General features: G+C 68.1%; 358 protein-coding genes, 1 tRNA gene and 12 pseudogenes (1 of these 371 running past the window's edge). 219 read left to right on the top strand and 152 right to left on the bottom strand.

What is annotated here, in order from left to right:
- Positions 1-85 precede the first annotated feature (85 nt).
- Positions 86-703 (bottom strand): DUF1349 domain-containing protein, encoded by a 618-nt coding sequence (locus tag AC07NF_RS11390; protein ID WP_494631712.1) that lies wholly within the window; start codon positions 701-703, stop codon positions 86-88.
- Positions 704-866: 163 nt separating this feature from the next.
- Between AC07NF_RS11390 and AC07NF_RS11385 the strand changes: the two genes are divergently transcribed.
- A complete protein-coding gene (locus AC07NF_RS11385) occupies positions 867-1,586 on the top strand; it encodes a hypothetical protein (protein ID WP_494631713.1) in 720 nt (239 codons plus the stop codon).
- A 24-nt stretch (positions 1,587-1,610) separates the two neighbouring features.
- Here AC07NF_RS11385 and AC07NF_RS11380 read toward each other — a convergent pair whose 3' ends face one another.
- Positions 1,611-2,087 carry a hypothetical protein gene (locus AC07NF_RS11380; protein ID WP_494631714.1) on the bottom strand — a complete coding sequence of 159 codons (477 nt, stop codon included), beginning with the start codon at positions 2,085-2,087 and terminating at the stop codon, positions 1,611-1,613.
- 499 nt (positions 2,088-2,586) lie between these two features.
- Between AC07NF_RS11380 and AC07NF_RS11375 the strand changes: the two genes are divergently transcribed.
- From AC07NF_RS11375 to AC07NF_RS11365, 3 genes are read left to right on the top strand one after another with little or no spacing between them, the layout of a single operon-like run.
- Positions 2,587-3,321: a hypothetical protein gene (locus AC07NF_RS11375; RefSeq protein WP_494631715.1), complete on the top strand. Its 735-nt coding sequence runs from the start codon at positions 2,587-2,589 to the stop codon at positions 3,319-3,321.
- 37 nt (positions 3,322-3,358) lie between these two features.
- The gene (locus AC07NF_RS11370; protein WP_494631716.1) at positions 3,359-3,784 is read left to right on the top strand and encodes a GNAT family N-acetyltransferase; all 426 of its coding nucleotides are present in this window, start codon (positions 3,359-3,361) and stop codon (positions 3,782-3,784) included.
- Position 3,785: 1 nt separating this feature from the next.
- Positions 3,786-4,340, top strand: coding sequence for a DUF2199 domain-containing protein (locus AC07NF_RS11365; protein ID WP_494631717.1), 555 nt, complete (start codon positions 3,786-3,788; stop codon positions 4,338-4,340).
- Between the two features lie 4 nt (positions 4,341-4,344).
- On the opposite strand, the gene AC07NF_RS11360 is transcribed toward AC07NF_RS11365, so the two are convergent.
- From AC07NF_RS11360 to AC07NF_RS11340, 5 genes are all read right to left on the bottom strand, one after another.
- On the bottom strand, positions 4,345-5,322 hold the full coding sequence (locus AC07NF_RS11360; protein ID WP_494631718.1) for an NAD(P)H-dependent flavin oxidoreductase: 978 nt from the start codon (positions 5,320-5,322) through the stop codon (positions 4,345-4,347).
- Between the two features lie 63 nt (positions 5,323-5,385).
- On the bottom strand, positions 5,386-5,787 hold the full coding sequence (locus AC07NF_RS11355) for a lysozyme inhibitor LprI family protein (RefSeq protein WP_494631719.1): 402 nt from the start codon (positions 5,785-5,787) through the stop codon (positions 5,386-5,388).
- Positions 5,788-5,825: 38 nt separating this feature from the next.
- On the bottom strand, positions 5,826-6,215 hold the full coding sequence (locus AC07NF_RS11350; RefSeq protein WP_494631720.1) for a lysozyme inhibitor LprI family protein: 390 nt from the start codon (positions 6,213-6,215) through the stop codon (positions 5,826-5,828).
- A gap of 42 nt (positions 6,216-6,257) precedes the next feature.
- Positions 6,258-6,689, bottom strand: a complete 432-nt coding sequence (locus AC07NF_RS11345; protein ID WP_492814703.1) for a carboxymuconolactone decarboxylase family protein — start codon at positions 6,687-6,689, stop codon at positions 6,258-6,260.
- 92 nt (positions 6,690-6,781) lie between these two features.
- Complete coding sequence (locus AC07NF_RS11340; protein ID WP_492814701.1) at positions 6,782-7,744, bottom strand: acetyl-CoA carboxylase carboxyltransferase subunit alpha; 963 nt, start codon at positions 7,742-7,744, stop codon at positions 6,782-6,784.
- A gap of 286 nt (positions 7,745-8,030) precedes the next feature.
- Here AC07NF_RS11340 and AC07NF_RS11335 point away from each other — a divergent pair, with 286 nt between their 5' ends.
- The 3 genes from AC07NF_RS11335 to AC07NF_RS11325 all read left to right on the top strand — a co-directional run bounded on the left by AC07NF_RS11335 (position 8,031) and on the right by AC07NF_RS11325 (position 10,196).
- Positions 8,031-8,228, top strand: a complete 198-nt coding sequence (locus AC07NF_RS11335) for a hypothetical protein (protein ID WP_494631721.1) — start codon at positions 8,031-8,033, stop codon at positions 8,226-8,228.
- Positions 8,229-8,335: 107 nt separating this feature from the next.
- Positions 8,336-9,721 carry a cytochrome P450 gene (locus AC07NF_RS11330; protein WP_494631722.1) on the top strand — a complete coding sequence of 462 codons (1,386 nt, stop codon included), beginning with the start codon at positions 8,336-8,338 and terminating at the stop codon, positions 9,719-9,721.
- 46 nt (positions 9,722-9,767) lie between these two features.
- The gene (locus AC07NF_RS11325; protein ID WP_494631723.1) at positions 9,768-10,196 is read left to right on the top strand and encodes an OsmC family protein; all 429 of its coding nucleotides are present in this window, start codon (positions 9,768-9,770) and stop codon (positions 10,194-10,196) included.
- Here AC07NF_RS11325 and AC07NF_RS11320 read toward each other — a convergent pair.
- The 3 genes from AC07NF_RS11320 to AC07NF_RS11310 form a co-directional block, all read right to left on the bottom strand.
- The gene (locus AC07NF_RS11320; protein ID WP_494631724.1) at positions 10,193-12,475 is read right to left on the bottom strand and encodes a hypothetical protein; all 2,283 of its coding nucleotides are present in this window, start codon (positions 12,473-12,475) and stop codon (positions 10,193-10,195) included. The two genes, AC07NF_RS11325 and AC07NF_RS11320, sit on opposite strands and share 4 nt — an antisense overlap.
- Before the next feature lie 61 nt (positions 12,476-12,536).
- Entirely contained in the window at positions 12,537-13,586 is a 1,050-nt protein-coding gene (locus AC07NF_RS11315; RefSeq protein ID WP_494631725.1) for an HpcH/HpaI aldolase/citrate lyase family protein, read from the bottom strand.
- A gap of 135 nt (positions 13,587-13,721) precedes the next feature.
- Positions 13,722-14,753: a mechanosensitive ion channel family protein gene (locus AC07NF_RS11310; protein WP_494631726.1), complete on the bottom strand. Its 1,032-nt coding sequence runs from the start codon at positions 14,751-14,753 to the stop codon at positions 13,722-13,724.
- A gap of 158 nt (positions 14,754-14,911) precedes the next feature.
- On the opposite strand from AC07NF_RS11310, the gene AC07NF_RS11305 reads away from it, so the two are divergent.
- Positions 14,912-15,538, top strand: a complete 627-nt coding sequence (locus AC07NF_RS11305) for a TetR/AcrR family transcriptional regulator (protein WP_494631727.1) — start codon at positions 14,912-14,914, stop codon at positions 15,536-15,538.
- Here AC07NF_RS11305 and AC07NF_RS11300 read toward each other — a convergent pair.
- From AC07NF_RS11300 to AC07NF_RS11285, 4 genes are all read right to left on the bottom strand, one after another.
- The gene (locus AC07NF_RS11300; RefSeq protein WP_494631728.1) at positions 15,535-16,176 is read right to left on the bottom strand and encodes a response regulator transcription factor; all 642 of its coding nucleotides are present in this window, start codon (positions 16,174-16,176) and stop codon (positions 15,535-15,537) included. The two genes, AC07NF_RS11305 and AC07NF_RS11300, sit on opposite strands and share 4 nt — an antisense overlap.
- 251 nt (positions 16,177-16,427) lie before the next feature.
- Positions 16,428-17,402 carry a transporter family protein gene (locus AC07NF_RS11295; RefSeq protein WP_494631729.1) on the bottom strand — a complete coding sequence of 325 codons (975 nt, stop codon included), beginning with the start codon at positions 17,400-17,402 and terminating at the stop codon, positions 16,428-16,430.
- A 177-nt stretch (positions 17,403-17,579) separates the two neighbouring features.
- Positions 17,580-17,954 carry a hypothetical protein gene (locus tag AC07NF_RS11290; RefSeq protein ID WP_494631730.1) on the bottom strand — a complete coding sequence of 125 codons (375 nt, stop codon included), beginning with the start codon at positions 17,952-17,954 and terminating at the stop codon, positions 17,580-17,582.
- Between the two features lie 159 nt (positions 17,955-18,113).
- Entirely contained in the window at positions 18,114-19,115 is a 1,002-nt protein-coding gene (locus AC07NF_RS11285) for an aldo/keto reductase (RefSeq protein WP_494631731.1), read from the bottom strand.
- Positions 19,116-19,295: 180 nt separating this feature from the next.
- Here AC07NF_RS11285 and AC07NF_RS11280 point away from each other — a divergent pair, with 180 nt between their 5' ends.
- A complete protein-coding gene (locus AC07NF_RS11280; RefSeq protein ID WP_494631732.1) occupies positions 19,296-19,778 on the top strand; it encodes a VOC family protein in 483 nt (160 codons plus the stop codon).
- On the opposite strand, the gene AC07NF_RS11275 is transcribed toward AC07NF_RS11280, so the two are convergent.
- From AC07NF_RS11275 to AC07NF_RS11245, 7 genes are all read right to left on the bottom strand, one after another.
- The gene (locus AC07NF_RS11275; RefSeq protein ID WP_494631733.1) at positions 19,763-21,697 is read right to left on the bottom strand and encodes a sensor histidine kinase; all 1,935 of its coding nucleotides are present in this window, start codon (positions 21,695-21,697) and stop codon (positions 19,763-19,765) included. The genes AC07NF_RS11280 and AC07NF_RS11275 overlap by 16 nt on opposite strands.
- Positions 21,684-22,379: a response regulator gene (locus tag AC07NF_RS11270; protein WP_492814681.1), complete on the bottom strand. Its 696-nt coding sequence runs from the start codon at positions 22,377-22,379 to the stop codon at positions 21,684-21,686. Before AC07NF_RS11270 ends, AC07NF_RS11275 begins: the two co-directional genes overlap by 14 nt.
- A gap of 300 nt (positions 22,380-22,679) precedes the next feature.
- Positions 22,680-23,162, bottom strand: a complete 483-nt coding sequence (locus AC07NF_RS11265) for a hypothetical protein (protein ID WP_494631734.1) — start codon at positions 23,160-23,162, stop codon at positions 22,680-22,682.
- A gap of 38 nt (positions 23,163-23,200) precedes the next feature.
- Entirely contained in the window at positions 23,201-23,881 is a 681-nt protein-coding gene (locus tag AC07NF_RS11260; protein ID WP_494631735.1) for a hypothetical protein, read from the bottom strand.
- A gap of 61 nt (positions 23,882-23,942) precedes the next feature.
- Entirely contained in the window at positions 23,943-24,164 is a 222-nt protein-coding gene (locus AC07NF_RS11255; RefSeq protein WP_291871567.1) for an alkylphosphonate utilization protein, read from the bottom strand.
- Between the two features lie 9 nt (positions 24,165-24,173).
- Complete coding sequence (locus tag AC07NF_RS11250) at positions 24,174-25,091, bottom strand: site-specific tyrosine recombinase XerD (RefSeq protein WP_494631736.1); 918 nt, start codon at positions 25,089-25,091, stop codon at positions 24,174-24,176.
- The gene (locus tag AC07NF_RS11245) at positions 25,088-26,563 is read right to left on the bottom strand and encodes a hypothetical protein (protein WP_494631737.1); all 1,476 of its coding nucleotides are present in this window, start codon (positions 26,561-26,563) and stop codon (positions 25,088-25,090) included. The genes AC07NF_RS11250 and AC07NF_RS11245 overlap by 4 nt, the downstream gene beginning before the upstream one ends.
- 60 nt (positions 26,564-26,623) lie before the next feature.
- On the opposite strand from AC07NF_RS11245, the gene AC07NF_RS11240 reads away from it, so the two are divergent.
- The 3 genes from AC07NF_RS11240 to AC07NF_RS11230 are packed head-to-tail and all read left to right on the top strand — an operon-like array spanning position 26,624 to position 28,766.
- Positions 26,624-27,190, top strand: coding sequence for a shikimate kinase (locus AC07NF_RS11240; protein WP_494631738.1), 567 nt, complete (start codon positions 26,624-26,626; stop codon positions 27,188-27,190).
- A gap of 10 nt (positions 27,191-27,200) precedes the next feature.
- Positions 27,201-28,313, top strand: a complete 1,113-nt coding sequence (aroB, locus tag AC07NF_RS11235) for a 3-dehydroquinate synthase (RefSeq protein ID WP_494631739.1) — start codon at positions 27,201-27,203, stop codon at positions 28,311-28,313.
- 9 nt (positions 28,314-28,322) lie between these two features.
- Positions 28,323-28,766, top strand: coding sequence for a hypothetical protein (locus AC07NF_RS11230; protein ID WP_494631740.1), 444 nt, complete (start codon positions 28,323-28,325; stop codon positions 28,764-28,766).
- A gap of 140 nt (positions 28,767-28,906) precedes the next feature.
- Here AC07NF_RS11230 and AC07NF_RS11225 read toward each other — a convergent pair whose 3' ends face one another.
- Positions 28,907-29,467, bottom strand: coding sequence for a DUF308 domain-containing protein (locus AC07NF_RS11225; RefSeq protein WP_494631741.1), 561 nt, complete (start codon positions 29,465-29,467; stop codon positions 28,907-28,909).
- A gap of 153 nt (positions 29,468-29,620) precedes the next feature.
- Here AC07NF_RS11225 and AC07NF_RS11220 point away from each other — a divergent pair, with 153 nt between their 5' ends.
- Positions 29,621-30,076 carry a MarR family winged helix-turn-helix transcriptional regulator gene (locus tag AC07NF_RS11220; RefSeq protein ID WP_494631742.1) on the top strand — a complete coding sequence of 152 codons (456 nt, stop codon included), beginning with the start codon at positions 29,621-29,623 and terminating at the stop codon, positions 30,074-30,076.
- A gap of 12 nt (positions 30,077-30,088) precedes the next feature.
- On the opposite strand, the gene AC07NF_RS11215 is transcribed toward AC07NF_RS11220, so the two are convergent.
- Entirely contained in the window at positions 30,089-30,652 is a 564-nt protein-coding gene (locus AC07NF_RS11215; RefSeq protein WP_494631743.1) for a hypothetical protein, read from the bottom strand.
- A gap of 135 nt (positions 30,653-30,787) precedes the next feature.
- On the opposite strand from AC07NF_RS11215, the gene AC07NF_RS11210 reads away from it, so the two are divergent.
- From AC07NF_RS11210 to AC07NF_RS11200, 3 genes are all read left to right on the top strand, one after another.
- Entirely contained in the window at positions 30,788-32,074 is a 1,287-nt protein-coding gene (locus tag AC07NF_RS11210; RefSeq protein WP_492814661.1) for an HlyC/CorC family transporter, read from the top strand.
- A gap of 101 nt (positions 32,075-32,175) precedes the next feature.
- Positions 32,176-33,771 (top strand): HWE histidine kinase domain-containing protein, encoded by a 1,596-nt coding sequence (locus AC07NF_RS11205; RefSeq protein ID WP_494631744.1) that lies wholly within the window; start codon positions 32,176-32,178, stop codon positions 33,769-33,771.
- 3 nt (positions 33,772-33,774) lie between these two features.
- Positions 33,775-34,143 carry a response regulator gene (locus AC07NF_RS11200; protein WP_492814658.1) on the top strand — a complete coding sequence of 123 codons (369 nt, stop codon included), beginning with the start codon at positions 33,775-33,777 and terminating at the stop codon, positions 34,141-34,143.
- Positions 34,144-34,277: 134 nt separating this feature from the next.
- Here AC07NF_RS11200 and AC07NF_RS11195 read toward each other — a convergent pair whose 3' ends face one another.
- From AC07NF_RS11195 to AC07NF_RS11185, 3 genes are all read right to left on the bottom strand, one after another.
- On the bottom strand, positions 34,278-37,343 hold the full coding sequence (locus AC07NF_RS11195; protein ID WP_492814656.1) for a TonB-dependent receptor domain-containing protein: 3,066 nt from the start codon (positions 37,341-37,343) through the stop codon (positions 34,278-34,280).
- Positions 37,344-37,751: 408 nt separating this feature from the next.
- Positions 37,752-38,168 carry a cytidine deaminase gene (cdd, locus tag AC07NF_RS11190; protein ID WP_492814654.1) on the bottom strand — a complete coding sequence of 139 codons (417 nt, stop codon included), beginning with the start codon at positions 38,166-38,168 and terminating at the stop codon, positions 37,752-37,754.
- A 90-nt stretch (positions 38,169-38,258) separates the two neighbouring features.
- Complete coding sequence (locus AC07NF_RS11185; RefSeq protein ID WP_492814652.1) at positions 38,259-38,531, bottom strand: BolA family protein; 273 nt, start codon at positions 38,529-38,531, stop codon at positions 38,259-38,261.
- 58 nt (positions 38,532-38,589) lie between these two features.
- Here AC07NF_RS11185 and AC07NF_RS11180 point away from each other — a divergent pair, with 58 nt between their 5' ends.
- A complete protein-coding gene (locus AC07NF_RS11180; protein ID WP_492814651.1) occupies positions 38,590-39,246 on the top strand; it encodes a J domain-containing protein in 657 nt (218 codons plus the stop codon).
- A gap of 25 nt (positions 39,247-39,271) precedes the next feature.
- Here AC07NF_RS11180 and AC07NF_RS11175 read toward each other — a convergent pair whose 3' ends face one another.
- On the bottom strand, positions 39,272-40,444 hold the full coding sequence (locus AC07NF_RS11175) for a carboxynorspermidine decarboxylase (RefSeq protein WP_494631745.1): 1,173 nt from the start codon (positions 40,442-40,444) through the stop codon (positions 39,272-39,274).
- A 17-nt stretch (positions 40,445-40,461) separates the two neighbouring features.
- Positions 40,462-41,667 (bottom strand): saccharopine dehydrogenase family protein, encoded by a 1,206-nt coding sequence (locus AC07NF_RS11170; protein WP_494631746.1) that lies wholly within the window; start codon positions 41,665-41,667, stop codon positions 40,462-40,464.
- A 165-nt stretch (positions 41,668-41,832) separates the two neighbouring features.
- Here AC07NF_RS11170 and AC07NF_RS11165 point away from each other — a divergent pair, with 165 nt between their 5' ends.
- Both AC07NF_RS11165 and AC07NF_RS11160 read left to right on the top strand, forming a co-directional pair.
- Positions 41,833-43,092, top strand: a complete 1,260-nt coding sequence (locus AC07NF_RS11165; protein WP_494631747.1) for a family 43 glycosylhydrolase — start codon at positions 41,833-41,835, stop codon at positions 43,090-43,092.
- A gap of 66 nt (positions 43,093-43,158) precedes the next feature.
- The gene (locus tag AC07NF_RS11160) at positions 43,159-43,596 is read left to right on the top strand and encodes a hypothetical protein (RefSeq protein WP_494631748.1); all 438 of its coding nucleotides are present in this window, start codon (positions 43,159-43,161) and stop codon (positions 43,594-43,596) included.
- On the opposite strand, the gene AC07NF_RS11155 is transcribed toward AC07NF_RS11160, so the two are convergent.
- Positions 43,580-44,284: a phosphatase PAP2 family protein gene (locus AC07NF_RS11155; protein ID WP_494631749.1), complete on the bottom strand. Its 705-nt coding sequence runs from the start codon at positions 44,282-44,284 to the stop codon at positions 43,580-43,582. The genes AC07NF_RS11160 and AC07NF_RS11155 overlap by 17 nt on opposite strands.
- A gap of 135 nt (positions 44,285-44,419) precedes the next feature.
- On the opposite strand from AC07NF_RS11155, the gene AC07NF_RS11150 reads away from it, so the two are divergent.
- The 5 genes from AC07NF_RS11150 (at position 44,420) to AC07NF_RS11130 (ending at position 47,303) form a co-directional block, all read left to right on the top strand.
- Entirely contained in the window at positions 44,420-44,794 is a 375-nt protein-coding gene (locus AC07NF_RS11150) for an RcnB family protein (protein ID WP_492814640.1), read from the top strand.
- Between the two features lie 76 nt (positions 44,795-44,870).
- A complete protein-coding gene (gene cobS / locus AC07NF_RS11145; protein WP_492814638.1) occupies positions 44,871-45,881 on the top strand; it encodes a cobaltochelatase subunit CobS in 1,011 nt (336 codons plus the stop codon).
- A gap of 87 nt (positions 45,882-45,968) precedes the next feature.
- A complete protein-coding gene (locus AC07NF_RS11140; protein WP_494631750.1) occupies positions 45,969-46,214 on the top strand; it encodes a DUF2188 domain-containing protein in 246 nt (81 codons plus the stop codon).
- A 74-nt stretch (positions 46,215-46,288) separates the two neighbouring features.
- A complete protein-coding gene (locus tag AC07NF_RS11135; protein ID WP_494631751.1) occupies positions 46,289-46,843 on the top strand; it encodes a bactofilin family protein in 555 nt (184 codons plus the stop codon).
- A gap of 154 nt (positions 46,844-46,997) precedes the next feature.
- Positions 46,998-47,303, top strand: coding sequence for a hypothetical protein (locus AC07NF_RS11130; protein ID WP_494631752.1), 306 nt, complete (start codon positions 46,998-47,000; stop codon positions 47,301-47,303).
- Between the two features lie 124 nt (positions 47,304-47,427).
- Here the strand turns inward: AC07NF_RS11130 and AC07NF_RS11125 are convergent, their stop codons facing one another.
- Together AC07NF_RS11125 and AC07NF_RS11120 are read right to left on the bottom strand one after the other, a co-directional pair.
- Entirely contained in the window at positions 47,428-47,655 is a 228-nt protein-coding gene (locus AC07NF_RS11125) for a hypothetical protein (RefSeq protein WP_494631753.1), read from the bottom strand.
- Positions 47,656-47,836: 181 nt separating this feature from the next.
- Positions 47,837-48,217 carry a hypothetical protein gene (locus AC07NF_RS11120; RefSeq protein WP_492814630.1) on the bottom strand — a complete coding sequence of 127 codons (381 nt, stop codon included), beginning with the start codon at positions 48,215-48,217 and terminating at the stop codon, positions 47,837-47,839.
- Between the two features lie 192 nt (positions 48,218-48,409).
- Between AC07NF_RS11120 and AC07NF_RS11115 the strand changes: the two genes are divergently transcribed.
- Positions 48,410-48,883 (top strand): chemotaxis protein CheW, encoded by a 474-nt coding sequence (locus tag AC07NF_RS11115; RefSeq protein WP_454714258.1) that lies wholly within the window; start codon positions 48,410-48,412, stop codon positions 48,881-48,883.
- Here AC07NF_RS11115 and AC07NF_RS11110 read toward each other — a convergent pair.
- The gene (locus AC07NF_RS11110) at positions 48,880-49,782 is read right to left on the bottom strand and encodes a LysR family transcriptional regulator (RefSeq protein ID WP_494631754.1); all 903 of its coding nucleotides are present in this window, start codon (positions 49,780-49,782) and stop codon (positions 48,880-48,882) included. The two genes, AC07NF_RS11115 and AC07NF_RS11110, sit on opposite strands and share 4 nt — an antisense overlap.
- 116 nt (positions 49,783-49,898) lie before the next feature.
- On the opposite strand from AC07NF_RS11110, the gene AC07NF_RS11105 reads away from it, so the two are divergent.
- From AC07NF_RS11105 to AC07NF_RS11085, 5 genes are all read left to right on the top strand, one after another.
- Positions 49,899-50,696, top strand: a complete 798-nt coding sequence (locus AC07NF_RS11105) for a type 1 glutamine amidotransferase domain-containing protein (protein WP_494631755.1) — start codon at positions 49,899-49,901, stop codon at positions 50,694-50,696.
- Between the two features lie 65 nt (positions 50,697-50,761).
- Positions 50,762-51,058: a putative quinol monooxygenase gene (locus AC07NF_RS11100; RefSeq protein WP_494631756.1), complete on the top strand. Its 297-nt coding sequence runs from the start codon at positions 50,762-50,764 to the stop codon at positions 51,056-51,058.
- A gap of 79 nt (positions 51,059-51,137) precedes the next feature.
- The gene (locus AC07NF_RS11095) at positions 51,138-52,238 is read left to right on the top strand and encodes a Zn-dependent alcohol dehydrogenase (protein WP_494631757.1); all 1,101 of its coding nucleotides are present in this window, start codon (positions 51,138-51,140) and stop codon (positions 52,236-52,238) included.
- Positions 52,239-52,321: 83 nt separating this feature from the next.
- Positions 52,322-54,358, top strand: coding sequence for a phosphocholine-specific phospholipase C (locus AC07NF_RS11090; RefSeq protein WP_494631758.1), 2,037 nt, complete (start codon positions 52,322-52,324; stop codon positions 54,356-54,358).
- A 43-nt stretch (positions 54,359-54,401) separates the two neighbouring features.
- Positions 54,402-55,670 (top strand): M20/M25/M40 family metallo-hydrolase, encoded by a 1,269-nt coding sequence (locus AC07NF_RS11085; RefSeq protein WP_494631759.1) that lies wholly within the window; start codon positions 54,402-54,404, stop codon positions 55,668-55,670.
- Between the two features lie 71 nt (positions 55,671-55,741).
- On the opposite strand, the gene AC07NF_RS11080 is transcribed toward AC07NF_RS11085, so the two are convergent.
- Positions 55,742-56,638, bottom strand: coding sequence for a DMT family transporter (locus AC07NF_RS11080; protein ID WP_494632134.1), 897 nt, complete (start codon positions 56,636-56,638; stop codon positions 55,742-55,744).
- Positions 56,639-56,955: 317 nt separating this feature from the next.
- On the opposite strand from AC07NF_RS11080, the gene AC07NF_RS11075 reads away from it, so the two are divergent.
- A complete protein-coding gene (locus AC07NF_RS11075) occupies positions 56,956-58,479 on the top strand; it encodes a PAS domain-containing hybrid sensor histidine kinase/response regulator (protein ID WP_494631760.1) in 1,524 nt (507 codons plus the stop codon).
- Here the strand turns inward: AC07NF_RS11075 and AC07NF_RS11070 are convergent.
- The 5 genes from AC07NF_RS11070 to AC07NF_RS11050 form a co-directional block, all read right to left on the bottom strand.
- On the bottom strand, positions 58,476-59,849 hold the full coding sequence (locus tag AC07NF_RS11070) for a M23 family metallopeptidase (protein ID WP_494631761.1): 1,374 nt from the start codon (positions 59,847-59,849) through the stop codon (positions 58,476-58,478). The genes AC07NF_RS11075 and AC07NF_RS11070 overlap by 4 nt on opposite strands.
- A 259-nt stretch (positions 59,850-60,108) precedes the next feature.
- A complete protein-coding gene (ctrA, locus tag AC07NF_RS11065; protein WP_099581093.1) occupies positions 60,109-60,804 on the bottom strand; it encodes a response regulator transcription factor CtrA in 696 nt (231 codons plus the stop codon).
- Positions 60,805-61,236: 432 nt separating this feature from the next.
- Positions 61,237-62,019, bottom strand: a complete 783-nt coding sequence (locus AC07NF_RS11060; protein ID WP_494631762.1) for a LytTR family DNA-binding domain-containing protein — start codon at positions 62,017-62,019, stop codon at positions 61,237-61,239.
- A 40-nt stretch (positions 62,020-62,059) separates the two neighbouring features.
- Positions 62,060-62,380: an addiction module antidote protein gene (locus AC07NF_RS11055; protein ID WP_494631763.1), complete on the bottom strand. Its 321-nt coding sequence runs from the start codon at positions 62,378-62,380 to the stop codon at positions 62,060-62,062.
- Positions 62,374-62,670: a type II toxin-antitoxin system RelE/ParE family toxin gene (locus tag AC07NF_RS11050; protein WP_494631764.1), complete on the bottom strand. Its 297-nt coding sequence runs from the start codon at positions 62,668-62,670 to the stop codon at positions 62,374-62,376. Before AC07NF_RS11050 ends, AC07NF_RS11055 begins: the two co-directional genes overlap by 7 nt.
- A 213-nt stretch (positions 62,671-62,883) precedes the next feature.
- Here AC07NF_RS11050 and AC07NF_RS11045 point away from each other — a divergent pair, with 213 nt between their 5' ends.
- From AC07NF_RS11045 to AC07NF_RS11020, 6 genes are all read left to right on the top strand, one after another.
- Complete coding sequence (locus AC07NF_RS11045) at positions 62,884-63,882, top strand: alpha/beta hydrolase family protein (protein ID WP_494631765.1); 999 nt, start codon at positions 62,884-62,886, stop codon at positions 63,880-63,882.
- Between the two features lie 56 nt (positions 63,883-63,938).
- Positions 63,939-65,273, top strand: a complete 1,335-nt coding sequence (fliI, locus tag AC07NF_RS11040; RefSeq protein ID WP_494631766.1) for a flagellar protein export ATPase FliI — start codon at positions 63,939-63,941, stop codon at positions 65,271-65,273.
- Positions 65,273-65,692 (top strand): flagellar export protein FliJ, encoded by a 420-nt coding sequence (locus tag AC07NF_RS11035; protein ID WP_454714246.1) that lies wholly within the window; start codon positions 65,273-65,275, stop codon positions 65,690-65,692. The genes fliI and AC07NF_RS11035 overlap by 1 nt, the downstream gene beginning before the upstream one ends.
- 4 nt (positions 65,693-65,696) lie before the next feature.
- The gene (locus AC07NF_RS11030) at positions 65,697-66,764 is read left to right on the top strand and encodes an endo-1,4-beta-xylanase (RefSeq protein WP_494631767.1); all 1,068 of its coding nucleotides are present in this window, start codon (positions 65,697-65,699) and stop codon (positions 66,762-66,764) included.
- Positions 66,765-66,918: 154 nt separating this feature from the next.
- A complete protein-coding gene (locus AC07NF_RS11025; RefSeq protein WP_494631768.1) occupies positions 66,919-69,009 on the top strand; it encodes a hybrid sensor histidine kinase/response regulator in 2,091 nt (696 codons plus the stop codon).
- A 274-nt stretch (positions 69,010-69,283) separates the two neighbouring features.
- Complete coding sequence (locus tag AC07NF_RS11020) at positions 69,284-69,790, top strand: VOC family protein (RefSeq protein ID WP_494631769.1); 507 nt, start codon at positions 69,284-69,286, stop codon at positions 69,788-69,790.
- Here the strand turns inward: AC07NF_RS11020 and AC07NF_RS11015 are convergent.
- The 4 genes from AC07NF_RS11015 to AC07NF_RS11000 form a co-directional block, all read right to left on the bottom strand.
- Positions 69,787-70,824, bottom strand: a complete 1,038-nt coding sequence (locus AC07NF_RS11015; protein ID WP_494631770.1) for an NAD(P)H-dependent flavin oxidoreductase — start codon at positions 70,822-70,824, stop codon at positions 69,787-69,789. The genes AC07NF_RS11020 and AC07NF_RS11015 overlap by 4 nt on opposite strands.
- A gap of 11 nt (positions 70,825-70,835) precedes the next feature.
- A complete protein-coding gene (locus AC07NF_RS11010) occupies positions 70,836-71,072 on the bottom strand; it encodes a tautomerase family protein (protein WP_494631771.1) in 237 nt (78 codons plus the stop codon).
- Between the two features lie 2 nt (positions 71,073-71,074).
- The gene (locus AC07NF_RS11005; protein ID WP_494631772.1) at positions 71,075-71,785 is read right to left on the bottom strand and encodes an SDR family NAD(P)-dependent oxidoreductase; all 711 of its coding nucleotides are present in this window, start codon (positions 71,783-71,785) and stop codon (positions 71,075-71,077) included.
- 88 nt (positions 71,786-71,873) lie between these two features.
- Entirely contained in the window at positions 71,874-72,818 is a 945-nt protein-coding gene (locus AC07NF_RS11000; RefSeq protein ID WP_494631773.1) for a LysR family transcriptional regulator, read from the bottom strand.
- Positions 72,819-72,963: 145 nt separating this feature from the next.
- On the opposite strand from AC07NF_RS11000, the gene AC07NF_RS10995 reads away from it, so the two are divergent.
- The 3 genes from AC07NF_RS10995 to AC07NF_RS10985 all read left to right on the top strand — a co-directional run bounded on the left by AC07NF_RS10995 (position 72,964) and on the right by AC07NF_RS10985 (position 76,111).
- Entirely contained in the window at positions 72,964-73,338 is a 375-nt protein-coding gene (locus AC07NF_RS10995) for a BlaI/MecI/CopY family transcriptional regulator (RefSeq protein WP_454714238.1), read from the top strand.
- Positions 73,335-75,017, top strand: a complete 1,683-nt coding sequence (locus AC07NF_RS10990; RefSeq protein ID WP_494631774.1) for a M56 family metallopeptidase — start codon at positions 73,335-73,337, stop codon at positions 75,015-75,017. The genes AC07NF_RS10995 and AC07NF_RS10990 overlap by 4 nt, the downstream gene beginning before the upstream one ends.
- Before the next feature lie 692 nt (positions 75,018-75,709).
- Positions 75,710-76,111: a DUF4279 domain-containing protein gene (locus AC07NF_RS10985; protein WP_494631775.1), complete on the top strand. Its 402-nt coding sequence runs from the start codon at positions 75,710-75,712 to the stop codon at positions 76,109-76,111.
- A 95-nt stretch (positions 76,112-76,206) separates the two neighbouring features.
- Here AC07NF_RS10985 and rpoD read toward each other — a convergent pair whose 3' ends face one another.
- Both rpoD and dnaG read right to left on the bottom strand, forming a co-directional pair.
- Positions 76,207-78,165 (bottom strand): RNA polymerase sigma factor RpoD, encoded by a 1,959-nt coding sequence (gene rpoD / locus AC07NF_RS10980; RefSeq protein ID WP_494631776.1) that lies wholly within the window; start codon positions 78,163-78,165, stop codon positions 76,207-76,209.
- A gap of 414 nt (positions 78,166-78,579) precedes the next feature.
- Positions 78,580-80,514 (bottom strand): DNA primase, encoded by a 1,935-nt coding sequence (gene dnaG, locus AC07NF_RS10975; RefSeq protein ID WP_494631777.1) that lies wholly within the window; start codon positions 80,512-80,514, stop codon positions 78,580-78,582.
- A gap of 187 nt (positions 80,515-80,701) precedes the next feature.
- On the opposite strand from dnaG, the gene AC07NF_RS10970 reads away from it, so the two are divergent.
- Complete coding sequence (locus tag AC07NF_RS10970; RefSeq protein ID WP_494631778.1) at positions 80,702-81,613, top strand: BON domain-containing protein; 912 nt, start codon at positions 80,702-80,704, stop codon at positions 81,611-81,613.
- 147 nt (positions 81,614-81,760) lie between these two features.
- Here AC07NF_RS10970 and AC07NF_RS10965 read toward each other — a convergent pair whose 3' ends face one another.
- On the bottom strand, positions 81,761-82,348 hold the full coding sequence (locus AC07NF_RS10965) for a LysE family translocator (protein ID WP_494631779.1): 588 nt from the start codon (positions 82,346-82,348) through the stop codon (positions 81,761-81,763).
- A 230-nt stretch (positions 82,349-82,578) separates the two neighbouring features.
- Between AC07NF_RS10965 and AC07NF_RS10960 the strand changes: the two genes are divergently transcribed.
- On the top strand, positions 82,579-84,540 hold the full coding sequence (locus AC07NF_RS10960) for a M61 family metallopeptidase (RefSeq protein WP_494631780.1): 1,962 nt from the start codon (positions 82,579-82,581) through the stop codon (positions 84,538-84,540).
- A 175-nt stretch (positions 84,541-84,715) separates the two neighbouring features.
- Here the strand turns inward: AC07NF_RS10960 and AC07NF_RS10955 are convergent, their stop codons facing one another.
- Positions 84,716-85,234 carry a hypothetical protein gene (locus AC07NF_RS10955; RefSeq protein WP_492814580.1) on the bottom strand — a complete coding sequence of 173 codons (519 nt, stop codon included), beginning with the start codon at positions 85,232-85,234 and terminating at the stop codon, positions 84,716-84,718.
- Between the two features lie 61 nt (positions 85,235-85,295).
- Positions 85,296-85,853, bottom strand: a complete 558-nt coding sequence (locus tag AC07NF_RS10950) for an alpha/beta fold hydrolase (protein ID WP_494631781.1) — start codon at positions 85,851-85,853, stop codon at positions 85,296-85,298.
- A 63-nt stretch (positions 85,854-85,916) separates the two neighbouring features.
- Between AC07NF_RS10950 and AC07NF_RS10945 the strand changes: the two genes are divergently transcribed.
- Positions 85,917-86,420, top strand: coding sequence for a hypothetical protein (locus AC07NF_RS10945; protein ID WP_494631782.1), 504 nt, complete (start codon positions 85,917-85,919; stop codon positions 86,418-86,420).
- On the opposite strand, the gene AC07NF_RS10940 is transcribed toward AC07NF_RS10945, so the two are convergent.
- Entirely contained in the window at positions 86,417-87,031 is a 615-nt protein-coding gene (locus AC07NF_RS10940) for a dihydrofolate reductase family protein (protein WP_494631783.1), read from the bottom strand. The genes AC07NF_RS10945 and AC07NF_RS10940 overlap by 4 nt on opposite strands.
- A 104-nt stretch (positions 87,032-87,135) precedes the next feature.
- Here AC07NF_RS10940 and AC07NF_RS10935 point away from each other — a divergent pair, with 104 nt between their 5' ends.
- From AC07NF_RS10935 to AC07NF_RS10880, 12 genes and pseudogenes are all read left to right on the top strand, one after another.
- Complete coding sequence (locus AC07NF_RS10935) at positions 87,136-87,624, top strand: winged helix-turn-helix transcriptional regulator (protein ID WP_494631784.1); 489 nt, start codon at positions 87,136-87,138, stop codon at positions 87,622-87,624.
- Between the two features lie 47 nt (positions 87,625-87,671).
- Positions 87,672-88,739 carry an SEL1-like repeat protein gene (locus AC07NF_RS10930; RefSeq protein ID WP_494631785.1) on the top strand — a complete coding sequence of 356 codons (1,068 nt, stop codon included), beginning with the start codon at positions 87,672-87,674 and terminating at the stop codon, positions 88,737-88,739.
- 116 nt (positions 88,740-88,855) lie between these two features.
- Positions 88,856-91,273 (top strand): glycoside hydrolase family 3 N-terminal domain-containing protein, encoded by a 2,418-nt coding sequence (locus AC07NF_RS10925; protein ID WP_494631786.1) that lies wholly within the window; start codon positions 88,856-88,858, stop codon positions 91,271-91,273.
- A 147-nt stretch (positions 91,274-91,420) separates the two neighbouring features.
- The gene (locus AC07NF_RS10920) at positions 91,421-93,322 is read left to right on the top strand and encodes a sialate O-acetylesterase (protein ID WP_494631787.1); all 1,902 of its coding nucleotides are present in this window, start codon (positions 91,421-91,423) and stop codon (positions 93,320-93,322) included.
- Positions 93,322-96,108, top strand: a complete 2,787-nt coding sequence (locus tag AC07NF_RS10915) for a glycosyl hydrolase 115 family protein (RefSeq protein ID WP_494631788.1) — start codon at positions 93,322-93,324, stop codon at positions 96,106-96,108. Before AC07NF_RS10920 ends, AC07NF_RS10915 begins: the two co-directional genes overlap by 1 nt.
- Before the next feature lie 66 nt (positions 96,109-96,174).
- Positions 96,175-96,564 carry a group III truncated hemoglobin gene (locus tag AC07NF_RS10910; protein ID WP_494631789.1) on the top strand — a complete coding sequence of 130 codons (390 nt, stop codon included), beginning with the start codon at positions 96,175-96,177 and terminating at the stop codon, positions 96,562-96,564.
- Positions 96,561-97,262 (top strand): 2OG-Fe dioxygenase family protein, encoded by a 702-nt coding sequence (locus tag AC07NF_RS10905; protein WP_494631790.1) that lies wholly within the window; start codon positions 96,561-96,563, stop codon positions 97,260-97,262. The genes AC07NF_RS10910 and AC07NF_RS10905 overlap by 4 nt, the downstream gene beginning before the upstream one ends.
- Before the next feature lie 108 nt (positions 97,263-97,370).
- Positions 97,371-98,279, top strand: a pseudogene (locus AC07NF_RS10900) (PAS domain-containing protein); the annotation flags it as partial.
- Positions 98,280-98,321: 42 nt separating this feature from the next.
- Positions 98,322-99,323: pseudogene (locus AC07NF_RS10895) on the top strand (HWE histidine kinase domain-containing protein); the annotation flags it as partial.
- Between the two features lie 102 nt (positions 99,324-99,425).
- Complete coding sequence (locus AC07NF_RS10890) at positions 99,426-100,055, top strand: PepSY-associated TM helix domain-containing protein (protein WP_494631791.1); 630 nt, start codon at positions 99,426-99,428, stop codon at positions 100,053-100,055.
- Between the two features lie 14 nt (positions 100,056-100,069).
- Positions 100,070-100,582 carry a DUF2271 domain-containing protein gene (locus AC07NF_RS10885; RefSeq protein ID WP_494631792.1) on the top strand — a complete coding sequence of 171 codons (513 nt, stop codon included), beginning with the start codon at positions 100,070-100,072 and terminating at the stop codon, positions 100,580-100,582.
- Positions 100,579-101,508, top strand: coding sequence for a DUF4198 domain-containing protein (locus tag AC07NF_RS10880; RefSeq protein ID WP_494631793.1), 930 nt, complete (start codon positions 100,579-100,581; stop codon positions 101,506-101,508). The genes AC07NF_RS10885 and AC07NF_RS10880 overlap by 4 nt, the downstream gene beginning before the upstream one ends.
- A 6-nt stretch (positions 101,509-101,514) precedes the next feature.
- Here AC07NF_RS10880 and AC07NF_RS10875 read toward each other — a convergent pair.
- Positions 101,515-101,613: pseudogene (locus AC07NF_RS10875) on the bottom strand (hypothetical protein); the annotation flags it as partial.
- A gap of 27 nt (positions 101,614-101,640) precedes the next feature.
- Here AC07NF_RS10875 and AC07NF_RS10870 point away from each other — a divergent pair.
- Both AC07NF_RS10870 and AC07NF_RS10865 read left to right on the top strand, forming a co-directional pair.
- Complete coding sequence (locus tag AC07NF_RS10870) at positions 101,641-102,630, top strand: FAD:protein FMN transferase (protein WP_494631794.1); 990 nt, start codon at positions 101,641-101,643, stop codon at positions 102,628-102,630.
- Positions 102,630-104,006 carry a sulfite reductase subunit alpha gene (locus tag AC07NF_RS10865; RefSeq protein WP_494631795.1) on the top strand — a complete coding sequence of 459 codons (1,377 nt, stop codon included), beginning with the start codon at positions 102,630-102,632 and terminating at the stop codon, positions 104,004-104,006. Before AC07NF_RS10870 ends, AC07NF_RS10865 begins: the two co-directional genes overlap by 1 nt.
- Positions 104,007-104,085: 79 nt before the next feature.
- On the opposite strand, the gene mobA is transcribed toward AC07NF_RS10865, so the two are convergent.
- Positions 104,086-104,628 (bottom strand): molybdenum cofactor guanylyltransferase, encoded by a 543-nt coding sequence (mobA, locus tag AC07NF_RS10860; RefSeq protein ID WP_494631796.1) that lies wholly within the window; start codon positions 104,626-104,628, stop codon positions 104,086-104,088.
- Positions 104,629-104,716: 88 nt separating this feature from the next.
- Between mobA and xylR the strand changes: the two genes are divergently transcribed.
- The 6 genes from xylR to xylD all read left to right on the top strand — a co-directional run bounded on the left by xylR (position 104,717) and on the right by xylD (position 112,124).
- Positions 104,717-105,772: a transcriptional regulatory XylR gene (xylR, locus tag AC07NF_RS10855; protein ID WP_492814554.1), complete on the top strand. Its 1,056-nt coding sequence runs from the start codon at positions 104,717-104,719 to the stop codon at positions 105,770-105,772.
- A 251-nt stretch (positions 105,773-106,023) separates the two neighbouring features.
- Entirely contained in the window at positions 106,024-107,178 is a 1,155-nt protein-coding gene (locus tag AC07NF_RS10850) for a fumarylacetoacetate hydrolase family protein (RefSeq protein ID WP_494631797.1), read from the top strand.
- A 16-nt stretch (positions 107,179-107,194) separates the two neighbouring features.
- The gene (locus AC07NF_RS10845; RefSeq protein WP_494631798.1) at positions 107,195-108,631 is read left to right on the top strand and encodes an aldehyde dehydrogenase family protein; all 1,437 of its coding nucleotides are present in this window, start codon (positions 107,195-107,197) and stop codon (positions 108,629-108,631) included.
- Positions 108,632-108,636: 5 nt separating this feature from the next.
- Complete coding sequence (gene xylB, locus AC07NF_RS10840) at positions 108,637-109,383, top strand: D-xylose 1-dehydrogenase (RefSeq protein ID WP_492814549.1); 747 nt, start codon at positions 108,637-108,639, stop codon at positions 109,381-109,383.
- Between the two features lie 109 nt (positions 109,384-109,492).
- Complete coding sequence (gene xylC, locus AC07NF_RS10835; protein ID WP_494631799.1) at positions 109,493-110,356, top strand: D-xylonolactone lactonase; 864 nt, start codon at positions 109,493-109,495, stop codon at positions 110,354-110,356.
- The gene (gene xylD / locus AC07NF_RS10830) at positions 110,349-112,124 is read left to right on the top strand and encodes a xylonate dehydratase XylD (RefSeq protein ID WP_494631800.1); all 1,776 of its coding nucleotides are present in this window, start codon (positions 110,349-110,351) and stop codon (positions 112,122-112,124) included. The genes xylC and xylD overlap by 8 nt, the downstream gene beginning before the upstream one ends.
- A gap of 35 nt (positions 112,125-112,159) precedes the next feature.
- Here the strand turns inward: xylD and AC07NF_RS10825 are convergent, their stop codons facing one another.
- Positions 112,160-112,345 (bottom strand): hypothetical protein, encoded by a 186-nt coding sequence (locus AC07NF_RS10825; RefSeq protein ID WP_492814545.1) that lies wholly within the window; start codon positions 112,343-112,345, stop codon positions 112,160-112,162.
- 104 nt (positions 112,346-112,449) lie between these two features.
- Here AC07NF_RS10825 and AC07NF_RS10820 point away from each other — a divergent pair, with 104 nt between their 5' ends.
- From AC07NF_RS10820 to AC07NF_RS10805, 4 genes are all read left to right on the top strand, one after another.
- Complete coding sequence (locus tag AC07NF_RS10820; protein WP_494631801.1) at positions 112,450-113,850, top strand: pyridoxal phosphate-dependent decarboxylase family protein; 1,401 nt, start codon at positions 112,450-112,452, stop codon at positions 113,848-113,850.
- 142 nt (positions 113,851-113,992) lie between these two features.
- Positions 113,993-114,208, top strand: coding sequence for a hypothetical protein (locus tag AC07NF_RS10815; protein ID WP_494631802.1), 216 nt, complete (start codon positions 113,993-113,995; stop codon positions 114,206-114,208).
- Positions 114,205-114,813, top strand: a complete 609-nt coding sequence (locus tag AC07NF_RS10810; RefSeq protein WP_494631803.1) for a GNAT family N-acetyltransferase — start codon at positions 114,205-114,207, stop codon at positions 114,811-114,813. Before AC07NF_RS10815 ends, AC07NF_RS10810 begins: the two co-directional genes overlap by 4 nt.
- On the top strand, positions 114,780-115,265 hold the full coding sequence (locus tag AC07NF_RS10805) for a GNAT family N-acetyltransferase (RefSeq protein ID WP_494631804.1): 486 nt from the start codon (positions 114,780-114,782) through the stop codon (positions 115,263-115,265). Before AC07NF_RS10810 ends, AC07NF_RS10805 begins: the two co-directional genes overlap by 34 nt.
- Here AC07NF_RS10805 and AC07NF_RS10800 read toward each other — a convergent pair.
- Positions 115,262-117,451 (bottom strand): TonB-dependent receptor domain-containing protein, encoded by a 2,190-nt coding sequence (locus tag AC07NF_RS10800; RefSeq protein ID WP_494631805.1) that lies wholly within the window; start codon positions 117,449-117,451, stop codon positions 115,262-115,264. The genes AC07NF_RS10805 and AC07NF_RS10800 overlap by 4 nt on opposite strands.
- A 345-nt stretch (positions 117,452-117,796) precedes the next feature.
- Here AC07NF_RS10800 and AC07NF_RS10795 point away from each other — a divergent pair, with 345 nt between their 5' ends.
- The 3 genes from AC07NF_RS10795 to AC07NF_RS10785 all read left to right on the top strand — a co-directional run bounded on the left by AC07NF_RS10795 (position 117,797) and on the right by AC07NF_RS10785 (position 122,026).
- Positions 117,797-119,233 (top strand): sugar porter family MFS transporter, encoded by a 1,437-nt coding sequence (locus AC07NF_RS10795; RefSeq protein WP_492814536.1) that lies wholly within the window; start codon positions 117,797-117,799, stop codon positions 119,231-119,233.
- A 313-nt stretch (positions 119,234-119,546) separates the two neighbouring features.
- Entirely contained in the window at positions 119,547-121,172 is a 1,626-nt protein-coding gene (locus tag AC07NF_RS10790) for a family 43 glycosylhydrolase (protein WP_494631806.1), read from the top strand.
- Entirely contained in the window at positions 121,172-122,026 is an 855-nt protein-coding gene (locus AC07NF_RS10785; RefSeq protein WP_494631807.1) for a rhamnogalacturonan acetylesterase, read from the top strand. Before AC07NF_RS10790 ends, AC07NF_RS10785 begins: the two co-directional genes overlap by 1 nt.
- On the opposite strand, the gene AC07NF_RS10780 is transcribed toward AC07NF_RS10785, so the two are convergent.
- The 3 genes from AC07NF_RS10780 to AC07NF_RS10770 all read right to left on the bottom strand — a co-directional run bounded on the left by AC07NF_RS10780 (position 122,023) and on the right by AC07NF_RS10770 (position 125,191).
- A complete protein-coding gene (locus AC07NF_RS10780; protein ID WP_494631808.1) occupies positions 122,023-123,708 on the bottom strand; it encodes a M61 family metallopeptidase in 1,686 nt (561 codons plus the stop codon). The genes AC07NF_RS10785 and AC07NF_RS10780 overlap by 4 nt on opposite strands.
- A gap of 63 nt (positions 123,709-123,771) precedes the next feature.
- A complete protein-coding gene (locus AC07NF_RS10775) occupies positions 123,772-124,452 on the bottom strand; it encodes a M23 family metallopeptidase (RefSeq protein WP_494631809.1) in 681 nt (226 codons plus the stop codon).
- Positions 124,453-124,594: 142 nt separating this feature from the next.
- Positions 124,595-125,191 carry a TetR/AcrR family transcriptional regulator gene (locus AC07NF_RS10770; RefSeq protein WP_492814528.1) on the bottom strand — a complete coding sequence of 199 codons (597 nt, stop codon included), beginning with the start codon at positions 125,189-125,191 and terminating at the stop codon, positions 124,595-124,597.
- Positions 125,192-125,377: 186 nt separating this feature from the next.
- Here AC07NF_RS10770 and AC07NF_RS10765 point away from each other — a divergent pair, with 186 nt between their 5' ends.
- The 5 genes from AC07NF_RS10765 to AC07NF_RS10745 all read left to right on the top strand — a co-directional run bounded on the left by AC07NF_RS10765 (position 125,378) and on the right by AC07NF_RS10745 (position 132,534).
- Positions 125,378-126,535, top strand: a complete 1,158-nt coding sequence (locus tag AC07NF_RS10765; RefSeq protein WP_494631810.1) for an efflux RND transporter periplasmic adaptor subunit — start codon at positions 125,378-125,380, stop codon at positions 126,533-126,535.
- 12 nt (positions 126,536-126,547) lie between these two features.
- The gene (locus AC07NF_RS10760) at positions 126,548-129,706 is read left to right on the top strand and encodes an efflux RND transporter permease subunit (RefSeq protein WP_494631811.1); all 3,159 of its coding nucleotides are present in this window, start codon (positions 126,548-126,550) and stop codon (positions 129,704-129,706) included.
- Between the two features lie 2 nt (positions 129,707-129,708).
- Positions 129,709-131,115, top strand: a complete 1,407-nt coding sequence (locus AC07NF_RS10755; protein ID WP_494631812.1) for an efflux transporter outer membrane subunit — start codon at positions 129,709-129,711, stop codon at positions 131,113-131,115.
- A 199-nt stretch (positions 131,116-131,314) separates the two neighbouring features.
- Positions 131,315-132,124 carry a hypothetical protein gene (locus AC07NF_RS10750; protein WP_494631813.1) on the top strand — a complete coding sequence of 270 codons (810 nt, stop codon included), beginning with the start codon at positions 131,315-131,317 and terminating at the stop codon, positions 132,122-132,124.
- A 2-nt stretch (positions 132,125-132,126) separates the two neighbouring features.
- Positions 132,127-132,534: a DUF1801 domain-containing protein gene (locus tag AC07NF_RS10745; protein WP_494631814.1), complete on the top strand. Its 408-nt coding sequence runs from the start codon at positions 132,127-132,129 to the stop codon at positions 132,532-132,534.
- On the opposite strand, the gene AC07NF_RS10740 is transcribed toward AC07NF_RS10745, so the two are convergent.
- Both AC07NF_RS10740 and AC07NF_RS10735 read right to left on the bottom strand, forming a co-directional pair.
- Positions 132,527-133,033, bottom strand: coding sequence for a hypothetical protein (locus tag AC07NF_RS10740; protein ID WP_494631815.1), 507 nt, complete (start codon positions 133,031-133,033; stop codon positions 132,527-132,529). The two genes, AC07NF_RS10745 and AC07NF_RS10740, sit on opposite strands and share 8 nt — an antisense overlap.
- Positions 133,034-133,348: 315 nt before the next feature.
- Positions 133,349-133,807, bottom strand: a complete 459-nt coding sequence (locus tag AC07NF_RS10735; protein WP_494631816.1) for a lipocalin-like domain-containing protein — start codon at positions 133,805-133,807, stop codon at positions 133,349-133,351.
- A gap of 91 nt (positions 133,808-133,898) precedes the next feature.
- On the opposite strand from AC07NF_RS10735, the gene AC07NF_RS10730 reads away from it, so the two are divergent.
- On the top strand, positions 133,899-134,471 hold the full coding sequence (locus AC07NF_RS10730; protein ID WP_494631817.1) for a CGNR zinc finger domain-containing protein: 573 nt from the start codon (positions 133,899-133,901) through the stop codon (positions 134,469-134,471).
- Between the two features lie 244 nt (positions 134,472-134,715).
- On the opposite strand, the gene AC07NF_RS10725 is transcribed toward AC07NF_RS10730, so the two are convergent.
- Positions 134,716-135,183 carry an Lrp/AsnC ligand binding domain-containing protein gene (locus AC07NF_RS10725; RefSeq protein WP_492814512.1) on the bottom strand — a complete coding sequence of 156 codons (468 nt, stop codon included), beginning with the start codon at positions 135,181-135,183 and terminating at the stop codon, positions 134,716-134,718.
- A gap of 436 nt (positions 135,184-135,619) precedes the next feature.
- Here AC07NF_RS10725 and putA point away from each other — a divergent pair, with 436 nt between their 5' ends.
- The 8 genes and pseudogenes from putA to AC07NF_RS10685 all read left to right on the top strand — a co-directional run bounded on the left by putA (position 135,620) and on the right by AC07NF_RS10685 (position 146,085).
- Positions 135,620-138,715: a bifunctional proline dehydrogenase/L-glutamate gamma-semialdehyde dehydrogenase PutA gene (putA, locus tag AC07NF_RS10720; protein WP_494632136.1), complete on the top strand. Its 3,096-nt coding sequence runs from the start codon at positions 135,620-135,622 to the stop codon at positions 138,713-138,715.
- A gap of 4 nt (positions 138,716-138,719) precedes the next feature.
- Positions 138,720-138,820 (top strand): annotated as a pseudogene (locus AC07NF_RS10715) (hypothetical protein); the annotation flags it as partial.
- Between the two features lie 103 nt (positions 138,821-138,923).
- Positions 138,924-140,288, top strand: a complete 1,365-nt coding sequence (locus AC07NF_RS10710) for an alpha/beta hydrolase family protein (protein ID WP_494631818.1) — start codon at positions 138,924-138,926, stop codon at positions 140,286-140,288.
- A gap of 97 nt (positions 140,289-140,385) precedes the next feature.
- Positions 140,386-141,726 (top strand): glycoside hydrolase 5 family protein, encoded by a 1,341-nt coding sequence (locus tag AC07NF_RS10705; protein ID WP_494631819.1) that lies wholly within the window; start codon positions 140,386-140,388, stop codon positions 141,724-141,726.
- A 212-nt stretch (positions 141,727-141,938) separates the two neighbouring features.
- Entirely contained in the window at positions 141,939-142,301 is a 363-nt protein-coding gene (locus tag AC07NF_RS10700; protein WP_454714186.1) for a BlaI/MecI/CopY family transcriptional regulator, read from the top strand.
- On the top strand, positions 142,298-143,503 hold the full coding sequence (locus AC07NF_RS10695; RefSeq protein WP_494631820.1) for a TonB family protein: 1,206 nt from the start codon (positions 142,298-142,300) through the stop codon (positions 143,501-143,503). Before AC07NF_RS10700 ends, AC07NF_RS10695 begins: the two co-directional genes overlap by 4 nt.
- Positions 143,504-143,509: 6 nt before the next feature.
- On the top strand, positions 143,510-144,391 hold the full coding sequence (locus tag AC07NF_RS10690) for an SEL1-like repeat protein (RefSeq protein ID WP_494631821.1): 882 nt from the start codon (positions 143,510-143,512) through the stop codon (positions 144,389-144,391).
- A gap of 77 nt (positions 144,392-144,468) precedes the next feature.
- Positions 144,469-146,085 (top strand): carboxylesterase/lipase family protein, encoded by a 1,617-nt coding sequence (locus tag AC07NF_RS10685; protein WP_494631822.1) that lies wholly within the window; start codon positions 144,469-144,471, stop codon positions 146,083-146,085.
- Here AC07NF_RS10685 and AC07NF_RS10680 read toward each other — a convergent pair.
- The 3 genes from AC07NF_RS10680 to AC07NF_RS10670 form a co-directional block, all read right to left on the bottom strand.
- A complete protein-coding gene (locus AC07NF_RS10680) occupies positions 146,066-146,221 on the bottom strand; it encodes a hypothetical protein (RefSeq protein ID WP_492814491.1) in 156 nt (51 codons plus the stop codon). The genes AC07NF_RS10685 and AC07NF_RS10680 overlap by 20 nt on opposite strands.
- A 90-nt stretch (positions 146,222-146,311) precedes the next feature.
- Positions 146,312-148,219 (bottom strand): sialate O-acetylesterase, encoded by a 1,908-nt coding sequence (locus AC07NF_RS10675; RefSeq protein WP_494631823.1) that lies wholly within the window; start codon positions 148,217-148,219, stop codon positions 146,312-146,314.
- Positions 148,220-148,233: 14 nt separating this feature from the next.
- A complete protein-coding gene (locus AC07NF_RS10670; protein ID WP_494631824.1) occupies positions 148,234-150,699 on the bottom strand; it encodes a glycoside hydrolase family 3 protein in 2,466 nt (821 codons plus the stop codon).
- A 121-nt stretch (positions 150,700-150,820) separates the two neighbouring features.
- On the opposite strand from AC07NF_RS10670, the gene AC07NF_RS10665 reads away from it, so the two are divergent.
- Both AC07NF_RS10665 and AC07NF_RS10660 read left to right on the top strand, forming a co-directional pair.
- Entirely contained in the window at positions 150,821-152,794 is a 1,974-nt protein-coding gene (locus AC07NF_RS10665) for a glycoside hydrolase family 97 protein (RefSeq protein WP_494631825.1), read from the top strand.
- Positions 152,794-154,377, top strand: a complete 1,584-nt coding sequence (locus AC07NF_RS10660; RefSeq protein WP_494631826.1) for an alpha-L-fucosidase — start codon at positions 152,794-152,796, stop codon at positions 154,375-154,377. The genes AC07NF_RS10665 and AC07NF_RS10660 overlap by 1 nt, the downstream gene beginning before the upstream one ends.
- Here AC07NF_RS10660 and AC07NF_RS10655 read toward each other — a convergent pair whose 3' ends face one another.
- The 4 genes from AC07NF_RS10655 to wrbA form a co-directional block, all read right to left on the bottom strand.
- Complete coding sequence (locus AC07NF_RS10655; protein WP_494631827.1) at positions 154,378-154,797, bottom strand: hypothetical protein; 420 nt, start codon at positions 154,795-154,797, stop codon at positions 154,378-154,380.
- A gap of 179 nt (positions 154,798-154,976) precedes the next feature.
- Positions 154,977-155,804 carry a flagellin gene (locus AC07NF_RS10650; RefSeq protein WP_492814479.1) on the bottom strand — a complete coding sequence of 276 codons (828 nt, stop codon included), beginning with the start codon at positions 155,802-155,804 and terminating at the stop codon, positions 154,977-154,979.
- A 282-nt stretch (positions 155,805-156,086) separates the two neighbouring features.
- A complete protein-coding gene (locus tag AC07NF_RS10645; RefSeq protein ID WP_492814477.1) occupies positions 156,087-156,908 on the bottom strand; it encodes a flagellin in 822 nt (273 codons plus the stop codon).
- A 481-nt stretch (positions 156,909-157,389) separates the two neighbouring features.
- Complete coding sequence (wrbA, locus tag AC07NF_RS10640) at positions 157,390-157,989, bottom strand: NAD(P)H:quinone oxidoreductase (RefSeq protein WP_492814475.1); 600 nt, start codon at positions 157,987-157,989, stop codon at positions 157,390-157,392.
- A 141-nt stretch (positions 157,990-158,130) separates the two neighbouring features.
- Here wrbA and AC07NF_RS10635 point away from each other — a divergent pair, with 141 nt between their 5' ends.
- On the top strand, positions 158,131-159,030 hold the full coding sequence (locus tag AC07NF_RS10635; protein WP_494631828.1) for a LysR family transcriptional regulator: 900 nt from the start codon (positions 158,131-158,133) through the stop codon (positions 159,028-159,030).
- Positions 159,031-159,149: 119 nt separating this feature from the next.
- Here AC07NF_RS10635 and AC07NF_RS10630 read toward each other — a convergent pair whose 3' ends face one another.
- From AC07NF_RS10630 to AC07NF_RS10615, 4 genes are all read right to left on the bottom strand, one after another.
- Positions 159,150-162,095 carry a glycoside hydrolase family 31 protein gene (locus AC07NF_RS10630; RefSeq protein ID WP_494631829.1) on the bottom strand — a complete coding sequence of 982 codons (2,946 nt, stop codon included), beginning with the start codon at positions 162,093-162,095 and terminating at the stop codon, positions 159,150-159,152.
- A complete protein-coding gene (locus tag AC07NF_RS10625) occupies positions 161,996-163,618 on the bottom strand; it encodes a GH35 family beta-galactosidase (protein ID WP_494631830.1) in 1,623 nt (540 codons plus the stop codon). The genes AC07NF_RS10630 and AC07NF_RS10625 overlap by 100 nt, the downstream gene beginning before the upstream one ends.
- Positions 163,619-163,900: 282 nt before the next feature.
- Positions 163,901-165,406 (bottom strand): tryptophan halogenase family protein, encoded by a 1,506-nt coding sequence (locus AC07NF_RS10620; protein WP_494631832.1) that lies wholly within the window; start codon positions 165,404-165,406, stop codon positions 163,901-163,903.
- A gap of 68 nt (positions 165,407-165,474) precedes the next feature.
- Positions 165,475-168,390 (bottom strand): TonB-dependent receptor, encoded by a 2,916-nt coding sequence (locus AC07NF_RS10615; RefSeq protein WP_494631833.1) that lies wholly within the window; start codon positions 168,388-168,390, stop codon positions 165,475-165,477.
- Positions 168,391-168,718: 328 nt separating this feature from the next.
- On the opposite strand from AC07NF_RS10615, the gene AC07NF_RS10610 reads away from it, so the two are divergent.
- The 14 genes and pseudogenes from AC07NF_RS10610 (at position 168,719) to AC07NF_RS10545 (ending at position 184,175) form a co-directional block, all read left to right on the top strand.
- Complete coding sequence (locus tag AC07NF_RS10610) at positions 168,719-170,455, top strand: IlvD/Edd family dehydratase (RefSeq protein WP_494631834.1); 1,737 nt, start codon at positions 168,719-168,721, stop codon at positions 170,453-170,455.
- Positions 170,456-171,370 (top strand): 2-dehydro-3-deoxygalactonokinase, encoded by a 915-nt coding sequence (locus AC07NF_RS10605; protein ID WP_494631836.1) that lies wholly within the window; start codon positions 170,456-170,458, stop codon positions 171,368-171,370. It abuts the gene before it with no gap.
- A 3-nt stretch (positions 171,371-171,373) separates the two neighbouring features.
- A complete protein-coding gene (locus AC07NF_RS10600; RefSeq protein WP_494631837.1) occupies positions 171,374-171,985 on the top strand; it encodes a 2-dehydro-3-deoxy-6-phosphogalactonate aldolase in 612 nt (203 codons plus the stop codon).
- Between the two features lie 24 nt (positions 171,986-172,009).
- On the top strand, positions 172,010-173,581 hold the full coding sequence (locus tag AC07NF_RS10595; RefSeq protein WP_494631839.1) for a sodium/sugar symporter: 1,572 nt from the start codon (positions 172,010-172,012) through the stop codon (positions 173,579-173,581).
- Between the two features lie 187 nt (positions 173,582-173,768).
- On the top strand, positions 173,769-174,497 hold the full coding sequence (locus AC07NF_RS10590) for a FadR/GntR family transcriptional regulator (RefSeq protein ID WP_291871766.1): 729 nt from the start codon (positions 173,769-173,771) through the stop codon (positions 174,495-174,497).
- 79 nt (positions 174,498-174,576) lie between these two features.
- Complete coding sequence (locus AC07NF_RS10585; RefSeq protein ID WP_494631841.1) at positions 174,577-175,578, top strand: glycoside hydrolase family 5 protein; 1,002 nt, start codon at positions 174,577-174,579, stop codon at positions 175,576-175,578.
- Between the two features lie 52 nt (positions 175,579-175,630).
- Positions 175,631-176,641 carry an L-glyceraldehyde 3-phosphate reductase gene (gene mgrA / locus AC07NF_RS10580; RefSeq protein ID WP_494632140.1) on the top strand — a complete coding sequence of 337 codons (1,011 nt, stop codon included), beginning with the start codon at positions 175,631-175,633 and terminating at the stop codon, positions 176,639-176,641.
- A 68-nt stretch (positions 176,642-176,709) separates the two neighbouring features.
- A pseudogene (locus tag AC07NF_RS10575) lies at positions 176,710-176,859 on the top strand (helix-turn-helix domain-containing protein); the annotation flags it as partial.
- A 226-nt stretch (positions 176,860-177,085) separates the two neighbouring features.
- Positions 177,086-177,436, top strand: coding sequence for a hypothetical protein (locus tag AC07NF_RS10570; RefSeq protein WP_492814453.1), 351 nt, complete (start codon positions 177,086-177,088; stop codon positions 177,434-177,436).
- 190 nt (positions 177,437-177,626) lie between these two features.
- The gene (locus AC07NF_RS10565; protein WP_492814451.1) at positions 177,627-177,998 is read left to right on the top strand and encodes a hypothetical protein; all 372 of its coding nucleotides are present in this window, start codon (positions 177,627-177,629) and stop codon (positions 177,996-177,998) included.
- 53 nt (positions 177,999-178,051) lie between these two features.
- Positions 178,052-178,513, top strand: coding sequence for a hypothetical protein (locus AC07NF_RS10560; protein WP_492814449.1), 462 nt, complete (start codon positions 178,052-178,054; stop codon positions 178,511-178,513).
- 65 nt (positions 178,514-178,578) lie between these two features.
- Entirely contained in the window at positions 178,579-179,751 is a 1,173-nt protein-coding gene (locus AC07NF_RS10555) for an acetyl-CoA C-acetyltransferase (protein ID WP_494631843.1), read from the top strand.
- Between the two features lie 280 nt (positions 179,752-180,031).
- The gene (locus AC07NF_RS10550; RefSeq protein WP_494631844.1) at positions 180,032-181,084 is read left to right on the top strand and encodes an efflux RND transporter periplasmic adaptor subunit; all 1,053 of its coding nucleotides are present in this window, start codon (positions 180,032-180,034) and stop codon (positions 181,082-181,084) included.
- A gap of 10 nt (positions 181,085-181,094) precedes the next feature.
- Entirely contained in the window at positions 181,095-184,175 is a 3,081-nt protein-coding gene (locus AC07NF_RS10545; RefSeq protein ID WP_494631845.1) for an efflux RND transporter permease subunit, read from the top strand.
- Positions 184,176-184,188: 13 nt separating this feature from the next.
- Here the strand turns inward: AC07NF_RS10545 and AC07NF_RS10540 are convergent, their stop codons facing one another.
- Entirely contained in the window at positions 184,189-184,869 is a 681-nt protein-coding gene (locus tag AC07NF_RS10540; protein WP_494631846.1) for an arylesterase, read from the bottom strand.
- Positions 184,870-184,943: 74 nt separating this feature from the next.
- On the opposite strand from AC07NF_RS10540, the gene AC07NF_RS10535 reads away from it, so the two are divergent.
- Both AC07NF_RS10535 and AC07NF_RS10530 read left to right on the top strand, forming a co-directional pair.
- Positions 184,944-186,266: a PQQ-dependent sugar dehydrogenase gene (locus AC07NF_RS10535; RefSeq protein WP_494631847.1), complete on the top strand. Its 1,323-nt coding sequence runs from the start codon at positions 184,944-184,946 to the stop codon at positions 186,264-186,266.
- A pseudogene (locus AC07NF_RS10530) lies at positions 186,263-186,392 on the top strand (hypothetical protein); the annotation flags it as partial. The gene AC07NF_RS10535 and the pseudogene AC07NF_RS10530, both read left to right, overlap by 4 nt.
- A gap of 7 nt (positions 186,393-186,399) precedes the next feature.
- Here AC07NF_RS10530 and tetR read toward each other — a convergent pair.
- Positions 186,400-187,014, bottom strand: coding sequence for a tetracycline resistance transcriptional repressor TetR (tetR, locus tag AC07NF_RS10525; protein ID WP_494631848.1), 615 nt, complete (start codon positions 187,012-187,014; stop codon positions 186,400-186,402).
- 69 nt (positions 187,015-187,083) lie between these two features.
- On the opposite strand from tetR, the gene tet reads away from it, so the two are divergent.
- Both tet and AC07NF_RS10515 read left to right on the top strand, forming a co-directional pair.
- Positions 187,084-188,289 (top strand): Tet(A)/Tet(B)/Tet(C) family tetracycline efflux MFS transporter, encoded by a 1,206-nt coding sequence (gene tet, locus AC07NF_RS10520; RefSeq protein WP_494631849.1) that lies wholly within the window; start codon positions 187,084-187,086, stop codon positions 188,287-188,289.
- A gap of 38 nt (positions 188,290-188,327) precedes the next feature.
- Complete coding sequence (locus AC07NF_RS10515; protein ID WP_494631850.1) at positions 188,328-189,797, top strand: carotenoid oxygenase family protein; 1,470 nt, start codon at positions 188,328-188,330, stop codon at positions 189,795-189,797.
- Here the strand turns inward: AC07NF_RS10515 and AC07NF_RS10510 are convergent.
- Positions 189,778-189,912 carry a hypothetical protein gene (locus AC07NF_RS10510; protein WP_494631851.1) on the bottom strand — a complete coding sequence of 45 codons (135 nt, stop codon included), beginning with the start codon at positions 189,910-189,912 and terminating at the stop codon, positions 189,778-189,780. The two genes, AC07NF_RS10515 and AC07NF_RS10510, sit on opposite strands and share 20 nt — an antisense overlap.
- A 21-nt stretch (positions 189,913-189,933) precedes the next feature.
- On the opposite strand from AC07NF_RS10510, the gene AC07NF_RS10505 reads away from it, so the two are divergent.
- From AC07NF_RS10505 to AC07NF_RS10440, 14 genes are all read left to right on the top strand, one after another.
- Complete coding sequence (locus AC07NF_RS10505; protein WP_494631852.1) at positions 189,934-190,251, top strand: hypothetical protein; 318 nt, start codon at positions 189,934-189,936, stop codon at positions 190,249-190,251.
- Between the two features lie 63 nt (positions 190,252-190,314).
- Positions 190,315-190,626 (top strand): hypothetical protein, encoded by a 312-nt coding sequence (locus tag AC07NF_RS10500; protein ID WP_494631853.1) that lies wholly within the window; start codon positions 190,315-190,317, stop codon positions 190,624-190,626.
- A 52-nt stretch (positions 190,627-190,678) separates the two neighbouring features.
- Complete coding sequence (locus tag AC07NF_RS10495) at positions 190,679-190,825, top strand: hypothetical protein (RefSeq protein WP_494631854.1); 147 nt, start codon at positions 190,679-190,681, stop codon at positions 190,823-190,825.
- A 118-nt stretch (positions 190,826-190,943) separates the two neighbouring features.
- Positions 190,944-192,326: a flavin-containing monooxygenase gene (locus tag AC07NF_RS10490; RefSeq protein ID WP_494631855.1), complete on the top strand. Its 1,383-nt coding sequence runs from the start codon at positions 190,944-190,946 to the stop codon at positions 192,324-192,326.
- A 12-nt stretch (positions 192,327-192,338) separates the two neighbouring features.
- Positions 192,339-192,590 carry a DUF2164 domain-containing protein gene (locus tag AC07NF_RS10485; RefSeq protein ID WP_454714150.1) on the top strand — a complete coding sequence of 84 codons (252 nt, stop codon included), beginning with the start codon at positions 192,339-192,341 and terminating at the stop codon, positions 192,588-192,590.
- Between the two features lie 190 nt (positions 192,591-192,780).
- Positions 192,781-194,205, top strand: coding sequence for a flavin-containing monooxygenase (locus AC07NF_RS10480; RefSeq protein ID WP_494631856.1), 1,425 nt, complete (start codon positions 192,781-192,783; stop codon positions 194,203-194,205).
- Between the two features lie 52 nt (positions 194,206-194,257).
- Positions 194,258-194,893, top strand: a complete 636-nt coding sequence (locus AC07NF_RS10475) for a TetR/AcrR family transcriptional regulator (RefSeq protein ID WP_492814420.1) — start codon at positions 194,258-194,260, stop codon at positions 194,891-194,893.
- A 38-nt stretch (positions 194,894-194,931) separates the two neighbouring features.
- Entirely contained in the window at positions 194,932-195,978 is a 1,047-nt protein-coding gene (locus tag AC07NF_RS10470; protein WP_494631857.1) for an alpha/beta hydrolase, read from the top strand.
- 162 nt (positions 195,979-196,140) lie between these two features.
- Positions 196,141-197,118 carry an NADPH:quinone oxidoreductase family protein gene (locus tag AC07NF_RS10465; protein WP_494631858.1) on the top strand — a complete coding sequence of 326 codons (978 nt, stop codon included), beginning with the start codon at positions 196,141-196,143 and terminating at the stop codon, positions 197,116-197,118.
- A 261-nt stretch (positions 197,119-197,379) separates the two neighbouring features.
- Positions 197,380-197,514: a 50S ribosomal protein L34 gene (gene rpmH / locus AC07NF_RS10460; RefSeq protein ID WP_012284717.1), complete on the top strand. Its 135-nt coding sequence runs from the start codon at positions 197,380-197,382 to the stop codon at positions 197,512-197,514.
- A gap of 93 nt (positions 197,515-197,607) precedes the next feature.
- Complete coding sequence (gene rnpA / locus AC07NF_RS10455; RefSeq protein ID WP_494631860.1) at positions 197,608-198,060, top strand: ribonuclease P protein component; 453 nt, start codon at positions 197,608-197,610, stop codon at positions 198,058-198,060.
- Between the two features lie 7 nt (positions 198,061-198,067).
- A complete protein-coding gene (gene yidC / locus AC07NF_RS10450; protein ID WP_494631861.1) occupies positions 198,068-199,924 on the top strand; it encodes a membrane protein insertase YidC in 1,857 nt (618 codons plus the stop codon).
- Positions 199,924-200,613: a ribosome biogenesis GTP-binding protein YihA/YsxC gene (gene yihA / locus AC07NF_RS10445; RefSeq protein WP_494631863.1), complete on the top strand. Its 690-nt coding sequence runs from the start codon at positions 199,924-199,926 to the stop codon at positions 200,611-200,613. The genes yidC and yihA overlap by 1 nt, the downstream gene beginning before the upstream one ends.
- Positions 200,614-200,862: 249 nt before the next feature.
- Entirely contained in the window at positions 200,863-201,342 is a 480-nt protein-coding gene (locus tag AC07NF_RS10440; protein ID WP_494631866.1) for an ASCH/PUA domain-containing protein, read from the top strand.
- 74 nt (positions 201,343-201,416) lie between these two features.
- Here AC07NF_RS10440 and AC07NF_RS10435 read toward each other — a convergent pair whose 3' ends face one another.
- The 4 genes from AC07NF_RS10435 to AC07NF_RS10420 all read right to left on the bottom strand — a co-directional run bounded on the left by AC07NF_RS10435 (position 201,417) and on the right by AC07NF_RS10420 (position 204,946).
- Positions 201,417-201,869: a chemotaxis protein CheW gene (locus AC07NF_RS10435; protein ID WP_454714141.1), complete on the bottom strand. Its 453-nt coding sequence runs from the start codon at positions 201,867-201,869 to the stop codon at positions 201,417-201,419.
- Between the two features lie 152 nt (positions 201,870-202,021).
- Positions 202,022-202,141 carry a cytochrome bd-I oxidase subunit CydX gene (cydX, locus tag AC07NF_RS10430; RefSeq protein ID WP_291871791.1) on the bottom strand — a complete coding sequence of 40 codons (120 nt, stop codon included), beginning with the start codon at positions 202,139-202,141 and terminating at the stop codon, positions 202,022-202,024.
- A 73-nt stretch (positions 202,142-202,214) separates the two neighbouring features.
- Positions 202,215-203,366 (bottom strand): cytochrome d ubiquinol oxidase subunit II, encoded by a 1,152-nt coding sequence (gene cydB, locus AC07NF_RS10425; protein ID WP_494631867.1) that lies wholly within the window; start codon positions 203,364-203,366, stop codon positions 202,215-202,217.
- 14 nt (positions 203,367-203,380) lie between these two features.
- Entirely contained in the window at positions 203,381-204,946 is a 1,566-nt protein-coding gene (locus AC07NF_RS10420; RefSeq protein ID WP_494631868.1) for a cytochrome ubiquinol oxidase subunit I, read from the bottom strand.
- Positions 204,947-205,069: 123 nt separating this feature from the next.
- On the opposite strand from AC07NF_RS10420, the gene cydD reads away from it, so the two are divergent.
- Positions 205,070-206,668, top strand: coding sequence for a thiol reductant ABC exporter subunit CydD (gene cydD, locus AC07NF_RS10415; protein ID WP_494632143.1), 1,599 nt, complete (start codon positions 205,070-205,072; stop codon positions 206,666-206,668).
- Positions 206,665-208,194 carry an amino acid ABC transporter ATP-binding/permease protein gene (locus tag AC07NF_RS10410; RefSeq protein WP_494631869.1) on the top strand — a complete coding sequence of 510 codons (1,530 nt, stop codon included), beginning with the start codon at positions 206,665-206,667 and terminating at the stop codon, positions 208,192-208,194. The genes cydD and AC07NF_RS10410 overlap by 4 nt, the downstream gene beginning before the upstream one ends.
- Here AC07NF_RS10410 and AC07NF_RS10405 read toward each other — a convergent pair.
- Positions 208,191-208,817 (bottom strand): hypothetical protein, encoded by a 627-nt coding sequence (locus tag AC07NF_RS10405; protein ID WP_492814399.1) that lies wholly within the window; start codon positions 208,815-208,817, stop codon positions 208,191-208,193. The genes AC07NF_RS10410 and AC07NF_RS10405 overlap by 4 nt on opposite strands.
- 283 nt (positions 208,818-209,100) lie before the next feature.
- Between AC07NF_RS10405 and AC07NF_RS10400 the strand changes: the two genes are divergently transcribed.
- Entirely contained in the window at positions 209,101-210,582 is a 1,482-nt protein-coding gene (locus AC07NF_RS10400) for a PAS domain S-box protein (RefSeq protein ID WP_494631870.1), read from the top strand.
- Positions 210,575-211,195 (top strand): response regulator FixJ, encoded by a 621-nt coding sequence (fixJ, locus tag AC07NF_RS10395; RefSeq protein ID WP_494631872.1) that lies wholly within the window; start codon positions 210,575-210,577, stop codon positions 211,193-211,195. The genes AC07NF_RS10400 and fixJ overlap by 8 nt, the downstream gene beginning before the upstream one ends.
- Here fixJ and AC07NF_RS10390 read toward each other — a convergent pair.
- Positions 211,192-211,716, bottom strand: coding sequence for a hypothetical protein (locus AC07NF_RS10390; protein ID WP_494631873.1), 525 nt, complete (start codon positions 211,714-211,716; stop codon positions 211,192-211,194). The two genes, fixJ and AC07NF_RS10390, sit on opposite strands and share 4 nt — an antisense overlap.
- Before the next feature lie 41 nt (positions 211,717-211,757).
- Entirely contained in the window at positions 211,758-212,105 is a 348-nt protein-coding gene (fixT, locus tag AC07NF_RS10385; protein WP_494631874.1) for an oxygen-responsive sensory/signaling system negative regulator FixT, read from the bottom strand.
- Between the two features lie 158 nt (positions 212,106-212,263).
- On the opposite strand from fixT, the gene fixK reads away from it, so the two are divergent.
- Entirely contained in the window at positions 212,264-212,908 is a 645-nt protein-coding gene (fixK, locus tag AC07NF_RS10380; RefSeq protein WP_494631875.1) for a transcriptional regulator FixK, read from the top strand.
- Here fixK and AC07NF_RS10375 read toward each other — a convergent pair.
- On the bottom strand, positions 212,905-214,221 hold the full coding sequence (locus AC07NF_RS10375; protein ID WP_494631876.1) for an MFS transporter: 1,317 nt from the start codon (positions 214,219-214,221) through the stop codon (positions 212,905-212,907). The two genes, fixK and AC07NF_RS10375, sit on opposite strands and share 4 nt — an antisense overlap.
- Before the next feature lie 139 nt (positions 214,222-214,360).
- Between AC07NF_RS10375 and motA the strand changes: the two genes are divergently transcribed.
- The 3 genes from motA to mnmC2 all read left to right on the top strand — a co-directional run bounded on the left by motA (position 214,361) and on the right by mnmC2 (position 217,460).
- On the top strand, positions 214,361-215,227 hold the full coding sequence (gene motA, locus AC07NF_RS10370; RefSeq protein WP_492814385.1) for a flagellar motor stator protein MotA: 867 nt from the start codon (positions 214,361-214,363) through the stop codon (positions 215,225-215,227).
- Positions 215,228-215,309: 82 nt separating this feature from the next.
- On the top strand, positions 215,310-215,636 hold the full coding sequence (locus tag AC07NF_RS10365; protein WP_492814383.1) for a hypothetical protein: 327 nt from the start codon (positions 215,310-215,312) through the stop codon (positions 215,634-215,636).
- Between the two features lie 90 nt (positions 215,637-215,726).
- The gene (mnmC2, locus tag AC07NF_RS10360) at positions 215,727-217,460 is read left to right on the top strand and encodes a tRNA (5-methylaminomethyl-2-thiouridine)(34)-methyltransferase MnmC2 (RefSeq protein ID WP_494631877.1); all 1,734 of its coding nucleotides are present in this window, start codon (positions 215,727-215,729) and stop codon (positions 217,458-217,460) included.
- Positions 217,461-217,821: 361 nt separating this feature from the next.
- Here the strand turns inward: mnmC2 and AC07NF_RS10355 are convergent, their stop codons facing one another.
- Positions 217,822-219,033 carry an OmpA family protein gene (locus AC07NF_RS10355; protein ID WP_494631878.1) on the bottom strand — a complete coding sequence of 404 codons (1,212 nt, stop codon included), beginning with the start codon at positions 219,031-219,033 and terminating at the stop codon, positions 217,822-217,824.
- 268 nt (positions 219,034-219,301) lie between these two features.
- Between AC07NF_RS10355 and sapA the strand changes: the two genes are divergently transcribed.
- Positions 219,302-221,302 carry a protease SapA gene (gene sapA / locus AC07NF_RS10350; RefSeq protein ID WP_494631880.1) on the top strand — a complete coding sequence of 667 codons (2,001 nt, stop codon included), beginning with the start codon at positions 219,302-219,304 and terminating at the stop codon, positions 221,300-221,302.
- Between the two features lie 81 nt (positions 221,303-221,383).
- The gene (locus AC07NF_RS10345) at positions 221,384-223,000 is read left to right on the top strand and encodes a hypothetical protein (protein WP_494631881.1); all 1,617 of its coding nucleotides are present in this window, start codon (positions 221,384-221,386) and stop codon (positions 222,998-223,000) included.
- A gap of 9 nt (positions 223,001-223,009) precedes the next feature.
- Here AC07NF_RS10345 and AC07NF_RS10340 read toward each other — a convergent pair whose 3' ends face one another.
- The 3 genes from AC07NF_RS10340 to AC07NF_RS10330 all read right to left on the bottom strand — a co-directional run bounded on the left by AC07NF_RS10340 (position 223,010) and on the right by AC07NF_RS10330 (position 224,287).
- On the bottom strand, positions 223,010-223,384 hold the full coding sequence (locus AC07NF_RS10340) for a hypothetical protein (RefSeq protein ID WP_492814375.1): 375 nt from the start codon (positions 223,382-223,384) through the stop codon (positions 223,010-223,012).
- Between the two features lie 68 nt (positions 223,385-223,452).
- Positions 223,453-223,746, bottom strand: coding sequence for a DUF6958 family protein (locus tag AC07NF_RS10335; RefSeq protein ID WP_494631884.1), 294 nt, complete (start codon positions 223,744-223,746; stop codon positions 223,453-223,455).
- Entirely contained in the window at positions 223,736-224,287 is a 552-nt protein-coding gene (locus AC07NF_RS10330; RefSeq protein WP_494631886.1) for a GFA family protein, read from the bottom strand. The genes AC07NF_RS10335 and AC07NF_RS10330 overlap by 11 nt, the downstream gene beginning before the upstream one ends.
- A gap of 93 nt (positions 224,288-224,380) precedes the next feature.
- Here AC07NF_RS10330 and AC07NF_RS10325 point away from each other — a divergent pair, with 93 nt between their 5' ends.
- Positions 224,381-225,007: a TetR/AcrR family transcriptional regulator gene (locus tag AC07NF_RS10325; RefSeq protein ID WP_494631887.1), complete on the top strand. Its 627-nt coding sequence runs from the start codon at positions 224,381-224,383 to the stop codon at positions 225,005-225,007.
- A gap of 37 nt (positions 225,008-225,044) precedes the next feature.
- On the opposite strand, the gene AC07NF_RS10320 is transcribed toward AC07NF_RS10325, so the two are convergent.
- Both AC07NF_RS10320 and cpdR read right to left on the bottom strand, forming a co-directional pair.
- Positions 225,045-225,119: transfer RNA gene (locus AC07NF_RS10320), tRNA-Val, on the bottom strand.
- A gap of 111 nt (positions 225,120-225,230) precedes the next feature.
- Positions 225,231-225,587 carry a cell cycle two-component system response regulator CpdR gene (gene cpdR / locus AC07NF_RS10315; protein WP_291871818.1) on the bottom strand — a complete coding sequence of 119 codons (357 nt, stop codon included), beginning with the start codon at positions 225,585-225,587 and terminating at the stop codon, positions 225,231-225,233.
- Positions 225,588-225,766: 179 nt separating this feature from the next.
- On the opposite strand from cpdR, the gene AC07NF_RS10310 reads away from it, so the two are divergent.
- Both AC07NF_RS10310 and AC07NF_RS10305 read left to right on the top strand, forming a co-directional pair.
- Positions 225,767-226,693: an N-formylglutamate amidohydrolase gene (locus AC07NF_RS10310; protein WP_494631890.1), complete on the top strand. Its 927-nt coding sequence runs from the start codon at positions 225,767-225,769 to the stop codon at positions 226,691-226,693.
- Between the two features lie 27 nt (positions 226,694-226,720).
- Positions 226,721-227,494: a hypothetical protein gene (locus AC07NF_RS10305; RefSeq protein ID WP_494631891.1), complete on the top strand. Its 774-nt coding sequence runs from the start codon at positions 226,721-226,723 to the stop codon at positions 227,492-227,494.
- Here the strand turns inward: AC07NF_RS10305 and AC07NF_RS10300 are convergent.
- Positions 227,491-228,171, bottom strand: a complete 681-nt coding sequence (locus AC07NF_RS10300; protein ID WP_494631893.1) for a hypothetical protein — start codon at positions 228,169-228,171, stop codon at positions 227,491-227,493. The genes AC07NF_RS10305 and AC07NF_RS10300 overlap by 4 nt on opposite strands.
- Before the next feature lie 71 nt (positions 228,172-228,242).
- A pseudogene (locus tag AC07NF_RS10295) lies at positions 228,243-228,557 on the bottom strand (energy transducer TonB); the annotation flags it as partial.
- A 651-nt stretch (positions 228,558-229,208) separates the two neighbouring features.
- On the opposite strand from AC07NF_RS10295, the gene typA reads away from it, so the two are divergent.
- Positions 229,209-231,044, top strand: a complete 1,836-nt coding sequence (typA, locus tag AC07NF_RS10290) for a translational GTPase TypA (RefSeq protein WP_492814362.1) — start codon at positions 229,209-229,211, stop codon at positions 231,042-231,044.
- Between the two features lie 64 nt (positions 231,045-231,108).
- Here the strand turns inward: typA and AC07NF_RS10285 are convergent.
- A pseudogene (locus AC07NF_RS10285) lies at positions 231,109-231,231 on the bottom strand (hypothetical protein); the annotation flags it as partial.
- Positions 231,232-231,391: 160 nt separating this feature from the next.
- Between AC07NF_RS10285 and AC07NF_RS10280 the strand changes: the two are divergent.
- Together AC07NF_RS10280 and AC07NF_RS10275 are read left to right on the top strand one after the other, a co-directional pair.
- On the top strand, positions 231,392-233,794 hold the full coding sequence (locus AC07NF_RS10280) for a putative bifunctional diguanylate cyclase/phosphodiesterase (RefSeq protein WP_494631894.1): 2,403 nt from the start codon (positions 231,392-231,394) through the stop codon (positions 233,792-233,794).
- Positions 233,795-233,934: 140 nt separating this feature from the next.
- A complete protein-coding gene (locus AC07NF_RS10275) occupies positions 233,935-235,095 on the top strand; it encodes an aminotransferase (RefSeq protein ID WP_494631895.1) in 1,161 nt (386 codons plus the stop codon).
- Positions 235,096-235,223: 128 nt separating this feature from the next.
- Here the strand turns inward: AC07NF_RS10275 and AC07NF_RS10270 are convergent, their stop codons facing one another.
- The 3 genes from AC07NF_RS10270 to AC07NF_RS10260 all read right to left on the bottom strand — a co-directional run bounded on the left by AC07NF_RS10270 (position 235,224) and on the right by AC07NF_RS10260 (position 238,994).
- Positions 235,224-237,809, bottom strand: coding sequence for a hybrid sensor histidine kinase/response regulator (locus AC07NF_RS10270; RefSeq protein WP_494631896.1), 2,586 nt, complete (start codon positions 237,807-237,809; stop codon positions 235,224-235,226).
- Positions 237,810-237,873: 64 nt separating this feature from the next.
- A complete protein-coding gene (locus AC07NF_RS10265; RefSeq protein WP_494631897.1) occupies positions 237,874-238,638 on the bottom strand; it encodes an SDR family oxidoreductase in 765 nt (254 codons plus the stop codon).
- A 170-nt stretch (positions 238,639-238,808) separates the two neighbouring features.
- Positions 238,809-238,994 carry a hypothetical protein gene (locus AC07NF_RS10260; RefSeq protein WP_454758654.1) on the bottom strand — a complete coding sequence of 62 codons (186 nt, stop codon included), beginning with the start codon at positions 238,992-238,994 and terminating at the stop codon, positions 238,809-238,811.
- A 135-nt stretch (positions 238,995-239,129) separates the two neighbouring features.
- On the opposite strand from AC07NF_RS10260, the gene AC07NF_RS10255 reads away from it, so the two are divergent.
- Positions 239,130-239,615, top strand: coding sequence for an SRPBCC family protein (locus AC07NF_RS10255; RefSeq protein ID WP_492814352.1), 486 nt, complete (start codon positions 239,130-239,132; stop codon positions 239,613-239,615).
- Between the two features lie 7 nt (positions 239,616-239,622).
- On the opposite strand, the gene AC07NF_RS10250 is transcribed toward AC07NF_RS10255, so the two are convergent.
- Both AC07NF_RS10250 and AC07NF_RS10245 read right to left on the bottom strand, forming a co-directional pair.
- The gene (locus AC07NF_RS10250; protein WP_494631898.1) at positions 239,623-240,375 is read right to left on the bottom strand and encodes an extensin-like domain-containing protein; all 753 of its coding nucleotides are present in this window, start codon (positions 240,373-240,375) and stop codon (positions 239,623-239,625) included.
- Positions 240,376-240,462: 87 nt separating this feature from the next.
- Positions 240,463-241,176 carry an extensin-like domain-containing protein gene (locus AC07NF_RS10245; RefSeq protein ID WP_494631899.1) on the bottom strand — a complete coding sequence of 238 codons (714 nt, stop codon included), beginning with the start codon at positions 241,174-241,176 and terminating at the stop codon, positions 240,463-240,465.
- A gap of 81 nt (positions 241,177-241,257) precedes the next feature.
- On the opposite strand from AC07NF_RS10245, the gene AC07NF_RS10240 reads away from it, so the two are divergent.
- Positions 241,258-242,622 (top strand): MFS transporter, encoded by a 1,365-nt coding sequence (locus AC07NF_RS10240; protein ID WP_494631901.1) that lies wholly within the window; start codon positions 241,258-241,260, stop codon positions 242,620-242,622.
- Here the strand turns inward: AC07NF_RS10240 and AC07NF_RS10235 are convergent.
- The 4 genes from AC07NF_RS10235 to AC07NF_RS10220 are packed head-to-tail and all read right to left on the bottom strand — an operon-like array spanning position 242,619 to position 245,792.
- On the bottom strand, positions 242,619-242,987 hold the full coding sequence (locus AC07NF_RS10235) for a HepT-like ribonuclease domain-containing protein (RefSeq protein WP_494631903.1): 369 nt from the start codon (positions 242,985-242,987) through the stop codon (positions 242,619-242,621). The two genes, AC07NF_RS10240 and AC07NF_RS10235, sit on opposite strands and share 4 nt — an antisense overlap.
- Positions 242,968-243,258, bottom strand: a complete 291-nt coding sequence (locus AC07NF_RS10230; protein ID WP_494631904.1) for a nucleotidyltransferase family protein — start codon at positions 243,256-243,258, stop codon at positions 242,968-242,970. Before AC07NF_RS10230 ends, AC07NF_RS10235 begins: the two co-directional genes overlap by 20 nt.
- 31 nt (positions 243,259-243,289) lie before the next feature.
- On the bottom strand, positions 243,290-243,799 hold the full coding sequence (locus AC07NF_RS10225; RefSeq protein ID WP_494631905.1) for a hypothetical protein: 510 nt from the start codon (positions 243,797-243,799) through the stop codon (positions 243,290-243,292).
- 4 nt (positions 243,800-243,803) lie between these two features.
- Entirely contained in the window at positions 243,804-245,792 is a 1,989-nt protein-coding gene (locus AC07NF_RS10220) for a methylmalonyl-CoA mutase family protein (RefSeq protein WP_494631906.1), read from the bottom strand.
- 339 nt (positions 245,793-246,131) lie between these two features.
- Between AC07NF_RS10220 and AC07NF_RS10215 the strand changes: the two genes are divergently transcribed.
- Entirely contained in the window at positions 246,132-246,341 is a 210-nt protein-coding gene (locus AC07NF_RS10215; protein ID WP_492814339.1) for a cold-shock protein, read from the top strand.
- A 65-nt stretch (positions 246,342-246,406) separates the two neighbouring features.
- Entirely contained in the window at positions 246,407-246,766 is a 360-nt protein-coding gene (locus AC07NF_RS10210) for a DUF6481 family protein (protein ID WP_492814337.1), read from the top strand.
- On the opposite strand, the gene AC07NF_RS10205 is transcribed toward AC07NF_RS10210, so the two are convergent.
- A complete protein-coding gene (locus AC07NF_RS10205) occupies positions 246,763-247,494 on the bottom strand; it encodes an enoyl-CoA hydratase/isomerase family protein (RefSeq protein ID WP_494631907.1) in 732 nt (243 codons plus the stop codon). The genes AC07NF_RS10210 and AC07NF_RS10205 overlap by 4 nt on opposite strands.
- A gap of 190 nt (positions 247,495-247,684) precedes the next feature.
- Here AC07NF_RS10205 and ccrA point away from each other — a divergent pair, with 190 nt between their 5' ends.
- Positions 247,685-248,944, top strand: a complete 1,260-nt coding sequence (ccrA, locus tag AC07NF_RS10200; RefSeq protein WP_494631908.1) for a crotonyl-CoA carboxylase/reductase — start codon at positions 247,685-247,687, stop codon at positions 248,942-248,944.
- On the opposite strand, the gene AC07NF_RS10195 is transcribed toward ccrA, so the two are convergent.
- The 4 genes from AC07NF_RS10195 to AC07NF_RS10180 all read right to left on the bottom strand — a co-directional run bounded on the left by AC07NF_RS10195 (position 248,941) and on the right by AC07NF_RS10180 (position 251,873).
- Positions 248,941-249,327, bottom strand: coding sequence for a nuclear transport factor 2 family protein (locus AC07NF_RS10195; protein WP_494631909.1), 387 nt, complete (start codon positions 249,325-249,327; stop codon positions 248,941-248,943). The genes ccrA and AC07NF_RS10195 overlap by 4 nt on opposite strands.
- A gap of 15 nt (positions 249,328-249,342) precedes the next feature.
- A complete protein-coding gene (locus AC07NF_RS10190) occupies positions 249,343-250,545 on the bottom strand; it encodes an MFS transporter (protein WP_494631910.1) in 1,203 nt (400 codons plus the stop codon).
- 50 nt (positions 250,546-250,595) lie between these two features.
- The gene (locus AC07NF_RS10185; protein WP_494631911.1) at positions 250,596-251,687 is read right to left on the bottom strand and encodes a 3-deoxy-7-phosphoheptulonate synthase; all 1,092 of its coding nucleotides are present in this window, start codon (positions 251,685-251,687) and stop codon (positions 250,596-250,598) included.
- A gap of 102 nt (positions 251,688-251,789) precedes the next feature.
- Positions 251,790-251,873: a hypothetical protein gene (locus AC07NF_RS10180; RefSeq protein WP_165262165.1), complete on the bottom strand. Its 84-nt coding sequence runs from the start codon at positions 251,871-251,873 to the stop codon at positions 251,790-251,792.
- A gap of 140 nt (positions 251,874-252,013) precedes the next feature.
- Here AC07NF_RS10180 and AC07NF_RS10175 point away from each other — a divergent pair, with 140 nt between their 5' ends.
- On the top strand, positions 252,014-252,241 hold the full coding sequence (locus tag AC07NF_RS10175; RefSeq protein WP_494631912.1) for a hypothetical protein: 228 nt from the start codon (positions 252,014-252,016) through the stop codon (positions 252,239-252,241).
- A 2-nt stretch (positions 252,242-252,243) separates the two neighbouring features.
- On the opposite strand, the gene AC07NF_RS10170 is transcribed toward AC07NF_RS10175, so the two are convergent.
- Positions 252,244-252,543, bottom strand: a complete 300-nt coding sequence (locus AC07NF_RS10170; protein ID WP_494631913.1) for a hypothetical protein — start codon at positions 252,541-252,543, stop codon at positions 252,244-252,246.
- Between the two features lie 205 nt (positions 252,544-252,748).
- On the opposite strand from AC07NF_RS10170, the gene AC07NF_RS10165 reads away from it, so the two are divergent.
- From AC07NF_RS10165 to AC07NF_RS10155, 3 genes are all read left to right on the top strand, one after another.
- Positions 252,749-254,227 carry a M20 family peptidase gene (locus tag AC07NF_RS10165; RefSeq protein ID WP_494631914.1) on the top strand — a complete coding sequence of 493 codons (1,479 nt, stop codon included), beginning with the start codon at positions 252,749-252,751 and terminating at the stop codon, positions 254,225-254,227.
- Between the two features lie 170 nt (positions 254,228-254,397).
- The gene (locus AC07NF_RS10160; protein ID WP_494631915.1) at positions 254,398-255,504 is read left to right on the top strand and encodes a Rieske 2Fe-2S domain-containing protein; all 1,107 of its coding nucleotides are present in this window, start codon (positions 254,398-254,400) and stop codon (positions 255,502-255,504) included.
- Positions 255,505-255,655: 151 nt separating this feature from the next.
- Entirely contained in the window at positions 255,656-256,174 is a 519-nt protein-coding gene (locus tag AC07NF_RS10155; RefSeq protein ID WP_494631916.1) for a CPBP family glutamic-type intramembrane protease, read from the top strand.
- A gap of 103 nt (positions 256,175-256,277) precedes the next feature.
- Here AC07NF_RS10155 and AC07NF_RS10150 read toward each other — a convergent pair whose 3' ends face one another.
- Positions 256,278-256,835, bottom strand: coding sequence for an SH3 domain-containing protein (locus AC07NF_RS10150; RefSeq protein WP_494631917.1), 558 nt, complete (start codon positions 256,833-256,835; stop codon positions 256,278-256,280).
- A gap of 170 nt (positions 256,836-257,005) precedes the next feature.
- Between AC07NF_RS10150 and AC07NF_RS10145 the strand changes: the two genes are divergently transcribed.
- Positions 257,006-257,329, top strand: coding sequence for a DUF2322 family protein (locus AC07NF_RS10145; RefSeq protein WP_494631918.1), 324 nt, complete (start codon positions 257,006-257,008; stop codon positions 257,327-257,329).
- Here AC07NF_RS10145 and AC07NF_RS10140 read toward each other — a convergent pair.
- Positions 257,326-257,952: a glutathione S-transferase family protein gene (locus tag AC07NF_RS10140; protein ID WP_494631919.1), complete on the bottom strand. Its 627-nt coding sequence runs from the start codon at positions 257,950-257,952 to the stop codon at positions 257,326-257,328. The two genes, AC07NF_RS10145 and AC07NF_RS10140, sit on opposite strands and share 4 nt — an antisense overlap.
- Positions 257,953-258,046: 94 nt before the next feature.
- Here AC07NF_RS10140 and AC07NF_RS10135 point away from each other — a divergent pair, with 94 nt between their 5' ends.
- The 4 genes from AC07NF_RS10135 to AC07NF_RS10120 all read left to right on the top strand — a co-directional run bounded on the left by AC07NF_RS10135 (position 258,047) and on the right by AC07NF_RS10120 (position 269,432).
- Entirely contained in the window at positions 258,047-259,729 is a 1,683-nt protein-coding gene (locus AC07NF_RS10135; RefSeq protein WP_494631920.1) for an acyl-CoA dehydrogenase family protein, read from the top strand.
- 87 nt (positions 259,730-259,816) lie between these two features.
- On the top strand, positions 259,817-261,430 hold the full coding sequence (locus AC07NF_RS10130) for a serine hydrolase (protein WP_494631921.1): 1,614 nt from the start codon (positions 259,817-259,819) through the stop codon (positions 261,428-261,430).
- Between the two features lie 149 nt (positions 261,431-261,579).
- A complete protein-coding gene (locus AC07NF_RS10125; protein ID WP_494631922.1) occupies positions 261,580-267,429 on the top strand; it encodes a HAMP domain-containing protein in 5,850 nt (1,949 codons plus the stop codon).
- A gap of 2 nt (positions 267,430-267,431) precedes the next feature.
- Positions 267,432-269,432, top strand: a complete 2,001-nt coding sequence (locus AC07NF_RS10120; RefSeq protein WP_494631923.1) for a response regulator — start codon at positions 267,432-267,434, stop codon at positions 269,430-269,432.
- A 5-nt stretch (positions 269,433-269,437) separates the two neighbouring features.
- Here AC07NF_RS10120 and AC07NF_RS10115 read toward each other — a convergent pair whose 3' ends face one another.
- Positions 269,438-270,346, bottom strand: coding sequence for an AraC family transcriptional regulator (locus AC07NF_RS10115; protein ID WP_494631924.1), 909 nt, complete (start codon positions 270,344-270,346; stop codon positions 269,438-269,440).
- Between the two features lie 201 nt (positions 270,347-270,547).
- On the opposite strand from AC07NF_RS10115, the gene AC07NF_RS10110 reads away from it, so the two are divergent.
- The 3 genes from AC07NF_RS10110 (at position 270,548) to AC07NF_RS10100 (ending at position 272,518) form a co-directional block, all read left to right on the top strand.
- On the top strand, positions 270,548-271,591 hold the full coding sequence (locus AC07NF_RS10110) for an NAD(P)-dependent alcohol dehydrogenase (RefSeq protein WP_494631925.1): 1,044 nt from the start codon (positions 270,548-270,550) through the stop codon (positions 271,589-271,591).
- A gap of 97 nt (positions 271,592-271,688) precedes the next feature.
- Positions 271,689-272,021 carry an ArsR/SmtB family transcription factor gene (locus tag AC07NF_RS10105; protein ID WP_494631926.1) on the top strand — a complete coding sequence of 111 codons (333 nt, stop codon included), beginning with the start codon at positions 271,689-271,691 and terminating at the stop codon, positions 272,019-272,021.
- On the top strand, positions 272,018-272,518 hold the full coding sequence (locus AC07NF_RS10100; RefSeq protein WP_494631927.1) for an SRPBCC family protein: 501 nt from the start codon (positions 272,018-272,020) through the stop codon (positions 272,516-272,518). Before AC07NF_RS10105 ends, AC07NF_RS10100 begins: the two co-directional genes overlap by 4 nt.
- 111 nt (positions 272,519-272,629) lie before the next feature.
- Here AC07NF_RS10100 and AC07NF_RS10095 read toward each other — a convergent pair whose 3' ends face one another.
- The 3 genes from AC07NF_RS10095 to AC07NF_RS10085 all read right to left on the bottom strand — a co-directional run bounded on the left by AC07NF_RS10095 (position 272,630) and on the right by AC07NF_RS10085 (position 274,196).
- Positions 272,630-273,238 carry a TetR/AcrR family transcriptional regulator gene (locus tag AC07NF_RS10095; protein WP_494631928.1) on the bottom strand — a complete coding sequence of 203 codons (609 nt, stop codon included), beginning with the start codon at positions 273,236-273,238 and terminating at the stop codon, positions 272,630-272,632.
- A gap of 83 nt (positions 273,239-273,321) precedes the next feature.
- A complete protein-coding gene (locus AC07NF_RS10090) occupies positions 273,322-273,969 on the bottom strand; it encodes a TetR family transcriptional regulator (RefSeq protein ID WP_454758625.1) in 648 nt (215 codons plus the stop codon).
- Positions 273,966-274,196 (bottom strand): CC0731 family SpdR-regulated protein, encoded by a 231-nt coding sequence (locus AC07NF_RS10085; protein ID WP_454714079.1) that lies wholly within the window; start codon positions 274,194-274,196, stop codon positions 273,966-273,968. Before AC07NF_RS10085 ends, AC07NF_RS10090 begins: the two co-directional genes overlap by 4 nt.
- Positions 274,197-274,562: 366 nt before the next feature.
- Here AC07NF_RS10085 and AC07NF_RS10080 point away from each other — a divergent pair, with 366 nt between their 5' ends.
- From AC07NF_RS10080 to AC07NF_RS10070, 3 genes and pseudogenes are all read left to right on the top strand, one after another.
- Positions 274,563-274,769 carry a twin transmembrane helix small protein gene (locus tag AC07NF_RS10080; protein ID WP_454714078.1) on the top strand — a complete coding sequence of 69 codons (207 nt, stop codon included), beginning with the start codon at positions 274,563-274,565 and terminating at the stop codon, positions 274,767-274,769.
- A 9-nt stretch (positions 274,770-274,778) separates the two neighbouring features.
- A complete protein-coding gene (locus AC07NF_RS10075; protein WP_494631929.1) occupies positions 274,779-275,357 on the top strand; it encodes a cob(I)yrinic acid a,c-diamide adenosyltransferase in 579 nt (192 codons plus the stop codon).
- A pseudogene (locus AC07NF_RS10070) lies at positions 275,354-275,450 on the top strand (hypothetical protein); the annotation flags it as partial. The gene AC07NF_RS10075 and the pseudogene AC07NF_RS10070, both read left to right, overlap by 4 nt.
- Positions 275,451-275,467: 17 nt before the next feature.
- Here AC07NF_RS10070 and AC07NF_RS10065 read toward each other — a convergent pair.
- Positions 275,468-275,737 (bottom strand): hypothetical protein, encoded by a 270-nt coding sequence (locus AC07NF_RS10065; RefSeq protein ID WP_494631930.1) that lies wholly within the window; start codon positions 275,735-275,737, stop codon positions 275,468-275,470.
- A 206-nt stretch (positions 275,738-275,943) separates the two neighbouring features.
- Here AC07NF_RS10065 and AC07NF_RS10060 point away from each other — a divergent pair, with 206 nt between their 5' ends.
- Together AC07NF_RS10060 and AC07NF_RS10055 are read left to right on the top strand one after the other, a co-directional pair.
- Positions 275,944-276,690, top strand: coding sequence for an electron transfer flavoprotein subunit beta/FixA family protein (locus tag AC07NF_RS10060; RefSeq protein WP_494631931.1), 747 nt, complete (start codon positions 275,944-275,946; stop codon positions 276,688-276,690).
- Positions 276,690-277,631 carry an electron transfer flavoprotein subunit alpha/FixB family protein gene (locus AC07NF_RS10055; protein ID WP_494631932.1) on the top strand — a complete coding sequence of 314 codons (942 nt, stop codon included), beginning with the start codon at positions 276,690-276,692 and terminating at the stop codon, positions 277,629-277,631. The genes AC07NF_RS10060 and AC07NF_RS10055 overlap by 1 nt, the downstream gene beginning before the upstream one ends.
- A gap of 82 nt (positions 277,632-277,713) precedes the next feature.
- Here the strand turns inward: AC07NF_RS10055 and AC07NF_RS10050 are convergent, their stop codons facing one another.
- The gene (locus tag AC07NF_RS10050; protein WP_492814294.1) at positions 277,714-277,836 is read right to left on the bottom strand and encodes a hypothetical protein; all 123 of its coding nucleotides are present in this window, start codon (positions 277,834-277,836) and stop codon (positions 277,714-277,716) included.
- Between the two features lie 148 nt (positions 277,837-277,984).
- Here AC07NF_RS10050 and AC07NF_RS10045 point away from each other — a divergent pair, with 148 nt between their 5' ends.
- Both AC07NF_RS10045 and AC07NF_RS10040 read left to right on the top strand, forming a co-directional pair.
- A complete protein-coding gene (locus AC07NF_RS10045) occupies positions 277,985-278,866 on the top strand; it encodes a LysR substrate-binding domain-containing protein (RefSeq protein ID WP_494631933.1) in 882 nt (293 codons plus the stop codon).
- Positions 278,863-279,255 carry a DUF1801 domain-containing protein gene (locus AC07NF_RS10040; RefSeq protein ID WP_494631934.1) on the top strand — a complete coding sequence of 131 codons (393 nt, stop codon included), beginning with the start codon at positions 278,863-278,865 and terminating at the stop codon, positions 279,253-279,255. Before AC07NF_RS10045 ends, AC07NF_RS10040 begins: the two co-directional genes overlap by 4 nt.
- 137 nt (positions 279,256-279,392) lie before the next feature.
- Here the strand turns inward: AC07NF_RS10040 and AC07NF_RS10035 are convergent, their stop codons facing one another.
- Positions 279,393-280,394, bottom strand: a complete 1,002-nt coding sequence (locus tag AC07NF_RS10035; RefSeq protein ID WP_494631935.1) for an NAD(P)H-binding protein — start codon at positions 280,392-280,394, stop codon at positions 279,393-279,395.
- 92 nt (positions 280,395-280,486) lie between these two features.
- Here AC07NF_RS10035 and AC07NF_RS10030 point away from each other — a divergent pair, with 92 nt between their 5' ends.
- The 3 genes from AC07NF_RS10030 (at position 280,487) to AC07NF_RS10020 (ending at position 288,125) form a co-directional block, all read left to right on the top strand.
- Entirely contained in the window at positions 280,487-281,395 is a 909-nt protein-coding gene (locus AC07NF_RS10030) for a LysR family transcriptional regulator (protein WP_494631936.1), read from the top strand.
- A 117-nt stretch (positions 281,396-281,512) separates the two neighbouring features.
- On the top strand, positions 281,513-285,535 hold the full coding sequence (locus AC07NF_RS10025) for an ice nucleation protein (RefSeq protein WP_494631937.1): 4,023 nt from the start codon (positions 281,513-281,515) through the stop codon (positions 285,533-285,535).
- Positions 285,536-285,653: 118 nt separating this feature from the next.
- Positions 285,654-288,125, top strand: coding sequence for a TonB-dependent receptor (locus tag AC07NF_RS10020; protein WP_494631938.1), 2,472 nt, complete (start codon positions 285,654-285,656; stop codon positions 288,123-288,125).
- A gap of 3 nt (positions 288,126-288,128) precedes the next feature.
- Here the strand turns inward: AC07NF_RS10020 and AC07NF_RS10015 are convergent.
- The 3 genes and pseudogenes from AC07NF_RS10015 to efp all read right to left on the bottom strand — a co-directional run bounded on the left by AC07NF_RS10015 (position 288,129) and on the right by efp (position 289,475).
- A pseudogene (locus tag AC07NF_RS10015) lies at positions 288,129-288,256 on the bottom strand (hypothetical protein).
- 55 nt (positions 288,257-288,311) lie between these two features.
- Positions 288,312-288,734: a PH domain-containing protein gene (locus AC07NF_RS10010; protein WP_492814281.1), complete on the bottom strand. Its 423-nt coding sequence runs from the start codon at positions 288,732-288,734 to the stop codon at positions 288,312-288,314.
- A 174-nt stretch (positions 288,735-288,908) separates the two neighbouring features.
- Positions 288,909-289,475, bottom strand: coding sequence for an elongation factor P (gene efp / locus AC07NF_RS10005; RefSeq protein ID WP_492815256.1), 567 nt, complete (start codon positions 289,473-289,475; stop codon positions 288,909-288,911).
- A 120-nt stretch (positions 289,476-289,595) separates the two neighbouring features.
- On the opposite strand from efp, the gene epmA reads away from it, so the two are divergent.
- The 7 genes from epmA to AC07NF_RS09970 all read left to right on the top strand — a co-directional run bounded on the left by epmA (position 289,596) and on the right by AC07NF_RS09970 (position 298,955).
- Entirely contained in the window at positions 289,596-290,642 is a 1,047-nt protein-coding gene (epmA, locus tag AC07NF_RS10000) for an EF-P lysine aminoacylase EpmA (RefSeq protein ID WP_494631940.1), read from the top strand.
- Positions 290,643-290,849: 207 nt separating this feature from the next.
- Positions 290,850-294,296, top strand: coding sequence for a response regulator (locus AC07NF_RS09995; protein WP_494631941.1), 3,447 nt, complete (start codon positions 290,850-290,852; stop codon positions 294,294-294,296).
- 5 nt (positions 294,297-294,301) lie between these two features.
- A complete protein-coding gene (locus AC07NF_RS09990; protein ID WP_492814275.1) occupies positions 294,302-295,126 on the top strand; it encodes a CheR family methyltransferase in 825 nt (274 codons plus the stop codon).
- Positions 295,123-295,701 carry a chemotaxis protein CheB gene (locus AC07NF_RS09985; protein WP_494631942.1) on the top strand — a complete coding sequence of 193 codons (579 nt, stop codon included), beginning with the start codon at positions 295,123-295,125 and terminating at the stop codon, positions 295,699-295,701. Before AC07NF_RS09990 ends, AC07NF_RS09985 begins: the two co-directional genes overlap by 4 nt.
- Entirely contained in the window at positions 295,698-296,846 is a 1,149-nt protein-coding gene (locus AC07NF_RS09980; RefSeq protein ID WP_492814271.1) for a hybrid sensor histidine kinase/response regulator, read from the top strand. Before AC07NF_RS09985 ends, AC07NF_RS09980 begins: the two co-directional genes overlap by 4 nt.
- 40 nt (positions 296,847-296,886) lie before the next feature.
- Positions 296,887-297,933, top strand: coding sequence for a lysine-2,3-aminomutase-like protein (locus tag AC07NF_RS09975; RefSeq protein ID WP_494631943.1), 1,047 nt, complete (start codon positions 296,887-296,889; stop codon positions 297,931-297,933).
- Positions 297,934-298,076: 143 nt separating this feature from the next.
- Positions 298,077-298,955 (top strand): 3-hydroxybutyryl-CoA dehydrogenase, encoded by an 879-nt coding sequence (locus tag AC07NF_RS09970; RefSeq protein WP_494631944.1) that lies wholly within the window; start codon positions 298,077-298,079, stop codon positions 298,953-298,955.
- Between the two features lie 78 nt (positions 298,956-299,033).
- Here the strand turns inward: AC07NF_RS09970 and feoB are convergent, their stop codons facing one another.
- Together feoB and AC07NF_RS09960 are read right to left on the bottom strand one after the other, a co-directional pair.
- Positions 299,034-300,938 carry a ferrous iron transporter B gene (gene feoB, locus AC07NF_RS09965; protein WP_494631945.1) on the bottom strand — a complete coding sequence of 635 codons (1,905 nt, stop codon included), beginning with the start codon at positions 300,936-300,938 and terminating at the stop codon, positions 299,034-299,036.
- Positions 300,939-300,942: 4 nt separating this feature from the next.
- Positions 300,943-301,266 carry a FeoA family protein gene (locus AC07NF_RS09960; RefSeq protein WP_492814264.1) on the bottom strand — a complete coding sequence of 108 codons (324 nt, stop codon included), beginning with the start codon at positions 301,264-301,266 and terminating at the stop codon, positions 300,943-300,945.
- A gap of 188 nt (positions 301,267-301,454) precedes the next feature.
- On the opposite strand from AC07NF_RS09960, the gene tipF reads away from it, so the two are divergent.
- Positions 301,455-302,732 (top strand): flagella assembly cyclic-di-GMP phosphodiesterase TipF, encoded by a 1,278-nt coding sequence (tipF, locus tag AC07NF_RS09955; RefSeq protein WP_494631946.1) that lies wholly within the window; start codon positions 301,455-301,457, stop codon positions 302,730-302,732.
- Between the two features lie 3 nt (positions 302,733-302,735).
- On the opposite strand, the gene AC07NF_RS09950 is transcribed toward tipF, so the two are convergent.
- Positions 302,736-304,331, bottom strand: coding sequence for a hypothetical protein (locus tag AC07NF_RS09950; protein WP_494631947.1), 1,596 nt, complete (start codon positions 304,329-304,331; stop codon positions 302,736-302,738).
- Positions 304,332-304,486: 155 nt separating this feature from the next.
- On the opposite strand from AC07NF_RS09950, the gene AC07NF_RS09945 reads away from it, so the two are divergent.
- Positions 304,487-305,206: a methylated-DNA--[protein]-cysteine S-methyltransferase gene (locus AC07NF_RS09945; RefSeq protein ID WP_494631948.1), complete on the top strand. Its 720-nt coding sequence runs from the start codon at positions 304,487-304,489 to the stop codon at positions 305,204-305,206.
- On the top strand, positions 305,203-305,889 hold the full coding sequence (locus tag AC07NF_RS09940) for a 2OG-Fe(II) oxygenase (protein ID WP_494631949.1): 687 nt from the start codon (positions 305,203-305,205) through the stop codon (positions 305,887-305,889). The genes AC07NF_RS09945 and AC07NF_RS09940 overlap by 4 nt, the downstream gene beginning before the upstream one ends.
- Before the next feature lie 123 nt (positions 305,890-306,012).
- On the opposite strand, the gene AC07NF_RS09935 is transcribed toward AC07NF_RS09940, so the two are convergent.
- On the bottom strand, positions 306,013-306,579 hold the full coding sequence (locus tag AC07NF_RS09935; protein WP_494631950.1) for an NnrU family protein: 567 nt from the start codon (positions 306,577-306,579) through the stop codon (positions 306,013-306,015).
- A 148-nt stretch (positions 306,580-306,727) separates the two neighbouring features.
- Between AC07NF_RS09935 and AC07NF_RS09930 the strand changes: the two genes are divergently transcribed.
- From AC07NF_RS09930 to AC07NF_RS09900, 7 genes are all read left to right on the top strand, one after another.
- Positions 306,728-307,588, top strand: a complete 861-nt coding sequence (locus AC07NF_RS09930; protein WP_494632145.1) for a TIGR01459 family HAD-type hydrolase — start codon at positions 306,728-306,730, stop codon at positions 307,586-307,588.
- A 10-nt stretch (positions 307,589-307,598) separates the two neighbouring features.
- Positions 307,599-308,021: a MaoC family dehydratase gene (locus tag AC07NF_RS09925; protein WP_494631951.1), complete on the top strand. Its 423-nt coding sequence runs from the start codon at positions 307,599-307,601 to the stop codon at positions 308,019-308,021.
- Positions 308,021-308,962: a bifunctional riboflavin kinase/FAD synthetase gene (locus AC07NF_RS09920; protein ID WP_494631952.1), complete on the top strand. Its 942-nt coding sequence runs from the start codon at positions 308,021-308,023 to the stop codon at positions 308,960-308,962. The genes AC07NF_RS09925 and AC07NF_RS09920 overlap by 1 nt, the downstream gene beginning before the upstream one ends.
- 68 nt (positions 308,963-309,030) lie before the next feature.
- A complete protein-coding gene (locus AC07NF_RS09915; RefSeq protein WP_492814250.1) occupies positions 309,031-310,122 on the top strand; it encodes a S1C family serine protease in 1,092 nt (363 codons plus the stop codon).
- Between the two features lie 286 nt (positions 310,123-310,408).
- Positions 310,409-313,402 carry an isoleucine--tRNA ligase gene (gene ileS / locus AC07NF_RS09910; protein ID WP_494631953.1) on the top strand — a complete coding sequence of 998 codons (2,994 nt, stop codon included), beginning with the start codon at positions 310,409-310,411 and terminating at the stop codon, positions 313,400-313,402.
- 32 nt (positions 313,403-313,434) lie between these two features.
- On the top strand, positions 313,435-313,932 hold the full coding sequence (gene lspA, locus AC07NF_RS09905; protein ID WP_492814247.1) for a signal peptidase II: 498 nt from the start codon (positions 313,435-313,437) through the stop codon (positions 313,930-313,932).
- A gap of 114 nt (positions 313,933-314,046) precedes the next feature.
- A complete protein-coding gene (locus AC07NF_RS09900) occupies positions 314,047-314,616 on the top strand; it encodes a DUF3035 domain-containing protein (RefSeq protein ID WP_494631954.1) in 570 nt (189 codons plus the stop codon).
- Between the two features lie 65 nt (positions 314,617-314,681).
- Here AC07NF_RS09900 and AC07NF_RS09895 read toward each other — a convergent pair whose 3' ends face one another.
- From AC07NF_RS09895 to AC07NF_RS09885, 3 genes and pseudogenes are all read right to left on the bottom strand, one after another.
- The gene (locus AC07NF_RS09895; protein WP_494631955.1) at positions 314,682-316,769 is read right to left on the bottom strand and encodes a TonB-dependent siderophore receptor; all 2,088 of its coding nucleotides are present in this window, start codon (positions 316,767-316,769) and stop codon (positions 314,682-314,684) included.
- A 307-nt stretch (positions 316,770-317,076) separates the two neighbouring features.
- A complete protein-coding gene (locus AC07NF_RS09890; RefSeq protein WP_494631956.1) occupies positions 317,077-318,012 on the bottom strand; it encodes a TraB/GumN family protein in 936 nt (311 codons plus the stop codon).
- Positions 318,013-318,069: 57 nt separating this feature from the next.
- Positions 318,070-319,121, bottom strand: a pseudogene (locus tag AC07NF_RS09885) (TraB/GumN family protein).
- An 86-nt stretch (positions 319,122-319,207) separates the two neighbouring features.
- On the opposite strand from AC07NF_RS09885, the gene mutL reads away from it, so the two are divergent.
- Together mutL and AC07NF_RS09875 are read left to right on the top strand one after the other, a co-directional pair.
- Positions 319,208-321,106, top strand: coding sequence for a DNA mismatch repair endonuclease MutL (gene mutL / locus AC07NF_RS09880; RefSeq protein ID WP_494631957.1), 1,899 nt, complete (start codon positions 319,208-319,210; stop codon positions 321,104-321,106).
- Positions 321,107-321,154: 48 nt separating this feature from the next.
- Positions 321,155-321,565, top strand: a complete 411-nt coding sequence (locus tag AC07NF_RS09875; RefSeq protein ID WP_494631958.1) for a VOC family protein — start codon at positions 321,155-321,157, stop codon at positions 321,563-321,565.
- Here AC07NF_RS09875 and AC07NF_RS09870 read toward each other — a convergent pair.
- Both AC07NF_RS09870 and AC07NF_RS09865 read right to left on the bottom strand, forming a co-directional pair.
- A complete protein-coding gene (locus AC07NF_RS09870; protein WP_494631959.1) occupies positions 321,562-322,944 on the bottom strand; it encodes a hypothetical protein in 1,383 nt (460 codons plus the stop codon). The genes AC07NF_RS09875 and AC07NF_RS09870 overlap by 4 nt on opposite strands.
- A gap of 106 nt (positions 322,945-323,050) precedes the next feature.
- On the bottom strand, positions 323,051-323,647 hold the full coding sequence (locus tag AC07NF_RS09865) for a GNAT family N-acetyltransferase (protein WP_492814235.1): 597 nt from the start codon (positions 323,645-323,647) through the stop codon (positions 323,051-323,053).
- A gap of 161 nt (positions 323,648-323,808) precedes the next feature.
- Here AC07NF_RS09865 and AC07NF_RS09860 point away from each other — a divergent pair, with 161 nt between their 5' ends.
- Both AC07NF_RS09860 and AC07NF_RS09855 read left to right on the top strand, forming a co-directional pair.
- Entirely contained in the window at positions 323,809-325,116 is a 1,308-nt protein-coding gene (locus AC07NF_RS09860) for an acyl-CoA dehydrogenase family protein (RefSeq protein ID WP_492814234.1), read from the top strand.
- Positions 325,117-325,303: 187 nt separating this feature from the next.
- Entirely contained in the window at positions 325,304-325,825 is a 522-nt protein-coding gene (locus tag AC07NF_RS09855; RefSeq protein ID WP_494631960.1) for a methylated-DNA--[protein]-cysteine S-methyltransferase, read from the top strand.
- On the opposite strand, the gene AC07NF_RS09850 is transcribed toward AC07NF_RS09855, so the two are convergent.
- Both AC07NF_RS09850 and AC07NF_RS09845 read right to left on the bottom strand, forming a co-directional pair.
- Complete coding sequence (locus AC07NF_RS09850) at positions 325,809-326,237, bottom strand: DUF4345 family protein (RefSeq protein ID WP_494631961.1); 429 nt, start codon at positions 326,235-326,237, stop codon at positions 325,809-325,811. The genes AC07NF_RS09855 and AC07NF_RS09850 overlap by 17 nt on opposite strands.
- A 32-nt stretch (positions 326,238-326,269) precedes the next feature.
- The gene (locus tag AC07NF_RS09845; protein ID WP_492814228.1) at positions 326,270-326,680 is read right to left on the bottom strand and encodes a VOC family protein; all 411 of its coding nucleotides are present in this window, start codon (positions 326,678-326,680) and stop codon (positions 326,270-326,272) included.
- A 175-nt stretch (positions 326,681-326,855) separates the two neighbouring features.
- Between AC07NF_RS09845 and groES the strand changes: the two genes are divergently transcribed.
- Both groES and groL read left to right on the top strand, forming a co-directional pair.
- Positions 326,856-327,146 (top strand): co-chaperone GroES, encoded by a 291-nt coding sequence (gene groES, locus AC07NF_RS09840; protein ID WP_291876365.1) that lies wholly within the window; start codon positions 326,856-326,858, stop codon positions 327,144-327,146.
- 63 nt (positions 327,147-327,209) lie between these two features.
- Positions 327,210-328,853, top strand: a complete 1,644-nt coding sequence (groL, locus tag AC07NF_RS09835) for a chaperonin GroEL (protein ID WP_494631962.1) — start codon at positions 327,210-327,212, stop codon at positions 328,851-328,853.
- Between the two features lie 70 nt (positions 328,854-328,923).
- On the opposite strand, the gene AC07NF_RS09830 is transcribed toward groL, so the two are convergent.
- Positions 328,924-329,364, bottom strand: coding sequence for an RICIN domain-containing protein (locus tag AC07NF_RS09830; protein WP_494631963.1), 441 nt, complete (start codon positions 329,362-329,364; stop codon positions 328,924-328,926).
- 180 nt (positions 329,365-329,544) lie between these two features.
- Between AC07NF_RS09830 and AC07NF_RS09825 the strand changes: the two genes are divergently transcribed.
- Positions 329,545-329,676 (top strand): hypothetical protein, encoded by a 132-nt coding sequence (locus AC07NF_RS09825; RefSeq protein WP_454714029.1) that lies wholly within the window; start codon positions 329,545-329,547, stop codon positions 329,674-329,676.
- 42 nt (positions 329,677-329,718) lie between these two features.
- Entirely contained in the window at positions 329,719-330,033 is a 315-nt protein-coding gene (locus AC07NF_RS09820; RefSeq protein ID WP_492814223.1) for a hypothetical protein, read from the top strand.
- A 1-nt stretch (position 330,034) separates the two neighbouring features.
- Here AC07NF_RS09820 and AC07NF_RS09815 read toward each other — a convergent pair whose 3' ends face one another.
- A complete protein-coding gene (locus AC07NF_RS09815; protein ID WP_494631964.1) occupies positions 330,035-330,988 on the bottom strand; it encodes an IMCp domain-containing protein in 954 nt (317 codons plus the stop codon).
- Positions 330,989-331,133: 145 nt separating this feature from the next.
- Between AC07NF_RS09815 and AC07NF_RS09810 the strand changes: the two genes are divergently transcribed.
- On the top strand, positions 331,134-332,291 hold the full coding sequence (locus AC07NF_RS09810) for a DUF3089 domain-containing protein (RefSeq protein WP_494631965.1): 1,158 nt from the start codon (positions 331,134-331,136) through the stop codon (positions 332,289-332,291).
- A 78-nt stretch (positions 332,292-332,369) separates the two neighbouring features.
- On the opposite strand, the gene AC07NF_RS09805 is transcribed toward AC07NF_RS09810, so the two are convergent.
- Positions 332,370-332,555 (bottom strand): DUF1328 family protein, encoded by a 186-nt coding sequence (locus tag AC07NF_RS09805; RefSeq protein WP_454714025.1) that lies wholly within the window; start codon positions 332,553-332,555, stop codon positions 332,370-332,372.
- Between the two features lie 106 nt (positions 332,556-332,661).
- Between AC07NF_RS09805 and cobT the strand changes: the two genes are divergently transcribed.
- From cobT to AC07NF_RS09780, 5 genes are all read left to right on the top strand, one after another.
- Positions 332,662-334,590: a cobaltochelatase subunit CobT gene (cobT, locus tag AC07NF_RS09800; RefSeq protein WP_494631966.1), complete on the top strand. Its 1,929-nt coding sequence runs from the start codon at positions 332,662-332,664 to the stop codon at positions 334,588-334,590.
- The gene (locus AC07NF_RS09795; RefSeq protein ID WP_494631967.1) at positions 334,587-335,684 is read left to right on the top strand and encodes an esterase-like activity of phytase family protein; all 1,098 of its coding nucleotides are present in this window, start codon (positions 334,587-334,589) and stop codon (positions 335,682-335,684) included. The genes cobT and AC07NF_RS09795 overlap by 4 nt, the downstream gene beginning before the upstream one ends.
- A gap of 207 nt (positions 335,685-335,891) precedes the next feature.
- Complete coding sequence (locus tag AC07NF_RS09790) at positions 335,892-336,203, top strand: hypothetical protein (RefSeq protein ID WP_492814214.1); 312 nt, start codon at positions 335,892-335,894, stop codon at positions 336,201-336,203.
- A gap of 257 nt (positions 336,204-336,460) precedes the next feature.
- Complete coding sequence (locus AC07NF_RS09785) at positions 336,461-336,760, top strand: hypothetical protein (protein WP_492814212.1); 300 nt, start codon at positions 336,461-336,463, stop codon at positions 336,758-336,760.
- A 219-nt stretch (positions 336,761-336,979) separates the two neighbouring features.
- Entirely contained in the window at positions 336,980-338,782 is a 1,803-nt protein-coding gene (locus AC07NF_RS09780; protein ID WP_494631968.1) for an ATP-binding protein, read from the top strand.
- A gap of 90 nt (positions 338,783-338,872) precedes the next feature.
- Here the strand turns inward: AC07NF_RS09780 and rpmB are convergent, their stop codons facing one another.
- Positions 338,873-339,172: a 50S ribosomal protein L28 gene (gene rpmB, locus AC07NF_RS09775; protein WP_492814208.1), complete on the bottom strand. Its 300-nt coding sequence runs from the start codon at positions 339,170-339,172 to the stop codon at positions 338,873-338,875.
- Between the two features lie 244 nt (positions 339,173-339,416).
- Here rpmB and AC07NF_RS09770 point away from each other — a divergent pair, with 244 nt between their 5' ends.
- Entirely contained in the window at positions 339,417-339,902 is a 486-nt protein-coding gene (locus AC07NF_RS09770) for a DUF3617 domain-containing protein (protein ID WP_494631969.1), read from the top strand.
- A 309-nt stretch (positions 339,903-340,211) separates the two neighbouring features.
- Here the strand turns inward: AC07NF_RS09770 and AC07NF_RS09765 are convergent, their stop codons facing one another.
- Positions 340,212-340,787, bottom strand: coding sequence for a methylated-DNA--[protein]-cysteine S-methyltransferase (locus AC07NF_RS09765; protein WP_494631970.1), 576 nt, complete (start codon positions 340,785-340,787; stop codon positions 340,212-340,214).
- Positions 340,788-340,878: 91 nt separating this feature from the next.
- Here AC07NF_RS09765 and AC07NF_RS09760 point away from each other — a divergent pair, with 91 nt between their 5' ends.
- Positions 340,879-342,513, top strand: a complete 1,635-nt coding sequence (locus tag AC07NF_RS09760; protein ID WP_494632147.1) for an amidohydrolase — start codon at positions 340,879-340,881, stop codon at positions 342,511-342,513.
- A 41-nt stretch (positions 342,514-342,554) separates the two neighbouring features.
- On the opposite strand, the pseudogene AC07NF_RS09755 reads toward AC07NF_RS09760, so the two are convergent.
- Positions 342,555-342,631 (bottom strand): annotated as a pseudogene (locus AC07NF_RS09755) (hypothetical protein); the annotation flags it as partial.
- A gap of 54 nt (positions 342,632-342,685) precedes the next feature.
- Here AC07NF_RS09755 and AC07NF_RS09750 point away from each other — a divergent pair.
- Positions 342,686-345,235 carry a helicase-related protein gene (locus AC07NF_RS09750; protein ID WP_494631971.1) on the top strand — a complete coding sequence of 850 codons (2,550 nt, stop codon included), beginning with the start codon at positions 342,686-342,688 and terminating at the stop codon, positions 345,233-345,235.
- Positions 345,232-345,528 carry an RNA-binding S4 domain-containing protein gene (locus AC07NF_RS09745; RefSeq protein WP_494631972.1) on the top strand — a complete coding sequence of 99 codons (297 nt, stop codon included), beginning with the start codon at positions 345,232-345,234 and terminating at the stop codon, positions 345,526-345,528. Before AC07NF_RS09750 ends, AC07NF_RS09745 begins: the two co-directional genes overlap by 4 nt.
- Positions 345,529-345,676: 148 nt before the next feature.
- Here AC07NF_RS09745 and AC07NF_RS09740 read toward each other — a convergent pair whose 3' ends face one another.
- Entirely contained in the window at positions 345,677-347,008 is a 1,332-nt protein-coding gene (locus tag AC07NF_RS09740) for an ATP-binding protein (protein WP_494631973.1), read from the bottom strand.
- A 43-nt stretch (positions 347,009-347,051) separates the two neighbouring features.
- Positions 347,052-349,136 (bottom strand): putative bifunctional diguanylate cyclase/phosphodiesterase, encoded by a 2,085-nt coding sequence (locus AC07NF_RS09735; RefSeq protein ID WP_494631974.1) that lies wholly within the window; start codon positions 349,134-349,136, stop codon positions 347,052-347,054.
- A 276-nt stretch (positions 349,137-349,412) separates the two neighbouring features.
- Here AC07NF_RS09735 and fdxA point away from each other — a divergent pair, with 276 nt between their 5' ends.
- Together fdxA and AC07NF_RS09725 are read left to right on the top strand one after the other, a co-directional pair.
- Positions 349,413-349,754, top strand: a complete 342-nt coding sequence (gene fdxA / locus AC07NF_RS09730; RefSeq protein ID WP_295109221.1) for a ferredoxin FdxA — start codon at positions 349,413-349,415, stop codon at positions 349,752-349,754.
- Positions 349,755-350,105: 351 nt separating this feature from the next.
- Positions 350,106-350,609, top strand: a complete 504-nt coding sequence (locus AC07NF_RS09725) for a CarD family transcriptional regulator (protein WP_492814195.1) — start codon at positions 350,106-350,108, stop codon at positions 350,607-350,609.
- A 41-nt stretch (positions 350,610-350,650) separates the two neighbouring features.
- On the opposite strand, the gene AC07NF_RS09720 is transcribed toward AC07NF_RS09725, so the two are convergent.
- Positions 350,651-351,673 (bottom strand): MBL fold metallo-hydrolase, encoded by a 1,023-nt coding sequence (locus AC07NF_RS09720; protein ID WP_494631975.1) that lies wholly within the window; start codon positions 351,671-351,673, stop codon positions 350,651-350,653.
- 147 nt (positions 351,674-351,820) lie between these two features.
- On the opposite strand from AC07NF_RS09720, the gene AC07NF_RS09715 reads away from it, so the two are divergent.
- The 4 genes from AC07NF_RS09715 to nhaA all read left to right on the top strand — a co-directional run bounded on the left by AC07NF_RS09715 (position 351,821) and on the right by nhaA (position 358,659).
- Entirely contained in the window at positions 351,821-353,899 is a 2,079-nt protein-coding gene (locus AC07NF_RS09715; RefSeq protein WP_494631976.1) for a hypothetical protein, read from the top strand.
- A gap of 109 nt (positions 353,900-354,008) precedes the next feature.
- The gene (locus tag AC07NF_RS09710; protein ID WP_494631977.1) at positions 354,009-356,156 is read left to right on the top strand and encodes an ATP-binding protein; all 2,148 of its coding nucleotides are present in this window, start codon (positions 354,009-354,011) and stop codon (positions 356,154-356,156) included.
- A gap of 66 nt (positions 356,157-356,222) precedes the next feature.
- The gene (locus AC07NF_RS09705; RefSeq protein ID WP_494631978.1) at positions 356,223-357,500 is read left to right on the top strand and encodes a DUF5690 family protein; all 1,278 of its coding nucleotides are present in this window, start codon (positions 356,223-356,225) and stop codon (positions 357,498-357,500) included.
- Position 357,501: 1 nt separating this feature from the next.
- Positions 357,502-358,659 carry a Na+/H+ antiporter NhaA gene (gene nhaA, locus AC07NF_RS09700; RefSeq protein WP_494631979.1) on the top strand — a complete coding sequence of 386 codons (1,158 nt, stop codon included), beginning with the start codon at positions 357,502-357,504 and terminating at the stop codon, positions 358,657-358,659.
- Here the strand turns inward: nhaA and AC07NF_RS09695 are convergent.
- Complete coding sequence (locus AC07NF_RS09695; RefSeq protein ID WP_494631980.1) at positions 358,643-359,110, bottom strand: Lrp/AsnC family transcriptional regulator; 468 nt, start codon at positions 359,108-359,110, stop codon at positions 358,643-358,645. The genes nhaA and AC07NF_RS09695 overlap by 17 nt on opposite strands.
- Before the next feature lie 101 nt (positions 359,111-359,211).
- On the opposite strand from AC07NF_RS09695, the gene AC07NF_RS09690 reads away from it, so the two are divergent.
- The 3 genes from AC07NF_RS09690 to AC07NF_RS09680 all read left to right on the top strand — a co-directional run bounded on the left by AC07NF_RS09690 (position 359,212) and on the right by AC07NF_RS09680 (position 361,222).
- Positions 359,212-360,168 carry a pyridoxal-phosphate dependent enzyme gene (locus tag AC07NF_RS09690; RefSeq protein WP_494631981.1) on the top strand — a complete coding sequence of 319 codons (957 nt, stop codon included), beginning with the start codon at positions 359,212-359,214 and terminating at the stop codon, positions 360,166-360,168.
- On the top strand, positions 360,165-360,770 hold the full coding sequence (locus AC07NF_RS09685; protein WP_494631982.1) for a glutathione S-transferase family protein: 606 nt from the start codon (positions 360,165-360,167) through the stop codon (positions 360,768-360,770). The genes AC07NF_RS09690 and AC07NF_RS09685 overlap by 4 nt, the downstream gene beginning before the upstream one ends.
- Before the next feature lie 74 nt (positions 360,771-360,844).
- Positions 360,845-361,222, top strand: a complete 378-nt coding sequence (locus tag AC07NF_RS09680) for a DUF6491 family protein (RefSeq protein WP_494631983.1) — start codon at positions 360,845-360,847, stop codon at positions 361,220-361,222.
- Between the two features lie 2 nt (positions 361,223-361,224).
- Here AC07NF_RS09680 and AC07NF_RS09675 read toward each other — a convergent pair whose 3' ends face one another.
- The 6 genes from AC07NF_RS09675 to AC07NF_RS09650 form a co-directional block, all read right to left on the bottom strand.
- The gene (locus AC07NF_RS09675; RefSeq protein ID WP_492814176.1) at positions 361,225-361,404 is read right to left on the bottom strand and encodes a hypothetical protein; all 180 of its coding nucleotides are present in this window, start codon (positions 361,402-361,404) and stop codon (positions 361,225-361,227) included.
- 5 nt (positions 361,405-361,409) lie between these two features.
- On the bottom strand, positions 361,410-362,687 hold the full coding sequence (locus AC07NF_RS09670) for a hypothetical protein (RefSeq protein WP_494631984.1): 1,278 nt from the start codon (positions 362,685-362,687) through the stop codon (positions 361,410-361,412).
- The gene (locus AC07NF_RS09665; protein WP_492814173.1) at positions 362,680-362,895 is read right to left on the bottom strand and encodes a hypothetical protein; all 216 of its coding nucleotides are present in this window, start codon (positions 362,893-362,895) and stop codon (positions 362,680-362,682) included. The genes AC07NF_RS09670 and AC07NF_RS09665 overlap by 8 nt, the downstream gene beginning before the upstream one ends.
- 281 nt (positions 362,896-363,176) lie before the next feature.
- Positions 363,177-364,928, bottom strand: a complete 1,752-nt coding sequence (locus tag AC07NF_RS09660; protein WP_494631985.1) for a tetratricopeptide repeat-containing protein — start codon at positions 364,926-364,928, stop codon at positions 363,177-363,179.
- Positions 364,929-364,939: 11 nt separating this feature from the next.
- Entirely contained in the window at positions 364,940-365,347 is a 408-nt protein-coding gene (locus tag AC07NF_RS09655; protein WP_454713992.1) for a hypothetical protein, read from the bottom strand.
- Complete coding sequence (locus AC07NF_RS09650) at positions 365,344-367,404, bottom strand: toll/interleukin-1 receptor domain-containing protein (RefSeq protein WP_494631986.1); 2,061 nt, start codon at positions 367,402-367,404, stop codon at positions 365,344-365,346. The genes AC07NF_RS09655 and AC07NF_RS09650 overlap by 4 nt, the downstream gene beginning before the upstream one ends.
- 38 nt (positions 367,405-367,442) lie before the next feature.
- Between AC07NF_RS09650 and AC07NF_RS09645 the strand changes: the two genes are divergently transcribed.
- Together AC07NF_RS09645 and AC07NF_RS09640 are read left to right on the top strand one after the other, a co-directional pair.
- Positions 367,443-368,189 carry a Crp/Fnr family transcriptional regulator gene (locus tag AC07NF_RS09645; protein ID WP_494631987.1) on the top strand — a complete coding sequence of 249 codons (747 nt, stop codon included), beginning with the start codon at positions 367,443-367,445 and terminating at the stop codon, positions 368,187-368,189.
- A 1-nt stretch (position 368,190) separates the two neighbouring features.
- A complete protein-coding gene (locus AC07NF_RS09640; protein ID WP_494631988.1) occupies positions 368,191-369,546 on the top strand; it encodes a tetratricopeptide repeat protein in 1,356 nt (451 codons plus the stop codon).
- On the opposite strand, the gene AC07NF_RS09635 is transcribed toward AC07NF_RS09640, so the two are convergent.
- The gene (locus AC07NF_RS09635) at positions 369,543-370,532 is read right to left on the bottom strand and encodes a P1 family peptidase (protein WP_494631989.1); all 990 of its coding nucleotides are present in this window, start codon (positions 370,530-370,532) and stop codon (positions 369,543-369,545) included. The two genes, AC07NF_RS09640 and AC07NF_RS09635, sit on opposite strands and share 4 nt — an antisense overlap.
- A 68-nt stretch (positions 370,533-370,600) precedes the next feature.
- Between AC07NF_RS09635 and AC07NF_RS09630 the strand changes: the two genes are divergently transcribed.
- From AC07NF_RS09630 to AC07NF_RS09605, 6 genes are all read left to right on the top strand, one after another.
- Positions 370,601-372,004: an amidase gene (locus tag AC07NF_RS09630; RefSeq protein ID WP_494631990.1), complete on the top strand. Its 1,404-nt coding sequence runs from the start codon at positions 370,601-370,603 to the stop codon at positions 372,002-372,004.
- A gap of 33 nt (positions 372,005-372,037) precedes the next feature.
- Complete coding sequence (locus tag AC07NF_RS09625; RefSeq protein WP_494631991.1) at positions 372,038-373,174, top strand: hypothetical protein; 1,137 nt, start codon at positions 372,038-372,040, stop codon at positions 373,172-373,174.
- Positions 373,175-373,268: 94 nt separating this feature from the next.
- Complete coding sequence (locus AC07NF_RS09620) at positions 373,269-373,871, top strand: RNA polymerase sigma factor (RefSeq protein ID WP_494631992.1); 603 nt, start codon at positions 373,269-373,271, stop codon at positions 373,869-373,871.
- Positions 373,840-374,850 (top strand): FecR family protein, encoded by a 1,011-nt coding sequence (locus AC07NF_RS09615; protein ID WP_494631993.1) that lies wholly within the window; start codon positions 373,840-373,842, stop codon positions 374,848-374,850. Before AC07NF_RS09620 ends, AC07NF_RS09615 begins: the two co-directional genes overlap by 32 nt.
- A 93-nt stretch (positions 374,851-374,943) precedes the next feature.
- Positions 374,944-378,186 (top strand): TonB-dependent receptor domain-containing protein, encoded by a 3,243-nt coding sequence (locus AC07NF_RS09610; RefSeq protein WP_494631994.1) that lies wholly within the window; start codon positions 374,944-374,946, stop codon positions 378,184-378,186.
- A gap of 70 nt (positions 378,187-378,256) precedes the next feature.
- Complete coding sequence (locus AC07NF_RS09605) at positions 378,257-379,882, top strand: alkaline phosphatase D family protein (RefSeq protein ID WP_494631995.1); 1,626 nt, start codon at positions 378,257-378,259, stop codon at positions 379,880-379,882.
- Here AC07NF_RS09605 and AC07NF_RS09600 read toward each other — a convergent pair.
- The gene (locus AC07NF_RS09600) at positions 379,872-383,045 is read right to left on the bottom strand and encodes a glycosyl hydrolase (RefSeq protein ID WP_494631996.1); all 3,174 of its coding nucleotides are present in this window, start codon (positions 383,043-383,045) and stop codon (positions 379,872-379,874) included. The two genes, AC07NF_RS09605 and AC07NF_RS09600, sit on opposite strands and share 11 nt — an antisense overlap.
- A gap of 152 nt (positions 383,046-383,197) precedes the next feature.
- Between AC07NF_RS09600 and AC07NF_RS09595 the strand changes: the two genes are divergently transcribed.
- Together AC07NF_RS09595 and AC07NF_RS09590 are read left to right on the top strand one after the other, a co-directional pair.
- Positions 383,198-384,580: a DUF4861 family protein gene (locus AC07NF_RS09595; RefSeq protein ID WP_494631997.1), complete on the top strand. Its 1,383-nt coding sequence runs from the start codon at positions 383,198-383,200 to the stop codon at positions 384,578-384,580.
- Positions 384,581-384,678: 98 nt separating this feature from the next.
- Positions 384,679-385,974, top strand: coding sequence for an alpha/beta hydrolase family protein (locus tag AC07NF_RS09590; protein WP_494631998.1), 1,296 nt, complete (start codon positions 384,679-384,681; stop codon positions 385,972-385,974).
- On the opposite strand, the gene AC07NF_RS09585 is transcribed toward AC07NF_RS09590, so the two are convergent.
- The 7 genes from AC07NF_RS09585 to AC07NF_RS09555 all read right to left on the bottom strand — a co-directional run bounded on the left by AC07NF_RS09585 (position 385,971) and on the right by AC07NF_RS09555 (position 392,842).
- Positions 385,971-386,666, bottom strand: coding sequence for a GntR family transcriptional regulator (locus AC07NF_RS09585; RefSeq protein ID WP_494631999.1), 696 nt, complete (start codon positions 386,664-386,666; stop codon positions 385,971-385,973). The genes AC07NF_RS09590 and AC07NF_RS09585 overlap by 4 nt on opposite strands.
- A gap of 157 nt (positions 386,667-386,823) precedes the next feature.
- Complete coding sequence (locus tag AC07NF_RS09580) at positions 386,824-387,804, bottom strand: sugar phosphate isomerase/epimerase family protein (protein ID WP_494632000.1); 981 nt, start codon at positions 387,802-387,804, stop codon at positions 386,824-386,826.
- A gap of 18 nt (positions 387,805-387,822) precedes the next feature.
- A complete protein-coding gene (locus AC07NF_RS09575) occupies positions 387,823-388,773 on the bottom strand; it encodes a D-ribose ABC transporter substrate-binding protein (RefSeq protein ID WP_494632001.1) in 951 nt (316 codons plus the stop codon).
- An 8-nt stretch (positions 388,774-388,781) separates the two neighbouring features.
- Positions 388,782-389,636: a DeoR/GlpR family DNA-binding transcription regulator gene (locus AC07NF_RS09570; RefSeq protein ID WP_492814144.1), complete on the bottom strand. Its 855-nt coding sequence runs from the start codon at positions 389,634-389,636 to the stop codon at positions 388,782-388,784.
- Between the two features lie 41 nt (positions 389,637-389,677).
- Positions 389,678-390,709, bottom strand: a complete 1,032-nt coding sequence (locus AC07NF_RS09565) for an ABC transporter permease (RefSeq protein WP_492814143.1) — start codon at positions 390,707-390,709, stop codon at positions 389,678-389,680.
- On the bottom strand, positions 390,709-392,208 hold the full coding sequence (locus AC07NF_RS09560) for a sugar ABC transporter ATP-binding protein (protein ID WP_494632002.1): 1,500 nt from the start codon (positions 392,206-392,208) through the stop codon (positions 390,709-390,711). The genes AC07NF_RS09565 and AC07NF_RS09560 overlap by 1 nt, the downstream gene beginning before the upstream one ends.
- A 4-nt stretch (positions 392,209-392,212) precedes the next feature.
- The gene (locus AC07NF_RS09555) at positions 392,213-392,842 is read right to left on the bottom strand and encodes a DUF2291 family protein (protein ID WP_494632003.1); all 630 of its coding nucleotides are present in this window, start codon (positions 392,840-392,842) and stop codon (positions 392,213-392,215) included.
- Between the two features lie 436 nt (positions 392,843-393,278).
- Between AC07NF_RS09555 and AC07NF_RS09550 the strand changes: the two genes are divergently transcribed.
- The 3 genes in view from AC07NF_RS09550 to AC07NF_RS09540 are tightly spaced (at most 1 nt apart) and all read left to right on the top strand, a layout consistent with a single transcriptional unit that may run on beyond the window.
- On the top strand, positions 393,279-394,118 hold the full coding sequence (locus AC07NF_RS09550) for a transketolase (protein WP_494632004.1): 840 nt from the start codon (positions 393,279-393,281) through the stop codon (positions 394,116-394,118).
- 1 nt (position 394,119) lies between these two features.
- Positions 394,120-395,070 carry a transketolase family protein gene (locus AC07NF_RS09545; protein ID WP_494632005.1) on the top strand — a complete coding sequence of 317 codons (951 nt, stop codon included), beginning with the start codon at positions 394,120-394,122 and terminating at the stop codon, positions 395,068-395,070.
- Positions 395,067-395,139 carry the 5' portion of an FGGY family carbohydrate kinase gene (locus AC07NF_RS09540; RefSeq protein WP_494632006.1) on the top strand. The gene runs 1,376 nt beyond the window's last position, so only the first 73 of its 1,449 coding nucleotides appear in the window; the start codon lies at positions 395,067-395,069; the stop codon falls past the right edge of the window. Before AC07NF_RS09545 ends, AC07NF_RS09540 begins: the two co-directional genes overlap by 4 nt.

Genomic DNA, 395,139 nt, shown 5'->3' with positions numbered 1-395,139 from the left:
GGGGGGGAAGTAGCCGGAGCCAGGACTTGTTCCCCCTCCGGCGCTTCGCGCCACCTCCCCCGCTAGGGGGAGGATCTGGCAGCCGTCAGGCCCCCTTAATCTCCACCTTCGAAATCCGCGCCCCAAACCCCTTCCCCAACGGCGCCGCGACCACCAGCCCCAGCTCCACGCGCTCCCCCATCGGCAGATACCCATACCGATCCACCACCCACTCGCCCGCGCCCAGCGCATGCGAGCACACCAGCGTCTGCCCCTTCCGCACCAACCGCACCCGCACACCCCGAGCCGACGCGATCTCCGCCGCCGTCCCGTCCGACCAGTCGCGCGTGAACACGCTGGCCACGTGCGGCTTGCCGCTCAGCCACTCCACGCCGTGTTTCATCCAGGTCTTCTCGTCGAGGCGCAGCATCAGGCCGGTCTGGTCGGCGTCGGCGGCGTAGTCGCCGTCCAGCACGGCGGTCATCTCGAAGTCGCCCGTCTGGCGGCGGAAGAAGAAGTGGCCGCTGTCGACCTCCGGCCCGCCGGCCGTCTTGCGCCAGAAGTCCGAGCCCGGCTCGGCCGCGCAAGCCAGGGTCCCGTCCGTCCACGACCAGGTCTTGGGGGCGTTCAGCCAGCGCCAGTCCTCGGCGGCGAAGGCGGCGCCTGGCACGGCCAGGGCGGCGGCGGCCAGCAGCAGGGATCGGCGGTCGGTCTTGAGGGTCATCAAACGGCTCCGGACAAATCGAGGCCGTCCCAGCTATTGGCATTCCAGCGTTCGGTAAAGCGCAGTGGTCTTATCTTCTCGCTCTGGTGGAGCGCTGCTCCACGCCCCTCCCCTTCCCCCGCAACTCGCTGTAGTCAGGGTCCCCAGGACGAGGATCGACCGCATGAGCGAGAACGCCGGAACCGGCATGGCCGACAAGCTGGCCGGGGTGCTGATCACCGCCGGCCTCGTAGGCTGCGGCTTCGCGGGGCTGGCCCTGGTCCAGACCTGGTTCGAACAGCGCGACACCGCCATCCTGCGCACCATTCCCGACGTGCTGGTGACCTGGCGCGAGGGCGGCGACGCCTTCCTGCCGATGATGCTGATCGCCATCGCCCCGCTGATCCTGCTGCCCGGCGCCTTCGGCCTCAGCCGAGGCATGCCGCCCATCACCCGCCGCGCCCGCTGGATCCTGGTCGCCGCCACCGCCGCCTGCGTCGCCACCGGCGTCGCCTGGGGCGGCATCGCCGGCCGCCAGGAAGTCGGCGTCGCCACCCCGTTCGGCGCGGCCTGGCTCTATGACGGCAAGGCCCGCGAGCACTGGTCCTGGGGCACGGCGACCAGCGTCGGCATCGGCTGCACCAACCAGAAGGACGAGACCACCGGCAAGGTCGAGCCGAAACTCAACTACGACGTGGCGTTCCCGAGCGGCCGCGAGGCGAACCTGGCGCGCGAGACGGGGGACATGAAGACCCTGACGGCGAGGCTGGCGGTGATCGACGCGACGCTGCGCGCGCGGGGAGCACCGAGGTTCGTCAGCACGGACGCCGGGTGCGTGGCGTACTACGGGCGGGGACTGGCGGCGGAGGATGTGGTGAGGTTGCGGGGGGTGTTGGGGCGGTGAATCAACGCCTAGAAGCTAAATTACTCATTTCATTTTGAATATTGGGTGATCAGGCGTTGGCTCAAGAGTGTAGCTGCCATTCGGATTCCCCCGATATGTGTAAGGTACCTTCAGCTCTTTGAGCCGGTGATTAACCCAATCATCCGGTAGTGGGTTTGTTCCTGCTATCATCTCATTGGAGATACCGTCCCTCCCTCCGATGTATTCCACACGAAGACGATCGACGGTACGATTGGCATCATTGGCGAGTGCAACGCTAACGCGATCTCGTTCTAATTTTTTGGCTTCTTCCGCCGCGCTAGCTCGTGCTGCAGCTTCCTGCGCCCTACGCTCTCGAAGATCGGCTAACTGTTCCCGCGCCAATATTTCTGCAGTCGATTCAACTTTCTCCCCCTCGCTTACGCGATCGTCCTCTAACGGCTTTGCTGCCGCCGGTGCCAATACACGTGCGCCTAAAGCGGGCCTAGACGAAAGCTGCCATTGAACGCCAGCGGCCACCATCGCCAACCCGATTGCAACTGAGATAGCTGGACCAAGTCTCAGAGATGGGATGAAAGGCATAACGACCAAAGAGAGAGCGACGACGATTCCAGCTACTGAAACTGGATGTGGCACCGAAGGAAATCGCCAGCGAATAGCCAGTGATAGAAGGGCCAGGCCACAGCCCGCAGCAGATATCGTTGTAGTGCTCATAGAGTGAAGCTTGCCACGGCAACGTTAGCCCTGGAAGCGGACTCGATACGTTGGACGGGCGCTTACTTGTACTCTGTATAACCATGCCCGACCTCCCAGGTCGGTGCCCGCCTTACATCTCTCGAAGGCTGCAGCGTGCTGACCTGAACGGGTTGGTCAAGGACCGCCCTCCGGGCGGCCGCCGCGCGGCGGCGCTGCGCGCCCAACCCGTTCAGGTCAGCGATCGTCTCGCCGTGAGATGAAAGGATGGCCCCCTTCTCGCGGAGAAGGTGTATCAGACACCCAAACCCGCAGAACCCGAGCCCACGTGACCGAGGAAAGTCCGGAACAGATCATCACCACGAAGCTGATCGGGATGGTCCTGGCCTTTCTCCTGGCCTTCGGCGCCCTGGCCTTCGGCTGGGGCGATGCCTCCGTCGAGCCGCGCATGGCCGGGTTCGCCGAGGACTTCCCCGGCATGATCACCTGGTGGCGCGAGGACGTCGGCGTCCTGATGGGCTTCGGCGTCGCGCTCGTCATGGCTCCGATCGCGGTCGTTCCCGGCGCCTTCGGCGTGCAGTGGCGCCAACTCATGCCCAAGCTCAGCAGACGCTGGCGAACCGTGCTGGTGCTGGGCCTCGCGGCGGCGATATGCGCGAACGGGATCGCCTATCGCCTGCTTGGCGGGCGCGACATCGGCGTCGCCACGATCGATCGCGCCGAATGGCTCCGCAACGGCGCGCCGTTCAAGGGATGGCGCTGGGCGCAGGCGACCAAGGTCGAAGGCGGTTGCGTCACAAGCCGCCGTCGCTCCCGATCTGACCCGAGCTACAATGTCGACTACCTCGTCCGCTTTCCGGATGGACGCGAGGCCAGACTGGCCTTCCGCGCGGACGATATGGCTATCTGGGCCAACAGCATCCAAGCCATCGACGAGCAGCTCCGTGCGGCGGGCGTAAAGCGGCTCATGGTGTCCGACGCCGAGTGCCTGACGCACTATCGCGAGATCCTGTTCGAGCAGGACATGGCAACGTTCGAGCATGTTGTCGGACCGGCCATCTAGTCTTCTCCCGCCGAGCCGGAAGCCCTAGCTTTGGGGCATGACCGCCCTCCTCCACCCCGCCACCGACGCCGAGATCCTCGCGACCTTCGACGTCATGCACCACCTGCGCCCTGCCCTCACCCGCGAGACCTATGTCGCGCGCATCCGGCAGCTGATGGCCTCGGACGGCTTCCGGCTCACCGCCGTCGTCGAGGACGGCGCGGTGCGGGCCGTGGCCGGGTGGCGGGTCCTGGACATGCTGTATTGCGGCAAGTTCCTGAGCGTCGACGACCTGGTCTCGGACCCGGACACGCGCTCCAAGGGTCACGGCAAGGCGCTGCTGGACTGGCTGAAGGACGAGGCGCGGCGGCAGGGGTGCGGGCATCTGGAGCTGATCTCCAACGTCGTCCGCGAACGCGCCCACGCCTTCTATTTCCGCGAGGGGCTGGCGGTGGATGCGTTCCATTTCCGGGTCAAGGTCTAGCGTGCAGCGCTTCCTCGATCGACTGACCGGCCGTCGCCCCGCGCCCGCCGCCACGTCCGCTGATTGGCGCTGCCCCACCTGCGGCCAGGCCCATCACGACCTGCCCGCCGCCAGCTCAGAAGGTCCGCTGGCCTGGGAGATCGCCTCCGACGCCGAACGAGCGGCCGACTTCGAGCTGACCAGCGACTTCTGCGTCTGGAAGCTGGAGCACTTCTTCATCCGCGCCTGCCTGGAGGTCCCCTGCATCGACCGCGACGGCGAGGTGCTGCATTTCGGCGTCTGGACGTCGCTGAGCCGCGAGCGTTTCCAGCGCTATCACGAGGCCTTCGAGACCCAGCCCGCGATCGCGCCGCCGACGATGTTCGGCTGGTTCTCCAACAGCCTGCCCGGCTATCCCGAGACGCTGAACCTCAAGTGCAACATCCATCCCCGCACCGGCGGGCTGCGACCGATGATCGAACTCCAGGCCTGCGACCACCTGCTGTACCGCCAGCAGCACGATGGCCTGACCTTCGCCGACATCACGGCCTATCTGCACAAGCATCTGGGCCTCTGAGCGCCTAGCTCACCATCCCCGCCAGCCGCTGGCGGATCAGGTCCTCGGCCTCGGCCACGATGCGGTCGACCAGCTCGCGCACCGTCGGCACGTCGTGGATCAGCCCCTGGACCATGCCGGCGCTCCAGATGCCGTGGTCCGTGTCGCCCGTCTCGAGCCCCTCGCGGCCCCGCACGCCCTTCACCAGGTCGGCGACATCCTCGAACTTGGCGCCGCCGGCCCGCTCGATGGCCACCACCTGTTGGCTGACGGCGTTGCGGGCGACGCGGGCGGTGTTGTGCAGGGTGCGGAAGATCAGGTCGGTGGCGCGCTCGTCATTGGCGACCATCTGTTGCTTGAAGTTCTCGTGGATCGGGGCCTCGACCGTGGCGCAGAAACGCGTGCCCATGTTGACGCCGTCGGCGCCCAGGGCCAGGGCCGCGACCAGGCCGCGGGCGTCGCCGAAGCCGCCCGAGGCGATCATCGGGATCTTCACCTTCTGGGCGGCGACCGGGATCAGGATCAGGCCGGGAATGTCGTCCTCGCCCGGATGGCCGGCGCACTCGAAGCCGTCGATCGAGATGGCGTCGACGCCCATCCGCTCGGCGCTGAGCGCATGGCGGACGGCGGTGCACTTGTGGATCACCTTGACCCCGTGGGCCTTGAGGTCGTCGACATGCTCCTGCGGCTTGTAGCCGGCGGTCTCGACGATCTTGATCCCGCTCTCGATGATCGCCGCGCGGTACTCGGCATAGGGCGGCGGCTTCATGGCCGGCAGGATGGTCAGGTTCACGCCGAACGGCTTGTCGGTCATCTCACGGCAGCGGGCGATCTCTTTGCTGAGCGCCTCGGGCGTGGGCTGGGTCAGGGCGGTCAGGAAGCCCAGCGCCCCGGCATTGGCGACGGCGCTGACCAGCTCGGCCTTGCCGACCCACTGCATGCCGCCCTGGGCGATCGGGTGCTCGACGCCGAACAGCTCGGTGAAACGGGTCTTGATGGCCATGGCGCGGCGCCTCCCTCTGGTTTTGAGGGACTATGCGGAAGTCGCCCTAGCGGCAGGCAAGCCCTATCGCGGCCGGCGCGGACGGGCCATGCGCTCCAGTTCGTCGGCGCGGCCCTGCGTCCAGTCGAGGATGCAGGCCTGGGCCTCGATGCCGCCCTGACGGCCATACTCGGCCTCGTCCAGATAGGCCCGGCACTCGGCGTCACGGTCCTTGATCCAGGCGCGCTGGGCGTTGCGCAGGAGGATCTTCTCGCGAGACGTCTTCAGACGCCCCATCGCCGCCTGGTAGGCGCGGTTCAGGCGGACGTCCTGCTTGTCGGCATAGTCGGCGACGCAGCTCATGATCTCGATGGTCGGGCCGCCGGCGCGGTCACAGCGTTCCATCGGCGAGAGCGGGCGCTGGCCCTGAGCCTGGACGGCGGGCGCGGCCAGAAGCACCGTCGCGACGGCAAGGACACGGATCATGGATGGAGCTCCCCCTCAGGAAGCGCCACCCTAGCGCGTCATTGCTGGCCTTGGAACGCGTCCAGTTCGTCGGCGCGCTCGGCGGTGCGGTCGAGCACGCAGCTGTTGGCCTCGATGCGGCTCAGCGTACCCCAGGCCTCGTCGTAGCGGCTGGCGCAGTCGGCGTCGCGGAAGGCGATCCAGGCGCGCTGGGCCTTGGTCAGGGCCGCCTTCTGGCGCGGCAGGGTCATGCGCTTCTGCGCGGCTTGGTAGCTGCGGTTGAGGCGGGCGTCCTGGATCTTCAGCTCGACGCCGATGCAGTCGATCATGCCGGCGGTGCTCTGGCCCGAGGGCGCGGCCAGGCACTTCTGATAGGCCGGGGTGAACTTGGGTTCGGCGTGGGCGGCGGCGGGGATCAAGAGCAGGGCGGCGGCGAAGAGACGGATCATGCAAGGCTCCAGCAGGCCGGGGCCCTTCGCCGCCGACGCTGTTTAATGGCTCGAAACGCCCAGACGGTTCCAGAGGTTGATCTGGGCGACGATCACCGTCAGGGCGCTGGCCTGCTGGTCGGTCCAGTGCTCGCGCAGCTCACCGCGCAGGGCGGCGAAGCCCTCGGGCTGGGGCAGCTTGGTCAGGGCCTCGGCCCAGGCCAGGGCGGCCTTTTCGGCGGCGGTGAAGTCCTCGACGTGGCGCCAGACGACCAGGCGATCCAGGCGGGCGTTGGTCTCGCCGTCCTCGCGGGCCTCGTGGCTGTGCATCTTCACGCAGTAGGCGCAGTCGTTCAGCTGCGAGACGCGCAGATAGATCAGGTGCTTCAAGGCCGACGGAATGCCGGCGGCGCGCACCGCCATCTCGGCGGCGAGGAAGGCCTTGTAGACCTCGGGAACGTTCTGGTCGTGGCGGAAGGCGGCGGTGTCGCCCATGGTCGTAAGCTCCGTTCGGGGCCTGGGAGCGGCCCTTCGAGAGCTAAGACGAGGCAGTACCGGCGGACGTGACATCCGCCGGTCAAAAAACCTTACTGCAGGCCCGCGCGACCGATGGCGTAGAAGCGCTCGGCGCGTTGCTTCTTCAGCTCGGCCGCGCTCATCGACGCCATGGCCTTCAGCTCGTCCTCGACCGCGTCGCCAACGGCCGCGATGGCCGTCTCGGTGTCGGAATGGGCGCCGCCGGCGGGCTCTTCGATGATGCGGTCGACGATGCCCAGCTTGATCAGGTCCTGGGCGGTGATGCGCATGTTGGTCGCCGCGTCCTTGGCCCGGGCGCCGTCGCGCCACAGGATCGAGGCCGCGCCTTCCGGCGAGATCACCGAATAGATCGAGTGTTCCAGGATCAGCACGCGGTTGGCGCCGGCCAGGGCGATGGCCCCGCCGCTGCCGCCTTCGCCGACGATGGTGGCGACCATCGGGACTTCCAGCGTGAGGCAGCGCTCGGTCGAGCGGGCGATAGCCTCGGCCTGGCCGCGCTCCTCGGCGCCGAGGCCAGGATACGCGCCGGCGGTGTCGACGAAGGTGATGACCGGCAGGCTGAAGCGCTCGGCCATGTCCATAAGACGGACGGCCTTACGGTAGCCTTCCGGGCGGGCCATGCCGAAGTTGTGCTTCAGGCGCGTGGTGGTGTCGTGACCCTTCTCGTGGCCCATGACCACGACGGGCTGGCCACGGAAACGGCCAAGGCCCCCGACGATGGCCTGGTCGTCGGCGAACTTGCGGTCGCCGCGCAGCTCGACGAACTCGTCGATCAGGCCTGCGACATAATCGCGCAGATGGGGCCGCTGGGGGTGCCGGGCGACCATGGTCTTCTGCCAGGCGTCCAGATTGGCGTAGGCCTCCTTGCGGAGTTCCTGGGCGCGGTCACGCAGGGCCTGGATCTCGGTGTCGAACGAGCCTGGTCCAGCCGTCTCGGAGAGCCGGGACAGCTCTTCGATTTTGCTTTCCAGGTCAGCGATTGGGCGTTCGAAATCGAGATAATGGGCGGCCATGGACTCTTAAACGTCGCCGTTGATGAAAGGGTGCGAACCTAGTGGCGGAATCCCCCGAGGGAAAGGGGCGAGATTCTGGCCGGGAACCGTCATGAATCAGCCGGGTTTTATCCACAGGCTCGAAGGTGCGGTTCACAGGTGAGTCTCGAATCGAGACTCTCTCCTCTGGTGAATCGCGACAAAGAGTCCTACGTTCTTATGTAGCAGGTCGCGGAAGACGACCTGCGCCCCTGCGGCCCCGCCATCGAATGTGCGCGGACCCGCCTGATGAGAGCGCACAGTTCCCATGCAGGTGTTTACCTTTTTCTGTGTCGAGTCTGACGGCTCGGTCCCGCGTTTTGACGTCACGCCCTGCGCTGACGACTCTGCGGCGCGCGCGAGAGCTTACGAGTTGCTGGACATGCATCATCGCTGTGACTTCGTGGAAGTCTGGCGCGGGTCGCAACGCGTGTTCGACGTCGCGCCCCTGGTTCTCGCTGCTTAAGTAATTTCAAGGCGCGATGAATTATTGCGCCGCAACTTGAGCGGTTATAGCGTCTGCGTCCGGATGGGGCCCAAAACGGGCTCCGCTTTCCGGAAAGCCGCCGCCCCATGGACACCGTCCTCACCGCGCCGCTCATCCCGCCCGCTCCCAAGATCCATCCGCGCCCCTTGGGCGTCACGCCGCTGGGACAGCTGCGCGTGGCCCTGGAGATGGGCCGCAGCCTGATCGGGGCCTATTGCGAAGAGGACTATGAGAGCCTCGCCGCGCCCTACATGTTCATGGGCCAGCCGGGCCTGTTCCTGAACGACCCAGCCAGCGTGCGCCGGGTGCTGAGTTCGCCCAAATACGCCCGTCCGGTGAAGGCCGCCCGCTCGCTCAAGCCCCTGGTCGGCGAGGGCGTGCTGATGTCCGAGGGCGAGACCTGGCGACGCCAGCGCAAGAGCCTGGCCCCCGTCTTCACCCCCGCCGCGACCGGCGGCCTGCTGCCCCACTTCGTCGCCGCCGGCGAAGGCCTGACGCAGGCGTTGGCGGGACGAGATCGCGCCAACCTGGCTCAAGCCTTCCACCACGCGACCCTGGACGCGGTGCTGCGCGCCCTGTTCTCGCGCCGCGCCGACGCGGAAGGCGCGATCCTGGCGGACCTGGCTCGCCGCTACATGGAGGGGCCGGCGCACTTCAACCTCTTCGACTTCGTGGCCAAGGGCGCCGACGACCTGACCTTCCTGGACGGCGAGCGGCGGCGGATGGGCGCGCGCTGGTTCAGGGCGGTGGACGCCCTGATCGAGGAGCGGCGGCGGAACCCGCATCCGGAAGTCCTCGACATGCTGGACCGGCTGCTGGCCGCCCGCGACGAGGACGATCGCCCCCTGCCCGACCAGGAAATCCGCGACCAGTGCAGCTCGATGCTGGCCGCCGGCTTCGAGACCACCTCGCGCCTGCTGTTCTGGGCCGCCTATCTGCTGGCTCTGGATCCGGCGACGCAGGCGCGGGTCCGGGCCGAGGTCCAGGCGTTCCCCGCCGAGCGGGTCGCCAGCCTGGACGACCTGAAGGCCTGGCCGCTGCTGCGCTCGGTGCTGTTCGAGACCCTGCGGCTCTATCCCTCCGCCCCGATGATCGCCCGCCAGGCCCTGGAGGCCGATGAGGTGCTGGACTGCCCGGTCGTCCCCGGCTGCATGATCACCATCAGCCCGTGGGTCATGCACCGGCACCGCAAGCTGTGGGACGCCCCCACCGCCTTCCGGCCCGAGCGCTTCCTCGACCAGGCCCATCCGTGGGGTCTGGAGGCCTTCATCCCGTTCGGCGCGGGCCCCCGCGTCTGCATCGGGGCCGGCTTCGCCATGGCCGAGGCGCAGATCGTGCTGGCCAGCCTGCTAGAGCGGTTCGAGATCGCGATGGCTAGCGACCGGCCGGTCATTCCCCGCGCCTCGATCACCCTGGGGCCGGATCATGAACCGGACTTCCGTCTGACGCCGATCGTGCAAGCGCGAGTGTGAGGGTTGCGGTAGGAAGGGCGCGCCTACCCTTCTCGAGGATGCTCCCATGACCGAAGCCGCCGTCACCCGCCCGTTCGCCACCGCCACCGACACCGGCACGGGCGTCCTGCAGACCTTCGTCACGGCCGGCCCCTCGACCATCGTCGCCGACGTCTCGGTCGCCCACGGCGGCCTCGACCTGGGTCCCGACCCGCACGAGCTGGTCTGCGCCGGCCTGGCCGCCTGCACCAGCCAGACCCTGCGCCTCTACGCTAACCGCAAGAACTGGGAGGTCACGGCCATGCATGTCGAGGTCTTCCACCACTTCGACGCCGACCAGACCCCGCACGACCGCTTCGAGCGCGTGCTGACCATCGAGGGCAACCTCAACGAGGAGCAGATGGAGCGCCTGTTCGAGATCGCCGACCGCTGCCCGATCCACAAGCTGCTGACGAGCGGGGCGCGGGTGGTAACGACGGTGGGGGGCGCCGACTAGGCCTGCTCGGCCTGGCGTCGCAGCACGCCCGAGAAGGTCAGGATGGCTAGCGAGGTCAGGATCCAGCCGCAGATCCCGTACAGCGCCTTGCCCCACCGCCACAGCTCGACCTCGGCGAAGGCCGAGCGCCAGGTCCAGTTCAGACCGGGGACAGGGATGTCGACGCCCGGCCCCAACCTGGCGCCCGGAGCCTCGCCGACCTCGCACTTGGATTCCTGGCGCAGGTCGATCAGCGGGATGAACAGGTCGATGGCGTAGATCGGCGGATTGATCTGGTCGCCGCAGGGGACGGCCTTAGGCGGGTCCGCCGGGATTGAGACCTGGCCGACCACCGCGACGCTCTGAGCGTCGACGACCAGGGCGCCACGATGGTTGGCAAAGGCCACCAGGCCAGCGCCGAGCAAGAGGGCGGCGATCATCGTGAACATGGCCCGTGTCGCTGACAGGCCGTAGTCAAAGAACGCCCAGAAAGACCAGGACAGCGGCCTTACCCACCAGCGCGAGACTATTTTGCGCTCAATTGTACGGCGCAAGCTAAGGATTTTGCGGGCATCCGTCTCATGGCCTTGAGCAGAAAGGCGGCGAGCCAGGTGCAGGTAAGGCTGGGGATGGTATTCGCCAATCGTCTGCGGCAATGCTGGTCGTGATCGCCAGTTCCCATCCTCTATTTTGACCGGCGAGAACATCCATGAAAGCCAATGTGCGCGCGATCTCCAGCACCCATCAACAACCTCAAGTCGATCGTAGCTAAAGCCATCAAGCTCTATATTACTTGCTCCTTTATATCCACTCGATGAATCTCTCAACGTTACGCACTTTAAATCTCTAAGCGATAAAATACCTTCGAAGTTATTGTTATAGAATAGAAAATGGGACCCAACGATCATATTTGATAGGATCAAATCATAGATATCATCCGCCTCAGAGGCGTCATGATTTTCCTTTTCGATATGACTTATATTCCACCCAAAAACCTCGAGCGCCCCATCAACCCTAGAGCCGCTAAACGCGGCAGTGCCCCTCGAATAAATTCTTCTACTAGCGAGGCAATCATTCTCAATATGAACCGCCTCCATAGAAATGGCATCTCCACCGGCACCGTCTATGTAAACACCGTTTCCGATTTCAAGATTACCGGATATTACAGATGCACTAGATTTTATCCCGCCATAGCAGTAGAAGTTTTCAGATATTGTGAATGCGTTACTTACACGGATACTGTCAGCCGAGATCGCGATGTGCGGCAATCCCTGACAAGAAAAATCCGACATCTCAAACATGTCGTTGAATTGAACACCGGTGAAGATCAGTCTTCCTTGCGCTCGAAATCCACCCCGAAGAAGAACTGGCCCTTCGAAGCAGGCCCCCTCGGAATTAAGGGCAATATTTCGGCCATTGGCGATAAGCCTCGCATCAAATGCGTATAGTCCCCCTTCTATTTTCGCATGAGCGGAGTGGACGCCTCCCTCGATCTCGGCCCTATCCAAGTAGACGGCTGCGCCCAGACGCGCACCCCCAAGATCTAGAGCATACCAGCCGCTATGCCTCGCCCTCATACAACTCCCTTGCACGTCGAAGACGCCACCTATGCAAGCAGACTCGAAATCTACCCAACAAAGTGAAGCAGTATCGTCGGGCCACGGCGCTCCTAGGATTAACGAGTCCTCCTGATCACTCTCAGCCTTCTCTTCGACAGCCACCGCCTTATCTGGCGGCGCACCAATCGCCTCGCGAAGCTTGGCCCGCCATTTTGGGCCATCGATCTCAAAGGTCTGGGATCGCCAAGCGCCCGTAGGGCTAATACCCTTCAGCTTCACTCCGCCTTCGATTGTGCAATGGCGAGCCAATAGGCCGGATAGGTGAGACCCCTCCAGCGACAGCCCTATAAGACGAGCGCCATCGAGATTGATCGATACTCCAGCTTCACTAGTATCGAACCAGCAGTTTTCCAGAGCCAGCCTGGGTAGCCCCTGCCCGCCGTCGCCTACGCAATCGGACAGGTCCAACAGACCCTTGACCCTGGCACCTCGAATCCGAACTCCCGGCGGCGCGACGAAGAAGGCGCCGCCACCCGGCGCCTCGGCAGCCAGGGGGCTGTAGGACACGAAGCGGCCGGCGATCTCCTTGTGAACCGAACTGGCGTGGTGGAGACCCAGCATCATCGCGCGGATGAAGCTGGCCTCGACCTCACGTTCGGCTTCCGGCAGCTTGCTAAGGTCCGCCCACTCACCTGCCGCGCAGGCCGCCACGATCCGGGCGTGCGTGTTGCTGATCGTCATGTCCCGTCCCCCTCGGGACGAAACTTAGCCATAAGCGACGCGGGCGAGTCGACCCTGGATTTTAGAGGCGGTAGAGGCTCGCGTATTCAGGGTCCTTGCCCGCGATCTGCCGGGCGCAGTCGACCATCACCTTGGCCTGTTTCCAGGTCGCGTCGTCCTGCATCTTGCCGTCGATCATGGCCACGCCCGTGCCGTCGGGCATGGCTTCCAGGATCCGTTTGGCGAAGGCGACCTCGGCGGGGTCCGGGCTGAACACCCGCTTGGCGATGGCGATCTGGCTGGGGTGCAGGCTCCAGGCGCCGGCGCAGCCCATCAGGAAGGCGTTGCGGAACTGCTGTTCGCAGGCGATCGGGTCGTCGATCGCCCCGAACGGACCGTAGAACGGCTTGATGCCGTGGGCGGCGCAGGCGTCGACCATCTTGGCGAAGGTGTAGTGCCAGAGGTCCTGCTGCACCGAAGCGCGCGGCGATCCGTCCGCATGCGGATCTTCTATGACGCGGTAGCCGGGATGCCCCCCGCCGACCCGCGTGGTCTTCATCGCCCGGCTGGCCGCCAGGTCCGCCGGGCCCAGCGAAATCCCCTGCATGCGCGGGCTGGCCGCCGCGATGGCCTCGACGTTCATCACGCCCTCGGCCGTCTCCAGGATGGCGTGCAGCAGGATCGGCCGGGTGACGCCGTGCTTGGCCTCCAGCGAGGCCAGGAGCTGGTCCATGTAGAAGATGTCCCACGGCCCCTCGACCTTGGGGACCATGATCACGTCGATCTTGTCGCCGGCCTTCTCGACGATGGTGGCGACCTCATCCAGGTGCCAGGGCGAATTCAGGCAGTTGATCCGCGTCCAGAAGCCGACGCCCAGGGCCTTGAAGTCGACCTCGCGCGACATCGCCACCAGCCCGGCCAGGGCCGCGCCCTTGGCGTCGGCGGGGATGGCGTCTTCCAGGTTGGCCAGGATGACGTCGACGGTCGGGGCGATCTCGGGGACCTTGGCGCGCACCTTGTCCAGGTGCGGCGGCACGAAGTGGATCATCCGCTCCACGCGGGCCGGCAGCTCTCGGTAGGGTTCGGGCGCGCCGATGGCCAGAGGCTTGAAAAACCCGCGCGGCGTCTTCATCGCCTACTCCCCGATTGTTCTTTATTCGACGCGCGACGGTCGCCGAAACCGGCATCCACTTTCGGCTGTCGCGCTACCGTTTCGCAGTTGCGAGAACCATGCGGCGACGCGGAAGGACCGTCAAGGTTATCGCCGTTAAGTCTTCGCCGGCGGCGGCTTGGCGACGGGCGGTGGCATCTCGTCGGGATCCTCGCGCTCCAGATCCAGGGCCGCGTCGTTGCTGGAGCCGGGCTTGACGGCCTTGGCGGCCTTGCGGCGACGGGCGGCGGGCTCCAGGCGCAGGCTGGTCAGGGCGTCCTCGCCCTCCTCGCCGAACAGGCCGCGCAGACGCACGTCGCGCTGCGGGTACGGGATCTCGATGCCGGCCCCGCGCAGGGCGTCGTCGATCAGCCAGGTATAGGCCGCGAAGATCGCCGCCGGGCGGCGCACGGCCTCGACGGTCGGCCAGACCACCAGCTCGAACTTCAGGCTGCTGTCGCCATAGCCGACCAGCCAGACCTGGGCCCGGCGGGTGGCGTCGTCGGGCGAGGTATAGGGCGCGGCCTTGGCGGCCTTGAGCACCGCCTCGCGCACCTTCTCCTTGTCGGCCCCGAAGGCGGTGACGAACGGCACGCGCAGGCGGCGGTTGGTGTTGCGCAGGGTCCAGTTGATGACCTGGTCGTTCACCAGCACCGAGTTGGGGACGATGATGTCGGTGCTGTCATTGGTGCGGATGCGGGTGGCGCGCGGGCCGATCTCGTGCACCACGCCCCGGCCGCCATTGGGCAGTTCGACGAAGTCGCCCACCGCCACCAGCCGCTCGAACACCAGGCTGACCCCGGACGCGAAGTCCTTGATGATGCCCTGCAGGCCCAGGCCGACGCCGACGCCCAGGGCGCCGGCGAAGACGGTCAGCGAGGTCAGGTCGACGCCCATGGTCGACAGGCCCGCGATCACGCCGATGAGCACTAGGCCGTAGGTCGCGACCTTCTCGACGATATACAGCGAGGCGGCGCTGCCGGCGGCCTTCTCGCGCAGCTTGCGCAGGCCCGCCGAGGTCAGCCGCGCGGCGATGATCGCCACCACCACGATCAGGATGCCGGCGGCCAGCCCGCCGACGGTCACCGACGCCTTGCCCAGCTTCAGGAGTTCGAAGGAATCGAGCGTGCGAAGCGGGTTGGTTTCCATGAAGCGGAGTGTGTTCGGATCACACGCAAAGGATCAAGACCTCCCCAATGTGCGTTACCCGACACTTCAACAATTGTATTTCGTGCGCCATGCTCGCGCCTATAGCGTTCACGACGAGTTCCGACTCAATCAGTTAGCGAGCTTTTTTGGAGGCCAGCATGCTCAGACAGCCTAGGGGGCTGGCAGGGCGGAAGAAGCTGCAAGCGATCATCGACGCGGCCAGCCGCATCGTGCTCGCCGAAGGCCTCGACCCGGCCAAGATGAGCGCCATCGCCACGGAGGCCGGCGTCTCCACCGCGACCGTCTACGCCTATTTTCCCAGCAAGGACGATCTGTTCCGCGCGGTCGTCGAGAAGGTGGCCGGCAATATCGAGGTCGAGCTGCTGGAGGCGCTGCATGCGCCCGACGGCGATCCGATCGAGAAGCTGGCCCTGGCGATCATGGGTCGGCTGAACGATCCGGACCTGCGCGCCCTGTTCCGCATCATGGGCAAGCAGGGTCGCAGGTTCCCCGAGGCCCTGGCGTTCTTCGACACCCATACGCGGCTGAAGGCCCACCAGTCGGCCGTCGCCCTGTTCGAGCGGCTGGCCAACGAAGGCCGCTTCACCCACGGCGTGGCCGAGATGGCCTCGCGCCAGCTGCTGGGCATGCTGGAACACGAGACCCTGATCCTGGGCACCTTCAGCGGCACGGACGATCCAGGACCCCGCGATGCGGCGGAGATCGCCCGCGAGGCGGTGAAGACGCTACGCGCTAGGTTCGGACGAGACGGCGAGGCGCTCTAGGCGGCCATCGCGTGGCCGCCCAGCACCGGCTGCAGGGCCAGCATGGCCTGGGTGCGGTTGTGGACGCCCAGCTTGCGGAAGATCCCCGTCAGGTGGGCCTTGATCGCGGCTTCCGAGACGTTGAAGTCGGCGGCCACCTGCTTGTTCAGTCGGCCGTCGGCGACGCTCATCAGCACCTTCATCTGGGTGGCGGTCAGCGAGTTCAGGCGCTTGCGCATGGCGGCGATCTCCTGGTCGGCCGATACCGCGCCGTTCAGCGACGGGAACGACCGCGCCCCGGCGGCGGCGGCTTGCAGCACCGCCAGCAGCTCGTCGATCTGGGCGGACTTGTGGACATAGCCGGCCGCGCCCAGGGCGTTGCTGGAGCTGATCACCTGGTCGTCGCGGCGCGCGGTGTAGACCACCACCGGCGCGTCCGGCAGGCGACGCTGCACCGCGACCAGGGCGCCCAGGCCCGTGGCGTCGGGCAGGGCCGGCTCCAGGATCACCAGGCCGACATTGCCCGCGCGACAGGCCGCGTCGACCCCGGCCAGGTCCCCGGCCTCGACGATGCTGGCCTTGGGCCAGGCCGTCTCTAGCAGACGGACGATGGCCGCGCGCATCAGCGGTTGGCTCTCGACGACCAATACTCTTTTCATCTCCATGCCCCCAGTCGGCAACTGCAAGGCGAGCATGGGCCGGATGCGCGACCACAGACAAAGTACAATATGTCGCATAGGCGCGCGAAAGCCTGACTATTCGCACGCCTCGCGCCATAATTTCTCTTTTTAATTCATATGGATAGTAGATAACGTCACTATATGGCCATCATTGGCAGTCGCGACGGGATGTCGCAAAAGTGGTACTGACGGTTTTAGTTTTCTCTCGCGCGAATGGCCTGCAAACGATCTCAACGCACGTAGTTGAAGGCGATGGCAGGCGTCACCGAGGCCGTGGTGTTGCGGCCGGCCGGGATGATCCGAGCGCCGACGATCACGCCGACGCGGCTGTTGAAATTGTACTCGACGGCCGGCGCCAGGATCAGCGCCTTGCTGACCGGATAGCGCCGCTCGAAGTGCGAGCCCGCCAGCATGCCCGTCACCTTGGTCGAGGCGTCGCGCTGCCAGCCCAGGTCCATGGCCGCCACCCAGTTACGGGTGATGCTGTACTCGAAGGCCAGGTCGACCAGGAAGCTGTCGCCCGGCTGGGCCTTGCCCGCGAAGCCCTTGGGCGTGCCATAGACGCTGCTGCCCCGCACCCGCGTGTTGTCCGAGCGGGTGTATTGGGCGTTCAGGCGGGTGCGGACGATGCGACCGTTCGGGGCCCACCATATGTACTGCGAATTGACGCCGACGGTCGTGGCGTAGGCTCCGCTGCCGAAGCCGTCATTGGGCCGGTCGTCCAGCTTGTCGTGGCGACCGATCGGCAGGTTCTCCTGCAGCATGATCGAGACGGTCGGGACGTGGCGGCCCTCCTCGAACTTCAGCAGCCGGAACTGGGCCTGGGCGGTCAGGTCGCCGATGCCCAGCCCCTGGCTCCAGCGCCCGCCCGCGCGCTTGTAGCCCAGGTGCGGGATGAAGCCCGCCGTCAGGGTGTCGGTGACGCCGTACAGCATGTAGGCCGACGAACCGATGCTGTCGGCGTTCGGAGCGCTCTTGCGCTTGCCGCTGGCGTCGAAGCTGCCGTACGGCTTGGCGTCGTACAGATAGGGCTCGAACAGGATGTGGCCCTTGGGCAGGGTCGAGGCGCCCGAGGCCAAGAGCGGCCCGGTCCACCAGGCGTCGTCCAGGCTCTGGCGCTGCGGGGCGTCGATGGTGGCGAAGGCGGGCGTGGCAGCTACGCAGGCGGCGGCCGCGATCACGGCGGCGCGAATGGTCGAGTACATGGATCCTCCCCGGAAAGACGTCATTGCGCCTTAGGCCGCCTTCCGACGTCACTCCGCCCGAAACTTGCGGATGGACGACCGGATTCTGTCAGCAGCCTGCAGATGGGAGGCAGGATTTGTCGGCGTCAGGCGCCAATCCCCGGGGTTTCCGGGGCGCCAATCGTCAGTCGCCAATCTTCAATCAGGCGTGAAGATGCCTTGAAGGCCGACGATCATGGCGATGACCCCGAACACGGCCAGGAGCAGGCCGGGACCGCTGGACCCGCTGGCCGGCAGGTTGCGCCCGGCCCGCAGGCGATCCCACAGCAGCAGGACCCCGACGACGACGCCCACGACCTCGAAGTGGAAGACCTTGGGTCCGCTGGTCAGGTGCACGATCAGGAAATAGCCGCCGCACACCAGCGCCGCGACGCCGACGATCCAGCGGAAGGGGGCCAGGCGGTCGGCGAACCGGCCAAGGTCGTCGCCGGCGCGGGGGAGCAACGTCAGCAGGCCGATGGCCAGCAGGAAGCCGCCCAGGATGTTGCAGAGGTCGAGGATCAGTTCGAGCATGACCGGGAAATGCGGAGCCGGCCGAAAAGATGCTCCCCCGCGATGCGGGGGAGCTGTCGCGGAGCGACTGAGGGGGCGAGCTCGGCCTAGTCAGCACGAGCCCCCTCCGGCCCTCTGGCCCCCCCCCCCCCGCAACGCGGGGGAGGATCTAAGTCTCCCCTACCGCCCCACCATCGCCAACCCGGCCGGCGCATAACGCTCGCCCTCGATCGCCGTCTCCGGCACCGCCGCGGCGATGGCGGCCAGATCCTCGGGCGTCAGCACGACATCGACCGCGCCGATGTTCTCCTCCAGCCGCGCCAGCTTGGTGGTGCCGGGGATCGGGGCGATGTCGGTTCCCTGGGTCAGGATCCAGGCCAGGGCCAGCTGGGCCGGGGTGATGCCCTTGGCGGCGGCGATGGCGGTCAGGGCCTCGACCAGCGACAGGTTCTTGGCGAAGGCCTCGCCCTGGAAGCGCGGCAGGCCGCGGCGGAAGTCGTCCTGGGCCACCGGGGCGTCCTTGAAGGCCCCGGTCAGGAAACCGCGGCCCAGCGGGCTGTAGGGCACCAGGCCGATGCCCAGCTCGCGCAGGGTCGGGATGATCTCGGCCTCCAGCTCGCGGAACCACAGCGAGTATTCGCTCTGCAGGGCCGCGACGGGCTGGACGGCGTGGGCCTTGCGGATAGTGGCGGCGCCGGCTTCCGAGAGGCCGAAGTGCTTGACCTTGCCCTCGGCGATCAGGTCCTTGACCGCGCCGGCCACATCCTCGATCGGCACGTTCGGGTCGACGCGGTGCTGGTAGAAGAGGTCGATGACTTCGATGCCCAGGCGCTTGAGCGAGGCTTCGGCGACCTCGCGGATGTGCTCGGGACGGCTGTTGACGCCGCGCATGCGCGTGAAGCCCTCGCCCGTGCCTTCAGGGGCGATGTCGAAGCCGAACTTGGTGGCGATCACGACCTTGTCGCGGAAGGGCTTTAGGCCCGCGCCGACCAGCTCCTCGTTCAGATAGGGGCCATAGACCTCTGCGGTGTCGAAGAAGGTCACGCCCCGCTCGACGGCCTGGGCCAGCAGCTTGTGGGCGTCGGCCGTGTCCAGCGCCGTGCCGTAGACCTGGCCCATGCCCATGCAGCCGAGGCCGATGGCCGACACTTCCAGGCCGTCGCCGAGTTTGCGCGTCTTCATGGGGATGCTCCTTCTATGGGGTGACGACGAAGATGGGCTCGACACGCGTGAGCGTAAGGCGCCGCGCGCCGATGTGGAGGATCAGGCAATCTTCGCGGCGCAACGGCCAATCTTTTCTTCAAGCGCATGTCGGAACGCCGGCGCCGCCCACGTCCTTGGATCAACATTGGAGGAAGACCCATGCCCAAGATCACCCCGTTCCTGTGGTTCGACAACCAGGCCGAGGACGCCGCCAAGCTGTACGTCTCGCTGTTCCCGAATTCGAAGATCACCAGCGTCGACTACTATCCCGGCGAGGCGCCCGGCGGCGGCAAGCCCGGCAAGGTGATGACCGTGGCTTTCGAGATCGACGGCCAGAAGGTCACCGCGCTCAACGCCGGACCGACCTTCAAGCTCAGCGAGGCCTTCTCGTTCGTCATCGACTGCGACGGCCAGGCCGAGGTCGACCACTACTGGAACGCCCTCACCGCCGACGGTGGGCAGGAGAGCCAGTGCGGCTGGCTGAAGGACCGCTTCGGCCTGTCGTGGCAGGTCACGCCGCGCCAGTTGATCGAGGCCACCACCGGTCCCGACCGCGCCGGCGCCGGCCGCGCCTTCCAGGCCATGATGGGCATGAAGAAGATCGACGTCGCGGCGATCCAGGCGGCTTATGAGGGGCGCTGAACCAGCCGCTTGCTGACCGGCAGCGCCAGGGCCAGGCTGCTGCCGCGTTCGGCCTCCTCCCAGCGGATCGCCCCGCCGATCGCCTCGGCGCGGCTGAGCTGGTTGGCCAGGCCGCGCCCTCCCGACGGCAGGCCGGCCGGTTCGAAGCCCCGGCCGTCGTCCTGCACGCGCACCAGCACCTGGTCGCCCTCGGCCCGCACCGAGACCGTCAGGGTCTTCGCGCCGCTGTGCTTGAGCACGTTGGCGATGGCCTCCTGCATGATCCGCAGGATGTGCAGGGCGTGGCGCTGGTCCAGCCACTCCAGCGGCGGGACCTCGCCGGCGTCCCAGACCAGCTTGACGCCGGCCGCCTCCAGGCGCGGCTGCAGGCGGAACCGCAGGGTGGCCAGCAGCAGCAGCAGGTCGGTCTCGACCGGCTCCATGGAGTCGATGGTCAGCTTCAGGTCGTCGATGCAGCCGCGCAGGATGCTGACGGTGTCGAGCTCGGCCGCCTTGCCGCCCTCGAAGGCCCGCAGGGCGCCGACCAGGGTCGAGCCCAGGCCGTCGTGCATGTCCTGCATCAGCCGCTGGCGTTCCTGGTGCAGCAGCTCGCGGCGCTCGACCTCGCGCAGCTTGGCGTGGCTGGCGGTCAGCTCGGCCTCGCGCTGGGCCAGGCGCTGGGCCAGGTCGGCCTTGGCCCGGGTCGCCGTCTCCAGCGCCTCGATGTAGCGGCCGAACATGATGTACCAGAACAGCAGGGTGAACCCGACGCCCGTGAAGTTGCTGACGAACACGCTCTCGATGCTGATCAGGTTCTGCTGCAGGCCCAGGTCGTAGATGCCCGACAGCACGGTGATCAGGCACCAGATCGACAGCAGCATGGCGTCGCGCGACTTGAACCGGACAGACTGGAGCACGCCGTTGGCGGCCACGATCACGCCCAGCACCAGCAGGTTGGCGTAGACGGGCGCCGACATCAGGGTGGGATCGATCAGGCCCGGCAGGGTGGCGATGGTCAACACGATGCTGACCAGTAGGGCCGCGCCAGTCAGTATGGGCTGGCGCTTGCCGTGCAGCTCGGCCACGAACAGATGCAGCACCACGATCATCCAGTAGGGCGAGACGACGGTGATCCAGCCGAACCAGGCGTCTGACATGATCAGCGGATGCACGCCGACGAAGGTATGCAGCATCCGCAGGAAGACGACGGCCGAGGTCAGGAAATACAGCAGATAAATCGGCTCGTTGCGCCGGGTCAGCCAGACGAAGAAGGCGAACACCCCCGTCGCCAGGAAGGCGAAGGACGAGAACGAGGTCAGCTGCACCTGCAGGATCTCGCGGATCGTGTAGCGCGGGGCCAGCTGGCGATAGGTCCCGATCCAGACCGACGAGAACGCCCCGCCGATGCCGCGCACATGCTGCATCCGAATGTCCAGCGTCCGGGGCGGATGTGAGACGTCGGTGCGCGGGACCTTGATCAGCAAGGGCTCATTGGAGCCGTTCCATTGCAGGTTGGCGTGCGACTGGTGGATCAGATGGCCGTCGGCATAGACCGCCAGCGAGCCGTCCGACTTCCAGCGCGGGATGTAGAGATAGAGCTGGCGGCCGTCGTCCGGCAGCGGCGGGACGCTCAGCGAGTACCAGGTGACGCGGGTGGCGATCTTCTGCGGCGAGGTCTCGGCCGTGGGCGCGAACACCGGTGGCGGCGCATGCGGCATGGTCACGGCCTGGCCGCTGGCCTGGAGCGTCTTCGGGCTGGCCGCCGGCGGCAGCTGATAGCCGGTCGTGTCGATCGTGGTCATCCGCGCGGCGGTCAGGCGATGACCGCCGGACCGCGACTCGACAACGAAGGCCACGCCCAGGACGACCAGCCCCGCCAGGACCCAGGCCACCCACGGAAACCAGCGGTAGTCGGTGAGCTTGGCCCTAGAGGAGGCCATAGGCGCGGGCCTCGAACACCGCCTCGGTCTTCGAGCGCACCTCCAGCTTGGCGTAGATCCGGCGCACGAAGGTCAGCACCGTGTTGCGCGACACGCCCATCAGCTCGGCGATCTCCTCGAACGAGAAGCCGCGGGTGATCAGCTGCAGCGTCTCCTTCTCGCGCTCGGACAGGCTGGGAATGCCCGACTTCTCGGCCGCCTCGGCGTCGACGGCGCCCTCCTCGGCGGGCTTCTCGTCGGGGCGGAAGCGCATCAGCACCTGGCGGGCGATGCGCGGGCTGATCGGGCTGCCACCGGCGTGCAGGACGCGGATGTCCTCGGCGATGGTCGGCAGCGGGCTGTCCTTGAGCAGGTAGCCGCTGGCCCCGGCCTCGATCGAGGCGATGACGTGGCGCTCGTCGGCGAAGGTGGTGGCGACCATGATGGCGCAGCCCGGCCAGCGGCCGTGGGCCTCGCCGATGATGTCGACGCCCGAGCCATCCGGCAGACCCAGATCCACGACCAAGACGTCGCAGGGCGCCTCGCCCAGCATGGCGCGCGCCTCGGCGGCGGTGGCGGCGACGCCGACCATCGACAGGTCCGGGGCGGCGGCCAGGGCGTTGCGAAACGCCTGCTGGAACGCGGCGTCGTCCTCGACCAGGGCGACCTTCAGCGGCGTCGTCGACGCAGCTTCCATGCTCATTCGGCTTTCCTCGTTCTCCCGGACCGATCCTGGAGACAAAACCCTTGTAACAAAAGGCGTTCTCGAACTCTCGTCTCACGACGTCATCACATCTTGCGACACCCCGGACATTGCTCCGAGCGCCTTCTGTCGGCAACTAGACTGTGTCGAAAGGCCGGTGAGCAACGGCGGCCTTCGAAGGGCTCGCGCGGTGGGGCGCATAAAGGACGGAGGCGTCGTAGCCCGTACGACGTCTCCGCTCCGGCTCGATCCCGTCTTGCGAGGCGGGCGGCATGTCGCCGCCGATCCGGCGACATGCCGCTAGCGCCGCGAGGCCTGGTCCTCGGCCATGACCGGCGCGGTGTAGTCGCCCGCCGGCGCCGGCTCGCTGCGGTCCAGTTGCGCCAGGCTGATCGCATGCCCGCCGGCGGACACGAAGACCTTGGCCTTCGCCCGGGTCAGGCCCTCGGCGCTGGTCGCGGCCAGGCGGATCTCTCGCAGATAGACCGGCCCTGTCGTCGCCAGCGCGGCGTGCCACGTGCAGGTCAGGTCGTCGCACGACATCCGGAAGACGACGCAGGCGCCCTCCGCGCAGGTCTGGCGCAAGGCCTTGGCGGGGACGGTGTTGAGGAAGTCGTTGGACACGACCAGGATCCGCACGCCCAGGCGCTTGACCGCCTGCTCATCGGCGCGGATCGGCTGGCCGGCCGTATCCACCTTGCGGAACATGCCGGTGGTCTCGGCCGCCGGGGCGTAGTCGCGGGCGACGCAGAACGGCGCGGCGTCACAGATCAGGTCCAGCATGGGCTGCCTCCAATCCACCCAAGGTAGATCAGCTTCGCCTAGGCTTCCAGCTTCATCAGGCTGCCCGGCGGCATGTCGCGACGGATCTGCTGGTCCAGGTCCTCGGTCATCGTCTCGAGGTCCTTGAGGTTCTCCTCGGCCGCCTTGACCTCGTCCGAGCGCTCGAACTTGCCCGGCTGGGTCAGGATGCCCTTGGTCTTGGCCGTGGTCAGGTCGTCCTTCAGGGCGTTGGCGATGCTGCGCACGCTCTTGATGAAGTCCATGTCGCCGCTGGCCTCGGCCTTGGCCTGGTCCTCCAGGTCCTTGCGGGCCGACAGCTGCTGGTCGGGCGTGAGCGAGGCGTCCGGCGCGGCGGCGAAGTCGGCCTTGAACATCTCGCCGCTGTCTTTGGCGGCCTTGGCGTAGTCCTTCACCGCGCCCTGCAGCTCCTTGGCCGCGGCGGCCAGGGTCTTGGCCATCATCTTGGGGTCGTTGGCGTACAGCTTCTTGAGCAGCTTCAGCTTTTCCATCAGCTTCTGCAGCTTCTCGCGGGCCCGGCCCTTGGCGTCGCCGATGGCGTTGCGGCGATCGTTGCGCTGGCTGGCCTTCAGGCGATCCAGCGCCTCGGCCTCGGGGCTCTTGGCCACCGGCTCGTCCTTCGCCGCCACGGGCGTCACGCCCATCGCCTTGCCATAGGTCGCCAGGACCATCGGTCCCGCCTGCCCCGCCGCCGTCATCATGGCTTCTGCCCCACCGGCCTTCTGGCCTGATCGTGGGGCAGACTAGTCCAGTCAGGTTAAGCTAGGCCTTCTTCACGAACTCGGTGCGCAGAACCAGGCCCTTCACCTTGTCGACATTGGCCTCGATCTCGTCGGGGTCGCCGGTCAGGCGGATCTTCTTCACGACCGTGCCGCGCTTGAGGGTCACGCCGCCCGAGCCCTTGACCTTCAGGTCCTTGATCAGGGTGACGGTGTCGCCGTCGGCCAGCAGGGTTCCGTTGGAGTCGCGGGTTTCTTCGCTCATCGGTCTTCTCTAGCGCTTTCTGCCAAGCGGATGCTTGGTCTGGACGACGTGCTGCAAGTGCTCGCCGGCCACGTGGGTGTAGATCTGGGTGGTCGCAATGTCAGCGTGACCAAGCAAGGTCTGGATGACCCTTAAGTCGGCGCCGCCTTCCAGAAGGTGGGTGGCGAAGGCGTGGCGCAGGACGTGCGGGCTGACCTTCTCGCGGTCGACCCCGGCGGCGATGGCGGCGTCTTCCAGCAGCTGGCCGACGCGGCGAGCGGTCAGGCGGCCGGTCGCGCCGCGCGAGGGGAAGAGCCACGGGCTGTCCTTGGCGCCCTTCGGCAGGAATGACGGACGCTCGGTCAGATAGGCCTTCACCGCCGTGCGGGCGGCGTCGTTCAGGGGCGCCAGCCGCTCCTTGCCGCCCTTGCCCTTGACGATCAGATAGGCCGGATCGCGGGCCAGGGCGGTCAGCGGCAGGGCCAAGAGCTCGGAGATCCGCAGGCCCGAGGCGTAGATCAGCTCGATCATGCAGGAGAGGCGCAGGCCTTGCGCGCCGTCCTTCTGGATCGCGGCGGCCAGCAGACGCTCGATCTCCTCGCGCTCCAGCACCTTGGGCAGCGGACGGCCAGCCTTGGGGGCGGCGACGCGGCGGGAGGGGTCGTCGGCGCGCCAGGTCTCGCCCAGCACGAAGCGGTAGAACTGGCGCACGGCCGAGCGGCGGCGGGCGGCGGTGGCCGGCGACAGGCCACGCGCGGCGAGGTCCTGGAAATAGGCCTCGATCACCTCGGCATCGGCGTCGTCCAGGTCGCAACCCTTGCCGGCCAGGAAGGTCCGGGCGTCGTCCAGGTCCTTGCCATAGGCGGTCAAGGTGTTGCGGGCGGCCGCGCGCTCGACGGCCATCATCTCGAGGAAGGCGTCGACCCAGCCCGCGCCTTTCGTGCTCATTTCACGAAGGCCAGGCCCAGCAACCCCTCGACGACGATGGCGCGGCCGTCGGCGGAGAGGCCGGCATGGTTCAGGGCGCGGGCGATGCGGGCGCGGTCGGCGGGGATCGGGCCGGTCGCGCCGCTGTCGACGGCGATCGACAGGGCCAGCAGGCCCGCCTCGCCCTTGCGCTTGGCCGCGCCGGCGTCCTCCAGCACCTGCATCCGCGCCGGCGAGGCGACGGACTTGGCGAGGTCGAAGCCGGCGAACTGGGCGCGGTCGTCGGGGTCGAGGCTGCCGCCCAGGCTGGACAGCAGCACGGCGGCGGCCTGCGCCTTCGCACCGCCGGAGACGCCGCGCGAGATCAGATTGCCCAGCACCTGGTTGTCGACCTTGCCGGAGGCGGCGGCGATCAGGGCGTCCAGCGTGGCGAGGTCGGCGGCGGTCGCGCCGGGGATGGTGTCGCCGGTCAGACGGCTACGGATGGCCTGGGCGCTGGCGACGTCGCCGGCCGCCAGAGCCGCGCGGGCCATCAGCACTGGGTCCTGCAACGGTCCACCCGCCGCCGCCAGGGCGGCGATCGAGGCCGATGCGGCGCGGGCGGCGTCGATGAAGGCCGGCAGGGTCTTGGCCTGGCGCAGGAAGGCCAGGTTCGAGGCCTCCTGCGCGGTCAGGTCGGCGCCGGACGACACGCCCGAGATGTCGCCGCTGGTCTTGATCAGGGGCTTCAGCGCCGGCGAGGCCGAGACGATGGCGGCGGCCGACTGGATGTCCAGGTTCAGGCGGCGCGACAGGGCGTAGTTCACGCCGTTCTTCAGGTTGGCCGCGCCTGGCGCCGTGCCGCTCAGGGCCGCGCCCATCAGGCGGGCGTAGTCGGCGTCTTTCGTGGCGTTCTGGGCCAACTGGAAGGTCAGCTGGGCGGGATCGTTCTGGCCAGCCTTCAGCTGGCAGAAGGCCCGCAGCCGCAGCCAGTAGGCGCCGCCGCGATCGACGGTCAGGGCGTCCTGGGTGCGGCAGGCCTTGTCGTCGTCGCCGGCGATCAGGGCCGCCTCGGCCGTGGCCATCGACAGCGCCGCGCTGCCCGGCGCGCCGGTCGCGCGGTCCAGGATGGTGTTGGCGCCCTTGGCCTCGCCCAGAGCGATCAGGGCCAGGGCCCGCTGGGCGCCCATCTCGACATTGTCGCCCACCCCGGCCGGGCCGTTGGCCCCGGTCGACAGCAGGCGCTTGGCCAGGCTGGCGAAGGCCGGCGACAGCGGCTTCGTCCCACCCAGCTTGGGAATCACGTCGCGCAGGATGTCGGGCGCGGCGTCCTTCCACAGGTCACCCGGCAGGCCGGTGTCGGCGGCGGGCGCCGAGAAGTAGTCGGGCGCGGCCAGGCTGGTGACCTTGACCTCTTCCTGGGCGGCGACGGGGCCGGCGGCAGCCAGGGCGACGAGCAGCGCGAGCGCTTGCGGAGAACGCATCGAAAGGACCATGGACCGGTTATGACGCATGACGGAGTTCTCGCAAACTTGGCGGTTTGGCCAAGCCTCGTGTAAACCCGCGACCGCATCATGACCGAACTCGCTCACACCGCTGAAGATCTCGCCGCGCTGCGCGAGAAGACCATCGTCCTGGTGGGACTGATGGGCGTGGGGAAATCCAGCGTCGGCCGCCGCCTGGCCGGGGTGCTGGACCTGCCGTTCCGTGACGCCGACAACGAGGTCGAGGCCGCCGCCGGTCGCTCGATCTCCGAGATCTTCGCCGAGCTGGGCGAGTCGGCCTTCCGCGACGGCGAACGCCGGGTGATCGGCCGCCTGCTGGACGAGCCGCCGCACGTGCTGGCCACCGGCGGCGGGGCCTTCGTCAATCCCGAGACCCGCGCCCTGATCAACGAAAAGGCCGTCTCGGTCTGGCTGAAGGCCGATGTCGAGCTCCTGGCCCGCCGCGTCTCGCGCAAGGACAACCGGCCGCTGGTGCGGGGCAAGGACCCGGTCCAGGTGCTGACCCAGCTGGCCGAGACCCGCAACCCCGCCTATGCCGAGGCCCAGGTGCACGTCCAGACCGGCGACACGCCGCACATGGTGGCGGTCGAGGCCATCCTGGCGGCGCTGCGCGCCCATCCGGCCCCCACCGAGTAGGAGTACCGCCATGATCCGCACCGTTCCCGTGGGCCTGGGCGATCGCGCCTATGACGTGGTCATCGGTCCTGGCCTGATCGACAAGGCCGGCGAACGGATCGCGCCGGTGCTGGGCAAGCGCAAGCGCGTGGCCATCGTCACCGACAGCAATGTCGGCGAGCATCATGGCGAGCGCCTGGCCGTGTCGCTGGAAAAGGCCGGCGTCGCGGTCGACGTCATCACCATCCCGCCGGGCGAGGAGAGCAAGAGCTTCGAAGGTCTGCAGGACCTGTCCGACCGCCTGCTGGCCCTCGGCCTGGAGCGCGGCGACCAGATCGTGGCCTTTGGCGGCGGCGTCGTCGGCGATCTCGCCGGCTTCGCGGCGGCGATCTACAAGCGCGGCATCGACTTCGTGCAGGTGCCGACCACCCTGCTGGCCCAGGTCGACAGCTCGGTCGGCGGCAAGACGGCCATCGACACCCCGCGCGGCAAGAACCTGATCGGCGCCTTCCACCAGCCGCGCCTCGTCCTGGCCGACCTGGACGTGCTGTGCACCCTGCCCGCCCGCGAGCTGGCCTGCGGTTATGCCGAGATCATCAAGTACGGCCTGCTGGGCGACTTCGCCTTCTTCGAGTGGCTGGAAAAGAACGTCCACGCCGTGCTGGAGCGCGATGTGGACGCCCTGGTCCACGCCGTCGGCCGCAGCGTCGAAATGAAGGCCGAGATCGTCGAGGAAGACGAAAAGGAAGCCGGCCGCCGGGCGCTGCTGAACCTCGGCCACACCTTCGGCCACGCCATCGAGGCCGAGATGGGCTTTGGCGATGCGTTGAAGCACGGCGAGGCGGTGGGCGTGGGCATGGCCCTGGCGTTCCGCTTCTCGGTCCGCCAGGGCCTGTGCCCCAGCCAGGACGCGGTCCGGGCCGAAGCCGCGATCAAGGCCGCCGGCCTGCCGACCACCATGGCGGATGTCCGTCCCGAGCCCTTCAACGCCGACGCCCTGGTCGCCCACTGCGGCCAGGACAAGAAGGCCGAGGGCGGCAAGTTGACCTTTGTCTTGGTGCGCGGGATTGGCGACGCGTTCGTAGCGAAAGATGTGGACCGCGAGGCGCTGAAGGCGTTCCTGATCGAGGAAGGCGCGGTCTAGGAGGCGGCTATGCCGCGGACGGTCATCGGGGTCGTCGCAGTCGCCGCCCTGATCGGAGGATGCGCCGTCCTGGGGCGGCCCGAGGCGCCGGTTCCCGGCGTGGACTATGTCGTCACCGTCCACGACAACGCCGCCGCCCAGCGTTTCGACGTCAGCCTGACGTCACGCTCCAAACGCAAGCTCTGCCTGCTGCCGGAGCAGTGGCCCGGCCCCATCGGCAAGATCGACTGGGCCAGGGACCATGTCGCGTTGAAGGTCGGCGAGGTCCGCTATCCGCTTGAAGACTGGAACGGCGGCTACTGCATCGGCGGCTGCTACGTCGCCAAGGTCAGCCCCGGAAAGAGCGTCAGCGCCTTCATCCCGTATGCGGATTTCGAGGGCTTCGGAGCGGAGCGCTATCAGGCCGAAAAGGCGCTGGTGTTTTCACCGCTGGCCAGCTGGTGCTCCGGCTAGCCCATGAGTAGATCCTCCCCCGCGATGCGGGGGAGGTGGCCCGGAGGGTCGGAGGGGGCCAGCACGGCCGACCTCCAGCTTGCCCCCTCCGTCGGCTCCGCCGACACCTCCCCCGCATCGCGGGGGAGGATCTATTAGACCTAAGCCCGCTTGCGCCCCTTCAGCGTCAGCGCGATCGCCGCCACCAGGAAATAAAACGCCCCGAACCCGGCATAAGGCGCGATCTCCACCGGCGCGGGCGGATGCCCGCCGGCCTTGAGCGACCCGGCGATCATGAACACCCCCGCCAGCACCGACTGCGCCCCGCTCAGCACCATCGGCCACTGACCGCCCACCGAGCGCCAGCGGCGCACGCCCGCCACCAGCTGCAGGATCCCCGAGAACGCCGCCCAGACGCCGAACACGGTCAGCACCCGACGCGGATCGGCCTGCAAGGCGAACAACACGGCGAAAGCGACCGTCAGGCTGACGAACAGGTTGAAGGTCTGCGGCGGGTTGACCGCGAAACCGCCGTTGGAGCGGGCGTCCAGCGCATTGGCCAGGGCGTCCCAGGCCGGATAGGCCACCAGCAGCACGCCGCCGATCAGCGGGTTGCTGGTCCCCACCGCCACGGCGGCGAGGATCCAGGCGACCGACACGCCGGCCCGCAGGAAATAATAGCGCTTGAGACCGTCGCGCTGAACGTCTTCGACATGGGCCATGACGGCCTCCCTGAAGCTGAAATTTCCATGCCGAGACATTATATGTCGCGACATATGAAACCGCTCTACAGAGCCGCACCGGCCGAGTCCAGCCATTATTTGTCACGACATCTAATTTCGCGGTAAGAACCCTCGACGATCAGGAGACCCGCCGTGTCCGACTTCATCCCCACCCTCGACCAGCAGCTGTGCTTCTCGCTGTACGGGGCCAGCCTGGCGATCAACCGCGCCTACAAGCCGCTGCTGGACGCGCTGGAGATTACCTATCCGCAGTACCTGGTCCTGAGCGCCCTGTGGGAAAACGACGGCCTCAGCGTGGGCGCGATCGGCGAGCGGCTGGGCCTCGACTCCAGCAACGTCACGCCGCTGGTCAAGCGCATGGAGGCCGCGGGCCTGGTCGGCCGCGTGCGCAACCCCGCCGACGAGCGCCAGGTGGTGGTCAGCCTGACCGACGCCGGCCGCGACATGCAGGCCAAAAGCACGTGCCTCGGCCAGACCCTGTTCGCCGCCGGCGGCATGAGCGTCACGCAACTGGTGCAGCTGAACAAGGACGTCCAGGCGTTCAGGGACTCCGTCGCGCGGTTCGTCAGCGACCAGCCCAGGCCTTGAGCAAGGAGCGACCTACGGCGTCGCCGGCTCTTCCCGCGACAAGCCTCGCGCCTCCAGAGCCTCGAACAGCGCGGGCGCGCCTTCGACATCCGAAAAGAAGATGTCGAATACTCCCCCGCTCCTGAGCTTGAGCATGAGGCAGGCCGACCGGTCGTCCAATGACCACGACACCACGTCGCGCCACCTGACCGTCCTGCGCCGCAGGATGGTGCGGTGCTCCACGATCTCATCGCCGGAGAAATCGACCCTCCAGAGCGACAGGTTGGCGAAGTAAAGCGCGCCGGACGAAATCATGGCCACCAGCAGGTAGAAGACGATGGCCCGGGGTCCACGCGCCTCCCAGCCGGGAACCCCCATCCAGCTCCAGGCGAACGCCATGGCGAGGAAAGCCCAGGCGAAGACGGACAGCACCCCCACGATGGCGCCATGCCTCAGCACCCCCGGCCTCAGCGGCCCCCGAAGGAACCTGACCAGGGTCACGGCCAAGTAGACGAAGACGACGAGCCCCGCGGCGCCGACCGTCAGGCGGAAAACGAACTTGCCCAATCCCGCGAGCATTTCGACGATAAATTCCATAGGCCTCCCCCCGGCTCGGTCAGCGCTCGATCCCTAGTTGATTTTTCTGCGGCGACCAACGCGGCGCACGCGAGCGCCCTGGAGGCGCGGTCTTTGTCCCTCCCCGACGTCGCCGGCTTGGCCTAAAACACCCTCATGCTCACCGCCCTGCTCGGCCTCGCGCCTGTCGTCATCGCTCTGTTGACCCTGTCGGCGATCTTCTCGGCCGCCGAGACGTCGATGACCGGGGCCAGCCGCGCCCGCATGCACCAGCTGGAGCGCGAGGGCGACGCGCCGGCGCGGCGGGTCAACAAGCTGCTGTCCGACCAGGAGACGATGATCGGGGCGGTGTTGTTGGGCAACAACCTGATCAACATCCTGGCCTCGGCCCTGACGACCCAGGTGCTGACCACCCTGATCCCCGGCCCGTGGGGCGTGGCCGTCGCCACCGCCGTCATGACCGTGCTGGTGCTGGTCTTCGCCGAAGTGCTGCCCAAGACCGTGGCCATCGTCCGCTCGGACGACGTGGCCCGCACGCTGTCGGGACCGACCCTGTTCATCGTCCGCGCCTTCGGCCCGATCATCTACGCCATCCAGTGGATCGTGCGCCGCACCCTGCGCCTGTTCGGCGTCAAGCTGGACATGGCCGTCGACGTGCTGGCCGCCCACGAGGAGATCCGCGGCGCGGTCGACTACCACCACTCCGAAGGCCTGGTCGAAAGCGGCGACCGGCGCATGCTGGGCGGGGTGCTGGACCTGTCGGACATGGACGTCTCGGAGATCATGGTCCACCGCAAGTCGATGGTGCTGCTGGACGCCGACCTGCCGGCCCGCGAGCTGGTCGACGAGGTGCTGGAGGCCCAGCACACCCGCGTGCCCCTCTATCGCGACGAGCCCGACAACATCGTCGGCGTGCTGCACGCCCGCGACCTGCTGAAAGCCCTGGCCCAGTCGCCGACGGGCGTCGAGGGCCTGGACATCGCCGCCATCGTCCGCGAGCCGTGGTTCATCCCCGATACGACCAACCTCAAGGATCAGCTGAACGCCTTCCTCAAGCGCAAGAGCCACTTCGCCCTGGTCGTCGACGAGTACGGCGCCCTGCAGGGCCTGGTGACGCTGGAGGACATCCTGGAGGAGATCGTCGGCGAGATCGACGACGAGCACGACACCGCGCTGGAGGGCGTGCGCCGCCAGGGCGACGGCTCGGTCAATGTCGACGGCCACGTCACGGTGCGCGACCTGAACCGGGCCATGGACTGGCGCCTGCCCGAAGGCGACGCGGTGACCATCGCCGGCCTGGTCATCCACGAGGCCCAGATGATCCCCGAACCGGGCCAGACCTTCATCTTCCACCGCCACCGTTTCCAGGTGTTCCGTCGTCAGAGAAACCAGATCACCGCCCTGCGGATCAGCGCCCCTCTGGACGACGACAGCGAACTCTGAATCACTACGGTCAAGTTTCCGGTTCCACCTTGGGAACCGGATGAGAAAGGACGCGTTTCGTGTCCTTACGGACCAGGGGCGGTCCGGCGTGGAGGGGCGCGTTGGTCAAGTTGGCTGAGACGGACATTCGCGAGGACGGCGAAGCCGTTCTGCGTACGCGTCTGGCCCGGCTGGATAGCGCGCTGGCCGATGAAATCCGCAAATCCGACACCCTGGCGCGGGTCAGCGAGGCCGTCGCCTCCAGCCTCGACATCGACAGCTGCGTGCAGGTGGTGATCGACGGAGCGCGCGAGATCAGCGGCGCCCAGTTCGGAGCCTTCTTCTACAATCTGGTCGACGCCGAGGGCGAGTCCTACACCCTGTACCGGCTGTCGGGCGCGCCGCCCGAGGCCTTCGCCAACTTCCCCATGCCGCGCAAGACCGAGATCTTCGCCCCGACCTTCGACGGGGTGGGCGTGGTCCGCTCGGACGACATCACCCAGGATCCGCGCTACGGCCGCAACGCGCCGCGCAAGGGCATGCCCGAGGGCCACCTGCCGGTGCGCAGCTACCTGGCCATTCCGGTCTCCAGCCGCCAGGGCGAGGTGCTGGGCGGCCTGTTCTTCGGCCATTCCGAGCCGGGCCGCTTCTCGCCGCGCGACGAGAGCCTGCTGGTCGGCCTGGGCGCCCAGGTCGCCGCCACCATCGAGTCGATCAAGCTGAACGCCGGCTCGCGGGCCGAGCTGGACCATCGCCGCAAGGCCGAGGAGCGGCTGAAGTTCGCCCTGGACAGCGGCGGCATGGGCTCGTGGGACCTGGACGTGGCCACCAAGGCCTACGAGGCCTCGGACCTGTGCAAGGCCAATTACGGCCGCCGTCCGGACGAGGCCTTCACCTTCGCCGACCTGATCGCCACCATCCATCCCGAGGACCGGCCGCGCATCCTCAGCGCCATCGAGACCGCCATCCGCGACGGGGCCGAGTACGACGTCGAGTACCGCGTGATCCATCCGACCGGCGAGTTGCGCTGGCTGCACGCTCGCGGCCGCGCGGCCCAGACCGCCGACGACGGCGGCGTGCGCCGCCTGGCCGGGGTCTCGCTGGACATTACCGAGCGCAAGCGCTCGGACGAGCGCCAGAAGCTGCTGGTCAACGAGCTGAATCACCGCGTGAAGAACAGCCTGGCCACGGTGCAGTCGATCGCCGCCCAGACCCTGCGCTCGGTGGCCGCGCCGGAATATTTCCGCGACGCCTTCGAGACCCGGCTGATCGCCCTGTCCCACACCCACGACCTGCTGACCCGCGAAAGCTGGGCCGGCGCCAGCCTGCGCGAAGTGTTCGACGTCGAGCTGCACGCCATGGCCGGCGAGGACCGCGTGACCTTCGACTATCTCGGCGACGTGCGCCTGAACCCCAAGGCCGCGGTGGCCTTGGGCATGGGCATCCACGAACTGGCCACCAATGCGGTCAAGTACGGCGCCCTTTCGACACCGGACGGCCGCGTGGCCGTGCAATGGTCGCAGGAGGACGGCGTCCTCCGCCTGATCTGGACCGAAAGCGGCGGCCCGCCCGTCACCCCACCGGCCCGTCGCGGCTTTGGCGTCCGCCTTCTGGAGCGCGGCCTTGCGGCCGAGCTATCCGGCGGGGTCGAGCTGACCTATGATGCGACGGGACTCGTCTGCCAAATGGCGTTGCCCCTGCGCGCGCTGGAGCCCTGACACATGACTGCACTTTCCGCCCTCAAGGTTTTGGTCGTCGAAGACGAAGCCCTGGTCTCGATGCTGGTCGAGGACATGCTGACCGATCTCGGCTGCACGATCGTCGGCCCCGCCGCCGAGATCGAGGAAGCCCTGAAGCTGGCCACCTCGGCCGACATCGATGCGGCCCTGCTGGACGTCAATCTGGGCGGTCGCCCGATCTTCCCGGTGGCCGACGCCCTGAAGGCGCGCGGCGTGCCCTTCGCCTTCGCCAGCGGCTATGGCGAGGCGGGCCTGACCGAGGACCACAAGGGCGCCACGGTGCTGCAGAAGCCCTTCCGCGAGGCGGATCTCCGCCGCGTGCTGGAGAGCCTGGTCAGCCAGACCGCTTAGAACGTCTCCAGATCGAAGACAAAAAAGGGGCGGCTCCGCGAGGAGCCGCCCCTTCTTTTTGGCTGAATAGCCGCTCCCCAAGAAAATCCCGGGGGCGAGAGCGGCCGGGAGGCGAACCTCCCGGCCGTCGTCGCTTAGAAGCGGGCGTTCAGGCCGACTTGGTAGTAGCGACCCAGGACGTCGTAGACGCCCAGGCCCGTGGTGCCCCACGGCGCTTCTTCGTCGAACAGGTTGCGGACGTTCAGGCGAGCCTTCACGCGGTCCAGACCCAGACGACCACCGACCAGTTCGGTCAGGTCGTACGAGATGGCCAGGTCGTTCAGGTAGTAGTCCTTGACCCACAGCGGATCGCGGGTTTCCGGGGTGAAGTCCTTGTTGAAGTAGGACTTGCCCGTGAAGCTGGTCGTCAGGGTGACGGCCAGCGGACCGCGCTTGTAGGTGGTGTCCAGGCGCCAGGAGACGTCCGGGTTACCGATTTCGCCCTTGTCGTCGTTCAGGTCGAAGCCCAGGCCGGTGACCGAGGTCTCCTGCTTGTTGACGTGGAACAGGTCGAAGTTGAAGCCGAAGCCGCCCAGGTCGGCGCCGTTGGCGCTCTTAGCCAGGAACGGGATGTCGGTCAGTTCGAAGTTGTAGTCCACGCCCAGGGTGGCGCCCTGGAAGTTGGTGTAGCCAGCGTTGACGAAGCCGGTGGCCGGGCCGGTGTAACCGGTGGTCTGGTCGGCGGTCACGACTTGGCCGGTCGAGTTACGACGGAAGCGCGAGCAAACGTCGGCCGGCTTGCTCGGCGAGTCGTAGCAGACCTGCATGATCGAGCTGAGCGTGAAGTTGGCGATGGCGTCGGTGATGTCGACGTTCACCCAGTCGAAGCTGATCGCCAGGCCCTTGATGAACGAGGGCTGGTAGACGAAGCCCACCGACCATTCGTCAGCCAGTTCGTTGCGCAGGCTGCGGTTGCCCGAGGTGGTGCCTTGGACGGTCGCGGCCTGGACGTTCGAGGTCAGGCTGAAGTTCGACGGCAGACCCAGAGCGGCGAAGTCGGCGCGGCAGTTGGCGCCGCGGGTCGCCGGGTTCGGGCCCGAGTTGATGTTACGAGCATCGCAGGGGTCGGTGGCGGTCATGAAGCTGACCGCGTTCGGCAGGAACAGCTCGGTGATCGCCGGGGCGCGGAACGAGCCCGAGCGGGTGCCGCGGATCAGCAGGTCGTTGATCGGCTTCCAACGAACGCCATAGCTCCAGGCGTCGTTCTTGCCGGCCAGCGAGTTGTCCACGCGACGACGCGCGCCTTCCAGTTCCAGGCTACGCATGCCCGGGAACGAGAAGTCACCGCCGAAGATCGGGATCAGACCTTCGATGTAGGCTTCCTTGGTCTCGTACGAACCGCTCAGCGACGAGATGGCGGCCGAACGGCCCACGCCCAGACGCTGGGCGTCGTTCGGCGTGAAGCGCGACTTTTCCTTACGGTACTCGTAGCCGGCGTTGAAGCTGACCATACCGGCCGGCAGCTTCACGATGTCACCGCCGAAGTTGGCTTCGTAGCCCGTTTGGATCAGGGCGTAGTCGCTGACGAAATCGACGCTGATGTACTTCTTGGCCGCTTCGCTCGGAGCGCCCAGACCGAACATGTTCAGCGGGGCGCAGCCGGCGGCGCGAGCAGCGGCGCTACGGCAGACGATGGCGCCCGTACCGTCACGCACCGCGTCAATCGCGTTGGTGAACTTCACCTGGTCGATGTTCGGCGAGGAGAAGGTGCCCCACGACTTGCCGAAGTTGGCCGCGACGTTCCAGAAGAACTTGCGGTCGGCGAATTCGAAGTCGCCTTCCAGGTTGAACACCGTGCGCAGCAGGTCGCCTTCGGTGCTGGTCTTGTTGTTACCCAGGTCGGCCGAAGCGCGGCTCAGGTAGAAGATGCCTTCGCCCGGGTTGGCGGTGTCGGCCGTCAGCGGGGTCGGCTGACCCAGCAGAGCGGTGCGGGTCGCGGCCGGCAGGAAGGGGTTGGCCGTCGAGAAGGCCAGCGAAGCCGAGTTACCGCCGAAGATCGGGGCGTTGTAGATCGGCTGGTTGTACGGCTCGACCGACGTCTGGTGGTTGTAGAACAGTTCCGAGTTGAAGCGGATGTGGTCGGTGACGTCGTAGCGCGCGAAGAAGGTCGCGACGTGACGCTTCACCGGCGAGATCAGCGACGACAGATCGGCCAGGTTCATGCCGTCGCCGCCCGAGGCGACGCTGGCGCTCCAGAACTGTCCGGTGTTGTACGGGATCAGCGTGCCGCCCGGACCGAACTGGGCCGTGATGCGCTGGCCCGGGTTGCTCGGGTCGGCGATGGTCAGCAGGCTCGACAGGGCCGAACCGCTGTTGCGGAACGCCAGACCGCCCAGGGTCACTTCCGGGATGCGGCGGTTCAGGGCGATGATCGAGCCCGGGATGCCGTCGGTCGTGGTGCGGTTGGCCGGGTTGACGACGAAGGCCAGCTGACGGGCGGTGATCGGACGATCGTTGAAGCCCAGCTGGGTGGTTTCGTTGTACTCGTAGCTGCCCGACAGGTTCAGGCGGCCGTCCATGAAGTTACGGCCGACCGTGATGCGGCCGCGATAGACGTCGGCGTCGTTACGGTCCGAGACGCCGTACTGGCCGTCGATTTCGACGCCTTCGTAGTGGGTCTTGGTGATGACGTTGATGACGCCGGCGATGGCGTCCGAGCCGTAGACGGCTGCGCCGCCGGCCTGGATGGTTTCGATGCGGTCGATCAGACCGGTCGGGATGGCGTTGAAGTCGACCTGACCACCAGCGCCCGAACCCGAGAACAGCGAAGCGACGTTGCTGCCGACGAAGCGGCGGCCGTTCACCAGGGTCAGGGTGCGGTTGGTGCCCAGGTTGAACAGGTTGATGTAGTTACGACCCGTGCCGAACGAGCCTTGGTCGCCGATCGGATTGATCGGGACGCCGGCCGACGGCATGTCGTTCAGGGCGTCGGCGACGTTGGTGTAGCCCTTCGAGTCGATCGACTCCGAGCTCAGCACCTGGATCGGTTGCGCCGAGACGAGGTCCGGACGGCGGATGCGCGAACCGGTGACGACGACGGCTTCGAGTTCAGCGGTATCCTCTTTCGGAGCGCTGGCTTGCTCGGCTTGAGCGAAAGCGGTGCTCGCGCTGGCCAGCGCGATCAGCATGCTGGTGCCGAGGAGGAGGGAACGACTGATCATGTAAGGAAAAAACCCCCGAATTGGACAAGCGGCCCACTGAGCCCCGCATCAGCCAAACGCGGGACTTCGGAGTGAGCCTTGTGGGGGAGCGTAGGCGAGCGTCGGTTGGGTGACACCACCAATACGCCGAACGCTGTGACTTCGTGCCCAAACCGTTACCTCCAGGACACAGAAATGCCATAGAGGCCCAGCTTGGACATGGAACGTTGCATTACACGAAGTTAATAGGTTCTGCCCGCACACCCGGTAATGGCGGCAAAAACATCCATTTTTCCGTACATGTCACGCAGTTAGGGCAAAAATTTTCACCGAACGTCACAATTCGATGATCGAGTTCGGAACATTCGTTTGAACTGTACACCCGAATTCTAAAGTCCAGGATTTTGACCTTTTTGCCCGAATTCGGCCTCAGTCGAGGTCGCGCGGGCCGAACGAACGGGGCAGCAGGCTCCAGAAATCGACCCGCTCGGTGGTCTCTCCGCCCTGCACCGAAACCACCTCGCAAGCCTCGCCGGCGAACTCGGCGATGCGCTGGCGGCAGGCGCCGCAGGGCTGGACCACGGCGTCCGAGCCGGCTGCGATCAGCACCTTGTCGATGACCCGCGAGCCGCCGGCCGTGATCATGGCGCCGATCGCCGTCTGTTCGGCGCAGGTCCCGACCGGATAGGCCGCGTTCTCGACATTGACGCCGTAGTGGACCCGGCCCTCGGCGTCGATCACCGCCGCCGCCACCGTGAACTTCGAATAGCGGGCGTACGAGCGCTCCAGCAGGCCAGGCAGGACCTTGGCGGCGTCCTGTTCAACGGTGTGGTGGGTAGCGCTCATGGTCTTTCCTGCCTTCCGGCAGAGGATCGCGCCGGGGAGAGAGGCAATCAGCCGCAGCTTCCCCACGCAAGCAAAAAAGTAAGCGCCGCCTTACCCCTCGCCGGGCGCCGTCGCGATGATCGACAGGGCGTGGACGGGCCCCGCCAACTCCTCGGCCAGCACCTTCATCACCATGCGCTGGCGCATCACCCGCGCCTTGCCCGCAAAGGCCTGCGCCTCGATTCGCAGATTGAAGTGGCTTTCGCCCGCTCCAGTGTGCCCAGCGTGGCCGTGGTGGCGGTCGCTATCGTCCACAAGCTCCAGCTTCGAGGGCGAAAAAGCCTCCTCCAGCTTGCTGCGGATGGTGTCCGTGACGGCGCCCATGTCGGTCTCTTGCTTGTCAATCCTTGAACGGAAATAGCCTGGGCTTACTCTAGACGCCATGAGCCGCGAGTTCGAATACCGTCCCAAATTCACCGACATCCGGGTCCGGCCGCCCAAGAAGGGCGAGGACGACCCGGTCAACGACGTGCTTGGCCTCAAGCCCGGCGAGAAACGGTGTGACCATCCCGACTGTCGCCTGGCCGGATCGACCAGGGCGCCGAAGTCGCGCGACCTGCCGAACCAGCACTACTGGTTCTGTCAGGCCCACGCGGCCGAGTACAACAAGAACTGGAACTTCTACGCCGGCATGAGCGAGGCGCAGATCCGCGCCGCCCAGGAGACCGAACGCCAGACCGGCGGTCGTCCGACCTGGAGCTTCAAGGCCGACGCCAATTCGCGTGAAGCCGCGGCGGCCGCCGCCCGCGACGCCCGCGCCTTCGCCGACCCGTTCGGGATCTTCCGCGCCCAGCAGCGCAAGGCCGAGTCCGCGCGCAGCGCCGCCGAGCGCAGCCTGGGCAAGCTGGAACGCGGGGCCCTGGCCGACCTGGACCTGGAAGCCGGCGTCGACAGCGCCGCGATCAAGGCCAAGTACAAGGAGCTGCTCAAGCGCTTCCACCCGGACGCCAACGGCGGCGACCGCAGCGCCGAGCACAAGCTGCAGCGGGTCATCAAGGCCTACAAGACCCTGCAAAAGGCCGGGATGGTGAAGAGCTAGACCGGCTTGGCCTTGGGCACGACCGTCAGGACAGGCGGTCGCGGAACGCGGCGTAGTCGAACTGCCGCACCACCTTCAGCGCGTCGGTGTCGCTGTTCCACAGCGCGATCGCCGGCAGCGGCACGCCGTTGAAGGTGTTGGTCTTGACCATCGAATAGTGGGCCTGGTCCAGGAACGCGATGCGCGTTCCCGGGGTCGGGCGCTCGGCGAAGACGTAGTCGCCGATGACGTCGCCGGCCAGGCACGACGGGCCGCCCAGGCGGACGGCGACGCCGGCCTCCGGCTCGCCCAGCATGGCGGGGCGATACGGGGCCTCGATCACGTCCGGCATGTGGCAGGTCGCCGAGATGTCGGTGATGGCGATGGGCATGCCATTGTCGAAGACGTCCAGCACCTCGCCGACCAGGATGCCCGCGTCCAGCGCCACGGCCTCGCCCGGCTCCAGATAGACCTGCACGCCATGGCGCTGGGCCACCGCGTTCAGGAAATCGACCAGCCGATCGGTCTGATAGTCGGCGCGGGTCACGTGGTGGCCGCCGCCCAGGTTCAACCACTTCACCCCGCCCAGCAGCGAGGCCAGCTTTGGCTCCACCGCCGCCCAGATGCGCGCCAGCGGCTCGAAGTCCTGCTCGCACAAGGCGTGGATATGCAGGCCGTCGACGCCTTGCATGTGCTCGGGCCGCAGCTGCGACACCGGGAAGCCCAGACGCGAGCAGGGCTGGGCCGGATCGTACTTGGCGACCTCGCCCTCGGAATGTTCGGGGTTCAGCCGCAGGCCGATCTCGAAGACCTCGCCCTCGGCGCGCGCCTTGGCGATCACGCCTTCGAAGCGCGCCACCTGGTCCGGCGAATTGAAGATCACGTGGTCGGACAACCGCAGGATTTCCGGCAGGTCCTCGGCCTTGTAGGCGGGCGAATAGGTGGTCAGCTCGCCCTTGTAGAATTCTCGGGCCAGCCGCGCCTCCCACAGCCCGGAGGCGCAGACGCCGTCGAGATACTCCCCGACGACGTCCGCCAGCGACCACATGGAAAAGGCCTTCAGGGCCAGCAGGACGCGGGCGTTACCGCAGTCCTTCACGTCCTTCAGCACCGCCAGATTGCGCCGCACCGCCACCTCGTCCACCACGAAGGCGGGCGAGGCGACGCGGTTCAGGTCGAAATGCGCGAAGGCGCCCGGATCACCGGCCCTGGTTTCCATGGGTCTGTTCCGTTTCCCTAGAACGCCAGCGGTTGCGCCAGGTCCTGAACCTTCCACGGCAGGCCGTGCTGGTTCAGCATGTCCATGAACGGATCGGGGTCCAGCTGCTCCATGTTGAACACGCCCTCGCCCTTCCACTGGCCCGTCAGCATCAGGGCCGCGCCGATCATGGCCGGCACGCCCGTGGTATAGCTGACCGCCTGGTTGCCCGTCTCGGCATAGGCCGCCTCGTGGCTGCAGACGTTGTTGACGTAGACCGTGCGGGCCTGGCCGTCCTTCTGGCCGGTGGCGATCGTGCCGATATTGGTGTTGCCCTTGGTGATCGGGCCCAGCGACGACGGCTCGGGCAGCAGCGCCTTGAGGAACTCGATGGGGATGATCTCGCGGCCCTGGAACATCATCGGCTCGATGCGGGTCATGCCGACATTCTCCAGCACTTCCAGGTGCTTGAGATAGCTGTCGCCGAAGGTCATCCAGAAGCGGATGCGCTGGATCTCCGGGTAGAACTTGGCCAGGGATTCCAGCTCCTCATGGTACATGAGGTACATGTTCTTGGGTCCGACGGCCTCGAAGTCGAACACCTGCTTGTGGCTCAGCGCCGGGCCTTCGACCCACTGGCCGTTTTCCCAGTGACGCGAGGGCGCGGTCACTTCGCGCAGGTTGATCTCGGGATTGAAGTTGGTGGCGAACGGCAGACCGGTGTCGCCGCCGTTGCAGTCCAGGATGTCCAGCGTGTCGATCCGGTCCAGCAGGTGCTTCTTGGTGTAGGTCGTGAACACCGAGGTCACGCCGGGATCAAAGCCGCTGCCCAGCAACGCCATCAGGCCAGCGTCCTTGAAGCGGTCCTGATAGGCCCACTGCCAGCTGTATTCGAACTTGGCCGCGTCGCGCGGCTCGTAATTGGCCGTGTCCAGATAGTTCACGCCGGCCGCCAGGCAGGCGTCCATGATCGCCAGATCCTGGTAGGGCAGCGCCAGATTGACCACCAGGCCCGGCTTTGCCGCCTTGATCAGAGCGGTCGTCGCGGCGACATCGTCGGCGTCGATCGCGGCCGTCTCGATGGTCACGCCCGTGCGGTCCTTCACCGACTGGGCGATGGCGTCGCACTTCGACTTCGTCCGACTCGCCAGCGTGATGTGCGAGAAAATATCCGTGTTCATCGCCATCTTGTGGACAGCGACCGAACCAACGCCACCTGCGCCGATAACCAGCACCCTGCTCATTTTGGCTTCTCCTAAAGTCCAGTCTCCCCTAACGCGCTGATCTGGCTCAGGGGGGCGGGCCTACTATCACGCGGATCGTGTCTTCGCTAACCGCGCCGCTCGACGATTTGACACAGACGCTGCTCACGATATTTGTCGGAGTAATAACGACACTTGTGAGGAAGCATGCCGCGCTTTGGGAAGACGACGGACCGCAGGACGCTGCTGGCCGGGCTGAGCACCGCCGCTCTTGGCCTCATGGGAGCGCCAGCCTTCGCCCAGGCTCTGTTCTATCCCACCTATCCCAAGCCGGGCACGCCCAAACTGGAAGGCGCCGACAGCAGCCGCCGGATCATCGATCCGCCCGCCAAGGACTACTGGCCCTATGCCCGCATCAGCGGCGCCGGCCGCCCCGTCACCAAGGCCACGCAGGACGGCGGCTGGCTGTCGGGCCTGTCGGAGGTCAGCTACAAGGGGCCCGAGCCGCGCCCCTACCCCATCGCGCCTTGGGGCCAGGCCGACAGCGGCTCGGCCGTGAAGAGCGGCAAGCTGCCCGCCATCCGCCCGATCTGGGACGCCCACATCCGCGACACCATCGTCTGCCTGGGCGGCGACGGCTTCTACTACATGACCGGCACCACCGGCGATAACTGCTGGGCGGTGAACGACGGCGTCGAGCTGTGGCGCTCTCGCGATCTCAAGAGCTGGGACTATCTGGGCCTGGTCTGGAGCATCGACCGCGACGGGACGTGGGAGCAGAACTGGACCGCCCGCGCCGGCGTGCCGTTCCGCGCCCTGTGGGCCCCGGAGATCCACTTCCTGGGCGGGAACTACTACATCTGCCACTGCATCAGCGGCGTCGGCATCGGCGTGCTGAAGAGCACCACCGGACGCGCCGAAGGCCCCTATGCTCACGTATTGTCGGACAAACCGATCAAGGGCGGCATCGACTCAACCCTGTTCGAGGCCGCCGACGGCAAGATCTATCTGTCGTGGGGCGCGGCCACCAAGATTCGCGAGATCAAGCCCGACTTCAGCGACTTCGCCGGCGACTGGCAGGACCTGGTGTTCGCCGACGACGGCGTCGATCCCAAGGCCCAGAAGGCCGGCAAGCCCCTGCGCCGCGTGGGTTTCGAGGGCGCGACCTTCTTCCGGGCCAACGGCAAGTACTATGTCGGGGCCTGCAACAAGGACGAGGGCCGCTATTCGTTCTGGTTCGCCTCGTCGGACAACCTCCTGGGCCCCTATTCCGACCGTCACGAGGGCCCGCCGGGCGGCGGCGGCGGCAACCTGTTCCGCGACAAGACCGGCCGCTGGTGGCAGACCTTCTTCGGCAATGACGACCAGATGCCCTTCCGCGAGAAGCCGGGCCTGATCGCCATCGAATTCGACAAGGACGGCCGCGTCGTCGCCTCGAAAGACCAGCCGTTCAAGCCTTTCGCGTAGGTAACTTGCGAAGCAGTCGCTGACTGAGCCATCTTTCGCCGCCACTGGGCGAGGGACGACTCTTCGATGACCGACACCGATCGCGAGTGGCGCGCCCCGGCCGATCCGCCGACGCCGGTAACGCCCGTGCCGTTCGGCAAGCCCTGGAGCATCTGGTTCTGGGGCGGGCTGATCTCGACCGCCGGCCTGGGCCTGGCCGTCGCGCCACGCGTCGTGCTGCACCTGCTGGACGTGGATGTCGGCGCGTCGGGCCTGCCCTGGGTGCGGTTCGCGGGCCTCGTCCTCCTGGCCTACGCCATGGGCTACCACGTCGCCGGCTGGACCGGGCAGCGCACCTATATGCGGGCCTCGGTGGTGCTGCGGGTGTTCTCGCTGGTGGTGATCGGCGCGTTCGTGCTGCTGGACTGGCTGCCCAAGGCCTGGCTGGCCGTGGGCCTGGTCGACTTCGTCGGCGCGGTGTGGACGACGCTGGAACTGCGCTGGCGGCCTAAGCCGAAGGCTTGAACCGCCTCTGCACCAGAAACGCCGCGAACCAGCAGGCCATGGCCCAGGCCGCGCCGACGCACCAGCCGGCCAGCACGTCGCTGGCCCAGTGGACACCCAGATAGACGCGGCTAAGGCCCACCATCAGGCTGACCAGCACACCCGCCCCCACGGCCAGCACCTTGACCCGCCGTTTGTCGGCGAAGCGCGCGGCCAGCACGCCCAAGGTGAGAAAGACCACGGCCGACAGCATCGCATGGCCGGACGGGAAGCTGGCATTGACCGCCTCGACCGCCCGATAGGCCAGGTCCGGCCGCTCGCGCCCGAAGACCAGCTTCAGCCCCTGACTGATCAGCAGGCCGCCCCCGGCCCCCGCCAACAGCAACAGGGCCTCGGTCCAGCGCCGCAAGGACGCCAACAGGGCGAAGGCCAGGGCGATCACCAGGGTCAGCACCGCCACCGAGCCCAGAGCCGTGATGTCGGTCGCCGCCAGGTGCAGCCACTTGGGCCCGACCAGCTCGTGCGGCAGGCCGTCGACTCGCAAGGCCCGCAGCACCGCCATGTCCAGCGCCCGGGTCTCACCTTCGGCAACTTCTTCGGCGATCGACAGGAAACCCCAGGCCCCGAAGGCCACGATCAGCAGGGCCGCGGTCGCGCCCAGCTCGCGCCGGGCGGTGTCCAAAAGTCCTCGAAAGGCGATACGGATCAAGCGGATAGCTCCTGGACCGTCGGGTTCATGCTACAATATTTCCCTTTTGAAACATGAACTTAAGCTGACCAGGGCCGTTCAGGTTCCAAGCATGTCGGACCTCGTAGGTTCGACTTCTCAACAAGGAGACCCGACATGAAACGCCTGATCACTGCTTCGCTCGCCGTTCTGATGCTGGCCGGCGGCGCCTCCGCCGCTTCCGCCCAGGACTATCGCCGCGACCACAACAACAACGGCCGCTACGACAGCCGCGACCGCGCCTATGAAAACGGCCGCCGCGACCAGGCCCGCGCCGAAGACCGTCGCGATCGCCGTGAATACCGCCGCTGGGCCAAGGGCCAGCGTCTGGACCAACGCTATCGCGGCAACAGCTACTATGTCAGCGACTACCGCGCCCGCGGTCTGCGCGCCCCGCCGCGCGGCTATCGCTGGCAGCGCGTGGACGACCAATACGTCCTGGCCGCCGTCGCTACCGGCCTGATCGCTTCGGTGATCATCGCCAACCGCTAAAAAAATGGGTCTCGAGGGGGTGTCGCGCTGCGGCGCCCCCTTCCCTCACCCTAGGTCAAAGGGCTAATTCGGTGCCATGCCCGAGTTCGCCGATAACAGCTCCGCCAACGATCCCCTGATCACCCTGGTCCCCGACAAGTGGGTGACGCTCCGCGACGCATTCGGCGTCGACAGCGACATGAAGGTCCCGTTCTTCTCGCACCGCGACGCGCACGTCCCCGAGATCGACACGGCCTACAAGTTCGACCCGCAGACGACGAAGGCCATCTGCGCCGGCTTCGCCAAGGACCGCCGCGTGATGGTCCAGGGCTATCACGGCACCGGCAAGTCCACCCACATCGAGCAGATCGCCGCGCGCCTGAACTGGCCGCTGGTCCGCGTGAACCTGGACAGCCACGTCTCGCGTATCGACCTGGTCGGCAAGGACGCCATCGTCCTGAAGGAAGGCAAGCAGGTCACCGAATTCCGCGAAGGGATCCTGCCCTGGGCCCTGCAGCGCCCGATCGCCCTGGTGTTCGACGAATATGACGCGGGTCGCCCCGACGTGATGTTCGTGATCCAGCGCGTGCTGGAAGCCGGCGGCAAGCTGACCCTGCTGGACCAGAACCGCGTCATCCGCGCCAATCCGTATTTCCGGCTGTTCTCGACGACCAACACCATCGGTCTGGGCGACACCACCGGCCTCTATCACGGCACCCAGCAGATCAACCAAGGTCAGATGGACCGCTGGTCGATCGTCACGACGCTGAACTATCTGGAGCACGACGTCGAAGCCGCCATCGTGCTGGCCAAGAACCCGTCGTACGACACCGCCGAGGGCAAGCGCACCCTGGCCGCCATGGTCCGCGTCGCCGACATGACCCGCAACGCCTTCATGAACGGCGACATCTCGACCGTCATGAGCCCGCGGACGGTGATCACCTGGGCCCAGAACGCCGAGATCTTCGATCACGACGTGGCCCTCGCCTTCCGCCTGACCTTCCTGAACAAGTGCGACGAACTGGAACGCCCCACGGTGGCCGAGTTCTTCCAGCGCGCGTTCGGCACGGATCTGCCGGAAAGCGCCGCGCGGGTGAAGGTCGCCTAGGCTCCAGGACGTTTCGGACAAGACAGCGTCATCGGAACCGCCTCTACTGGCGGTCCGTTGACCTGCGACACTTTCCGGAGACGCCCCATGACCGACATCACCTACACCATCGTCGAACACGACGGCGGCTGGGCCTACAAGGTGGGCGACACCTTCTCCGAGACCTTCCCGTCGCACGACGCGGCGCTGAAGGCGGCCAAGACCGCTGCCGCTGAGCAGCGCCAGCCCGGCGAGACCGAAGGCATCGTCTACGAAGACAAGAACGCCGTCTGGCACGGCGAGGTCGCGTCCGGCGACGATCGCCCCACGACCCATGTCGAGGACGCCAAGTAGCCGCGTTCGGAAATTGGCCCTGATCTTGCGGCACGAAGCTTCCTGAAGCCCATTTTGAGACAAGGTCGCCGCCGATGTTCGCCAAGAAGAAAGAAGCCCCCGCGTCGCTGGCCCTGACTCCGCTGGAACAACCGCGCCCGGCCGCGCCGGCCGCGGTCCAGCCGCAGCAGGCCGCCCCCGCGCGTCCCAAGCCCGCCTCGCTGTTCTCGCAAGGCCTGACCGTGCGCGGCGACATCGTCGGCGACGTCGAGGTGCACGTCGACTGCGCGGTGCTGGGCGACGTGAAGGTGGGCAAGCTGGTGGTCGGCCCGAACGCCCGTATCGAAGGCTCGATCATCGCCCAGGCCATCGAGATCCATGGCCTGGTCATCGGCGCGGTCACCGCCCAGGCCGTGCGCCTGTACGGCACCGCGCGCGTGGACGGCGACATCACTCATGAGCAGCTGGCCATGGAAACCGGCGCCGAGTTCCAGGGCCGCAGCCTGAAATTCCGCCGCCCGGCTCAGCCGCAACCGCAGGCCCAGGCCCACGCCCCTCAGCCTCACGCACAACAGGCGCCTGTCCCGCAAGCCGCGCCGCAACCGGCCCCTTCGGCCTCGCAGACGCCCTACAGCCACGTCTCGCACTAGGATTTTGACGGCTTTTCAGGCGCCGCGCCGGCTTCTGTGGCGCGGCGGCCACGCTGTTCCAGCTTCGGGAAAACCGGCGGAACGCTCACGCTAAGCCGGGCTTTGTTATGGTGTGGGTTGGCGAGAACCAACCCGGATCAAGGAGCCCAAATCCATGGCCGGCAAGCCTTTGCACATCGTGCCGCCCGTCTCGGGCGTGGCGGAAGTCTACGACCTGGGACGCGGTCCCGAGTCCACCGCCCAGCGCGTCAAACGTCTTCAGAACGAGGCCCGCATGCTGGCCCGCGAAGAGATCGAGCGCCTGGACCGCGACCTTCGCAAGCTCGCCGACCAGGCCAAGACGATCGCCGACGGCGGCGAGGCCTATCCGGCCGGCATCCGCGAACTGGCGGGCCGCATCGGGGTGGATACGGCGCAGCGGGCCGAGATCCTGCGGGCGCTGCTGGAGCGGCTGCACTAGCGGGTCCGTCCTCGTCCTTCGACAAGCTCAGGATGAGGACTACTTTTGACGACGGTTCACTAGAAACCTCATCCTGAGCCTGTCGAAGGACGAGGTTTCGACCCCTGTGCCAAGCCGGGACGCCCTACGCCCCCGCGTTCGCCATCTTCCTGAGCCGCCGCGCCAGGTCTTCGGGCCGGTCGGCGATCTGGTCGAACAGGGCCTGGACCTCGGCCTCGCCGAAGCCGGCCGCGCGCAGAGTGCGCCAGGCGCCGGCCAGCACGGCCTCGGCGATGTCCAGGCGGTCGTCGGCGAGGGCGAGGCCCGCGCCGAACGGGCTCTGCGAAACGGTATATTCAGCGGCGAGCGACATGGGAGCCTCCTGCGGTCGGCAGTAATGTTCCTTTTTTGTTCGCATTCCGCAAGAGAGTCGAGTCCCCATTTCGAGACATGAAAAACCCCGAGGTCCGGAGACCTCGGGGCTGCGCGGTCGGGGCGGACCTACGCGATATCAGGCGGCCGGCTCACAACGGCCGCCCAATGCTCAGAAGGGCTTAGCGGCAGACGGTCCGCTCGCGGTAGACGCCCTCGTAGCGATCGTAGTCGCGCGTGGTCCAGCACTCGCGGTCGCCATAGTAGGGACGCGGGGCATAGCCGTAGCCATAGCCGTAACGCGGCGGGGGCGGCGGGGCGTAGGCGCGGCGGCCGTAATAACGATCGTCGTAGTAGCGGTCGTTGCGGTTGCCGTCCGAGATCGCGGCGCCGACGGCCAGGCCGACGATGCCGGCGGCGACCGCTACAGCGGCGGTGTCGTTGCCGTGACCACGGTGGTGGCGATAGCGGGGATCGGCCGAGGCGGTCGTCGCGACCACCAGCGACAGAGCAGCAGCGCCGGCGGCGACCTTGCCGACCGTGCTGAACAGGTTGCGGGCCATGGAGGCCTCCTTGAGTTTCGCTTCCCGGCGCCCTTCGCGTCGTCCAGCGTCGAAGATGACGATCGGACTTCCCGCCTGAACGGCGCCTGAACGGATTCTTTCAACGAATGGCGGAACCGGTTTGTTCACCTTTTTCCGCCAGGGTGGTGTCGAACGGGGGTTCCAAGCGACCTCCGCGCTACGGAGATCGCCATGTCCAGCACCGTGTCGTACGCCCAAGGCCAGGCCCTGCAGGTCCTGTCGTTCGAGGTTGGCGCCCAGACCTATTGCGTCCCCGTCAGCGCCGTTCGCGAGATCCGCGGCGTCACCCCGCCCACCCCTCTGCCCGAGGCTCCGCCCTATGTGCGCGGCGTCATCAACCTGCGTGGCCAGGTCATGCCGGTCATCGACCTGTCGTGGCGCCTGGGCAAGGGCGCGGCGCAGGACGGCGCCCGCCAGGTGATCATCGTGGTCGAGAACCAGAACGACGTCGCCGGCCTGCTGGTCGACGCGGTCTGCGACAGCTTCACCGTCGAAGCCGAGCACATCAATGCGCCCCCGCCCCTGGGCGATGGCGAAGACTCGCCGCTGGTGTCGGCCGTGATCACCTCGGGCGAAGGCGACATGACGGTCCTGCTGGCTGTCAGCCGCATCCTGCCCGAGCGCCAAGTGGCCCTGGCGGCTTAAGCCGCAACCTCCGCCGCTACTTCCGCGATCAGCGCCCGCAACCAGCGGTGCGCCGGATCCTGCCTATAGCGCACGTGCCAGCCCATCTGCACCGGGAAGGTCCCCAGATCGACGGGGGCCGGAAGCACCTTGAGCCGCGCATCGCGCGTCAGATGGCGGCAGATCAGGTTCGGCAAGGTCGCGCAGTAGTCCGTGGCCGCCACCATCTCCGGCACCGCCAGGAAGTGGGTGACCGACACGGCCACCTCGCGCCGTAGCCCCCTCTGGTCCAACGCCTGGAACAGGCCCGTCCGCATTCGCCCCGGCGGCAGGACATTGACGTGTTTCAGCCGCTCGTACTGCTCGCGTGAGATGGCCTCGCCGATCTCGGGATGGTCGGCCCGCACCACGCAGGACAGGCCCTCGTCCATCAGGTGCTGCACGACCAGATTGTCCGGCGGGTCGACGATGCGCCCCAGCACCATGGCCGTGTCGCCCGACATCACCCCCGTTTCGGTCAGGTCGTTGCCGAACGGCATGAGGCGCAGCCTGATGCCCGGCGCCCGCTCGCGCAGCCGCATCACGATCGCCGGGGCCAGCACGAACTCGACATAGCTGTTGGGCGCGATGGTGAAGAGGCGCACGGCCTCGCCCGGATCAAAGTCCTGCTGCCCCAGTATGGCGTCGTCCAGCCGGGCCAGGGCCGCGGCGATCACCGGGGCCAGCTCCTCAGCCATCTGGGTGGGCCGCACGCCGTAGCGCTCGCGGATGAACAGCGGGTCGCGCATCGTCACGCGCAATCTTGCGAGGGCGTTCGACAAAGCCGGCTGGGTGATACCCAAGCGCTGGGCGGCGCGGGTGACGCTGCGCTCCTCCATCAGGGCCACGAAGATCGGCAGCAGGTTGAGGTCGTACCGCATCAGATATCACTTTGACCGATATCTAAAATCACATCAATAAAGTTCTGGAATACCTGCGCTCGGCGCATGTTTGGCCTGTCCCGAGGGGACGCCAACCACAGGCCAAGGAGGCCAACATGTCCAAGGGTAAGGTTCTCATCATCGGCTCGAACGCCACGCAGATCGAAGTGCGCGGCGGCACGGGCGCCACCGGCCAATATCTGAACGAGACCGTCGTGCCGGCCATGGCGCTGGTCGCCGCCGGCTACGAGATCGTGCTGGCCACGCCCAACGGCACGAAGCCGTACATCGATCCGGCCTCGGACGACGCCGGCCATTTCGACAACGACCAGGCCGCCTATGAGCGCGGCAAGGCCTTCTACGAGACCGATCCGGCCATGAACCAACCGCGCACCCTGCGCTCGGTGATCGGCGAGGGCCTGGACAACTTCGTCGGCGTGTTCGTGCCCGGCGGCCAGGCTCCCGGCGTCGACCTGATGCAGGACGCCGAGACCGGCGTGATCCTGCGCCACTTCCACGATCGCGGTCAGCCCACCGCCCTGCTGTGCCACGGCCCGATCGCCATCGCCTCGGCTATCGACGACGCCGCCGGCTTCCGCGCCGCCCTGATCGCCGGCGACACCGCCAAGGCCGCGCAGCTGGCCAAGGGCTGGCCCTATGCCGGCTACAACATGACTATCTTCTCCAACAGCGAGGAGAAGGTCGTCGAAGAGCACATCCTGCACGACAAGCTGTTCTTCAACGTGGCCGACGCGCTGGAGATCGCCGGCGGCAAGGTGATCACCAACCCGGTGAACTTCGAACCGAACGTGATCGAGGACCGCGAGCTGATCACCGGCCAGAACCCCCGGTCGGACCATCCGCTGGCCGCGACGCTGGTCGCTGCGCTCGACCGGTCGCTGGTCAAAGCCTAATCCCTTGGCGACTGGCGGGGCGTGTTTACGCCCCGCCAGAGCCTGGTCTCGAAAGGAATAGAACGATGTCGAACGCCGTGAAGATCGTGGCCATCCTGACCGCCCGTCCAGGCAAGGCCGAAGCTTTGTGGACCCTGCTCTCTGGCATGGTCGCCCCCAGCCGCGCCGAGCCGGGCAACCTGCGCTGGGACATCTGGCGCGACCAGGCCGACGCGACGCGCTTCGTGCTGGACGAGCTCTATGTCGACAACGCCGCCGTGGCCGCCCATCGCCAGACGCCGCACTTCCAGGACTATTTCGCGCGTATCAACGACCTGGCCGAACGGACGGCGCTGGTCGCCGATCCGGTCGAGGTTGTCTGACTAAACATTTGTTCGAATTTCCTCTTCCGCTGGCCCCGCCCAGCCCGCTAGTCTCCCGGCAAGTCAAAGGGAGAGACGCATGAAGGCCGCTGTTCTGCGCGAGGCGGGCAAGCCCCTCGAGATCGAGACCGTGGCCATCGGCAAGCCCGGCCCGCGCGAGGTGCTGATCCGCACCAAGGCGGCCGGTGTCTGCCACTCCGACCTGCACTTCATCGAGGGCTCCTACAGCCATCCCCTGCCGGCCGTGCTGGGCCACGAGAGCGCCGGCATCGTCGAGGCGGTCGGCGACGAGGTGCGCACCGTCAAGGTCGGCGATCACGTCATCACCTGTCTCAATCCCTATTGCGGCCACTGCGAGGTCTGCCTCACGGGCCATATGAACCTCTGCATCAGCCCGGAGACCAAGCGTCCCAAGGACGCCGAGCCGCGCCTCTTCAAGGAGGACCTTGGCGGCGGGACCGGCAAGATGGCCCAGTTCCTGAACCTGTCGTCCTTCGCCGAGATGATGCTGGTCCACGAGCACGCCTGCGTCGCCATCCGCAAGGACATGCCGTTCGACCGCGCCGCCCTGATCGGCTGCTCGGTGATGACCGGGGTGGGCGCGGTGATGCACACCTCCAACGTCCGGCCGGGCGAGACCGTGGCCGTGATCGGCTGCGGCGGCGTGGGCCTGGCCACCATCAACGGCGCGGCGATCGCCGGCGCGGGCCGGATCATCGCCATCGACCGCGTGGCCTCCAAGCTGGAGCTGGCCAAGCAGTTCGGGGCCACCGACGTCATCGACGGCTCAGCGGTCGACGATATCGCGAAAGCCGTGGTCGAGCTGACCAGCGGCGGCGTCCACCACAGCTTCGAGGCCATCGGCCTGAAGGCCACGGCGGAAGCCTCGTTCAAGATGCTGCGCCGGGGTGGTACGGCCAATGTGATCGGCATGATCCCGGTCGGCACCAAGATCGAGCTGCACGGCGTCGACTTCCTGGGCGAACGCCGCATCCAGGGCAGCTATATGGGCTCCAACCGCTTCCCGGTCGACATGCCGCGGCTGGTGGACTTCTACATGCAGGGCCGGCTGAAGCTGGACGAACTGATCTCGCGCCGGATCAAGCTGGAGGACGTCAATTCGGCGTTCGACGAGCTGAAGCGCGGGGAGCTGGCGCGGTCGGTGATCGTGTTTGATTGATCACTCTGGTCTAGTCCAGTTGTCACATCCCTGACGAATGACCCGTGCTAACTCCGGCGAAGGTTCTTCCCGGAGTGCGCCCCATGCCCCAGCTCGACCGCCGCAGCCTGCTCGCCGCCATCGGCGCCATGGCCCTGCCGCCGGCCCTGGCCAAGGCCGCCGCGATCGACGCCGACGTGCGCACGGGCACGATCAAGGACGTCGAGCACGTAGTGATCCTGATGCAGGAGAACCGCAGCTTCGACCACTATTTCGGGACGCTGAAGGGCGTACAGGGCTTTGGCGATCGCTTCCCGACGCCCGTGCGCGATGGCCGCACGGTCTTCGCCCAGGCCTACAAGGACCAGCGGATCGCGCCGTTCCCGCTGGAGACCACCAAGACCTTCGCCCACATGCGGGTCGAGAGCACGCCGCACAGCTGGACCAACGCCCAGGACGCCTGGGACCAGGGCCGCATGGACCGCTGGCCGGAGTCCAAGGAGCCTTGGTCGATGGGCTATTTCGAGCGGGCCGACATCCCGTTCCAGTTCGCCCTGGCCGAGACCTTCACCCTCTGCGACGCCTATCACTGCTCGACCCAGACCGGCACCAACACCAACCGCCTGTTCCTGTGGACCGGCACCAACAACCCGGCCGGCGACCTGGGCGGTCCGTCGATCTCCAACTCGCACGACGACTTCCCGGAGAAGGGCGGCGCGGCTGACTCCTACCGCTGGACGACCTATCCCGAGCGGCTGCTGCAGGCGGGCGTGACCTGGCGGATCTACCAGGACATGGCCGACAACTTCACCGACAACCCGCTGGTCGGGTTCAAGGCCTATCGCGACGCCCACAAGGACGTTCCGGGCTCGGACAAGCGTCTGAAGGACCTGGCCCTGACCACCTGGCATCTGGACAAGCTGCGCGAGGACGTCACCTCCGGCCGCCTGCCGCAGGTGTCGTGGATCATCGCCCCGGCCGCCGATAGCGAGCACCCCAGCCCCTCCAGCCCGGCCCAGGGCGCGGCCTATACCGCCAAGGTCATCGAGGCCCTGACCGCCGATCCCAAGGTCTGGGCGCGGACGGTCTTGATCGTCAATTTCGACGAGAACGACGGCTTCTTCGACCACATGCCGCCGCCGTCGCCGCCCTCGCTGGGTCCGGACGGCAAGCTGATCGGCGGCTCGACCGTCGACGTCGCCGGCATGCACCACACCGTGCGCAACCCGACCGAGGCCAAGGCCGAGCGCGACGACCTGATGCACCGGCCCTATGGCCTGGGACCGCGCGTCCCGCTGTATGCGATCTCGCCCTGGAGCCGGGGCGGCTACGCCAACAGCCAGGTCTTCGACCACACCTCGGTGATCCGGTTTCTGGAGACGCGCTTCGGGGTGATGGAGCCCAATATCGCGCCCTGGCGGCGGGCGGTGTGCGGCGACCTGACCTCGTGCTTCGACTTCAAGACCCCCAACCACCAGCCGTTCGCGCCGCTGCCCTCGGTGACCGAGGCCGCCGCCCGCGCCGCCAAGCTGCCGGAGACCAAGCCACCGACGCCGACCACCGTGGTCGCGCCGATCCAGGACAAGGGGACCCGCCCCTCCCGCGCCCTGCCCTACGCCCTGGCCGTGGACGGCCGGGTCAAGAGCGGCGCCATGACGCTGACCCTGGCCAATACCGGCGCCCAGGCGGCGGTGCTGCACGTCTATGACCAGCTGCGGCTGGATCAGGTTCCGCGCCGCTACACGGTTGGCCCCAAGGCCTGGCTGGAAGACGCCTGGCCGGCCGGTCCGCACGACCTGTGGGTGCTAGGCCCGAACGGCTTTCACCGCCGTTTCGCCGGAACTGCCACGGGGGTCGAGCTCAGCGCCCGGACCAAGGGCGACGCTATGCAGCTGACCCTGACCAACACCGGCAAGGAAGCACGCATCGTCTTCGTCGAGGGCGCCGAGCCCTGGCGCGTCAGCCTGGCGGCGGGCGTGACCCAGACCAAGACCTTCGCCACAAAACAGGGCTGGTACGACCTGACCGTCCACGACGCCGCCGACGCGACCTGGGTGCGGCGCCTGGCGGGACGGATCGAGACGGGCAAGGACTCGATCAGCGATCCGCTGATGGGCGGGGCGGCGCGACTGGCGCTGTGACCCACGAAGGTTAGGCTGGCGGCGAACTCAAGGATTCGCCGCCATGCTCCGCCCCTCCCTGCTCGCCCTGGCGCTCGCGCTGATCGCCCTGCCCGCCGCCGCGACCGATCCGGCCAAGCTCGTGACCTCGCCGGCGTTCAAGAAGGCCGTGGCCAAGCTGGACGCCGACTACGACCGCACGGTCGCCGACATCGTCACCCTGACCGAGATCCCGGCCCCGCCGTTCAAGGAAGAAGCCCGCGCCAAGGCCTATCTCGAGATGCTGAAGGCCCACGGCCTGACGAACGTCGAGATGGACGCCGAGGGCAATGTCATGGGCGTGCGCGCCGGCACGGCGACCAAGGGCAAAGGCCCGTTCGTGGTCATCGCCGCCCACCTGGACACCGTCTTCCCCGAAGGCACCGACGTGAAGGTCCGCCGCGAAGGCACCAAGCTGATGGCCCCCGGCATCGGCGACGACACTCGGGCTCTCGCCACCCTGCTCGCCTACCTCCGCGCCCTCGACGCCGCCGGCATCAAGACCAAGGCCGACATCCTGTTCGTCGGCAATGTCGGCGAAGAAGGCCCCGGCGACCTGCGCGGCACGCGGTTCCTGTTCAACAAGGGTCCGTACAAGGGCCGGATCGCCGCCTTCTTCTCGATGGACGGCTCGGACCCGTCGCGGATCGTCGACAAGGGCGTCGGCTCCAAGCGCTATCGCGTTACGTTCAAGGGCCCGGGCGGCCACAGCTACGGCGCGTTCGGCATCGTCAATCCGATGGCGGCCATGGCGCGGGCGGTGACCGACCTCTACGCGGTGCAGACGCCGAAAGAACCCAAGACCACCTATTCGGCCAGCGTCACCGGCGGCGGCACCTCGGTGAACTCGATCCCGAACGCGGTGTTCATGGAGTTCGACATGCGCTCGGAAAGCGCCGCCGAACTGGCCAAGCTGGACCAGACCCTGGTCGGCATCCTGGACAAGGCCGTCGAAGGCGAGAACGCCGCGCGCGACACCCGCAACGGCAAGGTCAGCTACGAGGCCAAGGTCATCGGCGAGCGGCCGGCCGGGAACACGCCGCAGACGGCCGAGATCGTGAAGCTGACCGCCGGCGCGATCACCGCCCTGGGCTTTTCGCCCCAGCACGAGGACAGCTCGACCGACAGCAACGTGCCGATGAGCCTCGGCATCCCCGCCGTCACCATCGGCGCCGGCGGCAAGGCCGGCCGCGCCCACGCCCTGGACGAATGGATCGACGTCGAGAAGGGCGAGAGCCTCAAAGGCATGCAGGTGGGCCTGGCCGCGCTGCTGGCGGTGGCAGGGGTGGACTGAGGGTTCGAAACCTCGTCCTTCGACAAGCTCAGGATGAGGTTTCTACTGTTACGCCGCGCCCAAAGTAGTCCTCATCCTGAGCTTGTCGAAGGACGAGGACGGCCCCGCCGCGTCACCAGCCAGATTCCCGCGCACACCAGCGCCAGGGCGGCGGCGTTCTTCCAGGCCAGCACCGGCTCGTGCAGGAACACCGCCGACAGCAGCACCCCGAACACCGGGATCAGGAAGTTGAACACCGCCAGCATGCCGACCGGGTTGTGCTTGATCAGCAGGCTCCACAGCGCGAAGGCCGCCGCCGACAGCGCGGCCATATAGGCCAGCAGGGTCAGCGACCGCGCATCGAAGCCGCCCAGATGGCCGCCGGCGACCTCGCCGATCGCCAGCAGCGCCGTGCCGCCGATGGCCAGCTGCCAGCCGGTCATCACCATCGGGTCGATCTTCTGCGAGATGCTCTTGCCCCAGATCGACGCCGCCGCCAGCACGAAGGCGGCGACGACCACGAAACCCTCGCCCAGCAGGCTGAATTCGAAGTCCAGGCCCTTGCCGCCCAGGTTCACGGCCAACACGCCCGCGAAGCCCAGCAAGCAACCGGCAACCTTGCGCGGCGTCAGGCGGTCGTCCTTGAACAGGAAGTGGGCCAGGATCACGCCGAAGAACGCGCCAGTGGCGTTCATGATCGACGACTTCACCCCCGTGGCGTGGGCCAGGCCGACATAGAAGAACACGTACTGCACGGTGGTCTGGAACAGGCCCAGGCCGATGATCCGCCCAATCTCCGCGCGCGGAATGGCCACCGGCTTGCGGTTCAGCACCGCCAGGACCAGCAGGATCAGCCCCGCCGCCAGGAAGCGCCAGCCGGCGAACAGCATCTGCGTCGCCGTGTCGGTCTTGGCGACGTGCAGCAGGGCGTAGCCGGCCTTCACCGCCGGAAAGGCGCTGCCCCACAGCAGGCAGCACAGCACGGCCATGCCGATGACGAAGCGCTTGTCACAGTAGAGATCGGAATTGGAACTGGACAAACGGCGTCTCGGCGCAAGGTGAAGCGCCGCTTCTAGGGCGTGGGGCGCCGCGCTTCAATCACCGCCTCTGCTTGACGCTTACGGAAATATTCGCCGCCTCTATTTGAATAACGATGTTATCCACTCAGGCATTTCCCCTGATCCGGGAGACATATCGACACAGGAGCCAAGTCTTTTCAGACAATCTCCCCAGGGTTGTTCCCACATCCCAAGCGTCACTGATATCGATGTTCTGGTATTCGGCATCAGTGAGGCATTGAGCGGGGATGACCCAGGCGACAGTCCACAAGACCCTGTCCGAGGACATCATCGCCTTCTTCGACGTCTCGCTGGACCTCTTGATCATCCGCGACATCGAGGGCCGCGTGCTCAAGGCCAGCGGGTCCTGGCTCACCAAGCTGGGTCACGACCCCGCCGAGATGGTGGGCCAGAAGCTGCTGCGCCTGGTGCATCCCGAAGACATGCCCGGCACCCTGACCAGCGTGATCGAAGTCGAGAGCCGCAAGGACGGCGACCCGGTCGTCGGCTACGTCAACCGCTACCGCCACAAGGACGGCCACTACCTGACCTTCGAATGGCGGGCCCAGCGGCTGGGCGACCGCATCTACGGCGTGGCTCGCGACGTCACCGAACGGGTGGCGGCCGAGCGCGCCCTGGTCGAGGCCAAGGCGGCGGCCGAGGCCTCCAACCGCGCCAAGACCGATTTTCTTGCGAACATCAGCCACGAGATCCGCACGCCCTTGAACGGGGTGATCGGCATCGTCGACGCCCTGTCACGCACGCCGCTCAGCGCCGACCAGGCCGAGATGGTCGGGCTGATCCGCGATAGCGGCGCGACCCTGGAGCGGCTGGTCTCTGACTTCCTGGATGTCGCCAAGATCGAGGCCGGCCAGCTGCGGCTGGAGGAGCACGCCTTCGACCTGGACCACGCGCTGCGTCCTGGCGTCGAGGTCATGCGCCACCGCGCCGAAGAGAGGGGCCTGGCCTTCCAGGTCGTCGGCGAGCTGGACGGCCGTTACCTGGGCGACGGCACGCGGATCGGCCAGGTGGTCGGCAACCTGCTGTCCAACGCCATCAAGTTCACCGAGACCGGCGGCGTCACCCTGCGCATCACGCGTGCGGCGGCCGGCCTGACGCTAGAGGTCGAAGACACCGGCATCGGTTTCGACGCCGAACACGCCGCGGGCCTATTCGCCCGCTTCCACCAGGCCGACGCCTCGATCAGCCGCCGGTTCGGCGGCACGGGCCTGGGCCTGGCGATCTGCCACTCGCTGGTCGAGATGATGGGCGGACGGATCTCAGCGGTCTCGACGCCGGGGGCGGGCAGCCGCTTCACCGTCTTCCTGCCCTTGCCGCCGGTCGATATGGCGCCGGAGGTCCGCGAGACTCCGGCCGCGCCGCTCGAACCATCGGACGCGCCTCTACGGGTGCTGCTGGTCGAGGATCACCCGACCAACCAGCGTGTCGCCCAGCTGATCCTGGCGACCCAGGGCGCGGACGTCGTCACGGTCGGCGACGGCCTGGACGCCATCGACGCCTTCAAGGCCGGGACCTTCGACGTGGTGCTGATGGACATGCAGATGCCGCGCATGGACGGCCTGGAGGCCACCCGTACGATCCGGGCCCTGGAGCTGGAAGCCGGCGCGGTCCGCACCCCGATCATCATGCTGAGCGCCAACGCGTTGACGGCGCACCGGGAGCAGACCCTGGCGGCGGGCGCGGACCTGCATGTGTCCAAGCCGATCACCGCCGCGAACCTGCTGGCGGGGATCCAGGCGGCGGTGGGTTAGCGCAGCTTGACCTTTTCCAGATCCGCCGCCGCCAGCTTCGGCGTGTCCTCGCCGCTGACCGCTTCGCCGCCGGCCGCCAGCATGCGGTCGATGCGCGACTTCTGCGACTTGAACGAGGCCAGTTCAGAGCCGGCCAGGATGGTGCCTTGCGGGACCTTGGCGCCGATCGGATTGACGCGCTCGCCCTTCAGCCAGACCTCGTAGTGCAGGTGCGGACCGGTCGCCAGACCCGTCGAACCGACATAGGCCACGACCTGGCCCTGGCGCACGCGGGTGCCGGCGCGGATGCCGGGGGCGTAACGCGAGATGTGGCCGTAGCCGGTGTCCCACTGGCCCGAGTGGCGGATGCGCAGCCAGTTGCCGTAGCCGCTCCAGCGGCGGGCCTCCAGCACGACGCCGTCGCCGGCGGCCAGGATCGGGGTGCCGGTGCCAGCCCCGAAGTCGACGCCCTTGTGCGCGCGGGTATAGCCTAGGACCGGGTGCTTGCGCGTGCCGAACACCGAGGTGATCCGCGCGCCGTCCACCGGAGTGCGCAGCAGGAAGCCTTTGATGTTCTTGCCGAACTCGTCGAAGAACTGGCTCTTGCCGTCGCTGTCCTTGCGGTCGAAGGCGTAGAACTTCTGGCCCTTGACCTCGGCATATTCCAGGTCGCCGGCCTCGATGGTGCGGCCGCTCTCGGTGACCTTGCGGTCGAACACCAGGCAGAAGCGGTCGCCTTCCTTGATGTCGCGCGAGAAGTCGATCTTGTGCGAGAACAGCTTGGCGGCCTGGCTGATGATCGCCGGCGTGCCGCCGACATTGGCCACGCTCTCGTAGAACGAGCCGTTCATTTCCCCGCAAGCGACCTTCTGCTCGTCGCGGACCTTTTCCTCCAGCTCGCGCAGGCGCATGGCGCCGTCGAAGGTGCGCGAGACGGTCAGGGTCGAGGACGGGCTGGCCCGCATGGACAGGCCGATCAGGCGGGCGGGGCCGCGCTGGCCGCGGCGCTGGGCGATGGCGGCCTCGAAGGCCATGCCGGCCTTGATGTTCACGGTGTCGATCGCGCCTTGCAGGGTGGCGACGACGGCCTGGGCGTCTTCCGGGGCCACGCCGGCGCGCTGCACGGCGCCTTGCAGGGTCTCGCCCGGACGCACCTTGACGGCGACGTTCTCGGGACGCTCGAAGCCCGGCTGGGCCTCGGCGCTGGCGAAGGCGACATGCTGCAGGGCGACCAGGGCGGCCGGATCCAGCGCGGCCTTCTCCGTGCCCGGAGTCTTGGCGTCGTCGGCGGTCAGCTTCCAGCCCAGGCTCAGGGCGGCGAGCCCGGCCACGGCGGTGAAAACCCTCGGCGCCCAGCGCGTTGCGCTGCGTCGCGGATCAAATTCCTGCATCGTGCCCCCGTCGGTTCGATGCCGCGCAAGTCAAAATGACACGGCCGGGTAGCCCCCCAGCAACTGTCGGGCCGGAACATGCGCGAGGCGCGCTCTCGGCGGCAAGGACTATTCGGCGCTTCGGTCGTTTTGTCACGGCATGGTTAACGTCGGTTAACAGCCGAAACGTAACCATATGATCGATAAAAGAAAACGCCCACCGTTGCCGGTGGGCGCTTTGGGTACGCTTTTACTGTTACGCTTACTAAGCTGTCCGAGATCAGGCCGCGTTGACCTGTTCGTTCGGGTCGCGCAGCACGTAGCCGCGGCCCCAGACCGTCTCGATGTGGTGCTTGCCGTGGGCCGAGGCCGCCAGCTTCTTGCGCAGCTTGCAGATGAAGACGTCGATGATCTTCAGTTCGGGCTCGTCCATGCCGCCGTACAGGTGGTTCAGGAACATTTCCTTGGTCAGGGTCGTGCCCTTGCGCAGGGAAAGCAGCTCCAGCATCTGGTATTCCTTGCCGGTCAGGTGAACGCGGTTGCTGTTCACTTCGACCGTCTTGGCGTCCAGGTTGACCACGATGTCACCGGTCTTGATGACCGACTGGGCGTGACCCTTCGAACGACGGACCACCGCATGGATGCGGGCGATCATCTCGTCCTTGTGGAAGGGCTTGGTCATGTAGTCGTCGGCGCCGCCCGAGAAGGTCTTCACCTTCGTATCGATTTCCGACGAACCCGACAGGATCATGATCGGCGTGTTGATCTTCGCGACCCGCAGGGTGCGCAGAACATCGATGCCGCTCATATCCGGAAGATTGAGGTCGAGCAGAATGAGGTCGTAGTCGTAGATCTTACCCAGATCCACGCCCTCCTCACCCAGATCCGTCGTATAGACGTTGAAGCCTTCAGACTTCAGCATCAGTTCGATGGTCTGCGCCGTCGCGCTGTCATCCTCGATCAACAGTACGCGCATGAGCCCCTCCACGCCAATCCTGGCGTATTCGAACGTCTTAGGCGGAAGTCCGCCGATAAACCCTGCGGCCACTGTGGCGTAGAGTTAATTTAAGACTGGTTAATGGTGAATGTTTCCGTTGGTCGAATGGTTAATCTGATTTGCGAATCGGGTGCAAGCGGCCCGCGGCCCCTTGGTCACATTGGTCGCAGGCGTCGCAGGCGCCCCTCAGAAACCCCTAATTCGGCGGTAAAGATCCCTAAAATCCGTGCACTTGCAACGATCCGAACGGCGTTACGCCATTAAGGCTCAGCTGCGTTTCCGTTCGCTCATGAGGCGAGATTGCGGCGTTCCGTCGCGGGAATTTGAACGCCATACTCGCGCTTCGCGGGTGGCTGACCGAGGGTTGAAGCTTGACCATTCCGGGCAGGCCGCGACGCCCCGCCGCAGGACCTAGGCGGGATTTTCTTCGGCCAGCCAGCCGGCGGCTCTAAGCTTGGCCACCGAGGCGCGGCTGACCGGGGCGGTTTCGCCGTCGATAAGCTTCAGACGAAGATTGCGACCGTCCTTCTCGACGCCCGTGATCGCCCGCCTGGCCACCCACCACGAGCGGTGGACCTGCAGCCCCTCGATCCCGGACAGGCCGGAGGTCACCCGCGCCAGCGGCCCCATCTCCAGCCGCGAGCCGTGCTCGGTGCGGATCCGGACATAGTGGTCCTCCATCCGCAGATAGAGCACCGCGCCCGGATCGGGCGCCGGGGCGGCCACGGGGACCAGCCCCTCGCGCGCGGGCGTGAGCGTGCGTGTATGCGTGCGTATGCGGAGGAAGTAGTAGGCCAGCACGATCGGCGTCGTGATGGCCACGCACTGTCCGTACCACTCCAGCGGCGGCACGGCGTGCTCGATCTGCGGCCAGATGGCGATCGCCACGGCGCGCAGAGGCAGGCCCTGGACCGCGCTGCCCAGCAGGATGACCGGCGGAACCACCGCCCAGTCCGGCGCGCCAAGCCGGTGCGCGCCCGCCGCCGCCAGCCGGGTCACGATCCCGAAGAACACCATCCCGCTGGAGATGGTCCCGACCCAGTAGGCGATCCTCAGCGGCGGGTTGTCGTTGAAGAAGCTGCCAAACGGCCCCATCAGCCCCAGCAGCAGCCCGATCCCCACGCCGACGGTCAGGTCCACCGTCCATTCACGGACGGTCCCCAGCAGTGGTGGCCTGGAAGCAGCGGCGGTCATGTCCTTCGTATAGATCGCCGTTATGCGGAGTCGCCAGGGGTCAGGCGGCGGCTTCAGCGCCCTCTTCGTCAGTCGCCTCAGTGGCAGCGACTAGGGCCAGCTTGAGGCCCAGCGCGTGGATCACCTTCAGGATCGTCTCAAACCGAGGAGAGGCGCCATCCTTCAGAGCCTTGTAGAGGCTCTCACGCCCCAGCCCGGCCTTCTCGGCGACCTCGGCCATGCCTTTGGAGCGCGCAATCAGACCCAAGACATGCTGGATGTAGTCGGCGTCGCCCGTGTCAAAGGCGTCAGCCAGAAAAGCGGCCACAGCCTCGGCATCGTCGATCATCTCGACGGGATCGAAACGGGTAAGCGTCACCATTCTAGACTCCTCGCGATTGCCTTCGCCTTCTCGACATCCCGAGTTTGCGAGCCCTTATCGCCACCGTGCAGCAGCACGATCAGAACGTCTCCACGTCGCGCCACATAGATCCGATAACCGGGACCAACGTGGATCCGTAGCTCGCTGACGCCATCACCTACCGACCGATGATCGCCGAGCAAGCCCCGCGCCAGGCGGGTCAACCGCAAGCCGATGGTCAATACCGCTTGCCGATCCCGTAGGCCCGAAAGCCAAGCCTTGAAGGCGTCCGTCTCCAGAACTTCAATCATGATTGTATCCAGATAGATACAGAATGGCAAGGATTCGCATCCAATTGGATACACCACCAAGAATAGAACATAACAAGAACAAGATCTTTCCGATACTCGCAAGCCTGCCCATCCGCCCACCCACGAACCCGTTCGCCCATTCGCGCAGGAGCGCTGGCGACGACCCGGAACACGCCCCACAGCGGCCTCATCGTCACTCGCTGAAGGACCGCCATGTCGCTCCGCCATTTCTTCGCCGCCGCCCTGCTCGCGGCCACCGTCAGCTCCCCCGCCCTCGCCGCCAATGCCGGCTTCATGGTGCTGCAGGAGCCTCGCCCGAACGCGCCGCCGGTCGAGGTCGGGGTCTGGTATCCCACCGACGCCGCGCCCAGCTTCATGGCCTTGGGCGGCTGGGGCCATACGGTCGCGGCCGGTGCGCCGATCGTTGGCGAGCGTCTGCCGCTGATCGTCATGTCGCACGGCAATGGCGGCTTCTTCGGCGGTCATGCCGACACCGCCCAGGCGCTGGCCGAGGCCGGCTTCGTCGTGGCCGCCCTCACCCACCCCGGCGACAACTACAAGGACCAGAGCCGCGCCACCGCCATGGCCGACCGCCCGGCCGCGCTGTCGGACCTGATCGGCTGGATGCTGGACGCCTCGCCGTTGAAGGCCGGGATTGATCCGGAACGTGTCGGGGCGTTCGGCTTCTCATCCGGCGGCTTCACCGTTCTGGCGGCGGCCGGGGGCGAGCCGGACATGGGCCGCGTGCCCAGCCACTGCAAAGTCCACCCGAGCAACTACGACTGCAAGCTGACCGCCGAACACCCGATCCCGGCCGACATCCTGACCGCCAAGTGGGCGCATGACGCCCGCATCAAGGCCGTGGTCTCGGCCGCGCCCGCCCTGGGCTTCGCGTTCGGCAAGGACGGGCTGAAGGGGGTCAAGGCCCCGGTCCAACTGTGGAAGGCCAGCGACGACGAGGTGCTGCCCGGCGACGACTATGCCGAGTTCGTCCACAGGACCCTGAACCGGCCGCACGACTACCACGTCGTCAAAGGGGCGCGGCACTTCGACTTCCTGACGCCGTGCACCGCCACCAAGGGCGTGGAGATTCTGTGCGCCAGCGCCCCCGGCTTCGACCGGGTCGCTTTCCACAAGGACTTCAACGCGGCGGTCACCCGGTTCTTCACCGACCAATTGGTCGCACCGGTGAAGTCGCCCGCCCGCCCGTAATTTCACACCTGATTAACCACGATGGTCGAGTCTGCGCGTGCTGTTTAGGAGCCGTCTTGCGTAGCCTCATCGCCGCCGTCGAACGTATTGATCCGCTGACCATCTACGGCCGCGTGGCCGCCGTGAACGGCCTGCTGATCGAGGTGCGCGGCGGCCTGACCCGGCTGTCGGTCGGCGCCCGCGTCGAGATCGAGCGCCTGGGCCAAAAGCCCCTGCCAGCCGAGGTCGTCGGCTTCCGCGAGGCCCGCGCCCTGCTGATGCCCTTCGGCCCCGTCGAAGGCGTCGGCCCGGGCGCGGAGATCCGCGTCATGCCGGAAGGCGCCGTGGTGCGCCCGACCAAGGCCTGGCTGGGCCGCATCATCAACGCCTTCGGCGAGCCGATCGACGGCCTGGGCCCGCTGCCCCAGGGCGAGATCCCCTATCCCCTGAAGACCTCGCCGCCGCCGGCCCACGCCCGCGGCCGGGTGGGCGAGCGCCTGGACCTGGGCGTGCGCTCGATGAACGTCTTCACCACCACCTGCCGCGGCCAGCGCCTGGGCATCTTCGCCGGCTCGGGCGTCGGTAAGTCGGTGCTGCTGTCGATGCTGGCCAAGGAAGCCACCTGCGACGCCGTCGTGGTCGGCCTGATCGGCGAACGGGGCCGCGAAGTCCGCGAGTTCGTGGAAGAGACCCTGGGCGAAGAGGGCCTGCGCCGCGCCGTCGTCGTGGTCGCCACCTCGGACGAGCCCGCGCTGACCCGCCGCCAGGCCGCCTACATGACCCTGGCGATCAGCGAATATATGCGCGACCAGGATCAAGAGGTCCTGTGCCTGATGGACTCGGTCACCCGCTTCGCCATGGCCCAGCGCGAGATCGGCCTAGCCGCCGGCGAGCCGCCGACCACCAAGGGCTACACGCCCACCGTCTTCACCGAGCTGCCCAAGCTGCTGGAACGCGCCGGCCCCGGCCCGATCCGCGCCGACGGCACCACCGCCGCCCCGATCACCGCCCTCTTCACCGTGCTGGTAGACGGCGACGACCACAACGAGCCGATCGCCGACGCCACGCGCGGTATCCTGGACGGCCACATCGTCATGGAGCGCGCCATCGCCGAGCGCGGCCGCTTCCCGGCGATCAACGTCCTGAAGTCGATCAGCCGGACCATGCCGGGCTGCCAGCACCCGCACGAGCGCGACATCGTCAAGGGCGCGCGCCAGGTCATGGCCGCCTACGCCAACATGGAAGAACTGATCCGCATCGGCGCCTATCGCGCCGGGGCCGACCCGACGGTCGACCGCGCGATCCGCCTCAATCCCGCAATCGAAGCCTTCCTTAGCCAGGATAAGGAAGAAGCAACCTCTCTGGACGACTCTTTCGGTCATCTGGGGCAGATCCTGGCGAGTGAGTACTGATGACCAAGTGGGCCGCCTCGCTGATCCGCATCTCGAACCACGAGGTCGAGACGCTGCAAAAACGCCTCGCCGAGATCAACGAGCGCCGCATGGCGGCCGAACTGCGCGTCACCATGCTGGACGCCGAAGCCGAAGCCGAAGCCAAGAATGCCGAAGGCGACGCGTCGGCCGGCTGGTACATGATCGGCTACCGCGAGGGCTATAAGCGCCGCCGCGCCGACATGCTGGTCCAGATCGACCAGTGCCAGGCCGAGGAAGTCGGCGCCCGCGACGCCCTGTCCGAGGCCTTCGAGAATCTCAAGAAATACGAACACGTCGCCGAGCAGGCCAAGGTGCTGGCGGCCAAGAAGCTGGGCCAGTTCGAAGCCGCCCAGATGGACGAGGTCAGCATCCGCCGCGCCGCCATGGGCGGTCGATAAGACCATGCAGCGGCTCACGCGCCGCTCGGCGATCGCTTCGGCGCTCGCCCTCTCCGCCTGCAGCCAGGGGGCCAAGAGCCAGCCCGCTCTGCCCGCCCCTCCGCCGCTGCGGATCCTGACGCCCTTCCCGATCGGCTGCTGCGTGCAGGAACGCTGGCTGCACGAGCCCGAATACATGGACCTGCTGGGCGAGCAGTTCTCCCAACTCACCGCCGAGTGGGAGATGAAGATGGAATACATCCTGCGCGAGGATGGCGGTTTCCAGTTCGACCGGCCCGACAGCATCGCCTCGTTCGCCAAGGCCCGCGACATGGCCCTGCACGGCCACTCGCTGATCTGGTTCGCCAACGAGAACGACGCCTTCAAGCGCCTGGACGGCCGGGGCAAGCCCTTTGCCGACGCCTATCGCAACTACATCCTGGCGGTCGTCGGACGCTATCGCGGCCAGGCCCGCAGCTGGGACGTGGTCAACGAACCGGTGGCCGACGACGGCGACCATCTCCGCGAAAGCCTGTGGTCACGCAATCTGGGCTCGGACGACCATATCGCCCTGGCGCTGCAGCACGCCCACGAGGCCGATCCGAACGCGGTGCTATTCCTCAACGACTACCACCTGGAACTGAAGCCCAACAAACGCGCCACCTTCATGCGGCTGATCGAGCGCCTGCTGAAGCGCGGCGCGCCGCTGAGCGGGATCGGAACCCAGACCCATATCGACTACGACCTGCCGGCCGGCGCGGTCGAGGCGGCGCTGAAGGACCTGGCCAGCTTCGGCTTGCCGATCCACCTGTCCGAGCTCGATATCTCGCTGGGCGACCACTACGTCCCGGCCCTCCCCGGCGACCGCGTCAAACGCCAGGTCGCCAAATACGCCGAGGTCGCGGAAGCCTTCATGGCCCTCCCCGCCCGCCAGCGCTTCGCCTTCACCATCTGGGGCCTGCGCGACGACAACACCTGGCTGCGCGGCGACTCCGGCCAACGCCCGAAGGACCAGCCGCTGCTGTTCGACGAGGCCGGCAAGGCCAAGGCGACCTGCCGGGCCTTGGCGGACGTGTTCGCGCGGCGGGCTTAAGGCCCTATTCACCCTCACTAGGTGCAGCTTTGCACAGTCAGCAAAGCCTTGCAGCGCCCAAGATCGCGCCTGTGCTCGCCTTAACGAAACACCGACGTTTTGCGACGCATAGTCGCGGCCTTCGAACATCGGGGAGAGGTGGGGCGAAGTGAGTGTGGGCGTACAGCGGGGGACTGCGCAGCAGGGTTCGGGCCAGGGGTCGGCCAAGCCGGTCGCCCTGATCTGCGCCTATGTCGCCGGCCTCGCCTACAGCCTGTTCCTGGCCGGCGCCACGCACAACATCCCGACGATCTGGACGGCCAATGCGGTCGCCATCGCCGCCTTCATGGTCCTGAACCGGCGCCAGGCGCTGACCTTCATGGTCGCCACCGGCGTGCTGCACATCGTGCTGGAGCTGCTGATCGGCGCGCCGCTGCGCTTCGTGCTGATCGTGACGGTGCTGGACACGATCCAGACCGCCGGCACCGCCGCCCTGCTGCGCTGGATGCGCGTGCCGACCCGGGTGCGGGGCCCGCGCAGCCTGTTCCAGGTCATCATCGTGGCCTCGCTGGTGACGGCGATCGGCGCGATCCTGGTCCACGGCGTGCTGGCCGCCAGCCGTGGCGGGCCCTTCTTCCGTGGCTGGGAGGACTGGACGGCGTCCAACGTGCTGGGCGTGGCCGTCATCCTGCCCGTGATCCTGATCCTGACCGACCATCGCCACCGAGAAGGCTTCCACGTCCGCCCGCTGGAGGCCGCCGCCACCTTGATGCTGGTGATCGGGGCCTCGTCCTGGGTGTTCGTCAATGACGCCAGCCTGCAGGTGCTGCTGTTCGCCCCCGCCCTGCTGGCCGCGTTCCGAGGCGGGCCGCGCGCCGTGGCGGTGATCGTCACCACCTCGCTGGCCGTGGCCATTCCGGCCGTCCTTCACCGCACTGGCATCGACATCAAGGTCGCCCTGGGTCCGCTGCGCCACGCCCTGCTGTTCCACGTCGTGCTGTACGCCGTCAGCTTCGTCGCCGCCCTGGCCCTGAGCCGCCAGGCGCGCCTGCAGGCCCTGCTGCTGCGCCGCCAGGCCGCCGCCCGCGCCGCCCAGGCCCGCGCCCAGGCCGCCAGCCAGGCCAAGTCCGACTTCCTGGCCACGATCAGCCACGAGATCCGCACGCCGCTGAACAGCATCCTGGGCTTCGCCTCGCTGGTCGCCGACGACCCGCAGCTGTCGCCCGAGAACCGCCGCCGCCTGGACCTGGTCGGGCGCGCCGGCCGCTCGCTGGCCGAGATCGTCGGCGACCTTCTGGACTTCGCCAAGGTCGAGGCCGGCCGCCTGGACCTGACCCTCACCCCCGCCTCGCCGTCGGCCCTGCTGCGCGACGCCGTCGCCATCATCGCCCCCGAGGCCGCCGCCAAGGGCCTGTACCTCCGCACCGTCTGCACCGCCGAGGGCGAGGGCGACGTCGATCAGCCGCTGTCGCTTGACGAGACCCGCCTGCGCCAGGTGCTGTTGAACCTGCTGGCCAACGCCCTGAAGTTCACCTCGGAAGGCGGCGTCACCGTGCGCCTGACCGCCGGTCCCGCGCCGGGTGTGCTGCGGTTCGAGGTGATCGACACCGGCATCGGCATCGCCCCCGAAGTGCAAGAGCGCCTGTTCCAGCGCTTTTCCCAGGCCGACAGTTCGATCAGCCGCAGCTATGGCGGCACCGGCCTGGGCCTGGCGATCAGCAAGGCCCTGGTCAGCCGCATGGGCGGCGCGATCGGCGTCGAGAGCCAGCTAGGCCAAGGCGCGCGCTTCTGGATCACCCTGGCCGCCGAGCCGGCCGTCCTGCCGCTGGCCTCCGACGGCCCCGCCCCTATGGCGCCCGAGCGCGCCGCCCGTGTGCTGTTGGTCGACGACCATCCGATGAACCGCGAGCTGGGCAAGGCCCTGCTGACCCTGGCCGGCTGCGAGGTGGTCACCGCCGACGATGGCCATCAGGCGCTGGACGCGGTGCAGTCGGGCGACTTCGACCTCGTCTTGATGGACGTCCACATGCCCGGGATGGACGGCCTGGCCGCCACCCGCGCCATCCGCGCCCTGCCCGCTCCGATCGGGGCCATCCCGATCGTGGCGCTCAGCGCCGACGTCCTGCCCGAGCAGATCGCCCGCTGCCGCGCCGCCGGCATGGACGACCACGTGGCCAAGCCGATCCGCCGCGAGGAGCTGATCGCGACCGTGGCGCGGGCCTTGGAAGCCGCTCCCGACGCCCGTTCGGACGTCGCCCGAGCGTAACTTCCGTCGCCTGGTCTCGTCGGCGGCCGCCCCTGTCGCGGTGTCCGAGACGTGGCGCGAAGGCAGGGACTACCCATCGCCCTGTCGCGCCTCGCAGGGTTAAATCCATCTCATGACAATCTTGTAAGTTGAGACTTACTTCGGCCGCCCGTACACCGCGCGGCCTCGGCGAAGTAACGCCGTTCGTTTTCCCATCATCAGCGTATCTGGACCGCGCGCGACGGCTGTTGCGCGCCGCGCGGACGGTTGCGCCAGCACACAGAGCAGCACTCCAATGATCCACCACCTGTCCGTCAGCGCCGCCGATCCTCAAGGCGCGGGCCAATTCTTCGCCGACATCATGGGCGGCGTCGTCGTCGACTTCCCGCCCAATCCCGGCAGCGTCATGGTGTTCAAGGCCGACGGCATGGGCACCGCCATCGAGGTCTATCCGGCCGGCACCGTCATGGTCCCGAACGGCGAGCCGGGCTCGATCTTCGTGCGCCAGCCGGAGGGCAGCGACCGCCGCTCGCCGACCCACTTCGCCCTCAGCGTCTCGATGTCCCGCGAGGACGTCATGGCCAAGGCCGCGGCCAAGGGCTGGGAGACCTATGTCTGCGACCGCGGCGGCCACTTCCACGTCATCGAGGTGTGGATCGAGAACACCTGGCTGGTCGAGATCCTGCCGCTGGACTTCGCCGCCGAGTACCTGACCTTCGCCGGCGCGGTGACGGAGATGGCCGATCCGAACCAGGCGCTGGTCGATCACCAGCCGCAGGCGAAGACGCTGGAAAGCGCCTAGAGCCCAGCCAGCTTTCGCGTCAGCTGCGCCGAGCTCATCGGCTGGCTGGCGCGGAAGGCTTGGCCGGCCCAGAGCGAGCTGAAGTCGCCGCGGCCGGCGGCTTCGGCGGCTTTGCGGAGGGGCAGCACGGCCGCCCCTGCGGTCGGAAAGGCCGGGGCGAGGTCCGACAGCGGGCCGACTTCGGCCATTAGCCGGTTGACGATGCCGCGTGCGGGGCGGCCGGTGAAGAGGTTGGTCACGGCGGTGACGTCCTCGGCCGATTTCAGCGCTTCCCGGTAGACCTCCGAGATCGCCGCCTCGGGCGTCAGTAGATAGGCGGTGCCGACTTGAGCGGCCTCGGCCCCCAGCGCGAAAGCCGCCAGCACGCCGCGCCGGTCGGCGATGCCGCCGGCCGCGATCACCGGGACCGAGACCGCATCAACGATCCTCGGCACTAGCGAGAAGGTCCCGACCTGCTGGCTCATGTCGTCCGTCAGGAAATTGCCGCGATGGCCGCCGGCGTCGAAGCCCATGGCGATCACCGCATCGACGCCGCGCGCCTCCAGCCACTGGGCCTCGGCCACGGTCGTCGCCGACGAGATGACCTTGGCCCCGGTGCGCCGGACCCGCTCGACCAGCTCCGGCGACGGCAGGCCGAAGTGGAAGCTGACCACCTCGGGGCGGTAGTCCTCAACCACCTTGGCGAAGGCGTCGTTGAACGGCGCGCGGCCGGCGGCGGGGATCGGCTGGTCGGGGTCGAGGCCCTCCTCGATGTAGTAGGGCCGCAACCGCTCGCGCCACGCCGACTGCCGGGCGGGCTCATCGTCGGGGTTCTGGTGGCTGAAGAAGTTGACGTTGATCGGCCTCTTCGTGCCCGCCCGCACCGTGTCCAGCGCCGCCCGCAGCTGCGCTTCGGAATAGAGCGCGCTGGGCAGGGAGCCGAGGCCCCCTGCGTTGCTGGCGGCGATGACCATCTCCGGCGAGGTCGCCCCGGCCATCGGGGCCTGGATGATCGGCAGCTCTACGCCGAACAGGTCGAGCACGCGGTTGGACATGGCGGAACCTCCTACAACTCGCCGGCCGCGACGCGCCGGCGATATTCGGGCACGGGCATGCCGCCCCAGCCCCAGTTCTCCAACTCGACCTCCTGGATGACCACGAAGGTCGAGTCCAGCGGCTTGCCCAGCACGTCCAGCAACAGCTGGCTGACCCCCGCGATCAGTTGGGCCTTCTCGTCCGCGGTGACGGCCGAGCGGTCGGGGGCGGAGCCTTCGCGGGTGACCTGGATATTGACCATCGGCATAGCTAGTGCCCCGCGCTCTGGCCGCCGTCGACGTGCAGGATCTCGCCCGTCACGAAGCCGGCGGTTTCCAGATAAAGCACGGCCTCGACCACGTCGCGGATCTCGCCCAGGCGCCCCACCGGATGCAGGCCGGCCAGGAAGGCGTGGGTCTCGGGCGCGTGCATTGGGGTCTTGATCACCCCCGGCGAGACGGCGTTGACCCTCACGCCCTTGCTGGCGAACTCGATAGCCAGCGACTTGGTGGCCGAGTTGATGCCGCCCTTGGTCAGGCTGGCCAGCACCGAGGGCACGTCGGCCAGGGCGTGGTCGGTCAGGGTGGTGGTGATGCTGACGATGTGTCCCGCGCCCTGCTTCAGCATCTCGGCCGAGGCGCGCTGAGTGATGTGGAAGAAGCCGGCCAGGTTGATGGCGATCTTGGTCTGGAAGTCCTCTTCCGTGTAGGCCGTGAACGGCTTGGCCATGAAGATCCCGGCGTTGTTGACCAGGGTGTCGACGCGGCCGAAGCGCGCCAGGGCTTCGGTGACCACCCGCTCGGCGGTGGCCGGATCGCCGATGTCGCCGGCGACGGCCAGGATGTCCGGGTCGCTGCCCTGCTTGATCGATCGCGAGGTGGCGACCACGCGGTAATCGCGGTCGCGATAGGCTTTCACCAGCGCCTCGCCGATGCCTTGCGAGGCCCCGGTGATAATGGCGACTTTCCGTTCGTTGCTCATGACTGCCTCCTTGGCGTTGTCCATGAGCAGGAATGTCGGATCGATCATCTATCGAGTGAATTGGCGCCTCAAGGCAGTCAGTCTTCCGTCAAACGGCGGAATGACCCAGCACCTCGGAGTCCGCCGACAGCCGCGCGAAGATGGCCCGCAGCCGGGGCGCGGCGAAGTCGATGAAGGCGCGGACCTTGGGCGTGGCGGTGCGGCCCTGGGGCGTCAGCAGGTGCACCGGCAACGGCGCGGGCTCGGCGTCACGCAGGACGATGCGCAAGCTGCCGTCCAGCACCCGCTCGGCCACGTGATAGGTGTAGAGCCGCGTGACGCCCCGCCCTTCGACCGCCGAGGCCAGGGCCGCGCGGACGCTGTTGACCACCAGGCGCGGCTTGAAGTGCACCGCCCGGGCGATGGTCTGGCCCGGCGCGGGCGGGAACACCCAGGTGTCGTGGCCAAAGTGGGTGGTGGTGACGACCTGGTGCTTGGCCAAATCCGCCGGCTCGACGATGCGCGGATGCTGATCCAGATAGCGCGGCGCCCCGACGATCACCCGCCGCACATCGCCGCCCACCCGCGTGGCCACTAGCGAACTGTCCGGCAGCTGGCCCACCCGCAGCGCGACGTCGAAACCCTCCTCGACCAGGTTGGTGTGGCGGTCCAGCAGGACCAAGTTCACCGACACCGCCGGATAGGCGTCCAGATACGCATCGACGATCGGCCGCAGTACGTCCTCGCCGCTGATCGGCGGGGCGGTGATGGTCAGCATGCCGCGCGGGGCCGAGCGCTCGCCCAGGGCCGCCAGATCGGCCTCCTCCAGGTCGGTCAAGATGCGACGACAGGCGGCGGCGTAGCGGTCGCCGGCCTCCGACAGCCGCAGCGAGCGGGTCGTGCGATGCAGCAGCTCGGCCCCAACATGCTGCTCCAGGAAGGCGATGGCCCGGCTGACGGCGGCCGGCGAGCGGTTCAGCCGGCGGCCGGCCCCGGCCAGGCTGCCCTCGTCCAGGGCGGCCACGAACACCCGCATCGCCTCGATCCGATCCATCCAGTCCGCCGCTTTCCGCAAGAATGAAGGCCTGAAGCAGCAGCCTACCGCCGCCAACCAGCGCAATCCACGCATTACGCCGAGTTCACTTCCATCGCTACAAACGTAGCGCTACACCTGTAGCGAAGAGAGATCGGAACTCGCCATGATCGACGCCCTGCCCAGACGCGAACGCGAGGTCTTCGAGACCCTGTGCCGGCTCGAGGCCGGCACGACCGCCGAGGTGCGGGGCGCGCTGTCGGATCCGCTCAGCGACAGCGCCGTGCGCACCATGCTCTCGCGCCTGGAGGCCAAAGGCCTGGTCGAGCGGGCCAGCGGTCCCGACGGCGTGCGCTTCAGCCCCGTGCAGGAAACCGAGACGGTAGCCGTCAGCGCCCTGCGCCGGGTGATCGACACCTTCTTCGCCGGCTCGGCCGCCAGCGCCGCCACCGCCCTGCTGGGCATGGGCGAGCGCCTGACGCCGCAAGAGGCGGCGGCCCTGGAAGCCCTCATCGACGAACGGGTGGAGGATAAGGCGTGACCTGGATCCTGCTGATCTCGCTGCTGGTGAAATCCAGCCTGGTCGCCGGCGCGGGCCTGGCCTGCTCGCGCCACATGACCCGCCGCCCGGTCGAGCGGGTCGACATCCTGCGCGGCACGGTCTGCCTGCTGCTGGCTCTGCCGGCGATCATGAACATGCTGCCGCCGCTGGAGCTGGCCCTGCTGCCGCCGCTGCCGGCCGAGCCGGTCGTGCTGCCGCCCGTCACGGGCGAGGCGCCGGTACAGCTGGACCCCAATCCCTGGTGGATGTCGCCCGGCGCGATCACCGGCGGCCTGTGGCTGCTGGGCGCGGCGCTGATCGGCGGCCGCCTGGCCGTGGGCCTCAACACCCTGGAGCGCTGGACCCGTAAGGGTGAGCCGGTCACGGATCCCGCCTGGCTGGCCCCGATCGAGAACCTGTCGCCCGCCGACCGTCCGGGCCTGGTGGCCAGCGACCGCGTCACCGGCCCGCTCAGCTGGGGCGTCGCGCCCGGCGCCATCCTGCTGGATCCCGCTACCTTGGCCGAGCCTCGCTCCGCGCCCGCCATCATGGCGCACGAGTTGGCCCACCTGCGCCGCCACGACTGGATCTTCCTGATCCTGTCGCGCCTGGCCCTGGCCATCTTCTGGTTCAACCCGCTGGTCTGGCGCCTGCACGCGGTGCTGGCCGAACGCACCGAGGAAGCGGCCGACGCCGCCGCCGTCGGCAGCGTGGACCGCACCCTCTACGCCCGCACCCTGGTGCGCCTGGCCGCCTCTCCCGTCCCGCACGGCGCCACAGCCATGGCCGCCGACGCCAAGACGCTCAAGACAAGGATCGCCTGCCTGATGACCGACACGCCCGACCGCCGCCGTCCGCTGACCGTGGGCCTCACCGTCGCCGCCCTGGCGATCGTCGCCACCCCGCTGGCCGCCTTCGGCCTGAGCCGTCAGGTCGCCCCGGTTCCGCCCGTGCCGCCGACGCCGCCGGCCGCTGTCGCCGAACAGGCGCCGCCGGCTCCGCCCGCGCCTCCCGCCGCGCCCGCCGAAGCCGCCCCGCCCGCGCCCGAAGCGGCCCCTGCTCCGCCGGCCCCGCCCGCGCCGCCGGCCAAGGGCTGGAACTTCGCCTTCTCGCACCGCTGGCTGAGCGACGCCGACATCAAGGCCATCGAGGAAGCCCGCCAGCAGGCCGAGCACGCCCGCGCCGACGCCGAACTGGCCCGCCTCAGCGCCGAGGACATGCGCCGCATCGCCGAGGACGCCCGTCGCGAGGTCGAGTCCCACCGCGGCGAGATCGAAGCCGCCGCCCGCATCGCCGCCGACCAGGCCCGCCTCTCCGCCGAGGATGCCCGCCGCATCAGCGAACAGGCCCGCCAGGCCGGCGAGCAGGCCCGACGCGCGGGTGAGGAAGCCCGTCGCAACGGCGAACGCATCCGCGTCCAGGCCATGCAGGTGGCCCGCGTCGAGATGACCAAGGGCGTCGGCCAGATGCGTTCGGGCGCCCGCCAGATGCGCGAGGAAGCCGCCCGCCTGCGCGACCCCGCCTACCGCGCCAAACAGATCGCCGAGAACCGCGCCCGCGGCAACCGCGAGGTCACCGACGAGGAACTGCTGGACGTGGCGCGCAAGCTGCCCGGCCAGGCGGACGACCTGGAACGCCAGGCCGAGCGGCTGGCGGAGAAGGTTCGGGATATGAGCTGAGGGCTTGTGACGCCCCCTTCACCCGCGCTCCACACCATATCTCCGTCATCCCGCGCTTTGTGCGCGGGACCCATCTATCCACCGCAGATGCGGTGCGGAGCAAAGCTCTCACAGAGAAGCTGAACCATGGGTCCCGCGAACAAGTCGCGGGATGACGGTGGGGTAGTGAAAAGAAGTGCTTAAAACGTCCGCCAAGGGTGGAGCGGGACCTTCACGCGCTAGCCCTCAGGGGGTTCGTAGAGCGTCTTTACATAGATAACCTTGTCCAAGTCACATGAGCCAGAAGTCACCCGTCCGGCGTATCCACCATAGCGGCAAATGAGCTGGCCGTTCGCCGAGAACAAGCTGTGCTCATCTCCCGCGTCGAAGCGATCAGTCGCCGTGATGTTAAAGGCAGTTTGTCCCTGATAAGTTACTTGCTCGATCAACGGTAGTCGCCCGCTACGCGACACTTCCTTTCGTAGCCAGTCTGGTACAGGGACACCTGCGGGCAAGTGAGATGGACCGTGGCAAGCAGCCATGGTCGTAAAGACAGCCGTCGCTAGTAGCACTGTGCACGCGAACCGCATCCGACCGGCGCTTATGTGCGGTAGGGCAATATCCATCTGTCTTTGGTATCTGACCGTGCGAGCGTCGCCTATGGGTGGGAAGCGGACTTCCGTGTTGCGGCGCGAAGTGACAAGCATAGCGTCATGCTCGCTCTAACAATCGCCCGCTTCGATGCTGATCCTGATGCGGTCACTGATATCCTGGGTCTAACGCCGACATCCGTTACAAGGCGAGGTGAGCCTCGACCGAGCGGGCGGTTGCATGATTTCAATATGTGGCATCTCGAACTGCATGAAGCGCCCCTCATCGATGGCCGTGAGCACGCGAGCGCGCTCAGCGCGCTGATCAATCAGCTCAAAGGCCGTGAAGACCTGTTTGTGGAGATGGCTAAGACGATCAGGCCCGCAAGCATCTCGATCTGCGGTGGCTTTTATGTCTCGGACGAACAGCAGGGGGTCTGGCTTGACCCCGACCAAATGGCCGTCCTCGCTGCGTGCGGCATCGGCTGGAGCCTAGATCTATTCGAGGTCACAATGCTGGGCTGAACGTCAGCAGCGGGTCGAAAGCTGACCTCTCACCGAAACAAAAAACGCCCCGGTCCTGCGACCGGGGCGTCTTCGTTTGTGGCTCTCGCCGGCTCTTACGAGTCCAGGAAGCTCCGCAGCTTCCGCGACCGGCTCGGGTGCTTCAGCTTGCGCAGGGCCTTGGCTTCGATCTGGCGGATGCGTTCGCGGGTGACCGAGAACTGCTGGCCGACTTCTTCCAGGGTGTGGTCGGTGTTCATGCCGATGCCGAAGCGCATGCGCAGCACGCGTTCTTCACGCGGGGTCAGCGAGGCCAGCACGCGGGTGGTGGTTTCGCGCAGGTTGGACTGGATGGCCGCGTCGATCGGCAGGACGGCGTTCTTGTCCTCGATGAAGTCGCCCAGGTGGCTGTCTTCCTCGTCGCCGATCGGCGTTTCGAGCGAGATCGGCTCCTTGGCGATCTTCAGGACCTTGCGGACCTTTTCCAGCGGCATGGCCAGCTTTTCGGCCAGCTCTTCCGGGGTCGGCTCGCGGCCGATCTCGTGCAGCATCTGGCGGCTGGTGCGGACGATCTTGTTGATCGTCTCGATCATGTGCACCGGGATACGGATGGTCCGCGCCTGGTCGGCGATCGAGCGGGTGATCGCCTGACGGATCCACCAGGTGGCGTAGGTCGAGAACTTGTAGCCGCGACGATATTCGAACTTATCGACGGCCTTCATCAGGCCGATATTGCCTTCCTGGATCAGGTCCAGGAACTGCAGGCCGCGGTTGGTGTACTTCTTGGCGATCGAGATCACGAGACGCAGGTTGGCCTCGACCATTTCCTTCTTGGCCTGACGGGCTTCGCGTTCGCCCTTCTGGACCGTCTGGACGATGCGGCGATAGTCGTCGATCGGCACGCCGGTCTCGGTGGCCAGGGCGGCGATCTCGCCACGGATGTCCGTCACCGACTGGCTGTCGTTCTCGACGAACTTGGTCCAGCGCACGCCCATGCCCTTGACCTGATCGCCCCAGTTCGGGTTCAGCTCCGAACCGAAATAGGCCTTCAGGAACTCGCCGCGGCTGATGCCGTAGCTGTCGGCCAGGCGCAGCAGGCGGCCTTCCAGGCCGATCAGGCGCTTGTTGATCGCATAGAGCTGCTCGACCAGAGCCTCGATACGATTGTTGTTCAGCTTCAGCGTCTTCAGGTGCTGGATGATCGTCTGCGACAGGCCTTCATAGGCCTTACGATCGGCGTCGGTCAGGTCCTCGCCCTTCAGGCGGCTGCCGACCAGCTTGTCCTGCAGCTTGCGGAAGCTTTCGAACTCGCTGGCGATGGCGTCCAGGATGGCCATGACGCCTTCGCGCAGTTCGCCTTCCATGGCGCTGACGGTCGGACCGGCGCCATCGTCGAAGTCGTCCTCGTCCTCGCCTTCAGCGCCCTCGGGCTTGGCCTCGCCGGCTTCGTCGTCGACGGGTTCGGTCGGCTCGGCCTCCTCGTCGGCGGCCGGCTGGGCGGCGACGCCGTTGATGGCGGCGTAGGTGCCTTCCAGGTCGATGACTTCACGCAGCAGGATGCGGCCGGTGCCCAGTTCCTCGCGCCACACCATGATGGCTTCGAAGGTCAGGGCCGACTCGCACAGGCCGCGGATCATGGTGTCGCGGCCGGCCTCGATGCGCTTGGCGATGGCGATTTCGCCCTCGCGCGACAGCAGCTCGACCGAACCCATTTCGCGCAGATACATGCGCACGGGGTCGTCGGTGCGGTCATAGGCGGCCGGCTTGTCGCTGGTGATGACGGCCGTGTTCTCGTCGCGGGTGGCGACCTCGCCGCCTTCCGAGCCTTCGGCGTCTTCTTCGGCCTCGACCACGTTGACGCCCATCTCGCTCAGCATGGCGAGGGTGTCTTCGATGGCGTCGGGGCTGACTTCCTCGGACGGCAGCACCTTGTTCAGCTCGTCCATCGTGACGTAGCCGCGGGCCTTCGCCTGCTTGATGAACTTCTTTACGCCGGCATCGGTCAGGTCGAGCAGAGGACCGTCACCACCGGTGGCTTCGGGCGCTTCCGTCTCGGCCGAGGAATTGTTGCTCATCAAGCTCTCCGAAATCGACACCGCTGGGCTCTAGCAAGAGCGGCGCCGAAAAAATCCGTTTCGAAAAGGACTGTCTCGCCGGCCGGCGCTGTGACTCAGCGCACTCCCAATGATCACGTTCCCGTCAGAAGTCGCCTAAGCGCGCCCTTTCCGCCATGTACGAACGCTCCGCGGGAAACCCGGCGGAGGCCCAAAGGCGTGGGCGCGGCCTGGCGTCTTCCCTGATCGGGTCGACGACCGCTGGGGACCTGGGGCGGCAACGAGGGTGACATCCTGTTTCGGTATAGGGCGCGCGCAGCGGCGGCCCGAGCGATGTCAGTCAGTTGCTTGGCAGTTCCTTGAGTCGGCATGTGGCTTTGGGTGACGCCGGTGTCAAGATGGCACGGGTCACTATCGCAAAATTTGCAACGCTATTTACTGCGCCCGCCAGAACTCCAGATTGCTGATCTGGCGCTGCAGGACGGCGATCCGGTCGCGCAGGTCGCGGGTGGCGGTCAGGCTGGCGGCGGTGATCTCCTCGCGGCGCAGGCCGTCCAGGGCGCGCTCGGAATCGGCGATCTCGATAACCGCCTCGTAGCAGGCCGCCCACAGGGCGCGGGCCTTGGCGGGGTCGAAGCGGGCGTCCAGGAACGGCGCGTCGGCCACGGCCAGGCGCTCGATCTCGGCCAGGGGTTCGGAGAGGCCCTTGCGGCTCAGGCGCTCGCGCAGCGGGATGTCGTCGCCGTGGTCGTCGCACAGGGCCATGAACAGCTCGTGCGACAGGGGCTTCAGGCGCGGATCGCCGAAGCCGACCCGCTCGATCGCCTCATCATAGGCCCGCGCCCAGCCCGGGTGGTCGATGGCGGCCAGGGCGATGGCGGCGTGGAAGGGCTTGATGCGGCCGGTGATCTGCACGCGGGCGGTCGGACGCAGGCCCGGATCCGGCGGCTCGCGCTTGCCGTTCTTCCAGGTCCCGCCGCCGCTGCGGGGCGTGAACGGGCGGTCGCGGAAACCACCACCACCGCCGCCATTGTAGCCACCGCCATAGTCGCCGCCGCCACCGTCCTGGGGCGGACGTCGACGCTGGAAGAGCTCGTCATAACGTTCGCGCAGGTCGTCCTTGTAGGCCTGGGCCAGGTCCTTGTCGGCGATGGTCCCGGCCGCCGCACGCAGGCGCTGGCGGAGGCCCGCCTTGCGCTCGGGCGTGTCCAGCTCCTCCAGGTCCCGCTCGCGCTCGAACAGGGCGACCACGAAGGGCTTGGTGTCGGCCAGCTGCTCGCGCAGGGCGTCGGGACCCTGGTCGCGCAGCACGTCGTCGGGATCCTTGCCGCCGACCGGCATCGAGAAGCGGAACGAGCGGCCGGGCTTGAGCAGCGGCAGGGCGCGGTCGATCGAACGATGCGCGGCGCGCTGACCGGCCTTGTCGCCGTCGAAGCACAGGGTCGGCTCGGGATGCAGGCGCCACAGGGCCTCCATCTGCTCCTCGGTCAGGGCCGTGCCCATGGCCGCCACGGCCGGCACATTGGCGCGCTGGCAGGCGATGACGTCCATATAGCCCTCGACCACCACCATCGGCGTGCGCGCGTTGGGCGCTGCGCTCTGGTTGGCGTGCAGGATCTTGCGGGCCTCGAACAGGCCGTACAGCACCCGGCTCTTGTGGAAGAGCCCGGTCTCGGGACCGTTCAGATATTTGGCGCGGGCGTTGGGATCCATGGCCCGGCCGCCGAACGACACCACCTTCCCCCGGCTGTCGGTGATCGGGAAGATGATGCGGTCGCGGAAACGGTCATAGGGCTGGCCGCCGTCCTCGGGCGCGATCAGCACCCCGGCGTCGACCAGGTCGCCCGGCTTGGCGCCCTTGGCGATCAGGTAGTCCTTCAGCCCCGTGCGATTGTTGGGCGCGAAGCCGATGCTGAAGCGACTCCACTCCTTCTCCGGCAGGCCGCGCTTTTCCAGATAGGCGCGGGCGGCCTGGCCGACGGGGCGGCGCAGCTCGGCCTCGAACCAGGCGCTGGCCAGCTCCATCCAGTCGCCCAGGGACGAGCGCTTCTGCTCCTCGCGGGCCATCTGCGGGTCGACGGCGGGCAGGCTCATGCCGGCCTCGGCCGCCAGCCGCTCGACGGCTTCCGCGAAGGTCAGCCGCTCGGTCTCCTGCAGGAAGCTGATGATGTCGCCGTGCTTGCCGCTGGAGAAGCAGTGATAGAAGCCCTTCTCGTCATTGACGAAGAACGACGGGCTCTTCTCCTTGGTGAACGGCGACAGCCCCGCATACTCGCGCCCCTGCCGCCGCAGCTTCACCGACTTGCCGACGACGTCGGACGGGCGAAGGCGGGACTTCAGTTCTTCGAGGAAACGATCGTCGAAACGCATCTAGGCGGGATTGGGGACCAGGGTTGGGGCGAGCCCTTTAACATATGCGCCCGACGTGCGCTGCGCACGTCCCAAACCGAGGCGATCCACAAGCTGGGCACTAGGAACACCGACTCCCACCGTCCGTTTTGAGAGCCGGGGCGCCTCGACGCGCCCACAGCTTCCCAGAACGCCACGGAGTACACCCATGCCCCAGAGATGGAATGACCGCGAAGGCCGCTTCGACGTCGAGGCCGACGGCGATTTCGACCGCAACCGCCAGGACCGTGACCGTGATCGCGGCTACGGCTACGACGCCCAGCGCCGCCCCGGCCCGGAACGCTCCAGCTACGCCAATTCCGGCTATGATCGCTCGTACGGGCAGGACGCCCCGCGCGAGAGCTATCGCGGCCCGCGTCGTGGCGGCAGCGAGTTCCTGCGCGCGGCCCAACAAGGCGGCGACATCGGCTATGGCCGCATACGCTCGGGCGCGGACTACGGCGGTGGCGCTGGCGGCTACCAGTCGCCCGGCGGTTACGGCCGCGTGGGCGGCCACGACTTCGGCGGCGCGACCGGCGACTACGGCTCCAGCGGCTATTCCAGCCGCACCGCCGACTATGGCGACGAGCGGTATTTCGACCACCATGACCGCGACCAGGAAGCCCGCGAGCGCAGCTATCGCGGCGCCTATGGCAATCATGACCCCTACCGCTCGTTCGGTCCCGGCCGACGGCAGGAGGAAGATCGCAGCTGGTTCGACCGGGCGCGCGACGAGGTCTCCTCGTGGATGGGCGACCAGGACGCCCTGCACCGCCGCCAGGAAGACGGCGCCCATCGCGGCCGCGGTCCCAAGGGCTATCGCCGCTCGGACGAACGCATCCGCGAGGACGTCAGCGACCGCCTGACCGATGACAGCTGGCTGAACGCCAGCGACGTCGAGGTCTCGGTCTCGGACGGCGACGTCACCCTCACCGGCTCGGTCCGCTCGCGCGAGGACAAGAAGCGCGCCGAGGCGCTCGCGGAGAGCGTGACGGGCGTCGATAACGTCCAGAACAACCTGCGGATTGATCGCGGGACCGGGGCTGCGGCGACGACGGTTCCGCTGTCGGATCCGCTGTAGGGCTTCTAGATCCTCCCCCGCGTTGCGGGGGAGGTGGCCCAGAGGGCCGGAGGGGGCCAACTCGGCCTCGATCCAGCTAGCCCCCTCAGTCGCTCCGCGACAGCTCCCCCGCATCGCGGGGGAGCATCTGCTCTTCCGCCGCCACTTCTACCCCACCACCGCCATCCCCGCCGCCGCCAGGATCGCGCCGCCCATGGCCCAGTTCATGGCGCGCTGGCCGCGCGGCGACAGCTTCACCCGGCCCAGCACCACGCCCAGCGCCAGCCAGGCCAGGTCGACCACGACCATCACCGCCACGCACAGCGCCCACTTCACGCCCGCATCCCAGCGCGGCGACGCCACCACGAACGAGCCGAACAGCGAGACGAAGGCGAGATAGGCCTTGGGGTTGGCCGCGCCCAGGACGAAGCCGCCCGCGAAGGTCAGGCTGGCCGAGGTCCCGCCGCCGACCTCACCTTCCGGCGGCGCGGTGGCCACGCTCCAGGCCAGCCAGACGAGATAGCCGACCGACACCACCGTCAGGGCCAGCCGCAGCATCGGCGCCGCCGCCAGCAGCGAGGCCAGGCCCGCCGCGCTCAAACCCGCCGCCAGGGCGAGCCCCACCTGCATTCCGGCATAGAGCCGCAAGCCGCCGGTCAGCCCCAGCGTCCGCCCGGCCACGATCAGCGCCGCGATCCCCGGTCCGGGCGAGCCCAGCAAGGCCGTCGCCGCCAGCACGAACAGAACCGCTTCCATCACCCGCCCCGCGTGACATAAAGATATATGCATATCTTTATGTCATATCCGAAAGCCTTGTAAACCGGGCCTTCCGATTGCGCGCGCGTCGCTTTGTTTCCGTCCGGAAACGGAACGACGCTCCGCGTACCCATGTTCTGCATACGGAGACGAACTTACCCTCGACAAGCACAGGTTAACGGCACAAACATCCCGGCTTCTTTGCCGCGGGAGGGAGCCCGCGCGCCGCATTGGGGTGTTTCGTGAAAGCGCTGTTCTTCTCCGTTTCCGTCCTGTCGCTGGTCGCGACCGCCGCCATGGCTCAGGTCCCTACCCCTGGAGCCAACCAGCCGATGCCGGAGTCGGCCTCCGCCACCCCGCCGATCGAAGCGCCGCGCGACGTGCCCTTCGCCGGCACGGTGAAGGTGGCCGTCGACGCCACCGACCTGGACCGCAAGATCTGGAACGTCACCACGACCATGCCGGTCAGCAAGGCCGGCGACTTCGTGTTCCTGTATCCGCAGTGGGTCCCGGGCGGTCACTCGCCGCGCAACGACCTGGACAAGCTGGCGGGCCTGGTGGTCACGGCCAACGGCAAGCGCATCCCCTGGACCCGTGACGTCGTGTCGGTGAACGCCTTCCACGTCGACGTCCCGGCCGGCGCGACCGAGCTGACGATCAGCTACCAGTTCCTGACCGCCGTCGAGGCCAAGGTCGGCCGCACGGAAGTCACGCCCGAGATGCTGAACCTGCAATGGCTGCAGGTGACCATGTACCCGGCCGGCTACTACACCCGCCAGATCCCGATCGACGCCAGCGTCAAGCTGCCCGACGGCTGGAAGCTGGCCACGGCGCTGGAAACCGCCAAGACCGACGGCGCCACCACCATCTTCAAGACCACCACGGTCGAGACCCTGGTCGACTCGCCGATCTTCGCCGGCAAGTACTTCAAGTCGATCGACCTGGATCCCACCGGCCCCGCGCCCGTGCGCCTGAACCTGGTCGCCGACAGCCCCGAGCTGCTGGACGCCAAGCCCGAGCAGATCCAGGTCCACAAGGACCTCGTGCAGCAGGCCTACAAGCTGTACGGCTCGCACCACTACGACCACTACGACTTCCTGGTCTTCCTGTCGGACAAGATCGGCGGCATCGGCCTGGAGCACCACCGCTCGTCCGAAAACCGCGTGGTGCCCAAGTACTTCACCGAGTGGGACAAGAGCTTCGTCGGCCGCGACCTGCTCAGCCACGAATACACCCACTCGTGGAATGGCAAGTTCCGCCGCGCCGCCGACCTGTGGACCCCCAACCTGAACGTGCCGATGCGCGACAGCATGATGTGGGTCTATGAGGGCCAGACCCAGTACTGGGGCAACGTCCTGGCCGCCCGCTCGGGCCTGCTGACCAAGCAGCAAGCGCTGGACAGCCTGGCCTCGACCGCCGCCGCCTACGACAACCGTCGCGGCCGCGACTGGCGTCCGGTGCAGGACACCACCAACGACCCGATCATCGCCAACCGCAAGCCACTGTCGTGGCTGTCGTGGCAGCGCAGCGAGGACTACTATTCCGAAGGCCTGCTGGTCTGGCTCGACGCCGACACCCTGATCCGCGAGAAGACCGCCGGCAAGAAGTCACTGGACGACTTCGCCAAGGCCTTCTTCGGCGTCGACAACGGCTCGTACATGCCGCGCACCTACACGTTCGAGGACGTGGTCAGCACCCTGAACGGCGTCTACGCCTATGACTGGGCGACGTTCCTGAAGACCCGCATCCAGGACGTCCAGGAAAAGGCCCCGCTGGATGGCTATGCGCGCGGCGGCTACAAGCTGGTCTACACCGACACGCCCACCGAGTTCATGAAGACGGCCGAGACCAAGGCCAAGAGCACCGGCCTGCCCTATTCGCTGGGCCTGTCGGTCGGCTCGGACGGCGTGCTGACCGACGTGCAGTGGGGCGGCCCGGCGTTCAAGGCCGGCCTGACCCAGGGCCTGACGGTGGTCGCGGTCAACGGCGAGGCCTTCGACGGCGACAAGCTGAAGGCCGCCGTCACCGCCGCCAAGACGCCGGAGAACCCGCTGGTCGAACTGCTGGTCAAGGACGGCTCGCGCTACCGGATGGTCAAGATCGACTATCGCGGCGGCCTGCGTTATCCGCGCCTGGAGAAGATCCCCGGCGTGCCGTCGCGCCTGGACGACATCCTGACGCCGCGCAAGTAAAAGACGAGAAGGTCGCCGCCAGGTTGCGAAGCGTTCGCAGCCTGCGACGATTTGGGGAAGCGCGGGAAGACGACCTGTGTGTCACCTTCCCGACTGTTCAATCCCTCTGAACGCGTACCGAAAAGGGCCCGCTCCCTCTCCCAAGGCGGGCCCTTTTTTGCGTCTGGAGTCGGGCTTAGTCGGCGACGGGCGGCGGCGTCAGCGGGGACGGCAGCTTCACGTCCTGGTCGACATAGGCCGTCATGACAGTGCCCTTCTTCATGCCGACATCCTTGCCCTTGATGAAGGGCGCGGCCGGCCAGAACAGCAGCGTGGTGACCACCGTGGCGCCCACGCGGGTCTCGCCCTTGGCGCCCCGGTTGGCCCGCAGACGAACGCGGTCGTCGCCGATCTTCATGTAGAGCAGGCGCACGTTCAGCTTGCCGTTCTTGCCCAGCATGCCGTTGTCGCGGGCCTCGACGACCTCGCCCACGCCCCGATAGCCGGCGCGCAGGATCGTGCCATCCGGCAGCTTGACGTCATCGTCCAGGCTGATGGTGAAACGGTCGCCTTCCTTGGCGACCGAGCTGGAGAGCGAATCCTCGAGACGCATCGCCACTTCCGTGCCCTCCGGAATGACGATTTCGGCGGCGAAGGCCGACGTGGACACGAGCAGCGCCAGGCCGCCCAGCGCGGCCGCAAATCTAACTTTCATGGTTCCCCCCGGAAGTTGTTCGCAAGGCTTATGGCCAAGCTGGCGTTGAGTCCAGGCAGCGCTACCGAACTTGGGGTAGCGCCCGGATGTCGGCCGCCACCTCGGTCAGGTCGTCGTTCAGCTGGTGGTCGCGGCCGGGCAGCCGGCGGGCCGCGGCCTGGGGGATCGCCTTGGCGTAGAGGTCCAGATGCTCGGGCGGCACGTCGCCATCGACGTCGCCCTGGTAGAGGCGGACGGGCATGCCTTCCGGCAACTTGGCGCCCAGGTCGGCGATCGCGATGTCGTCGTCCTCCCAGCCGCCTTCGCCGAAGAACGGCGCGGCGATCAGGAAAGCCGCAGCGGGTCGGTTGGCCGGCGGCGTCCGCGCCAGAGCGCCGGCGGTGGCCGTGCCGCCGAACGAGTGGCCGACCAGCACGACGCCCTCGCCCATCGTCTCCAGCGTCTGGCTGATGGTCTCGCACCAGCGGGCGAAGTCGGGCTCGCCTTCGTCGGGCATCGGCGGATACTGAACCACGTAGGCGTCGCCCAGTTCGCGGCGCAGGCTGTCGACCAGCTTGCTGTCCCAATCGGCGTGCGTGCCTTCGCCGGCGCCCTGGATGAACAGAATCTGCGTCTTCATGGCGTGTCCTTTGGTGTCTGGCCGGTTATCTGTCGGCTGTGGGTTCAAAGATTGAGTCTGACGATGCCGGACTGTCCGGAACTGCTGCGCATCACCACCGAGTACGTGGTCGTCGAGGACCGCCTGCGGCTGTCGGGCGCGACGGCCGACGACCAGACCGTGGTGCTGTGGCTGTCCCAGAGGATGATGAACCTGCTGGTCCCGCAGCTGACGGGATGGCTGGAGCAGCAGGGCGGGACGGGCGGCGAGGCGCTGCAGGAGTTCGTCCAGCAGGCCGCCGAGGCGTCGCTGGCGGCCGAGCCGGCGGTGCGCCCCGTCGCCTCCGAGACGACCGCGCTGGTGGTCACGGTCGACATCCGTGTCCGCGCGGACGGCGCGACCTTGGTCTTCAAGACCGAGGACAACACCCCGCTGGCCAGCCTGCCCTTCCCGACCGAGGCCCTGCGCCAATGGCTGGGCATCGTCCGCAATCAGTACGTCGCCGGCGAGTGGCCGACGACCGCCTGGCCGGCCTGGATGGACGAGGCGCACATCGCGCCGCCCGCCCAGACCACCGCCCTGCATTAGCCCGTCCTGCGCAGCGACATGTGCGCCGCCCGCGACGAGGGCGTGTAGTCGGTGACCTCGTAGCCCAGCGCCAGCAGGTCCAGCCCCGCCAGCAGCGGCTCGCCCCGGCCCAGCAGCACCGGCGTCACCACCAGGTGCAGTTCGTCGATCAGGCGCTTTTCCAGATACTGCCGGACGGTCGAAGCCCCGCCGCCGATGCCGACGTCCTGCTCGCCCGCCGCCGCAAGGGCCTGCTCCAGCGCCGCCTCGATCCCGCCCGTGACGAAGTGGAAGCTGTTGCCGCCCTCCATCTCGAATGACGGCCGCGCGTGGTGCGTCAGGACGAAGACCGGCGCGTGATACGGCGGGTTCGGACCCCACCAGCCCTGCCAGTCGAAGTTCGACCAGTCGCCCCGCTCGTGGCCGAACATGTTGCGACCCATGATCCAGGCGCCGACGCCGTCGGTGATCGCGTCGGCGAAGCGCTGGTCGACCGGATCCATCTGCGCTGCGAAGGCCCACCGATGCAGGTCCTCGCCGCCCACGCCCAGCGGATCCTGCAACGACTGGTCGGGGCCGGCGGCATAGCCGTCCAGCGAGATGCTGAAGTTGCGAACGCGAACCTTGCCCATGGCGGCCTCCTCGAACGAATTGGCAAAACCGATTGCAATTTGAAACTGGTTGCATCCTGCATATCCGATTGTATTCTGCAACCGGTTTTTGCGAGGACGTGGTTTTGGTTGATGACCAAAGATCGGGCTGCCCGATCAACCTGACCCTGGAGGCGCTCGGCGATCGGTGGAGCCTGATCGTCATTCGCGACATCATGTTCGGCAACAAACGCCATTTCCGCGAACTGCTGGCCGGCTCGCAGGAGGGCATCGCCTCCAACATCCTGGCCAGTCGCCTGAAGAGCCTGGTCGAGGGCGGCCTGCTATCGAAGGCCGACGAGCCCGGCCACAAGCAGAAGGTTCGCTACAGCCTCACCGAAAAGGCCATCCAGCTGGTGCCGATGCTGGCGGTGATGGGCGCCTGGGGCCGGCGGCACATGCCGGTGACGCATGAACTGTCGGTGCGCGCCGAACTGCTCGAGGACGGCGGTCCGGCGCTGTGGAACGGCCTGATGGACGAGCTGCGCGTCCTGCACCTGGGCGCGCCCATGCCGCCCGACGGCCTGACCGTCTTCCGCCAGCTGCGCGAGGCTTACGAGGCCGCCTGCGCCTAGTGGCCGGCTTCTTGCGAAGCAGCCCCCCGTTGAGCGGGAGTAAACTGTTGCGTCCTGAAGTCGTGTCAAAATGGCTGCGCGCGTCCCTGGCCGGGACGATGCTGGCGGCTGCGTTGACGGGCTCGGCCCTGGCGCAATCGACACCGATTCAGGCCGCCGATCCGGTCGACGCCGCTTTCCAGACCCGCGACTACGCGACCATGCTGACCCTGCTGCGACCGGCGGCCGAGGCGGGCGACCCGCAGGCCCAGACCCGACTGGGCCTGATGTACTACCAGGGCTGGGGCGTGCCGCGCGATATCGATAAGGCCCAGGCCCTGTATCAGAGCGCAGCCGACAAGGGCTGGCCTCGCGCCATGTACGCCCTGGGGCGTCTGTATCAGCGCGGCGACGGCGTCCCCGTGGACAACGCCAAGGCCCTGTACTGGCTGGGCCTGGCGGCGGAGGCCGGCGACCGGCCCGCCGCCTTGGCGGCAGGCGACCAGGCCTTCGACATGAAGGTCTATGGCAAGGCCGCGCGTTGGCTGCGCATGGCGGCTGACCAGGGCGACGCCAAGGCGATGTTCGCGTTGGGCCTGCTGTATGCCGACGGCCTGGGCGTTCCCAAGGACAGGCCGGCCGGCTTCGCCCTGATCCGTCGCTCGGCCGAGAGCGGCTACGCCTTCGCCCAGGCCGCCGTCGGCGAGATGTACGTCCTGGGCGAGGGCGGCGTCGCACCCAACCCCGCCGAGGCCTTCACCTGGTACAGCCGCTCGGCCGCCCAGGGCGAGCGCGACGGGCTAACCGGCCTGGCCGAGGCCTATGCGCTGGGACGCGGCGCCCCGGTCGACCTGGCCAAGGCCGCCGGCCTCTACGAACGGGCGGCCGACGCCGGCGTCGGTCTGGCCCAATGGCGGCTGGGCCAGATGCTGCAGGCCGGGCGCGGCGTGCCCAAGGACACGGTCGCGGCCTACAAGTGGCTGTCGCTGGCGCTGAAGGCCAACAACCACTCGGCCATCGACTATCGTGACGCCGCGCTGGCCTCCCTCGACGCCCTGACGATCGAGATGAGCGACGACGAGATCGCCCGCGCCCAGGCCCTGGCGGCCAACTGGACCCGACGCCCCGGCGATTGAATGAGACCGGTACCATTTCGGTCTTGAGTGGTCTGACAACTACCCCCATAGTGCCAGGCAACGGGCGGCCGCTCAGAGCCGCTACAGCCATTGCGCAGCCTCGGGGAAACACCAGGATGACCACCACCCTCACCCGCCGCCTGTTCGGCGCGAGCCTCGCGGCGCTGTCCGCCGCCGCCATGCCCGGCCTGGTGCAAGCCGCCGACAAGGCCGCGAAGAAGGGCGACAAGCCGCTCTACAAGGACGCCAGCCAGCCGATCGACGCCCGGGTCCAGGACCTGCTGGGCCGCATGACGCTGGAAGAGAAGGCCGCCCAGCTGATCGGCATCTGGCTGACCAAGGCCAAGATCCAGACCGACGCCGGCGAGTTCTCGGCCGAACAGGCGGCCAAGAACTTCCCCAACGGTCTGGGCCAGATCTCGCGTCCGTCGGACCGCAAGGGTCTGAAACCCGCCACGGTGGTCGACGCGGCGGCCGGCGCCGATGATGGCGCGACCAACCGCAACGCCAAGGAAACCGCCCGCTACACCAACGCCGCCCAGAAGTGGGCCGTCGAAAAGACCCGCCTGGGCATCCCGCTGCTGATGCACGACGAGGCCCTGCACGGCTATGTCGCCCGTGACGCGACCAGCTTCCCGCAGGCCATCGCCCTGGCCTCGACCTTCGACACCGAGCTGACCGAGAAGATCTTCGCCGTCGCCGCCCGCGAGATGCGCGCCCGGGGTTCGAACCTGGCCCTGGCCCCCGTGGTCGACGTGGCCCGCGACCCGCGCTGGGGCCGCATCGAGGAGACCTATGGCGAAGACCCGCACGTCTGCGCCGAGATCGGCCTGGCCGCCATCCGTGGCTTCCAGGGGACCACCCTGCCGCTGGCCAAGGACAAGGTCTTCGTCACCCTCAAGCACATGACCGGCCACGGCCAGCCCGAGAACGGCACCAATGTCGGCCCGGCCCAGATCGCCGAGCGCACCCTGCGCGAGAACTTCTTCCCGCCGTTCGAGCGCGCCGTGACCGAGCTGCCGGTGCGCGCGGTCATGCCGTCGTACAACGAGATCGACGGCGTCCCCTCGCACGCCAACCGCTGGCTGCTGACCAAGGTGCTGCGCGAGGAGTGGGGCTACAAGGGCTCGATCCAGAGCGACTATTTCGCGATCAAGGAGCTGATCGCTCGTCACAAGCTGACCACGGACCTGGGCCAGACGGCCGTGATGGCCATGCATGCCGGCGTCGATGTCGAGCTGCCCGACGGCGAGGCCTACGCGCTGATCCCGCAACTGGTGAAGGACGGCCGCATCCCGCAGTTCGAGGTCGACGCCGCCGTGGCCCGCGTCCTGACCATGAAGTTCGAGGGCGGCCTGTTCGAGACCCCCTACTGCGACGAGAAGACCGCCGACGCCAAGACGGCCACGCCGGACGCCGTCGCCCTGGCCCGCGAGGCCGCCCGCAAGGCCGTGGTCCTGCTGAAGAACGACAAGGGCCTGCTGCCGCTGGACGGCAAGAAGCTCAAGCGCGTCGCGCTGCTGGGCACCCACGCCAAGGACACCCCGATCGGCGGCTATTCCGACATTCCGCGCCACGTGGTCTCGATCCACGAGGGCCTGACCGCCGAGGCCAAGGCCCAAGGCTTCACCCTGGACTATGCCGAGGCCGTGCGCATCACGGAGTCGCGGATCTGGGCGCAGGACGAGGTCAAGCTGGTCGACCCGGCCGTCAACGCCAAGCTGATCGCCGAAGCCGTCGAGGTCGCCAAGAACGCCGACGTGGTGGTCATGGTGCTGGGCGACAACGAACAGACCAGCCGCGAGGCCTGGGCCGACGCTCACCTGGGCGACCGCGACAGCCTGGACCTGATCGGCCAGCAGAACGACCTGGCCAAGGCGATCTTCGACCTGGGCAAGCCGACGGTGGTGTTCCTGCTGAACGGCCGTCCGCTGTCGATCAACCTGCTGGCCCAGCGCGCCGACGCCATCATCGAGGGTTGGTACCTGGGCGAGCAGACCGGCAATGCCGCCGCCGACGTGCTGTTCGGCCGCGCCAATCCGGGCGGCAAGCTGCCGGTCAGCATCGCCCGCGACGTCGGCCAGCTGCCGATCTACTACAACCGCAAGCCCACGGCCCGCCGCGGCTATCTGCTGGGCGACACCAGCCCGCTGTATCCGTTCGGCTTCGGCCTGTCGTACACCAGCTTCGACATCTCGGCCCCGCGCCTGGCCAAGGCCAAGATCGGCACGACCGAAAGCGTCAAGGTCGAGGTCGACGTCACCAACACCGGCAAGGTCGCCGGCGACGAGGTGGTGCAGCTGTACGTCCACGACGAGGAGGCCAGCGTCACCCGTCCGGTGCTGGAGCTGAAGCACTTCAAGCGCGTGACGCTCGCGGCGGGGGCCAAGACGACGGTGACCTTCGAGATCAAGCCGTCGGACCTGTGGATGTGGAACCTGGACATGAAGCGCGTGGTCGAGCCGGGGGACTTCAAGATCCTGGTGGGTCCGAACTCGGTGGACCTGAAGACGGCGACGCTGACGGTGGCTTAGAGCCAGATGCTCCCCCGCGATGCGGGGGAGCTGTCGCGGAGCGACTGAGGGGGCAAATGCGGCCTAAGACCAGCTAGCCCCCTCCGGCCCTCTGGGCCACCTCCCCCGCATCGCGGGGGAGGATCTATGAGGAGGAGGAGAACACCCATGCGCCGTTTCGCGCCGATCCTGCTGGCCGCCCTCGCCGCCTCGCCGGCCTCCGCCCAATCCCTCCTCAACGGCCTCTTCTCCGACCACGCCGTCGTCCAGCGCGACCGCCCCCTGCCCGTGTTCGGCACGGCCAGGCCCGGCGAAACCGTCACCGCCGCCTTCGCCGGCCAGACCCTGACCGTCAAGGCCGGCCCCGATGGCGTCTGGCGCGTCGACTTCCCGGCGACGCCCGCCGGCGGTCCGTACCAGATCACCGCCTCCAGCCCTTCGGCCAAAGCCACTGCCTCCGACGTCCTGGTCGGCGACGTCTGGCTGTGCTCGGGCCAGTCGAACATGGAGATGCAGGTCAGCGCCTCGGGCGACGCCTGGAACCAGATCAACAACGGCGCGCCCAACGACACCATCCGCATGGCGACGATCGAGAAGGCCGACGGCCGCGCGCCCGCCGCCGACTACAAGAAGCCGCCGGCCTGGAAGCCGACCAACAAGGACACGGTCGGCGCCTTCTCAGCCGCCTGCTTCTACTTCGCCCGCGAGCTGCAGAAGACGCGGAAGGTTCCGCTGGGCCTGGTCCACGCCTCGTGGGGCGGGTCCGGCATCGAGGCCTGGATGACACCGACCGCCCTGCGCAAGGTCGGCGGTTATGACGACGCCATCGAGATCCTGAACCTGTCGATCAAGGACCCCGTCGCCGCCAACCGCCGCTGGGGCGAGACCATCAAGGGCTGGTGGAGCGCCAAGAACCCTGGCTCGGCGGCCACGCCGTGGACCGGCGCCGGCGCCTGGACGCAAGCGCCTGACGGCCTCGGCGTCTGGGAGCGCTGGGGTGTCCCGGCCCTGGCCGACTTCAACGGCGTGGTCTGGTTCAAGGCCGAGGTCGAGCTGACCGCCGCCCAGGCCAAGCAAGGCGCCGTGCTCACCGTCGGCCAGGTCGACGAGATGGACACCACCTACGTCAATGGCGTCGGCATCGGCGCGACCTCGGGCGCGTGGCTGGACCGGACGTATCCGCTGACCGCCGGAACGCTGAAGGCCGGCAAGAACACCATCGTGGTCTCGGCCTACGATACCTACGCCAATGGCGGGATGTACGGCGACGGCGCCAAGCGCGCCCTGACCCTGGCCGACGGCACGCGCCTGCCGCTGACCGCCTGGACCTACCAGATCGAGCCCAAGACCGGCCCCAACCAGCCGCGCGCGCCGTGGGACACCCTGGCCGGCGTCTCGACCCTGTACAACGGCATGCTCGCGCCGATGGGTCCCTACGCCTATGCCGGCGTCGCCTGGTACCAGGGCGAGACGAACGTGGGCCGCGACCAGACCTACGCCCCGCTGCTGAACGCCTTCATGGCCGAGCGCCGTCAGGGCCAGGCCGCCGACATTCCGTTCCTGGTGGTGCAGCTGGCCGACTACGGCGCCTTCGCCGAGCAGCCGGGGACCTTCGCCACCGCCGCCCTGCGCGACGCCCAGCGCCGAGCGGTCGTCGCCGACAAGCACGCCGGCCTGGCCGTCACCCACGACATCGGCAATCCCTACGACATCCATCCCAGCGAGAAGCAGGAAGTCGGCCGCCGCCTGGCCCTGGCCGCCCGCCGCGTCTACGGCGAGGCCGTGACCACGGGTCCCGAGGTGGTCTCGGCCAAGCGTAGCGGCGACACCGTGGTGGTGACCTTCGCCCAGGTCGGCGGACGCCTGGTGGCGCGGGGCTCGGACCGGGTCATCGGCTTCGAGCTGTGCGATAGCGCCTGTCATTGGGCCGATGGGAAGATCGCCGGCAACACGGTGGTGCTGACGGGCGTGGGCTCCAAGGTTCGCTTCGCCTGGGCCGACAGCCCGACCTTCAACCTGTTCGACGCGTCGGGCCTGCCGGCGGGGCCGTTCGAGATCGGGGTTCAGTAGTGCGTCACGCCGTCTCCGCCCTGGCCCTCGTCGCCAGCCTGGCCTTCGCGGTCCCGGCCTTTGCCGCTGAGCCGGCCGCCGTCACCCTGTCGCCCAGCGCCGACGCCTTCCCGCTGATCGCGGCCGGCAAACCTGCGCGGATCGAATACGACCAGACCGACTTCCCCGGCGCGATCCGCGCCATCCAGGGCCTGCGCGACGACCTCGCGGCGCTATCGGGAACCGCCGCCCCGGCCAAGGACGCGCCGGTCGTGATCATCGGCACCCTGGGAAAAAGCCCCGCCATCGACGCCCTGGTCGCCTCGGGCAAACTCGACGTCAGCAAGGTCACCGGCCAGTGGGAGGCCTTCGTCCAGCAGGTGGTCGAGAACCCCCGTCCCGGCGTGGCCCGCGCCCTGGTCATCGCCGGCTCCGACAAGCGCGGCACGATCTTCGGGGCCTATGACCTGTCGGAACGCGCCGGCGTCTCGCCCTGGACCTGGTGGGCCGACGTGCCTGTGCCCAAACGCACCGACGTCTTCGTCGCCCCCGGCGCCAATGTCCAGAAGCCGGCGGTGAAGTACCGCGGCATCTTCCTGAACGACGAGAACCCGGCCCTGTACGGCTGGGCCAACAAGACGTTCGGCGGCTTCAACCACGCCTTCTACGAGCGGGTGTTCGAGCTGATCCTGCGCATGAAGGGCGACTATCTGTGGCCGGCCATGTGGGGCAAGTCGATCTATGACGACGACCCGATGAGCGCCCCCCTGGCCGACCAGATGGGCGTCGTGCTGGGCACCTCGCACCACGAACCGATGAACCGCGCCCATGTCGAGTGGGAGCGCTACGGATCAGGCCGCTGGGACTACGCCAAGAACCCCGAGAAACTGCGCCAGTTCTGGCGCGAGGGCGTCACCCGGATGGGCGCCAACGAGAGCCTGGTCACGGTCGGCATGCGCGGCGACGGCGACGAGCCGATGAGCGAGGGCACGGCCACCCAGCTGCTGGAAACCATCGTCGCCGACCAGCGCAAGATCATCGGCGAAGTCACCGGCAAGGATCCCGCCAAGACCCCGCAGGTCTGGGCGCTCTACAAGGAGGTCCAGGACTATTACGACGCCGGCATGCGGGTCCCCGACGACGTCACCCTGCTGTTCGCCGACGACAACTGGGGCAACATCCGCCGCCTTCCCGAGGTCGGTAAGACGCGGCCCGGCGGCTACGGGGTCTACTACCACTTCGACTATGTGGGCGGTCCCCGGAACTACAAGTGGCTGAACACCAACCAGATCGAGCGCACCTGGGAGCAGATGAAGCTGGCGTCCGACTACGGCGCGGACCAGCTGTGGATCGTCAATGTCGGCGACCTGAAACCCATGGAGCTGCCGACCGAATTCTTCCTGGACTATGCCTGGAACCCGGCCGCCATGCCGGTCGAGGCGCTGCCGGGGTACACAAAGGGCTGGGCGGCCCAGCAGTTCGGGCCCGAGCGTGCGACCGAGATCGCGGCGCTGCTGGACGGCTACACCAGGCTCAATGCGCGCCGTAAGCCCGAGCTGATCAATGAGGCGACCTTCAGCCTGGTCAATTTCCGCGAGGCCGAGCGGGTCGAGGCGGAATGGGCCGCGCTGGAGAAACGCGCCGACGCCCTGCGCGCGGTGATCCCGAAGGACCAAGACAGCGCCTTCTTCCAGCTGGTCTGGTTCCCGATCAAGGCCAGCGCCAACTTCAACCGGCTGTACATCGCCACGGGCCGCAACCGGCTCTACGCCAGCCAGGGCCGCATCGCCGCCAACGCGCAGGCGACGCTGGTGCAGAACCTGTTCGACCGCGACGCCGACCTGACCCGCCAGCACGACGCGATCAACGGCGGCAAGTGGGTCCACATGATGGACCAGACCCACATCGGCTACACGATCTGGCAGCAGCCGGATGCGAACATCATCCCCAAGACCGAGCGGGCCGATCCGACCGGCGGCTTCGGCGTCGCGCTGGAGGGCGGCGCCGGGACCTTGCCGCCCCTGACCCGCTGGGGGGCGCAAAGCCGCTGGATCGACGTCTTCACCAAGTTCGCGCCGATCCGCCCCAAGGTCTCGGCCGACGTCCCGTGGCTGAAGATCGGCAAGAGCCCCGCCAACGCCCTGGGCGACGTGCGCCTGGAGGTCTCGGTCGACTGGGCCAAGGCCCCGAAGGGAGACCACACCGCCACCGTGACCGTGGTCGACGGCGAGACCAAGACGGTCGCCGTCCAGGTCTCCAACCCCGACCGCAAGCCGGCCAAGGGCGCCTTCGTCGAGGCCGCCGGCCTGACGGCGATCGAGGCCGAGCACTATGCGGCGGCGACCGGCGGCGTCTGGAAGGTCATCCCGAACCTGGGCCGCACCCTGTCGGGCGTGACCAGCTATCCCTCGACCGCGCCAGCTTCGACGCCGGGCAAGGGGGCGCCGTCGCTGGACTATCTGGTCGACTTCGAGAAGGCCGGGCCCGTCGACCTGACCGTGCTGGTCTCGCCCACCCTGGACTTCCGGGGCGGCAAGGGCCTGGCCTACGCCGTCTCGATCGACGACGGCGCGCCAGTGGTGGTCAACAGCCAGCCGGACCCGTCGAACAGGGCCTGGGACAAGGCGGTCGCAGACAATGTCCGCTCGCAAACCACGACCTTGAACGTCCCCTCGGCCGGCCCGCACAAGGTGCGACTGTGGCGGGTGGATCCGGGCGTGGTGTTCCAGCGCCTGGTGCTGTCGCGAGGGCCTGTTCCGGCGAGCTATCTGGGGCCGCCGGAATCCGTCCGGACGCCCCTTAAGTAAGAATCCGAAGTGAAGTTTGATCCACGCGGGGTTCAGTCCACGGCCTGAAAGACCCATGTTCCGCCCATGGCTGTTCCCCCGCCCCAATTCACCGACGAGGAAATCGACCGGCTGGTCGAGACCTTCTACGCGCGCATCCGCCGGCACCACCGCCTGGGGCCGATCTTCGAGAACGCGATCGGCGAGGACGGCTGGCCCGCGCACTTGGCGACGCTGAAGGACTTCTGGTCGTCGGTGCTGAACACCACGGGCCGCTACAAGGGTCAGCCGATGGTCGTGCACCAGCATGTCGAGGGCCTGACCGAGGGCCTGTTCATGCCCTGGCTGAACCTGTTCCATCAGACCTGCGTCGAGCTGTTCGACGCCCCGCGCGCCGCCATCGTCGGCCAGAAGGCCGAACGCATCGCCGCCAGCCTGAAACTGGGCCTGTTCTTCAAGCCGGATGCGGTCGCTTGAGCGCCCTATCCGAAGAGGGCTTCGTCCGTTTCGAGGCGGACGAGACAAAAGCGCTGCTGGGTCCGGCGGCCACAGCCGCCTGGGCGTCGTTCGCCGACAGCTGGAACGACCTGCCGCTGGACGGCTTCATGGCCGACGGCGGGCGGTATCGCCGGCGCCGGTTCGCGGCCTTCTCGGCCTCGCCCCAATCCGTCGAGCGCAAGCCGCACCAGCCGCACTGGCAGAGCCGCGACTACAACCCGCTGAACGGCGGCGTGCAGCGCTGGTTCGAGCCCGTCACCGACGCCATCGCCGAGCATCCGGTGACGCAGGGCGTGATCCGCGCCGGCCTGGAACTCTTCCACCCGATCACGTCGCTGGCCCCGGCCGCCTGGCATGTCGAACTGCACCAGTTCCGCATCGAGGCCCGCGCCGGCGAGGAGGGCCAGCCCACGCCCGAGGGCGCGCACCGCGATGGGGTCGACTGGGTGATCGTCATGCTGGTCGACCGCCAGAACGTCGACAGCGGCGTGACCGACATCTTCGCCCCGGACGGCGCCAGCCTGGGGTCGTTCACGCTCACGGCGCCCGGCGACGCGGTGTTCCTGGACGACCACCGCGTGCTGCACGGCGTGACCCCGATCCGGCCGCTGGATCCGGCCCAGCCGGCGGTGCGCGATGTGCTGGTGGTGACCTACCGCCGCGAAGAAACCGGTTAACCAAACACCCGCCAAGGTTGCCGCTGCGACCGCTTGTCGCATGCGGACTGTGATCACGACGTGCCACGGTGAGGTTCCGCTTCCCAAGGGATTGAGCGTCCGTCGCGCATGTCCAGAGACGACAACGCCTTGCCGCCCTACCCGCCCCTGGAGCGCCGCGCGGTGTTCTCCAGCGCGATGGCCGACGCGGTTCCGATCCTGATCGGCTATGTCGACCGCGAGCAGCGCTACCGCTTCGTCAACCGCGCCTATGAGCGCTGGTTCGGGATCGAACGGTCGGAGATCGAGGGCCGCACCCTGCTGGAGGTGCTGGGCCAGGAGGCCTATGGCCGCCTGCGCGGCCACGTGACCCGCGCCCTGGCCGGCGAGAGCGTCACCTTCGAGGGCGAGGTCGGCTACCAGGCCGGCGCCCGCTACATCGAGGCCCAGTACGTGCCCGACATCGCCCGCAACGGCGAGATCCCCGGCTACTACGTGCTGGTCACCGACATCTCCGAACGCAAGCAGCAGGCCGCCGAGCTGGAGCGGATGCTGGTCGGCGAGCGGCGGCGGACGGCCCTGCTGGACCTGGGCCAGAAGCTGCGTGACGAGGCCGATCCGATCTGCATCGCGCAGAAGGCCGCGCGCATGCTGACCGAGCAGCTGGGCGTGGGCCGCGCCGGCTATGCCGAGATGGACGTCGTCAATGAGGTGGCCGATATCGTCGCCGACGACGGCGGGGCCGATCGCAGCGTCGCACCGCTGAGGGGACAGCAGATCCGCCTCGACGACTTCGGTCCCTCGATGAGCGCCGACATGCGCGCGGGCCACGCGGTCACGGTCGGAGACATCGCGCTGGACCACCGCACCAACGCCCCCGACGCCCTGGAGGCCTATGCCGGCCTCGGCGTGCGGTCCTTCATGACCATCTCCCTGGTCAAGGCCGGCGTGCTGTCGGCCTATGTCTATCTCTCCCACCCGGAGCCGCGCGCGTTCCCGCCCGACGAGGTCGCCTTCGTCGCCGACGTCGCCGAGCTGATCTGGACGGCCAGCGAGCGGGCCCGCTCGGACCTGGCCCTCAAGCGCGCCCAGGAGACCGAGCGCCTGCTGATCCGCGAGGTCGACCACCGCGCCAAGAACGTGCTGGCCGTGGTCCAGTCCCTGGCCCAGCTGACCCCGTTCGAGGACAAGGCCCAGTACGTCCAGGCGCTGTCGGGCCGCATCGGCTCGCTGGCCCGCGCCCACAGCCTGCTGTCGACCGCCCGCTGGACCGGCGTCGACCTGCACGACCTTCTGCGGCTGGAGCTGGATCCTTACGGCATTGATGGCGAGGGCCAGATCGTCATCGACGGCCCGCCGGCCCTGATCGACGCCCAAGCCGCCCAGTCCCTGGCCCTGGTCATCCATGAGCTGGCCACCAACGCCAGCAAGTACGGCGCGCTCTCCCGGCCGCTGGGCCGCCTGAACGTCAGCTGGATCTGGGACGTCGGCGATGTGCTGCGCCTGATCTGGCGCGAGGACGCCGGCGCGCCCGTGGTCGCCCCCGCCCGACGCGGCTTCGGCTCGACCCTGATCGAGAGCGCGGTCAAGCAGGTGGGCGGCAAGGTCGAGCTGACCTGGCGTCCGCAGGGCCTGAAGGTCCGCCTGGACATCCTGAAGGGCGCCCAGCCCCGCGCGACGGAAGCCGCGCCGGTCTACCGCCCCGGCCTCTCCGCCGACGAGAGCCCCGCCCTGCGCGACCAGCGCGTGCTGGTGGTCGAGGACGAGGCCGTGGTGGCCATGGAGCTGACCCGAGTGCTGACCGCCGCCGGCGCCAAGGTCGTCGGTCCGGTCGGTACGATCGAGGAGGCCCTGCACCTGCTGGACGACCAGCCGATCGACCGCGCCCTGCTGGACGTCAATCTTGGCGGCCGGTTGATCACCCCGGTGGCCTTGGCCTTGAGCCGCCGCCGCATCCCGTTCGTCTACCTGACCGGCTACCAGGAGCCCGACGTCGACGACGGTCCGATCCTGCGCAAGCCCGTGGCGACCAGCGCCCTGCTGGGCGCGCTCGCCAGAGGGGCGCCGGTCCCCGCGCAGTAGGCGTTTTAGCCCGTTCCGCCCCACGGCGCGTGTTGTGGCTTGAAATTGCAATTCGTTCTCAAGTAAGGACGAGCCTCCAACGCCAAGGTTCGTCAGTACGCCGTGAAATCCGCCGCCGACCAGCATCGCCGCTCTTTCTGGCTGAAGCAGCTGCACCAGTGGCATTGGATCAGCGCGGCGGTGTCCCTGATCGGCATGATGCTGTTCGCCATCACCGGCATCACCCTGAACCACGCCGGCCAGATCGAGGGCAAACCCGTCGTCGTCTCGCGCAAGGCCACCTTGCCGCCCGAGCTGCTGGCCGTGCTGGCCAGGGGTCCGGAAGAGGGCAAGCGCCCCCTGCCCGTCCAGCTTGAGCCGTTCCTCGACAAGGCCGTCGGCGCCGACGTCGCGGGTCGCGAGGGCGAGTGGTCGGCCGACGAGGTCTATGTCGCCCTGGCCCGTCCCGGCGGCGACGCCTGGGTGTCGATCGACCGCGAGACCGGCGCCGTCGAGCATGAGAAGACCACGCGCGGCGCGGTGTCCCTACTCAACGACCTGCACAAGGGCCGCAACACCGGCAAGGCCTGGGCCTGGTTCATCGACGTGTTCGCCGCCGCCTGCGTGATCTTCACCGTCACCGGCCTGATCCTGCTGCAGTTCCACGCCCGCGCCCGGCCGCTGACCTGGCCGCTGGTGGGCCTCGGCTTGGCCGCCCCGCTCATTCTCATCATCCTGTTCGTCCACCTTTAGAGGCAGAGACTCCCGTGAAGCGTTCGATCTCCCTGCTCACCTTTGCCGGCGCCGCGATTGGCGCCCCGGCCATGGCCGCCGACCTGAACGTCACCGTCGAGGTGCCGAAGCTGACGGTGGCCGAGTACCACAAGCCCTACGTCGCCATCTGGATCGAGAACCCGGCCGACAGCACCGCCGCCGGCACCCTGGCGGTCTGGTACGACGCCGACTCCAAGGAAGACCACGGCACCAAGTGGCTGAAGGACATGCGCCAGTGGTGGCGCAAGGCCGGCCGCGAGATGAGCTTCCCGGCCGATGGCGTCACCGGCGCCACCCGCGCGCCGGGTCCGCAGACCGTGGTCTTCGCCGGCTCGAAGGGCGCCCTGAAGGCCCTCAAGCCCGGCGCCTACAACCTGGTCGTCGAAGCCGCTCGCGAAGTCGGCGGCCACGAGGCCGTCCGCGTGCCGTTCACCTGGGGCAAGCCGGGTAAAGCCACCGCCAAGGGCGCGACCGAACTGGGCGCCGTCACCGTTTCCGTGAAGTGAGAAAAGCCATGACCTTCAAGAAGCGCCTTCTGGCCGTCGCCGCTCTGGGCGTCGTGCTGGCCCTGCCGATGTCGGCCTCGGCCCACCGTGGCTGGATGGTTCCGTCGTTCACCAACCTGTCGGGCGAAGGCGCGTGGGCGACCATCGATGCGGCCGTGTCCAACGAACTGTTCCACCCCGACCACCGCCCGATGCGCCTGGACGGCGTCCAGGTGCTGGCGCCGGACGGGACGCCGGACAAGATCCAGAACAGCGTCACTGGCCAGCTGCGCTCGGTGTTCGACGTCCAGCTGAGCAAGCCGGGCACCTACAAGATCTTCACCGCCACCAACTCGGTGATGGCCAGCTACACCGAGGGCGGCGTGGTGAAGCGCTTCCGTGGCTCGGCGGAAGACTTCGCCAAGCAGGTCCCGGCCGGCGCCGCCGACCTGAAGGTCATCAAGATGGCCAGCCGCAATGAGACCTTCGTCACGCGCGACAAGCCCAACACCGACGCCCTGAAGCCGACCGGCAAGGGCCTGGAGCTGGTCCCCGTCACCCACCCGACCGACGTGGTGGCCACCGAGCCGGCGACCTTCAAGTTCGTGCTGGACGGCAAGCCGGCCGCCGACCTGGAAGTCACCTTCGCCCCCGGCGGCCACCGCTGGCGCGCTAATCCGGGCGAGATCAAGCTGAAGACGGGTCCCGACGGCGCGGTGAAGTTCACCCTGCCGGAAGCTGGCATGTACTGGGTCAACGCCACGGTCCGCTCGGGTGAGACCGGCCGTGGTCCGGGCGGCCCCGGCGGCGGCATGGGTGGCGGCCAAGGCGGTCCGGGTGGCGGCGCTCCGCCGGCGCCGGGCGCGGCCCCTGCTCCGGCCCAGCCGCTGGCCGGCAACGGCCAGAGCGCCAGCTACACCGCCGTGATCGAAGCCCAACGGCCGTAAAACCAACCGTGTCATCCCGGCCGCAGCGAAGCGGAGAGCCGGGACCCAGGGGTCGCCGCAGTGCGCTTGGCCCCTGGGTCCCGGGTCGGCTACGCCGCCCGGGATGACACGGTTTTTTGTTGCTGAAGAACCATGCCCCGCGTCCTCGTCCCCGCCCTGACCACGCCGCCTGCCCGCCCCGTCGGCGGCAGCGTGCGCGCGTTCGGCGGCGCGACCATGGGCACGACCTGGTCGGTGAAGGCGGTATTGCCGGCCACCACCGACCTCCCGGCGCTCGAAGCCATGGTCCAGCGCGCCCTCGACGCCGTGGTGGCCGAGATGAGCCCGTGGGAGCCGCTGTCGGACCTCAGCCGCTACAACCGCAGCCCGGCCGGGACCTGGACGAAGCTGCCGCCCGCGACCGCCACGGTCCTGCGCCGCGCGATCGACGTCGCCGAGCAGAGCCAAGGCGCCTTCGACCCGACCCTCGGCGCCCTCACCGACCTCTGGGGCTTCGGCCCCCGCCCCTTCTCCGGCAGTCCGCCCGACGCCGAGGCCATCGCCCCGCTGCGCGACGCCGGCGGCTGGAAGCGCCTCACGCTCGACGGCGACGCCCTGTTCCAGCCCGGTGGCCTCCGCCTCGACCTCAACGGCATCGCCAAGGGTTTCGGCGTCGACCAGGCCGCCGCCGCGCTCGATCGCGCCCAGGTGAAGAGCTACCTCGTCGAGGTCGGCGGCGAGCTGCGCGGCGCCGGCGCCAAGCCCGACGGCCAGCCCTGGTGGGTCGAGCTGGAACGGCCGCCGACCGCCAATGACGCCGAGCACACCGTCGTCGCCCTGCACGACCTGGCCGTCGCCACCTCGGGCGACTACCGCCGGTTCTTCGACCATGACGGCCGGCGCTACGCCCACACCCTGGACCCGGCCACCGGCGCGCCGACCACCAACCCGACCGTCAGTGTCACCGTGCTGGCCAAGGACTGCATGAGCGCCGACGCCTGGGCCACGGCCCTGACCGTCATGCCCCCCGACGCCGCCCTGGCCTTCGCCGCCGAGCACGACCTGGCCGCCCTGATCGTCAGCCGAGGTCCGGCGGGCCTTGAGGAGCGCCTGTCGCCGGCCCTGCGGGCGATGCTGGACTAATGCTGGATCTCTCCGCCTTCCCGCCCGAGACCCGCCGTCTAATCGAGGCCGGCGCCGTGGCCGGCGTCTACGCCCTGTTCTGCGCCGGCATCGCGGTCCGCGAAGCCCTACGCGCCGCCGCCGTCCGCCGCGCGGCCAAGGCCCTTTCGCAAGGCGCCGGCGAGCCGGTGCTGGTCGCCTTCGCCAGCCAGACCGGCTTTGCCGAAGAACTGGCCAACGCCACCGCCAAGGCCCTGTCCGAGGCTGGCGCGCCGGTCACCCTGCGCGAACTCGGGGCCGTCACCGCCGCCGACCTTACGGGCCGCGCCCTGTTCGTGGTCAGCACCACCGGCGAGGGCGACGCCCCTGACCCCGCCCGCGCCTTCATCCGCGACGTGATGAAGGACGGCGCTGACCTCTCGGGCCTGCGCTACGGCGTGCTGGCGCTGGGCGACTCGACCTACGCCGAATATTGCGCCTTCGGCCGCTCGCTGGACGCCTGGCTGGCCCATTCGGGCGCGACCCCGCTGTTTGACCGCGTTGAAGTCGACGACGGCGATCCGGCCGCCCTGCGCCACTGGCAAGGACAGCTCAGCCTGCTCACCGGCGTCACCGACGCCCCCGATTGGACCCGCCCCGCCTACGGCCGCTGGACCCTGGCCGAGCGCACCCTGCTCAACCCCGGCAGCCCCGGCGGCGAGGCCTGGCACATCCGCCTCGTCCCCCCCTCTGGCGACGCCACGACCTGGCAGGCCGGCGACATCCTGGAAGTCGGTCCCCGGAACGACCCGGAGCTCCCGCACCGCGAATATTCGATCGCCTCACTGCCCAGCGACGGCGCCGTCGAGCTGATCGTCCGCCTGACGAACCGCGCGGACGGCCAGCTCGGCCTGGGCTCGGGATGGCTGTGCCGCCTGGCGGAGATCGGCCAGACGATCGACGCCCGCGTGCGGACCAACCGCAGCTTCCACGCCCCGGATGCCTCGCGTCCGCTGATCCTGATCGGCTCAGGCACGGGCCTGGCCGGCCTGCGCGCCCACCTCAAGGCCCGCGCCGCCGCCGGCGTGCGCTGGAACTGGCTGGTCTTTGGCGAACGCACCTCGGCCCACGACTATTTCCACCGCGCCGAGATCGAGGGCTGGAAGGCTTCGGGCCTGCTGGATCGCGTGGACCTGGCCTTCTCGCGCGACCAGGAGAGCCGGATCTACGTCCAGCACCGCCTGCGCGCGGCTGCCGACATCCTGCGCCGCTGGGTCGCCAACGGCGCGGCGATCTATGTCTGCGGCTCGCTGGAGGGGATGTCGCGCGACGTCCACGCCGTGCTGGTCGAGGTGCTGGGCGCCGAGATGGTCGAGCGCCTGGCCGACGAAGGCCGCTACCGGCGGGACGTGTACTGAACCCCAAAACCCGATCATCCCCGCGAAAGCGGGGACCCAAGCGGCGTTGGTCATCAAGCGCTGCGCACTATCGTCTCGCTCAGCTTGGGTCCCCGCTTTCGCGGGGATGATCGGTTTGGTTGAGAGCCTCTCGCTCCTCCGGCGTATTGGCCCCGCGCAGCCGCGCCATCGCGCCGTCCGGGATCGGCAAGGCCGCCAGCCCCGCCCGCTCCACGAACCGCCGCAGCGGCCAGCCCGCCACCGCATCGGTGGGGATCGCGATGGCGTCCAACACCATCGGCACCGGCAGGCCTTCGTAGTAGCCGCCGGCCACGAGCAACGGCGCCAGGTCCTCAACCGTCAGCGTCGGCGCATCCACGGCCAGCACCAGCAGCCGCGCGCAGCCCAGCGCCCGCGCCCCGGCCAGCACTCCGCCGACCGGCCCGGCCCCGGCCTCGTCATCGGCGACCCACGGCAGCCCCAGATCCGCCCCGGCCGTGACCAACGCCTCGGCCCCCACGGCCCGCGCCAGGGCCGCCACCCGGTCCACCGCCCGCACGCCGTCCCACTCAAGCAGGGCCTTGTCGCGCCCCATCCGCCGGGAACCTCCACCGCACAGAATGATCGCGCCGAGCATGGTCATGCCCGCGTCTTAGCAGGATTTTCCACTCCTCTTCCAAGCTGCGCCCGAAGCGGTCTAGTGTCCGGCCCGCAAAGGGACGGAAAAAAGAATGAGCCAGCCTGCCGAGCGCCAGCGTCGTCGCACGACCCAGAGCGCCACGATCCGTGACGTCGCCGCGCGGGCGGGCGTGTCGCCCATGACCGTGTCGCGGGTCATCAATCGCGAGAGCACGGTCAAGGAAGAGACCCGGGCCCTGGTCGAGAAGGCCATCGCCGACCTCAACTACGCCCCCAACCCCGCCGCCCGCAGCCTGGCCGGCAGCGCGCCCTTCCGCATCGGCCTGCTCTACGACAACCCCTCGACCGGTTACCTGTCGGAGTTCCTGGTCGGGGCCCTGGACGAGAGCAGCCGCACCGGCGCCCAGATCGTCATCGAGAAGTGCGCCGAGCCCGAGCTGGCCGGCGCCACCCTGACCCGCCTGCTCAAGACCGGCGTCGACGGCCTGATCCTGCCGCCGCCGCTGTGCGAGTCGCCCCAGGTCCTGGCCGAGGTGAAGGCAGCCGGCGCGGCCGCCGTGGCCGTGGCGCCCGGTACGACCAGCACCGACATGGCCACCATCCGCATCGACAACGAGGCGGCCGCCTACGAGCTGACCCAGCACCTGCTGAACCTGGGCCACAAGCGCTTCGGCTTCATCAAGGGTCACCCGAACCAGACCGTCAGCCAGCAGCGGCTGGACGGCTTCATGGCCGCCCTGAAGGCCGCCGGGATCCCCATGGAGGACATCCGGGTCGAGCAGGGCTACTTCACCTATCGCTCCGGCCTGGAAGCGGCCGAGAAGCTGATGGCCCATGAGCCGCGCCCGACCGCCATCTTCGCCGCCAATGACGACATGGCCGCCGCCGCCGCGGGCCTGGCCCATCGCCTGGGCCTGGACGTGCCGGGCGACGTCTCGATCGTCGGCTTCGACGACACCTCGATCGCCGACAACATCTGGCCCGCCCTGACCACCGTCCACCAGCCGATCGCCGCCATGGCCCGCGCCGCCGTCGACCTGGTCCTGGAAGAAATCCGCCGCCACCGCGATGGGGGTGGGGAGCCGAGGCAGCTGATGCACCCGCACACGCTGATCGTGCGGGATTCCAGCGGGCCGGTCAGCGAATAGGCCACTGGCGCTTCGAAACCTCGTCCTTCGACAAGCTCAGGATGAGGTTTCGACTGAAGCGCAGCGACAAGTCGTCCTCATCCTGAGCCTGTCGAAGGACGAGGACGGCCCCTCCCCGCTGGGTTTCCCAAAATTGGTCAGACAACGTGCTTGCGGCCTCGACATGTTAGCGCTACCAAGCATTTGACGAACGAGCGCCGCCGATAGTTGTCGGCAGCCTTGAGACGCTCGAACAAAGGGGAGACGACGCCGTGGGCGTGAGTGAATTCCTTCCGGAAGACTGGAAAGACGCGACTCTGCTGGGTCGTATCGACTTCGGCGATGGCCCGACGCCCGTGCTGGTGCGCGGCGGCCGTGTCGAGGATGTCTCGAAAATCGCCCCCACCGTCGCCGACCTGATGAACGCCTTCGGCCCCGCCGCGGCGATCCCGCGCGGCGAGGACAAGGGCCCGCTGGAAGCCCTCGACATCCGCCCCGTCTGGGAAGACGCCGATGGCCAGGCGGCCGTGAAGCTGCTGGCCCCCGTCGACCTGCAGGTGCTCAAAGCCGCCGGCGTGACCTTCGCCGTCTCGACCCTGGAGCGGGTGATCGAGGAACGCGCGCGCGGCGACGCCGCCGCCGCCCTGCAGATCCGCGAACAGCTGTCGGCCAGCATGGGCGGCGACCTGAAGAGCGTGAACCCGGGCTCGGAGGGCGCCGAGCGCCTAAAGCAGACCCTGATCAAGGACGGCCTGTGGTCGCAGTACCTCGAGGTCGCCATCGGTCCCGACGCCGAGATCTTCACCAAGGGCCCGACCCTGTCGTCGATGGGCTGGGGCGACCATGTCGGTGTCCGCTATGACAGCCACTGGAACAACCCCGAGCCGGAAGTCGTGCTGCTGTGCGACGGTTCGGGCCAGATCCGCGGCGCCGCGCTGGGCAACGACGTCAACCTGCGCGACTTCGAAGGCCGCTCGGCCCTGCTGCTGAGCAAGGCCAAGGACAACAACGCCTCGTGCGCGATCGGCCCGTTCTTCCGCCTGTTCGACGACGCCTTCAGCCTGGACGACGTCCGCTCGGCCGAGGTCACGCTGAAGATCACCGGCCGCGACAACTTCGTGCTGGATGGCCATAGCAACATGAGCCTGATCAGCCGCGATCCGGCGGTCCTCGCGGGCCAGGCGTTCGGCAAGCAGCATCAGTATCCGGACGGCTTCGCCCTGTTCCTGGGCACCATGTTCGCCCCGATCCAGGACCGCGACACCGCCGGCCAGGGCTTCACCCACAAGGTCGGCGATCGCGTCCGCGTCTCGACCGCCAAGCTGGGCGTGCTCGAGAACGAAGTCACCACCTGCGACAAGGCCCAGCCGTGGACGTTCGGCATCTCGGCCCTGATCCGCAACCTGGCCGGCCGCGGCCTCCTCTAATTCGAAAGCAAGCGCGATGACCGATACCCTGCGCCACTACATCGGCGGCGAACGCGTCGCTTCGGACGCCCCGACCCAGAGCCTGAACCCGTCGAACACCAACGACGTCGTCGCCCAGGTTCCGAACGGCGGCTCGGCCGAGGTCGACGCCGCCGTCGACGCCGCCAAGAAAGCCTTCCCATCGTGGTCGGAAGCCTCGCCGGAAGTCCGCTCGGACCTGCTGGACAAGGTCGGCAGCACCATCATCGCCCGCAGCGCCGACATCGGTAAGCTGCTGGCCCGCGAAGAAGGCAAGACGGTTGCGGAAGGCGTCGGCGAGACCGTCCGCGCCGGCCGCATCTTCAAATACTTCGCCGGCGAGGCCCTGCGCCGCCACGGCCAGAACCTAGAATCGACCCGTCCGGGCGTCGAGGTCCAGACCTATCGCCAGGCCGTCGGCGTCTTCGGTCTCGTGACCCCCTGGAACTTCCCGATCGCCATCCCGGCCTGGAAGGCCGCGCCCGCGCTGGCCTTCGGCAACACCGTGGTGATCAAGCCGGCCGGCCCGACCCCGGCCACCGCCAACGTGCTGGCCGACATCATGCAGGAATGCGGCGCTCCGGCCGGCGTGTTCAACATGCTGTTCGGCCGCGGCGCGATGGGCGACGCCCTGATCAAGCACAAGGACGTCGACGGCGTCTCTTTCACGGGCTCGCAAGGCGTGGGCGCGCAGGTCGCGGCCGCCGCCGTGGCCCGCCAGGCCCGTGTGCAGCTGGAGATGGGCGGCAAGAACCCGCTGATCATCCTGGATGACGCCGACCTGGAACGCGCCGTCGCCATCGCCCTGGACGGCTCGTTCTACGCCACCGGCCAGCGCTGCACCGCCAGCTCGCGCCTGATCGTCCAGGACGGCATCCACGACAAGTTCGTGGCCCTGCTGGCCGAGAAGGTCGCCGCCCTGCGCGTCGGCGATGCTCTGGACCCCAACACCCAGATCGGCCCGGCCGTCTCCGAAGACCAGATGGAGACGTCGTACAAGTACATCGACATCGCCAAGGGCGAAGGCGGCCGTCTGGTCACCGGCGGTGATCGTCTGAAGCTGGACAACCCCGGCTGGTACGTGCAGCCGACCCTGATCGCCGACACGCAAGCCGGCATGCGGATCAACAACGAGGAGGTCTTCGGCCCCGTCGCCTCGACCATCCGCGTGGGGTCGTACGAAGAGGCCCTGGAGATCGCCAACGGCGTCGAGTTTGGCCTGTCGGCCGGCATCGCCACGACCTCGCTGAAATACGCGCGCCACTTCCAGCGCCACGCCAAGGCCGGCATGACCATGGTCAACCTTGCCACGGCCGGCGTCGACTACCACGTGCCGTTCGGCGGCACGAAGAGCAGCTCGTACGGCGCCCGCGAACAGGGCTTCGCGGCGGTCGAGTTCTTCACCCAGACCAAAACCTCCTACTCGTGGTCGTAAGCAGCATGTCGTCAGCCATCTACCCCAGCCTGAAGGGCAAGCGCGTCGTCATCACCGGCGGCGGCTCGGGGATCGGGGCCGGCCTCACCGCCGGCTTCGCGCGCCAGGGCGCGGAAGTGATCTTCCTGGACATCGCCGACGAAGACTCCAAGGCGCTGGAAGCCGAGCTCTCGGGCTCGGCCATCCCGCCGGTCTACAAGCGCTGCGACCTGCTGAACCTAGACTCGATCAAGGCGGTGTTCGCCGAGATCGGCGACGTCGACGTGCTGGTCAACAACGCCGGCAATGACGACCGCCACAGCCTGGGCGATGTCACGCCGGCCTATTGGGACGAGCGCATCAACGTCAACCTGCGCCACATGCTGTTCTGCACCCAGGCCGTCGCGCCGGGCATGGCCAAGCGTGGCGGCGGGGCGGTGATCAACTTCGGTTCGATCAGCTGGCACCTCGGGCTGGAAGACCTGGTCCTGTACGAAACCGCCAAGGCCGGCATCGAGGGCATGACCCGGGCTCTCGCCCGTGAGCTGGGCCCCGACGACATCCGCGTCACCTGCGTGGTGCCGGGCAACGTCAAGACCAAACGCCAGGAGAAGTGGTACACGCCCGAAGGCGAGGCCGAGATCGTCAAGGCCCAGTGCCTGAAGGGCCGCCTGGTCCCGGAGAACGTCGCCTCGCTGGTGCTGTTCCTGGCCTCGGACGACGCCAGCCTCTGCACCGGCCACGAGTACTGGATCGACGCGGGCTGGCGCTGATCGGCCAAGCCGCTAACTGGCAAGGCCGTTCGACGAAAGGAGGACTTCCCTGGAGGCCCTCCCCGTCCTATCGAACGGCCAACACCGGTTTTACGGAGACGATGCGAGCATGAGCGCCGCTACCTGCGTTTGGGATCTGAAGGCCACCCTGGGCGAAGGCCCTATCTGGCACGGCGACGCCCTGTGGTTCGTGGACATCAAGGGCCACAAGATCCACCGCTACACCCTCGACGGCGAGACGCTGAGCATCGACGCGCCCGAGCAGGTGACGTTCCTGGCTCCGCTGGCGCCGGAAGGCGGCTTCATCGTCGGCCTCAAGAGCGGTCTGCACCGCTTCCACCAGGCGCTGGGCTTCAGGCCGCTGGTCACCGTGGAAGACCCCGCGCTGAACAATCGCCCCAACGACGCCACCGTCGACGCCCAACACCGCCTGTGGTTCGGCACCATGCACGACGGCGAAGCGACCAAGAGCGGCTCGCTGTACCGCATGGACGCGACCGGCGTGGCGCGGATGGACAAGGACATCTGCATCACCAACGGCCCGTGCGTCTCGCCGGACGGCAAGACCTTCTACCACACCGACACCCTGGAAAAGATCGTCTGGGCCTATGACCTGGCCGAGGACGGGACGCTGTCGAACAAGCGCGCGTTCGTGAACGTCAAGCTGGGCGACGACGTCTATCCGGACGGCACGGTGGTCGATTCCCAAGGCCACCTGTGGATCGCCCTGTGGGGCGGCTTCGGCGTGATCCGCGTCTCGCCGGAAGGCGAACTGGTCGCCCGCATCGAGCTGCCCGCCCCGAACGTCACCAAGGTCTGCTTCGGCGGTCCTGACCTCAACATCCTGTTCTTCACCACCGCCCGCAAGGGCCTGAGCGACGAAACCCTGGCCCAGTATCCGCTGGCCGGCGGCCTGTTCGCGGTTCGGGTCGACGTCGCGGGCCAGCCCCAACACGAGGTTCGCCTTGTCTGATCGCACGCCCCGCCGGTTCCGGTCCCGCGATTGGTTCGATAATCCGGACCATATCGACATGACCGCGCTCTATCTGGAGCGCTTCATGAACTACGGGATCACGCCGGAGGAGCTGCGCAGCGGCAAGCCGATCATCGGCATCGCCCAGACCGGCAGCGACATCTCGCCGTGCAACCGCATCCACCTGGACCTGGTCACCCGGGTCCGGGACGGGATCCGCGACGCCGGCGGCATTCCGATGGAGTTCCCGGTCCACCCGATCTTCGAGAACTGCCGTCGTCCGACGGCGGCGCTGGACCGGAACCTGTCGTACCTGGGTCTGGTCGAGACCCTGCACGGCTATCCGATCGACGCCGTCGTCCTGACCACCGGCTGCGACAAGACCACCCCGGCCGGGATCATGGCGGCCACCACGGTCAACATCCCGGCCATCGTGCTGTCGGGCGGTCCGATGCTGGACGGCTGGCACGAGAACGAGCTGGTCGGCTCGGGCACCGTCATCTGGCGCTCGCGCCGCAAGCTGGCGGCCGGCGAGATCACCGAGGCCGAGTTCATCGAGCGCGCGGCCTCCTCGGCCCCCTCGGCCGGCCACTGCAACACCATGGGCACGGCCTCGACCATGAATGCCGTGGCCGAGGCCCTGGGCCTGTCGCTGACCGGCTGCGCGGCCATCCCGGCCCCCTATCGCGAGCGTGGCCAGATGGCCTATCGCACGGGCCAACGGATCGTCGACCTGGCCTATGAGGACATCAAGCCCAAGGACATCCTCACCAAGAAGGCCTTCGAGAACGCCATCGCCCTGGTGGCGGCGGCCGGCGGCTCGACCAACGCCCAGCCGCACATCGCGGCCATGGCGCGTCACGCCGGGCTGGAAGTCACCGCCGACGACTGGCGCGCGGCCTACGACATCCCGCTGATCGTCAACATGCAGCCGGCCGGCAAATATCTGGGCGAACGCTTCCACCGGGCCGGCGGCGCGCCCGCCGTGCTGTGGGAGTTGCTGCAGCAAGGCCGCCTGCACGGCGACGTGCTGACGGTGACCGGCAAGACCATGGCCGAGAACCTCGAGGGCCGCGAGACCGGCGACCGCGAGGTGATCTTCCCCTACGCCCAGCCGCTGGCCGAGAAGGCCGGCTTCCTGGTGCTGAAGGGCAACCTGTTCGACTTCGCGATCATGAAGGCCAGCGTCATCGGCGCCGACTTCCGCGAACGCTACCTGTCCAAGCCGGGCCAGGAAGGCGTGTTCGAGGCCCGCGCCATCGTGTTCGACGGCTCGGACGACTACCATCACCGGATCAACGACCCGGCGCTGAACATCGACGAGAGCTGCATTCTCGTCATCCGCGGCGCCGGTCCGATCGGCTGGCCCGGCTCGGCCGAGGTCGTTAACATGCAGCCGCCGGATCACCTGCTGAAGAAGGGGATCATGTCCCTGCCGACGCTGGGCGACGGCCGCCAGTCGGGCACCGCCGACAGCCCCTCGATCCTGAACGCCTCGCCGGAAAGCGCCATCGGCGGCGGCCTGTCGTGGCTGCGCACCGGCGACACCATCCGCATCGACATCAACACCGGCCGCTGCGACGCGCTGGTGGATGACGCCGTGATCGCCGAACGCCGCAAGGAAGGCATTCCGGCCGTGCCGGAGACCATGACCCCCTGGCAGGAAATCTACCGCGCCCACACGGGCCAGCTGGAAACCGGCGGGGTTCTGGAGTTCGCGGTGAAGTACCAGGACCTGGCGTCCAAGCTTCCCCGGCATAACCACTAAAAAGAAAAGCCCCGGAGCGATCCGGGGCTTTTTTCTTAGTCCTCCGCGAACGACCGCCGCTCGGCGTCGATGCCGCTCTGTTCCAGCACGTCGTTGGCGATCGCGACCACCGACTCAGCGTCCTGCTTCGAGCGCGAGACCAGCACGACCTCGTCGCCGACCGCCACGGCCCAACGGTCGCCGTAGCGGCGCACGGAAAGATTTCGGTTCTGGTCGGACATCCAGCCACTCAAACGCTCAACGCAACGTCGAGCCTCAATTGGGCCAGAGCATGGCAGCTTGACCGCTTGGCCTGTGGATCCCCTCATGGTGAACGGAGGGACCCATGACATCGCAGGACTTCGAAGACGGCTTGGCGGCCATGGAGGCGGCCGCGCGGGAGGCGATCGCCTATCGACGGGGCGTCGCCGCCGCCGAGACGACGCCGGTGGCGACCTATCGCGACATGCTGGCGGTCTTCGATGCGCCCCTGCCCGAGACCCCGGACGCGCCGGGCGCGATCATCGACGACCTGATCACCCGCGCCACGCCGGGCGTCCGCGCCGCGACCGGGCCACGGTTCTTCGGCTGGGTGATCGGCAATTCGCACCCGACGGGCGTCGCCGCCGACTGGCTGGCCTCGGCCTGGGGCCAGAACGTCGGCAATCTCACCTCGGCCCCCGCCGCCGCCGCGATCGAGACGGTGGCGGCCAGTTGGCTGCTGGAGATCCTGGACCTGCCGCGCCAGGCCTCGGTCGGCTACGTCACCGGCGCCACGGTGGCCAACTTCGTCTGCCTGGCCGCCGCGCGGTCGGAGGTGCTGGCCCGCGTCGGATGGGACGTCGAGGCCGACGGCCTGATCGGCGCGCCGCCGGTGCGGGTGCTGATCGGCGCCGACGCCCACGCCACCGTGTTCTCTGGGCTGAAGTACCTCGGCCTGGGCGCCAGGCGGGTGATCACGGTCGAGACCGACGCGCTGGGCCGCATGCTGCCGTCGGCCTTCGAGCAGGCGATCAAGGGAGAAGGCCCGGTCATCGCCATCGCCCAGGCCGGCCAGATCAACACCGGAGCCAGCGATCCCTTCCTCGAGATCGCGCCGATGGCCAAGGCCGCCGGGGCTTGGCTGCACGTCGACGGCGCCTTTGGCCTGTGGGGACGCGCCGCGCCCGGCCGCGCCGACCAGTTGGCCGGCGTCGACCAGGCCGACAGCTGGGCCACCGATGGCCACAAGTGGCTGCAGACGCCCTATGACTGCGGCTTCGCCATCGTCCGCGACGCCGAGGCCCACCGCCGGGCCATGGCCATCTCGGCCAGCTACCTGCCACCGGCCCAAGGCGCGGACCGCGAGCCCTCGGCCTATGTGCCCGAGCTGTCGCGGCGGGCGCGGGGCCTCTCGACCTGGGCCATGCTGCGCCAGTACGGCCGCTCCGGCATCGCCGAGCTGGTCGAGCGCGGCAGCCGCATCGCGTCGGACATGGCCAGCGCCCTGGCCGCCGAGCCCGGTGTCGAACTGGTCGCCGAGGTGGTGCTGAACCAGTTCATGGTCCGCTTTGGCGACGACGACGCCGCCACCCTGGCCACGGTCGAGCAGATCCAGGCCGACGCCATCGCCTTCATCGGCGCGGCGACCTGGCGGGGACGCTGGGTGATGCGGGTCTCGGTCTCGTCGGCCGCCACCACCGACCGCGACGGCGAGATCACGGTCGCCGCGGTGATCGCGGCGTGGCGCATAGTTAAAGAGGCTTAAAAGTAAACGAGCCTGACCATGTAAAGAAGCTTAAGAATTTCCTAAAAAACCTGCAGTGAATTGTAAAATTCTCTTCTGGGTTGAAACTCAAAATAGGTCTATGGTTGCGGTATCGGGGGCTGTTTTATCTAGTGCGGACAGCATGTTGTCGGTGACACGAGCCCCTGTTGAACGTCCGGAATCGCCGACCCTGGTGGTCTTGGTGACGGCGCTGCAGCTCGGCCTGGTCGTGGTGGTCTGGCTCCTGGCCTTGATCCCCGCCGCGATCGCCGCCTTAACCGTCTTGGTCTTCAAAAGCGTGCGCGGCGCGCTGCGCAAGACGCCGGCTGTCCTGCCTCCCAAGGAGGACCGTCGATGAGCGTTCGCCCCGCCCAGGCCCCTGATCTCGCGCCCTTGGCCCGCCTGTGGTGGCAGGGCTGGCGCGACGCCTATCTGCCGCTGGTCCCCAAGGCCCTGGCTGCAAGGCGCACCCTGGACAGCTTCATCGACCGCATGGCCGTGGCCCTGCCGCGCGTACGGACGCTAGGACCGGTCGGCGCGCCGCTGGGCTTCCACCTGGTCAAGGACGACGAGCTGAACCAGCTCTATGTCGACGAGGAGTACCGGGGCGCGGGCATCGCGACCATGCTGGTCGTCGACGCCGAGGCGCGCCTGCTGGACGCCGGGATCGACACGCCCTGGCTGGCCTGTCCGATCGGCAACACCCGCGCCGCCCGCTTCTGCCAGAAGACCGGCTGGACCCTGGCCCGGCCCCAGACCATCCCGACCGAGATCCCCGGCGGCTGGTATCCGCTGAAGATCTGGCGCTACGAAAAACAGCTGGCCCAGACCTCGCCCTGGGCGGACCGCGCGGAGCGAGAGCTGTTCGGGTCGCGGCGCGCCGCCGAACGCGCTACGCAGGCGGAGGAACGCCTGCACCGAGTGACGCCATGGACCTCCGTCCCGCCGAACCTTCCGAACTGACCGCCTTGGCCGGCCTCTGGCATCAGGGCTGGCGCGACGCGCACCTGACGCTGGTCCCCGAGGCCCTGGTCGCCCTGCGCACGCTGGACAGCTTCACCGACCGCATGGCCGCCGCCCTGCCCGGCGTCCGGGTGCTGGGACCGCCCCCTGGTTCTGGCGGCGCGCCGCTGGGCTTCCACTTCATCAAGGCCGACGAGCTGAACCAGTTCTACCTGGCCGGCGAGGCGCGCGGCACCGGCGCGGCCGCCGCCCTGATGGCCGACGCCGAGGCGCGGTTGCTGGACCTGGGGATCACCACGCCCTGGCTGGCCTGCGCCATCGGCAACGCCCGCGCCGCCCGCTTCTACGAGAAGAGCGGCTGGACCCTGGCCCGCACCGAAGTCGTGCCCACCGAGACCTCGGCGGGCATGTTCCCGCTCGAGGTCTGGCGCTACGAGAAGGCCCTGACCTAGCCCGGCCCGCCGCCGCTGAAGTCGAACTGCTCAGGCCGCGCCTTGCCGCCGCCGAAGGCGTAGCTGAAGCCGAAGAACACCGAGCGGACATTGGCGCTGCGGCGAGTGCGGTCGCGCAGGGTCGGCGTCTCGGTGACGACCACCTCCTGGAACCAGTCCGCCGCGTCCTGGGCCGTGACCACGAACGACAGCTTGTCGTTGACCTTCCGGCGATAGCCCAGGTTCAGCATCTTGAACGGCTCGCGATAGCCCTGCGGGGTGATGCGCTTGCCCGAGGTGAAGACGTTGGCCTGGAAGAAGTCCTTGGGCGTGGCCTGCCAGTTCAGGTTGGCGCGGCCCGACAGGGTCGTGCCCGAACGGTTACCGGCAAAGCCCAGATTGGCCGCGTCGATCTCGTTCCAGAACATGTTGCCCGAGAGGTTGTAGGTCAGGGTCTTGGTCAGGCGGCCATTGGCGACCAGCTCGACGCCGCCGCTGCGGCTCTTGCCCAGGTTCTCGCGGGTGGTCAGGAAGACGCCGTTGCCCAGGTTGCTGACCACGTCGGTCACCCCGTCCTTGGCGTCGCGGAAATAGGCCGTGGCCAGATAGGTCGTCGGCCCCTTGCGGTACTGGTAGCCCAGCTCGAACGAGTCGGTGATCTGCGGCTTCAGGTTCGGATTGCCCTGCCGGTAGTTGAAGGGGTCGATATAGACCCGATACGGATGCAGGTCCTGGGCGCCCGGCCGCTGGACGCGGCGGCTGAAGCTGGCGCTGAGGTTCTGGTTCTCGTTCAGGCGATAGCCGGTGTGCAGGGTCGGGTAGACCTTGAAGTAGCTGTTGTCGGCCTTCACCGCGTGGGTGACGTCGTTCAGGTCGATCTGCACCTGCTCGGCCCGCAGGCCGCCCTGCACCGTGAAGTCGCCGAACGGGCGCTCATAGGTGACGTAACCAGCATAGACGTCCTGGTCATACAGGTAGCGGTTGGTGCGCGCCGGATCGGTCACCAGGCCGCCCGCGCTGGCGCCGCTGGCGCCGAAATTGGTGAAGTCGTTGCTGGACAGCTCGAAGTCCAGGCCGGTCTTCAGCTTGACGTCCTTGGGCAGCGGCTTGACGTAGTCCAGCTTCCAGTTGGCCCGCTCCTGGTCGACGCCCAGGCCGACATGCTCGTAGACCGTCGCGCCCGGCGTGTTAGCCGTGCGGGCGTCGAAGTCGCGCTGGAAGTCGGTGACCTCGTACTCCAGGTGCGAGGTCAGCAGGTGGTCGGCGCCCTTCATCTGCCGGCGCCAGTCGGCGCTGACGGCGGCGTTGTCGCGGGTCATCTCGCCGTCCAGGTCGCGGACATAGGCGCGAGCGCTCGCGCCGGCGGCGTTCTGGGCCGCGTAGGTCTCGTGGATATCGCTGTCGAATTGCATGCGGCGATAACGAACCTCGCCGCTGATGCGGTTCTGCTTGTCGAGGTCGTAGTCGACGCCGCCGCGCAGGTTGGCCATGCCGCCCTTGTTCTGGACGTCGGCGTCCTGGGTGCTGGGCAGGAAGCGGCCGCTGGCGGTATCCAGGGTCTCGCGCTGGATCAGCTGGCGAGCGTCCTGGGTGTCGTAGCGATAGCTGGCGTCGCCGCTCAGGGTCAGCTTGCCGTTGCGGCGCGTGGCGCTGACGCCGCCGTTGTGGCGGCCCAGGGTGTCGACATTGAAGCGGAAGGTGCCGTTCGTGCCCGGCTTCATGGTCTTCTTGGTGACCAGGTTGATGATCCCGGCCGAGCCGTCCGGACGGAAGGCGGCCGACGGGTTGGTCATCACCTCGACCCGATCGATCTGGTCGGCCGGCATCGACATCAGGGCGTCGCCCTTGCCCTCGCCGGTGAACTGGTTGCTGGGCTTGCCGTCGATCATGATCGTGACATTGGCGTCGCCGCGCAGGCTGACATTGCCGCGCACATCGACCTCGACCGAAGGCACGTTGCGCAGGGCGTCGGCGATCGAGCCGGTCTTGGCCGTCAGGTCATTGGCGACGCTGTAGCTGCGGCTGTCGATCGAGGTGCGGGTGGCCGTGGAGTCCGACGTGATCGTCACGGCTTCAACCGAGGTCGAGCCCTCTTTCGCGGCGGGCTTCGGCGCGGCCTGAGCGGACGGCGCTGGGGCGGTCTGCGCGTGGCCAACGACCGGCAGCAACGCCGTCGCGGCGGCGAAAAGAGCAAGCTTCAGACGCACGGTATCCCCCAGAGACTCAAGGCCCCGACGCGCCGACGCTGCAACGCCGACACCGGTAACATTACAAAAAGTACATGTGTAAGATTTAGCCTTCCGATGTGTAGCGCCCCTTTCGCCCGGAAGACAAATATCTTTTCCGCAATGTTCGCCGCCGCGCGTCCTACTCATGACGTCACGGAAACTGCTATCGAAGGACCGCAGGGGTGAGTCTCGTGCGCTGAAGGGGGTCGAAGAACCGCCGCTTGCGCGCTGATACCGGTAACACTAATGTCGCCGGCAACTAGAGGTCCGACAAGGACCATAGGGCATCAAACGGGCCGGACGGGCCCAACGGGGAGGACACCTGTGGCTTCAGTTTCCAACGCTGGCCCTAGCGCCGGCATGAGCGCCGATGGGGGCAAGGTCAACATGGCCTTCGTCGCCGGCATCGTCGCCGTCGCCACGATCGGCGGCTTCATGTTCGGCTATGACAGCGGCGTCATCAACGGCACCCAGGAAGGCCTGAACAGCGCCTTCAAGCTCACCGCCTTCGGCACCGGCCTGAACGTGGCCGCCATCCTGATCGGCTGCGCGATCGGCGCCTTCGCCGCCGGCCGCCTGGCCGACGTGTGGGGCCGCCGCACGGTGATGATCATCTCGGCGATCCTGTTCATCATCAGCGCCCTGGGCACCGGCGCGGCCCACACCTCGACCATCTTCGTCATCTTCCGCCTGATCGGCGGTCTGGGCGTCGGCGCGGCCAGCGTGCTCTGCCCCGTCTACATCTCGGAAGTCACGCCCGCGAACATCCGCGGCCGCCTGTCGTCCGTGCAGCAGATCATGATCATCACCGGCCTGACCGGCGCGTTCCTGGCCAACTACATCCTGGCCCACACCGCCGGCAGCTCGACCGCCGAGTTCTGGCTGGGCCTGCCCGCCTGGCGCTGGATGTTCTGGATGCAGGTCATCCCGGCCGGCGTGTTCCTGGTGTGCCTGCTGGGCATCCCGGAAAGCCCGCGCTACCTGGTCGCCAAGGGCAAGGAAGCCGAGGCCGAGAAGGTGCTGTCGCGCCTGTTCGGCGCCGGCGCCGGCGCGGCCAAGGTCGCCGAAATCCGCGCCTCGCTGAACGCCGACCACAAGCCGAAGTTCTCGGACCTGCTGGACCCGGCCACCAAGAAGATCCGTCCGATCCTGTGGGCCGGCCTGGTCCTGGCCATCTTCCAGCAGTTCGTCGGCATCAACATCGTCTTCTACTACGGCTCGGTGCTGTGGCAGTCGGTGGGCTTCACCGAGGACGACAGCCTGAAGATCAACATCCTGTCGGGCGCGCTGTCGATCATCGCCTGCCTGGCCGCGATCGCCCTGATCGACCGCATCGGCCGCAAGCCCCTGCTCTTGATCGGCTCGGCCGGCATGGCCGTGACCCTGGGCGTCCTGACCTGGTGCTTCTCGACCGCCACCACGGTCAACGGCGCCCTGCACCTGGACGCCAGCGTTGGCCCGATCGCCCTGATCGCCGCCAACCTGTACGTGATCTTCTTCAACCTCTCCTGGGGCCCGGTCATGTGGGTCATGCTGGGCGAGATGTTCCCCAACCAGATGCGCGGCTCGGCCCTGGCCGTCGCCGGCTTCGCCCAGTGGATGGCCAACTTCGCCATCTCGTTCAGCTTCCCGGCCATGGCCAAGCTGAGCCTGGCCGCGACCTACGGCTTCTACGCCGCCAGCGCCGTGGTCTCGTTCTTCCTGGTCCAGAAGCTGATCCACGAGACCCGTGGCAAGGAACTGGAGGCGATGGAGGGCTAAACCTTCTCCTCCCCTTCTGGGGGAGGTGGCCCGGAGGGCCGGAGGGGGCAACTAGGCCTATGCCGGCGATGCCCCCTCAGTCGCTCCGCGACAGCTCCCCCAGCGGGGGAGCAGATTCAAAGACGCCCGGGGGGCCATCTCCCGGGCGTTTTTTTGTGCGGATTTTCGGGGTCGCATCGTTGTTACGACCCTTTGTAGCGTTTTGGAAAAACGTCATAGAAATCAAACGCAACAAAGTATGACACCGGTGGACAGCGGAGCGCGCTTGCCGCTAAGTGACCGCAACCAAAGTACTCGTCGGGAGGAATACCCCATGGTCGATATCAATCGTCGCGGCGCGCTGGGCTCGCTGCTGACCGGCGCCGGCCTGGCCGCCCTGCCCGCCACCTCCGAAGCTGCTGGCCAGATGGGCCTGCTGCCCGCCAAGACCACCACCGGCCCGACCTGGGTCAAGGGCGTCGAGGGTCAGCGCAAGGCCGACCTGGGCGACGGTACGTTCCTCAATCCGATCCTGGCCGGCGACCACCCCGACCCGTCGATCCTGAAGGACGGCGACGACTACTACATGACCCACTCGTCGTTCGACGCGTATCCGGGTCTCTTGATCTGGCACTCCAAGGACCTGGTGAACTGGACCCCGGTCACCACGACGCTGAAGACGAACGTGGGCTCGATCTGGGCGCCCGAGATCTGCAAGCACAAGGGCCGCTACTACATCTACCTGCCGGCCAAGATGCCCAACAACAACACCAGCTACGTGATCTGGGCCGACAAGATCGAAGGCCCGTGGTCCGAGCCGGTCGACCTGAAGCTGCCCCGCTATATCGACCCCGGCCACATCGTCGACGAGAAGGGCGACCGCTGGCTGTTCCTCTCGGGCGGCGACCGCATCAAGCTGGCCCCCGACGGCCTGTCGACGGTCGGCGCGCCCGAGCACGTCTACAACCCGTGGCGCTATCCCGACACCTGGGACGTCGAGGGCTTCTCGCCCGAAGGCCCCAAGGTCATGAAGCGCGGCGAGTACTTCTACCTGGTCACCGCCGTGGGCGGCACGGCGGGCCCGCCGACCGGCCACATGGTCATCGTGGCGCGTTCGAAGTCGCTGGCCGGCCCGTGGGAAGACCATCCGCGCAACCCGATCGTGCGCACCGTCGACAACAGCGAGAAGTGGTGGTCGCGCGGCCACGCCACCCTGGTCGAGGGCCCCACGCCCGGCGACTGGTGGACCGTCTATCACGGCTACGAGAACGGCTATTACACGCTGGGCCGCCAGACCCTGCTGGCCCCGGTCACCTGGACCGCCGACGGCTGGTTCGACGTGGGCGGCGGCGACCTGTCCCAGCCCATCAAGAAGCCCAAGGGCGGCAAGGCCGGCCCGCACGGCATGGCGCTGTCGGACGACTTCCAGACCGACAAGTACGGCGTGCAATGGAACTTCTTCGATCCCAAGCCGGGCGAGCACCAGCGCCTGAGCCGCGCCAACGGCGTCATGACCCTGAAGGGCGCCGGCGAGGCCCCGTCCAGCGGCGCGCCGCTGATCTTCGTCAACGGCGACCAGGCCTATGAGATCGAGTGCGAGATCGAGGTCGACGCCGACACCCGCGCCGGCCTGATCCTGTTCTACGATCGCCAGCTGTATGTGGGCCTGGGCTTCGATCAGAAGAACTTCGTCACCCACCAGTACGGCATCGAGCGCGGGCGTCCGGCCAACCCGCACGGCTCGAAGATGCTGATGAAGCTGATCAACACCCGCCACATCGTCAGCTTCCACACCAGCGGCGACGGCGGCCAGACCTGGAAGCGCTTCGACCGCGGCATGGAAGTCAGCGGCTACCACCACAATGTGCGCGGCGGCTTCCTGATGCTGAAGCCGGGCCTCTATGCGGCCGGCAAGGGCTCGGCGCGGTTCAAGAACTTCAAGTACCGGGCCCTGGCGTAATGCGCGCCGCCCTCCTCGCGGCGGCGCTGATCGCAGCGCCGTTCGCGGCCCAGGCTCAAGAGCCGATGTTCAAGGCCCCGAAGATCGTTCTCGTGGGCGACTCCACCACGGCCGTGAGTAGCGGCTGGGGCGGCAGCTTCTGCGCCAAGCACGTCAGCTCGAACGTCGCCTGCGTGAACCTGGGACGCGGCGGGCGCTCCAGCCGGACCTATCGCGAGGAGGGCTCGTGGGCCCTGGCCCTGAAGGAGATGACGTCGGGCGGCTTCGCCAAGACCTATGTCCTGATCCAGCTGGGCCACAACGACCAGCCGGGCCGGCCCGAGCGCTCGACGGACCTGGCCACCGAGTTCCCGGTCAACATCAAGCGCTTCGTCGACGAGGCCCGCGCGGCTGGCGCGACGCCGGTGCTGGTCACCCCGCTGATCCGCCGCCAGTTCAAGGACGGCCAGGTCCATGACGACCTGGCCCCCTGGGCCGACGCGATCCGCAAGGTCGCCGCCGAGACGGGCGCGCCGCTAGTCGACCTGCACAAGCTGTCCAAGGACGCCGTCCAGGCGATGGGTCCGGTCGAGGCCCTGAAGCTGGGCGAAGCCCCGCCGCCCGCCGAGGTCGCGGCCGCCGCCAAGTCCGGCACCACCACCGGCGCGGCCTTCTACGAACCCGCCATCCCCGGCGCCGTCGTCCCGCCGCGGCCGCCGGCCGCTCCGCCGTCGCCGCCGAGCCCGATGGGCAGCTTCAAGCCGGTGTTCGACTACACCCACGTGGGGCCTGAGGGCGCGGACGTGTTCTCGGCGATGGTGGCGAAGGCCTTGGCGCAAGCCGTGCCGGAGCTGGGGCGGCAGTTGCTGCCCTAGGGGTAGAGGCCGCTCAGCGTCCTCACGCAGGCCCTCTCGTCCTCTGGCGTCAGCGTCGCGGAAACGGACAGCTTCTGGAAGGTCACGCGGGTCTTGCCTGCCGGCTTGTAGCGAACGACCTGCTCGCGCCCAGCCGCGTCGGCGACGGTGTAGGCCAGCTCCACGCTGGAGTCGTTCATCGCCCCGCCTTCCCGCTTGAGGCGCTTCATGCCGTCGCGTAGGCCGGCGGCATAGGCTGGCCCCGCCGGATCGACGCCGGTGAAGACCCCCTTCTCGGCGGTGGCGTCCGTGTCGAAGCCCACATCGAAGACCGGCTGGGTCACCGTGTCGAGCTTCAGGCAGGCGAAGGCGTCGGTCGGCAGGACCAGGGTCTCGCCACGCATCTCGTAGCGCTCGATGTCAGGCAGGGGCGAGCGGCCCGCGACCGTCTGGAACGCCGCTTCGAAGTTCGCCCGCAGGCCACTCTTGGGATCACGACTCTTTCGCGTGCGCATCAGCCGCATGACCATGTCCAGGGTCCGGCCGTCGCGGCGCAGCTGAGCATCAAAGAGGGCCGCCATCATGGCCCCGCGCTTGTAGGCGATGTCCTCGGCGTCGCGGTCGGTCCAATAGACCTCGACGATCCGGGCCTGCGTGGCGTTGCGGGCCGGCGAGACGCCATAGGCGCGCAGCCACTCGTTCCAGGACGCGGCATAGGCCTCCAGGTCGAACAACCCCGCCCGCAGCAGCAGGCGCCGGGTGTAGAAGTCGGTGAAGCCCTCCGACAGCCAGGCGGTCGAACGGTCCGCCGGCTGCGTGCCCAGCTGGCCGCCGTTCCAGGTGTGGAAATGCTCGTGGGCCAGCAGGGGAAGAACCTCCTGCAGGCTCAGCGAGGTCCCGACCCACAGCGCGAAGGCGTCGGTGCGTCCCGTGCCGCTGTAGTGCTCGAAGACCTTCGGGACCAGCGGCGCCAGGGTGACCAGGAACGGGCTCGAGCCATCGCCCCAGAAGTCGCGCTCGACCTGGATGACGCGGAAGGCCGCGTCGGCGAAGGCCTGGTCGTCGAAGTGCTCGAAGGCCCCCAGCATCGCTATCCGCGTTCTGGCGTTCGCGCCGGCGCCCTCGATGATCCTCAGGCGCGGCGAGCCCATCAGGATGCTGTGCAGGATGTCCTCGACCGTCCGCTGTCGCGGCAAGGTCAGATCGGAGGCGAAGCCGAAGCCTTCGGACGCGCCGGTCCAGGTGAAGGTCGCCGCCTCCTCGCGTCGACCGGCAGGAAAGGCAAAGACCACCTCGCCTGCCGCATAGAACCAGTCGGGCAGGACGACGGGCTTGGTCTGGCGGGCGTCCTGGGTGTTGGGCGGCGCGTCATAGGCCGATCGGATCCGATAGCGCGCGTGCAGCGCCGCGCCGGGCGCCGAGCTGATCTCGGTCTGCTCGCCGTCCAGCGACGTGATCTTGTCCGCGCCGGTCACCACCAGGCCCTCGGCGTGACGGCCCGGATGCGTGTCACCCTGGAAGCTGCCGATAAACCGCAGCCGGGTGACGCCGTCGGCATTGGCCTGGAAGTCGATATCGACGGTCAGCGCCTTCAGGGCGCCGTTCTCGATCACGGGCGACAGGGCGTAGCGGACCGTCGCGGGCTCGGCCTTGGCCGCGGTCGCCAGGCAAAGGGCCAGCGCGCCGATCAAAAATCGCCTCACGCGCCCCTCCCACGCATCGCAACCTCAAGTCGCGTAGCGTGGCCCTAGGGCGAGATCAAGGCGTCAGTCGGCGCCCGTATCCTCATTCACCGCCACCATCCTGGGCGTGATCAGCCCCGCCGCATTCACCCGGTCCCCGCCGTGGGCCAGGATCTCCAGGTGCACGTGGTCGGTGATGCCGGGGTAGTGGCTCTGCAGGCTCTCGACCTTGCCGATCGCATCGCCCAGGCGGACCGCTTGGCCGACCTCGACGTCCGGGCTCACGTAGAACGACCGGGCCGCGTAGCCCAGCGCCGGGTTGGTGATCTCGACGAACTTCAGGTCGGTGTCGCCGGCATAGGCGTAGCCGATCTTGGTGACGTAGCCCGACATCGGGGCGTGGACGGTCTGGCCGGCCTCCGCCACGTAGTCGACGCCCTCGTGGGCGCGGCTGCCGCCGTCGCGGCGGGCGCCGAAGAAGCCGTCGCCGAAGTCGTCGTGGCCGCGCGGGGCCGCGCCGGTCGGGTTGGCGAAGTCGCTGGCCCCGTCGCCGTCGATGTCGGCGCCCTTCCAGACCAGCTCCATGACCGGCGGCGGCGCGGCCTTGGCCGGGGCGATGCCGGCCAGCAGCTTGACGATCGGCGACGGGGTCGGATGGCGCGAGACCGGACGCTCCATGGCCGCCACCACCATCGGCGCGAAGACGACCGCCAGGCCCAGGGCGCACCGCAGGGCGGCCGGCGTCTTCGCGATCGATGCGGTCATGGGGGACTTTCCGGCTGTGAGCGTGTGGCCGGCAGATATGGATTGGTTAACGCGCCTTCGCCATGCGACCGGACGTCGCGAAAATTCATGCTTAAGCTATGAATTCATTGGCGAATTTTGGACACAATCCTCGGATCGGCACCTAGGTCAGCAACCCACGAATGGTCGCGCGCAGCACCGTCGTCAGGGCCCCACGGTTCAGGTCCGGGTGGTTCACCCCGCGCATCAACAGGCCGTCGAAGATCAGGCCCACGACCTCGCAGCGAGCCTGGAACTCTTCCTCGGTCCATTCGGGCTTGCGGTCGCGCTCCATCATGGTCTTGGCGAGCGCGCGTTCCTGGTGGTCGGCCTCGCGGACGATGGCGGCGACCTTGGGATTGCGGGCGGCCTCGGCCACGACCTCGAGGGCCAGGGCGGCGCGGCGCGGGTCGAAGCACTTGTCGATCCCTTCCGGCAGATGGTCCTCGATCGCGTCCAGCAGGGTGCCCGGCTGGCTTTCCATCTCGGCGAACTTGTCGCGCATCTCGGCCAGATCCTGGGCGACGATGGCGGCGATGATCGCTTCCTTGTTCTCGAAGTAGCGGTAGATCTGCCCGACGCTGAGGCCCGCGGCCTTGGCGATGTCGGCCATGCTGGCGCCGTGGAAGCCCGACTGCCTCACACGTTCGCACGCCGCGTCCAGAATCTGCTGGCGGCGCGATTCCGGCGACGGGCGATTGGAATGTGTCTCGTCAGGCATTGAAAATCCTGGTGGGCATTACATTTCCGTTAGGTCAGCCGAGCCGTGGGGTGCAGAGGTTGACTTGCGCCAGTACCGCACCTATGTCCAGCCCGCTTGAGAATGAACGTTCATTCTCAGATTGTTCATCATGCTGGTTTCGTCAAGAGCAATAGCTCACGCAGCCATCGCATCCGGGGTCAGATAATGCACTTCCAACGCTCCGCCACGGTCACCGCCGTGGGGCTCGCCGCCATCGCCCTCACCCTCGCGGCCTGCGGCCAGAAAGGCGGCGCCGGCGGCGGCATGGGCGCGGGCGGTCCCGCCGAGGTCGGCGTCGTCGTCGCCCAGACCCAGCCCGTGGCCCTGACCACCGAGCTGTCGGGCCGCACCTCGGCCTATCTGGTCTCGGAAGTGCGCCCGCAGGTGGGCGGCGTGATCAAGTCGCGCCTGTTCCAGGAAGGCTCGTACGTCCGCGCCGGCCAGTCGCTGTACCAGATCGACCCGGCGATCTTCCAAGCCAACGTCAACAGCGCCGCCGCCGCCCTGGCCCAGGCGCAAGCCACCGCCACCGCCGCCAAGCTGAAGGCCGACCGCTACAAGGGTCTGGTCGAGACCGGGGCGGTGTCCAAGCAGGACAATGACGACGCCCAGGCCGCCGCCGCCCAGACCGCCGCCGCCGTGGCCGTCCAGCGCGCCAACCTGGACAATGCCCGCATCAATCTGAACTACACCAAGGTCGCCGCCCCGATCTCGGGCAAGATCGGCAAGAGCTCGGTCACGCCGGGCGCGCTGGTCACCGCCAGCCAGGCCCAGGCCCTGGCCACCGTGCAAGATCTCTCCAGCATCTATGTCGACCTGACCCAGTCCTCGGCCGAGATGCTGAAGCTGCAGCAGCAGTTCGCCAGCGGCAAGCTGGGCCGCTCGGCCTCGGCCCAGGTCAGCCTGAAGCTGGAAGACGGCTCGACCTATCCGGTCCCGGGCCGCCTGGAATTCTCGGACGTCACCGTCGACCCGACCACGGGCTCGGTGGTGCTGCGCGCCATCTTCCCGAACCCGAACGGCGTGCTGCTGCCGGGCATGTATGTCCGCGCTCAGCTGAGCAAGGGCACGGCCAATGACGGCATGCTGATTCCGCAGGCCGCGGTCAGCCGCGACCCCAAGGGCAACGCCACCGTGATGGTCGTCGACGCCAAGGGCGGCGTGGCGCCGCGTCCGGTCGTCGCCGCCCAGACCGTGGGCGACAAGTGGCTGGTGACCTCGGGCCTGCAGCCCGGCGAGAAGGTCATTGTCGAGGGCCTGCAGAAGGTGCGCCCCGGCGCGCCCGTGAAGCCCGTCGTCCTCACCGCGCAAGCGCAACGCTAAGGGCGGCCCGTCATGCTTTCCCGTTTCTTCATCGACAGGCCCATCTTCGCGTGGGTCGTCGCCATCGTCATCATGCTGGCGGGCGCCCTGGCCATCCGTGGCCTGCCGATCGCCCAGTATCCCGACATCGCCCTGCCCCAGGTCTCGATCAGCGCCGTCTATCCCGGCGCCTCGGCCAAGACCGTCGAGGACAGCGTCACCCAGGTCATCGAACAGAAGATGAAGGGCCTGGACGGCCTGGACTACATGTCTTCGACCAGCGACAGCTCCGGCGCGGCCACGACCACGCTGAGCTTCAAGGCCGGCACCAACATCGACATCGCCCAGGTGCAGGTCCAGAACAAGCTGCAGACGGCCACCGCCCTCCTGCCGCAGGAAGTACAGCAGCAGGGCCTGACCGTCGCCAAGTCGGCGCGGAACTTCCTGCTGATCGTCGGCATGTACTCGGAAGATCCGAAGACCACCAACACCGACCTGGCCGACTACATCGCCAGCAACCTGCAGGACCCCCTGAGCCGCGTCGACGGCGTGGGTGAAGTGCAGCTGTTCGGCGCCCAGTACGCCATGCGCATCTGGCTGAACCCCAACCAGTTGGCCAGCTACAACCTGACCCCCGCCGACGTCATCGCCGCCATCCGGGCCCAGAACGCCCAGGTCTCGGCCGGTCAGCTGGGCGGCGTGCCCAACCTGCCGGGCATCGGCCTGAACGCCACGATCACCGCCCAGTCGCGCCTGACCACGCCGGCTCAGTTCCAAGAGATCATCGTCAAGAACAGCCCCGGCGGCGCCATCGTCCACCTGCGTGACGTGGCCCGTGTCGAGCTGGGCGCGGAAAGCTACGGCTTCGGCGCCAAGTACAATGGCAAGCCGGCCGCGGGCCTGGCCATCCGTCTGGCGCCGGGCGCGAACGCGCTGAACACCGCCGACGCCATCAAGTCGCGGATGACCCAGCTGGAGAAGAACTTCCCGGCCAGCTTCCGCTACGTGATCCCCTATGACTCGACGCCGTTCGTGAAGCTGTCGATCGAGGAAGTGGTCAAGACGCTGATCGAAGCCATCGTGCTGGTCTTCATCGTCATGTTCCTGTTCCTGCAGAACTGGCGCGCGACCCTGATCCCGACCATCGCCGTGCCGGTCGTCCTCTTGGGCACCTTCGGGGTGCTGGCGGTCTTCGGCTACTCGATCAACACGCTGACCATGTTCGGCCTGGTGCTGGCCATCGGCCTGCTGGTCGACGACGCCATCGTCGTGGTCGAGAACGTCGAGCGCGTGATGGAGGAAGAGGGCCTCAGCCCCGTCGAGGCCACCCGCAAGTCGATGAACGAGATCACCGGCGCCCTGATCGGCATCGCCCTGGTGCTGGCCGCGGTGTTCGTGCCCATGGCCTTCTTCGGCGGCTCGCAGGGCGTGATCTACCGTCAGTTCTCGATCACCATCGTCTCGGCCATGGCCCTGTCGGTGCTGGTCGCCCTGATCCTGACGCCGGCCCTGTGCGCCACCCTGCTCAAGCCCGTTGAGAAGGGCCACAAGGAGCACAAGACCGGCTTCTTCGGCTGGTTCAACCGCAGCTTCGACGACGTCAGCGGCCGCTATCAAGGCGTCGTCCGCGGCCTGCTCGGCAAGAGCGGTCGCTGGATGGTCGCCTATGGCGTGATCATCCTGGTCATGGGTCTGCTGTTCGTCCGCCTGCCCAGCGCCTTCCTGCCGGAAGAGGACCAGGGGACGATGTTCACCATCGTCCAGCTGCCGCCCGGCGCCCCGGAAGAGCGTACGCAAGCCGTGCTGACCGAGGTGCGCAACCACTTCCTGAACGACGAGAAGGACGCCGTGCAGGCCGTCTTCACCGTCGCCGGCTTCAGCTTCGCCGGCGCTGGTCAAAACGCCGGCCTGGCCTTCATCCGCCTGAAGGACTTCGAGCACCGCAAGGCCGCCAACCTCAAGGCGCCGGCCGTCGCCGGTCGCGCCATGGGCAAGTTCATGCAGATCCGTGACGCCATGGTCTTCGCGATCGTGCCGCCGGCCGTGCCGGAACTGGGCACCTCGTCGGGCTTCGACTTCCAGCTGCAGGACATCGGCGGCGTCGGCCACGAGGCCCTGGTCGCCGCGCGCAACCAGGTGCTGGGCATGGCCGCCAAGGATCCGACCCTGGTCGGCGTCCGCCCCAACGGCCAGGACGACACCCCGCAGCTGAAGATCGAGATCGACCAGGCCAAGGCCGGGGCGATGGGCCTGACCACCGCCGACATCAACGCCGCGCTCAGCGCCGCGTGGGGCGGGGCCTATGTCAACGACTTCATCGATCGTGGTCGCGTAAAGAAGGTCTATGTCCAGGCCGACGCGCCCTACCGCATGCGTCCGGAAGACCTGAACAACTGGTACGTCCGCACCAGCAGCGGCACGATGGCCCCGTTCTCGTCGTTCGCGACGACGCACTGGATCTACGGCTCGCCGCGTCTGGAGCGCTATAACGGCCTGTCGTCGCTGAACATCCAGGGCTCGCCGGCCCCGGGCAAGAGCTCGGGCGACGCGATCAAGGCCATGGAAAAGATCGCGGCTCAGCTGCCTCCGGGCATCGGCTACGAGTGGACCGGCCTGTCGGCCCAGGAACTGGAGTCGGGCAACCAGGCTCCCGCCCTGTACGGCATCTCGATCCTGGTCGTGTTCCTGCTGCTGGCGGCCCTGTACGAGAGCTGGTCGATCCCGCTGTCGGTGATCATGGTCATCCCGCTGGGCATCGTCGGCGCCCTGCTGGCCACCACCCTGCGCGGCCTGTCCAACGACATCTACTTCCAGGTCGGCCTGCTGACGACCATGGGCCTGGCGTCCAAGAACGCCATCCTGATCGTCGAGTTCGCCAAGGACCTGTACGAGAAGGGCATGGGCTTGGTCGAGGCGACGGTGGAAGCGGTCCGCATCCGTCTGCGCCCGATCATCATGACCTCGCTGGCCTTCGTGTTCGGCGTGCTGCCCCTGGCCATCTCCAACGGCGCGGGCTCGGGCAGCCAGCACGCCATCGGCACCGGCGTGATCGGCGGCATGCTGTCGGCCACCATCCTGGCGATCTTCTTCGTCCCGCTGTTCTTCGTGATCGTCGAACGGGTCTTCAAACCCAAGCACAAAGGCCACGACGAGGCCGTCGCGCATAGCGACCCGGCTCCGGAGGCGCACTGATCATGTTCCGTAATCTCACCCTGATCCTGCTGGCCTCCACGGCGGTCAGCGCCTGCACCATGGCTCCGGACTACAAGCGTCCGACCCTGCCGGTGGCCCAGACCTGGTCCACGCCGAGCGCCGAGCCTGCCAGCTCGGTGTCGGCCGCCGACCTCGACTGGCGCCAGGTGCTGGTCGATCCGCGCCTGCAAGGCGTGGTCGACCTGGCCCTCAAGCAGAACCGCGACCTGCGCGTGGCGGTGCTGAACATCGAGAAGGCCCGCGGCCAGTACGGCATCCAGCGCGCCAACCTGTTCCCGGCCATCAACGGCACGCTCAGCGAGCAACGCAGCCACACCCCGGCCGCCACCTCGCAGATCGGCACGGCGATGGAGATCGAGGCCTATACCGCCACGATCGGCTTCACGGCCTATGAGCTGGACCTGTTCGGCCGCGTCCGCAGCCTGAACGCCCAGGCGCTGCAAGCCTACCTCGCCCAGCAGGACACCGCCCGCTCGGTGCGCGTCAGCCTGATCGCCGAGACGGCCAACGCCTGGCTGACCCTGGCCGCCGACCAGGAGCGCCTGGCCCTGGCCAAGAGCACCCTGGGCACGCGGGAAGACACCCTGCGCCTGACCCAGCAGCAGGTCGACGGCGGCGTCGGCTCGCTGGCTGCGTTGCGCAACGCCCAGGTCCAGGCCGAGACGGCCCGCAGCGACGTGGCGGTCTATACCGCCCAGGTCGCCCAGGACCTCAACGCCCTGACCCTGCTGACCGGCGGCAATGTGCCCGACAGCATGCTGCCCTCGGCGGACCTGGCCAAGGCGCAGATCCTGGCCGACCTGCCGGCGGGCGTGCCCTCGGACGTGCTGACGCGTCGTCCCGACGTGCTGGCCGCCGAGCACCAGCTGCAAGGCGCCAACGCCAATATCGGCGCGGCCCGCGCGGCCTTCTTCCCGCGCATCGCCCTGACCGGCTCGTACGGCTCGGCCAGCGGCGACCTGGACGGCCTGTTCAAGGGCGGCACCAAGGCCTGGAGCTTCACGCCCTCGATCACCCTGCCGATCTTCGCCGGCGGGGCCAATGTGGCCAATCTGAACGTCTCCAAGGCCAACCGCGACATCGCCGTGGCGACCTACGAGAAGACGGTGCAGACCGCGTTCCGCGAAGTCTCCGACGCCCTGTCGGTGCGCCAGACGGTCGTCGACCGCCTGACCTCGCAGGAGCGCCTGGTCACGGCGGCCACGGACAGCCAGCGCCTGTCGCAGCAACGCGCCGACGCCGGCCTCGACAGCGCCCTGACCCTGCTGGACAGCCAGCGCACGCTGTACTCGGCCCAGCAGGGCCTGATCACCGCGCGCCTGGCCCGGGCGACCAACCTGGTGACCCTCTACAAGACCCTCGGCGGCGGCGCTCCGGCCGCCTCGTAAGTCTATCCCCTTCCCCGGAGGCCCATCCGGGGAAGTTCGCTGGCCATCATCCCCCACCCCCGATGGTCTCGCGAACGGAACGGGCGTGCTCCTCCCCCCATCCCTGGAGCCGCCCGTTCCACCCTGTGCAAACGCTTTGTAACTTTACAGTTCGCCCGCCCTGCGCGACCGAAGGTTGATCGTGTCGCCGAGGGTCCGCATGCGTTTTCTGTCTTCGCTAATCGCTGCCGCCTTGCTGGCCGCCACGCCCGCCGCCGCCCAGGTGACCATCCCGCTGGAGCCCTACCTGGGCGTGCTGTGGTCGTTCCAGGCCAAGGACGGCGGCCGCTACCTGCTCGACACCGCCGGCGGCATCACCGCCATCACCCCGGCCACCGCCAAGAAGATCGGCTGCGAGCCCTGGGGCCGCATCACCGGCCACCGCATGCGCGGCGACCGCGTCGACCTGACCCGCTGCGACAAGGTCGTGATCGAGGCCGCCGGCGCCAAGCTGGCCGTGCCGACCGCCGGCGTCTTCGACTTCTCCAAGCTCCTGCCGCCCGACGCCCCGACGCTGGAGGGCTCGGTCGCGCTGGACGCCTTCGCCGGCCAGGTCGTCACGCTCGACCTCGGCGGCCAGAAGCTGGTCGTCGAGACCCCCGCCAGCTTCAAGGCCCGCATCAAGGGCGCCCAGGAAGTCCCCGTCCGCTTCGCCCGCGACGCCGGCGGCCTGGCCCTGACCCCGTTCGTGCCGGTCGAGACCCCCAAGGGCGCGGTCTGGATGGAACTGGACAGCGGCAGCAACGGCGCCGTCGTCGTCGCCCAACACAACGCCGCCCTCTTAGCCATGAACCCCGACAGTAAGGAGCGTCAGCCGCTGAGCCTGTCGATCCAGGGCGGGCCGAAGGTCGCGACCCAGGGCCTGGTCATGGACCTGGTCATCGACGGCAATATCGGCGTGCCGCTGCTCAAGGGCTGGGTGGTGACGCTGGACCTGGCGAATACGCGGGCGTGGATCAAGGCGCGATAGGGGTGACCAGCCTTACGGCCCTCCTCGACGGCCTGGACGCCGAGACCCGTCAGACGGTCGACGCCCTGCGCGCCGCCATTGTCGCGGCCGGCCCCGACCTCGTCGAACGCCTGAAATGGAACGCCCCCAGCTTCGCCGTCCCACCCGCCGGAGACGACGACGACCGCATCACCCTGGGTCTGGAGCGCAAAGGCGGCGTGCGCGTGGTTCTGCATCGTGGCACCAAGGCCAAGGATGTGGCGGGGTTCGTGTTCGAGGACCCCGCTGGGTTGGCCAAGTGGCCGGCGGCGGATCGCGGGGTGATGGTGTTCAGGGACAGCGCGGCGGTTGAGGCGCGGCGTGCGGAGTTTACTGAGCTTTGCCTGCGATGGCTGGAGCGGACGGCGTCGCTGTCAGCTAAGTCTACTTGAGAACGCTCAGCCCGCTCCGCTTCACTTGAGCCGCGTGAAACCGGTTGAGTGCATCCACCATGAATTCGCACACGACTTCAAGCGCTGCACCACAAGCATCGACTTGCTCGCGCATGGCCTTGTCTCGCCCGCTGCCGGCCCCAACGCTATCGCTGATTTCCTTCATGCTCCCCTTAAGAAGCTCCAGATTGTGTAGGGAACCGGCGGAGTTAATTATCAACCCTTCAAACGCTGCCATCTCATCCACATCGAAACGCTCAAATGGGATACGCTCTAGAGCCTTCACATTCACTCTCATAAGTTCAATAAGCGCTCCAGTTTTGGCGTAATCCCCTCCCTCCTCACTTTTCATTGTCTCAATGATACTGCGAAGCCGCCTCACGGCAAGTGAACCCAGCTGATGAGCACGAAGCTGTAACTCAGCAAAATCGTCGACTTGCCGCTTCCTCTCATTCGCCCATTCGGAAGCGAGTTGCTCGCGACCAAACTTGCCCGTCATGTATATGGCCAAACCAGCGATAATCGCTTGGACCACCGCACCGACTAACGAAAGAAATGCGGGATGCCGCTCAAGGCCAGTGCCATCCTTTGTCGCTCCCACACCAAAGGTGTGAAGCAGCAGGCTAACAGCTAGAACCGCTCCCATAACTGTAAGACTAGCGAGGACTCGCTCTCGGTTTCTCGTCATGAGGTGCAGCTTCGCACAACGTGTGGAAGCATCCAACATCGATAACAATCACAGCCCGCCATACCGCCCTGGAGCAAGCACAGCAACTCTTGCCTCCTTGTTGCAACTGAGGCGACAAGCTCGCCCCTATCGCTCGCGCCGCCATTCCGAGATCGGCACGTTCCCGTCCGGAGCCTTCGGCACCCGCCAGCTCAGCGCGTCGCCGGTCAGGTCGTAGGCCCGCCGCTGGGTGGTCCCCTCCCAGTTCTTGAACGACGCGCCTTCGATCTTGAACACCAGCTGGTGCGCCGCCTCGTCGATGGCGATCGTCCCGTAGTGGGTCGAGGAGCCCAGGGCGGCGTCGGCATATTCCTCCGCCGTGCCGCGCTTCTTGTCGCCCGAGGTGAAGCCGGTGCGCTCGCTCTTGAAGATCTGCAGGCTGTAGCGGCCCGCCGCATCCACGATCAGCCGGCCCTTGGGCGCGGCGCCATAGTCGTGCTCGCGCACGCCCGCCGGGGTGATGCGGTCGGCGGCGGTCAGGGTCCAGGTCCCGGCCAGGGGGAAGTCGGCGGCCAACAGGGCCAGCACCGTCATGGTCGTCAGCATCTCGAAACCCCATGTAACTTGTTAATTCGGTTACTGGCGCAAACTCGACGAACGCCGCTAACCTGTCAATCCGGTTTCCAATGAGACGTTCGTGACGCCCAAGATCGAAGAGACCCGTGACGGCTTCCGCTTTCGGGGCGGGCGCTTGCCCTTGGACTTGCCTGCGACCCTGGCGGGACGGGTCAGCGGCAACCACCGCGACGCCCTAGCCGCGCCCGGCGATCTCGACCGCTGGCTAGTGGCGGCGGGGCTGGCTGACAGCTTGAGCGGCGCTTCGACCGAAGATCTTTCGGCCGCCCGCGACCTTCGCGAGACGCTCTACGCCCTGGCCCTGGCCCGCGCCGAAGACCGCCCCCTGCCCGAGACGCCGCGCGAGGCGCTCAACGCCTTCGCCGCCAGAACCGCCGCCGCGCCGTGGCTAGACGCCTCGGGCGCCCCGCGCCTGAGGGGCTCGGCGCGCGACCTCCTGACCAGCGTGGCGCGCGAGGCCATCGACTTGCTCGGCGGCCCCGACGGCGCGCGCATTCGCCAATGCCAAGGGCCGGTGTGCGCCATCCTGTTCCTGGACACCTCCCGCAAGGGCGACCGCCGCTGGTGCTCGATGAGCGCGTGCGGCAATCGCGCCAAGGTGGCCGCCTTCCGCGATCGCGAGCGGGCCGGGTAACCCGAAGCGGGGTCGTTGACGCCTGAGGTTGCGTGACTGCGCAAACGATTGCGATAGAGCTTGGCTGTCGTCGGCGGGATGGCGTCCCCCAAGTCTCCGCCCTCGACGACCGTCAGTTTCGACGCCCCAGCCGCGTCGTCTCGGCGAAGACCGCGCCACTGCCCCACCGGTTGGCGCGGTCTCCAGCCCTAATGTTTGGAGCGTGACGGTCGCCGAAACCGCTCACACTTTCGGCTGTCACGCTCTAGAGCGGCAGCTGCACCGTGCTCTTCACTTCCTCGAGCACCGCATAGGTCCGCGTCTCGCGCACGCCCGGCATCTTCACCAGGATGTCGCCCAGGAAGTTGCGGTAGGCCTCCATGTCGCGCACCCGGGCCTTGATCAGGTAGTCGAAGCCGCCGGCCACCATGTGGCACTCCAGGATCTCGGGCGCGCGGCGGACGGCGGCGGCGAAGTCCTCGAACACCTCGCCCGTGGTGCGCTCCAGCACGACCTCCACGAAGATCAGCAGCGCCCGGTCGACCTTGGCCGGATCCAGCAGCGCCGCGTAGCCGGTGATGTAGCCCCGCTCGCGCAGGCGGCGCACGCGGTCGAAGGTGGCGGCCGGCGAGAGGTTGCAGCGCTTGGCCAGCTCGGCGTTGGTGATGCGGCCGTCGACCTGCAGAACCTTCAACAGTCGGCGATCGGTGTCATCTAGAGCAGAAATGGACATGGGGCGATTTCACCGAAGAAGCTTCGAAAAGTAGCGCTCACAAACGTAGCACCTTCGGCAAGCTTAGCGTTACACCTCCGATCGTTCCAGCGCCGCTTGCGCTCCCCTCCTCCTGAAGGCGCGAGCGGACCGGTCAGCCACCGGTGGTCTGGAACCTACGCGACGCCCGCTCCCCCCAATAGGGCGTCGCGCAAGAGAGGAAGGGGCGTGTGCGCTCCCCCCAATAGCCGCGCCCCTTCCTCCCTCCCCACATCCAGAGCATTGTCCCTTGCCCACGCGCCTTGCCGCGTCACGAGGTCGCGCGCGCTGGAGCGGACGAACGTTTTTCGCGCTTTGACCGAAGAACATACGGACCCGCCACTCAACAAACGAAGCACCTTCTGTCGAAGCCAAGTTAGGCCGACGATATTCTAACGAAGGACCGACCATGCACGCCATGTCTCACTCGGATTGGGACTCGCTCGACGCCGGCAAGTATCGCGACGAAGCCGCCGTGATCGCCGACCTGCTGGCCGCCAAGCCCCTGTCCGCCGAGGACCGCGCCGCCGTCCGCGCCGAGGCCGAGGCCCTGGTCCGCGGGGCCCGTCGCAGCGTCCGCAAGCAAGGCGTGGTCGAAAGCTTCCTGCAGGAGTTCAGCCTGGGTACCCGCGAGGGCCTGGCGCTGATGTGCCTGGCCGAGGCCCTGCTGCGCACCCCCGACGACGACACCCGCGACAAGCTGATCGCCGAGAAGATCGGCTCGGCCGACTGGGCCAGCCACCTGGGCGGCAGCGACAGCCTGTTCGTCAACGCCTCGACCTGGGGCCTGATGCTGACCGGCAAGATCGTCGAGCCCGACACCGAGGCCCAGAAGGACCTGCCCGGCTTCATCAAGAAGCTGGCGGGCCGCATCGGCGAACCGGTGATCCGCGCCGCCGTCGGCCAGGCCATCCGCATCATGGGCGAGCAGTTCGTCCTTGGCCGGACGATCGAGGCCGCCATCAAGCGCGCCGCCAACGAAGGCGACATGTGCAGCTTCGACATGCTGGGCGAAGGCGCCCGCACCGCCGCCGACGCCGAGCGCTATGAGAAGTCCTACGCCGACGCCATCGAGACGGTCGGCAAGCTGTCCAAGGCCGCCGGTCCGGAAGCCGGCCATGGCGTGTCCGTGAAGCTCTCGGCCCTGTGTCCGCGCTATGAGGCCACGCACGAGGACTGCGTGTGGGAGGAGCTCTATCCCCGCACCCTGCGCCTGGCCAAGATCGCCGCCCGCCACAACATCAACTTCACCATCGACGCCGAAGAGGCCGACCGCCTGGCGCTGTCGCTGAAGCTGCTGGACCGCCTGTGCCGCGAGCCGGAGCTGGGCCAGTGGACCGGCCTCGGCCTGGCCGTCCAGGCCTATCAGAAGCGCTGCGGCGAAGTGATTGCCCGCCTGAAGGCGCTCAGCCAAGAGACCGGTCGCCGTCTGATGGTGCGCCTCGTGAAGGGCGCCTACTGGGACAGTGAGATCAAGCGCGCCCAGGTCGCCGGCCGTCCGGACTATCCGGTCTATACGACCAAGCCCGCCACCGACCTGTCGTACCTGGTCAACGCCAAGGCGCTGATCGAGGCCGCCCCGCACCTCTACGCCCAGTTCGCCACTCACAACGCCCACACCCTGGCGGCCGTGGTGCGCATGGCCAAGAACGCCGGCGTCAAGATCGAGCACCAGCGCCTGCACGGCATGGGCGAGGCTCTGTATAAGGCCGCCGACGACCTCTATGACGGCATCACCCTGCGGGCCTACGCGCCCGTCGGCGGTCACGAAGACCTGCTGCCCTACCTGGTGCGCCGCCTGCTGGAGAACGGCGCCAACACCAGCTTCGTCCACGCCCTGCTGGACGAGCGGGTGCCGGTCGAGAAGGTCGTCACCGACCCGATCGACACCGTCGAAGCCCACCCCGAGCGCCACGCCAAGATCCCGACGCCGATCGACGTGTACGGCGCGCGCCGCCAGAACTCCGCTGGTCTCGACCTCTCCGTGAAGACCGACCGCACGCGCCTGGAAGCGGCCGTCGCCGCCCTGGACGGCGTCACCCTGTCGGCCGGTCCGCTGATCGGCGGCAAGCTCACCGCCGGCGGTCCCCCGCTGGCCGTGGTCGCCCCCACCGACGAGCACAAGACGGTCGGCGCGGTCTCCGAAGCCCAGATCCCGCAGATCGACGAGGCCTTCCGCCTGGCCCGCGCCGCCCAGCCCGCCTGGGACCAGGCCGGTGGCCCGGCCCGCGCCAAGACCCTGCGCGCCATGGCCGACGCGCTGGAAAACAACATCGACCGCCTGATCGCCATCCTGGCCCGTGAAGCCGGCAAGACCCTGAGCGACGGCATCGCCGAGGTCCGCGAGGCCGTTGACTTCTGCCGCTACTACGCCGTGCTGGCCGAGGATCAGTTCGGCGCGGGTGAAGTGCTGAAGGGCCCGGTCGGCGAGACCAACACCCTGCGCCTGGCCGGTCGCGGCGTCTTCGTCTGCATCAGCCCGTGGAACTTCCCGCTGGCCATCTTCACCGGCCAGATCGCCGCGGCTCTGGCCGCCGGTAACGCCGTGCTGGCCAAGCCCGCCGAGCAGACCCCGCTGATCGCCTTCGAGGCCGTGAAGCTGTACCACGCCGCCGGCCTGGACAGCCGCCTGCTGGCGCTGCTGCCCGGCCGCGGCGAGACCGTCGGCGCGGCCCTGACCAGCCATGAAGGCCTGGACGGCGTCGCCTTCACCGGCGGCACCGACACCGCCTGGCGGATCAACCAGACGCTCGCCCAAAGGCAGGGCCCGATCGTGCCGTTCATCGCCGAGACCGGCGGGCTGAACGGCATGTTCGTCGACACCACCGCCCAGCGTGAACAGGTCATCGACGACGTTATCCTGTCGGCCTTCGGGTCGGCCGGCCAGCGCTGCTCGGCCCTGCGCCTGCTGTTCCTGCCGGAAGACACCGCCGAGCACATCATCGACGGCCTGAAGGGCGCCATGGACGCCCTCGTGGTCGGCGACCCGGCCCTGGCCGTCACCGACGTCGGCCCGGTCATCGACGCCGAGGCCAAGGACGCGCTCGACAAGCACCATGTCCGCCTCAAGAAGGAAGCCAAGGTGCTGCACGCCCTGACGGCTCCGGCCGGCGGGACCTTCTTCGCCCCGGTCCTGGCCGAGATCCCGGCCGCCGACTTCCTGGAGCGCGAGGTGTTCGGCCCGATCCTGCACGTGGTCCGCTACAAGCCCGAGCACCTCGATGAGGTCGCCGGCGCCCTGGCGGCCCGCCGCTACGGCCTGACCCTGGGCATCCACTCGCGGATCGAGAGCTTCGCCGCCGACGTCCAGCGCCTGGTCCCGGCCGGCAACGCCTATGTGAACCGCTCGATGACCGGCGCCGTCGTCGGCGTCCAGCCGTTCGGCGGCGAAGGCCTGTCCGGCACCGGCCCCAAGGCCGGCGGCCCGCACGCCCTGCTGCGGTTCGCGGTGGAACGGGCGGTCAGCGTCAACATCACGGCGCAGGGCGGCGACCCGGCGCTGCTGAACCTGTAGGACTCAGGACCCTCCCCCTAGCGGGGGAGGCGGCCGAAGGCCGGAGGGGGAAGTGCTGCTGAGCCGGCTTCTTCCCTCTCCGTCGGCTACGCCGACACCTCTCCCTTGGGGAGAGGGTTTCTCCATCGCCCCTCCACACACCCTCCACGGCTTCACAACCGTCATGCGCGAGGTCTAGGCTCCGTCCATTCGGGGGAGTCCTAGGCCTATGCGTTTCCTGCCTCGCGCGGCGTTCGTCGCCGCCTTGCTCGCGCCGGTCGTCGCGGTCGCCCAGATCGCGCCGATCGCCGGCGATTGGTACGGGACGCTGGATGTCGGGGTGAAGCTGCCGCTGGTCTTCCACCTGCAGGCCGACGGGACCGCCAGCGTCGACAGCCCAGCCCAGAAGACGACCGGCCTGAAGGCGACCGCGACCCTGGCCGGCGACCAGCTGACCGTCACCCTGACCACGCCGGCCGCGACCTACGAAGGCAAGGTCGCCGCCGACCGCAAGTCGATCGCGGGCGAGTGGGCGCAGAACGGCGCACGCCTGCCGCTGCGGCTGGAGCGCACGCCGCAGGCCATCGTCGCGCCCAAGCGACCGCAGACCCCCAAGCCGCCGTTCCCCTATCGCGCCGAGGACGTCGCCTACGCCAACCCCGCCTCGGGCCTGACCCTGGCCGGGACGCTGACCCTGCCGCCGGGCGAGGGGCCGTTCCCGGTGGCCCTGCTGATCACCGGCTCGGGCCCGCAGGACCGCGACGAGACGATCTTCGACCATAAGCCCTTCCTGGTGCTGGCCGGCGCCCTGACCCGGCGCGGCGTGGCCGTGCTGCGCGTCGACGACCGCGGCGTCGGCGGCTCGCAGCCCGGCGACTTCGCCAAGGCCACAACGCTGGACTTCGCCACCGACGTCGCCGCCGGGGTCGCCTATCTGCGCGGTCGCAAGGACATCGACCCGGCGCGCGTCGGCTTGATCGGTCACAGCGAAGGCGGGGTCATCGCGCCGCTGGTCGCCGCCAAGGACCCGCGCATCGCCTTCATCGTGCTGATGGCCGGCACGGGCGTGCCCGGCGACCAGGTCCTGCCCCGGCAGTATCACGACATCTACGTCTCCTCCGGCGCCGGCGAGAAGGCCGCCACCCAGCAGGCCAAGCTGGTCGAGGCCGCCAACGCCCTCGTCCGGGCCGAGCCCGACGCGGCCAAGGCCAAGCCGCAGCTGCTCAAGCTGTTCGCGGGCGGCGGCAATCCGCAGGCCGCCGAGGGCAATTCCGCGCTGATCAACTCGGCCTGGTACCGCACCTTCCTGACGGTGGATCCCGCCCAGGCCCTGGCCCAAGTCCGCGCGCCGGTGCTGGCGATCAACGGCGCCAAGGACATGCAGGTCTCGGCGGCGGTGAACATCCCGGCGATCAAGGCGGCCCTGGCCGGCAATGCCGACGCCACGACCCTGGTGTTGCCGGACCTGAACCACCTGTTCCAGACCGCCCGCACCGGCGCGCCGGGCGAGTACGCCAATATCGAAGAGACCATCGCCCCGAGCGCGCTGGCCACGATCGTCGACTGGACCGTCGCCCACACCCGCTCTCGCTGAGATCGGCATTTCTTTCATCATCTTTATTTAATCGCCTTCCCCGTCGGGGCGCGCTCGGCTAGGCTCCCGCAAAACAAGGTTACGGGGGAACACCAGGATGCTGAGCAGACGCTTTCTCTTGGCCGGCGCGGCCGCCGGCCTGATCGCCGCCCCGGCCCTGGCGGCAGCCGCCAAGAAACCCGCCGCCCCGCCCAAAGGCTTCGTGACCGTCAAGGACGGCCGGCTGATGCTGGACGGCAAGCGCTACCGCTTCACCGGCGCGAACCTGTGGTACGGGGCCTGGCTGGGCTCGCCCGGGGCCACCGGCGACCACACGCGGCTCAAGCGCGAACTGGACCGGCTGAAGGCCCTGGGCGTCACAAACCTGCGGGTCCTGGGCGCGGGCGAGCGCTCGCCGGCCAAGGCGGCTGTCGCCCCGACCTTCCAGGAAAAGCCCGGCGTCTATGACCAGGACCTGCTCAAGGGCCTGGACGTGCTGCTGGCCGAGATGGCCAAGCGCGACATGAAGGCGGTGATCTACGTCAACAATTTCTGGGACTGGTCGGGCGGCATGCCCGCCTATCTGAACTGGGTCGGCAATGGCCCGTGGTTCCAGCAGGGCGACCCGGCCCACCCGTGGCCGGAATTCCCCGACTATTCCGGCCGCTTCTACGGCGACGAGAAGGCCAACGCTCTGTTCCGTCGTTACCTGATGGGGCTGGTCGGTCGCCAGAACACCGTCACCGGCAAGGCCTATCGCGACGACCCGACCGTCATGGCCTGGCAACTGGCCAACGAGCCGCGACCGGGCGGCACCGACGCGTTCGGCAACAAGAACCTGCCGACCTATTACAAGTGGATCCGCGACGTCTCGACGATCATCAAGACGCTGGATCCCAAGCACCTGGTCAGCACTGGCAGCGAGGGCAGCATGGGCTGCCTGCACAGCGAGACCTGCGTGGTCGAGGCCCACAAGCCCGAGACCATCGACTACCTGACCCTGCATGTGTGGCCCAACAACTGGGGCTGGATCGACGTCAAGAACCAGCCGGCCACCTATGCCGACGGCGAGGCCAAGTGCCGCGAGTACGTCACCCGCCACATCGCCCTGGCCAGGTCGCTGAACAAGCCGCTGGTCATCGAGGAGTTCGGCCTGATCCGCGAGGAACGCGCCTTCGTCCCCGGCTCGGCCACGGCCGACAAGGACCGGTTCTACAAGACCATCTACGGCCTGGCCTTGGACGACATGAAGGCCGGCGGCCCGGTGGCGGGGACCAACTTCTGGGCCTGGAACGGCGAAGGCCGCGCCCAGCATGCCGACGCCTGGTTCGCACACGGCGACAAGAGCTTCGTCGGCGATCCGCCGCAGGAGGAGCAGGGCCTGTACGGGGTGTTCGACAACGACGCCTCGACCAAGGCCGTGATCGCCGGCCACGCGGCGGCGGTGGCGGCGCTGTAACCCCCTTCTCCCCTTGCGGGAGAAGGTGTCAGCGAAGCTGACGGATGAGGGGTTGAAAGCCCTGTCCGGATAGCGGAGCGCAACCCCTCACCCGACCGCCTTCGGCGGCCACCCTCTCCCGCAAGGGGAGAGGGCAATTTCGGTCCGCTTGACGCTCACGATGACAAGTGTCAACGTTCGACTCGTTGACACTTGTCATCGACGAGGCGGACATGAAGATCAGCGCGGCCGAGAGTGTGGTGATGGAGGCGCTGTGGCGGCGCAGCCCCCTGACGTCCGAGGCCATCATGGCCGAGGTCGGCGAGCCCAACGCCTGGACCGAGGGCACCGTGAAGGTGCTGATCAGCCGCCTCCTGAAGAAGAAGGCGATCGGCGCGACCGCCGAGGGGCGGCGCTATCTGTATTCGCCGCTGGTGACGCGCGAGGCCTATGTCGGCAGCGAGAGCCAGGGCCTCTTGGACCGATTGTTCGACGGCCGGCTGGCGCCGCTGGTGGCGCACTTCTCCGACAGCGACAAGCTGAGCGACCAAGACGTCGCCGAGCTGAAGGCCCTGATCGAGAAGATCGGCAAATGAACGACACGCTGCTCACCCTGCTGATCCGCGGCGAGCTGGCCCTGACGGTCGGCATGCTGCTGGTCCTGGCCCTGCGCCGACCCGTCCGGCGAACGCTCGGTCCGCTGGCGGCCTATCGCCTGTGGCTGGTCGCGCCGCTGTGTGTGGTCGCGGCGCTGCTGCCCGCGCCTGTACCGTCAGGGGCCATGGCGCCGGTCGTCACCCTGGCCGCCGACGCCGCCTGGTCGGTGCGGCCGGTCTCCCGTCAGGTCCACAAGGTCTCGGAGATCCTGACGGCGCTGTGGGTCGTCGGCGCGCTGGGCGCGGCGGCGCTGTTCGCCCTGCGCCAGGCGCGGTTCGTACGCAGCCTGGGGCGCCTGGCGCCCTCTCCAACCGACCGCGCCTTGCTACTGGGCCAGCACACCGGCGCCGGGCCGATGCTGCTGGGCGCCCTGCGGCCCCGCATCGTCGCGCCGGCCGATTTCGAAGCCCGTTTCCAGGGTCCCGCCCGCGACCTGGTCCTGGCCCACGAGCGCGTCCACCTGGCGCGCGGCGACGCGGCCGTGAATGCCCTGGTCGTCGCCGTGCGGTGCCTGGCCTGGTTCAACCCGCTGGCCCACGTCGCCGCCAAGTCGCTGCGGATCGACCAGGAGATCGCCTGCGACGCCGCCGTGGTCGAACGCCATCCCGACGCCGCGCGCCTTTATGCCGAGACCCTGCTCGGCAGCGCCCTGACACCCTTATCCGCCCCGTTCGGCTGCCACTGGCCCGCCGTCGGCGTCCATCCCTTGAAGGAGAGACTGACCATGCTGCAGAACACCTCCACGACCCCCGCCCGCAAGATCCTGGGCGCCCTGCTAGTCGGGACACTGGGTCTGGCCGCCGCCGGCGCGGTGTGGGCCGCCAATGCGCCCGAGCCGACCGTCCGCCTGCCGGTCTGGACCCAGCGTCCGGGCGGCGAGGACATGGCCCGCTATTATCCCGAAGCCGCGCACGAGGCCGGCGTCACCGCCGCCCGGGTGCTGATCGACTGCTCGATCACCGCCGAGGGCCGGCTGGAGAACTGCCTGGTCCGCCAGGAAGACCCGGCCCAGTACGGCTTTGGCGAGGCCACCATCAAGCTGGCCCGCCACTTCCAGATGGCGCCCGAGGATCGCGACGGCAAACCGACCGCCGGCGGGGTGATCCGCCTGCCGATCGTGTTCCAGGACCCGAAGGCCTAAGGCGCCATGCCCTTCCCCGCCCTTGCCCTGGCCGCCGCGCTGGCCCTGCCCTGCGCGCCGGCCGCTCCGCGCGACCTGGCCGCCGACCAAGCGGAGATGGCTCGCGCCGTCACGCCGGTCGCCGCCGCCCACGACGCTCGGATGAAGGCCCTCGATCAAGGCGCGGCGGGCGAGACCTTCCTGTCCCTGCAACGCCGCTATCACCAGGACCGCTTCGTCGCCCTGAAGCCCCTGGCCGAGCACGGCAATGTCAGCGCGATCTTCGCCCTCGCCCGGCAGTACCAGTCGGCCGACTCCGGCTTCGCCGATCCCGTCCAGTGGACCCGGCTGATGCACTGCGCCGCCGCCCTGGGCGACCCTGGCGCTCAGCTGGAGCTGATGATGGAGACCTGGCACGACAAGGGCGACGGCAGCTTCGCGACCATCCAGCGCAATCGCGCCAAGACCCTGGACCTGATCGAGCAGGCCGCCGCGCGCGGCGAGGTCGGCGGCCTGTCGATGCTGGCGACCTATATCCGCGGCGGCCGGCACCAGTATCCGATCGACCCGGACCTGGGCCGGCGGCTGGCCGTCTTGTGCCTGCGGGCCAGCGGCAATGGCTGCCGCGAGGAGCTGCTCAGCGCCCTGCCCGACCCTGCGGATAACTACGCGCTGCTGGCCGACCTGGCCCGCACCCAGCCGGTCCGCTTCGCCGCCCGTCGCGAGGCGGCCTGGGCCAAGCTGACACCCGAGCAGCAGGCTCGCACCGAGGCGGCGGCCGCGGCCCTGCGTCGTGTTCCGTGGGCCGAGCTCGCGCCGGAATGGGCGGCCGTGCGCGCCCGGATCGTCGCCCAGGGTGATCCAGCCTCGGTCAGCTGCCTGCGCGGGCATCCCTGCCCAAACGTCTGAAATAGTGGATTGTCACCGGTGTCACCCATGCTACCGCTACCGGCAAATCGTGCGTTAGACGCGCCGGAGGAAGCCTCGTGGACACCGCTCAAACTCGCCGCACCCTGATCACCGGGGCCGCCGCCCTGGCCGCCTTCGCCGCCCTGCCCGGCGCGAGCTATGCGGCGGCCGAGAAGCGCTCGCCGGTCATCAAGACCACCGCCGGCAAGGTGCGTGGCTATGTCGACGGCGAGGTCAGCGTGTTCAAGGGCCTGCGCTACGGCCAGGACACCGGCGGCGCGCGCCGCTTCATGCCGCCGATCAAGCCCGAGCCCTGGACCGACGTGAAGGACGCCCTGACCTATGGCGCCTCGTGCCCGCAAGGTAAGGGCGAGGACGAGGTCCAGTCCGAAGACTGCCTGTTCCTGAACGTCTGGACTCCCGCGAAAGCCAAGAAGGACAGCCTGGCCGACGGCGGCAAGCGGCCGGTGATGTTCTACATCCACGGCGGCGCCTACAACACTGGCTCGGGCTCGAGCCCCTGGTATGAAGGGACCAAGCTGGCCAAGCGCAGCGACGTGGTGGTGGTCACCGTGAACCACCGCCTGAACGCCTTCGGCTACCTCTACCTGGCCCGCCTGTTCAACGATCCGTCGGTGGCCGACAGCGGCAACAACGGCCAGCTGGACCTGGTCCTCGCCCTGCAATGGGTGCGGGACAACATCGCGCAGTTCGGCGGCGATCCCGAGCGGGTGATGCTGTTCGGGCAATCGGGCGGCGGCGCCAAGATCGCCACCCTGATGGCCATGCCCTCGGCCAAGGGCCTGCTGCATCGCGCCGCCACCATGAGCGGCCAGCAGGTCACCGCCGGCGGCCCGTTCAACGCCTCCAAGCGCGCCAAGGCGTTCATGGACAAGACCGGCGCCAAGGACCTGGCGTCCCTGCGCGCCCTGCCGACCGACAAGATGGTCGAGGGCCTGCGCGCCACCGACCCCATCGCCGGCCAGGGCTCGGTGTACATGGGCCCCGTGCTGGACGAGCGCAGCCTGACCCGCCACCCGTTCTTCCCCGACGCCTCGCCGGTGGGCCTGTCCGTGCCGATGATGTGCGGCAACACCCACGACGAGACCAAGGGCTTCATCGGCTTCGACGCCAAGGTGTTCCCCAAGACCTGGGACGAGGTGCTGGCCAAGCTGCCCAGCCAGTTCGCCGGTCGCATCGACATCGATCCCGAGACGGTGATCGCCTTCTACCGCCAGACCTATCCGAACTATTCGCCGTCGGACGTCTATTTCGCCGCCTCGACCGCCGGCCGCTCATGGAAGGCCGCGATCATCCAGGACGAGGAACGGGCCAAGGCCGGCGCGCCCGCCTACGCCTACCAGGTCAATTGGAAGTCGCCCAAGGACGGCGGCGTCTTCGGCGCGCCGCACACCATCGATATCGGCCTGGTGTTCGGCACGCTGGACGCCAAGGGCTCGATCGTCGGCACAGGTCCGGAGTCGGTGGCGATGTCCAACACCATGAGCGACGCCTTCGTGCGCTTCGCCGCCACGGGCGATCCCAACGGCGGGACCCTGCCCAAGTGGGAGCCCTACACCCTGCCCCGCCGCCAGACGATGGTGTTCGACAACACCTCGAGGCTGGAAGACGACCCGCGCGGGGCCGAGCGGGAGTTCTTCAACCGCGTGCCGTTCACTCAGTTCGGGACTTAAACTCGAAGGGCGGCAGTGGGGGCAGGTGTTCGACGAGGATCCTCGCGGTCACGTCGGGCGCGGCCTCGATGGGCGGCGGCTCGCCGAACACCGCCTCCCACAAACCGATCCATGCCTGACGCTCTTCGAAGGTCACTGAAACGCTCCTGACTGAGAGCGAAATGTCAGTGCTAACAAGAGGTTGCTGGTTAACGGCGGGGTAACCAAGGAATCGTGCTGAAGCTTTCTACGGCAGCAGCAGCTCGAACGGCGTCGCCGGCAGGCCCGTCGCGCCGAACAGGTTGATGATCGGGCTGTCGGCCCAGGCGTAGCGGATCTTGGTCGCGCTGGCGCCGCCCACGAGGCGCACGGTCGCGCCCTCCAACGTCGCGTCGACGAAGCGGCAGGTCGTGTCGCACAGCTCAAAGCCGATCGGCCGCGCCGCGCCGTAGACGACCGCCGGCTGGTCGAGGGTCACCACCACATCCGCACCATCACGGCGGGCCGACAGCGGGGCCGGACCGGCAGCGACGATGGTCTCGCCATAGGCCAGCCTCCGCGCCAGCAGCGCCAACCGCTGCCCCACCCGCGTCTTGTCCGCCGGGTGGATGTCGTAGGGCGAGCCGATGTCGACCGCGCTGGCCATGCCGACCTTGGGATCGGCCGCCGTCACCCGGCGCTGGACGTCGCGCAAGGCGGCCCAGTCGGAGTTGGCCACACCCGGCTTCTGCGTCCCGAACGCCGCCAGCTGCACCAGCAGGAACGGCTGCGCCCCGAACGCCTGGCGCCAGTCGGCGATCATGGCCGGCATCAGGCGGGCATACTCATTGGCCTCGGTGACATTGGCCTCGCCCTGGTACCAAGCGAAGCCCTTGAGGCCGTACGGGACCAGCGGCGCGATCATGCCGTTGCGCAAGGTAGAGAGGCCGCTGGCGCCGAGCCACGGCGCGTTCGGCGGCAGGGCCGTCTGCGACAGCGGCGCGGCGATCTTATAGCGCCAGGTCCCGCTCAGCGGCACGACGCTGCCATCGTCAAAGCGCAGGCCCTTGTCGGCAGCCTTGCCCCAGGTCCCGCCGCCGCCGCCCGTGTCGATGGCGCGGACGGCCAGGACGTTGCGGCCGGCCTTCAGGACACCCGGCGCGATCTTGTAGTTGCGCGGTCCGTTCCAGCTCTGCGTCGCGCCCACTTCGCGGCCGTTGACGAAGGTGGTGTCCATGTCGTCGACCGGGCCCAGGGCCAGGGTCGCACCCTGCGCCGCCTGGGCCTTGGTCAGGGTGATCTCGGTGCGCAGCCAGACGACGCCGTCGAAGCCCTCCAGGCCCGGATAGGTCTCCCAGAAGTTCTCCATCGGCACGGTCTTCCACGACCGGTCGTCCAGGTCCGGCCGCATGCCGTCATTGGCCGCGCCCAGCTTGGCGGCCGCCCAGCGATCCAGCATCGCCGCCCACTTGGTCTGGCCCACCGCCGGGTCGCGAGCGTAGTCGTCGAGAACGCTGAGGCCCTCGTCATAGGTCTTCAGCGCGGCGAGCCCCTCGCGACTGATCCAGTCCTGGATCACCGAGCCGCCCCAGGTGGCGTCGATCAGGCCGATCGGGACATTGGTCGACTTCCGCAGGTCCTTGCCCAGGAAGAAGCAGGCGGCGCTGAACTCGGCCGCGCTCGTGGGCGTGGCGGCCTTCCAGACGACGCCGGCCGGCAAGGCCTCCTGCGGCGCGGGCATGCTGATCTTGCCGGTCTGCAGCAGGCGGATATTGGGGTCGGCCGCGGCGGCCACCTCGCTGTCGCCGGCCAGAGTGCGGCGCAGCGGATATTCCATGTTCGACTGGCCCGAGCACAGCCAGACATCGCCCATGACGAGATCGGAAACCACCTGGCGCTCAGCCCCGGCTTGAACGGTCAGGGTCAGGGCCGTACCGCCGCCCGGACGGGCCGGCAGCACCGCATTCCAGCGGCCGTCCGCACCGGTAGTGGCGCTGACGCTCGCACCGGAAAGGTCGATGCTAACCGCCGCGTTCGGCGCCGCACGCCCCCACACCCGGATGGGTTGGTCGCGCTGCAACACCGCATGATCGCTGAAGACGGAAGCCAACGGCCCAGCAAGGGCCGGGCTGGAAAGCAGGGACGCAGCCGCTAGGGCCAGAATTTTCAACCGCATCCCTGCTCCATCTTTTACTGCGCTTTCGGCGGACAGACCGCCCCGGCCGGGTCGGCCGTCAGCTTCACGTTGGCGATCGAGACCTGGAAGGTCCCGGCCGTGCCCAGGTCGAACGGCGCGACCACCTTGGTCACGTCGGTCCCGGCGGCCTGGAAGCACTTCAGCGGAATCTTGACGCTGGCCCACTGGCCGGTCGGCGCGCCGGCTGGCGGGGTGACGTCCAGCTTGCCCGCGCCGATGGCCAGGATCACCGGCTTGGTCGCCGGAGCGTCCAGGCGGTACTCGAAGCTCAGCGCCATCTCGGCATTGGTCTGGAAGGTCAGGTCCAGCGGCTTCTCGCCGACGATTGTGGCCCGGCCCATCTTGTCGCCGGCATAGGTGATCTGGCGGCCGGCTTCCTGGACGTTGCCGGCGTCGACCGGCGCGATCTGCACCGACGACGAGGGCGAGGCCTTGAACTCGAACGGCGGCGGGGTCTTGCCGCCCACGAAGTAGTTCACGGCGTTGTCGGCCACCGGCTTGACGCCCGAGACTTCCGACAGCTTGGCGACCTTGCCCGGACGCGCGTAGCTGAGGCCATAGCCGTAGGCGAACAGCGGGTCGTAACCCTTGTCGCCCTTGTTCAAGCTGAACTGGGCGGCGGTCTTGGGCCAGCTGAACGACAGCTTGCCGTGGAAGTCGGTGCGCGGCTTGCCGGCCGCATCGCCGATGATCACGTCGGCCACGCCGCCGCCTTCCGAGCCCGGCAGCCACGCCGAGACGAAGGCGTCCGAGGCGTTGATCTCCGGGTTCACCCACAGCGGACGGCCCGACAGGAACACCGCCACCACCGGCACGCCCTTGGCCTTCAGGCTCTTGAGCAGGGCCAGGTCGGTCTTGGCGCCCGGCTGGTACTCCAGCGTGGTCTTCAGGTCGCCGACACCTTCCGCATACGGATTTTCACCGAAGACGACGATGGCGACGTCGGGCTTCTTGTCGAACGAACCATCGACCGCCAGCGTGGCCTTGCCACCGCCGGCCTCGACCGCGGTCTTCACGCCGGCATAGATCGACTCCGCATTGGGGAAGTCGGCATTGGTGTTGCCCGTGCCCTGCCACGACAGGGTCCAGCCGCCCGACTGCTTGCCGATATCGTCCGCGCCAGAGCCGGCGACCAGCACATTTGCCGAGCTCTTGACCGGCAGGACGCCGTTGTTCTTCAGCAGCACCAGCGACTTGCGCACCGCCTCGCGGGCGACGGCGCGGTGCTCGGCATTGCCGATCACGCCCTCACGGCCCTCATAGGGACGAGCAGCCTGGAACAGGCCCATCTTGGCCTTCACCCGCAGGATGCGGCGCACGGCGTCGTCCAGGCGAGCCATCGGGATCACGCCCGACTTCACCTCGGCCAGGGTATTGGCGTACAGCGCCTTCCAGCTGTCGGGGGCCATGAACATGTCGAGGCCGGCATTGATCGACTGCGGGCAGTCGGTGGGCTTGCAGCCCGTCACCTGGCCGTGGCCGTTCCAGTCGCCGACGACGAAGCCGTCGAAGCCCATCTTGCCCTTCAGCACGTCGGTCAGCAGGCTCTTGTTGCCGTGCATCTTGACGCCGTTCCAGCTGTTGAACGAGGCCATGATCGTCAGCGTCCCGGCGTTGATCGCGGGCACATAGCCCTGGGCGTGCAGGCGGACGAGGTCGGCCTCCGACACCTTGGTGTCACCCTGATCGACACCATTATTGGTGCCGCCGTCGCCCAGGAAGTGCTTGGCGCTGGCCGCCACGTGGCCCTGCTGGATCACCCCACCTTGGGAAACGGCGCCCTGCAGGCCCAGGATCATCTCGCCGGCATATTGGCGGACGATGAGGGGATCCTCGGAATAGCCCTCATAGGCGCGACCCCAGCGGTCGTCGCGCGGCACGGCCAGGGTCGGGCCGAACGCCCAGTCGAAGCCGGCGGCCGAGGTCTCATAGGCCGTGGCCTTGCCGATGCGGCGGATCAGCTCCGGATCGTGCGCCGCGCCCAGGGCGATGTTGTGCGGGAAGAGGGTCGCGCCGACGACGTTGTTGTTGCCGTGCACGGCGTCGATGCCGAACATCAGCGGGATGTGGGTGCCGCCTTCGCGCTGCGCCGCGCCCTCGCGGAAGGCCTTGGCGGTGTCGACCCACGGCTTCTGCGGCGAGCGGTCGGGCGCGCCCAGCGGCGGCGAGCTGCCCCCGCCCAGGATCGAGCCCAGCGGATAAGTCTTCAGCTCCTCGGGCTTGATCTGGCCGATGTCGGCCTGGATCAGCTGGCCGACCTTCTCTTCCAAGGTCAGCTTGGTCAGGAGACTATCGACGAAGGCCTCGGTGGCCGGATCGACCAGGCCCTGGCTCTTGGCCGCGGGCCAGTTGGCGGGATTGGCGGTGTTCTGCGGGCCCGTCTGCGCGGCGGCCACGCCGGACAGAACGGTCGACGCCAACAAGGCGACGCACAGGGTCCTGGTGTTCATACTCCCCAACTCTTCTTTCGTTGTCGCCAAGTTCGACTGGGACAACGTTGTCATACCCCTGGACGGCGATCCATAGCTTGCCTAGTTTGTATGACAAATAGCCAGAACAAGATCGGGTTGGAAACTCCAAATGAAGGCTCGCGGCCACTTTTTGACAGCGCTAGCAGCGACGACCCTGTTTAGCGGCGCGGCGGGCTTGGCCGGAGCGGCCGAGCAGGTCTTAGCCTCGCCAAGCGGCCAGACAGAAATTCGTATTTCAGATGAAAGTGGTCAGGCCAATTTCTCGTTGAAGTTCAAGGGGCAGACCCTGGTCGGCGCCTCGCCGCTGGGACTGATCCTGGACAAGGGCGGGCTGTTGTCGCGCAATGTGAAGATCGCTTCGGCCAGCATCCGCAAGGTCGACGAAACCTATGACCTGGTCGTTGGCAAGACCCGGACGGTGCGGGATCGCTACGCCGAGACGACCGTAGAATTTCTCGAAACGACGGGCTTGCAGCGGCGGCTGAAAATCGTCGCCCGCGCCTATGACGACGGGGTGGCCTTCCGCTACGTGCTGCCCGACCAGCCGAATCTGGCCGGGGTCGCGGTGCGTGGCGAGGAGACCAAGTTCGCGCTGTCCGGCGACGAGCGCTGCTGGGCGCTGAACCTTGGGCGCTTTGGCACCTCGCACGAGGGTGAGTACGACCCGATCCCGGCCAGAAGCTTCCGCGCCCAGGCGCTCTATGAGCTGCCGGTGGTCTGCCAGACGGGCAAGGCGGCCTTCGCGCTGGCCGAGGCGGATCTCAAGAACTGGGCCGGCCTTTACCTGACCGGCCGCGAGGACGGGGGCCTCGGGCTGCAAGCCAAGCTGTCGCCGCGCCTGGACGATCCGGCCAAGGCGGTGACCACGCGGATTGGGACGGACACCGTCTCGTCCTGGCGGGTGGTGATGATGGGCGACACGCCGGGCGACCTGGTCAGCTCGAACCTGATGACCAGCCTCAACCCACCGACGCAGCTCACCGACACCAGCTGGATCAAGCCGGGCAAGGCCGCCTGGGACTGGTGGAACGGCTCCAAGGTCGCCGGCGCGGAAGGCATGAACGACGCGACGATGAAAGGCTTCATCGACTTCGCCGCCGCCAACAAGCTGGAGTACATGCTGATCGACGACGGCTGGTACGCCGGCTCGGGCCAGGCGCCGCAGGTTCTTCCGGGAACGGACATTACTCGCGCCATCCCCGACATCCACATCCAGGACCTGATCGCCTACGGCCGCGCCAAGGGCGTCGGCATCATGTTGTGGGTGCACTGGAAGGCGCTGGACGTCCAGATGGACGAGGCCCTCGCGGCCTACGAGGCCTGGGGCGTGATGGGGATCAAGGTCGACTTCATGGACCGCGACGACCAGCAGATCGTCGACTACTACCACCGCCTGCTGGAGAAGGCCGGCCAGCACCACCTGATGGTCGACCTGCACGGCGCCTATCGCCCGACGGGCCTGATCCGCACCTATCCGCACTATGTGACGCAAGAAGGCGTGCTGGGGGCGGAGTACAACAAGTGGAGCGCGCGGGTCACCGCCACCCACAACGTCACCCTGCCCTTCACGCGGATGCTGCTGGGACCGATGGACTACACGCCCGGCGGCTTCCGCAATGTCGCGCCCAAGGACTTCAAGGATCAGTTCCTGCTACCGACCGTGCAGACCACGCGCGGCCAGGCGCTCGCCATGTACGTGGTGTTCGACAGCCCGCTGACCATGGTCAGCGACAGCCCCTTGAGTTACGCCGCCTCGCCGGCTGGCTTGGACTTCATCACCGCCGTGCCAACCAGCTGGGACGAGACCCGCGTGCTGTCGGGCGAGATCGGCCAGTCCATCGTCATCGCCCGCCGCAAGGGCGACGACTGGTGGGTCGGTGCCATGACCAACGAGACCGGTCGGACCGTGAAGGTCCCGCTGGGGTTCCTGGGCGCGGGAAGCTTTAAAGCCGAGATCCGCGAGGACGGCGCCGAGCCGACGGCGCTGAAGACTCGCAGCCAGGCGGTGACGAGCAAGACGGCCCTGAGCCTCGCGCTCGCCCCCAGCGGCGGCGGCGTCATCCATCTGAGCCCGGTGCGCTGATGACCTTCACCCGACGCGACATGCTGGCGGCGACCGCCGCGCTCTCCGCCAGCCCCGCCCTCGCCGCCCAGCGCTTCCAGCCCTCCTGGGACTCGCTGGCCGCCGGCTACCAGGTCCCCGAGTGGTTCCGCGACGCCAAGCTCGGCATCTGGTCGCACTGGGGGCCGCAGTGCGTGCCCGAGTTCGGCGACTGGTACGGCCGGCAGATGTACCAGCAGGGCAACAAGGTCTACGATCACCACCTCAAGACCTGGGGCCACCCGGCCGACTTCGGCTTCATGCAGTTCATCCCGCGCTGGAAGGCCGATCGCTGGGATCCGCAGGACCTGATGAAGAAGTACGTCGCCGCCGGCGCGAAATACTTCATGTCGATGGCCAACCACCACGACAACCTCGACATGTTCGACAGCCGCCACCACGCCTGGAACACCACGCGGGTCGGCCCCAGGCGCGACATCGTCGGGACCTGGGCCAAGGTCGCCCGCGCGCATGGCCTGAAGTTCGGGGTCTCCAACCACGCCGCCCACGCCTGGCACTGGTGGCAGACGGCCTATGGCTACGACGCCGAAGGCCCGCGCCAGGGCCAGCGCTATGACGCCTTCAACCTGACCAAGGCCGGCGGCCAGGGCCAGTGGTGGCAAGGGCTGGATCCGCAGGCCCTCTACACGGGCCGCAACATGGTGATCCCCGACGGGATCGACACGATCAAGGCCGCCAACGCCTGGCACGACAAGCACGACGGCGAATGGCTGGAGACCCCGCCGCCGAACAATCCGGCCTTCGTGAAGAACTGGCTCGACCGCCAGAACGATCTCGTCGACCGCTACCGGCCCGACCTGGTTTATTTCGACAATTACGGCCTGCCGCTGGGCCAGGCGGGCCTGGACGCCACGGCGCACTACTACAATCGCCACGGCGGGAACGTCGTGGTGACCGGCAAGAAGCTGTCGCCGCTGCAACGCCGGGCCATCGTCGAGGATGTCGAGCGCGGCTTCTCCGACCGGCTGCGGCCCGAGCCCTGGCAGACCGACACCTGCATCGGCGACTGGCACTACAGCCGGCCGCTGTACGAGCGCGGCGGCTACAAGTCCGGGCGCGACGTGATCCAGCGGCTGATCGACGTGGTCAGCAAGAACGGCTGCCTGCTGCTCTCCATCCCCCAGCGCGGTGACGGCTCGATCGACGACAAGGAAGAGAAGGTCCTGGCCGACATGGCCGGCTGGATCGCGGTCAACGGCGAGGCGATCTACGCCACCCGCCCCTGGCGCGTGTTTGGCGAAGGTCCGACCAAGCTGGTCGAGGGCATGCAGAACGAAGGCGGCGCCAAGCCGTTCGAGGCCGCCGACATCCGCTTCACCACCAAGGCCGGCGCGCTCTACGCCCTGCCGATGGCGTGGCCGGAGGGGCCGCTGAAGATCGAGAGCCTGGCGGGCGCGCCCGGCGAGGTGCGGCGCGTGACCCTGCTGGGCGGGAACGATCCCCTGCCCTTCCGCCGCGAGGCTAGCGGACTGACGGTCGAACTGCCCCAGCGGCGACCAGCCTTCACCCCGGTGCTGAAGATAGAAGGGCCGGGCCTGGTTTAACTAGTCGCCCAGAATGTCTTCCTCACCTTCGGCTTGGGCCGCTTGCTTGGCGAGCGCCCAAAGTCTGCGCGCCGTCTTCTTGCGAATGGAGACCGGATTTTCCGCGTACAACGCCACAACCCAATCTCGATCGTCATCGTCGTAGTTGAGCCGCCCTTCGTAGGCCGCTTTGAGCAAATACCCGACGCTCGCATCCTTGTAGTGAAAAACGATCGCGAGGTCGTCGCGAATGCCCAGCATGACTTCACACTGGCGATAGCTCAGTTCGTCGATGCGCTTTCGCCCATCCAAACCATCGAGGAAATCCAGCTCCCAGTCCGTGAACGAGCTCTCCTCATGCCGGGTCAGGAGGCGACGGACTTCGGCGCGCCATACCGCCTCATCTTTGCGGACGCGTTCTATTTCAGCTTCTCTTGCCACAAGACAACCTCCGAATTTGCTCGGACGCGCACGGCACAGAACTCTATTTACTCAAGCTATACTGAGACGATTCTCCGGATCTGTGGATACCGACCTCTCAGCCACGAAAAAGGGGCGAGCCTTGCAGCTCGCCCCAGTCTTCCAAGCGACCTTTTACGCGGCCGCGCGGTGTTCTTGGCTTAGCGGAACAGGCTCAGGATCGACGACGACGACTGGTTCGCGATCGACAGGGCCTGGATGCCCAGCTGTTGCTTGGTCTGCAGCGATTGCAGCTTGGCGCTTTCCTTGGCCAGGTCGGCGTCCACCAGGTTGCCGACGCCGGCTTCCAGGCTGTCCTGCAGCTTGCCGACGAAGGTCAGGTGGGTGTCCAGACCGGTCGAGGCCGTGCCCAGCGACGCCAGCTTGTTGGTGGCGGTGCCGATAGCCTTGTCGATGGTGGTGATCATCGTCTTGGCCGCGCTGGCGTTGGTGAAGGTCGGGACCGCGGTCACGCCCAGGCCCAGACCCGCCAGGGTCAGCGACTGCGCCTGGACCGTGAAGGTCGAGCCGTCGGTGTTGGCCAGGAACATCAGGTTGCTGGTCTTGCCGTCGGCGATGCTGATGCCGTTGAACTTGGCGTTCGTGGCGGCCTTCTCGACCTGCACGCGCAGCGAGTCGAAGTCCGACACCAGGGCGTTGAACGACGAGGTGTTCAGCGAGGTGTCGGAAGCGGCCAGGGCCTTTTCCTTCATCTTGCCGAGCAGGTCGGTGATGGTGTCGCCGGCCGCCAGGGCCACGTCGATGGTCGACTGACCGCGCTGCAGCGAGTCCTTCACGGCGTTCAGCGACGAGGCGGTGGCCGACTGGTTCTTGGACATGGCCCAGATGGCGCCGTTGTCCTTGGCGCTACCGACCTTCTTGCCGGTGTTGATGCGCTGCTGGACGACCTGCAGTTCGCTGTTGGTCGAGTTCAGGTTTTGCAGGGCGATCATGGCCCCGCTGTTCGTGTTGATGCTGTTCAGCGCCATAACGAAACAACTCCTATTCGAGGTGTTCCGGCGTCTTTTTGACGACCGGTGGGCATTTTACCCACCGCGACACTATGACGCTGACCTTTCAATACCCTTTATGAGTTGTAGTTACTTTCTTAACAACCAAACTAATGCGTTAAATACTTTTAACGGTGAGTCTGACCAGACTCAAACATGAGTCCGATCAGACTCATTCTACTTCACCAATACTGGCGGCATAGAAAAAGGGCGGACCCGAAGGCCCGCCCCTCTCGACGACCAAAATCGCCGAAGTCAGCTCTAGCGGAACAGGCTGAGGATCGACGAACTGGATTGGTTCGCGATCGACAGGGCCTGGATGCCCAACTGTTGCTTGGTTTGCAGCGACTGCAGCTTGGCGCTTTCCTTGGCCAGGTCGGCGTCCACCAAGTTGCCCACGCCGGCTTCCAGGCTGTCCTGCAGCTTGCCGACGAAGGTCAGGTGGGTGTCCAGGCCCGTCGAAGACGTACCCAGGGTCGCCAGCTTGTTGGTGGCGGTGCCGATGGCCTTGTCGATCGTAGCGATCATCGACTTGGCCGCGCTGGCCGTGGCGAAGGTCGCGACACCCGACAGACCCAGACCGCCCAGGGTCAGGGACTGCGCCTTGACCGTGAAGCCCGAGCCATCGGTGTTGGCCAGGAAGGTCAGGTTGGCGGTGCTGCCGTCGGCGATGCTGATGCCGTTGAACTTGGCGTTCGAGGCCGCCTTGGTGATCTGGTCCTTCAGCGAGTTGAAGTCCGAGACCAGGGCGTTGAACGACGAGGTGTTCAGCGAGGTGTCGGAAGCGGCCAGGGCCTTTTCCTTCATCTTGCCGAGCAGGTCGGTGATGGTGTCACCGGCCGCCAGAGCCACGTCGATGGTCGATTGACCGCGCTGCAGCGAGTCCTTGACGGCGTTCAGCGACGAAGCCGTGGCCGACTGGTTCTTGGACATGGCCCAGATGGCGCCGTTGTCCTTGGCGCTGCCCACCTTCTTGCCGGTGTTGATGCGCTGTTGGGTGACTTGCAGTTCGTTGTTGGTCGAGTTCAGGTTTTGCAGGGCGATCATGGCCCCGCTGTTCGTGTTGATGCTGTTCAGCGCCATAACGAAGTAGCTCCTATTCGAGGTGTTCCGGCGTCATTTTGACGGCCAGTGAGCGTTTTGCTCACGTGCATCCTCACACAATAGGACTAAGCGTTCGTTGAGATTTCAGTATTCTACAATTAAGATTTCGAACTATTTTGTTAATTATTAAATGAAGACTACTTCTATACCTGTATCAAAATGGCACAACTTCAACTCAACTTGGGTACACCTTGAGGTATAGTCACCTCGAGATCAACGATCGGCCAGGTAGAGGCGGGGCGAACGATAGTGCTTGGCGATCGCCCGGATGGTGATCACGAAGACGAACCCTTTCCAGAGATCGCCAAGAAGGCTGCTGCGACGGCGCATGGGAGAGACTCCTTTTCCTAGTGCAACGAAAGAAAGGCCGACCGGCTCCCTGGGAGGGGAAAGAGCCAGCCGGCCTCGACTGCCGGTCACCCGCTGGGGGGATGGGTGACCGGTTACAAACTCAGTGCGATCAGCCGTGCAGCTTGATCGCGGTCTCGGCGATCTTGCGGCCCTGATAGCGGGCGCCATCCAGCTCGTTGGCGCTGGGCTGACGCGAGCCGTCGCCGCCGGCGATGGTGGTGGCGCCGTACGGGCTGCCGCCGGTGACTTCGTCCAGCGTCATCTGGCCGGCGTGGCCGTAGTCCAGGCCCACGATCGTCGTGCCGAAGTGCAGCAGGTTGGTGATGATCGAGAACAGGGTGGTTTCCTGACCGCCGTGCTGGGTCGCCGTCGAGGTGAAGGCGCCGGCCACCTTGCCGTGCAGGGCGCCGCGGGCCCACAGGCCGCCCGCCGCGTCGAAGAAGGCCGCGACCTGCGAGGCCATGCGGCCAAAGCGGGTCGGGGCGCCGACGATGATGGCGTCGTAGTTGGCCAGGTCTTCCACGGCCGCGACCGGGGCTTCCTGGTCCAGCTTGAAGTGAGCGCCCTTGGCGATCTCCAGCGGCACGGTTTCCGGCACGCGCTTGATGTCGACGCTCGCGCCGGCTTCGCGGGCGCCCTCGGCGACGGCCTTGGCCATCGTTTCCAGGTGACCGTAGGACGAATAGTAGAGAACCAGAACCTTGGCCATGACGGCTAATCCCTTGCCTTGATGCTTTGGCGAAGGCGTCTGGCCCTCGTCGTTGGCGGAGGTTTTGCTCTCGCTTGGGCTTGCGCGATATCCGAATAAAATCGTCTATTACGTTCGATTTTTTCGAACGATGAGACAGCGATGAACGAGCCCGGCACGCCCACCCTGGACCAGCTGACCGTGTTCCTGACCATCGTCGAGGAAGGCGGCTTCGCGGCCGCGGCACGGCGGCTGAACCGGGCCAATTCGGTGATCAGCTACGCCATCGCCAATCTGGAGGCCCAGCTGGGCCTGGCGCTGTTCGACCGCGACGCCGCCAAGAGCCCGGTGCTGACCGAGGCCGGCAAGGCGATGCTCGCGCGGGCGCGGGTGATCGCCGGCGATGTGGCGGCCCTTCGGGCGCAAGCCAAGGGCCTGCTGCAGGGCCTCGAGGCCGAGGTGCACCTGGTGCTGGACGTCATGCTGCCCACCGCGCGGGTGGTCGATGCCCTGCGGGCCTTCCGCGAGGCCTTCCCGACCGTGACCCTGCGCCTGCATGTCGAGGGCCTCGGGGCCGTGACCCAGATGGTGCTGGACCGCCGCGCCACCCTGGGCGTGGCCGGACCGCTGGACGTCGTCCACGGCGGCGACGAGCTGGACTATATCGCGGTCGGGGCGACCCTGCTGATCCCCGTGGCCGCGCCGGACCATCCGCTGGCGAAGGGTACCAACGCGCCGGGCGCGGGCCGCGACCACACCCAGCTGGTGCTGACCGACCGCTCGCACCTGACCGAAGGTCGCGACTTCGCCGTCGCCAGCGCCCACACGTGGCGGCTGGCGGACCTGGGGGCCAAGCACATCCTGCTGAAGGAGGGCCTGGGCTGGGGCAACATGCCCGAGCCGATGGTGCGCGAGGATCTGGAAGCCGGCCGGCTGGTGCGGCTGGAGATGGCCGAGATGACCGGCGCCCACTACACGCTGCACGCGGTGCATCGGAGCGACACCCCGCCGGGGCCGGCGACGGCGTTTTTGATCGAGCGGTTTAGGGGGCAGGAAAACTAACCCCTCTCCCCTTGCGGGAGAGGGTGGCCGAAGGCCGGGTGAGGGGTCGCACGGCGATGCCGAGAAACCCCTCATCCGTCGGCTCCGCCGACACCTTCTCCCGCAAGGGGAGAAGGACGCTACTTCCGCGTCACCACGACCGCTTCACCCGCATAGTCCACCGTCGCATCGGCCGCCGCGGCGAAGTCCGTCGGCTTCGCGCCCGCCCCGATGAACCGCACCTTGAACGTCCGCTTATCGACCATGCCGTCGAACCGACCCGAGCGCGCCCCGATCACCACCCGGCCCGAGGCGTTGTCGTAGCTGATCGGGATCCGGCTGTAGGCCCCGCGCTGATAGGCCATGGTCAGGCCGTCGTCTTCGTAGAGCTCGTACTGGCCGTCCTTACCCGTGTAGATCACCAGGGTGATCGGCAGGTCAGGCTTTTCGCCGACATACTGCTGGACGTCGGTGGTCGGCACGATCGCGCCGGCCTTCACGAACAGCGGCATACGGCCCAGCGGGGCGTCGGCCTTGATCGACTGCCCACCCGCGTGAGCCTTGCCCGTCTCGAAGTCGTACCAGGTGGTCCCGGCCGGCAGGTACACCGACCGCGACCGCGCCTTGAACTCCGTCACCGGGGCCACGAGGAACGCCGAGCCATACAGGTACTCGTCATTGACGTCCCGAGCCTTCAGGTCGTTGGGATAGTCCATGACCAGGCCGCGCATGATGCTGCCGTCGCGGTGATAGGTCTCGCCCGCCAGGGTCAGGGTGTAGGGCATCAGCCGGTAGCGCAGCTCGTCGTACCAGACGAGGCTCTTGTAGACCTCGGTCCCCTCGTCGGCGAGGTTCCAGATCTCGCGGAAGGGCTCCTCGCCGTGGCTGCGGAACAGGGGCGAGAAGGCGCCGAACTGGAACCAGCGCAGGTTCAGCTCCTGCCACTCGGCCCAGTGCTTGGGATCGCGCTTTTCATAACGCTCCTCGACCGAGAAGCCGCCGATGTCGGTGGTCCAGTTGGGGATGCCCGACATCGACAGGTTCACGCCGGCCGAGATCTGGTCCTTGAAGTCGTCCCAGCGGGCCACGACGTCGCCGCTCCACAGGGCCACGCCCTGGCGCTGGATGCCGCCGAAGCCCGAGCGCGAGAAGATGTACGAGCGCTTGTCCGGATTACGCTGATGCTCACCGTCGAACACCGCCTGGGTGTGCAGCAGCGGGTAGGAGTTGAAGAACTCCGCGCCCGGCCCCTTAGCGGTCGGCCCCATGCGCAGGGTGCGCTCGGGGATGTCGAGGTTGGAGTGCATGTCCGGCTCGTCGCTGTCCATCCACCAGGCGTCGATGCCCACGCCGCCCAGGTTCTCCTTGACCTGGCGCCAGTAGATGTCGCGCGCTTCCTGCGTATAGGGGTCGTAGAACGAGTTCAGATAGCCCGGCCCGACCCAGTCCAGCGCGCCCTGCTCGACGTTGCGGCGATACATGAAGCCCTTGGCGTCCAGCTCCTTGTAGTTCTTGGTCGTCGGATAGAACTTGGGCCAGATCGAGATCATGAAGTGGGCGTCCAGGTCGTGGACGTCCTTCAGCATCTTCTTGGGGTCGGGGAAGCGCGTCTCGTCGAACTTGTGGCTGCCCCAGCTGTCGTCCTTCCAGTAGCGCCAGTCGAGGACGATGTTGTCGAGCGGGACCTGGCGCTTGCGGTACTCCTTGACCACCCCGACCAGCTCGTCCTGGGTGTTGTAGCGCTGGCGGCTCTGCCAGAAGCCGTACGACCAGCGCGGCAGGGCCTGGGCCTTGCCGGTCAGCTCACGATAGCCGGACACGACCTGGTCCAGGTTGTCGCCGGCCACGAAGTAGTAGTCGATCGTATGGGCGACGTCTGACGTCAGGGTCAGCGACTTCTGCTGCGCCGCCGGAATCGGGTCGTTGTGCAGCAGGGCGACGTAACCGTCGTTGGGATCCCACTCGACGCGGACCTTGTGCTTCGTACCGGCCTTCATCGGGACGGTGAAATTGTGGAACCACGGGTTCCAGTTCTGCCGCCAGCGATCGATCTTCAGCTGCCCGTCGACCCAGATCTTGGCGTAGCTGGACGAGTACAGCTTGAACTTCTGGACGCCGCTGGCCTTGGGCTCGACGAAGCCTTCCCAGACCACGGTCGCGCCCTTCACCGGCTTCTTGTCGGCGGTCTGCAGCTCGGCCGGCCAGTTGGGCAGGTCGTCCAGATATTGGTAGTCGATGTCCTTCTCGGTCCGGGTCAGCTTCAGCTCGCCCTTCACGTAGTACTTGGCCGTGAAGCCGCCGGGCTTGCCGCTGGCGTCGGTGATCTTCAGGTCGCGCGAGGCCAGGGCGTAGGGGCTGGGGTCGCCGAAGCGGGTGATGCCGTTGTTGTCCCACAGGACGCCGTAGTTGCGGGTGGACAGCACGAACGGAACGGCGATGTCGCGATTGTACTGGGCCAGCTCGACGTCCTGGCCGTTGTAGTTCATCTGGCCGTTCTGGTGCTGGCCCAGGCCGTAGAAGCCTTCATCCGTAGACGGATTGAAACGCTGGCTGATGGCGTAGAAGCCCTTGCCGTCGATGGTGTGCGGCTTGAACGCTTGGCGCGCCTGCTCGGCCAGGACGGTCTTGCCGGCCGCGTCCTTGAACGACACCTGGCCGTCCTTCAGCATCACTTCGGCCGTGGCCTTGCCGACCTTGAGCACGACCTTGCCGCCGGCCTCGGTGACCGTGAAGCCGGACGTCTTCGGCTGCGCGATCACCATCAGGCTCTGGGGCGCGTCGATCCTGTCGGTGGGCGAGGCGGTGACGCGGATGGCGCGGTCGCTCATCACCTGCAGACGAACCTTCTTGGCCGGCCCCGAGGCGGGGGTGACGATGACGCCGTCGGCGGTCTTCTCGAAGCCGCCGTCGAAGGCCAGCGCCGAGGTGGAGGCCATCAGGGCCAGGCTGAAGGCAGAGAGAGCTAGGATACGCATGGCTGGTCCCGTCAGTAGGTGGCGAGCTTGACCCGCAGGATCTGCGCGCCGCCGGTGAAGTTGAGGCCGTAGTCGGTCTGGTCGCCGTTCCACAGGCGGTCGAAGACCCATTGGCCGTTCTCGAAGTGACCCTCTTCCACGCGGGCCATCAGCATCGGCTTGTTGTCCTTCAGCGCCCGGCCGAACTCGAAGCGGACGTTGCGGCCGGTGACCAGGAACTCGTCGGGCGACAGCTGGGCGACGATGCCGCCGCCGTCGGGGCCTTGCGGGCCGGCCGGGCGGTCCTTGAGCCAGGCCCAGTCGGACGCCCCGAACTGCCACTTGCCGTAGCGCAGGGTGACGGTCCAGGCGCCCATGACCGTCGACTGCGGGGCGCGGTCGTCGGGCTCGGAGCCGCCGAACACCTTGTTCTCGAACGACAGCTTCGCCCACTCGCGGCTCATCGGCCCCAGCAGGCGATAGTTGGCCGCGAAGGCTTCGATCGTGGCCTCGTCCAGCTTGGCCGCGCCCAACGGGTAGTTGGCGTAGCCGGTGTAGTCCATGCCAAACGGCGAGAAGCCGATGCCCTGGCGGCCCAGCGCATCAAAGACGTAGCGGGCATAGACCGGGTCATTGCCGGTCTCGGCCACGAACAGGGCGTTGCCGGGCCGTTTGTAGTGGGCCAGGGCGGCCGAATACTTGACCGACTCCTTCATGTAGATGTCGGGCGCGATCAGGTCGACGGACGGCGCGGCAGCCTTCCAGACGCCGATGACATTGTCGGTCGGACCGCCGGCCGAATAGCTCTTAGGCTCGCCCGGCTTGATGGGATCGCGCAGGGCGGCGTTGACGTACATCGGCAGCGGGTAGACGGCCTTGCCGGCCGCCGTGACCTGGTCGACGAAACGGCCGATATGCCAGGCGTGGAAATACTCGTCGGCGTCCTTGCCGAACGCCTGGCTCCATGTGCCGGGCTTTGCGCCGACAGCCTTCACCAGCGCTGCCGGCGCGGGGCCGTCGAACACTTTCTGGGCGGTAGGACCGAAGTCGCGGACCGTGCCGTAGGTGCCGGTCTCGTTCTCGACCTGGACCATGATGACGGTGCGCTCGGCGCTGTCCTTGGCCTTCAGGTGGGTCATCAAAGCGACGAAGGCCTTGCGGTCGGCGTCCAGCGTCGACGGGGCCAGCGGCGACATCGAATAGGACCGCTGACCGTCCTCCTTCTTCAGGCGCGGGAAGCGCTTGTCGTCCAGCTTGACCCACTCGGGGGCGTAGGACGGCGAGGAGTTCTTCCAGGTGCCGAACCAGAGGAGGACCAGGCGGACGTCATGCTCGCGGGCCTGCTTCAGCAGCAGGTCCAGGTACGAGAAGTCGAACTTGCCCTCGACCGGCTCGATCTGCTCCCAGGCGATCGGGACCTGGACGGTGTTGGCGCCCATCTTGGCGACGGCCGGCCAGACCTTGGGCATCTGCGAGGGCCAGGCGGACGAGTTGTTGACCTGGGCGCCCAGGATCAGGAACGGCGCGCCGTCGACCAGCAGGGCGTGGCGACCGTCCTTCTCGACCAGGCGCGGGATCTCGCGATCGGCCGCGAAAGCCGCCGTCGACAAGGCCAGGGCCGAGACCAGCCCGACCGCGAAGCGTGAAAACCCCATCCGCCTCCTCCGTACGCGAGCGCCAAATCGATGTTAGCGCTATCAATCTTATTGTCGGACCATTGCCCCGCCGGAGGGCGCAAGCAAGTCCGCGTGGCTCAAAAAAATCCGCGCACCGCCGCAGGTGACGATGCGCGGGGAAAGACGTCGCGCGACCTCGGGGAGAGGTGTCGCGCGAGGCGAGGCCAGGGCCATGAAACCCTCTGCCGCACCGCCTAAGCTAGTCAGACTATAGTCGTATAATTCAGACCAACAAGAAGTTTTGATAGCGTTGTCATTCATTCAGAGGGCCACCGGATCGGCCTTGCACGCCGCCGCGATAAAGGCGTCATGCGTGGGTAGGCGGGCGACGATGTCGGCGTTCATCCGACCGATCCGGAGCAGCGCGCCGGCCACCTCGTCATAGGCCGGCACGTCGGCCAGGCGGTCGTAGTCGCGGGGCGAGATCCCCTGCCCCAGGAACACCGCCAGCCAACTGGGCTCGGCGAACAGCTGCTCGTCGAAGCGGGCGATCTTGGCGCGGCTTTCGAAGAGCTCGATCTTGTGGGCCAGGCTGTCGGGGACCGCCATGTCGCGGCAGTAGCGCCACAGCTCGGCGTCGTCCCGCTCGGTGGCCTTGTAGTGCAGGACGATGAAGTCGCGGATCTGCTCGTATTCGATCTGGGTCAGCCGGTTGAACTCAGCTTCGGCCGCCGGGTCGTAGCCGCCGATCGGCAGCAGGGAGAGCAGGCGCATGGCCCCGGTCTGGATCAGGTGGATGCTGGTCGATTCCAGCGGCTCCATGAAGCCGCCGGCCAGGCCCAGGGCCACCACGTTCTTGCTCCAGCTCTTCTTGCGGCGGCCGGCGGTGAAGCGCAGCGGGCGCGGGTCGGCCAGGGCCTTGCCGTCGAGATTGGCCAGCAGGGTATCGGCGGCCTGGTCGTCGCCGATGTGGCTGCTGCAATAGACATAGCCGTTGCCGGTGCGGTGCTGCAGCGGGATCCGCCACTGCCAGCCGGCCTCGCGGGCGATCGAGCGGGTGTAGGGCGTCAGCGGATAGGCGTTCTCGCACGGCACGGCCAGGGCGCGGTCGCAGGGCAGCCAGTGTGACCAGTCCTCGTAACCGGCCTCCAGCGCCTGCTCGATCAGCAGGCCCCGGAACCCCGAGCAGTCGACGAAGAAGTCACCCTCGACCCGGCGGCCATCCGTTAGCGTCAGGCCGGTGACGAAACCGCTTTCAGGGTCCTGCTCGACCTTGGCGATCTTGCCCTCGGTGCGCTTGACGCCCCGCGCCTCGGCGTAACCGCGCAGGTACTTGGCGTAGAGCCCAGCGTCGAAGTGGTAGGCGTAGCCCAGGCCCGGCACGCCGGGCGGCAGGTCCTTGGGCGGCAGGGCGAACTTGCCGGCCTTGGCCGCGACCGTGGCCAGGGCGTAGCTGTCCAGGCTGCCGCCCTCGCCCTGCTCGCGCAGCCGCAGCCAGTAGTGATGGAAACCCACGCCTTCGATCGCCTGGCCGTAAGGGCCGAAGGGGTGGAAGTACTCCGCGCCCAGGCGGCCCCAGTCGCGGAACTGGATGCCCAGCTTGAACGTCGCCTGGGTCTGCTTGATGAAGTCGATCTCGTCGATGCCCAGGAGGCCGTTCAGGAACTGGATCGGCGGGATGGTGGCCTCGCCGACGCCGACCGTGCCGATCTCCTCGGACTCGATCAGCTCGACCTCGCCGATCCGGCCTTTCATGGCCTGGATCAGGGTCGCCGCGGCGATCCAGCCGGCCGTGCCGCCGCCGACCACCACGAACTTGCGATACATGATCTTCTCTCAACCAAGGCTGTCATCCCGGCCAAGCGCGTAGCGCGCCAGGCCGGGATGACAGTGACCTAGAACGTCCCGCGCAGCACCACCGAGTAGCGGCGATCGGCCACCACCCAGTTGTGACCCGTCAGGCCCTCTTCCGGACGCCCCGGATAGCTGACCAGGATCTTGGTCTTGGTGTTGGTCAGGTTCACGGCCTGGAAGCCGACCTTGATCTTGTCGTTGACCGTGTAGAACACCGAGCCGTCCAGCTGGCCGTAGTCGTCGTACCAGGCGGGGATGTTGATGTTCGCCGCCGTGGTCGTCAGCAGGTAACGCTCACGCCAGTTGTAGGCCAGGCGGGCCGACACCTTGCCCAGATCGTACAGGGCCGCGAGGTTGTAGCTCTTCTTCGACAGGCCCTCGAGCGGCATCTCCTCGCCGTGCGTGGTGATGTTGGTCAGCTGGCTGTTGTCGTACGGGTTGGACGCGGCGTTACGCGCGCCCTTGCTGTCGACATAGGTGAAGTTGGCCTGCACGCCGAAGCCCTTCAGCAGGCCCGGCAGGAAGTCGTAGTACTGCTGGTAGGCGACCTCGAAGCCTTTGATCGAGCCCTTGCCGGCGTTGTACGGCTGGATCACCTGGACCGTGCGGGTCACCCCGTTGTTGGTGAAGGTGACGGGCTGGGCGCCGTTGGTGATGAAGCCGTAGATGTCCTTGTAGAACACGGTGGCCGTCAGGCTGCCGGTCGGGGCGAAGTACCACTCCCAGGCCAGGTCGTACTGGGTGGAGCGGATCGGCTTCAGGTTCGGATTGCCGGCGTTGGCCGTGTACTGGAACACGCAGTTGGCCTGGGCGCCGCCGGGGATGGTGCTGGAGCAGGCCCCGCCGGTCAGGAAGCCGTTGGTGGCGCTGATCGCGTAGTTCGGCTGCAGCTGGGCGAAGTCCGGACGCACCACCGCCTTGGCGGCGGCGAAGCGCAGGAACATCTCCGGCGTCACCTTCAGGCGCACGTTCAGGCTGGGCAGGACGTTGACGTAGTCGCGGCCGCCGACGAAGGCGCTCCGGGCCCCATTGGCGAACGCCAGGTCGGCCGCCGGGACGGTCGTCTGGGTGTTGGTGTTGAAGACCTGGATGCCCTGGCTGGTGGTCTCGGTCTTGACGATCCGGACGCCGATATTGCCGTCCAGCTCACGCTCCTCGCCGCCGATCGCGACGTCGTGGCCGAAGCGCAGCATGGCGTAGCCCGCCAGGGTCTTTTCCTTCTGGTGGTTGGTGCTGCCCTTGCCGCCGTTCTGGGCCTGGCTTTCGAAGTCGCCCGCGAACGGACGCCAGCCGCCGCCGCCCGCGATGGCGATCTGCTCGATCGCCTTGGCGAAGCTGGCATAGTCGTGGACGAACTCGGCGTTCGGCATGACGAAGGTCGCCGGCAGGTGCACCGCGCCGCGGAAATAGTCGTCGAACGGATAGAGGCTGTAGTGGCCCTTGTACGGGGCCAGCTGGTCGATCGAGGGGGCCGACCAGCTGGGCGCCACCGTGTCCCAGCGATAGGCCGTCTCACGGGTCGTGGTCTGGCGATAGGTGCTGCGGACGCCGAACTTCAGCGACTTCAGCCAGCCGTCGTCGTCGAACTCGTAGCCGCCGTCCAGCCGCGTGGCCAGCTCGCTGCCCTCGTTGCGGTCGTGATGGTCCATCACGGCCTGCAGGTAGTAGCTGGCCGGGTTCGAGGTGAACGCCGTGTTGTTGTTCATCGTGATGGTCGGCAGGTCGCTCGTCAGGTCCAGGCTGGCGGGCGAGGCGTCGGAACTCAGCGCGTTGAACGCGGTCGTGTCGACGGTCTTGGTCTTGGCGTAGATGTACTGGACGTCGCCGCTGAACGACCACTTGTCGTTGGGATTGTACTTCAGGTTCAGCGAGTAGTCCGAGGTCACCGAGCTGCGCTCGGCGTAGCGGGTGTCGATGGTCGACGAGCCCAGGCTGGTTCCGCCCGGCGTCTGGGCCAGCGTGCCCTTGGTGAAGTGGCCGCCATTGTCATAGGTGAAGGTGGTGCCGGCGGCCGGGCCGTTGGTCGAGCCGACGTTGAAGCCCACCGCGTGCTCGGACGAGGCCATCAGGGCCGACGAGCGCAGGAACTGCAGGGTCGCTTCCCACTGGTCGTTCGGGCGCCATTGCACGGCGGCGTCGATGCCCTTGCGCTCGCGGTCGAAGTCCAGGCTGCGATAGCCAAAGCCCCCGGGGACATAGACCGTCTTGCCGGGAACCAGGTCGGTGCGGACGAAGTAGGGGTCGACCGAGATGGTGTCGGTGCGGCTCTTCAGCTTGGAGTCCGACAGGTCGATCAGGAAGCCGACCTCGCCGATGCCGGTCTGGAAGCGGTCGCTGTAGAGGATCGAGCCCGAGGGCTTCCACTTCTTGGCCAGGTCGCCGTACGAGCCGTCGATCGAATAGGCGATGATGCGCTTGGCGCTGTCGAACGGCAGGCGGGTGCGCAGGTTGACCGTGCCGCCGACGCCGCCTTCGATGATGTCGGCCGAGGGGTTCTTGTAGACGTCCACGCCGGCCATCAGCTCGGGCGGGATATCCTCGAAGCTCAGGGTGCGGCCGCTCTTGGCCGAGAAGCTGTCGCGGCCGTTCAGTTCCCCGCGCACCCAGCTTAGGCCGCGCACCTGCACGCCCGAGCCCTCGACCGACAGGCGGTCGGCGTCGCGGCCGTCCGAGGTGCGGCCGATGGTGACGCCGGCGACCCGTTGCAGGGCTTCCGTCACCGAGCGGTCCGGCAGGGCGCCGATGTCCGTGGCGGTGATCGAGTCGACCAGTTGCTCGGCGTTCTGTTTCAGTTTCTGCGCCGACTGGATGGCGGCGCGCTGGCCGGTGACGACGACCTCGTCGACGGCCGTGCTTTCGATCTGCTGGGCGAAGGCCGCGGGCGCGGCGGCGCACAGAACCAGGGCCGAAGCGCCAGCCAGCATGATTTTACGACGAGACGAATTGAGGCGCTGCATGCGCTGTTCCCTTCCCCTATGGGGAGCCGTCCCGGTTCGTTCTTGAGCGACCGGTGACGTGCGGCCTGACATGCCGCTTGCTCCATATTCGGTAGCTATAATCGTATAATTGCTACCTTCAAGCCGAAATTGATAGCGCTATCATTTCCGACATGACAGCGTTGTTTCGGCCACACCGCGGGCAATGACACCGCGATCAACCGCAGGAAATCCGGAAGCGCTTCCAAAGCTCGGCTGTTCCGGCGGCCGATTGCTTAGATCATTATTATACTATAAATGGCCGCATAATTCTGAGGGGCGGGGCCAGTAGCCCGCGTTAGGGACGGACATGAGCGACGACACCGCGGGCAAGCGCCTGCGCAGCGGCGGCACCTATGGCAAGCTGGATCGGGACGGGTTCATCCACCGATCGTGGATGAAGAGCCAGGGCCTGCCCGACGACGTGTTCGACGGCCGGCCGGTGATCGGCATCTGCAACACCTGGTCCGAGATCACCCCCTGCAACGCCCACCTGCGCGAGATCGCCGAGCACGTGAAGCGCGGCGTCTGGGAGGCCGGCGGCCTGCCGCTGGAGTTCCCGGCCATGTCGCTGGGCGAGACCCAGATGCGGCCCACCGCCATGCTGTTCCGCAACCTCTTGGCCATGGAGGTCGAGGAGTCGATCCGGGGCAATCCGATCGACGGCGTCGTGCTGCTGGGCGGCTGCGACAAGACCACGCCCGGCCAGCTGATGGGCGCGGCCAGCGTGGATCTGCCGACCATCGTCGTCTCGTCCGGGCCGATGCTGAACGGCAAGTTCCGCGGCAAGGACATCGGCTCGGGCACCGACGTCTGGAAGTTCTCCGAGGCCGTCCGCGCCGGTGAGATGTCCCTGGCGGACTTCATGTCGGCCGAGAGCGGCATGAGCCGCTCGCCGGGCACCTGCATGACCATGGGCACGGCCTCGACCATGGCCGCGATCATTGAGGCGATGGGCCTGTCCCTGCCCTACAACGCCAGCATCCCGGCCGTGGACGCCCGCCGCCGCGCCCTGTCGCACGAGACCGGCCGGACCATCGTGCGGATGGTCAAGGAAGACCGGACCCTGTCCCAGGTCGCCACCCGCGCGGCCTTCGAAAACGCCCTGCGCGTCCACGCCGCGATCGGCGGCTCGACCAACGCCGTGGTGCACCTGCTGGCGCTCGCTGGACGCCTGGGCGTGAAGCTGGATCTGGAGGACTTCGACCACCTGTCGCGCGACGTGCCGCTGCTGGTCGACCTGCAGCCTTCGGGCCGGTTCCTGATGGAGGACCTGCACTATGCCGGCGGCCTGCCGGCGGTGATGAAGCAACTGGAGCCGGTGCTCGATCCCAACGCCCCGACCGTGGCCGGCCACCGCATCGGCGCCCAGTATGAGAGCGCCGAGGTGTTCAACGCCGAGGTCATCCGCACGATGGCCGATCCGGTGAAGCCCGACAGCGGCATCTGGGTGCTGCGCGGCAACCTCGCCCCCGGCGGCGCGGTGATGAAGCCCAGCGCGGCGTCACCAGAACTGCTCAGCCACCGTGGCAAGGCCGTGGTGTTCGAGACCATCGAGGACTTCCGCGCCCGCATCGACGATCCCGACCTGGATGTCGACGCCAGCTCGATCCTGGTCTTGAAGGGCTGTGGCCCCAAGGGCTATCCGGGCATGCCCGAGGTCGGCAACATGCCGCTGCCTCGCAAGCTGCTGGAAAAGGGCGTCAAAGACATGCTGCGGATCAGCGACGCCCGGATGAGCGGCACCGCCTATGGCGCGGTGATCCTGCACGTCTCGCCCGAGTCCGACGCCGGCGGCCCGCTGGCCGTGGTGCGCAATGGCGACGAGATCGTGTTCGACGGGCCGGCCCGCTCGCTCAGCCTGGCCATCAGCGCCGAGGAGCTGGAGAGCCGCCTCGCCGCCTGGCGCGCCGATCCGCCGGCTCCGAAATACACCCGCGGCTACGCCAAGCTTTATGTCGACCACGTGCTGCAGGCCGACCAGGGCGCGGACCTGGACTTCCTGGTCGGGGCCTCGGGCTCGGTCGTCACGCGCGAGAGCCACTAGATGGACCAGGACATCGTCATCGTCGGCGACTGGGGCACCTCGCGCCTGCGGCTGTGGCTGCGCCAGGGCAAGAGCGTGATCCATCGCCGCGATGGCCCGGGCGTCTCGGCCCTGACCGACACGCCGGAGAAGACCTTCCTCGACCTGGTCGGCGACTGGCGCGAGGCCCATCCGGCCGGCGCCCTGATGTGCGGCATGGTCGGCTCGCGCATCGGCTGGAAGGAAGCGCCCTACGCCGCCTGCCCGGCTGGTCCCGCTGATGTGGCGGAGAAGGCCCTGCGATTCACCGCCGACGGCCTGCCGGTGACCCTGGTCCCGGGCCTGTCCTGCGCCAACCCGCTGGGCGGTCCCGACGTGATGCGCGGCGAGGAGACGCAGGTCTTCGGCGCCCTGGCTCTGGACGGAGCCTTGCGCACCGGCCGCCACCTGCTCGTTTTGCCCGGCACCCACAACAAGTGGACCGTGGTCGAGGACGGCAAGATCATGGGTTTCGTCACCGCCCCGGTCGGGGAGACCTTCGCCCTGCTGAAGCAGCACTCGACCCTGGCGGCCGGCGGCGGCTCGCAGGCTGAAGGCTCGGCGGAAGGCTTCGCCCAAGGCCTCTTCCGGATCGCCGAGCATGGCGCCCAGCGCCTGCCGCACCTGATGTTCGAGACCCGCGCGCGGCAATTGCTGGAGGACATGTCCTCGGCCGACGCCATGGGCTTCCTGTCCGGCCTGTTGATCGGGGCCGACGTGGCCGCCGCGCGCGACTGGTTCGGACCGATGCAGGCCGTCACCGTCATCGGCGCCGGAGCCCTGAGCGACCTCTACGTCCATGCGCTGGCCAAGGCCGGCGTCGAAGCCAACACCGTCGGCGGCGATGCGGCCGTCCTCGCCGGACTGTCGGCGATTTCCAGAATTCAGGACCAGTAGCTTATGACCACCGCCGCTCCGCCCCCGATCGTGGCCATCCTGCGCGGCGTGAAGCCGACCGAGATCCTCGACATCGCCGCCGCCCTGGTCGCCGCCGGCATCCGGGGCATCGAGGTGCCGCTGAACTCGCCCGATCCGCTGGAGAGCATCGGCAAGCTGTGCGACGCCTTCGGCGACCAAGCGCTCTGCGGGGCCGGCACGGTGCTGTCGCCCCAGGCCGTCGACGACGTCGCCGGGGTCGGCGGCAAGCTGATCGTCACGCCCAACACCGACCCCGAGGTCATCGCCCGCGCGGTCGCCCTGAACCTCACCGCCATGCCCGGCTTCGCCACGCCCTCGGAGGCCTTCGCCGCCGTGAAGGCCGGGGCCAAGGCCCTGAAGCTGTTCCCGGCCGGCACCTTCGGTCCGGGCCACATCAAGGCGATCAAGGACGTGCTGCCCAAGGACATCGCCGTCTATGCCGTGGGCGGCGTGGGCGCGGCCAATCTCGACGTCTGGAAAGCGGCCGGCGTGGCCGGCATCGGCGTCGGCGGCGAGCTCTACAAACCGGGCTTCACGGCCCAGGAAGTCGGCGAACGGGCCGCCGCTCTCGTGGCGGCCTGGAACCAACAATAACCGTCAACGAACGGGGGGAGGACCATGAACCTAGCAGCCATCGATATCGCGGTGCTGGCGGTCTACGCCGTCGCCATCTTCGGCCTGGCCCAGTGGGTCAGCCGCGACAAGGGCGGCCACCAGAAGGACTCGACCGACTACTTCCTGGCCGGCAAGGCCCTGCCCTGGTGGGCCATCGGCGCCTCGCTGATCGCCGCCAACATCTCGGCCGAGCAGATCATCGGCATGAGCGGCTCGGGCTACGCCATCGGCCTGGCCATCGCCTCGTACGAGTGGATGGCGGCGCTCACCTTGCTCATCGTCGGGAAGTATTTCCTGCCGGTGTTCCTGAAGAACGGCGTCTACACGATGCCGCAGTTCCTGGAGCAGCGGTACGGCCCCAGCGTGCGCACCCTGATGGCCGTGTTCTGGCTGGGCCTGTACGTCTTCGTGAACCTGACCTCGATCCTGTGGCTGGGCTCGATCGCCATCCACACCGTCACGGGCCTGGACCAGATGTGGGCCCTGGCCGCCATCGGCGCCTTCGCCCTGGCCTATCAGATCTGGGGCGGGCTGAAGGCGGTCGCGCTGACCGACATCGTCCAGGTGGCCTTGCTGGTCACCGGCGGCCTGATCATCGCCTGGCTGTCGCTGGGCAAGATCGGCGGCGGCGACGTGATGGCCGGCTTCCACCACCTGACGACCCAGTTCCCCGAGAAGTTCGACATGATCCTGTCGAAGGACAACCCGCACTACAAAGACCTGCCCGGCATCGCCGTGCTGGTCGGTGGCCTGTGGATCATGAACATCAGCTATTGGGGCTTCAACCAGTACATCATCCAGCGCGCCCTGGGGGCCAAGGACCTGAAGGAAGCCCAGAAGGGCATCGCCATGGCCGCCTATCTGAAGCTTTTGATGCCGGTGATCGTGGTGCTGCCGGGCATCGCCGCCCTGGTCCTCGCCCCGCAAGGCATCAAGCCCGATCAGGCCTATCCGGAGATGATGAAGCTGCTGCCGCCGGGCCTGCTGGGCCTGGTCTTCGCGGCCCTGGTGGCGGCGATCGTCGCGTCGCTGGCGGCCAAGATCAATTCGATCGCCACCATCTTCACGCTCGACATCTACGCCAAGGCTCGCCCCAACCAGAGCGAAAGCCGGCTGGTCGCCGTGGGCCGCATCACCGCCGTCGTCGCGGTGATCATCGGCGTCCTGACCGCCAAGCCGCTGCTGGGCGGGGCCGAGCAGGCCTTCCAGTTCATCCAGGAGTTCACCGGCTTCTTCACGCCGGGCATTGTGGTGATCTTCATCCTGGGCATGTTCTGGAAGAAGGCGACCACCGCCGGGGCCCTGACCGCCGCCATCGGCTCGGCCGTGCTGTCGGCGGTGTTCTGGTACCTGCAGGAGCAGGCCATCTACACCATGCCGTTCATGAACCGCGTCGGCGTGGTGTTCCTGCTGTCGCTAGCCGGGGCCGTGCTGGTCTCGCTGGTCGCGCCGCAGAAGACACCGGTCAGCGTCGTGACCCTGGAGGGGGTCAGCTACAAGACCTCGACCGGCTTCAACATCGCCGGGGTGGGGGTCATCCTGATCCTCATTGCGCTCTACGCCACTTGGTGGTGAGACCAAATGGGCGGGCTCTGGTCCGCCCATTTTTTCGTTTTGGTCAGACCTCCGACCTGAACGCTCTTGCCGAATGCTCCCGGCGCGGCTGTATTCAGCGCAACCGCTCCATTCGCGAGCGGAGCAAATCAAGTTAGACAGCGGCGACCGCGTTTTTCGTCCCCGCCGCAGGAAAGAAGATCCGCCGATGCGCACGCAGCCCGGCCTGAGTTTGACGTACGGTCTGGTCGAGCAACTGGGTCAGGCCATCGTGACCGGCGAATATGCCGAGGTGGGCTTTCCGACCGAGGGCGAGCTTTCCAAGCAGTTCGGCGCCAGCCGCACCGTCACTCGCGAGGCGGTCAAGATGCTGACCGCCAAGGGCCTGCTCAGCGCCCGCCCGCGCCACGGCACCGTGGTCGAGCCGGAAGCCGAGTGGAACATGCTGGATCCGGATGTGCTGCGCTGGCTGCTGGAGCGCAAGTTCTCGCTGCGCCTACTGGCCGACTTCACCGAGATGCGGCTGGGCATCGAGCCCGCCGCCGCGGCCCTGGCAGCCCGCAACGCCGACGAGGCGGGGCTGGAGGAGATCCGCAAGGGCCTGCGCCGGATGAAGGCCGCCGCCCAGGGCGAGGACGATCCCCTCACCGCCGACATCGCCTTCCACATCGCCATCCTCAGCGCGACCAAGAACCCGTTCTATCGCGAGCTGCACGAGCTGGTGAACACGGCCCTGCGCATCTCGATCCGCTTCACCAACCGCATCAAGGGCCGCACCGCCTCGATCCCCTCGCACGAGGACGTGGCCGAGGCGATCATCGCCCGCGACGCCGACAAGGCCTCGGCGGCGATGCGCGAGATCATCGTCGACGTGCTGGAGCTGATCCGCGCGGCCTCGCCGTCGACCGAAAGCGAAGCGGCCCGACGCGAAGCCTGACGTCCAAGGCTTGCTTTTCGGGCGAGAATTGACAACGTTGTCAAGCAGCGGCCGTCAGAGCCGTCTCTGGGAGCACGCCATGGTCTCGATCCGCAAAGTTCTAGGCCTGGGCGCGCTCGTCGCCCTGCTGGCCCTGCCCGCCGCCGCCCGCGAGATCTCGCCGGAAGCCCAGGTCGCCGCCATGAAGCGCGGCGTCAACATCATCGGCTACGACCCGCTGTGGAAGGACCCCGCCAAGGCCCGCTTCCAGCTGGAGCGCCACTTCAAGATCATCAAGGCCGGCGGCTTCGACACGGTGCGGGTCAACCTGCACGCTTTTGCCCACATGGACGCCGAGGGTCGCCTCGATCCGCAGTGGCTGGCGACCCTGGACAAGGTGGTCAAAGAGGCCCTGGCCGCCAAGCTGACGGTCATCCTGGACGAGCACGACTTCAACGCCTGCCAGGACGACCTGGCGGCCTGCAAGCCCAAGCTGACCGGCTTCTGGACGCAGATCGCCCAGCGCTACAAGGATACGTCCGACCAGGTGGTGTTCGAACTGCTGAACGAGCCGAACCGCGCCATGGACCCGGTGTGGAACGCCTGGATTCCCGACCTGCTGGCGGCGATCCGCCCGACCAATCCAACCCGCAATGTCATCGTCGGCCCGACCAACTGGAACAGCCTGCACCGCCTGGCGGACCTGCAGCTGCCCAAGGCCGATCGTCACCTGATCGTGACCTTCCACTACTACGATCCGTTCCCGTTCACCCACCAGGGCGCGTCGTGGGCCAGCCCTGTTCCGCCGATCGGCGTCAGCTGGGGCACGGCGGACGAGCATGCCCGCATCGACAAGGATTTCGACACGGTCGTCGCCTGGGCCAAGGCGGAGGGCCGCCCGGTGCTGCTGGGCGAGTTCGGGGCCTACGACAAAGGTCCAATCGACTCCCGCATCGCCTATACGCAGGCTGTCGCCCGCTCGGCCGAGGCCCATGGTTTCGCCTGGGCCTACTGGCAGTTTGACAGCGACTTCGTGGTCTACGACATCAAGGCCGACGCCTGGAACGCCCCCATTCACGACGCTCTGATCTCCAAGAAGTAGGACAGTCCCCGTGCAAATCCCCTACGTCGCCGCCGCCGATCGCTACACGTCGATGCCCTATCGCCGCACGGGCCGCAGCGGCCTGGATCTGCCGGCCATCTCGCTGGGCCTGTGGCAGAACTTCGGCGGGGCCGACGTGTTCGAGACCGGCCGGGCCATCCTGCGCCGGGCGTTCGACCTGGGCGTCACGCACTTCGATCTCGCCAACAACTACGGCCCGCCCTACGGCTCGGCGGAAGAGAACTTCGGCAAGGTGCTGAACGACGACTTCAAGGCCCATCGCGACGAACTGGTGATCTCGACCAAGGCCGGCTGGGACATGTGGCCGGGTCCCTATGGCGGCATCGGCGGCTCGCGGAAGTACCTGATCGCCAGCTGCGACCAGAGCCTCAAGCGCATGGGCGTCGACTATGTCGACATCTTCTACTCGCACCGCGTCGATCCCACGACGCCGCTGGAAGAGACCATGGGCGCCCTGGCCCACCTGCACCGGCAGGGCAAGGCGCTGTATGTCGGCATCTCGTCCTACTCGCCCGAGCTGACCCGCCAGGCCCACGCCATCCTGAAGAGCGAGGGCGTGCCGCTGCTGATCCACCAGCCGTCCTATTCGATGGTCAATCGCTGGATCGAGGACGAGTTGCTGGACACCCTGGAGGCGCTGGGCGTCGGCTGCATCGCCTTCTCGCCGCTGGCCCAGGGCATGCTGACCAGCAAGTACCTGAACGGCGCGCCGGCCGACTCCCGCGCGGCGAAGGGCGGCTCGTTCGGCGGTCACCTGCTGACCGAGGACAACATCGCCCGCATCCGCGCGCTGGACGCCATCGCCAAGCGCCGCGGCCAGACCCTGGCCCAGTTGGCCCTGTCGTGGGTGCTGCGTGATCCGCGCGTCACCTCGGCCCTGATCGGCGCCCGCACGGTGGCTCAGCTGGAGGACTCTCTGGCCGCGCTGAACACCCTGGCCTTTACCGCTGAAGAGCTGACCGAGATCGACACCCATGCCTCGGAAGGCGGCGTTGATCTGTGGAAGGTGTCTTCGGAACTCGCACCAGGCGACCTGCCGTAACCATAATAGCCAAGGTTTAATGTTCCGACGGCTTGTCGAAGGCGCGCGTTCGCATAAGGTTCTGCGCGATGGATAAGGGCGACCCTACCCTGTCTGACGAGGCCATAGGTCTCGACCGCCTCACCGAGCGTGAGCGCGAGTGCCTTCGACTCGTCGATCGTCACATGAGCTCCAAGGAGATCGCCCGCGAGCTGGGCCTCTCCAAGCACACAGTCGACTGGCACCTGGACAAGGCCCGCAAGCGCCTGGGCGCGGCGGACCGCTACGACGCGGCGCGCCGGGTCTTTGATCGGCCAAATGGGGATCGGGGCGCCCCCCCTCCGACAGCCGATACCCCCCCTCCGATCGCGCCACCCCCTCCTATCGTGTCAGGGTCCGACGCGGCCCGGCTAGGCGAACATCCCTCCTCACGGTCAGCTGACCGCATTGAGGAAGGAGTTCCCAGTGAACGAGTTGACCCCCCATCAGAAGGACGCGATCGGCCGAGCCGCTCACCTGCGTCGGGAAGTCTCGAGCTTCCAGGACACGTGGCCGAGGCTGAATTCGGCCGAGCTCTTGCCCCCGCTCACGTGGAGCGAGCTCGAGCGCCAGCTCATGAACCTGGCGGCCACCCCGACCGCGGCGTCCATGGTGCCGGACCTGGTGGCGGCTACGCGCAAGCAGGCTTCGTTCAAGCCGAACGAGCTGGTGATGCGCGAGATCCTGTGTATCGCCAGCGCGGTGATGGACGAGACGTTCCTGACGGACTCCGACTCCTCGTCTCAGGACTTGGAGGAGGACGGCCCAATGAGCTGAGCGTCCCGCTCCGACTGGCCTTCATCGTCGCCGTGATGATCGTGACCGCCTTTGCGTTCGGCTCGATCCTGGCGGGGCTCCACGCCCTCGAAGGCCTCGCGCACTAAAGCCCGCCCTCGGGCTCAAGCCTCCCGACAATCGAACAATCCATGACGCGCCGACGGACCCTTCCGGCGCGAGGAGAGAAGCTATGCTCAAGCAACGTCGCCTGGCCGCCGAAACCGTCGCCGAAGCCCTGTTCGCCGCCGAGCGCGCGATCGACGCCGCCATCGCCAGCACCGCCGCCCTGGCCGGCCTGATCCCCGAGCAGCGCCAGCAGGCCAACCTCTCGGCCATGATCGGCCAGGAAGCCCTGATGACCACGATCCAGACCATGGGCGCGCTGGGCGCGGCCCGCGAAGGCATCGTCACCACCCACCGCCACCTGACCACCGCCCAGCGCGACATGGGCCTGGCGGCGGTGTCGTTCGGCGACGGCGGCTACAAGCAAGGTCCGGAAGACAAGCCCGGCGTGCCGACGGGCGTGTTCACCCTGGCGGCCGACAACCGCAACGCCGCCTAAAGATCGTCGATCGAAAGATCGGTTCTCGGCCCTCCGGCCTCGCCGGAGGGCCGTTGCTTTCGAGCCTCGCCCCCGGCAAGCTGCCCGCGATGTTCCTGCACTTCCTCTATCAATGGGCGAGCCTGATCGCGCTGGTCGTCACGGCGACCATGGCGCTGTGGCGCGGCGACTGGCCCGAGCGCTCCGGCGCTCTCGCGATGATCATCGCCTGGTTCGCCACGCCCCTGGTGCAGAACGGCCTGCAGCGCTTCGGCGTGCAGGAGGGCGTGATGATCGTGGACGCGGGCCTGTTCGCCGCCCTGCTCTATGTCGCCCTCAAGTCCAACCGCTGGTGGCCGCTGTGGGCCTGCGGGTTCCAGGCCATGAACGTCGTGCTGCACGTGGCCGTCATCGCCGACGCCAAGATCTGGGCCTGGTCGTACTTCATCGCCAGCTCGGTCTTCAGCTACCTGGTCATGATCGCCCTGTTGCTGGGCGCCCTGGGCCGACCCCCGCGCGAGCGGCGCACGACCTGACGCCGCGTCACGGCTGACAGCCCCTCGAACGCCTGTTTCACTCCTCCTAACGACAGGAGGAAACCATGGGTGAAGCCTATATCGTGGCGGCCGCGCGGACGGCCGGCGGGCGCAAGGGCGGCAAGGTCTCGGGCTGGCATCCGGCCGATCTGGGGGGCGCGGTGCTGGACGCCCTGGTGGCGCGCACCGGCGCCGATCCGGCCCTGATCGAGGACGTGATCATGGGCTGCGTGGGCCAGGTCGGCGAGCAGGGCCTGAACATCGCCCGCAACGCCATCCTCGCCTCCAGCCTGCCCGAGAGCGTGCCGGGCACCTCGGTCGACCGCCAGTGCGGCTCGTCGCAGCAGGCCATCCACTTCGCCGCCGCCACCGTGATGTCGGGGGCCATGGACATCGTCATCGCCGCCGGCGTCGAGAGCATGAGCCGCGTGCCGATGGGGCTGTCCTCGCAGCTGCCCTACAAGAACGGTTTCGGCACCTACAAGAGCCCGCGCATCGAGGACCGTTATCCCGGCATCCAGTTCAGCCAGTTCACCGGCGCCGAGATGCTGGCCAAGAAGTACGACCTGTCGCGGGCCGAACTCGACGCCTACGCCCTGAAGAGCCACCAGCGCGCCATGGCCGCCACCAAGGGCGGCAAGTTCGCCGCCGAGATCGTGCCCATCGACGTGACGCTGGAGGACGGGACCACCGTCCGCCACGACGCCGACGAAGGCATCCGCTGGGACGCCACCCTGGAGTCGATCGGCTCGGTGAAACTGCTGGCCGAGGACGGCCGCATCACCGCCGCCACCTCCAGCCAGATCTGCGACGGCGCGGCCGGCGTGATGATCGTCAACGAGCGGGGGCTGAAGGCTTTGGGCGTGAAGCCCTTGGCTCGGATCCACAGCATGACCGTGATCGGCCACGACCCGGTGATCATGCTGGAGGCCCCGATCCCCGCGACCCTGAAAGCCCTGGACCGGGCCGGCCTGAAGATCGGCGACATCGACCTCTATGAAGTCAACGAAGCCTTCGCCTCGGTGCCGACGGCGTGGCTGAAGGTCACCGGCGGCGATCCCGACAAGCTGAACGTCAACGGTGGCGCGATCGCGTTGGGGCACCCGCTGGGCGGGTCGGGGGCCAAGCTGATGACGACCCTGGTGCATGCGATGCAGGACCGCGGGGCGCGGTACGGGCTGCAGACGATGTGCGAGGGGGGCGGGCTGGCGAACGTGACGATCGTGGAGCGGCTCTGATCTCCCTTCCCCCTTGATGGGGGAAGGGTCGGGGATGGGGGTGACCTGCTGAGCCGGCCGCCGTGCGCGGCAACAACCGCCCTAGTCACCCCCACCCCTGCCCCTCCCCCATCAAGGGGAAGGGGGTCATTGATTTTATCGTCTTACGGCAAATTAACTCAGCGACCCGGGGTTTGTCGGCTAGAAGGCCGTCGGGCTCTAACTGTCGCTGGGGATAATCGTGCTTTACCGGATCAATGGGCGCCGCCCGACTTTGAGCGCGCTGGTCTTGGTCCTGGGCGTGAGCGCGATCGCTCTGTCAGGCTGCGGCGACAAGAAGGCCAAGAAGGAGAAGGCGTCGCCCTCCGCCTCGGCCACCGTCAGCGTCGTCACGGTGACCAGCCAGCCGATCGCCCGCCAGATCAACGCCACCGGCACGATCTCGCCCTGGGAAGAGGTGCCGGTCGGCGCCGAGACCGGCGGCCTGACGGCCGTCTCGGTCAATGCCGAGGAAGGCCAGGTCGTCCAGGCGGGCCAGGTGCTGGTCCAGCTGAACAGCGCCGTGCTGGCCGCTCAGCTGCGCCAACAGGACGCCAGCGTCGCCAGCGCCAAGGCCACTCTGGCCGAGGCCAGCGCCGCCTTGAACCGCGCCCGCGAGCTGAACGCCAAGGGCTATCTGAGCCAAGCCGGCCTCGACACGGCCACTGCTCGCCAGGGCACGGCCGCCGCCAACCTGGCCGCCGCCGAAGCCGGCCGAGGCGAGACCGCCGCCCGCGTCGCCCAGACCTCGGTCCGCGCTCCGGTCGGAGGGCTGATCAGCCGCCGCAGCGTCACCAAGGGCCAGATCGTCAGCGCCGGTTCGGAGCTTTTCCGCATCGTCCGCGACGGCCGCCTGGAGCTGGACGCCGACATCCCCGAGACCGACCTGGCGGCCGTGAAGGCCGGCATGCCGGCCAAGATCTATTCCGAGAAGCTGGGCGAGATGACCGGCCGCGTGCGTATCGTCACCTCGGAGGTCAACGCCCAGACCCGCATCGGCACGGCCCGCGTCGCCCTCAATTCCATGGGCGGCTTCCGTCCGGGGATGTTCGCCCGCGCCACGATCGACGCCGGCGACCAGCCCGCCCTGGTCGTGCCCAGCGCCTCGGTGCTGTACCGCGAGAACCGCCCCGGCGTGTTCGTGGTCGACGCCGCCAAGAAGGTCCACTTCCGCCGCATCACCGTCCTGACCAACACCGGTGACCGCGTCGCCGCCACCGGCCTGACCGCCGGCGACAGCGTGGTGGTCGACGGCGCCGGCTTCCTGGGCGAAGGCGACCTGGTGCGCATCAGCGCCGCCAAGTCGGCGCGCTGAGGACCGGCCGATGCGCAACATCTCATCCTGGGCGATCAAGAACCCGATCCCCGTCATCCTGCTGTTCGTCCTGCTGTGCGTCTACGGCGTGGCCAGCTTCAACAGCATGCGGATCAACAACAACCCCGACGTCGACCTGCCGATCGTCGTCGTCACGGCCGTGCGCCCCGGCGCCGCGCCCAGTGAGCTGGAGACCCAGGTCACCCGCCTGATCGAGGACTCGATCGCGGGCCTGGGCCAAGTGCGCCACACCAATTCCACCGTCGTCGACGGCGCCTCGACCACGGTCATCGAGTTCGAACTGGGCGTCGACCACGAGCGCGTCACCAACGACGTGCGCAACGCCATGTCCAACCTGCGGGGCTCTCTGCCCCAGGACATGCAGGAGCCGACCGTCACCCGCGTCGACATCTCGGGCGATGATCTGATCACCTATGTGGTCAAGGCCCCGACCCTGACGCCCGAGCAGCGCAGCTGGTTCGTCGACAACGACGTGTCCCGCACCCTGCTGGCCCTCCGCGGCATCGGCGAGGTCAACCGCCGGGGCGGCGTCAGCCGCGAGATCGAGGTCGCTCTCGACCCCGACCGTCTGGCCGCGCGCGGCGTCACCGCCGCCGCCGTCAGCCAGGCCCTGGTCTCGTCCAACGCCGACCTGCCCGGCGGCCGGGTGACCATCTCGGGCGCCGAGCGCGCCATCCGCACCCTGGGCGCGGCCGGCTCGGTCGAGCAGCTGCGCGAGACCCGCGTCCCCGTCGCGGGCGGCGAGACCGTGCGCTTGGCCGACCTGGGCAATGTCACCGACCACTGGGCCGAGCCCCGCTCGCGCGCGCGCTACGACGGCCAGGAGGTCGTGACCTTCTCGATGATCCGCTCGCGCGGCGCCTCGGAAGTGCAGACCGCCGAGAAGGTCCGCAAGGCCGTCGAGAAGCTCGACAAGGAACACCCCGAGGTCCAGATCGAAGAGATCACCTCGAACGTGAAATATATCGAGGAGAGCTACATCGCCTCGATGGAGGCGCTGATCATCGGCGCCATCCTGGCCGTGCTGGTGGTGCTGCTGTTCCTGCGCGACTGGCGCGCCACCTTCCTGTCGGCCGTGGCTATCCCGATGTCGCTGATCCCGACCTTCGCGGTGCTGGCGCCGATGGGCCAGTCGCTGAACGGCATCACCCTGCTGGCCTTGTCGCTGACCGTCGGCATCCTCGTGGACGACGCCATCGTCGAGATCGAGAACATGGTCCGCCACATGCGCGGGGGCAAAAGCCCCTATGCGGCGGCGATGGAGGCGGCCGACGAGATCGGCCTGGCCGTCGTGGCCACCACCTTCACCATCGTGGCGGTGTTCGCGCCGGTCGGCTTCATGCCCGGCATCGTCGGCCAGTTCTTCAAGGCCTTCGCGCTGGCGGCCTGCGTCTCGGTGCTATTCTCGCTGGTGGTCGCCCGCCTGCTGACGCCGCTGATGGGCGCCTACATGCTCAAGGCCGACGTCAAGCACGAGGACAAGGACCCGCCGTGGATGGGTCCCTATCTGAAGAGCCTGAGCTGGGGCCTGAACAATCGCTGGAAGGTCCTGTTGATGGGCATCCCGATGTTCATCATCTCGATCTTCCTGGCCACCCGCCTGCCGTTCGAGTTCCAGCCCCAGGCCGACCGCGGCCGGGCTCAGTTCTCGGTCGAGCTGCCGCCGGGCGCCACCCTGGACGAGACCGACGCGGTGGTGCAGCGCGTGACCCGTGAACTGCGCGCCCGCACCGAGGTCGTCAGCGTCTACAGCTCGGTCGGCAGCAACAATGCGGTCAACAAGGGCTCGGTGACCGCCGATCTGACCGACAAGAGCCAGCGGATCAGCCAGAAGGTGTTCAGCCGCCAGATGGTCGACCAGTTCGCCGCCATCCCCGGCGCGCGGATCGGCGTGGGCGGCAATAACGGCGGCGGTCCTTCGGACGGCAGCGGCTACACCCTGAGCCTGGTCAGCGACAACGGCCCGGCCCTGGAAGCGGCCGCCCGCAAGGTCGAGGCCGAGATGCGCTTGGTCCCGGGCCTGGCCCACGTGGTCAACACCGCCTCGATCGCCCGTCCCGAGATCGTCGTCACGCCCAAGGCCGACCAGGCCGCCCGCGCCGGCGTCTCGGCCGGCGCCATCTCGCAAGCCGTGCGCGTGGCCACCATCGGCGACGTCGACCAGAACCTGCCCAAATATAATCTGGGTGATCGCCAGGTGCCGATCCGCCTGCGCCTGAACGACGACGCCCGCGGCGACATCGCCGTGCTGCAGACCCTGCAGGTGCCGTCGGCCAACGGCCCCGTGCCGCTGAACGCCGTCGCCGACGTGCGTTTCGGCGCCGGTCCCTCTCAGATCGACCGCCGCGACCGCTCGCGCGTGGCCACCATCACCGCCGAGCTCGATGGCATCGTCGTCGGCGAGGCGGCCAAGCGCGTCCACGCCCTGCCCTCGGTCAAGAAACTGCCCACGGGCGTCAAGGAAGTGGCCGCCGGCGACGCCGAGTTCATCCAGGAGATGGTCACCGGCTTCCTGGGCGCGCTGATCACCGGCATCCTCCTGATGTACGTCGTGCTGGTGCTGCTGTTCCGCAGCTTCGCCCACCCGATCACCATCATGGTGGCCCTGCCGCTGGCCATCGGCGGCGCCTTCGGCCTGCTGGTGCTGGCCAAGTCCAGCTTCTCGATCTCGACCCTGATCGGGATCCTGATGCTGATGGGCATCGCGGCCAAGAACTCGATCCTGCTGGTCGAGTACGCGATCATGGCCATGAAGGAACAGGGCATGGACAAGCGCACGGCCATCATGGACGCCGCCCACAAGCGGGCGCGGCCGATCCTGATGACCACCGTGGCCATGGGCGCGGGCATGCTGCCCACCGCCATCGGCCTGGGCGCCGAGGTCGAGTTCCGCGCCCCCATGGCCATCGCGGTCATCGGCGGCCTGATCACCTCGACCCTGCTGTCGCTGCTCTACATCCCGGTGGTGTTCATCCTGATGGACGGCCTGACGGTGCGGACGGGCAAGCTGATGCACCGCATCTTCGGCGGCCAGCACCACGTGGCGGCGAAGAAGCCGATCGTCGAATAACCCGGACGGTGGCTCAGGCCTTCAGCGCCTGAGCCACCACCGGCGCCAGCCGGTCGGCGATGATCCGCGCGCCCTCGGCATTGGGATGGATCCCGTCCCGCTGCATGTAGCGCGACACCCCGATCACCCCGGTGAAGAAGTCCGGCGCGTAGAACACCCCCTGCTCGCGCGCCAGGTCCGGATAGAGCGCGGTGAAGCGCCGGGCATAGGCCACGCCCAGCAGGGCCGGCGCGGTCACGCCCGCCAGCACCACGCGGACATTGCGGTTCTTCAGGTGCTGGATGATGGCCCGCAGGTTGGCCTTGGTCATCGACGGGTCCAGGCCTAGCAGCAGGTCGTTGCCGCCCAGGGCGATCACGCAGACGGTCGTCTCGGCCGGCACGCGGTCGACGCGGGCCAGGCCGTTGGCGCTGGTGTCGCCCAGCACGCCGAAACCCTGCACCCGCGACTTGATGCTCATCCGGTCCAGCGCCGCCTGCAGCCGCGCGGGCATGGCCATGTCGCTCTTCAGCCCCAGCCCCGCCGTGATCGAGTCGCCCAGCACCGTCACCAGGGGCGGCGGCGGAGGGGGTGGCGGCGGCTTGGGCGCGGCCTTCTTGCGCGAGGCCGCGAAGGCGCCGCCCGGCAAGGCCACAGCCACAAGGCTGCCAAGCAGGCTGCGACGATCAAAAACGCGGGACTGGAACTTAACCATGGTCGAACCGTATCAATCTCCAGAACACACTAAAGTCCATCCGCGTTGAACGCAGGGTGAAGGGAGAACCGCCGATGCATCGCCGAGTTCGCGAAATCTTGATTATCGGCGGCGCCGTCGCGGCGGTCGCCGCCTGCGGCAAGAGTAACAGTCAGCAGAACAGCACGGTGGGCTACGGCCCCAACCCCGCCCTGCCCGAGCCGACCCGCACCCTGATCCCGACCGTGAAGGTCTCTGAGGTGGTCGGCTGGCCCGCGGGCGTTACGCCCCGCGCCCCGGCCGGCTTCCGCGTGCAGCCGTTCGCGACGGGCCTGGACCATCCGCGCTGGCTGCTCGTCCTGCCCAACGGCGACGTGCTGGTCGCCGAAAGCAACGCTCCGCCCAAGAAGGAGCCGAACAAGGGGATCAAGGGCTTCTTCGAGGCCAAGCTGATGAAGAAGGCCGGGGCCGGCGTGCCCAGCGCCAACCGCATCACCCTGCTGCGCGACGCCGACCACGATGGCGTGGCCGAGGTGAAGACGCCGTTCCTGACCGGGCTCTATTCCCCGTTCGGCATGGCCCTGGTCGGCGACACTTTGTACGTCGCCAACGCCGACGCCATCGTCGCCTTCCCCTATGTGGCGGGCGCCACCAGCATCACCGCCGCGCCGCGCAAGGTCGCCGACCTGCCGGGCGGACCGATCAACCACCACTGGACCAAGAACATCATCGCCAGTCCGGACGGCTCGAAGCTGTTCGCCACGGTCGGCTCCAACAGCAATGTCGGCGAGAACGGCATGGCCAACGAGGTCGACCGCGCCGCCATCCTGGAAGTCGACCTGGCCACCGGCAGCAAGCGCCTGTTCGCCAGCGGCCTGCGCAATCCCAACGGCATGGGCTGGAACCCGGTGGGCGGGCAGCTGTGGACCACGGTCAACGAGCGTGACGAGCTGGGCAACGACCTGGTGCCCGACTACATGACCTCGGTGCATGAGGGCGGCTTCTACGGCTGGCCCTACAGCTGGTTCGGCCGCCACGTCGACAAGCGGGTCAAGGACGCCGACCGCCGCCCCGACATGGTCGAGCGCGCCATGGTCCCCGACTACGCCCTGGGCGCCCACACCGCCTCCCTGGGCCTGACCTTCTATACGGGGGCCAGCTTCCCGGCCCACTACAAGGACGGGGTGTTCATCGGCCAGCACGGGTCTTGGAACAGGAAGCCGCAGGCGGGCTACAAGGTGATCTTCGTGCCGTTCGCCGGCGGCAAGCCGGCCGGTGGGGTCGAGGATTTCCTGACCGGGTTCCTGGATGCTGAGGGCAAGGCGCAAGGCCGGCCGGTGGGCGTGACCGTGGACGGCGCCGGAGCGCTGCTGGTCGCCGACGACGTGGGGAACGTGGTGTGGCGGGTCAGTAAATAGCTCGGCGGGACCGAAACCTCGTCCTTCGACAAGCTCAGGATGAGGTTTCTTACTGAACCGCCCTCACCTAGATCCTCATGCTGCGCCAACCTTGATCCTCATCCTGAGCTTGTCGAAGGACGAGGATCACGCACTAGCCTCTCAGCTCCGCCTCCGCGCCCTTCACGATCAACTCCAACCCCCGCTCGAACAGCCCCGCGTGGTCGCTCCGGCGATAAAACGCGATCGCCTCCGCCAAGGCCGGATAGGCGCTCGCCGCCTCATCCAGCCGCGCCTGCTCGGCCGAGCCGGTGATGGGCGAGGCCTGTTCCTCCAGCACGCAGCCGACGACGTAGCGGCTGATCGCCACGAACAGCTGCAGCGCTTCGCCGGGCGAGAACCCCGCCGCCGTCAGACACCGGATCTGGACCTCGACATGGTCCAGGTCGTCGGGCGCGGCCTCGGTGCCCGCATGGACCCGCGCGCCGTCGCGATAGGACAGCAGGGCGGCGCGGAAGCTTCTGGCGTTACGGCGCAGGAAGTCCTGCCAAGTCTCGCCCGGACGCGGCGTACGCGCGTCCGAGGCCCGCGCCAGGATCTCGCCATTGATGGCGTCCAGCAGGGCCTGCTTGTTCTTGAAGTGCCAATAGAGGGCTGGCTGCTGCACGCCCAGGCGCTGGGCGATGGCCCGTGTCGACAGGGCGTCGATGCCGACCTCGTTCAAGAGCTCCAGCGCCGTGTCGAGGATGCGCTGGCGGTCGACCTTCATGAGCTTCCTATATGAATCGCTTGACCTGACGGCCGATCTCGACTTTATCGCCGATAAAGGAATTTATCGATGATAAAGTTTTACCGTTCGAAAGCCGCCTTCGGCCTGATCCTGACCACCGTCGCCCTGGACGCGGTCGGCATCGGCCTGGTCATGCCGATCATCCCGCGCCTGCTGCGCGAGGTCGGCCACACCGGCGACCTGGGCTGGCGGTTCGGGGCGTTCCTGGGCCTGTACGCCCTGATGCAGTTCCTGTGCGCCCCGGTGCTGGGGGCGATCAGCGACAAGGTCGGCCGGCGGCCGGTGCTGCTGGTCTCGCTGGCCGGCGCGGCGATCGACTACGTGTTCATGGCCCTGGCGCCGTCGCTGTGGTGGCTGTTCGTCGGCCGCGCCATCGCCGGGGTCACCGGGGCCAACATGGCCGTGGCCCAGGCCTATATCGCCGACATCACCCCCGAGGCGCAGCGCACCCGCCGCTTTGGCCTGTTCAGCGCCATGTTCGGGGTGGGCTTCATCCTGGGCCCGGTGATGGGCGGGTTCCTCGGCGAGGTCTGGACCCGCGCGCCGTTCCTGGCGGCGGCCGTGCTGAACGGCCTGAACTTCCTGCTGGCCGTCCTCGTGCTGCCGGAGTCGCACGAAAAGCGCGGCGGCGTCATCGACCGCGCGGCCTTCAACCCGTTCGCCTCGCTGCGCTGGGCCACGGCGTTCCCGGCCCTGCTGCCGCTGATGGCCGCCTTCGTGATCATGGCCATCGTCGGCGAGGTCGGCGGCACGATCTGGGTGCTGTACGGCGAGGACAAGTTCGCCTGGGATCCCTGGACCGTCGGCTTCTCGCTGGCCGGCTTCGGGGTCTTCACGGCCCTGGCCCAGGCCTTCGTGGCCGGCCCGGTCGCCGAGCGGTTCGGCGAGCGCAAGACCCTGGCCATCGCCATCGTCTGCGACGCCTTCGCCTATGGGGCCATCGCTTTGGCCAACAAGGGCTGGATGGCGTTCGCGCTGCTGCCGTTCTTCTGCCTGGGCGGCATCGGCCACGCGGCGATCGCCTCGCTCTTGTCGGCCCAGGTCGGCGAGGACCAGCAAGGCCGGCTGCAAGGCGTGATGGCCAGCCTGGCCAGCCTGGCCTCGGTGATCGGCCCGGTGGTCATCGCCCAGGTCTATTTCGCCAGCCGCGGCGTCTTCCCCGGCCTGGTCTGGGCGGTCGCCGCGGGTCTGGGCCTGCTGTGCCTGCCGATCCTGCTGGGCGGCCCCAAGGGCAAGCTTGCACAACAGGACTGACTGGGTCAGGGTCGCTCCAACGATAAGGAGGACCCGCCATGAAAGTCGATCGCCTGCCCAAGGTGCGGACCTCGCTGTCGCCGACCAACCACCCGTACATGACCGGCGCCTGGACGCCGCTGCACGAGGAGGTCAACGCCTGGGACCTGGAAGTGCTGGAAGGCGCCATTCCGGCCGACCTGGACGGCATCTATCTGCGCAATACCGAGAACCCGGTCCACGATCCGGTCGGTCGTTACCACCCGTTCGACGGCGACGGCATGGTCCACGCCATCGAGTTCAAGGGCGGGGAAGCGACCTACCGCAACCGCTTCATCCGTACACGGTGCTTCGAGGCCGAGCAGGAAGCCGGCGAGGGTCTGTGGGGCGGGCTGATGGACGGTCCGGGGACCTCCAAGCTGCCCGGTTTCGGCGCCCACGGGGGCCTGAAGGACACCGCCAGCACCGACATCGTCGTCCACAACGGCGAGGCCATCGCCACCTTCTACCAGTGCGGCGAGGCCTATCGCCTGGATCCCCTGACACTGGAGAACCTTGGCGTCGCGGCCTGGGCCCCGCTGGAGGGCGTCTCGGCCCACCCCAAGGTCGACGAGGCCACGGGCCAGCTGATGTTCTTCAACTACTCCAAGACCTGGCCCTACATGCACTACGGCGTCGTGGACGCAGGCGGCAAGCGCACCGTCTATCAGGGCGTGCCCCTGCCCGGCCCGCGCCTGCCGCACGACATGACCTTCTCGTCGAAATACGCGATCCTCAACGACCTGCCGGTGTTCTGGGACCAGGACCTGATGGCCAAGGGCATCCACGCCGTGCGCCTGCACAAGGGCCTGCCGTCGCGCTTTGCTTTGGTGCCGCGCGAGGGCGGCGAGCCGCGCTGGTTCGAGGCTGCGCCGACCTACGTCCTGCACTGGCTCAATGCGTATGAGGACGGCGACGAGGTGGTGCTGGACGGCTACTTCCAGGAGAACCCGATCCCGCGCCCCCTGGAGACCGCGCCCGACGGCCACAACCACCTGATGGCCTACCTGGACGAGCACAGCTTTCGTTCGAAACTGCACCGCTGGCGCTTCAACCTGGCGACCGGCGAGACGACCGAGAAGCACCTGGACGACCGGGTGCTGGAGTTCGGCATGTTCAACCAGAAATACGCCGGCAAGCCGTATCGGTATGCTTATTCGACGACGAGCAAGCCGGGGTGGTTCCTGTTCAACGGCTTCGTGAAGCACGACCTGGAGACGGGGGAGAGCTGGGAGATCCAGCTGCCCGAAGGCGTCTACGCCAGCGAGGCGCCGTTCGCGCCGAAGGTGGGCGCGGTCGACGAGGACGACGGGTATCTGGTGAGTTTCCTGATCGACGAGAACCGGGGAACGTCGGAGTGCGCGATCGTGGATGCGAAGAGCTTCCAGATCGTCTGCCGGGTGGCCTTGCCGCACAAGCTCAGCAGCGGGACGCATAGTGTCTGGGCCGGGCGGGAGATGCTCACCCGTGTCATCCCGGAAGCCTCGTAGAGGCTATCCGGGACCCAGGGGCGAGTGGCCGAGCGGTGGCCCCTGGGTCCCGGCTCTCCGCTTCGCTACGGCCGGGATGACACGCTGGGATTATGGTTAACCGCCCCTTCACCACGTTCGCGCTAGTCTCCCGACCATGCGCCGCCCGCTGCTCGCCCTGTTGCTCCTGATCGCCACCCCGGCCCTCGCCGGGCCGGCGGCCAAGGTCGTGGCCAAGCCCAAGCCGGTCGTCATGGCCTCGCAGGTCCCGCTCGACACCCAGAGCTACGTCCTGCAACCCCTGGTCCCGCTGGCCTCGCAGCGTCCCGGCGGCGACGCCGGCCAGTGCCGGGCCTCGTGCGCCAAGCAGCTGTATTTCTGCGGCGTCGACGGCGATGATGGCAGCTGCGGCAGCCTCTACGCCCAGTGCGCCGCCTCGTGTAAGGCGACCTACACCGCGCCGCGCTTCCGCTAAGGCCGAGCCCCCTAAGTAGCCGCCCAAGCTTGCCGCCGCCGGCCGCGCGGCTATCGTGACCCCATGACCGCCCCGGCGTTCCGTCCGCGTTTCCTGGCCCGACTGCTGTCCCTGCTGGCGGCGGTGATGCTGGTCGCCGCGCCCCTGCCGTCGCCGGCCATGGCCATGCCGATGGACTGCTGCCCGGACGCCCCGTGTCGCGACCTCGACAAGTCGATGTGTCCGCAAGCCTGCGCGGCAGCCTGCACCGCCATTCCCGCGCCCGCAGAGACGCTGGCCGAGCCGGTCGCCTTGGACGCCGCCCCGCCGGAACCCGGCGCCCTGCCCCGCCTGATTGGCCGCGACATCCAGCCGGAGTCGCCTCCGCCCCGTTGAGACCCGCATTTCCAGGACCACTTACACCAACCTGAAAATCGGAATCTCAAACATGAAACGCATCTTCTCGATCGCGGCCCTGACGCTGCTCGCCTCCGCCACGGCCGCCTACGCCGCCGCGCCGGAAGCCCTGACCAAGGCCGTCGAAGCCTGCTGCGCCCTGGGCGCGGCCTGCTGCAACGGCGGCCCCTGCTGCTAGGCTAGGCCGGAGCGCTCGCCCCCTCGCGGGGTGGGCGCTTTTCCGCTTCCCCAAGGTCCGCTTGCCGGTCCGCATAACGCTGATACGCTCCTGAACAACGATAAGTCAGGAGGGCGCGATGACGACCAGGCTCCCCAAGGCGTGCGTCATCGGCGCGGGCTGCAGCGGCTTCACCACGATCAAGCGGCTGAAGGACTTCGGCGTCCCCTACGACTGCTTCGAGATGTCCGACGAGGTCGGGGGCAACTGGTACTTCAAGAACCCCAACGGCATGTCGGCCTGCTACGAGAGCTTGCATATCGACACCAGCAAATGGCGGCTGGCCTTCGAGGACTTCCCCGTGCCGAAGGACTGGCCGGACTTCCCGCATCACGCGCAACTGTTCCAGTACTTCAAGGACTATGTCGACCACTTCGGCCTGCGCGAGACCATCACCTTCAACACCCGCGTCGAGACGGCCCGCCGCACGGACGAGGGCCTGTGGTCGGTGACGCTGTCGACCGGCGAGACGCGGCTCTACGACGTGCTGTTCGTCTGCAACGGTCACCACTGGGACCCGCGTATTCCGGAGTATCCGGGTGAGTTCGACGGCCCCGCCTTCCACGCCCACGCCTATAGCGACCCGTTCGATCCCGTGGACATGCGCGGCAAGAACGTCGTGGTGGTCGGCATGGGCAATTCCGCCATGGACATCGCCAGCGAGCTCGCCCAACGACCGATCGCCAAAAATCTCTGGGTCTCGGCCCGGCGCGGGGTCTGGGTGTTCCCGAAATACCTGAACGGCAAGCCGGCCGATAAGAGCGCCATGCCGGCATGGATGCCCAAGGCGCTGGGCCTGAAGCTGGCCCGCTCGGTGATCAAGAAGACCATCGGCAAGATGGAAGACTACGGCCTGCCCAAGCCCGACCACGAGCCGCTGGAGGCCCACCCGTCGGTCTCGGGCGAGTTCCTGACCCGGGCCGGCTGCGGCGACATCAAGTTCAAGCCGGCGATCAAGGCGCTGGAGGGCAAGCGCGTGCGCTTCGCCGACGACACCGTCGAGGCGGTCGACGCCATCGTCTTCGCGACGGGGTACAAGATCAGCTTCCCGTTCTTCGACGACCCGGCCCTGCTGCCGGACGCTGACCACCGCCTGCCGCTGTTCAAGCGGATGATGAAGCCGGGCGTGCCGAACCTGTTCTTCATGGGCCTGGCCCAGCCGCTGCCGACCCTGGTGAACTTCGCCGAGCAGCAGGCGAAGCTGGCGGCGGGGTACTTGGCGGGGAAGTACGCGCTGCCGTCGGAAGCGGAGATGGTCCGCATCACGGCCAAGGACGAGGAGCGCCACACGGGGCAGTTCTATGACTCGGCCCGGCACACGATCCAGGTCGACTTCAATGTCTATTGCGCGGATCTCAAGAAGGAGATCGCCAAGGGCGAGGCGCGGGCCAAGGCGGCCGGCGGACGGTTGCCAGTCGCGGCCCTGGCTGAGATCAAGACGGAGCCGCTGCTGGCCTCCTGATCGGATTCGCGAATGCCCAAGATCACCTTCGACAAGGACACCCGCGCCAAGCTGGTCGGGGGCCTCTCGGACTATCTGCGGACCGAGCTGGACCTGGAGGTAAAGGGCTTCGACGCCGAGTTCCTGCTGGACTTCATCAACGAGCGGCTGGGCCCCTACTACTACAACCAGGGCCTCCACGACGCCTCGGCGCTGTACCGCGAGAAGCTGGAGGCGATCACCGAGGCGGTCTACGAGATCGAGGTGCCGGTGAAGGGGCTCTAAGGGTCCGCCCTCGTCCTTCGACAGGCTCAGGATGAGGGCTAGTTGGTCGTCTCCGTAGAAACCTCATCCTGAGCTTGTCGAAGGACGAGGTTTCGGCTCCCCCAGCGTCAACATTGACGCCCCTCCCAACGGGTTCATCATCGGTGAACAACGACAAGTCGCGGGACCACCTGCGACGGGAGGAAGCTCGATGGCCGACGGCTCCGCCGCCTTCGCCCTGCCCCGCGTCTGCGTCATCGGCGCGGGCAGTTCGGGGATCGCGACCTGCAAGCAGCTGCACGGGGCGGGCATACCGTTCGACTGCTTCGAGGCCTCGGACCGGGTCGGCGGCAACTGGGTGTTCCAGAACCGCAACGGCATGAGCAGCGCCTATCGCTCGCTGCACATCAACACCAGCCGGGACAAGATGGCCTATTCGGACTTTCCGATGCCGGCCGACTATCCGGACTATCCGCACCACAGCCACATCGCGAAGTACTTCGACACTTACGTCGACCACTTCGGCTTCCGCGACCGGATCACCTTCCAGTGCGCGGTGACCTGGGCCAAGCGTCGCGACGACGGCCTGTGGGAAGTCACCCTGGAGACCGGCGAGAAGCGGCTCTACGACGCCCTGTGCGTCGCCAACGGCCACCACTGGGATCCCCGCTGGCCCGAGCCCAAGCCGCCCGGGCATTTCACCGGGCTGGAGATGCACAGCCACTACTATATCGACCCGGCCACGCCGCATGACCTGCGCGGCAAGAAGGTGGTGATCGTCGGCTTCGGCAATTCGGCCCTGGATCTCGCCTGCGAGCTGGGTCGGCGCGAGAACACCGACGGCGTCTATCTGTCGGTGCGCCGCGGCTATTGGGTGGTGCCGCGCTATTTCGGCGCCGACGTGCTGGACTTCTTCAACAACCACCCGAGCCAGGACCCGCCGCTGATGGCGCGGATCCTGCCCGGCAAGATGGTCGCCAAGGCCATCGAGAAGAAGATCGCCGCCGTGCACGGCCGGCCCGAGGACCACGGCCTGCCCAAGCCCGACCACGACTTCGGCGCCTCGCACCCGGCCATCAGCCACGAGCTCTACAACCGCATCGGCTCGGGCGACGTGACCATCAAGCCCGACATCGAGCGGTTCGACGGCCGCCAAGTGTTCTTCAAGGACGGCACCAGCGTCGAGGCCGACGCGGTGATCTGGTGCACCGGCTACAAGATCACCTTCCCGTTCTTCGACAGCCTGGTCATCGACGCGCCCGACAACGACATCGCCCTGTGGAAACGCATGGTCGACCCGCGCTTCGACAACCTCTTCATGGTCGCCCTGGTCCAGCCGTTGTGCGCCATGATGCCGATCGCCGAGGAGCAGTCGAAACTGATCGCCGCCTACCTGACCGGCCGCTACGCCATGCCCGACGCGGCGACCATGGCCCGCGAACGCGACGAGATGCATCAGGCGGTGAAGTCGCACTATGTCGCCTCGGCCCGGCACACGATCCAGATCAATTGCGGGGAGTACGCCTACGACCTGCGCAAGGAGCTGAAACGCGGGATCAAGCGCGCGAAATCCAAAGGTAATCCCCTGCCGATTCAACCGCGGGCAGCGAAGGTCTTGCGTGTTGCCGCAGAGTAAGGCTGTGATCATGACGGGGCGTCACGAACGCTCCGCCTTCGAGTCGCGGTCCATGTCGAATATCGCCTACTTCCCCAAGCCCCATGTCGACCAGCGACCGGGCAAGCGGGAACGCACCAAGACCGCCAATCGCCAGGCGATCCTGGACGCCGCGCGCGAGGTGTTCGGCGAGCTGGGCTATGACGCCGCCACGGTGCGCGACATCATCCGCCGCACGGGTTTGGCCTCGGGCACCTTCTACAACTACTACAAGTCCAAGGAGGAGGTGTTCGACGCCCTCGCCGATGACGGTGCCCGCCGCTTCCGCCCGCTGCTGCGCGAACAGTCCGAGAAGGCGACCGACTTCGAAAGCTTCGTGCGCGGGGCGATCCTGGCCTATTTCAACTTCGTGGCCACCGAGCAGGAGGCCTGGCGGATCAACCGGCCGCCGGGCGAGCAGATCCCGCACGCTCGTCCCACGCCCGAGGTCACCGCCGTGTTCGACGAGGTGCGCGAGGCCTTCGCCCGCGTGCTGGAACACACCCATGCGCCGCCCGTGGACCTGGACTACCTGACCACGGCCTGTATCGCGGTGGCCCGCGAGATCGGCGACAAGATGCTGGAGCGGCGCCCCGTCGACACCGAGGGCGCGGCGGACTTCGCCGTCAAGCTGATCCTGGGCGGGCTGCCTGCCCTGCCAAGACTGTAAAAACACCAACAAGAACAACAAAGAGTGGGGAGTAAAACATGGCCTCCGACGCCGCCCAGAAGACCATCCTGAAGCTGATCCTGTCGCTGCCCAGCCCGGTCCTGCGGGCCATGTCGGGCGGCGGGGTCGTCTATAAGGGCGGCCGCACCTTGGACCCCCGCTTCCAGTTCTTCGCCCACGCGGCCAAGAAGCTGCCGCCGATGAGCAGCGTCTCGCCCGCCGAGGCCGTGGCCGGCAGCGCCAAGGGCCTGGCCGCCGTCCAGGGTCCGCTGGAGCCGGGCGTGCGCACCGAGAGCCTGTCGATCGAGGGCCCAAACGGGTCGATCCCGGCCCGCGCCTATCGGCCGGAGAACCAGGACTCGACCGCGCCCCTGATCGTCTACGCCCACATGGGCGGCGGGGTGATCGGGGATCTCGAGACCTGCCACGCCTTCTGCTCGATCCTGGCGCGGATCGTGCGCACGGCGGTGATCTCGGTCGATTACCGTCTGGCCCCGGATCACAAGTTCCCGGCCGGGCTGGAGGACGTGCTGGCCGCCTATCGCTGGGCGCGGGACAACGCGACGCGCTTCGGCGCGGCGGCGGTTCCGCCGGCCATCGGCGGCGACAGCATGGGCGGCAACTTCGCCGCCATCATCGCCCAGGAGATGGCCCGCAAGGGCGAGCCGCAACCGGCGGCCCAGATCCTGATCTATCCGGCCGTGGACGTGGCCAGCGAGACCGCGTCCATGACCACCTATGCCGACGCCTATCCCCTGACCCGCGCGACCATGGACTGGTTCATGGGCCACTATATGGGCGCCGACGCCGACCCGGCCGATCCGCGCCTATCGCCGGACAAGACCTTGGATTTGACCGGCCTGGCCCCGGCGGTGATCGCCACCGCCGGCTTCGATCCGCTGGTGGATCAGGGCGAGGCGTACGCCAAGCGCCTGCAGGCGGCGGGGGTTCCGGTGCTGTACCGCTGCTACGACAGCCTGGCGCACGGGTTCACGGCGTTCACGGGCGCGATCCCGGCGGCGGATGGCGCGTGTCGCGAGATCGCGGGGCTGGTGCGGGAGACGTTCGAGAAGGCGAAGGTCTAGGCCGATGCGCGCTTACCGTCTCCCTTCCCCCTTTGATGGGGGAAGGGCGGGGATGGGGGTGACACCGCCGGACGATTTCGCGCGGCCGAGCCACATCCTGAAACGCTGTCACCCCCATCCCCAACCCTTCCCCCATCAAAGGGGGAAGGGAGCATGACAACGATGCGCGCCCTCGTCGTCGAGGACCTGGCCCCGGACTTCGCCGGTTGCGCCGTTCGTGACGTCCCGACGCCCGCTCCGGGTGCCGGCGAGGTGCTGGTCCGCATCCGCGCCGCCAGCGTCAACTTCCCCGACCTGCTGATGACGCGCGGGGAGTACCAGTTCAAACCGCCCCTGCCCTTCACGCCCGGCCTGGACATCGCCGGCGAGGTCGCGGTGCTCGGCGACGGGGTCACCAGCCTGCAAGTCGGCGACGCCGTAGTTGGCGGGGCGCGGCTGGGTGGGTTCGCGGAATATGCGGTGCTGGCGGCCGACGCGCTCAAGCCCAAGCCCGCCCGGCTGTCCTTCGCCGAGGCGGCCGCCTATGGCGCGGCCTATCTGACCGCCTATGTCGCCCTAGTCCGCCGCGCGCGGCTCGAGCCCGGTGAGTGGGTGCTGGTCCACGGCGCGGCCGGCGGGGTGGGCCTGGCGGCGGTGGACCTGGCCAAGGCCCTGGGCGCGCGGGTCATCGCGGCGTCCGCCTCTGACGAGAAGCTGGCGCAGGTCCAGGCGCTCTACACCCCTGACGCCGTGGTCAACGTCACCCAAGGCTTCCGCGAGCAGGTGAAAGAGATCACCGGCGGCCACGGCGCCGACGTGATCTACGACCCGGTGGGCGGCGACGTGTTCGACGAGAGCGTCCGCTGCATCGCCTTCGACGGACGGCTGCTGGTCATCGGCTTCACCTCGGGGCGGATCCCGACGGTCTCGGTCAACATGCCGCTGATCAAGGGCTTCTCGGTCATGGGCGTCCGGGCGGGCGAATACGGCCGGCAGTTTCCGGACAAGGGCCGCGAGAACGGCGAGGCGATCTGGAAAATGGCCGACGCGGGCGTCATAAGGCCCCATGTCCACGCCGAGCTACCGCTGGATCGCTGGCGGGAAGCCTTCGAGCTGCTGGCCGGACGCAAGGTGGTGGGCAAGGCGGTGATTGTTCCGTGAAGTCGCCCCCTCCACCGACCATCCCCGCGAAAGCGGGGATCCAAGCGGTGTCGAACTGGGAAACGCGGAGGGCCGATCAAGCTCGGCTTGGATCCCCGCTTTCGCGGGGATGATCGGATTGGAGGAGTGGGGATGGATCAAACTTCCTAACCCTCTGAACCGACTCAGGTTGACATCCCTCGCCCGTTCTTTTATCCACCGCCCCTCACTCGCGGAGCCCTAGGCCTCGCGTCCAACGTTTATGCATTTCGGAGCCACGTCGTGAAGCGCACCTTCCAGCCGTCGAAGCTCGTGCGTGCTCGCCGTCACGGCTACCGCGCGCGTATGGCCACCAAGAACGGTCAAAAGATCGTCGCGCGTCGCCGCGCCAAGGGCCGCAAGCGCCTGACCGCCTAATTTCTCTTCCTCCCCCGGGAGGCAAGACGATGATCAAAGCCGCCTTTTCCACAGACCTGGTTTCAGGTTCTCGCCGGAAGGGCGGCTTTTTTCATGCCTGACGCCCAAGAAGCCCTGAAGTTCGAGCGGCTGCGCAAGCGCCCCGACTTCCTGCTGGCGGCCAAGGCCCCGGCCCTGTCGCGCGGCGCGGTCTTCATCCAGATGCGCAAGCGCCCCGACGACGAAGACCCCACCGTCCGGGTCGGCTTCACCGCCACCAAGAAGATCGGCGGGGCCGTCGACCGAAATCGCGCCAAACGCCGCCTCAGGGAGGCCGCGCGGCTGGTCCTGCCCCTTCATGCGCGCCCTTCGCACGACTATGTGTTCATCGCGCGCGGCGGAACGACCGCCCGTGAATGGGGGCGTTTGCTTGACGACGTCAAAACCGCGCTGATAAGCCTCGCCGCCGAGTACGATCGCGGAGGAGCCAAGGTTCCCCAACGTCGCCCCGGCGCCCCATCTCAAGACGCCTCTTCCCAACAACCCGATCCCAAAGTTTCCGGTTAAGCGCTCCATGCAGAACGACAACAAAAACACGCTGATGTTCATCGTCAGCGCGTTCGCGATCCTGATCGGGTACCAGTTCTTCGTCCTGGGTCCGCAGCAGCGTAAGGCCGAGGCCGAGGCGCGCGCCAAGAAGGCGGTCGCCGCCCAGGTGGCGAGCCAGCCCGGCGTGACCCTGGACGCCAATGGCAACCCCGCGCCGCTGCGCCTGTCGCGTGATGTGGCCAAGGCGGCCAGCCCGCGCGTTCCCGTCGACACCCCGGCCCTGTCGGGCTCGATCGCCCTGAAGGGCGGCCGCATCGACGACCTGTTCCTGCGCAAGTACGCCGAGACCACCGACAAGAATTCGCCGCCGGTCGAGCTCTTCCGCCCCGAGGGCGCCGAGCACGCCTGGTTCGCCGATTTCGGCTGGGCCGGCGCCAACCTGCCCGGCCTGCCTGACAGCCGCACCGTCTGGACCGCCGCGCCGGGCCAGGTGCTGCGTCCGACCACGCCCGTCACCCTGACCTTCGACAACGGCGCGGGCCTGATCTTCACCCGCGTGATCTCGGTCGACGCCGACGCGATGTTCACCGTCACCGACAGCGTCAAGAACAACGGGACCGCCGCCTTCCAGCTGGCCCCCTACGCCACCGTCCAGCGCCAGGGCATCACCGACCACCTGGGCAAGACCCAGATCGTCCACGAAGGCGCCATCGGCGTGCTGGGCTCGGGCAAGGACCAGAAGCTTGAGCTGAACAAGTACGGGAAGTGGAAGAAGGACAAGCCGCTCACGACCTTCGACTCGGTCGGCGGCTGGGCCGGCATCACCGACAAGTACTGGCTGGCGGCCCTGGTCCCGAGCCAGGACCAGGCCATCAAGGCCCAGTACCGCATGACCGCGGTCGGCGGCACCGATGTCTATGACGTCAACATCGTCGGCCCGACCCAGGCCCTGAACCCGGGCGCGACCCTGGTCCAGAAGACCCGCCTGTTCGCCGGCGCCAAGACCGTGCCGCTGCTGCGCAAGTACGAGTACAATGGCCAGGCGCCCGAGTGGTGGAAGTTCTGGGACGACCGCAAGGCCGAGATCCCGCGCTTCGACTGGGCCGTGGACTGGGGCATGTTCTCCATGTTCACCCGTCCGATCTTCAACATCCTAGAGATCTTCTATCGCCTGGTCGGCAACTTCGGTCTGGCCATCATGCTGCTGACCGTCGTGCTCAAGCTCGTCCTCTATCCGATGGCGGACAAGAGCTATGAGAGCATGGCCAAGATCAAGAAGATCCAGCCCGAGGTCGAGAAGCTCAAGGCCAAGCACAAGGACGACCCGACCAAGCAGCAGCAGGAAATGATGCAGCTGTATGCGAAGGAAAAGATCAACCCGATGATGGGCTGCCTGCCCATGCTGGTGCAGATCCCGGTCTTCTACTCGCTGTACAAGGTGCTGACCGTCACCATCGAAATGCGCCACGCGCCGTTCTTCGGCTGGATCCACGACCTGTCGTCGCGCGATCCGACGACGATCTTCAACCTGTTCGGCGCGATCCCGTGGGATCCGGCCTCGGCCCCGCTGATCGGCGCCTTCCTGGGCACCACCCTGCACATCGGCGTCTGGCCGCTGCTGTACGGCTTCACGATGTGGCTGACGACGGCGATGAACCCGCCGGCCGGCGACCCCATCCAGCAGCGCATCTTCCAGCTGTTCCCGATCATCTTCACCTTCACCCTGTCGCAGTTCGCGGTGGGCCTGGTGATCTACTGGTGCTGGTCGAACATCCTGACCATCATCCAGCAGTACATCATCATGCGCCGCTACCAGGTCGAGAACCCGATCGACAAGATCATCGCTCGCCTGCAGGGCAAGCCCGCGAACGCTACGACTTGATGACCGACGAACCCACCATCCCCGTTCCTGGCACCCCGGACTTCTCGGACAAGAGCCAGTTCACGGAAGAGCAGATCGAGACGGCGCGGGTTTTCTTCGCCCAGCCCGTCTCGTTCATGATGGGCGCGGTGCGCATGGACACCATGCCCGCGCCCGACCTGCCGGAAGTGGCCTTCGCGGGCCGCTCCAACGTCGGCAAGTCCAGCCTGATCAACGGGCTGGTGGGGCAGAAGTACCTGGCCCGCGCCTCGAACGAGCCGGGCCGCACGCGGGAGATCAACTTCTTCCTGCTGGCCGAGCAGGTGCGCCTGGTCGACCTGCCCGGCTACGGCTTCGCCCGCGTCTCGCGCTCGATCGCCGACAAGTTCCAGGACCTGGGCCGCGCCTATCTGCGTGGCCGGCCGAACCTGAAGCGCGTCTATGTCCTGATCGACGCCCGCCATGGCCTCAAGAAGGTCGACCTGGAGGCGCTGGACGCCCTGGACGTGGCGGCGGTCAGCTACCAGATCGTCCTGACCAAGGCCGACAAGATCAAGCCGCACGAAGTCGACAAGGTCGTGGCCGAGACGCTGAAGGCGATCTCCAAGCGCGCCGCCGCCTTCCCCCGCGTGCTGGCCACCTCGTCCGAAAAGGGCCTGGGCATGCCGGAGCTGCGCGCGGAAATCGTGCGGCTGTGTATCGACGAGTAGCCTAGATCCGTTTCCCCGGCGAAAGCCGGGGCCCAGATCGAACCCACGAGCGCCCCTGCATCTGACACGGCGCGTCTCGGATCATCCCCAACCGCTCAGGCTGAATCTGGGCCCCGGCTTTCGCCGGGGAAACGGTTTTTTGGGGATCGGGGGAAATCGGTTTGGGGATATGTTTTCGCCATTAACCCTGCGCTAGGTTCCCTCCGCCAGAACCGCCCGCTTCTGTTTTTCTAGAAAAGTCCGCCCGCCATGACCCGCCACGAACTCAAGACCTGGCCCAAATATTTCGCCGCCGTGCGCTCGGGCCAGAAGCGCTTCGAGATCCGCCGCAACGACCGCGACTTCAAGGTCGGCGACATCCTGGTGCTGTCGGAGTTCGATCCGGAAGACGACGCCTATACCGGCCAGACCGAAGAGCGTCAGATCACCTTCCTGCTGTCGGAAGAAGACTATGGCGGCGTGATCCACGGCTTCGTGGCCATCGGCTTTGGCGAAGTCGCGCCGCACCCGGACGCCGACGCCGAGGTCACGCCTGAGAGCCTGGCGACCTGGCACGAGACCGCCGCCTCCAACGCCGCCCTGCGCGCCCAGGAGGCCCGCAAGGTCTCGGAAAGCTACGCCGCCAGCAACATGGGCGTGGCCCGCGACCGCCACGGCGCCGTGGCCGACCTGGCCGCCGCCGAAGCCGGCTTCCACGCCGCCGCGGCCCGGATCGTCCGCAAGGGCTGATCCTCACGCAGCGCGCACAGAAAAGGCCGCCGGGGTTGCCCCCGGCGGCCTTTTCTTTGTTCTGCGGAAGAGGCTTAAGCCGCTTCGCGGATCACGGTCGGGAACACGTCGTCCATGCGCAGATAGGTGATCAGGCGGTTTTCCATCGAGATGATGGCCTGGATGTAGCGCAGCTCTTCCACGCCGACGTCCGGGGCCGGCTGCAGGCTGTCGCGCGGCACGGTGAAGGTTTCCGACACGGCGTCGACCAGGATGCCGGCCAGGCGGTCCTGGCACTCGACGACCACGATCACGTGGCGGGTCTCGGGGATGGTGACGCCCAGGCCCAGGCGGTTGCGCAGGTCGATGACCGGCATGATCGCGCCGCGCAGGTTGATGACGCCGCGCATGTAGGCCGGGGCGTGCGGGATCGGGGTGGCCGGGGTCCAGCCGCGGATTTCGCGGACCGTCTTCACGTCGATGCAGAATTCCTGCTCGCCGATGCAGAACGAGATCAGTTCCAGCGCGGGCGCGGTGTTGTCGGTCATGGTCGTAGTCCCCGGATCGATGACTTGCCCGGAGCGGCGCGTTCGGCGCGCTCCCGTGGCTGGATGCCAGAAGAGCCCGAAGCGCCTTTAACAACCGTTAAGGCTGAGCGCGAAGGGGCGCGGTGCAATGTCGCGGGCCCTCAAACTGGGGGCTAAGGCGCGTCCAGCCCCTCGTCGCCTTCGTCCGACAGGTTGAACTCGTACCAGATGCCGTTCAGCACGCCGAAGCCGACGGCGAGGCCCAGGCCCAGGATCCAGGTGAAGTACCACATGGGTCGTTCTCCTCAGGAGCGTGACAGCCGAAAGTGGATGCCGGTTTCGGCGCCCGTCACGCGACAAATGAAATCAGTACAGGTCGGGGTTGGTGGCGAGGGCGCCGGTGGTGCTCTTGCCCCACAGGACTTTGTAGACCCACGCGGTGTACAGCAGGATCAACGGCAGGAAGACCGCCGTGACGATCATCATCACGAACAGCGTCAGGTGCGTCGACGAGGCGTTCCACACCGTCAGGCTCGAGCGCGGGTCGTACGAGCTGGGCAGGATGAACGGGAACATCGACAGACCCACGGTGGCGACGATGCCCAGGGCCGAGGCCGACGAACCGCCGAACGCCGCCCAGGCTTTGTTGAAGCGCATGCCGTAGAGGGCCAGGCCCGCGCCCAGGAAGCCCAGGATCGGCGCGATCATCATCCAACCGTGGCGGCCATAGTTGTCCAGCCACGCGCCCGGTGCCCTAACCGCGGCAGCGCCTCGGAGAGGGTTCGACGGACCGGCCGCGTCGGCCAGGCCTTCGATCCGGAAGCCCATGCCACCGAACGCCACCCAGAAGCCGCCAGCCGCGAACAGCACGATGCTGGCCAGGCCGGCGATCTCGCCGATGCGGCGGGCGCGCTCGGTGACCGGGCCTTCCTCGGCCTTGACGGTCAGCCAGGCCGCGCCGTGCAGCACCAGCATCGACACCGACAGCAGGCCGCACAGCAGGGCGAACGGCGAGAAGAGGCCGATGAAGGCGCCCTCATAGAAAGCCCGCAGGTCGCTATCCAGGCGGAAGGGCGCGCCTTGCAGCACGTTGCCCATGGCCACGCCGAACACCAGCACCGGCACGAAGCCGCCGATGAACAGGCCCCAGTCCCAGAACGCCCGCCAGCGCGGGTCGGCGCGCTTGGAGCGGTACTTGAAGCTGACCGGCCGCAGGATCATCGCCGCCAGCACCACGAACATGGCCAGATAGAAGCCCGAGAAGCTGATGGCGTAGACGAATGGCCAGGCCGCGAAGATCGCGCCGCCGCCCAGGATGAACCACACCTGGTTGCCTTCCCAGGTCGGGCCGACGGTGTTGATGACCATGCGCCGTTCGGCGTCGTCCTTGGCGACGAAGGGCAGCAAGGCCCCCACGCCCATGTCGAAGCCGTCGGTCAAAGCAAAGCCGATCAGGAGGATGCCCACCAGGGCCCACCAGATGACGCGAAGGGTGGCGTAGTCGATAGGGAGTTCCATGTTCAGGGCTCCTCTTAAGCGACGGCCGGTTCGGGATCAGCAGGCTCGCCGTCGGGGACGGGGTCGTGCTGAGCGAACGGGCCTTTCTTGATGGCGCGCAGGATCAGGCCGACCTCGACCACGGCCAGCGCGCCGTACAGCAGGGTGAACACCGCGATGCTGGTCAGCAGCTGCGGCACGGACAGGCTGGAGGCCGACAGGAAGGTCGGCAGCACGCCGTCGACGGCCCAGGGCTGACGCCCCACCTCAGCCAGCACCCAGCCCAGCTCCGTCGAGATCCACGGCAGCGGCAAGGCCAGCACAGCGATCCACAGGAACCACTTGGTGTCATGCTTGCGCATCGTCACCAGCACGAAGGCGGTGGCGAACATCGCGATCATCAGCACCCCGATCCCGGCCATGATCCGGAAGGCCCAGAACATCACCGGCACGTTGGGCACCGCGTCCCAGGCGGTCTTCTTGATCAGCTCGGGCGTGGCCGTGCGCGGATCCTCGACATAGCGCTTCAGCAACAGGGCGTAGCCCAGGTCGCGGCGGTGCTGTTCGAAGGTGGCGCGGGCGGCGACGTCATTGGGACTATTCTTCAGCGCCTCGACCGCGCCGTAGGCGACGACGCCGCTTTCGATGCGGTCCTCGGCCTTGGCGACCAGCGAGAAGATGCCCTCCACCGGCTTGTCGAAGCTGCGGGTGGCGATCAGGCCCAGGACATAGGGGATCTTGATCTCGGCGTGGGTCGTGCGCGCTTTCAGGTCCGGGATGCCGAAGGCGGTCAGGCCGGCCGGGGCGGGCTCGGTCTCCCACATGGCTTCCAGGGCGGCCAGCTTCATTTTCTGGTTGTCGGTCAGGGCGTAGCCGCTCTCGTCGCCCAGCACGACGACCGACAGCGAGGACGCCAGGCCGAAGGCGGCGGCCACGGTCATCGACCGCTTGGCGACGCCGATGTGCTTGCCCTTCAGCAGGTACCAAGCCGAGACGCCCAGCACGAACACCGAGGCGATGACATAGCCGGCGCTGACCGTGTGCACGAACTTGGCCTGGGCCACCGGGTTGAACAGCACGTCGCGGAAGCTGGAGACCTCCATGCGCATGGTCTCGGGATTGAAGGCCGCGCCGATCGGGTTCTGCATCCAGCCGTTAGCGACCAGGATCCACAGCGCCGACAGGTTGGTGCCCAGGGCGACCATGAAGGTCACGAACAGGTGGCTGACGGGCTTGAGCTTGTCCCAGCCGAAGAACATCAGCCCGACGAAGGTGGCCTCCAGGAAGAAGGCCATCAGCCCCTCGATCGCCAGCGGGGCGCCGAAGATGTCGCCGACATAGTGCGAGTAGTAGGACCAGTTCATGCCGAACTGGAATTCCATGGTGATGCCGGTGGCCACGCCCAGGGCGAAGTTGATCCCGAACAGCACGCCCCAGAAACGCGTCACCGTTCGCCAGATCGGGCGCTTGGTCATCACATAGACGCTCTCCATGATGACCAGCATGAAGCTGAGCCCGATGGTGAGCGGAACGAACAGGAAGTGGTACAGGGCGGTCAGCGCGAACTGGAGGCGCGACAGGTCGATGACGGCGGGGTCCATGGACAGCTCCGAGACGAACGGCCGAAGATCACGCCGATCGAGAGCTAAGCCCTAGACCCTCGCGACCGCCCGGTCCTTGATCGGGATCAAGGCTTCCGGATGAACCGACCCTACACTCAACCCATGGGCGCCCGCATAGTACAGATTGATCATATAGCCGTGGGCAAGCGCTGGTTGGAGGGGATAACCCGCGCCCCGAGCCAGGCGGGCCGGCGCGCGGGGGGACTCACGCTGCTGGATGGCGTGGCCGCGATCGCCTTCGCGGCGGGGCTGGCGTTCGGGATCGACGCCATCGCGCGGCAGGCTCCGCTCACCCCGTGGCTGGCCCTGACGGTCACCGCCATGGCGATTCGGGGCGTGCTGGCCAACCTCACCGGTGTCGCCGGGGCGCTGGCGGCGACTGAGGCCAAGGCGAGCGTGCGCGCTGACCTGGCCCGGTCGATCTTCGGCGGCCCGCGTCGGCCAGCCGGCGAGGCGACCACCGCCCTGGTGGAAGGCGTCGAGGCGCTGGATGGGCTGTTCTCGCGCTTCCTGCCTGCCCGGCTGTCGGCCGCCGTCCTGCCGCTGGTGATGATCGCCGTCGCCGCGATCGCCAGTCCGATCTGCGCCGGCATCCTGCTGGCCACCCTCGTACCGTTCATCGCCGCCATGGTGCTGGCCGGCACGGCCGCCGCCGCCGAGAGCCGGGCGCAGTTCCTGGCCCTGGAACGCCTGTCGGGCCTGTTCCTCGACCGCGTCCGCGCCCTGCCCGTGGTGCTGGCCTTCCAGGCCGAGGGCGCGACCACGGCGGCCCTGAAACGCTCGGCGTCAGAGTTGGCCGAGCGCACTATCCGCGTGCTGCGCGTGGCCTTCATCTCGTCGGCGGCGCTGGAGTTTTTCGCGGCCCTGTCGGTGGCGCTGGTAGCGGTCTATTGCGGCTTCAACCTGCTGCGGCTGCTGCCCTTCCCGGTCCCCGAGACCCTGGACCTGAAACGCGCCTTCTTCGTCCTGGCCCTGGCGCCCGAGGTCTACGCCCCGATGCGCCGGCTGGCCGCCGCGTATCACGACCGCCAGGCGGCGGAGGCGGCGAGCGTGAGCCTGTCGACGTTTGAAGCGCCTGAGCCTAACCCCGCGAAGGCGCCGCTGACCAAGGCCCCGACGATCCGGTTCGAGAACGTCACGGTCCGCTATCCCGACGCCGACGCGCCGGCGCTGGAGAACTTCTCCCTGACCGCGCAGGCCGGAACCATCACCGCGCTGGTCGGCCCCAGCGGCGCGGGCAAGAGCTCGCTGCTGAACCTCTTGCTGGACCTGGCGCCCCTCTCCGCCGGCCGGATCGAGGCCGAGGGCGACATCGCCTGGGCCGGCCAGTCGCCGCTGATCCTGCCCGCCTCGATCGCCGACAACATCGCCCTGGCCAGGCGCGACGCCAGCCGCGCCGAGATCGAAGCCGCCGCGAAGGCCGTGGGCCTGATCCTCGACCGCCCCGGCGGCCTGGACTTCGTGCTCGACGAACGCGGCAGCGGCCTCTCCGGCGGCGAACGGAGACGCCTGTCCCTGGCCCGCGCCCTGCTCAAACCCGCCCCGATCCTGCTGCTGGACGAACCGACGGCGAACCTAGACGCGGCGTCGGAGGCGGCGCTGCTGGAGGCCATCCGCGAAGCCGCGCGAGGGCGCACGACCTTGATCGCGACGCACTCCGAGGCGGTGGCCGCCCTCGCCGACCAGGTGGTGCGGCTGTGAGCCCCCTCGACGCCCTGATCCGCGCCCAGAAGCGCGAACGCGCCGGCGCCCTGCGGCTGGCCATCGCCAGCGCCGTGGTGCTGGGCGCGGCGTCGACGGTGCTGATGGGCCTCTCAGGCTGGTTCATCGTCGCCAGCGCCATCGCCGGCGCCGCGGGCCTGGCGGTCGCCCATACGTTCAACGTGCTGATCCCCAGCGCCCTGATCCGCCTGCTGGCCATCGGCCGCACCGCCGCCCGCTACGGCGAGCGCCTGTCCGGACACACCGCCGCCCTGCGCGCCCTGGCCGCCATCCGTCCGGCGGTGTTCGCCAGCCTCGCCGCCGCGCCGCCCTCGGAGGCCTTGGGCCTATCGCGCGGCGAGGCCTCGGCCCGGCTGGTGCAGGATGTCGATGCGATCGAGACCCGGTTCGTGCGCCTCTCGGCGCCGTGGAGCGCCGTCGCGGGCCTGGCCTCGGCGATCGCTATGGCCGCGCTCGCGGGACCGGCGCCGGCCGTCGTGATCCTGGTCGCTGCCCTGGCTGCGATCCTGGCCGCCCACGCGCTGGCCAAGCGCTTCTCCACCCCCGCCCGCGCTGCCATCCAGGCCAAGGTCGGGGCGCTGAAGGACACCACCGCCGCCCTGGTCGCCGCCTCGGCCGAGCTTCGCGCCTATGGCCTGGAGACCTGGGCCGGCGAGACCCTGAACGCCAAGGCCGCCGAGCTCGACGGCGCCCGCCTGGCCGCCGCCCGCGCCCAGGGGATGATCGTCGCCAGCCAGGCCGTGATCCTCGGAAGCGCGGTCGCCGCCGCCATCGCGACCGCCGCCCCAGCGGGACCGGCGCTCGCCGCGCTGGCCGGCTTGGCCGCCGCCATGGGTGTCGACGCCCTGGCGGGCCTGGCCCACGCCTTCGACCAGGCCGGCGCGGCGCGAGAGGCGCGCGAGCGGTTGGACACGATCCTGCGCCACCAACCCCAGCCCGCGCCGAAGCTGGAAGCCGCCCCCACGCTCACCATCCTCGGCGAGACCCTGAGCCCCGGCGAACGCCTAGCCATCGTCGGCCCCTCCGGCTGCGGCAAGACCACCGCGATCGAGACGCTTCTTGGCCTGCGTGAAGAGACCTCCCTGCCGCGCGCCGCCTTCGCTTGGCTGCCGCAGGACGCCGGCCTGATCGCCGGCACGGTGCGCGAGAACCTCCGCATCGCCGCGCCCAAGGCCACCGACGACCAGCTCTGGGAGGTCCTGGAAGCCGCCGCCCTGGCAGACCGCATCCGCGCCGCGCCGCAGGGCCTGGCCGCCTATCTCGGCGACGACGGCGAACGCCTCTCGGGCGGCGAGCGGAGACGCCTCGCCCTGGCCCGCGCCTATCTGCGCGACGCGCCCTGGCTGCTGCTGGACGAACCCACCGAGGGCCTGGACGCGGCCACCGAAGCGCTGGTGGTCGAACGGCTGGACGCCAGGCTCCAGCGCACCGGCCAGGGCCTGATCGTCGTCAGCCACCGCCCCGCCCCGGCCGCCCTCTGCGACCGCACGGTGAGGATGGGCTAATCTTCCTTCGGGGCCTTGCTCTGCAACACCGTCCAGCCGCCGCCGTCGACCAGGGCGCTGATCGAGCGGCCGATGGTCTGGCCTTGGTAGAACAGCAGGATCAGCAGGGCCGCCACGACCACGCCCTTCTTCTTGGCCAGGGCCGCGATCAGTGTGAAGACGGTGAAGATCGCCAGGCCGATCCACAGCATCGGCCGGCTGATGGCGCCGAACTCGCCGGTGCCCAGGGTAAGGATCGTCAGCACCGCCGCCATCGACAGGTTGGCCGCCAGAACGCACAGCAGCACGATGGTGCGGTTTTCCCAGAAGTGGTCGTCCAGCGCCGCGCCGTCGGCGGCGTCCTTGGGGAACACCAGGCTGGCGGCGACGTAGAACACGCTGGCCACCACCAGTCCCAGGATCAGCAGGGCAAAGTTGAACGGCGCAAAGCGCAGAATCGTCCAGGCCTGGGCCCAGAAGGTCGCGATGTCGATGGCGACGAAGGCCGCCAGGAACAGGGTCAGGTGGCCAAAGCGGATCTTGCGCCGCCGCTGCACCAGCCCCGCGAACCCGCCCACCAGCTCGGCGGCGGAAAAGCCCAGGACCAGGCCATAGAAGCTGAAGAAGAACTCGAACGCACTCACCAGACACCCCGCCGCGAAGCTTCCCTAAGCCGGCATAGAGCCTGAACTCCGGGAAGTCACGACAGGGCGGAACGCTACTTCATGTTGACCCGGATATAGGTCACGAACAGCACCACGGCGAACACGCTGAACGCCGCGATCACCAGACCCAGATACGCCATTTGCCCGCCCGACATCGAAATCTCCCGTGTGTTGGCGAGAGCAGCATCGGACCTACGCATTGGCCCGTCCTTGACCTGGCTCAAACCGGCGCGGCTATAAGGACCGCACGACTGGAGCACTCATGAAGCCGGCCCGGGGCCTGTCCTCGACCCTGTTCAGCGATCCGCACCCGACCGCCTACCTGGCCGCCTTCGCGGCGGTGATGGCGACGGCGGTGGCGCGCCTGTACCTGCCCGAGGCCTTCACCGCCCCCTCGTCGTTCCTGCTGTTCGTGCCGGCCGTGCTGATCGCCGCCGCCTTGGGAGGCCTGGGCCCCGGCGTCTTCGCCACCACCTTCGCCTGGGGCACGGTGTGGTGGGTGACGCGGTCCATCCCGTTCAACCTGGTCAGCGGCATCTGCGCGGCGATCTTCCTGTCGGTGGGCTTCGGCATGGCCGTGGGCGGCGGCTGGTTCCACGCCGCGCGGCGGCGGGCGGCGGCGATCAACGACCACCTGCAATCGATCCTCGACACCGTGCCCGACGGGGTGGTGGTCATCGACCGCGCCGGGATCATGACCTCGTTCAGCCCCGCCGCCGAGCGGATGTTCGGCTGGAAGGCGTCCGAGGTGTTGGGCAAGAACGTCAGCCTGCTGATGCCCCAGCCGAACGCCGCCGCCCATGACGGCTACATCCAGCGCTACCACCGCACCGGCGAGAAACGCATCATCGGCGCCGGCCGCGTCGTGGTCGGCATGCGCAAGGACGGCTCGACCTTCCCCATGGAGCTGGCGGTCGGCGAGACCCAAGGTCAGGTGCCCTCCTACACCGGCTTCATCCGCGATCTGACCGAGACGCAGGAGACCGAGACCCGCCTGCAGGAGCTGCAGAACGAGCTGATCCACGTCTCGCGCCTGACCGCCATGGGCGAGATGGCCTCGACCCTGGCCCACGAGCTGAACCAGCCGCTGTCGGCCATCGCCAACCTCTTGACCGGCTCGCGCCGCCTGATCGACCGGGGCCGCGAGGCCGACCAGGCCAAGGTGCGCGACGCCATCGACAAGGCCGCCAACCAGGCCCTGCGCGCCGGCGAGGTGATCCACCGCATGCGCGACTTCGTCCGCCGGGGCGCCAGCGAGCGCGAGGCCGAGAGCCTGTCCAAGCTGATCGAGGAAGCCAGCGCGCTTGCCCTGATCGGCGAGAAGGACCGCCAGGTCGACGTGCGCCTGTCGCTGGATCCCGCCGCCGACGCGGTGTTCGCCGACCGCGTCCAGGTGCAGCAGGTGCTGCTGAACCTGATCCGCAACGGCATCGACGCCATGCAGGACCAGACGGCCCGCCGCCGCGCCCTCTTGATCACCACCGACGTCACCGAGGAAGGCTGGTCGCGGGTCAGCGTCGCCGACACCGGTCCGGGCATCGCCGACGCGGTGCTGGAGCGCCTGTTCCAGCCGTTCATGACCACCAAGCCGCAGGGCATGGGCGTGGGCCTGTCGATCTCGCGCTCGATCATCGAGGCCCATGGCGGCCGCATCTGGGCGCAGGCCAATCCCGGCGGCGGAGCGCTGTTTAGCTTCACCCTGCCGCCCGCCGAGCATCATCAGAAGGAGACCGTCGATGAGTGACGCCCCCTTGTCGCAGCACGTCGTGCACGTGGTCGACGACGACGAAAGCGCCCGCGAGTCCCTGGCCTTCCTGCTGGAGTCGGCCGACTTCGAGGTCGTCTCCTACGCCAGCGCCCCGGCCTTCCTCGACGCCCTGCCGGCCGCAAGGCCGGGCGTGATCATCACCGACGTGCGCATGCCCGAGATGAGCGGCCAGGAGCTGGTCGCCCGCCTGGCGGCCCAGAAGATCCGCATGCCGATCATCATGATCACCGGCCACGGCGACATCCCGATGGCGGTCGAGGCGATGCGCTCGGGCGTGGTGGACTTCATCGAAAAACCGTTCTCGGACGCCCGCATGCTGGACGCCCTGGAACGCGCCATGAAGGCCGCAGAAGCCTCGCCCGTCAGCGACGACCAGGCCGCCGTGCTGCACCGGCTGGAGACCCTGTCCGAACGCGAGCGCCAGGTGCTGGACGGCGTGGTGGCGGGGCATGCCAACAAGGTCATCGCGCGGGAACTGGGCATCAGCCCCCGGACGGTCGAGATCTATCGCGCCAAGCTGATGACCAAGATGCAGGCGGATAACCTGGCCGCGCTGGTGCGGATGACGCTGTCGGCGCGCGGCGGCTAGGCCGAAAAGTTCACAAGCGCGCCGGGCTTGACGCTGGCGGGATCACTGGCCTCGCCGCCGATCTTCTGACGCAGCCAGTCGATCATGACCTGGGGCGAGGTCGTCTTCTGGTCGCCCATCGTCGCCTCGAAGAGCCCCTTCTTCACCATCGGGCTCGACGCGACCTTCTCGAGCGCGGCGAGCTGGGTTTTCGCCTGGTCGACCGTGTAGTTGGTGAAGTCGCCGAACGGGAACGGACGCCAGTTCTGGCGCGCCACCGCGGCCGCCTGCGCCTGCTCCCTCAAGATCTTCGACTGGGCATCCCCCGCCGAGGTGCGCCTTTCCGTCTCCGCGATATCGGCCTTCTGCGCCGGCGTCAGTTCGACCAGGCGCGCCGGGCCAGCGGGGCTGATGTCGGTCGGCGTGGCCTTGGAGATCCGGCTTGCGAGCTCGGCGCGGATCGCCATGCCCCGCTCCAGGTTCGTGATGTTCATGGTCGGCATCCTCGACGGCTCGCCGGGAGCGTGCAGGAAACGCGCCAACTCAACCAAACTTCAAATCATTGATTTGAAAAGAGAAAACTTCACCGCTCACGTCGCCCTGCGCGACCCGGGCAAGTTTCTCCCGGCTGTATTTTCCCCAGCAGCGTCGACAGCTTTCGCTCCAGCGCATCGTCCAGCAGCGGCTTCTCCACCACGCTCACCCCGCTCACGCCCCTGCGCATGAGCCGCTCGGCGTCGCCCGTCAGGACGATGGTCGGCAGGCCCGCTACCGGTCCGCGCCAATCCCCCTCATCGATCACAACCGCCGCCACGGGCCGCCCGTCCGGGCGCGTGGCCACCCTGTAGCCCTCCGTCTCCAGCGAGAAGCGCAGCGCCTCGCGCAGGGGCTCGTCGTCGACCAGCAACAGGATCAGGGGGCGGTTGGGCATTTTGCCATCTTGCGTGCGCCCAGGCGGCGAAACCTTGATCCACCTCAAAACCGGAGGGCGCCCGCAACCCCGCGTAAGGGGGTTTCCTTAGGCGCAGCCCCCGACTGTCACGCGGCGCGGAAAGGGCGCAAAGACCTTAGCAACAGAAGGGTCTTTCCATGCTGTCTCCGCTCCGCATCGACGCTGCCCCAATTGCCCTGGATCCCGTCCTGGCCATCCCCGGCGCCTGCCCGCATTTCCGCCGCGACGAAGAGATCTTCGGCGAGGGCGAGGAGGCCTCGCACGTCTATCAGGTGGTGTCGGGCGCGGTGCGCACCTACCGCATCTTGCGCGACGGCCGCCGGCAGATCGACGAGTTCCACTTCGCCGGCGACTATTTCGGCCTGGAGATGGGCGAGGCCCACCGGGTCACGGCCGAGGCCATGACCGACGCCAGCATCCGCATGATCCGCCGCGGGGCGCTCAGCGAGCTGGCCGCCCGGCGCGGCGACGCGGCGCGGGCGCTGTTTCGCCTGACCGCCGAGAACCTGCAGCGCTGCCAGGACCACGTGCTGATGCTGGGCCGCCGCTCGGCCCAGGAGCGGGTCGTCGGCCTGCTGCTCGACATCGCCGAACGCACCCACGCGACCGCCGAGATGGACGTGCCGATGGGCCGCCAGGACATGGCCGACTATCTGGGCCTGACGATCGAGACGGTGTCGCGGACGCTGACGGCGTTGCAGGATGAAGGGCTGATTGCGCTGCCGACGGTGCGCCACGTGGTGCTGAAGGACCGTCGGGCGCTGGAGCGGATGGTCGCCTAGACCCCGCCCTCGTCCGTCCGCTCCAGCCCCGCGATCGTCGCCTCGTCGCGCGCGTCGCGATCGCCGGCCGCGCGCAGCATGGCCTGGCGCAGGGCGTAGCCCAGCAGCGCCGCCAGGATCAGGGCGTTCAGCACGAACGGGCCCCAGCCGATCTTCTCGTAGAGCAGCACGAACAGCGGGGCGACCACGACGTTCAGGCCGTTGATGGCGGCGATGGCCCCGGCCGCGCCGGCCTGGTCCTTGGCGTCGACCGACAGCGACGCCCCCGCCGTGAAGCCCGGCCGGGCAAAACCGTAACCCAGGCTGGCGATGGCGTAGCCGATGGCCACGGCCGCGTAGTCCGGGGCGAAGGCGACCACGATATTGCCCAGGGCCGCGCAGCCGACGCCCCAGCGCATCAGCTCGCGCGGACCCATCTGGAACATGCGGATCAGGCCCCACTGGGCCAGCAGGCCCGCCACGGCGCCGGCGGCCATGGCCAGGGTGATGAAGCCCTGGGCCTTCACAGGCTCGAGCCCCAGCTTGTCGATGATCAGAAAGCCCAGGGTCTGGGTCTGGGCCGTCTGACACGAGGCGACCAGGAACCCGAAGATCAGGAAGGGCTTCAGACGTGGGTCCTTCCACAGCGCCGCCCCCTCGCCGCGCCAGGGCAGGCCGAAGCGGCGATGGCGGGGCGGGCTGTCGCCGCGTCCGGGCTTGAAGGTCTCGGGCAGGCCGCGATGGACGACCACCATCATCACCGCGGCGACAATGGCGAAGGCGAACATCGGCCCGGCCAGGCCCACGCCCGGCAGCACGAACAGCGGGGCCAGCAGCGGCCCGACCACCGTCCCTAAGCCGAACGCCCCGGCCAGGGTGGCCATGGTCTGGGTGCGCTCCTCGCGGGTCGTGCGCTCGGCCATATAGGCCTGGGTGGCCGGATTGGCCGCCGAGCCGAAGCCGCCGAACAGCGCCCGGCACAGCAAAAAGAGCACGAAGATCACCATCGGCGGCGCCAGGTGGTGCAGGCCCGCCGAGACGACCAGGGCGCACAACAGCATCGAGATGGAAAAGCCCGCCAGGCCCAGCAGGATCAGCGGCTTGCGGCCTCGCAGGTCCGACTGCCTAGCCCAGATCGGCGAGGTCACCGCCCACAGCACGGCCGACAGCGAGAAGATGCCCGCCACCAGGGCGTCGGGGATGCCGATCTGGCGGCCGATCGCCGGCAGCACCGACAGCATGCCGGTGTTCCCCAGGGCGGTCGCGACCGACACGCCGAAGAGGATGGCGAATGCGCGCCGGTGGTCCGGCGCTGGCTTTATCTCCCCACTCATCAAACAACTGTAAGACACCCGAAGCTTCACACGCAATGTGTCGCAGGTCACAGACCGGCTGGCCGAACGGGTGAGAACGTTGGATTAATCATTAATCCGGATGATGCGCCGTCATTCTCGGGGTCGGGCTTCCACCACCATGTTCCAGATCATCGGCATCCTAATGCTCTTCGGCATGGTGTTCGGCAGCTACCTGATGGGTGGCGGCAAGATGGACGTCATCATCGAAGCCGCCCCGCACGAGCTGATGGCCATTCTGGGCGCGGCCGTGGCCGCCTTCCTGATCTCCAACTCGATGGTCGTCATCAAGGGCACGGCTGGCGGCTTCGGCAAGATCTTCAAGGGCCCCAAGTGGAAGCCGGCCGACTATCGCGACCTGCTGTCCCTGCTGTTCCTGCTGACCAAGACGATGAAGTCCAAGGGCGTCATCGCCCTGGAAAGCCACATCGAAAAGCCGCACGAGAGCACGATCTTCGCGCGTTATCCCAAGGTCACCCACGACCACTTCGCCGTCGACTTCATCTGCGACACCCTGCGGATGATGACCATGAACCTGGAGGATCCCCACCAGGTCGAGGACGCGATGGAGAAGCAGCTCGAAAAGCACCACCACGAGGCGCTGGAGCCCGCTCACGCCCTGCAGGCCATGGCCGACGCCCTGCCCGCCCTGGGTATCGTCGCCGCCGTGCTGGGCGTCATCAAGACCATGGGCTCGATCACCGAACCGCCGGCCGTCCTGGGCGGCATGATCGGCGGCGCTCTGGTCGGCACCTTCCTGGGCGTGTTCATCGCCTATGGCATCGTCGGCCCGATGGCCACGCGCCTGCAGGCCGTCGTCAACGAGGACGGCGCCTTCTACAAGATCATCCAGGCCGTCCTGGTCGCCCACCTGCATGGCAACGCCGCCCAGATCTCGGTCGAGATCGGCCGCGGCAACGTGCCCTCGCCCGCCCAGCCCAGCTTCGCCGAGCTGGAAGAGGCGCTGTCGCAAATCCCGAACGAGTAGGCGCACGTTAGCGCGTCGTAACTTGCACGCGCTTTCGAAGCGGTATTCCTTGCCGTCAACAAACGACGCAAGGGGAAGCCTCATGAGCACCATTCGCAAACTGCTGATCGCCGGCATCGCCGTCTCGGCCCTGTCGCTGGCCGCCTGCGGCGGCAAGCACGAGGAAGCCGGCGGTGAAGACGCCGCCGCCAAGGCCGCGGCCGCCGACGCCTCGACCGTGACCGACGCCGCCTCGGCTCAGGACCAAGCCGCCGCCGACGCCAACAAGGCCGCCGCCGACGCCGCTGCCGCTCCGGCCGATCCGGCGGACGCCGCGGCTCAGACCGCCAGCGACGCGGCCGCGACGGGCGCGACCTCGGCCCCGGCCGCTGAAGCCCCGAAGCCGGAAGAGAAGAAGGCGGCGCACTAAGCCGCTTTGCTCCGCGCAAGAACGAAGGGCCGCCCCACCGGGCGGCCCTTTTTCGTTGACGGTAGGCGCGAGCCCGCGCTCTAGACCCGCATGGATCCCACCGCCCCTTCCAGTCCCTTGCTCTGGCGCGAGGACGGCCTGCCGCAGTCCAGCCTGTACGGCGACGTCTATTTCTCCAGCGTCGACGGCCTGGCCGAGACGCGGGCGGTGTTCCTGGCTGGCTGCGGGCTGCCGGAGCGGTTCTCCAGAGACTTCACGGTCGGTGAGCTGGGCTTCGGCTCGGGCCTGAACATCGCCGCCCTGCTGGACCTGTGGCGGCGCGAGAAACCCGAAGGCGCCAAGCTCCACATCTTCTCCATCGAAGCCCACCCGCTGGCGCGCGACGAAGCCGCCCGGATCCTGGCCCACTGGCCGGAGCTGGGCGAGGCCGCGCAGGTGCTGCTGGACCACTGGCCCGGCCGCGCCCGAGGCTTCCACCGTGTGGACCTGCCCGGCTTCGACGCCGTGCTGGACCTGGCGGTCATGGACGTGGTCGAGGCGCTGGAGGCCTGGGACGGCGCGGCCGACGCCTGGTTCCTGGACGGCTTCTCGCCCGCCCTGAACCCGGCCATGTGGCGCGAGGAGGTACTCGCCGCCGTCGCCAGCCGTTCCGCCCCGGGTTCGAGGGCCGCGACCTTCACCGTGGCCGGCGCCGTGCGGCGCGGCCTGCAGGCGGCCGGCTTCGAGATCGCCAAGCGCCCGGGCTTTGGCCGTAAGCGCGAACGGCTGGAGGCCTGGCTGCCGGGTGAGCGTGAGACCCCGCCCCGCCCGGAGACCCTCGCCATCATCGGCGGCGGCATCGCCGGCGCGTCCCTGGCCCGCGCGGCCCGCGCCGAGGGCCTGACGGTCACCGTCATCGACGATCCCGACACTGTAGCGGCCTCCGGCAATCCCGCCGCCCTGGTCACGCCCGCCCTGGACGCCGGCGGCGGTCCGCGCGCGGCGCTCTACGCCCAGGCCCTGGCCCGCGCCGTCGCCCTGTACGAGGCCGAGCCTGGGGCGGTGATCGCCCACGGCGTGACGCAACTGGCCACCGGCGAGCGCGACCCGGCCCGCTTCGCCAAGGTCGCCGAGCAGGACCTGTTCGAGCCCGGCGCGATGCAGACGACGGAGACGGGTCTCTCCATGACCAGCAGCCTGGTCATCCAGCCCGCCGCCGCCACCGCCGCCTGGTCCGGCGAGGTCATGCATCGCCGTGTCGCCCGCCTGGAGCGTGATGGCGAAGGCTGGAAGCTCCTGGACGAGGCCGGCGACCTGATCCTGCGCGCCGACCGCGTGGCCCTGGCCGGCGGCGTCGCCACCGTCGATCTCGCGCCCTTGCCCCTGAAGCCCGTGCGCGGCCAGGCCAGCTGGACGGACGCTCCCGCCCCCGCGCCGACGGCGTTCGGCGGCTATGCGGTCCCCACCCGTGACGGCGTGCTGTTCGGCGCCACCCATGATCGGGGTGAGACGGCTGTCGACGTGCGCGAAGGCGACCACGCCCGCAATCTCGACACCCTGGCCAAGGGCCTGCCGGACCTGGCGGCGTCTCTTGCGGGCAAGACCTTCGAAGGCCGGGCGGCGATCCGCGCCACCACGCCGGACCGCATGCCACTGGCGGGGATCACCGAGGACGGTCTGTTGGTGCTGACGGGCCTGGGCTCGCGCGGCTTCTGCCTGGCGCCGCTGCTGGCCGAGCATCTGGTCGCCCGCCTGCTGGACCTGCCCTCGCCCCTGCCGCGCGTTTTGTCGCACCCGGTTGAATCTGGCCGTTTCGACTCGCCTGAGACGAGCAGCGGCGTATAGTCGAACATGGTTATCGGAGCGCGGAAGCGGTCCCCTTTTCCCGCGTCCCACTTCATTTCCAAACGAGGCCGGCCACCCCTTCAGGCTGGCTCGCGTGACGGCGGCCCTCCGCCCTCTTGGTCCGCCGGATCGGACGCCCCCGACGCCCCATCGGGGGCGTCTTTTCGTTTGATGCTCCACCGCGATGCGGGGGAGCTGTCGCGTAGCGACTGAGGGGGCAAGCACCGCTCAGGCCGAGCTCGCCCCCTCCGGCCCTCTGGGCCACCTCCCCCGCAACGCGGGGGAGGATCTATCCAGACAAGGCTAGGGGGCCGGCCCGAAGGCCGACCCCCTGTCACCCCACCAATCAGTCTTTTTATATTTAGAAGTTGATCGAAACCGTCGAACGGCGGTTCAGCGGTTCCTTCACGCCGTCACCCGTAGCAACGGCCGGAGCGCTTTCGCCCTTCCAGTCGACCGCCAGGGCCGTGGCGTTGACGCCCATGCTGACCAGGCCATCGGCGACGGCCTTGGCGCGGCGTTCCGAGAGCTTGGCGTTGTACTTGTTCGAGCCCGAGGTGTCGGTGTGACCCGTCACCACGATCTTCGAAGCGCCGCCGCCCTTGGCGTATTCAGCGGCCTGCTGGACCACCGCCTGGGCTTCCGTCGTCAGCACGTACTGATCGAACGGGAAGTAGACCACGAACTCACGCGACTCGTAGGCCGGAGCGGCCGGAGGCGGCGGCGGGGGCGGCGGAGGAGCCGGTTCCGGCGGCGGGGGCGGCGGGGGCGGAGGCGGGGGCGGGGGCGGCGGCGGGGCCGACCCGAAGGTGTAGCGCAGGCCCAGGGTCACCGAGGTGTCCTTGTAGCGGCCCGAGAAGGTGCCGACGTCCGTGATCGAACCACCGGCCGGGCCGGCGTTCTGCGTCACCGAACCCCAGTCCAGCTTGGACGTGCGCAGGTAACGGCCGGTCAGGTCCATCGACCAGTTCTCGGCGAAGTTCCAGGCCACGCCCACCAGGCCCTGCAGGGCGAACGCCTGGTCGACATCGTCGAAGCTGGTGTTCTGGTAGATGGCGGCGCCGGCCGGGACGCCCGACAGCTGGCCATAGACCTTGTTGTGCACCCAGGCCGTACCGGCGCCGACGCCGACGAACGGGCTGATGCTCGAGTTCGGGGCGAAGTCGTAGATGGCGTTGGCCATCAGGGTCGTGGCCTTCAGCGAACCTTTCGGCTCACCGCAGGCCGGGGCGGCGGCGGTGCGCTGCACGCCGGCGGTGCAGAGACCGATCGGCTGGCCGGCGCTGGAGCCGACGCCACGCACGCTCTGGAAGTCGCCCGGGCGATAGCCGTATTCGGCCTCGACGCGGAAGTTCGGGGTGAACTTGTAGCCGAAGCGGCCGAACGCGGCCCAATCCTTATCGGCCGAGAAGTCCCACTGATAATTGTTGGTGGAGTTCGCCTTGACCGAGTCCGGCTCATGATAGCCGACGTCGCCCGCGACATAAAAACCACTCGTGGCGCTCTGGGCCAAGGCGCCCGAGGCGGCGCTCAGCGCAACCGCCGCGACGCTGACCAGCAACCGCATTTTCATGTTGTACCCTCTTCAATCGAAATGTCGCGGGCCCGACTTGCCCGGCGCTCGAGACGACAAACGCGTCATGTCCGGAAATGGGTGTGTCGAATGAGCCACACCGGCGCCCAGAATGTGAAAATTGTGGCGGAGGGCGCCATGCTCCGGCAGCGCTTAGCTTGGCCGGAAAGCTTGGCTGGAAGCTGTGCGCGTTTGTCGCAAATAGCCGAGATTGCAGGAGAAATCAGGATTCACCATACTCGTCTGAAGTGGCGCGTGGAGTACGGTCGTGAGTGTTGAACCCTTCCCTCTGGCGGCGGACGAATTTTCGGGAACGGCGGAGGCGATCACCGGCGGCGGGCAGCCGAACGCCTTCGTCAACGCCGACACCCGGGTCGGCATCGTGGCCGGCAAGACCAGCCTGACGGTCGACCAGGCCGCCTCGCAGCTGATCCGTGGCGAGCCGGGCTGGGGTCCGGCCCTGCAGAAGGCCGCGACGGTCAGCTACGCCTTCCGCGCGACCGCGCCCACCAAGATGCCCACCGACACGGCGACCTTCACCCAGTTCTCGGGCGCCCAGATCGCCCAGACCGAAAAGGCCCTGACCGCCTGGTCCGACGTCGCCAACGTCATCTTCACCCGCGTCGGCACGGGCAGCGGCGACGCGGCCTACAGCAACAACGCCACGATCCTGTTCGGCAACTACAACAGCGGCCAGACCGGCGCGGCGGCGTTCGCCTATATTCCGGGTAACCCCGCGACCTTCAGCGAGGACGGCGATGTCTGGATCAATTCCAGCCTGAGCTACAATTCCATCCCGACCGGCTCGAACTATGGCGGCATGGTGCTGGTGCACGAGATCGGCCACGCCATCGGCCTGGGCCATCCGGCCGACTACGACGCCGACAGCAGCAAGGCCCTGACCTACGCCGCCGACGCCGGCTATTACGAGGACAGCCGCCAGTACACGGTGATGTCCTATTTCAGCGAGAGCAATACGGGCGGCTCGTTCAGCGGGGCCTACGCCTCCTCGCCGCTGCTGGACGACATCGCCGCCGCCCAGCTGGCCTATGGCGCCAATATGAGCACCCGCACCGGCGACACGGTCTATGGCTTCAACTCGACCGCCGGCCGCGACTGGTTCAGCGCCCTGGCCTCGCCCAAGCTGATCTTCGCCGCCTGGGACGCCGGCGGCACCGACACCTTCGACTTCTCCGGCTACAAGGTCGCCCAGACCATCGACCTGCGCTCGGGCTATTTCTCCAGCGTCGGCGGCCTGACCGGCAACGTCACCATCGCCATGGGCGCGACGATCGAGAACGCCATCGGCGGCTCGGCGGCCGACACCATCAACGGCAACGCCGTGGCCAACCGCATCACCGGCGGCCAGGGCAACGACATCATCGACGGCGGCCTGGGCGTCGACACGGCCGTCTACGGCGGCAAGTTCGGCAGCTACGCCATCAGCGCCAAGGCCGACGGCGGCTGGCAGATCAAGGACAATGGCGGCCTGGGCGAAGGCACCGACAGCGTCATCAACATCGAGAGCCTGGCCTTCTCGGACCGCACGGTCTCGATCGTCGACAGCCGCGTGGCCACGGTGATCACCAACGTGCTGCGCATCGCCCCCTTCTCGGTCACGGGCGACGCCACGATCAAGACCATCGCCGCGGCCATGGCCGGCGGGGCCAGCTATACGGACGCCATCGCCCAGGTGACCAAGGCGGCGATCTCGACCGCCGAGGTGGCGGTCCTCTCGTACCAGTTCTTCACCGGCAAGACGCCGACCGCGGCGGGCATGGACTATCTGGTCAATCCCGATGGCGCGAACACCGCCAACCTCAACAGCGCCTACTACCAGTCGTTCAATCTCGAGAACCGCTACATCAATTTCGCGGTCAACCTGGGCAAGGTCGGCGAGGGCGCGGCCAGCTTCGCCGCCACCTTCGGCGGGGCCTCGCTGGAGGACACCACCAGCGCCGCCTATGCCCGGATCTTCGGCGCGACCCCGACCGCCGCCAAGGTTCACGAGCTGCTGGACGCGACCTTCAATTTCAGCGGCCAGACCATGACCCGCGCCCAGTACTTCGCCTATTACGGCCAGGACGGCCTGAACGGCCAGGGCACCAAGGCGGCCATGGTCGGCTGGCTGATGGCCGAGGCCGCCAAGGCTGACCTGGGCGTCTACGCCAAGTCCGCCGACGCCCTGTTCGCCGACCAGGCCAGCCACAATGTCTACGGCGTCGACCTGCTCGGGACCTACGCCAAGCCGGAATATAATCTGGTCTGAGGTCCGCCACGGTCAAGAAATGGCAACCTTGTCGCTCTACCTGAGGGTTATAGCCCGCACGCAGAGCGACAGGAGCCCGCCTTGGCCGTCATCAACGGAACGCCCGGCAACGACGACTTCTTACTCTCGGCCAACCAGGACGACGAGGTCTTCGCCGGCGCGGGCAACGACCGGTTCGCGATCAGCGCCTCTTTCGGCGTCGGGAAGCTGCGGGTCGATGCTGGGGACGGCGACGACCTGTTCCTGGTCAAGGACATCTCGAACGGCCCCACGATCCTTCACGGCGGCGCGGGCAACGACACCTTCCGGCTGTTCTACGGCGGCACCGTCTATGGCGATGCGGGCGCGGACATCTTCAAGCTGACCGACGACTCCGGCCGCCTCCCCTTCAGGATCGCCGACTTCTCGGCCGACGACGTGCTCGATGTCCTGCCCCACTTCGAATATCTGAGCCTTCCAGCCGGCCCCGACCCCTTCGCTTCCGGCTATGCGCGCTTCATGCAGCTGGGCGCCGACGCGATGCTGCAGATCAAGGGCGCCAACGGCGAGTGGCGGACCTTCGGCTACATCCTGGGTCGCGACGCCAGCCAGTTCACCACCGCCCAGCTGGGCGGCATGAAGACCGGCGTCGTCCCCTACCCGGCCTCGGTCTCGATATCGACCGCGGCGACCAGCGTCATGGAGGGCGGCACGGTGACGGTGGACGTGACCCTCTCGGCGCCGTCCACGGAAACCGTCCAAGTCTACGTCAGCCCCACACGGCTCAGCGACAACAATTCGGCGGGCAGGTCGGTCTTCGTGACCCTGCAGCCCGGTCAGACCAAGGGTCAGGCCGTCATCGCCATCGAGGACGAAGGGTATCTGGACACGCGGGGGCAGGTGGCCATCTCGGCGTCCGCCTCGGGCTACGCCTCCAACCCGCTGAACCCGGCCACCATCACCCTCACCCTCGTCGACAACGACCAGAAGGGCTTCAGCGTCGCGTACGGCAACCCGACCTATGCCTACAAGAACCTGACGCTGCTGGATGCCGTCCGACCGGGCGACGCCGCGGCGATGTCCACCGTGCCGAGCGGCACGTGGCCGCCGCCCGGGCGAGACTATGTCCGGCTGATCGAGCCCTTCGTCCTGGCCAACACCTCGGTGGCCCTGACGGCCTATCAGTTCTTCAGCGGCAAGAGCCCGGGCCAGGCCGGCCTGAAGTACCTGGTCAACTCGCCCGACAACGCCAGCGACCTGAACGACGCGGGCGGCATCTATGCGGGGATGAACACCGAGAACCGCTACATCAACTTCGCCGCCAATCTGGGCCTGGTCGGCGAGGGCAAGGCGGCCTTCGCCAGCGCCTATCAGGGCCTCACCTTCCGGCAGGCGGTCGACAAGGCCTACGACACCGTGATCGGCAAGGCCTACGCCCAGGCCGCCGGCGTCAACGTCGCCGCCGCCATCGACAGCGTCGTGGCCACGCAGAGCTATTTCAGCGCCCTGGCCGCCGAGCGCATGAGCGGTTTCGACCGCGACCTGGCCATGAAGGCCGGCATGGTCGGCTACCTGATCGCCGAGGGCCAGAAGGCCCATGTCGGCGCCTATGCCCGCGCGGTCGAGAACTTCTATCTCGACCTCATGGACAGCACGGCCCAGCACAATGTCGACCTGGTCGCCATCTACGGGCCGGGCACGTTCCTGGACGCTATGTAGGGCCCTCCCCTAGGCCTTCGCCTTCGGCGGCCTGGCCTTGAGGATCGCCAGGGCCTCCCACGGCTTGCCCTTGACCGCCACGCCGGCCGCCAAGCCCGCGACGAAGGCGCCGCTGGGATGGGCCTGGATCAAATCCACGATCCGCTGCTCGATCGAGGGCCGGCGATGCCGCGCGCGATGCTGCTTGTGCGCCAGGGCCCACACCGCGACCGTCACGCCCGCCAGGGCGGTCACCGCCACATAGGCCCAGGCCCGGCCCAGATGCGGGGCCAGGAATGCGAACACCGCCATCGCCCCGGTCACCGCCGCGATCGCCGCCGCCATGATCAGCCCCGCGCCCGTCATCAGCCGCGAAATCAGGTCATCGATGAAGTCGTCCAGCATGTGTGAGCCTCCAGCCGTCTGCTGAAGGTCAACGCTGGAGAGGGCGTTTGGCGCCGCCAGCCCCGCCTTCAGACCCGCGAAAGCCGCACCGGGCTGCCCGGACCGCGTCGGATCACGCCCTTGGCCTCCAGGTCCAGCTGCGCGGCCTTGAGCCACCAGCCGGCCTTCTCGCCGCCAGGAAACAGGTCGTCGGGCAACAGCGGCAGCAAGGCGGTCTTGGCGTCGGCCACGGTCATGCCGGCCCCGGCGGCGGGCAGCACCTTCAGCAGCGCGTCGCGCATCGCCTCGTACTTGGCCCGCTCCACCCGATAGGTCCGGCCGGGCGATGTGAAGTTCTCGATCTCGATGCGATCAACCGGCATCCAGCGTCCCCTGAACGTAGTCCGTCTTGGGGACCTTGAAGCCCATGGCGATCCAGGCGCCCAGGAGCCGCCCCATGAAGGCGGGCGCGGCCATGCCGACGGACGGGATGGACGGGTCGAGATCGGCCGCCGCCGCGCCCAGGTCCTTGGTCATGGTCCGCATCTGGATCGGCGGGCGCTCCCCCGGCGCCAGGCGGTCGCGATAGACGCTCAGCCAGTGGCCGTTCTCGAACTCCAGGAACATCGGCGAAGCGCAGCAGGTCGCCACCACGCGGCGCGTCGGCGACTGCGGTCCCAGGCGGAATTCCCGCAGTCGCTCGGCGCCCGCCGTCGGCCGCGCGCGGTCCTTGCGGCACAGGACGTAGTCGGTCCCGCCCTCCGCGCTACGGACCGGCCCGGCGCCCGGCAGCGCCTCCAGCACCGCCGCGGCCCGCCGGCAGCTGTCGCAATGACAGGTCGCCGTCAGGATCGGGCGACCGGTCAGCTCCAGGGCGACCTGGCCGCACCGGCATCGCGCGGCCGTTCGAGAGTCTTTGTTCATCAGGCGCTCCTCCTGAGAAACTAGACTGGACGGTCTAGTTTGATGCGTCAAGCCGCGACCGTGTAGACTCCTCGCCGGAAGGAATCAGGTCGCATGAGCCAAGCCCAGGAAACGCGGATGCAGCGCACGCGAGGCTGCATCCTGGACGCCGCGCGCGGTCTGTTCCTGAAGAGCGGCTACCTGCCCACCAGCATGGACGAGATCGCCGCAGCGGCCGGCGTCTCCAAGCAGACGGTCTATGCCCACTTCCACACCAAGGAGGGGCTGTTCCTGGAGCTGGTCGACAGCATGACCGGCGGGGCCGGCGACACGTTCCAGGCCCAGCTGACCACGGATTTCGACGACCGCCCGATTCAGGCCTACCTGATCGAATACGCCGAACGCCTGCTGACCAACGTGATGACGCCCGAGCTGATGCGGCTGCGCCGGCTGGTCATCGGCGAGGTGGCGCGCTTCCCGGAACTGGGTCGCACCCTGCACACGCGCGGACCCGCCCGCTCGATCGGCCGGCTGACCCGCACGCTGGAGCATTATCGGACGAAGGGCGAGGTCAGGGTCGAGGATCCGCGCAAGGCCGCGACCTTCCTCAACTGGCTGATCATGGGCGAACCGACCCACGACGCCATGCTGCTGGGCGACGGCGCCATTCCATCGGCCGCCGATCTGCGGGCCCATGCGAAGGCGGCGATCGACGTGTTCCTGGCAGCGCACGGCGCCTGACCAGGATCGTCAAGTCTTCAGATTTTCAGGAAGGGAATGGTGGACGCGACAGGGATTGAACCTGTGACCCCTACGATGTCAACGTAGTGCTCTCCCGCTGAGCTACGCGTCCGCCGAAGCGAACCGGAAGCGCTTCGAGAAGCGTCCCGGCCGGGAAGGTGTGGGGGTATAGCGGCGGCTTTGCCGGTGCGCAAGCCGCCCCAAAACTTTTTAAGGCAGATTTTTAAGCGGCCATCATTTTTTCCACCTCGGCGACCAGGTCGCGCAGGTGGACGGGCTTGGACAGCACCTTGGCGCCGGCCGGCGCGCGGTCCTGCGCCGACAGGGCGACGGCGGCGAAGCCGGTGATGAACATGATGCGCAGGGAGGGATCGCGGGCGGCCGCCTGGCGGGCCACCTCGATGCCGTCCATGCCCGGCATGACGATGTCGGTCAGCAGCAGGTCCCAGGGGGCTTCCAGGTGCTGGACGGCCTCTTCGCCGTCGGCGCAGGCCTGGACTTCGAAGCCGGCGCGCTCCAGCGCCCGGGCCAGGAAACCACGGAGGGAATCGTCGTCTTCGGCGAGGAGGATGCGGGCCATCAGGTCACGTGTCCGGAAGATGTGCGTCGGTCGAGAGGCCACCTTACCGCGCGCATCGTAAATCGGGGATGAACCTAATCGTCGCGGGCGACATCTGGCTTGTGGACGGATCGCCTCATTCCGAGCCTTGCGAACTATTCGCGTTTGACCCCGGCCCGCCCGCCTTCGATGATGCCGGCATGAGCGCTTGGCGGCCCCTCTCCACCGATCAATCGGTAACGACGCCGCTGGAGACCCTCAGCGGGCCGGCGTTCGAGATCACGCGCGCCGCCCCGGCCGGCGCCCCGCCGCCGACGGCCCTGGTGTTCGCCTCGCCCCACTCGGGCGATGTCTATCCCGAAGACATGACCTCGGCCGCCCGCCTGCCGGTCGAGACCCTGCGCGCTTCGGAGGACGCCTTCGTCGACCGCATCGTGGCCGGGACCCCCGCCCTGGGCGCCAGCCTGATCCGCGCCCGCTTCGCCCGCGCCTATGTCGACCTCAATCGCGAGCCGTGGGAGCTGGACCCGGCGATGTTCGAGGGCGAGCTGCCCGAATACGCCCGCGGCCGCACCGCTCGGGTGGCGGCGGGCCTGGGGACCATCCCGCGCATCGCCGGCGAGGGCCGGCCGATCTATGCCCGCAAGCTGACCTTCGCCGAGGCCAAGGATCGGGTCGAGCTGGCTCACCGGCCTTATCACGACGCCCTGGACCGTCAGCTGGCGGCGGCGCGGGCGGCGCACGGCGTGGCGATCCTGATCGACTGGCACTCGATGCCGGCCGCCGCCGCGCGCGGCCAGCGGGCCAAGGGCGGCGGGCCGTGCGACATCGTGCTGGGCGACCGCTTCGGCGCGGCCTGCTCGCCCAAGCTGACCGGCCTGGTCGAACGCGAGCTGGAGGCCCTGGGCTACCGCGTCGTGCGCAACGCCCCCTATGCCGGCGGCTACACCACCGAACACTACGGCCGGCCGGCCAAACGCACCCACGCCCTGCAGATCGAGATCAACCGCGCGCTCTATATGAACGAGACCACGCGCGAGCCGACCGAGGGGCTGATCAAGCTGACGGCCGACGCCGAGGCCCTGACGCGGGCGCTGGCGGGGCTGGATGTCACGGAGCTGAAGTAGCCTTATCCACCAACGGGAGATGTGCTGATGAAGACCTCGACCCTTGGCCTGGCGGCGCTCGCCGCCGCCCTTCTCGCGACCCCTGCCCTGGCCCAGAACACCCCGTCCGACGTCCGCGATCTGGTCGGGGCCCGCGCCGCCGGCGGCGAGACCCAGTTGCTGGCGCGCGGCTACGTCAATGTCGGCGTCCAGACCGGCGACGATCGCAAATGGACCACTTGGTGGAACGGGCAGCGCGGCGTCTGCCTGTCGGTCGCCACGGTCAATGGCCGCTACGACTCGATCGTCACCACGCCCGCCCCCGATTGCCGGCGGAGTGGCGGCGGTGGCGGCGGCGGCGATGACCGGTTCCAGCCGCCCGCCTTCGGCTATGGACGCGACGGCGGCGGCTATCGCGAGCACATCGCCCTGATCTGCTACGGCGAGGGCCAGAAACTGACCGCCGAGACCCGCTCGGGCTACGAGTGGGATCCCGACAAGCGGCGCTACAAGCCCCGGTCCGGCTACGACTGGACCAACAAGGAATACGACACCTCGGTCACCATCGAGATCGACGGCGCTCGCGGCCGTATCCGGCCGGCCAAGTCGATGCTGCCGCCGATCCGCTCGGGCAGCGACGACGGCTGGTACGACATCGCCAATCTCGTGGTCTCGCGCGACATGATCCGGGGCGAGTTCCGGCTGAACGGCATGAACAAGCCCAGGCTGTCGATCGACCGCCGCGCCGGCCATATCAACCTGGACGGCCTGACCAAGTTCAGCGGGACCTGCACGCCGCTGGACGGCGATCGCAAGTTCTAGGCGGGCTTGCCGCCCACTACGCTCAGCAGCAGAGCCACGCCGGTGACGATGGTCCAGGCGACCAGGAAACAGCCGATCGCCGCGGCGACGGCGTGGGCCCTTCCGTAGCCGTTGCGGCGCCGCCAGAGGGCCTCGACCGTCACGTACCAGCCCGAGATGGCGACAAACGCCAGGACCGCGCCCGTGCGCAGGTCCGGCCAGCCGGAGCCCGCCATCGCCGCGACGCCCACGACCAGGGCGTAGACGGCGGCGGGGAAACATTCGGGATAGACGTGGCCGCGCAGCGTCTTGCGCGTCAGCGGCTCCTTGGCCGTCAGGGTCCGCTCCAGGGCGAACAGCAGCGGGAAGACGCCGTACAGCAGCGACTGGAACAGCACGATGTTCTCGTGCGAGTGCAGCGCCTTGAGCGGAGCCTCCGGCAGGTGGGTCGGCGCCAGGGGCCCGATCCCCAGGCGGACCAGGTGCGAGATCAACAGACTCAGCATCAGGAACAGCGGCGGGCTCAGGGCGTCGTCGAACTGGTCCTCCTCGCGCTTGCGCAGCTCGGCATGGGCGTGGTCCAGCATGCGGCGCGGGACGAACAGGGTCCGGAAGAACACCAGCGGATAGAAGACCAGCCAGCTCATCACCTCGAAGACCAGCTCTTCGAGCGATCTGAGGATCTTCATGAAGTCCATGGGGCCGCCGTCTCCACGCCAACGGGCCTCACCCTGCGACAGGCGCTCCCGCGCGTCCAGGCGTCGGCGGATCAGCGCTCGGCCTGGGCCTTTGGCGGCAGCGCGAAGCGAATCGTGATTCCCGGTAGGCGGCGCGAGACCTGCACCGCGTTCGGGCCCGTGACGTCGACCTGGTAGTAGGTCATGGCCATCAGGGCCGCGCCGCCAAAGCCCAGGCCTTCGGGATTCTCGCCTCGCACCACGCACTCGCCGAACGTCCCGTCGCGGCGGATCACGCATTCCAGCGTGGCCGCGCCCTCGACGCCGGCCCGCCGGGCGGTGGCGGGGAACAGGCCGGCCAGGACTTCCGGCGACGGTGATTTCAGGATCTGCAGCGGCGGCAGGCGTTGCTGGGCGGGCGTCACACCCGTGACACCAAGCAGGATCAGAAGAGCCGCCCCGAACGTTATGCGTCGTCGTTTCAAAGCTTACCCCCCGGTTCGCTCTGCAATCGTCAGCAGTGGGAGGGATCGGCGCTTTTCTGTCAAACGCACGCGCGTTTGAGGTGAGCGCGATGGCCGCTTGCGACCTCCGGGTCGGCTTCACAGCCACTGGGGCCAAAAAAAAGCCCGGTGAAACCACCGGGCCAGTTCATTAGGGAGGAAACGCCCAGGAAGGGCAGAAGCGGCAGCGCCGCCTCACAGGATTGTTTATAGGGTGCGGCGCAAAATTAGGCAAGCAGAAAATTGGGCTTCAATGTCGATTTTTTGACAGGGGATTGATGCAACCCTTTGCGCCACAAGGATTACGTAACGTCGCTATTTGAAATAGCCTAAAAATTGTGCATGTTGCAGTGCACAATTTGTTGCGTTTGAAACGGTCTCTCGAGCAAACATCGCGCAAAGCCAAGCGCGGCAAGGCTTTGGCCATGACACCGGTTACCTGCGACAAGTGTTTCACAGCGTCAGGGCTAGATAAATCGGCCGCAGTCGCGTAAAAGCCGCGCGCCTGACGCGTAGAGCGTCATCCCTATTCCTCCCGAAAGTCCGTCCGTCCCCATGTCCATGCGAAATATCGCCATCATCGCGCACGTCGATCATGGCAAGACCACCCTCGTCGACCAGCTGCTGGCCCAATCGGGCGTCTTCCGCGCCAACGAAGCCACGACCGAGCGCGCCATGGACTCCAACGACCAGGAGCGTGAGCGCGGCATCACCATTCTGGCCAAGTGCACCAGCGTGCTGTGGAACGGTGAGGCGGGCGAGACCCGCATCAACATCATCGACACCCCCGGCCACGCCGACTTCGGCGGTGAAGTCGAACGCATCCTGGGCATGGTGGACGGCTGCGTCCTGCTGATCGACGCCGAGGAAGGCGTCATGCCGCAGACCAAGTTCGTGCTGACCAAGGCGCTGAAGATGGGCCTGCGCCCGATCCTCTGCATCAACAAGGTCGACCGCGCCCACGCCGATCCGGACCGCGTCCACAACGCCGCCTTCGACCTGTTCGCCGCCATCGGCGCCACGGACGAGCAGCTGGACTTCCCGCACATCTACGCTTCGGGCCGTTCGGGCTGGGCGACGCTGGACATGAACGTGCCCAGCGACAACCTCGCCCCGCTGTTCGACCTGATCGTCCGCCACGTGCCGGAACCCAAGCAGATCGCCAAGGTCGACCAGCCCTTCCAGATCCTGAACGTGCTGATCGAAAGCGACCCGTTCCTGGGCCGCCTGCTGACCGGCCGCATCGAGAGCGGCAAGGCCGTTCCCGGCATGGCCATCAAGGCCCTGGACCGCAACGGCAAGGAAATCGAGCGCGGCCGCATCACCAAGGTGCTGGCCTTCCGCGGCCTGAAGCGCCAGCCGATCGACGAAGGCGCCGAAGCCGGTGACATCGTCGCCATCGCCGGCATGTCGAAGGCCACCGTGGCCGACACCCTGTGCGCCCTGGACGTCACCGAGGCCCTGCCGGCCCAGCCGATCGATCCGCCGACCATCTCGATGACCGTCTCGGTCAATGACAGCCCGCTGGCTGGCCGCGAAGGCGACAAGGTCCAGTCGCGCGTCATCCGTGACCGCCTGCTGAAGGAAGCCGAGAGCAACGTCGCCATCAAGGTGACCGAGACCAGCGAAGGCGACGCCTACGAAGTCTCGGGCCGCGGCGAACTGCAGCTGGGCGTCCTGATCGAAAACATGCGCCGCGAAGGCTTCGAGGTCTCGATCTCGCGTCCCCGCGTCGTGTTCCAGACCGACCCGGAAACCGGCAAGCGCCTGGAGCCGATGGAAGACGTCATGATCGACGTCGACGACGAGTTCTCGGGCATCGTCATCGAGAAGCTGTCGCTGCGTAAGGCCGAGCTGAAGGACATGGGTCCGTCGGGCGCCGGCAAGACCCGCATCCAGCTGACCGCCCCGTCGCGCTCGCTGATCGGCTATCAGGGCGAGTTCCTGACCGACACGCGCGGTTCGGGCGTGCTGAACCGCGTGTTCAGCCACTACGAAGCCTACAAGGGCGCGATCGACCAACAGCGCAAGGGCGTGCTGATCTCGAACTCGGACGGTGAAACCGCGGCCTACGCGCTGTGGAACCTGGAAGAGCGCGGCGTGATGTTCGTCGGCGCCGGCGAGAAGACCTATCTGGGCATGATCATCGGCGAGAACGCCCGTTCGGACGATCTCGACGTCAACCCGATGAAGGCCAAGCAGCTGACCAACGTCCGCGCCTCGGGCAAGGACGAGTCGATCCGCCTGACCCCGCCGCGCAAGATGACCCTCGAACAGGCCATCGCCTATATCGAGGAAGACGAGCTGGTCGAGGTGACCCCGAAGAACATCCGTCTGCGCAAGCAGATCCTGAACCCGTCGTTCCGCAAGCGTCGCGTCAAGGAAGAGTAGTCGTTTACGACCGCTGAGATTGGGGCCGCCGTTCGCAAGGACGGCGGCCTTTTTCTTTGGCCTCAGTGTCATCCCGGACGGCCCGCAGGGCCGATCCGGGACCCAGGGGCCGGCGCACTGCGGTCACCCCTGGGTCCCGGCTCTCCGCTTCGCTGCGGCCGGGATGACACGATGAGCGAAGCCCGATTACGTAACGTCACCGGTATTGGGATACGCGAATACCCTCGTCCTACTCATTTCCCGCCTCAATTTACTCCGCGAATTCGCGAACTTAACCGCAGGTTTACCCGGCCGAACCATGGTTTCCGCGGGGGACTTCCGCTCCGTCGAACCAGAGGGCACGCGTCGTGCGCATCGCCGCCAGCACGCTGATCAATCGCGGCGCGTCCGCGCTGCACGACCGCCTGCTTCCGCACGTGCCCGAAGCCATGGCCGGCCGCGTCCGCATGGAGCAGGTGCAGAGCATCCTGCGCATGACGCCCGTGATGATGGGCGCCAATATCGTCATCGCCCTGCTGGTCGGCCTGGCCGGCCTCAACAGCCGCCACACCGCCGTCCTCACCGTCTGGGCCGCCCTGGTCATCAGCTACGGCCTGCTGGGCCTGCGCGGCTGGGTCGTCTCGCAGCGCCGCAAGAGCACGAAACAGACCGTCTCGGCCCGCGGCGTGCGCCGCATCACCTGGCAGGCCGGCGTGCTGGGCTGCCTGTGGGGCGTGCTGCCGATCCTGACCATGCCGCAGCAACAAGGCTTCGCCGGCGCCATGCCGATGCTGGTCGCCTCGGTGCTGGCCGGCATGATCGGCTGCGGCGGCTTCGCCATGCTGACCCTGCCGGCGGCCGCCATCGCCTATTCGACCCCGATGGTCGTCGGCGCGCTGTGGGTGCTGGCCACCAGCAACGACCCGATCCTGTTCGCCCTGGGGGGCCTGCTGATCTTCTGCCACATGGTGGTCAGCGTCTCGTGCCTGTCGCACGCCAAGATCTTCGCCGACCGCCTGGTCGCCGCCGAGGAGCTGGAGCAGCAGCGCCAGGTCGTGTCCCTGCTGCTGTCCGACTTCGAGGAAGGCGCCAGCGACTGGCTGTGGGAAGTCGACGCCGCCGGCGCCATGACCTACGTCTCCGACCGCATGGCCGCCGCGGCCGGGGTCGACAAGAGCCAGTTGCTGGGTCGTCCGATGTCGGAGCTGTGCGGCGCGGCCGAAGGTCCGATGGGCCCGATCGCCGCCCTGGCCCCGCTGTTCTTCGACCAGAAGGCCTTCCGCGACGTGACCGTCTCGATCGGCGTCGGCGGCCAGACGCACTGGTGGTCGCTCTCCGCGAAACCTGTCCACGACCTGAGCGGCGTCTTCACCGGCTTCCGGGGCGTGGGCGCCGACATCACCCAGGCCCGCGAGGACCAGGCCCGCATCTCGCGCCTGGCCCACTACGACGTGCTGACCACCCTGCCCAACCGCCTGTCGTTCCTGCAGGCCCTGAGCAAGGCCTGGACCGAGCACGGCAAGCGTGGCGAGACCGGCTGCGCCGTCCTCTGCCTGGACCTCGACCACTTCAAGGGCGTCAATGACAGCCTGGGCCATCCGATCGGCGACGACCTTCTAATCCAGGCCTCGGCCCGCCTGCGTGACACGGTCGGCGAGCTGGGTCTGGTCTCGCGCCTGGGCGGCGACGAGTTCGCCGTCGTCATCGCCCCCTCGCCCGGCCACGAGGCCCTGGGCGAGCTGGCCCGCGCCATCGTCGCCACCCTGTCGGATCCCTACGACGTGCGCGGCCATCACGTGCTGATCGGGGCCAGCGTCGGCATCGCCGTCGCCCCGTTCGACGCCGATGACCCGGACGGCCTGCTGAAGAACGCGGATCTCGCCCTCTACCGCGCCAAGGGCGACGGCCGGGGCGCCTACCGGTTCTTCGAGACCGCCATGGACGTCTGGGCGCAAGAGCGTCGCGCCCTGGAACTGGACCTGCGCGACGCCCTGGCCAACCACGAGCTGAAGCTGTTCTTCCAGCCGCTGATCGGCAGCGTCGAGCACGAGACCACGGGCTTCGAGGCCCTGCTGCGCTGGCAGCATCCGCGCCGGGGCCTGGTGCCGCCGGCCGACTTCATCGAGTGCGCCGAGCAATGGGGCCTGATCGGCGCCATCGGCGAATGGGTGCTGCACGAGGCCTGTCGCACGGCCGCGACCTGGCCCTCGCACCTGACCGTGGCGGTGAACCTGTCGCCCAATCAGTTCGCCTCGGGCGATCTGGTGGCCCAGGTCCGCGCGGCCCTGAAGGACTCGGGCCTGGCCCCGCAACGGCTGGAGCTGGAAATCACCGAGGGCCTGCTGCTGCACGACAGCGCCAAGACCCTGGAACAGCTGGCCGCCCTGAAGGCCCTGGGCGTCAAGATCGCCATGGACGACTTTGGCACCGGCTATTCCAGCCTGGCCTATCTGTGGCGGTTCCCGTTCGACAAGATCAAGATCGACCGCTCGTTCGTGGCCGAGATGCAGGACAACACGGCCATCGCCGACATCCTGCGCACCATCGCCCTCTTGGGTCAGACCCTGAACCTGGAAGTCACCGCCGAAGGCGTCGAGACCCAGGCCCAGGCCAAGCTGCTGTCGGACATGCAGTGCGACACGTTCCAGGGCTTCCTGTACGGCCGGCCGATGCCGGTGGGGGATATTCCGAGCTTCCTGCTCTCGAACCTGGCGCGGCAGATGCGGCGGGAGTCGGATGAGGATCCAGCGGCGGAAGCCGTTACGGGCTGATAGATGCTCCCCCGTGATACGGGGGAGCTGTCGCGGAGCGACTGAGGGGGCTAGCTGGATCGAGGCCGCACTGGCCCCCTCCGGCCCTCCGGGCCACCTCCCCCGTATCACGGGGGAGGATCTATGCTACGCAACGCCCCATGGTTCACCCCGTCTTCGACAACCTGCCGACCACCATCTTCGAGCGCATGAGCGGCCTGGCCCGCCAGCATGGCGCGATCAATCTGGGCCAGGGTTTTCCCGACGACCAAGGCCCCCTGCCCGTGCGCGAAGCCGCCGCCAGGGCGCTGATCGAGGGCTCCAACCAGTATCCGCCGATGCGCGGCCTGCCCGAGCTGCGCGCCGCCGTCGCCGGACACTACGGCCGGACGCAGGACCTGCAGCTGGACCCTGACACCGAGATCGTCGTCACCTCCGGCGCGACCGAGGCCCTGGCGGCCGCGTTCACGGCGCTGATCTCGCCCGGCGACGAGGTGGTGCTGTTCCAGCCGCTGTACGACGCCTACCTGCCGCTGGTCCGCAGGGCGGGCGGCGTGCCGAAACTGGTCCGCCTGACCCCGCCGGACTGGCGCTTCACCCGCGAGATGCTGGAGGCGGTGTTCAGCGACAGGACCCGCATGGTCGTCCTCAACAGCCCCCTGAACCCGGCCGGCGTCGTCACGCCCGACGAGGACTTGGCGCTGCTCGCCGAGTTCTGCGTGAAGCACGACACCATCGCGGTGTGTGACGAGGTCTGGGAAGCCGTGGTCTTCGACGGCCGTAAGCACAGTCCGCTGATCACCTTCCCCGGCATGCGCGAGCGGACGGTGAAGATCGGCTCGGCCGGCAAGCTGTTCGGCATGACCGGCTGGAAGGTTGGTTTCCTGATGGCCGCCCCCGCCCTGACCAAGGCCCTGGCGGCCGCGCACCAGTTCCTGACCTTCACGACGCCGCCGAACCTGCAGGCGGGTGTGGCGTGGGGGCTGGAGCACCACCGCGCCTGGTTCGACGAGATGCCGGCTGATCTGCAGCGGTCGCGGGACCGCCTGACGGCGGGACTAAGGGCGGCGGGGTATGTGGTGCTGGAGAGCCAGGGGACCTACTTCCTGAACGTCGACCTGACGGCGTCCGGCGTGGCGCTGGACGACGTGACGTTCTGCGAGCGGTGTGTCGTGGAGTTCGGGGTGGCCGCAATCCCGGTGTCGGCGTTCTTCGCCGAGGATCCGGTGACGAACGTGGTGCGGCTGTGCTTCGCCAAGAAGGACGAGACACTGGATGCGGCGTTGGAGCGGTTGGCGAGGGCGAAGGCTGCTTTCGCCTGACAGATGCTCCCCCGTGATACGGGGGAGCTGTCGCGGAGCGACTGAGGGGGCTAACGCGGCATGCGTCCAGCTGGCCCCTCCGACCCTCTGGGCCACCTCCCCCGCATCGCGGGGGAGGATCTAAGGCCCTAAAGCGCGCTCAGCCCCGCCATCAGCTCCCGCGCGACACCCCGCGCCAGGCACCGGTCCATCGCCGACAGCAGATTCCGCAGGTCGATCGGCTTGGCCACGTGGGCATCGCAGCCCGCCTCCAGGCACGTCTTGATCTGCGCGCTCATCACGTCGGCCGTCAGGGCGATCACCGGCAACCGTACGAACCGCGGATCCTTGCGCAGCCGCCGCGTGGCTTCCAGGCCGTCCAGCACCGGCATGTTGACGTCCATCAGCACGATGTCGACCGGCTGGCCTTCCAGGGCGTCCAGGGCCTGCTGGCCGTTCTCGGCCTCGATCAGCTCGCAGTCGAACGGCTCGAGGAACAGGCGGATGACCCGGCGGTTGACCGGATGGTCGTCGACCACCAGCACCCGGCGCCCTTGCAGCGCCGCGAAGCCGCCGGCCTCCTCGTCGCCCGCATCGGCCTCCCAGACCGGGACGTCGGCGGCCTCGGCGGCGTCGACCAGCATCTCGATGGTGAAGACCGAGCCCAGCCCCTCCTCGCTCTCGACGCGGATCTCGCCGCGCATAAGCTCGACCAGGCGGCGGGTGATGTTCAGCCCCAGGCCCGTGCCGCCGAAATTGCGGGTGGTCGAGGCGTCGGCCTGGACGAAGGGCCGGAACAGCTTGCCGACCGTGGCCGTGTTCATGCCGATGCCCGTGTCGGCCACGCGCAGGCGCACGCGCACCCTTCCCATTCCATTGGGCCCGTCGTCTTCCGGATAGCAGGCCAGGGCCACCTCGACCTTGCCGTGGGTGGTGAACTTCAGGGCGTTGGAAACGAGGTTCGTCAGGCACTGGCGCACCCGCACCCCGTCGAACATCAGCGGCCCCGGGGCCTCGCTCTCCAGCTTGAAGGTCAGGCAGACGCCCTTCTCGCGGGCCGTGGGCTGGTAGCCGTTGACCAGGCGCGAGCAGGTCTGGACCAGGTCGCCGACCGTGGGCGCGATCTCCAGCTTGCCGGCCTCGATCTTGGAGAGGTCCAGAATGTCGTTCAGCAGCACCAGCAGGGTGTCGCCGCTGTCCATGATCAGGTCGACCTGATCTTTCTGTTCGGAGGTCAGCTTGCCGGCGCGCAGGGCCTGGCCAACGCCCAGCATGCCGTTCAAGGGCGTGCGCAGCTCGTGGCTCATCACCGCCAGGAACGCCGACTTGGCCTTGTTGGCGGCCTCGGCGTGCTCCTGCGCGTCCTTGAAGCGGCGCGAGGCCCGGCGCTGGTGCACGGCCCAGGCCACGCCGCCGGCGACCAGCACGCCCAGCAGCAGGGCGATGACCACCGAGGCGCGCGCCAGGCTGCGCGACAGGCGCACCTCCTCGGTCAGGCGGCGGTTGTCGTCACGCTTGGCGCGCAGTTCGCTATCCAGGGCCGACGACATCTCGGCGACGCTGCGCGAGTGGGCGCGCTCGGCCTCGACGCCGTCGATGCGCCGCCAGGCGTCCAGCTTGCGGAAGGCGTCGGCGCCCCTACCCTCGGCCTGGTCGATATAGGCGCTGATCAGGTTTTCCAGGTGCGGGTCACGCGCCGCCAAGGTGGTCGGGATGGCCTTCAGGCGGGCCAGATCCGCGCGGGCCGCGGCGGCCTGGCCCAGCTGGGCCTGCGCCAGGGCGCGCTGGCCCAGCATCAGCACCTGCAGCCGGCGGTCCGGCGCGGCCAGGTTGGCGGCGGCGGGCGCCACGCAGTCCAGCACCCGTTGCGGCGCGTTGCGATAGGCGGCGATCCGGGCGCACAGGAAGCGGTCCCAGGTCAGCAGGTCCTTGTCGCCGTCGGCCGTGGTCATCTTGTGATGCAGGTCCGAGAAGCGCTCGGCCGCGTCCAGCTCGCCCAGGTCGGCGGCGGTGTAGGCGATGTCGTAGATCCGCTCGATCCGGCGCAGGTAGAAGACGTCGCGCTCGTCCAGCCGCGCGGCCTGGGCCATGTGGTCCAGGGCCCCTTCCTTGTCGCCGATGTCCGACAGCGTGTAGCTGTGCACCTGATGCAGCTCGGCCAGCAGCGGCTGGGCGATGCGGCCGCGTTTCTCGAGATCCGTGGTCAGGTCGGCGGCCAGGCGGGCGGCCTGCGCCCAGCGCCCCACCTGCCCCAGATGGCGCACCCGCTCGATCCCGGCCATCAGTCGGATGTCCGAGCCCGACCGCAGCATGAACCGGTTCCAGTCGGCCTCGGTGAAGGCGCGAAAGCCCCGCGTCTCGTGGCGATAGGCGATGGTCTCCAGGTCGACCAGCGTCGCCAGGGTCGTGTCGTGATCGCGGGCGGCGACCTCGCGGGCCTCCTTGGCCCAGGCGTCGAAGCGGCCGGGGATCTGGTTGCTCTTATAGGCGTACAGCACCCGCCACAGGCCATAGAGCCGGGCGTTGCCGTGCTCCTGGATCGACCGCCGGCCGGCCCGCTCGATGTCTTCGTTGCCGCGCGGCGGATGGCGGACCTCGTGCGCGCCGATCTCGCGGCTCAGCTGGTCCAGGCGCTGGCCCAAGGGTGCGCTTGTTTGAGGAATACTGGTCTGCGCCCCGGCGGCGGAGGCCGCGAGACTGACAAACAGCGCAAGGGACGTGAGCAAGCGTCGCATTGGCCCGCAGATTTCGCGGGTATAGATGTGGGAAGGGTTAAGCTTACCGCCGAGGTTGCAAGGATTAGATCGTTGCGCCCCCATCCACTACCAGAGCTTGTCCAGTCATGAAGCTGCCGGCCTTTGAGGCCAGGTAGATCGCCGCCCCGGCCAACTCGTCCGGCTCGCCGATTCGGCGTAGCGGCACGCCCTTGGTCGAGCGCTCCAGGGTCTCGGGATTGTCCCACAGCGCCTTGGCGAAGTCGGTCTTGATCAAGCCCGGCGCGATGCAGTTGACCCGCACGTTGTCGGGGCCGAACTCGTGGGCCAGGTTGCGGGCCAGCTGGAAGTCGGCGGCCTTTGAGATGTTGTAGGCCCCGATGATGGCGTTGCCGCGCAGGCCACCGATCGACGAGACGATGATGATCGCCCCGTCCTTCCGCTCGCGCATCGCCGGCGCGACCATGCCGATCAGCCAGTGATTGCTGATGATGTTGTTGTCCAGGATCTTGCGGAACTGGTCGTCGCTGATCCCGGCCAGCGGGCCGTAATAAGGATTGCTGGCGGCGTTGCAGACGCAGATGTCGACCTGGCCGAACGCCTTCAGCGTCTCGTCGACCAGGGTCTGCAGGTCGTCCTTGGAGGCGATGTTGGCCGGGACCGCGATGGCCGTGCCGTCGCCGTGCTTGGCGTTCAGCGCGGCGGCGACCTCTTCGCAGGGCTCCAGCTTGCGCGACGAGATCACCACCTTGGCCCCGTGCTGCGCCATCCGCTCGGCGATCGCCTTGCCGATCCCGCGCGAGGATCCGGTGATGATCGCCACCTTGCCGGTCAGGTCGAAGAGGTTCACGGCGCGCTCCCTAAACACTTGTTTGAAAGGAGAGTGCGGCGGGGAGGGGTTGGGGTCAAGCCTGAGGAGCCGAGACCTCGTCCTTCGACAAGCTCAGGATGAGGTCTCTACTGAAACGGCGCCTAAAGTAGCCCTCATCCTGAGCCTGTCGAAGGACGAGGGCGGCCCCGCTACTCGTGCGGATGCGCCCGCCCGATCGACTCCTCGACCGCATCGTCCTCATCCGCGTCCTCCGGCACGATCACCGACGGCTCGGCCTGGCGCGCCAGGTCACGGGCGCCGACGCCGCCGCCTTGCTGGATGTTGCGTTCGACCTCGACGCTGGTGGGTTCGTAAGCGTCTTCGCGTTCGGGCATGACGGTCGCTCCTGGTGTTGGTGTGAGACGCCAACGAGCCCCCGCGAAAAAAGTTTCGCCCTGGTGTCGGGGATGGTGGAAGCGGCCCGTCCTTGAGGCGAGAGTTCACTCCAACCCAACATAGGAAACGCCCCCATGGCCCTCGACACCGCTGCTGAATTCCCCGCCGACCGCGAGCTGGTCCTCGACCGCGTCCTCGATGCGCCGGCCGACAAGCTCTACAAGTGCTGGACCACGCCGGAGCTGATGGAGCAGTGGTTCTGCCCCAAGCCCTGGACCGTCAAGAACGTCCGCACCGACGTGCGCACCGGCGGCAACACCTATCTGGAAATGCACGGCCCCAACGGCGAGGTCATGCCGCAGCCGGGCGTCTATCTGGAAGTCGTGCCGAACAAGAAGATCGTCTTCACCGACGCCTTCACCGAAACCTGGCAGCCCTCGGCCAAGCCGTTCATGGTCGCCATCGTCACCTTCGAGGACCTGGGCGACGGCAAGACCCGCTACCGCGCCGTGGCCCGCCACTGGAGCGCCGAGGACAAGGCCATGCACGAACAGATGGGCTTCCACGAAGGCTGGGGCACGGTCGCCGGCCAGCTCGAAGCGCTGGCCAAGACGCTCTAGCGCGGCGTCACGCGCACTTCGTCCACCCGCTCATATCCAGGTGGAAGTGGTCGCGGTGCTCGGCGTTGTAGTCCGGGCTCAGCGTGGTCAGGAACACCTTGCAGGCGCCGTCCCGCACGCGCCGCAGGAACTGGCCGCGCGGGCCCGGATCTGTCCAGTCGGTGGCCACGCTGATCACCGAGCCGTCGGCCAGCCGGAAACCGGCCACGTCGATGGCGTCGGCGGTGGCGTGCTCGCTGACCGGCCCCTCCTGCAGGCCGTACATCCGGCGGCAGGCATAGGACCCGTAGTGCACCAGGGACGAGACGCCCTGGCCCAAGAGCTCGTCGGCGGCCGGCTGCACCACCTGGCGCTCCCAGATGGTCAGGGCCAGGGCCTCCTTGCAGACCAGCGGCGCCTCGGCCGGCTCGAACCTGGCCAGGCCCGCCTGCAGCTGGACGGCGTCGCGCAGCTGGCAGAACTCGCCCTCGGAACGGTCGGGGACCTCGGCATAGGTCACGCCGGCCCGGCTCATGATCCCGCGACACAGCTTGGGGTCCGCCCCCGCCCGCGCCGCCTTGACCCGCGTGGCCAGGCCGACGGGATCGACCACGCTGAGCGGCTTCCACGGCAGGTGCTGGTCGGGGATCTTGCGCTCGGCCACGAAGGCCATCAGCAGCACGATCAGCCACAGGATCACCAGGCCCGCATAGCGGGCATAGCGCGCGCGGTGGCGAACCTCGTGCTCGATGCGCGGGTTGTGGGGTACGCGATAACGCATGGAGCGGGGGAGCGCCTTACGGGAGCAAAAGGTTAACGCCGCACCCAAGCACGACCATGGCGACGGGTTCAACCTCCCCCACTGTCATCAGCGGCAAAGACTGTAACCCGCCGGGTTCAGGTGCAGATGGTCGGCGTGTTCGGCGTTGTAGTCGGGGCTCAGCGTCACCCCGAACACCCGGCAGGCGCCGTCACGCGCGGCCCGGACGAAGCGGCCCTCTTGTGTGTCGGCGCGGAAGTCCTTCAGCACCGTGATCCGCCGGCCGTCGGCGGTGCGGAAACCGGCCACGTCCAGGGCGTTGGCGCGAGCGTGCTCGCTGGGCCGTTCGCCGGGGCGGCCATAGATCGTGCGGCAGGCATAGGTCCCCAGCTGGTCGATCCGGATCACCGGCGAGCCCAGGATCTCACGCGCCTTCGGAGCCGCCACCTGCCGCTCCCACAGGGCGTAGCGCAGGGCCAGCGGACAGGTCATGACCGGCGCCTTCGGGGCCAGCAGGCTCGGCGCCCGCACCGTGTCGCGAGTCGAGCAGAAGCCCTCTTCCCGCGCGGGCTGGTCTACGAAGCCGATCCCGCCGGCCTTCAGCGCCGCGCGACACTTGGCCGGGTCCGCCGAGATCACCGCCAGCTTGCCCGCCGTCGCCAGGCCGATCGGCTGGTTCAGCGAGAACGGCTTCCACGGCAGGTCCTGCGGCGGCGCCAGGCGATCGACCAGCAGGAAGGCCAGCATGCCGGCCAGGGCCAGGTCGATCAGGACCGACCACAGCTGGGCAAGCGCAAGGGTCTGGGGCGAGACGAGCTTCACTCCGGACCAACGTCACGCCCTCGCCCGGGTTCACTTAGGCCCCGCATCACCCTAGATGGGGGATCAAAGGGAGGGGACCCCATGGCCGCCGGACTGAAGATCGACAAGGACCTGGCGCCGCGCTTCGCCCTCCTGTGTCTCGGCATCTGGCTGAACGCCGCCGACACCCTGGTCACCGCCACCATCATGCCCAGCGTCGCCCGCGAGATCGGCGGCTACCAGTATTTCGGCTGGTCGGTGGCGGCCTACCTCACCGGCTCGATCGTCGCCGGGGCCTGTTCGGGCAAGCTGTCCATGGCGCTCGGCCTACGCACCGCCACCGCCCTGACCGGCCTCGTCTACGCCATCGGCTGCGCGATGAGCGCCCTGGCGCCCGAGTTCGTCACCTTCATCCTGGGCCGGCTGATCCAGGGCCTGGGCGCAGGGGCCGTGGTCGCCCTGTGCTACGTGGCCATCACCGCGCTCTTCCCCGAGCATCTGTGGCCGCGCGTCTATGGCGCCGTGGCCGGGATCTGGGGCGCGGCGACCCTGCTGGGCCCGCTGCTGGGCGGCCTGTTCGCCGCCGCCGGCTTCTGGCGCGGGGCGTTCTGGATGTTCGTGGTCCAGGCGATCATCTTCGTGGCCGCCGTCATGGTCATGCTGCCCGTCGGCAACAAGGACGCGGGGCGAGGCCGGATCCCCACCGTGCAGCTGATCCTGCTGGTCATCGGCGTCAGCCTGATCGGCGGCGCCGGCGTCGTCGCCTCGGCCCAGTGGGCGGCGATCCTGGCGGTCGGCGGCGTCATCGGCATGGCCGCCATGCTGGCCGCCAACACCCGCACCCACGACCGCCTGCTGCCCAAGTCGGCCGCCGACCTCAAGACCGCCACGGGCCTTGGCCTGCTGATCATCTTCGCCTGCGAGGCGGCGGTGATCGGCTTCACCGTCTACGGCCCCGCCTTCATCCAGGCCCGCCACCACGCCTCGCCCCTGACGGCGGGCTATGTCACCGGCGCCATCGCCGCCGGCTGGACCCTGTGCGCCATGGTCTTCGGCCACACCCCCGCCGACAAGGACGGCCGCCTGGTCCGCATCGGGGCCGGCGTGATCCTGCTGGGCGCGGCGCTCAGCGCCTGGACCGTGGCGCGCGGCAATCTGTGGGAGATCGCCGCCGCCTTCCTGGTCATGGGCTCGGGCTTTGGCCTGGCGCACGCCTTCATCGCCCGCCGCGCCATCGCCGGCGCCCCGGCCGACGAACAGGCCATGGCCTCGGGCGCGGTGCCCACTGCCCAACTGATCGGCGGCGCCGTCGGCGCGGCCGGCGCCGGCGCGATGGCCAACATCCTGGGCTTCAGCCACGGGATCGACCTGGCCCTGGCCCCGACGCAGGGGCTGGTGCTGTTCGGGGCGTTCCTGCCGCTGGCCGTCGTGGGGTTTGTGGCGGCTTGGCGGTTGGGGCGGAGCTAGGGTTTCTGCGTTTCGGCGAACATCGGCGCGATCACTGCCTCCAACTCATCGAGCTTGGTCGTGGCAATGTCCCAGACGATCTTCGGGTCTAGCTCCGGATAGCCGTGCGCCACCAGGTTTCGGACGGCGACGATGCTCTTCCAAGGTAACCCGCCCAGCCGCTCTTTGAGCCGATCGGGTAGCCGACCAATCGACTCGCCGATGACGAGAACATTCATCGACACCGCATCGAACAGCATCAGCTCAGCTTGAAATCGGGCGAAGTCAGCATCGGCGACGTAGGATCGGATCCGTTCGATAGCCTGCAGGATATCGTCCAACCGCAATTCGGCGTCCCGCTCCGCCTTAGACATAGGCCACTTCATGCAGGACACGATCGCGCACCAGCCTGTGCAGACCGTCAGGCGTCACCAGATCGATCTCACTTGCCAGAACCTCAGCCAAGTCATCCTGCAAGCGGAAGAAGGCCAGGCCGGGATGTTGATCAGGCGCGAACTCCACCAGCACATCCACATCGCTGTCCGGCCCCGCCTCGCCCCGCGCCGTCGAGCCGAACACGCCCACCCGCGCGACGCCGTAGCGGTCGAGCAGCGGCTTGGCCGCGCGCAGTCTGGTCAGGGCCTCGTCCAGGGTCATGGCGTGATCATAGCACGCGGAGAGGAGGGCTCTAAGCTTCATCCCGGATCGGGAAGAGACGGTCGACCAAAGCCTCGAAACCGTTGATCCGTTCGAACCTTCCTTTGGGAAGCACACGATGGTTCACGCGCTCGAGCTTCTCGCCCTTGGCGTTGCCCTTCACGTGCCTCGCCACCTTGAGGGCCTCCAGGCTGGGCAGCGCCATTTCCGGGACCGTTCCAAACCAGCGAAAATGGTCGAGGTTCAGATCGTCATCAACGACGATCCAGATGACGCACCCGCCGGGGCGTCCCACGAGCGCGAGGCTGACCTTCACCGAAGCCGTCGCGCCGCCCCGCCGAGCGACCTTCAGCTGAATATACCGCACGGTCGGACCGCAGCGGATAACCAAGTCGTAGCCGCCCGCGTCGAACTCCGCCCGCAGCACCTCGACATCGAAGCGGCGCGCGCGCCACAGCCATTGCAACAGTCCGCCGAGGAAGACGTGCTCGACGATCCGCTCACGCAGGACCGAATGAATTGCGTGGTGATCGGTATCCATCAGCTCACGCCCGCTCCAGCGCCGTCGCCTCCACCAGCCGCACCACATCCCCCATGATCTCGGTGATCCGGAAGTCCTTGGGCGTGTAGATCCGCGCCACGCCCATCTGCTTGAGCACCAGGGCGTCGGCTTCGGGGATAATGCCGCCGGCGACGACGGGGATGTGCCCCAGGCCCTCGGCGCGCATCACCCGGATGACCTCTTGCACCAGGTCCAGGTGCGAGCCCGACAGGATCGACAGGCCGACCACGTGGGCGCGGCTTTCCTTGGCGCGGCGGACGATCTCTTCCGGGGTCGAGCGGATGCCATCGTAGACGACCTCCATGCCGACGGCGCGGGCGCGGGTGGCGATCTGTTCGGCGCCGTTGGAGTGGCCGTCGAGGCCCGGCTTGCCGACCAGATAGGTCAGGGTGCGGCCCAGCAATTCGGAGACCCGTTCGACCTCCGCCTTCACCGCCTCGACGTCCTCGGCCTCGTTGGTGGAGACCACGATCGCCACGCCGGTCGGGCCTCGGTATTCGCCGAACACCTCGCGCAGGGCGCCGGCCCATTCGCCGGTGGTGACGCCGGCCTTGGCGGCGGTGATCGAGGGCTCCATGACGTTGCGGCCGTCGCGAGCGGCGGCTTGCAAGTCGGCGAGCGCGGCCTGCACCGCCTCGGCGTCGCGAGCCTCGCGCCAGGCCTTCAGCCGCGTGACGACATCGGCCTCGAGGCGCGGGTCGACCGTCTCGATCGCCCCCTCCCCCGCCGACAGCGGCGAGACCTCGGTGTCGGTCCAGCGGTTGACGCCCACCACGGTCAGGTCGCCGGTCTCGACCGCGCGGACCCGCTGGGCGTTGGAGGCCACCAGCTGGCCTTTCATCCAGTCGATGGCGCTGGACGCCCCGCCCATCTCGTCGATCAAGGCCAGCTGTTCCAGCGCGCCCTTCGACAGCTCGGCGACCTTGGCTTCGACCACGTGGGAGCCGTCGAACAGATCCTCGTATTCCAGCAGGTCGGTCTCGTAGGCCAGCACCTGCTGCATCCGCAGCGACCACTGCTGGTCCCACGGCCGCGGCAGGCCCAGGGCCTCGTTCCAGGCCGGCAGCTGCAGGGCCCGGCAGCGGGCGTCCTTGCTGAGCGTGACGGCCAGGGCTTCGATCAAGATGCGGTAGACGTTGTTCTCGGGCTGCGGCTCGGTCAGCCCCAGGCTGTTGACCTGCACCCCGTAGCGGAACCGCCGCGCCTTCTTGTCCTGCACGCCGTAGCGCTCCAGCAGGATCTGGTCCCACAGCTTGGTGAACGACCGCATCTTGCACAGCTCGGTCACGAACCGCACGCCGGCATTGACGAAGAAGCTGATCCGCGAGGCGACGATCTCGAAGTCCTCGTCCGGCACCTGGCCGCCCGCCTTCACCGTGTCCAGCACCGAGATCGCCGTGGCCAGGGCGAAGGCCAGCTCCTGCTCCGGCGTCGCGCCCGCCTCCTGCAGGTGGTAGCTGCAGACGTTCATCGGGTTCCACTTGGGAACCTCGCGATAGCACCAGGCGATCATGTCGCCGATCAGCCGCAACGACGGCTGCGGCGGGAAGATGTAGGTCCCGCGCGACAGATACTCCTTGATCAGATCATTCTGCGTCGTGCCCTGCAGCAGGGCCCGGTCAGCCCCCTGCTCGTCGGCCAGCGCCACGTACATCGCCAGCAGCCAGGCGGCCGGCGCGTTGATGGTCATGGAGGTGTTCATCTTCTCCAGCGGGATCTCGCTGAAGAGCTGGCGCATGTCGCCCAGATGGCTGATCGGCACGCCCACCTTGCCGACCTCGCCGCGCGCCAGGATGTGGTCGGGGTCGTAGCCGGTCTGGGTCGGCAGATCGAACGCCACCGACAGCCCCGTCTGCCCCTTGGAGAGGTTGGCCCGATACAGCGCGTTGGACTTCTCCGCCGTCGAGTGGCCGGCATAGGTGCGGAAGATCCACGGCGGATCCGGCGCATGCTGGTACGGCGTCGAGGACATGGCGGAGCTCCCGAGGCGGCGCTTATGGCTCTTGATTATCGAGGATCATGAGCCTGGTTTTGCTGCGATGCAATGTGGGCGTTCGCGGGTGCGGAAGCTTCAGTTCAGACGCAGAAGCACTCAAGTAAACTTCGCCGGACAACTGGAAAAATAAAATAATAGCTCGCTATGAAGACGCGCCCGTGCCAGTGTCTGAAAATCGAATATCGCCTTGGCTACGGTCGCTCTCCAGGTTTCAATCTCAGGATTGAGCTTCCGGGTCTGTCTCCGCTCCTCTTCGAATTTGACGTTACGTCTCGACCGAGGCGTGAGAACATTCACACCTGAAAGGTGTTTCCCATGGCAACCGGTACCGTGAAGTGGTTCAACTCGACCAAGGGCTTCGGCTTCATTCAACCTGACAATGGCGGCCAGGACGTCTTCGTCCACGCTTCGGCCGTCGAGCGGTCGAGCCTCGGCTCGCTGCAGGAAGGCCAGAAGATCGGCTACGAGCTCGAGCAGGACCAGCGCAGCGGCAAGACCTCGGCCGGCCAGCTTCAAGCGGTCTAAGCCTCAAGGCCCTCGATCCGCCAGGTTCGGGGGCCAACGCCTTTTCCTTCATCCAGAAAGACTTCGTGCAGAACACGCCCAACGCCGGCTTCGCAGATCGCCTCAAGACCGCCGCAGCCGCCCGTCAGGCGCTGCTCTCCCGCTTCAAGCCTCAAGAGGCTCGTCCCGCGCTGGAGCGCATCGACAGGACGAGCGAGCGCAAGGTGATGCTGGCCCAGGTTCGCGCCGACCGCGCCCTCGCCAAGACCGCCAAGCAGGACGCCGCCGCGGCGACCCTGGCCGCCGATGCCCAGGCCGTCGCCGATGCGCAGGCCGCCGAACTCACCGCCAAGCGTGGCGAGCGCAAGGAGCGCAAGGCGCTGTCCGCGCTCGACGCCAAGGCCAAACGCGACGCGCGCTACGCCGCTCGCCAGGCGCGCCGCTAGCGCCCCTTGAACACCGCTGGCCGCTTGGCGATGAACGCCGCCCGCGCCTCGGCGTGATCGGCCGTCGCGGCCAGGCCCGGCGTTTCCGCCTCCGTCGTCGAGACGCCTGACGCCACGCGCTTGGTCGCCTCGATGGCGAGCGGCGCGCGGGAGGCGATGAGCTTCGCCATCGCCAGCGCCGCATCCAGTAAGTCCTCGGCCGGATGAACCTCGGCCGCTACCCCATCCGCCAGCGCCCGCGCGGCGTCGAAGGGCGCGCCGGTCAGCAGATGCGGTTTGGCGCGACTTTGGCCGATCAGCGCCGTCAGGCGGTCGGCCGACGCCGTGAGCCCCATCCGCACCGCCGAGCAGGCGAAGCTCGCCCGGTCGCTAGCCAGGCGGATGTCGCAAGCCAGCGCCAGCTCCAGGCCGCCGCCGATGCACCAGCCGTCCACCGCCGCGATCACCGGGACCCGGCAGGCGGCGACGGTGTCGCACATGGCCAGGAAGTGGAGGATCGCCGCGCTCTGGGTTTCCACGTCGCGCGACAGGGACTCGGCCAGGTCGTCGCCCGTGCAGAAGGCGCCGTTGCGGCCGGTCAGGATCGCGACCCGCACCGCGCGGTCGGCTTCCACGGCGGCGAAGGCCTCCAGCAGCCTTGCGCGTTCGGCCATGGCCAGGACGTTGGCGGGGGCGGTGTCCAGTTCGATCAGGGCGATCGACGGTTCAGGAAACGACAGGTGGATCATGGCTGCACCCTCGCCCGCCCCACCAGCGCGAGCAACCTTCCGCAGCGCTATGCTGCGACGCACAAGTTTCCCCTTGCCACTTTCAAACAGTTGTCTCAGCCTCGCTTCCAAGACCCGAAATCAAACGGGCGCGCATAGCCGAGTTTAGTCCTCAAGCGTTGTTGCGATGCGAGAACACGGGGAGAGTGACATGGCCGAGCCTGTCCTGAAGGACCTGTACGAGATCGGCGAGATCCCGCCGGCCTTCCACGTGCCCAAGTCCATGTACGCCTGGAGCATCCGCAAGGACCGCCACGGCAAGCCCTCCGACGCCATGCAGGTCGAGGTGGTCCCCACCTGGGACATCGGCGAGGACGAGGTGCTGGTCCTCGTGATGGCCGCCGGGGTCAATTACAACGGCATCTGGGCGGCGCTGGGCGAACCGATCAGCCCGCTGGACGGTCACAAGCAGCCTTTCCACATCGCCGGGTCCGACGCCTCGGGCATTGTCTGGGCCGTGGGCGCCAAGGTGAAGCGATGGAAGCTGGGCGACGAGGTCGTCATCCACTGCAATCAGGACGACGGCGACGATGAGGAGTGCAACGGCGGCGACCCGATGTTCTCGTCCAGCCAGCGCATCTGGGGCTACGAGACGCCGGACGGCAGTTTCGCCCAGTTCTGCCGGGTGCAGTCGCGCCAGCTGATGCCGCGTCCCCGGCACCTGACCTGGGAAGAGGCCGCCTGCTACACGCTGACCCTCGCCACCGCCTACCGCATGCTGTTCGGCCACAAGCCGCATGAGCTGAAGCCCGGCCAGAACGTGCTGGTCTGGGGCGCGTCAGGGGGCCTGGGCGTCTTCGCCGTGCAGCTGGCCGCCGTGGCCGGGGCCAATGCCATCGGCGTGGTCAGCGACGACGACAAGCGCGAGTTCGTGCTGTCGATGGGCGCCAAGGCGGTGCTGAACCGCAAGGAATTCGACTGCTGGGGCCAGTTGCCCAAGGTCAACGGCCCAGAGTTCTCCGACTACATGAAGGAGAGCCGCAAGTTCGGCAAAGCCATCTGGCAGATCACCGGCAATCGCGACGTGGATTTGGTGTTCGAGCACCCCGGCGAGTCGACCTTCCCGGTCAGCGTGTTCGTCGTGAAGCGCGGCGGCATGGTGGCCATCTGCGCCGGCACCTCGGGCTTCAACCTGACCATGGATGCGCGCTTCCTGTGGATGCGCCAGAAGCGCGTGCAGGGCAGCCACTTCGCCAACCTGATGCAGGCCAGCGCCGCCAACCAGCTGGTCATCGACCGCCGCGTCGATCCGTGCCTGTCGGAGGTGTTCCCCTGGGACCAGATCCCGGCTGCCCACGAGAAGATGCTGGCCAACCAGCACCTGCCGGGGAACATGGCCGTGCTGGTCTGCGCCCAGCGTCCGGGCCTCCGGACCTTCGAGGAAGTGCAGGAGCTGGGCGGCGGGAGCTAGTCCAGGAAGCTGTCGGCCAGCGCCTGGTCGGTCTCGTGCACCCAGCAGGCGTCCAGCCGGCCGTCGCGGGCGGTGTAGACCAGCAGGCGCTCGACCACCGCCTCGCGGCCGTCGCGGCGGAAGCGCTCGCGGGCCAGGATGGCGGCGCGGGTCTCGCCGACCAGGACGTCGACGATCTCGACCAGCTGGCGGTTGGTGCGGCGCGAGACCTCGGCCAATACCGCCAGCGCCTTGGCCTTGCCCACATGGACGCCAGCCAGGCTGTTGCGGCCGGCATAGTACAGGGTGAAGTCGTCGTGATAGCCGCCGACCATGGCCGGCAGGTCGCCCGCCCGCCAGGCGGCGGCATAGGCGTGGACGGCGTCGCCGACGGAAGTGGGCATGGCTTGCTCGCGGGCTTAAGCTTCGGGTGTCTCCGCTCTAGCCGCCCGCGCGCCGAAGACTGTCAGCAGGCCGGCCGAGAGACCCGTCGCCAGGGCCACCGGGACCAGCGCCCCGACCACCGCCCCGCCTGCCGCGCCCGCGCCGATCAGCTGGGCGGCGGCCAGCGGGCCGAGGATCGAGCCCAGCCGGCTGGCGGCGATGGCCGCGCCGACGCCGCTGCCGCGCACCGCGTCGGCATAGAGCTGCGGCGCCAGGCTGTAGAGCGTGAACTGGCCGCCCATCAGCAGGAAGCCGGCGACGAAGGCCAGCACGGCGATCTCGCCGCCATTGCCCGCGCTGGCCAGGCCCAGCAGCGCCAAGGCGAGGCCGGCGAAGGTCCCGACCAGCGGCCAGCGCGGCCCGATGCGATCGACCAAGAGGCCCAGCAGCACCCCGCCGGCCGCGCCGCCCAGATTGAACAGCGCCGCCGCCCCGAACGCGGCGCTCTTGGGCAGGCCGCGCGCCACCAGCAGGGTCGGCAGCCAGTTGAGCAAGAGGTGCAGGATCAGCGCGGTCAGGGCCACGCCCAGCCACAGGCTCACGGTAATCGGCAGACGGCGCGGCGAGAACAGCGCGCTCAAGGCCGCCCGGCCCTGCTGCTCGATCGCCTGCGGCCGGCGTAGCGGCAGGACGAAATGCAGCAGCGGCGCGGCCAGCAGCGGGGCGATCCCGCCGACCACGAAGATCATCCGCCAATCCTCGGCCAGGGGCGAGCGCGCCAAGAGGCCCGCCACCGCCCCGCCCAGCGGCAGGCCGGCGGTGACCAGGCCCACCGTCACGGTCTTGCGCGCCGGGCCGGCCTGCTCGGACGCCAAGGCGATCAGCATCGGCATGGCCCCGCCCAGACCGACGCCGGTCAGGACGCGCACGACCAGCAGGGCCTCGAAGTCCTTGGCCAAAGGCGTCGCCAACGAGAACAGGCCAAAGGCCGCCGCCGAGAACACCAGCACCGGCCGCCGCCCGATCCGGTCGGCGACCGCGCCGCCGGCCGAGGCCCCCAGCATCAGCCCGATCAAGCTGGCGCTGAACGCCCAGCCGGCCTGGCCCGGCGTAAGGCCCAAGGCCGGGACCATGCGCGGCGCGGCCACGCCCATCGACTGGATGTCGAACCCCTCCAGCATGGCGGCCAGGAGGCAGACGGCCAGCACCGCCCAGATGGGTTTGTCCTTGGCGTCCATGGTCCCCTCCCCGGTTTGGGGAGGAGACTAGGCCGCGCGCGGGAGCTCGGCTAGCGCGCCGCCCTGCCCGCCTTCACCGCCGCCGCCAGATCCTCCAGCACCTTCACCGAGGTGTCCCAGTCGATGCAGGCGTCGGTGACCGACTGGCCGTAGGTCAGGGCCTGACCGGGGACGATGTCCTGGCGGCCGGCGACCAGGTTGCTCTCGATCATCACGCCCATGACCGGCGAAGACCCCGTGGCCACCTGGGCGCAGATGTCGGCCGCCACTGCCGGCTGGTTCTCGTGGTTCTTGCCGCTGTTGGCGTGGCTGACATCGACCATGATCCGGGCCGGCATGCCCGCCTTGGCGACGGCTTCGGCCGCAGCGGCGACGCTGGCGGCGTCGTAGTTGGGCGTCTTGCCGCCGCGCAGCACCACGTGGCAGTCCTTGTTGCCGGTGGTGGTGGCGATGGCCGCGCGGCCCTCCTTGGTCACGGCCAGGAAATGGTGCGGCTGGCTGGCGGCCATCACCGCGTCGACCGCCACCTTGACGTCGCCATTGGTGCCGTTCTTGAAGCCGACCGGGCACGACAGGCCCGAGGCCATCTCGCGGTGGATCTGGCTCTCGGTCGTGCGCGCGCCGATCGCGCCCCAGGCCACCAGGTCGGCGATGTATTGCGGGGTGGTGACGTCCAGGAACTCGCAGGCGGCCGGCAGGCCTTGGGCGCAGACGTCCAGCAGCACGCGCCGCGCCAGGCGCAGGCCGTCATTGATCCGGAAGCCGCCGTCCAGGTCCGGGTCGTTGATCAGGCCCTTCCAGCCCACGGTCGTGCGCGGCTTCTCGAAATAGACCCGCATGACGATTTCCAGCTCGCCGGCATGGCGTTCGCGCTCGGCGGCCAGGCGCTGGGCGTAGTCCAGGGCCGCCTTGGGATCGTGGATCGAGCACGGGCCGATCACCACCACCAGGCGGTCGTCGCGACCGTTCAGGATCTCGTGCACGGCCCGGCGGCCCGCGCCCACGACCTCGGCGACCTGCGAGGTGGCCGGGGCCTCGCCGATCACCTGGGCGGGCGGGCTGAGGGTCTGCAGTTTCTGGATGCGCAGGTCGTCGGTCGGGACCGGGATCGTGACGACATTGGCGGCGGTCGAGGAAGGCATGGCGTACTCCGGGAAATCTTTTGGAGAGGTCCGGCGGCCATTAAAAAAGCCGCCCGGGGAACCCCTGGCGGCTGGTGAAGATGTTTGTGGTCCTGGTTGATCTCAGGCCAAACGATCCCCTCCCGGCGCCAGAGGCGTCGGATAGCTAAAGTACCAAAACAGCTGTTGGCTGGCGGCGAGGGTCATCGTCGGCAAGCTTAGGGCGAAGTTTTCCGGGAGTCGAGCGCCACGTTCGACGCGCATGGCAAACTACGCTTTACCAAAAACTCAACTTCGGCTGGCACCTTCCCCGTCACGCCCACTGTGGGGCGATAGGGGGATTGATCATGACGACGAGAACCTTGGCCGATCTGGTGGCCATCGCGACCTATGGCGGCGGCTTTCAGGTCAGCGCCAACGACTACAGCCTGGACGAGCTGGTGAAGGCGGCCGACGCGCTGTGCAACGGCGCCTGGATGCGCGTGCTGCACACCGACGCCCTGACGGCCAAGGACCTGGCCCTGATCGCTCAGCACGGCGGCCCGGGCGGCGTCGAGTTCGTGTTCGCGGCCTAAGATCACAATCGCCCGCGCCGGCCGCCCTTGAGGCGGTCCAGGGCGCGGGGCGTATGCGGCGGCGGCTCCGGCGTCTCGGTGAAAGCCGGGCGCGGAGCCGCCGCCGGCTTCCACTCCGGGACCATCGCCGCGATCTTGCGGGCGGTAGCGGCCATGACGCCGCAGACCCTGGCCTTTTCGCGGGCCTTGCGGATCAGGACGGGGTCGTCCGTGGCCTCGATCGAGGCCCAGACGGCGTCCAGCATCGCCATCAGCTTGGCTTGGGTGTCTTCGCACCAGCGTTGGGCAGAGGTCTGTGTCATGCCGCTAGCTTGCGGCCGTCTGACGGACCGGGGACAAGAAACGTGCGTTTTCCGATAAGCCTTTGAATAGGTTTGAGGCGCTCCCGAAAAGTACGGGGATTGAGCGGCGCCCTGTGGATAACTTTCGCAGCCGCTCGATAACGAGATTGTCGCGTATCGAAATCCAACGCACAGTCTCCCCCAACAAGTGTTCGGGGAGATGATTATGGGTGTCGGGGGTAAGGTCGCGCTGACGGCCGTGGGTCTGGTTCTGGCCGTGACGGCCGTGGTCGCCGTGCGCACCGCGACGTTCAAGGCGCCGGCCGTGGTGGATCCCGCGGCGGTGAAACTGGCCTCGGCTCGGCCCGTCGACGTCGCCAAGGCCGCCGACCACCTGGCGCAGGCCGTGCGCTTCCAGACCATCAGCCACCAGGACCGCGCCGACGACCAGCCGGCCGAGTGGGACAAGCTGCACGCCTGGCTGCAAACGACCTATCCGCAGGCCCACAAGGTCATGACCCGCGAGGTCGTGGCCGACCACACGCTGGTCTACACCTGGACCGGATCGAACCCCGCCCTGCCCCCGATCGTGCTGATGGCCCACCAGGACGTGGTGCCGGTGACGCCGGGCAGCGAGGGCCAGTGGAGCCATCCGCCGTTCGACGGCGTCATCGCCGACGGCGCGGTCTGGGGTCGGGGCGCGATCGACGACAAGGGCTCGCTGGTCACGCTGTTCGAGGCGCTGGAAGGCGTGGCGGGCAGCGGCTTCAAGCCCGTGCGCACGGTGATCATCGTCAGCGGCCATGACGAGGAGGTGCGCGGCGTGGGCGCCCGCGCCGCCGCGGCGCTGCTCAAGTCGCGCAACATCAAGGCCCAGTTCGTGCTGGACGAGGGCATGGCCGTGGTCGCCGACCACCCCGTCACCGGCAAGCCCGCCGCCATTATCGGCACGGCCGAGAAGGGCTACGCCACCATGAAGGTCACGGCTCCGGCCGTCGGCGGCCACAGCTCGGCCCCGCCCGCGGACGGCGGCGGCGTGGTGGCCCTATCCAAGGCGGTGGCGGCGATCAACGACCACCCCTTCCCGATGAAGTTCCAGGGCCCCGGCGCCGACATGCTGGGCGCCATCGCCCCGTACGCCAAGCCCGAGGTGAAGATCTTCGCCGCCAACACCTGGCTGTTCTCGCCGCTGCTGGTGAAGGTCACCGCCAAGACCCCGGCCGGCGCGGCCATGCTGCACACCACCATCGCGCCGACCATGTTGAAAGGCTCGCCCAAGGAGAACGTCCTGCCGCAGGACGCCACGGCCTGGATCAACTATCGCATCGCGCCGGGCGACAGCTCGGCCACGGTGATGGCGCGGGCCAAGGACGCGGTCGGCAAGCTGCCGGTCCAGCTGGCCTGGAGCAAGACGCCGGACGAGCCCTCGGCCGTCTCGTCGACCAGCTCGGACGCCTGGAAGACCATCGCCGGCCTGGCGGGCGACGAGAGCAAGGCCCCGGTCGTGCCCGGCCTGGTCACCGCCGGCACCGACAGCCGCTACATGGGCGGGGTGGCCAGCGACGTCTATCGCTTCCAGCCGCTGGTGCTGAAGGTCGAGGAGACCAAGATCATCCACGGCACCGACGAACACATCAGCCTGGACAATGTCGCGCGAATGGTGCGCTTCTATCAGCGCCTGGTGGAGACGGCCGCGTCGCGGTGAGGTCTCTCTCGGGCGGGGCGTGTTCGGGGGAACACGGTCGGGGGACTTGGCGGAGGTAATCCGCCCACAACTTTGGCTGTCGCTTTCTCGAGCTTGAATACGGCTGTCGCAGAGGCCTGCGACACTGGGCCTCAAGTTACAGCGTTCTCCCAACCGCTAAGAAGCGCACCATGCCCGCCGACGACGCCCCGCTGATCAAGGCCAAGCCTATCGCTGACAAGTTCGGCGAGGGCTTCGTCTGGGACGCCTGGTACGTCGCCTGCCTGTCGCCCGACATCAAACCCGGCAAGGCCGAGAAGCGCGAATATCTGGGCGAACCGATCCTCCTGGGCCGCACCCGCGCGGGCCAGGTCTACGCCATCCGCGACATCTGCCCCCACCGCGCGGCCGCCCTGTCGGCCGGCCGCGTGCACCGCGAGGCCGACGGCACCGACAGCATCGAGTGCCCCTATCACGGCTGGCGCTTCGGGCCCGACGGGGCCTGCAAGTCGATCCCGTCCCTGACCGGCGACAGCGACTTCGACATCTCCAAGGTGCGGGTGCGCAAGTATCCGACCGTCGAGCAGCAGGGCATGGTCTGGATCTGGATGTCCTCGAACCCGCGCTTCGACGGCGAACCGCCGGAGCCGCCGCCGACCATCCCCGGCGTGGTGGGCGGCAAGCCCAAGCTGGTCGACCACCTGGACTACGACATCCATATCGACCACGCGGTGCTGGGCCTGATCGATCCGGCCCACGGCCCTTACGTGCACCAGCAGTGGTGGTGGCGGACCAAGACCAGCCAGCACGAGAAGAAGAAGACCTTCTGCGCCTCGGAAGCCGGCTTCACCATGGTGCGGCACGAGCCGTCCAAGAACTCCAAGGCCTACGCCATCCTGGGCGGCGAGCCCCTGACCGAGATCACCTTCCGCCTGCCGGGCCTGCGCTGGGAGCATGTGACGGTGGGCGAGCGTCAGGTGCTGGCCCTGTCGGCGATGACGCCGATCAACGCCCACAAGACCCGGATGAACCAGATCATGTGGTCGGACCACTGGGCCTTCACGGCCTTCTATCCGATCATCCGCGTGGCCGCCCGGGCCTTCCTGCGCCAGGACGGGGCAATCGTGGCGGCCCAGACGCCGGGGCTGCAGCAGAACCCGCCGCTGATGTGGGTGGGCGACGCGGACCAGCAGGCGCGCTGGTACCACCAGTGCAAGCGCGAATGGATGGCCAGCCGGCGAGAAGGCCGGGCGTTTGTTAATCCGGTGAAGGACCAGACGCTGCGGTGGCGGACGTAGGGGTCTCCTCCCCCGCCAAACATATCCCGTCATTCCGCGCTTTATGCGCGGGACCCATTTCTCCGCCGCAGGTGCGGAGCAGGACAGGGATCTCACGTGTAAGCTGAACCATGGGTCCCGCGCATAAAGCGCGGGATGACGGGGAGTGGAGATGGCGCTGAGCCTTCAGGTCTACTGCACGAGACTCCTCACCAGCCTGCGCACCCTGCCCACCCCGCGCGGCTGGCTGCTCTGCGCCGCCATCTCCGCCGCCACCCTGGCGCTGATGATGGTCATCGGGTTCGTCACCGGGCTCTACAAGCTCCAGCCGACCGAGCCCGGCCTGCCCCTGCGCATGCTGATCGTGTTTTTCATCCCCGCCCTGGGCGAGGAGATCCCCTTCCGAGGCCTGCTCACCCCCGGCCCCAGCGAGAGCGCGCGCCCCAAGCTGGAGATCGCCGTCTCCACCGCCCTCTACACCGTCTGGCACGTGTTCGAGGCCGTGACCTTCCTGAAGTCCGCCGCCGGCATCTTCCTGCGGCCCGACTTCCTGCTGTGCTGCGCGGTGCTGGGCCTGGGCTGCGCGATCACCAAGCGGGTGACCGGCTCGATCTGGCCGGCGGTGATCCTGCACTGGGCGCTGGTGGTGGTCTGGCAGACCTGGCTGGGCGGGGTGAGTGCTCTCTCGTAACAACGAAAAAGCCCGCCCGGTCCTAGGGGGTGGACCGGGCGGGCTCTCTTCGAAGCGCGGCCAGAGGGACGGAGCGGACGCGCTCCGAAAGCTCTAGCGCGGGTTAGGCGCGGTAGACGTAGGCGCTCGAGACGTAGCCGACGCCGACGCCGTTCTGGCCGACCAGGATCCACTTGCCGTCACCGGTGCGGCCCAGGGCTTGGAAGGTCGAGCCCGAGCTGACCGAACCCAGGCGCTCGCCGCGGGTGGAGGCTTCGGCCCGCAGGTTCACGGTCGAGCGGGTGACGTACTTCTTGTCCATCTTGACCAGGGGCGCGGCCTCGACGGTCTGGGCGTAGCGATAGCCACCCGACTTGTAGATGCCGCCGACGTCCTTGGCCGCCTCGGTCTTCTGCATGCCGCAGCCGATGGCCGAGCCGGCGCCCGCGCCGACCACGGCGCCGATGGCCGTGCCCGTGCCGCGATCGCCCTTGCCGGCGATCTTGTTGCCGGCAAGGCCGCCCAGCAGGCCGCCCAGGACCGCGCCGACTTCCTGCTTCGAGCCCGAGGCCTTGCAGCCGACGACGCCGGCATTGGCTTGCGGCGCGGCGGCCATCGACAGGGCCGCGGCGGCGGCGCCCAGGGTCAGGGCGGTGGTCTTGATCTTCATCGAGATGGTCATGGTCTTTGTCCCTTTTCAAAGTCTGCGGGGTCAGCAACCCCGTGAGACAGACCATGACAGGGCGAAGCTGAACGGTTGCGGGAACCCGTTCAGCAGATTTCGTTCATGTTGAAAAAAGTTCGCCCGGGGTGTTACGAGCCCCGCCCGCAACGACCTTCAGAAAGCTGGCGATGATCCAACCTGGCGCGACCTTCAAGGACAATCTTCAGCAGCTGCCGGCCATCGACGGCGTGCAGCGCATCGACCTGGTCGACGCGCAAGGGATCGTGGTCGCCAGCATCGAGAACCAGCCGGGCAAGCAGGGCTCGGTGGCAGTCTATCAGTATCTGAAGCAGGCCTTCGGCGCCCTGGACGCGCGTGCGGCCGAGCACGGCCTGGCCGTGTTCGGCGAGCACACGGCCGACGCCCGCGAGCGTCCCGGCGCGCATCCGAACGTCGACCGCCTGCTGGAGATCGCCGCCGGCGGCGCGCCGCTGACGATCGAGATCGTCTAGGCGCCGAGCGCGTACGGCCCGCTCTTCTCCAGCGCCTTGGCCCAGGCCGGCCGCGCGTGCATGCGGCCGATCCAGGCGGCCATGTGCGGATAGTCGGCCAGCTTGCCCATGGCCTTGGCCACCTCGGGCACGAAGCTCATCTGGATGTCGGCGCCGGTCAGGGCCTCGCCGACGAAGAACGCCCGCCCGGCCAGGCTGTCGTTCACGAACGCCAGGTGGTTGGCGATCTCGCTCTGGATGCGCGGATGCAACGGCGCGCCGGCCTCGCCCAGACGGCCGACATACATGTTGAGCATCAGCGGCAGCATGGCCGAGCCCTCGGCATAGTGCAGCCACTGCTGGTAGCGGTCGTAGTCGGCGCTGGCCGGATCCGGGGCCAGGCGCCCCTCGCCGTGGCGGCGGATCACGTAGTCGATGATCGCGCCGGACTCGATGACGGTGAGATCCCCATCCACGATCACCGGCGACTTGCCCAGCGGATGCACGGCCAGCAGTGACGGCGGGGCCAGGCGGGTCTTGGGATCGCGGGTGTGCTGGACGATCTCGTACGGGACGCCCAGTTCCTCCAGCAGCCACAGGATCCGCTGCGAGCGCGACTCGTTGAGGTGATGAACCGTCAGCATTGTTTCTTCCTCGACCTTGTGCGCTGCGGCATTGCTCGCAGGTGCGAAAAGCGCCAGGGTGAAGAAAACAACCGTTTGGAGCCGGGGAGCAAGCATGACGCATACGGCAAGCGAGACCCTCATTCTCCCCGGCCTGACCGGTCTGCTGCGTGAAGCGGCCGACGCCGCCGGCCTGTTCGTGGCCGAGGCCAAGCCGCAGGTGCTGGCCCACATCTCGGGCGAAACCGGCAAGGTCGACCGCAAGCTGGCCGACATCCATCAGCACCGCGTCCACGGCTATGGCTGGTACGCCGCTTATGCCGAGCTCCTGAACCAGGTCGCCGGCTGGGCCGAGCGGCTGCAGGACGAGGGCCGGTTCGGCGAGATCGAGGCCCTGCTGGCCCAGCTGCTGTTCAGCGAATACTGCGCTCAGCTGGTCGGCGGCGTGCCGATGAACCAGGGCGAGATCGTCCGGCCGGCGCATCTGGTCGAAGACCGCGCGGTGCTGAACCGGCTCTATTCCAACGGCCTGATGAAGCTGATGGTCGAGGGCGGGACGCAGGCCGTGAAGACCCGCATCGCCCAGCATCTGTCCCAGGCGCGCGGCAAGCCGACGCTGGAACAGACCGGTCTCGACGAAACCTTCGAGATGATCCGCGACCAGTTCCACGCCTTCGCCGAGGAGAAGGTCACCCCCTTCGCCCACGAGTGGCACCTGAAGGACCAGCTGATCCCGATCGAACTGGTCGAGGAGCTGGGCGCCCTGGGTGTGTTCGGCCTGACCATCCCCGAAGAGTTCGGCGGCAGCGGCATGGGCAAGACCGCCATGTGCGTGGTCTCCGAAGAGCTCTCCCGCGCCTGGATCGGCGTCGGGTCGCTAGCCACCCGCTCGGAGATCGCCGGCGAGCTGATCCTGACCGGCGGCACCGATGCGCAGAAAGAATACTGGCTGCCCAAGATCGCCAGCGCCGAGATCCTGCCGACCGCCGTCTTCACCGAGCCCAATACCGGCAGCGACCTGGGCGCGCTTCGGACGCGGGCCGAGCTGAAGGGCGACCAGTATGTGGTGACCGGCAACAAGACCTGGATCACCCACGCCGCCCGCGCCGACGTCATGACCCTGCTGGTCCGCACCGACCCGGCCACCACCGACTATCGTGGCCTCTCCATGCTGCTGGCCCCCAAGCCGCGCGGCGTCGAGGGCGACGACTTCCCCGCCCAAGGCATGAGCGGCGGCGAGATCGGGGTGATCGGCTATCGCGGCATGAAGGAATATGAGCTGGGCTTCGACGGCTTCGAAGTGCCGGCCGAGAACCTGCTGGGTGGCGTTACGGGCCAAGGCTTCAAGCAGCTGATGGCCACCTTCGAGAGCGCCCGCATCCAGACCGCCGCCCGCGCGGTCGGGGTAGCGCAAGCCGCGCTGGAGACCGGCTTGGCCTACGCCCTGGACCGCCAGCAGTTCGGCCAGGCGATCTTCGAGTTCCCGCGCGTCTCCAACAAGCTGGCCATGATGGCCGCCGAGATCATGGGCGTGCGCCAGCTGACCTACTACGCCGCCCGCCAGAAGGACGAAGGCAAGCGGTGTGACCTGGAGGCCGGCATGGCCAAGCTGATCGCGGCGCGCGTGGCCTGGGCGGCGGCCGACAACGCCCTGCAGATCCACGGCGGCAACGGGTTCGCGATGGAGTATGCGGCCAGCCGGCTGCTGGCCGATGCGCGGATCCTCAACATCTTCGAGGGCGCGGGCGAGATCCAGGCGCAGGTGATCGCGCGGCGGCTGCTGGACGGGGGCAACTGACCCAAAACCGTTCGGGGTCGTTTCTTGCGCCCTTGTCCGCCGATAGGGGCTCGGCATAGCGTGGTACCTTCACCGTAAGGACCGCCCATGCTCGCCACGACCCGCCGCACCGCTCTTGTCTCGGCCCTCGCGACCACGGGTCTGGCGGCGTTCGGCAGTCGGGCCTTCGCGCAGGAGACCGGCTCGGTCGCCGCCGCCGTCGACCAGCTGGCGCAGGACGTCATGGCCGCCTTCCCCGACCAGCCGGGCCTGGGGATCACCGTCGTCGAGAAGGGCAAGGTCACCCTGGCCAAGGGCTATGGCGTCAAGACGCTGGGCCAGCCGGACCGCTGCGACGAGAACACCGTCTTCGGCATCGCCTCCAACACCAAGGCCATGACCGCGGCCCTGATCGCCATGCTGGTCGAGGAGGGCAAGCTGGCCTGGGACGATCCGGTGACCAAGCACCTGCCGGCCTTCCAGATGAGCGATCCCGTCATCACCAAGCTGATGACCGTCCGCGACCTGCTGGTCCACCGCAGCGGCCTCTCCCTCGGCGCGGGCGACCTGATGATCTGGCCCGACCCGACCCATACCCGCGCCGACATCGTGGCGGGGCTGAAGTACCTGCCGATCAGCGGCCAGTTCCGGGGCGGCTACGCCTATGACAACGTGCTCTATGTCGCCGCCGGGGCGGTGATCGAGGCGGTCACCGGCCAGTCGTGGGAAGTGGTGATCAAGGCCCGGATCTTCGATCCCCTGGCCATGACCAGCACGGTCTCCAGTCCCTCGCTGGTCGACAAGTCCCGCCGGGCCGCGCCGCATGCGCGCCTGGGTCCGCCCGTCCGGGGCCTGGGCCCGCAGACGGTGCTGCCGTTCGACAACAGCTTCGCCTCGGCCGCCCCCGCCGGCGGCGTCAACTCCACGCCTAAGGACATCGCCCAGTGGATGATGGTCCAGCTGGGGTTGGGCATGACCCCCAACGGCAAGCGCCTGTGGGGCGAGCCCTCGGCCCGCGAGATGTGGAAGCCGCACACCCTCACCGCCTGGGCCGACGGTCCCAGCGACGAGAACCCGGTGCGTCCGTCGATGCAGGCCTATGGCCTGGGCTGGTTCGTCCAGGACCATCGGGGCGAGCGCCTGCTGTGGCACACCGGCGGCCTGGCCGGCTTCATCTCGTACACGGGCCTGCTGCCGGGCCGGAAGTCGGGCATCATGATCATGACCAACGCCGAGGAGACGCCGGTCCTGCGCACCCTGCGCTATGGCGGTCCCGACCGGCTGCAGGGCCGTAGCGACTTCGACTGGATCGCCTCGTCCAAGCGGGTCCAGGCCCAGGCGGACGCCGACACGATCAAGGACGCCGCCCGCGCCACCACCACCGCCACGCCCGGCGGGGCCAAGCCCAGCCTGCCGCTGGCGGCCTATGCCGGCGTCTATCGCGATCCCTGGTACGGCACGGTGACCATCACCGTGGTCGGAAAGGGCAAGAAGCAGGGCCTGCACGTCGCGTTCGACAAGACCCCGGCCCTGCGCGGCAAGCTCGAGCCCTTCGACGGCGAGATGTTCAAGACGACCTTCGACGACCGCACCCAGGAGGACGCCTTCCTGACCTTCGACCTGAAGGACGGCAAGGTGGTTTCGGCCCTGGTCAAGGCGGTCTCGCCGCTGGCCGACTTCAGCTACGACTACCAGGACCTGCGGCTGTCGAAGATCAATTAGCGGCTCAATTGCAAAGCTTCGGAACTCGCCCCCAACAGCCGCGTTGTCGAATGAGTTTGGGGGTGGGTTTGCTCTAGGCGATACGGTCAAGGTTCGGCCGCCGCCCCTCACCCCCAAACGCCAGTCAACGCACGTGGGGGTGCATGCATATGCAAGGCGTTATGGAGCGGTCCGCCAGTGGCCGCGAGCTCGACGGCCATCAGCTGCTGGCGGCGCTGCGCGCGTTCCGCCGCGGCGACTTCTCGGTCCGGCTGCCGACCGACCTGTCGGGGCTGGACGGCGAGCTGGCCGAGGCCTTCAACGATGCTGTCGATCTAAACGACCGGATCTCGAAAGAGTTCGAACGGCTGCGCGACGTGGTCGGCCGCCAGGGCAAGATCAACCAACGCGCCCAGCTGCCGGGCGCGGTGGGCGCCTGGGCCGAGAGCGTCGAGGCCGTCAACAGCCTGATCACCGACATGGTGCACCCGACCGCCGAAATGGCCCGCGTGATCGGCGCGGTGGCGAATGGCGACCTGTCGCAGACCATGGACCTGGAGAACGAGGACCGACCCCTGCGCGGCGAGTTCCTGCGCACCGGCAAGGTCGTCAACACCATGGTCGGGCAGCTCGGCTCCTTCGCCTCGGAAGTGACCCGCGTGGCCCGCGAAGTCGGCACCGAGGGCAAGCTGGGCGGTCAGGCCCAGGTCAAGGGCGTCACCGGCGCCTGGAAGGACCTCACCGACAACGTCAACCTGATGGCCGGCAACCTGACCGGCCAGGTCCGCAACATCGCCGAAGTGACCACCGCCGTCGCCAACGGCGACTTGAGCCGCAAGATCACCGTCGACGTGAAGGGCGAGGTGCTGGAGCTGAAGAACACCATCAACACCATGGTGGACCAGCTCAACAGCTTCGCCTCGGAAGTCACCCGCGTGGCCCGTGAAGTGGGTACGGAAGGCAAGCTGGGCGGTCAGGCCCAGGTCAAGGGCGTCACCGGCGCCTGGAAGGAACTGACCGATAACGTGAACCTGATGGCCGGCAACCTGACCGGCCAGGTCCGCAACATCGCCGAGGTCACCACCGCCGTGGCCCGCGGCGACCTCTCCAAGAAGATCACCGTCGACGTGCGCGGCGAAATCCTGGAGCTGAAGGACACCATCAACACCATGGTGGACCAGCTGAACGGCTTCGCCTCGGAAGTGACCCGCGTGGCCCGCGAAGTCGGCACCGAAGGCAAGCTGGGCGGCCAGGCGCGCGTGGAAGGCGTGGCCGGCACCTGGAAGGACCTGACCGACAACGTCAACTTCATGGCCGCCAACCTGACCGGCCAGGTGCGGAACATCGCCGAGGTGACCACCGCCGTCGCCAATGGCGACCTCTCCAAGAAGATCACCGTCGACGTGAAGGGCGAGATCCTGGAGCTGAAGTCGACCATCAACGTCATGGTCGATCAGCTGAACGCCTTCGCCAGCGAAGTGACCCGCGTAGCGCGGGAAGTGGGTACGGAAGGCAAGCTGGGCGGCCAGGCCAACGTCACCGGCGTCGGCGGCACCTGGAAGGAGCTGACCGACAACGTGAACCTGATGGCCGGCAACCTGACCGGCCAGGTCCGTAACATCGCCGAGGTGACCACCGCCGTCGCCATGGGCGACCTCTCCAAGAAGATCACCGTCGACGTGAAGGGCGAGATCCTGGAGCTGAAGAACACCATCAACACCATGGTGGACCAGCTCAACTCGTTCAGCTCGGAAGTGACCCGCGTGGCCCGCGAAGTCGGCACCGAAGGCAAGCTGGGCGGCCAGGCCCAGGTGAAGGGCGTCACCGGCGCCTGGAAGGACCTGACCGACAACGTCAACTTCATGGCCGCCAACCTGACCGGCCAGGTCCGCAACATCGCCGACGTCACCACCGCCGTGGCCAACGGCGACTTGTCCAAGAAGATCACCGTCGACGTGAAGGGCGAGATCCTGGAGCTGAAGTCGACCATCAACATCATGGTCGACCAGCTGAACGCCTTCGCCTCGGAAGTGACCCGCGTGGCCCGCGAAGTCGGCACCGAAGGCAAGCTGGGCGGCCAGGCCCAGGTGAAGGGCGTCGGCGGCGCCTGGAAGGAACTGACCGACAACGTCAACCTGATGGCCGGCAACCTGACCGGCCAGGTGCGGAACATCGCCGAGGTGACCACCGCCGTCGCCATGGGCGACTTGTCCAAGAAGATCACCGTCGACGTGAAGGGCGAGATCCTGGAGCTGAAGAACACCATCAACGTCATGGTGGACCAGCTGAACAGCTTCTCGTCAGAAGTGACCCGCGTGGCCCGCGAAGTCGGCACCGAAGGCAAGCTGGGCGGCCAGGCCCAGGTCAAGGGCGTCACCGGCGCCTGGAAGGACCTGACTGACAACGTCAACTTCATGGCCGCCAACCTGACGGGTCAGGTGCGGAACATCGCCGACGTCACGACCGCCGTCGCCAAGGGCGACCTGTCCAAGAAGATCACCGTCGACGTGAAGGGCGAGATCCTGGAGCTGAAGTCGACCATCAACGTCATGGTCGATCAGCTGAACGGCTTCGCCTCGGAAGTGACCCGTCTGGCCCGCGAAGTGGGTACGGAAGGCAAGCTGGGCGGCCAGGCCCAGGTGCCCGGCGTGGCCGGCACCTGGAAGGACCTCACCGACAACGTCAACATGATGGCCGCCAACCTGACCGGCCAGGTCCGGAACATCGCCGACGTCGTGACCTCGGTCGCGCAAGGCAACCTCAAGCGCAAGCTGACCCTGGACGCCAAGGGCGAGATCGCTTCGCTGGCCGACACCATCAACGGCATGATCGAGACCCTGGCCACCTTCGCCGACCAAGTGACCAACGTGGCCCGCGAAGTGGGTTCGGAAGGCAAGCTGGGCGGCCAGGCCCGCGTGCCCGGGGCCGCGGGCCTGTGGCGCGACCTGACCGACAACGTCAACGAGCTGGCCGCCAACCTGACCACCCAGGTCCGCGCCATCGCCGAAGTGTCGACGGCCGTGACCAAGGGCGACCTGACGCGGTCGATCACCGTGGAAGCCTCGGGCGAAGTGGCCGCGCTCAAGGACAACATCAACGAGATGATCCGTAATCTGAAGGATCAGACTCTGAAGAACACCGAGCAGGACTGGCTGAAGACCAACCTGGCCCGGTTCAGCCGCATGCTGCAGGGCGAGCGCGACCTGTCGACCGTGTCGAACCTGGTCCTCTCCGAGCTGGCCCCGCTGATCAACGCCCAGCACGGGGTGTTCTACGTCTCCGACACCAACGAGGCCGGCGAGGCGGTGCTGAACCTGGCCGCCAGCTATGCCGGCAATCGCCGCAAGCCCCCGGCGGGCCAGCTGCACCTGCGCGAAGGCCTGATCGGCCAGTGCGCGGCCGAGAAGGAACGCATCCTGCTGACCAACGTCCCCAAGGACTACGTCAAGGTCAGCTCGGGGCTCGGCGAAAGCGCCCCGCGCAGCATCATCGTCCTGCCCGCCCTGTTCGAAGGCGAGTTGAAGGCGGTGATCGAGCTGGCCAGCTTCGGCGAGTTCAACGAGACCCAGCAGGCGTTCCTGGACCAGCTGATGGAATCCATCGGCATCGTGCTGTCGACCATCGCCGCCAACATGCGGACCGAAGGCCTGCTGGAACAGTCCCAGCTGCTGACCTCGGAACTGCAGGCCCAGCAGGAAGAGCTGAAAAAGACCAACGACCGCCTGGAACTGCAGGCCACCAGCCTCCGCCAATCCGAGGAACTGCTGCGCTCCAAGCAGGACGAGCTGCAGACCACCAACGCCGAACTGGAGGACAAGGCCGTCCTCCTCTCCGCCCAGAACAAGCAGGTGGAAGCCAAGAACGCCGAGGTCGAGCAGGCCAAGGCGGCGCTGGAGGAGAAGGCCGAACAGCTGGCCCTGACCTCCAAGTACAAGTCCGAATTCCTGGCCAATATGAGCCACGAGCTGCGCACGCCGCTGAACAGCCTGCTGATCCTGTCGAAGATGCTCAGTGAGAACGCGCAGGGCAATCTGAGCGACAAGCAGGTGGAGTTTTCCAAGAACATCCACTCGGCCGGCGCCGACCTGCTGGGCCTGATCAACGACATTCTCGACCTGTCGAAGATCGAAAGCGGCACCGTCACGCTCGATATCGGCCAGATGCCGTTCGCGTCCCTGCGCGACCAGACCCAGCGCACCTTCGCCCAGCTGGCCCAGGACAAGAAGCTGGACTTCGGCATCGACATCGACCCGGCCCTGCCGCCGGCCATGTACACCGACGACAAGCGCCTGCAGCAGGTCATCAAGAACCTGCTGTCCAACGCCTTCAAGTTCACCCAGGCCGGCTCGGTCAAGCTGGCCGTGCGCCGCGCCGAGTCCGGCTGGGCGCTGAGCAACGACCACCTGAACAAGGCCGGCCAGGTGCTGGCCTTCGAGGTCGCCGACACCGGCATCGGCATCCCCGAGGACAAGCAGCGGATCATCTTCGAGGCCTTCCAGCAGGCCGACGGCACCACCAGCCGCAAGTACGGCGGCACGGGCCTGGGCCTGTCGATCAGCCGCGAGATCACCCGCTTGCTGGGCGGCGAGCTCAAGGTCGTCTCGACCCCGGGCGAGGGTTCGACCTTCACCCTGTACCTGCCGCTGAACTTCAGCCCGACGGCCCAGCCCTCGCCGCTGCTGTCGCCGCGCGCGCCGTCCGCCCCGTCCTCGACCTTCACCTTCTCGACCGCCGACGCCCCGTCGTACGAGCCGGTCGAGAGCGTCATCGACGACCGCGACACCGTCACGCCCGAGGACCCGACCGTTCTGATCGTCGAGGACGATCCGCGCTTCGCCTCGATCCTGCTGGCCCTGGCCCGCGACAACGGCTTCAAGGGCGTGGTGACCAGCGAGGGCTCCTCGGTGCCGTCCCTGGCCCGCCGTTTCGCCCCCGAGGCCATCCTGCTGGACGTGGGCCTGCCTGACATGGACGGCCTGGCCCTGCTCGATTTGCTCAAGCGCACGCCCGAGACCCGGCACATCCCGGTGCAGGTGATCTCGGCCGACGATCGCGGGGGTCTCAGCCTCTCGATGGGCGCCCTGGGCTTCACCAGCAAGCCGGTCGAGCAGGAGGCGGTGGTCTCCACCCTGGACCGCGTGCGCCGCCTGGCCGACCAGCCTGAGCGCACCCCGATCCTGGTCGGCGGCGACAAGACCACGGCCGAGCTGCTCAAGACCGTGTTCGGCACGGTCCGCACCGAGACCGCCCTCGACGCCCTGCCGCCCGAAGCCTTCACCGGCGAACAGGGCTGCCTGGTCGTGGCCGTCGGCGGAGGTTCGGTCGGCGCGACCCTGGACCTGCTCAAGCAACGCGGCGCGGTCTCGGGCTCGACGGTGCTCTACGCCGCCGGCGACCTGGACGCCGAGGACGAGCGCCGCCTGCGCCTGTCGGTCTTTACCGGCGCCGCCCGTATCGCCCGCACGGCCGAGCAGCTGATCGACCACGTGGCCCTGATCCAGCACGCCCCGGTCGAGCGCCTGCCCGACACCGCCCGCGCCATGCTGACCCGGACCAAGCACGCTGACGCGGTCCTGACCGGCCGCACCGCCGTGGTCATCGACGACGACATCCGCAACATCTTCTCCCTGGCCAGCGCCCTGGAGGAGTACGGCATCGAGCTGCGCTACGCCGAGAGCGGCCGCGCGGGGCTGGAGCTGCTGGACAGCCTGCCGTCGGTCGACATGGTCCTGGTGGACATCATGATGCCCGACATGGACGGCTACGAGACCATGCGCGAGATCCGCTCGCGGTCGCGGTTCATGGACCTGCCGGTGGTGGCCGTCACCGCCAAGGCCATGAAGGGCGACCGCCAGAAGTGCATCCAGGCCGGGGCCTCGGACTATGTGTCCAAGCCCGTCGACCTGGACCAGCTGATCTCGGTCCTGCGGGTCTCGGTGCAGCGCGCCGACGCCCGCAAGATGGCCGGCGACAACATCGTGACCCTGGCCAGCCTCGCCCCGGCCGGCGCGCTCCAGTGAACATGATGACCTCCACCCCCGCGGTCCAGTTCCCGCCAGAGCCTGTCCCGGTCGACCGACCACGGGCCAAGGTGCTGATCGTCGACGACGACGAGCGCAACGCCTTCGCCGCCAGCCAGGCGCTGGAGGCCCTGGGCCAGGAGCTGGTCATCGCCCGCTCGGGGCCCGAGGCGCTGCGCAAGCTGCTGCACGACGACTTCGCGGTGATCCTCCTGGACCTGCACATGCCCGGCATGGACGGCTACGAGACCGCCGCCCTGATCCGCGAGCGGCGCCGCACCCGCGACGTGCCGATCGTGTTCCTGACGGCGGTGTTCCGCGACGAAGGCCACATCTTCAAGGCCTATTCGGCCGGCGCCGTCGACGTGGTGTTCAAGCCGGTGGATCCGTTCATCCTGCGCTCCAAGGTGCAGGTGCTGGTCGACCTGCACCTGAAACGCGTCGAGCTGGCCAACGAGCTGGAGATCCGCCAACGCCTGCTGGAAGAGAACGCCCGCGTCCAGGCCGAGAAGCTGGAGGCCGAGCGCTCCTTGCAGGCCTCCTTGCGCCGTCAGCAGGCGATCCAGCGCGCCCTGCCGATCGTGTTTTACTCGCGGATGGCCGATCCTCCGTATGCGGCTATTTCGGTCAGCGACAGCATCAAGGGCCTGACGGGCTATGACGCCGCCGACTTCACCGAGGACCCCGACTTCGGCTACGGCCAGGTCCATCCCGACGACCAGCACATCGTCGCCCGCGCCCAGGAAGAGGCCCGCCGGGCCGGCTCCTACACCTGCGAGTACCGCTGGCTGTGCGCCGACGGAACCTACAAGTCCTTGATCGACCAAGGTATTCTCAGCGAGGACCCCGACACCGGCGCGGCCGTGGTGTTCGGCACCCTGCTGGACAACACCGAGCGTCGCGCCCTGGAAGAGGCCCTGGGCCACGCCCGCAAGATGGAGACCGTCGGCCAGCTGACCGGCGGCGTCGCCCACGACTTCAACAACCTGCTGACCGTGATCCTGGGCAATGTCGACCTGATCCAGCGGCGCTGCGGCGAGGGCTTCGCCTTCGACCGCCAGGTGCGGGCCGTGCGCCAGGCCACCGAGCGCGGCGCGGCCCTGACCCGGCAGCTCCTGGCCTTCTCGCGCCGTCAACGCCTGGACCCGGCCGCCGTCGACCTCAATGACCTGGTCCGCGACTTCTCGCCCCTGATCAAGCAGGCCGTCGGCGAGGCGGTGTCGGTGCAGTGGGAGCCGGGCGAGGCCCCGGCCTTCGTCCATATCGACCCGGCCCAGATGGAAAGCGCCCTGCTGAACCTGGCCGTCAACGCCCGCGACGCCATGGACGGCGCCGGCGGCATCACCATCAGCATCCAGGCCGACCCGGCCGGCCGCCACCGCCTGGTCGTCCGCGACACCGGCCCCGGCATGGCCACGGACGTCGCCTCGCGGATCTTCGAACCGTTCTTCACCACCAAGGATGTCGGCAAGGGTTCGGGCCTGGGCCTCTCGCAGGTCTACGGCTTCGTCCAGCAGTCCGGCGGCGAGGTGACCGTGGTCACCGCCCCCGGCGAAGGCGCGGCCTTCCAGATCACCCTGCCCGCCATCGCGGCCCCCGCCCCGGTCGAGGCCGCTCCCGTCACGCCTTCGGAGGATGCGACGGGTTCGGAACATATCCTGGTGGTCGAGGACGACCCCGCCCTGTTGGCCCTGGCGGTCGATACGCTGGAGTCGCTGGGCTACCGCGTCACCACCGCCAACAACGCCGCCAGCGCCCTGCGCCGGCTGAAGGGCGGCACGGCCTTCGAGATGCTGTTCTCGGACGTGGTCATGCCCGGCGGCGTCAGCGGCCTCGACCTGGCCCGCAAGGCTCGCGTCGGCAATCCGGACCTGAAGGTGCTGCTGACCTCCGGCTTCATCGGCGAGGAGGCCATCGACTGGGCCGACGAGTATCCGATGCTGGACAAGCCCTATGACTCGCCATCGCTGGCCGCCAAGGTGCGGTCGGTGCTGGACGCTTAGGGCCCCTACTCCGCCGCCACCGGGGTGCGCAGCACCTCGATGTCCCGCGCCGGCGGCAGGCCGTAGAGCCTCCGGTATTCCCGGCTGAACTGCGAGGGGCTCTGGTAGCCGACATTGAAGCCGGCCGCCCCGACGTCCAGGCCCTCGACCAGCATCAGCCGGCGGGCCTCATAGAGCCGCAGCTGCTTCTGGTACTGCATCGGGGTCATCCCGGTGACGGCCTTGAAGTGGTGGTGCAGCGAGCTCTCGCTCATGCCCACATGCTCGGCCAGGGCCTCGATGCGCAGGGTGGCGGCGAAGTGGTCGCGCAGCCAGGCGACGGCGCGCGTGACGCGGTGGCCGTGCCCCTCAGCCAGGGTGATGTGCAGCAGGCGCGCGCCGCACGGACCGCTCAGCAGGTGATAGAGAATCTCCTGCTCGATCAGCGGCGCCAGGGCCGCGACGTCCTGGGGCCTGTCCAGCAGGCGCAGCAACCGCAAGGTGGCGTCCAGCAACGCCGGCGCGGCCTTGGTGACCGCAACCCCGCGGATCCCGTCGATCGGGGCGGCGGTCTCGGGCGGCAGGCGGCCCATCAGCTCGGCCAGCCGGGCCGGATTGATCTCGACCCCGACACACAGGTGCGGCTCTTCCTCGGTGGCGTGGGTGATGCGCGAGGTCATCGGCATGTCCAGCGCCACCAGCAGGCAGTCGCCGACGCCATAGTGCAGCTCGTCCTCGCCCAGTTTCACGCACTTGCGGCCCTGGGCCACCAGCCAGAAGGACGGCCGCTGATGGGCGTGCAGGGGCTGGGTGGGCGAGCTGCGCTTGACGATGAACAGGCCGTCGATCGGCGACTCGATCGCGTCCTCCTTGGCGTAACGGGCGACGATCTGGGCGATCTCGGCATAGACTTCGTCAAGGGCGGGAGCGCTCAAGGGCTTGGTTTCCAAGGCTTTCGGACGGGCTCAGCTCTACGCCTCCGCGCGCTCGGCGAAAACCGCTCCAGCGGCGTTTTGCAGGATCGTGCATGAGCTTTGCAGGATCGGCATAACGCCGTCGTCCTGGGCCGTGGCAAGTCTCCGGTCGCCCGATCCTCCCCGGTCGGCGCTTCCCACGCTTTCCAAGGAAAATACCGAATGGCCACCGCTAAAGGCTATGCGGCCCCCGCCGCCGGCGCGCCCCTGGCGCCGTTCAGCTTCGAACGCCGCGCGCCCAATCCCGACGACGTCGTCATCTCGATCAAGTACTGCGGCGTCTGCCACTCCGACATCCACATGGTCGACAACGGCTGGGGCCAGAGCGTCTATCCAATCGTCCCCGGCCACGAGGTCGCGGGCGTGGTCACCGCCGTCGGCTCCAACGTCACCAAGTTCAAGGAAGGCGACCATGTCGGCGTCGGCTGCTTCGTCGACAGCTGCGTCACCTGCAAGGAAGCCCGCGACCTGGACCGCGAGCAGTACCAGCCGGGCCTCGTCCTGACCTACAGCGCCTTCGAGCCGGGTTCGGACACCCCGACCTATGGCGGCTATTCCGACCACATGGTGGTCAAGGAAGACTACGTCCTGTCGATCCCCGAAAACCTGCCGCTGGACGCCGCCGCGCCGCTGCTGTGCGCCGGCATCACCCTGTACTCACCCCTGCGCCACTGGAATGCCGGCCCCGGCAAGAAGGTCGCGATCCTGGGCATGGGCGGCCTGGGCCACATGGGCGTCAAGCTGGCCCACGCCATGGGCGCCGAGGTCACGGTGCTGAGCCAGACCCTGTCCAAGCAGGCCGACGGCCTGAAGATGGGCGCGGACCACTACTACGCCACCAGCGATGCGAAGACCTTCGAGACCCTGGCCGGTGAGTTCGACCTGCTGATCTGCACCGTCTCGGCCGGCATCGACTGGGGCAGCTACCTGAACCTCCTGAAGGTCGACGGGACCATGGTCCTGGTCGGCGCGCCGGAAGAGCCCGTGCCGCTGAACGCCTTCGCCCTGATCCCCGGCCGCCGCACCCTGGCCGGCTCGATGATCGGCTCGATCAAGGAGACCCAGGAGATGCTGGACTTCTGCGGCGAGAACAACATCGTCGCCGACATCGAGGTGATCTCGATCGACCAGATCAACGAGGCCTACAAGCGCATGGCCAAGAGCGATGTGCGCTACCGCTTCGTGATCGACATGGCGACGCTGTAGTCCACTTCCCTACCCGCTGATCAAAAGGACCGCCGTGAGCTCACGCTCGCGGCGGTCTCTTGACGCCCCCATATATGCACCTATATACATATACATCATGACGCAGATCGATCCCTTCGAAACCCTGGCCGACCCCAAGCGTCGCCTCATCATCGACGCGCTGCGCCACGGTGAGCGCCAGGTGAACGACATCGTCCAGGTCGCCGGCATCCACCAGTCGGGCGTCTCGCGCCATCTGCGGATCCTGCACGAGGCGGGGTTCGTCACGGTGCGCCCCGACGGCCAGCGCCGCCTCTACGCCCTCAAGCCCGAGCCCTTCCAGGAACTCGAGGCCTGGCTGGCCGGCTACCGACAGCTGTGGGAAGCCCGCCTCGACCGCTTCGGGGCCGCGCTCGAAAAACGCCAACAATCCAAGGAACCCAAGGCATGACCGACACCGCCGAACCCCAGGCCATCGTGGTCGTCGAACGCACCTACCGCGCCAGCGTCGAGGACCTGTGGGCCCTGTGGGCCACCAAGGACGGCTTCGAGTCGTGGTGGGGCCCGGAAGGCTTCCGCGTCGAGGTCCACGCCCTGGAGCCGCGCGAGGGCGGTAAGCTGACCTATGACATGATCGCCGACGCGCCCGACGCCATCGCGGCCATGAAGCAGATGGGCCAGCCGATCTCGCACAACACCCACGGCCGCTACACCACGTTCAAGCCGACGACGCGCCTCGTCCTGACCCACGACATCGACTTCGTGCCGGGCATGGAGACCTATGAGAGCGTGATCGAGGTCGACTTCTACCCCAAGGGCGAAGAGGCCCGCATGGTCGTCACCATCCACCCGCACCGCGACCCGCACTGGACCAAGATGGCGGTCATGGGCTTCACCAGCCAGATCACCAAGCTGGACCGCAAATACGGGTGGGAGGAGCAACTGTAGCCACTGCAGGCCCGCCCTCGTCCTTCGACAAGCTCAGGATGAGGGCTACTTCAAAGAGCGGTTCAGTAGAAAACCTCATCCTGAGCTTGTCGAAGGACGAGGTTTTCGGACCTACCGCGGCCGCCACCCCTCGGCGATCACGCCGATCTGCTTGTCCATCACCGCCGACATTTCGGCCGCCGGCAGGGTCCCGCCGGCGGCGGCCGTCATGCGGTAGTTCCAGGCATAGGCGGCCTTCAGGGTGTCGACGATCAGCCGCAGGTCCAGGTCGCCCCGCACCTCGCCCTTGCGCACACCCTCTTCCAGGACGTCCAGCAGCATCTGGGTCAGGCGCGGATTGCGGCCATAGGGCGTGACGCCCGGGTCGTTGCTGGGATTATACGAGGCGGCGATGTGGGCCAGGAACAGCTTGGCCCGCCGGGTCTCGAACTCGTAGTGGATCGCGAAGATCGAGCACAGGCGATCGGCCGTGCTGCCACGCAGATACGGCACCACCCGGTCGAACTCGGCATAGAGCTCGCTCAGCCGATGGGTCATGACATGGCTCAGCACCTCCGCCTTGGAGGCGAAGGTGGTGAACACGCTACCGACAGAGACACCAGCCCGCTCCGCGATGGCGCGGATGGTGGTCTCTTCGTAGCCAACCTCGTTGAAGAGGTCTCGGGCGGCCTCAAGCACCCGTTCCCGGGTCGCCGCCTTTTGATCATCTCTTACGCCCACGCACGTCCCCCTCGAACACGCTAGCGTCATTGTTCAATCGCAGGCCGCCCCGTTCCCCCGAACGGAGCGACCTCCGGACTTGGTTAGGCGCGGGCCCCTGCGAAGATGACTTTCAGTTGTTCCGAAAGCCGCGCCAGCAGAGCCTCAACCGACCACCCGTCGTAGACGGCGCGGCGATAGTTGGCGACATACACGTCCCAGGTGATCTCAGCCAAGAGCTTGGCGTCGATATCTTTCTTCAACTGACCTTCTTCGACGCCGCGTTGCAGGGCGTCGGCGATCAGGCGGAAGATGTGCTTCAGATCCGTGCGGGCGCGGCGCTCGGCGGCTTCCGAACGGGTCCACGACACGGCGATGCTGGCGCGCAGCAGCGGCAGTTGCTCGACATGGAAGCCGTAGGCGACGCCGAACAGACCCATCAGGGCTTCGTCGATCGTCTTGGCGGTGCGCGAGGCCTGGGTCATCTGGGCGTAGATGACTTCGTAGTCGGCGGTCAGGATTTCTTCGAACAGCTCCGACTTGTCGGCGAAGCTGGCGAACACGGCGCCGGTCGACATGCCGGCGGCCTGGGCGATGTCACGGATGGTGGCGCCTTCGTAGCCGCGCTCGCTGAACAGGCGGCGGGCGGCGGCCAGGACGCGCTCACGGGTGCGCTGCTTGGCCAGGGCCCGGCGGGTCAGCTTCACGGGCGAGTCGGTGGCCGGCTCGATATTGACGGACACAAAGCTCATGCGGCGGCCTCCAGACGGGCGAGAGCGGCCTCGGCGCGCTTCTCGAATTCAATGCAGTACTCGTCGACGACGTTTTGCAGGACGTCGGCATAACGGCGGGCCAGCTGGCGACCGTCTTGCGCGGCGTCGCGCAGGTCGGTGATCAGTTGGCGGACTTCGGCCATGGCTTCTTCGCGATCGTTCGCGGAGACGCCGGCGTTGGTCGAGAGCAGAGCGCTCTGGGCCATTGCGGTTAGCTCCTACCCCCGCTGGGGTGAGTGATAAAGCGTCGAACCGATCCGCGGTGGGGGAGGTTGATCATGTTCAACGAACGCGCACTGAAAATAGGAAGGCGGCGCAATAACGCCAGGGGAAGCGCATTGCAACCGCGAAAACGAACTCAAATCACCGAACTTTGGCGTACGGCATAGATATGGGAGCGCTCTCAAAGCGTCACTGCGACAAATGGGCTCACCGAACAGGTTCGCCGAATTGACTCAACGGACGATGGTCACCGAACTGAGTCGCTAACCTGAAGGCGCGTAACGCCCCAGCTTCCTTACGGCTCCGGGATGTATGGCTAAGCGGTGCGGCGCGGCCTATCTTCCGCGCCCATGAGCCACCTCTTCGACTTCCTCGTTCCCGCCGCTTTGCTGGCGGTCCTGATCGCCCTCGGCGTGGGCCTGTACGCCCTGTTCCGGGGCGGCGACTTCGGGCGCTCCTATTCCAACAAGATGATGCGGCTGCGCGTGCTGCTGCAGTTCATCGCCATCATCGTGCTGGTCGCCGCGGCCTTCTGGTGGCGCAAGGGCGGCGCTTAAGAGGCGAGCATGGTCACGCTGAACCGCATCTATACCCGGACCGGCGACGGCGGCTCGACGCGCCTGGCCACCGGCGCGCCGGTCAGCAAGGCCTCGCTGCGCGTCGAAGCCTATGGCGGGGTCGACGAGACCAACGCCGCCATCGGCATGGCGCGGCAGCATACGGCGAGCGACGTGGTGCTCGACGCCATCCTGGAGCGGATCCAGAACGACCTCTTCGACCTGGGCGCGGACCTGGCCACGCCCGAACAGCACGGCAAGCCCGAATGGGAGCCGCTGCGCATCCTCGACAGCCAGGTCGAGCGCCTGGAGCAGGAAATCGACCTGCTGAACGGCGAGATGCAGCCGCTGACGTCGTTTGTGCTCCCCGCTGGGTCGCCGGCGGCGGCGGCGCTGCACGTGGCGCGCACGGTCTGCCGCCGGGCGGAGCGGACCTGCGTGGCGTTGGCGGGGACTGAGGGGGAGATCGTCGGAGCGCCGGCGATCAAGTACCTGAACCGGCTGTCGGACCTGCTGTTCGTCGCCGCGCGGTGGAGCAACGACAAGGGTAGCGCCGACGTGCTGTGGAAGCCGGGGGCGACGCGGTGAGCCGAAACCTCGTCCTTCGACAGGCTCAGGATGAGGTTTCTACTGAACGGCCTTAACCCTGATCCTCATCCTGAGCTTGTCGAAGGACGAGGATCACGCGAGGCGCTGGACTACTTCTTTTCCGGAGCGGGAGCCGCAGCAGGAGCCTTCGGCTCAGCCTTCTCCCCATTGATCGGCGGGGTCCCCGCCGGCCGGCGCGTCATCGTCTCGATCGGATAGACCGTCGCACACTTCAGCCACTTGCCGGCCCAGGCGCCGCCGCGGGCTTCGCACTTCTCTTTCGGCCACACCCACAGGCTGTGATAGGCCAGCACCCCGGCGCTGCCGAGCAGGAACAGGGCCAGAAAGATGTACTTCAGGCGGGTGAAGGTCTTGTTCATGGCCGCCCCTTAGCGCCTTTCCGTCCTTAAGGGAATTGGCTCGACCGACGTGGGATCACCGCGAAACGCCGAAAATCGTACAACTGTTTGAACGGAACCCAAGTTTCTGCATTACGCTTACGCAAAGGGAAACTTGCATTGCGGCGCACAAGCGGTAAGTCGGATGCCAAGCAGGATAAAAAGCAGCCTGGAGGCGGTGGAAACCGATGAAGGTCCTAGTCCCGGTCAAACGGGTTATCGATTACAACGTCAAGGCCCGCGTGAAGGCGGACCAGACCGGTGTCGACCTTGCGAACGTCAAGATGTCGATGAACCCCTTCTGCGAGATCGCGGTCGAAGAAGCCGTGCGTCTCAAGGAAAAGGGCGTGGCGACCGAGGTCGTCATCGTCAGCATCGGTCCGGCGCAAGCTCAGGAAACGATCCGTACGGCGCTGGCCATGGGCGGCGACCGCGGCATTCTGATCACCTCGGACGCCGACCTCGAGCCGCTGGCCGTGGCCAAGCTGCTGGCGGCCGTCGTGGCTGAGGAAAACCCCAACCTGGTGGTCATGGGCAAGCAGGCGATCGACGGCGACAACAACGCCGTGGGCCAGATGCTGTCGGCCCTGCTGGGCTGGCCGCAAGCCACCTACGCCTCGGCGCTGGAAGTCTCGGGTTCGACCGCCAAGGTCACCCGTGAAGTCGACGGCGGCCTCCAGACCCTGGACGTCGACCTGCCGGCCATCGTCACGGCCGACCTGCGCCTGAACGAGCCGCGCTATGCGTCTCTGCCCAACATCATGAAGGCCAAGAAGAAGGAGATCGCCCAGAAGGCGGTCGCCGACTACGGCGTCGATGTGGCTCCGCGCCTCAAGGTCTTGAAGGTCACCGAGCCCGCCAAGCGTTCGGCCGGCATCAAGGTCGAAACCGCCGCTGACCTGGTTTCCAAGCTCAACACCGCGGGGGTGCTGTAATGGCTGTTCTCGTCGTCGCCGATAACGACAACGCCCACCTGCGTGACGGCACCCACAAGACCGTCACCGCCGCCCTGAAGATCTCGGGCGACGTGGACGTGCTGGTCCTGGGCAAAGGCGCCAAGGCCGTGGCCGACCAAGCGGCCAAGATCACCGGCGTCCGCAAGGTGCTGCTGGCCGAGTCCGACGCCCTGGGTCACGGCATTGCCGAGGCTCAAGCCGACGCGGTGCTGGCCCTGGCCGGCAATTACGATGCGATCCTGGTCCCGGCCACCGCCGGCGGCAAGAACTTCGCCCCGCGCGTCGCCGCCAAGCTGGACGTCGCCCCGATCTCGGAAATCATCGAGGTCGTCTCGGCCGACACCTTCACGCGCCCGATCTATGCCGGCAACGCGCTGGAAACCATCCAGACGTCGGACGCCAAGAAGGTGATCACCGTCCGTCCGACCGCCTTCGCGGCGGCGGGTGAAGGCGGCAGCGCCTCGGTGGAAACCGTGGGCGGCGCTGACGCCGGCAAGACCCGCTTCGTCAGCGAAGAGATGGTCAAGTCGGACCGTCCGGAACTGGCCGCGGCCAAGATCGTCGTCTCGGGCGGTCGCGCCATGGGTTCGGCCGAAGAGTTCCAGCGCGTGATCGAGCCGCTGGCCGACAAGCTGGGCGCCGCCGTCGGCGCCTCGCGCGCGGCCGTCGACGCCGGCTATGCGCCGAACGACTACCAAGTCGGTCAAACGGGCAAGGTCGTGGCGCCGTCGCTGTACGTCGCCATCGGCATCTCGGGCGCCATCCAGCACCTGGCCGGCATGAAAGACTCCAAGGTGATCGTCGCGATCAACAAGGACGCCGACGCCCCGATCTTCCAGGTGGCCGATTTCGGCCTGGTCGCCGACTACAAGACGGCCGTCCCGGAACTGATGGACGCCCTGACGGCGGCGGGCAAGTAAGCCTCGCTACCCAGTCCGAATAAGAGAAAGGCCCGGAGGAAACTCCGGGCCTTTCTTATTGGGCTGGTCATGTGGCGCGCGCTCAGCGCGCCGTGTGGATGATCTTGGCCCATTGCGCATGGGGGTCGTCCAGGGTCGAGGGGGTGCGAACGGCGCCAGTGGCCAGGGCAAGCACCATCGCGCCCGCGAGCAGCAGGGTCTTCATCGTCGTCTTCCTTTTTCAGAGCGCCGGGTTTGTTGGGGCGGGGCAGCGCGTCTCCCGTGATCAGGACAATGCCAAGACCAGCGGGGCTTTACGAACGATGCTATTTGCGGGAACTTGTGAGCCTGGCTAACAACCTGGCTCCTCCGCCATGCGCCTGCCGCCCTTCTCGTCCCTGGTCGCCCTGGAGGCCGCCGCCCGCCACCGCTCCTACAGCCGGGCGGCCGATGAGCTGTTCGTGACCCATGGCGCGGTCAGCCAGCAGGTCCGCAAGCTGGAGGAAGAGCTGGGAGTCCAGCTGTTCACCCGGCGCGGCAACCAGATGGAGCCCACCTCCGTCGGCGCGGCCTTGGCGGCCCGGATCGGCGAGGCGATCACCAGCCTGCGCGAAGGGGTCGACTCGGCCCGCCGCGCGGCCAGCGGCCCGATCGTCCTCTCCGCCGGCCCAGCCTTCGCCACCAGCTGGCTGTCGCCGCAGCTGGCGCGCCTGTCGATCGAGACGGGCGAACTGGACCTGACCATCCGGGTCGAGGACCGGGTCTCGGACCTGGCCACCGACGGCGTGGACGTGGCGCTGCGCTACGGCATCGGGCCCTGGGCCGGCCTGGAGTCGGTGCGGCTGATGGACGAGCGCATCTTCCCGGTCTGCAGCCCGGCGCTGCTGGCCCGTCACCCGATCGAAAAGCCCGAGGACCTGCTGTCGGCCCCGCTGCTGCGCCACACCGACCTGCCGTGGTCCATGTGGTTCCGCGCGATGGGCATCGAGCCGCCCGAGCTGCGCCCCGCCCTGGGCTTCGATGGCTCGGCCATGATGCTGGACGCCGCGGCCCAGAGCCTGGGCTTCGCCTTGGCCCGAGGCGGCTACGCCAAGCGCGACATCGACGAGGGCCGCCTGGTCCGCCCCCTGCCCGGCGAGATCGACGTCGAGACCGGCCACAACTTCGTCTGGCGCCAGAATAACCCCAAGCTGCCCAGGATCCTGAAACTGCGCGACTGGTTCCTGGCCAAGACGGAAGGCGAGCGGGGGCGATGAGCCGGCTGTTCCTGCTGCCCAGCGCCGTCAGCCGCGATCCCGACGTCGAGGCCTGGCTCACCGCGCCCGATCCGCTGCGCCAACTGGCCCGGCCGTGGTTCGAGACCATCCGCGCCCTCGGCCCCGACGTCCGCGAGCTGCTGCACGACGGCCATCCCACCGCCTGCGTCGCCGACGCCGCCTTCGCCTATGTCGACGCCTTCAAGGCCCATGTGAACATCGGCTTCTTCCACGGGGCTGAGCTCCCCGACCCGGCCGGCCTGCTGCAGGGCTCGGGCAAGCTGATGCGGCACGTGAAGGTGGTCTGGGGCCAGCCCACGGACGAGGCGGCGCTGACCGCGCTGATCGCGGCGGCCTATCTGGATATCAGGCGGCGGCTGGCGTCGTAGCCCCTTCTCCCCTTGTGGGAGAAGGTGTCAGCGCAGCTGACGGATGAGGGGTCGAAAGGCCTTTCCGGAAAACGAAGTGCAACCCCTCACCCGACCTGCTTCGCAGCCCCCCCCTTTCCCGCAAGGGGAGAGGGAAACTAGGCCGCCCGCGCCAGGCGCAGCGACGGCGCGGCGTCCGCCACCGGCACGTTCAGGCCGCGCATGGTCGCCGTCACCGCCAGGTCTAGCGGCGTGCGGGGCTCCTCGCCGAGGAAGGCTTCCAGCTTGCGGTTCTCCAGGCGGACCGGGTGGCGCCAGAACGGCTGCATCTCGGAGAGTTCGCGCAGGGTCTCGCTGAACAGGCCGGCGATCGGCAGCAGACCCCAGGGTAGGCGCAGCGCGTTGGGGCGCTTTTGGCCGGCAGCGCGGGCGATAGCGCGGATCATGGCGGTCCCGTCGGCGTCCCAGTGGCCCGCGAAGTGGAAGCGGGCGAAGGCCGGCAGTTCCACTTCCCGATCGGCCAGTCTCGCGAAGGTCTCGCCGACGTCAGGCAGATAGGCCCAGGCGTGGCCGACGCCCTTGTCGCCCGGATAGAGGATGGTCTTCACCGGCTGGCCCGGCTTGACCAGGCCCGAGGCGAACCAGCTGTTGGCGGTCGAGCGCGGGCCGAAATAGTCGCCGGCGCGCAGGATTAGCGACCGCACCCCGCTGGCGGAAGCAGCTTCGAGGCGAGCCTCCATCTCGATGCGGATCTTGCCCTTGCGGGTGTAGGCGCGCTGGGGCGTGGCCTCGTCGATCACGGCATGGGCGGCGGGGTCGTAGTTGTAGATCGTGCCCGGCAGCAGGATCCGCGCCCCGCTGGCGCGGGCGGCGGCCACGGTGTTGTCGATCATCGGCAGCACCAGCTTCTTCCAGCCCTGGTAGCCGGGCGGGTTCACCGCGTGGACGATGATCGATGCGCCTTGCGCGGCGGCGACCACGGCGGCGCGGTCCATCACGTCGCCTTGCAGGTAAGCGACGCCGGGCAGGCGGGCCTTGCTCGTGTCACGCACCAGGGCGCGGACGGTCCAACCGTGGCGGACCAGGGCGGCGGCGGTCTCGCCGCCCACGCCGCCATTGGCGCCGAGGACAAGAGCGATGGGGGATTGTTGGGCGGTCATGGCGGGCTCCTCAAAATTCGATGACCCGAAGATGCCGCGCGACCACCTCGATAGAAATTGCCCAGAACGCTCTATCGGCTTATCAAAAATGTATGAGCACTCCGACCACCGTCGACTGGGAACGCCAGCGCGCCTTCCTGGCCGTGATCGACACCGGCAGCCTGTCGGCCGCCGCCCGCGAGCTGGGCGCGGCCCAACCCACCGTGCGCCGACGGATCGAGGACCTGGAGGCCCAGCTGGGTGTCGCCCTGTTCACCCGCTCGCCCTCGGGCCTGTCGCCCACGCCGCTGGGCCGCGACCTGGCCCAGCACGCGCGGGCTATGGCCATCGCGGCGGCGTCCCTGGCCCGCGCCGCCTCGGCCGAGGCGGGGGCGGCGTCGGGCGTGGTGCGGATCACCGCCAGCGAGGTGGTGGGCATGGAGGTGCTGCCGGCGATCCTGGCCCAGTTGCGCGAAGCTCATCCGGGCATCGTTCTGGAGCTCGCTTTGACCAACCGCAGCGAGGACCTGCTGCGCCGCGAGGCCGACATCGCCGTGCGCATGGTTCGCCCCACCCAGGAGGCGCTGGTCGCCAAGCGCGTGGGGAACATCACGCTGGGCATGCACGCCCACAAGCGGATGCTGGACGCCTGGGGCCGCCCGGCCAATCTGGAGGAAGCCCGCCGGATGCCGCTGATCGGCTACGAGAGCGAGACCATCGGGGTGCGGGCGGTCAAGGCCATGGGCCTGGATTTGCGCGTCGACGAATTCGCCTTCCGCACCGACAACGACGTGGCCCAGCTGGCGGCGATCCGCGCGGGGCTGGGCCTGGGCGTCTGCCAGGTCGGCCTGGCCGCCCGCGACCCGATGCTGGAGCGCGTCCTGCCCGAGGTGTTCAGCTTCGACCTGGAGACCTTCGTCGTCACGCACGAGGACCTGAAGGACGTCCGGCGGGTGAGATTGGTGTTCGACGCCCTGGTGTCAGGCTTGACCATGTATGCCAAGATAGGAAATACAGTTTGAACTAAACATCTTTCCACCTAGAGTGGAGACTGCAGAATCGCCGCCCGGAAGTTGGCGGTCCATTCGCCATGCGCCCTCGAAGAGGATCGCGCGGCGGCTTTCGAGTTCGGTGCGCGCATGGTTGCCATCAATTCCGATACGCCGGCCCTCTCCACCCTGACGGCCGCCAAGATCGCGACGCTGACGGCCGCCGAGCTGGCCGACGCCCCGCCTTCGGAATTCGCCAAGCTGACCCGCGCCCAGGTGTCGGCCATCTCGGCCACCGCGATCGGCGGCCTGACCGCCGAGCAGTTCGCCAAGTTCAATCAGAACCAGCTGCCCGGCCTGACCGCCACCCAGCTGCCGCGCCTGTCGAACGCGATCAGCTTCAGCCCCTCCCAGCTGGGACTGCTGAACCAGGCCCAGGTGCAGTCGCTGTCGACGACCCAAATGGCGGCGCTCAGCACCCAGACGCTGGACGCCATGGCCACGACCCAGGTGTCGGCCCTGAGCGCGACCAGCTTCTCGGCCCTGAATCAGACCCAGGTGCAGAGCCTGAGCCTGGCCCAGGTCCGCGCCCTGTCGCCGTCGCAGCTGCGCGCCCTGCCGCTGAGCGACCTGGCCGAGTTCACGTCCGAGCAGATCAGCGGCCTGACGCCCTCCCAGGTCGCCGCCTTGAGCCAGACCCAGGTCCAGACCCTGACGCCGGATCAGCTGCGCGCCCTGTCCGCGACGCAGTTCGCCAGCCTGAGCGTTCCGATCCTGCGCACCCTCAGCGCCGAGGACATCGCCCTGACCACGCCGGAGCAGTGGTCGAAGGTCACCAACCTGCAGCTGTCGGCGCTGAACAGCGACCAGCTGAAGGCCCTGGCCGGCAGCCGCTCGGCCAGCCTGCAACCGACCCAGATCCGCGCGCTGTCGGCCACCGAGCTGGGCAAGGCCGGCTCGGTTTTCCTGGATGCGCTGACGCCGACCCAGCTGTCGGGCCTGGCCAACAACCAGACCGCCGCCCTGTCGATCACGGCGGTTACCGGCCTCAGCCCCGAACAGCTGGCCGCCCTGACGCCCGGCGCCATCGGCGGCCTGCCGCCCACCGGTTTCGCGGCGCTGGACGCCACCCAGGTCAGCGCGCTCAGCGCCGCCCAGATCGCCACCCTGCGTCCCGAGCAGCTGAGGATGCTGGACGGCGACGACCTCAACGAGTTCACCCGCGCCCAGCTGAAGGCCTTCACGGCCGCCCAGCTGGCCACGCTGGCGCCCGAGCGCCTGGCGGCCCTGTCGGACGAGCAGTTCGCGGCCTTCAGCCCCACCCAGCTCAAGAACCTGACGGCGCTGCAGCTGAAGGCGCTGTCGACCACCGACATCGCGGCCATGACGCCGGAGCAGACCACGGCATTCAACGCCGGCCAGATCGGCGCCCTGACCGGGCCCCAGCTGGCGGCGCTGCGCGGGGTGGCCGAACTGACCCGCACCCAGTGGACGGGCGTGACGGCCGCCCAGCTGAAGACCCTCTCGGCCACCGACGTGGCGCGCCTCAGCCTGACCGAGCTGAGCGGCATCGCCCCGGCCCAGATCAACGGCTTTACGCCCGAGGCGCTGTCGGCCCTGAGCGAGAGCCAGTCGCTCAAGCTGACGACCCAGCAGATCAAGGCCCTGACGACGACGCAGCTGAAGGGCCTGACGGACACCGACGTCGCCCAGCTGGGCGTCGCGCAGCTGGGCGCCCTGGACGGGACCCAGATCGCGGTGATGATCCCGCACCTGTCGACCACCGCGGTCGGCAAGCTGAGCGGGACGCAGATCGGTCGCATGCCGGTGGGCGCCCTGTCCTCGCTCTCCGAGACGCAGATCGCCGCCCTGACGTCGGTGCAGATGCGCAGCCTGACGAACGAGCACATGGCCAACCTGCCCTCGACCATGGTCGAGGCGCTGAGCGCCACCCAGGTCGGCGCGCTGTATCCCAGCCAGATCGCGGCCCTGTCGACCACCACCCTGAACCAGCTGGCCGACGAGAGCCTGGACCAGCTGAGCATCGCCCAGCTCCGCGCCCTGACGGCGACCCAGATCAAGAGCTTCTCGACCACCACCTTCGGCCTGCTCTCGACCACCCAGGTCTCGGCCCTGACCACCGCTCAGGTGGGCGCGCTGTCGCCGACCCTGATCGCCGATCTCGACGCCACCCAGTGGGCCAGCCTGGCCCCCACCCAGGTCCAGGGCCTGTCGGCCGTCCAGATCGGCGGCCTGGACGGCGACGACCTGGACCATCTCAGCACCGCGCAGTGGCAGGCCCTGCGCTCGACCCAGATCGCCGGCCTGTCGATCACCGCCGTGACCGGGCTGGAGCCCGAGCGCCTGGCCCTGCTGTCATCCACCCAGCTGTCGGGCCTGTCGCCCACCACCTTCCAGGCCCTGGACGCCGACCACATCGGCGCGCTCAGCACCCAGCAGATCCGGGGCCTGACCTCCAGCCAGCTGGCCGGGCTGACGCCCAACGACATGGCCGAGTTCAGCGCCACCCAGATCGGCGCGATCGGACCGACCCAGCTGGCCGCCCTGCCCGCCACCGACGTCGCGGCCCTGAGCGCCACCCAGCTGAGCGCGCTGAGCACCACCCAGGTCAAGGCCCTGGTCGCCGCCCAGATCACCGCCCTGCGCCCCACCCAGATGGAAGGCCTGTCGGCCGCCCAGCTGGCGGCGCTGAGCTCGGCCCAGCTGAGCGCCCTGGCCGCCGACGTCCTGCCGGCGATGAGCGCCACCCAGGTGGCCGGCCTGACCTCGGGCCAATTGGCCGGCCTGTCGGCGACCCAGGCCGGGACGCTGACCGCGACCCAGCTGATGGCTCTGGCCACGACCCAGGTCGGCGGCCTGAACGCCACCTTCCTGTCGTCGCTATCGGCCACCGCCCTGTCGGCCCTGACCACGACCCAGGTCGCGCGCCTGTCGTCCACCCAGGTCCAAAGCCTGAGCACGACCCAGGTCGGCAGCCTATCCAGCACGGACTTCGGCGAGCTGTCGGCCACCCAGGTCGGCTATCTGACCGCCTCGCAGCTGGGCGCCCTGTCGGGCACGAACCTGGGCAGCCTGTCGACCACCGCCATCGCCAGCCTGTCAGCGACCCAGTTCGCCGGCCTGTCGCCGACCCAGCTGTCGGGCCTGTCCGACAGCCTGATCCGCGGCCGCCTGGGCCAGCTCAGCGCCACCCAGATGGCGGGCCTGTCGACCACCCTGATCGGCAGCCTGAACACCACCGAGTTCGCGGCCCTGAGCCCCAGCCAGATCGGCGCCCTGTCGTCCTCGGCCTTCGCGGCCCTGGGGACCTCGCGCCTGTCCAGCATGACCACCACCCAGGTCGGCGGCCTGTCGACCACTCAGGTAGCCGGCCTGGACGCCTCCAGCTTCGGCCTGCTGTCGTCCAGCCAGGTGGCGGTGCTGTCCTCGGCCCAGATCGGCGCGGTGCGCGGCGAGATCCTGTCGGCCCTGAACGCCACGGAGTTCGCGCGCCTGACCACCAGCCAGATCCGCGGCCTGACGGCGACCCAGATCGAGGGCTTCACCGCCGAGGACATCGGCGACTTCACCGTCAGCCAGGTCGGGGCCCTGGGCGCGGCGCAGCTGGAAGGCTTCTCGGCCGCCGACATCTCGGCCTTCACCGTGACCCAGGTCGCCGCCCTGTCGGCCGCCCAGATCCAGTCCCTGACGCCGATCCAGGTGCGTGGCCTGTCGGCGACCGACATGGGCGAGTTCAACAAGACCCAGCTGGGCGCCATCAGCGCCGGCCAGATCAGCGCCCTGTCGATGACGGCGCTGAACGGCATGAGCGCGGACTATTTCGGCAGTCTCTCGGCGACCCAGGTGCGGGGCTTCTCGGGCGAGCAGCTGACGGCCTTCGGGGCCGACGGCCTGGCGCGGCTGTCGGGCGCCCAGCTGGGAGCCCTGACCACCACCCAGATCGGCCAGATTCCCACCGTGGCGGTCCAGAGCCTGAGCGCCACCCAGATCGGCCAGCTGATGCCCACCCAGATCCCGGGCTTCACCAGCCAGCAGATCGCCGCCTTCTCGCCCGGCCAGCTCAGCGGCCTGTCGCGCGCCCAGGTCAACAAGCTGACCTCGTCGCAGCTGGACGCCATGTCGAGGGCTCAGCTGGAGGCTATCGGGCTCTAGCACCTGTGTCTTCGGCGCCACCGTAACGCGAGCGTCGTGTTTCTGTCGCGGCTCCGTCTTGGGGCGTCCCTATCCCCGCCTTCGGGAATTCGCATTTGCGAAGAGGGATGGGCACAAGATGCAATTCGACAAGAAGACCAGCCGGCAAGCCGCGCTGTGGTGCAGCGCCGCGCTGCTGGCGCTGATGGGCGCCAGCGCTCACGCCGCCGAGACCGCCGCCGCGACGCCGGCCGCCGCTGAAACCGATTCGACCAGCGTCGAGCAGGTCATCATCACCAGCCAGCGCGAGACGCGCTCGGCGGTGACCATGCAGTCGTCGCAGATCCAGTCGGTCCTGCCCGGCGCCAGCCCGCTGAAGGCCATCCAGTTCCTGCCGGGCGTCGTCTATCGGACCGCCGATCCGTGGGGCAACAACGAGCAGAACCTGTCGCTGTTCGTCCACGGCTTCTCGACCCAGCAGCTGGGCTTCACCATGGACGGCGTGCCGCTGGGCGACCAGCAGTACGGCAACTACAACGGCCTGTCGGTGTCGCGCGCCGTCACCTCGGAAAACGTCTCGCGCGTGACCCTGTCCTCGGGCGCCGGCTCGCTGGGCGTGGCCTCGACCAGCAACCTGGGCGGCGCCATCGAGACCTTCAGCCGTGATCCGTCGGCCGAGCGTGGCCTGAACATCCGCCAGACCGTCGGCAGCAACGAGACCAGCCGCACCTTCGTGCGCCTCGACAGCGGCGACATGGGCAATGGCTTCAAGGGCTATGTCTCGTACCTGCGCCAGGACGCCAAGGCCTGGGACTTCGACGGTCACCAGCGCGGTCACCAGGTGAACCTGAAGCTAGTCAAGGAAGCCGACAAGGGCGTGCTGACCTTCTACGCCGACTGGCAGATGAAGGTGGAGCCGAACGAAGACGCCACCGCCATGGGCAACCAGCAGACCGCCGCGGCGGCAGGCTTCACGCCCTATAGCCGTCCGTTCCTGTATCCGAACCTGGCGGCCTGCACGAGCACGCTGACCGGCGGTCCGGGCACCCCGAACCCGGCCCAGGGCAACAACTTCTCGAACTGCTTCAGCGCCGCCCAGCGCGAGGACATCCTCTCGTACCTCAAGTACGAGTGGAAGCCGGTCGAGGGCTTCACCTGGACCAACCAGATCTACCACCACTACAACTTCGGCCGCGGCATCGTGGCGGGCCCGGTCAACACCGCCGGCCTGCCGGCCCTGTTCGCCACCTACTATCCGAACCTGGTGGTCGGCGGCTCGGCGACCAGCCCGGGCACCCTGGCCAACATCGTCGCGCTGATGGGCGGCACGGGCAACGCGGTGCGCACCACCGAGTACCGCATCAACCGCACGGGCCTGATCTCGACGGCCGAGTGGACGCTGGGCGACCATCAGATCAAGGGCGGCGTCTGGTTCGAGCACAACGAACCGGCCCAGCAGCGCGCCTGGTATCCGATGACCAAGGAGAACAACGACCTGTCGCCGTACGACGTGCCGCGCGGCAAGAAGGCCCTGACCCAGTACGCGGCCGAGTTCTTCACTAACGACATCCAGCTGCACCTGCAGGACCAGTGGCGCGTGATGCCGAACCTGCTGCTGCAAGCCGGCTTCAAGTCCAGCCTGCAGGACGCCACCGGCAAGTTCCCGGTCAACCAGGTCAACCTGCCGACCGTGGCCGTGCCGGTGCGTTATCCGACCGGCTCGATCACCTCCAACAAGTGGTTCCTGCCGCAGGCGGGCCTGCTGTGGGACGCCACCGAGAACGAGCAGGTGTTTGTCAACGTCCAGCAGAACATGCGCCAGTTCATCCCGTACGGCGCCGGCAGCGGCTTCTACGGCTTCTCGGCCTGGAGCCTGGGCACGCAGGCGGCGTTCGAGCTGTTCAAGACGACCGTGAAGCCCGAGACCTCGTGGACCTATGAGGTCGGCCTGCGCACGCGTCACGACGTGGCCTGGGGCCCGATCACCGGCGTCGACGGCCAGATCAACGCCTACAATGTGAAGTTCAGCAACCGCCTGCTGAACATCGCGCCCTACAACTTCATCAACCCGGCGCCGGCCATCTTGGCCAATGTCGGCGACGTGACCACCAAGGGCGTCGACATCGCCGGCACGCTGAAGTTCGGCGAGCACTTCCAGCTCTACAACGCGCTGTCCTACAACGAGTCCAAGTACGACCAGGACTACCAGTCGGGCACCACCCTGGTCGGCGGCGTCTCGACCCCGGTCACCGTGGCCACCGGCGGCAAGTACGTGCCGCTGATGCCCAAGTGGATGAACAAGACCATCGCCCGCTTCAACTACGGCGCCTTCGACGCCCAGATCAGCGGCGACTATGTCGGCAAGCGTTTCGTGACCTACCTGAACGACCTGTCCGTCAAGTCGATGATGCTGGTCGACCTGCAGGCCGGCTACACCTTCGACATGAGCGACAAGGGCTTCGTGAAGGGCCTGCGCCTCAGCGCCAACGTCACCAACCTGTTCGACAAGAAGGGCGTCTCGACGGCCGGCGTCACCAGCAACACGGGCGGCTACACGGCCTTCCCGCAAGCCCCGCGCATGGGCTTCGTGACGGTGTCGGCGGACTTCTAGGACCTACCTACCCGTGTCATCCCGGACGACCTCGAAGAGGTCGATCCGGGACCCAGGGGCCGGCGCACTGCGGTTGCCCCTGGGTCCCGGCTCTCCGCTTCGCTGCGGCCGGGATGACACGATTTGAGCAAACAAAAAGGCCCGGCGGTTTCCCGCCGGGCCTTCGTTGTTTCGATCGGCGCGAAGCTACTTGGCTTCGGCGGCCTCGATGGCTTCCTCGATCGCGCGCTTGAAATCCAGCGGCTGGGCGACCGGGCCGAACGGCGAGGCCGAGACGCCCGTGCCGCGCACGACGATGCGGCCGTAGTTCAGCATCCGGCCCAGGATGCCCTGGTTGACGATGATGGTGTCGACCTTGTTCAGGCGCTGCTCGATCGTGGTGCGGTTGATAAAGCCGAACTTGGCGATCAGGCGCTTGTTGGTGACGGCGAAATCCGAATTCAATTGATACATCAGCGCAAAGATGAACCAAACGAAAGTAACCGGAAGCAGAACACCGAAGCTAACGATGGTCCAAAATGCCGGCCAAATATAGATGCCCCAATGAACCTTGGCATCGAACAGAATCTTCTCATCACCCGTGATAACTTGGTCAATATAACGCGCCACGCGCTCACCCCCTAAGAAAACAACCCATCGCACTCATATTAGAGCGTCCACCGATGTCAACCCGAGATAGGCCCAGAGCGGGCCCCAGGTCGTCAGGATTGAGGCGCGTGTCCAGCCAAGAAAAAGGCCCGGCAGTTTCCCGCCGGGCCTTCGTCTTTCAGAACACTTGAGACCTTAGTCCTTGGCGCGTTCCTGGTAGCTGTTGTCTTCCGTCAGGATGATCACCCGGGTGCCGACGGTGATGTACGGCGGGACGGTGGTCTTGACGCCGTTGCTGAGGACGGCCGGCTTGTACGACGAGCTGGCGGTCTGGCCCTTCACCGACGGTTCGGTGTCGACGATTTCCAGGACCACGGTGCGCGGCAGTTCGATGGCGATCGGCACGTCGTTGTGCGTCGACAGCTGCACCGTCATGTTCTCTTGCAGGTAGGGCGCGGCGTCGCCGATCACGTCCTCGGTGGCCACGAGCTGGTCGTAGGTTTCCGGGTTCATGAAGTGGAAGCCGTCGCCGTCCTGGTACAGGAAGGTGTGGTTGCGCTGGTCGACGAAGGCGCGCTCGACCTGCTCGGTGGTGCGGTAACGCTCCGAAACCTTCACGCCGTCCGAGATGCGGCGCATGTTCAGTTGGGTCACCGGGGTGCCCTTGCCGGGGTGGATGTTGTCGACCGTCAGGACGACGTAGAGCTTGCCGTCCATGTCGACGACGGCGCCTTTGCGGAGCGAGCTGGCTGCGACCTTCACGTAGTTATCGTCCTTGGAAGAAAGCGCGCGCGAGGCCGCGGGCGCGATCATGCTATTGATCTGTGCCCGCCCTCGTATAGCGATCGGGGCGAAATCTCCAGTCTCTTCGGTTGTTAGCCTTTGTCCGATACTTCCCAGACCTGGTGGCGCAGCGACGTCCACGCCGACCGCCGGCCATTCCTGCTGGCCCGCAACCGCATCAACAAGGCCTTCCGCGCCTGGTTCGAGGCCGAGGGTTTCGAGGAGGTCGAGGCCGCCGCCCTGCAGGTCTCGCCCGGCAACGAGGCGCATCTGCACGCCTTCGCCACGCAAGCCCTGACGATCTCGGGCGAGGCCTCGCCGCTCTATCTGCACACGTCGCCGGAGTTCGCCTGCAAGAAGCTGCTGGCCGCCGGCGAGGAGAAGATCTTCAGCCTGGGCAAGGTGTGGCGCAACCGCGAGCGCGGGCCGCTGCACCATCCCGAGTTCACGATGCTGGAGTGGTACCGCGCCGGGCAGCCCTACCAGACCCTGATGGACGACTGCGCGACCTTGCTGGCCCTGGCGGCCGAGACGGCGGGGACCAAAAGCTTCGACTTCCGGGGCATGAGCTGCGACCCGTTCGCGCGGCCCGAGCGCCTGTCGGTGGCCGAGGCCTTCCAGCGCCACGCCGGCGTCGACCTGCTGGCCAGCGTCGCCGCCGACGGCTCGACCGACCGCGACGCCCTGGCCGCCGCCGCCCGCGCGGCGGGCATCCGGGTGGCCGAGGACGACGGCTGGGCCGACGTCTTCAGCCGCATCATCGTCGAGAAGGTCGAGCCCCGCCTGGGCGAAGGTCGCGCCACGGTGCTGTGCGAGTACCCGATCAGCGAGGCGGCCCTGGCTCGCCCCAAGGACGCCGACCCGCGCGTGGCCGAACGCTTCGAGCTCTATGCCTGCGGGGTCGAGTTGGCCAACGCCTTCGGCGAGCTGACCGACCCGGCCGAGCAGCGCCGCCGCTTCATGATCGAGATGGACGAAAAGGCCCGCATCTACGGCGAGCGATACCCCATCGACGAGGATTTCCTGGCCGCTTTGGAGCACATGCCAGAGGCGTCCGGATCCGCGTTGGGCTTCGACCGGCTGGTGCTGCTGGCTGCCGGCGCGCGGCGGATCGAAGACGTTGTCTGGACGCCTGTCGCGGGCTGAGCATTTTAACAGGGAACGGATCGCCTACGGCGACGTTTACGCCCGCTGGGGCGGCGTATCAGTGGGATACGCCTGAGTGGGGCGTATTTCTCATGTCTTTGGCGTGTAGCGCGATCGGGCCGGCGACGTCGGCTGTCCGACCGTCGGGTCTGGCGAATCCTGGCCCCTATGCCGCCGCGCGCGCCAATCACCGCCGGAAACATACCCATGCCTAACCGGATGAACGCCGCGCTCGCGGCCTCGACGCAGAAGAAATCGTCGTTCCTGGACCCGAAGACCTTCCTGGGCCTGGCCCTGGCGATCGCCTTCTTCGTCGGCAGCGGCATGGTGGCCCACCGCAACACCAACGTCCTGCGCGACGACGCCCGGCAGATCTTCCACTCGCACGAGGTGATCGTGGCGATCGGCGAGCTGCGCTCCAGCGTCCAGGACGCCGAGACCGGCCAGCGCGGCTATCTCCTGACCGGCAACGACCGCTATCTCGAGCCCTACGAGGCCGCGGTGGCCAATGTCGAACGCCAGATCGAGAAGCTGGCGACCCTGACCAGCGACAACGCCGGCCAGCAGGACCGCATCACCAGCCTGCAACGCCATGTGACCGCCAAGCTGGCCGAGCTGAAGAGCACCATCGACGTCCGCCGCGCCCAAGGCCCGGCGGCCGCCCTGGCCATCGTCAATTCCGATCGCGGCAAGGCCGAGATGGACGCCATCCGCGGCGGCCTCACGACGATGCAGCAGGAAGAGGCGCGCCTGCGCCGCGAACGCCTGGCCGAGATGGACGCGGCCTATCAGTCGGCCCTGGTCAGCGGCCTGATGTCGGGCGTGCTGGGCATTGTCCTGACCCTGGTGGTCGGCGTCCTGATCCGCCGCGCCGCCGTCGCCAACGAGCGCCGCCAGTGGCTGGCCTCGGGCCAGGTGGGGCTGGCCTCGGCGATGCTGGGCGACCAGGAGAGCCAGGAGCTGGGCGAGAACATCCTGACCTTCCTGGCTCGGTTCGCCGGCGCCCAGGCCGGGGCGGTGTTCGCCGCCGATGGCGAGCGCTACAGCCGCGTGGCCAGCTACGGCGTGCCGAGCGACGCCCAGATCGTCGAGCGCTTCGGCCTGCGCGAGGGCCTGCTGGGCCAGGTCGCCGCCAGCCGCGAGACCACGGTCCTGGCCGACGTGCCCGAGGGCTACCTGACCATCGGCTCGGCCCTGGGCCGCGACAAGCCGCGCCACCTGATCCTGTTCCCCGCCGTCGCCGAGGACGGCGTCCATGGCGTGGTCGAGCTGGGCTTCCTGAACGCCGTCGACGATCGCGTCCGCGAGTTCCTGAACGAGGCCTCCGAGGCCGTCGGCATCGCCCTGCGCTCGGCCCGCTACCGCGCCGAGCTGCGTGAGCTGCTGGAGAAGACACAGGCGCAAGCCGAAGAGCTGCAGGTCCAGAGCGAGGAGCTGCGCGTCTCCAACGAGGAGCTGGAGGAGCAGGGCCGCGCCCTGAAGGAATCCCAGGTCCGCCTGGAGCAGCAGCAGGCCGAGCTGGAACAGACCAACAGCCAGCTGGAGGAACAGGCCCAGCTGCTGGAAAGCCAGCGCGATGACCTGGAGCGCACCGGCGCAGCCGTCGAGCTGAAGGCCCGCGAGCTGGAGCAGGCCAGCCGCTACAAGTCCGACTTCCTGGCCAATATGAGCCACGAGCTGCGTACGCCGCTGAACTCGCTGTTGATCCTGTCCAAGCTGCTGGGCGACAACCCGGTCGGCAACCTGTCCGAGGAGCAGGTCCAGCATGCCCGCACGATCCAGTCGTCGGGCAACGACCTGCTAACGCTGATCAATGACATTCTCGATCTGTCCAAGATCGAGGCCGGCCACCTGGAGATCCGGCCCGAGACCATGTCGCTGAAACGCCTGGGCACTGACCTGCGCCAGCTGTTTGCTCCCCTCGCCGCCGAGCGGAAGCTGGATTTCGCGATCAACGTCGCCGAAGACGTCCCGGCCTCGATGGTCAGCGACCGCCTGCGCCTGGAACAGGTGCTGAAGAACCTGCTGTCGAACGCCTTCAAGTTCACCGAGAAGGGCGGCGTGACGCTGGAGATCGCTCGCGAAGGCGACGACCGCCTGGCCTTGTCGGTGACCGACACCGGCATCGGCATCGCCGAGGAGCAGCAAGCGGCCATCTTCGAAGCCTTCCGCCAGGCCGACGGCACGATCAGCCGCAAGTACGGCGGTACGGGCCTGGGGCTATCGATCAGCCGCGAGCTGGCCCGCCTGCTGGGCGCGACGCTCAGCCTGACCAGCGTGCACGGCAAGGGCAGCCGCTTCACCCTGTCGATGCCGCTGGACTACGATCCGGCCCTGGTGCCGCAGCGCGCCGAACCCGCCCCCCTGCCCGCCGCCGCCGCTCCGACCAAGAAGGCGACCGAGGAGCGCCGCTACGTCCCGACCGGCCCGCGCGTCGACGACGACCGCGAGATCCTGTCCGGTGGCCAGCGCATCCTGCTGGTGGTCGAGGATGACTCGAGCTTCGCCGGCATCCTGCGCGACATCGCGCGCGAGGCGGGCTTCCAGTGCCTGGTCGCGGCCTCGGCCGAGGAGGCCCTGGTCCTGGCCCGCAAGCATCGCCCCAGCGCCATCGTGCTGGACGTCGGCCTGCCCGACCAGTCGGGCCTGGCGGTGCTGGAACGCCTGAAGCGCGACGTCGACACCCGCCACATCCCGGTCCACGTCGTCTCGGCCGCCGACCACACCCAGACGGCCCTGTCGCTGGGCGCCATCGGCTACCTAGTCAAGCCCGTGAAGCGCGAGGCGCTGACCAACGCGCTGGACGCCCTGACCTCGCGCCTGTCGGCCTCGTCGCGCCGCGTGCTGATCGTCGAGGACGACAAGGTCCAGCGCGAGGCGGTCGGCAAGCTCTTGTCCTCCGGCGATGTCGAGACCGTCGGCGTGGCCACTGCCGCCGAGTGCCTGGAGCGGCTGAAGACCGAGACCTTCGACTGCATGGTCCTGGATTTGAACCTGCCCGACGCCTCCGGTTTCAGCCTGCTGGAAACCTTGAGCCACGAGGGCGGCTACGCCTTCCCGCCGGTCATCGTCTATACCGGCCACGACCTGTCCCAGGCCGACGAGCAGCGCCTGCGCCGCTATTCGGACTCGATCATCGTCAAGGGCGCGCGTTCACCAGAACGTTTGCTGGATGAAGTCTCGCTGTTCCTGCACCAGGTGGTCACCGACCTGCCGCCCGAGCAGCAGTCGATGATCAAGAAGGCCCACAACCGCGACGCCGCCCTGGAGGGCCGCCGGATCCTGGTGGTCGAGGACGACGTCCGCAACGTCTACTCCATCACCAACATCCTGGAGCCGCGCGGCGCGCTGATCGAGATCGCCCGCAACGGCAAGGAAGCCATCGAGGCGCTGGAGAAATCGGCCAAGGACGAAGGCGCGGCCATCGATCTTGTTTTGATGGACGTGATGATGCCGGTGATGGACGGCCTGACCGCCACCGCCGAGATCCGCAAGGACAACCGCTTCAAGAAGCTGCCGATCATCACCCTGACCGCCAAGGCCATGCCCGACGACCAGGCCCGCTGCATCGAGGCCGGGGCCAATGACTACATGGCCAAGCCCTTGGACGTGGATCAGCTGCTGTCGCTCGTTCGTGTCTGGATGCCCCGCTGACCGCCATGCGTGACGACGTCGAGGACATCGAGATCAGGCTGCTGCTGGAGGCGCTGTACCAGCGCTACCACTACGACTTCCGGCGCTACGCCAAGGCGTCGGTCAAGCGGCGCCTGAAGCAGGCCCGCGAGCAGCTGGGCTATGCCAGCTACTCGGCCATGCAGGACGCCCTGCTGCACGATCCGGAGATGCTGGAGCAGCTCCTGGGCTATCTGACCGTGCAGGTCAGCGAGATGTTCCGCGACCCCAGCTACTTCAAGGCGCTGCGCGAGACGGTGCTGCCGCACCTGAAGACCTATCCGTCGCTGAAGGTCTGGGTGGCCGGCTGCAGCGAGGGCGAGGAGCTGTACTCCCTGGCCATCCTGTTCCGCGAGGAGGGGCTGGAAGACCGGACCCTGTTCTACGCCACCGACATCAACCCGGACGCCCTGCAGGCCGCCGCGCGCGGCATCTATCCGATCGATCGCCTGAAGCTGTTCACCGAGAACCACCGCCGCTCGGGCGGCAAGTCCTCGCTGTCGAACTACTACACCACCGGCTATGGCGGGGCGGTGTTCGACAAGACCCTGCGCGAGCGGGTGGTGTTCTCCGACCACAGCCTGGTCACCGACGCGGTGTTCGGCGAGATGCACCTGATCTCGTGCCGCAACGTGCTGATCTATTTCGATCGCGATCTGCAGGACCGGGCCATCGGCCTGTTCCGCGACTCGCTGGCCCGCAAGGGGTTCCTGGGCCTCGGGGCCAAGGAGAGCCTGCGCTTCTCGGCCCATACCGGCGCCTTCGCCGAGTTCGAGCGCGACGAGAAAATCTACCAGAAGCGCGAGCCATGACCGCTTCCCCCATCCAAGCTGTCGTGATCGGGACCTCGGCCGGCGCCGTGCAGGCGCTGTCGGCGATCCTGCCGCCGCTGCCGGCCGACTATCCGCTGCCGGTGATGGTGGTCGTGCACGTGCCGCCCGACCGCCGCAACGCCCTGACCGAGCTCTTCCAGACCCGCTGCGCCATGACCGTGCGCGAGGCCGAAGACAAGGAGCCGCTTCAGCCGGGCGTGATCTATTTCGCGCCGCCGGACTATCACCTGCTGGTCGAGACGCCGGAGCTCTTGGCCCTGTCGACCGACGAGCCCGTCCTGCACTCGCGGCCCTCGATCGACGTTCTGTTCGAGAGCGCCGCCGACGCATTTGGCGAGGGGCTGGTCGGGATCATCCTGACTGGCGCCAATCAGGATGGCGCCGACGGCCTGAAAGCCATAGGCCAGGCCGGCGGCGTGGTCGTGGTCGAGGATCCCGCCAGCGCGGCGGCCTCGGCGATGCCGGAAGCGGCCCTGGCCGCCTGGCCTGAGGCGCGGGTGATGACGCTGGAAGAGATCGGCGTCTATTTGCGGAGTTTGGGGAATAAGCGATGAGCGCTTTGCGGCCTGTCCATTTCCTGCTGGTCGACGACCTGGCCGAGAACCTGGTCTCGCTGGAGGCGCTGCTGCGCCGCGAGGACCTCGTCCTGCTGAAGGCCCGCTCGGGCGAGGAAGCGCTGGAGCTGCTCCTGCGCCACGACGTCGCCCTGGCCCTGCTGGACGTGCAGATGCCCGGCATGGACGGCTTCGAGCTGGCCGAGTTCATGCGCGGGGCCATGCGCACCCGCCATGTGCCGATCATCTTCCTGACCGCCGGCACCGCCGCCGACGCCCAGCGCCGCTTCCGGGGCTATGAGGCCGGGGCCGTCGACTTCATCAACAAGCCGATCGAGCCGGACGTCCTGCGCAGCAAGGCCAACGTCTTTTTCGACCTCTATCGCCAGCGCCAGCAGCTGGAGCGCCAGCGCGACGAGCTGGAGGCCGCCGCCCAGGCCCTGCGCCGCGCCGACCGCCACAAGGACAGTTTCCTGGCCGTGCTGGCCCACGAACTGCGCAACCCGATCGCCGCCCTGGCCGGCGGCCTGCACCTCTTGGGCAAGGACATCCCGGTCGAGCGCTCGACCGACATCCGCGCCCGCATGGACCGGATGCTGTCGCACCTCTCGCACCTGGTCGACGACCTCTTGGACGTCTCGCGGGTCAACGAGGGTAAGATCACGCTAAAGAAGGCGCGGGTCGAGCTGGGCGAGATCCTGACCTCGGCCATCGAGGCTAGCCAGCACCACATGGACCAGGCCGGCCACACGCTGATCACCGACATCGCCACCGGCCCGATCTGGCTGGACGCCGACCACACCCGCCTGGCCCAGGTGATCGGCAACCTGCTCAACAACGCCGCCAAATACACCTCGCCCGGCGGCACGGTGACCCTGTCGGCCCATCGCCGCGACGGGGTGGCCGAGATCCGGGTGTCCGACACCGGCGTCGGCATCCCGGCCGAGCTGCAGGCGGGCATCTTCGAGATCTTCGCCCAGGTGGAGGATCACCTGTCGAAGTCGCAGGGCGGCCTCGGCATCGGCCTGGCCTTGTGCAAGCAGCTGGTCGCCCTGCACGGCGGGACCATCGACGTGGCCAGCGCCGGACTGAACAAGGGCAGCACCTTCACGGTGATCATCCCGCTGGCGCGAGATCCGGGCTGATTTGCCTCCGGGCCTGAAATCCCGCATATCCCCGCGCCTCATGGCTCCCACCGCAAAGACCCTGCGCGACGCCCGGTCCCTGGCCGAGGCTGGACTGGTCCCGCCCGAGCGCCTGCCGGCGCTGGAGGCGGTGGCGGCGCGCTACGCGGTGGCGATCACCCCGGCGATGGCCGAGCTGATCGATCCCACGAACGACGATGACCCGATCGCCCGGCAGTTCATCCCTTCGTCGGAAGAGCTGATCGCCAGCCCCGGCGAGGACGGCGACCCGATCGGCGATGATATCCACAGCCCTGTGGATGGAATCGTGCACCGCTACCCCGACCGGGTGCTGCTGAAGCCGACCCATACCTGCGCGGTCTATTGCCGGTTCTGCTTCCGCCGCGAAATGGTCGGACCCGAGGGGCTGTCGAACCTGACCCCGGCCCAGCTGGACGCGGCCTTCGCCTATATCGCCGGCCGCCCTCAGATCTGGGAGGTCATCGTCACCGGCGGCGACCCGTTCGTGCTGTCGCCCCGGCGCCTGGCCGAGCTGATGGACCGGCTGGAAGCCATCCCGCACGTCAAGATCGTCCGCTTCCACACCCGCGTGCCGGCGGTGGATCCGAGCGCCGTGACCGACGAGTTGGTCGCGGCCCTGAAGCGCACCACCAAGACCGTCTATGTCGCCCTGCACGCCAACCATGTCCGCGAACTGACCCCGGCCGCCCGCGCCGCCTGCGCCCGGATCATCGACGCCGGGATCCCGATGCTGAGCCAGACCGTGCTGCTGAAGGGCGTCAACGACGACCCGGCGGTGCTGGCCGACCTGATGCGGGCCTTCGTCGAGACCCGGATCCGGCCCTACTACCTGCACCACCACGACTACGCGCCCGGCACCGCCCACCTGCGCACCACGATCGCCGAGGGCCAGGCGATCATGAAGGCCCTGCGCGGCACGGTCTCGGGCCTGGCCCAGCCGACCTATGTGCTGGATATCCCCGGCGGCCACGGCAAGGTGCCGGTCGGTCCGAGCTATGTGGAGGGCGGATCGGTCGAGGATCCGAATGGGACCGCTCACCCCTACCCGCCTGCCCCCGAAGCCTAGGCCCGGCAAGGCTTTGCGGCCGCGCTCTCGCTGCATCGCAGCAAATTCTGGACGAGAGCAGTGTTTCTCGTGCTAGAAAAGTCGGCATATCCGAGGATCCGGTCGCGTCAGTCGACGCGAATTCAAGCGAAGGCTTGGCTTTTATGAGTGAAATCAAATCGGTCGGCATTATCGGCGCCGGCCAGATGGGGTCGGGCATCGCGCATGTCGTCGCCCTGGGCGGCTACGACGTGTGGCTTCATGACGTCTCGCGCGAGCGGATCGACGCCGGCCTGGCCTTGATCGAGAAGAACCTGGCCCGCCAGGTCGGTCGCGGCATCATCGACGATGACGCGATGAAGACGGCCCTGGCCCGCATCAAGCCGGCCGAAGGCCTGGAGGCGATCGGCGCCACGGACCTGGCCATCGAGGCGGCGACCGAGAACGAGGAGATCAAGAAGTCGATCTTCCGCAGCCTGCAGCCGCACCTGACGCCGACCACGATCCTGGCCTCGAACACCTCGTCGATCTCGATCACGCGCCTGGCCTCGGCCACGGACCGCCCCGAGCGCTTCATCGGCCTGCACTTCATGAACCCCGTGCCGCTCATGAAGCTGGTGGAGATCATCCGCGGCATCGCCACGGACGTCCCGACCTACGAGCGCGCCGTGTCCTTCGCCCAGTCGCTGGGCAAGATCACGTCCAACGCCGAAGACTTCCCCGCCTTCATCGTCAACCGCGTGCTGGTGCCGATGATCAACGAGGCGATCTACACGCTGTACGAAGGGGTCGGCACGGTCGACGCCATCGACACGGCGATGAAGCTGGGCGCCAACCATCCGATGGGCCCGCTGGAGCTGGGTGACTTCATCGGCCTGGACACCGTGCTGAGCATCATGAACGTGCTCTACGAAGGCCTGGCCGACAGCAAGTACCGCCCCTGTCCGCTGCTGGTGAAGTATGTCGAGGCCGGCTGGCTGGGCAAGAAGACCGGCCGCGGCTTCTACGACTATCGCGGCGAGGTTCCGGTCCCGACGCGGTAACGGCGTCTTCCGCATCCGATACGACAAAGCCCGCTCCGGTCTCCCGGAGCGGGCTTTTTCTTTGGAGCTCGAAGGCCCTTACCCCGCCCCCATCGCCACCGCGATGTGATAGGTCGCGAACGAGGCCAGGTAGGCCAGACCGGTCATGTACAGGAACATCACGGTCGGCCAGGTCCAGCCGTTGGTCTCGCGCTTGACCACGCCCAGGGTCGCCGCGCACTGGGGCGCGAAGATGTACCAGGACAGGAACGACAGGGCCGTCGCCAGCGACCACTTGCCGGCCAGCAGCACGCCCAGCTTGGTCCCGGCGTCGTCGTCGCCGCCGACCGCATAGACCGTGCCCAGCGCCGCCACCGCGACCTCACGGGCCGCGAAGCCCGGGATCAGGGCGATCGTCATCTGCCAGTTGAAGCCGATCGGGGCCATGACCGGCGCGATCAGGTGGCCGATCCGGCCGGCGAAGCTGTAGTCGATGGCCGGCCCCGTCGCGCCTTCCGGCGGATAGGGGAAGGTCGACAGCACCCAGACCAGCACCATCAGCGGCAGGATGATGCGGCCGGCGCGGTTCAGGAAGATCTGGGCGCGGGTCCACAGGTTCAGCAGGACGTTGCGCGGCTCGGGCCAGCGATAGGTCGGCAGCTCCATCATGAAGGGCTCGACCGCGCCGCGCCAGAACACGCTGCGGATGACGAACGACACGGCCAGCGCGCTGACGATACCGCCGGCATAGAGGCCGAACATCACCAGGCCCTGCAGCGACAGGAAGCCCCAGACGGTCTGGTTCGGGATGAAGGCGCTGATGATCAGGGTGTAGACCGGGATCCGCGCCGAGCAGGTCATCAGCGGGGCGACCAGGATGGTGGTCAGGCGGTCGTGCTTGTTGTCGATCACCCGCGTCGACATGATCCCGGGGATGGCGCAGGCGAAGCTGCTGAGCAGCGGGATGAACGCCCGCCCGTGCAGGCCGGCGCCGCCCATGATCTTGTCCATCAGGAAGGCCGCGCGGGCCATGTAGCCGCTGTCTTCCAAGAGCAGGATGAAGAAGAACAGGATCAGGATCTGCGGCAGGAACACCAGCACGCTGCCGACGCCGGCGATCAGGCCGTCGGCGATGAAGCTGGCCAGCAGGCCGTGCGGCAAGGTCTCGCCCACCCAGCCGGCCAGGCTGGCGAAGGCGCCGTCGATGGCGTCGGCCGGCACCGTGGCCCAGGTGAACACCGCCTGGAACATCACGAACAGCAAGGTGAACAGGATGGCCAGGCCGGCGATCGGGTGCAGCAGCACGTCGTCGACCTTGCCGGTGACCGTGTCGGGCCGCTCGGGCGGCTTCACGCAGGCCTTGAAGATGCGTTGGGCCTCGGCGTGGGCCGAGCGGATCTCGCCGGCGGTCGGCTCGTGCCAGACGTTCTCGGCCTCGACGGCGCGAGCGTCGACGATGGCCTCGACCTTTTCCAGCAGCTCGGGCAGGCCGCGCTTGCGGGTCGCCACCGTGGTGACGATCGGCGCGCCGATCTCCTTGGACAGCTGCTCCAGGTCGATGCGCAGGCCCTGGCGCTGGGCGATGTCGAACATGTTGAGCGCCAGCACGAACGGGCGGCCCACCTGCTTCAGTTCGAGAACCAGGCGCAGCACCATGCGCAGGTTGGTGGCGTCGGCCACGCAGACCAGGCAGGCGGGCGCGGTCTCGCCTTCCAGCTTGCCCAGCACCGCGTCGCGGGTGACGACCTCGTCCGGGCTGCGGGCGCGCAAGGAATAGGTGCCGGGCAGGTCCAGCACGCGCAGCGCGCGGCCAGAAGCCGTGGTCAGCGAGCCTTCCTTCCGCTCGACCGTGACGCCGGCATAGTTGGCGACCTTCTGGCGGCTGCCGGTCAGGGCGTTGAACAGCGCGGTCTTGCCGGAGTTGGGATTGCCGACCAGGGCGATCCGAGTGGTGGTGTTCTGAGCGGGGGTGTCGGAAACGTCGACAGCGGTATCGAGCGCCAAGGTCTTAACGTCCGTCGAATTTCACGGAGACCGCGCCGGCCTCGCGGCGACGCAAAGCCACCCGGGTGTCGTCCACGCGCACGGCGATCGGGTCGCGGCCGAACAGGCCCTCGTGCAGCACCTCGATCGTCGCGCCCTCCACGAAACCCATCTCCAGCAGGCGACGCTCCAGCTCCTCGGCGGCGACGGCCTCGGCCGCGCCCGAGACGCCGGTCACGCGGGCGATCACGCCACGGTCGCCGCGCCGGGCCGAGGCCAGCGGACGCAGACCGCCGGGATCGCTCTCGGCCGGGTTGAATTCAGAGGACAACGCGTACGCTTCGGACATAATGGCTCCGATTAGATTGCGAACGATTATCAGTCGAAGAGAGCAATGTCGATTCAGCGTTCCCGTCGTTTTGGGGTATGCTGATGCCTTAAGGGCTGTTGGGACCGAATGGCGCAGGGTCGTTAATAGATTCGACTCTTCGAACGCCGCTCGGTCTGATTACGTGTTCCGATTCGTATGGGCGAATTATGCGTAGGCTGATGCTGGGGCTCCTGACGGGGGCCTATCTTTGTCTGGCTCTGATCGTCTCCCTCTTCCTCTGGAGGATGGGTGCGACGCCGGCTGTCGGCGTTTCGGCCTTCATCGGCACGCTGGGCCTGTGCTTCGCCTTCCACGGCCTGCTGGGCCAGACCTTCCTGGCCGCCGCCCTGCGTGGCGACATCGACACCGTGCGCGAAGCCCACGCCATCCTCCTGGACCAGATCGAGAAGGTCGACGCCCGCGTCTCCGACCTGGTCGAGACCGTCGCCGCCGACGCCCAGCGCCGCACCGAGGAGCTGTCGACCGAGGTCCACCAGCTGGAAGACATGATTTCCCAGATGAGCGACCGGATGGAGCAGCAGCTCAGCCACCAGGTCGCCGCCGCCTCGGCCCGCAGCCAGGGCAGCATGGGCCGCGAGCGCGCGCCGCAGGCCAGCCACATGCTGCAGGTCGTGCAGGACGCCTTGGCCGAGAACCGCGTCGACCTCTACCTGCAGCCGATCGTCAGCCTGCCCCAGCGCCGGACCGTCTTCTACGAAAGCTTCTCGCGCCTGCGCGACGAGACCGGCCGCGTGATGATGCCGGCCGAGTATCTGGCCGTGGCCGAGCCCGAAGGCCTGATGACGGCCATCGACAACCTGCTGCTGTTCCGCTGCGTGCAGATCGTGCGCCGCCTGGCCAAGCAGGACCGCAAGATCGGCATCTTCTGCAACATCTCGCTGGCCAGCCTGGGCGACGAGAGCTTCTTCCCGCAGTTCCTGGAATTCATGCAGGGCAACAAGGACCTGGCCGGCGCGGTGATCTTCGAGCTGGGTCAGGCGGCGTTCGAGCGCCGCGGTCCGGTCGAGGCCCGCCACATGGCTCGCCTGGCCAGCCTGGGCTTCAGCTTCAGCCTGGACAAGGTCAACGACCTGGACCTGGATTTCCAGGACCTGGCCCGCGCCGACGTGAAGTACCTGAAGGTCGGCGCCCAGATGATGCTGGACCAGCTGGAAGAGCAGGACGGCAAGCTGGTCATCGCCTCGCTGCCTGACCTGAACGCCAGCGACTTCGCCGCCCTGACCCGTCGTTACGGCATCGAGGTCATCGTCGAGAAGGTCGAGGCCGAGAAGCAGATCGTCGACATCCTGGATCTCGACATCGGCTATGGCCAAGGCCACCTGTTCGGCGAACCCCGCGCCATCCGCGACGCCGTCCTGGCCGAGGCCGAACCGCCGCAGGACTTCATGCGCGGGGCTCTGCGCCGCCGCGCGGTGGGTTGGTAAGCTTTACCGCCATTTCGTGACTGTCCAGGCCTTCGGAGCCGACGGCAGCTTGCGGCACGGCAGGGTCGCGACGACCTGGCCCTGATAGCCCAGCGGCACCTTGCCCGTGTCCGAGGCGCACAACGCGGTCACCGCATCGAACGCGGCCGAGGCGTCCTTGATGATGTCGTGGCCGGCCACCTGGTCGACCTTCGGATTGCCGTTGGCCGGTCCGCAGCGGTCGCCGGTGTCCAGCGTGATGTGGTCGCCCTGGCCGCCGAAGAAGCCATACTCGCCCTTACACAGCGGCCCCAGCAAAGCGAACATCAGCGCGCCACGATCGGCGACAGCCGAACGCGCTGGCGTCACCGTCGCGCCCAGACCGTTCAAGGCCACCGTAACGCGGCTCCAGCGATCGCCTTGTCCCGGCTGCATTAGCAGGCGCAGCGGATCTTCGTCCGCCTCGCTCAGTCCCGCCGACGCCATGAAGTCCTTGACCCCATAGTGATGGTTGCCCGTCCCGGCGTGGCCGAAGACCTCGCGCCAGGCGTCCAGCACGTCGCGCTTGCCACCCGAGGCGGCGCGCAGCTTGAGGTCCGCCGTCCACTGGACCACGACGCCGCAGTCATAGACGGCCTTGTTGCGGCGCGGCCCGTGCTCGGCCAGGTCCTTGTCGCCCAGCGCTGCGGCGCAGGCCGTCAGGCGTTCGGCCAGGGCCTGGCCCACCGCCGCCTCGCCGCGGGTCCCCAGTTCGCGCGTGGCCAGCAGCGACGCATATTCGGCCGCGCCCTCGTGCAGCCACGGCGCGCTCTCGGCGTCGCCCGAGGCCAGGAACCGGCTGTTCCAGAAGTGGAAGGTCTCGTGCGCGACGAAGCCCGACACCGCCGCCGCCTCTTCCGAGCCCGGCGTGGCGGGACCGAAGAAGCGCAGCGACATCATCGGGCCGTCGACCGTGTCGCCCTGCCAGCCGCCACCGGCGAATTCGGGCACGCGCGTGGCGATCAGCACGGGCTTGGCGGGCAGGCCCACGCCCAGGCGGCGCTGGTAGTAGGCCGCCGTCCCCTGGCCGGCCTTGGCGATCTGGGCGCGCAAGTCCGGACTGACGTTCGGCGCCGCGACGAAGGTCGCCGCGCCGTCGCTGACCTGGCTGGACGGGCCGACATAGACATAGCCGGCTATCGAGACCTTACCGGTCTTGGCCTTGGGCAGGGCCTGCCAACCCTTCCCGGTGACCACCGTCGCCGTGGGCGCGGGCGTCGTCTGACCGGTGAAATAAGGACCGTAGACCTGCCAGCCCTCGCCCACCCGCGTCAGGGCCGGGTAGCGCCGGTCGCGCGGCGCGGTGTCGGGGGTCAGCTGGATCGTGAAGCTGGAGAAAGCCTTGCCGTCGCGACGGCTCAGCACGCCGTCCTTCAGCACCATGTCGGCGGTGGGACGCCAGGTGTCCTGCCGGACGTCGTCGGCATTTTCCTCGAAGGCGAAGCGGGTAGCGGCCTCGGGCAGGACCACCTCGGCGGTCACCCCTTGGGCGTTAGGCGTCAGGGTCACTCGGGCGCCGGGTCCGGCCAAAGCGGGCGAGGCCATCAAGGCCAAGGCCAAACCACACACAGCTGAACGCATGTCTTCCCCCCGAAGCGCCATCTCTGGCTAGGGCGCCGCGCCAGGGGGCCGCAAGCCGCCATCACTGCTGACAGCTTTGGGTCTGCGGCCGCAAGCATCGGAATGATCCTGGGCGCGAGCTGGCGCATGGTCTCTGCACGAAAGGAGACCAACCTATGACGACCTACCAGAACGACGACGCCCGCTGGGACGCCATGCGCGCCAAGGATCGCGCGGCGGAAGGCGCCTTCTATATCGGCGTGCACACCACCGGGATCTATTGCGTCGCCAGCTGCGGCGGCCGTCCGCTGCGCAAGAACGTCAGCTTCTACGCCACCCGCGAAGACGCGCGCGCCGCCGGCCTGCGCGCCTGCCTGCGCTGCAAGCCCGACCTGAACCGCGAGACCCTGCGCTGGGCGGTCGGCGAGACCAGCCTGGGCCTGGCGCTCGTGGCCCGCTCCGAAGCCGGCCTGCGGCTGGTGACCCTGGGCGACGATGCGGCGGCGTTGCAGGCGGACCTGGAGAAGCGCTTCAAGCATGCGCGGATCGTACCGGACGCGGAGGGCTTGGCCGCCGACCTGAAGGCGGTGGCGGACCTGGTCGACCATCCCGACCACACGCTCAGCCTGCCGATCGACGACCAGGGCACCGAGCTGCAGAAGGCCGTCTGGGCCGCCCTGCGCCAGATCTCGGCTGGCCAGACCGCGTCCTATGCCGACATCGCCAAGGCCATCGGCCGGCCCAGCGCCTTCCGCGCCGTGGCCCAGGCCTGCGGGGCCAATCCGCTGGCGGTGATCACGCCCTGCCACCGCGTGGTCCGCGCCGACGGCGGCCTGTCCGGCTACCGCTGGGGCGTCGAGCGCAAGCGGGCCCTGCTGGCGCGGGAGGCGGCGTGACACTGGACTGGACCCGTATCGCCGCCGAGCTGGACGCGCGCGGCTGGGCGTTGACCGGCCCGATGCTGAAGCCCGAGACCTGCGCGGCCATCGCCGATCTCTATCCGCGGGATGAAGGCTTCCGCAGCCGGGTGGTCATGGCCCGTCACGGCTTCGGGCGCGGTGAGTACAAGTACTTCAGCTATCCCCTGCCGGAGGTCGTGCAACGGCTCCGGCAGGGGCTCTATGGGCCTTTGTCAGGCATCGCCAATGCCTGGGCCGAGCGGCTGGGCGAGGAGCGGCGGTTCCCGGAAGCGCTGGACGACATGCTTGCGCGCTGCCGCGAGGCGGGCCAGGTGCGGCCGACGCCGTTGCTGCTGACCTACGGCGCGGGCGACTACAACTGCCTGCACCAGGATCTGTACGGCGAGCACGTCTTTCCCCTACAGGCGGCGTTCCTGCTGGACGAGCCGGGGCGGGATTTCGATGGCGGCGAGTTCGTGATCGTCGAGCAGCGGCCGAGACAGCAGAGTGCGCCGCAGGTCGTGCCGTTGCGGCAGGGCGAAGGGGTGATCTTCGCGGTGCGCGAGCGGCCGGCGGAGGGGGTGCGGGGCGTGCACCGGCGGGTGCTGCGGCACGGGGTGAGCGAGGTGCGGAGCGGGCGGCGGCGGACCCTGGGCGTCATCTTCCACGACGCGACGTAGATCCTCCCCCGCGATGCGGGGGAGGTGGCCCAGAGGGCCGGAGGGGGCCAGCTCGGCCTCGATCCAGCTAGCCCCCTCAGTCGCTCCGCGACAGCTCCCCCGCATCGCGGGGGAGCATCTCGATCACCCCAGCGGCGAAACCCCGAACAGCAGCCGGTGCAGGACCAGCACGAACACCGCCCACAGCAGCGTCCCCGCGAACACCGCGATCACATCCGCCCGCGGCTTCACCACCACCGGCGCCGGCTCCCCGCGCCGCAGCGCCGAGATCAGGTCCAAAATCGCCCACACCAAAAACGCCCCGAACAGCGTCACCGACGCCTGGTCCCCGTTGGCCAGCAAATGCCCGGCCGACCAGAAGATCACCCCCAGCAGCATCGGATGGCGCACCGTCGCCTTGATCCGCCCGGTCGGCGCATTGGCGGTCGGCAGCAGCACGAAGGCGACCCAGACCAGCGCCAGCGTCGCGTGGCGGCCCCAGGTCGGCGGGTCGTAGAGCTGCGGCGCGGCCGGCCGGGCCAGGATCCAGCCCCAGATGATCAGCCCCAACCCCACGAACGAGACCAGGGTGTAGAGCCCCTTCCAGCGTTTGGGATTGGCGGCGACCTGCGCGTCGCGGAACGGTCCGGCCAGGATCCGCACCGAATGGATGCCTAAGAACACCACCAGACCCAGGATCAGAATCGTCATCGGCCCCTCCCCTTGATGCGCGCAGGATAGTCACGGAACGCGGGTCTCCGAAAGCTTGACCTCACGACCCTTGAATACGCGACGTCAGGGGATAGCTGAGACCCTGGCGACATTGACGCCTCGCCCCTGGATCGTTACCGCCCAAGCCATGATGGACTTCCCCGCCGGCCTTTCCGCCCTTTCCGACCGCTACGACGTCGTGCTGTGCGACGTCTGGGGCGTCATCCACAACGGGGTCGCCAGCTTCCCCGAGGCTTGCGACGCGCTGACGAAGTGGGGCGAGACCAAGGGGCCGGTGGTGTTGATCTCCAACTCGCCGCGCCCGTCGGCCGACGTGGTGGCGCAGCTGGACAGCCTGGGCGTGCCGCGCTCGGCCTGGAGCGGTTTCGTCACCTCGGGCGACGCCACCCAGGCGCTGTTGCGCGCCCGCGCGCCCGGCAAGGTCTGGAAGATCGGCCCCGCGCGCGATGAGGTGCTGTACGAGGGCATGGCCCTGACGGACGGCGGCTGCGAGGACGCCGACTTCATCTCTTGCACCGGCCTCTATGAGGACGAGAAGGAAGCCCCCGAGGACTATCGCGCGCGCCTGCAGGTCGCCGCCGACCGGGGCCTGCTGTTCATCTGCGCCAATCCCGACCGCGTCGTGCAGCGCGGCGATCGCCTGATCTTCTGCGCCGGCGCCCTGGCGGACCTCTATGAAAGCCTGGGCGGCAAGGTCGTGATGGCCGGCAAGCCGTTCGGCGCGATTTACGACCTATCGCTGGCCAAGGCCGCCGATCTGCTGGGCCGTCCCGTCGATCGCGACCGCGTGCTGTGCATCGGCGACGGCGTCATCACCGACGTGAAGGGCGCTCACGACCAGCAGCTGGCCTGCCTGTTCGTCGCCAAGGGCATCCACGGCGAAAAGGCCGTCGGCCCCGACGGCCAGCTGGTCCCCGACGCCGTCCACGCCCTGCTGGACGCCGAGGCCGTGGGCGCGACCCACGCCATCGGCGACCTGGTCTGGTAAGAGGGGCGTCATGCAGGGGAAGTTTCTCGAAGAGCTCAGCGTCGGCCAGTCGGCCCAGCTGGTCCGCACCGTCGGCGAGGCCGACATCGTCGCCTTCGCCGAAGTGACCGGCGACACCAATCCGGTGCACCTGGACGCCGACTATGCGGCCACCACCAGCTTTGGCCAGCGCATCGCCCACGGCATGCTGTCGGCCGGCTACATCTCGGCGGTGCTGGGCACGCAGCTGCCCGGTCCCGGCGCGGTCTATCTGACCCAAGGCCTGCGCTTCCGCCGCCCCGTGAAGATCGGCGACGAGGTCACCGCGATCGTCACCGTCACCGAGATCAACGAAGCCAAGGCCCAGGTGACGCTGTCGACCGTCTGCAAGGTCAATGGCAAGGCCGTCGTCGACGGCGAGGCCACCGTCATGGTTCCGCGCAAGGCCGCCTGATGCCCCTCAAGACGATCAACGCCTGGAAGAACCTCCCCGCCGAAGAGCGCGGCGCCGCCGTGGCCCTGGGCAATTTCGACGGCGTGCATCGCGGCCACCAGCAGGTGATCGCCCAGGCCGCGAAAGCCGCCCTGGCGCAGCATGCGCCGCTGGGCGTGGTCACCTTCGACCCGCACCCGCGCCGCCTGTTCCGCCCGACCGAGCCGGCCTTCAAGCTGATGACCCACGGCCAGCAGGCCCGCGCCCTGGGCGGTCTGGGCGTTGATTTGCTGTACCTGCTGCCGTTCGATTTCGAGATGGCCAGCTTCGGCGACCGCGAGTTCGTCGAGAAGGTCCTGGTCGAGGGCCTGGGCGTGAAACACGTCGCCGTCGGCTTCGACATCTCGTTCGGCCGAGGCCGCAGCGGCAGCGCCGAACTGATGAAGGCCTATGGCGACGAGTATGGCTTCACCGTCTCGGTGGCCGAGCCGGTCGCCAGCCGTGATGGCGACAAGTTCTCGTCCACCGGCGTCCGCGACGCCCTGCGCGACGGCCAGCCCGACCAGGCAGCCCGCATTCTCGGACGCCCCTTCGCCATCGAGGGCGTGGTGCGCCGGGGCCAGCAGCTGGGCCGCCAGCTGGGCTTCCCGACCGCCAATGTCGAGGTCGAGGACTATGTGGTGCCGCGCCTAGGCGTCTACGCCACGCGCACCCGCCTGCCCGACGGCCGTGAGGTTCCGGGCGTGGCCAACCTGGGCAACAACCCCACGACGGGCATCGTCGAGACGCGGCTGGAGACCTGGCTGTTCGACTTCGACGAGGACCTGTACGGCCAGATCATCGAGACCGACCTGATCGCCTTCCTGCGCCCCGAACTGAAGTTCGACAGCCTGGAGCTGATGATCGAGCAGATCCACAAGGACGAGCAGGCGGCCCGGGCGATCGTGGCGCCGGGGTTCTAGCCGCAAGCGAAACCCTTTCCGATCCTCGCCTATCCCGTTAACCTTGTTTAACGGCAGGGTGGGGACCGATGCTCAAGGGGCGCAAGTACCAGCAGTTCGCGCGGGCGAAACACGGGGTGACCAGGCGTCGCCACGAGATCCTCGCCTATCCCGAGGGCGCCCAGTTCGTGTTCGACACGGGCAAGGCGGTCGAGGTCGAGGGCGGCTATTGCGCCCTGCCCGACGGTGATCTGCTGGACGCTTATTCCAACGCCGTGGTCCGCGCCGTCGAGCGGATCGGGCCCAGCGTCGTGCGCATCCATCCGATGCTGGAAGACCCCCGGATGTCCGGCGTCGGCTCGGGCTTCGTCATCGGGTCCGACGGCTTGATCCTGACCAACAGCCACGTGATCCAAGGCGCCAGCCGCTACATCGTGATCAATGCCGAGGGCCGCAGCTTCACCGCGCGCTGCGTCGGCGACGACCCCGACACCGACCTGGCCGTCATCAAGATCGACCAGGCCGTCAACCTGCCGGTCGCCAAGCTGGGCGACTCCAAGAAGCTGCGACGCGGCCAGCTGGTCATCGCCGTCGGCGCGCCGCTGGGCTTCGAGGCCACGGTGACCACCGGCGTGGTCTCGGCCATGGGCCGCAGCTTGCGCGGCGAGCGCGGCCGGCTGATCGAGGACCTGATCCAGACCGACGCGGCGCTCAATCCCGGCAACAGCGGCGGGCCGCTGGTCAATTCCACCGGCGAGGTGATCGGCATCGCCACGGCGATCATCGCCGGCTACCAAGGCCTGTGTTTCGCGGTGGCGGCCAATACCGCCCGCTTCGTGATCGCCGAGCTGCTGGAGCACGGCCACGTGCGGCGCGGCTCGATCGGCCTGATCGCCCAGCAGGCCCCGATCCCGCCGGCCCTGGCCAAGGCCACCGGCCTGCACCAGCCCTATGCGGTCTATGTCGCCCATGTCGACGCCGGCGGCCCGGCCGCCAAGGCGGGGATCAAGGAGGGCGACCTGCTGGCCGCGGCGGGCGGCCAGGTCCTGACTGGGCTGGACGACCTGCTGCGGGCGCTGGATCACCACAGTATCGGGCGGCCGACGGACTTCCTGGTCATCCGCAACGCGCGGCTGATGACGGTGGCGGTGACGCCGAAGCTGCGGAAGCCTGGGGCTTAGCCGAGATCCTCCCCCGCGATGCGGGGGAGGTGGCCCAGAGGGCCGGAGGGGGCTAACGCGGCATATGCCCAGCTCGCCCCCTCAGTCGCTCCGCGACAGCTCCCCCGTATCACGGGGGAGCATCTATTGGCTCAGCGCCATCCCTCTGCTATCCCCGCTCCCCATGAGTTCCGTTCGGAATACAGCGCGAATTATCCGCCCGGCGTGACGCCGCCGGTCAGGCTTGCGCGCGCGCCGGGTTTTCAGTCCGCGCCCCTCCCGAACTTCCAACTTGGATAGCTATTCCATGGCCGACGACGCCACGACCGCCCGCGACTATCGCGAAACCGTCTTCCTTCCCGACACTCCGTTCCCGATGCGCGGGGGCTTGCCCAAGAAGGAGCCTGAGATCCTGGAGGGCTGGGCCGCCCTGTCGCCCAAGGGCCTGTACGGCGCTGTCCGCGCCAAGCGTCAGGCCGACGGCGCGCCGCTGTTCGTGCTGCACGACGGCCCGCCCTACGCCAACGGCGCCATCCACATCGGCCACGCCCTGAACAAGACGCTGAAGGACTTCGTGGTCCGCTCGCGCTTCGCGCTGGGCTTCGACGTCGACTACGTGCCGGGCTGGGACTGCCACGGCCTGCCGATCGAGTGGAAGATCGAGGAGCAGTTCCGCGCCAAGGGCCGCCGCAAGGACGAGGTCCCGGCCGAGGAATTCCGCCGCGAGTGCCGCGCCTATGCCGGCGGCTGGATCGAGGCCCAGAAGGTCGAGTTCCAGCGCCTGGGCATCCTGGGCGACTGGTGGAACCGCTACGCCACCATGGACTTCACCAGCGAAGCCACGATCGTCGCCGAGTTCCACAAGTTCCTGGAGACCGGCCAGCTTTATCGCGGCTCCAAGCCGGTGATGTGGAGCCCGGTCGAGCGCACCGCCCTGGCCGACGCCGAGATCGAGTATCACGACCACGTCTCACCCACGATCTGGGTGAAGTTCCCGGTCAGGACCGTGATGTCAGGCTCACTAGGGGGCCGCGACGAGAGAACCGAACTTTTTGGCGCGTCAGTCGTGATTTGGACGACCACGCCTTGGACGATTCCGGCAAATCGCGCGATCTCATTTAACCCCAAGATCGACTACGGACTCTTCGAAGTAGAAGAGATGCAAAGCGATCTTGAGTATGAGCCGTGGGCAAAGCCGGGCGACAAATTCATCGTCGCCGAAAAGCTTGCGAACGATGTGTTTGCCACCGCCAAGGTCGCGAAGTTCAAAAAGCTACAATCCGTCAATCCGGATGGCGTCTCCTGCGCCCACCCGCTGGCTAAATTCGCACCCGATTCAGAGACGGGCTTCGGCTTTAGTGTGCCACTGCTCGCTGGGGACCATGTCACCGACGACGCCGGCACTGGCTTCGTGCACACCGCGCCGGGCCACGGCGCCGACGACTATCTGGTGTGGCTGAAGAGCGGCCATAGCCTCGACGCCATCCCCGACACCGTCAACGCTGACGGCGCCTACTATCCGCACGTGCCGCTGTTCGCAGGCCTGCAGGTTATCGAGACCGAAGGCAAGAAGACCGGCAAGTTCGGTCCCGCCAACGGCGCGGTGATGGACAAGCTGATCGAGGCCGGCAACCTGCTGGCGCGCGGCCGCGTCGAGCACAGCTATCCGCACAGCTGGCGCTCGAAGGCTCCGGTGATCTTCCGCAACACCCCGCAGTGGTTCATCCGCATGGACCACGCCGTCGACAGCCTGGGCGGCAAGACCCTGCGCGAGACGGCCGTCCAGGCCATCGCCGACACTGCCTTCCACCCCGACGCCGGCCGCAACCGCATCGGCTCGATGGTCGAGACGCGTCCCGACTGGCTGGTCAGCCGCCAGCGCAACTGGGGCACGCCCCTGGCCATGTTCGTGGACAAGCACACCGGCCATCCGCTGAACGATCCGGCGGTCAACGCCCGCATCCTGGACGCCATCCGCGAGGGCGGCGCCGACGCCTGGTTCACGCGTCCCGACGCCGACTTCCTGGGCGTGCACGACCCGGCCCAGTACGAGAAGATCACCGACATCCTCGATGTCTGGTTCGACAGCGGCTGCACCCACGCTTTCACCATCGAAGGCCGCGACGACAGCGCCTGGCCGGCCGACCTGTATCTCGAAGGCTCCGACCAGCATCGCGGCTGGTTCCAGTCGTCCCTGCTGGAAGGCTGCGGTTCGCGCGGCCGCGCGCCGTACAAGGCGGTTCTCACCCACGGGTTCACCCAGGATGAGAACGGCGAGAAGATGTCCAAGTCCAAGGGCAACACCGTCGAGCCGCAGACCATCACCAAGGAAAGCGGCGCCGAGATCCTGCGTCTGTGGGCGGCGATGGTCGACTATTCGGAAGACCAGCGGATCGGCAAGACGATCCTGGCCACCACCACCGACGCCTATCGCAAGCTGCGCAACACCACGCGCTACCTGCTGGGCGCCCTGGCCGGCTTCAATGATGCCGAGCGGGTCACCGACTACGCCGACTTCCCGCCGCTGGAGAAGTACATCCTGCACCGTCTGTGGGAGCTGGATCGCGACGTCCGCGCCGCCTACGAGACCTATCGCTTCAGCGACGTGGTCCGGCCGCTGATCGAGTTCTGCCAGGGGGACCTCTCCACCCTGTTCTTCGACATCCGCAAGGACAGCCTGTACTGCGACCGTCCCGACGCCATCCGTCGCCGGGCCTATCGCACGGTGCTGGACTATGTTTTCGAGCGCCTGACCATCTGGCTGTCGCCGCTGACCAGCTTCACCATGGAAGAGGCGTGGCAGACGCGTTTCCCCGACGCCGGCTCCAACAGCCTGCGGGTGATCCCGGCGACGCCGGCCGAGTGGCGGAACGACGCCGAGGCCGCCCGCTGGGCCAAGGTCGAGACGGTGATGTCGGTCGTGACCGGCGCCCTGGAAGTCGAACGCCGCGAAAAGCGCATCGGCTCGGCGCTGGAGGCGGCGCCGGTGGTGATCATCGCCAACCGCCCTGAGTTGCTCGACGCATTTGATGGACTCGATGCGGCTGAAATTTTCCGCACGAGCCAAGCATTTGTGGCTGACTGGGCTGCCGACACGCGTTTCCACACGCCAGAGTTCGACAAGGAAGCATGCTTCTCGACTGACGTTGAGAATGTTTGGGTCAAATCGAACAAGGCCGAGGGGAACAAGTGCGCCCGCTCATGGCGCATCCTGCCGGAGGTGGGAACCGATGTCCGCTATCCGGAGCTTAGCCTTCGCGACGCCGAGGCCGTGGCCTATTGGGACGCGGCGCAAGGCTAGGCATTGGGGCGTAGGACGGTTTAGCTAAGCAGATGAAGTCTATCACTCGCCTGGGCTGGACCGCCTACGCAATCGCCGCCGCCACTGTGGTGCTGGACCAGATCTCAAAGCTGTGGGTCCTGGGCCTGCTGGGCCGTGAGCAGGGTTCGTCCCTGCCGCTGCTGGGCCCGCTGCACCTGACCATGGTCCATAACTACGGCATGAGCTTTGGCCTGCTGCGCGGCAACGACTGGGGCCGCTGGCTGCTGATCGGCTTCTCGATCATCGTGGTGATCGGCCTGGCCTGGTGGGCGCGCAAGGCGACCAAGCTGCTGCCGACCCTCGGCATTGGCATGATCATCGGCGGGGCCATCGGCAACAACCTGATCGACCGGGTGATGTACGGCTATGTCGTCGACTTCATCGACGTCTCGCGGCTGTATTTCCCGTGGGTGTTCAACGTCGCCGACTCGGGCATCTCGATCGGCGTGGCCCTGCTGCTGCTGGACAGCTTCCTGTACGGCGAGAAGAAGCTGGCCGAAACGGAGTAGCTTGGGCGACTGAATGACGCCGCATTCGCGTGGGAGATTGGCGCCCGCGCGAGGATGTCGTATCGAGAGCGTCCAAAATTTTGGCCGGGGGTCGGCCTGCTGGAGCATGGTTTGATGAGTTTCAATCGGGTCGCGACCATTAGCGCCCTGACCGCCGTGGCCGCGATCGGCATGGCTGGCTGCACCTCGACCCAGAAGGCCCTGGGCATGAGCAAGGTGGTTCCCGACGAATTCCGCGTCGTCAGCAAGGCCCCGCTGGCCGTGCCGCCGGACTACGCCCTGCGCCCGCCGGCGCCCGGCGAGCCGCGTCCGCAAGAGCTGCAGCCGGAAAGCGCCGCGCGCGCCGCCCTGATCGGCCAGAGCAACGCCTCGAACCGTTCGGAAGGCGAAAAGCTGCTGGTCTCGCGCGCCGGGTCTGAAAAGGCCGATCCGCTGATCCGCTTCGTCGTCGATGACGAGAACGGCGACCTGGCCCACAAGGACGAGAGCTTCGCCAGCAAGGTGATGTTCTGGAAAAAGGGCCAGAAGACCACCAACGTGGCCACCGCCGCCGAGTCGGGCGCCAACGCCCCGGTCGAGGTCGACGCCGCCGCCGAGGAAGCTCGCCTGAAGAAGCTGGTCGGCACGGGTGGCGTGGTCATCAGCCGCGACAAGAAGGGCGGCATCAAGCTGCCGGGCCTCTAAGGCCTGATCTCTTCTGAGATTCGAAACGGCCCGGAGCCTTGCGGTTCCGGGCCTTTTTCGTGCGCCTAGAAAGCGTGGCGCAGCGTCACGCGGGCCCGGCGGGGCTCGCCGTACACGAAGCCGGCGAACCAGACATTGTTGCTGTAGTAGGTCTTGTCGAACAGGTTATCGACGTTGAGCTGGATCGAGGTCCGGTCGGTGACCTTGTACTGCCCCATCAGGTTGACCAGCACATAGGCCGGCTGGCCCACGGGTTCGGTCTTGCCCGTGCCGGGGTTCACCCCCGTCTGCGGCGGCCGGCTCTCCCAGCGCAGCGAGCCGCCGACGCTGATCCGATCGCCCGGCAGCGCGTACTTGGTCGACAGGCGGAAGACCCGGCGCGGGTGGTGGGCCTGGACGTCCACGCCGTCGGCGTCCTTGGCCGTGAACTGGCTCCAGCCCATGCTGACGTCCCAGCCCTCCAGCACCTGGCCCTGCAGCTCGGCCTCATAGCCCTTGGAAACCGTTCCTTTAGCGCCGCGATAGGCCGGATCGATCGTGCCGGGCACGAAGAAGCCGGCATCGACGACCGGGAAGTTGTTCTGCTCGACCCGGAAGATCGCGGTCGACGCGCGCAGCCGCCCGTTCAGGAAGTCAGCCTTCAGCCCGGCCTCGTAGTTGTCGCCCTCCAGCGGGTCCAGGTACTTGCCGTTGCGATCCTTGTAGGTCTGCGGATCGAAGATGCTGGTGTAGCTGGCATAGGCCGACACGTTCGGCGTGAGGTCGTAGATCAGCCCGGCATAGGGCGTGAGCACGTTGGTCTGCTTTAGCGTGAAGGCCACCGGCGTGTAGGTCGCGACCTCCTCGTCGCGCCGCCAGTAGCTGAGGCGGACGCCGGCGACCAGCTTCAGCCGGTCCAGCAGCTGCAGGCGGGTCGCGCCATAGACCGCGCCCTGCTTGGTCGTCCCCAGGCCCGACATGTCGTAGCGCGGTCCCCAGGTCGGCTCGGGATAGCTGCCGTCCCAGCGGCGGAAGTCGCCCGAGTCCGGCACCACCGAGACCGGGTCCTGGTTGGTCCAGCCGGTGGACAGGCGGTTGTACATCGCGCCCAGCACCAGCTCGTGCTCGCGGCCGAACAGGTCGTAGGTCCCCTTGACGGTCAGGTTCAGGTTCCACTGCTTGGGCGCGGTCTTGTACCAGTAGGGCCAGGCGCTCATGCCGACGCCGGTCGCCTCGTCCAGGTCGCCCCACATCCACAGCAGCTTGGAATCTTCCTTCTGGCGGTGATAGGCGGCGTCGCCGCGGATCGACCAGCGGTCGTTCAGGCGGTGCTCCAGCGTGACGAAGGCCGCCTGCTCGGTGGTGTCCCACTGGTTCCACTTGGCGGCGCTGGTCTGCGAGCGCGGCCAGTTGGTGCGCGTGCCGTTGCTGTACCAGTAGGGCAGCTGGCCCCACAGGGTGCCGCTGCGCTCGTCGCGCTGGTGGCTGGCGCCGAAGCTGAGGCGGGTCTTGTCGCCCAGGTCGGCGTCGACCACGCCGTACAGGGTGAAGCCCTTGTTGGCCTCCAGGTCGACGAACGCTTCCTCGTCATAGATCTCGGCGACGAACCGGCCGCGCACGGCGCCGTCGCGGGCCAGCGGGGCCGAGACGTCCACCGTGCCGGCGAAGCGGTTCCAGGAGCCGCCCTCCAGGGTCAGCTGACCCGACAGCTCGCGGGCGTCGGCGTGCTTGCGCACCAGGTTGATCGAGGCCGAGGGCTCCCCCGCCCCCTGCATCAGGCCAGTGGCGCCGCGCACCACCTCGACCCGCTCGTAGATCGCGGTGCTGGTCTCTTCCAGGCCGATATTGCCGGTCTCGAACGGCACGCCGTCCAGCTGGAAGTTGGTGATCTCGAAGCCGCGCGCCGACAGGCCGTTGCGGCCCCGGTCGACGGCCTTCACCGAGACGCCCGTGGTGTAGGCCAGCACGTCGGTGACCTTGGCCGCCGCCTGGTCCTGGATCTGCTCGCGGGTGATGATGCTGAGGGACTGGGGCGTCTCCTTCGGCGTCAGGTCCAGGCCCGTGGCCAGGGTGTTCTTGGTCGCGCCGCGCCCGTAGACCAGCAGCTCGTCGACCGCGACCTTGTCCTCGGCGGCGGCCGTTTCCTGTGCGGCCGCCACGGCAGGCAGCGCCATCACCAGGGCCAGAACCGACGCCGATCGCGCCCACGTCAGCCTTGAAGAAGTTGTCCCGGACATCGATCGCTCCACCCATTTTTGGAGCGCTTCGAGTATTGCATATGAGATTCACTTGCAAGTGATCGCCAAGATGGACCTTCGACCTTTCTCCCCCATCACCGATCATCCCCGCGAAAGCGGGGACCCAAGCTGGCCTTCAGGATGGCGTGAGGCCGAGCGGTGGCCCTCTGACTCAGCTTGGATCCCCGCTTTCGCGGGGATGATCGGATGTTGGGTTAGCTCAAAGCTGGATATCGATACGGCCCTACCCGTCGCCCGGCGTCCGCACCGTGATCCCGCGCGCCCGCAGCTTGTCCAGCACGCCCTTCTCGGCCACCAGGCCCCGGATCGGATAGAGCGCCACCGCGTGGCCGGGGGTCTTGAGCAGGTCGGCCAGCGCGTCGGCCTCGTCATCGACGGACTGGCGCATCAGCTCGGGAACGCCGGGCAGCAGCAGTTGGCAGCGCTCTGCGCTGCGGGGCGCGGCCAGGGCGGCCTTCACGTCGCCGCGCGCCCAAGCCTCGGCGGCGGCGCGGCGGGCGGCGGGACCGGCTTCGACAGTTTCCAGGGTCTCGGTCAGGCAGACACGCCCCGCCTCGTCGGTGTGCTCGCGGGCCAGGGACTTCAGCATCGGCATGGCCTTGCCGACCTTGGCCGAGCGTCCTTTGACCCGGCGCTTCTTGGTCAGAGCGTCGATGGTCCGGTCCGGCTCGGACATCAGCAGGCCGGCGGCGCGATCGGCCTTGCCGCCCAGCTGCATGGCGATGAACAGGGGCTTCCAGTCCTTCCAGCCGTCCGGCTTCTTGGGGTCGGCGGCGGCCCAGGCGCGCTGGGTCCGGGCCGCCAGAGCCGGATCGGACGCCGCCCAGTCGCCGTCGTCCTTCAGCGTCTTGCGCAGTTTCAGCAGGGCCGGAATGTCGGTCAGGCCCGCGCGCCACTCCGGCGGGGTCAACACCGCGAAGGCTCCATCCAGCCGGCGCTCGACCACCGACTTGTCCCAGGCCATGCCCTTGGGCACGGAAGCCGGCATGCCCAGCACGTAGATCGTGGTGTCGGCGTCCGACACCCGCCACCAGGCCGGGCCCGGCAGCTTGGCGCTGACCACCATTTCCTCGACGACATTGGCCTGCGGGTCGTCGATCGCCTGGGCGGATGCGCTCGTCGCAAAGGCCAAGACCAGGCCGGCCAGTATCGAACGCATCTCAAATTCCCCGTGTGAGGCGCAACCTTCGCGGGCCGATGCGGCGGAAGCTTGGCCTTATTCGGGCGCTGTGACGGTGAAACCCTTGGCGCGCAGGCGATCCAGCACCCCGCCTTCGGTCAGCAGCGAGCGCAGCTCGATCACCGCCACGGCCTTGCCGGGCTTCTTCAAGGCCGTGGTGATGGCGCCGACGGCGTCGTCCTGGCCGTCCTTGAACTGGCGGGCGATCCAAGGCGTCGAGGCCAGGCAGCGCTGATAGCCGCGCTCGGCGGCAACGACCTCGCGCACCTGCCCTTCCGCCCACTGCTCGGCGGTCTCGCGGACGCTGGCCAAGCCGTTCTCGGCCTCCTTGAGGCCCGCGTCCAGGCAGAGTTCCTGCAAGGGCTGGGGCGCCTCGGCCAGCGACTTGACCATGCCGATCAGGTCGTAGTCGTCCAGCTTCTTCACGCGCGGCTGCACGGCGACCGTCTTGCCCTTGGCCAGGTCGCGGATGCGGTCGCTCAGGCTTCCCAGGGTGATCGTGACGCCACTGCCCCGGTCGTTGGCGATGACAAAGCCCGCCAGCGCCGGCTTGAGGTCGTCGTATTCGGTCAGGGGCTTGCCCTGGGCCTTCAGCCGCGTCTCCAGGCGCGCGCGCAGGTCGGACGGCAAGCTGTCGCGCATCGGCTTGTCCATCTTGAACTGCTTGCCCTTGCCGGGGATCAGGCCCAGCAGGCTCAGAATGCGGACCTCCGGCTCCTGGCCCAGGATCAGCACATTGGCCCCGTCCAGCCGGCGGCGCAGCACCGAGTCGTCGAAATCCAGCTTCTTCGGCGCGAAGGCCGGCATGCCCATCACATAGACCGTGGTGTCGCCGTCGGTGACCTTCCACCAGGCCGGCCCCGGCAGGCGGGCATTGACGATCAGCTCCTCGACCAGGTTGGCCTGGCTGTCGACCGGCGTCAGGGCGACGGGCTTGGTCTGATGGATCGAGACCTCGTTTTTGCCCTGGGCTTGAGCCAGGGCGGAACCGCCGCACAGGAGAGAAATCGCCAGGCCGGCGGCGGCGAAACGGGTCAGGGTCACTATCTTCAGATCCTCGAACGCTCGCGGAATCGAGCTAAACTCATCGATCTCCGTCGCTGACCGTCCGGTCAACTTAAGGAGTTGCAATGCTCGAGCTTCGGCCCGGGCCTGCCTCGTGAAAGTCCGTCTGATGCCTATCCGCCGCCTGCCGCCCGAGACCGTGAACCGCATCGCCGCCGGCGAGGTGGTCGAACGGCCCGCGAGCGCCATCAAGGAGCTGGTCGACAACGCCATCGACGCCGGCGCCACGCGGATCGAGGTCGAGGCCCACGGCGGCGGCCTGACCCGCATCCTGGTGGCCGACGACGGCTGCGGTCTCTCGGCCGAAGAACTGCCGGTGGCCATCGAGCGCCACGCGACCTCCAAACTGGCCCCCGACGAGGACGGCCTGTGGGACCTGCTGCGCATCCACACCATGGGCTTCCGGGGCGAGGCCCTGCCGTCGATCGGCTCGGTGGCGCGGCTGCAGATCAGCTCGCGCGCCAAGGGCGGCCATGACGCCTTCTCGATCCTGGTCGAGGGCGGCAGCGTCGGCGACGTCGCGCCAGCCGCCTTCCCCGGCCCGCACGGGGCGCGGATCGAGGTGCGTGACCTGTTCTACGCCACCCCCGCGCGCCTGAAGTTCATGAAGTCCGAGCGCGCCGAGGCCCTGGCGATCACCGAAGAGATCAAGCGCCTGGCCATGGCCAATGAGAGCATCGGCTTCTCGCTGGACATCGACGGTCGTCGTATTTTGCGCCTGCCGGCCGAGCATCCGGGACCGCAGGGGCGCCTGGCGCGCCTGGCCAACGTGCTGGGCCGCGACTTCCAGGACAACGCCATCGAGATCGACCAGGTCCGCGACGGCGTGCGGCTGTCGGGCTTCGCCGGTCTGCCGACCTACAATCGCGGCAACGCGGCCCACCAGTACCTGTTCGTCAACGGCCGACCGGTGCGCGACCGCCTGCTGACCGGCGCCCTGCGCGCGGCCTATGCCGATTTCCTGGCCCGCGACCGCCACCCGACGGCGGCGCTTTACGTGACGCTCGATCCGACCGAGGTCGACGTCAACGTCCACCCCGCCAAGGCCGAGGTGCGTTTCCGTGACCCGGCCCTGGTGCGCGGCCTGATCGTCGGGGCCCTGCGCCACGCCTTGGCCGGCGCCGGCCACCGCGCCTCGACCACCGTCGCCAACCAGGCCCTGGACAGCATCCGCGCCCAGCAGAGCCCGTTCCCGGGCTACCAGCCGGGTCCCTCCCCCGCCGGCTTCTCGGCCTGGCGCGAGGGTGGTTGGACGCCGCCGACACAACGGCCGATGGATCTGCCGGGGCTGAATGAGGTCTCGGCGCGGGTCGAGCCCAGCTTCGGCGGAGAACTGGCCGAGGTCGTGCGTGAGGCCTACACCTCCGTCGCCTTCGAGGACCGTCCGCAGCAGGACTACGCGCAGGCCGCGCCGTTCGACCCGGTCGACTTCCCGCTGGGCGCGGCGCGCGCCCAGGTGCACGAGACCTATATCGTCGCCCAGACCCGCGACGGCATGGTCATCGTCGACCAGCACGCCGCCCACGAGCGCCTGGTCTACGAGCGCATGAAGGGCGAAATGGCCGCCGGCGGCGTGGCCCGCCAGACCCTGCTGCTGCCCGAGGTGGTCGATCTCGACCCCGCCGAGGCCGAGCGTGTCATCGCCCGGTCCGAGGAACTGGCCAGCCTCGGTTTGGTCATCGAAAGCTTCGGCCCCGGCGCGGTGCTGGTGCGCGAGACCCCGGCCCTGCTGGGCAAGACCGACGCCGCCGCCCTGATCCGCGACATCGCCGACGACCTGGCCGAGAACGGTCAGGCCCTGGCCCTGAAGGAGCGGCTGGAAGAGGTCTGCTCGACCATGGCCTGCCACGGCAGCGTCCGCGCCGGCCGCCGCCTGAACGGCGCCGAAATGAACGCCCTGCTCCGCGAGATGGAAGCAACGCCCCACTCGGGCCAGTGCAACCACGGCCGCCCGACCTATGTGGAACTGAAGCTGGCCGATATCGAGAAGCTGTTCGGGCGGCGCTAGAACCAAGCCTCCGCCCAGACGTTCGCCTCCAAACCCGGAGGCCTACCCATGGAAGTTCATCGCGGCCGACTGATCGACCACATCCAGCTGCGCGCCAAGGACCTGGAGGCGACCAAGCGGTTCTACCGCGCGGTGCTGGACGTGCTGGGCGTGCCCTACAACGAGGACGACACCCACCTGGACTGCGACGAGATCTGGATCGACGCCGGCGAGCCGGCCACGCACATCCATCTGGCCTTCCAGGCCAAGGATCGCGAGACGGTCGAGCGCTTCCACAAGGCGGGGGTCGAGGCCGGCGGGCGCGACAACGGCGGACCGGGCGAGCGGCCCTATCATCCGGGCTACTACGCCGCGTTCCTGTACGATCCGGACGGCAACAATATCGAGGCGGTGTTCCACGGCCCCAGCGAACGCTCGGCCGACAGCGTCGTCTTCACGTTCGAGATGCCGAAAGCCTAGGCCGCGTTCTGGGCCAGGGCCAGCGGCGCGCCGTCGGGGCCGCCGATGGGGTTGTCCAGCAGTTCGGTGACCGCAAGGCCTTGGACCAGGGCGATGCCGCCGGCCTTGGCTGCTTCCAGCTCCATCGACGAGCTGACGCCGGCCAGGGCCTGGACGACGCCCTTGGCGGCGTAGCCCGACTTGCGCTCGACGAACTTGAGGATCTGCTTGAGGCGATCGTGCTCGGTCTCGCCGTCCAGCACCAGGGTGATGGTGTCGACCAGCTCGGGCGGCAGGCCCTGGATCGGGAAGGTCGGGTCGCTGATCCGCACGTCCAGGCGCGCGAAGCTGCTCTTCAGGAAGGCCCGCATCTGCTGGATCATGCCGATCGAAGCCTCGCGCGGCGTGGCGTAGATCGTGGCGACCAGGCGCGGCTGCTGGTCCAGCGGATAGCGCGACAGGCGGCCCTTATAGGCCTCCTGCGACGACGGCGTGGTCAGGTTCCAGAAGCCGAACGGCACGTGGATCTCGCCATAGGGGCCCTTCTTCAGGGCGGCCTGGGCGTCGGTCAGGCAGACCAGATCACGCTTCAGCAGCTTGGCGTCGTCCTCGGGCGCGGGGCCCAGCAGGTCGGAACGCATGCCGATGGTCGAGCCGACGAAGGCGCCTTGCGCCAGGTCGTAGACGCCCCACCAGCCGGTCTCGGCGGGCGGCGGCGGCGGCGCGACCTTGGCCTCGGCCTTCTTGGCGGCGGGAGCCGGCGCGGGCGCCGCCTTGGCGGGTTCGACGACCGGCGGAGGCTCCGGCGCGATCGCGGCAGCCTTCGGGGCCTCGGCGGTCGGGATAGTCGAGATCGGCGCGGCGCTCTTGGCGGCCGGCGCGGGTTCTTTTTCGATCGTGGTGGCGGTGGCCAGGCCGCCCGAAGCCTTCTTCTCTGCGGCTTTCTCGGCCGCGTAGACCTTGGCTTCCGCGCGAGTGCTGGGCAGCGGGCCATCGATGGAGTCGGCAGTGATCACGTGGACGCGGCCGGGGTCACCTTCGTAACCCTCGCCGTTCATCAGGCCGCGCAGTTCGGTCTGGGTCAGGGCGGCGAACTTCAGCACCGCCTGCTCGTCGCCCTCGAAGGTCATCAGCGCGATCTGGCCGATGGGACGGCCGGGGAAGAGAACCTTCTCCAGCTCGGCGGCCAGGCCCTGGACCTCGGACGGATCCAGGTGCTCGACATTGTGGTCGGCGATGACGAAGGCCAGGGGGGCCACGGCCCCGCACTTGCGCGGCTTGCGCCAGCGGGCCTTCAGGAACGCGTCCGCCACCCCCTGCGCCTTGTGCTTGGGGATGTCGCCCGGCTGGCTGTCGCCATCGGCGGTGAACAAAATTCGAAGGCAGGCGATGGCCGTCATGAGGCCTGACGGTAGCGCGCCTTCATTTGCGATTGGTTACAACCGTCGGGATAACGACGTTTTATCTAGACCTGAGGGCGCGTCGTTCCGTCGCACCCGCCAGGGTTTAGACAAAGGTTTCGCTCAGCCGGAATTCCAGCCGCTCGCGAACCGCCGGCCAGTCGTAGTCGGTGATCGAGAACACGGCGGTGTCGCGCACGTGGCCCGTCCAGGTGACCTTGTGATTGCGCAGCACGCCTTCCTTGGTCGCGCCCAGCTTCTGGATCGCCGCCTGGCTGCGGGCGTTGCGCACGTCGGTGACCAGCTCGATGCGGATCGCGCCGCCCTTGTCGAAGGCGTGGCCCAGCATCAGGCGCTTGCTCTCGGGATTGATCGGGCCCGAACGCGCCTCCGGGTTCAGGAAGGTCGAGCCGATCTCCAGCCCACCGTGCAGGCGGCGGATGTTCATGTAGCTGGAGGTGCCGACCACCTTGCCGTCCGACAGGCGACGGATGACATAGCCGATGCGCTCGCCGCGGTCGGTCTCGCCCTGCAGCGAACCCCAGAAGTCCTCGAAGCCTTCGCCGCAGCCGTTGACCGACATGATCTCCCAGCTGTCGGGGTCACAGTCGATGGCGGCCTTCAGCTCGTCGCGGTGATCGACGGTGATGGGTTCGAGCCGGACGTAGCGGCCCTGGAGGGTGTCGGCGGTCAAGGTCAGCATGGCTGCCGTTTTCCGACACACGCGGCGCGATGACAACCCGAGTTCTAGGCCGAGTTCTAGGCCGAGTTCCACGACGGGACCGCTTGCCGCCCGCGTAAAGCCGGTCTACAACCACTTCAAACAAGCGTTTGACACATAGATAAGCGGGTAGAGGGAACGCCATGGACTTCGATATCTCCCCCACGCAGCGGGCTTTCCTGGATCGCGTCACCGCGTTCATGGACGAGCACATCGTTCCGGCGATCCCGGTCTATGAGGCCGAGATGAACGTCCTCGGCGCCGAGCGCTGGAAGGTCGTGCAGGTCGTCGAGGAGCTGAAGGCCAAGGCGAAAGCCGCCGGCCTGTGGAACTTCTTCATGCCGCCGCACAGCGGCCAGACCCACGTCGACGACACCTTCCAGTTCGAAGGCGTGCAACTGACCAACCTGGAATACAGCCTGATCGCCGAACAGCTGGGCAAGGTCGGCTTCGCCTCGGAAGTCTTCAACTGCTCGGCGCCAGACACCGGCAACATGGAAGTGCTGATGCGCTACGGCACGCTGGCGCAGAAGGAAAAGTGGCTGCGCCCGCTGATGAACGGCGAGATCCGTTCGGCCTTCCTGATGACCGAGCCGGCGGTGGCCAGCTCGGACGCCACCAATATCGAGACCCGCATCGAGCGCGACGGCGACCACTACGTCATCAACGGCCGCAAGTGGTGGTCCTCGGGCGTGGGCGATCCGCGCTGCAAGGTCGCCATCGTCATGGGCAAGACCGATCCCGACAACGCCAGCCGCCACCAGCAGCAGAGCCAGGTCCTGGTGCCGCTGGACGCGCCGGGCATCGAGATCGTCCGCATGCTGCCGGTGTTCGGCTATGACGACGCCCCGCACGGCCACGCCGAGGTCATCCTCAAGGACGTGCGCGTGCCGATCGAGGACGCCCTGTTGCTGGGCGAAGGCCGCGGCTTCGAGATCGCCCAGGGTCGCCTGGGCCCCGGCCGCATCCACCACTGCATGCGCACCATCGGCACGGCGGAAGTCGCGCTGGAAAAGATGTGCAAGCGCCTGATGAGCCGCAAAGCCTTCGGCAAGTACGTCTCGGACCACTCGGTGTGGGAAGAGCGCGTCGCCGACGCCCGCATCGACATCGAGATGTGCCGTCTGCTGTGCCTGAAAGCCGCCGACATGATGGACAAGGCCGGCAACAAGTCGGCCCGTCTGGAGATCGCCATGATCAAGGTCGCGGCCCCGCGCCTGGCCTTGAAGATCATCGACGACGCCATCCAGGCCCACGGCGGCGGCGGCGTGACCACCGACTTTGGGCTCGCCAAGGCCTATGCCGGCATCCGCACCCTGCGCCTGGCCGACGGCCCGGACGAAGTGCACCAGCGCACGATCGCGCGGATGGAGTACGGCAAGTACGGGGACCTGGTCTTCAAGCAGAAGGCCGAGAAGGAAGCGGCCATGCAGGTGCCGGGGATTCGGTGATCGGCTCCCTTCCCCCTTGATGGGGGAAGGGTTGGGGATGGGGGTGATCTGCTGAGCTAGCGGCGTTGCGCTGCATCAACCGCCGTAGTCACCCCCGCCCCTGCCCCTCCCCCATCAAGGGGGAGGGAGACTTCGTCACAGCAAAATCCGGGCGGACACCCGCGCCTCCTCCGGCGATGATCGCCCGATGAGTCGTCCCGCCCGCCTGCTCCTGGACCGCGCGCCGTCGCCGATCGGCGAGCTGTTGATCGTCACCGACGAGGCCGGCCTGCTGCGCGCCGTCGACTTCCATGACCACGAGCACCGGCTCGATCGGCTGCTGAAGACCCACTACGGCCCGCTGCGGCCCGAGGTCGGCGCCGCGCCCACCGCGATCCGCGCGGCCCTCACCGCCTATTTCGACGGCCAGCTCGACACCCTGAGCACCATCGCTTGGGCCACCAACGGGACAGCTTTCCAGCATGCCGTGTGGACGGCGCTGTGCGAAATCCCGGCCGGCGAGACGATCACCTATTCCGAACTGGCCCGCCGCGCCGGCCGCCCGGCCGCGGTCCGCGCCGCCGGCCACGCCAATGGCGCAAACCCGCTCAGCATCGTCGCGCCCTGCCACCGAGTGATCGGCATGGATGGTACGCTCACCGGCTATGGCGGCGGCATCGAGCGCAAGCGCTGGCTGCTGGAGCACGAAGGCTTCAAGCGAAACTCGTGACGCCCCGCAGCGCCACGCGGCCGATCTGGAAGAACGGCAGGCTCAGGGTGATGCCGATCAGGGCGTTGAACACCATCGCGCCGTTGTTGTAGCGCCCCGCCGCGCCGTCCAGCGCCGCCGACACCGCCCGGCCCGCCGCCGCGCCCAGCCAGGCCACGGCCAGCGCCAGGGCCATGGCCGCGCCGATGCGAGGCTGGTAGCCCAGATACAGCGCCGCCACCCCGTGCGAGGCGATCAGCACCCCGCCCACCGCCCGGCCTTCGGCGAACAGCGGCGGCTTGGGCGTGTCCTCGTCGGCGATGCCGGCCATGCCCAGCATGACCTGCGGCCGCGCCAGGATCATGCCGCCCAGCGTGCCGCCGATGACGCAGGCCACGACCGCCAGGAACAGCGACAGGACATAGCTGGACATACAAGATCCTCAGAACACGTCAGGAGATGACGTCAGACTGGCGCGTGACAGACGGCCTCGACGTTTCGGCCGTCCGGGTCAAGCACGAAGGCGCCATAGTAATTGGGATGATAATGAGGCCGCACGCCCGGCGCGCCGTTGTCGGTCCCGCCCGCCGCCAGGGCCGCGGCGTGGAAGGCGTCGACCTGGGCGCGGTTCGCCGCCAGGAAGGCCACGTGCATCGGCCCCGTGGCCGTCTCGCCCTGGCCGACCCAGAAGCTGGGCTTGCCCGCCTGGATGTCGCGCCGGTCCTCCGTCGGGCCATAGCCGTAGAAGGCCGAGCCGCCGGTCTGCTCGGCGCTGACGCTCATGACGATGGTGATGCCCAGCGGGGCGAAGGCGGCGTCATAAAACGTCTTGGCCGCCTGGAGATCACGGACCGTAACGCCCATATGATCGATCATCGGAACCTCCCTCTCATTCACTCTTCGCGAAAAGTTCGCGGGCGTCGTCCTTGACTCCCCCGAGCCCCCTGCCTAACTCACGCCCGACGTTGGCACTCGATGGGAGCGACTGCTAACAGCAACGCTCCCCGGTCCAACTCAGCCTTTATTTGAAACCGTTCCGACGGAGAACACCATGAAGTTTCGTCCCCTGGGCGACCGCGTCCTCGTGAAGCGCGTCGAAGAAGAAACCAAGACCAAGGGCGGGATCATCATCCCCGACACCGCCAAGGAAAAGCCGCAGGAAGGCGAAGTCGTCGCCGTCGGCCCCGGCGCACGCAACGACAAGGGCGAAGTCGTCGCCCTGGACGTCAAGGCCGGTGACCGCATCCTGTTCGGCAAGTGGTCGGGCACGGAAGTGAAGGTCGACGGTCAGGACCTCCTGATCATGAAGGAAAGCGACGTCCTGGGCGTGGTCGAGGGCTAATCCCTCCCGTCTTCCCAGACGCTTCTTTCCTCCCAGAATTCCAGATTTAGAAAGGCGCCCACCATGGCCGCTAAAGACGTTTATTTCGGCTCGGACGCGCGCGACAAGATGCTGCGCGGCGTCAACATCCTCGCCAACGCGGTGAAGGTGACCCTGGGCCCCAAGGGCCGCAACGTCGTCATCGAAAAGTCGTTCGGCGCCCCGCGCACCACCAAGGACGGCGTCTCGGTCGCCAAGGAAATCGAACTGTCGGATAAGTTCGAGAACCTCGGCGCGCAGATGATCCGCGAAGTCGCCTCGAAGACCAACGACAAGGCCGGCGACGGCACCACGACCGCCACGGTCCTGGCCCAAGCCATCGTCCAGGAAGGCCTCAAGTCGGTCGCCGCCGGCATGAACCCGATGGACCTGAAGCGCGGCATCGACAAGGCCGTCCTGATCGCCGTCGAGGACATCAAGGCTTCGTCGAAGAAGGTCACCACCAACGCTGAAATCGCTCAGGTCGGCACCATCTCGGCCAACGGCGACAAGGAAGTTGGCGAGATGATCGCCAAGGCCATGGACAAGGTCGGCAACGAAGGCGTCATCACCGTCGAAGAAGCCAAGACCGCCGAAACCGAACTCGACGTCGTCGAAGGCATGCAGTTCGACCGCGGCTACCTGTCGCCGTACTTCATCACCAACGCCGACAAGATGGAAGTTCAGCTGGAAGAGCCGCTGATCCTCCTGTTCGAAAAGAAGCTGTCGTCGCTGCAGCCGCTGCTGCCGGTGCTGGAAGCCGTCGTCCAGTCGGGCCGCCCGCTGGTCATCATCGCTGAAGACGTCGAAGGCGAGGCCCTGGCCACGCTGGTCGTCAACAAGCTGCGTGGCGGCCTGCGCGTCGCCGCCGTCAAGGCTCCGGGCTTCGGCGACCGCCGCAAGGCCATGCTGGAAGACATCGCCATCCTGACCGGCGCGCAAGTCGTGTCGGAAGACCTGGGCATCAAGCTCGAGAACGTTTCGCTGGAAATGCTCGGCCGCGCCAAGAAGGTCTCGATCACCAAGGACGACACCACGATCGTGGACGGCGTTGGTGAGAAGGCCGACATCGAGGCTCGTATCGCCCAGATCAAGCGCCAGATCGAAGACACCACGTCGGACTACGACAAGGAAAAGCTGCAAGAGCGCCTGGCCAAGCTGGCCGGCGGCGTTGCGGTCATCCGCGTCGGCGGCTCGACCGAAGTCGAAGTGAAGGAAAAGAAGGACCGCGTTGACGACGCCCTGAACGCGACCCGCGCGGCCGCCGACGAAGGCATCGTCCCGGGTGGCGGCACCGCCCTGCTGTGGGCTTCCAAGGCCCTGGCTGGCGTGGTTGGCGACAACGACGACCAGACGGCTGGCATCGCCATCGTCCGTCGCGCCCTGCAATCGCCGATCCGTCAGATCGCCGAGAACGCCGGCGTCGAAGGTTCGATCGTGGTCGGCAAGATCCTGGAAAACGCCTCGAGCTCGTTCGGCTTCAACGCCCAGACCGAGCAGTACGTCGACCTGGTCGTCGACGGCGTCATCGACCCGGCCAAGGTTGTCCGCACCGCTCTGCAGAACGCCGCCTCGGTGGCCGGCCTGCTGATCACCACGGAAGCCGCGATCGTCGAAGCCCCCAAGAAGGGCGGCGGCGCCCCGGCCGGCGGCGGCATGCCGGGCGGCATGGGCGACATGGACTTCTAATTTAGAAGTTCAGCGCTTCGCTGAAATGGATGAGGGCGGGATCGAAAGGTCCCGCCCTTTTCTTTGACCGCTAGCCGATGACCTCGGCGCGCCATTTCTGATTGTCGCCGCTGTGCCACGGGTAGCTGATGATCCGCACGCCATCGCCGATGGTCTCGCGGTCGATGTCGGCGACCTGGCTGTGGTCCCAGTTGTTCAGCGCGAACCAGGTGTCGTCCAGGTAGTCGGTGGTGAAGGCCGAGTAGAATTCCGCGCTCAACCGCAGGGCGTCCGCCTCATCGCCGAACCCCAGTCGCAGCGGCCTGGGGCCTTCGCCCGCGACCCACTGCAGCGAGAAGCCGTTCGGCACGTACTTGGTCCGCCACAGCGTGCTGTTGTCGTTGTATCGGCTCAACGGCCGCAGGACCGCCGCGCCATAGCCGTTCTGATATTCGTCCACATGTCCGATCACGTAGTTCTGGTCGGAATAGGCGTGAAAACGCACCACGGCGTTGTCCGGTATCTGCGGCATCGCAACCTCCCCACGATGGTTTGTGCGGAGGACGTTGCGCCCGGCGGCTGGTCCGGGCTGTGCAGAAGCGCACCTCGCGTAACAGCGTTCTCACACTCCCGTGAGAGGCGAAAATCGTCCGCATCCAAACTTCGCCACAGGCGTTAACGGCCCCATAGCTCTAGAGCATGGAGGCAGTTGATGGCGTTCGTGCGTGAAATTCCCACCCATCGTCGGCGTCGCATGTCGCGCCCGACCCTGGTCGTGGTCGCGCTTTCGGCCTGGTTGGTGCTGGGCCTGTTGAGCCAGGCGGCGTTTCAGCTGATTGGCTGAAGCCCCTTTCGGCGACGCTGAGCGAGCGCTACATGCGCATCCATGTTCCGCCAGCGCCCCGACGCCGATCTGATCGTTCAAGGCTGGGTCATCGGCGTCATGGTCGAGGTCCCGGGCGAACGCGCGCCCGTCCGCCACTACTTCGCCGTCGGCAAGGCCGACCGCGCCCAGGCCGAATGGACGGCCGTGGACCTGGCGATGAACGCCGGTTCCGTGGCCTCCAGCCCCGTGGGCGGCAAGGAGCCGGTCGAGGCTTTGCGCGAGATCGTCGCCTTCCGCATGCGCGACCTGGGGCTGAAGCCCGGCGAAGCCCGCGCACTGGGCGACAAGAACCCGCGCCGGTGGCTGTCTCTATAGGCTAGTGGCGCTTGCCGCTGCCGCAGTTGCAGCCGCCGCCACCGCCACGTCCGCCGACACGCACCGAGACCGACGACGAGGCCGAAGCCGAGGCGCTGGCCGAGGACGAAGCGCGGCCCGAGGCGTAGCCGCCGGCCCAACCGCCGCCGCCTACCAGGCCGTAGCCACCGTAGCCGCCCCCACGTCCGCCTGACTGGGCGCCGACATAACCCATCGGCAGCGGCGGAGGCTCGACATAGCCCCACGCCTGGGTCGGCGCCGAAGAGGCGTTCCAGCCGCCGCCCGCGCCGTAGCGCGAACCGGAATAGCTGGAGGAAGACGAGCTCTCTTCATAACGCTCGGTCTCGCGGGTCTCTTCGTAGCTCTCGACCGCGCGCTCCTGATAACGCGGCGCCGGACGCTCGACATAGCGGTCCACATAGACCGGACGCTCGATATAGACCGGCTTCTCGACGACCCGCTCGATGGGAACCTCGATACGCTTTTCGACGTAGACCGGCTTTTCCACGACCTTCACGACCGGCACCTCAACGCGTTTCTCGACCACCACCGGCCTTTCGATGACGCGGTCGACGGGGCGGTCGACATAGACGGTCTTTTCGACGATGCGCTCGACGGGCACCTCGATGCGTTTTTCCACGACGACGGGCTTTTCCACGATCTTGACGACCGGGACCTCGACCCGCTTCTCCACGATGACGGGGCGGTCGATGACCTTCTCGATCACCTGGGTGGTGGGGCGATCGACATAGACCGGCTTCTCCACGACGACCGGGCGGTCGACATAGATGATCTTGGTGCGAACCTTGGGCGCTCTTTGGGGCGCGACCCGTTTCGGCACATGCTCGCCACGCACCGGCGCGCCGGGGAAGCCGTCGGCCAGGGCGGGCGAAATCGCCGCCGCGCCAGCAAAGGCGGCCGTGGCGCCAACCAGAAGAAGGGTCCGGAGAGACATCGCCGTCCTCGTACGCAAAGCTCGACCGTCCCGGAGCGGGACGACTCCCGCCTCATCCCGCAATCCCCGCGCCAAGACCCCTTGGCGAGCGGCGTTCTGTGTGGTCATGCTCCGCGCCAAACGAGCGTTTGAGGGGAAGAAGACGATGGCGAGAACCCTGGCCGCGATGGCCCTGACCTTGGGCCTGGCCCTGACCGGCGCGGCCTGCGCCCAAGCGCCGGCGAACGTCGCCCCCAACGACTACGGCAATAAGGACAGCTGGCTGTGCTGGCCCGGCCGAGCCGACGCCTGCGCGGTCGACCAGACCACGACCATCGTCCAGGCCGACGGCAAGACCTCGACCGAAGCCTTTAAGGCCGCGACCGCGCCCAGCTATGACTGCTTCTACGTCTATCCGACTGTCTCGACCGATCCGGGCGGCAACAGCGACATGGTCATCGACGAGGCCGAGCGCCGCGTGGTCGAGCAGCAACTGGCCCGCTTCGGCTCCAAGTGCCGGGTGTTCGCCCCGATGTACCGCCAGGTGACCCTGGCGGCCCTGCGCACGGTGATGATGGGCCAGCCCTCGCCGGGCAACGGCGTGCTGGCCTATGGCGACGTGCGCGACGCCTGGCGCTGGTATCTGGCCAACGAGAACAAGGGCCGGGGCGTGGTCCTGATCGGCCACAGCCAGGGCTCACGCATGCTGCTGGACCTGCTGAAGAATGAGATCGACGGCAAGCCGGCCCAGAAGCAGATGATCTCGGCCTATGTCCTGGGCATGAATACCCCGGTGGCCGACGGCAAGTTCGGCTCGATCCCGCTGTGCGCCAAGGCCGACCAGGCCGGTTGCCTCGTCACCTACGTCTCGTTCCGCGCCTCGAGCCCGCCGCCGGCCAATAGCCGATTTGGCAAGACCGACGAGCAGGGCCGCCGCGCCGGCTGCGTGAACCCCGCCGCCCTGCTGGCCGGCAAGGCCTCGACGGATGAGGCGACCTTGCACGCCTATCTGGGCAGCAAGCCGTTCCTGTCGAGCCTGCCGCCCAAGCCGTTCGCCAAGGACGTGACGGTGACGACGCCGTTCGTGTCGCTGCCCGGCCTGCTGTCGGCCCGGTGCGTCAGCGAGGGCGACTTCAGCTATCTGGCGGTAAAGGTGAACGCCGATCCGGCCGATCCGCGCACCGACGAGATCACCGGCGACATCGTGCTGCCGGGCGGCGCCGTCCTGAAGGACTGGGGCCTGCACCTGATCGACGTCAATCTGGAGATGGGCGACCTGGTGGCCTTGGCCGATCGTCAGGCCAAGGCGTACGCGGGACGCTAGGACTCACCCACGAGCCCTAGCGCCATCGAATGCCGGCGGCGGGGTCGACGTCCGCTCCGGCCCGCGCAAGGCGCGCGGCTAGCCTTTCGGGCCGGCCGCCGCCTTGAACACGGTCACGCCCAGCAGCATCACGATCACGAAGCCGAGCAGGAACAGGAAGAACAGGATCTTGGCCACGCCGGCCGCGGCGCCCGCGATACCCGTGAAGCCCAGGGCCCCGGCGATCAGGGCGACGACGGCGAGAATGATGGCCCACTTGAGCATACTGAGTTCCTTCGAAGGGCGCGCGAGCGGCGCCGTTGGGAAAACAACGCCTCCTCCGTTCACGCCGTTCCTTGTTTTCGCCGCCCGGCGCCGCTAACTCGAAGCCATGGCCTCCAAGCCCGAAAGCCCGACCGAACCCTTCAAGCGCGCCCTGGCGCACGCCGCGCGCTCGCTCGCCGAGACGCCGGACCTGGAGGTCGTGTTCTCGGGCGATGGCCCCCAGCTCCTGGGCAAGCGGGCGGTGCTGCCGCATCCGCCGCGCGACCTGTCCTCGAAAGAGGCCGCGCGCATCCGGGGCCTGGCCGACCAGATGGCCCTGCGCCTGGCCCACCACGACCCGATGGCCCACGCCCGCGCCCGTCCGGCCTCGCCCGACGGCCAGGCGGCGTTCGAGTCGATCGAGCAGGCCCGCCTGGAAGCGATCGGCGCCAACGCCCTGGGCGGGGTGCGCCAGAACCTGACCGCCGCCCTCGAGGCCCGGCTGGAGAAGCAGGGCCTGACCCGCGCCGTGGCCATGGACCGCCAGTCCGCGCCGATGGCCGAGATCCTGGGCCTGATGGTGCGCGAGCGCCTGACCGGCGACGCCCCGCCCGACGGCGCCAAGGCCCTGGTCGACATCCTGCGCAACGACATCGAGCTGCGGGCCGGCAAGGACCTGGACCGCCTGGCCGCCGCCATCGACGACCAGGCCGCCTTCGCCCGGGTGACGCGCGAGATCCTGCGCGACCTGGACCTGGGCGAAGACATGTCCGAGGCCACCGAAAGCGCCGACGAGGACGACGGCGAGGACGAGGGCGCGACCGAGAATTCCGACGAGGATCAGGGCGAGGGCGAAGGCGAGCAGCCCGAGGGCTCCTCCCCGCAGGAAAGCGAAGCCTCCGACCGCGAGACCGAGGCCGGCGACGAGGAGATGGTCCAGTCGGACCAGGAAGGCGAGCCCGAGGAGTCCGACGAGACCCCCGACATGGGCGACGGCGCCAAGGCCGCGCGGCCCGACACCAGCAACGCCCAGGGCGGCGAGCCGCTGTACAAGATCTTCACCACGGCCCACGACGAGATCGTCGACGCCGAGGACCTGTGCGACGCCGAGGAACTGACCCGGCTGCGGGCCTATCTGGACCAGCAGCTGTCGGCCCTCTCCAGCGTCGTCTCGCGCCTGGCCAACAAGCTGCAGCGCCGCCTGCTGGCCCAGCAGAACCGCGCCTGGACCTTCGATCTCGAGGAAGGGATGCTGGACGTCGCCCGCCTGACGCGGGTGATCATCGATCCGACCGCCCCCCTCTCCTTCAAGCAGGAAGAGGACCAGGAGTTCCGCGACACGGTCGTGACCCTGCTGATCGACAATTCCGGCTCGATGCGCGGGCGGCCGATCATGGTGGCGGCGATCTGCGCCGACATTCTGGCGCGCACGCTGGAGCGCTGTGGGGTCAAGACCGAGGTGCTGGGCTTCACCACCCGCGCCTGGAAGGGCGGCACCAGCCGCGATGAGTGGATCAAGTCGGGCAAGCCCGCCGCGCCGGGCCGCCTGAACGACCTGCGCCACATCATCTACAAGGCCGCCGATGCGCCTTGGCGTCGGGCTCGCAAGAACCTGGGCCTGATGATGCGCGAGGGTCTCCTGAAGGAGAACATCGACGGCGAGGCCCTGATGTGGGCGCACCAGCGCGTCATCAACCGGCCTGAAGCCCGCCGCATTCTGATGGTGATTTCCGATGGCGCGCCGGTGGACGACTCCACCCTCAGCGTCAATTCGGGCCACTATCTGGAGCGTCACTTGCGCCAGGTCATCGGTGAGATCGAGGGCAAGAGCCCCGTGGAGCTGATCGCCATCGGCATCGGCCACGACGTCACGCGCTATTACCGCCGCGCCGTCACCATCGTCGACGTCGAGCAGCTGGGCGGGGTGCTGGTCGAGCAGCTGGCCGCCCTGTTCGAGGAAGAGCCGCGCCAGATCGCCCGCACGCGCGGCCTGCTGGCCCCGCCCCCGGTCGTGACGCCGCAAGCCGCCAAGGCGACCGGCAAGGTTCCGGCGTGATCGGTCCGCGGTTCGCGCTGATCCTGGGTCTGGTCGGCGGGCTGGGCGGCATGGCCACCCAGTGCACGCCGCGCCGCGACCCGCCGGTGGTCGCCACGCCGGCCGCGCCGGTCAAGGCCGGTCCCGAGATCGGCGTCGTCGCCACGCCCGTGCCGCTGGACGCGGCCAACCCGGCCAAGATCGACGCCGGCGGCGGCTTCACCTATGCCGGCGGCCTGCACCTGACCAGCACCGACACGACGCGCCTGCACGGCCTGTCGGACCTGTCCGTGAGCCCCGACGGCCGCCTGACCGCGATCAGCGACGACGGCGACGTGTTCGAGGCCAAGCTGCAGCTGGATGCAACCGGCCGCCTGGTCGGCGTCACCGACGGCAAGCTGTGGCCCCTGAAGGGTCCCGACGGCCAGCCCCTGCAAGGCAAGGAGCACCGGGACGCCGAGGGCCTCGCCGTGCTGCCCAACGGCGACCGCCTGGTCAGCTTCGAGCGCAACCATCGCATCTGGCGCTACGCCGTCGGCCCCGATGGCCGGTGGAGCCTGCCCGCCCCCGCGCCCAAGCCCGCCACCATCTTCCCCGACAACGAGGGCATGGAGGCGATCACCGCCTATCCGGCCGCCGGCCCCGACGCCTATATCGTCGGCGGCGAGGAGGGCGAGGTGTGGCTGTGCCGCCTGTCGTCCGACTGCAAGGCGCTGCCGCCGCAATCGGGTCCGGACTTCACCTGGGGCCTGACGGGCTTCGCGCCCTTCGCGGGCACGGCCATCGCCACCCTGCATCGCGGCTATGACCCCGTGCGCGGCTGGCGCTCAGTGGTGCGGTTCATCTCGGACCCGACCAAGCCCCTGGCCCAGCAACGCACCTCGGCGGCCCTGCACATCGAAGGCGCCATGCCGCGCGACAACTTCGAAGGCGTGTCCCTGACCGCCCCGCCAGCGGGCGCGCCGGCCGGCTCCACGCGGATCTATGTGATCTCGGACGACGGCGCGGTCAGCAACAGCCAGCGCACCCTGCTCTTGGCCTTCGACTGGGTCGCGCCGCCCATGCCCGCGCCCCTTCCGCCCAAGCCCGTCAGGCGTCCTGTTCGCAAACGCTAAACCGGTTTCGTTTCACACGAGACGGTTTCATTGTCAACTATATGATACTATTGAACTTTTTTCCGGAAAATCCGATTTCGCGCTTGCAATAGGTACCGGTACCAGATACCGGTGTCAGTGACGGACGACGAGAGGGCGAGAACCTGGGCCGTCAGAGGAACGCACCTGGAGGCGGTTGAATCCAACCTCCTTTCCGGGACTATCAAAATGATCCGTCTGCTCGCTATCGCCATCGCCGCCCTGATGTCCACCGCCGCCGCCACCTCGGCCAGCGCTGGTGAAATCACCATCAAGGTCGCCGGTCGCGCCACCCCGGCCGTCCACGCCGACATCATCAACGCCGCCAAGCAGCTGTGCCAAGAAGACCTCGCCGGCACCCGCGACGCCGCCGACCTGGCCCCCTACTGCGTCCGCGAAATCACCCGCGACGCCGTCTCGCGCACCAAGAGCCCCGAGCTGGTCGCCTACGACAAGGCTCAAGGCCGCAGCGTCTACTTCATGCGAGTCGCCGCTCGCTAATCAGCGGAGCGCTTGCTGAACTGAACGAGCCCGCGAAGCTTCGGCTTCGCGGGCTTTTTCGCGCCTGAAATCGATTGTTCGCACGCGAAACACCGATACGCTCAAGCTAAGGGTGCAATGCAATATAATCGTTGATAACTCAAGAGAACGTTGCTATAAACAACGCGACGGGCTGAGCAGGCGATAGACCGGGTACGGGCCGTCAGGGGAACGCGTCTGGAGGTGGTTGATCACAACCCCCTTTCGGAACTTTCGAGATGATCCGCTCCATCGTTCTGGCCGCTTCGGCCATCGTCCTCGCCGCCGCCGCTCCGGCCTCGGCCGCTGAAATCCGCGTCAAGGTCACCGGCAAGTCGGCCGCTGAAGTCCGCGCCGAAATCGTCAAGGCCGCCTCGACCGTCTGCTGGCAAGACATCCGCGGCGAAGCCCTGGCTGGCTACCTGTACCCGGCCTGCATCCGCGCCTCGGTCAACGACGCCGTGTCGAAGATCAACAACCCGGCGCTGACCGCCTACAACTCGGCCAACCCGTCGTCGGGCGCCGTCGTCGCTCGCTAAGCGACAGCACGAGTACCAAGCGTTCAAAACCCGCCGCGGCAGAGGTCGCGGCGGGTTTTGCTTGTCCGGAACCCCGGACCGCTCCACGCGTTACCGCCCGCACGAGAGAACGGTGAAGCTTGAAGCGCTTGAAGCGAGAGTATTATCGGCACAATGTCGTCTAGCGAGCGGTCGAGCCAACTGGAGCATGGTCTAGTCGCCCGCATCACAGGAGCGGTCATGCTCGATTCCGTCCATGAATACGCGATGGATCCAGACCGCTCGGCGCCTGCCGATGACGGCCTCGCCGATATCGAGCTGCTGCACAGCATCAGCGTCGCGCTGATCGGCGAGCAGGACCGGGTGGAGCTGTACAACAAGATCGTAGACGCCGCGGTGTCGATCACCCGCTCGCAGTTCGGCACCATGCAGTTGCTGTGCCCGCAGGGCGACCCGTCGGGCCATGGCGGCGAGCTGCAGCTGCTCTGCCATCGCCGCCTGCCGCCCGAGGCCGTGGCGTTCTGGCAGTGGGTCAGCCCCTCGGCCCACAGCAGCTGCACGATGGCGCTGAAGACCAACGCCCGCACCGTCATTCCCGACTATGAGGCCTGGGACGAAATCGCCGGCACCGAGGACCTGATGGCCTTCCGGCGCACGGGGATCCGCTCGGCCCAGACCACGCCCTTGCGCGCCCGCGACGGTCGCCTGCTGGGCATGATCTCGACCCACTGGAGCAAGGTCCACCAGCCCTCGCAGCGTGACCTGCGCCTGCTCGACATCCTGGCCCGCCAGGCCGCCGACCTGCTGGAGCGCACGATCGGCGAGGAGGCCCTGCGCGAGGCCGAAACCCGACTGCGGAGCCTGAACGAGACGCTCGAGACCCAGGTCCAGCAACGCACCAACGCCCTGCTGGCCGCCGAGGGCCAGGTTCGCCAGATGCAGAAGCTGGAGGCCATCGGCCAGTTGACCGGCGGCGTGGCGCATGACTTCAACAACCTGCTGACCGTGATCCGCTCCTCGGCCGAGCTGCTGCGCCGGCCCAGCCTGCCCGCCGAGAAGCGCGAGCGGTATCTGGACGCGATTTCCGACACGGCCGACCGCGCCGCCAAGCTGACCGCCCAGCTCTTGGCCTTCGCCCGTCGCCAGACGCTGAAACCCACCACCTTCAATGTCGGCGACCGGATCGCCAGCGTCGCCGACATGCTGGGGACCGTCGTCGGCGGACGCATCCGGCTGGCCGTCGAGCCCTGCCCGACACCCTGCTTCGTCGAGGCCGACGCCAGCCAGTTCGAGACCGCCCTGGTCAACATGGCCGTGAACGCCCGCGACGCCATGGACGGTGAAGGCGACCTGGTCATCCGGGCCTATGAGGCGGCGTCGTTGCCGCCCCTGCGCGGGCACGGCGGCCACGAAGGCCCCTTCATCGCCATCTCCATCACCGACACCGGCGCGGGCATGTCGCCCCAGGTGCTGGAACAGATCTTCGAACCCTTCTTCACCACCAAGGGCGTCGGCAAGGGCACCGGGCTGGGCCTGTCGCAGGTGTTCGGCTTCGCCAAGCAGTCCGGCGGCGACGTGGACGTCGAAAGCCAGGCCGGGTCAGGCTCGACCTTCACCCTGTACCTGCCGCGCGTCGACGCGCCGGCCCATGTCGACGCTCAGGACGCCGTGGAGCCGTCGGCCGATCCGCACGGGGCCATCCTGATCGTCGAGGACAATGCCGAGGTCGGCGAGTTCGCGCGGCAATTGCTGGACGACCTGGGCTTCGAGACCTGCCTCGTGGCCAACGGCCAGCGCGCCATCGCCGTCCTGGAAGAGCGCGGCGGCGGCTTCGACTACGTCTTCACCGACGTGGTCATGCCGGGCATCAGCGGGCTGGAGTTGGGCCGCCGGATCCGCAGCCGCTGGCCCGGCCTGCCGGTGGTGCTGACCAGCGGCTACAGCCAGGTGCTGGCCGACGACACCCACCACGGCTTCCCGGTCCTGCAGAAGCCCTATTCGATCGGCGAACTGGGCCGCATCCTGCGCTCGGCCCGCCACTAGCCTCTATGCGCTAGCCACGCACACACGACGAAAAGCCCGCCGGGAGACCCCGGCGGGCTTTGTCGTTTCAGCCTTGAAGGACCGTAAGCCTTAGGCGGCTTGCGCGGCGGCCTTGGCCTTGGCCTTGACCTGCGACTTGATCTTCAGGGCGCGCGGCGACAGCTGCTCGTCCTTGGCGCCCAGCAGGAACACGTCCAGGCCGCCCTTGAAGTCCAGGGTGCGCAGGGCGGCGTTGCTGATGCGCAGACGGAACGTCTGGCCCAGCGACTCCGAGGCCAGCGTCGCCGGCGACAGGGCCGGCAGGAAGCGGCGCTTGGTCTTGATGTTCGAGTGGCTCACATTGTGGCCGACCATCGGACCGATACCGGTAAGTTCGCAACGGCGCGACATGGTGGTTACCTTGGCTTGGGCGAAACCGTCTGGCTCGGTGAAGAGCCTGGCTCCGATAAGATATGAATTCGGACACGCGATTGGACCAGGCCGACCGCGCGAGAGCGGGCGATATAGGCGAAGGCCCATGCATGAGTCAAGGCTGTCGGCTCGCATCCGCGAAGGAACCCGACGCCTCACCGGCGCCTTCAAGCACGGTTCATATCACGCTCTATATAGGGACCGCATGAAGGAGACCCGTCGTATGCGTTCCACCGCCCTCGTCGCCGCCGCTGTCACCCTGTCGGCCGGCCTGGCTCTCGCCGGCTTCAGCCTGGCCCAGACGACGCGCGCGCCTGCCCGCTCAACGATTCTGCCCGGCCAGTGGGAGTACGACTACCGGATCGGCATGATCCCGGTCAGCAGCGAGACCAAGTGCCTCAAGCCCGCCGACGCCGAGCAGTTCTCGCGCGGCATCTGCACCAAGCGCTATCGCTGCGAGTACACCACCAATGTGGTCAAGGACGGCAAAATCGCGCTGAAGGGCACGTGGACCGACAAGAAGGACCGCGTGTCGCCGGTCACCGCCAATGGCGTCTATTCGCCCGAGGCCTTCAAGATGGACATCCACATCAAGACCATCAGCGGCATGCCCCTGGCCGGCAGCCTGACCGCCAAGCGCCTGGCGGCCGAGTGTCCCCCTGAAGAGAAGAAGGCCGAGGAAACGCCTGCCAAGCAGCCGGCTTCCTGAAACCGATTTGTGGTTAATCCGCTTTAAGCTACAATAGCTTGTAGGGAACAAACACTGAATCGGGGAACGTCGCCGATTCGGTCCTGATTCGTTTCGCCCCTGTTCGAGGAAGCGTTACCGCGCGTTAAGAGGCGTGGTCGGACGGTTTCTCTTTCCTGACATCGATGGCTTTCGCCCCTCTCCCCTTGCGGGAGAGGGTGGCCGCCGAAGGCGGTCGGGTGAGGGGTTGCACTCCCTTTTCCGGACAGGCCTTTCGACCCCTCATCCGTCAGCTTCGCTGACACCTTCTCCCGCAAGGGGAGAAGGGAACTAAGCCCCGCGCGGCGGCGCGACCGAGAATTCCAGGTCGAACAGCGTCGGGACCGCGCTGGTCTTGGCCTTCTCGATGGTCAGCAGCTTGGCCTTGGTCTCCGCCCCGCCCGGCGCCGAGAAGCCGCCCATGTTGCCGGACGAGCCCAGCACGCGGTGGCAGGGCACCACGATCGGCCAGGGGTTCTCGCCCAGGGCCTTGCCCACGGCCCGCGCCGCGCCGGGCTCGCCCATGGCCTTGGCCACCTCGCCATAGGTCGAGGTGTCGCCCGGCGTGATGGCCCGGGCGATCTCGTAGACCCGCAGGTTGAAGGCCGACTGACCGTCCAGATCCAGCGGGATGTCCGACAGGTCGTCGCGGCCGCCGGCCAAGAGATCGCGGATGCGTTCGATGACCGCGTCGATCTCCGGCGAGGGTTCAGCCTCGACCGCGTCGGGAAACCGACGCCGCAGCCGCGCCCAGGCCGCGCCCGGCGAGCTTTCCGGCAACTGCACGCCGATCAGGCCGCGATCGCCCCAGGCGAGGCCACAGCGCCCGATCACCGTGTCGAAAAGGGTGAAACCCTGGTCGGTCATGCGAGAAAAATAGCAGGCCTGTTGCGAGTTGGGAGGTGCGGCCCGTACGATTTCCGGAACTTGCTGTTTTCGGAGGCTGGCCTTGCGCCCGATTCTTCTCGCCGCCCCCTTAGCCGCCCTGCTGGCCGCCACCTCGATCACCTCGGCGAACGCGGCCGATATCCTGATCCACGGCGGTCCGATCCACACCGGGGTCGACGCCGCGCCGACCGCCGAGGCGGTGCTGATCCGCGACGACAAGATCCTGTTCGTCGGCGCCCTGGCCGCCGCAAAAGCCAAGGCCGCCAAGGACGTCCGCGATATCGACCTGAAGGGCGCCGCCGCCTATCCCGGCTTCGTCGACGCCCACGCCCACCTGGTCGGCATCGGCCTGCGCGAGCTGACTCTCAATCTCGACCAGACCCAGTCGATCGCCGAACTGGTCGCCACGGTGAAGGCCTATGCCGCCGCCCATCCCGAGGGCGCGATCTTCGGCCGGGGCTGGATCGAGACCCACTGGCCCGAGAAGCGCTTCCCGACCAAGGCCGACCTGGACGCCGCCGCGCCGGGCCGCATCGTCGTGCTGGAACGCTCGGACGGCCACGCCAGCGTCGCCTCCAGCGCCGCCCTGGCCAAGGCGGGCGTCACGGCGACCACCGCCGCCCCGGCCGGCGGCCAGATCCTGAAAGGCGCCGACGGCGCGCCCGACGGCATGCTGATCGACCACGCCCAGAGCCTGGTCGAGGGCGTCATCCCGCCGCCCAGCGAGGCCCTGAAGCGCGAGGCCGTCCGCAAGGCGGGGGCGCTGTATGCCTCGCGCGGCTGGACCGGCATGGACAATATGAGCGTCATGGGCGACGAGCTGGCTTTGATCCGCGACGAGGCCGCCAAGGGCGCCTTCAAGATCCGGGTCGACAACTATATGGACCCCAGCGGCGCGGCCGAAGTGCTGGCCAAGGGGCCTCAGACCGACGCGACGGGCCTGATCCGGGTGCGCGGCATCAAGCTCTATATGGACGGCGCCCTGGGCTCACGCGGCGCGGCCCTGCTCGAACCCTATAGCGACGCCGAGAGCCTGGGCCTGCAGCTGACCCCGCAGGACAAGGGCGTGGCCTTGATGAAGCAGGCCAAGGCCGTCGGCGCCCAGGTGGCCATGCACGCCATCGGCGATCGCGGCAACCGCATGACCTTGGACTGGTTCGAACAGAGCCTGGCGGGAGACACCGCCGCCCGCTGGCGCATCGAGCACGCGCAGATCGTCGCCGACACCGATGTGCCGCGCTTCGCCAAGCTGGGCGTCATCGCCTCGATGCAGCCCAGCCACGCCATCGGCGACTTTTATTTCGCGCCCGCGCGCCTGGGCAAGGCGCGCCTGCACGAGGGCTATCGCTGGAACGACTTCCTCAAGGCCGGGGTCGTGGTCGCCGCCGGGTCGGACGCTCCCGTCGAGGTCGGCGACCCACGCATCGAATTCTACGCCGCCGTCTATCGCCACAGCCTGACCGGCTTCGCCAACGAGGACTGGCACCTGGAAGAGGCGGTGTCCCGCGCCCAGGCCCTGAAGATGCTGACCCTGGCGCCGGCCTATGCGGTGTTCCGCGAGAAGGAGCTGGGGACCTTGGAGGCGGGGAAGAAGGCGGACGTGACGGCGTTTGACCGGGACCTGATGACGGTGGAGCCGAAGGCGATCCTGACGGCGCAGCCGGCGCTGACGGTGGTGGATGGGAAGGTGGTGTTCAGCCGCTAAAGATCCTCTCCCCAGCGGGGGAGGTGTCGGCTCGAAGAGACGACGGAGGGGGAAGAGGCAAGCTCGGCAGCACTTCCCCCTCCGGTCCTTCGGACCGCCTCCCCCGCTGGGGGGAGGGTCTGGATCGACGCACCGCCTTGCCTCCCCACGATTCCCGCCCCACCTTCCAGATATGAGTGACCGTTCGACCGGCCTGGCCCCTTCGAAGCTGACCGCGGTCCTGGGGCCCACCAATACCGGCAAGACCCATCTGGCCGTCGAACGGATGCTGGGCCACGCCTCGGGGATGATCGGCCTGCCGCTGCGCCTGCTGGCGCGCGAGATCTACGACCGGATCGTCAAGCTGCGCGGCAAAGCAGCCGTCGCATTGATCACCGGCGAGGAGAAGATCACCCCGCCGCGCGCCGCCTATTTCGTCTGCACGGTCGAGGCCATGCCGCTGGCCCGCGAGGTCGACTTCCTGGCGGTGGACGAAATCCAGCTGTGCGCCGATCCCGAGCGCGGCCACATCTTCACCCACCGCCTGCTGCATGCGCGCGGCAAGTTCGAGACCATGTTCCTGGGCGCCGGGACCATGGGTCCGCTGGTGCGCCGCCTGCTGCCGGACGCGGAGATCGTCGGGCGCGAGCGGTTCTCCAACCTGTCCTATGCCGGCTCCAAGAAACTGACCCGCCTGCCCCGCCGCAGCGCCATCGTCGCCTTCTCCACCGACGCGGTCTACGGCATCGCCGAGCTGATCCGGCGTCAGCGCGGCGGCGCGGCGGTCGTGATGGGCAGCCTCTCCCCCCGCACCCGCAACGCCCAGGTCGCCCTCTACCAGTCCGGCGAGGTCGACTTCCTGGTGGCCACCGACGCCATCGGCATGGGCCTGAACATGGACGTCGACCACGTGGCCTTCGCCGGCCTGCGCAAGTTCGACGGCAAGCGCACCCGCTGGCTCTATCCGCAGGAGGTCGGCCAGATCGCCGGCCGGGCGGGCCGCTACACCCGCGACGGCACCTTCGGCGTCACGGGCGACTGCGAGGAGATCGACGAGGACCTGGTCGAGGCGGTCGAAAGCCACACCTTCGAGCCGATCACCCAGGCCGAGTGGCGCAACGCGCGTCTGGACTTCGGCTCGCTGCCGGGCCTGCTGCGCTCGCTGAACGAGCCGCCGGGACGCAAGAGCCTGTCGCTGTCGCAGGAGGCCTTGGACGAGCGCACCCTGCGCGCCCTGGCCAAGGACGAGGACGTCATCAAGCGCTGCAAGACTGACCGCTCGGCCCTGCTGCGCCTGTGGGACGTCTGCCAGACGCCGGACTTCCGCAAGACCACCGACGACGACCATCAGCGCATGGCGCGCACCCTGTTCGACGACCTGACCACCGGCCGCAAGCGCCTGCCCGAGGATTGGGTCAACGGCCAGTTCAAGGCGCTGGACCGCGTCGACGGCGAGATCGACAGCCTGGCCGCGCGCCTGTCGGGCGTGCGCACGCTCAGCTACATCGCCAACCGCCCCGACTGGGTGGCCAACCCCGCCCACTGGCAGGGCCTGACCCGCCAGCTGGAAGACCGGATCAGCGACACCCTGCACGAAAAGCTGATGGCTCGGTTCATCGACCGGCGCACCAGCGTGCTGATGAAGCAACTGGGCGAGCGCGAGACGCTGTACGCCGGCGTCGGCCAGGACGGCGAGGTGACCGTCGAGGGCCACGTGGTCGGCCACCTGTCGGGCGTGGCCTTCACCCCGGTCAAGGCCGCCTCGCCCCTGGAGGAAAAGGCCCTGCGCAACGCCGCCCAGCGCGCGGTCGGCCCCGAGATCGCCCGCCGCCTGGGCGTGATGGCCAGCGAGCCCGACGACGCCTTCGCCCTGACGCCGGACGGCGCGATCCTGTGGCGCGGCGAAGCGGCCGGGGCCGTGCGCCAGGGCCTCCCCCTGCTGTCGCCCCGCGCCCGCCTGCTGGGTGAGCTGGGCGCGGCGGCCGTACGCGAGCGGGCCGAACGACGCCTGGACGCGTTCCTGGCCTCGGAGGTCGACAAGCACCTGGCCCCGCTGCGCAAGCTGGAGCGCGCCCTAGGCGGCGGCGAACTGCGGGGCCTGCCGCGCGGCGTGGCCCACCGCCTGCTGGAGGCCGGCGGCGTGCTGGACAAGCGGCCCGTCGATCCGGAGCTGAAGGCCCTCAGCCAAGGCGAGCGCCGGACGCTCAAGAGCCTGGGCGTGCGGATCGGCGCGTTCAGCCTCTATTGCCCGGCCGCGATCAAGGCCGAGGCCATCGCCTGCGCGCGTGCTTTGAACCCGACCGGCTGGCGCGGGGCGCTGACCACGCTGGAGGCCCTGCCCTCACCCGAACCCTCGGCCCGTGAGCTGTCGGCCAGCGGCCTGCGCGCCGTGGCCGGGTTCAGCGTGCCCGTGGAGGCGCTGGAAGAACTGGACGCCCTACTGCGCGCCGAGCAGCACCACGGCGGCGTCATCCTGACCGACAAGGCCCTGGAAAAGCTGGGCTGGACCGCCAAGCAGGCCTCCAACGTGCTGCGCGCCCTCGACTACACCCCGGCCATCCGCGCCAAGCCCGACCAGCCGATCGTCTGGAAACGCCGCGGCGCGGCCAAGCTGGAGCAGAAGCCGGTCAAGGCAAGGCCGGACTCGCCATTCGCCGCGCTGGCCAAGCTCACCGAGCCGCCGCCGAGACGAAAGAAACCGCGTCGCCGCAAGCCGGCTGCACCCAAGCAGGTCGCGTCATGACCGACACCCACGGCGACAGCGTCCGCGCCGACGTCTGGCTCTGGCGCGCCCGCTTCTTCAAGACCCGCTCCCTGGCCGCCAAGTTCGTCGACGAAGGCCGCATCCGCCTGACCCGCGCCGGAACCGAGAGCCGCATCGACAAGCCTTCGCGGACGGTGAAACCGGGCGATGTGGTGGTGTTCGGGCTCGGCGGGAGACTGATCGCCGTGCGGGTGCTGGACTGCGGGGAGCGGCGGGGACCGGCGACCGAAGCGCGCGGGCTTTATGAGGCCCTCGAAAACCCTCTCTCATAGAGAGAGGGAGGGGCCCGCCGCGCAGCGGTGGGAGGGTGAGAGGTTTCACCGCCAACCGGCAAATCACAGGCGGCCAAATCCGCGCTTTATTCGGAGAGAGTGTAACCTCTCACCCTCCCACGCCGTCGGCGTGGGCCCCTCCCTCTCTCTATGAGAGAGGGTTTGGGATGGGCGGCCACACCCTCGCACTCACCCCACCGCCCTCGCGGTTGTCGATCACCAGCTTGCCGCCGAAGCGTTTGATCAGGCGTTCGGCCGTCGGGATGCCCAGGCCGAAGCCCCCGGTGTCCCGCGCCCGCGCCGCATCCCCGCGGAAGAACGGTTCGTAGATCCGCGCCATGGCCTCGTCGGTCAGGCCTGGCCCGTGGTCCAGCACCTCGATCAGCGGGCCATCCGGACCATCAGACAGCCGCACCTTGGCCTGGCCGCCGAACCGCACGGCGTTGTCGATCAGGCGGATCAGGGCCTGCTCCAGCGGGCCGCGATGGGTGGTCACGAGCAGCGCCTTGTCACCCTCGTAGCGGACCGCGTCCGGCCAGCGCGCCGTGATCCCCTGGATCAGCGACGGCAGGTCGACGACCTCGGCCGTGCTGGCCGAGTGCTGGGCGCGCAGCCAGTCGGCCAGGGAGCGCAGCATGGCGTCCAGTTCGTGGGTGTTGTCGGCGACCAGCGCCTTGATGTCGTCGGGCTCGATATAGTCGGCGGCCAGCGTCAGGCGGGCCAGGGGCGTGCGCAGGTCATGGCTGAGCGCCTCCATGGCCTTGGCCTGGTCCTCGATCAGGCTGGCGATGCGGCGCTGCATGTCGTTAAAGGCCCGGCCCAGCTCGACGATGTCGTTGGGGCCCTCGACCACGATCGGCGATGGCGGGCTTTCGCCGACGTGGCGCGAAGCCTCGGTCAGGCGGCGCAACGGCTGACCCAGCTGGCGCAGGGCGTAGGCGCCCAGGGCCACGCAGGCCAGGGAGAAGACCAGGGTCGTGGCCACCGCGCGCAGGGCGATCGGCCAGGGCCGGGGGAAGTTGCGCGAGCGGAAGGTCAGCCAGCGGCCGTCCTTCAGCCCCATGACGCCGACCAGGTCGCGGCCGCCCTCGGGCCGGCTCTCGGACCACAGGCGCAACGGCCGATTGGCCAGGGCCGGCTCCCAGCGCTGAACATAGTCGGCGATGGCCTTGGCCTCATCGGTCTGGTCGCGGGTGGTCGGCGGCCCCTCCGGCGGCAGGGCGACCACCTCGGCCTGGAGATAGTGCGAGCTCATCACCTGGTCGAAGTCGGCCTGGCCCAGCTTGCTGACCCGCTCGCCGACGACCAGCAGCTCGGCGATCCGGCGGGCGTGGTCCTCGCGCAGGGTCTGGCGATCGATGGCGCTGTAGAAGGCCACGCTGGCCGTCAGCTGCACCAGCACGATGGCGACCACCACCCAGATGGATCGCCCTACGAAGCCGCGGGATCGCCGCAGCACTTTGCGCACCGTCAGTGTCATGGGCCGACGCTACACGATCGGCGGCGTCGCAGGCCACTAAGGGCTAACCGCCGAACCCCTTGAGGAACCCCGCCACCGCCTCGGCCGGCATCGGACGGCCGAAATGGTAGCCCTGCACCTGGTCGCAGCCATAGTGCTCCAGCGCCTTCAGCTGCTCGGCGTCCTCGACGCCCTCGGCCACCACCTTCATGCCCATCGAGGTGCCCAGGGTGATGACGGCCTTCACGATCGCCTCGTCCTCGGTGTTCTGGACGAAGGACTTGTCGATCTTGAGCCGGTCGATCGGGAACTGGCGCAGGTTGGCCAGCGAGGCATAGCCGGTGCCGAAGTCGTCCAGGGCGATCATCACCCCGGCCTCGTGCAGGCGGCGCACGGTGTCGCTGACCAAGTCCGAGCCCCAGCCCATATAGACGTTTTCGGTGACTTCGATCGTGAGCCGCTCGCACGGCACGTTCCATCGCGCCAGGCGCTCCTGGATCTCCTCGGCCAGGCGACCCGAGCGGAACTGGGCCGAGCTGATATTGACCGCCACGCGACCGAAGTCGACGCCCTGGTCCAGCCACTCGCGCATCTGGCGCAGCGCCGCCTCGAAGGCCACATCGCCCAGCTTCAAGGAGAGGTCCTGGTCCTCGAACGCGGCCATGAAGCGGGCCGGGGTCAGCACGCCCTGCTCGGGGTGCACCCAGCGCATCAGGGCCTCGAAGCCGGCGACCTTGTTCTCGCGGATGTCGACCACCGGCTGGTAGAACAGGGTGAACTCGTTGTCGGCCAGGGCCATGCGCACGTCGCGCAGCAACTCCAGCCGCTGCTCGACCTCGGACCGCATCGACGGCTCGAACACGATGCTGCGGTTCCGGCCGGCCTCCTTGGCGCGATACAGCGCGATGTCGGCGTTCTTGATCATGTGGGCCGGGTCGGCGTCCGGATCGCCGTGCAGGGCCGCCCCGATGCTGGCGCTGGCGGTGAAGCTGCGACCGCCATGCTCGATGGGCTGGCGCAGCAGGTCCTGCAGCTTGCCGATCGGCCGCAGCATGTCGGCCTCGCCGTGCAGGCCGCGCAGGATCACCGCGAACTCGTCGCCGCCCAGGCGCGCCACCGTGTCGTTGCTGCGGAAGGCGTGCTCAAGCATGCCCGCCAGGCGCCGGAGCAGGGCGTCGCCGGCGTCGTGGCCCAGGCTGTCGTTGATGTCCTTGAAGTGGTCGACGTCGATCATGATCAGGCCGAACATCTCGCCCAGGGTTTCGGACGCCGTCACCGCCTCCTGGAAGCGGTGCTGGAACAGGGCGCGGTTGGGCAGGCCCGTCAGCGGATCCTTGAAGGCCAGGGTCTCGATCGCCTCGGTCTGACGGCGGCGGTCGGTGATGTCCTTGAACAGGTTGACCAGCTTTTCGGGCTTGCCGTCGGCGCCGACGAACACCTTGCCGACCGAGCGGACCCAGGTCTCGAGCCCGTCGTCGCGGTTCAGCTTGAACTCGAAGACCCGGGCCTCGCCGATCTTGCGGGTGGCCACGGCGTCGGCGCAGCGCTGGCGGTCGTCGGGATGCACGATCTCCAGCGGGTCCTTGTCGAACAGGCACCACTTCTGCAGCTCGGGCGCGGTGCCCGAGAAATAGATCTCCCGCGTGCGCAGGTCGTATTCGCGGACCAGCAGGTCATCCAGCTCCAGCGCCATCTTCAGGCGCTGCTGGTCGCGCTCGGCGCGCAGCACGCTCTCGGCATAGCCGGTGACGTCGCGGGCGGTGATCATCACGGCATAGTTCTCGCCGGCGTCCACGCAGGCGGAAAACTCGGTGCGCCAGACGTGCTGGACGCCGTCGGCGTCGAGGGTCGGCAGATAACGCGAGAACGGCACGCCTTCCTCGGCGCAGGCCAGCAGCACGCCGGCGTCCTCAGGCGCCACCAGTCCGCCCGCCCCGGCGTCGGCGCCGATGGTCACGCCCGCCGCGATCCCCTGCTGCGCCCACTCGCGGCTGACCGCCACCAGCGTCAGATCGCGGTCCAGCAAGGCCGCGGCGAAGGGAATCTCGCGGACGAACTCACCGAACGCGCGCGCACGCGCCCTGGCCAGGGCGCGTGTGGCGGTGTCGGCTTCCAGCGTGGGTTGGACAGCCAAGGCGTCAATCTTCATATTTGTCGGCTTTCCGACTTTGTTTTTATTGGGCGTTTCCTGACCCGCATAATCACGTTCGTTCAATAAGAAATGGTTTGCGCCCAGACGAACCCAAGACGACCAGATGTCGCGCGGCATTCCTGCAGAACGCGTAAGGACGTGCAGAAAGTGGTCGCGCCCTGGCCACGCCTAGAGAATTCCTGGGACCGCGTGCGGCCAAGCCGCATTGACAAGAGGGCCTGGGACTTCGAAAACGCCCGCGCCTAACTCCGTCCGACCTCATCCGAGTTTTCGATGACCTACATCGTCACCGACGCCTGCGTCCGCTGCAAGTTCATGGACTGCGTGGAGGTGTGCCCGGTCGATTGCTTCTACGAAGGCGAGAACTTCCTCGTCATCAATCCCGACGAATGCATCGACTGCGGCGTCTGCGAGCCGGAGTGCCCGATCGACGCCATCAAGCCGGACACCGAGGACGAGGCCGACGGCAAGTGGCTGAAGATCAACGCCGACTACGCCAAGGTCTGGCCGAACATCACGGTGAAGGGCGAGCCGCCCGCCGACCGCGAGGCGTTCGAACGCGAGACCGGCAAGTTCGAGAAGTACTTCAGCGAAAAGCCGGGCAAGGGCTCGTAAGGCCCCCCGCGATTTCTCAAGCGTCAAAAGACGTCAGGCCGTGAAAGCTTGACGGTTCGTCCCGCATGCCGGGACGCAACCCTTTCATAGGGCTGAATTTTATGCTATTGTCGCCCTCGACGTGACGGCTGCGGCTATTCGCGACCGTCCGTCTTGTCGAAGAAGCCGTTTCAACAAACCACTTTGAACCGGCTCGCCCGATCGAAGGCGAAGGGTGTCTTAGAGATCTATTCCAAATCCTGACAGGCTTGGCCCCGCGCACCTTCTTCCGCGGAGCAAGAACCTGTCGTTTTTGATTTGGGGTGGGTTACGGCGTTCGGGTCCCGAGGACCCGCATACATGAGGACGAACATGAGCAAGACTGGTCTGGAATTCTCGGTCGGCGATCACGTCGTTTACCCCGCGCATGGCGTGGGCACCATTCAGGCGGTCGAGACCCAGGAAGTGGCCGGTATGTCGCTCGAAGTCTACGTCATCACCTTCGACCACGAAAAAATGACGCTGCGCGTCCCGACCAAGAAGGCCAAGACGGCCGGCCTGCGTCCGCTGGCCGAAGGCGGCACCGTCTCGCAAGCGCTGACCACCCTGAAGGGCCGCGCCCGCGTGAAGCGCACCATGTGGTCGCGTCGCGCTCAAGAGTACGAAGCCAAGATCAACTCGGGCGACCTGATTTCGATCGCCGAGGTCGTTCGCGACCTGCACCGCGCCGAGAACCAGCCGGAACAGTCCTATTCGGAACGCCAGCTGTATGAATCGGCCCTGGACCGCATGGCTCGCGAAGTCGCCGCCATCGAGCGCATCGACCGCGAAGCCGCCATCGGCATCCTGACCAAGTCTCTGGTCAAGGCCGCCTAAGCGGGTCTTCAAAGCCTCGAAAACACGAAGACGCCCTCCGCTCAGCGGGGGGCGTTTTTGTTTGGGTCGGACGGGCGGACGACCGACACCGCCCCGCCCGGCGCGACGACCAGCGCGTCATGGGCGTCCAGCCGCAGGATGGTTGCCGGACGGTCGTCTGCGGCGATCGCCCTGCCCAGCCTCTGTTGTCCGCGTTCGAAGCGGTCCAGCGGCCAGGGCAGCGGCTTCAGCGGCTTGTCGATCGGCCGCATGAAGTTGTCCCAATGGACCGGGACCACGGTCGACGCCCCGACCGCGCCGCCGACCTGCCGCCAGTACGTCGTGATCTTCTCCTGCGACAGCTTGCCCAGCCGACCGACGCCCAGGAACACGACCTGGGCGCTGACCTTGGCATAGGCGTCGGGCGTAAAGCCCGCGCTGGGATGGACCAGGATCGCGCGGTCGCCATGGCGGATCCGGTAGGAGAAGTTCTCCCTGTCCTTCAGCTTCCGGAAGTGGGCCGGCAGGGTCTGGGTCGACGGCGTGTCGCCGGTCAGGAGCCAGCCCAGCAGGCGGCCCGTATCGCCGTGCGGCGCCTTGAAGACCTGGACCTCGTAGGGTCCGAAATAGAGCGCCTGGCGATCATGGACCGTGCACAGCTGGGTCTCGTGCACATCGGCGGCGAGACCCAGGTTCACGGTCGAGGCTCCACCGACCACGACCGCCCCCTCGCGCAACTTCGCGATCATCGGCGCATCCATGGCGTGGTCGTGATGGGCGTGCGCCACGAGCACGGCGCGCAGGCGCTTGACGCCGACCTTGTCGAGTTGCGTCTCCAGCACCTTGCGGTCAGGCCCGATGCGCCCGAACAGCGTGTCGCCCAGGTCGGGCCGCGTGAAGTAGCCGTCGATCAGCAGCTGGCTTTCACCGTCGTCGAAGAGCAGCGTCGAGACGCCGAGAAAGGTGATCTTCAGCGGCCCGGCGGGCGCGCCCGTGGCCAAGCTCTTGTCCTTGGGACAGCCTTCCGTCACGGGGCGGGGCTCGGCGGCGGCAGGCCCCGCCAGCAGCGCAAGACCCAGGCTCACGCCGGCGAAAACGCTGCGAATAGGACCCACCTTGCCGCCCCCAGCCCCTTAGATTGGGTGAACGATGGTTTCCCACCTTGACGCCGTCAACCTTGAGTCCTTGGATGAGCCGACTTCGCTCATAGCGTAAGACGGTCGGGGGGCCAGATGCGGAAGACGATAGCGGTTGTGGCGGCGCTCAGCCTCGGCCTCGTCGCCGGCCCTGCCTTCGCGGCCTGCGCGGATAACCCGCGGATCGACTGGCAGGTCGCCGGCGGGTTTGCCCTGTTCAACAAGACCGAGGCCGGTCGCCAGGCCGGCGACGCGCTGCTGGACGACCTGGCCGCCGCCAATGCGGGATCGACCACGGTCTCGATGGAAAAGGCCTATCAGACCGCCATCCGCCATCTGGTGGAAACCCGTCTGCCCGACGGCCAACACCTCTATCAGGCGACGTTCTACGACCGGTCGCGCGAGACCTATGAGGGCGAGGCGTTCCTGAAGCCGGAGCGCCGCCGGATCTGGGTCCGGATGCCGGGCCAGGCGGGCGACTGTCTCTGGCGAAGCGGCGAGACCACCACCGCCCCGCGCGCCTGCGCCGAGGCGACGGCGCTCGAGGTCGAACCCGCCACGGACGTCGACGTCACCGCCGAGATCGCCGGCGGCGCGCCCGTCGCAACCTGCGTCAGGGTCGAGGACACGCTGATCCTGGCCCTGGGCGACTCGTTCGCCGCCGGCGAGGGTAATCCTGATCGCCCGACCGACTGGTCCCACCTCACCGCCAAAGGTGCGGCCGCCAAGCGAGGCGGGATCGACTGGTGGTCGTCGCTCAAGCTGGACAAGGACGCCTCGGCCGACTGGTGGGACAACACCTGCCACCGCTCCCTGCTGTCGCAGCACGCCCTGGCGGCCCTCAGCCTGGCGGCGCGGGACCGGCGGCGATCGGTGACCTTCGTCTCGTTCGCCTGCTCGGGCGCGACCATGCTGGACGGCTTCGTCGCGCCGCGCACCTCGGCGCCGGGCGGCAAGCGCCATGCCGGCGGCGAGTGGGACTCGATCGCCTACCGGGAGTCCCAGATCAACCAGGCAGTGGACCTGCTGTGTAAAACCAAGGGGCCGGAGCAGAAGCTCTTCATTCCCCAAGGCCTGACCTACTGGAACCAGCTTTCCAGCAAGACCCGCAAGAAGCCCGGACAAAGCCGGCAGGAGGTCGTCGTCAACACCTGCTCGTCTTGGCGGCGGCAGCCCGACGTGGTGCTGAACACCCTGGGCGGCAACGACATCGGTTTCGCCGGCGTCGCCGCCTGGGCCGTGATGCCGGCGGCGGGACAAGACCCCCTCAGCTTGATGTTCCTGATCAATGGCGCGCTGGAAGACAACCGCAATCCGGACATGGGCCTGGTCTGCCCGCTCAAGGTTCCGGGGCAGTGGCGTTGCGAGAGCACAGCCGGAAAGTGGAACCCCTTCGTCCGCCAGTACTCGCCCTCGGCCGAGGACATGGCGCTGGTCGACCTGCCCAAGATGCTGGATCTGGGTGCGCAGGCCTTTGACCTCTCAGGCCTGGGCGCCAAGGCCAAGGTCAAGATCCACACTCTGTACCCCAGCATCCTGCGCGACGACGCCGGGCGGCTGTGCGGCGAGCTCTGGACCAAGACATCCACTTCCGACCGCAAGAAAGACCCAGGCCTGCAGATGCAGCGAGAACCCTGGCTGGCCCAGTTCACCCGCGTGCCGCTGGTCACGCCCACCGGCTGGAGTTTCGGGATCGCGAACCTGCCCGGAAGCGAGGATTGCGTCGTCGGCATGCCCGAGAAGATTGCCCTCCGCTCCGCCTGCGTGCTCGAGAAACGCGCCTGGGCCAATCTGAACCGCAACGTCGGCGAGGTCATGGCCCGGAGCGGCTGGACGGTGGTCGACCAGGCGCCCGTCACCGCGCGGCACGGTTTGTGCGCCCGCGATGGTCTGGGCCAGACCTACTGGCGCGAATTCGGCTGGCCGCGCTGGACCGCCGAGGGCTGGAACCCGGATTACCCCGCCCCGACCGACTGGAGCGCCTACGCGCCACGGGCCGGCCGCTGGTTCCGCACCGCCAACGACGCGGCCCTGACGCAGTATGTCGCATACAAGAAAGGGCGCGACGAGGCCGTCAGCGGCACCATCCACCCGACCGCCCAGGCCCACGCCGTGATGGCGGACCAGATCGTGCGGGCGGTCGGCGGCCCGCGCGACCTCGTCCCCGCGGACTGAAGCCCCGGCCAAGCTTGCTCCCCGCCGCGTTCCGCCCTCATATGCGCGTGCGGTCGCACGGACGCCTGCCGGGGGGCGGGGTCGAGGGCGGCCCGGAGTGCAAGACCCCGTGCAGCTCGGCCCACTGAAGCGCTTCGACGGCGCCACGACCCTTGCCCAGCGCCTGAGCCTGCTGACGGTCCTGTTCCTGGTCCCGCTGGCGATCCTGCTGTCGACCCTGACCGTCTACGCCCTGCGCGACATCGCCTTCACCGAGCGCGAGGTGCGCGGCGCGAAACTGTTGCGCCAGGCTTGGCCGGGCATGGTCGATCCCGCCCACCGTCAGATCCAGACGCTGGAAGAACCCGCTCGCAAGCTGGGCGTCGTCGACCCGCTGCACGCCTTCGCCGCCGCCCAGCCCGGCAATCGCGCGGAAGCCGGAGCGGTGCTGATCGGCGCGATCGCCGACGCCTCGAACCTGACTTTGGACCGGGATCTCGCCCGCTTCTACCTGGGCGACACGGCCGCCGTCGGCCTGCCGAACCTGTGGACCGCGATCGCGCGCCTGGACCAGGTCGGCGCCCTGCCGGACGAGATGACCGGCCGCCGCCAGCGGGTGTTCTCGGCCTATGAGCGGCTGAACGCCCAGGCCGAGATCCTGGACCAGTCTCTGGTCAAGGCCGGCGGCAACCATCCCGACGTCGCCATCGGCGCCTTGCTGGAGAAGCGCCGGGCCGAACTGAATCTGGCCCGCGCCGACGCCCTGTCGCAGCGCGAGGCCGTGGCGGCGGGCGCGCGGCCGGACCTTGCACGCCTGCGCAAGGCGGCCACGGCGGCCTGGGACGTCAGCGCCCGCCAGCTGCACGCTTCGGTCAAGCAGGAGCTGGACCTGCTGGTCATCCGCTTCGGGGTCAGCCTGCTGATCGTGGCGGTCTCGGTGGCTGGCGCCCTAGCCTTGGCCTTTGCCATCCACCGGGGCATCACCCGGCGGATCGACGGGCTGATCGCGGCCATGTCGCGGCTGATCGCCGGCGACCTGGACGTCGAGGTCCCGCACCTGGACCAGCGCAACGAGTTCGGCCGCATCGCCGAGACCGTCGTGGCCTTCCGCGAGAGCCAGCTGGAGCGCGCCCAGCTGGAGCAGGACGCCGCCGCCGCCGACCGCGCCAAGTCGGTGTTCCTGGCCAATATCAGCCACGAGATCCGCACGCCCCTGAACGGCGTGATCGGAGCCAGCAGCGCCCTGTCCCAGACCGCGCTCAGCCAAGAGCAACGGCGCATGGTCGACCTGATCCGCGCCTCGGGCCGCGACGTCGAGCGGCTGATGTCCGATATCCTGGACGTCGCCAGCCTGGACGCCGGCGACCTGAAGCTGGAACTGGCCGCCTTCGACCTGGTCGAGACCATCGAGGACGCCATCGCCCCCTTGCGGGCCCGCGCCGCCGAGAAGGGCCTGACCCTGCGCCTGGACCTCAACGCCCAGACAGACGGCCGCTTCGAGGGCGATCCGGCCCGGCTGGCCCAGGTGGTCGGCAACCTGGCCGCCAACGCCGTGAAGTTCACCGAGGAGGGCGAGGTCGTGGTCTCGATCGCCACCCTGCCCACCGCCTCGCCCACGACCCGCAGCCTGACCGTCGAGGTGCGCGACACCGGCGTCGGCTTCGACGAGGCCCTGCTGCCCAAGCTGCTGCAGCCCTTCACCCAGGCCGACGGCTCGTTGTCACGACGTTACGGCGGCGGCGGGCTGGGCCTGCCGATCTGCAAGGCGATCGTCGAGCTCTTGGGCGGGACGCTGGAGGCGCGGTCCAAGCGCGGCGTCGGCAGCCTGTTCCGCTTCACCGTGCCGCTGCGGGTGGCGACCGCCGCCGCGCCGGTCGCGGCCAATGAATTGCCTGAACGCCCCGCCCGCGTGCTGCTGGTCGAGGACCACGAGGTCAACCGCGCCGTCGTCGAACTGCTGCTGGCCCCGCTGGGCGTCGAGCTGGTCATGGCGTGCGATGGCCAGGAGGGCATCGAGGCCTTCGAGGGCGACCGCTTCGACCTCGTCCTGATGGACATGCAGATGCCCCGCGTCGACGGCCTGGCCGCCACCCGCCGCTTGCGCGCCATCGAGGCCGCGCGGGGCGAGGGCCGCACCCCGATCGTCATGCTGACCGCCAATATCGGTCCCGAGCACCAGCTGGCCGCCCTGGCCGCCGGCGCCGACGCGCACCTGGCCAAGCCGATCGACCGCGAAAGGCTCTGGAACGTGGTCATCGGCGGCGCCCGGGCCGCCTAAGGGGGCGTCTCTCGTTGCCCCCGGCGAACGAAGCGGGCTAGCTGATCGTTCGTAAGGGGACCGCGCATGAACGAACACGCCAAGCCAGGCGCGGTGACCCGCTTTCTGACCACGGCCCCGCCCTGGCTGTTCGCCCTCTATGGCGGCCTGTCCTCGTTCGCCGTCTATTTCGCCATGTTCGGCTATCGCAAGCCGTTCACGGCCGCCGCCTTCAGCCACCCGGAAGGCTGGCCGTTCGCCTTCGACTTCAAGATCGCCCTCGTCATCGCCCAGGTCGCCGGCTACGCCACGGCCAAGTTCATCGGGGTCAAGGTGATCTCCGAGATGCCAGGCAGCAAACGGGCCATGGGCATCCTGACCCTGATCTTCGGGGCGCAGATGTCGCTGCTGCTGTTCGGGACCCTGCCGACGGTGATCGGGCCGATGGCCATGTACCTGAACGGGCTGTGCCTGGGCATGATCTGGGGCCTGGTGTTCGGTTTCCTGGAGGGTCGCCGACTGACCGAGGTGCTGGGGGCCATGCTGTGCGCCAGCTTCATCCTGTCGTCGGGCGTGGCCAAGTCGGTCGGCAAGATGCTGCTGCTGGCCGATGTCGATGAGAAGTGGATGCCGGCCGTCTCGGGCCTTGTCTTCGCGCCGCTGATGCTGATCGCGGTCGTCGCCCTGGCCCAGCTACCGCCGCCCAACGCCGCCGACGAGGCCGAGCGGGTCAAGCGCGCGCCGATGAGCCGCCAGGACCGCATCGCTCTCTTCGCCGCCCACGCCCCGGCCCTGATCCTGCTGATCGCCGTCTATGTGATCCTGACCGCCCTGCGCGACTTCCGCGACAACTTCTCGGCCGAGATCTGGGCCGAGCTGGGCTTCAAGAACGCCGCCGCGATCTTCACCCTGTCGGAGCTGCCGGTGGCCGCCATCGTGCTGGTCGGCCTGGCCGCCCTGATGGGGGTCAAGGACAACCGCCGGGCCGTCGGCTTCAACATCGGCTTCGTGGCCCTGGGTTTCGTGCTGCTGGGCGCCTCGACCCTGGCCTATCAGCTGCACGTGCTGCCGCCGGTGTGGTGGATGATCCTGGCCGGCGCGGGGCTGTACATGGGCTACACGCCGTTCAACGCCATGCTGTTCGACCGGATGATCGCCGCCACCGGCAAGGTCGGGACGGCGGGGTTCCTGATCTATGTCGCCGACTCGTTCGGCTATATCGGCAGCATCTCGCTCTTGCTGGTGAAGTCGTTCGCCAAGCTCGATATCGAATGGGGTCAGTTCCTGGCGAGCGGCGCCTATATCGCCTGCGGCCTGGGCCTGGTCGGCCTGTTCTTCGCCAACCGGTTCCTGAGGACGCTCTGACATGGCGCTGAAGACCATCAGCCTGCGCGCGCGCCGCGCCCTCGCCGATTTCCTGAAGGACGAGGCGGCCGGCGGCTATGTACTGATGGCCGCCGCGGCCCTGGCCCTGGTGGTCGCCAACTCGCCGCTGGCCGAAGCCTATTTCGGGGCGCTGCACCTCTATCTGGGCCCCTTGAGCGCCCAACACTGGATCAATGACGGGCTGATGGCCGCGTTCTTCCTGCTGGTGGGGCTGGAGATCAAGCGCGAGGTCCTGGACGGCCAGCTGTCGCGTCCCGCCGACGTGATCCTGCCCGGCGCGGCGGCCCTGGGCGGAGTGGCGCTGCCGGCGGTGATCTATCTGGCCTTCAACGCCGGACACCCGGCCAGCATCGCCGGCTGGGCCATCCCGTCGGCCACCGACATCGCCTTTGCGCTGGGGGTGCTGGCCTTGCTGGGGCCGCGTGTGCCGACCAGCTTGAAGGTGTTCCTGACCGCCATCGCCATCATGGACGACCTGGCGGCCATCGTGATCATCGCCCTGTTCTACACCGCCCAACTGCACCTGCTGTACCTGGCCGGCGCGGGCGTCGTGCTACTGGTCCTGGTCGCTCTGAACCGGCTGAAGGTGCTGCGCCTGTGGCCCTACCTGCTGCTGGGCGCCGTCCTGTGGCTCCTGGTGCTGAAGTCGGGCATCCACGCCACCCTGGCCGGCGTCGCGCTGGCCCTGACCATCCCGTTGCGCGAAGGCGACCACTCGCCGCTGCACCGGCTGGAGCACGCCCTGCACAAGCCGGTCGCCTTCGTGGTCACGCCCATCTTCGGTTTTGCCAATGCCGGACTATCGTTCGCCGGTGTCGGCCTCGCCGCCCTACTGGATCCCGTTCCGCTGGGCGTGGCCTTGGGCCTGTTCGTGGGCAAGCAGGTGGGCGTGTTCGGCGTCGCCTTCGGCTTGATCAAGCTGGGCTGGGCGCGGTTGCCGCGCGGGGCCAGCCTCGGCCAGCTCTACGGCGTGGCGGTGCTATGCGGCGTCGGCTTCACCATGAGCCTGTTCATCGGCGCCCTGGCCTTCAAGGACCCCCACCTGATCGACGAGACCAAGATCGGCGTCCTGGCCGGCTCGCTGGCCTCGGCGCTGGTCGGCATGGCGATCCTGAAGCTCGCTAAACCGGGACGCTGAGCCCGACCTTGGTCCGCTCCATCACCACCGAGGTGCGGAAGCGGCGGACATTGCCGTTCTCGAAGAACAGCCGGTGGGTCAGGGCCTCGAAGTCGGCCATGTCCTTGGCCACGCAGACCAAAGCAAAGTCGCTCTCGCCCGTCACGTAATAGGCCTGCTGCACCTGCGGCTCGCCGCGGACCCGGGCGCGGAAATCGGCCAGCTGCTCGCGGCGCTCGCGCTCCAGCTCGACCATGATCACGAAGGTCATCGGCATCCCGACCGCCGCCGGCTCCAGCTGCGCGGCCTCGCGGGCGATGGCGCCGCTGGCCCGCAGGCGTTTCAGCCGTCGCTGCACCGAGGCCACCGACAGGCCGCAGGCGTGGGCCAGGGCGTCGATGCCTTGCGTCGCGTCGGTCTGCAGCTGGTCCAGCAGGATGCGGTCGGCCTGGTCGAGCGGCTCGGCGGCCATGATCGATTTCTCTCATCGCAAGCTTCAGTTTCGGGAAACTTAATCGAATGACCGCCGATCAGCGAGACAAACCGCGCAGCGACTTTCGCTAGCCTGACGGCATGACGTTCAACCCCGATCCCGCCGCCCCGCTGCGCACCTTGAGCGCCCTGCCCGGCTTCGCCGCCACGCCGTTGCGCACCCTGGCCCAGCCGACTGGCCCGACCATCCTGGTCAAGGACGAGCGCGACCGCATGGGCCTGGGGGCCTTCAAGGCGGTCGGCGGCATCCATGCGGTGGCGACCCTGATGGCCGAGCGCGACGATGTCCCGACCTTCGTCTGTGCCAGCGCCGGCAACCACGGCTACGCGGTCGCGACCGGCGCGCGGCTGCTGGGGGCCAAGGCGCGGATCCACCTGTCGCGCTCGACACCAGCGTCGTTCGTGGCCCGCCTCCAGCTCGCCGGAGCCGAGGTGGTGATCAGCGACGCCCGCTACGACGAGCTCTTGCTGGAGGCCCAAGCGGACGCCGCGACGACCGGGGCGATCCTGCTGTCCGACACCGCTGACACCCTGGACGACCGCCCGCCGGCCCTGGTCATGGAGGGCTACACGATCATCGCCGAGGAGCTCCGGGCGGTGTTCGAGGTCTCAGGCCGCTGGCCAACCGACGTCTATCTGCAAGCCGGCGTCGGCGGCCTGGCCGCCGCCATGGCTCACATGATCCACAGCACCTGGCGGATCCAGCCGCGCCTCGTCATCGTCGAGCCTGACGCCGCGCCATGCCTCGCCGCCAGCGCTCGCGCGGGCCGGCCGGTGCGGGTCGAGGGGCCGGACTCGGTGATGGGCCGCCTGGACTGCAAGGCGCCGTCCGTCCTGGCCCACGCGGTGCTGGCGCGTTGCGAGGTCAACTACGCCACCGTCAGCGACGCGGCCGCTCAGACCGCCGCCGACCACCTGGCCTTCGCGGGCCTGCCCACCACGCCCTCCGGCGCGGCCGGCTTCGCGGCCCTGCTGGCCGACGCCCCGCCCGCCGACAGCCGCCCCCTGATCATCCTGACCGAAGGACCGCTCGCGTGAAGCTGCTCTACCAGACCCACTCGCCGTTCGCCCGCAAGGCCCTGGTCTTCGCCCACGAGGCGGGACTGGACGACCGCGTCGACGTCATCCACCACGAGACCAGCCCCACCCTGCGCAACGACGACGTCTTCGCGCTGAACCCGCTGGGCAAGGTGCCGGTGCTGATCACCGACGAGGGCGAGGCGATCTTCGACTCCCGCGTGATCTGCGAATATCTGGAGGACCTGAGCGACCAGACCTTGATCCCCGCCGACCGCATCGCCGCCCTGCGCTGGCAGGCCGTGGCCGACGGTATTTCCGAGGCTGGCATCCTGGTCCGCTGGGAAACCACCCGTCGCCCGGAACCCCTGCGCTATCCCCCGCTCGGCGAGGGTCACCTGGCCAAGGTCGCCGGCGCTTGCGCCTATCTCGAAGCCCGCTTCCAGCCGGCCGAACAACCGGGCCTCGCCGAAATCGCCATCGCCACAGCCCTCAGCTGGATCGCTTTCCGGGAGGTTCACGACCTGGCCGCCTATCCGCGCCTGAGCGCCTGGCTGGACGCCTTCGAGCAACGGCCGTCGATGCGCGCAACGACCCTGGTCGGCGAAACGTTGGACGCCTGAAACGAACGAGCCTTGAGCCGGCCACGCTTGCGCGCGAGGATACTCACGGCGGGCGCCCCTAGGAGAGTTTGATCATGCGTGTCCTGATCGGATCCATCGTGCTGGCGGCGCTGTTGTCCGCCGGTCCCGTCCTCGCCGCCGACGCCAAGAAGGAGCGGCCCAAGAGCGCGTGCTTCCGGCCCGACGACGTCAACGGCTTCACCGTCATCGACGATCGCACCGTCGACGTCAGCATCAGTCCCAAGAACGTCTACCGCCTGACGCTGTTCTCGCCGTCGCCCGACATCGACTGGTCGCTGCGCATCGGCATCTATTCGCGCGGCCGCTCTTGGGTGTGCTCGGGCTATGACGCCGAGATCATCGTGCCGGACGCGACCGGCCGGCGGCGCTATCCGGTGACGCAGGTGCGCAAGCTGACGCCCGAAGAGCTGGCGGCCGAAAAGAAGAAATAGCCCTAGTTGGGGCGGCGACGGCGGACCGCGTCCAGCAGCGAGCGGTCGCGATCGTCGGCCGTGCGGCCGCCGCCGGCCAGCAGGCGCACGCCCAGCCCGAAGCCGGCGACCAGGGCGGCCAGCTTCAGGGTCACGATCAGGGGCGATCCGGCCAGCAGGCCCGTGAGGATGGCGTCCAGCATCGGCCCTAGTCCTCTCCTGACAGGTCTGTCGAGGCGTTGCGCGCCTCGCCGGCCACGCGACGCCAGCTCTCCAGCACATCGACCACCGAGCCGCTGGCCACGAACGCCTGATCGCGCTCGGCGCAGGCCTGGACCTGGGCGGCGCCGGCCCGCAGGTCGTCGGCGATGGCGGCCCAGTCGTCGGCCAGGCGGATCAGGCCGCCGACCTCAAGCCCGTGGATCGCGGCCGGGGCGACGACGTCGTGGAAGATCAGTTCCTGGCGCGAGCGCAGCGGCGGCTCGAACGCCCAGCGCTGGGTCGAGCCTCCGCGCTTCAGGCGGGTGACAACCGGCGCGCCGTGCCGCCAGCCGCCATCGCCCGGGCATTCCAGAGCCAGGGTCTGATAGCTGACGTTCTGCAGATAGAGGTCGGGCGAGAGCGAGACCAAGAACCGCATCGCCTCGATCGGCGTGGCCTCGCGGCGCGCCACCCGTGGGCGCGGCCCCCGGTCGGCGAAGGTGAACGGCGGCGGCGTGCGGGTCAGCGGGATCAGCTCTTCGTCCTGGTCGACGATCAGGACGAGGCTGGGGTCGGCGGCGCTGACCAGCGCATAGGCCTCTCCGCTAGGCTCCAGCGTCCAGAACTGACGCTTGTCGAAGATGGCCATGTCGCTGACGCAGGCTTCGAAATGGTCGTCATAGGCCAGGCACAGGCCCGGCACGTGGGGCAGGATGATGCGAACAGGCGGGTTGCGCTCGCGGCCGGCGAACACCGCGCCCAGGCGGGTGGCGGCCTTGGCCAGGGGCGCGACGGACTCGCCCAGTGCGCCGGCCCGACGGGCGCGCTCCTCGGCGGCGCGGGCCAAGGTGTCCAGGATCGCCTGGCAGGCCTTGGCCTCCTCCAACGACGGCGCCCGCGCCTTCATCGGCGCCATCAGGGCGGCCAGGCGGCGATAGAGTTCAGCCGCATCCTTGGCGTAGCTGACGATGTCCTCGGCCAGGGTGCGGGTCTTGCCGCGCCCCTCGCCGTCCCAGGCGTCGGCGGCGACGGCGAAGTCGGTCCAGGCGTTCAGCAGCGACGGGTCGGAAAACCAGGTGACCCGCGCGATGTCCTGGGCGGGGGCGGCGCGACGGCGGCCCTCGGCCGCCATCAGGCACAACAGGCGCCAGGCCTCGGTCTCCAGCGCCGACAGCGACTCGACCGGAGCCGGCGCCGGCCGAGGCAGGACCTCGGCGCCGGCGACCACGCTCCGGACGCGGGCGAAATCGCCCCCGCGATCGGCGAAGAGCCGAAGACTACGCACCGGTGCGTCCGTAGCGGCCGTCCAGGATGCTCGCGGTGGCGTACTGGATCACGCCGTCGATGAAGGCGGGCGCCTCGGCCTCGGTCACGCCCTGCTCGCGGGCCCAGACCTTCAGCACGTGGCGCAGCAGGCGGGCGGCGGCGTCATCGGCCGGCGGCGCGGCGTTGAGGACGGCGTTGGGTGCGTCGAAGGACTTTTCGAGAAGCATGGTCGACTCCTTTGGCGTGGCGGGGGCCGCGGGGTCGCCGCGACCTGGGGAAGGCTCTTTCGAAAAGAAGGGCCCGGCCGGCGGGTGGCCGGACCCTCTAGTCGGTTCACGCGGCCGACGGCGGGGAGGACCCCGTCGCGGTCGACAGCTGGACCATGGGGAGAAATTGCGGTTTCTGATGTGCCGATCTGCACACCGGCCGCAGATCGCATACCGCCGGTCGACAAAACGTCCTGAGCGAGCAATCGATTGCCGCTTCGCCTAGAGGATGTTTCGACCGCCTACGGAGCCCGCGAGAGGCTGAAGATCGGGGTGGCCGGGAAGCCCTTGCGGGTCTGGGTGCGGCCGACATAACCGCAAGCGACGGCGTCGCCGTGAAAAGTGGCCAGCGCCCCGGCCAGGGCCTCGCTGATCCCGGCCGAACCGGGGGCGACGTCGGGCTCGATGCGGGCGGCGACGACCACGTGCGTGCCGATCACCGCCGGGGCGTGGGTCAAGGGATGGCGGCGCAGGTGCACCGGCCCGTAGTGTCCGGCCACCCGCAGGCCGAGACTCCGCGGCAGGCCAAGCGCCTTCAGGTCCAGCGCCTTGTGCCCCTCCAGCAGGGCCAGGGCCGCCAGGGCCGCGTCGATCGGACGATCGAAGACCAGGAACAGGCCGTCGCCCCAGGTCTCGACATGGGTGGGCGGGGCGGCCAGCCACTCGACGGCCTTGGCCATGCGGCCCATCACCGTCTCGATGAAGGGCGGGATCTGGTCGTCGCGCAGCGTGCCAAAGCCCTGGACGTCGGCGAACAGCATCGCCTTCATGGCCCGCTTGGGCGGCTCGTCCGAATTGATCGGCGGCCGGCGGGCCGGCGCCGGGCGCTCGATCGACACCACCGCCCGACGGCGGCCGCTACGGGCCCAATAGGTCAGGTCGTAGGACACCCCGGCCGGGCCGCCGGTCTCATGACCGTCCCAGACGGCCAGCTGGATCGCCTCGGTCGACAGGGTCTGGGCCCGCAACACCGCGCAGCCCATGGCGAACTGGCTGGAATAGGCGAACACCTGCTCGTCGCCCAGATAGGGGTCGCGCGAGGCGTAGCGGATCGAGGTCGCGCGGGCCATGCAGGCGTCGAACCGGACGACCCAGTCGGCGCCAAACGGGGCCACCGAGACCTCGATGAACGAGGCGCGGCTGACCGGCAGCACCACGTGCAGCTCGGCCCCGGCCGCCAGCAGGGCCTCGGCGAAGACGATGTCGGCGCCCGCCGCCAGGCTGCCATAGCCGAAGCCGACCCGCTGGTCCTTGAGCAGCTGGTCGACCTGACGGCGCAGGGCGCAGTCGGACAGCGCCGCGTCCTTGTCAGGTCCCAGGATGTGGCCGGTAAAGTGGGCGCAGACCGGCGGGCGGAACGGGGCCAGCCAAGCTGGATCGACCTGCGTCTCGCGGCACAGCATGTCCAGCTGGCGCAGGGTCGAGGCGTGGGCGGCATAGGCCTGGGGCGCGAAGGTCACGGCGGCGGCCAGGGTCTCGCGCGCGGCGAAGACGTCGCCGGTCAGGAAACGGGCCTCGGCCCGGCTGGCGGCTTCGTAATAGGCGGCCTCGCCGGTCAGGCCGGGCGGGGGGGCGATCTCCAGCGCCGCGGCAGCGCGGGCGCGGGCGCCGTCGGGATCGCTGGCCACCAGGGTCATGGTCGCGGCGTTGATGGCGCCGTACAGGCCGCCGAACCTCTGGAACAGGGCCTCGTAACGCCGGATCGAGGCGCGGGCGAAGGCGGCGCGGCGCGGACCGCGCGCGGCCAGGGCCACGTCCTTCAGAAGCCGCGCCCCCAAGGCGACGGCGTCCGAGTCGTCCGCCCGGTCGAGGCCCAGGCGGACATATTCGGAGCGCGCGAAGTCGATGGCCCCCGACCGCGCCAGGCACAGCACGGCGGCATAGGCGACGTCACGCGAAGTCTCACCCGCCTCGAGGGCGGCGCGAGCGATGTCGTAGGCGGCCAGGATCTCGCCGCGCCGGATCAGCGCGGCGACCTGGTCCTGGTCGAACACCGCTTGCGCGATCAGGGCAGACGACCGAAGCCGTTGTCGATATCGGGATCGAGATCGATCTTCTGGTCATGGCTGTCCAGCATGAACAGGCTGTAGGTGTACTCACCCATGCGCGCGTCTTCGTAGATGACCTTGAAGCGCGCGCGCGGCAGCATATCGCCGCCGTCGATCGAATACGGCACCCAGACGAAGCTGGAGAAGTTGACGCCGTAGTCGCGATCGAACTCGATCGGACGACGCTGGAATTTCCAGCCGGCGTTGATCAGTTGATCGCTGAGCGTGAAGACAAGCTCGCAACGCTCGGTCAGATCCAGGCTCAGCCGCGTGGGCCGCTCCGGATGCAAGAAGTTCATGAAGTTGAAGTTCTTGTCCAAGCCGATAACGAGCTCGACAAGTTTAGCGGGTACTGGTTCCGTCATTTAATAGCCTCCCGACCGGAGATTCCACCTACGGGGGAATCTGCCCAAAAGGCAAGGAAGCCAGGATGAGCGTAGCCGTGTTTTTTCAACTCACGCACGATCTTCTCGGCTTGGTTGCGTTGGCCCGCTGCAAGGTATGCGCGAGCCAGCACATCGCGTCCTGAAGAGGCCAGCGACGGCAGTTTCGGCGACAGGATCGTGATGGTCTCAGACGCCTGGCCGGCCGACAATTTCGCCGCCGCCGCCAGGATCATGCGCTCGGCCTGCAGTTCGCGCGACCCCGGCACGGTGTCCAGGACCGTCAGCAGATCCTGCGCCAGACGGCGCTCGAGCGCCGCGTCGCCCGCCCGGCGCGCCAGCATCACGGCCTGCAGGGCCAGACGCCCTTCCAGGTCCGGTCGCCAGCTCTTGGCGTCGCCGCCGTGCAGCTTGGCCAGATTGGCGCTGGCCGCCGCGTGGCTGGCGCGCGCCTCGACCAGATCGTCCGACCAGCAGGCGATGTCCACGCGATCCAGCAGGGTGACGACCTGGAACTCGCCCCAGCGCGCATTGGTCGGATCCAGGGCCGCCAGTTCACGCACCTTGCGCAAGGCCGTGTCGGACAGGGCGCGGGCCTTCGCGGGCCGCCCCAGGTCCAGTTCCAGCCGGGCCAACGCCATCTGCGTGCCCACCGCCTTGGCCGCCAGCCGCTTGTCGCTGGGATCCTTGGCCGCGGCTTCGTTCACCAGAGCGGTCGCCGCCGCGCGCTCGTCATAGCTCTCGCGCACGCGGCCCAGCCGGCCCAGGGTGTCGGCGATCCAGGCCTGGGTGTTGGCGACGTCGGCGATCCGCGCCTTGTCCTGCGGCGCGCGCGCCAGGGCGGCCCGCTTTTCGGCCAGCGACCGGCGGAAGGCGACCAGCGCCTCGTCCATCCGCTCCTGCTCGAAGAACAGGGTGCCCAGATTGGTCGCGGCATAGGCGACCTCCATCCGCCACTCGGGGCGCTTGGGGTCCAGCTTGACCAGCTTGTCGGCCAGCTCGGCATAACCCCGGAAGCCGCGCTCGGCGCTGGCCAGGTCACCGCTGCGCCAGCCCATATAGCCCAGCCAGTAGACGTTCTGGGCCTCGTCGAAGATGCGGTCGCCGTTGGTCGGGTCGCGTTCGACCAGGATGTGGGTGGTGGCGGCGGCTTGCCGGAAGGCGTCCTCGGCCCCGGCATAGTCGGCGCGCTGCTCGCGGATCGTGCCCAGCAGGGTCTGGGCCTTGGCGCGCTGGGCCAGGGCCTTGTCGTCCAGACGATCGGTGCGGTCCTTGGCATAGTAGGCCAGCACCTTGGCGCTGACCCCGTCCAGCAGGTCCAGACGCCCGACCGGCTCCAGCTGCTGGCGCAGGTCGCCCAGCATGTAGGCCACCAGGGCCTCGGTCTCGTCGCGCTGCTCGCGGGCGATCTGGCGGGACTTGAGGGTGGCGACGGTCATGGCCCCCATGCCGACGGTGACGACGGCGGCCAGGCCGGTGAAGGCGGCCATCACCCGCAGGCGGCGGCGAGCGTCGCGCTGGACCAGCTGGTCCAGGCTGACGTTCAAAAGACGGGCGGCGATCTTCAGTCGGGCCAGGCGTTTACCGTCGGCGTCGCGACGCAGGTCGACGGCCAGCGGCTCGACGTCCTTCGGCAAGGCCGCGCGCAGGGCCGGCGGCATCACCGCGTCCAGCGTGGCCTCGTCCGGCGTCGAAGGGGTGATCACGCACAGCACCGCGCCGGGGCCGCGATCCTTGATGAAATAGGCCAGCTCCTGGTCGACCCAGCGCGAGGTCGCCGCCGTCGGCGAGCACAGCACGATCAGGGCGTCGGAGCGGTCCAGGGCGTCGCGGATGGTCTCGCCCAGATCAGCCGCCGCACTCAGCTCGTCACGGTCGCGAAAAATCGGCTTCAGGCCACCCGCGATGCTAGCGCCATTCTTGGCCGACAACCTGGGCGGCGCGCGATAGCTCTCCAAAGCGCGATGAAGCCATTCCGCAGCTTGGCGGTCATGGTGACTATAGCTGATAAAGGCCTTGTAACGCTGTCGATTTTCCATACGCCGCCCCCCAGCACGACTGTGCAGGACCGTACCCGATGACCGTGATTCCACCACCCTCCCCGCGTGCACAAACGTTTGCGCCGACAGTGTTCCCGCCGGAGGACTATCGCGCCAACAAGCTGTTCCGCCACATGCGCCGCGAGGAGATCGAGGCGCTGGGGCCGCAGGTCGAGCACCTGCGCTACGGCAAGGGCGAGATGATCCTGCAGCGCCGTGACGAGGACGGCGGCATCTATCTGCTGCTGGAGGGCGCGCTGCTGGCCAACCTGTATGCGCGCTCGGGGCGCGAGGTCGGCTATCGCCGCATCCCGCCGGGCGGCTATTTCGGCGAAATCGCCGCCATCGACGGCCTGCCGCGTTCGGTCAATATCGTAGCGCTGGAGGACGTGCGGCTGGTGCGCCTGCCCCAGCGGCTGGTGCTGCGCCTGTTCGACGACTCGCCGCGCTTCATGCGGGCCCTGCTGGAAGACATGGCCAGCTTGACCCGCGCCCTGACCGACCGCCTGTTCGAACTGACCGCCGTGTCGGTGGCCTGCCGGGTCGACATCGAGCTGTTGCGCATGGGCTCGGCCGTGGCCGGCGACGCCAACGAGGTGGTGATCCAGCCCTGCCCCACCCACGCCGAGCTGGCCGTGCTGGTCGGCAGTCAGCGCGAGCCGGTGACGCGAGAGCTGAACCGCCTGGCCAGCCTGAACATCGTCCGCCAGAGCGGCCGAACCTTGAAGATCCTCGACCTGGCGGCCCTGGCCGACGAGGTCGAGCGGATCGGCGGCGAGCTCTAGGGTGTCGGGCGCCGACCTCTTCGGCAATCCGTTGGGGCCGACGTCGGTGACGGCCCTGGCGGCGATCGACGACTTCATCGACGGCTTTCTCGCTTACGAGACCCGCGCAGCCGAGGTGATCGGCGCCGCCGAGGCCCATCCCGGCAACGTACTGTTGAACGCCTATGCCGCCACGCTGTGGCTGCTGCTGGAAGCGCCCGAGGCGGCCGAACGCGCCGCGCCCTATCTGGCCCGCGCTCGGGCGGCGACAAGCATCGCCCATCCGCGCGAACAGGCCTTCGTCGACTTCGTCACCGCCTGGTCAGCCGACGACATCCCCGCCGCTCTGGCCATCGCCGACACGATCCTGGCGACCTGGCCGCGCGACCTTCTGGTGCTGAAGCTTGCGCACTATCACGACTTCAATCGCGGCGACTTCCCGGCCATGTTGCGCGCCGCCAGCGCCATTCTGCCGTATACGGACGATATCACCTACGCCCACGGCATGATCGCCTTCGCCTATGAGCAGTGCCACCTGCTGGACGAGGCCGAAGCCTCCGCGCGCCAGGCGCTGGCCCTCAAGCGCAAGGAGCCGTGGGCCCAGCACGCCCTGGCCCATGTGATGCTGACCCAGGGCCGTATCGCCGAGGGCGTGGCCTTCTTGGAGGGCGCGCGCGACACCTGGACGGGCCTGAACTCGTTCATGGACACGCACCTGTGGTGGCACCTGGCCCTGTTCTATCTGAGCCAGGGCCGGTTCGAGGCGGCGCTGGCCGCCTATGACGACCACTGCTGGGCGCAGGAGAAGGGCTACTCCCAGGACCAGGTTGGGGCGGTGTCGCTGCTGGCGCGGCTGGAACTGGCCGAGGTCGATATCGGGACGCGCTGGAGCGAGCTGGCCGAGCACCTGGCGGTTCGCGCCGATGATGTGGTGCAGCCGTTCTTGACCTTGCAGTACGTCTATGGCCTGGCCCGCGCCGGACGGCCCGAGGCCGATAGCCTGCTGGCCGCCGTGCGCCGAGCGGCGATCGAGGCGCCAGAGCATGTCCGCCAGACCTGGGCCGAGGTTGCTCTCCCTGCCGCCGAGGGCCTGGTCGCCCACACGCGCGGCGACTTCGAGAGCGCCTTGCGGGGCCTGCGCGCCGCCCTTCCGCGTCTGGCCGAAATCGGCGGCAGCCACGCTCAGCGCGATCTCTTCGAGCAACTGATCCTGGACGCCCTGATCCGCGCCGGGCGGCTGTCGGAGGCCCAGCAGGCGCTGGAGCTGCGGCGCGGTTTCGATCCCGACGGCGTGCCGCTGAACCGGGCCTTGGTCGAGGTCTATGACCGCCTGGGTCTGCTAAACGAAGCCGCCAAGGCCCGAGCCCGTCTGACCTAAGTGTTTGCCGCGTGGACGCCGCGCGCGATGGCCCGCGCCAGGCAGTCGCCGGCCGCCGCGCCCAGCCGGGCCAGGATGATCTGCCGCCCCTCCTCGCCCAGCGCGACCGCGCCCGAGGCGGCGGCGAACACCACGTCGCCGTCGAACGGCGTGTGGGCCGGGCGGATGGCGCGCGAGAGACCGTCCTGGGCCATGATCGCCAGCCGCTGGCACTCACCGACGGTCAGGTCGGCATTGACCGCGACCACCGCCAGGGTGGTGTTGGTCCCGGGGTTCAGGCGGCCCAGGCCCGCCAGGCGCGAGCCGTCCGGCAGCGGCTCGACCGCGCCGGCCGGCCCCGACGGCGTGCGACCGCCGAACTCGCCATCGATCTCGAACGGCCAGGCCCAGAAGGTCTGGCCATCGGGCATGTAGACCGAGCCCACCGAGTTCACGGCGACCAAGGCGCCCACGATCAGGCCGTCGCCCAGATCCAGCGAAGCTGAGCCGAGACCACCCTGCACGACGCCGGCCTTGGCGCCGCGCCCCGCTCCGACCGCGCCCAGGGCGAAGGTCGTGTCCAAGGCCTCGAAAGCCTCACGCCCCAAACGCCGATAGGGCGGTTCGTCGCCCCAGGCCTTGTCGCCGTCATTGGCCAGGTCGTAGAGCACCGCCCCGCCGACGATCGGGGTCGGATGGGTTTCGGGTCGCAGCTGGAAGCCCTCGCCGGTTTGCGACAGGGCCGTGGTCACCGCGTCGGCGGCGGCCAGACCGAACACCGAGCCGCCGCTGAGGGTCAGGGCATGCAGCTTGGCGAAGCTGTTCTCGGGCGAGAGAGCCGCCGTCTCCCGGACACCAGGCCCGCCGCCGCGTACATCCACCGCCGCCGCCCAGCCGCCCGGGAAACGCGCCACCGTGACGCCCGTCTTCACCGCCTCATCCGTGGCGTGGCCCACCGTCAGGCCGGGCACGTCGGTGAGCAGGTTCAGCGGGCCAGGTCGAAGCAAGGCGATATCCTTCGCAAGGTACGCCGGCACTCTAGCGAAGCCGGCCGCGCCGGGCCTAGTCTCGATGCATGAGCCAGCTGCCCGACCTGACCGCGACCGAACTCTCCCGGCTCTACCGCGACGGCGAGGTGTCGCCCGTCGAGGTCACCCAGGCCGTGCTGGCGCGGATCGAGGCCTGGGAGCCCGACCTCGCCGCCACCTGGGCGCTGGACGCCCAAGCCGCGATGGAGGCCGCCCGCGCTTCGGCCGCGCGCTGGCGACGCGGCGAGGCCCTAGGACCGCTGGACGGCGTGCCCGTCACCATCAAGGAGCTGATCGCCACGCGCGGCACCCCCAAGCCGATCGGCTCGGCGGCCTCGGCCCTGGTCCCCGAGCCCGTCGACGCCCCGCCCGCCGCCCGGCTGCGCGAGGCCGGGGCGGTGATCCTGGCCAAGACCACCAATCCCGACTTCGGCATGCTGTCGTCGGGCCTGTCGAGCTTCCACCAGCTGTCGCGCAATCCCTGGGACCTGGCCAAGACGCCCGGCGGTTCCAGCGCCGGAGCGGGCTCGGCGGCGGCCGCGGGTTATGGCCCGATCCACCTGGGCACCGACATCGGCGGCTCGATCCGCCTGCCGGCCGGCTGGTGCGGGATCTATGGCCTGAAGCCCAGCAACGGCCGCATCCCGATCGACCCGCCCTATATCGGCCGCTGCGCCGGACCGATGACCCGCACGGTCGAGGACGCGGCGCTGGCCATGACTGTGCTGAGCGCTCCCGACTGGCGGGACTATATGAGCCTGCCACCTGACACCCTGGCCTGGGATGACCTCGACATCGACCTCAAGGGCCTGCGCATCGGCCTGATGCTGGACGCCGGCGTCGGCCTGCCCGTCGAGCCCGAAGTCCTCGAAGCGGTAACCGCCGCCGGCCGCGCCTTCGAGGCCGCTGGCGCCATTGTCAAGCCGTTCGCCCCGTTCCTGACCCGCGAGATGCTGGACGGCCTGGACCTCTTCTGGCGCACCCGATCCCTCAACGATCTCAACGCCCTGCCGCCGGGACAGGCCGACCGCGCCCTGCCCTACATTCTGGAGTGGGCGCGCGCCGCCGAGGGCGCGGACGGCGTCGCGGTCTATCGTGGTTTCAACCAGATCCAGCGCATCCGCGAGTTCGGCGCCAAGGCCTTCCAGCCGTTCGATTTCGTGCTGTCGCCGACCGCCCCGGCCCCGGCCTTCGACGCCCACCTGCCCTCGCCGACCAACGATCCGAGCCGGCCGTTCGAGCACATCGGCTTCACCGTCGCTTTCAACATGACCGAGCAGCCGGCGGCCTCGATCAACGCTGGTTATACGACCGCAGGACTGCCGATCGGCCTGCAGATCGTGGGCCGGCGGTTCGACGATCTGGGCGTCCTGCGCCTGTCCCGCGCCTGGGAGCGCCTGCGTCCCGCGCAACGCCCCTGGCCGGCCGCGCCGTTCCCGGACAGTCGTTAAACCGTCACGTAACGGGGATAGTCGGCGCTCCCCATGACAATGCGCCTCCCGCTCCTCATGGCCTGCGCCCTGCTCGCCGTGGCTCCGCCCGCCGTCTCGGCGACCCTGGCGGACCTGCCGCTGAAGCAGAACGGCGGGACCTGGACGTCCGGCCACGTGCAGGGCGTCGCCGTCGATGTGAAGGGCGGCTACGTCTATTACTCGTTCACCAACCTGCTGGCGAAATACGACCTGAAGGGCAATCTGGTCGGCACCCTGGTCGGCTGGACCGGGCACCTGGGCGACCTCGACTTCAACCCGACCGACGGCAAGGTCTACGGCTCGCTGGAGTACAAGAAGGACAAGGCCTTCTACATCGCGGTGATCGACGTGGCCCGCCTGGACAAGGTGGGCGTCGAGGCCAGCCAGACCGAGCTCTTCCGCACCGTCTACCTGCCTGAAGTGGCCAAGGACTACGCCGCCGACATCAACGGCGACGGGGTGTTCGACGGCGACGTCGGCAAGACCGCCGACCACCGCTACGGGTGCTCCGGCATCGACGGCGTCTCGTTCGGTCCGGCGTTCGGCAAGGCTGACGGCCCGCGCTACCTGACCGTGGCCTACGGGATCTACGGAAACACCGAGCGCGCCGACAATGACCACCAGGTGCTGCTGCAGTACGACGTCGCCGACTGGGCCCAGTACGCCAGCCCGCTGACCGAGGCCGCGCCGCACCACAACGGTCCCGCCGCGCCGACCGCCAAGGTCTTCGTGCGCACTGGCAACACCAGCTACGGCGTCCAGAACCTGGCCTATGACGAGGCCCAGAAGCGCTGGCTGATGGGCGTCTATCTGGGCAAGAAGACCAGCTTCCCGAACTACGGCCTGTTCGCGGTCGAGGCGCGGACCAAGCCCGTGACGGCCGACCTGGTCGGCGTACCCGGAGAGAAAGGCCAACTTCTGACGCTCGCCGACGCCGGCCTGAAGGACCTCGCCACGGGGATCCGCGGCTGGAACCAGAAGGCCGATGTCGGGCTCCAGCCGGTAGGGAACGGCCTGACCTATCTGGCGGTCAACACCAAGGTCGACGGGAAGCAGACCGCCGACCTGACCCTGATGCGCTGGACCGGCGACGCGACCGCGCCCTATGTCCCGGCCACCGCCGAAGACCTGGCCAAGGTTGCACGATAGCCGCCGCTAAATCCTCCGCGTGCGGCCCAACCGGGCTGTCACAAACGGCCGCTAGCCATGCGGCCTCACGCAGTGTCCAGCCAGCGAGTCCGGGATGAGCGGCGCCGACAGGGAAAGAACACGGTGGTTCCTGCGGAACATCCTTCCGCACGAGCCGGCCTTGAAGGGATGGCTGTCGCGCGCCGCGCCGACGGGCGTGGATCCCGACGACATCATCCAGGAGGCCTATACGATCCTGGCCGAGCTGGAGAGCGTCGACGAGATCCGCCATCCGCGCGCCTACCTGTTCCAGGTGGCCCGCTCGGTGATCACCCGCCATGTGCGCCGGGCGCGGATCGTGGCCATCCACGCGGTCGACGACCTGGAGCGCCTGGAGCATCCCGACGAGGCGGCCTCGCCCGAGCGGCGGACCATCGACCGCGACGAGCTGCGGCAGTTGGCCAAGGCGATCTCGGCCATGCCGCTGAAGACCCGCGAGGCCTTCGTGCTGCGAAGGGTCAGGGGCCTGCCCCAGCGCGAGATCGCCGCCCGCATGCGGATTTCGGAAAATACGGTGGAGACTCACATCTCCCGAGGCATTCTGTTTCTGATTGATTGGTTCGGTCGTAGCGGAAACACCCCACCCCAAACCTCTAAGACCGCGGAAGCAGAGAACACCCCGATAAATGGCCGAACGAGACACCAGTCGCGACATTGACCAGGCGGCGTCCGAATGGACGGCGCGGCTGGATCGTGGGCCGCTGTCTCCGGAGCAGGCGGCGGCGCACCAGGCTTGGCTGGACAGCGATCCGCGCGCCAAGGGCGCCCTGCTGCGGGCCAGCGCCCTGGCGATGATGAGCGAGTCGGCCCAGGCCCTGGGCGACGACTTCGACCCCGCGATCTTCGCCGCGCCGCGCCGCCCGCGTTTCTCGCGCCGGCAAGCGCTGGCCTGGACGGGCGCCGCCGCGGCGGCCGCCTCGCTGGCCGCCCTGGGCGTGACCTCGGCCGCCGCCGGGACCGTGATCAGCACCGACCGCGGCGAGATCCGGCTGGCGCCGTTGAAGGACGGCTCGACCGTCCTCCTGAACACCGACACCCGCATCCGCGTCCGCTACGACAAGGACCAGCGGGTCGTCACCCTGCTGAAGGGCGAGGCCTATTTCTCGGTGGCCCGCGACGAGAAGCGGCCCTTCGTGGTCGAGGTCAACGGCCGCCGGCTGCGCACCACCCAGGCCGGCTTCCGCGTGCGCAAGCTGGACGAAGCCCCGGTCGACGTGTTGGTCAATCTGGGCCAGGTCGAGGTCTCGGCCGCGCCGCTGATCGGTTCGGCCAGGATCATCGCCGTGACGTCCAACACCCGCCTGGCCCTCTCCGACCCGGCCCACATCTCGGCCGAGCGCCCACTGGCGATCCCGCCGCAGATCGTCACTCGCGAGCTGGCCTGGCGCGAGGGCAAGCTGGCCTTCGAGGGCCAGACCCTGGGCGAGGCCGCCGCCGAGTTCGCCCGCTACAGCGACACCCACATCCAGGTGCGCGACGCCGAGCTGGCTCGCGAACCGGTCACCGGCCTGTTCGCCGCCAACGACCCGGTGGGCTTCAGCCGGGCCATCGCCCGGGTGTTCGACGCCCGGCTGGAACAGGGCCCGGACACGGTGGTCCTGACCCGCGCGAACGCCGCTCAGGCGGCCGCACAATAAGAAGTTTTTGCAACATATAGCGGAAGGCCCCTGGCCAACGGCTCTCAACCGGCAACGTCGCGACCAACGCGACTATCGGGGTCTCTGAAAGCCATGAAGTCTCGCTATTGCCTCCTCGCCTATGGGGCGTCCGTCGTCGCCATGGCGATCGCCGCGCCGGCCAGCGCCCAGCAGCGCGTGTTCGACATTCCGGCCCAGCCGGCCGTCCGCGCCATCCCCGAGCTGGCTCGCCAGGGCCAGGTGCAGATCGTGGCCCCGGCCCGTCAGCTGGAAGGCATCAACACCCCGGCCGTGAAGGGCGCCATGGACGTGCGCACCGCCCTGCGCCGCCTGATCGCCGGCACGCCGCTGACGATCGACAGCGACGACGGCCAGATCATCACCCTGCGCGCCAACGCTGGCGCGGTCGCGCCGCGCCCCCAGGCCGGCGTCGGTAGCGGGATCGTTCGAGGCCGCGTCCTCAACACCGCCACCGGCGAATATGTCCGCAACGCCGAGATCCGCGTCGAAGGCACGCCGATCGTCAGCTACTCGGAAGACGACGGCGACTTCCGCCTGACCGGCGTGCCGACCGGCGAGGTCAGCGTCCTGGTCAAGTATGCCGGTCTGCAGGAGTCGCGCACGGTCCTGACCGTCACGCCCGGCCAGCCCTCGGTCATCGAGGTCTCGCTGAACCCCGGCAGCCACACCGCCGCCGCCGGCGAGGTCGAGGCCGTGACCATCACCGCCGCCCGCGAAGGCCAGGCCGCCGCCATCATGGAGCGCCGCGCCTCGACCAACGCCAAGAACGTCGTGGCCGCCGACAACTTCGGCGCCCTGACCATGGGCGACGTCGGCGAGTTCATGAAGAACATGCCCGGCATCTCGCTGGACTATACCGAGGTCGACGCCACGGCCGTCCGCATCGGCGGCCTGGACCCGAAATACTCGACCTTCACCACCGACGGCGCGCGAATGGCCACGGCCACCTCGAACAACAACGCCGGCCGCCAGAACTCCTTCGAGCAGATGTCGATCACCGGCATCGACTCGATCGAGCTGAACAACACCCTGCAGGCCAATATGGACGCCGACAGCCCCGGCGGCGCCATCAACCTGCGCAGCAAGTACGCGTTCCAGCGCACCAGCCGCCTGCTGCGCTTCCAGATCGGTGGCGTCGGCACCTCCGACAGCACGTTGTCGCGTCAGTACCTGCCGGACGACAAGAAGCACTCGACGATCTATCCGTCGGCTCAGGTCGGCTATGCGGACGTGTTCCTGGACGGTCGTCTGGGCGTGGCATTCAACGCCAGCTACAACGCCAACTTCGTCCAGCAGGACCGCATCCAGACCGACTGGTCGTACCTCGCCAATGGCCGGATCATTCCGTACCAGGTCATGTACCGCCCGGGTCCGAAGCTGACCCACCGCAAGGCGGCCAATCTCAGCCTGGATTACAAGATCACCGACCAGCTGGCCCTGAGCCTGCGCTCGACCTACTCGTTCTATGACGTCGAGTACTTCAACCAGTACACCTACCTGATCTTCGGCACGACGACGGCGACGCAGGCCACGGCGGACTCGACCGGCACCCACATCGTGGTCAATCCGAACGGGACCAACACCCGCCTGCACACCCAGTACTCGCACCGCTACGCCGGCACCCCGGCCTGGGTGTTCGCGCCCAAGCTGGAATATCGCGGCGACACGTTCGAGGCCCTGCTGCGGGCCAACTATTCCAGCTCGGAATTCAATTTCGAGGACAATGACCGCGGCTTCTTCGTCCGCACCGACAGCTACCTGACCCGCATCGGCTTCACGCTGGACCGCGCGTCGGAAGACAGCAACGCCTGGACCCTGAAGCAGACCGCCGGCCGCTCGTGGAGCGACCCGACCAGCTTCAACCGCGACGACGACATCGGCAACAACATCCGCACGTCGCAGTCGAACGCCAACAACCAGATGTACGGCGTCAATCTGGACCTGAAGAAGAAGCTGGCCTTCGGCAATGTGCAGATGAAGCTGCTGGGCGGCGCGGCGTTCCGCACCAATGCCTGGAAGACGGTCGAGGGCTCGTTCAAGCAGTTCCAGTACGTCGGTCCGACGAACGATCTGACCCAGAAGGCCCCGGAAGCCGTCATCCCCTGGACCAAGAACTACGACTTCAAGATCCACGGCTTCGACGCCGGCAACATCAACGACCAGAACTGGCGCGCCGACAGCAATTACGGCACGTACGACATCTACGCCCAGCACCCCGAGTACTTCGTGCCCGACACGGTGGGCAACCTGAAGCGCCAGCTGGATAACAACCGCAAGATCGGCGAGGAGGTCAGCGCCGCCTATGCCGAGGTGCAGCCGCGCATCGGCAAGGCCTCGTTCGACCTGGGCCTGCGCTACGAAAAGACCAAGACCGAAGCGCGCGTCGCCGACATCCGTCCGGCCAAGGAAGTCACGGCCGCCGGCCTGTCGACCAGCACCGTCGCCGGCCTGATGTACCAATACCGCAACGGGACCTACACGACCCGCGAGGGCGAGTACGACGACTGGTTCTGGAGCGGCGGCGTCAAGTACGACTTCAACAAGAAGCTGGTCGGCCAGCTGGCCTTCAGCCAGTCGATCCTGCGCCCCGACTACGGCAACCTGGGCGGCGTGGTTGCCGTCGACGACAACAACCTGATCGTCACGGTGCCCAACCCGCTGCTCAAGCCCGAGCACTCGACCAAGTACTTCGCCAGCCTGCAGTACTATCTGGAGCCGTCGGGCGTGATTGGCCTCTCGGCCTATCAGCTGGACGTGCAGGACATGCAGGTCACCGGCCTGACCGTGAACCCCGAGGACGTCGGCTACAACCCGGCCGACTATGCGGGCTACACCTTCCGCAGCGCCCAGAACCTGCCGGGCACCAGCCGCAACAAGGGCGTCACGCTGGAATACGACCAGCAGCTGACCTTCCTGCCGGGCGCGCTGCGCGGCCTTGGCCTGCGCGGCTCGATCACCAAGGTCGATCCCGACGGCGAGCGCGTGAACCTGCCCAAGACCTCGGCCAACTGGGGTCTGCGGTATCGCTACGGCAAGTTCGACCTGCAGCTGACCGGCAACTACCAGTCGTCGGCCCGCACCAGCGCGCTGGGCAACACCCCGACCACCGCCAACAACGGCATCCTGTACCGCGCCGCCCGCGAGCTGTGGAACGTCAGCGCCAGCTACAAGATCAACAAGCAGTTCGAGGTCATGCTGGCCGGGCGCAACATCTTCAACGAACCGGACGTCGTCTATTCGAACGTCCGCACCCGGGTGCAACAGTACAGCATCTACGGTTCGATGTGGAACATCGGCCTCAAAGGCACCTTCTAGTTTTCCCCTGAGCAACTTCACCTCCCGCGGCCCTCCGGCCGCGGGAGTTTTCTTTTTACGGAGACCTCGCATGGTTCTGAGGATCGATCGTCGCCGCCTGGTCATGGGCGGCCTGGGGCTCTCGGGCCTGATGCTGCCCGCCGGCCAGGCCCTGGCCCGGCAGATGGCTGCCGCCACCGGCTTCACCCACAATGTCGCCAGCGGCGAGCCCGGCCCGGACTCGATGCTGCTGTGGACGCGCTATGTCCCGATGAGCGACGGCGTCACGCGGCTGGAGGCCGAGGTGGCCCTGGATCCGGACTTCGCCAAGGTGGTCGGCGGCGGCGCCGTGCGCACCGGCGCCTATCGCGATTGGACGGCCAAGATCACCGTCGATGGGCTGAAGCCCGGCACCGTCTACTGGTACCGCTTCATCGCCCCGAACGGTGAGCGCTCGCCCGTCGGCCGCACCAAGACCCTGCCCGAAGGCAAGGTCGACCGCTTCAACCTGGCGGTCTTCTCGTGCTCGAACCTGCCCCAGGGCCTGTTCAACGCCTACGCCCATGCCGCCGCGCGTAAAGACGTGGACCTGTGGCTGCACACCGGCGACTACATCTACGAATACGGCGTGGCCTCGACCCGCGAGGCTGACTGGGCGGTCGGGCGCAAGGAGCAGCTGCTGCCGGTCACCGAGATCCTGGCCATCGCCGACTACCGCCTGCGCTACGCCAGCTACCGCGCCGATCCCGACCTGCAACGCCTGCACCAGCTGGCTCCGATGGTGGCGCTGTGGGACGATCACGAGTCCTCGAACGACAGCTATGAAGCCGGCGCCCAGAACCATCAGCCGGACAAGGAAGGCGACTGGAACATCCGGCGCGCGGCCGCCATGCAGGTCTATCGCGAGTGGATGCCGGTCTCGGACGAGCCGTGGAAATCCTACGCCATCGGGACCTTGGCCACGCTCTACCGCACGGAGTCACGCCTCTTGGCCCGCACCAAGCCGGCCGACATCGGCGCGACCTTCAAGGCCGCCGATCCCGATGCGGCCCTGAAGGCGTTCCGCGACGGCGTCTGGAAGGATCCCTCGGCGACCATGATGGGTTCGACCCAGGAGAGCTGGCTGGCCCATCAGATGAAGGCGACCAAGGGCGCCTGGCAGCTGGTCGGCATGGGCACCATCCTGGGGCGGACGGTCATGCCCAAGGACGCCGTCGACTGGCTGCGCCCCGAGGTGGGCGAGAAGAAGGTCGCCGGCTACAAGAACAACATCCGCGCCGCCCAGCAGGGCCTGCCGATGTGGATGGACCGCTGGGACGGCTACCCCGCCGCCCGCTCGCGCCTCTTGAAATCGGCCCAAGCCGCCGACGCCGATCTGGTCATGCTGTCGGGCGACAGCCACAACGCCTGGGCCTATGGCCTGGTCGAGGACGGCAAGCCCGCCGGCGTCGAGTTTGCCGGCCAAGCGGTGACCTCCAACGGCATGGAAGGCGACATGGGCGCTGATCCCAAGGTCGTGGCGCGCGGCTTCATGGCCGCCAATCCCGAGCTGAAATGGGCCGACACCAGCCAGCGCGGCTACATGATGATCGAGGTCACGCCCCAGCGTGTCAGCGGCGAGTGGCTGTTCCTGCAGACCATCAAGGCCCGCTCCACGGCGCTGTCCGGCTCGCACCGGATGTCGGTCGAGCGCGGACGGCGGGTGTTCACGGCCTGACCTTCAGCGTCACCGGCCCCAGCAGGCCCGACGGCGACAAGGCGTCGTCGGGCTTGAAGGGCTGGATGGGGGCGAAGGTGTAGCGTTTCGCCCCCGGCTGCTGGTCGCCGATCATCCGGTTGGCCCAGAAGTTCACCACCCGGATACTCAGGGTGTTGCGGCCGGGCTTTAGGGCGTCGGTGACGTCCATGGCGTAGGGCGGCTTCCACTGGGTGGGCAGGGCCTTGCCGTTCAGGGTGACGGTGGCGAATTCGCGCACCTCGCCGAGATCCAGCTGGACGCGGCCCTTCAGCCAGGCGCGCGAGATCTCGAGCGTCTTCTCGTAGGTCGCCGCGCCGGAATAGTAGCGGACGTCGGGATCGGGATTGTCGGTCCACGAGGCCAGCTTCGGCAGGGTCACGCTCTCGGGCCCGCCCCAGCCGGGTTCGAACTTCACGGTCCAGGGACCGTCGATGGGCTTCGAGACCCGCGCGGGGCCTGTCAGCTCCGTACGCGCCAGGTCGTTGGTCGGCGTGCGGAAGACTAGGAACACCGCATCGTACGGGGCCAACTCCAGCGGGACTTCGGTACGACCGTCGCGCTGAGCGAAGGCGGTGGGCTCGCCCTGTCCGGTATCGGCGCGCCAGAGCTCGGGGGCCTTGCCGGCGATGCGGAAGGACGGCACGATCTGCAGCGGGTGGTCGCTGGTGTTGGCCAGGAAATAGATCTCGCCGTCGTCCAGCACGCGCCGGGTCCAGACGAGGTCCTGGCCTTGGCCGGTGATCGCCGGTGCGCCTAGGGCAACCTCGACCGGTCCCGATCGAACCGGACCGTTCCACAGCTTGTCGACCAGCGCCTTCCACTCGGCATCCGCCGCCGCGCCGCCCGATAGGGTCGGCGAGCCCTTCGGGCGTTCGCCGATGACCAGGCCGCCGGCCGCGACAAGGGCCTCGATCTTGCGCAGCGCCGGCAGGCTGATCCGCTCGACACGCGCCGGAATGACCAGGGCCGCGTAGCTGGCGCCCGAGGGCAGGACCAAGCGTCCATCCCGGACGCTCATCCGCTGGATCAGGCTCTCGGCGTCCAGATAGTCGAAGTCCCAGCCCGCCGGCAGGTTCGGCTTGCCGCCCTCGACATAGGGCAGCGCGGTCGCGGCGTCCTCGCCCTGGAAGTAGGCGATGTCCGCCCCCGGACGGCCCTGGCGCAGCATCCAGCCGCTGCGGGCCAGGTAATCGGTCCAGGCGCGCATCTCGCCCTCGGCCCAGGTCTCGTTGCGCGACAGGTGCTGGCCGTACTGGCGCAGGGTCATGCCCGGCTTGCGGTCGGTGAACGGCTGGTGGGCCGAGGTGTGCAGGACGAAGTGGTTGATGCCCTCGGCCATATAGCGATCGACGATCCGCTTGTGCTGCCAGGGGCCCGTGCGCCAGGGGTCCTCGCCCATGGTGGTCAGGGCCTCGGCGCCGACCAGCGGCTTGCCATAGACGTGGGCGGCCGAGGCGGCCTCGCGGACATCGGCCAGGTGCGCGGCCGGCGGCGGCTTGCCCTCCGGATAGACCCAGAACTCGCCCATCGGGATGTCGACTCGGCCCTTGGCCTGCAGGCCGTCGGCAATGGTGGGCAGGTCCACGCCCGGCGCCTCGGCGTCGTAGCGCATGCCTTCTTCGTGCAGGATCTTGGTGATCTCGGCGAAGTGGCGCTCGGTCAGCAGGTCGGCGATCGTGCGGCGATAGTCGGCCAGGAAACGATCTGAGGCCTCCGCGCTCTGCACCACACGGCCGGCCAGCACCGGCAGCCAGGGGGTCAGGGCATAACCGCGCCGGGCAGCGAACTCGGCGGCCATGGCCTCGGTCCAGTTCTGCTGCCCGACCTCCCAGCTATCGGTGATGACGAAGCCCAGGCCGTCCTTGCCATAAAGATCGCCCAGCTCGGCTTTCAGCGGTTCCAGCAGACCCTTCATGTGAGCGCGGACGTGGTCGGCGTTCAGCTTGTCGACCTCCAGCCCCAGGCTCTCGGCGGCGGCCGGGGTGTCGCGGCGTCCGGTCAGCGACCAGCCGTAGCGCAGCACGCGCCAGCGGCCGGCGGGCGGGGTCCAGTCCAACGTCCCGTCGGGCTTGAGGCGGCTGGTCAGGTCGAGCACACCGGCCGGCGCGATGGCCGCGTCGGTCGCCGGCGTCGCCGAGGCCCAGTTGTCGGTCAGCACGCCCCAGCCGGCCTTCTCCTGGAAGCGGTCGATGCGGGGGTCGGCATGGATGGCGAACTCGGTCACGGCCGTCGGTTTCGTGTCGGCGGCCAGGCGCAGGCGGAAGACGCGAGCGGTCGTCTTGGCGAAGGCGAAGGTGCGGACCGGCAGGCCCTGGCGAGCCTCGCCCGGCAATATCGTCAAAACACGGAACGATTGCCCATCATCGCTGGCCTCGACCACGCCATTGGGCATGGCGCCATCCACGGCCACCGTCACGGCGCGGGCTTCCACCGGCGCGGCGTAGCGGAGGATCACCCAGCCGTCACCGGCCAGCTTCTCAACCGCCGGGGCGGCATAGGCGCCGTCCGACAGCTTCGCGGCCGCGACCGGTCCAGCGCTGGAGGTCGCTTCCGCCATCGCTGGCGCGGCGTCCTCCCGCCAGGCGACCACGGCGACATCGCGACAGAGCCTAGGCTCGGCGAAGCGGGCGGTGATCGGCAGGTCCTGGAACGGTCCGCTGACGCCGGGCGGCGGGGCCAGGACGACCGGTCCCTTGCCGGAGACGACGGTCTCGCTCCAGACCAGTTTCTTCATGGCCTCTTCGGGCTTGACCCAGGGCCCGCCCGTCTCGCTCCAGCCGCCGCCGGCCTGCATGCCGAACTGCAGGCCCAGGCGCTTGGACTCGGCCGCCGCATAACGAACCGCCGCCTTCCATTCGGGCGAGCCGTAGCCGACACGCTTCTCGACATATTGCGGGATCGGCGGCGAGCCGAAACCGATGTCGAACAGGATCGAGCCGCCGATCCCGGCGCGCTTCATCCATTCCAGGTCGAGATGGATCCCCTCCTGGGTGACGTTGCCGTTGATCCACTGCCAGAAGACCTGCGGTCGCGCCTCGGCCGGCGGGGTCGCGAAGCCGTCGCGCAACGCATCCGCCGCCAGGGCGACGTGGCTGACGCTCAGAGCCAGGATCAGACCCAGCGCGACCGGGCGTTTGTTCACGCCGCTTCTCCTTCAAAGGCTGGCGCTCCGAAGCGGCCGCTCGCACAATAGCGTCCGAGCCCTGAAACGGAAGCTGGTATGATGAGTATATCAGCTTGCCTTCCCCAACGTCGTCGCCTTTGATGGCGCCGCAGGTTCCAGGGAGGCTCCGCATGCTTATCGACCGCCGGCTCTTCGCGACTTCGGCCCTATTCCTGGCCCTCGCTTGCGGCGCTCATGCCGCTGATCGCCCCTGGTACACCCAAGGCGCCTTCGCCCCGACCGAACGCATCGCCATCCAGGTCACCAACCCCCTGGACGAGGATCGCGTAAACAGCCCCGTGACCCTGACCCCCGAGCAGCTGCCGATGCTGCGCGGCGCCCAGGCCCTGACCGTGACCCTGGTCGATCCCGACGGCGCGCCGCGTCCCGCCCCCGACCACGAGCGCCAGGCCATGGAAGGCCCGCATGGCCACCTGGTCGAGGCCAATGGCCGGGCCGTCGACTACCAGCTGGACGACCTGAACGCCGACGGCCTGTGGGACGAGCTCTTCCTTCAGGTCGACCTGAAGGCCCGCGAGACCAAGACGATCTACATCTATCGGGGCTTCCAGCAGCGCGGCTGGAACCCGCATCGCACCCACGCCGGCATCGGCAGCTACATGCGCCACACCGTGCCCTTCTGGGAGTCGGAAGCCGTCGGCTGGAAGCTGTGGTTCCCCACCGACGCCGACGTCTACGGCAAGCGCGCGCCGATGCTGATGTCGCCGCGCCTATATGGCGAGAACCTGGACGGCTATGCGGTGTCGCGGATCGATCCCAAGCTGGGCTCGGACATCATGTCGGTGGACGACAGCTTCGGCGGCGGCGGCATCGGGGTGTTCGACGATCCGGCCGAGCCCGACGCGATCTCGCGCCCGCGCTTCACGCCCAAGTCCGACCAGGCCAACCGCTTCAACGGCAACGGCCTGACCGACACCCGCTACGCCTTCGAGGTCGTCACCAACGGCCCGCTGCGCAGCATGATCCGCGTCAAGACCATGAACTGGGACAGCGGCCGGGGCCGCTACGAGGTCGAACAGCTCTACACCGCCTATGCCGGCCAGAACTATTCGACGGCCCGCGTGACCTTCAAGACCTTTGCGCCGAAGGCCAAGACGGGTGCGGCCTGGGCGGCGGGCATCCGCAAGCACGCCCCCGAGGAGATTATCTACCAGCAGGGCGGCGTGGCCATCACCGGCGGCAGCGAGCTGGTGCGCAATCCCGACGACAAGGAGGCGGTGCAGAACGGCTTCCGCATCGACTACGCCGGCTCGGCCCTGGTCGTCCGCGACGCCTACAAGCCGACCTACGTCTCCAGCCCCGACCGCCAGGGCAACCACGTCTTCAAGGTGGCCCCGACCAAGGACAACCGCTTCGAATACATGATCGCCGCCGCCTGGAGCGAAGGCCCGACCTTGAAGACCGCCGACGCCTTCAAGGCCTACGTGATCAAGTCCGCGCGCGAGTACAATTCGCCGGTGCGGGTGGGCGGCGTAGCGGAGGAGAAGCGCTAGGGCGCCGCTCGCGAAGCTCCGGCGCCGTTCGCGAAGCGGCGCTGGCGGAGCGGCGCCGTACGGGTGACTTGGGCCGCCCGACAACGCCGAGAACGACCATGCTCGCCTTCCTCGCCGCAGCCCTCGTGGCCGCTTCGCCTCAGCTCGACGCCGTTCCGCAGACCCGCCTGGATGAGGCCCTGCGCTGCCGGCTGGGCGCCTATGCCCTGCCCGCCGGCCAGGTCGTGACCATCACCGGCGCCGACGGTCATCCCCGGAACCTGAAATACACGCTCTCGACCGGCGCCTTCGGCCGGCTGCAGGAACGCCCGGACGGCGTCTATGCCGGCGGGCCGCTGACGATCGCCTTCGAACCCTGCGAGACCGGCCGCCTGACGCTGACGCGGGGCGTTGTCACGGAGCAAGGCGCCCGCCTGCCGCTGGCCGAGACGCAGACGACCTTCGCCAGCGACGGCGTCGCGATGCATGGCAAGCTGGTCATGCCGCAGGGCGGCCGCGCCAAGGCCCTGGCCGTCTGGATCGAAGGCTCCAACAACGACCCATCGACCGACGACGCCATCTGGCCGTACGAGCTGGCCCGGCGCGGCGTGGCGGTGTTCGTCTACGACAAGCGCGGGACAGGCGGATCCGCCGGCGCGCTGTCAGCCAATTTCGATGTGCGGGCGCGCGACACGGCCGCGGCAGTCAAGGCGGCGCGGCGACTGGCCCCAGGCGTGCGCCAAGTCGGCGTCATCGGCGGCAGCCAAGGCGGCTGGGTCGCGCCCCTGACCGCGACCTTGACCCCGCTGGACTTCGTCATCCCCGCCTTCACCCTGGCCGAGGGCCCAATCGCCCAGGACCGCCTCCTGGTCGAAGCCCAGGTGCGCCAAGCGGGCTTCCAGGACGAGGACCTCGCCAAGGCCAGGACGCTGACCGATCTCACCGCGCGCGTCGTCCGCTCCAACTTCACCGACGGCTTCGCCGAGCTGGACGCCTTCCGGACGCAGCATGCCGGCGAGCCCTGGCTGAAGGTCATCCAGCCGCGCTCGCACACGGGCATCCTACTGACGGTGTCCAGCGCCGACGCCAGGGCGGGCGGCGTGGCGGCGTCCCACAGCCTCAGCTTTGGCTACGAGCCGCGTCCGCTGATCGAGACGATCCGGCCACGCCAGCTATGGCTGCTGGGCGGCAGTGACCGCCAGGCGCCGAACGCGCGCACCCAGGCCATTCTCAAGGAGGTGCAGGTCAAGCGGCCCGACCTCGCCGTCGTCGTCTTCCCGAAGGCTGACCACGGGCTGATCGAGCGGAGCAAGAGCGCCTATGCGGCGGGCCTGTTCGACATCACCGCCGACTGGATCAAGGACCGGAAACTTCCGGGAACTGGCGCCTTCGTGGTCGCGCCAGCGGCGGACTAGAGGTCCAGCGAGCGCAGCAGTGCGGCCTCGGCGCCGTCCGGGTCGCGGGCCGTCAAACGCTCGACGATCTGGGCGTATTCGGCGACCAGCCTGGCGCGGTGCTCGGCCGGCTCGTCGGCATTGACCGGCAGCCAGCCCAGCATCGCCTCCGCCACCGCGTCGAAGATGGCGTTGCGTGAGATGGCCGCCAGCTTGCCGTGGAAGGCGCGGTCCAGGGCGACGAAGGCCTCGGCGTCGTCCAGGGCCTGGCGTTGCTGGGCGACCAGGCGCTCCAGCTGCTCCAGGTCGGCGGCCTCAGCCTTCACCGCCGCCTCGCGGACCATGCCGCGTTCGAAGAAGCGGCGGGCTTCCTTGAGGTTCTCGACCATGTTCGGCGAGGCCGACAGCATCAGTTGCGCCACCAGGTCCAGTTGGCCGACGGCGGCCTTGGCGGTCAGCGGCCGCACGCGGGCGCGCTCGCCGTGCTTGATGGTGATCAGGCCCTGGTTGGCCAAAGCCTGCATGGCCTCGCGGATCGCCGGCCGGCCCACACCATAGCGGACCATCAGCTCGCGTTCGGACGGCAGCGCCTCGCCCGGCGCGTACTCGCCCGAGGTGATCATCGCCTTGAGGCGGTCGAGGACATGGTCGGAGAGCTTGCGCTTGGCGATCGGCGTCTCGACCAGCCCTCCGTCTGCATTCCGGAGCGCCATTCCCGGAAACTGTAGCAACGCCGGTTCGAAGTCCAGCCAGTGGATCTGAACCCAGCCTCGCGCCCGGTGGAAAGCCGGGCGGCGGATCGCCCCCGCCTGCGCGGGACGCCGTTCGACGCCCCGGGGCTTGAGGCGCTGGAGCGACCGCCGCGCCATGTCAGTACGACGAGAACAGCGCCGCGCGGGCCAGGCGCTGGGCCTCCAGGGCGTCCTGGCGATCCTGGGCGGCCTGCATGGCGTCGAAGTCCAGCTTGTCCAGCGCCCGGTCGATGACCTTCAGGAAGTCGATCGCCAGCTTGGCGGCCGTGACGCTGTCCTCGCGGAACGGGAACTGGTCCAGCTGCCAGACGCCTTCCCAGTTGTTCTTGCGCAGCACGTAGAAGAACTCGAACAGCTCGATCGGGTGGACCGAGCCGGCGACCATGTCGTCGTCCCAGCTGCGCAGGTTGTCGTTGACGTCCATGCCGAACAGCCGGCCGTGGTCGATGGCCAGCTGGGCCGCGTCGGCCGGCGACTCGCCGCCATACAGCGAGTGGCCGAAGTCCAGCAGGATGCCGATATTGGGCAGGCCGATCTTCTCGATGCCCAGCAGGGTGCGGGCCACCGAGTCGAAGCTCATGTGGTTGCGCGGCTCGCGCGGCTTGTACTCGATGACGAACTTCAGGTCGGGGTTCTGGCTGGCCAGCTCGCCGACGCCGTCCATCGACATCTGCCACAGCTTCTTGTGGTCGACCTGGAAGGGGTAGTCCCAACCATCCTGGCCCGGCCACAGCTTGACGTAGTCGGCCCCGAAACGACGAACCACATTGGCCGCGTCGTTGCACATCGCGTTGGCCAGGCGGCGGATGCCCGGATCGGGATTGGTGAAGGCGCCCTTCGAGAACTGGCGGGTATAGATCTCGGGCGTGATGCCGATGACGCCGAGGTTGTTGCGCTTCAGCGCGACCTCGACCTCATCCAGTGAGAGGTTCGGATCGACGAACGGATAGTTGAGGTCGACGACCGACAGGTCGCCCACCTGCCCGGCCTTATCGATCGCCTCGATCAGGCTGACGGGCGGGCCGTAACCGTCGGTGGCGTAGCGGTCGACATAGGTGGCGAAGTGCCAGATGCCGGCTCCGAACTTCAGCTTGCTCATGAGCGCGTACTCCAGAAACTAACGACGGTTGAGATTGAAGTTGTTCAGGTCGCCAGCGTTGGCGGCGGTGACCAGGAAGCAGTCCATCAGCTGCTTCTCCGGCTGGCCGGTCTTGCCGGTCTTCAGGAAGCGGTCGGCCAGCTCGACGGCGTACTGGGCCTGGCGGAAGGCCGGCTGCAGCACGGTGGCCTTCAGCTTGCCAGCCAGGATCGCGTCGCGGGCGTCGTTGCTGCCGTCGAAGCCGACCACCACCACGTCGCCGCGCCCGGCGCTCTCCAGGGCCGCCACCGCGCCCATGGCCATGGTGTCGTTGCCGGCGATGACGCCCTTCACCTCGGGATGGGCCTGCAGGATCGACTGGGTCTTGGCGAAGGCTTCCGACTGGCTCCAGTTGGCCGACTGGCGGCCGATCATCTTCAGGTCCGGATACTGGTCGATCACCTCGTGGAAGCCGCGCGAGCGGATGGCGGCGTTGGTGTCGCTCTCCTTGCCGACCAGCTCGACATAGCCGCCCTTCTCACCCATCGCCTGGACGAAGGCCTCGGCCCCCAGGGCCGCGCCCTGGAAGTTGTTGGAGACGATCTGGGCCGTCGCCAGGCCGCGCACATTGATCTCGCGATCGATCAGGAACACCGGCACGCTGGCCGCCTTGGCCTTGCCGATCGCCGCGGCGCTTGCGTCGGCGCCGGCGTTGTCGAGGATGATGGCGGCGGCGTTGCGGGCGATCGCCGTGTCGATCAGCTGGCTCTGCTTGTAGGCGTCGTCGTCGTGCGAGAACTTCAGGGTCTCGTAGCCCAGGGCCTTGGCTCGCGCCTCAGCGCCTGCCGCCTCCTGGCCGAAGAACGGATTGTCCATCGACGGCGTGATGATGACGATCAGGTTCGAGCGCCCCTTGGGCGCCAGCCACGAGATCCCGAGGACGACCGCGACGACGGCGGCGATCGCGATGATCAGGTGGCTGCGTTTCATGGCGCTCCTTAGGCGGTCAACACGCGGATGCCGCGCGCCTCGAGGGCCTTGCGGTCCTCGTCGCGGATGCCGTCGTCGGTAATCAGGGTCTGGATGACCTCGACCCCGCCGCCCAGCGACGAGAACGAGGTGCGGCCGATCTTGGTGGAGTCCGCCACCAGGCAGACATGCGAGGCCGCCGCGATCATCGCCTTCTTGATCGGCAGGTCGGCCAGCGACGGATAGGTCAGGCCGGCTTCCAGCGAGATCGCCGCCGTCGCCAGGAAGCAGGTCTCGGCGTACAGGCCCTCGAAATAGGCCGCCGAGCGTTCGCCGCTCAGCGACAGGGTCGGGGCCTTGAACTGGCCGCCCGGCATGTGGACCGTGCACGAGGGCAGCGCCCCCAGGGTCAGGGCGATGTTCAGGGCGTTGGTGACGACGTTGAGGTTCTGCCGCTCCAGCAGGTTCAGGGCCACCTCGGTGGTGGTCGAGCCGCTATCGAGGATCAGGGTCTGGCCGTCGGTGACCAAGGATGCGGCCAGGCGGCCGATCCGGCGCTTGGCTTCCATATTGACCCGGTGCTGCAGGGCCATGTCGCGCACCTGCTGGGGCACCGAACGCAGGAAGGCGCCGCCGTGCTCGCGCACGATGTGGCCTTCGACCTCCAGCTTCTCCAGGTCCTGGCGGATGGTGGGTTCCGACACCCCAAAGGCTTCGGAGAGCTCGCGCACCCGGGCGCTGCCTTCTTCTTGCAGCCACTCCAGGATCTTCATGCGACGGGGCTCGGCCAACAGCCCCGAGCCGGCCGTGGCCATGGCGCGCTGGCGGGCCGAGCTCTTGGCCGCGGTGTCGTTCTGAGCGCCCTTCGGACCGGACTTGGCCATGGCTCTCTTGCTCCTCTGCGTGACGGCGCCCTTGGTCACGGTCAGGCCTTGCCCGCCGCCGTGAGGCGTCCTTGCAGTTGGTCGAGCACGACAGCGGCGATGATCACAAGTCCTTTGATGACCATCTGCCAAAACTCGCTGACGCCCATCATCACCAGGCCATCGCCCAGCACGCCGATCACGCAGGCGCCGATCAATGCGCCGCCGACCGTGCCGCGCCCGCCCGACAGCGACGCGCCGCCCAGCACGACGGCCGCGATGGCCGACAGTTCGAAGGTCTCGCCGCTGGCCGGATGGGCGGCCACCAGCTCGGAGGAGACGATCAGCCCCACCAGCGCCGCGCAGACGCCGGAGATCACATAGACGGCGACCTTGACCCGCTCGACCCGCACGCCCGACAGCATGGCCGCGCGCTCGTTGCCGCCGATGGCGTAGACCCAGCGGCCGAACGGCGTGTCCTTGGCGACGAAGGCGGCGACCAGGGCGATCAGCGCCAGCAGGATCACCGTCACCGGCAGACCCAGGACCGAGGCCGAGCCCAGCAGCGGGAAGCCCTCGTTGCCCAGGTCCGGACGGCCGACCAGGTTGGGGAAGGTCGCGCCGTTCGACAGCAGCATGGCCGCGCCGCGCGCCACGTAGAGGACGCCCAGGGTGGCAATGAACGGCGCGATGCGGAAACGCGCCACCAGCACACCGTTGAACAGGCCCGCGATCCCGCCCAGCACCAGCACGAGGACGACGACCACCGGCACGCTGGGATAGACGACCACGCCCAGCGGCTGCAACGTCACGCCGTTCAGGATCAGGGCGCCCGCGACCATGCCGGCCAGGCCCGCGATCGAGCCCACCGACAGGTCGATGCCGCCGGTCAGGATCACATAGGTCATGCCGATCGCCAGGATCGCCGTGATCGCCACGTGCTTGAACATGATCAGGAAGTTGGACGCCGACAGGAAGTTGGGGGCCATCACCGAGAAGAAGGCGATGACCACCGCCAGGGCGATCAGGGCGCGCAGCTTCAGCAGCAACGCGACGACGCTCGGGCCCGTCGAGGAAGTAACTTCGGTCGCCATTACGCGGCGGTCTCCATGACGGCATTGGAGGCGGCCACCAGCGCGCTCTCCGTGGCCTGTTCGATCGTCAGGTCGGCGGTCAGACGGCCAGCGGCCAGCACCAGCACGCGGTCGGCGACGGCCTGGGCTTCCAACAGGTCGGAGGTGGCGAAGACCACAGCCAGGCCCTGGTCGGCGAGGGCGCGCATGGTGTCGAACACCTCGCCGCGCGCGCCGATGTCGACGCCCCGGCTGGGCTCGTCCAGCAGCATAACCAGCGGCCCGGTCATCAGGCCGCGCCCGATCACCACTTTCTGCTGGTTGCCGCCCGACAGCGAGCCGATCGCGGCTTCCGCGCCCGCCGCCTTGACGCCCAGACGGGCCATCATGTCGGCGATGGTCGAGCGCTCCTGGCCTTCACTGATCCGGCCGCCGCGCAGGAAGCCCAGCAGACTGGAGAGGCCCAGATTTCCGCCCACGGACAGATTATGGAACAGGCCGTCGCGCTGGCGGTCCTCGGGGACGAAGCGCATGCGCTTCCGGCAGCGCTCGGCCAGGCTCAGGGCCGAGACGTCCTCGCCGTTCAGGATCACGGTCCCGCCGGCGCTGCGCGCGCCGCACAGGCTTTCCAGCAGCTCGGTGCGGCCCGAGCCCAGCAGGCCGTAGACCGCGGTGACTTCGCCAGCCCGGAAGTCGGCGCTGACATGGTCGACCAGGAAGCCGCCGCCCCGACGCGGCAGGGCGATATCGCGCGCCGACAGCACGACCTCGCCGGCCTGGCGCGTCCCGCCGCGCGGCCGCTGGCGGGCCTTGTCGCCCAGCATCTTCTCGATGATCCAGGCGACCGAGACCTTGGACGCCGGCTCGGAGGCGATCAGCCGGCCGTCGCGCAGCACGGTGACGTAGTCGCCGATGCGCATCAGCTCTTCCAGCCGGTGGGAGATGTAGATCACCGCCACCCCGGCCCGCTTCAGCTCGCCGATCACGCCGAACAGCACCTCGACCTCGGCGGCGCTGAGGGCCGAGGTCGGCTCGTCCAGGATCAGCACCCGGGCGTCCTCGACCAGGGCCTTGGCGATCTCGACGATCTGCTGCTCACCCACCCGCAGGTCGCCGACCGGGGCGTCCGGATCGATGCCGTGGGCCAGGCGGGCCAGCACTTGGCGGGCGCGGGCGTTCTCGGCGGCGTGGTCGGTCGCGCCGACCTTGGTCAGCTCGCGACCCAGGAAGATGTTCTGCGTCACCGTCAGGTTCGGGCAGAGGTTCAGCTCCTGGAAGACGATGCCGACACCGGCCTTGGCGGCCTCGCGCACCGAGGCGAAGCGCACCGGCTCGCCGTCCAGCAGCAGGCGGCCGGAAGTGGGCTGCTCCACCCCGGCCAGGATCTTCATCAGGGTGGACTTGCCCGCGCCGTTCTCGCCGATCAGCACGTTGACCGCGCCGGCATGGACATCGAAGTCGACGCCGTCCAGCGCCGTGACGCCGCCATAGGTCTTGCCGATCTTCTCCGCCCGCAGCACGGCGTCAGGCCCCGACCCGCTCGAGGCGCACGGGCGTGACGACCACCGGATCGTCGGCCTTGCCCAGCTGGAACACGCCCTGGAACCGCACGCGGTCGCCGGGCTTGAGGCTCTCGGCGGCCGGCCGCGCCTGGCGCAGCGCCCGCTTGGTCAGGGCTCCGCCGACCTCGGCGAAGGCGATCTGGTTGGAGAAGTCGTTGAAGGTCACGAACGGCAGGCTGTCGCGCAGGGCCGAGCCCGAGACCACCGGCCCGACCAGCACCTCGACCGGCTTGCCGTCGACCATGACGGTGACCGCGCCGGCGCGAGCATTGGTCTTCACCGCCGTGACCTGGCCCTCGCCTTGGGTGACAAAGGTCCAGGGCGAACCGTCGCCGGCCTTGCGGCCATCAGCGGCGCCGGCGGCGTCCAGGTTCAGGTCGATGCTCTTGGCCAGCGCGCTCAGAGGTTTGGCCTGCTTGCCCCAGTAGGGCGCAGCCTGGGCATCCCAGACGGCCTCGACATAACGCGCAGCATCGAAGCTGCCGGCCTGGCGCTCACGGGCGGCGCGATCGGCGGCGATGGGGATGACCTTGCAGGCGCTGAGCACGGGCAGCAGGGCGACCAGGACCAGCGCCAGGCCGGTCCGTCGCATGCTATCGCCGCGATCTCGCTCGCCCGCCTGCCGCAACGTCAGCCTCTCCCCGGATCGTGCGCCATTTTCGGCGCTACTTTCGAATGATTTCGAATTCGGACGAAACGTGTCATGGCGGATTGGGGCTGTCAATCAGCCCTTACCGCAAAGGGCGTAGCGCCCATGGGCGATCGCGATTTCCACCATACGGCCATAGACTTACGCCCATTCCAGACCTCACTCCGCTCGCCCGACGCGCTTTCCCGTACCAACAGAAACGAAGAAAATCGAAAACAAACGACGCATTTCGTCGTTGCACTCGCAAACCGCCCCGCCTAGTTTGCGGGTCGAGGGAGGCCTGGAACCAGGCGGAATCGAGCGCGGTCGAAAAACGCGCCTCTTCCGCGGTCGCACGCACCCTCGACCCATGCCGCGACGACCAGTGAGACCGTCGAAGATGAACCAAGTTCACCGCCAGGGCGCGGACGACCTGCAAAGCCGCGCCGCCTATGTGGCGCAGCGCGCCAACTGGATCCGTCGCAGCGCGCTGAAGATGATCTTCGAGGCCAAACAAGGCCACCCCGGCGGCGACCTGTCGGCGGCCGACATCCTGGCGGCGCTCTATTTCGACGTCATGCGCTACGACGCCAGCCAGCCCAACGACCTGGGCCGCGACCGCTTCATCATGAGCAAGGGCCACTGCACGGGCGCCTTCTATTCGGTGCTGGCCGGGGCGGGCTTCTTCCCGGAGGAGGAGCTGTCGACCTACCTGCAACCGCTGTCGCGCCTGAACGGCCACCCCAGCCGCACCTATCTGCCGGGCGTCGAGACCAATACCGGCCCACTGGGTCACGGCCTGCCGGTCGCGATCGGCGCGGCCATCGCCGGTCAGATCGACAAGGCCGACTTCCGCGTCTTCGTGCTGACCGGCGACGGCGAACTGCAGGAGGGCAGCTGCTGGGAAGCGGCCATGACCGCCGGCCACCGCAAGCTGTCGAACCTGACCCTGATCGTCGACCGCAACCACCTGCAGCAGGGCGCGCCGACCGAGGAGACCGTCAGCCTGGAACCCCTAGCCGACAAGTGGCGCGCCTTCGGCTGGGACGTGCTCGAGATCGACGGCCACGACCCTTCCGCCCTGATCACCGCCCTGGAAACCACCGGCGACAAGCCGCTGTGCGTGATCGCCGCGACCATCAAGGGCAAGGGCGTGTCGTACATGGAAAACCAGGCCGGCTGGCACCATGGCTGCCCGAACCCCGAACAGTATGCTCAAGCCTTGGCGGAGCTCGCCTGACGTGAACGATCCCGAAAAGACCGAAGGCCTGTTCGACTGCCGCGAGGCCTATGTCGCCACGCTGGAAGCCCTGGCGGAAGCTGATGCGCGGATCGTCGCCGTGGTCAATGACAGCGTCGGCTCCAGCAAGCTGGGCGGCTTCCGCAAGAAGTTCCCCGAGCGCCTGATCAATGTCGGCATCGCCGAGCAGAACATGATCGGCGTCGGCGCGGGCCTGGCCAACGGCGGCAAGATCCCATTCGTCAGCGGCGCTGCCTGTTTTCTCACGGGCCGAGCGCTGGAGCAGATCAAGGCCGACATCGCCTACTCGCAAGCCAATGTGAAGCTGTGCGGCATCTCTAGCGGCATCGCCTACGGGGAACTCGGCCCCACCCACCACTCGATCGAGGACCTGGCCTGGCTGCGGCCGATGGCGCCGCACCTGACCGTCATCGTGCCGTCCGATCCGTGGGAGACAAGCGAAGCGATCAAGGCCGCCGCGGCCTTCGACGGTCCGGTCTTCGTCCGCATCAGCCGCATGCCGGTGCCGGCGCTCAAGCACACGGCCGAGACCTTCCAGATCGGCAAGGCCGAGCCCCTGCGCGAGGGCGGCGACGTCGCCATCATCGCCAACGGCACCATGGTCCATCGCGCCCTGGCCGCCGCCCGGCTCTTGGCGACCGAGGGCGTCGAGGCCAAGGTGATCAACATGGCCACCCTGACCCCGCTCGATGAAGCCGCCATCCTGGACGCCGCCAAGACCGGCGCGGTGATCACCGTCGAGGAACACTCGGTGCGCGGCGGCCTGGGCGGCGCGGTGGCCGAGGTGTTGGCCACCAACGCCCCCTGCCCGATGAGGATTCTGGGCTTCCCCGGCTTCCTGCCCACCGGCTCGGCCGAGTTCCTGATGGAGCGCTACGGCCTGACCGCCGACGGCATCGCGGGCGCCGCCCGCGACCTGCTGGCCAAATGAACATCCTGGCGATCGACCAGGGCACCACCAACACCAAGGCGGTGCTGGTCGGCCCCGAGGGCGAGATCC

The organism is Caulobacter sp. GW821-FHT10A06, assembly GCF_059415805.1.
Note: the sequence above shows the minus strand (reverse complement) of the source record. Positions and strands in the feature narration are given on the sequence as shown.

Coding starts and splice junctions, on each gene's coding strand:
- AC07NF_RS10535 (WP_494631847.1), top strand. CDS start 184,944: ATGCATCGCCGAGTTCGCGAAATCTTGATTATCGGCGGCGCCGTCGCG.
- AC07NF_RS11295 (WP_494631729.1), bottom strand. CDS start 17,402: ATGTACTCGACCATTCGCGCCGCCGTGATCGCGGCCGCCGCCTGCGTA.
- AC07NF_RS09850 (WP_494631961.1), bottom strand. CDS start 326,237: ATGTCCAGCTATGTCCTGTCGCTGTTCCTGGCGGTCGTGGCCTGCGTC.
- AC07NF_RS10050 (WP_492814294.1), bottom strand. CDS start 277,836: ATGAAGACCCTGCTGCTCGCGGGCGCGATGGTGCTTGCCCTGGCCACT.
- AC07NF_RS09930 (WP_494632145.1), top strand. CDS start 306,728: ATGATGGACTTCCCCGCCGGCCTTTCCGCCCTTTCCGACCGCTACGAC.
- AC07NF_RS11315 (WP_494631725.1), bottom strand. CDS start 13,586: ATGAAGACGCCGCGCGGGTTTTTCAAGCCTCTGGCCATCGGCGCGCCC.
- lspA (WP_492814247.1), top strand. CDS start 313,435: ATGAAGTCTATCACTCGCCTGGGCTGGACCGCCTACGCAATCGCCGCC.
- AC07NF_RS10025 (WP_494631937.1), top strand. CDS start 281,513: ATGGTTGCCATCAATTCCGATACGCCGGCCCTCTCCACCCTGACGGCC.
- AC07NF_RS10555 (WP_494631843.1), top strand. CDS start 178,579: ATGGGTGAAGCCTATATCGTGGCGGCCGCGCGGACGGCCGGCGGGCGC.
- AC07NF_RS10325 (WP_494631887.1), top strand. CDS start 224,381: ATGAGCCAAGCCCAGGAAACGCGGATGCAGCGCACGCGAGGCTGCATC.
- AC07NF_RS11240 (WP_494631738.1), top strand. CDS start 26,624: ATGACCGAACTCGCTCACACCGCTGAAGATCTCGCCGCGCTGCGCGAG.
- AC07NF_RS09570 (WP_492814144.1), bottom strand. CDS start 389,636: ATGGCCAAGTCCGGTCCGAAGGGCGCTCAGAACGACACCGCGGCCAAG.
- cydB (WP_494631867.1), bottom strand. CDS start 203,366: ATGGAACTCCCTATCGACTACGCCACCCTTCGCGTCATCTGGTGGGCC.
- AC07NF_RS11230 (WP_494631740.1), top strand. CDS start 28,323: ATGCCGCGGACGGTCATCGGGGTCGTCGCAGTCGCCGCCCTGATCGGA.
- AC07NF_RS11030 (WP_494631767.1), top strand. CDS start 65,697: ATGCAGCGGCTCACGCGCCGCTCGGCGATCGCTTCGGCGCTCGCCCTC.
- fixT (WP_494631874.1), bottom strand. CDS start 212,105: ATGCCCAACCGCCCCCTGATCCTGTTGCTGGTCGACGACGAGCCCCTG.
- AC07NF_RS11195 (WP_492814656.1), bottom strand. CDS start 37,343: ATGATCAGTCGTTCCCTCCTCCTCGGCACCAGCATGCTGATCGCGCTG.
- fdxA (WP_295109221.1), top strand. CDS start 349,413: ATGACCTACATCGTCACCGACGCCTGCGTCCGCTGCAAGTTCATGGAC.
- AC07NF_RS09980 (WP_492814271.1), top strand. CDS start 295,698: ATGAGCGCTTTGCGGCCTGTCCATTTCCTGCTGGTCGACGACCTGGCC.
- AC07NF_RS10985 (WP_494631775.1), top strand. CDS start 75,710: ATGCTCGCTCTAACAATCGCCCGCTTCGATGCTGATCCTGATGCGGTC.
- AC07NF_RS10140 (WP_494631919.1), bottom strand. CDS start 257,952: ATGCTGACGGTTCATCACCTCAACGAGTCGCGCTCGCAGCGGATCCTG.
- AC07NF_RS10725 (WP_492814512.1), bottom strand. CDS start 135,183: ATGTCCATTTCTGCTCTAGATGACACCGATCGCCGACTGTTGAAGGTT.
- AC07NF_RS09680 (WP_494631983.1), top strand. CDS start 360,845: ATGCGTGTCCTGATCGGATCCATCGTGCTGGCGGCGCTGTTGTCCGCC.
- AC07NF_RS10635 (WP_494631828.1), top strand. CDS start 158,131: ATGAACGAGCCCGGCACGCCCACCCTGGACCAGCTGACCGTGTTCCTG.
- AC07NF_RS09860 (WP_492814234.1), top strand. CDS start 323,809: ATGGACTTCGATATCTCCCCCACGCAGCGGGCTTTCCTGGATCGCGTC.
- AC07NF_RS09630 (WP_494631990.1), top strand. CDS start 370,601: ATGAGCCAGCTGCCCGACCTGACCGCGACCGAACTCTCCCGGCTCTAC.
- AC07NF_RS09715 (WP_494631976.1), top strand. CDS start 351,821: ATGCGGAAGACGATAGCGGTTGTGGCGGCGCTCAGCCTCGGCCTCGTC.
- AC07NF_RS10485 (WP_454714150.1), top strand. CDS start 192,339: ATGCCCAAGATCACCTTCGACAAGGACACCCGCGCCAAGCTGGTCGGG.
- AC07NF_RS10135 (WP_494631920.1), top strand. CDS start 258,047: ATGACGCATACGGCAAGCGAGACCCTCATTCTCCCCGGCCTGACCGGT.
- AC07NF_RS10400 (WP_494631870.1), top strand. CDS start 209,101: ATGAAGCCGGCCCGGGGCCTGTCCTCGACCCTGTTCAGCGATCCGCAC.
- AC07NF_RS11150 (WP_492814640.1), top strand. CDS start 44,420: ATGAAACGCCTGATCACTGCTTCGCTCGCCGTTCTGATGCTGGCCGGC.
- AC07NF_RS09725 (WP_492814195.1), top strand. CDS start 350,106: ATGAGCAAGACTGGTCTGGAATTCTCGGTCGGCGATCACGTCGTTTAC.
- AC07NF_RS09610 (WP_494631994.1), top strand. CDS start 374,944: ATGAAGTCTCGCTATTGCCTCCTCGCCTATGGGGCGTCCGTCGTCGCC.
- AC07NF_RS11135 (WP_494631751.1), top strand. CDS start 46,289: ATGTTCGCCAAGAAGAAAGAAGCCCCCGCGTCGCTGGCCCTGACTCCG.
- AC07NF_RS09870 (WP_494631959.1), bottom strand. CDS start 322,944: ATGACGGCCATCGCCTGCCTTCGAATTTTGTTCACCGCCGATGGCGAC.
- AC07NF_RS11095 (WP_494631757.1), top strand. CDS start 51,138: ATGAAGGCCGCTGTTCTGCGCGAGGCGGGCAAGCCCCTCGAGATCGAG.
- AC07NF_RS10275 (WP_494631895.1), top strand. CDS start 233,935: ATGGTTCACCCCGTCTTCGACAACCTGCCGACCACCATCTTCGAGCGC.
- AC07NF_RS09615 (WP_494631993.1), top strand. CDS start 373,840: ATGGCCGAACGAGACACCAGTCGCGACATTGACCAGGCGGCGTCCGAA.
- AC07NF_RS10785 (WP_494631807.1), top strand. CDS start 121,172: ATGCGCGCCGCCCTCCTCGCGGCGGCGCTGATCGCAGCGCCGTTCGCG.
- AC07NF_RS11200 (WP_492814658.1), top strand. CDS start 33,775: ATGACTGCACTTTCCGCCCTCAAGGTTTTGGTCGTCGAAGACGAAGCC.
- AC07NF_RS11115 (WP_454714258.1), top strand. CDS start 48,410: ATGTCCAGCACCGTGTCGTACGCCCAAGGCCAGGCCCTGCAGGTCCTG.
- AC07NF_RS10940 (WP_494631783.1), bottom strand. CDS start 87,031: ATGGGCAAGGTTCGCGTTCGCAACTTCAGCATCTCGCTGGACGGCTAT.
- AC07NF_RS10030 (WP_494631936.1), top strand. CDS start 280,487: ATGAGCACTCCGACCACCGTCGACTGGGAACGCCAGCGCGCCTTCCTG.
- AC07NF_RS10700 (WP_454714186.1), top strand. CDS start 141,939: ATGAAGATCAGCGCGGCCGAGAGTGTGGTGATGGAGGCGCTGTGGCGG.
- cobS (WP_492814638.1), top strand. CDS start 44,871: ATGCCCGAGTTCGCCGATAACAGCTCCGCCAACGATCCCCTGATCACC.
- AC07NF_RS10055 (WP_494631932.1), top strand. CDS start 276,690: ATGGCTGTTCTCGTCGTCGCCGATAACGACAACGCCCACCTGCGTGAC.
- AC07NF_RS11045 (WP_494631765.1), top strand. CDS start 62,884: ATGTCGCTCCGCCATTTCTTCGCCGCCGCCCTGCTCGCGGCCACCGTC.
- AC07NF_RS11055 (WP_494631763.1), bottom strand. CDS start 62,380: ATGGTGACGCTTACCCGTTTCGATCCCGTCGAGATGATCGACGATGCC.
- AC07NF_RS11080 (WP_494632134.1), bottom strand. CDS start 56,638: ATGGCCGTGCTGTGCTGCCTGCTGTGGGGCAGCGCCTTTCCGGCGGTG.
- AC07NF_RS10145 (WP_494631918.1), top strand. CDS start 257,006: ATGATCCAACCTGGCGCGACCTTCAAGGACAATCTTCAGCAGCTGCCG.
- AC07NF_RS09655 (WP_454713992.1), bottom strand. CDS start 365,347: ATGACGGAACCAGTACCCGCTAAACTTGTCGAGCTCGTTATCGGCTTG.
- AC07NF_RS09805 (WP_454714025.1), bottom strand. CDS start 332,555: ATGCTCAAGTGGGCCATCATTCTCGCCGTCGTCGCCCTGATCGCCGGG.
- AC07NF_RS09620 (WP_494631992.1), top strand. CDS start 373,269: ATGAGCGGCGCCGACAGGGAAAGAACACGGTGGTTCCTGCGGAACATC.
- AC07NF_RS10650 (WP_492814479.1), bottom strand. CDS start 155,804: ATGGCGCTGAACAGCATCAACACGAACAGCGGGGCCATGATCGCCCTG.
- AC07NF_RS10255 (WP_492814352.1), top strand. CDS start 239,130: ATGGCCCTCGACACCGCTGCTGAATTCCCCGCCGACCGCGAGCTGGTC.
- AC07NF_RS10465 (WP_494631858.1), top strand. CDS start 196,141: ATGCGCGCCCTCGTCGTCGAGGACCTGGCCCCGGACTTCGCCGGTTGC.
- AC07NF_RS10205 (WP_494631907.1), bottom strand. CDS start 247,494: ATGATCCACCTGTCGTTTCCTGAACCGTCGATCGCCCTGATCGAACTG.
- AC07NF_RS10810 (WP_494631803.1), top strand. CDS start 114,205: ATGAGCGTTCGCCCCGCCCAGGCCCCTGATCTCGCGCCCTTGGCCCGC.
- AC07NF_RS10340 (WP_492814375.1), bottom strand. CDS start 223,384: ATGCTGGACGACTTCATCGATGACCTGATTTCGCGGCTGATGACGGGC.
- AC07NF_RS11050 (WP_494631764.1), bottom strand. CDS start 62,670: ATGATTGAAGTTCTGGAGACGGACGCCTTCAAGGCTTGGCTTTCGGGC.
- AC07NF_RS10240 (WP_494631901.1), top strand. CDS start 241,258: ATGGCCGCCGGACTGAAGATCGACAAGGACCTGGCGCCGCGCTTCGCC.
- AC07NF_RS10545 (WP_494631845.1), top strand. CDS start 181,095: ATGCGCAACATCTCATCCTGGGCGATCAAGAACCCGATCCCCGTCATC.
- AC07NF_RS09740 (WP_494631973.1), bottom strand. CDS start 347,008: ATGACACTGACGGTGCGCAAAGTGCTGCGGCGATCCCGCGGCTTCGTA.
- AC07NF_RS10770 (WP_492814528.1), bottom strand. CDS start 125,191: ATGCCTGACGAGACACATTCCAATCGCCCGTCGCCGGAATCGCGCCGC.
- AC07NF_RS09605 (WP_494631995.1), top strand. CDS start 378,257: ATGGTTCTGAGGATCGATCGTCGCCGCCTGGTCATGGGCGGCCTGGGG.
- xylB (WP_492814549.1), top strand. CDS start 108,637: ATGTCGTCAGCCATCTACCCCAGCCTGAAGGGCAAGCGCGTCGTCATC.
- AC07NF_RS11385 (WP_494631713.1), top strand. CDS start 867: ATGAGCGAGAACGCCGGAACCGGCATGGCCGACAAGCTGGCCGGGGTG.
- AC07NF_RS10110 (WP_494631925.1), top strand. CDS start 270,548: ATGGCCACCGCTAAAGGCTATGCGGCCCCCGCCGCCGGCGCGCCCCTG.
- AC07NF_RS10920 (WP_494631787.1), top strand. CDS start 91,421: ATGCGCCGTTTCGCGCCGATCCTGCTGGCCGCCCTCGCCGCCTCGCCG.
- AC07NF_RS09665 (WP_492814173.1), bottom strand. CDS start 362,895: ATGCTTCTCGAAAAGTCCTTCGACGCACCCAACGCCGTCCTCAACGCC.
- AC07NF_RS09580 (WP_494632000.1), bottom strand. CDS start 387,804: ATGAGCAAGCTGAAGTTCGGAGCCGGCATCTGGCACTTCGCCACCTAT.
- groES (WP_291876365.1), top strand. CDS start 326,856: ATGAAGTTTCGTCCCCTGGGCGACCGCGTCCTCGTGAAGCGCGTCGAA.
- AC07NF_RS09595 (WP_494631997.1), top strand. CDS start 383,198: ATGCTTATCGACCGCCGGCTCTTCGCGACTTCGGCCCTATTCCTGGCC.
- AC07NF_RS09995 (WP_494631941.1), top strand. CDS start 290,850: ATGCCTAACCGGATGAACGCCGCGCTCGCGGCCTCGACGCAGAAGAAA.
- AC07NF_RS10870 (WP_494631794.1), top strand. CDS start 101,641: ATGCCCCGCGTCCTCGTCCCCGCCCTGACCACGCCGCCTGCCCGCCCC.
- AC07NF_RS09550 (WP_494632004.1), top strand. CDS start 393,279: ATGAACCAAGTTCACCGCCAGGGCGCGGACGACCTGCAAAGCCGCGCC.
- AC07NF_RS11390 (WP_494631712.1), bottom strand. CDS start 703: ATGACCCTCAAGACCGACCGCCGATCCCTGCTGCTGGCCGCCGCCGCC.
- AC07NF_RS10475 (WP_492814420.1), top strand. CDS start 194,258: ATGTCGAATATCGCCTACTTCCCCAAGCCCCATGTCGACCAGCGACCG.
- AC07NF_RS09645 (WP_494631987.1), top strand. CDS start 367,443: ATGACCGTGATTCCACCACCCTCCCCGCGTGCACAAACGTTTGCGCCG.
- AC07NF_RS10180 (WP_165262165.1), bottom strand. CDS start 251,873: ATGACCCTCGCCGCCAGCCAACAGCTGTTTTGGTACTTTAGCTATCCG.
- AC07NF_RS10150 (WP_494631917.1), bottom strand. CDS start 256,835: ATGACCATCTCGATGAAGATCAAGACCACCGCCCTGACCCTGGGCGCC.
- AC07NF_RS09735 (WP_494631974.1), bottom strand. CDS start 349,136: ATGAAGATTGACGCCTTGGCTGTCCAACCCACGCTGGAAGCCGACACC.
- AC07NF_RS09900 (WP_494631954.1), top strand. CDS start 314,047: ATGAGTTTCAATCGGGTCGCGACCATTAGCGCCCTGACCGCCGTGGCC.
- AC07NF_RS11140 (WP_494631750.1), top strand. CDS start 45,969: ATGACCGACATCACCTACACCATCGTCGAACACGACGGCGGCTGGGCC.
- AC07NF_RS11165 (WP_494631747.1), top strand. CDS start 41,833: ATGCCGCGCTTTGGGAAGACGACGGACCGCAGGACGCTGCTGGCCGGG.
- AC07NF_RS10160 (WP_494631915.1), top strand. CDS start 254,398: ATGCCCGCCGACGACGCCCCGCTGATCAAGGCCAAGCCTATCGCTGAC.
- AC07NF_RS11335 (WP_494631721.1), top strand. CDS start 8,031: ATGCAGGTGTTTACCTTTTTCTGTGTCGAGTCTGACGGCTCGGTCCCG.
- AC07NF_RS09970 (WP_494631944.1), top strand. CDS start 298,077: ATGAGTGAAATCAAATCGGTCGGCATTATCGGCGCCGGCCAGATGGGG.
- AC07NF_RS10125 (WP_494631922.1), top strand. CDS start 261,580: ATGCAAGGCGTTATGGAGCGGTCCGCCAGTGGCCGCGAGCTCGACGGC.
- AC07NF_RS10420 (WP_494631868.1), bottom strand. CDS start 204,946: ATGGACCCCGCCGTCATCGACCTGTCGCGCCTCCAGTTCGCGCTGACC.
- yihA (WP_494631863.1), top strand. CDS start 199,924: ATGACCGACGAACCCACCATCCCCGTTCCTGGCACCCCGGACTTCTCG.
- AC07NF_RS10695 (WP_494631820.1), top strand. CDS start 142,298: ATGAACGACACGCTGCTCACCCTGCTGATCCGCGGCGAGCTGGCCCTG.
- AC07NF_RS09590 (WP_494631998.1), top strand. CDS start 384,679: ATGCTCGCCTTCCTCGCCGCAGCCCTCGTGGCCGCTTCGCCTCAGCTC.
- fixK (WP_494631875.1), top strand. CDS start 212,264: ATGCTGTCTCCGCTCCGCATCGACGCTGCCCCAATTGCCCTGGATCCC.
- AC07NF_RS10480 (WP_494631856.1), top strand. CDS start 192,781: ATGGCCGACGGCTCCGCCGCCTTCGCCCTGCCCCGCGTCTGCGTCATC.
- AC07NF_RS10270 (WP_494631896.1), bottom strand. CDS start 237,809: ATGCGACGCTTGCTCACGTCCCTTGCGCTGTTTGTCAGTCTCGCGGCC.
- AC07NF_RS09750 (WP_494631971.1), top strand. CDS start 342,686: ATGAGTGACCGTTCGACCGGCCTGGCCCCTTCGAAGCTGACCGCGGTC.
- AC07NF_RS10195 (WP_494631909.1), bottom strand. CDS start 249,327: ATGCCCACTTCCGTCGGCGACGCCGTCCACGCCTATGCCGCCGCCTGG.
- AC07NF_RS10300 (WP_494631893.1), bottom strand. CDS start 228,171: ATGGACTTCATGAAGATCCTCAGATCGCTCGAAGAGCTGGTCTTCGAG.
- AC07NF_RS10630 (WP_494631829.1), bottom strand. CDS start 162,095: ATGGGTCTTCGACCGCCTGTGGAACGGCGACCAGACCGACTACGGCCT.
- AC07NF_RS10805 (WP_494631804.1), top strand. CDS start 114,780: ATGGACCTCCGTCCCGCCGAACCTTCCGAACTGACCGCCTTGGCCGGC.
- AC07NF_RS11180 (WP_492814651.1), top strand. CDS start 38,590: ATGAGCCGCGAGTTCGAATACCGTCCCAAATTCACCGACATCCGGGTC.
- AC07NF_RS09695 (WP_494631980.1), bottom strand. CDS start 359,110: ATGGCCGCCGAGCCGCTCGACCAGGCCGACCGCATCCTGCTGGACCAG.
- AC07NF_RS10085 (WP_454714079.1), bottom strand. CDS start 274,196: ATGGCCCAGAGCGCTCTGCTCTCGACCAACGCCGGCGTCTCCGCGAAC.
- AC07NF_RS10750 (WP_494631813.1), top strand. CDS start 131,315: ATGCGTTTTCTGTCTTCGCTAATCGCTGCCGCCTTGCTGGCCGCCACG.
- AC07NF_RS10435 (WP_454714141.1), bottom strand. CDS start 201,869: ATGACCGACAACACCGCGCCCGCGCTGGAACTGATCTCGTTCTGCATC.
- AC07NF_RS09945 (WP_494631948.1), top strand. CDS start 304,487: ATGACGACCTACCAGAACGACGACGCCCGCTGGGACGCCATGCGCGCC.
- AC07NF_RS10605 (WP_494631836.1), top strand. CDS start 170,456: ATGGACCAGGACATCGTCATCGTCGGCGACTGGGGCACCTCGCGCCTG.
- AC07NF_RS10955 (WP_492814580.1), bottom strand. CDS start 85,234: ATGAAAGTTAGATTTGCGGCCGCGCTGGGCGGCCTGGCGCTGCTCGTG.
- AC07NF_RS10565 (WP_492814451.1), top strand. CDS start 177,627: ATGCTCAAGCAACGTCGCCTGGCCGCCGAAACCGTCGCCGAAGCCCTG.
- AC07NF_RS11125 (WP_494631753.1), bottom strand. CDS start 47,655: ATGTCGCTCGCCGCTGAATATACCGTTTCGCAGAGCCCGTTCGGCGCG.
- tet (WP_494631849.1), top strand. CDS start 187,084: ATGATAAAGTTTTACCGTTCGAAAGCCGCCTTCGGCCTGATCCTGACC.
- AC07NF_RS10175 (WP_494631912.1), top strand. CDS start 252,014: ATGACGACGAGAACCTTGGCCGATCTGGTGGCCATCGCGACCTATGGC.
- AC07NF_RS10710 (WP_494631818.1), top strand. CDS start 138,924: ATGCGTTTCCTGCCTCGCGCGGCGTTCGTCGCCGCCTTGCTCGCGCCG.
- AC07NF_RS10040 (WP_494631934.1), top strand. CDS start 278,863: ATGAGCCGGCTGTTCCTGCTGCCCAGCGCCGTCAGCCGCGATCCCGAC.
- AC07NF_RS09975 (WP_494631943.1), top strand. CDS start 296,887: ATGGCTCCCACCGCAAAGACCCTGCGCGACGCCCGGTCCCTGGCCGAG.
- AC07NF_RS10865 (WP_494631795.1), top strand. CDS start 102,630: ATGCTGGATCTCTCCGCCTTCCCGCCCGAGACCCGCCGTCTAATCGAG.
- AC07NF_RS11270 (WP_492814681.1), bottom strand. CDS start 22,379: ATGAGCATGGAAGCTGCGTCGACGACGCCGCTGAAGGTCGCCCTGGTC.
- AC07NF_RS09875 (WP_494631958.1), top strand. CDS start 321,155: ATGGAAGTTCATCGCGGCCGACTGATCGACCACATCCAGCTGCGCGCC.
- AC07NF_RS10075 (WP_494631929.1), top strand. CDS start 274,779: ATGGTCACGCTGAACCGCATCTATACCCGGACCGGCGACGGCGGCTCG.
- AC07NF_RS10705 (WP_494631819.1), top strand. CDS start 140,386: ATGCTGAGCAGACGCTTTCTCTTGGCCGGCGCGGCCGCCGGCCTGATC.
- AC07NF_RS10820 (WP_494631801.1), top strand. CDS start 112,450: ATGACATCGCAGGACTTCGAAGACGGCTTGGCGGCCATGGAGGCGGCC.
- AC07NF_RS11215 (WP_494631743.1), bottom strand. CDS start 30,652: ATGGAATTTATCGTCGAAATGCTCGCGGGATTGGGCAAGTTCGTTTTC.
- yidC (WP_494631861.1), top strand. CDS start 198,068: ATGCAGAACGACAACAAAAACACGCTGATGTTCATCGTCAGCGCGTTC.
- AC07NF_RS10645 (WP_492814477.1), bottom strand. CDS start 156,908: ATGGCGCTGAACAGCATCAACACGAACAGCGGGGCCATGATCGCCCTG.
- AC07NF_RS10625 (WP_494631830.1), bottom strand. CDS start 163,618: ATGGGGTTTTCACGCTTCGCGGTCGGGCTGGTCTCGGCCCTGGCCTTG.
- AC07NF_RS10165 (WP_494631914.1), top strand. CDS start 252,749: ATGGGTGTCGGGGGTAAGGTCGCGCTGACGGCCGTGGGTCTGGTTCTG.
- AC07NF_RS10190 (WP_494631910.1), bottom strand. CDS start 250,545: ATGGACGCCAAGGACAAACCCATCTGGGCGGTGCTGGCCGTCTGCCTC.
- AC07NF_RS09845 (WP_492814228.1), bottom strand. CDS start 326,680: ATGATCGATCATATGGGCGTTACGGTCCGTGATCTCCAGGCGGCCAAG.
- AC07NF_RS09810 (WP_494631965.1), top strand. CDS start 331,134: ATGGCGAGAACCCTGGCCGCGATGGCCCTGACCTTGGGCCTGGCCCTG.
- AC07NF_RS10925 (WP_494631786.1), top strand. CDS start 88,856: ATGACCACCACCCTCACCCGCCGCCTGTTCGGCGCGAGCCTCGCGGCG.
- aroB (WP_494631739.1), top strand. CDS start 27,201: ATGATCCGCACCGTTCCCGTGGGCCTGGGCGATCGCGCCTATGACGTG.
- AC07NF_RS09675 (WP_492814176.1), bottom strand. CDS start 361,404: ATGCTGGACGCCATCCTCACGGGCCTGCTGGCCGGATCGCCCCTGATC.
- xylC (WP_494631799.1), top strand. CDS start 109,493: ATGAGCGCCGCTACCTGCGTTTGGGATCTGAAGGCCACCCTGGGCGAA.
- AC07NF_RS10170 (WP_494631913.1), bottom strand. CDS start 252,543: ATGACACAGACCTCTGCCCAACGCTGGTGCGAAGACACCCAAGCCAAG.
- AC07NF_RS09625 (WP_494631991.1), top strand. CDS start 372,038: ATGACAATGCGCCTCCCGCTCCTCATGGCCTGCGCCCTGCTCGCCGTG.
- AC07NF_RS10590 (WP_291871766.1), top strand. CDS start 173,769: ATGCGCACGCAGCCCGGCCTGAGTTTGACGTACGGTCTGGTCGAGCAA.
- AC07NF_RS10260 (WP_454758654.1), bottom strand. CDS start 238,994: ATGCCCGAACGCGAAGACGCTTACGAACCCACCAGCGTCGAGGTCGAA.
- AC07NF_RS11225 (WP_494631741.1), bottom strand. CDS start 29,467: ATGGCCCATGTCGAAGACGTTCAGCGCGACGGTCTCAAGCGCTATTAT.
- AC07NF_RS09990 (WP_492814275.1), top strand. CDS start 294,302: ATGCGTGACGACGTCGAGGACATCGAGATCAGGCTGCTGCTGGAGGCG.
- AC07NF_RS09815 (WP_494631964.1), bottom strand. CDS start 330,988: ATGTCTCTCCGGACCCTTCTTCTGGTTGGCGCCACGGCCGCCTTTGCT.
- ctrA (WP_099581093.1), bottom strand. CDS start 60,804: ATGCGCGTACTGTTGATCGAGGATGACAGCGCGACGGCGCAGACCATC.
- AC07NF_RS11015 (WP_494631770.1), bottom strand. CDS start 70,824: ATGTCCAACCGCGTGCTCGACCTGTTCGGCGTAGAGCTGCCGATCATC.
- putA (WP_494632136.1), top strand. CDS start 135,620: ATGTCTCACTCGGATTGGGACTCGCTCGACGCCGGCAAGTATCGCGAC.
- AC07NF_RS10790 (WP_494631806.1), top strand. CDS start 119,547: ATGGTCGATATCAATCGTCGCGGCGCGCTGGGCTCGCTGCTGACCGGC.
- AC07NF_RS10815 (WP_494631802.1), top strand. CDS start 113,993: ATGTTGTCGGTGACACGAGCCCCTGTTGAACGTCCGGAATCGCCGACC.
- AC07NF_RS11300 (WP_494631728.1), bottom strand. CDS start 16,176: ATGAAAAGAGTATTGGTCGTCGAGAGCCAACCGCTGATGCGCGCGGCC.
- AC07NF_RS09920 (WP_494631952.1), top strand. CDS start 308,021: ATGCCCCTCAAGACGATCAACGCCTGGAAGAACCTCCCCGCCGAAGAG.
- AC07NF_RS11100 (WP_494631756.1), top strand. CDS start 50,762: ATGTCGAACGCCGTGAAGATCGTGGCCATCCTGACCGCCCGTCCAGGC.
- AC07NF_RS10995 (WP_454714238.1), top strand. CDS start 72,964: ATGATCGACGCCCTGCCCAGACGCGAACGCGAGGTCTTCGAGACCCTG.
- nhaA (WP_494631979.1), top strand. CDS start 357,502: ATGGCGCTGAAGACCATCAGCCTGCGCGCGCGCCGCGCCCTCGCCGAT.
- AC07NF_RS11255 (WP_291871567.1), bottom strand. CDS start 24,164: ATGAGCGAAGAAACCCGCGACTCCAACGGAACCCTGCTGGCCGACGGC.
- AC07NF_RS11355 (WP_494631719.1), bottom strand. CDS start 5,787: ATGATCCGTGTCCTTGCCGTCGCGACGGTGCTTCTGGCCGCGCCCGCC.
- AC07NF_RS11075 (WP_494631760.1), top strand. CDS start 56,956: ATGACCCAGGCGACAGTCCACAAGACCCTGTCCGAGGACATCATCGCC.
- mgrA (WP_494632140.1), top strand. CDS start 175,631: ATGCCCTATCGCCGCACGGGCCGCAGCGGCCTGGATCTGCCGGCCATC.
- rnpA (WP_494631860.1), top strand. CDS start 197,608: ATGCCTGACGCCCAAGAAGCCCTGAAGTTCGAGCGGCTGCGCAAGCGC.
- AC07NF_RS10090 (WP_454758625.1), bottom strand. CDS start 273,969: ATGAGCTTTGTGTCCGTCAATATCGAGCCGGCCACCGACTCGCCCGTG.
- AC07NF_RS11370 (WP_494631716.1), top strand. CDS start 3,359: ATGACCGCCCTCCTCCACCCCGCCACCGACGCCGAGATCCTCGCGACC.
- AC07NF_RS10060 (WP_494631931.1), top strand. CDS start 275,944: ATGAAGGTCCTAGTCCCGGTCAAACGGGTTATCGATTACAACGTCAAG.
- ccrA (WP_494631908.1), top strand. CDS start 247,685: ATGGCCGAGCCTGTCCTGAAGGACCTGTACGAGATCGGCGAGATCCCG.
- AC07NF_RS09855 (WP_494631960.1), top strand. CDS start 325,304: ATGAGTCGTCCCGCCCGCCTGCTCCTGGACCGCGCGCCGTCGCCGATC.
- AC07NF_RS10065 (WP_494631930.1), bottom strand. CDS start 275,737: ATGAACAAGACCTTCACCCGCCTGAAGTACATCTTTCTGGCCCTGTTC.
- rpoD (WP_494631776.1), bottom strand. CDS start 78,165: ATGAGCAACAATTCCTCGGCCGAGACGGAAGCGCCCGAAGCCACCGGT.
- AC07NF_RS09575 (WP_494632001.1), bottom strand. CDS start 388,773: ATGAAACGCAGCCACCTGATCATCGCGATCGCCGCCGTCGTCGCGGTC.
- AC07NF_RS11105 (WP_494631755.1), top strand. CDS start 49,899: ATGTCCAAGGGTAAGGTTCTCATCATCGGCTCGAACGCCACGCAGATC.
- AC07NF_RS09765 (WP_494631970.1), bottom strand. CDS start 340,787: ATGACCGACCAGGGTTTCACCCTTTTCGACACGGTGATCGGGCGCTGT.
- AC07NF_RS11380 (WP_494631714.1), bottom strand. CDS start 2,087: ATGGTGGCCGCTGGCGTTCAATGGCAGCTTTCGTCTAGGCCCGCTTTA.
- AC07NF_RS11330 (WP_494631722.1), top strand. CDS start 8,336: ATGGACACCGTCCTCACCGCGCCGCTCATCCCGCCCGCTCCCAAGATC.
- motA (WP_492814385.1), top strand. CDS start 214,361: ATGTTCCAGATCATCGGCATCCTAATGCTCTTCGGCATGGTGTTCGGC.
- AC07NF_RS11085 (WP_494631759.1), top strand. CDS start 54,402: ATGCTCCGCCCCTCCCTGCTCGCCCTGGCGCTCGCGCTGATCGCCCTG.
- AC07NF_RS10310 (WP_494631890.1), top strand. CDS start 225,767: ATGAGCGCTTGGCGGCCCCTCTCCACCGATCAATCGGTAACGACGCCG.
- AC07NF_RS11060 (WP_494631762.1), bottom strand. CDS start 62,019: ATGACCGCCGCTGCTTCCAGGCCACCACTGCTGGGGACCGTCCGTGAA.
- AC07NF_RS11120 (WP_492814630.1), bottom strand. CDS start 48,217: ATGGCCCGCAACCTGTTCAGCACGGTCGGCAAGGTCGCCGCCGGCGCT.
- AC07NF_RS11305 (WP_494631727.1), top strand. CDS start 14,912: ATGCTCAGACAGCCTAGGGGGCTGGCAGGGCGGAAGAAGCTGCAAGCG.
- groL (WP_494631962.1), top strand. CDS start 327,210: ATGGCCGCTAAAGACGTTTATTTCGGCTCGGACGCGCGCGACAAGATG.
- AC07NF_RS10365 (WP_492814383.1), top strand. CDS start 215,310: ATGAGCACCATTCGCAAACTGCTGATCGCCGGCATCGCCGTCTCGGCC.
- AC07NF_RS10660 (WP_494631826.1), top strand. CDS start 152,794: ATGACCTTCACCCGACGCGACATGCTGGCGGCGACCGCCGCGCTCTCC.
- AC07NF_RS10500 (WP_494631853.1), top strand. CDS start 190,315: ATGACCGCCCCGGCGTTCCGTCCGCGTTTCCTGGCCCGACTGCTGTCC.
- AC07NF_RS11110 (WP_494631754.1), bottom strand. CDS start 49,782: ATGCGGTACGACCTCAACCTGCTGCCGATCTTCGTGGCCCTGATGGAG.
- AC07NF_RS10305 (WP_494631891.1), top strand. CDS start 226,721: ATGAAGACCTCGACCCTTGGCCTGGCGGCGCTCGCCGCCGCCCTTCTC.
- mutL (WP_494631957.1), top strand. CDS start 319,208: ATGCCTATCCGCCGCCTGCCGCCCGAGACCGTGAACCGCATCGCCGCC.
- AC07NF_RS11360 (WP_494631718.1), bottom strand. CDS start 5,322: ATGGCCATCAAGACCCGTTTCACCGAGCTGTTCGGCGTCGAGCACCCG.
- AC07NF_RS09820 (WP_492814223.1), top strand. CDS start 329,719: ATGTTCCGCCAGCGCCCCGACGCCGATCTGATCGTTCAAGGCTGGGTC.
- AC07NF_RS11310 (WP_494631726.1), bottom strand. CDS start 14,753: ATGGAAACCAACCCGCTTCGCACGCTCGATTCCTTCGAACTCCTGAAG.
- AC07NF_RS10690 (WP_494631821.1), top strand. CDS start 143,510: ATGCCCTTCCCCGCCCTTGCCCTGGCCGCCGCGCTGGCCCTGCCCTGC.
- AC07NF_RS10845 (WP_494631798.1), top strand. CDS start 107,195: ATGACCGATACCCTGCGCCACTACATCGGCGGCGAACGCGTCGCTTCG.
- AC07NF_RS10495 (WP_494631854.1), top strand. CDS start 190,679: ATGAAACGCATCTTCTCGATCGCGGCCCTGACGCTGCTCGCCTCCGCC.
- AC07NF_RS09950 (WP_494631947.1), bottom strand. CDS start 304,331: ATGCGTTCAGCTGTGTGTGGTTTGGCCTTGGCCTTGATGGCCTCGCCC.
- AC07NF_RS09985 (WP_494631942.1), top strand. CDS start 295,123: ATGACCGCTTCCCCCATCCAAGCTGTCGTGATCGGGACCTCGGCCGGC.
- AC07NF_RS11160 (WP_494631748.1), top strand. CDS start 43,159: ATGACCGACACCGATCGCGAGTGGCGCGCCCCGGCCGATCCGCCGACG.
- AC07NF_RS10965 (WP_494631779.1), bottom strand. CDS start 82,348: ATGGAAGCGGTTCTGTTCGTGCTGGCGGCGACGGCCTTGCTGGGCTCG.
- typA (WP_492814362.1), top strand. CDS start 229,209: ATGTCCATGCGAAATATCGCCATCATCGCGCACGTCGATCATGGCAAG.
- AC07NF_RS11340 (WP_492814701.1), bottom strand. CDS start 7,744: ATGGCCGCCCATTATCTCGATTTCGAACGCCCAATCGCTGACCTGGAA.
- AC07NF_RS10235 (WP_494631903.1), bottom strand. CDS start 242,987: ATGAAGTGGCCTATGTCTAAGGCGGAGCGGGACGCCGAATTGCGGTTG.
- AC07NF_RS09690 (WP_494631981.1), top strand. CDS start 359,212: ATGACGTTCAACCCCGATCCCGCCGCCCCGCTGCGCACCTTGAGCGCC.
- AC07NF_RS10910 (WP_494631789.1), top strand. CDS start 96,175: ATGGCTGTTCCCCCGCCCCAATTCACCGACGAGGAAATCGACCGGCTG.
- AC07NF_RS11265 (WP_494631734.1), bottom strand. CDS start 23,162: ATGCTGGACCTGATCTGTGACGCCGCGCCGTTCTGCGTCGCCCGCGAC.
- AC07NF_RS11345 (WP_492814703.1), bottom strand. CDS start 6,689: ATGGGCGACACCGCCGCCTTCCGCCACGACCAGAACGTTCCCGAGGTC.
- AC07NF_RS09650 (WP_494631986.1), bottom strand. CDS start 367,404: ATGGAAAATCGACAGCGTTACAAGGCCTTTATCAGCTATAGTCACCAT.
- AC07NF_RS10100 (WP_494631927.1), top strand. CDS start 272,018: ATGACCGACACCGCCGAACCCCAGGCCATCGTGGTCGTCGAACGCACC.
- ileS (WP_494631953.1), top strand. CDS start 310,409: ATGGCCGACGACGCCACGACCGCCCGCGACTATCGCGAAACCGTCTTC.
- AC07NF_RS09935 (WP_494631950.1), bottom strand. CDS start 306,579: ATGACGATTCTGATCCTGGGTCTGGTGGTGTTCTTAGGCATCCATTCG.
- AC07NF_RS10755 (WP_494631812.1), top strand. CDS start 129,709: ATGTTCCGTAATCTCACCCTGATCCTGCTGGCCTCCACGGCGGTCAGC.
- AC07NF_RS10505 (WP_494631852.1), top strand. CDS start 189,934: ATGCGCCGCCCGCTGCTCGCCCTGTTGCTCCTGATCGCCACCCCGGCC.
- AC07NF_RS10675 (WP_494631823.1), bottom strand. CDS start 148,219: ATGCGGTTGAAAATTCTGGCCCTAGCGGCTGCGTCCCTGCTTTCCAGC.
- AC07NF_RS09960 (WP_492814264.1), bottom strand. CDS start 301,266: ATGTCCGAAGCGTACGCGTTGTCCTCTGAATTCAACCCGGCCGAGAGC.
- cydX (WP_291871791.1), bottom strand. CDS start 202,141: ATGTGGTACTTCACCTGGATCCTGGGCCTGGGCCTCGCCGTCGGCTTC.
- AC07NF_RS09830 (WP_494631963.1), bottom strand. CDS start 329,364: ATGCCGCAGATACCGGACAACGCCGTGGTGCGTTTTCACGCCTATTCC.
- AC07NF_RS10035 (WP_494631935.1), bottom strand. CDS start 280,394: ATGACCGCCCAACAATCCCCCATCGCTCTTGTCCTCGGCGCCAATGGC.
- AC07NF_RS10335 (WP_494631884.1), bottom strand. CDS start 223,746: ATGCCGGTTGATCGCATCGAGATCGAGAACTTCACATCGCCCGGCCGG.
- AC07NF_RS09555 (WP_494632003.1), bottom strand. CDS start 392,842: ATGCGACGGACCGGCCTGGCGCTGGTCCTGGTCGCCCTGCTGCCCGTG.
- AC07NF_RS11260 (WP_494631735.1), bottom strand. CDS start 23,881: ATGATGACGGCGGCGGGGCAGGCGGGACCGATGGTCCTGGCGACCTAT.
- tipF (WP_494631946.1), top strand. CDS start 301,455: ATGCGTAGGCTGATGCTGGGGCTCCTGACGGGGGCCTATCTTTGTCTG.
- AC07NF_RS09745 (WP_494631972.1), top strand. CDS start 345,232: ATGACCGACACCCACGGCGACAGCGTCCGCGCCGACGTCTGGCTCTGG.
- AC07NF_RS10735 (WP_494631816.1), bottom strand. CDS start 133,807: ATGCTGACGACCATGACGGTGCTGGCCCTGTTGGCCGCCGACTTCCCC.
- AC07NF_RS11170 (WP_494631746.1), bottom strand. CDS start 41,667: ATGAGCAGGGTGCTGGTTATCGGCGCAGGTGGCGTTGGTTCGGTCGCT.
- AC07NF_RS11275 (WP_494631733.1), bottom strand. CDS start 21,697: ATGGCCTCCTCTAGGGCCAAGCTCACCGACTACCGCTGGTTTCCGTGG.
- AC07NF_RS10225 (WP_494631905.1), bottom strand. CDS start 243,799: ATGGATACCGATCACCACGCAATTCATTCGGTCCTGCGTGAGCGGATC.
- AC07NF_RS10970 (WP_494631778.1), top strand. CDS start 80,702: ATGCCCCAGAGATGGAATGACCGCGAAGGCCGCTTCGACGTCGAGGCC.
- xylR (WP_492814554.1), top strand. CDS start 104,717: ATGAGCCAGCCTGCCGAGCGCCAGCGTCGTCGCACGACCCAGAGCGCC.
- AC07NF_RS10945 (WP_494631782.1), top strand. CDS start 85,917: ATGCCGGACTGTCCGGAACTGCTGCGCATCACCACCGAGTACGTGGTC.
- AC07NF_RS11070 (WP_494631761.1), bottom strand. CDS start 59,849: ATGCAGGAATTTGATCCGCGACGCAGCGCAACGCGCTGGGCGCCGAGG.
- AC07NF_RS09915 (WP_492814250.1), top strand. CDS start 309,031: ATGCTCAAGGGGCGCAAGTACCAGCAGTTCGCGCGGGCGAAACACGGG.
- AC07NF_RS10615 (WP_494631833.1), bottom strand. CDS start 168,390: ATGCAGCGCCTCAATTCGTCTCGTCGTAAAATCATGCTGGCTGGCGCT.
- wrbA (WP_492814475.1), bottom strand. CDS start 157,989: ATGGCCAAGGTTCTGGTTCTCTACTATTCGTCCTACGGTCACCTGGAA.
- AC07NF_RS11035 (WP_454714246.1), top strand. CDS start 65,273: ATGACCAAGTGGGCCGCCTCGCTGATCCGCATCTCGAACCACGAGGTC.
- AC07NF_RS11320 (WP_494631724.1), bottom strand. CDS start 12,475: ATGACGATCAGCAACACGCACGCCCGGATCGTGGCGGCCTGCGCGGCA.
- AC07NF_RS11280 (WP_494631732.1), top strand. CDS start 19,296: ATGCCCAAGATCACCCCGTTCCTGTGGTTCGACAACCAGGCCGAGGAC.
- AC07NF_RS10120 (WP_494631923.1), top strand. CDS start 267,432: ATGATGACCTCCACCCCCGCGGTCCAGTTCCCGCCAGAGCCTGTCCCG.
- AC07NF_RS10020 (WP_494631938.1), top strand. CDS start 285,654: ATGCAATTCGACAAGAAGACCAGCCGGCAAGCCGCGCTGTGGTGCAGC.
- AC07NF_RS11090 (WP_494631758.1), top strand. CDS start 52,322: ATGCCCCAGCTCGACCGCCGCAGCCTGCTCGCCGCCATCGGCGCCATG.
- AC07NF_RS10185 (WP_494631911.1), bottom strand. CDS start 251,687: ATGCCTTCCTCGACCGCCGCCAATGTCGTCACGATCCCGGTCCCGACC.
- AC07NF_RS11250 (WP_494631736.1), bottom strand. CDS start 25,091: ATGAGCACGAAAGGCGCGGGCTGGGTCGACGCCTTCCTCGAGATGATG.
- AC07NF_RS09865 (WP_492814235.1), bottom strand. CDS start 323,647: ATGCTGACCTTGACCGCCGACACCCTCCAGGGCCGCTACGTCCGGCTC.
- AC07NF_RS10155 (WP_494631916.1), top strand. CDS start 255,656: ATGGCGCTGAGCCTTCAGGTCTACTGCACGAGACTCCTCACCAGCCTG.
- AC07NF_RS09770 (WP_494631969.1), top strand. CDS start 339,417: ATGCGTTCCACCGCCCTCGTCGCCGCCGCTGTCACCCTGTCGGCCGGC.
- tetR (WP_494631848.1), bottom strand. CDS start 187,014: ATGAAGGTCGACCGCCAGCGCATCCTCGACACGGCGCTGGAGCTCTTG.
- AC07NF_RS10950 (WP_494631781.1), bottom strand. CDS start 85,853: ATGAAGACGCAGATTCTGTTCATCCAGGGCGCCGGCGAAGGCACGCAC.
- AC07NF_RS10330 (WP_494631886.1), bottom strand. CDS start 224,287: ATGAACAAAGACTCTCGAACGGCCGCGCGATGCCGGTGCGGCCAGGTC.
- AC07NF_RS10665 (WP_494631825.1), top strand. CDS start 150,821: ATGAAGGCTCGCGGCCACTTTTTGACAGCGCTAGCAGCGACGACCCTG.
- AC07NF_RS09785 (WP_492814212.1), top strand. CDS start 336,461: ATGATCCGCTCCATCGTTCTGGCCGCTTCGGCCATCGTCCTCGCCGCC.
- AC07NF_RS11210 (WP_492814661.1), top strand. CDS start 30,788: ATGCTCACCGCCCTGCTCGGCCTCGCGCCTGTCGTCATCGCTCTGTTG.
- cydD (WP_494632143.1), top strand. CDS start 205,070: ATGGGCGCCCGCATAGTACAGATTGATCATATAGCCGTGGGCAAGCGC.
- AC07NF_RS10740 (WP_494631815.1), bottom strand. CDS start 133,033: ATGACGGGCAAGTTTGGTCGCGAGCAACTCGCTTCCGAATGGGCGAAT.
- AC07NF_RS09780 (WP_494631968.1), top strand. CDS start 336,980: ATGCTCGATTCCGTCCATGAATACGCGATGGATCCAGACCGCTCGGCG.
- AC07NF_RS09925 (WP_494631951.1), top strand. CDS start 307,599: ATGCAGGGGAAGTTTCTCGAAGAGCTCAGCGTCGGCCAGTCGGCCCAG.
- AC07NF_RS10540 (WP_494631846.1), bottom strand. CDS start 184,869: ATGGTTAAGTTCCAGTCCCGCGTTTTTGATCGTCGCAGCCTGCTTGGC.
- AC07NF_RS10440 (WP_494631866.1), top strand. CDS start 200,863: ATGACCCGCCACGAACTCAAGACCTGGCCCAAATATTTCGCCGCCGTG.
- AC07NF_RS10215 (WP_492814339.1), top strand. CDS start 246,132: ATGGCAACCGGTACCGTGAAGTGGTTCAACTCGACCAAGGGCTTCGGC.
- dnaG (WP_494631777.1), bottom strand. CDS start 80,514: ATGCGTTTCGACGATCGTTTCCTCGAAGAACTGAAGTCCCGCCTTCGC.
- AC07NF_RS10045 (WP_494631933.1), top strand. CDS start 277,985: ATGCGCCTGCCGCCCTTCTCGTCCCTGGTCGCCCTGGAGGCCGCCGCC.
- AC07NF_RS10760 (WP_494631811.1), top strand. CDS start 126,548: ATGCTTTCCCGTTTCTTCATCGACAGGCCCATCTTCGCGTGGGTCGTC.
- AC07NF_RS11350 (WP_494631720.1), bottom strand. CDS start 6,215: ATGATCCGTCTCTTCGCCGCCGCCCTGCTCTTGATCCCCGCCGCCGCC.
- AC07NF_RS09890 (WP_494631956.1), bottom strand. CDS start 318,012: ATGCGTTCGATACTGGCCGGCCTGGTCTTGGCCTTTGCGACGAGCGCA.
- AC07NF_RS11325 (WP_494631723.1), top strand. CDS start 9,768: ATGACCGAAGCCGCCGTCACCCGCCCGTTCGCCACCGCCACCGACACC.
- AC07NF_RS11175 (WP_494631745.1), bottom strand. CDS start 40,444: ATGGAAACCAGGGCCGGTGATCCGGGCGCCTTCGCGCATTTCGACCTG.
- AC07NF_RS09705 (WP_494631978.1), top strand. CDS start 356,223: ATGAACGAACACGCCAAGCCAGGCGCGGTGACCCGCTTTCTGACCACG.
- AC07NF_RS10620 (WP_494631832.1), bottom strand. CDS start 165,406: ATGTATCGCAAGTTCGTGGTGGTCGGCGGCGGCACGGCCGGCTGGATC.
- AC07NF_RS10825 (WP_492814545.1), bottom strand. CDS start 112,345: ATGTCCGACCAGAACCGAAATCTTTCCGTGCGCCGCTACGGCGACCGT.
- AC07NF_RS11000 (WP_494631773.1), bottom strand. CDS start 72,818: ATGGATCGGATCGAGGCGATGCGGGTGTTCGTGGCCGCCCTGGACGAG.
- AC07NF_RS11290 (WP_494631730.1), bottom strand. CDS start 17,954: ATGCTCGAACTGATCCTCGACCTCTGCAACATCCTGGGCGGCTTCCTG.
- AC07NF_RS11285 (WP_494631731.1), bottom strand. CDS start 19,115: ATGAAGACGCGCAAACTCGGCGACGGCCTGGAAGTGTCGGCCATCGGC.
- AC07NF_RS11185 (WP_492814652.1), bottom strand. CDS start 38,531: ATGGGCGCCGTCACGGACACCATCCGCAGCAAGCTGGAGGAGGCTTTT.
- AC07NF_RS11245 (WP_494631737.1), bottom strand. CDS start 26,563: ATGCGTCATAACCGGTCCATGGTCCTTTCGATGCGTTCTCCGCAAGCG.
- mnmC2 (WP_494631877.1), top strand. CDS start 215,727: ATGGATCCCACCGCCCCTTCCAGTCCCTTGCTCTGGCGCGAGGACGGC.
- AC07NF_RS10130 (WP_494631921.1), top strand. CDS start 259,817: ATGCTCGCCACGACCCGCCGCACCGCTCTTGTCTCGGCCCTCGCGACC.
- AC07NF_RS10600 (WP_494631837.1), top strand. CDS start 171,374: ATGACCACCGCCGCTCCGCCCCCGATCGTGGCCATCCTGCGCGGCGTG.
- cobT (WP_494631966.1), top strand. CDS start 332,662: ATGGCCTCCAAGCCCGAAAGCCCGACCGAACCCTTCAAGCGCGCCCTG.
- cpdR (WP_291871818.1), bottom strand. CDS start 225,587: ATGGCCCGCATCCTCCTCGCCGAAGACGACGATTCCCTCCGTGGTTTC.
- AC07NF_RS11010 (WP_494631771.1), bottom strand. CDS start 71,072: ATGCCGATGGTCAATATCCAGGTCACCCGCGAAGGCTCCGCCCCCGAC.
- AC07NF_RS10585 (WP_494631841.1), top strand. CDS start 174,577: ATGGTCTCGATCCGCAAAGTTCTAGGCCTGGGCGCGCTCGTCGCCCTG.
- rpmB (WP_492814208.1), bottom strand. CDS start 339,172: ATGTCGCGCCGTTGCGAACTTACCGGTATCGGTCCGATGGTCGGCCAC.
- AC07NF_RS09895 (WP_494631955.1), bottom strand. CDS start 316,769: ATGGCGCTGCCTGCCGTGGCGGCCGCACAGGAAACGGCCGCCGCCGAG.
- AC07NF_RS10595 (WP_494631839.1), top strand. CDS start 172,010: ATGAACCTAGCAGCCATCGATATCGCGGTGCTGGCGGTCTACGCCGTC.
- AC07NF_RS10515 (WP_494631850.1), top strand. CDS start 188,328: ATGAAAGTCGATCGCCTGCCCAAGGTGCGGACCTCGCTGTCGCCGACC.
- mobA (WP_494631796.1), bottom strand. CDS start 104,628: ATGACCATGCTCGGCGCGATCATTCTGTGCGGTGGAGGTTCCCGGCGG.
- AC07NF_RS10375 (WP_494631876.1), bottom strand. CDS start 214,221: ATGAGTGGGGAGATAAAGCCAGCGCCGGACCACCGGCGCGCATTCGCC.
- AC07NF_RS10765 (WP_494631810.1), top strand. CDS start 125,378: ATGCACTTCCAACGCTCCGCCACGGTCACCGCCGTGGGGCTCGCCGCC.
- AC07NF_RS10250 (WP_494631898.1), bottom strand. CDS start 240,375: ATGCGTTATCGCGTACCCCACAACCCGCGCATCGAGCACGAGGTTCGC.
- AC07NF_RS10080 (WP_454714078.1), top strand. CDS start 274,563: ATGAGCCACCTCTTCGACTTCCTCGTTCCCGCCGCTTTGCTGGCGGTC.
- AC07NF_RS10230 (WP_494631904.1), bottom strand. CDS start 243,258: ATGACCCTGGACGAGGCCCTGACCAGACTGCGCGCGGCCAAGCCGCTG.
- AC07NF_RS09790 (WP_492814214.1), top strand. CDS start 335,892: ATGATCCGTCTGCTCGCTATCGCCATCGCCGCCCTGATGTCCACCGCC.
- AC07NF_RS10355 (WP_494631878.1), bottom strand. CDS start 219,033: ATGAAAATGCGGTTGCTGGTCAGCGTCGCGGCGGTTGCGCTGAGCGCC.
- AC07NF_RS09825 (WP_454714029.1), top strand. CDS start 329,545: ATGGCGTTCGTGCGTGAAATTCCCACCCATCGTCGGCGTCGCATGTCG.
- AC07NF_RS11020 (WP_494631769.1), top strand. CDS start 69,284: ATGATCCACCACCTGTCCGTCAGCGCCGCCGATCCTCAAGGCGCGGGC.
- AC07NF_RS10470 (WP_494631857.1), top strand. CDS start 194,932: ATGGCCTCCGACGCCGCCCAGAAGACCATCCTGAAGCTGATCCTGTCG.
- fixJ (WP_494631872.1), top strand. CDS start 210,575: ATGAGTGACGCCCCCTTGTCGCAGCACGTCGTGCACGTGGTCGACGAC.
- AC07NF_RS10490 (WP_494631855.1), top strand. CDS start 190,944: ATGACGACCAGGCTCCCCAAGGCGTGCGTCATCGGCGCGGGCTGCAGC.
- AC07NF_RS11005 (WP_494631772.1), bottom strand. CDS start 71,785: ATGAGCAACGAACGGAAAGTCGCCATTATCACCGGGGCCTCGCAAGGC.
- AC07NF_RS09585 (WP_494631999.1), bottom strand. CDS start 386,666: ATGGCGCTCCGGAATGCAGACGGAGGGCTGGTCGAGACGCCGATCGCC.
- AC07NF_RS10105 (WP_494631926.1), top strand. CDS start 271,689: ATGACGCAGATCGATCCCTTCGAAACCCTGGCCGACCCCAAGCGTCGC.
- AC07NF_RS09565 (WP_492814143.1), bottom strand. CDS start 390,709: ATGGCGACCGAAGTTACTTCCTCGACGGGCCCGAGCGTCGTCGCGTTG.
- AC07NF_RS10775 (WP_494631809.1), bottom strand. CDS start 124,452: ATGACCGCATCGATCGCGAAGACGCCGGCCGCCCTGCGGTGCGCCCTG.
- cdd (WP_492814654.1), bottom strand. CDS start 38,168: ATGAGCGCTACCCACCACACCGTTGAACAGGACGCCGCCAAGGTCCTG.
- AC07NF_RS10220 (WP_494631906.1), bottom strand. CDS start 245,792: ATGTCCTCGACGCCGTACCAGCATGCGCCGGATCCGCCGTGGATCTTC.
- AC07NF_RS11130 (WP_494631752.1), top strand. CDS start 46,998: ATGGCCGGCAAGCCTTTGCACATCGTGCCGCCCGTCTCGGGCGTGGCG.
- AC07NF_RS10610 (WP_494631834.1), top strand. CDS start 168,719: ATGAGCGACGACACCGCGGGCAAGCGCCTGCGCAGCGGCGGCACCTAT.